General features: G+C 68.0%; 380 protein-coding genes, 6 tRNA genes and 2 pseudogenes (2 of these 388 only partly in view). 206 read left to right on the top strand and 182 right to left on the bottom strand.

Annotated elements, in window-relative coordinates; translation table 11 throughout:
* Window positions 1-1,659: the 3' end of an AfsR/SARP family transcriptional regulator gene (locus tag OG300_RS28910; RefSeq protein WP_405486312.1), read on the top strand. It extends 1,926 nt beyond the left edge of the window; the window shows 1,659 of its 3,585 coding nt (coding positions 1,927-3,585); its start codon lies off the left edge, out of view; it ends in the stop codon at window positions 1,657-1,659.
* Window positions 1,660-1,668: 9 nt separating this feature from the next.
* Here OG300_RS28910 and OG300_RS28905 read toward each other — a convergent pair whose 3' ends face one another.
* From OG300_RS28905 to OG300_RS28855, 11 genes are all read right to left on the bottom strand, one after another.
* On the bottom strand, window positions 1,669-2,538 hold the full coding sequence (locus OG300_RS28905) for a cytochrome c biogenesis CcdA family protein (protein WP_405486310.1): 870 nt from the start codon (window positions 2,536-2,538) through the stop codon (window positions 1,669-1,671).
* The gene (locus tag OG300_RS28900; RefSeq protein WP_405486308.1) at window positions 2,535-3,272 is read right to left on the bottom strand and encodes a DsbA family protein; all 738 of its coding nucleotides are present in this window, start codon (window positions 3,270-3,272) and stop codon (window positions 2,535-2,537) included. Before OG300_RS28900 ends, OG300_RS28905 begins: the two co-directional genes overlap by 4 nt.
* A 72-nt stretch (window positions 3,273-3,344) precedes the next feature.
* Entirely contained in the window at window positions 3,345-3,758 is a 414-nt protein-coding gene (locus OG300_RS28895) for a hypothetical protein (RefSeq protein ID WP_405486306.1), read from the bottom strand.
* Between the two features lie 102 nt (window positions 3,759-3,860).
* Window positions 3,861-4,703, bottom strand: a complete 843-nt coding sequence (locus OG300_RS28890; RefSeq protein WP_405486304.1) for an ABC transporter permease — start codon at window positions 4,701-4,703, stop codon at window positions 3,861-3,863.
* The gene (locus OG300_RS28885) at window positions 4,700-5,713 is read right to left on the bottom strand and encodes an ATP-binding cassette domain-containing protein (RefSeq protein ID WP_405486302.1); all 1,014 of its coding nucleotides are present in this window, start codon (window positions 5,711-5,713) and stop codon (window positions 4,700-4,702) included. Before OG300_RS28885 ends, OG300_RS28890 begins: the two co-directional genes overlap by 4 nt.
* Window positions 5,714-5,821: 108 nt before the next feature.
* The gene (gene menE, locus OG300_RS28880; protein ID WP_405498715.1) at window positions 5,822-6,958 is read right to left on the bottom strand and encodes an o-succinylbenzoate--CoA ligase; all 1,137 of its coding nucleotides are present in this window, start codon (window positions 6,956-6,958) and stop codon (window positions 5,822-5,824) included.
* 103 nt (window positions 6,959-7,061) lie between these two features.
* Complete coding sequence (locus OG300_RS28875) at window positions 7,062-7,421, bottom strand: DUF3349 domain-containing protein (protein ID WP_405486300.1); 360 nt, start codon at window positions 7,419-7,421, stop codon at window positions 7,062-7,064.
* 33 nt (window positions 7,422-7,454) lie between these two features.
* Entirely contained in the window at window positions 7,455-7,724 is a 270-nt protein-coding gene (locus tag OG300_RS28870; protein ID WP_405486298.1) for a hypothetical protein, read from the bottom strand.
* 9 nt (window positions 7,725-7,733) lie between these two features.
* Window positions 7,734-8,927 (bottom strand): anion permease, encoded by a 1,194-nt coding sequence (locus OG300_RS28865; RefSeq protein ID WP_405486296.1) that lies wholly within the window; start codon window positions 8,925-8,927, stop codon window positions 7,734-7,736.
* 118 nt (window positions 8,928-9,045) lie between these two features.
* Window positions 9,046-9,435 carry a VOC family protein gene (locus OG300_RS28860; RefSeq protein WP_405486294.1) on the bottom strand — a complete coding sequence of 130 codons (390 nt, stop codon included), beginning with the start codon at window positions 9,433-9,435 and terminating at the stop codon, window positions 9,046-9,048.
* Between the two features lie 69 nt (window positions 9,436-9,504).
* Entirely contained in the window at window positions 9,505-10,398 is an 894-nt protein-coding gene (locus OG300_RS28855) for a 1,4-dihydroxy-2-naphthoyl-CoA synthase (RefSeq protein WP_405486292.1), read from the bottom strand.
* A 352-nt stretch (window positions 10,399-10,750) separates the two neighbouring features.
* On the opposite strand from OG300_RS28855, the gene OG300_RS28850 reads away from it, so the two are divergent.
* Window positions 10,751-11,197: a DUF6918 family protein gene (locus OG300_RS28850; RefSeq protein WP_405486290.1), complete on the top strand. Its 447-nt coding sequence runs from the start codon at window positions 10,751-10,753 to the stop codon at window positions 11,195-11,197.
* Window positions 11,198-11,259: 62 nt separating this feature from the next.
* Here OG300_RS28850 and OG300_RS28845 read toward each other — a convergent pair whose 3' ends face one another.
* Entirely contained in the window at window positions 11,260-12,087 is an 828-nt protein-coding gene (locus OG300_RS28845; RefSeq protein ID WP_405486289.1) for a siderophore-interacting protein, read from the bottom strand.
* Window positions 12,088-12,175: 88 nt separating this feature from the next.
* Between OG300_RS28845 and menD the strand changes: the two genes are divergently transcribed.
* Window positions 12,176-13,810 (top strand): 2-succinyl-5-enolpyruvyl-6-hydroxy-3-cyclohexene-1-carboxylic-acid synthase, encoded by a 1,635-nt coding sequence (gene menD, locus OG300_RS28840; protein WP_405486287.1) that lies wholly within the window; start codon window positions 12,176-12,178, stop codon window positions 13,808-13,810.
* A gap of 19 nt (window positions 13,811-13,829) precedes the next feature.
* Here menD and OG300_RS28835 read toward each other — a convergent pair whose 3' ends face one another.
* Window positions 13,830-14,063: a hypothetical protein gene (locus tag OG300_RS28835; RefSeq protein ID WP_405486285.1), complete on the bottom strand. Its 234-nt coding sequence runs from the start codon at window positions 14,061-14,063 to the stop codon at window positions 13,830-13,832.
* A gap of 192 nt (window positions 14,064-14,255) precedes the next feature.
* Between OG300_RS28835 and OG300_RS28830 the strand changes: the two genes are divergently transcribed.
* The gene (locus OG300_RS28830; RefSeq protein ID WP_405486283.1) at window positions 14,256-14,840 is read left to right on the top strand and encodes a TIGR03086 family metal-binding protein; all 585 of its coding nucleotides are present in this window, start codon (window positions 14,256-14,258) and stop codon (window positions 14,838-14,840) included.
* A 64-nt stretch (window positions 14,841-14,904) separates the two neighbouring features.
* Here OG300_RS28830 and OG300_RS28825 read toward each other — a convergent pair whose 3' ends face one another.
* Window positions 14,905-15,525, bottom strand: coding sequence for a TetR/AcrR family transcriptional regulator (locus OG300_RS28825; protein WP_405486281.1), 621 nt, complete (start codon window positions 15,523-15,525; stop codon window positions 14,905-14,907).
* A gap of 81 nt (window positions 15,526-15,606) precedes the next feature.
* Here OG300_RS28825 and OG300_RS28820 point away from each other — a divergent pair, with 81 nt between their 5' ends.
* Window positions 15,607-16,641, top strand: coding sequence for an aldo/keto reductase (locus OG300_RS28820; RefSeq protein ID WP_405486279.1), 1,035 nt, complete (start codon window positions 15,607-15,609; stop codon window positions 16,639-16,641).
* A gap of 6 nt (window positions 16,642-16,647) precedes the next feature.
* Here OG300_RS28820 and OG300_RS28815 read toward each other — a convergent pair whose 3' ends face one another.
* The 3 genes from OG300_RS28815 to OG300_RS28805 all read right to left on the bottom strand — a co-directional run bounded on the left by OG300_RS28815 (window position 16,648) and on the right by OG300_RS28805 (window position 22,535).
* The gene (locus OG300_RS28815; protein WP_405486277.1) at window positions 16,648-21,264 is read right to left on the bottom strand and encodes a molybdopterin-dependent oxidoreductase; all 4,617 of its coding nucleotides are present in this window, start codon (window positions 21,262-21,264) and stop codon (window positions 16,648-16,650) included.
* A gap of 111 nt (window positions 21,265-21,375) precedes the next feature.
* Window positions 21,376-22,086, bottom strand: coding sequence for a demethylmenaquinone methyltransferase (locus OG300_RS28810; RefSeq protein WP_405486275.1), 711 nt, complete (start codon window positions 22,084-22,086; stop codon window positions 21,376-21,378).
* Window positions 22,083-22,535 carry a DUF3592 domain-containing protein gene (locus OG300_RS28805; protein WP_405498714.1) on the bottom strand — a complete coding sequence of 151 codons (453 nt, stop codon included), beginning with the start codon at window positions 22,533-22,535 and terminating at the stop codon, window positions 22,083-22,085. The genes OG300_RS28810 and OG300_RS28805 overlap by 4 nt, the downstream gene beginning before the upstream one ends.
* 123 nt (window positions 22,536-22,658) lie before the next feature.
* Here OG300_RS28805 and OG300_RS28800 point away from each other — a divergent pair, with 123 nt between their 5' ends.
* A complete protein-coding gene (locus OG300_RS28800; RefSeq protein ID WP_405486273.1) occupies window positions 22,659-23,162 on the top strand; it encodes a DUF2505 domain-containing protein in 504 nt (167 codons plus the stop codon).
* Between the two features lie 48 nt (window positions 23,163-23,210).
* Here OG300_RS28800 and OG300_RS28795 read toward each other — a convergent pair whose 3' ends face one another.
* Window positions 23,211-23,654: a VOC family protein gene (locus tag OG300_RS28795; RefSeq protein ID WP_405498713.1), complete on the bottom strand. Its 444-nt coding sequence runs from the start codon at window positions 23,652-23,654 to the stop codon at window positions 23,211-23,213.
* A 224-nt stretch (window positions 23,655-23,878) separates the two neighbouring features.
* Between OG300_RS28795 and OG300_RS28790 the strand changes: the two genes are divergently transcribed.
* On the top strand, window positions 23,879-25,528 hold the full coding sequence (locus OG300_RS28790; RefSeq protein WP_405486271.1) for a purine-cytosine permease family protein: 1,650 nt from the start codon (window positions 23,879-23,881) through the stop codon (window positions 25,526-25,528).
* A gap of 3 nt (window positions 25,529-25,531) precedes the next feature.
* Here OG300_RS28790 and OG300_RS28785 read toward each other — a convergent pair whose 3' ends face one another.
* Entirely contained in the window at window positions 25,532-25,936 is a 405-nt protein-coding gene (locus OG300_RS28785) for a helix-turn-helix transcriptional regulator (protein WP_405498712.1), read from the bottom strand.
* Window positions 25,937-25,947: 11 nt separating this feature from the next.
* On the bottom strand, window positions 25,948-27,174 hold the full coding sequence (locus OG300_RS28780; protein ID WP_405498711.1) for a geranylgeranyl reductase family protein: 1,227 nt from the start codon (window positions 27,172-27,174) through the stop codon (window positions 25,948-25,950).
* Window positions 27,175-27,511: 337 nt separating this feature from the next.
* Here OG300_RS28780 and OG300_RS28775 point away from each other — a divergent pair, with 337 nt between their 5' ends.
* Both OG300_RS28775 and htpX read left to right on the top strand, forming a co-directional pair.
* Complete coding sequence (locus OG300_RS28775; protein ID WP_405486269.1) at window positions 27,512-28,534, top strand: polyprenyl synthetase family protein; 1,023 nt, start codon at window positions 27,512-27,514, stop codon at window positions 28,532-28,534.
* 193 nt (window positions 28,535-28,727) lie between these two features.
* Entirely contained in the window at window positions 28,728-29,609 is an 882-nt protein-coding gene (gene htpX, locus OG300_RS28770; protein WP_405486267.1) for a zinc metalloprotease HtpX, read from the top strand.
* Between the two features lie 26 nt (window positions 29,610-29,635).
* Here the strand turns inward: htpX and OG300_RS28765 are convergent, their stop codons facing one another.
* Window positions 29,636-30,127, bottom strand: a complete 492-nt coding sequence (locus OG300_RS28765; RefSeq protein ID WP_405486265.1) for a YajQ family cyclic di-GMP-binding protein — start codon at window positions 30,125-30,127, stop codon at window positions 29,636-29,638.
* 141 nt (window positions 30,128-30,268) lie between these two features.
* Between OG300_RS28765 and OG300_RS28760 the strand changes: the two genes are divergently transcribed.
* The 26 genes from OG300_RS28760 to OG300_RS28635 all read left to right on the top strand — a co-directional run bounded on the left by OG300_RS28760 (window position 30,269) and on the right by OG300_RS28635 (window position 57,351).
* Window positions 30,269-30,354 (top strand) — tRNA-Tyr (locus tag OG300_RS28760).
* A gap of 219 nt (window positions 30,355-30,573) precedes the next feature.
* Window positions 30,574-30,646 (top strand) — tRNA-Thr (locus tag OG300_RS28755).
* Window positions 30,647-30,719: 73 nt separating this feature from the next.
* A tRNA-Met gene (locus tag OG300_RS28750) sits at window positions 30,720-30,792 on the top strand.
* Window positions 30,793-30,837: 45 nt separating this feature from the next.
* The gene (rpmG, locus tag OG300_RS28745) at window positions 30,838-31,008 is read left to right on the top strand and encodes a 50S ribosomal protein L33 (protein ID WP_029925945.1); all 171 of its coding nucleotides are present in this window, start codon (window positions 30,838-30,840) and stop codon (window positions 31,006-31,008) included.
* A gap of 185 nt (window positions 31,009-31,193) precedes the next feature.
* Complete coding sequence (locus tag OG300_RS28740; protein WP_405498710.1) at window positions 31,194-32,243, top strand: fused (3R)-hydroxyacyl-ACP dehydratase subunits HadA/HadB; 1,050 nt, start codon at window positions 31,194-31,196, stop codon at window positions 32,241-32,243.
* A 239-nt stretch (window positions 32,244-32,482) separates the two neighbouring features.
* Window positions 32,483-32,555 (top strand) — tRNA-Trp (locus OG300_RS28735).
* A 38-nt stretch (window positions 32,556-32,593) separates the two neighbouring features.
* Complete coding sequence (gene secE / locus OG300_RS28730; protein ID WP_405486263.1) at window positions 32,594-32,968, top strand: preprotein translocase subunit SecE; 375 nt, start codon at window positions 32,594-32,596, stop codon at window positions 32,966-32,968.
* Between the two features lie 90 nt (window positions 32,969-33,058).
* Window positions 33,059-33,862, top strand: coding sequence for a transcription termination/antitermination protein NusG (nusG, locus tag OG300_RS28725; RefSeq protein ID WP_405486261.1), 804 nt, complete (start codon window positions 33,059-33,061; stop codon window positions 33,860-33,862).
* Window positions 33,863-34,020: 158 nt separating this feature from the next.
* On the top strand, window positions 34,021-34,455 hold the full coding sequence (gene rplK / locus OG300_RS28720) for a 50S ribosomal protein L11 (RefSeq protein ID WP_405486259.1): 435 nt from the start codon (window positions 34,021-34,023) through the stop codon (window positions 34,453-34,455).
* Between the two features lie 93 nt (window positions 34,456-34,548).
* Window positions 34,549-35,259, top strand: a complete 711-nt coding sequence (rplA, locus tag OG300_RS28715) for a 50S ribosomal protein L1 (RefSeq protein WP_405486257.1) — start codon at window positions 34,549-34,551, stop codon at window positions 35,257-35,259.
* 440 nt (window positions 35,260-35,699) lie between these two features.
* Entirely contained in the window at window positions 35,700-36,263 is a 564-nt protein-coding gene (gene rplJ, locus OG300_RS28710; RefSeq protein WP_405486255.1) for a 50S ribosomal protein L10, read from the top strand.
* Between the two features lie 64 nt (window positions 36,264-36,327).
* The gene (gene rplL, locus OG300_RS28705) at window positions 36,328-36,705 is read left to right on the top strand and encodes a 50S ribosomal protein L7/L12 (protein ID WP_405486253.1); all 378 of its coding nucleotides are present in this window, start codon (window positions 36,328-36,330) and stop codon (window positions 36,703-36,705) included.
* A 280-nt stretch (window positions 36,706-36,985) separates the two neighbouring features.
* Entirely contained in the window at window positions 36,986-38,047 is a 1,062-nt protein-coding gene (locus OG300_RS28700; RefSeq protein WP_405486251.1) for an ABC transporter ATP-binding protein, read from the top strand.
* 10 nt (window positions 38,048-38,057) lie between these two features.
* Window positions 38,058-38,852 (top strand): MlaE family ABC transporter permease, encoded by a 795-nt coding sequence (locus tag OG300_RS28695; RefSeq protein WP_405486249.1) that lies wholly within the window; start codon window positions 38,058-38,060, stop codon window positions 38,850-38,852.
* A 3-nt stretch (window positions 38,853-38,855) separates the two neighbouring features.
* A complete protein-coding gene (locus OG300_RS28690) occupies window positions 38,856-39,722 on the top strand; it encodes an MlaE family ABC transporter permease (protein WP_405486247.1) in 867 nt (288 codons plus the stop codon).
* Window positions 39,719-41,074 carry an MCE family protein gene (locus tag OG300_RS28685; protein WP_405486245.1) on the top strand — a complete coding sequence of 452 codons (1,356 nt, stop codon included), beginning with the start codon at window positions 39,719-39,721 and terminating at the stop codon, window positions 41,072-41,074. Before OG300_RS28690 ends, OG300_RS28685 begins: the two co-directional genes overlap by 4 nt.
* 8 nt (window positions 41,075-41,082) lie before the next feature.
* Complete coding sequence (locus OG300_RS28680) at window positions 41,083-42,159, top strand: MCE family protein (protein WP_405498709.1); 1,077 nt, start codon at window positions 41,083-41,085, stop codon at window positions 42,157-42,159.
* Entirely contained in the window at window positions 42,159-43,166 is a 1,008-nt protein-coding gene (locus OG300_RS28675; protein WP_405486243.1) for an MCE family protein, read from the top strand. The genes OG300_RS28680 and OG300_RS28675 overlap by 1 nt, the downstream gene beginning before the upstream one ends.
* Window positions 43,167-43,169: 3 nt before the next feature.
* Window positions 43,170-44,429 carry an MCE family protein gene (locus OG300_RS28670; protein ID WP_405486241.1) on the top strand — a complete coding sequence of 420 codons (1,260 nt, stop codon included), beginning with the start codon at window positions 43,170-43,172 and terminating at the stop codon, window positions 44,427-44,429.
* Window positions 44,426-45,664: an MCE family protein gene (locus OG300_RS28665; protein ID WP_405486239.1), complete on the top strand. Its 1,239-nt coding sequence runs from the start codon at window positions 44,426-44,428 to the stop codon at window positions 45,662-45,664. Before OG300_RS28670 ends, OG300_RS28665 begins: the two co-directional genes overlap by 4 nt.
* Entirely contained in the window at window positions 45,661-46,902 is a 1,242-nt protein-coding gene (locus OG300_RS28660) for an MCE family protein (RefSeq protein ID WP_405486237.1), read from the top strand. Before OG300_RS28665 ends, OG300_RS28660 begins: the two co-directional genes overlap by 4 nt.
* Window positions 46,903-46,974: 72 nt before the next feature.
* Window positions 46,975-47,820 (top strand): hypothetical protein, encoded by an 846-nt coding sequence (locus OG300_RS28655; RefSeq protein ID WP_405486235.1) that lies wholly within the window; start codon window positions 46,975-46,977, stop codon window positions 47,818-47,820.
* Window positions 47,821-47,831: 11 nt separating this feature from the next.
* On the top strand, window positions 47,832-48,569 hold the full coding sequence (locus tag OG300_RS28650; protein ID WP_405486233.1) for a hypothetical protein: 738 nt from the start codon (window positions 47,832-47,834) through the stop codon (window positions 48,567-48,569).
* Window positions 48,570-49,147: 578 nt separating this feature from the next.
* Complete coding sequence (locus OG300_RS28645) at window positions 49,148-52,636, top strand: DNA-directed RNA polymerase subunit beta (protein ID WP_405486231.1); 3,489 nt, start codon at window positions 49,148-49,150, stop codon at window positions 52,634-52,636.
* A gap of 106 nt (window positions 52,637-52,742) precedes the next feature.
* Complete coding sequence (locus tag OG300_RS28640; protein ID WP_405486229.1) at window positions 52,743-56,696, top strand: DNA-directed RNA polymerase subunit beta'; 3,954 nt, start codon at window positions 52,743-52,745, stop codon at window positions 56,694-56,696.
* A gap of 184 nt (window positions 56,697-56,880) precedes the next feature.
* On the top strand, window positions 56,881-57,351 hold the full coding sequence (locus OG300_RS28635; RefSeq protein ID WP_405486227.1) for a hypothetical protein: 471 nt from the start codon (window positions 56,881-56,883) through the stop codon (window positions 57,349-57,351).
* Here the strand turns inward: OG300_RS28635 and OG300_RS28630 are convergent.
* Window positions 57,326-58,477 (bottom strand): hypothetical protein, encoded by a 1,152-nt coding sequence (locus OG300_RS28630; RefSeq protein ID WP_405486226.1) that lies wholly within the window; start codon window positions 58,475-58,477, stop codon window positions 57,326-57,328. The genes OG300_RS28635 and OG300_RS28630 overlap by 26 nt on opposite strands.
* A 12-nt stretch (window positions 58,478-58,489) precedes the next feature.
* Window positions 58,490-59,416 (bottom strand): metal-dependent hydrolase, encoded by a 927-nt coding sequence (locus tag OG300_RS28625; protein WP_405486224.1) that lies wholly within the window; start codon window positions 59,414-59,416, stop codon window positions 58,490-58,492.
* Between the two features lie 133 nt (window positions 59,417-59,549).
* Here OG300_RS28625 and OG300_RS28620 point away from each other — a divergent pair, with 133 nt between their 5' ends.
* Entirely contained in the window at window positions 59,550-60,161 is a 612-nt protein-coding gene (locus OG300_RS28620) for a TetR/AcrR family transcriptional regulator (protein ID WP_405486222.1), read from the top strand.
* 55 nt (window positions 60,162-60,216) lie between these two features.
* Here OG300_RS28620 and OG300_RS28615 read toward each other — a convergent pair whose 3' ends face one another.
* Both OG300_RS28615 and OG300_RS28610 read right to left on the bottom strand, forming a co-directional pair.
* Window positions 60,217-60,906 carry a hypothetical protein gene (locus OG300_RS28615; protein ID WP_405486220.1) on the bottom strand — a complete coding sequence of 230 codons (690 nt, stop codon included), beginning with the start codon at window positions 60,904-60,906 and terminating at the stop codon, window positions 60,217-60,219.
* 84 nt (window positions 60,907-60,990) lie between these two features.
* Complete coding sequence (locus OG300_RS28610) at window positions 60,991-61,932, bottom strand: EamA family transporter (protein WP_405486218.1); 942 nt, start codon at window positions 61,930-61,932, stop codon at window positions 60,991-60,993.
* Window positions 61,933-61,971: 39 nt separating this feature from the next.
* On the opposite strand from OG300_RS28610, the gene OG300_RS28605 reads away from it, so the two are divergent.
* The 3 genes from OG300_RS28605 to OG300_RS28595 all read left to right on the top strand — a co-directional run bounded on the left by OG300_RS28605 (window position 61,972) and on the right by OG300_RS28595 (window position 64,709).
* Entirely contained in the window at window positions 61,972-62,502 is a 531-nt protein-coding gene (locus tag OG300_RS28605; RefSeq protein WP_405486216.1) for a CGNR zinc finger domain-containing protein, read from the top strand.
* Window positions 62,503-62,637: 135 nt separating this feature from the next.
* Complete coding sequence (mqo, locus tag OG300_RS28600; protein ID WP_405486214.1) at window positions 62,638-64,143, top strand: malate dehydrogenase (quinone); 1,506 nt, start codon at window positions 62,638-62,640, stop codon at window positions 64,141-64,143.
* A gap of 95 nt (window positions 64,144-64,238) precedes the next feature.
* Entirely contained in the window at window positions 64,239-64,709 is a 471-nt protein-coding gene (locus tag OG300_RS28595; RefSeq protein ID WP_405486212.1) for a PaaI family thioesterase, read from the top strand.
* A gap of 3 nt (window positions 64,710-64,712) precedes the next feature.
* Here the strand turns inward: OG300_RS28595 and OG300_RS28590 are convergent, their stop codons facing one another.
* Complete coding sequence (locus tag OG300_RS28590) at window positions 64,713-65,720, bottom strand: aldo/keto reductase (RefSeq protein WP_405486210.1); 1,008 nt, start codon at window positions 65,718-65,720, stop codon at window positions 64,713-64,715.
* Between the two features lie 161 nt (window positions 65,721-65,881).
* On the opposite strand from OG300_RS28590, the gene OG300_RS28585 reads away from it, so the two are divergent.
* The gene (locus tag OG300_RS28585; protein ID WP_405486208.1) at window positions 65,882-66,721 is read left to right on the top strand and encodes a helix-turn-helix transcriptional regulator; all 840 of its coding nucleotides are present in this window, start codon (window positions 65,882-65,884) and stop codon (window positions 66,719-66,721) included.
* Window positions 66,722-66,799: 78 nt separating this feature from the next.
* Here OG300_RS28585 and OG300_RS28580 read toward each other — a convergent pair whose 3' ends face one another.
* The 4 genes from OG300_RS28580 to OG300_RS28565 form a co-directional block, all read right to left on the bottom strand.
* Window positions 66,800-67,786 carry a pirin family protein gene (locus tag OG300_RS28580; protein WP_405486206.1) on the bottom strand — a complete coding sequence of 329 codons (987 nt, stop codon included), beginning with the start codon at window positions 67,784-67,786 and terminating at the stop codon, window positions 66,800-66,802.
* 18 nt (window positions 67,787-67,804) lie between these two features.
* Window positions 67,805-68,125 carry a GNAT family N-acetyltransferase gene (locus OG300_RS28575; protein ID WP_405486204.1) on the bottom strand — a complete coding sequence of 107 codons (321 nt, stop codon included), beginning with the start codon at window positions 68,123-68,125 and terminating at the stop codon, window positions 67,805-67,807.
* Window positions 68,126-68,128: 3 nt separating this feature from the next.
* Window positions 68,129-68,611 (bottom strand): carboxymuconolactone decarboxylase family protein, encoded by a 483-nt coding sequence (locus tag OG300_RS28570; protein WP_405486202.1) that lies wholly within the window; start codon window positions 68,609-68,611, stop codon window positions 68,129-68,131.
* Between the two features lie 88 nt (window positions 68,612-68,699).
* Window positions 68,700-69,479 carry an alpha/beta fold hydrolase gene (locus OG300_RS28565; RefSeq protein ID WP_405486200.1) on the bottom strand — a complete coding sequence of 260 codons (780 nt, stop codon included), beginning with the start codon at window positions 69,477-69,479 and terminating at the stop codon, window positions 68,700-68,702.
* Window positions 69,480-69,524: 45 nt separating this feature from the next.
* On the opposite strand from OG300_RS28565, the gene OG300_RS28560 reads away from it, so the two are divergent.
* Window positions 69,525-69,920, top strand: a complete 396-nt coding sequence (locus tag OG300_RS28560) for a MerR family transcriptional regulator (RefSeq protein ID WP_405486198.1) — start codon at window positions 69,525-69,527, stop codon at window positions 69,918-69,920.
* A 79-nt stretch (window positions 69,921-69,999) separates the two neighbouring features.
* Window positions 70,000-70,623: a GTP cyclohydrolase II gene (ribA, locus tag OG300_RS28555; RefSeq protein ID WP_405486196.1), complete on the top strand. Its 624-nt coding sequence runs from the start codon at window positions 70,000-70,002 to the stop codon at window positions 70,621-70,623.
* A gap of 6 nt (window positions 70,624-70,629) precedes the next feature.
* Here ribA and OG300_RS28550 read toward each other — a convergent pair whose 3' ends face one another.
* The gene (locus OG300_RS28550; protein WP_405486194.1) at window positions 70,630-71,112 is read right to left on the bottom strand and encodes a MerR family transcriptional regulator; all 483 of its coding nucleotides are present in this window, start codon (window positions 71,110-71,112) and stop codon (window positions 70,630-70,632) included.
* 136 nt (window positions 71,113-71,248) lie between these two features.
* Here OG300_RS28550 and OG300_RS28545 point away from each other — a divergent pair, with 136 nt between their 5' ends.
* Window positions 71,249-71,452 (top strand): hypothetical protein, encoded by a 204-nt coding sequence (locus OG300_RS28545; protein ID WP_405486192.1) that lies wholly within the window; start codon window positions 71,249-71,251, stop codon window positions 71,450-71,452.
* Window positions 71,453-71,461: 9 nt separating this feature from the next.
* Here the strand turns inward: OG300_RS28545 and OG300_RS28540 are convergent, their stop codons facing one another.
* Complete coding sequence (locus OG300_RS28540; protein ID WP_405486190.1) at window positions 71,462-71,953, bottom strand: SixA phosphatase family protein; 492 nt, start codon at window positions 71,951-71,953, stop codon at window positions 71,462-71,464.
* A 227-nt stretch (window positions 71,954-72,180) separates the two neighbouring features.
* Here OG300_RS28540 and OG300_RS28535 point away from each other — a divergent pair, with 227 nt between their 5' ends.
* Window positions 72,181-73,848, top strand: a complete 1,668-nt coding sequence (locus OG300_RS28535; RefSeq protein ID WP_405486188.1) for an FAD-dependent oxidoreductase — start codon at window positions 72,181-72,183, stop codon at window positions 73,846-73,848.
* Window positions 73,849-73,943: 95 nt separating this feature from the next.
* On the opposite strand, the gene OG300_RS28530 is transcribed toward OG300_RS28535, so the two are convergent.
* Both OG300_RS28530 and OG300_RS28525 read right to left on the bottom strand, forming a co-directional pair.
* Window positions 73,944-74,729: a hypothetical protein gene (locus OG300_RS28530; RefSeq protein ID WP_405486186.1), complete on the bottom strand. Its 786-nt coding sequence runs from the start codon at window positions 74,727-74,729 to the stop codon at window positions 73,944-73,946.
* 106 nt (window positions 74,730-74,835) lie between these two features.
* Window positions 74,836-75,639 carry an acyl-[acyl-carrier-protein] thioesterase gene (locus OG300_RS28525; RefSeq protein ID WP_405486184.1) on the bottom strand — a complete coding sequence of 268 codons (804 nt, stop codon included), beginning with the start codon at window positions 75,637-75,639 and terminating at the stop codon, window positions 74,836-74,838.
* A 263-nt stretch (window positions 75,640-75,902) separates the two neighbouring features.
* Between OG300_RS28525 and OG300_RS28520 the strand changes: the two genes are divergently transcribed.
* The 10 genes from OG300_RS28520 (at window position 75,903) to OG300_RS28475 (ending at window position 86,477) form a co-directional block, all read left to right on the top strand.
* Window positions 75,903-77,597, top strand: coding sequence for a protein kinase domain-containing protein (locus OG300_RS28520; protein ID WP_405486182.1), 1,695 nt, complete (start codon window positions 75,903-75,905; stop codon window positions 77,595-77,597).
* Between the two features lie 102 nt (window positions 77,598-77,699).
* Window positions 77,700-78,674 (top strand): NADPH:quinone oxidoreductase family protein, encoded by a 975-nt coding sequence (locus OG300_RS28515; protein WP_405486180.1) that lies wholly within the window; start codon window positions 77,700-77,702, stop codon window positions 78,672-78,674.
* A 56-nt stretch (window positions 78,675-78,730) separates the two neighbouring features.
* Window positions 78,731-79,843, top strand: coding sequence for a winged helix DNA-binding domain-containing protein (locus OG300_RS28510; RefSeq protein ID WP_405486178.1), 1,113 nt, complete (start codon window positions 78,731-78,733; stop codon window positions 79,841-79,843).
* Window positions 79,844-79,996: 153 nt separating this feature from the next.
* Window positions 79,997-80,287, top strand: coding sequence for a hypothetical protein (locus OG300_RS28505; RefSeq protein WP_405486176.1), 291 nt, complete (start codon window positions 79,997-79,999; stop codon window positions 80,285-80,287).
* A 118-nt stretch (window positions 80,288-80,405) separates the two neighbouring features.
* Complete coding sequence (locus OG300_RS28500) at window positions 80,406-81,761, top strand: amidohydrolase family protein (protein ID WP_405486174.1); 1,356 nt, start codon at window positions 80,406-80,408, stop codon at window positions 81,759-81,761.
* Between the two features lie 184 nt (window positions 81,762-81,945).
* The gene (locus OG300_RS28495) at window positions 81,946-82,728 is read left to right on the top strand and encodes an ABC transporter ATP-binding protein (protein ID WP_405498708.1); all 783 of its coding nucleotides are present in this window, start codon (window positions 81,946-81,948) and stop codon (window positions 82,726-82,728) included.
* Entirely contained in the window at window positions 82,725-83,600 is an 876-nt protein-coding gene (locus tag OG300_RS28490; RefSeq protein WP_405498707.1) for an ABC transporter permease, read from the top strand. The genes OG300_RS28495 and OG300_RS28490 overlap by 4 nt, the downstream gene beginning before the upstream one ends.
* Before the next feature lie 49 nt (window positions 83,601-83,649).
* On the top strand, window positions 83,650-84,804 hold the full coding sequence (locus OG300_RS28485) for a nitrate ABC transporter substrate-binding protein (protein ID WP_405486172.1): 1,155 nt from the start codon (window positions 83,650-83,652) through the stop codon (window positions 84,802-84,804).
* A gap of 8 nt (window positions 84,805-84,812) precedes the next feature.
* A complete protein-coding gene (locus OG300_RS28480; protein WP_405486170.1) occupies window positions 84,813-85,805 on the top strand; it encodes an isopenicillin N synthase family dioxygenase in 993 nt (330 codons plus the stop codon).
* Between the two features lie 27 nt (window positions 85,806-85,832).
* The gene (locus OG300_RS28475; RefSeq protein WP_405486168.1) at window positions 85,833-86,477 is read left to right on the top strand and encodes a GntR family transcriptional regulator; all 645 of its coding nucleotides are present in this window, start codon (window positions 85,833-85,835) and stop codon (window positions 86,475-86,477) included.
* Between the two features lie 29 nt (window positions 86,478-86,506).
* Here the strand turns inward: OG300_RS28475 and OG300_RS28470 are convergent, their stop codons facing one another.
* Window positions 86,507-87,025: an Lrp/AsnC family transcriptional regulator gene (locus tag OG300_RS28470; protein ID WP_405486166.1), complete on the bottom strand. Its 519-nt coding sequence runs from the start codon at window positions 87,023-87,025 to the stop codon at window positions 86,507-86,509.
* 138 nt (window positions 87,026-87,163) lie between these two features.
* Between OG300_RS28470 and hppD the strand changes: the two genes are divergently transcribed.
* The 7 genes from hppD to tuf all read left to right on the top strand — a co-directional run bounded on the left by hppD (window position 87,164) and on the right by tuf (window position 94,325).
* Window positions 87,164-88,387, top strand: coding sequence for a 4-hydroxyphenylpyruvate dioxygenase (gene hppD, locus OG300_RS28465; RefSeq protein ID WP_405486164.1), 1,224 nt, complete (start codon window positions 87,164-87,166; stop codon window positions 88,385-88,387).
* Between the two features lie 93 nt (window positions 88,388-88,480).
* Complete coding sequence (locus tag OG300_RS28460) at window positions 88,481-89,011, top strand: DUF3558 domain-containing protein (protein WP_405486162.1); 531 nt, start codon at window positions 88,481-88,483, stop codon at window positions 89,009-89,011.
* 14 nt (window positions 89,012-89,025) lie between these two features.
* Window positions 89,026-89,607 (top strand): DUF3558 domain-containing protein, encoded by a 582-nt coding sequence (locus OG300_RS28455; protein ID WP_405486160.1) that lies wholly within the window; start codon window positions 89,026-89,028, stop codon window positions 89,605-89,607.
* Window positions 89,608-89,886: 279 nt separating this feature from the next.
* Window positions 89,887-90,261, top strand: a complete 375-nt coding sequence (gene rpsL / locus OG300_RS28450) for a 30S ribosomal protein S12 (RefSeq protein ID WP_019049359.1) — start codon at window positions 89,887-89,889, stop codon at window positions 90,259-90,261.
* Window positions 90,261-90,731, top strand: a complete 471-nt coding sequence (gene rpsG / locus OG300_RS28445) for a 30S ribosomal protein S7 (RefSeq protein ID WP_364642683.1) — start codon at window positions 90,261-90,263, stop codon at window positions 90,729-90,731. The genes rpsL and rpsG overlap by 1 nt, the downstream gene beginning before the upstream one ends.
* A gap of 178 nt (window positions 90,732-90,909) precedes the next feature.
* A complete protein-coding gene (gene fusA, locus OG300_RS28440; RefSeq protein ID WP_405486157.1) occupies window positions 90,910-93,015 on the top strand; it encodes an elongation factor G in 2,106 nt (701 codons plus the stop codon).
* A gap of 119 nt (window positions 93,016-93,134) precedes the next feature.
* Window positions 93,135-94,325, top strand: coding sequence for an elongation factor Tu (gene tuf / locus OG300_RS28435; protein WP_405486155.1), 1,191 nt, complete (start codon window positions 93,135-93,137; stop codon window positions 94,323-94,325).
* A 59-nt stretch (window positions 94,326-94,384) separates the two neighbouring features.
* Here tuf and OG300_RS28430 read toward each other — a convergent pair whose 3' ends face one another.
* The 4 genes from OG300_RS28430 to OG300_RS28415 all read right to left on the bottom strand — a co-directional run bounded on the left by OG300_RS28430 (window position 94,385) and on the right by OG300_RS28415 (window position 98,329).
* Window positions 94,385-94,618 carry a hypothetical protein gene (locus OG300_RS28430; RefSeq protein ID WP_405486153.1) on the bottom strand — a complete coding sequence of 78 codons (234 nt, stop codon included), beginning with the start codon at window positions 94,616-94,618 and terminating at the stop codon, window positions 94,385-94,387.
* A gap of 37 nt (window positions 94,619-94,655) precedes the next feature.
* A complete protein-coding gene (locus OG300_RS28425) occupies window positions 94,656-95,444 on the bottom strand; it encodes a glutamate racemase (RefSeq protein WP_405486151.1) in 789 nt (262 codons plus the stop codon).
* Between the two features lie 66 nt (window positions 95,445-95,510).
* On the bottom strand, window positions 95,511-97,073 hold the full coding sequence (locus tag OG300_RS28420; RefSeq protein WP_405486149.1) for an AMP-binding protein: 1,563 nt from the start codon (window positions 97,071-97,073) through the stop codon (window positions 95,511-95,513).
* Between the two features lie 59 nt (window positions 97,074-97,132).
* On the bottom strand, window positions 97,133-98,329 hold the full coding sequence (locus OG300_RS28415; RefSeq protein ID WP_405486147.1) for an NAD(P)/FAD-dependent oxidoreductase: 1,197 nt from the start codon (window positions 98,327-98,329) through the stop codon (window positions 97,133-97,135).
* 155 nt (window positions 98,330-98,484) lie between these two features.
* On the opposite strand from OG300_RS28415, the gene OG300_RS28410 reads away from it, so the two are divergent.
* The 6 genes from OG300_RS28410 (at window position 98,485) to OG300_RS28385 (ending at window position 103,949) form a co-directional block, all read left to right on the top strand.
* Complete coding sequence (locus OG300_RS28410; RefSeq protein ID WP_405486145.1) at window positions 98,485-98,838, top strand: SPW repeat protein; 354 nt, start codon at window positions 98,485-98,487, stop codon at window positions 98,836-98,838.
* Window positions 98,839-98,972: 134 nt separating this feature from the next.
* Entirely contained in the window at window positions 98,973-99,635 is a 663-nt protein-coding gene (locus tag OG300_RS28405) for a TetR/AcrR family transcriptional regulator (RefSeq protein WP_405486144.1), read from the top strand.
* Window positions 99,636-99,767: 132 nt separating this feature from the next.
* Window positions 99,768-100,976 (top strand): lipase family protein, encoded by a 1,209-nt coding sequence (locus OG300_RS28400; protein ID WP_405486142.1) that lies wholly within the window; start codon window positions 99,768-99,770, stop codon window positions 100,974-100,976.
* A gap of 155 nt (window positions 100,977-101,131) precedes the next feature.
* Window positions 101,132-102,196, top strand: coding sequence for a hypothetical protein (locus tag OG300_RS28395; protein WP_405486140.1), 1,065 nt, complete (start codon window positions 101,132-101,134; stop codon window positions 102,194-102,196).
* A gap of 86 nt (window positions 102,197-102,282) precedes the next feature.
* The gene (locus OG300_RS28390) at window positions 102,283-103,005 is read left to right on the top strand and encodes a DNA alkylation repair protein (RefSeq protein WP_405498706.1); all 723 of its coding nucleotides are present in this window, start codon (window positions 102,283-102,285) and stop codon (window positions 103,003-103,005) included.
* 335 nt (window positions 103,006-103,340) lie between these two features.
* Window positions 103,341-103,949 (top strand): transglycosylase SLT domain-containing protein, encoded by a 609-nt coding sequence (locus OG300_RS28385; protein WP_405486138.1) that lies wholly within the window; start codon window positions 103,341-103,343, stop codon window positions 103,947-103,949.
* Window positions 103,950-104,016: 67 nt separating this feature from the next.
* On the opposite strand, the gene OG300_RS28380 is transcribed toward OG300_RS28385, so the two are convergent.
* Together OG300_RS28380 and mftR2 are read right to left on the bottom strand one after the other, a co-directional pair.
* The gene (locus tag OG300_RS28380) at window positions 104,017-105,072 is read right to left on the bottom strand and encodes a 2Fe-2S iron-sulfur cluster-binding protein (protein ID WP_405486136.1); all 1,056 of its coding nucleotides are present in this window, start codon (window positions 105,070-105,072) and stop codon (window positions 104,017-104,019) included.
* Between the two features lie 72 nt (window positions 105,073-105,144).
* Window positions 105,145-105,765, bottom strand: a complete 621-nt coding sequence (gene mftR2 / locus OG300_RS28375) for a mycofactocin system transcriptional regulator MftR2 (RefSeq protein WP_405486134.1) — start codon at window positions 105,763-105,765, stop codon at window positions 105,145-105,147.
* A 262-nt stretch (window positions 105,766-106,027) separates the two neighbouring features.
* Between mftR2 and mftF the strand changes: the two genes are divergently transcribed.
* The gene (gene mftF / locus OG300_RS28370) at window positions 106,028-107,428 is read left to right on the top strand and encodes a mycofactocin biosynthesis glycosyltransferase MftF (protein WP_405486132.1); all 1,401 of its coding nucleotides are present in this window, start codon (window positions 106,028-106,030) and stop codon (window positions 107,426-107,428) included.
* A gap of 13 nt (window positions 107,429-107,441) precedes the next feature.
* On the opposite strand, the gene OG300_RS28365 is transcribed toward mftF, so the two are convergent.
* The gene (locus tag OG300_RS28365; protein WP_405498705.1) at window positions 107,442-108,674 is read right to left on the bottom strand and encodes a cytochrome P450; all 1,233 of its coding nucleotides are present in this window, start codon (window positions 108,672-108,674) and stop codon (window positions 107,442-107,444) included.
* 361 nt (window positions 108,675-109,035) lie between these two features.
* On the opposite strand from OG300_RS28365, the gene OG300_RS28360 reads away from it, so the two are divergent.
* The 4 genes from OG300_RS28360 (at window position 109,036) to OG300_RS28345 (ending at window position 141,340) form a co-directional block, all read left to right on the top strand.
* Window positions 109,036-110,235, top strand: coding sequence for a GAF domain-containing protein (locus OG300_RS28360; protein ID WP_405486130.1), 1,200 nt, complete (start codon window positions 109,036-109,038; stop codon window positions 110,233-110,235).
* A gap of 440 nt (window positions 110,236-110,675) precedes the next feature.
* Window positions 110,676-122,087 (top strand): amino acid adenylation domain-containing protein, encoded by an 11,412-nt coding sequence (locus OG300_RS28355; RefSeq protein WP_405486129.1) that lies wholly within the window; start codon window positions 110,676-110,678, stop codon window positions 122,085-122,087.
* The gene (locus OG300_RS28350; RefSeq protein WP_405486127.1) at window positions 122,087-141,076 is read left to right on the top strand and encodes a non-ribosomal peptide synthase/polyketide synthase; all 18,990 of its coding nucleotides are present in this window, start codon (window positions 122,087-122,089) and stop codon (window positions 141,074-141,076) included. The genes OG300_RS28355 and OG300_RS28350 overlap by 1 nt, the downstream gene beginning before the upstream one ends.
* Before the next feature lie 45 nt (window positions 141,077-141,121).
* Window positions 141,122-141,340, top strand: a complete 219-nt coding sequence (locus tag OG300_RS28345) for an MbtH family protein (RefSeq protein ID WP_405486125.1) — start codon at window positions 141,122-141,124, stop codon at window positions 141,338-141,340.
* A gap of 659 nt (window positions 141,341-141,999) precedes the next feature.
* Here the strand turns inward: OG300_RS28345 and OG300_RS28340 are convergent.
* The 5 genes from OG300_RS28340 to OG300_RS28320 all read right to left on the bottom strand — a co-directional run bounded on the left by OG300_RS28340 (window position 142,000) and on the right by OG300_RS28320 (window position 146,146).
* Window positions 142,000-143,334: an acyltransferase family protein gene (locus OG300_RS28340; protein WP_405486123.1), complete on the bottom strand. Its 1,335-nt coding sequence runs from the start codon at window positions 143,332-143,334 to the stop codon at window positions 142,000-142,002.
* Window positions 143,331-144,248, bottom strand: a complete 918-nt coding sequence (locus tag OG300_RS28335; RefSeq protein WP_405486121.1) for an SGNH/GDSL hydrolase family protein — start codon at window positions 144,246-144,248, stop codon at window positions 143,331-143,333. The genes OG300_RS28340 and OG300_RS28335 overlap by 4 nt, the downstream gene beginning before the upstream one ends.
* Window positions 144,249-144,266: 18 nt before the next feature.
* Window positions 144,267-144,662 carry a hypothetical protein gene (locus OG300_RS28330; protein ID WP_405486119.1) on the bottom strand — a complete coding sequence of 132 codons (396 nt, stop codon included), beginning with the start codon at window positions 144,660-144,662 and terminating at the stop codon, window positions 144,267-144,269.
* A 159-nt stretch (window positions 144,663-144,821) separates the two neighbouring features.
* On the bottom strand, window positions 144,822-145,733 hold the full coding sequence (locus OG300_RS28325) for an SGNH/GDSL hydrolase family protein (RefSeq protein WP_405486117.1): 912 nt from the start codon (window positions 145,731-145,733) through the stop codon (window positions 144,822-144,824).
* A gap of 20 nt (window positions 145,734-145,753) precedes the next feature.
* A complete protein-coding gene (locus OG300_RS28320) occupies window positions 145,754-146,146 on the bottom strand; it encodes a hypothetical protein (protein WP_405486115.1) in 393 nt (130 codons plus the stop codon).
* 312 nt (window positions 146,147-146,458) lie between these two features.
* On the opposite strand from OG300_RS28320, the gene OG300_RS28315 reads away from it, so the two are divergent.
* Together OG300_RS28315 and OG300_RS28310 are read left to right on the top strand one after the other, a co-directional pair.
* Window positions 146,459-146,602 (top strand): hypothetical protein, encoded by a 144-nt coding sequence (locus OG300_RS28315; RefSeq protein ID WP_405486113.1) that lies wholly within the window; start codon window positions 146,459-146,461, stop codon window positions 146,600-146,602.
* A 187-nt stretch (window positions 146,603-146,789) separates the two neighbouring features.
* Window positions 146,790-147,527: an alpha/beta hydrolase gene (locus tag OG300_RS28310; protein WP_405486111.1), complete on the top strand. Its 738-nt coding sequence runs from the start codon at window positions 146,790-146,792 to the stop codon at window positions 147,525-147,527.
* 1 nt (window position 147,528) lies between these two features.
* Here OG300_RS28310 and OG300_RS28305 read toward each other — a convergent pair whose 3' ends face one another.
* Entirely contained in the window at window positions 147,529-148,224 is a 696-nt protein-coding gene (locus OG300_RS28305; RefSeq protein WP_405486109.1) for a TetR/AcrR family transcriptional regulator, read from the bottom strand.
* A gap of 124 nt (window positions 148,225-148,348) precedes the next feature.
* Between OG300_RS28305 and OG300_RS28300 the strand changes: the two genes are divergently transcribed.
* Window positions 148,349-149,776 carry an MDR family MFS transporter gene (locus tag OG300_RS28300; RefSeq protein WP_405486107.1) on the top strand — a complete coding sequence of 476 codons (1,428 nt, stop codon included), beginning with the start codon at window positions 148,349-148,351 and terminating at the stop codon, window positions 149,774-149,776.
* Window positions 149,777-149,782: 6 nt separating this feature from the next.
* Here OG300_RS28300 and OG300_RS28295 read toward each other — a convergent pair whose 3' ends face one another.
* Window positions 149,783-150,226: an SRPBCC domain-containing protein gene (locus tag OG300_RS28295; protein ID WP_405486105.1), complete on the bottom strand. Its 444-nt coding sequence runs from the start codon at window positions 150,224-150,226 to the stop codon at window positions 149,783-149,785.
* Window positions 150,223-150,528, bottom strand: coding sequence for a meromycolate extension acyl carrier protein AcpM (gene acpM, locus OG300_RS28290; protein ID WP_405486103.1), 306 nt, complete (start codon window positions 150,526-150,528; stop codon window positions 150,223-150,225). The genes OG300_RS28295 and acpM overlap by 4 nt, the downstream gene beginning before the upstream one ends.
* 79 nt (window positions 150,529-150,607) lie before the next feature.
* Here acpM and OG300_RS28285 point away from each other — a divergent pair, with 79 nt between their 5' ends.
* Window positions 150,608-151,555: a MerR family transcriptional regulator gene (locus tag OG300_RS28285; RefSeq protein WP_405486101.1), complete on the top strand. Its 948-nt coding sequence runs from the start codon at window positions 150,608-150,610 to the stop codon at window positions 151,553-151,555.
* 81 nt (window positions 151,556-151,636) lie between these two features.
* Here the strand turns inward: OG300_RS28285 and OG300_RS28280 are convergent, their stop codons facing one another.
* The 5 genes from OG300_RS28280 to OG300_RS28260 all read right to left on the bottom strand — a co-directional run bounded on the left by OG300_RS28280 (window position 151,637) and on the right by OG300_RS28260 (window position 155,819).
* A complete protein-coding gene (locus tag OG300_RS28280) occupies window positions 151,637-151,939 on the bottom strand; it encodes a putative quinol monooxygenase (RefSeq protein ID WP_405486099.1) in 303 nt (100 codons plus the stop codon).
* Window positions 151,940-151,972: 33 nt separating this feature from the next.
* Window positions 151,973-152,704: an alpha/beta hydrolase gene (locus tag OG300_RS28275; RefSeq protein ID WP_405486097.1), complete on the bottom strand. Its 732-nt coding sequence runs from the start codon at window positions 152,702-152,704 to the stop codon at window positions 151,973-151,975.
* A 171-nt stretch (window positions 152,705-152,875) separates the two neighbouring features.
* Window positions 152,876-153,697, bottom strand: a complete 822-nt coding sequence (locus OG300_RS28270; protein ID WP_405486095.1) for an alpha/beta fold hydrolase — start codon at window positions 153,695-153,697, stop codon at window positions 152,876-152,878.
* 269 nt (window positions 153,698-153,966) lie between these two features.
* On the bottom strand, window positions 153,967-155,265 hold the full coding sequence (locus OG300_RS28265; protein WP_405498704.1) for a DUF222 domain-containing protein: 1,299 nt from the start codon (window positions 155,263-155,265) through the stop codon (window positions 153,967-153,969).
* A gap of 359 nt (window positions 155,266-155,624) precedes the next feature.
* Window positions 155,625-155,819 carry a hypothetical protein gene (locus OG300_RS28260; protein ID WP_405486093.1) on the bottom strand — a complete coding sequence of 65 codons (195 nt, stop codon included), beginning with the start codon at window positions 155,817-155,819 and terminating at the stop codon, window positions 155,625-155,627.
* A 235-nt stretch (window positions 155,820-156,054) separates the two neighbouring features.
* Here OG300_RS28260 and OG300_RS28255 point away from each other — a divergent pair, with 235 nt between their 5' ends.
* The 4 genes from OG300_RS28255 to OG300_RS28240 all read left to right on the top strand — a co-directional run bounded on the left by OG300_RS28255 (window position 156,055) and on the right by OG300_RS28240 (window position 160,062).
* Complete coding sequence (locus tag OG300_RS28255; RefSeq protein WP_405486091.1) at window positions 156,055-156,957, top strand: helix-turn-helix domain-containing protein; 903 nt, start codon at window positions 156,055-156,057, stop codon at window positions 156,955-156,957.
* Entirely contained in the window at window positions 156,954-157,151 is a 198-nt protein-coding gene (locus tag OG300_RS28250) for a DUF397 domain-containing protein (protein ID WP_405486089.1), read from the top strand. The genes OG300_RS28255 and OG300_RS28250 overlap by 4 nt, the downstream gene beginning before the upstream one ends.
* A gap of 66 nt (window positions 157,152-157,217) precedes the next feature.
* Complete coding sequence (locus OG300_RS28245; RefSeq protein WP_405486087.1) at window positions 157,218-157,628, top strand: VOC family protein; 411 nt, start codon at window positions 157,218-157,220, stop codon at window positions 157,626-157,628.
* 49 nt (window positions 157,629-157,677) lie between these two features.
* Window positions 157,678-160,062, top strand: a complete 2,385-nt coding sequence (locus tag OG300_RS28240) for an ATP-binding cassette domain-containing protein (RefSeq protein WP_405486085.1) — start codon at window positions 157,678-157,680, stop codon at window positions 160,060-160,062.
* Window positions 160,063-160,093: 31 nt separating this feature from the next.
* Here the strand turns inward: OG300_RS28240 and OG300_RS28235 are convergent, their stop codons facing one another.
* The 3 genes from OG300_RS28235 to OG300_RS28225 form a co-directional block, all read right to left on the bottom strand.
* Complete coding sequence (locus OG300_RS28235; RefSeq protein ID WP_405486083.1) at window positions 160,094-160,975, bottom strand: esterase/lipase family protein; 882 nt, start codon at window positions 160,973-160,975, stop codon at window positions 160,094-160,096.
* Between the two features lie 122 nt (window positions 160,976-161,097).
* Window positions 161,098-163,545, bottom strand: a complete 2,448-nt coding sequence (locus OG300_RS28230) for an ATP-binding protein (RefSeq protein WP_405486081.1) — start codon at window positions 163,543-163,545, stop codon at window positions 161,098-161,100.
* Complete coding sequence (locus OG300_RS28225; protein WP_405486079.1) at window positions 163,455-164,321, bottom strand: BTAD domain-containing putative transcriptional regulator; 867 nt, start codon at window positions 164,319-164,321, stop codon at window positions 163,455-163,457. Before OG300_RS28225 ends, OG300_RS28230 begins: the two co-directional genes overlap by 91 nt.
* Before the next feature lie 398 nt (window positions 164,322-164,719).
* Here OG300_RS28225 and OG300_RS28220 point away from each other — a divergent pair, with 398 nt between their 5' ends.
* Window positions 164,720-164,923, top strand: coding sequence for a hypothetical protein (locus OG300_RS28220; RefSeq protein ID WP_405486077.1), 204 nt, complete (start codon window positions 164,720-164,722; stop codon window positions 164,921-164,923).
* A gap of 3 nt (window positions 164,924-164,926) precedes the next feature.
* Here OG300_RS28220 and OG300_RS28215 read toward each other — a convergent pair whose 3' ends face one another.
* Window positions 164,927-166,147, bottom strand: a complete 1,221-nt coding sequence (locus tag OG300_RS28215; protein WP_405486075.1) for a TetR/AcrR family transcriptional regulator — start codon at window positions 166,145-166,147, stop codon at window positions 164,927-164,929.
* Between the two features lie 121 nt (window positions 166,148-166,268).
* Between OG300_RS28215 and OG300_RS28210 the strand changes: the two genes are divergently transcribed.
* A complete protein-coding gene (locus tag OG300_RS28210; RefSeq protein WP_405486073.1) occupies window positions 166,269-166,712 on the top strand; it encodes an SRPBCC family protein in 444 nt (147 codons plus the stop codon).
* A 21-nt stretch (window positions 166,713-166,733) separates the two neighbouring features.
* Here the strand turns inward: OG300_RS28210 and OG300_RS28205 are convergent, their stop codons facing one another.
* Window positions 166,734-167,054, bottom strand: a complete 321-nt coding sequence (locus tag OG300_RS28205) for a DMT family transporter (protein WP_405486071.1) — start codon at window positions 167,052-167,054, stop codon at window positions 166,734-166,736.
* Between the two features lie 11 nt (window positions 167,055-167,065).
* Window positions 167,066-167,428 (bottom strand): DMT family transporter, encoded by a 363-nt coding sequence (locus OG300_RS28200; protein WP_405486069.1) that lies wholly within the window; start codon window positions 167,426-167,428, stop codon window positions 167,066-167,068.
* Window positions 167,429-167,565: 137 nt separating this feature from the next.
* On the opposite strand from OG300_RS28200, the gene OG300_RS28195 reads away from it, so the two are divergent.
* Both OG300_RS28195 and OG300_RS28190 read left to right on the top strand, forming a co-directional pair.
* Window positions 167,566-168,024, top strand: a complete 459-nt coding sequence (locus OG300_RS28195) for a MarR family winged helix-turn-helix transcriptional regulator (RefSeq protein WP_405486067.1) — start codon at window positions 167,566-167,568, stop codon at window positions 168,022-168,024.
* Window positions 168,025-168,094: 70 nt separating this feature from the next.
* Window positions 168,095-168,853 (top strand): enoyl-CoA hydratase, encoded by a 759-nt coding sequence (locus tag OG300_RS28190; RefSeq protein ID WP_405486065.1) that lies wholly within the window; start codon window positions 168,095-168,097, stop codon window positions 168,851-168,853.
* Between the two features lie 89 nt (window positions 168,854-168,942).
* Here the strand turns inward: OG300_RS28190 and OG300_RS28185 are convergent, their stop codons facing one another.
* Complete coding sequence (locus tag OG300_RS28185; protein WP_405486063.1) at window positions 168,943-169,536, bottom strand: TetR/AcrR family transcriptional regulator; 594 nt, start codon at window positions 169,534-169,536, stop codon at window positions 168,943-168,945.
* Window positions 169,537-169,631: 95 nt separating this feature from the next.
* Here OG300_RS28185 and OG300_RS28180 point away from each other — a divergent pair, with 95 nt between their 5' ends.
* From OG300_RS28180 to OG300_RS28155, 6 genes are read left to right on the top strand one after another with little or no spacing between them, the layout of a single operon-like run.
* Complete coding sequence (locus OG300_RS28180) at window positions 169,632-171,236, top strand: carboxyl transferase domain-containing protein (protein ID WP_405486061.1); 1,605 nt, start codon at window positions 169,632-169,634, stop codon at window positions 171,234-171,236.
* Between the two features lie 5 nt (window positions 171,237-171,241).
* Window positions 171,242-173,272, top strand: coding sequence for an acetyl/propionyl/methylcrotonyl-CoA carboxylase subunit alpha (locus tag OG300_RS28175; RefSeq protein WP_405486059.1), 2,031 nt, complete (start codon window positions 171,242-171,244; stop codon window positions 173,270-173,272).
* Window positions 173,269-174,429, top strand: a complete 1,161-nt coding sequence (locus OG300_RS28170; protein ID WP_405486057.1) for an acyl-CoA dehydrogenase family protein — start codon at window positions 173,269-173,271, stop codon at window positions 174,427-174,429. The genes OG300_RS28175 and OG300_RS28170 overlap by 4 nt, the downstream gene beginning before the upstream one ends.
* Complete coding sequence (locus OG300_RS28165) at window positions 174,426-174,920, top strand: MaoC family dehydratase (RefSeq protein ID WP_405486055.1); 495 nt, start codon at window positions 174,426-174,428, stop codon at window positions 174,918-174,920. Before OG300_RS28170 ends, OG300_RS28165 begins: the two co-directional genes overlap by 4 nt.
* Window positions 174,917-175,750, top strand: a complete 834-nt coding sequence (locus OG300_RS28160) for an HpcH/HpaI aldolase/citrate lyase family protein (RefSeq protein WP_405486053.1) — start codon at window positions 174,917-174,919, stop codon at window positions 175,748-175,750. The genes OG300_RS28165 and OG300_RS28160 overlap by 4 nt, the downstream gene beginning before the upstream one ends.
* Window positions 175,751-175,761: 11 nt before the next feature.
* Window positions 175,762-177,699 (top strand): acetoacetate--CoA ligase, encoded by a 1,938-nt coding sequence (locus OG300_RS28155; protein ID WP_405486051.1) that lies wholly within the window; start codon window positions 175,762-175,764, stop codon window positions 177,697-177,699.
* Here OG300_RS28155 and OG300_RS28150 read toward each other — a convergent pair.
* From OG300_RS28150 to OG300_RS28140, 3 genes are all read right to left on the bottom strand, one after another.
* The gene (locus OG300_RS28150; protein ID WP_405486049.1) at window positions 177,693-178,043 is read right to left on the bottom strand and encodes a DUF4254 domain-containing protein; all 351 of its coding nucleotides are present in this window, start codon (window positions 178,041-178,043) and stop codon (window positions 177,693-177,695) included. The genes OG300_RS28155 and OG300_RS28150 overlap by 7 nt on opposite strands.
* A 202-nt stretch (window positions 178,044-178,245) precedes the next feature.
* Entirely contained in the window at window positions 178,246-179,004 is a 759-nt protein-coding gene (locus tag OG300_RS28145; RefSeq protein ID WP_405486047.1) for an SDR family NAD(P)-dependent oxidoreductase, read from the bottom strand.
* A 67-nt stretch (window positions 179,005-179,071) separates the two neighbouring features.
* Window positions 179,072-179,653 (bottom strand): TetR/AcrR family transcriptional regulator, encoded by a 582-nt coding sequence (locus OG300_RS28140; RefSeq protein WP_405486046.1) that lies wholly within the window; start codon window positions 179,651-179,653, stop codon window positions 179,072-179,074.
* Window positions 179,654-179,786: 133 nt separating this feature from the next.
* Here OG300_RS28140 and OG300_RS28135 point away from each other — a divergent pair, with 133 nt between their 5' ends.
* A complete protein-coding gene (locus tag OG300_RS28135) occupies window positions 179,787-180,746 on the top strand; it encodes a helix-turn-helix transcriptional regulator (RefSeq protein WP_405486045.1) in 960 nt (319 codons plus the stop codon).
* On the opposite strand, the gene OG300_RS28130 is transcribed toward OG300_RS28135, so the two are convergent.
* The 3 genes from OG300_RS28130 to OG300_RS28120 all read right to left on the bottom strand — a co-directional run bounded on the left by OG300_RS28130 (window position 180,743) and on the right by OG300_RS28120 (window position 183,679).
* Window positions 180,743-181,783 (bottom strand): isopenicillin N synthase family dioxygenase, encoded by a 1,041-nt coding sequence (locus OG300_RS28130; protein ID WP_405486044.1) that lies wholly within the window; start codon window positions 181,781-181,783, stop codon window positions 180,743-180,745. The two genes, OG300_RS28135 and OG300_RS28130, sit on opposite strands and share 4 nt — an antisense overlap.
* Window positions 181,784-181,868: 85 nt before the next feature.
* Window positions 181,869-182,594, bottom strand: coding sequence for an ABC transporter ATP-binding protein (locus OG300_RS28125; RefSeq protein WP_405486043.1), 726 nt, complete (start codon window positions 182,592-182,594; stop codon window positions 181,869-181,871).
* A 35-nt stretch (window positions 182,595-182,629) separates the two neighbouring features.
* Window positions 182,630-183,679 (bottom strand): ABC transporter permease, encoded by a 1,050-nt coding sequence (locus tag OG300_RS28120; protein WP_405486042.1) that lies wholly within the window; start codon window positions 183,677-183,679, stop codon window positions 182,630-182,632.
* A gap of 130 nt (window positions 183,680-183,809) precedes the next feature.
* Between OG300_RS28120 and OG300_RS28115 the strand changes: the two genes are divergently transcribed.
* Together OG300_RS28115 and OG300_RS28110 are read left to right on the top strand one after the other, a co-directional pair.
* On the top strand, window positions 183,810-184,964 hold the full coding sequence (locus tag OG300_RS28115) for a sensor histidine kinase (protein WP_405486041.1): 1,155 nt from the start codon (window positions 183,810-183,812) through the stop codon (window positions 184,962-184,964).
* Window positions 184,961-185,596, top strand: a complete 636-nt coding sequence (locus OG300_RS28110; protein ID WP_405486040.1) for a LuxR C-terminal-related transcriptional regulator — start codon at window positions 184,961-184,963, stop codon at window positions 185,594-185,596. The genes OG300_RS28115 and OG300_RS28110 overlap by 4 nt, the downstream gene beginning before the upstream one ends.
* A 787-nt stretch (window positions 185,597-186,383) precedes the next feature.
* On the opposite strand, the gene OG300_RS28105 is transcribed toward OG300_RS28110, so the two are convergent.
* Entirely contained in the window at window positions 186,384-187,850 is a 1,467-nt protein-coding gene (locus OG300_RS28105; RefSeq protein ID WP_405486039.1) for a DUF222 domain-containing protein, read from the bottom strand.
* A 188-nt stretch (window positions 187,851-188,038) separates the two neighbouring features.
* On the opposite strand from OG300_RS28105, the gene OG300_RS28100 reads away from it, so the two are divergent.
* The 5 genes from OG300_RS28100 to OG300_RS28080 all read left to right on the top strand — a co-directional run bounded on the left by OG300_RS28100 (window position 188,039) and on the right by OG300_RS28080 (window position 234,684).
* Window positions 188,039-188,464, top strand: a complete 426-nt coding sequence (locus OG300_RS28100) for a PPOX class F420-dependent oxidoreductase (RefSeq protein ID WP_405486038.1) — start codon at window positions 188,039-188,041, stop codon at window positions 188,462-188,464.
* Between the two features lie 47 nt (window positions 188,465-188,511).
* Complete coding sequence (locus tag OG300_RS28095) at window positions 188,512-189,114, top strand: TetR/AcrR family transcriptional regulator (protein ID WP_405486037.1); 603 nt, start codon at window positions 188,512-188,514, stop codon at window positions 189,112-189,114.
* A gap of 2 nt (window positions 189,115-189,116) precedes the next feature.
* Entirely contained in the window at window positions 189,117-189,473 is a 357-nt protein-coding gene (locus OG300_RS28090; protein WP_405486036.1) for a DoxX family protein, read from the top strand.
* Window positions 189,474-189,495: 22 nt separating this feature from the next.
* Entirely contained in the window at window positions 189,496-190,254 is a 759-nt protein-coding gene (cobM, locus tag OG300_RS28085) for a precorrin-4 C(11)-methyltransferase (RefSeq protein ID WP_405486035.1), read from the top strand.
* Between the two features lie 306 nt (window positions 190,255-190,560).
* Window positions 190,561-234,684 (top strand): non-ribosomal peptide synthase/polyketide synthase, encoded by a 44,124-nt coding sequence (locus OG300_RS28080; RefSeq protein ID WP_405486034.1) that lies wholly within the window; start codon window positions 190,561-190,563, stop codon window positions 234,682-234,684.
* A 100-nt stretch (window positions 234,685-234,784) separates the two neighbouring features.
* On the opposite strand, the gene OG300_RS28075 is transcribed toward OG300_RS28080, so the two are convergent.
* Window positions 234,785-235,570 (bottom strand): hypothetical protein, encoded by a 786-nt coding sequence (locus OG300_RS28075; RefSeq protein ID WP_405486033.1) that lies wholly within the window; start codon window positions 235,568-235,570, stop codon window positions 234,785-234,787.
* A gap of 279 nt (window positions 235,571-235,849) precedes the next feature.
* Here OG300_RS28075 and OG300_RS28070 point away from each other — a divergent pair, with 279 nt between their 5' ends.
* Window positions 235,850-237,529, top strand: a complete 1,680-nt coding sequence (locus OG300_RS28070) for a DUF222 domain-containing protein (protein ID WP_405486032.1) — start codon at window positions 235,850-235,852, stop codon at window positions 237,527-237,529.
* A 506-nt stretch (window positions 237,530-238,035) separates the two neighbouring features.
* Here OG300_RS28070 and chrA read toward each other — a convergent pair.
* On the bottom strand, window positions 238,036-239,220 hold the full coding sequence (gene chrA / locus OG300_RS28065) for a chromate efflux transporter (RefSeq protein ID WP_405486031.1): 1,185 nt from the start codon (window positions 239,218-239,220) through the stop codon (window positions 238,036-238,038).
* Window positions 239,221-239,517: 297 nt separating this feature from the next.
* Here chrA and OG300_RS28060 point away from each other — a divergent pair, with 297 nt between their 5' ends.
* Window positions 239,518-239,904 (top strand): DUF4870 domain-containing protein, encoded by a 387-nt coding sequence (locus OG300_RS28060; protein ID WP_405486030.1) that lies wholly within the window; start codon window positions 239,518-239,520, stop codon window positions 239,902-239,904.
* A gap of 68 nt (window positions 239,905-239,972) precedes the next feature.
* On the opposite strand, the gene OG300_RS28055 is transcribed toward OG300_RS28060, so the two are convergent.
* Window positions 239,973-240,182, bottom strand: a complete 210-nt coding sequence (locus OG300_RS28055; RefSeq protein ID WP_405486029.1) for a hypothetical protein — start codon at window positions 240,180-240,182, stop codon at window positions 239,973-239,975.
* Between the two features lie 138 nt (window positions 240,183-240,320).
* Between OG300_RS28055 and OG300_RS28050 the strand changes: the two genes are divergently transcribed.
* The 4 genes from OG300_RS28050 to OG300_RS28035 all read left to right on the top strand — a co-directional run bounded on the left by OG300_RS28050 (window position 240,321) and on the right by OG300_RS28035 (window position 243,847).
* A complete protein-coding gene (locus OG300_RS28050; RefSeq protein ID WP_405486028.1) occupies window positions 240,321-240,644 on the top strand; it encodes a hypothetical protein in 324 nt (107 codons plus the stop codon).
* A 135-nt stretch (window positions 240,645-240,779) separates the two neighbouring features.
* Window positions 240,780-241,394, top strand: a complete 615-nt coding sequence (locus tag OG300_RS28045; RefSeq protein WP_405486027.1) for a Uma2 family endonuclease — start codon at window positions 240,780-240,782, stop codon at window positions 241,392-241,394.
* A gap of 129 nt (window positions 241,395-241,523) precedes the next feature.
* Window positions 241,524-242,294: an ABC transporter ATP-binding protein gene (locus OG300_RS28040; protein WP_405486026.1), complete on the top strand. Its 771-nt coding sequence runs from the start codon at window positions 241,524-241,526 to the stop codon at window positions 242,292-242,294.
* Window positions 242,279-243,847 (top strand): hypothetical protein, encoded by a 1,569-nt coding sequence (locus tag OG300_RS28035; RefSeq protein WP_405486025.1) that lies wholly within the window; start codon window positions 242,279-242,281, stop codon window positions 243,845-243,847. Before OG300_RS28040 ends, OG300_RS28035 begins: the two co-directional genes overlap by 16 nt.
* On the opposite strand, the gene OG300_RS28030 is transcribed toward OG300_RS28035, so the two are convergent.
* Window positions 243,834-244,985: a GDSL-type esterase/lipase family protein gene (locus OG300_RS28030; protein ID WP_405486024.1), complete on the bottom strand. Its 1,152-nt coding sequence runs from the start codon at window positions 244,983-244,985 to the stop codon at window positions 243,834-243,836. The two genes, OG300_RS28035 and OG300_RS28030, sit on opposite strands and share 14 nt — an antisense overlap.
* A 109-nt stretch (window positions 244,986-245,094) precedes the next feature.
* On the opposite strand from OG300_RS28030, the gene OG300_RS28025 reads away from it, so the two are divergent.
* Window positions 245,095-245,568: a MarR family winged helix-turn-helix transcriptional regulator gene (locus OG300_RS28025; protein ID WP_405486023.1), complete on the top strand. Its 474-nt coding sequence runs from the start codon at window positions 245,095-245,097 to the stop codon at window positions 245,566-245,568.
* 4 nt (window positions 245,569-245,572) lie between these two features.
* Here OG300_RS28025 and OG300_RS28020 read toward each other — a convergent pair whose 3' ends face one another.
* The 7 genes from OG300_RS28020 to OG300_RS27990 form a co-directional block, all read right to left on the bottom strand.
* Window positions 245,573-245,797 (bottom strand): hypothetical protein, encoded by a 225-nt coding sequence (locus tag OG300_RS28020; RefSeq protein WP_405486022.1) that lies wholly within the window; start codon window positions 245,795-245,797, stop codon window positions 245,573-245,575.
* Between the two features lie 69 nt (window positions 245,798-245,866).
* On the bottom strand, window positions 245,867-247,489 hold the full coding sequence (gene atzF / locus OG300_RS28015) for an allophanate hydrolase (protein WP_405486021.1): 1,623 nt from the start codon (window positions 247,487-247,489) through the stop codon (window positions 245,867-245,869).
* A gap of 28 nt (window positions 247,490-247,517) precedes the next feature.
* Complete coding sequence (locus OG300_RS28010; protein WP_405486020.1) at window positions 247,518-249,530, bottom strand: 5-oxoprolinase/urea amidolyase family protein; 2,013 nt, start codon at window positions 249,528-249,530, stop codon at window positions 247,518-247,520.
* Window positions 249,527-250,144: an urea amidolyase associated protein UAAP2 gene (locus OG300_RS28005; RefSeq protein WP_405486019.1), complete on the bottom strand. Its 618-nt coding sequence runs from the start codon at window positions 250,142-250,144 to the stop codon at window positions 249,527-249,529. The genes OG300_RS28010 and OG300_RS28005 overlap by 4 nt, the downstream gene beginning before the upstream one ends.
* The gene (locus OG300_RS28000; protein WP_405486018.1) at window positions 250,141-250,887 is read right to left on the bottom strand and encodes a DUF1989 domain-containing protein; all 747 of its coding nucleotides are present in this window, start codon (window positions 250,885-250,887) and stop codon (window positions 250,141-250,143) included. Before OG300_RS28000 ends, OG300_RS28005 begins: the two co-directional genes overlap by 4 nt.
* Window positions 250,888-251,040, bottom strand: coding sequence for a hypothetical protein (locus tag OG300_RS27995; RefSeq protein WP_405486017.1), 153 nt, complete (start codon window positions 251,038-251,040; stop codon window positions 250,888-250,890). It abuts the gene before it with no gap.
* A 16-nt stretch (window positions 251,041-251,056) separates the two neighbouring features.
* The gene (locus OG300_RS27990; protein ID WP_405486016.1) at window positions 251,057-252,622 is read right to left on the bottom strand and encodes an amino acid permease; all 1,566 of its coding nucleotides are present in this window, start codon (window positions 252,620-252,622) and stop codon (window positions 251,057-251,059) included.
* 178 nt (window positions 252,623-252,800) lie between these two features.
* On the opposite strand from OG300_RS27990, the gene OG300_RS27985 reads away from it, so the two are divergent.
* Window positions 252,801-253,478 (top strand): TetR/AcrR family transcriptional regulator, encoded by a 678-nt coding sequence (locus tag OG300_RS27985; protein ID WP_405486015.1) that lies wholly within the window; start codon window positions 252,801-252,803, stop codon window positions 253,476-253,478.
* 5 nt (window positions 253,479-253,483) lie between these two features.
* Here the strand turns inward: OG300_RS27985 and OG300_RS27980 are convergent, their stop codons facing one another.
* Complete coding sequence (locus OG300_RS27980) at window positions 253,484-255,265, bottom strand: TerD family protein (RefSeq protein WP_405498703.1); 1,782 nt, start codon at window positions 255,263-255,265, stop codon at window positions 253,484-253,486.
* A 195-nt stretch (window positions 255,266-255,460) separates the two neighbouring features.
* On the opposite strand from OG300_RS27980, the gene OG300_RS27975 reads away from it, so the two are divergent.
* On the top strand, window positions 255,461-257,074 hold the full coding sequence (locus tag OG300_RS27975; RefSeq protein ID WP_405486014.1) for an MFS transporter: 1,614 nt from the start codon (window positions 255,461-255,463) through the stop codon (window positions 257,072-257,074).
* Here the strand turns inward: OG300_RS27975 and OG300_RS27970 are convergent.
* The 4 genes from OG300_RS27970 to OG300_RS27955 form a co-directional block, all read right to left on the bottom strand.
* The gene (locus tag OG300_RS27970; RefSeq protein ID WP_405486013.1) at window positions 257,071-257,580 is read right to left on the bottom strand and encodes a hypothetical protein; all 510 of its coding nucleotides are present in this window, start codon (window positions 257,578-257,580) and stop codon (window positions 257,071-257,073) included. The genes OG300_RS27975 and OG300_RS27970 overlap by 4 nt on opposite strands.
* Before the next feature lie 81 nt (window positions 257,581-257,661).
* Complete coding sequence (locus OG300_RS27965; protein WP_405486012.1) at window positions 257,662-258,057, bottom strand: NUDIX domain-containing protein; 396 nt, start codon at window positions 258,055-258,057, stop codon at window positions 257,662-257,664.
* 42 nt (window positions 258,058-258,099) lie between these two features.
* A complete protein-coding gene (locus OG300_RS27960) occupies window positions 258,100-258,714 on the bottom strand; it encodes a hypothetical protein (protein ID WP_405486011.1) in 615 nt (204 codons plus the stop codon).
* A 133-nt stretch (window positions 258,715-258,847) separates the two neighbouring features.
* On the bottom strand, window positions 258,848-259,438 hold the full coding sequence (locus OG300_RS27955) for an isochorismatase family protein (protein WP_405486010.1): 591 nt from the start codon (window positions 259,436-259,438) through the stop codon (window positions 258,848-258,850).
* Window positions 259,439-259,584: 146 nt separating this feature from the next.
* On the opposite strand from OG300_RS27955, the gene OG300_RS27950 reads away from it, so the two are divergent.
* Window positions 259,585-260,562: a GlxA family transcriptional regulator gene (locus OG300_RS27950; RefSeq protein WP_405498702.1), complete on the top strand. Its 978-nt coding sequence runs from the start codon at window positions 259,585-259,587 to the stop codon at window positions 260,560-260,562.
* Here OG300_RS27950 and OG300_RS27945 read toward each other — a convergent pair whose 3' ends face one another.
* The 5 genes from OG300_RS27945 to OG300_RS27925 form a co-directional block, all read right to left on the bottom strand.
* Window positions 260,563-261,360, bottom strand: a complete 798-nt coding sequence (locus tag OG300_RS27945; RefSeq protein ID WP_405486009.1) for a family 1 encapsulin nanocompartment shell protein — start codon at window positions 261,358-261,360, stop codon at window positions 260,563-260,565. It lies immediately after the preceding gene.
* A gap of 15 nt (window positions 261,361-261,375) precedes the next feature.
* A complete protein-coding gene (locus OG300_RS27940; RefSeq protein WP_405486008.1) occupies window positions 261,376-262,389 on the bottom strand; it encodes a Dyp-type peroxidase in 1,014 nt (337 codons plus the stop codon).
* A gap of 61 nt (window positions 262,390-262,450) precedes the next feature.
* On the bottom strand, window positions 262,451-262,777 hold the full coding sequence (locus OG300_RS27935; protein WP_405486007.1) for a cupin domain-containing protein: 327 nt from the start codon (window positions 262,775-262,777) through the stop codon (window positions 262,451-262,453).
* A 109-nt stretch (window positions 262,778-262,886) separates the two neighbouring features.
* Window positions 262,887-263,396, bottom strand: coding sequence for a dihydrofolate reductase (locus tag OG300_RS27930; RefSeq protein ID WP_405486006.1), 510 nt, complete (start codon window positions 263,394-263,396; stop codon window positions 262,887-262,889).
* A gap of 7 nt (window positions 263,397-263,403) precedes the next feature.
* Window positions 263,404-264,210, bottom strand: a complete 807-nt coding sequence (locus tag OG300_RS27925) for a thymidylate synthase (RefSeq protein WP_405486005.1) — start codon at window positions 264,208-264,210, stop codon at window positions 263,404-263,406.
* Between the two features lie 20 nt (window positions 264,211-264,230).
* Here OG300_RS27925 and cobF point away from each other — a divergent pair, with 20 nt between their 5' ends.
* The 4 genes from cobF (at window position 264,231) to OG300_RS27905 (ending at window position 269,207) form a co-directional block, all read left to right on the top strand.
* On the top strand, window positions 264,231-264,992 hold the full coding sequence (gene cobF, locus OG300_RS27920) for a precorrin-6A synthase (deacetylating) (protein ID WP_405486004.1): 762 nt from the start codon (window positions 264,231-264,233) through the stop codon (window positions 264,990-264,992).
* A 111-nt stretch (window positions 264,993-265,103) separates the two neighbouring features.
* Complete coding sequence (locus OG300_RS27915) at window positions 265,104-266,714, top strand: AMP-binding protein (protein WP_405486003.1); 1,611 nt, start codon at window positions 265,104-265,106, stop codon at window positions 266,712-266,714.
* A 198-nt stretch (window positions 266,715-266,912) separates the two neighbouring features.
* On the top strand, window positions 266,913-268,208 hold the full coding sequence (locus tag OG300_RS27910) for a lipase family protein (protein ID WP_405498701.1): 1,296 nt from the start codon (window positions 266,913-266,915) through the stop codon (window positions 268,206-268,208).
* Between the two features lie 132 nt (window positions 268,209-268,340).
* Entirely contained in the window at window positions 268,341-269,207 is an 867-nt protein-coding gene (locus OG300_RS27905) for an Fpg/Nei family DNA glycosylase (RefSeq protein ID WP_405486002.1), read from the top strand.
* Window positions 269,208-269,211: 4 nt separating this feature from the next.
* Here the strand turns inward: OG300_RS27905 and OG300_RS27900 are convergent, their stop codons facing one another.
* The 3 genes from OG300_RS27900 to OG300_RS27890 all read right to left on the bottom strand — a co-directional run bounded on the left by OG300_RS27900 (window position 269,212) and on the right by OG300_RS27890 (window position 272,554).
* Complete coding sequence (locus OG300_RS27900) at window positions 269,212-270,828, bottom strand: carboxylesterase/lipase family protein (RefSeq protein ID WP_405486001.1); 1,617 nt, start codon at window positions 270,826-270,828, stop codon at window positions 269,212-269,214.
* An 83-nt stretch (window positions 270,829-270,911) separates the two neighbouring features.
* Entirely contained in the window at window positions 270,912-271,157 is a 246-nt protein-coding gene (locus OG300_RS27895) for a DUF2630 family protein (RefSeq protein WP_405486000.1), read from the bottom strand.
* Window positions 271,154-272,554 (bottom strand): PLP-dependent aminotransferase family protein, encoded by a 1,401-nt coding sequence (locus OG300_RS27890; RefSeq protein WP_405485999.1) that lies wholly within the window; start codon window positions 272,552-272,554, stop codon window positions 271,154-271,156. Before OG300_RS27890 ends, OG300_RS27895 begins: the two co-directional genes overlap by 4 nt.
* Before the next feature lie 123 nt (window positions 272,555-272,677).
* Here OG300_RS27890 and OG300_RS27885 point away from each other — a divergent pair, with 123 nt between their 5' ends.
* Window positions 272,678-273,367: a pyridoxamine 5'-phosphate oxidase family protein gene (locus OG300_RS27885; RefSeq protein ID WP_405485998.1), complete on the top strand. Its 690-nt coding sequence runs from the start codon at window positions 272,678-272,680 to the stop codon at window positions 273,365-273,367.
* On the opposite strand, the gene OG300_RS27880 is transcribed toward OG300_RS27885, so the two are convergent.
* Both OG300_RS27880 and OG300_RS27875 read right to left on the bottom strand, forming a co-directional pair.
* Window positions 273,368-274,717 carry a hypothetical protein gene (locus tag OG300_RS27880; RefSeq protein ID WP_405485997.1) on the bottom strand — a complete coding sequence of 450 codons (1,350 nt, stop codon included), beginning with the start codon at window positions 274,715-274,717 and terminating at the stop codon, window positions 273,368-273,370.
* Between the two features lie 90 nt (window positions 274,718-274,807).
* The gene (locus tag OG300_RS27875) at window positions 274,808-275,569 is read right to left on the bottom strand and encodes a crotonase/enoyl-CoA hydratase family protein (protein ID WP_405485996.1); all 762 of its coding nucleotides are present in this window, start codon (window positions 275,567-275,569) and stop codon (window positions 274,808-274,810) included.
* Between the two features lie 65 nt (window positions 275,570-275,634).
* On the opposite strand from OG300_RS27875, the gene OG300_RS27870 reads away from it, so the two are divergent.
* Together OG300_RS27870 and OG300_RS27865 are read left to right on the top strand one after the other, a co-directional pair.
* Window positions 275,635-276,279, top strand: a complete 645-nt coding sequence (locus OG300_RS27870) for a TetR/AcrR family transcriptional regulator (RefSeq protein WP_405485995.1) — start codon at window positions 275,635-275,637, stop codon at window positions 276,277-276,279.
* 14 nt (window positions 276,280-276,293) lie between these two features.
* On the top strand, window positions 276,294-277,916 hold the full coding sequence (locus OG300_RS27865) for an acyl-CoA dehydrogenase family protein (RefSeq protein WP_405485994.1): 1,623 nt from the start codon (window positions 276,294-276,296) through the stop codon (window positions 277,914-277,916).
* A gap of 24 nt (window positions 277,917-277,940) precedes the next feature.
* On the opposite strand, the gene OG300_RS27860 is transcribed toward OG300_RS27865, so the two are convergent.
* On the bottom strand, window positions 277,941-278,132 hold the full coding sequence (locus tag OG300_RS27860) for a DNA-binding protein (protein WP_405485993.1): 192 nt from the start codon (window positions 278,130-278,132) through the stop codon (window positions 277,941-277,943).
* 36 nt (window positions 278,133-278,168) lie between these two features.
* Complete coding sequence (locus tag OG300_RS27855; RefSeq protein ID WP_405485992.1) at window positions 278,169-278,414, bottom strand: hypothetical protein; 246 nt, start codon at window positions 278,412-278,414, stop codon at window positions 278,169-278,171.
* A gap of 204 nt (window positions 278,415-278,618) precedes the next feature.
* On the opposite strand from OG300_RS27855, the gene OG300_RS27850 reads away from it, so the two are divergent.
* The 6 genes from OG300_RS27850 (at window position 278,619) to OG300_RS27825 (ending at window position 286,661) form a co-directional block, all read left to right on the top strand.
* Window positions 278,619-279,704, top strand: coding sequence for a CaiB/BaiF CoA transferase family protein (locus OG300_RS27850; RefSeq protein WP_405485991.1), 1,086 nt, complete (start codon window positions 278,619-278,621; stop codon window positions 279,702-279,704).
* Window positions 279,705-279,780: 76 nt separating this feature from the next.
* On the top strand, window positions 279,781-281,163 hold the full coding sequence (locus tag OG300_RS27845) for a DUF1731 domain-containing protein (RefSeq protein WP_405485990.1): 1,383 nt from the start codon (window positions 279,781-279,783) through the stop codon (window positions 281,161-281,163).
* 114 nt (window positions 281,164-281,277) lie between these two features.
* Window positions 281,278-281,628 carry a DoxX family protein gene (locus OG300_RS27840; protein ID WP_405485989.1) on the top strand — a complete coding sequence of 117 codons (351 nt, stop codon included), beginning with the start codon at window positions 281,278-281,280 and terminating at the stop codon, window positions 281,626-281,628.
* 296 nt (window positions 281,629-281,924) lie between these two features.
* Window positions 281,925-284,606 carry a LuxR C-terminal-related transcriptional regulator gene (locus OG300_RS27835; protein WP_405485988.1) on the top strand — a complete coding sequence of 894 codons (2,682 nt, stop codon included), beginning with the start codon at window positions 281,925-281,927 and terminating at the stop codon, window positions 284,604-284,606.
* 26 nt (window positions 284,607-284,632) lie between these two features.
* Window positions 284,633-286,204 (top strand): HD domain-containing phosphohydrolase, encoded by a 1,572-nt coding sequence (locus OG300_RS27830; RefSeq protein ID WP_405485987.1) that lies wholly within the window; start codon window positions 284,633-284,635, stop codon window positions 286,202-286,204.
* 43 nt (window positions 286,205-286,247) lie between these two features.
* Window positions 286,248-286,661, top strand: coding sequence for a nuclear transport factor 2 family protein (locus OG300_RS27825; protein ID WP_405485986.1), 414 nt, complete (start codon window positions 286,248-286,250; stop codon window positions 286,659-286,661).
* Here OG300_RS27825 and pcrA read toward each other — a convergent pair.
* Complete coding sequence (pcrA, locus tag OG300_RS27820; protein WP_405485985.1) at window positions 286,651-289,086, bottom strand: DNA helicase PcrA; 2,436 nt, start codon at window positions 289,084-289,086, stop codon at window positions 286,651-286,653. The two genes, OG300_RS27825 and pcrA, sit on opposite strands and share 11 nt — an antisense overlap.
* Window positions 289,087-289,410: 324 nt before the next feature.
* Between pcrA and OG300_RS27815 the strand changes: the two genes are divergently transcribed.
* Window positions 289,411-289,716, top strand: a complete 306-nt coding sequence (locus tag OG300_RS27815; protein ID WP_405485984.1) for a chorismate mutase — start codon at window positions 289,411-289,413, stop codon at window positions 289,714-289,716.
* A gap of 164 nt (window positions 289,717-289,880) precedes the next feature.
* Here the strand turns inward: OG300_RS27815 and OG300_RS27810 are convergent, their stop codons facing one another.
* A complete protein-coding gene (locus tag OG300_RS27810) occupies window positions 289,881-291,332 on the bottom strand; it encodes an NAD-dependent succinate-semialdehyde dehydrogenase (RefSeq protein ID WP_405485983.1) in 1,452 nt (483 codons plus the stop codon).
* Between the two features lie 79 nt (window positions 291,333-291,411).
* Here OG300_RS27810 and pgi point away from each other — a divergent pair, with 79 nt between their 5' ends.
* The gene (pgi, locus tag OG300_RS27805; protein ID WP_405485982.1) at window positions 291,412-293,052 is read left to right on the top strand and encodes a glucose-6-phosphate isomerase; all 1,641 of its coding nucleotides are present in this window, start codon (window positions 291,412-291,414) and stop codon (window positions 293,050-293,052) included.
* A 79-nt stretch (window positions 293,053-293,131) separates the two neighbouring features.
* Here the strand turns inward: pgi and OG300_RS27800 are convergent, their stop codons facing one another.
* Window positions 293,132-294,442: a M23 family metallopeptidase gene (locus OG300_RS27800; protein ID WP_405485981.1), complete on the bottom strand. Its 1,311-nt coding sequence runs from the start codon at window positions 294,440-294,442 to the stop codon at window positions 293,132-293,134.
* 426 nt (window positions 294,443-294,868) lie between these two features.
* Here OG300_RS27800 and sucC point away from each other — a divergent pair, with 426 nt between their 5' ends.
* From sucC to purH, 6 genes are all read left to right on the top strand, one after another.
* A complete protein-coding gene (gene sucC, locus OG300_RS27795) occupies window positions 294,869-296,035 on the top strand; it encodes an ADP-forming succinate--CoA ligase subunit beta (RefSeq protein ID WP_405485980.1) in 1,167 nt (388 codons plus the stop codon).
* Window positions 296,036-296,049: 14 nt separating this feature from the next.
* Window positions 296,050-296,964, top strand: a complete 915-nt coding sequence (gene sucD, locus OG300_RS27790) for a succinate--CoA ligase subunit alpha (protein WP_405485979.1) — start codon at window positions 296,050-296,052, stop codon at window positions 296,962-296,964.
* Between the two features lie 301 nt (window positions 296,965-297,265).
* The gene (locus OG300_RS27785) at window positions 297,266-298,279 is read left to right on the top strand and encodes a DUF5336 domain-containing protein (protein WP_405485978.1); all 1,014 of its coding nucleotides are present in this window, start codon (window positions 297,266-297,268) and stop codon (window positions 298,277-298,279) included.
* 141 nt (window positions 298,280-298,420) lie between these two features.
* A complete protein-coding gene (locus tag OG300_RS27780; RefSeq protein WP_405485977.1) occupies window positions 298,421-299,944 on the top strand; it encodes a DUF6350 family protein in 1,524 nt (507 codons plus the stop codon).
* Between the two features lie 138 nt (window positions 299,945-300,082).
* The gene (gene purN / locus OG300_RS27775) at window positions 300,083-300,739 is read left to right on the top strand and encodes a phosphoribosylglycinamide formyltransferase (RefSeq protein WP_405498700.1); all 657 of its coding nucleotides are present in this window, start codon (window positions 300,083-300,085) and stop codon (window positions 300,737-300,739) included.
* Window positions 300,736-302,310 carry a bifunctional phosphoribosylaminoimidazolecarboxamide formyltransferase/IMP cyclohydrolase gene (gene purH, locus OG300_RS27770; RefSeq protein WP_405485976.1) on the top strand — a complete coding sequence of 525 codons (1,575 nt, stop codon included), beginning with the start codon at window positions 300,736-300,738 and terminating at the stop codon, window positions 302,308-302,310. The genes purN and purH overlap by 4 nt, the downstream gene beginning before the upstream one ends.
* Before the next feature lie 136 nt (window positions 302,311-302,446).
* On the opposite strand, the gene OG300_RS27765 is transcribed toward purH, so the two are convergent.
* A complete protein-coding gene (locus tag OG300_RS27765; protein ID WP_405485975.1) occupies window positions 302,447-302,908 on the bottom strand; it encodes a hypothetical protein in 462 nt (153 codons plus the stop codon).
* A gap of 216 nt (window positions 302,909-303,124) precedes the next feature.
* Here OG300_RS27765 and OG300_RS27760 point away from each other — a divergent pair, with 216 nt between their 5' ends.
* Complete coding sequence (locus tag OG300_RS27760) at window positions 303,125-303,685, top strand: LysM peptidoglycan-binding domain-containing protein (RefSeq protein WP_405485974.1); 561 nt, start codon at window positions 303,125-303,127, stop codon at window positions 303,683-303,685.
* A gap of 334 nt (window positions 303,686-304,019) precedes the next feature.
* On the opposite strand, the gene rpsR is transcribed toward OG300_RS27760, so the two are convergent.
* Genes rpsR through rpmB form a run of 4 tightly spaced genes read right to left on the bottom strand, consistent with a single transcriptional unit; the run spans window position 304,020 to window position 305,054 of the window.
* Entirely contained in the window at window positions 304,020-304,274 is a 255-nt protein-coding gene (gene rpsR / locus OG300_RS27755) for a 30S ribosomal protein S18 (RefSeq protein ID WP_405485973.1), read from the bottom strand.
* A 50-nt stretch (window positions 304,275-304,324) separates the two neighbouring features.
* Window positions 304,325-304,630, bottom strand: a complete 306-nt coding sequence (rpsN, locus tag OG300_RS27750) for a 30S ribosomal protein S14 (protein ID WP_405485972.1) — start codon at window positions 304,628-304,630, stop codon at window positions 304,325-304,327.
* Between the two features lies 1 nt (window position 304,631).
* Window positions 304,632-304,802 carry a 50S ribosomal protein L33 gene (gene rpmG / locus OG300_RS27745; protein WP_067816438.1) on the bottom strand — a complete coding sequence of 57 codons (171 nt, stop codon included), beginning with the start codon at window positions 304,800-304,802 and terminating at the stop codon, window positions 304,632-304,634.
* A gap of 15 nt (window positions 304,803-304,817) precedes the next feature.
* On the bottom strand, window positions 304,818-305,054 hold the full coding sequence (gene rpmB, locus OG300_RS27740; RefSeq protein ID WP_405485971.1) for a 50S ribosomal protein L28: 237 nt from the start codon (window positions 305,052-305,054) through the stop codon (window positions 304,818-304,820).
* 111 nt (window positions 305,055-305,165) lie between these two features.
* Here rpmB and mrf point away from each other — a divergent pair, with 111 nt between their 5' ends.
* From mrf to rpmF, 3 genes are read left to right on the top strand one after another with little or no spacing between them, the layout of a single operon-like run.
* Window positions 305,166-306,488 carry a ribosome hibernation factor-recruiting GTPase MRF gene (mrf, locus tag OG300_RS27735; protein ID WP_405485970.1) on the top strand — a complete coding sequence of 441 codons (1,323 nt, stop codon included), beginning with the start codon at window positions 305,166-305,168 and terminating at the stop codon, window positions 306,486-306,488.
* Between the two features lie 4 nt (window positions 306,489-306,492).
* Window positions 306,493-306,780 (top strand): type B 50S ribosomal protein L31, encoded by a 288-nt coding sequence (locus OG300_RS27730; protein WP_405485969.1) that lies wholly within the window; start codon window positions 306,493-306,495, stop codon window positions 306,778-306,780.
* On the top strand, window positions 306,780-306,953 hold the full coding sequence (gene rpmF, locus OG300_RS27725; protein WP_405485968.1) for a 50S ribosomal protein L32: 174 nt from the start codon (window positions 306,780-306,782) through the stop codon (window positions 306,951-306,953). The genes OG300_RS27730 and rpmF overlap by 1 nt, the downstream gene beginning before the upstream one ends.
* Window positions 306,954-306,971: 18 nt before the next feature.
* Here the strand turns inward: rpmF and OG300_RS27720 are convergent, their stop codons facing one another.
* Window positions 306,972-307,196: a hypothetical protein gene (locus OG300_RS27720; protein WP_405485967.1), complete on the bottom strand. Its 225-nt coding sequence runs from the start codon at window positions 307,194-307,196 to the stop codon at window positions 306,972-306,974.
* 272 nt (window positions 307,197-307,468) lie between these two features.
* Window positions 307,469-308,470 (bottom strand): DUF1906 domain-containing protein, encoded by a 1,002-nt coding sequence (locus OG300_RS27715; protein ID WP_405485966.1) that lies wholly within the window; start codon window positions 308,468-308,470, stop codon window positions 307,469-307,471.
* Window positions 308,471-308,682: 212 nt separating this feature from the next.
* Here OG300_RS27715 and OG300_RS27710 point away from each other — a divergent pair, with 212 nt between their 5' ends.
* On the top strand, window positions 308,683-309,489 hold the full coding sequence (locus OG300_RS27710; RefSeq protein WP_405485965.1) for a VOC family protein: 807 nt from the start codon (window positions 308,683-308,685) through the stop codon (window positions 309,487-309,489).
* 68 nt (window positions 309,490-309,557) lie between these two features.
* Here OG300_RS27710 and OG300_RS27705 read toward each other — a convergent pair whose 3' ends face one another.
* The 5 genes from OG300_RS27705 to OG300_RS27685 all read right to left on the bottom strand — a co-directional run bounded on the left by OG300_RS27705 (window position 309,558) and on the right by OG300_RS27685 (window position 315,127).
* Entirely contained in the window at window positions 309,558-310,388 is an 831-nt protein-coding gene (locus tag OG300_RS27705; protein WP_405485964.1) for a hypothetical protein, read from the bottom strand.
* A gap of 71 nt (window positions 310,389-310,459) precedes the next feature.
* A complete protein-coding gene (locus OG300_RS27700) occupies window positions 310,460-311,035 on the bottom strand; it encodes a GTP-binding protein (RefSeq protein ID WP_405485963.1) in 576 nt (191 codons plus the stop codon).
* Between the two features lie 109 nt (window positions 311,036-311,144).
* Window positions 311,145-311,528 carry a DUF742 domain-containing protein gene (locus tag OG300_RS27695; protein ID WP_405485962.1) on the bottom strand — a complete coding sequence of 128 codons (384 nt, stop codon included), beginning with the start codon at window positions 311,526-311,528 and terminating at the stop codon, window positions 311,145-311,147.
* A gap of 12 nt (window positions 311,529-311,540) precedes the next feature.
* Window positions 311,541-311,948 carry a roadblock/LC7 domain-containing protein gene (locus OG300_RS27690; protein WP_405485961.1) on the bottom strand — a complete coding sequence of 136 codons (408 nt, stop codon included), beginning with the start codon at window positions 311,946-311,948 and terminating at the stop codon, window positions 311,541-311,543.
* Window positions 311,945-315,127, bottom strand: a complete 3,183-nt coding sequence (locus tag OG300_RS27685; protein WP_405485960.1) for an ATP-binding protein — start codon at window positions 315,125-315,127, stop codon at window positions 311,945-311,947. Before OG300_RS27685 ends, OG300_RS27690 begins: the two co-directional genes overlap by 4 nt.
* Before the next feature lie 331 nt (window positions 315,128-315,458).
* On the opposite strand from OG300_RS27685, the gene OG300_RS27680 reads away from it, so the two are divergent.
* The 9 genes from OG300_RS27680 (at window position 315,459) to OG300_RS27640 (ending at window position 324,098) form a co-directional block, all read left to right on the top strand.
* Window positions 315,459-316,145 (top strand): response regulator transcription factor, encoded by a 687-nt coding sequence (locus OG300_RS27680; protein WP_405485959.1) that lies wholly within the window; start codon window positions 315,459-315,461, stop codon window positions 316,143-316,145.
* An 86-nt stretch (window positions 316,146-316,231) separates the two neighbouring features.
* Entirely contained in the window at window positions 316,232-317,611 is a 1,380-nt protein-coding gene (locus tag OG300_RS27675; RefSeq protein WP_405498699.1) for an ATP-binding protein, read from the top strand.
* 806 nt (window positions 317,612-318,417) lie between these two features.
* Window positions 318,418-319,752 (top strand): S1C family serine protease, encoded by a 1,335-nt coding sequence (locus OG300_RS27670; protein WP_405498698.1) that lies wholly within the window; start codon window positions 318,418-318,420, stop codon window positions 319,750-319,752.
* A 136-nt stretch (window positions 319,753-319,888) separates the two neighbouring features.
* Window positions 319,889-320,383 (top strand): molybdenum cofactor biosynthesis protein B, encoded by a 495-nt coding sequence (locus OG300_RS27665; protein WP_405485958.1) that lies wholly within the window; start codon window positions 319,889-319,891, stop codon window positions 320,381-320,383.
* Entirely contained in the window at window positions 320,380-320,595 is a 216-nt protein-coding gene (locus OG300_RS27660; RefSeq protein ID WP_405485957.1) for a hypothetical protein, read from the top strand. Before OG300_RS27665 ends, OG300_RS27660 begins: the two co-directional genes overlap by 4 nt.
* 360 nt (window positions 320,596-320,955) lie before the next feature.
* A complete protein-coding gene (locus OG300_RS27655; RefSeq protein ID WP_405485956.1) occupies window positions 320,956-321,627 on the top strand; it encodes an MspA family porin in 672 nt (223 codons plus the stop codon).
* Between the two features lie 64 nt (window positions 321,628-321,691).
* Window positions 321,692-322,363, top strand: a complete 672-nt coding sequence (locus tag OG300_RS27650) for an MspA family porin (protein WP_405485955.1) — start codon at window positions 321,692-321,694, stop codon at window positions 322,361-322,363.
* 319 nt (window positions 322,364-322,682) lie between these two features.
* Window positions 322,683-323,354 (top strand): MspA family porin, encoded by a 672-nt coding sequence (locus tag OG300_RS27645; RefSeq protein WP_405485954.1) that lies wholly within the window; start codon window positions 322,683-322,685, stop codon window positions 323,352-323,354.
* 63 nt (window positions 323,355-323,417) lie between these two features.
* A complete protein-coding gene (locus OG300_RS27640) occupies window positions 323,418-324,098 on the top strand; it encodes an MspA family porin (protein WP_405485953.1) in 681 nt (226 codons plus the stop codon).
* Window positions 324,099-324,187: 89 nt separating this feature from the next.
* On the opposite strand, the gene mscL is transcribed toward OG300_RS27640, so the two are convergent.
* The 5 genes from mscL to OG300_RS27615 all read right to left on the bottom strand — a co-directional run bounded on the left by mscL (window position 324,188) and on the right by OG300_RS27615 (window position 328,148).
* Window positions 324,188-324,595, bottom strand: a complete 408-nt coding sequence (gene mscL / locus OG300_RS27635; RefSeq protein WP_405485952.1) for a large conductance mechanosensitive channel protein MscL — start codon at window positions 324,593-324,595, stop codon at window positions 324,188-324,190.
* 78 nt (window positions 324,596-324,673) lie between these two features.
* Window positions 324,674-325,369 carry an SAF domain-containing protein gene (locus tag OG300_RS27630; protein WP_405485951.1) on the bottom strand — a complete coding sequence of 232 codons (696 nt, stop codon included), beginning with the start codon at window positions 325,367-325,369 and terminating at the stop codon, window positions 324,674-324,676.
* A gap of 87 nt (window positions 325,370-325,456) precedes the next feature.
* Window positions 325,457-325,783, bottom strand: a complete 327-nt coding sequence (locus tag OG300_RS27625; protein ID WP_405485950.1) for an FmdB family zinc ribbon protein — start codon at window positions 325,781-325,783, stop codon at window positions 325,457-325,459.
* 71 nt (window positions 325,784-325,854) lie between these two features.
* Entirely contained in the window at window positions 325,855-326,439 is a 585-nt protein-coding gene (locus tag OG300_RS27620) for a 5-formyltetrahydrofolate cyclo-ligase (RefSeq protein ID WP_405485949.1), read from the bottom strand.
* A 41-nt stretch (window positions 326,440-326,480) separates the two neighbouring features.
* Window positions 326,481-328,148, bottom strand: a complete 1,668-nt coding sequence (locus OG300_RS27615) for a fibronectin type III domain-containing protein (RefSeq protein ID WP_405485948.1) — start codon at window positions 328,146-328,148, stop codon at window positions 326,481-326,483.
* Window positions 328,149-328,444: 296 nt separating this feature from the next.
* On the opposite strand from OG300_RS27615, the gene OG300_RS27610 reads away from it, so the two are divergent.
* The 4 genes from OG300_RS27610 (at window position 328,445) to glpR (ending at window position 332,654) form a co-directional block, all read left to right on the top strand.
* Complete coding sequence (locus tag OG300_RS27610) at window positions 328,445-329,368, top strand: UTP--glucose-1-phosphate uridylyltransferase (protein ID WP_405485947.1); 924 nt, start codon at window positions 328,445-328,447, stop codon at window positions 329,366-329,368.
* Between the two features lie 73 nt (window positions 329,369-329,441).
* Window positions 329,442-330,701 (top strand): gephyrin-like molybdotransferase Glp, encoded by a 1,260-nt coding sequence (gene glp, locus OG300_RS27605; RefSeq protein WP_405485946.1) that lies wholly within the window; start codon window positions 329,442-329,444, stop codon window positions 330,699-330,701.
* A 9-nt stretch (window positions 330,702-330,710) separates the two neighbouring features.
* Window positions 330,711-331,361, top strand: a complete 651-nt coding sequence (locus OG300_RS27600) for a GNAT family N-acetyltransferase (protein WP_405485945.1) — start codon at window positions 330,711-330,713, stop codon at window positions 331,359-331,361.
* Between the two features lie 198 nt (window positions 331,362-331,559).
* Window positions 331,560-332,654 carry a gephyrin-like molybdotransferase receptor GlpR gene (glpR, locus tag OG300_RS27595; protein ID WP_405485944.1) on the top strand — a complete coding sequence of 365 codons (1,095 nt, stop codon included), beginning with the start codon at window positions 331,560-331,562 and terminating at the stop codon, window positions 332,652-332,654.
* A gap of 152 nt (window positions 332,655-332,806) precedes the next feature.
* On the opposite strand, the gene OG300_RS27590 is transcribed toward glpR, so the two are convergent.
* Both OG300_RS27590 and OG300_RS27585 read right to left on the bottom strand, forming a co-directional pair.
* The gene (locus OG300_RS27590; RefSeq protein WP_405485943.1) at window positions 332,807-333,826 is read right to left on the bottom strand and encodes a hypothetical protein; all 1,020 of its coding nucleotides are present in this window, start codon (window positions 333,824-333,826) and stop codon (window positions 332,807-332,809) included.
* Window positions 333,826-334,572: a ParA family protein gene (locus OG300_RS27585; RefSeq protein WP_405485942.1), complete on the bottom strand. Its 747-nt coding sequence runs from the start codon at window positions 334,570-334,572 to the stop codon at window positions 333,826-333,828. The genes OG300_RS27590 and OG300_RS27585 overlap by 1 nt, the downstream gene beginning before the upstream one ends.
* Window positions 334,573-334,892: 320 nt before the next feature.
* On the opposite strand from OG300_RS27585, the gene OG300_RS27580 reads away from it, so the two are divergent.
* Window positions 334,893-335,795, top strand: a complete 903-nt coding sequence (locus OG300_RS27580) for a C40 family peptidase (RefSeq protein WP_405485941.1) — start codon at window positions 334,893-334,895, stop codon at window positions 335,793-335,795.
* Between the two features lie 16 nt (window positions 335,796-335,811).
* Here OG300_RS27580 and OG300_RS27575 read toward each other — a convergent pair whose 3' ends face one another.
* On the bottom strand, window positions 335,812-337,284 hold the full coding sequence (locus OG300_RS27575; protein ID WP_405485940.1) for a beta-N-acetylhexosaminidase: 1,473 nt from the start codon (window positions 337,282-337,284) through the stop codon (window positions 335,812-335,814).
* Window positions 337,285-337,503: 219 nt separating this feature from the next.
* Here OG300_RS27575 and OG300_RS27570 point away from each other — a divergent pair, with 219 nt between their 5' ends.
* Window positions 337,504-338,451, top strand: a complete 948-nt coding sequence (locus OG300_RS27570; RefSeq protein ID WP_405485939.1) for an SMP-30/gluconolactonase/LRE family protein — start codon at window positions 337,504-337,506, stop codon at window positions 338,449-338,451.
* Between the two features lie 13 nt (window positions 338,452-338,464).
* Here OG300_RS27570 and OG300_RS27565 read toward each other — a convergent pair whose 3' ends face one another.
* Window positions 338,465-339,097 (bottom strand): TetR family transcriptional regulator, encoded by a 633-nt coding sequence (locus OG300_RS27565; protein ID WP_405485938.1) that lies wholly within the window; start codon window positions 339,095-339,097, stop codon window positions 338,465-338,467.
* 95 nt (window positions 339,098-339,192) lie between these two features.
* Between OG300_RS27565 and OG300_RS27560 the strand changes: the two genes are divergently transcribed.
* Both OG300_RS27560 and OG300_RS27555 read left to right on the top strand, forming a co-directional pair.
* Window positions 339,193-340,275, top strand: coding sequence for a substrate-binding domain-containing protein (locus OG300_RS27560; RefSeq protein WP_405485937.1), 1,083 nt, complete (start codon window positions 339,193-339,195; stop codon window positions 340,273-340,275).
* 199 nt (window positions 340,276-340,474) lie between these two features.
* Window positions 340,475-341,185: a MarR family transcriptional regulator gene (locus tag OG300_RS27555; protein WP_405485936.1), complete on the top strand. Its 711-nt coding sequence runs from the start codon at window positions 340,475-340,477 to the stop codon at window positions 341,183-341,185.
* 356 nt (window positions 341,186-341,541) lie between these two features.
* Here the strand turns inward: OG300_RS27555 and OG300_RS27550 are convergent, their stop codons facing one another.
* Complete coding sequence (locus OG300_RS27550; protein WP_405485935.1) at window positions 341,542-342,417, bottom strand: alpha/beta fold hydrolase; 876 nt, start codon at window positions 342,415-342,417, stop codon at window positions 341,542-341,544.
* A gap of 157 nt (window positions 342,418-342,574) precedes the next feature.
* Between OG300_RS27550 and OG300_RS27545 the strand changes: the two genes are divergently transcribed.
* The gene (locus OG300_RS27545; RefSeq protein WP_405498697.1) at window positions 342,575-343,531 is read left to right on the top strand and encodes an undecaprenyl-diphosphate phosphatase; all 957 of its coding nucleotides are present in this window, start codon (window positions 342,575-342,577) and stop codon (window positions 343,529-343,531) included.
* Between the two features lie 75 nt (window positions 343,532-343,606).
* On the opposite strand, the gene OG300_RS27540 is transcribed toward OG300_RS27545, so the two are convergent.
* Together OG300_RS27540 and OG300_RS27535 are read right to left on the bottom strand one after the other, a co-directional pair.
* Window positions 343,607-345,256 carry a cutinase family protein gene (locus OG300_RS27540; protein WP_405485934.1) on the bottom strand — a complete coding sequence of 550 codons (1,650 nt, stop codon included), beginning with the start codon at window positions 345,254-345,256 and terminating at the stop codon, window positions 343,607-343,609.
* Between the two features lie 220 nt (window positions 345,257-345,476).
* The gene (locus OG300_RS27535; RefSeq protein WP_405485933.1) at window positions 345,477-346,871 is read right to left on the bottom strand and encodes a lipase family protein; all 1,395 of its coding nucleotides are present in this window, start codon (window positions 346,869-346,871) and stop codon (window positions 345,477-345,479) included.
* Between the two features lie 233 nt (window positions 346,872-347,104).
* Between OG300_RS27535 and OG300_RS27530 the strand changes: the two genes are divergently transcribed.
* Window positions 347,105-347,923, top strand: coding sequence for an SDR family oxidoreductase (locus tag OG300_RS27530; RefSeq protein WP_405485932.1), 819 nt, complete (start codon window positions 347,105-347,107; stop codon window positions 347,921-347,923).
* Between the two features lie 238 nt (window positions 347,924-348,161).
* Complete coding sequence (locus tag OG300_RS27525) at window positions 348,162-348,365, top strand: cold-shock protein (RefSeq protein WP_067702963.1); 204 nt, start codon at window positions 348,162-348,164, stop codon at window positions 348,363-348,365.
* 85 nt (window positions 348,366-348,450) lie between these two features.
* Here OG300_RS27525 and OG300_RS27520 read toward each other — a convergent pair whose 3' ends face one another.
* The gene (locus OG300_RS27520; protein ID WP_405485931.1) at window positions 348,451-348,867 is read right to left on the bottom strand and encodes a DUF4189 domain-containing protein; all 417 of its coding nucleotides are present in this window, start codon (window positions 348,865-348,867) and stop codon (window positions 348,451-348,453) included.
* 225 nt (window positions 348,868-349,092) lie between these two features.
* On the opposite strand from OG300_RS27520, the gene OG300_RS27515 reads away from it, so the two are divergent.
* Together OG300_RS27515 and OG300_RS27510 are read left to right on the top strand one after the other, a co-directional pair.
* Window positions 349,093-350,301 carry a lipase family protein gene (locus OG300_RS27515; protein ID WP_405485930.1) on the top strand — a complete coding sequence of 403 codons (1,209 nt, stop codon included), beginning with the start codon at window positions 349,093-349,095 and terminating at the stop codon, window positions 350,299-350,301.
* A 53-nt stretch (window positions 350,302-350,354) separates the two neighbouring features.
* Window positions 350,355-350,567, top strand: coding sequence for a hypothetical protein (locus tag OG300_RS27510; protein WP_405485929.1), 213 nt, complete (start codon window positions 350,355-350,357; stop codon window positions 350,565-350,567).
* 1 nt (window position 350,568) lies between these two features.
* Here OG300_RS27510 and OG300_RS27505 read toward each other — a convergent pair whose 3' ends face one another.
* A complete protein-coding gene (locus OG300_RS27505; RefSeq protein ID WP_405485928.1) occupies window positions 350,569-352,341 on the bottom strand; it encodes an amidohydrolase family protein in 1,773 nt (590 codons plus the stop codon).
* A 97-nt stretch (window positions 352,342-352,438) separates the two neighbouring features.
* Between OG300_RS27505 and OG300_RS27500 the strand changes: the two genes are divergently transcribed.
* Window positions 352,439-353,041 (top strand): TetR/AcrR family transcriptional regulator, encoded by a 603-nt coding sequence (locus tag OG300_RS27500; RefSeq protein ID WP_405485927.1) that lies wholly within the window; start codon window positions 352,439-352,441, stop codon window positions 353,039-353,041.
* Window positions 353,042-353,067: 26 nt separating this feature from the next.
* Here OG300_RS27500 and OG300_RS27495 read toward each other — a convergent pair whose 3' ends face one another.
* The 3 genes from OG300_RS27495 to OG300_RS27485 form a co-directional block, all read right to left on the bottom strand.
* A complete protein-coding gene (locus OG300_RS27495; protein ID WP_405485926.1) occupies window positions 353,068-354,081 on the bottom strand; it encodes a hypothetical protein in 1,014 nt (337 codons plus the stop codon).
* A gap of 224 nt (window positions 354,082-354,305) precedes the next feature.
* Complete coding sequence (locus OG300_RS27490) at window positions 354,306-354,776, bottom strand: hypothetical protein (RefSeq protein ID WP_405485925.1); 471 nt, start codon at window positions 354,774-354,776, stop codon at window positions 354,306-354,308.
* A 159-nt stretch (window positions 354,777-354,935) separates the two neighbouring features.
* On the bottom strand, window positions 354,936-355,961 hold the full coding sequence (locus tag OG300_RS27485) for a sigma-70 family RNA polymerase sigma factor (RefSeq protein ID WP_405485924.1): 1,026 nt from the start codon (window positions 355,959-355,961) through the stop codon (window positions 354,936-354,938).
* 126 nt (window positions 355,962-356,087) lie between these two features.
* On the opposite strand from OG300_RS27485, the gene OG300_RS27480 reads away from it, so the two are divergent.
* Window positions 356,088-356,678, top strand: coding sequence for a dihydrofolate reductase family protein (locus OG300_RS27480; RefSeq protein ID WP_405485923.1), 591 nt, complete (start codon window positions 356,088-356,090; stop codon window positions 356,676-356,678).
* Window positions 356,679-356,783: 105 nt separating this feature from the next.
* Here OG300_RS27480 and OG300_RS27475 read toward each other — a convergent pair whose 3' ends face one another.
* The gene (locus OG300_RS27475) at window positions 356,784-359,510 is read right to left on the bottom strand and encodes an AAA domain-containing protein (protein ID WP_405485922.1); all 2,727 of its coding nucleotides are present in this window, start codon (window positions 359,508-359,510) and stop codon (window positions 356,784-356,786) included.
* A gap of 218 nt (window positions 359,511-359,728) precedes the next feature.
* Window positions 359,729-361,327 carry a restriction endonuclease gene (locus tag OG300_RS27470; RefSeq protein ID WP_405485921.1) on the bottom strand — a complete coding sequence of 533 codons (1,599 nt, stop codon included), beginning with the start codon at window positions 361,325-361,327 and terminating at the stop codon, window positions 359,729-359,731.
* A 459-nt stretch (window positions 361,328-361,786) separates the two neighbouring features.
* Between OG300_RS27470 and OG300_RS27465 the strand changes: the two genes are divergently transcribed.
* On the top strand, window positions 361,787-363,106 hold the full coding sequence (locus OG300_RS27465) for a lipase family protein (protein ID WP_405485920.1): 1,320 nt from the start codon (window positions 361,787-361,789) through the stop codon (window positions 363,104-363,106).
* Window positions 363,107-363,181: 75 nt separating this feature from the next.
* Here the strand turns inward: OG300_RS27465 and OG300_RS27460 are convergent.
* The 3 genes from OG300_RS27460 to OG300_RS27450 all read right to left on the bottom strand — a co-directional run bounded on the left by OG300_RS27460 (window position 363,182) and on the right by OG300_RS27450 (window position 364,711).
* A tRNA-Ala gene (locus OG300_RS27460) sits at window positions 363,182-363,254 on the bottom strand.
* A gap of 81 nt (window positions 363,255-363,335) precedes the next feature.
* A complete protein-coding gene (locus OG300_RS27455; RefSeq protein ID WP_405485919.1) occupies window positions 363,336-363,953 on the bottom strand; it encodes a TetR/AcrR family transcriptional regulator in 618 nt (205 codons plus the stop codon).
* A gap of 41 nt (window positions 363,954-363,994) precedes the next feature.
* Window positions 363,995-364,711: a uracil-DNA glycosylase gene (locus tag OG300_RS27450; RefSeq protein WP_405485918.1), complete on the bottom strand. Its 717-nt coding sequence runs from the start codon at window positions 364,709-364,711 to the stop codon at window positions 363,995-363,997.
* Between the two features lie 113 nt (window positions 364,712-364,824).
* Here OG300_RS27450 and OG300_RS27445 point away from each other — a divergent pair, with 113 nt between their 5' ends.
* The 7 genes from OG300_RS27445 to OG300_RS27415 all read left to right on the top strand — a co-directional run bounded on the left by OG300_RS27445 (window position 364,825) and on the right by OG300_RS27415 (window position 372,633).
* Complete coding sequence (locus tag OG300_RS27445; RefSeq protein ID WP_405485917.1) at window positions 364,825-365,502, top strand: trimeric intracellular cation channel family protein; 678 nt, start codon at window positions 364,825-364,827, stop codon at window positions 365,500-365,502.
* A gap of 166 nt (window positions 365,503-365,668) precedes the next feature.
* Window positions 365,669-366,112: a GyrI-like domain-containing protein gene (locus OG300_RS27440; protein WP_405485916.1), complete on the top strand. Its 444-nt coding sequence runs from the start codon at window positions 365,669-365,671 to the stop codon at window positions 366,110-366,112.
* Complete coding sequence (locus OG300_RS27435) at window positions 366,109-366,543, top strand: effector binding domain-containing protein (protein WP_405485915.1); 435 nt, start codon at window positions 366,109-366,111, stop codon at window positions 366,541-366,543. Before OG300_RS27440 ends, OG300_RS27435 begins: the two co-directional genes overlap by 4 nt.
* 334 nt (window positions 366,544-366,877) lie before the next feature.
* Window positions 366,878-367,531: a hypothetical protein gene (locus OG300_RS27430; RefSeq protein ID WP_405485914.1), complete on the top strand. Its 654-nt coding sequence runs from the start codon at window positions 366,878-366,880 to the stop codon at window positions 367,529-367,531.
* Complete coding sequence (locus OG300_RS27425; protein WP_405485913.1) at window positions 367,528-369,672, top strand: Rv1355c family protein; 2,145 nt, start codon at window positions 367,528-367,530, stop codon at window positions 369,670-369,672. The genes OG300_RS27430 and OG300_RS27425 overlap by 4 nt, the downstream gene beginning before the upstream one ends.
* A 65-nt stretch (window positions 369,673-369,737) precedes the next feature.
* Window positions 369,738-371,552, top strand: a complete 1,815-nt coding sequence (locus OG300_RS27420; RefSeq protein WP_405498696.1) for a putative bifunctional diguanylate cyclase/phosphodiesterase — start codon at window positions 369,738-369,740, stop codon at window positions 371,550-371,552.
* A gap of 148 nt (window positions 371,553-371,700) precedes the next feature.
* Entirely contained in the window at window positions 371,701-372,633 is a 933-nt protein-coding gene (locus OG300_RS27415) for an SDR family oxidoreductase (RefSeq protein WP_405485912.1), read from the top strand.
* Window positions 372,634-372,649: 16 nt separating this feature from the next.
* Here the strand turns inward: OG300_RS27415 and soxR are convergent, their stop codons facing one another.
* Window positions 372,650-373,153 carry a redox-sensitive transcriptional activator SoxR gene (soxR, locus tag OG300_RS27410; protein WP_405485911.1) on the bottom strand — a complete coding sequence of 168 codons (504 nt, stop codon included), beginning with the start codon at window positions 373,151-373,153 and terminating at the stop codon, window positions 372,650-372,652.
* A gap of 75 nt (window positions 373,154-373,228) precedes the next feature.
* Here soxR and arcA point away from each other — a divergent pair, with 75 nt between their 5' ends.
* Window positions 373,229-374,458, top strand: coding sequence for an arginine deiminase (gene arcA / locus OG300_RS27405; protein WP_405485910.1), 1,230 nt, complete (start codon window positions 373,229-373,231; stop codon window positions 374,456-374,458).
* Between the two features lie 6 nt (window positions 374,459-374,464).
* Window positions 374,465-374,842: a GntR family transcriptional regulator gene (locus OG300_RS27400; protein ID WP_405485909.1), complete on the top strand. Its 378-nt coding sequence runs from the start codon at window positions 374,465-374,467 to the stop codon at window positions 374,840-374,842.
* Here the strand turns inward: OG300_RS27400 and OG300_RS27395 are convergent.
* Window positions 374,839-376,446, bottom strand: coding sequence for a dolichyl-phosphate-mannose--protein mannosyltransferase (locus OG300_RS27395; protein ID WP_405485908.1), 1,608 nt, complete (start codon window positions 376,444-376,446; stop codon window positions 374,839-374,841). The two genes, OG300_RS27400 and OG300_RS27395, sit on opposite strands and share 4 nt — an antisense overlap.
* Before the next feature lie 155 nt (window positions 376,447-376,601).
* Between OG300_RS27395 and rsmI the strand changes: the two genes are divergently transcribed.
* Complete coding sequence (gene rsmI, locus OG300_RS27390) at window positions 376,602-377,453, top strand: 16S rRNA (cytidine(1402)-2'-O)-methyltransferase (RefSeq protein WP_405485907.1); 852 nt, start codon at window positions 376,602-376,604, stop codon at window positions 377,451-377,453.
* Window positions 377,454-377,729: 276 nt separating this feature from the next.
* Window positions 377,730-378,506: a CPBP family intramembrane glutamic endopeptidase gene (locus tag OG300_RS27385; protein WP_405485906.1), complete on the top strand. Its 777-nt coding sequence runs from the start codon at window positions 377,730-377,732 to the stop codon at window positions 378,504-378,506.
* A 1-nt stretch (window position 378,507) separates the two neighbouring features.
* On the opposite strand, the gene OG300_RS27380 is transcribed toward OG300_RS27385, so the two are convergent.
* The 8 genes from OG300_RS27380 to OG300_RS27345 form a co-directional block, all read right to left on the bottom strand.
* Entirely contained in the window at window positions 378,508-380,640 is a 2,133-nt protein-coding gene (locus OG300_RS27380) for an MMPL family transporter (protein ID WP_405498695.1), read from the bottom strand.
* Between the two features lie 243 nt (window positions 380,641-380,883).
* A complete protein-coding gene (locus tag OG300_RS27375; protein WP_405485905.1) occupies window positions 380,884-382,065 on the bottom strand; it encodes a peptide synthetase in 1,182 nt (393 codons plus the stop codon).
* Window positions 382,066-382,106: 41 nt separating this feature from the next.
* A complete protein-coding gene (locus tag OG300_RS27370) occupies window positions 382,107-383,150 on the bottom strand; it encodes an NAD-dependent epimerase/dehydratase family protein (RefSeq protein WP_405485904.1) in 1,044 nt (347 codons plus the stop codon).
* A complete protein-coding gene (locus OG300_RS27365) occupies window positions 383,147-383,416 on the bottom strand; it encodes a hypothetical protein (protein WP_405485903.1) in 270 nt (89 codons plus the stop codon). Before OG300_RS27365 ends, OG300_RS27370 begins: the two co-directional genes overlap by 4 nt.
* Entirely contained in the window at window positions 383,413-385,227 is a 1,815-nt protein-coding gene (locus tag OG300_RS27360; RefSeq protein ID WP_405485902.1) for a fatty acid CoA ligase family protein, read from the bottom strand. Before OG300_RS27360 ends, OG300_RS27365 begins: the two co-directional genes overlap by 4 nt.
* A complete protein-coding gene (locus OG300_RS27355) occupies window positions 385,224-386,129 on the bottom strand; it encodes a hypothetical protein (RefSeq protein ID WP_405485901.1) in 906 nt (301 codons plus the stop codon). Before OG300_RS27355 ends, OG300_RS27360 begins: the two co-directional genes overlap by 4 nt.
* Before the next feature lie 8 nt (window positions 386,130-386,137).
* Window positions 386,138-387,190 carry a 3-oxoacyl-ACP synthase III family protein gene (locus OG300_RS27350; protein ID WP_405485900.1) on the bottom strand — a complete coding sequence of 351 codons (1,053 nt, stop codon included), beginning with the start codon at window positions 387,188-387,190 and terminating at the stop codon, window positions 386,138-386,140.
* Window positions 387,191-387,611: 421 nt separating this feature from the next.
* Window positions 387,612-388,283 carry a TetR/AcrR family transcriptional regulator gene (locus OG300_RS27345; protein WP_405485899.1) on the bottom strand — a complete coding sequence of 224 codons (672 nt, stop codon included), beginning with the start codon at window positions 388,281-388,283 and terminating at the stop codon, window positions 387,612-387,614.
* 183 nt (window positions 388,284-388,466) lie between these two features.
* Between OG300_RS27345 and OG300_RS27340 the strand changes: the two genes are divergently transcribed.
* Window positions 388,467-389,270, top strand: a complete 804-nt coding sequence (locus tag OG300_RS27340) for a helix-turn-helix domain-containing protein (RefSeq protein WP_405485898.1) — start codon at window positions 388,467-388,469, stop codon at window positions 389,268-389,270.
* Window positions 389,271-389,496: 226 nt separating this feature from the next.
* Here OG300_RS27340 and metG read toward each other — a convergent pair whose 3' ends face one another.
* Window positions 389,497-391,056 (bottom strand): methionine--tRNA ligase, encoded by a 1,560-nt coding sequence (gene metG / locus OG300_RS27335; protein WP_405485897.1) that lies wholly within the window; start codon window positions 391,054-391,056, stop codon window positions 389,497-389,499.
* Between the two features lie 67 nt (window positions 391,057-391,123).
* On the opposite strand from metG, the gene OG300_RS27330 reads away from it, so the two are divergent.
* Together OG300_RS27330 and OG300_RS27325 are read left to right on the top strand one after the other, a co-directional pair.
* A complete protein-coding gene (locus tag OG300_RS27330; protein WP_405485896.1) occupies window positions 391,124-391,951 on the top strand; it encodes a TatD family hydrolase in 828 nt (275 codons plus the stop codon).
* A 247-nt stretch (window positions 391,952-392,198) separates the two neighbouring features.
* Window positions 392,199-393,326: a transglycosylase family protein gene (locus tag OG300_RS27325; protein WP_405485895.1), complete on the top strand. Its 1,128-nt coding sequence runs from the start codon at window positions 392,199-392,201 to the stop codon at window positions 393,324-393,326.
* Between the two features lie 26 nt (window positions 393,327-393,352).
* On the opposite strand, the gene OG300_RS27320 is transcribed toward OG300_RS27325, so the two are convergent.
* Complete coding sequence (locus tag OG300_RS27320) at window positions 393,353-394,120, bottom strand: SDR family NAD(P)-dependent oxidoreductase (protein ID WP_405485894.1); 768 nt, start codon at window positions 394,118-394,120, stop codon at window positions 393,353-393,355.
* Window positions 394,121-394,278: 158 nt separating this feature from the next.
* On the opposite strand from OG300_RS27320, the gene OG300_RS27315 reads away from it, so the two are divergent.
* A complete protein-coding gene (locus OG300_RS27315) occupies window positions 394,279-395,439 on the top strand; it encodes an alpha/beta fold hydrolase (protein ID WP_405485893.1) in 1,161 nt (386 codons plus the stop codon).
* Window positions 395,440-395,505: 66 nt separating this feature from the next.
* On the opposite strand, the gene OG300_RS27310 is transcribed toward OG300_RS27315, so the two are convergent.
* Entirely contained in the window at window positions 395,506-397,014 is a 1,509-nt protein-coding gene (locus OG300_RS27310) for an alpha/beta hydrolase (RefSeq protein WP_405485892.1), read from the bottom strand.
* 232 nt (window positions 397,015-397,246) lie between these two features.
* Here OG300_RS27310 and OG300_RS27305 point away from each other — a divergent pair, with 232 nt between their 5' ends.
* Together OG300_RS27305 and rsmA are read left to right on the top strand one after the other, a co-directional pair.
* Window positions 397,247-398,419, top strand: coding sequence for an alpha/beta hydrolase family protein (locus tag OG300_RS27305; RefSeq protein WP_405485891.1), 1,173 nt, complete (start codon window positions 397,247-397,249; stop codon window positions 398,417-398,419).
* A gap of 29 nt (window positions 398,420-398,448) precedes the next feature.
* Window positions 398,449-399,330, top strand: a complete 882-nt coding sequence (gene rsmA / locus OG300_RS27300; RefSeq protein ID WP_405485890.1) for a 16S rRNA (adenine(1518)-N(6)/adenine(1519)-N(6))-dimethyltransferase RsmA — start codon at window positions 398,449-398,451, stop codon at window positions 399,328-399,330.
* Between the two features lie 45 nt (window positions 399,331-399,375).
* On the opposite strand, the gene OG300_RS27295 is transcribed toward rsmA, so the two are convergent.
* From OG300_RS27295 to OG300_RS27285, 3 genes are all read right to left on the bottom strand, one after another.
* Window positions 399,376-400,719 (bottom strand): lipase family protein, encoded by a 1,344-nt coding sequence (locus OG300_RS27295; RefSeq protein ID WP_405498694.1) that lies wholly within the window; start codon window positions 400,717-400,719, stop codon window positions 399,376-399,378.
* Window positions 400,720-400,918: 199 nt separating this feature from the next.
* Window positions 400,919-401,545: a peptide deformylase gene (gene def, locus OG300_RS27290; protein WP_405485889.1), complete on the bottom strand. Its 627-nt coding sequence runs from the start codon at window positions 401,543-401,545 to the stop codon at window positions 400,919-400,921.
* 57 nt (window positions 401,546-401,602) lie between these two features.
* Window positions 401,603-402,259: an SDR family oxidoreductase gene (locus OG300_RS27285; RefSeq protein ID WP_405485888.1), complete on the bottom strand. Its 657-nt coding sequence runs from the start codon at window positions 402,257-402,259 to the stop codon at window positions 401,603-401,605.
* A 79-nt stretch (window positions 402,260-402,338) separates the two neighbouring features.
* On the opposite strand from OG300_RS27285, the gene OG300_RS27280 reads away from it, so the two are divergent.
* Entirely contained in the window at window positions 402,339-403,241 is a 903-nt protein-coding gene (locus OG300_RS27280; protein ID WP_405485887.1) for a LysR substrate-binding domain-containing protein, read from the top strand.
* Window positions 403,242-403,315: 74 nt separating this feature from the next.
* Here the strand turns inward: OG300_RS27280 and OG300_RS27275 are convergent, their stop codons facing one another.
* The 4 genes from OG300_RS27275 to OG300_RS27260 form a co-directional block, all read right to left on the bottom strand.
* On the bottom strand, window positions 403,316-403,819 hold the full coding sequence (locus OG300_RS27275) for an LpqN/LpqT family lipoprotein (protein ID WP_405485886.1): 504 nt from the start codon (window positions 403,817-403,819) through the stop codon (window positions 403,316-403,318).
* A gap of 174 nt (window positions 403,820-403,993) precedes the next feature.
* Window positions 403,994-406,231: a heavy metal translocating P-type ATPase gene (locus tag OG300_RS27270; RefSeq protein ID WP_405485885.1), complete on the bottom strand. Its 2,238-nt coding sequence runs from the start codon at window positions 406,229-406,231 to the stop codon at window positions 403,994-403,996.
* The gene (locus OG300_RS27265) at window positions 406,228-407,112 is read right to left on the bottom strand and encodes a hypothetical protein (RefSeq protein ID WP_405485884.1); all 885 of its coding nucleotides are present in this window, start codon (window positions 407,110-407,112) and stop codon (window positions 406,228-406,230) included. The genes OG300_RS27270 and OG300_RS27265 overlap by 4 nt, the downstream gene beginning before the upstream one ends.
* A complete protein-coding gene (locus tag OG300_RS27260; protein WP_405485883.1) occupies window positions 407,109-407,315 on the bottom strand; it encodes a heavy-metal-associated domain-containing protein in 207 nt (68 codons plus the stop codon). The genes OG300_RS27265 and OG300_RS27260 overlap by 4 nt, the downstream gene beginning before the upstream one ends.
* A gap of 118 nt (window positions 407,316-407,433) precedes the next feature.
* Here OG300_RS27260 and OG300_RS27255 point away from each other — a divergent pair, with 118 nt between their 5' ends.
* Together OG300_RS27255 and OG300_RS27250 are read left to right on the top strand one after the other, a co-directional pair.
* A complete protein-coding gene (locus OG300_RS27255; protein ID WP_405485882.1) occupies window positions 407,434-408,372 on the top strand; it encodes a 4-(cytidine 5'-diphospho)-2-C-methyl-D-erythritol kinase in 939 nt (312 codons plus the stop codon).
* 85 nt (window positions 408,373-408,457) lie between these two features.
* On the top strand, window positions 408,458-410,242 hold the full coding sequence (locus OG300_RS27250) for an ABC-F family ATP-binding cassette domain-containing protein (protein ID WP_405485881.1): 1,785 nt from the start codon (window positions 408,458-408,460) through the stop codon (window positions 410,240-410,242).
* A 55-nt stretch (window positions 410,243-410,297) separates the two neighbouring features.
* Here the strand turns inward: OG300_RS27250 and OG300_RS27245 are convergent, their stop codons facing one another.
* Window positions 410,298-411,131: an Abi-alpha family protein gene (locus tag OG300_RS27245; RefSeq protein ID WP_405485880.1), complete on the bottom strand. Its 834-nt coding sequence runs from the start codon at window positions 411,129-411,131 to the stop codon at window positions 410,298-410,300.
* Window positions 411,122-412,492: a hypothetical protein gene (locus OG300_RS27240; protein WP_405485879.1), complete on the bottom strand. Its 1,371-nt coding sequence runs from the start codon at window positions 412,490-412,492 to the stop codon at window positions 411,122-411,124. Before OG300_RS27240 ends, OG300_RS27245 begins: the two co-directional genes overlap by 10 nt.
* A 314-nt stretch (window positions 412,493-412,806) precedes the next feature.
* Here OG300_RS27240 and OG300_RS27235 point away from each other — a divergent pair, with 314 nt between their 5' ends.
* Together OG300_RS27235 and OG300_RS27230 are read left to right on the top strand one after the other, a co-directional pair.
* Window positions 412,807-413,694 (top strand): Abi-alpha family protein, encoded by an 888-nt coding sequence (locus OG300_RS27235; protein WP_405485878.1) that lies wholly within the window; start codon window positions 412,807-412,809, stop codon window positions 413,692-413,694.
* Window positions 413,695-413,820: 126 nt separating this feature from the next.
* A complete protein-coding gene (locus OG300_RS27230) occupies window positions 413,821-414,342 on the top strand; it encodes a nuclear transport factor 2 family protein (RefSeq protein ID WP_405485877.1) in 522 nt (173 codons plus the stop codon).
* A gap of 4 nt (window positions 414,343-414,346) precedes the next feature.
* On the opposite strand, the gene pth is transcribed toward OG300_RS27230, so the two are convergent.
* Both pth and OG300_RS27220 read right to left on the bottom strand, forming a co-directional pair.
* Window positions 414,347-414,928: an aminoacyl-tRNA hydrolase gene (pth, locus tag OG300_RS27225; protein WP_405485876.1), complete on the bottom strand. Its 582-nt coding sequence runs from the start codon at window positions 414,926-414,928 to the stop codon at window positions 414,347-414,349.
* 47 nt (window positions 414,929-414,975) lie between these two features.
* The gene (locus tag OG300_RS27220; RefSeq protein ID WP_405485875.1) at window positions 414,976-415,563 is read right to left on the bottom strand and encodes a 50S ribosomal protein L25/general stress protein Ctc; all 588 of its coding nucleotides are present in this window, start codon (window positions 415,561-415,563) and stop codon (window positions 414,976-414,978) included.
* 345 nt (window positions 415,564-415,908) lie between these two features.
* Here OG300_RS27220 and OG300_RS27215 point away from each other — a divergent pair, with 345 nt between their 5' ends.
* The 3 genes from OG300_RS27215 (at window position 415,909) to OG300_RS27205 (ending at window position 417,188) form a co-directional block, all read left to right on the top strand.
* The gene (locus OG300_RS27215; protein ID WP_405485874.1) at window positions 415,909-416,163 is read left to right on the top strand and encodes a hypothetical protein; all 255 of its coding nucleotides are present in this window, start codon (window positions 415,909-415,911) and stop codon (window positions 416,161-416,163) included.
* A gap of 70 nt (window positions 416,164-416,233) precedes the next feature.
* The gene (locus OG300_RS27210; RefSeq protein ID WP_405485873.1) at window positions 416,234-416,701 is read left to right on the top strand and encodes a hypothetical protein; all 468 of its coding nucleotides are present in this window, start codon (window positions 416,234-416,236) and stop codon (window positions 416,699-416,701) included.
* Window positions 416,702-416,711: 10 nt separating this feature from the next.
* A complete protein-coding gene (locus tag OG300_RS27205; RefSeq protein ID WP_405485872.1) occupies window positions 416,712-417,188 on the top strand; it encodes a hypothetical protein in 477 nt (158 codons plus the stop codon).
* A gap of 69 nt (window positions 417,189-417,257) precedes the next feature.
* Here OG300_RS27205 and OG300_RS27200 read toward each other — a convergent pair whose 3' ends face one another.
* Complete coding sequence (locus OG300_RS27200) at window positions 417,258-417,914, bottom strand: lysophospholipid acyltransferase family protein (RefSeq protein WP_405485871.1); 657 nt, start codon at window positions 417,912-417,914, stop codon at window positions 417,258-417,260.
* Window positions 417,915-418,011: 97 nt separating this feature from the next.
* Here OG300_RS27200 and OG300_RS27195 point away from each other — a divergent pair, with 97 nt between their 5' ends.
* Together OG300_RS27195 and OG300_RS27190 are read left to right on the top strand one after the other, a co-directional pair.
* Window positions 418,012-418,575, top strand: coding sequence for a TetR/AcrR family transcriptional regulator (locus tag OG300_RS27195; RefSeq protein WP_405485870.1), 564 nt, complete (start codon window positions 418,012-418,014; stop codon window positions 418,573-418,575).
* 88 nt (window positions 418,576-418,663) lie between these two features.
* Window positions 418,664-420,289, top strand: coding sequence for a peptide chain release factor 3 (locus OG300_RS27190; protein ID WP_405485869.1), 1,626 nt, complete (start codon window positions 418,664-418,666; stop codon window positions 420,287-420,289).
* Window positions 420,290-420,304: 15 nt separating this feature from the next.
* On the opposite strand, the gene OG300_RS27185 is transcribed toward OG300_RS27190, so the two are convergent.
* Complete coding sequence (locus OG300_RS27185; protein WP_405485868.1) at window positions 420,305-421,951, bottom strand: fatty acyl-AMP ligase; 1,647 nt, start codon at window positions 421,949-421,951, stop codon at window positions 420,305-420,307.
* Between the two features lie 131 nt (window positions 421,952-422,082).
* Window positions 422,083-423,255 carry an aminotransferase class V-fold PLP-dependent enzyme gene (locus OG300_RS27180; protein ID WP_405485867.1) on the bottom strand — a complete coding sequence of 391 codons (1,173 nt, stop codon included), beginning with the start codon at window positions 423,253-423,255 and terminating at the stop codon, window positions 422,083-422,085.
* A 125-nt stretch (window positions 423,256-423,380) separates the two neighbouring features.
* On the opposite strand from OG300_RS27180, the gene egtA reads away from it, so the two are divergent.
* From egtA to egtD, 5 genes and pseudogenes are all read left to right on the top strand, one after another.
* Complete coding sequence (gene egtA, locus OG300_RS27175; protein ID WP_405485866.1) at window positions 423,381-424,670, top strand: ergothioneine biosynthesis glutamate--cysteine ligase EgtA; 1,290 nt, start codon at window positions 423,381-423,383, stop codon at window positions 424,668-424,670.
* Window positions 424,667-426,007 (top strand): ergothioneine biosynthesis protein EgtB, encoded by a 1,341-nt coding sequence (gene egtB / locus OG300_RS27170; protein WP_405485865.1) that lies wholly within the window; start codon window positions 424,667-424,669, stop codon window positions 426,005-426,007. The genes egtA and egtB overlap by 4 nt, the downstream gene beginning before the upstream one ends.
* A 151-nt stretch (window positions 426,008-426,158) precedes the next feature.
* A pseudogene (locus OG300_RS27165) lies at window positions 426,159-426,647 on the top strand (class II glutamine amidotransferase); the annotation flags it as partial.
* A gap of 399 nt (window positions 426,648-427,046) precedes the next feature.
* Entirely contained in the window at window positions 427,047-427,265 is a 219-nt protein-coding gene (locus OG300_RS27160; protein WP_405498879.1) for a class II glutamine amidotransferase, read from the top strand.
* The gene (egtD, locus tag OG300_RS27155) at window positions 427,262-428,233 is read left to right on the top strand and encodes an L-histidine N(alpha)-methyltransferase (protein WP_405485864.1); all 972 of its coding nucleotides are present in this window, start codon (window positions 427,262-427,264) and stop codon (window positions 428,231-428,233) included. The genes OG300_RS27160 and egtD overlap by 4 nt, the downstream gene beginning before the upstream one ends.
* Before the next feature lie 4 nt (window positions 428,234-428,237).
* Here the strand turns inward: egtD and OG300_RS27150 are convergent, their stop codons facing one another.
* The 7 genes from OG300_RS27150 to OG300_RS27120 form a co-directional block, all read right to left on the bottom strand.
* Window positions 428,238-428,876 (bottom strand): DUF2461 domain-containing protein, encoded by a 639-nt coding sequence (locus OG300_RS27150; protein ID WP_405485863.1) that lies wholly within the window; start codon window positions 428,874-428,876, stop codon window positions 428,238-428,240.
* A 2-nt stretch (window positions 428,877-428,878) separates the two neighbouring features.
* Window positions 428,879-429,454, bottom strand: coding sequence for a hypothetical protein (locus tag OG300_RS27145; RefSeq protein ID WP_405485862.1), 576 nt, complete (start codon window positions 429,452-429,454; stop codon window positions 428,879-428,881).
* Between the two features lie 76 nt (window positions 429,455-429,530).
* Entirely contained in the window at window positions 429,531-429,863 is a 333-nt protein-coding gene (locus tag OG300_RS27140) for a hypothetical protein (protein ID WP_405485861.1), read from the bottom strand.
* A 199-nt stretch (window positions 429,864-430,062) separates the two neighbouring features.
* A complete protein-coding gene (locus tag OG300_RS27135) occupies window positions 430,063-430,488 on the bottom strand; it encodes an Ig-like domain-containing protein (protein ID WP_405485860.1) in 426 nt (141 codons plus the stop codon).
* Between the two features lie 190 nt (window positions 430,489-430,678).
* Window positions 430,679-431,659 carry a ribose-phosphate diphosphokinase gene (locus tag OG300_RS27130; RefSeq protein WP_405485859.1) on the bottom strand — a complete coding sequence of 327 codons (981 nt, stop codon included), beginning with the start codon at window positions 431,657-431,659 and terminating at the stop codon, window positions 430,679-430,681.
* Entirely contained in the window at window positions 431,656-433,155 is a 1,500-nt protein-coding gene (gene glmU, locus OG300_RS27125) for a bifunctional UDP-N-acetylglucosamine diphosphorylase/glucosamine-1-phosphate N-acetyltransferase GlmU (protein ID WP_405485858.1), read from the bottom strand. Before glmU ends, OG300_RS27130 begins: the two co-directional genes overlap by 4 nt.
* A gap of 106 nt (window positions 433,156-433,261) precedes the next feature.
* Window positions 433,262-433,332, bottom strand: a tRNA-Gln gene (locus OG300_RS27120).
* 292 nt (window positions 433,333-433,624) lie between these two features.
* Between OG300_RS27120 and OG300_RS27115 the strand changes: the two genes are divergently transcribed.
* The 5 genes from OG300_RS27115 (at window position 433,625) to OG300_RS27095 (ending at window position 441,121) form a co-directional block, all read left to right on the top strand.
* Window positions 433,625-434,239 carry a TetR/AcrR family transcriptional regulator gene (locus OG300_RS27115; protein ID WP_405498693.1) on the top strand — a complete coding sequence of 205 codons (615 nt, stop codon included), beginning with the start codon at window positions 433,625-433,627 and terminating at the stop codon, window positions 434,237-434,239.
* A 230-nt stretch (window positions 434,240-434,469) separates the two neighbouring features.
* Window positions 434,470-435,117 carry a TetR family transcriptional regulator gene (locus tag OG300_RS27110; RefSeq protein ID WP_405485857.1) on the top strand — a complete coding sequence of 216 codons (648 nt, stop codon included), beginning with the start codon at window positions 434,470-434,472 and terminating at the stop codon, window positions 435,115-435,117.
* A 598-nt stretch (window positions 435,118-435,715) separates the two neighbouring features.
* Entirely contained in the window at window positions 435,716-439,333 is a 3,618-nt protein-coding gene (gene mfd / locus OG300_RS27105) for a transcription-repair coupling factor (RefSeq protein WP_405485856.1), read from the top strand.
* A 44-nt stretch (window positions 439,334-439,377) separates the two neighbouring features.
* A complete protein-coding gene (locus OG300_RS27100; RefSeq protein ID WP_405498692.1) occupies window positions 439,378-440,046 on the top strand; it encodes a MazG family protein in 669 nt (222 codons plus the stop codon).
* Between the two features lie 97 nt (window positions 440,047-440,143).
* On the top strand, window positions 440,144-441,121 hold the full coding sequence (locus tag OG300_RS27095) for a hypothetical protein (RefSeq protein ID WP_405485855.1): 978 nt from the start codon (window positions 440,144-440,146) through the stop codon (window positions 441,119-441,121).
* Window positions 441,122-441,189: 68 nt separating this feature from the next.
* Here the strand turns inward: OG300_RS27095 and OG300_RS27090 are convergent, their stop codons facing one another.
* Together OG300_RS27090 and OG300_RS27085 are read right to left on the bottom strand one after the other, a co-directional pair.
* Window positions 441,190-441,765, bottom strand: a complete 576-nt coding sequence (locus tag OG300_RS27090; protein WP_405485854.1) for a TerD family protein — start codon at window positions 441,763-441,765, stop codon at window positions 441,190-441,192.
* A 17-nt stretch (window positions 441,766-441,782) separates the two neighbouring features.
* Window positions 441,783-442,271, bottom strand: coding sequence for a hypothetical protein (locus tag OG300_RS27085; protein WP_405485853.1), 489 nt, complete (start codon window positions 442,269-442,271; stop codon window positions 441,783-441,785).
* 545 nt (window positions 442,272-442,816) lie between these two features.
* Here OG300_RS27085 and OG300_RS27080 point away from each other — a divergent pair.
* On the top strand, window positions 442,817-444,238 hold the full coding sequence (locus tag OG300_RS27080; protein ID WP_405485852.1) for a stealth family protein: 1,422 nt from the start codon (window positions 442,817-442,819) through the stop codon (window positions 444,236-444,238).
* A 32-nt stretch (window positions 444,239-444,270) separates the two neighbouring features.
* On the opposite strand, the gene OG300_RS27075 is transcribed toward OG300_RS27080, so the two are convergent.
* A complete protein-coding gene (locus tag OG300_RS27075; protein WP_405485851.1) occupies window positions 444,271-445,338 on the bottom strand; it encodes a nuclear transport factor 2 family protein in 1,068 nt (355 codons plus the stop codon).
* 92 nt (window positions 445,339-445,430) lie between these two features.
* On the opposite strand from OG300_RS27075, the gene OG300_RS27070 reads away from it, so the two are divergent.
* From OG300_RS27070 to OG300_RS27045, 6 genes are all read left to right on the top strand, one after another.
* Complete coding sequence (locus tag OG300_RS27070) at window positions 445,431-446,318, top strand: hypothetical protein (protein ID WP_405485850.1); 888 nt, start codon at window positions 445,431-445,433, stop codon at window positions 446,316-446,318.
* A gap of 63 nt (window positions 446,319-446,381) precedes the next feature.
* Window positions 446,382-446,507, top strand: a complete 126-nt coding sequence (locus OG300_RS27065) for a hypothetical protein (RefSeq protein WP_405485849.1) — start codon at window positions 446,382-446,384, stop codon at window positions 446,505-446,507.
* Window positions 446,508-446,579: 72 nt separating this feature from the next.
* Complete coding sequence (locus tag OG300_RS27060) at window positions 446,580-446,861, top strand: hypothetical protein (RefSeq protein WP_405485848.1); 282 nt, start codon at window positions 446,580-446,582, stop codon at window positions 446,859-446,861.
* A 6-nt stretch (window positions 446,862-446,867) separates the two neighbouring features.
* Entirely contained in the window at window positions 446,868-447,164 is a 297-nt protein-coding gene (locus OG300_RS27055) for a hypothetical protein (protein WP_405485847.1), read from the top strand.
* 127 nt (window positions 447,165-447,291) lie between these two features.
* Window positions 447,292-447,801, top strand: a complete 510-nt coding sequence (locus OG300_RS27050) for a hypothetical protein (RefSeq protein ID WP_405485846.1) — start codon at window positions 447,292-447,294, stop codon at window positions 447,799-447,801.
* 123 nt (window positions 447,802-447,924) lie between these two features.
* Window positions 447,925-449,520 (top strand): GMC family oxidoreductase, encoded by a 1,596-nt coding sequence (locus OG300_RS27045; protein WP_405485845.1) that lies wholly within the window; start codon window positions 447,925-447,927, stop codon window positions 449,518-449,520.
* Between the two features lie 5 nt (window positions 449,521-449,525).
* Here OG300_RS27045 and OG300_RS27040 read toward each other — a convergent pair whose 3' ends face one another.
* The 3 genes from OG300_RS27040 to OG300_RS27030 form a co-directional block, all read right to left on the bottom strand.
* Window positions 449,526-449,939 (bottom strand): arsenate reductase ArsC, encoded by a 414-nt coding sequence (locus tag OG300_RS27040; protein ID WP_405485844.1) that lies wholly within the window; start codon window positions 449,937-449,939, stop codon window positions 449,526-449,528.
* Complete coding sequence (locus OG300_RS27035) at window positions 449,936-450,667, bottom strand: aquaporin (protein WP_405485843.1); 732 nt, start codon at window positions 450,665-450,667, stop codon at window positions 449,936-449,938. The genes OG300_RS27040 and OG300_RS27035 overlap by 4 nt, the downstream gene beginning before the upstream one ends.
* Before the next feature lie 78 nt (window positions 450,668-450,745).
* Window positions 450,746-451,315 (bottom strand): ArsI/CadI family heavy metal resistance metalloenzyme, encoded by a 570-nt coding sequence (locus OG300_RS27030; protein ID WP_405485842.1) that lies wholly within the window; start codon window positions 451,313-451,315, stop codon window positions 450,746-450,748.
* A 100-nt stretch (window positions 451,316-451,415) separates the two neighbouring features.
* Between OG300_RS27030 and OG300_RS27025 the strand changes: the two genes are divergently transcribed.
* Window positions 451,416-451,775: an Rv2640c family ArsR-like transcriptional regulator gene (locus OG300_RS27025; RefSeq protein ID WP_405485841.1), complete on the top strand. Its 360-nt coding sequence runs from the start codon at window positions 451,416-451,418 to the stop codon at window positions 451,773-451,775.
* 8 nt (window positions 451,776-451,783) lie between these two features.
* Here the strand turns inward: OG300_RS27025 and OG300_RS27020 are convergent, their stop codons facing one another.
* Window positions 451,784-452,962, bottom strand: coding sequence for a cytochrome P450 (locus OG300_RS27020; protein ID WP_405485840.1), 1,179 nt, complete (start codon window positions 452,960-452,962; stop codon window positions 451,784-451,786).
* A gap of 111 nt (window positions 452,963-453,073) precedes the next feature.
* Here OG300_RS27020 and OG300_RS27015 point away from each other — a divergent pair, with 111 nt between their 5' ends.
* A complete protein-coding gene (locus OG300_RS27015; protein WP_405485839.1) occupies window positions 453,074-453,889 on the top strand; it encodes a sugar phosphate isomerase/epimerase family protein in 816 nt (271 codons plus the stop codon).
* 9 nt (window positions 453,890-453,898) lie between these two features.
* Here the strand turns inward: OG300_RS27015 and OG300_RS27010 are convergent, their stop codons facing one another.
* The 4 genes from OG300_RS27010 to OG300_RS26995 form a co-directional block, all read right to left on the bottom strand.
* A complete protein-coding gene (locus tag OG300_RS27010) occupies window positions 453,899-454,423 on the bottom strand; it encodes a nuclear transport factor 2 family protein (RefSeq protein WP_405485838.1) in 525 nt (174 codons plus the stop codon).
* An 84-nt stretch (window positions 454,424-454,507) separates the two neighbouring features.
* The gene (locus tag OG300_RS27005) at window positions 454,508-454,861 is read right to left on the bottom strand and encodes a VOC family protein (protein WP_405485837.1); all 354 of its coding nucleotides are present in this window, start codon (window positions 454,859-454,861) and stop codon (window positions 454,508-454,510) included.
* 63 nt (window positions 454,862-454,924) lie between these two features.
* Window positions 454,925-455,503: a TetR/AcrR family transcriptional regulator gene (locus tag OG300_RS27000; RefSeq protein ID WP_405485836.1), complete on the bottom strand. Its 579-nt coding sequence runs from the start codon at window positions 455,501-455,503 to the stop codon at window positions 454,925-454,927.
* Between the two features lie 80 nt (window positions 455,504-455,583).
* Window positions 455,584-457,320, bottom strand: a complete 1,737-nt coding sequence (locus OG300_RS26995; protein ID WP_405485835.1) for a hypothetical protein — start codon at window positions 457,318-457,320, stop codon at window positions 455,584-455,586.
* 336 nt (window positions 457,321-457,656) lie between these two features.
* Here OG300_RS26995 and OG300_RS26990 point away from each other — a divergent pair, with 336 nt between their 5' ends.
* Window positions 457,657-458,046 carry a hypothetical protein gene (locus OG300_RS26990; protein ID WP_405485834.1) on the top strand — a complete coding sequence of 130 codons (390 nt, stop codon included), beginning with the start codon at window positions 457,657-457,659 and terminating at the stop codon, window positions 458,044-458,046.
* A gap of 208 nt (window positions 458,047-458,254) precedes the next feature.
* On the opposite strand, the gene OG300_RS26985 is transcribed toward OG300_RS26990, so the two are convergent.
* From OG300_RS26985 to OG300_RS26975, 3 genes and pseudogenes are all read right to left on the bottom strand, one after another.
* Window positions 458,255-459,208 (bottom strand): phosphodiesterase, encoded by a 954-nt coding sequence (locus OG300_RS26985; protein ID WP_405485833.1) that lies wholly within the window; start codon window positions 459,206-459,208, stop codon window positions 458,255-458,257.
* A gap of 131 nt (window positions 459,209-459,339) precedes the next feature.
* A complete protein-coding gene (locus OG300_RS26980) occupies window positions 459,340-460,737 on the bottom strand; it encodes an MATE family efflux transporter (RefSeq protein ID WP_405485832.1) in 1,398 nt (465 codons plus the stop codon).
* Window positions 460,738-461,087: 350 nt separating this feature from the next.
* Window positions 461,088-461,373 (bottom strand): annotated as a pseudogene (locus OG300_RS26975) (PLP-dependent cysteine synthase family protein); its annotated part runs 752 nt beyond the window's last position; the annotation flags it as partial.

Below are 461,373 nucleotides of genomic sequence, written 5' to 3'. Positions count from 1 at the left end.
CGGCGGCTGTGCCGGTTCCCGGCCGGATTCACCCTGTCCGCCGCCGAGACCGTGCTGGCCGGACCCGAGATCGACGATCCCGCAACGGCTGTCGACGGTCTGGTGAGTCAGTCGCTGCTGACCGTGCTGGACGACGACGGCAGCGGCATCCGCTACCGGATGCTGGAGACGGTCCGCGAATTCGGTGACGAACAGCTCGCCTTCACCGGCGAGGCGGATCTGGTGATGAGTCGAATGGCCAAGTGGGGCAACGAGTTCGCGCTCGACACCGCCCGCCGCTACCACACCGCCGACCAGGTGCCCGCGCTGCTCGGCCTGAACGCGGAGATGGACAACCTGGTCGCGGTGCTGCGCTACGCGCTCGAGCAGCACGACGCCACCATCGTGCACGCAGTCTTCCCGGCGCTGGCCGGTTCCTGGGTGATGCGCGGCGCGCACGCCGAACTGATGAGCTGGTCACCGCGCATCCTGGCGCTGCCGCCCGAGCCGTACTCCGTTTCCCCGGAGGCCTCGGACCTGAAGATCTACGGTCAGCTGCTGCTGGGCCTGCACCTGATGTTCGGCGACAACGACATGCGGGCGGTGGCGCGCATCCGAATCTCGGTGCGCCGCATCCTGAACTCCGGCTCGCCGATGAGCCGGGTCGCCCGCTATCTCGGTGAACTGGTGGGCAGATCGCGAACCTTCCCACAGGTGGCACGCAAACTCAGCGAGGGCGTGCGTTCCGACGATCCCAAGACGCGGCTGGCCGCGCTGATGGCGCGGGCCAATATGCGCGAGAACGAGGGCCTGGTCTACGGCTCCATCCGCGACGCCGAGACCGCGCTGACCCTCAACGGCGCGGACGGCGACACCTGGGGCATCGCCATGACCTGTCAGCACCTGGGGAGCATGTACGGCCAGTCCGCGCGGTACGAGGAGGCGGTCGGCTACTACGACCGGGCCGTCGAACTGATGGAGCGGCTGCGCGCCTGGGACGAGAGCATCGAGATGCGCGCCTACCTGTCGGTCGCCCTCGCGGGCCAGGGTGAACCCGAACTGGCCAGGCGCGCAATCGAACCCGCGCTCGGATCGTTCGGCAGCGAGCTGTCCGCCGACGACGAGGAGCTGCGGCCCAATCATCGCCTCGCCGTGGTGGCCTCCGCCCTCAGCGAGATCGAATTCGCCGCCGGGGACATCGAGGCCGGTCTGCTGCGCTGCCGTCAGGTACTGCCGCTGATGAACTGGCCCCACGATGTCGCGGTGCCGGGCCCCGGCAGTTTCATCCTGGCCGCCACCGTCATCGACGCGCACGTACTGCACGGCCGCGCGGACCTGATGGGCCGCACCACCGCTGAGATGGTCGACGCCGCGGTCCGCAAGCTCGGCCACTACTGGGATCTGCCGCAGATCGGTTCGGTGGCCTGTGCCGCCGGAACCTATCTGCTGGCCTCGGGACGGCGGCTCGACCGCGGCCTCGAACTGCTGCTGTTGGCGCCGAAAGTATTCGGCCGCCAGGACTATCCGTCCATGCGGATCAGCAGCCACCTCGACCTGCACCGTCCAGTGGTCGGCGACGAACGCTTCGCCGCCGCCACGGCGGCGACCTCCGACCTGGGCCGCCGGGCCGCCGCCGCCCGCATCCTCGAACACCTCGAGGCGATCGACGGCACCTTCTGACACTGCCGATCAACGACTTTCGGACAGTTCCTCGACGGTCGAGTCCGCTGCCGGGAGTGGGTCCGTACGCAGCAGTCGCCAGGCCAGGACTCCGAGCGCTGCCGCACCCAGGACCAGCAGCATCGTGGTGTTGGAGACCAGGTCGCCGAGCTGCCGGACCTGGTTCTCCAGCGTGAATTCGGTGTCGGCGCTGAGGATTCCGGGCAGCGCGGCGGTGCCGTCGAAGATCAGGAACAGCGCGCCGAGCACGATGAAGAACACCCCGGACAGCAGCGAGGTGGTGTGCAGTTCCAGGCGACCGAGTCGGAAGCTACTGCCGCGCAGCCACTTTCGCTGTCCCAGCTGGAAGCGGTCCCACAGGGCGGCCAGCGCGAACAGTGGTGCGGCCAGGCCCAGCGCGTACACCGCCAGCAGTAGACCGCCGTGCACCGGTGACCCGCCGACCGCCGCCACCGCCAGGATCGAGCCGAGGATCGGGCCCGCGCAGAATCCGGCCAGCCCGTAGACCAGGCCCAGCAGGTACACGGCTCCGGCCTGTTCGGGCCGCCCCTGCCGGGCGGCCGCCCGCTGCGCGAAGCCGAAAGCGAAACCCCGCCCGAGGATCTGGGCGACACCCAGCACGATGATGGTCCAGCCACCGATCGCGATGAGCAGGTCGCGATGGCCGACCAGCAGCCGTCCGGCCAGTGATCCGGCCGCGCCGAGCGGCACCAGCGTGGTGATCAGTCCCAGGTAGAAGATGCCGGTGCGGGCCAGCAGCCGACCCGGCGATTCGAAGGAGTAGGCGAAGAAGCTGGGCAGCAGCAGCGCGCTGCACGGGCTCAGCAGGGCCAGCAGTCCGCCCAGGAAGGCAGCGAAAAAGCCGATGCCGCCGGTCATTCGGAGTCCTGGGCGGTCTTGCGGGCGGCCTCGATGGTGGCCTGGAACTGTTCGAGCGGCTGTGCGCCCAGGATGGGGCGGCCGTTGATCAGGAAGGCGGGCGTGGAGTTGACGCCGATCGACAGGCCCTCGTTCACGTCCGCCTGCACGGCCGCGGTGGCGGCGGGGGAGGCCAGGTCGGCACGGAACCGGTCGAGGTCGGGAATCCCCGCGGCACCGGCCAATTCGGTCAGCCGGTCGCGGGTGAACGCGCCGGTGTTCTTCTTCTCGGGCGCGTGGTCGAACAACGCGGAGTGGTATTCCCAGAAGCGGCCCTGCTGTCCGGCCGCCCAGGCGGCGCGCGCCGCGTCCTCGGATTCCGGTCCGAAGATGGCCAGGCTGCGCCATTCGATGCGCAGCACGCCCGCGTCGACGTATCGGGAGACGAGCTGCGGTTCGATCTTGGTGGCGAACACCTTGCAGAACGGGCACTGGAAGTCGGAGTATTCGACCATCACCACCGGCGCATCGGGTTTGCCCATGGCCAGTGGATCTTTCGCGTCGCGGCGGGCCAGCTTCGCCAGCTCGGCATACATCGGATTGCGATCGGCGGTGGCGGCCGTCGACGGGCTGTCGGCGGCCCGGTCGTGCTCGAGTATCCGTACTCCGGCAATGACGAGCAAACCGACGGCTGCCGCGATCGCGACACCGGCGAACGCCTTTCTACGGGACTGTTTCGGGGTCTTCGGGGACATGCGGGTACTCCTGACCGGCCACATCGGCACAGACGAAGGGGTGCTGGATCATTCGGGGACGCGGGGGAGCGTCTAAATGATCAGCACCGTCGTCAGATGCGGAGCGGTCCTCGGCAGGGCCGGTGCGCGCGGTTGTTTCCCGGGTGAAAGCAGTTGAGCCGCAGTGAATTCCGGTTCCGGTAGCGGCGCGGCCGTGACCAGCTGATCGCCGATGGCGCGCGGCGGGACGGCGAGATCGCCGACCGGTGCGGGCGGATGTTCGCCCTGGCGGCACACGGGTGCGGGAGTGGTGGCGAGTTGGGCGATCGGCCCCTTCGCCGCGGCCTCGAGCACCGTGACGGACGCCGTACTCAGCGAAACCCGCTGTGCCGAGCCCCATCCCGCGACCGCGGCGACGAGCCCGAGCACGATCGCGATGCCCGCCAGCAGCGCAGCCGGACGCCACCGAACAGCGGTTCGGCCTAGCGGGGCGGCAGGGGAGGACACCGCACCGACCATAACAGGTACCGGCACACCTCTGGCAAACGCACGAGAACGCCCGCTCACCGAGGACGGTGAGCGGGCGTCGGGTATTCGAGAGGCTGCCGATCAGGCGCGGCGCATGTACGCCTTCACCGCGAGCGGCGCGAAGATCGCGATCACCACGACCGAACCGATCAGCGAGTACGCCAGGTTCGAGCTGTAGGCGCCGGTGTTCATCAACTCGCGGGCCGTGTTGACCATGTAGTAGATCGGGTTGATCTTGTTGATGCCCTGCAGCCAGCCCGGCATGGTGGAGACCTGGGCGAACGCACCGGACATGAAGGTCAGCGGGAACATGATCATCATCGAGATGCCCTGCACCGCCGCCGCGCTCTTACCGGTGATGCCGATCAGAGCCCAGATCCAGCTGATCGCGAAGGAGCAGAACACCACGACCAGACCGGCGACCACGATGGCCACCAGGCCGCCGTGCGGGCGGTAGCCGAGGATGATGCCCATGGTGATGGTCAGCACCGTGGCCAGCGTGTAGCGCACCATATCGGCGAGCAACGCACCCGAGAGCGCCGAAATACGGGCGATGGGAAGGGATTTGAAGCGATCGAAGACGCCCTTGTCCATATCCTCGCGCATCTGGGTGCCGGTGACCACGGAGGTCAGCACCACGGTCTGCACCAGCAGGCCCGGAATCAGGATCGGCAGGTAGGCCGAGATGCTGCCCGCCATCGCGCCGCCGAAGATGCCGGCGAACAGCGCGGTGAACAGGATCGGCTGCACGGTGACGTCGAACAGCTGTTCCGGATTGTGCTTGATCTTCAGGATGCCCCGGTAGGCCATCGTGAAGGAGTTCTGCACGGTCTGCCGGAACGGAATGTGGTTGCTGACTTCGGGAATGGGCCTGGGCTTCGCCAGGTCCGCCCCGGTGGCAGGGGCGGTGAGAGTCGTGGTCATGCCGCGCTCCGTTCGGTATCGGTGTCTTCGTCGTCCTCGGCCGCGTGCCCGGTGAGCGCGAAGAACACTTCGTCCAGGCTGGGCTTGGCGACATTGATCTCGTCGATCCGAATGTCGCTCTCGCGCAACCGGATCAGGATGTCGGTGGTGATGGAGGGGTCGGGCAGCGGTGCGGTGATGCGGCCCGCCTCGGGCGAGACGGTGGCCTCGACGGCACGGCCCGCGGCGTGGGAGAGGAACTCGCTCACCAGGATTCGCGCCTCGTCGATGCGATCCCGGTCGGTCAGCGTCAGCTGCAATGCGGACAGGCCGACCGAGGCCTTGAGCTCGTTGGAGGTGCCGTCGGCGATGACGCGGCCGTGGTCGATGACCGCGATCCGGTCGGCCAGCTGGTCGGCCTCGTCCAGGTACTGGGTGGTGAGCAGGACGGTCGAGCCCTCCCGCACCAGTCGCCGGATGGTCTCCCACATCTGGGCGCGGGTGCGCGGATCCAGCCCGGTGGTCGGCTCGTCGAGGAACAGCAGCGGCGGCCGGGAGATCAGGCTGGCGGCCAGATCGAGGCGGCGTCGCATGCCGCCGGAGAAGTTCTCCAGCGCCTTGTTGGCGGCCTCGGTCAGCCCGAATTCCTCGAGCAGTTCGTCGGCCTTGCGGCGAGAGTCGTTCTTGGACAGGCCGAGTAGCCGGGAGAAGATCACCAGGTTCTCGGTGGCGGTCAGTTTCTCGTCGACCGAGGCGTACTGCCCGGTGACGCCGACGAGCTTGCGGACCGCGTTCGGTTCGGTCAGCACGTCGCGGCCGAAGATGCGGGCGCTGCCGCCGTCCGGGCGCAGCAGGGTGGCGAGCATGCGGATGGTCGTGGTCTTGCCGGCGCCGTTGGGGCCGAGCACGCCGTAAACAGCCCCCCGCGGCACCGCGAGACTCACGCCGTCCACAGCCCGCTGCTCCCCGAAGACCTTGACCAGGTCATTCGCCTCGATGGCGAGTGGCTCAGCAGGTGTGTAAGAAGTCATGGGAGTACCTTGCGCGACGAGCCTTGCACCCGTCTTGCACAGCTATTGCACGGCCACGCAAGTCCCGCTTGCACGGGGAATCGGCCGGTGAAACGGGTCGCGGCCGAGCTAGTTCTGCGAGGCGGCCAGCAGGTATTCGCGCAGCCGGGCGCGGTCGGGCTTGCCCGGTCCGCGCAGCGGCAGCTCGTCGAGCACGGCCAGCTCCCGGGGTGCGGCGATGGCGTCGAGTTCGGCGACCACGTGCTCGCGCAGTTCGTCCAGCGTCGGCGCGGTGGCGCCGGGCGCGGTCACGATCGCGGTGACCACGCGCTGGCCCAGCCGATCGTCGGGCAGACCCAGCACCACGCATTCGGAGATGGCCGGATGCGTGATCAGCACCGCCTCCACCAGCTGCGGGATGACCAGCAGGCCGCCGGTCATGATGGCCTCGTCGAGGCGGCCGGTGACAGTCAGCACGCCGTTGTCGAAATGTCCGGCGTCCTCGGTGCGGAACCAGCCGGGTTCGGCGAAGGCGGGATGGTCGGGGACATTGCGGTAGCCCTTGGCGAGCATGTCGCCGCCGAGCAGCACCCGGCCGTCTTCGATGCGGACCTTGGTGCCCGTCAACGGGATTCCCTCGTAGACGCAGCCGCCGCAGGTCTCGCTCATGCCGTAGGTGCGGAACACCGTGATGCCCGCCGCGCGCGCCCGTTCCAGCACCGGCTTCGGGGTGGCCGCGCCACCGATCAGGACCGCGTCCAGACTGGCCAGCGCCGCGGTGGCGGACGGTTCGTCGAGGGCCTTGATCAATTGCGTCGGCACCAGCGAGGTGTAGCGGCGCGGACCGCTCATGCCCGCGATGGCACCGGCGAGCGCCTCGGGCAGGAAGCCGCCGGACACGTCGAGCACGGTCGGCTCGGTCCCGGCGAGAATGCTGCGCAGCATCACCTGGATGCCCGCGATGTGATGGGTGGGCAGCGCCAGCAACCAGTTGCCGGGACCGCCGAGACGCTCGTGGGTGGCTTCGCCGCTGGCCCGCAGGGCGGCCCCGGAAAGCATGGCGCCCTTGGGGTTTCCGGTGGTGCCCGAGGTGGTGACCACCAGGGCGACCTCGTCGTCGATCTCCTCGCCGGGCCGCAGGCTGCCGCTGAGGCGCTGGGTCTCGCGGCGGTCGGCGGTCGGAACCGGGAGCCAGGCGGGACCGTTGCCCGACAAGGCCTCTCGGAGGTGCGGCAATACTTCGCCCACCGCTGCGCCGGTGGGCATGGGAAGAATTCGGAGGGTATTGCTCACGTTCGCGATCGTGTCATTCCGTGGGGTGGCGGCGCGCGAAGGGGTCGGCGCCCTGGTTCGAATCGGGTCGTTCGGGTCAGTCGGACGTCGGTGTCGCCAGCGGCCATCCACCGGCTGCGAGCCTGGAGGCCACCCGAGCGATATCGTCCTCGCCGGGCTGCTCCTTGGCAACTCGGGCAATCGCGGCCTCGATCTCGGCGCGTTCGATGTCCGTGCTGGCGACCCGCTCACTGATCAACGTCTCCACCACCTGGTGCACCTCGTAGTCGGTGAGCCGCCGGTGCAGCACCGCCAGCAGCGCCACATAGTCCGATTGCGGGATGCCCTGCGGGTATCCGGCGCGCAGCCAATCCAGTACTTTCTGCAGCACATTGGCGCCGGGCAGGGAGTTTCGCGGTGGGCCGGGCGGCCGGTTCGGCTGTTGCGGGGTGCTCATGCGCAATGCCTTTCGATGCGGCGGGATGCGGTGTCAGGCGCCGAGCAGATGTATTCCGAGGCGGGTGGCCAGGAAGGTGCGTGCGATGAAGAGCACACCCACCACCACCGCGATCATGACCACCGCGAAGCACGCGACGGACAGGGCCAGCGCGGTCTGCCGGGCGGTGCCGGTGGCGCCGTCCTCGACCCGGCCCCGGAAGCGGATGCCGAAGGCGAACACGACGGGCAGTCCGGCCCCGAACAGCAAGGCGGCCACGGTGACCCGCCACAGGTCGGACAGGTTGGTCAGCAGGGTGTGCATCGCGTGCTCCTAGCCGATTCCGACGGTGTCGTCATTGCGCCGGGGCTGGGCGGCGGGGGTGTCCTCGCCCTCCCATTCGGCATTCACGTTGTGTGAGTTGACCGCGGTGCGCTTGGACCGATAGAAGATCAGCGCGGCCGCCACGATCAGCAGCGCGAACACCACCAGAATGCCCGCGGTGCCGCCGATGCCGTGCAGGATGGCCCAGCACAGCGCGCCGACCAGTCCGGCCAGCGGCAGCGTCAGCACCCACGCGGTGACCATCCGGCCCAGCACCGACCAGCGCACCTCCGCGCCCGGCCGTCCGAGGCCGGAACCGAGGATGGATCCGGTCACCACCTGCGTGGTCGACAGCGGCAGCCCGAAGTGCGCCGAGGTGAGAATGATCGCGGCACTGGTGGATTCGGCCGCGAAACCCTGCGGGGGTGCGATGTCGACCAGGCCCTTGCCCAGGGTGCGGATGATGCGCCAGCCGCCCAGGCAGGTGCCCGCGGCGATGGCGACCGCGCAGGACACGATCACCCATAGCGGCAGCGGATCGCTGGCTTTGGCCGAGCCGTGCGCGATCAGCGCCAGGAAGATGATGCCCATGGTCTTCTGCGCGTCGTTGGTGCCGTGCGCGAGGGAGACCAGGGAGGCCGAGCCGACCTGTCCCCAGCGGAAGCCGCGGGTGACGGTTTTCTCATTGCTGCCCTGGGTGATTCGATACACCAGCCAGGAGCCGATGGCGGCGACCAGCGCGGCCACGATCGGCGACAGCAGGGCCGGGATGATGATCTTCGCGAGCACGCCCTTGCTGCCCGCCGTCCAGATCACCCCGCTCCAGCCCAGCGCCGCGATGGTCGCGCCGATGATCCCGCCGAACAGCGCGTGCGAGGAACTCGACGGCAAACCCAACAGCCAGGTGAACAGATTCCACAGGATGCCGCCGACGAGTCCGGCGAACACGATGTCCAGCAGCGCTCGCCCGCTCACCTCCGAGAGGTCGACGATGCCCTCGGCGACCGTCGCGGCGACGGCGACGCTGAGGAACGCGCCGACCAGATTCAGTCCCCCGGACAGGAGTACGGCGATTCGCGGCGGCAACGCGCCGGTGGCGATGGAGGTGGCCATCGCGTTCGCAGTGTCGTGGAATCCGTTGGTGAAGTCGAACGCCAGGGCCGTGCAAACGACGATCAGCAGAACGAGCAGTTCGGCAGACACGCGATTCAGTTTGCGCTATGTCCTTTACGTCGCGTTAACCGGTGCCCCGCGACACGTCAACAGCTACCTTCGTGCTAAGGCCATCGGGGATGCGGCGCGACCGGATCCGGCGCTGCGCTCAGTCCGCTCGAACATCGCGCCGGATCGGATGATTCGCCGGTATCTCCACGAAAACCAGCGGCACCCCGTCCGGATCCCGCACCCACATCTCGATCAGTCCCCACGGTTCGCGCTTCGGCGCGCGCTCGATCGCCACCCCGCGCAACGCGAGTTCCGCGGCGGTGTCGTCACAATCACGTACCTGCAACCAGATCGCCCCCGCGAACCCGTCCGGCTCCCCGTCGCGCCGCCCGTGCCCGGCCACCTCGAGCAGTGATTGCCCGGCGAAAAAGACCGTCCCGCCCGGATACTCGCGTGCGATGGCCAGCGCCAGCGCGTCCCGATAGAACCCGAGGGTCCGTTCGTAGTCGCGCGGCCGCAGAATCACCCGACTGCTCAGTATCTCCATGAGTGCAGCATGGCAGCCGGGGCTCGGCTCCTGGAACTGATTCGCCGCACCGCGATTCGCGGCGAGAGTTCAGAAATACCAGGGGTAGGGCTGCCAATCCGGTTCGCGCTTCTGCAGGAACGAGTCGCGGCCCTCGACGGCCTCGTCGGTCATGTAGGCCAGTCGGGTGGCCTCGCCCGCGAACAGCTGCTGGCCGACCAGGCCGTCGTCGGAGAGGTTGAAGGCGTACTTCAGCATTCGGATGGCCTGCGGCGACTTGCCGAGGATCTCGGCGCTCCACTCCAGGGCCACGTCCTCGAGCCGGTCGTGCTCGACCACCTCGTTGACCGCGCCCATCAGCTTCATCTCCTCGCCGGTGTAGGGGCGGCCGAGGAAGAAGATCTCGCGAGCCCGCTTCTGGCCCACCATCTTCGCCAGGTAGGCGCTGCCGTAGCCGCCGTCGAAGCTGCCCACGTCGGCGTCGGTCTGCTTGAACCGGGCGTGCTCGCGGGAGGCCAGGGTGAGGTCGCAGGTGACGTGCAGGCTGTGCCCGCCGCCCGCGGCCCAGCCGTTGACCAGTGCGATGACGACCTTGGGCATGAAGCGGATCAGGCGCTGCACCTCGAGGATGTGCAGGCGTCCGGCGCGCGCGGGGTCGACGCTCTCGGCGGTCTCGCCGTCGGCGTACTGGTAGCCGCTGCGGCCGCGGATGCGCTGGTCGCCGCCGGAGCAGAAGGCCCAGCCGCCGTCCTTGGGACTGGGACCGTTTCCGGTGAGCAGGACCGCGCCGACATCGGAGGTCATCCGGGCGTGATCGAGGGTGCGGTACAGCTCGTCGACGGTGTGCGGCCGGAAGGCGTTGCGGACTTCCGGGCGGTCGAACGCGATGCGGACCGTGCCCTGATCGTTGTGCCGGTGATAGGTGATGTCGGTCAGGTCCTCGAATCCGGGGACCGTTCTCCAGAGCTTCTCGTTGAACGTCACGCGCTCGAACATACTGATCGCGTTCGTGTCTTGGTGACACCCCACCGCAGTTCGGTGGCGTGTTTTGTGAGTCACACCCGAGTTGTGTCAGCGGAATTCAGCCATCCGGTAAGGGAGCTGATTGTTAGCGGAAGCGATTGCCGGACGAGCTCTGTGGCGGTCGGCGATCGGGGTGCCGCCAACTCCTACCGAACAGTTGCCGAAAGTGAAACGCTGCCAATCGATTGCGGGTGCTTTACAGTGCTGTTGCTGCTGTGGCAGTAGCAGCACGTTGGCATCGTGTGCGCGGGGGATGCGATGCGTATAGTTGCGTGCGCTCGTTCATCGAAAAACTATCCGGAGGAACCTGAAAGTGGTTGCAGCACTGTCTGAATCCCTGCTCGATGACACCAAGCGTCCGGCCTTCATCGCCGACGCGGTCAAGGTTCTGGACGAGGAGGTGTCGGACAAGGGCGGCGCGTCGGGCCTCGTCGTCAAGGGCGGCTACGCCGCGATCAAGAAGGTCAGCCCGTCGATCGTGAGTGACGCGCTGGAGTCCTTCGTGCCCAAGTTCGTCGAGCAGCTGGAGCCCTACTGGGGCGAATACAAGAACGGCGGCTCGGGTTCGTTCGCCGATCTGCTGGTCTCCAAGCAGGACGAGGTCGCCGACGCGCTGCTGTCGGTGACCGACGCGCGGGCCGAGGCGTCCTCGCGTCCGGCCCTGACCAAGGTCTACAACTCGATGCGGTCCTCGGCGAAGAAGCATGTCGCCGAAGCCCTTCCGCGACTGGGTGACCTGGTTCAGCGTCACGCTGGTTAATCAGATGACCGGTTCGCGGCCCGGCGAGGGGCCGCGAACAGGTCTGCTTTTCCGGCTCGAATTCAGCCCTGGGACTTACCTACTCGCCAGTATCCGGTGAAAGTAATATCGGCTTTGGGGATTTCCCGATCCTGAGCCAGGTGCCGCCGAATTCCGGCCGCCATTTTCTGCTCACCCGCGACGAATGCGTAGACGCCCGTGGCGGGAATTTCGGCCTGGCGCACCGCGTCCGCGGCCAGCGCCCCGGTTTCGGCGTGCGCGTCCGTGCGAACCAGCCAGTGCACCGCCACGCCCTCGGGTTCGCCCAATTCCTGCGCGTCCTCGGCGTGCGCGATCTCGATATAGGCCGCGCCCTTCAGCTCTCGCGGCGCGGAGCGCAATGATCCGGCAATGCCGGGCAGCGCGCTCTCGTCGCCGACCAGCAGCGCGAACTCGGCGTGCTCGGGCGGCTGGTAGGTGATGCCCTCGTCCAGCAAACCGGCCGGGCTGCCGGGGGTGGCGGTGTTGGCCCAGGCCGCCGCCGGGGTGTCCTCACCGTGGATCGCGAAGTCGATGTCGATTTCCGCCGTGCTGCCGAACTCCCCGAAACCGGCGGCCCGGTAGTCACGCACGGTGTAGTTGCGCGTCAGCGGGCGATGCAGTTTGCCCATCCGCAGGTACTGGGCGTACCAGCCCAGGCTGCTGGTGGAGGTGGGCAGGCGCAGGGTGCCGTCCTGGCCGGGCGTGAACAGCCGGAACCACTGGTCGTAGCCCATGGCCGTGAAGCCCGCGAGCCCTTCGCCGCCGAGGGTGACGCGCACGAAATTCGGGCTGATTCGCTTGCTGGCCTGAACTTCCGCGCTCAGGACTTCCCGGTGCTCGGGTTTGACATATTTGCTGCGCTTCGCCATGGAATTAGGTTAGCAAAGCCTAACTTGTCAGTATAGGTGTGAGCGGGGCGACGCAGCGCACGCGGCCACTGTCTGAGAGGCTGGAGGCGTGAACCCCTCGACAGCACAGGCCAATGTCGTCGTCGACGAACTCGCGCGCGGCGGCGTCCGCGACGTCGTGCTGTGCCCGGGTTCGCGAAACGCGCCGCTGGCCTTCGCATTACAGGCCGCCGACCAGGCCGGGCGGATCCGCCTGCACATGCGCATCGACGAACGCAGCGCCGGATTCCTGGCCATCGGCCTGACCGCCGCGAGCGGACGGCCCGTCCCCGTCGTGATGACCTCCGGCACCGCCGTCGCCAATCTCGGCCCCGCCGTGCTGGAAGCCAACTACGCGCGGCTGCCGCTGATCGTGCTCAGCGCCAACCGGCCCTACGACATGCTCGGCACCGGCGCGAACCAGACCGTCGAGCAGTTCGGCCTCTTCGGCAGCCAGGTGCGCGCCGCCATCAGCCTCGGCGTGGCCGAGGTCGAACCCGGCGACGAGCTGTACGGCAAGCAGAACAGCGTGTGGCGTTCGGCCGTGTGCCGGGTGCTGGCCGCCGCCCGCGGCACCCGCTCCGGCAATGCCGGACCCGTGCAGTTCGACATCCCGCTGCGCGAACCCCTGGTTCCGGACCTGGCCGCCGGTGACCCGCTGCCCAAGGGGCGGCACAGCGATCAGCCTTGGACCGCAACGCAATACGCGACCCTGGACGTGCCGCTCGACATCGACCTGACCGTCGACACCGTGGTGATCTCCGGCCACGGCTCGGGGCATCGGCCCGAACTGGCCGCGCTGCCGACCGTCGCCGAACCCACCGCGCCCATGCACGGCCCCGAACTGCATCCGCTGGCGCTGTCGCTGCTGAAGCCGAAGCAGGCCATCATCACCGGGCGGCCCACCCTGCACCGGCAGGTGTCGCGGGTGCTCGCCGATCCCGAGGTCATGGTGTTCGCGCTGACCACCGGCCCGCGCTGGCCCGATGTGTCCGGCAATGTGGTGGGCACCGGGACCCGCGCGGTCACGCACGGCGCGCCGCGGCCCGAATGGCTGGAGCTGTGCCGGGAACTGAACGACAAGGCCACCGGCGTGGTGCGCGCGGAACTGGCCGGGCATCCGAAACCGACCGGGCTGCATGTGGCGGCGGTGGTGATGGCCGCCCTGCATGAAGGCGATCAACTGCTGCTCGGCGCGTCCAACCCGGTGCGCGACGCGGCACTGGTCTCGCATCCGCGGCCCGGCATCCGGGTGCTGTCCAATCGCGGCGTGGCCGGGATCGACGGCACCGTATCGGCGGCCGTCGGCGCGGCGCTCACCCATCCGGGCCGCACCGTGGCGCTGATGGGCGACCTGACCTTCCTGCACGACGCCTCCGGCCTGCTCATCGGCCCCGGCGAACCGCGGCCCGAGGACCTCACCATCGTGGTCGCCAACGACGACGGCGGCGGCATCTTCGAACTCCTGGAACAGGGCGACCCGCAGTACGCGGGCGTCTTCGAGCGGGTCTTCGGCACCCCGCACGGCATGGACCTGGCCGCTCTGTGCGCCGCCTACCGGATTCCGCACCGCCAGCTCGACCCGCAGCAGCTGGCCGTGGCGCTGACGGGTCCCGCGCACGGCATCCGGGTGCTCGAGGTCGCCACTGAACGCTCCAGCCTGCGCGAACTGCACGCCACCGTGCGCGCCGGAATCTCGGCCTGACCCAACGATTTTCGGGCGTTCACTCGCCCGGCAGCAGCTTGTCCTCCGCGGGATACTCGACCAGCGCGAGCACCCGCCCCGCCAGGAACCGCGCGGTCCGCACCGGCCCGCCGGTCCTGGTCACCTCGCTGACCTCCACGATGCCGCGCGCGATGCGGGTCTCCACCCGCCGCCCCGCCCGGGTCGCGACAACTTCGTAATTACGGGACCCGTCACCGGTGTCCACCACGATCTCTACCCGATCACCCTTCATCTATCAATTGTCCTCCCCACCAGCACTTTTCGGCGCGGATCCCACCTAACGAACGGGTTGCGACGTGGCGCCGCACGCACATCCGCGAGCACGTCTGAGCGGCCTGGGCGATGAATTCCGAAGCCCCGCACCGTCTGCATCGGTGACCGGCTCGTCACCCCGGCGGTCCGGCATGCTCCGGGAGGATCCACCATGACCAACCCGCCCTTCGATCTGGAAGCGGCCGCCGCGAGCCTGGAAACCGTGGTCGCGGGGGTCCCCGACGACCGACTCGACGATCCCACGCCGAATGACGGCCGTACCGTCCGCGGTCTGATCGCCCACATCGCCGGCCTCACCGAGGCGTTCCGGCAGGGTGCCGCGAAGGAGGGCCTCGGTACCTCCCAGCCGCCCGCCGCGGAGCCGGAACTCCCGGCCGACTGGCGCACTCGCATTCCCGCACAACTGAAGTCGCTGGTCGCGGCCTGGCGCGAACCCGATGCGTGGGTCGGCGACACCGAGGTGGGCGGCGCGCGCATGCCCGCCCCGGGCATCGCCGCCTTCGGCCTGGACGAACTGGTCGTGCACGGCTGGGACCTGGCGGTAGCCACCGGTCAGGACTACGCCACCCCGTCCACCGCCGACCTGGAGGTGCTCACCGGCCTGCTCGCCGACAACCCGCCCGAGGGCGTCCCGGGCCTGTTCGGCCCGGTGGTCACGGTCGCGCCAGAAGCGTCCGCCTTCGACCGCATCCTCGGCCTCACCGGCCGTGATCCGTCCTGGAAGCCATCCCGCTAGCCGACCGACCTCCGGCGTGCACGCCTGTGGATGGTTGTGAATCGATTCGGTTGCGCGGGAAGGACTACGGCGATTCTCGGACGAACACGCCTGCTCGGGCGGCGAGGGTGGCGGATGCTGCGGCCGTTGTGACGGTGTGGTCGTCGAGTGGGTCGCCGCTGGCTAGCAGGCGGTAGTAGAGGGGGGCGGAGACGGCGGAAAGGACTGCGCGCGGGTCGGTTCCGGCGGGGACCTCGCCGCGGGTGACGGCGGCTGCCACGCAGGGGGACCATTCGGTCAGGCGGGTGTCGTAGAAGGCGTGCAGGGCGGTGGCGGCGGTGTCGTCGCTGGTGGCGGCGGCGATGACGGCGCGGAACAGGCGGCTCTGGCGGGGGTCGGTGAGGGTCTTCGCCACCAGACGGGCATTGGCCAGCAGATCGTCGCCCAGGGCGCCGGTATCACTGTGCGGCAGTGAGGTTTCCGCCATGTCGACGAGGAGGTCGGCGACCAGTCCGGCGGGGGTGCGCCAGCGGCGGTAGACGGTGGTCTTGCCGACTTCGGCGCGGGCGGCCACCTCGGTCAGGTCGAGGGTGGCGAAGCCGTGGTCGGCGAGCAGGTCTCCGGCGGCGCGCAGCACGGCATCGCGGACGCGGGCGGTGCGTCCGCCCGGGCGCAGTGAGCCCGGGGTGGCTGTGTCGTGGTTCATAACGGGTCTCCAGTTCCATTTGTCGCGATCGAGTGTAGCGTCGGTCTTGTTAATGAAACCGTGGTTCCGTTAGGGGTTGTCATGGAATACCGTCGGCTCGGCGCATCCGGTCTGCTGGTTCCCGCATTGAGCTTCGGCGCGGGCACCTTCGGTGGTCGCGGTGAACTCTTCTCCGCCTGGGGCGACACCGACGCCAAGCAGGCCCGGCGACTGGTGGACATCAGCCTGGACGCGGGCGTCACCCTCTTCGACACCGCCGACGTCTACTCCGACGGAGCCTCGGAAGAGGTGCTCGGCGAGGCGATCCGGGGGCGTCGCGATCGACTGCTGCTGTCCACCAAGGCCGGATTGCCCACCGGCCCCGGACCGTTCGACGCGGGCACCGGTCGCGCCCGGCTCGTCTCGGCCGTCGACGCCGCGCTGCGTCGGCTCGGCACCGATTACATCGACCTGTTCCAGCTGCACGCCTTCGACGCCGGGACACCGGTCGAGGAAGTGCTCGCCGCCCTCGACGGGCTGGTGCGCGCGGGCAAGATCCGCTACGTCGGCGCGTCCAACTTCGCGGGCTGGCAGCTGATGAAATCCCTTGCGGCAGCGGACCGTCACGGGTTCCCGCGCTATGTCGCGCATCAGGTCTACTACTCGCTGGTCGGGCGCGATTACGAATGGGAGCTCATGGCGCTCGGGCGTGATCAAGGTGTGGGCGCGGTGGTGTGGAGCCCGCTCGGGTGGGGACGCCTGACCGGGAAAATCCGTCGCGGACAACCACTTCCGGCAGGCAGCCGCCTGCACACCACCGCCGAGGCGGGCCCGCCGGTGCGCGACGAACTGCTCTACGACGTGGTGGACGTGCTCGACGAGATCGCCGCCGAGACCGGTCGCACCGTCCCGCAGATCGCGCTCAACTGGTTGCTGACCCGGCCCACCGTCGCCACCGTGATCGTGGGCGCGCGCAACGAGGAACAGCTGCGGCAGAACCTGGGCGCGGTCGGCTGGCGGCTGGACGACGAACAGCTCGCGCGACTGGACAAGGCGAGCGCCGTCACCCCGCCGTACCCCTACTACCCGTACTATCGGCTGCCGGACTTCGCGCGCCTCAATCCGCCTGCCGTGTAGTCGAATTCAGTACACGTCGCGCACATAGCGCTTCTCGGCGACGAGCTGCTTCTTGAAGGCCAGCGCGGCCTCCTCGCTGAGCTTGCCGTGGATGCGGGCGATCCGCAGCAGCGTGTCGTCCACGTCCTTGGCCATGCGGGCGGCGTCACCGCACACGTACAGGTGCGCGCCGTCCCGCAGCCACGACCACAGCTCCGCGCCGTGCTCGATCATGCGGTGCTGCACATAGATCCGCTCGCGCTGATCGCGGGAGAACGCCAGATCCAGGCGGGTCAGGAAGCCCGAACGGAACATGTCCTCCAGCTCGGATCGATAGTAGAAGTGGTCCTTGGCGTGCTGATCGCCGAAGAACAGCCAGTTGCGGCCCCGGCAGCCGAGTGCGCGCCGTTCGTGCAGGAACCCGCGGAACGGGGCGATGCCGGTGCCCGGGCCCACCATGATCATCGGCGCGTTCGGGTCCAGCGGCGGCCGGAAATGCGGGGCCCGCTGCAGGAAGATCGGCACCTCGGCGGCGCGATCGGCCAGGAAGGTGGACGACACCCCGCCGCGCCGGGCCCGCGAACCGATCGCCGTCGGATCCCCGTAGCGCACCACCCCGACCGTCAACTGCACCTCGCGCGGATCCACCAGCGGACTCGACGAGATCGAATACTGGCGCGGCTGCAGCTTTTTCAGCACGCCCAGCCAATCCACCAGGTCGGTGCGCACCGGGAAGTCCCGCAGCACATCCACGGCCTGCCGATCCCACAGGTAGCCGTCGAGCTCGTTGCGATTGTCGCGCCGCAGCAGCTTGCCCAGGCGCTGGCTCGAATTGTGCGCGGCCACGAACGTCAGCAGATCATTGCTGACCCGGGTGATGTCGTACTGCGTGCGCAGCGCCTCCGCCAGCGGTACGTCGTGCCCGTCGACCTCGACGGTCCAGCTGCCGTCCAGTCCGGTCGCGGCCAGCCACTCCGCCACCAGCGCTTCGCAATTCGACGGCTTGATCCCCAGCGAGTCCCCGACCTCGTAGGTGGCGTCCAAATCACTGAGATCGAACCCGAACTGCCGCACCTCTTTCCCCGAGCCCGCCGTGGAAAGCAATTCATTGCGAACCAGTTTCGCCGTGACAGGCGAGTTGCGGGTGAACGGTGCCGGAGCCAGCGTGGACGTCGTGCCTCGGGCCGCCCGCGGGCTGCCGCCCGCGCTCGGCTGCCCGGTCCATGCCGGAGCGCCGGAGGCGGCCGAGCTGTTCGATGCGCCGGTGCGCTGATATCCGCCCCGAGACGGGGAATCGAACGTGCCTCGCGGGTTCGGTCCACCGGGCAGATCTCTTCCGGAGGGACGGCCGCCGCTGGGGTGGGCGTGCCCGGTGAAGTTGTCGTCACCGGCCTGGAAGTCCGCTCCGGCCGGGTAGCCCGACGGTCCGGTCGAGGCCGGGCCGCTGCCCGGCTCGGCAGCGCCGCCGACGGGCCCGGGAACGGAGTTCCCGCCCTCCGATCCGGCCTCCAGCGCTGTCGCGACATCCTCGAACCAGGCCGCGGACAGCTCGTCGTGGTCGGGTTCGCTGTCGACGCGCGGAATCAGCCGGTGCGCACCGCGTTTCGCGAGCAGCTCGTCGAGTTTGCGGCCGTGGCCGCAGAAGTCGTCGTAGGAGGAATCGCCCAGTGCGAAGACGGCGTAGCGGACACCGGGCAGCCGGATCTCGCTGTCGGACAGGCGTTCCCAGAAGTCCGCGCCGTTGTCGGGCGGGCCGCCGTCACCGAACGTGCTGGTGATGATGAGCACGTCCTCGGCCAGATCGGCCAGGTCGGCGGCGTCCATGTCGATCAGTCGCGGCGCGAAACCGGTGTCGGCCAGGTAGGTCATCAGGGCGGCGGCCAGTTCTTCGGCGGTGCCGGTCTGCGACGCCCACAGCACCGTCAGGGTCCTGCTCGCCGCCGAAGCTGGGGTGTTCCCATCGGTCCCGCTCCAGGTCGCAGCCGGGTCGGCCCACGCGTCGACATGTCCGTTCGGAGTTCCTGAAGCTCCGTTCGGGGTCGAGTTCGGTCCGTTCGGCGCGAATCCCTGCGATCCGGCAAGTGCCTGGGTCGAGGTGAACTGCGGGCCCCGCGAATACATACCGCCGAGCAGCCCGTCGATCCACAGTCGGCTGCGCTGCGAGATCGGTGCGGTCTCCGGCAGCACCGGCACCCCGTTCACCGGCAGCGTTTGCAATGCGGCCAGGTAGCCGCCCAGGTAGATGCGCTCGGCCTCGCTGAGCGTGGGCGAGGTCGGGCTTTCCAATCCGAGCATCACCGACAGCGGGTGTGGACCGGCTGCGGACTCGTGCGCGATGCCCGTCCGGTTCGGCACCGCGGCACTGAATTCCGCAGCGCCCGAGGTGATTTCCGCACCGCCGCTCGGCTGCCCGGTGGATTCGCCGCTGTGCAGTCCGTCGCCCGGCAGTTCCGGGTCCGAACTCAGGACCGCGACCTTGCGCAGCCGCACCGCGCAGACCTTGAATTCCGGCTGCATCGAGATCGGGTCCACCGCGTCGTTGGTGACGGCGTTGATGGTCAGGTATTCCCCCTGCTCGTCGTTCCAGTGGAACGGGGCGAAGCAGTTGCCGGGCAGCACCCGGTCACTGAGCTGGGCGGGGAGCACGGCGCGGCCGCGGCGGGAGGCTATCTCGACCTGATCACCCTCGCGCACTTCGAGTTTCGCGGCGTCGTCGGGGTGGATCTCCAGGAACGGCTTGCCGTTGAGCTTGTTCAGTTTCGCCACCTTCCCGGTCTTGGTCATGGTGTGCCACTGATGTTGCAGGCGGCCGGTATTGAGCACGAACGGGTGATCCTCGTCCGGCATCTCGGCGGGCAGCAGGTGCGGGCGCGGAAAGAACACGGCCTTGCGGCTGGGGGTGGCGAAGGCCAAGCGCGGTGTGTGTCCGTCCGCGTCGGTGTGCAGCGGCTGACTGCTGCCGTCATTGCGGTAACGGATCGGGTTGCGCCGCTGCGCCGGATCGGGGCACGGCCACTGCGCGGGTCCGTCGCGCAGCACGTCGTAGTCGATGCCGCGCAGGTCGTAGCCGGTGACCGGATTGGCGAAACGCCTTATCTCGTCGAAGATCTCGGCGCTGGAGGCGTAGTCGAAACCGGGGAAGCCGAGCGCCGTCGCGACCCCGGCGATGAGCTGCCAGTCCGGCCGGGCCTCGCCGATCGGCGGCACCGACCGACGCAGCAGGGTCAGGTTGCGTTCCGAATTCACCTGCACACCATCGGATTCGGCCCATAGGGTAGCGGGCAGCAGCAGGTCGGCGTACGCATTGGTGGCGGTGTCGGTGTACACGTCCTGCGCGATCACCAGTTCCGCGGCCTCCAGTCCGGCGATCACGGTGCGCCGATTCGCCATGGACGCAACGGGATTGCTGCACACGATCCAGCAGGCCTTGATCTCGCCGTCGGTGAGCCCGCGGAACATCTCGATGGAGCCGGGCCCGGTCTCCGAGCGGATGGTGCCGGGTTCCAGCCCCCACACCTCCTCGGTGAAGGTCCGGTCGGCCGCCGACAGCACGCTGCGCTGTCCCGGCAATCCCGGTCCCATGTAACCCATTTCGCGTCCACCCATGGCATTGGGCTGCCCGGTGAGCGAGAACGGGCCGCTGCCGGTGCGGCAGATCGCGCCGGTGGCCAGGTGCAGGTTGATGATGGCGTTGCTGGCCCAGGTGCCGTGTGTGGACTGGTTGATTCCCATGGTCCACAGCGACATCCACTCGCCTGCCGCCCCGATCCATTCGGCGGCGGTGCGAATGTCGGCCTCGGCCAGCCCGGTGAGTGCGGCGACCAGGTCCGGGGTGTAGTCGGCGAGGAATTCCGGCAGGTCGGCCCAGCCCTCGGTGTGCTCGGCGATGAATTCGGCGTCGATGGTCCCGTTCTCGACCAGCAGGTGCAGCAGCCCGTTGAGCAGCGCCAGATCGGTGCCGGGCGCGATCTGCAGGAACAGGTCGGCGCGGTCGGCGGTGGCGGTGCGGCGCGGATCCACCACGATCAGTTTCGCGCCCGCCTTGAGCCGATCGGCCATGCGCAGGAACAGGATCGGATGGCAGTCGGCCATATTCGCGCCGATCACGAAGAACAGGTCGGCGTGATCGAGGTCGTCGTAGGAGCCGGGCGGCCCGTCCGCGCCCAGCGACAGCTTGTAGCCGCTGGCCGCGCTCGCCATGCACAGCCGCGAATTGGCCTCCATGTGCACGGTGCGCAGGTGCCCCTTGGCGAGTTTGGTGGCCAGGTACTGGGCCTCGATCGACAGCTGCCCGGACACGTAGAGCGCCACCGAATCCGGTCCGTGTGTGTCGAGGATCACCCGAAGGCGTTCGGCCGCTTCGTGAATCGCCTCGTCGACCGGCAGCGGCACCGGCGGCTGACCGCGTTCGGGGCGGCGGTAGGCGGTCTCCATGCGGCCCGGCGCCGCCATCAGCTCGGCGTGCGTCGCGCCCTTGGTGCACAGGCGGCCCGCGTTGACCGGGTGTTCCTTGTCGCCCTTGACCTTGACGATCAGCGGCAGTCCCCGCTCATCGGCGCGGGTTTCGACGGTGATGCCGCAGCCCACCCCGCAGTACGAGCACGCGGTCCGGGTGCTCGTCGGGGGAGTGGGCGTGTCGGGCATGGTTCCGAGTTAAGCCACCGTGGGTTGCGGGGGATTTACCGGACGTTATCGCCAGATGACAATTCGCCTCACCGCTGGAATCTATCCCGGTGAGATCGGCATAAACGCAGGTCAGCCCAGTTTGAAGCCGCGATGCAGGGCCACGATCCCGCCTGTGAGATTGCGCCACTTCACCGCCGACCAGCCCGCGTCGGCGATCCGCAGCGCCAATTGCGGCTGATTCGGCCACGCCCGGATCGATTCGGCCAGGTACACGTAGGCGTCCGGATTGCTCGACACCGACGTCGCCACCCGCGGCAGCGCCTTCATCAGGTACTCCATGTACACGGTCCGGAACGGCGCGAGCACCGGCGTCGAGAACTCCGCCACCACCAGCCGCCCGCCGGGCTTGGTCACCCGCAGCATCTCCCGCAGCGCCAGATCCGGATCGGACACATTGCGCAGCCCGTAGGAGATGGTCACCGCGTCGAAGGATTCGTCGGCGAACGGCAGGGCCATGGCGTCCCCGGCGACCATCGGCACATTGCGATGCCGTCCGGCCGCGAGCATGCCCTGCGAGAAGTCGGTGGCCACACACCAGGCCCCGGATTTGCCGAGCTCCTCGGTCGAAACCCCTGTTCCCGCCGCGAGATCCAGCACCCGCTCACCGGGCCGCAGGGCGAGAGCCTTGCGGGTGGCGCGTCGCCAGAAATAGTCCTGACCGCCGCTCAACACGGTGTTGGTGATGTCGTAGCGCTTGGCCACCCCGTCGAACATGGAAGCCACCTCGTGCGGCTGCTTGTCCAACTGGGCCCGAAACGATTCCCGGCGATCAGTTTTCACTGGCGGAGCCTATCTCGCAGACGGCGTACTCGAATGCGCAGCATCGCCAGCCAGCGGCGGGGCGGCGAGCCGAGGAGCCAGAGCAGGGGGAGGGCGATGAGCCAGTCGACGACGATGACCGAGGCGGCCGGGATGACCGCCACCCGCGCGTCGCGTCCGGCGACACGCACGAGATCCGGGTCGCTGCGGCGGTATTCGACGTTGATGCGTTCACCGGCGGTGAGTTTGGTGGGGTACAGCACGCCGGTTTTCGGGTTGTGCATCTCACCGTCGGGGGTGACGAACATGACCGCGGAGCGCAGGCGGCCCGCCGACAGTACTTCGGCGCTGGTCACGCCCATATCGGAGCTGATCAGGTGGTCGTCGCGCCAGGCCGCCAGCACCAGCAGCACCGACAGCACGCTCACCGTGGAGGCGACGATCGCGATGGTGATCCGGGCCCGCCGCAGCCGCTGCGCACGTCGCGGGGAGCGCTGTGCCGGATCGATGGTCCGCGGCTCCGCACTCTCGGTCGACTGGCTAGTTTCCGACACTTCAGCAGGCTATTCCATCACTGGACTACCGTTGCCGCCATGTCCCGAAAAATCAGCTTCACGGTGCAGTACAGCGTCCCGGTAGAAGAGCTTCACCGGGCACTGACCAACGACGAAATGTGGCAGGCCCGTTTCAAAGACGCAGCGACCGCCACGCTGGAGCTCACCCACCCGGACGGCCCCGGCACCATCTCCATCCATATGACCGAAAAAGCTCCCGAAGATCAGATTCCCGGCATCGTCAAGAAGGTTCTCAAGAGCGAACTCATGCTCGAGCGCACCGACACCTGGGGTCCGCTCCAGGACGGTATCGCCAAGGGCGGTTTCGACGGCCGCTCCGGCGGTATCACCACCGAGATGGCGGGTAGCTTCGAATTGCGGCCCACCGCCGAAGGTTCCGAGATCGAGGTGGTCGGCACCGTCGACGTGAAGGTCCCGCTGGTCGGCGGAGCCATCGAGCCGCTGGTCGAGAACCTGCTCAAGAAGGTCATGAACAGCGAGCGCAAGTCCGTCGAGACCTGGTTCGCCGCGCAGAACGCCTGATTTCTGCGACCGTGGATGCGGGGGTGGTCCCGCATCCACGGGTACGGGTCACTGCGGGCCGAACTGCGCCTGGCTCGGGTCGAATTCGCGGTTCTCGACCAGCACCAGCCAGTTGCCGGAGTTGTCGCGGATGATGGCCTCGACGCCGTACGGGCGTTCGGCCGGGGGCTGCACGAACTCCACGCCCTTGGCGGTGAGTTCCTCGAAAGTCTTCTGGCAGTTCTCGGTTCGCAATCCGAGTGCGCCGTGCGTGCCGTTGGCCAGGGAGCGGCGGATGGCATCGGCCAGGTCGTCGGTGAGCGGGGGACCGGGCACCATCAGGGTGACCTCCAGCTCCGGCTGATTCGGATGCGCCACGGTGACCCAGCGGAAACCGTTGTCGCCCATGGTGATGTCGGTGGTCTCGACGAAACCCAGATTGTCGATGTACCACTGCTTGGCCGCGGTCTGATCGGTCACGTACACGGTCACGAGCGAAACATTGGTGATGATCGTCATGCCCTCAGGCTATGGAACCGCAGGGCTCGCGCGCTTCTCCGAAATTGCTCGATTCGAGTACCCGGGCGCCCCCGATTCACACGGAAATAGCCGAGTTCACACACTCGGAACCTCGGTGAGCCGGACGTAACCGCCGCGCAACGATCCGGAAAGCCAAGATCAACAATCGCTGACCACTCTCGAATCGGAAAACAGCTCGCGACGAGCCCGAACGAGGAGTGCCGGTGGTTCAAGTCGAAACCCCCACGGCGAACGCGGTCGCCGCGTCCAAAGAGACGCTGGAGGATTACACCCTGCGGTTCGCCCCCCGCAGCTACCGCAAGTGGAGTCCGGCGGTGGTCGGCGTCTCCGCGCTGGGCGGCATCGCCTACCTGGCCGACTTCTCCATCGGCGCGAACATCGGCATCGCCAACGGCACCGGGAACGCCCTGCTCGGCATCGGCATCTTCGCGATCATCGTGATGCTCACCGGATTCCCGCTCGCCTACTACGCGGCCCGCTACAACATCGACCTCGACCTGATCACCCGCGGCAGCGGCTTCGGGTACTACGGGTCGGTGATCACGAACATCGTGTTCGCCTCGTTCACCTTCATCTTCTTCGCGCTCGAGGGCTCGATCATGGCGCAGGGCCTGCAACTGGGCCTGCACGTGCCGCTCGCCCTCGGCTACCTGGTCTCCACCCTGATGATCTTCCCGCTGGTCATCTACGGCATGAACACCCTGGCCAAACTCCAGGTGTGGACCACGCCGCTGTGGCTGGTGCTGATGGTGGCGCCGTTCGGCTTCCTGCTGGTGCGCCACCCGGATTCGGTCGGCACCTTCCTGGCCTACGGCGGCCAGGACGGCAAGGGCGTCAGCTTCTCCGGCGCGCTGCTCGCCGCGGGCGTCTGCCTCTCGCTCATCGCGCAGATCGCCGAGCAGATCGACTATCTGCGCTTCATGCCGCCGAAAACCCCTGAGAACAAGCGCAAGTGGTGGGGCTGGATGCTGCTGGCCGGACCCGGCTGGGTGCTGTTCGGTGCGATCAAGCAGGTGGTCGGCCTGTTCCTGGCGGTCTACCTGATCGCGAATCTGCCCGGCGCGCAGGACATCGCGAATCAGCCGGTGCACCAGTTCCTGGAGATCTACCGCGACATGATGCCGTCCTGGCTGGCCATGACCCTCGCCGTCGCGCTGGTCGTCATCAGTCAGATCAAAATCAATGTCACCAACGCGTATTCGGGTTCGCTGGCGTGGACCAACTCGTTCACCCGCGTCACCAAGACCTACCCGGGCCGCCTGGTGTTCCTGGGCCTGAACCTGGCCATCGCCCTGGTGCTGATGGAAGCCAACATGTTCGAGTTCCTCAACAACATTCTCGGCTTCTACGCCAACTGCGGCATCGCCTGGATCGTCACCGTTGCAACGGATATCGCGATCAACAAGTACGTGCTGAAGATCTCGCCCAAGCAGCCGGAGTTCCGCCGCGGCATGCTCTACGACTTCAACCCGGTCGGCCTGGTCGGCTTCGGACTGTCCGCGGTGCTGTCGATCATGACCTTCTTCGGGCTGTTCGGCGAGACCCTGAAGCCGTACTCACCCATTGTGGCCGTGGTGGTTTCGTTCCTCGCCACCCCGTTGACCGCCATCCTCACCAAGGGCAGGTACTACCTGCGTCGCGACCACGACGGCATCGAGCTGCCCATGCACGACGAGCACGGCAACCCGTCCGGCGAAACACTGACCTGCGCCGTCACCGGCATGGAATTCGAACGCCCCGACATGATCGCCTCCGCGCTGCCCGGCCCGGCGGGGGAGATCCAGTACATCAGCTCGCTGGCTCTCTCCACCGACAAGACCGGCGCGCATGTGCTGCCACCGAAGTGACTGCTACACAGGCGGTTTCCGGTCGGAAAGACCGTGCATGAAGACGTAGCAGCCTGGAATATGGGGTGCGCCCTCGGCAGCGAACTTGGCTTGATACTCCGAGGGCGACATCCCCACCAGCTCGGTGAACTTACGGCTGAACGACCCGAGACTGCTGTAGCCGACCAGCATGCACGCCTCGGTCACCGTGATATTGGTGGCGCGCAACAGATCCTGTGCCCGCTCGATGCGCCGCTCCGCCAGATAGACCGCCGGCGTCTTGCCGTAGGTCGCGGCGAAACAGCGCAGGAAGTGGTACTTCGACACCCCCGCGACCGCCGCCAGCTGGTCGAGATCCAGCGGCTCCGCGTACTTCAGGTCGGCCAGATCCCGTGCCCGCCGCAGATGCGGGAGCAGTTCCTCGGGCACCGGCCGGGCGGTCACGAGAAGGGCGCCAGCCGGTCGAACCGCATCGACGCGCGGCCCGCGCCCCGCCAGAGCTTGGCCGTCATATCCACGTCCTCATCGGTGACCAGATTGCCCATCACGCGAACAGCGGTGCGCTGCAACAGTTTCGACCTCATCATCGGCGGCCCGCCGAGCGGCACCGTGCGCGGGTGGGTGGCCAGCGCCGCCAGCCGCCGCGCCACCGAATAGGTGCGCCCGTAGCGGGCCCGCAGCAGCTCCGGCCAGATCCGCGACAGGTCCGGCTCGTCCAGCAGTTCGGACAGCAGGTGCCCGCCCTCCAGGCCGTAGTCGATGCCCTCGCCGTTGAGCGGGTTCACGCAGCCCGCCGCGTCCCCGACCAGCGCCCAGTTGCGGCCCGCCAGGTTCGACACCGCGCCGCCCATCGGCAGCAGCGCCGACGCCACCGCCCGCGCCTCACCCTCGAAACCCCACTCCGCCCGGCGCTCCGAGACATAGTGCTGCAGCAGCGGTTTCAGCGAGATGTGCGAGGGCCGCTTCTCGGTGGCCAGCGAACCCACGCCGATATTGACCTCACCGTTGCCGAGCGGGAACACCCAGCCGTAGCCGGGCACCAACGCGCCGCTGGCATCCCGCAGCTCGAGATGCGAGGTGATCCACTCGTCGTCACTGCGCTCGGAACGGATGTAGGCGCGCGCCGCCGTCCCGTACGCGTACTGCCGATGCCACTCCCGGCCCAGCATCTTGCCCACGGGGGAGCGCACCCCGTCGGCCACGATCAGCACCCGGCACGACACCGCGCGCAAACCGCTCTCGGTCTTGATGGTCACCCCGGTGACCCGGTCGCCCTCGCGCGCGACCTCCACCACCTTCGCGCCGTCGACCATCCGCGCCCCCGACTTCACCGCGGTCTCGCGCAGCTTGTCGTCGAGTTCGGTACGCGGAACGGCACTTCCGTACGCCGGGAACGACCCGTCCGGCCAGGGCAGCAGCACCTCACGCCCGAATCCGGCCATCCGCAGCCCGCGGTTCACCGTGTGCTCACGCACCCAGTCACCCAGGCCCAGATGCTCGAGTTCGGCTGTGGCACGCGGAGTCAGACCGTCACCGCAGGTCTTGTCACGCGGGAACACCGCGGAATCCGTCAGCAGCACATCGCGACCCGCCCGGGCCGCCCACGCGGCCGCCGCGGATCCCGCCGGACCGGCCCCCACCACCAGCACATCAGCGTGCGCGGGCAGTGCCTTCTCTGCCCCTCCGCTTCGCTCCGGGGCGGTTCGCGGCCCCTGAGTCTCGTTCTTCCCTCTCTCCGCTCCTCCGCTTCGCTCCCCCGCTCCGTTCAGTCCAGAACGAGACGGGCCGCGAACTTGCTGGGGCGGCAACTTCGGGTCGGAGTCGGCTGAGCGCATGACGTTAATACTTGCAGCACATCGTGATCAGTGTCGACGTGGCCGCACGTGAAGCATTTCGCGTGGCGGGTGTCTAATGCGTCGCACTACCGTGGTGTCCGTAGGGGGGTGGTCGGCCGAGGCGCTAGGTTCTTTAGGCGTGGGGTCGGACGCGGCACTGGGAGAAGAAATGAGCGCATCAGCTGTGAGCGATGAGAGCACCGTGGTCGCGGGGGTGGATCTGGGCAATCCTGAGCTCGCGGCGACCGTGCGTAAGGGCCTGATTCAGGTCGAGGACCTGCTGATCACCGAGCTGTCGGACGGCGAGGAGTTCCTGCAGGAAGCGGCGCTGCACCTGGCCAAGGCCGGCGGCAAGCGTTTCCGCCCGCTGTTCACCATCCTCACCGGTCAGCTCGGACCCGACCCGACCAGCCCGGACCTGATCATCGCGGGCACCGTGGTCGAACTGGTGCACCTGGCGACGCTCTACCACGACGACGTGATGGACGAGGCCTCCATGCGCCGCGGCGCACCCAGCGTGAACTCGCGCTGGGGCAACAGCGTCGCCATCCTCGCGGGCGACTACCTGTTCGCGCACGCCTCCCGGCTGGTCTCCACCCTCGGTCCCGACGCGGTCCGCATCATCGCCGAAACCTTCGCCGAGCTGGTCACCGGCCAGATGCGGGAAACCATCGGCGCCCGGCAGTCCCAGGACCCGGTCGAGCACTACCTGCGGGTGGTGTGGGAGAAGACCGGCTCGCTGATCGCCGCGGCCGGACGCTTCGGCGGCACCTTCTCCGGCGCGGGCCTCGACCATGTGGAACGCCTGGCCCGCCTCGGCGACGCGGTCGGCACCGCCTTCCAGATCTCCGACGACATCATCGACATCTCCTCGGTGTCCGAGCAGTCCGGCAAGACCCCCGGCACCGATCTGCGCGAAGGCGTGCACACTCTGCCCGTCCTCTACGCACTGCGCGACGAGGGCTCCGAGGGCGACCGCCTGCGCAAGCTGCTGGCCCGCCCGCTGGAGACCGACCTCGAGGTGGAAGAGGCCCTCGACCTGCTCGCCCGCTCCCGCGGCATGGTGCTGGCCAAGGAGAAACTGCAGGGCTACGCCGACATCGCGCACGCCGAACTCTCCGCCCTACCGTCGGGCCCGGCCAACGATGCTCTCGAACAGCTGGTCCGCTACACCATCGAACGCGTCGGTTAGGCCTCGGTTCCAGGGAACTTCACCGCCTCTCGTATCGTTGACCTGGAGTAACGAAACGAAACAACTGATTTGGTGAGTGTCGGGGTAACTTCCCCGGGGACGCCCAGAACGGGTCCGGTCGCCCGACGTGAGTCCGGTGACCGGGTCCTGAGACTCCTTACGGCCGGCAAAAGTCGCGGAGAGGCGGGTCAGCATGCACGGGCACGGGTACGCCAATGGCTTGAAGACATTCGGGCTGCTGGTGGGGATGTCGGCGCTGATCGTGTTCGCCGGGGCGATGTTCCGCAATCCGATGATCCTGATCTTCTCGATCCTGCTCGCGGTGGGCATGAACGCCTACGCGTACTTCAACAGCGACAAGCTGGCGTTGAAGGCCATGCACGCGCAACCGGTCACGGAGTTCGAGGCCCCGGCCATGTACCGCATTGTGCGCGAATTGGCCACGGCCGCAAGGCAACCCATGCCGCGGCTGTTCATCAGCCCCACCAACGCACCGAATGCCTTTGCCACCGGCCGCAATCCACGCAATGCCGCGGTGTGCTGCACCAGCGGCATCCTGCAGATCCTCGACGAACGCGAACTGCGCGCGGTGCTCGGCCACGAACTCTCGCACGTCTACAACCGCGACATCCTGATCTCGTCGGTCGCGGGCGCGCTGGCCGCCGTCATCTCCGGCCTGGCCAACCTGGCCTTCTTCGCGGGCATCTTCGGCGGCAATCGCGATGGCGAGGGCCCGAATGTGATTGGCATCCTGCTGGTTTCGCTACTCGGCCCGATCGCGGCCGGGCTGATCAAGATGGCCGTCTCCCGGTCCCGCGAATACCAGGCCGATCAGGACGGCGCCGAGCTCACCGGCGACCCGCTGGCGCTGGCCTCGGCCCTGCGCAAACTCGAACGCGGCGTCCAGGCCGCACCCCTGCCGCCGGAACCGCAGCTCACCGCGCAGTCGCACATGATGATCGCCAACCCGTTCCGCAACGGCGACAAGATGGCGCGCTGGTTCTCCACCCACCCGCCCATGGCCGATCGCATCGCGCGCCTGGAGGAGATGGCGGGCGGCCCCCGCCGCTACTGACGCGGCAGAGGCCACCTCCCGACCGACTAGCGGTAGTTCACGAACTGCAGGGCGATATCGAGGTCCGCACCCTTGAGCAGCGCGATGACGGCCTGCAGGTCGTCGCGGTTCTTCGACGTGACGCGCAACTCCTCGCCCTGAATCTGCGCCTTCACCGTCTTGGGGCCCTCGTCGCGGATCTTCTTCGCGATCTTCTTGGCGTTCTCGGTGGTGATGCCCTGCACCAGCTCGCCTGTGATCTTGTACACCTTGCCGGAGGCCTGCGGATCGCCCGCGTCGAACGCCTTGAGCGAGATGTCGCGGCGAATCAGCTTCTCCTTGAACACATCCAGGGCCGCCTTCACGCGATCCTCGGAATTGGCGGTGAGGATGATCTTCTCCTCACCCGACCAGTCGATGCTCGCCTCGGTGCCGCGGAAGTCGTAGCGGGTGCCGAGCTCCTTCGCCGCCTGATTGAGGGCATTGTCCACCTCCTGGCGATCGATCTTGCTGACCACATCGAACGACGAATCGGCCACGCTGGTGCTCCTGTCCGGATCGGAAGATTTCGGGGGGTTGCAACGCCGACGCTAACCCGTCCCGCATGGCGATGGCCAGCCGGTTTGCATTGCGGGCAGGGGTTGGATGTATTCTCGTCACCGCGCCGCAAGGCGTAGCCCGGCAGATTGCCCGAGCGGCCAATGGGAGCGGACTGTAAATCCGTCGGCGAAAGCCTACGTAGGTTCGAATCCTACATCTGCCACCAGGAACCCCGTGGACTTCGGTCCACGGGGTTCTTGTTGTTTCAGCACAAGATCATTCGTGATCGCCCCTCGGGAACCCCGGCGGCGCAACATCTTCGGATACCCGCGCCGCAGCGCCTCAAAACCGGCTCTGAGCAGCCGGTTTGGTAGTCCGGCGTGGTGTTGTGTAATCTCGTTCAAGTCGTCAGCGCCCCGGTGCCAGACCGGAGCAAGACAGACATGCCCCCTTAGCTCAGTCGGTAGAGCGTTTCCATGGTAAGGAAAAGGTCAACGGTTCGATTCCGTTAGGGGGCTCGCCGGATTGCCGGTGGTGTCACTCGGCATCCAGATCGATGGACCGGGCTCTCGCCGCCGCGAATCCTCGCATGGCGGTGTAGCTCAGTTGGTAGAGCAAACGACTCATAATCGTTGTGTCGCCGGTTCAAGTCCGGCCATCGCTACCCCATACTGATTAACCATCAGGCATACCGGAAAGAGGGCGCATCGTGGCCGCGAAGTCCACTGATATCCGGCCAAAGATCACCTTGGCCTGCGAGCAGTGCAAGCACCGTAACTACATCACCAAGAAGAACCGGCGTAACGACCCGGACCGCCTCGAGCTGAAGAAATTCTGCCCGAACTGCGGTACCCACCGGGCGCATCGCGAGTCTCGCTAACTTAACCCCGCGCGATCTACCGCGTGGAAGAAGTGCCGGATCGGCAAGCCAGATAGTCTCTTTCAAAAGGGAGATTGGCCCCGGTCCGGCTCTTGGTGTATATAGCGGTAGTTCAGCGCTCCGCCCGATCCCCCTCCGGGATCAGATAGGGACTTCCTGCCGTGACAATCAACACCGAGGTCGAAATGGTCGAATCCACCGAGGTTTTCGACCCCGCCGCACACGCCGCCGCCATGGTCGGCCACCACTACCGCACCGATGACTTCTACCAGGTCGGTCGTGAGAAGGTGCGCGAGTACGCCCGCGCTGTGCAGGACTATCACCCGGTGCACTGGGACGAGGACGTCGCCCAGGAATACGGCTACGACAGCCTGGTGGCGCCGCTCACCTTCATCTCCCTGGTCGGAATCCTGGCCCAGCGCACGCTCTTCGAGCAGATCGTCACCGGCTACGACCTGAGCCAGATCATGCAGACCGACCAGATCCTGGAGTTCCACCGGCCCATCAAGGCCGGCGATCAGCTGTCCTGCATCGTCTACCTGCACTCGTTCCGGCAGGCCTTCGGCGGCGACATCATCGTCACCAAGAACGACGTGGTCGCGCAGAACGACGAGCTGGTGCTCACCACCTACACCACCCTGATCGGCCGCAGCGGCGGTGACATCGATCCCAATATCGGTGACGCCGTACGCAATGTCCTGATGCACGGCGTCGGCCCGGACGACCACAACCCGACCGCGCCCAGCGCCCCCACCGCGCACGAACCGCACCCCGTCGTGGCCGCCGCCCCCGGGCAGATCACCGCGGGCAAGCACGGTGTCCGCTTCGAGGAGATCAGCGTCGGTCAGGAGTTGCCCGCGCGCATCGTCAAGCTCACCCGCGGCGACCTGGTGAACTACGCCGGCGTCTCCGGCGACGCCAACCCGATCCACTGGAGCGACGAGGTCGTGAAGCTGGTCGGTCTGGAAAACGTGGTGGCGCACGGCATGCTGACCATGGGCCTGGGTGGCGGTTTCGTCACCTCCTGGCTCGGCGACCCGGGTGCGGTGAAGGAGTACAACGTGCGCTTCACCAGTCCCGTCTACGTCCCGGTCGACCGCCCCGCCGAGATCGAATACACCGGCAAGGTGAAGTCCATGGACCCGGAGACCCGCACCGCGGTGATCGCCATCGTCGCGAAGTCGCAGGGCCGCAAGATCTTCGGCCGCGCCACCGCCACCGTCCAGCTTTCCTGAGTCGAGGGATCCGGCTCGGACCGGCGCGAATCCGGTCTGCCGGAGCCACTTCCGGCAGCGTTTCGAGGGCGCTGCCGGACCCGCTTCGGAACTGTCGCGGCGCGACACCCGATTGGCGGTCGTGTCGCGAGGTAACGTAGACTCGGAAATCTGGGGTCACCAGCCGATGCGCGCTGCTCCGAGGAGCGGCGCGTATGTTGTGTGAGAACAGTGGTGGCGTCGCACCTCGGCGTGACCGAAGGGGCGTAGCTCAACTGGCAGAGCAGCGGTCTCCAAAACCGCAGGTTGCAGGTTCAAGTCCTGTCGCCCCTGCCCTGGATTGCCTAGCGACGAGGAAACGAGGATCGATCGTGAGCGACGAGCGGGCGCCGCAAGACGGCGAAGAAACCGCCGCGGTGGCTCGGCCGAGCGGCAAGCGTTCCGCACGGCGATCTCGCGCCGCGTCATCCGATGCTTCGGTCGCGACCATCGACCGGCCCACCTCCTTGGAGAAGACCGCCAAGAAGTCCGGGAAGGCCGTTCGTAGCGGAACGGGCAATCCGTTCAAGCGCCTGATGAAGTTCCTGCGCGAAGTTGTCGCGGAACTCCGCAAGGTCATCTGGCCCAACCGCAAGCAGATGGTCACCTATACGAGCGTTGTCCTGGTGTTCGTGGTCTTCATGGTCTCGTACATCAGCGGGTTGGATGTGGCGTTCATCAAGGGTGTCAACTGGCTGTTCGGCTAGCCGACCCCAGACCCCAGCGCCGGAACCGTTCCCGAGCAGAGGCGGGGATGGGACCATCCGTTACGTGACGACAAGGAAGCGAGTGCCCCAGTGAGCACCCCGGAGAACGGCACCACCGACGAGATCGAGGTCGACGAAACGGTTGAGGCCATCGAGGCCGCCACCGACGAGACCGAGGACTTTGTGGACTCCGCAGACTCCGTCGACTCCGCGGACGCCGAAGAATCCGAGCCCGCGCAGCCCGTCGCCGACATCTCCGACGAGCCGCTCGATCCGGTCGCCGAGATGACCGCCGCGCTGCGTCGCGCGCCCGGCGACTGGTACGTCATCCACTCGTACGCCGGTTACGAGAACAAGGTGAAGACCAATCTCGAGACCCGCGTGCAGAACCTCGGTCTCGAGGACTACATCTTCCAGGTCGAGGTGCCGACCGAAGAGGTCACCGAGATCAAGAACGGCCAGAAGAAGAACGTCAACCGCAAGGTGCTGCCGGGCTACATCCTGGTCCGCATGGAACTGAACGACGAGTCCTGGGGCGCGGTTCGCAACACCCCCGGCGTCACCGGTTTCGTCGGCGCGACGTCGCGGCCCTCGCCGCTGACCATCGCCGACGTGGTGAAGTTCCTGGTCCCGGCCAACCAGCAGAAGAAGGCGGCTCCGGCCACTTCCGCCGCTGCCGCCCAGAGCTCCGGCGATTCCTCCTCCAGCAAGCCGACCATCGAGGTCGACTTCGAGGTCGGCGAGTCGGTGACCGTCATGGACGGCCCGTTCGCGACCCTGCCGGCCAGCATTTCCGAGGTCAACGCCGAGCAGCAGAAGCTCAAGGTGCTGGTGTCGATCTTCGGTCGCGAGACCCCGGTGGAGCTCGGCTTCACCCAGGTCGCCAAGATTTAAGCGTTTCGGGGCGGTGGCCCGGCCCTCATGGGCCGGTGTCACCGCCTTTTTCGCGTTCACATAGACTTGACGGGTTGTGCCCCGGTCGGTTCGCTGCCGGGGCACGGTCCGGAGAAGGCTTACGGGAATCCGTAAGGAACCTAAACCAAGGAAGAAAGATGCCCCCGAAGAAGAAGAAGGTCGCTGGGCTCATCAAGCTCCAGATCAAGGCCGGCGCCGCCAACCCGGCTCCGCCCGTTGGTCCGGCGCTGGGTCAGCACGGCGTCAACATCATGGAGTTCTGCAAGGCGTACAACGCGGCGACCGAGTCGCAGCGTGGCAACGTCATCCCGGTCGAGATCACGGTCTACGAAGACCGCTCGTTCGACTTCAAGCTGAAGACGCCGCCTGCCGCGCGTCTGCTGCTGAAGGCCGCCGGTGTGGAGAAGGGCTCCGCCGAGCCGCACCGCCTGAAGGTCGCGCAGATCACCAAGGCTCAGGTCCTGGAGATCGCCAAGACCAAGCAGGAAGATCTGAACGCCAACGATCTCGACGCCGCCGTGAAGATCATCGCCGGCACCGCCCGCTCGATGGGTATCACCGTCGCGGAGTAGAGCTTTCGCGTATCGCTGAAACGCGGTACCGGGCTCGCGTGGGAGGGACCGCCTGTCCCGCACCACTTCTGACTTAGACAAGGACAGAGAAACATGGCAAAACGAAGCAAGGCTTATCTCGAGGCGGCCGCCAAGGTCGACCGCGACGCGCTGCACTCCCCGCTGAGCGCCGTGCGCCTGGCGAAGGACACCGCCACCACCAAGACCGACGCCACCGTCGAGGTCGCCGTTCGTCTCGGTGTCGACCCGCGCAAGGCCGACCAGATGGTCCGCGGCACCGTCAACCTGCCGCACGGCACCGGTAAGACCGCCCGCGTCATCGTGTTCGCGGTCGGCGACAAGGCCGCCGAGGCCGAGGCCGCCGGTGCGGACGCCGTGGGCGCCGAGGACCTGATCGAGCGGATCCAGGGCGGCTGGCTGGAGTTCGACGCCGCGATCGCCACCCCCGATCAGATGGCCAAGGTCGGTCGTATCGCTCGCGTGCTGGGCCCGCGTGGCCTGATGCCGAACCCGAAGACCGGCACCGTCACCCCCGATGTGACCAAGGCCGTCAACGAGATCAAGGGCGGCAAGATCAACTTCCGCGTCGACAAGCAGGCCAACCTGCACTTCGTGATCGGCAAGGCTTCCTTCGACGAGAAGAAGCTGGCCGAGAACTACGGCGCCGCGCTCGATGAGATCCTGCGTGTCAAGCCCTCCACTGCGAAGGGCCGCTACGTCAAGAAGGTGACGTTCTCGACGAACACCGGACCGGGCATCCCGGTGGATCCGAACCGCACCCGCAACTTCGCCGAAGAGGACTGAGTCTTCTCCACGAAGCTTGCGTAGCAACGCAAAGCATCGAGGGCCGGAACGCGAAAGCGTTCCGGCCCTTCGCTTTTCGGACGGCACCGCGCGTCCATCGGGGGGCGTGTCCATCCCGTTCCACCCCCGTTTTGGTGTATCGATGCCGGTCCGCTATATTGGACGACGGTCATCGAGCTGCTTTTCGGAGCGTTCCCGAGGACCAACCCCAAATCGTTCTACCGAAGACCGTTGGTTGCTGCCCCTGGGTGGCTGAAGGTCCGGCGATATTGCCGGCGGCCCACGCAGGAGAGCCGAGGTAGGGAAACCCGCGAGAGATCGCGATCGTTTCTTGTGCGCCCCGGATCGCTCTGCGGTCGGGGCGTTAGCTTTGTCGCCGGCCCCTGTGGCGGAACTCGGTAGTTCATACGAGATCCGACCATCCAGAGAGGAGGCGAAGTATGGCGAATTCTGAGAAGGTCACCGCGGTCGCGGAGATCACCGAGCAGTTCAAGGCGTCCACCGCGACCGTTGTCACGGAGTACCGTGGCCTGTCGGTCAGCAAGATCACCGAGCTGCGTCGCGCGCTCGGCGCGAACGCTACTTACTCCGTCGCCAAGAACACCCTGGTCAAGCGCGCTGCCGCCGAGGCGGGCGTGGAAGGCCTGGATGACTTGTTCGTCGGTCCGACCGCCATCACCTTCATCACGGGTGAGCCGGTCGACGCCGCGAAGGCGCTGAAGGCGTTCGCAAAGGACAACAAGGCCCTCATCATCAAGGGCGGCTACATGGACGGCGCTGCGCTGTCCGTGTCCGAGGTCGAGCGCATCGCCGACCTCGAGTCGCGCGAGGTGCTGCTGGCCAAGCTGGCCGGCGCCATGAAGGGCAACCTGTCGAAGGCCGCGGGTCTGTTCGCTGCCCCCGGCAACCAGGTCGCTCGCCTGTTCGCGGCGCTGCAGGAGAAGAAGGAAGCCGAGGGTGGCGTTGCCGCTCCGGCCGCCGAAGCTCCGGCCGACGCCGAATAAGTCACTTACCCAAACCTTTTCGTCATTGCTCACCCGATGACGAACCCACCGAAAGGAAATATCAATGGCCAACGTTGATGAGCTGCTCGAGACCTTCTCCGCGATGACCCTGCTGGAGCTCTCCGAGTTCGTGAAGGCGTTCGAGGAGAAGTTCGAGGTCACCGCCGCCGCTCCGGTCGCCGTCGCCGTCGCCGGTGGCGCTGCCCCCGTCGAGGCCGCTGAGGAGCAGGACGAGTTCGACGTCATCCTCGAGGGTGCCGGCGACAAGAAGATCCAGGTCATCAAGGTCGTGCGTGAGATCGTCTCCGGCCTGGGCCTGAAGGAAGCCAAGGACCTGGTCGAGGGCGCCCCGAAGCCGATCCTGGAGAAGGTCGCCAAGGATGCCGCCGAGGCCGCCAAGGCCAAGCTCGAAGAGGCCGGCGCCAAGGTTTCCGTCAAGTAAGACGGGTTGGGGATTTCCCCAACTGTGCCGCCCGCGGGTGGCATACGGATTGTGAAAAGAGCGGTTCCCTTTGGGGGACCGCTCTTTTCACGTATTGTCCCGTCGTGATCGGGGCGTGATCGGATCGGTGTCGGGAAACTTTCTACCGACCGGTCAGGTCCCGGTGTCCGAGACGGTATATATGCGATACAGTGACCGGACCTACTGTGACGCGCCACACCGCGCGAAAAATGTGGCGCGTGGTCACGTAGTGCGCTCGTCGGAGAATGTGGAGGTTGGCGTGGGCGTCGAGGTCAGGACCGAAGGAATCACCAAGTCGTTCGGTTCGCAACGTATTTGGCAGGACGTCACTTTGACGCTGCCTCCGGGGGAAGTCAGCGCGTTGCTCGGCCCGTCGGGTACCGGTAAGTCCGTCTTCTTGAAGTCGTTGATCGGTCTGCTGCGTCCTGAGAAGGGCTCGATCTACATCGATGGCACCGATATCACGACCTGTTCGAACAAGGATCTGTACGAGATCCGCAAGCTGTTCGGTGTCCTGTTCCAGGACGGCGCGCTGTTCGGGTCGATGAACCTGTTCGACAACACCGCGTTCCCGCTGCGTGAGCACACCAAGAAGAGCGAATCCGAGATCAAGAAGATCGTCATGGAGAAGCTCGAGCTGACGGGTCTGCTCGGCGCGGAAGGCAAGCTGCCGGGTGAGATCTCCGGTGGTATGCGCAAGCGTGCCGGTCTGGCTCGCGCGCTGGTGTTGGACCCGCAGATCATCCTGGTGGACGAGCCTGACTCCGGTCTGGATCCCGTTCGTACCACTTATCTTTCGCAGTTGCTGATCGACATCAACGCGCAGATCGACGCGACGATCCTGATCGTGACGCACAACATCAACCTGGCGCGTTCGGTGCCCGACAACATCGGCATGCTGTTCCGCCGCAACCTGGTGATGTTCGGTCCCCGCGAGGTGCTGCTCACCTCGGAGGAGCCGGTGGTCAAGCAGTTCCTCAACGGTCGCATGCAGGGCCCGATCGGCATGTCCGAGGAGAAGGACGAAGCCCAGATGGCCCGCGAGCAGGCCATGTTCGACTCGGGTCACCACGCCGGTGGCGCCGAAGAGGTCGAGGGCATCATCCCGCAGATGAAGGCGCAGCCGGGCATGCCCGTGCGTGGCGCTGTGGCGCGTCGTCGCGAGCGGGTTCGCCAGATCATGCACACCTTGCCGCCGGCCGCCCAGGAAGCCATCCGGGAGTCCATGGCGTCCAATGGGGACGAAGCCGACACGCAGGTCATGCCCGCCTACCAGGGTGGGTACGACACCACTCTGCGCAAGAACCTGACCAACGGGTAACATACGCGCCGTGAACCCGACCCTGACGCGACTGCGTACCCCTGTCGAGTCGGGACTTGCCCAGGCCGGCAACATCTTCGCTCTTTTCCTGGACGTGCTCCGTAAGACGTTCCGCCGGCCTTTCCAGTGGCGGGAGTTCATCGAACAGTCGTGGTTCATCGCGAGTGTCTCGATCCTCCCTGCCGCTTTGGTGGCAATCCCGTTCGGCGCGGTGGTCGCACTGCAGACCGGCTCGCTGATCAAGCAGCTGGGTGCGGAGAACTTCACCGGTGCGACCAGCGTGCTGGCGACCGTTCAGCAAGCCGCCCCCGTGGTGACCGCGCTGATCATCGCCGGCGCCGCCGGTTCCGCCGTGGCCGCCGATCTCGGCTCGCGCACCATCCGCGAGGAGATCGACGCCATGGAGGTGCTGGGCATCGATCCCATTCAGCGCCTGGTGGTTCCGCGCGTACTCGGCATGATGCTGGTCGCGTTCCTGCTCAACGGCCTGGTGTCGGTGGTCGGAATCTGCGGCGGCTACTTCTTCAACGTGGGGTTGCAAGGCGGCACCCCGGGCGCATACCTCGCGTCGTTCTCTGCCCTCGCTCAGATTCCCGACCTGGTGATCGGCGAGATCAAGGCCCTCATCTTCGGTGTAGTGGCGGGCGTGATCGCCGCCTACAAGGGTCTCCATCCCAAGGGTGGACCGAAGGGAGTGGGCGACGCGGTGAACCAATCCGTGGTGATCACCTTCCTGGTGCTGTTCTTCCTCAACCTCGTCCTCACCCTGATCTATCTTCAGGTCGTCCCCGCAAAGGGCGGATGATCCATGGTCGTATCGCAGCGCTCCACCGTCATCTCCCGGTCGGCGCGCCGGGTCACCGGTGTGCTCAAAGCGCCCGTCAACCTGGTCGACAAAGCCGGCGACCAGATGTCGTTCTACTCGCGGGCCATCGCCGCGATTCCGAAGACCGCCATCCACTTCCGCAAGGAGGTCATGCGGCTGCTGGCCGAGGTGACCTTCGGTTCGGGTGCGCTGGCGGTCATCGGCGGCACCATCGGCGTGATCGTGTTCATGTCGGCGTCGGTCGGTGTGGTGGTGGGTCTGCAGGGCTTCAAAGCCCTCGACGCCCTCGGCTCGGGAGTCCTCACCGGCTTCCTGACCGGCTACATCAATACCCGTGAGCTCGCGCCTCTGGTTGCGGCACTGGCACTTTCGGCGACGGTCGGCTGTGGTTTCACCGCGCAGCTCGGCGCGATGCGGATCTCCGAGGAGATCGACGCGCTCGAGGTGATGGCGGTGCCGTCGGTGCCGTTCCTGGTGACCAGCCGCGCCATCGCCGGTTTCCTCGCGGTCATCCCGCTGTACGTGGTGGGCCTGCTGGGCACCTACCTGGCGTCGCGGATGATCAGCATCTACTTCAACGGGCAATCGAGTGGGTCCTACGACCACTACTTCAGCCTGTTCCTGCCACCTGAGGACGTGCTCTATTCGTTCGTCAAGGTGCTCGTCTTCGCGTTCGTGATCATCCTGGTGCACTGCTACTACGGCTACAACGCCAGTGGCGGCCCGGCGGGCGTGGGCGTGGCCGTTGGCCGCGCGGTGCGCGCCGCGATCGTGCTGATCAACGTGCTTGACTTCTTCCTGTCCCTGGCCATCTGGGGCACGACCACGACGGTGCGGGTGGCGGGATGAGCACTTCTGCTGAGCGGGTGCAGTTCTGGCGTTCCACCGAGAAACTGCGCAACCGCACCCTCGGCGTGCTGTTCTTCCTGGTGGTGGCGCTGTTCCTGTGGACGACCATCGCCATCTACAACAAGCAGTTCACCTCGGTGGTGCGGGTCAACCTGATCACCGACACCGTCGGAAACGCCTTGACCCGCAACGCGGATGTGAAGGTCCGCGGGGTGACGGTCGGCGAGCTGCGGTCCAGTGATTACGACGGCAAGAACGTCCACCTGGATCTGGCCATCGATCCGGCCAAGGCGGACAAGATCCCGTCGAACGTGACCGCGCGACTGCTGCCCAAGACGCTCTTCGGTGAGCGCTACATCGATCTGGTGTGGCCGGACGCCCCGCAGGGTCACCTGACCGCGGGCACCACGCTGCATCAGGACACCAGCGGCAACGCCATCGAGGTGAGCCAGCTGCTGGACCACATCATGCCGCTGCTGCAGGCGATTCCGCCGCAGTACCTGTCCTCGACGCTGGGAGCGCTGTCCAACGCGCTGCAGGGTCAGGGCGAGGAGCTCGGCAAGACCATCGACCGCCTCGACGACATCTTCACGCAGGTGAACGCGGATATGCCGACGCTGCAGCAGGATCTGCGCAGCCTCGCCGATGTCGCGACCACCTACGCGGATGCCGCGCCGGAGCTGGTGTCGGCGCTGGACAACCTGCGCACCACCAATGCGACCGTGGTGCAGAAGCGTTCGCAGATCGACACCCTGCTGGCCACGCTCACCCCGAGCGCCGCCACCACCGCCGACTTCCTGGTCGCCAACCGCGACAACATCATCGACGTGGCCGCCGATTCGCGGCCCGCGCTCGAGGCGCTGGCCAAGTATTCGCCCAGCTACAGCTGCGCGCTGGCCGGTTTCGCGGAGCTCAAGCCACGCATCGACGACATCTTCGGCAAGGGCACGGATCTGCCGGGTTCGCGGGTGAGCGTCTCGGTCGTCAACGACCGCGGCCGCTACATCCCCAACCAGGACGAGCCGCGCTGGTTCGATACCCGTCCGCCGCTGTGCATTCCGATGTACCCGCCCGGCACCGATCCGGGCCAGTACACCGACGGTTCCGCGAACGACGGCTCCTACCAGCCGCCGAGCCGCAACCCGGGCGATCAGAACATCGGCAAGCAGCTGGAACCGCAGTACCGGGTGTACGGCCCGCAGGCGGCGTCCACCGCGAATTCGCCCGCCGAGGCCCGGACCCTGGGTGCGATCTATGGTGCCGCGCAAGGTGTTTCGCCGGATCAGGTGCCCAGCTGGGTGACCCGGATCGGCGCCCCGGCTTTCCGCGGCAGTGAGGTGAGCGTCAAGTGAAGGACCTGATGCGCGGTCTCTGGCCGACGCTGATCAAACTGGTCGCCTTCGTTCTCGTCACGGTGTTCCTGACGGGTGTGCTGGCGATGACCATCGCCAACTACGGTGGCGGCGGCACCAAGTTCAATGCCCGCTTCACCGATGTGACGTCGCTGAACAACGGCGACGAGGTGCGCATCGCGGGTGTCCGCGTCGGCAAGGTGACGAAGGTGTCCATCGTGGACAAGCGCCTGGCCAATGTGGAATTCGAACTGACGGACCGGGATTGGCTGCCCGCCTCGACCACCGCGACCATCAAGTACCGCAACCTGGTCGGCCAGCGCTACATCGCGCTGGAGCAGGGCGCGGGCGAGCAGGGGCGCAAGATCAACAAGGGCGCCACCATCCCGCTCGATCGCACCAAGCCCGCGGTCAATCTGACCGAGCTGTTCAACGGCTTCCGGCCGCTGTTCCAGACGCTCACGCCCGATGACGTGAACAAGCTGTCCTACGAGATCATCCAGGTCTTCCAGGGCGAATCCGGCACCATCGCGGACCTGGTCGCCAACACCGCGTCGCTGACCAACAAGGTCGCCGACAAGGACGCGGTGATCGGCTCGCTGATCACCAACCTGAATTCCATTCTGGACAGCATCAATTCGCGCGGCGATCAGCTCAACCAGCTGATCATCAATACCGAGGCGCTGGTCACCGGCTTGAACGCGGAACGCGGCACCATCGGTTCGGCGATCACCTCGCTGGGCAACCTGGCGACGGCCACCTCGGACCTGCTGGTGCCGGTGCGCCCGAACCTGCAGGGCGCGATCGCCGGCCTCAACCAGCTGACCGGCACCGTCAACGACCGCAAGGGCGAAGTCGACGAGGCGCTGACCAACCTGCCGATCAAGCTGGACAAGCTGGGTCGCGCCGCGTCGTACGGCTCCTGGTTCCAGTTCTACCTGTGCGGTATCGACATCGTGGTCGGACCGGGCACCAAAGACGCTCCCCAGCTGAACATTCCGCCGGCGCTGCAGAGCATGCCGACGGTGAATCAGCCGGTCTACACCAATCCGGCCCCGCGCTGCCATGGGAAGGGAGGCCGCTGATGGACGACCGCGCAATACTCGGTAAACGCAGTCCGGCGTTCATGGGCGGGCTCGGCTTGCTCATGGTGCTGTTGCTGACCATGTCCGCGTTCAGCCTCGACAAGCTGCCGATCATCGGAGCCGGCACCCGCTACACCGCCGAGTTCACCGAGGCGGCCGGGCTGAAGAAGGGCAACGAGGTTCGCATCGCGGGCGTCAAGGTCGGTTCGGTGTCGGATGTCCGCCTCGACGGCGACAAGGTGCTCGTCGACTTCCGCACCCAGGACGCCTGGGTCGGCGACGAGACCACCGCCTCCATCCAGATCAAGACGCTGCTGGGCCAGAAGTATCTGGCGCTGGACCCCAAGGGTTCCGGCACGCTGGATCCGGCCAAGCGAATCCCGTTGTCGCGCACCGTGTCTCCCTATGACGTGGTGGACGCCTTCAGTGACGCCGCCAAGAACATCGAGGACACCAACACCGCGCAGCTCGCCCAGAGCTTCCAGGTGCTCTCGGACGCCTTCTCGGCGACGCCGCCGGAACTGCGCAGCTCCATCGACGGTGTGGCCCGGCTCTCGGAGACCCTGGCCAAGCGCGACGATCAGCTCAAGAAGCTGTTCGCCGCCACCAAGACCACCTCTCAGGTGCTGGCTGACCGCAATCAGGAATTCGAGCGGCTGATCTCCAACGGCGGTGAACTGCTCGCCGAACTGAACGTGCGCCAGCAGGCCATCCACCAGTTGCTCACCGGTGCCAAGACCATCTCGGTGGAACTGAGTGCGCTGGTCAAGGACAACGAGCAGCAGATCGGCCCCGCGCTGACCAACCTGAACAAGACCATCGACATTCTCAACGACCACCAGGCCGACCTCTCCAAGACGCTGAGCCTGGCCGCCCCGTTCTACGGCCTCTACGCCAATGTGCTGGGCACCGGTCGCTGGTTCGACGCGGTCATCACGAACCTGATTCCGCCTGCGCTGCCCGACATTCCGGGTGACCGCCAGCCGATCCGCAAGTTGGGAGGGTAACTCGTGGCGCAGAACCCGCTTACAGCCCTCAAAGGCTCCAGCACCAAGAGCAAAGTCATCGCCGGGGTCGTCATCCTGGCCGTGCTGCTCGCCGGTGGCGCGTGGTGGGGCTTCCAGAAGCTCAACACCACCACCATCACCGCCTACTTCGACAAGTCCATCGGCATCTACAAGGGTTCGGACGTCCGCATCCTGGGTGTGCCTGTCGGACATGTGGATTCGGTCGACCCGCAGGGTGACGTGGTCAAGGTGGTGATGTCGGTGGATCGTCGCTTCGACATCCCCGCCGACGCCAAGGCCGCGCAGATCACCCCGTCGGTGGTGTCGGACCGCTACATCCAGCTCGCGCCCGCCTACAAGGGCGGACCGAAGATGGGCCGCGACGCCACCATCCCGAAGGAGCGCACCGCGACTCCGGTCGAGGTGGACCGGCTCTACAAGTCGATCACCGAACTCTCGGATGCGTTGGGCCCCAACGGAGCCAACAAGGACGGCGCGCTCAACCAGCTGGTGCGCACCTCCGCCGACAACCTCTCCGGCAACGGCGAGGCGCTCGGCAACAGCTTCACCCAGCTGTCCAAGGCCGCGCACGCGCTCTCGGACTCGCGCACCGACATCTTCGACACGGTCAAGAACCTCCAGGTCTTCGTGAAGACGCTGGCCGACAACGACGATCAGGTGCGGGTGTTCAACTCGCAGCTGGGCTCGCTGGCGGGGTTCCTGTCCGACGAACGCCAGACCCTCGGCGACGCGCTGAACCTGCTGTCGGTCGCGCTCGGCGACGTGGCCCGGTTCATCGACAACAACCGGGATCTGGTGCAGTCCAACGCGCAAGCGCTGACCAAGCTCACCCAGACCCTCGCCGATCAGCGCGACGATCTGGCCAAGGCGCTGCCGCTCATCCCGACCGCGCTGAGCAACCTGATCAACGTGCACAACGGCGAGACCGGCACCCTCGACATGCGCCCCAACTTCACCGATCTGCAGAACCCGTTCGGGACCATCTGCAAGCTGCTCGACCTCGGTCAGCTGCGCCCCGGTGACCCCAAGTTCGAGGCCATCTCCCGGCAGCTGGCGCCGATCCTGAACAACTGCAAGACGATCACCGATCAGCTGGCCGCCGGTGTGAAGACGCCGAGCCTGGTGCTGCCCTTCGGCATCCTCAGCGGTGACAACGAACAGCGCAACACGGTCCCGGGCAGCGTGCCCGGCACCCCGTCCGATCAGCAGGCTCCGTCGCAGCAGGAAGGCGGGCAGCGATGAGCGCCAAGCGCTTTCGACTCACCGGCGTCCGGCGGGCCGCGTTGATCGCGACCCCGCTGGCCGCGGTGACGGTGCTGACCGCGGGCTGCGGTGACGGCGCGTTCAGCGTGCCGCTGCCCGGCGGCCCGAGCGTGGGCTCGCACCCGCTGCACCTCGATATCCGCTTCTCCGACGTGCTGGACCTGGTGCCACAGTCGACGGTGAAGGTGGACGGCGTGGCCGTCGGCCGCGTCGACAAGATCGAGATCGCCAAGGACAACGCCTGGGAGGCCAGCGTCAAGGTGCTGGTCAACGACAGCGTCTCGCTGCCGGCCAATGCCCGCGCCGAGGTCAAGCAGACCAACCTGCTCGGTGAGAAGTTCATCGAACTGTCCGCTCCCGCACAGAATCCCGATTCGGCTCGGTTGAAGGACGGGGCCAAGATCCCGGTCGAGAACACCCGCACCGCCACCGAGGTGGAGCAGGTGCTGGGTGCGCTCTCGCTGCTGCTCAACGGCGGTGGCGTGGCGCAGCTGCAGCCGATCATCTCGGAGCTGAACAAGACCCTGGGCGGCCGCGAGGGCAAGGTCCGCGACCTGCTCGACCAGGCCAACACCCTGATCAAGGGCCTCGACGACCAGGTCGACAGCATCACCCACGCCCTGGACAGCCTCGACACCCTGAGCACCCGGGTCGGTCAGCAGACCACCCAGATCTCCAAGATCCTCGACGAGCTGCCCGCGGGCATCAAGATCCTCAACGAGCAACGGCCGCAACTGATTCAGATGCTCTCGCAGCTGGACCGGGTGGGTCAGGCCGGGGTCGACGTACTGGATCACTCCAAGGACAACCTGATCACCGACCTGTCCTCGCTGCGGCCGACGCTGCAGGCGCTGGGCGGTTCGGCCAACGATCTGGTGACCGCGTTCCCGCTCATCCCGACGTACCCGTTCCCGGACGAGGCGATCAAGTCGGCCTTCGGCGGTCAGGTCAACACCTGGCTCTCGGTGGACCTGCAGATCGGCACCCTGCTGTCGAATCTCGGTGTGGGCAAACAGAATCCGGCCTACCTGCCGCCCGCGGGCCGCCAGGTGAACGTGGATCCGACCAACCCGTACTACAACGGCAACGGGCCGCGCGGCGGCTGGCCGACGGTCTCGCTGCTGCCGCTGCCGCCCACCGTGGCCCGGCCCACCGGCATCGCCGATCCGCTGGGTGCCTTCCTCGATCAGCTGGGAGTGGGTGGTCCGCGATGACCCGTCTGGTGCGTTATCAGCTCATCGCGTTCGCCCTGATCGCGGTGCTCGGCGTCGTCTACGTCGGCGCGCGCTACGTGCGCCTGGACAACATGGTCGGCATCGGCCTCTACAAGGTGAAGGTGACCGCCGCCGAGACCGGCAACCTGTCCAAGGGCGCGGAGGTGACCTACCGCGGCGTGCCCGTCGGCCGGGTCGGCGACCTGGACATCACGCCCGACGGCGTGGTCATCACCCTGGAGATGGACTCCGGCAAGCCCAAGGTCCCCGCCAACGCCAAGGCCGTGGTCGCCGACCGCTCCGCCATCGGCGAGCAGTACGTGGACCTGCAGCCCACCAGTGCCGACGCCCCGTTCCTGCGCGACGGTTCGGTCATCTCCGGTGCGGCGACCCCGATCCACGTCGAGGAATTGCTTTCCGCCGTGGACACTTTCGCCAACACCACCGACCTGGCGGCGTTGAACACCACCATCACCGAACTCGGCAAGGCGTTCGACGGCAAGGGCGACGACCTCAAGATCCTGGTGGACTCGCTCAACAAGTTCACCGACACCGGGATAAAGGCGCTGCCGCAGACCATCGCGCTGATCCGGCAGTCCAAGATCGTGCTCGGCACCCAGGTCGACCAGGCCCCCGCGGTGCTCCAGTTCAGCGCCGGGCTCGACAAGCTCACCGCGCAGCTCAAGTCCAGCGACCCGGACATCCGCCGCCTGATCGGCACCGGCACCGACGCCGCGAGCTCGATTCAGCAGCTGCTCAAGGAATCCGGGCCCGCGCTCACCACGGACCTGACCAACCTGCGCAGCCTGCTGCTCGCCATCTCGCCGAAGTTCTACGCGCTCGGCCCGGTGCTCTCGATGTTGCCGCTGCTGCCGCTGGGCGGTTCGTCCACCGCGCCCGGTGACGGCACCACGCACTTCGGCCTGGTCCTCGAGACCAACAACCCGCCCGCGTGCACCGTCGGTTACGAGGGGACGCAGAAGATCCTGGACCAGATGAAGGCCCAGAATCCGAACTTCGACGACACCCGCGACGACTTCCCGTTCAACACCAACGCGACCTGCGCGGTGCCGCAGGGCAGCGAGACCGCCGTACGTGGCGGCGCCCGTGCCGAACTGGCCGATCCGGCCGTCCCGCAGCCGTGGGACGACAAGCCCAAGTACGACGCGGACAAGCTCAACCTGAACCCGGTCGCCACCCAGCTGGCCACCCTCATGGGCGTCACGCCCAAGGGCTGAATCACGGGTTCGACAAGTCGGTGACCTACCAGTGCCAGGGTGGCCGCGAAGAGAGGAAAGTATGGTGTCGGCGTGAGCCAGCAAAAGGACAGCGAATCGGGGGCTAACCTCGAGAAACCGGCGAACCCGCCGGTTCCCGAAACAACCCCGGAGTCGAGCCCCACCGCTGACGTCACCGCGGACATCGACGAAACCACCGCGGCGGTCACCGACGACACCGCGACCGACGCGGTCGACGCCGAAACCGCCACCGCCGCAGTCGAATCCGACGCCGAGCCCACGGTCGCGCTGAACAAGCCCGTCCCGCCGGTCGAGGCGTCCGCGTCCAGCGGGATGGATTCACGCAAGGCCGTCACCCTCGGGGCCGTCGCCCTCGCGGTGGTCGCCGCGGTCGCCGCCGCCTGGTTCGGCGGCACCTGGATCACCGGCCTGGTGCAGGACCGCCCCCGCGCGCACGCCCGGGACGAGGCGCTGGCCGCCGCTCAGCAGGCCGCCATCAACATCACCTCGATGAAGATGAGCGATATCGACGGTTCGCTGGCGGTGGCGCGGTCCTCGATGACCGGCGACCTGCTCGACGCGTCGACCAAGAACGCCGATCAGCTCAAGCAGAAGATCACCGAGTCGAATGTGGACGCCGCCTCGAAGGTGGTCGGCGGATCGCTCACGGCCCTGAACTCCGAGCGCAATCAGGCTTCGGCGCTGATCGTGATGGAGGTCACCGAGACCGCTCCGGGTAAGCAGGCCAACAAGACTCGCTTCACCTGGTCGGTGGAGGTGGTCGTGGTCAAGGGTGTCTGGAAGGCCGATCAGATTCAGGTCGTCTCGGATCCGGTCGCCCTGAACTCCGGCGCCGCGCCCACGGCGGCGCCGCAGCAATCGGCCGCGCCGCAACCGACCAAGCAACCCGGCAACTAGGAGGGGCGACCATGGCCAACCGGAAACGCCCCGTCAACCGCGCCGCTCCGCGTCGCCCCGCCGCCGCGCGCAACACCTCGTCGCGCACCACGGCTGCGGATGTCCGTTCCACCGAGACCACCCGTTCCACCGAGACCGGCACTGCCGCCAAGATCTCCACCCGACCGGACCGACGCTCCACCCAGCGTGGCCTCGGCCGGACCAAAATTACTGCCCCGCAACCGTATTCCAAGCCCGCCCGGCCGGGAGGCTTTTGGCGGAACTGGGGCGTGGCGACGGTCGCGGGGGTCGTGGCGGTACTGCTGGCCGCTCTCGCGGTGGTGGGCGCGCTGCGTCCCGGCCTCGACGACAGCAATCGGGCCTACGTCGACAACAAGGCCACCGATCAGGTGAAGGCCGCGGCCGACCACGCCTTGAACGTCCTCTACGCCTACAAGGCGAGCGACATCGACAAGGACAAGTGGAAGGCCGCCGCCGACGCGGTGCTGACCAAGAACATGCAGGACCAGTTCGGCAAGTACATCGACACCACGATCGACTCGGTCAAGCAGGCGCAGACCGACACCCAGGTGAAGGCCGACCCGATCGGCGTGACGCTACTCACCGACGATCGCGCCGAGCTGCTGATCAACATGAGTGTCGACACCGTCAAGGACAACAAGCCCGAACCGCTCGTCGGCGGCCCGATCGTGGTCCGCATGCAGAAGCAGAACGGCGCCTGGCTGGTCTCGGAGATCCCGGACATCTAGCCCCCGCTCGCGGCCCCGTACGGCCCGCTCGCCGCGCATAGCGCGACGTCGAGAGGTGATCTTGTACGGGGACAGGCGATCTCGCGGTTTGTCAACTCGGCCCGCCACTTGACGACTTTCGCCCGACACGTCACGCTATTCACAACAGCGGCGGCTGTCACAGGGGACAGAACGCCGGCGAGGGCCTTGCGAACGCAGCCAGCGGACACTGCGGCCCAGTCGGCAGACCGTGTGGCTCGACAGCAGGACCTGATGGCTCAACCGGCAACAGGTGCGGTCGGAGCAGCAACACAGTGTGGGCAGCACCACCGGCACCCGGTGGGCATTGCCGCAGACACACCGGGGCGAAGTTGACGCCTCCGGATCGCCACGGGTGGTACTTTGACACCCCCGTAGGTTTGGGTGTAGTTTTGGACGTTGCGCTGGCTGCCTCCTGTCCATACCTCGATCGCATCACGAAAGTTCCACCCTTCCGGTGTTACTTCCGCTGTTTGCTGCTTCGGGTTCGTTCGGGTCGTAACCAGCGGAATTCGTAGCAGACAAGCGACGGTCGCGGACCACCACGCGACGCGCGTTAGGTGCTGGAAGGACGCATCTTGGCAGTCTCCACCCAGACCAAGGCCGGTATCCCCGGAGCCCCGAAGCGGGTGTCTTTCGCGAAGATTCGTGAACCCTTGGAGGTTCCCGGTCTTCTCGATCTACAAACCGAATCGTTCGCCTGGCTGGTCGGTTCAGCAGACTGGCGTGAGCGTGCTTCCGCGCGCGGCGACGTCACCAATCCCGTCGGGGGCCTCGAGGAGGTGCTCGAGGAGCTGTCTCCGATCGAGGACTTCTCCGGTTCCATGTCGCTGTCCTTCTCGGACCCGCGCTTCGAAGAGGTCAAGGCCTCCATCGAGGAGTGCAAAGACAAGGACATGACCTACGCGGCGCCGCTGTTCGTGACCGCGGAGTTCATCAACAACAACACCGGTGAGATCAAGTCTCAGACGGTCTTCATGGGTGATTTCCCGATGATGACCGACAAGGGCACGTTCATCATCAACGGCACCGAGCGCGTCGTCGTGTCGCAGCTGGTCCGTTCGCCGGGTGTCTACTTCGACTCCTCCATCGACAAGTCCACCGAGAAGACGCTGCACTCCGTGCGCGTCATCCCCTCGCGTGGCGCGTGGCTGGAGTTCGACGTCGACAAGCGCGACACCGTCGGTGTCCGTATCGACCGCAAGCGTCGTCAGCCGGTCACCGTGCTGCTGAAGGCGCTCGGGCTGACCACCGAGGAGATCACCGAGCGTTTCGGTTTCTCCGAGATCATGATGTCCACCCTGGAGAAGGATTCGACTCCGGGCCAGGACGAGGCGCTGCTCGACATCTACCGCAAGCTGCGTCCGGGCGAGCCGCCGACCAAGGAGTCCGCGCAGACCCTGCTGGAGAACCTGTTCTTCAAGGAGAAGCGCTACGACCTGGCTCGCGTCGGCCGCTACAAGGTCAACAAGAAGCTCGGCCTGAACCTGGACAAGCCGGTCACCGGTTCGACGCTGACCAAGGAAGACATCGTCGCGACGATCGAGTACCTGGTCCGTCTGCACCAGGGCGATCGCATGATGACCGCGCCCCAGGGCCGTGAGGTCCCGGTCGACGTCGACGACATCGACCACTTCGGCAACCGTCGTCTGCGGACGGTTGGCGAGCTGATCCAGAACCAGATCCGTGTCGGCCTGTCCCGCATGGAACGTGTGGTGCGCGAGCGGATGACGACTCAGGACGTCGAGGCGATCACGCCGCAGACCCTGATCAACATCCGTCCCGTGGTGGCCGCGATCAAGGAGTTCTTCGGAACCTCGCAGCTGTCGCAGTTCATGGACCAGAACAACCCGCTCTCGGGTCTGACCCACAAGCGTCGTCTCTCGGCGCTGGGCCCGGGTGGTCTGTCCCGTGAGCGTGCCGGCCTGGAAGTTCGTGACGTCCACCCGTCGCACTACGGCCGCATGTGCCCGATCGAGACCCCGGAAGGCCCGAACATCGGCCTGATCGGTTCGCTGTCGGTGTACGCGCGGGTCAACCCGTTCGGTTTCATCGAGACCCCGTACCGCAAGGTCGAGAACGGCCGCGTCACCGATGAGGTCAAGTACCTCACCGCCGACGAGGAAGACCGCCACATCCGCGCCCAGGCGAACTCGCCGGTCGACGCGGACGGCAACTTCCTCGAGGATCGCGTCCTCGCTCGCCACGGCAACGAGGAGATGGAGTACGTCGCCGCCAGCGCGGTCGACTACATGGATGTCTCGCCGCGCCAGATGGTTTCGGTCGCGACCGCGATGATCCCGTTCCTCGAGCACGACGACGCCAACCGTGCCCTGATGGGCGCGAACATGCAGCGTCAGGCCGTGCCGCTGATCCGTTCCGAGTCGCCGCTGGTCGGCACCGGTATGGAACTGCGTGCCGCGGTAGACGCCGGTGACGTGGTTGTGAACGTCAAAGCTGGTGTGGTGGAAGAGGTTTCGGCCGACTTCATCACCGTCATGCACGACGACGGCACCCGCCGCTCGTACCGGCTGCGCAAGTTCGAGCGCTCCAACCAGGGCACCTGCGCCAACCAGCGTCCGATCGTGGACGAGGGCATGCGCGTGGAGGCCGGGCATGTGCTCGCCGACGGCCCCTGCACCGAGAACGGTGAGATGGCGCTCGGCAAGAACCTGCTCGTGGCGATCATGCCGTGGGAAGGCCACAACTACGAGGACGCGATCATCCTGTCGCAGCGCCTCGTGGAGGACGACGTGCTCACCTCGATCCACATCGAGGAGCACGAGATCGACGCTCGCGACACCAAGCTCGGTGCCGAGGAGATCACCCGGGACATCCCGAACGTCTCCGACGAGGTCCTCGCGGACCTCGATGAGCGCGGCATCGTGCGCATCGGCGCGGAGGTCCGCGTGGGCGACATCCTGGTCGGCAAGGTCACCCCGAAGGGCGAGACCGAGCTGACCCCCGAAGAGCGCCTGCTGCGCGCCATCTTCGGTGAGAAGGCTCGCGAAGTTCGCGACACCTCGCTCAAGGTGCCCCACGGTGAGTCCGGCAAGGTCATCGGCGTGCGCGTCTTCTCGCGTGACGACGACGACGATCTGCCCCCCGGCGTCAACGAGCTGGTCCGCGTCTACGTGGCCCAGAAGCGCAAGATCCAGGACGGCGACAAGCTGGCCGGCCGCCACGGCAACAAGGGTGTCATCGGCAAGATCCTTCCGCAGGAGGACATGCCGTTCCTCCCGGACGGCACCCCGGTCGACATCATCCTGAACACCCATGGTGTGCCGCGTCGTATGAACATCGGTCAGGTGCTGGAAACCCACCTGGGTTACATCGCCAAGACCGGTTGGCAGGTCGACGGCACCCCGGACTGGGCGAAGAACCTGCCCGCCGAGATGATCGGACAGCCCGCCGACACGAACATCGCCACCCCGGTGTTCGACGGCGCGCGCGAGGAAGAGTTGACCGGCCTGCTCGGCTCGACGCTGCCGAACCGCGACGGCGAGAAGATGATCGACGACAACGGCAAGGCGGTGCTGCTCGACGGCCGCTCCGGCGAGCCGTTCCCGTACCCGGTCTCGGTCGGCTACATGTACATCCTGAAGCTGCACCACCTGGTGGACGACAAGATCCACGCGCGTTCGACGGGTCCGTACTCGATGATCACGCAGCAGCCCCTCGGTGGTAAGGCCCAGTTCGGTGGTCAGCGCTTCGGTGAAATGGAGTGCTGGGCCATGCAGGCCTACGGCGCCGCCTACACCCTGCAGGAACTGCTCACCATCAAGTCCGATGACGTGGTCGGCCGCGTGAAGGTCTACGAGGCGATCGTCAAGGGCGAGAACATCCCGGAGCCGGGTATTCCGGAGTCGTTCAAGGTGCTCCTGAAGGAACTCCAGTCGCTGTGCCTCAACGTGGAGGTGCTGTCCTCGGACGGCGCGGCCATCGAGATGCGTGACGGTGACGACGAGGACCTGGAGCGCGCTGCGGCGAACTTGGGTATCAACCTGTCCCGCAACGAGCCTGCGACCATCGACGACCTGGCGCAGTAAGAGCGATCGGTCCGGGAAGGCCGTTCCCGTATCGAACGGCCTTCCCTGGCAACGGATTTAGCGAACTTTTGCTCATACTCAACCCGAACAGGGGAAAGGAAGTTACGTGCTAGACGTCAACTTCTTCGATGAACTCCGGATCGGCCTGGCATCCGCTGAAGACATCCGGAACTGGTCTTTCGGTGAGGTGAAGAAGCCGGAGACCATCAACTACCGCACGCTCAAGCCGGAGAAGGATGGCTTGTTCTGCGAGAAGATCTTCGGTCCCACCCGGGACTGGGAGTGCTACTGCGGCAAGTACAAGCGCGTGCGCTTCAAGGGCATCATCTGTGAGCGCTGTGGCGTCGAGGTGACTCGCGCCAAGGTGCGTCGTGAGCGCATGGGCCACATCGAGCTGGCCGCTCCGGTCACGCACATCTGGTACTTCAAGGGTGTGCCGTCGCGTCTCGGCTACCTGCTCGACCTGGCTCCGAAGGATCTGGAAAAGATCATCTACTTCGCGGCCTACGTGATCGTGGCCGTCGACGACGAGCTGCGTCACAACGAACTCTCCACCCTCGAGGCGGAGATGGAGGTCGAGAAGAAGACCGTCGCGGATCAGCGTGACGCCGACCTCGAGGCCCGCGCCCAGAAGCTCGAGGCCGACCTGGCCGAGCTGGAGGCCGAGGGCGCGAAGTCCGACGTGCGCCGCAAGGTCAAGGACGGCGGCGAGCGCGAGATGCGTCAGCTGCGCGACCGTTCGCAGCGTGAGCTGGATCGTCTCGACGAGATCTGGACCACCTTCACCAAGCTGGCCAAGAAGCAGCTGATCATCGACGAGGTGATCTACCGCGAGCTGCAGGATCGCTACGGTGAGTACTTCACCGGCGCCATGGGCGCCGAGGCGATCCAGCGGCTGATGCAGGACTTCGACATCCCGGCCGAGGCCGAGAACCTGCGCGAGACCATCCGTACGGGCAAGGGCCAGAAGAAGCTTCGCGCGCTGAAGCGTCTCAAGGTCGTCGCCGCGTTCCAGATGAACGGCAACTCGCCCATGGGCATGGTGCTGGACGCTGTCCCGGTGATCCCGCCGGAGCTGCGCCCGATGGTCCAGCTGGACGGTGGCCGCTTCGCGACCTCCGACCTCAACGACCTGTACCGCCGCGTCATCAACCGCAACAACCGTTTGAAGCGACTGATCGATCTGGGTGCGCCCGAGATCATCGTGAACAACGAGAAGCGCATGCTTCAGGAGTCGGTGGACGCGCTGTTCGACAACGGCCGTCGTGGCCGTCCGGTCACCGGTCCGGGTAACCGCCCGCTGAAGTCCCTGAGCGATCTGCTCAAGGGCAAGCAGGGTCGTTTCCGTCAGAACCTGCTCGGCAAGCGTGTCGACTACTCGGGCCGTTCGGTCATCGTGGTCGGCCCGCAGCTCAAGCTGCACCAGTGCGGTCTGCCGAAGCTGATGGCGCTCGAGCTGTTCAAGCCGTTCGTCATGAAGCGTCTGGTGGATCTCAACCACGCGCAGAACATCAAGTCCGCCAAGCGGATGGTCGAGCGTCATCGGCCCCAGGTGTGGGACGTCCTCGAAGAGGTCATCTCCGAGCACCCGGTGCTGCTGAACCGTGCGCCCACCCTGCACCGCCTGGGTATCCAGGCCTTCGAGCCGCTGCTGGTCGAAGGCAAGGCCATCCAGCTGCACCCGCTCGTGTGTGAGGCGTTCAACGCCGACTTCGACGGTGACCAGATGGCCGTGCACCTCCCGCTGTCGGCGGAGGCGCAGGCCGAGGCCCGCATCCTGATGCTGTCCTCGAACAACATCCTGTCGCCCGCGTCGGGTCGTCCGCTCGCCATGCCGCGTCTGGACATGGTGACCGGCCTGTTCTACCTGACCCGCCTGGAAGAGGGCGCGAAGGGCGAATACCGGCCTGCCGCAAAGGATTCGGCCGAGTTCGGCGTCTACTCCTCGCCCGCCGAGGCGCAGATGGCCGTCGACCGCGGTGAGCTGACCGTGCGTTCGCTGATCAAGGTCCGGCTGACCGAGCAGCGTCCCCCCAAGGACGTCGAGGCAGCCGAGTTCCCGAACGGCTGGCAGCGTGGCGACGCGTGGCTCACCAAGACCACGCTGGGCCGCGTCGTGTTCAACGATCTGCTCCCGGCGGACTACGCGTTCATCGACGAGCCGATGCCGAAGAAGCGTCAGGCCGCGATCATCAACGATCTGGCCGAGCGCTACCCGATGATCGTCGTCGCGCAGACCGTCGACAAGCTCAAGGACGCGGGCTTCTACTGGGCCACGCGTTCGGGTGTCACCGTCTCCATGTCGGACGTGCTCGTTCCGCCGGAGAAGGTCGAGATCATGGCGCGTTACGACGCGCAGGCCGATCAGATCGAGAAGAAGTACCAGCGTGGTGCGCTCGATCACCAGGAGCGCAACAACGCCCTGGTCAAGATCTGGCAGGAAGCGACCGAAGAGGTCGGACGGGCGCTGCGTGCGCACTACCCGGCCGACAACCCGATCATCACGATCGTCGACTCGGGCGCCACGGGTAACTTCACCCAGACTCGTACCCTCGCGGGCATGAAGGGTCTGGTGACCAACCCGAAGGGTGAGTTCATCCCGCAGCCGATCAAGTCCTCCTTCCGTGAGGGTCTGACCGTGCTGGAGTACTTCATCAACACCCACGGTGCGCGAAAGGGCCTGGCCGACACCGCGCTTCGTACCGCCGACTCGGGTTACCTGACCCGTCGTCTGGTGGACGTGTCGCAGGACGTCATCGTGCGCGAGACCGACTGTGGCACCGAGCGCGGCATCGTGGTGCCGATCGCGGAGCGGCTGGCCGACGGCACGCTCATCCGTGACGCCCACGTGGAGACCAGCACCTACGCTCGTACGCTGGCCGTCGACGCGATCGACGCCAAGGGCAATGTCGTCGTCGAGAAGGGCCACGACCTGGGCGATCCCGCCCTGGAGGCGCTGCTCGAGGCCGGTATCACCGAGGTGAAGGTCCGCTCCGTGCTGACCTGCACCACCGGCACCGGCGTGTGTGCCACCTGCTACGGCCGCTCGATGGCGACCGGCAAGCTGGTGGACATCGGTGAGGCCGTCGGTATCGTCGCCGCGCAGTCCATCGGTGAGCCCGGTACCCAGCTGACCATGCGTACCTTCCACCAGGGTGGTGTCGCGGGTGACGACATCACGGGTGGTCTGCCCCGAGTGCAGGAGCTCTTCGAGGCTCGTGTGCCCAAGGGCAAGGCGCCCATCGCCGAGGTGTCGGGTCGCGTGCGGCTCGAGGACGACGACCGCTTCTACAAGATCACGATCATCCCGGACGACGGGTCGGACGAGGTCCTGTACGACAAGCTCTCGAAGCGTCAGCGTCTGCGTGTCTTCAAGCACGAGGACGGGTCCGAGCGTCTGCTCGCCGACGGCGATCACGTGGAAGTCGGCCAGCAGCTGCTGGAGGGCTCCGCCGATCCGCACGAGGTGCTGCGCGTGATGGGTCCCCGTCAGGTGCAGATCCACCTGGTCCACGAGGTCCAGGAGGTCTACCGCTCGCAGGGTGTGTCGATCCACGACAAGCACATCGAGGTCATCGTGCGGCAGATGCTGCGTCGCGTGACCATCATCGATTCGGGTGCGACCGAGTTCCTGCCCGGTTCGCTCGTCGAGCGCGCCGAGTTCGAGAACTCGAACCGTCGCGTGGTGTCCGAGGGCGCCGAGCCGGCTTCCGGCCGTCCGGTCCTGATGGGTATCACCAAGGCGTCGCTGGCCACGGACTCGTGGCTGTCGGCGGCCTCCTTCCAGGAGACGACTCGTGTCTTGACGGACGCGGCGATCAACTGCCGCTCCGACAAGCTGATCGGCCTGAAGGAGAACGTCATCATCGGTAAGCTGATCCCCGCCGGTACCGGTATCAACCGCTACCGCAACATCCAGGTTCAGCCCACCGAGGAAGCGCGCCAGGCGGCGTACGCTGTCCCGTCCTACGACGACAGCTACTACAGCCCGGACGGCTTCGGCACCTCCACCGGTGCCGCGGTCCCGCTGGACGACTACGGCTTCAGCGACTACCGCTGAATTCAGTAGTAGGGCAATAGATTCGGCCCCCGCTCCGTTCGGAGCGGGGGCCGTTCTCTTTCGCCGGATCGAGGTCGGCGGCCGTGGTCCGCGAGGCGAGTCGCGTGATCGATCACGGGCGGGGCGCTGCGGGTCTACCCTGATTGCGAGGTATTCACTGGCTCTGCCGATGCGAGGAGTTGGGATGTCTGCTCGTGGGGTCGCGATCGTCGCGGCATGCTGTGGCCTGGCGGCACTTTCGGCCGCGCCCTCGGCGCACGCCGATCCCGATCACGGGGTGACCATGCTCGGAGGTTGCGGGCGCGGCGGGGTGCTGACCGGGACGGTGGTGCCGGGCAGCGGGAGCGCGGGGCAGGGGGTGCATCGCGAGGCGGATCTGTGGGACTGCTCGAGTCCGCTGCTGCCGGGGATCGTGTCGGGGCATTTCACCGCGGACCTGCCGTGGCTGGGTTTCGATCCGCCGGGACGGGTGACGATCGCGTGGTCGGACGGCAGCGTGAGCACCGCGACCGCGTATCCGAATGCGTTGTGGGGCATCACGGACGGTCCCGGCGCGGGGCACGCGCTGCGCTTGAACCTGGCCATCGAGATGACCGGGAAGTGGTACTACACCGGCGGCAGCATGCCGGTCAGCTCGGCGACTTTCCTGCAGTGAGAGCCGGATTCGCGTCCCGGCGCGGATCCACCGGTGTCGAGACGGTGAAGGTCGCGGCGGCGCAGGCGATTCCGACGACGAAGCAGGCCAGCGTGTACCAGAGGTTGCCGATCGGGTCGCCGTGCTTCGTCAGTCCGCCTGTCGCGTCGAAGAAGTCGGGCAGTGCGGTAGCCCAGAGGATGGCGAAGATGAGCAGGTAGGCGGCGCTGTAGTAGCGGACCAGGTTGTTGCGGTAGAGCGGATTGTCGTCGGTGCGCAGCGATTTCCAGCGCCGGTACATCAGGGGGGCGGCGACGACGGTGATGATGATCAGTTCGGCGGCGTAGAGCACGCCGCGCACGGTGTCGCTGCCCGCGCCGAACACGGTGGCCGGCAGCGGGAGGATGAAGGTGCCCAGCGAGGCGAGCAGGCCGATCACCACTGTGCGCCAGGTGATTTCGATGCCGCTGAACCGGCGGCCGCGGTCGGCGTGGCGGCCGACGAAGTAGTACACGCACAGTGCCAGCGACATCGGCCACAGGGTGGCGAACACGACGACGCTGGGCAGCGGCACCGAATCGAACATGGGCTGGTTGAGCGGGTTGTGGGTGGTCCACTCCCACCAGCGCAGCTGCGGTCCGAGCTGGTCGAAGATCTCGTAGAACGCGTGGTGCACGAAGCCGACGCAGGCCGCGCCCGCGAGCAGGCCGTAGCGCTGGAAGACGCCGAGCATGCGGACGATCTCGTAGGCCAGGGTGGCCATGAACGGGTAGATGGCGACGATGTAGAGCGGCAGCCGTCCCCACAGGAAGTCCACGCTGAACACGTTGTGCGCGAACATGGTGTCGACGTGCCCGCTGATGCCGAAGGCGGCGGGGAAGTACAGCGGCGGTTCGATGACGAACAGGTAGGCCAGCGCACCGAACCAGAGGGCCAGGTTGGTGGCGTCGCCGTCGCGGCGCAGGCGGCGCACGGCGTGGATCAGCATCAGGATCGAGCCGAGGATGACGGTGGCTTCGAGGACCGGCAGGGTCCAGTTCTCCAGCCCGAAAGGGTTGCGCAGCTCCACGATTCCGCCCGCGGTGTCGCAGGAGAAGCCCAGGGAGTGCGCGAGCTGGTCGAAGGTGGGGGAGCAGTGGTCGGTCACGGTGCTGCCTTCTTACGATCCGACGGCGGGGGCGGTGTACCAGCGGGTGACGTCGTAGCCGTCGGCGTAGCGCTGGAACCACTTTCCGGCGAGGTCGGGGAGTTTCTCATGGGTGGGGTCGTGTTTGGGGAGCTGGCTGCGGATGATGCCGCGCAGCGCGACGAGTTGTTCGCCCAGGGGTAGGTGGTCGAAAGCGCGTGGCATGCTGCCGTTGTCGGCGGGGCGCAGGCCGGGCAGCAGGGCGCGCAGTTTCTGCCCGCGACGGTAGTTGGCGAACATCGACAGCGAGTCGACTTGCCGATCTTCCAGTGGAACATGCTGGTTGAAGCCCGCGCAGGCCAGCCGCACCATCTTCAGGACGTGCTGGAAGATGCTGGGGGCCATCCGCATTCGGTACAGGTCGCTGTCGACGATGTGGTCGAAGATGATCAGCGCCGAGCTGCGGTGCTCGACTTCCTCGACGAAGTGCCAGATGAACAGTGACGCGACCCGGTCGTCGCCGGGGGCGAAGAGCGTGGCGTCGTTGTCGAGCATGAGTTTGAAGACCGGGGTGAAGGTGGCCTCCAGGTCGGCGGTGTAGGCGAGCCGGTATTCGAGCGGTTTGTCCTTGGTGAGCAGGTCGAATTCGGCGATCACCGCGTCGAGGGTGTGCTGCAGGCCGGGGTAGTGCTCGATGAGGCCGCGCACGTGGGCGCGATGCGCGGTGGAGTGCTGGCCCTCCTGGCGCATGAAGGCGTCGGCCTCCTCGGCGACGGCCGGGTCGGTGATGCGGCCCTTCGTCTGCAGGATCATTTTCACGATCATTTTCTCGAAGCCGATGGCCAGGAACGAGACGGCGTTGGCCATGGAGGAGAAGGCGGGGTTTTCCGGGTTCCAGAGGAACGGGACTTCGTGCTGCGCGAAGGCGAAGTCCAGTTTCCGGACGATCAGGTCGGTCATGCGGCGAACATACATGACTCCGTATGAATGTATGATAACTTTCCGGCAGTCGGTGCCGCGGCGTGCTCCGATCCCCGTGCTAGCCTCGGAAAACCGGTCCGGCAGCGGACGATTCGATCCGAGGAAGCGGGCGTTGGCGAGGAGACGCGGTTGGGGCGGTAGCCCGCCTGCCGATGACGAGGAGGCCGGGCGGCGCATCATCGCCGCGGCGGTCGAGACCATCGACCGCACCGGCGCGGTGGTCAGCATCGCCGATGTCGCGGAATCGCTCGGCGTCATCCGCCAGACCGTCTACCGGTACTTCCCGAGTTCGGACGCGCTCATGCAGGCCGCCGCGGTGGCCTCGGCCGGTGCGTTCCTGGACCGGCTGGCCGACCGCGTGCACGGTCTCACCGATCCGGCCGACGCTCTGGTGGAGGGCGTCGTCTACACGGTCGGCGAGGTCCGCCGCACCCCGCACCTGGGCATCACGCTGTCGAGCTCCTACAGCCAGGACCACACCGGCGACCTGACCTCGGAGCAGGCACATGCCTTCGGCATGACCATGATTCGGCGCTTCGATGTCGACTGGGAGCGGTACGGGTACGGCGAGGAGGACCTGCGCGGGCTCGTCGAGCACCTGCTGCGCACCATGCAGTCGTTCTTCGTGTCCCCGGGCGATCCGCCGCGCACCGACGACGAGTTGCGCGCCTACCTGACCCGCTGGCTGGCCCCGGTCGTCAGCGCGCAGCAGCGGGTGCCCTGAAAAGCGTTCGGCCCGTGCCCTTACGAGGGGAGCACGGGCCGAAAAGCGTGCTGGGTCAGTTGGGTTGGCCCTGCGGCAGCGCGGCGAAGATGGGCCGCAGCACATTCGAGGTACCCGGCATCAGGCTGTCGACGTAGGTCAGCGCGGCCTCGGTGGCCTGCTGTCCGCCCGACATCTGCAGTCCGATGGCCCCGCCGACCACGCCGCCGACCACCGCGAGCAGCGGTGCGGTGATGAAGTCGAGCACGAACAGTCCGAGTGGGAAGCCCGCGACGAAGCCGATGGCCGCGCCGATCGCGGCGCCGGTGGTGACCGCGGGCATGTTCGCGTTCACCACGTCGAAGAAGTGCTGCTGGGCGTCCACCGGGGTGGCCGAGGTGTCCATCTCGGCGACCGGGGTGAGCGTCAGCCGCCGATTGTCCTGGTCGATCTTCGGCGTGAATTCGGCTGTCTTACCGGCGATGTCGTACTTCAGCGGCACCGTGCCGACCAGGACTCCGCTGTCGTCGGTGACGACGACGGCGTCGCCGTCCCAGGTGGCCAGGAAGCGCCCGGCCTGCAGCGTGCTGACCGCGGCGCGGTGGTCGTCGGAGAGTGCCACGTCGTAGCCGACACTGTGGTCGGTGCCCTTGATCTGCAGTGCGGGCTGGGCCGTGGCGGCGACGGGCTCGGCGGTCGCGGTACCGGCGACAGTGGTCGCGGTCAGGCAAAGCAGAGCGGGCGCAATGTATTTGGTTATACCCATTGTGGTTTCTCTCGAGTTGCGTTCAGGTTCCCCGACATTTGCCACAAGTTACCGTTATCAACTCGAGATGTGAAGGGGTATGGCCTATATGCGCAAAGGTTCGCCGAGCCGCACCACGATCACGCCCAGCAGAATCAGTGCGCCCCCGGCCAATTGGATCGGCGCGGGCGTCTGCCCGAGCAGCGCCCAGGAGAACAGGATCGCCGCCACCACCTCGCCGAGCGCGGCGAAGGACGCCAGCCGCGAGCCCAGCAGCCGGGTCGCCGCGATGCCGGAGACGTAGGAGATGGCCGCGGTGACCACGCCGAGCGCCAGCAGCGGCGTCCACCACGGCACCGTCATGCCCTGGAAGACCACGGGCGCGGTGGTGGCGTGCAGCGGCACCACGCCGATCAGCCCGGCCGCCAGGATGCCGAGCCCGCCGATCAGCAGTCCGGCGGTGGCCAGCACGGTGCCGGGCACGGCGTCCCCGGCGTGCGCGGAGAGGATGAAATAGGCGGCCGCGCCGACCATCGCGCCCAGGGCCCAGGCGATGCCGATCCAGCTGGTGGTGACCCCGGACCACAGGTCGAGCACCAGGATCAGCCCGGCCATGCCGATCGCCGCGCCCAGGACGGTGGCGCGTCCGGGCTGCTGACTGTGCCGCAGCCACAACCACACCACCACCGCGATCGGCGCGGTGTACTCGATGAGCAGGGCCACCCCGACCGCCATGTGCGCGACCGCGTTGAAGTAGGCGAGCTGGGCCGCCGCGACGGCGAGCAGGCCGTAGCCGAACAGCAGGGAGGCGTTGCGGCGCAGCAGGTTCCAGTTGCCGCGCAATTTCAGCAGGGCGGCGGGCAGCAGTACCGCCGCGCCGAGCAGGACGCGCACGATGACGACCGAGGCCGGGCTCCAGCCGGAGTCCATCAGCCCGCGCGCGAGCGGGCCGGACAGGCCGAAGGAGGCGGCGGACAGCACCGCGCACAGCAGTCCCGAGCGCAGCCGGGTCGCCACCGCCGCCCTGTCATCAGTCAAAGTCGCCATGGCTGATGACGCTACGGTTCGGGTGTGTAATATGTCAACGTGCTTTTCGCTGATGACACGGTGGCGTCCATGGCGGCCGCGGTCGAGCTGGTCAACTCGGCCGAGGATCCGGACACCCTCACCGAGATCGCCCAGCTGACCGAGTTTTTCGCGCGCCACGGCTACACCGGCGCGCACGCCCGCACCGCCGCTGAACTGGCCGCGGTCCGCGCCCAGCGCGCCCCGCTGCGGCGACTGCTCACCGCGGATCGCGACACCGCGGTCGAACTCGTCAACGAGATCCTGGCGCGCCACCGCGCCGTTCCGCGCCTGGTCCGCCACGACGACCTCGACTATCACATCCACGCCGTCGGGCCGGACGCTCCGCTCGACGTCCGCATCGCCGTCGAAACCGCCATGGCCATGACCGATCTGATCCGCGCCGACGAATTGAGTCGCCTGGCGATCTGCGCCGACGAGACCTGTGACGGCATCGTGCTGGATCTCTCGCGCAACCGCTCACGTCGCTACTGCTCCATCACCTGCGGTAATCGCAACGCCGTCGCCGCCTATCGGGCTCGCAACCGCTGACGGCCGAGGTTTGCAATACCGTCGCGCGGACAACTCCGGGTGCAGTTCCCAGTTTCGGGGGATAAGGTGGGCGCGCCGTTCGGCGAATGAATGAAGGAATGAACAGTTGGTCCCAGGGGTCGGTCGGTGATGGTGATGAAAACACAAGCGGCCCTGCGTCCATATGATGTCGTGCTGATCGGCGGCGGCATCATGAGCGCGACGCTGGCGATGCTGTTCAAGCATCTGGAGCCGACCTGGACGATCGCGGTCTACGAGCGGCTGCCCGAGGTCGGGCAGGAGGCGTCGGCGGCCTGGAACAATTCCGGCACCGGTCACGCCGGACTCTGTGAACCCAACTACAGCGTCGAAAATGCGGACGGCACACTGGATTTCACGCGGGCCGTGGAGATCAATGAGCAGTTCCAGCTCACCCGGCAGTTGTGGGCGTCGCTGGTGGAGGCCGGAATTCTCGGCAAGCCGGGCACTTTCGTCAATCCGGTTCCGCATCTGACCCTGGTGCACGGGCAGCGGGATGTGGATTTCCTGCGCCGCCGCCACGAAACCATGTCGGCGCACCCGCTTTTCGCGAATATGCGTTTCAGCGACGACCCGAAGGTGATCGGCGAATGGGCGCCATTGCTCACCGACGGCCGCGAATCGGCTGAACCCATCGCCGCGACCCGCGACATCACCGGCAGCGATGTGGATTTCGGTGAGCTCACCGGTCAGCTGTTCCATCACCTGCGCTGGCAGGACGTCGAGATCCATCGCAACTGCGAGGTGCGCGGCCTGCGCCGCAACAATGACGGCACCTGGCAGCTGCGAGTGGACTGGCGCACCGACAACGACCGCCTGACCCGCAAGGTCGATGCCCGCTTCGTGTTCGCCGGTGCGGGTGGCTGGGCGTTGAAGATCCTGCAGAAGGCGGGGGTCGCGGAGGCGCACGGCTACGGGCTGCTGCCGATCAGCGGCCGTTTCCTGCGCTGCGACAATCCCGAGGTGGTCGAGCGCCACGACGCCAAGGTGTACGGCAAGGCCCCGGCCGGTGCGCCGCCGATGTCCATGCCGCACTTGGACACTCGCATCGTGGACGGCAAGCGCGCGGTGCTGTTCGGCCCGTATCCGGGGATCAATCCGCGCTTCCTGAAGAAGGGGTCGCTGTTCGACGCGGCCACCTCGGTGCGCCGCGACAATGTGGCGCCGCTCTCGGCGATGCTCGGCGACAACACCGAACTGATCAAGCTGCTGCTCTCGCAGGTGACCATGACCCGCAAGAAGAAGCTGGCGGCGCTGCGGGAATTCGCGCCCGGCATCCGTCCCGAGGACTGGACCATGGTGTCGGCCGGACAGCGCGCGCAGATCGTGAAACCGGACGCCGAGCGCGGTGGCGTGCTGGAATTCGGGACGGAAGTCGTTGCCGCGCACGATGGTTCGATCGCGGCGGTGCTGGGTGCGTCGCCCGGCGCCTCGGTGGCGCCCGCGGTGCTGCTGCAGGTGCTCGACCAGTGTTTCCCGCGCTACAGCCGACTATGGGAACCGCGCCTGCGGGAGCTGATGCCGACGCTGGGGCAGAGCCTGTCCAATGACGCGCGGCTGGCCCGGCAGACCATGGCCCGCACCGCCGAGACGCTCGGATTGGCGGGTCGCGAGGTCGACTGACCTCGGGTGGCAGCAAGCTGTCGTGGACAAAGCGGCTACCGGACCGGTATGAAATTGGAACACGTTTCAATTTCTACCGGTTGTCAGGAGATGCGATGGACAGCGCCACCATGGGCGAAATGGTGATGGCGGGCTTCCAGAAGCTCGGCTTCATCCAGTTCTCCGGTATCGAAGGGGTCGAATACGCGTCCGGGCTCAACGTGGTCCGGATGGCCGGCGGCCCCGAGCACTACAACCACAACGGCGACGTGCACGCGGCCCTGCTGTTCGGGCTCGCCGAGACCGCCGCTATGGGCGCGTCCATCTCCGGCATCGTCGACCTGCTCGCCGACACCTTCATCGTCGCCCGCGACGGCCGCATCGAATACCTGGCCCGCGCCAAGGGCGAGGCCGGTCCGTTCAGCGCCACCGCCGAGCTGAGCCCGGCGACGATCGCCGAGACCCGCGCGAACATTCGCGCGCGCACCGAGATCGAACTCGAGGTCCCGGTGATCATCACCGACGACACCGGCAAAGAGGTCGCCCGCGCGGCCTTCACCGCCGTCATCCGGCCGCGCCGCCGATAGGACTCAGCGCTCGCTGTCGAGCATCGCCATCTGTGCGGGGGCGTAGCGGCCACCGGCGACCTGGTCGGCCGGAACCGCGGCCTCGATGGTGGCCAGCTCGGCGGCACTGAGTTGAATACCCACCGCCGCAACGGCTTCCGCCCAGCGCTCGGGACGGCGGGTGCCGATGATCGGGACGATGTCCTCGCCCCGCGACAGCGCCCACGCGATGGCCAGCTGCGCCACACTGACGTCGTGCTGTGCGGCGATGGTGCTCAGCGCGTCGACCAGGCGCAGATTGGCGTCCAGGTTCTCGCCCTGGAAGCGCGGGCTGTGCGCCCGGAAGTCGTTGGGCGCGAACTGATGTCCCGGCTGCAGCGCATTGCTGAGCAGGCCGCGCGACAGCACCCCGTACGCGGTGATCGCGACACCGAGTTCCCTTGCGGTGGGCAGGATCTCGGCCTCGATGCCGCGCGAGATCAGCGAGTACTCGATCTGCAGGTCCACGATCGGGTGCACGGCGGCGGCCCGGCGCAGCGTGTCCGCGCCGATCTCCGAGAGGCCGATGTGGCGGATGTAGCCCGCCGCCACCAGCTCCGCCAGCCCGCCGATGGTCTCCTCGATCGGCGTGTTCGGATCCAGCCGGGCCGGACGGTAGATGTCGATGTAGTCGGTGCCCAGCCGCTGCAGCGAGTACGCGAGGAAGTTCTTGGTGACCGCCGGACGGGTGTCGACGCCGCCGAAGCTGTTGTCCGGTCCGCGCAGCGCCCCGTACTTCACGCTGAGCACGACGTCCTCGCGCTTGCGCTCGGTCAGCGCCTGCCGGATCAGCGACTCGTTGTGGCCCATGCCGTAGAAGTCGCCGGTGTCGATCAGGTTCGCGCCGGAGTCGATGGCGGCGTGCACGGTCCGGATCGAGAGGGCGTCGTCGGTGTTGCCGTACATGCCGGACATCCCCATGGCTCCGAGGCCGATGCGGGAGACGGCGGGCCCGGTCTTGCCGAGCTGGACGGTGCTGAGGTTCGTGGTCATGTCCATAACTTTGCGCCCTGCCCCCGACCCTCGAAAGAGGATCGCGCATCCAGGGATCGGCGATCCCTGGCTCGGGCCTCGATCCACGGACCGGCGCCCCGCGCGCTGCCTGGGATCGGTGGTACCTGGATAGCGGGACCGGGACGGGGGACAGTGGTGGGGTGGACCGAACCGAGCTCGCCGACTTCCTGCGCCGCCGCCGCGAACAGCTGCAACCCGCGACCGTGGGATTGCCGCAGGGGGCGCGGCGACGCACTCCCGGCTTGCGGCGCGACGAGGTCGCGATGCTCGCGGGCATGTCGACCGACTACTACACGCGCCTGGAACAGGCCCGCGGCCCGCGACCCTCGGTGCAGGTGCTGGCCTCGTTGGCCCGGGCGCTGCGGCTGACCGACGGCGAACGCGACCACCTCTACCACCTGGCCGGGCAGCAGCCGCCCGCGCGCGGCGGCGACAGTCACGTCGGCCCCGGCATCCTGCACGTGCTCTCGAAACTCGACGACACCCCGGCCCTGGTCATCTCCGATCTCGGGGAGGTGCTGGTGCAGAACCGCATGCACATGCTGCTGTCGGGCGACTATTCGCAGCGTCGCGGTCTGGATCGCTGCATTCCGTGGCGCTGGTTCACCCAGCCGGAGTCGCGTGGCATCTTCCCGCGCGAGGACTGGAATGCCCTGAGCCACAAGCACGTCGCGGATCTGCGTGCCACCTCCGCGCGCCGGACCGGCGACGCCGACGTCACCGAACTGGTGGCCCGGCTGCGCGCGGAGAGCCCCGAATTCGAGCAGCTGTGGACCGAACACGAGGTCGGCACCGGCAGTGGGCACACCAAACGCATGGTGCATCCGGAAGTCGGTGTGCTGGAACTGATCTGCGAACCGCTGCTCACGCCGAGCGCCACCCGGCACGTGCTCATCTACTATCCCGCGCCCGGTAGCGACACCCAGGAGAAGCTGGATCTGTTGCGGGTCATCGGAACCCAGAACCTGTCGCACCGATAGCGTTCGGCGGGAAACGAATTCGGCCCCGAACCGAGTGGTTCGGGGCCGATCGTCTATTCGTGTGGCACGCCGCGGTCGCTATTGATGCGGCACGCCGCAGCGCCGCTTGCGAGGCTTCAAATGCAGCCCCGGCAGCGGCGGCGCGGGAATCCGCTGCTCCGGAGTATGCCCGGCGATATCGGCGAAGCGCGCGACATCGTGGCGCTCCCAATCGTTTCGGGCCTGCTCGATCTCCTCGTGGCTGCGGGCCACGAAGTTCCACCACATCACCAGATCCTCGCCGAACGGTTCCCCGCCCAGCAGCAGCAGGTGTGCGCCGGTGGTGTCGTGCAGCCGGATCGCGTCGCGGTCGCTGCCCAGGTAGAACAGGCTGCCCGGCTCGACGACGGTGTCGTCGACGCGCAGCGCGCCCGCGATGACCAGGACCGCGTGCTCGAACCCGGGGTCGAGCGGCAGGGACACGTCGCCGCCCGCCGCCACCTTCAGGTCCGCGCCCACGATCGGGGTGTAGGCGGCGGCCGGGGAGGTGACCCCGCCCAGCTCACCGATCAGCACGATGCCGTGCAGCTCCGCGATCGTGAATTCCGGTAGATCCCGGTGCTGCTCGAAATGCGGTGTGATATCCCGTGATTCCCCGGGCAGCGCCACCCACAATTGCAATCCGTGCCCGGAAAGGTGTCCGGGCACCCGGTATTCGGAATGCGCGATGCCGTGCCCGGAGGTCATGATGTTGAGCTGCCCCGGCCAGATCTCCACATCCGAACCCACACTGTCGCGGTGCCGGATGCGGCCGTCCAGCGGCCACGTCACCGTCTGCAATCCGATATGCGGATGCGGCTCGATATCGTGGCCGTCGGGATTGGCTTCGGATCCGGAACCGAAATTGTCCAGGAAACACCACGCGCCGACGGTCGGCAGATCGCGTTGCGGGAGGGTCCGGAAAACGGTCACCCCGCGTACGCCGCCGAGCGGAACCTCGCGTGCCGGAAAGAATTCCGTGCGCGGGCCCGGTCGTCCCGAGGATTCGCAGCGCGACGCCTCCGGATGCGGCTCCAGGTCACTCATACCCGTTCCTCCCTGCGCTCACCGTTCTCGTTTGATGCCCTTGCCCACCACGTATTCGTCGAATTCCGGATGCTTGTCGAGCCAGCCCTTGATGAACGGGCAGCGGGCCACGATGGTGCGGCCGCGGGCGATGACGTCCTTGACGGCTTCCTGGGCGAGCAGGTTGGCGAGCCCCTTACCGCTGAATTCCTTGTCCACCTCGGTGTGAATGAAGGTGGTGTCGTTGTCGTCACGCTCGCGATACTCGCTGAACCCGGCGAGCGAGTTGCCGTACCACACCTCGTATCGGTGTTGCGCGTCGTTGCGAACGACGGCGGCCGCCACGGCCTGTTCGCTCATTGTTCAGTTCTCCTTCCGCACCCGCACCGGATGTCTGCTCAAAATCGATACCCGGTTGAATGCGCCGATCGTGGTCGCCGCCCAGATCAGTACCGATATCTGGTCATCCGACAAATGTTGCCGCGCAGCAGCATACTCACGCTGCATGCTTTCCTCATCCGGCAATGACGTAGTTGTTTCGGCCAGGATGAGGGCGCCCTGTTGTTGTGCTGTGAACAGGTATGGGCTGCGTCGCCAGGCGTCGAGCACGTCGAGTTGCTGCTGGGTGATCCCGGCTTCGTGCGCGGCCCGCGTGTGCAGGTCGAGGCAGAAGGGGCAGCCGGTCAACTGCGAGACGCGCACGTTCACCAGTTCCATGACGGCGCGGTCGAGATCGTGTGCGGCAGCGGCATTGCGGACCGCGAGCGCGACACCGTTGAGGGCGTGGAACGCCTCGGGCGTCTGTTTGTCGATCCAGATCCGGTCGGAGGCTACAGGCGACTGCATAGTGGCTGCATCGTAAGCCGTGAAGTCGAACTGTGCCCTCCGGTCTGAAAATTGACCGCCCGGTATTTATCGCCGGGCGGTCCGTCCGCTACCGCTGCCGGGCCAGGAACTCGCGCACCGCGGCATGCCAGAGCTCCGGCTGCTCCGCCATCACCACATGCCCGCCCGGCAGTTCCAGGTACTCCGCACCCGAGATGCCCGCGGCCTGACGGCGGGCATTGGCCGGGTCGCTGAGCAGGTCACCGGTCATGCCGATCACCAGCGTCGGCACTGCCACCCGGGCCAGATCCGCACGCACATCTGCGGTCTCCACCAGGGCCGCCTGCGCCGCCGTCCCACCCGGGATATCGGCGGCGATCTGCGCCAGCAGCGCCGGAAGCTGGTGCTCCGGAATCGAATTCACGAAGTCGGCACTGAACCCGGCCAGCAGCACGATGCGCGCGAACAACTCTCGATCCCCGGCCGCGAGGGCCCGCTGCCACAGCTCCACATTCAGCCGGGCGCGATTGTCGGCACGGGCGAACCCACCGGTGAGCACCAGGGCGCGCACCCGCTCCGGATGCCGCACCGCGGCGCGCACCGCCGCCGTGGTGCCGAGCGAGAAGGCCACCATCGTGAAGGTCTCGGCCCCGTGCGCGACCGCCGCCGCCACCAGCGAGTCGGCCAGGGCGTCCACCGTGAGCGGGGTGTCGTCGTCGGGGAAGTCGGAGCCGATCACCAGATGATCGGGGGCCAGCAGCGGAATCAGGCCGCCGAAATTGGCTTCGATACCGCCGCCGCCACCGTGGGCCAGCACGACGGCCGGGCCCGAACCGGTCACGGTGGTGCGGAGGGCGAGCGAAGCGGCGGGAGCGGAATTGTTCGTCATGACGGCGACGTTAGGGATTCACATGGATGAGAAGGTCCAGCCGATGTGTGGGAGGTCACAGTGCTGATCGGTGAACTGTCCAGGCTCAGCGGCGTGGCCCCGCGGCTCCTGCGCTACTACGAGGAGCAGGGACTGCTTGTCCCGCAGCGTGATTCGAACGGCTACCGCAGCTACGGAGCGCAGGCGCCCGACCGGGTCGCCCGCATCCGCGAACTCCTCGACGCCGGACTCCCGACCCGCGACATCCGCGAATTACTGCCCTGCGCAACCGAATCCGGCTTCCAGCACTGCGACCACTCGCGGAAGGTGGTGAGCGACGGCCTCGACCGGCTCGACGAGCGGATCGCCGAACTCGCGCACCGCCGTGACCTGTTGGCCCGCCAACGTGACGTGGTGCTGGCCGCCCCGTGGGAAGCGAATCCGGACGGCATCACCGCATAGGCCGCCCCGCTTGCCGGAATAAGGCTCCGGAAGGTGCTGTTCGAAGATCATGAAACGGTCCCTGGCATCAGGAGCAGGCATGAGCAGCACCATCGTCGGCGCGAGCGTGCGCACCCGCGTACGCATTCCGCTGACCTTCGCCGACGGCTATTCCACCACCGCCGAGGCGATCACCTTCGACGGCCTGGCCGACGGCCGCGAACACCTCGCCATGATCCTGGGCGATCCGGACCTCGGCGCCGTACCCCTGGTCCGGCTGCACTCGGAATGCCTCACCGGCGACGTCTTCGGCTCCGCCCGCTGCGACTGCGGACCCCAGTTGCGCGAGGCCGTGGAACGCATCACCGACACCGGCGGCATCCTGCTATACCTGCGCCAGGAGGGCCGCGACATCGGTCTCTACAACAAGCTCGACGCCTACGCGCTGCAGGACTCCGGCCTCGACACCTACCAGGCCAATACCGAACTCGGCTTCGACGAGGACGCCCGCGACTACACCGCCGCCGCCCAGATGCTCGTCGCGCTCGGCGTCGACCGGGTGGATCTGCTCACCAACAACCCGGACAAGGTGCGGCAGCTGACCGGGCTCGGCATCACGGTGCGCGACACCCTGCCGACCGGCGTGCACGCCACCCCGTCGAACCTCGGTTACCTGCGCGCCAAGGCCGAACACACCGGCCACACCATCCGCTTGGCGGGCTGAACCGGATCAGTCGCGCGAATCCGCCTCGGCGGCACGCTGTTTGATGACGGTGCGCCAGTCGGCGGCCGGATTGCCCTCGTAGTGCGCGATTTTGCAGTCCAGGACGGCGACCGTGGTCTGCAATTCCTCGATCTGGGCCAGGACTTCCTCGCGGGTGCGGCGGAACATGTCCAGGCGCTCGGGGAAGGTGTGCTCGCCCGCGCGGACCAGTTCGGCGTAGCGCACCATGTCGGCGACCGACATGCCGGTGCGCCGCAGTTTGCCGATCAGGTCCAGCCAGTCCAGGTCGCGGTCGCTGAAGCGGCGCTGCCCGGCGTGATCGCGGCCCACGTAGTTGAGCAGGCCGATCCGCTCGTACCAGCGCAGGGTGTCGCGGGTGAGCCCGCAGCGGTCGGAGACCTCGCCGATGGAGTAGCGCCGCCGCTCGTGGTCGGCGTGCTGTTCGACTGTCTGTCCCGTGGTCTGCGCCACCGGTGCTGCTGTGCCCATCGTCCGGCCTCCTCGTGCTCTGCCTCGACGGTACCGACTTGGAGCGCGCTCCAAGCAAGTTCCCCGCACGTGACCCCGGGGGTGCGAACCCGGTGACTGCGCTGAAATGCGCGGCCGTCGCGCCTACGCTGGGGTCATGGCAGGTAAAGACATAGATCGGACCCGGGCGCGTTCGGCGCTGGAAACGATCAGGGAACAGCCGGTGATCACCGCGATCGCGTTGGTGCCCGTTCTGGCGGTGCTGGGCGTGGTTTGGGCGGTCGCGGGTTTCTTCTGGGCACTGCTGCTGTTGCTGGTCGTCGGCGGCGTCGTGGTGTGGAAGGGCAAACTACTCGGCTGATCGGCCGACCTACCGAGGTACGTGGAAGCGCACCAGCGTGCCCGTGCCGGGGTCGGCGGCTGCCCAGGGCCGATCGAATTCGATGACCGCGAGTGCCGAGGTGGGGAACTTCGCGCTCAGTTGCTCCGCCGCGTCCGAGTCCCGATTGGCCGCCAATTCCCATGCCGTCCAGGGCATTCCGGGGGAGTGGCCGACCAGCAGCAGAGTTTCGACGCTGTCGTCGGCGAGCTGGATGAATTCGATCAGGGTGTGCGGGGAGGCGTCGTAGATGGCCTGCTCGTAGGACACCGGCGCGGTGATCCCGGTGGCCGCCAGGGTCTCCCGGGTGCGCGTCGCACTGGAACAGAGCACGGCGTCCACGGCGGGCTGCTGCTCGCGCAACCAGTCCCCGGCCAGCGCCGCCTCACGCTGCCCGCGCGGGGCCAGTGGACGGTCGTGGTCGGCCACGCCCTCGGGGTATCCGGATTTGCCGTGCCGCATCAGGATGAGAGTCCGCACCATAGGTATTACGGTAGGTGTCCCCGAGTGGGCTTCGGAGACCGGTCTCACAGCCGGAGACTGTGGAGCCGACGAGAGACAGTGCTCACACTCGAGGCACACTGAAAGGTGGCGTCACATCGCAGTGCCGACACCTGATGGAACGCCGCCTATATTAGAACGTGTTCTACCGCCTCGCTCGAACCCCGAGCGGAGGAGCACCACGCGACAGTTTCGAGGATCTGCGAGATATGGCCTATGTGATCACGCAGCGTTGTTGCAACGACGCCAGCTGCGTACCCGAGTGTCCGGTCGATTGCATTCGTCCCACCCCTGAGCAACGCGAATTCGCGACGACCGAACAGCTCTACATCGATCCGGATACCTGTATCGACTGTGGAGCCTGCGTCGACGCCTGCCCGGTGGACGCCATCTTCTCCGAGGACGACCTGCTCGCCTCGCTCGCGCGCTTCCGCGACATCAATGCCAGCTACTTCCAGCGGCATCCGCTGGAGTCCAACTTCGAGCCGCTGGTCGCCCCGACCCGCGCGCCCAAGGAGCTCGGCACGCTGCGGGTCGCCATCGTCGGTGCCGGCCCCGCCGCCTGCTACGCCGCCGAGGAACTGCTGCGCCGCGCCGATGTCGAGGTGGAACTCTTCGACCGGCTGCCCACGCCCTACGGCCTGGTGCGCGCCGGTGTGGCGCCCGACCACCCGGGCACCAAGGCGGTGGCGAGCCTGTTCGAGTCGGCGTTCCGGCGCGAGGCGCTGCAGTACCGGCTGAATGTCGAAGTCGGCAAGCATGTCTCGCACGAAGAACTGCTCGGCCACCACCACGCGGTCGTCTACGCCGTCGGTGCGGCCACCGACCGCCGCCTCGGTGTCGAGGGCGAGGACCTGCCCGGCAGCCACTCCGCCACCGAGTTCGTGGCCTGGTACAACGGGCACCCGGATTTCGCGGACCGCGAATTCGATCTGTCCGGTGAGCGCGCCGTCATCGTCGGCAACGGCAATGTCGCGCTCGACGTGGCCCGGGTGCTCACCGTGAACCCGGACGAACTGGCCAAGACCGATATCGCCGACCACGCCCTGGATGCGCTGCGCCGCAGCAACATCAAGGAGGTGGTGGTGCTGGGCCGTCGCGGACCGCTGCAGGCCGCCTACACCTCGTCGGAGTTCCTGGCGCTCGGGCACCTGAAGGACGTCGACATCATTGTCGACCAGTCCGATCTGGATCTGGACCCGGCTTCGCAAGCGCTGCTCGACGATCCGGACGTGGAGCCCTCGCTGCAGCTCAAGTACACCCTCGCGCAGGAGTACTCGAACGGCCCGCGCAACCCCGCGCACAAGCGCATCGTGTTCCGCTACCTGACCTCGCCCACCGCCATCACCGGCGACGGCAAGGTCGAGCAGCTGGACTACGTGCACAACGAGCTGGTCGAGCAGGACGGTCGCTCGGTGGCTCGTGCCTCCGACCGCACCGGCAGCCTCGAGACGGCGCTGGTGCTGCGCTCCATCGGCTACAAGGGCGAGCCGGTCGCGGACGTGCCGTTCGACGAGACCAACGGCGTCATCCCCAACGCCCGCGGCCGCGTCCTCAACGATGGTGAGCCGGTCCCCGGCGTCTACGTCTCCGGCTGGATCAAGCGTGGCCCGCGCGGCGTCATCGGCTCCAACCGGGTCGACTCGCAGGAAACCGTCGATCAGCTGATCGAGGACTTCACCACCGGCAAACTGACTGCCCCGCAGGGCAATCGCCAGGCGCTGGACGCGCTGCTGTCCGAGCGTCAGCCCGACCAGATCGGCCGCGACGGCTGGAAGGCCATCGACGCCGCCGAGAAGACCGCGGGCAAATCCGGCGGTCGCCCCCGCGTGAAGTTCACCAGCCTCGAGGACATGCTCAAGGCCGCCAAGGGGTAGGCCTGCCCTGCCGGATTCCTCGGAACGTGATGCGGCCCCACCCAATTGGGTGGGGCCGCATCACGTTCGTCTCGAGCTGCGCGCTGTTCGTCGGTTCAGTTCGCGCCGAGGTCGATGAGTAGCCCGTCCTTGGCGCAGATGGAGGGGACGGCCGGGTCGGGCTGGGCGTTGCAGGACCAGCCGTCGATGGTGGCCACGTCGGTGTCGCTGACGCGCTGGGCGTAGGCAGTGGCGACGTTGATGGCCTCGGTGCAGCCGACCGTTCCGGCGGGGGTGGCGACGGCGGTGACGGTGCGGGTGCCGCCGCCCGCGTCGGTCACGGTGCCGCAGTTGACGTTTCCGGCGGGGACGGTCGTGGTCGGCGGGGGCGTGGTGGGCGGGTTCGGGGCCGCACCGCCGCGCAGGCCGAGCAGGAAGCCGTCCTTGAAGCAGATGTGCGGAACCGCGGTGTCGGGCTGCGGTTCACAGGTCCAGCCGTCGACCTGAACGGCGTCACCGGTGCGGGTGGCGTTGACGTAATCGCTGGCGACGGTGATGGCTTCGGTGCAACCGGGGATACCGGCCTGGTTGGCGTACGCGACCACATCGGCGCTCTGGCCGTTGGCTCCGGTTACCGGTCCGCAATTGACGTCGGCGGGGACCACCGTGGTCGGGATCGGCGGGCGAGTGGGGTTGGGCGGCAACGGTTTCGGATTCGGTTTCGGATTCGGCACCGTCGTGCCGGACGCGCCCGGGGTGGTGGTGGTCGCCGCTGACGTGCTGGTCGCGGTGACGGAGGTCGAGGTGGTGCTCTTCGAGGAGTCCTTGGAATGGCTGCACGCGGTCAGCCCGACCACCAGCGCCGGGGTGGCGGCGAGTAGTGCGAGGTGTGCGAATCGCATGGCGACGATCTCCTGTTCTCGATCACCGCCCGGTGATCGGCCCGCCGCAAGTGTCGCAGGCAAACAGTCGGCGAACGTGTTGGTCCGCTGCAGGTGTCGCGTGTGCTCAGCCGATTTCGGGGTCGGCGGCCGGCTCGATACCGGGCAGCGGGCCGATCCGCACCGCGGTGGTGGTCAAGCCGCCCACCTGGAACCACAGCCGCAGCGACGGATGCCCGGTGCGATCACCCGGCTCGTAGCGGCTGCGCACGCTGACGTGCTGGCGGGCCAGCACCGGCGCGATGTATTCGATGACCGCGCGATGCGGTCCCGCCACCAGCTTCGGATAGTCGACCAGGTACTGCTCCACGGCCTGCCAGTAGGCGGCGTTGTTCACGTGGTTGTACTGGTCGATGTCGGTGGCGCGCACCGGGAACGGCAGATCCACGTCCGATTCCGGCGGGGTCGGATCCGTCAGCCACGGCCGCCAGCGCAGCCGATGCTCATCGGTGGTGCGGGCCAGTTCGGCCAGGCCCTCGTCGCTGATCCGGGTCGGCATATTGGTGAACTCGTTGATATTGATCCAGAAGCCCTCGGTCTCGATCAGGCCGCCGCTCTCACTGCTGATCCGCACCCGCATATTGGTCCAGCGCGTCGACATGGCCGAACACCAGCGCCGCATCTCCACTCGATCGGGCCAATGCACGGGCCGCACCACATCGATGACCGTACGGCGTACGATCCAAGCCGGATCGGTGCGATGGAAGAACCCCGATTGCATTTCCTCCCAGGCGATGTCCTGGAGGTAGCGGGCGACCGCGTCGAAACGCAGGCGCTGATAGGGATCGACATCGCCGGCCCGGACGGGCCACGCGGAAGCGAAGCCCATGCCCTCCTGGGGAAGCGGGGCGAGTGGCTCATCGAGTGACACTGGTGCTCCTCGCGCTGCACGGTGTGCCGCGTTTCTTTCTCGATAAGCACCGCAGGCGGTGCTTTGTTGACCGAAGTCTGTGACATGACTCTACGGGGCGCACGGCGCACGCTCGCGTCGAGTCGTCTGTACTTCTCTTCCGCGAACGACAGTGTTTCGCTCCGAGGCCGGTGGTTTTCGGGGACATGACAGTCCGACGGCGGGGCCGTAGCCTTCTGGGTGGGAACAGGCAGGCATCCTGTTGCAGAGGGAGGACGACGCGGGTGGCCGCAGGGGCGAGGGCCGGTTCGCGGTTCGGGCAGTACGAATTGCGGCGACTGCTCGGAGTCGGCGGCATGGGCGAGGTCTACGAGGCCTACGACACCGTGCGCGACCGCGTGGTCGCGGTGAAACTCCTCGACGTCGACCTGGCCCGGCAGCCCAACTACGTGGAACGCTTCCGGCGCGAGTCCCGCACCGCCGCCAAACTGCAGGAGCCGCACGTCATTCCGGTCCACGACTGGGGCGAGGTGGACGGCGTGCTGTTCATCGACATGCGGATGGTGCGCGGACGCGACCTCAAGGCCTACCTGAGTCAGGAAGGACCGCTGCCGCCCGAGCAGGCGGTCGCCGTCATCGAGCAGGTCGCCTCGGCCCTCGACGCCGCCCACGAGAGCGGCCTGGTGCACCGCGACATCAAACCCGCGAACATCCTGCTCACCGGTGACATGTTCGCCTACCTGGTGGATTTCGGTATCGCGCACGCGGAATCGGACGCCCAGCTGACCGGGACCGGCAACGCCATCGGCTCCTTCGCGTACATGGCGCCCGAACGCTTCGAGCACAATGCCACCGTCTCGCCCAGCGCCGATATCTACGCGCTGGCCTGCGTGCTCTACGAATGCCTCACCGGCCGACCGCCGTTCCACACCGACGGCAACGGCAACCTGGCCACCATCCGCGCCCACATGCTGACGCCGCCACCGCATCCCAGCACCCGGCCCGGCGTGCCCGCCACCTTCGACCAGGTGGTCGCGATCGGCATGGCCAAGGAGCAGGGCCGCCGCTACACCTCCGCCGGTCAGCTCGCCCGCGCCTCCCGCGCCGCGCTGCTGCGGGCCGCCACCGGCGACCTCACCCGCACCACGGTGCCGCCCGCACCGACCGGGCCGCGCCCACTGCCGCCCAACCCGACCGGTGGCGTCTCGGGACCGCAGCGGGTCGAATACCCTTCCGGCCCCGTCGATTACCCGGGCACCGGACAACCCGCGGGTCCCGTCGACTTCCCGCGCGGGCACCCGTCGGCCCCGGTGTCCTACCCGACGCCCGGGCAGAACGATCCGACCCTGCTGCGGAATATCGCTGCGGGACAATCGAACTACCAGCCCGGCTATACCGATCCGATCGGGCCGCGCGAACACCCTTCGGCCCCATTGCCGTTGCCGCCCAAGGAACGTAATCCGTTGCCGGTGCTGGTGGGCGCGCTGCTCGGTGTGGTGCTGCTGCTCGCAGTCGGTCTGGGCTGGGTGTTGTTGCGCGGCAGCGACAGTGGCAACTCCGAGGCGAACACCTCGCCCAGCGGCGGCCCGGTGTCGACGACCGGCAGGTCGTCCACCTCGGTCGTCACCACCACGCTCGCGCCGCTGTCCGGCGCGGTATCCGGTACGGACGCACAGGGTTACGTCGACACCGTGCCGCGCTGCGACGCCGACGATCCGGCCATGGCGATCGGCCGCACCTCGGCCTCCCGGCTGGTGGTGTGCCGCACCGCCACCGGGCGCTTCTACTACAAGGGCATACGCGTCAGCGACGGTGCGGGCATCCAGATCGACGACCCGTCGCCGGACGGGAACGGCGGATTCTCCGTCACCAACCCGACCGACGGCACCCAGTACCGGATCACCGCCTACAGCCTCGTCATCACCAATGGCGGCAACGTCGCGGCCAATGAATCGATGATCGAATACGCCCACCGCTGAGCCCGGATTCCTCGCGCCCGATGAATGATCGTTGGCAGCGCCCGGGTGCATCGACTACGTTCGGCTGGTATCCGCTGGTGGATTGATCGGAGTTGATCGAGTATGCGCGCAGCCGTGGTGAGCAAGCTGGAAGGCCCGGAAGCGATCGAGGTGCTCGACGTTCCCGCGCCCACCGCGTATCCCGGCGGGGTCGTCATCGACGTGCACGCCGCGGGAATCGCGTTCCCGGACGTGCTCATGACCCGTGGGCTCTACCAGATGAAGCCGCAGCTGCCGTACATCGTCGGCTGCGAGATCGCGGGCATCGTGCGCGAGGCCCCCGAGGGTGCGCACGTGGTGCCCGGTGACCGGGTGGTCGCGCTGACCCTGCTCGGCAACGCCGTCGCCGATGTCGCCGTCACCCCGGCCGAGATGGTGTTCAAGCTGCCCGACAACGTCTCGCTGGAATCCGGTGCGGGCGTGCTGTTCAACGACCTGACCGTGCACTTCTGCCTGCGCAACCGCGGCCGCCTGGCCGAGGGCGAGACCGTGCTGGTGCACGGCGCCGCGGGCGGCATCGGCACCTCCACGCTGCGGATGGCGCGGGCGCTGGGCGCGGGCCGGGTGATCGCGGTGGTCAGCACCGAGGAGAAGGCCGAGGTGGCGCACGCCAACGGCGCCACCGACGTGGTGCTCACCGACGGCTGGCTGGCCGCGGTCAAGGAGCTCACCGGCGGGCGCGGCGTCGACATCGTGCTGGACCCGGTCGGCGGCGACCGCTTCACCGACAGCATCCGCTCCCTCGCGGGCGGCGGGCGGGTGCTGGTGGTCGGCTTCACCGCGGGCGACATCCCCACCGTCAAGGTGAATCGACTGCTGCTCAAGAACGTCGAGGTGATCGGCGCGGCCTGGGGCGAATGGGTGATGAGCCATCCGGGCTACCTGCAGGAGCAGTGGGAGGAAGTCGCGCCGCTGCTCGCCAACGGCAAGATCGACCCGCCGGAACCCGCCATCTACACCCTGGCTCACACCGCCGAGGCCGTCTCGGCGCTCGACAAGCGCACCGCCACCGGCAAGGTCGTCGTCACCCTGCGCTGACACCGCCGCCCGGAACGGACGACAGCCGGACCGGGCACCGGTAGCGTGCGTGAATTGTGAAGCTGTCCAACCGGATTCTCAATCGCACGCTGCTGGCCCGTCAGCACCTGCTGGAGCGGTCCGCGCTGACCGTCCCCGAACTGTGTGACCACCTGATCGGGTTGCAGGCGCAGGACATGCTGCCGCCGTTCATCGCATCGTGGAGCCGGATAAGGGATTTCGATCCCGAGACGGTGTCGAAGGCGCTCGAGGACCGCTCCCTGGTGCGAATCACCTTGATGCGCGGCACCATTCACCTGGTGACGCCGCCGGACGCGCTGCGCATCGCCCCGCACATCCAACCGGAACTGGAGAAGATCCCGTTCCGCAAGGGCTTCAACTTCGGCGCGCTGGTCGGCCTCGATCCGGAAGAGGTTCGCGCCCAAGGCGAATCGGTGCTCGGCGAGCATCCGACACCGGCCCCCACCCTGCGCGAGCACGCCGCCACCCGCTACCCCGACCGTGATCCGGGTGCGATCGTGCAGGCCTGGCTCTATCAGCTGCCCGTCCTGCAAACCCCGCCGCGCGGGCGCTGGGGCGACAGCAGCCGCCCGGTCTGGTCGCGGGTGCAACCCTGGCTCGGTGCGCACCCGGACCCGGACTATCCGCTCGGCGAACTGCTGCTGCGGTACCTGCGCGCCTTCGGCCCCGCCACCACCATGGACATGCAGACCTGGTCCAAGCTCACCGGCATGAAGGCGGCCGTCGCGTCTTTGGGCGACCGGGTCCGCACCTACACCGACGAGCGCGGCCGCACCCTCTACGACGCCGCCGACGCCGAGCTCGCCGACCCGGACCTACCCGCCCCCGTCCGACTGCTCGGCTGGTACGACAACGCCATCCTGTCCCACCAGGACCGCACCCGCATCGTCCCCGACGGCAACGCGCCGCCATTGCGCGCCTTCGCCAACCAGGTCTCCCCGATCCTGGTCGACGGCTACCTGACCGGCGTCTACAAGGTCTTCACCAAGGGCGACACCGCCCGCCTGCGCATCACCCCGCATGCCCCGTGGTCGGCAGCGGACAGGACCGCCGTCGAATCGGAAGCCCTTGCCCTGCTGGACTTTCTGGAACCACACCGCGAACCGCGCGTCGAAATCCTGGCTCCCGGAGCCGACCTGCGGCCCTGACCCGTCCAGTCGGAACGGCCACCCGATACCGATCGCCCGGGACGAAGCACCCGCCGTGCGAGGCTGCTCCCGGCGCGTGTGACCCGGCTACCCGGACCGGCGGCGCGGTGCGTCCGAGGCGGAATGTCGGCGGCTGTCCCTATGGTTGAGGACATGACCGAAATCGCCCCACTGGCAGCCTCGACGCGGGAAGCGTTCGGTGACCCGGGCGTGCACGCGGTCGTCCGGTCCGGGCGCACCGTGCACGCGGTCGGACTCGGACAGTGGTTCGACGAGCAGCAGGTGCCGGAATTGCTGTGCCACACCGGGGTCGCCGGATGGTCGCCCGCCGCACTGGAACCGACCCGGGCAGAGGTCACCTGTGCCCGTTGCCTGCGCAAACTCGGGCGGTCCGGCTCGCTGTCACGGCAGCTGCCGCTCTTCGGCGACGTGCCCGAGGATTAACCGCCGGGAAATAATGCCTCGTTAGGCTCGGCAGCACGGCGCTCATGGCTGAAACGGGCGCACCCGCACCGCCGGAATCAGGCGGGCTAACCAGCCGCATTTCCGAGAGGAATGCCGCATGGTGCGCGCCGTATCGTCCACTGCTGTTCCCGTTTCCGTCGTCATCGACGATGTCACCGTCTATGCCGCCACTCCAGACGGGCCACGTTGGCTGCCGGGGCAGGACGTGGTGATCCGTGACGGTCTGGTCACCGCCGTCGCGCCCGGCGTGGGGACCGGGCTCGCGCTGCCGCACACCGACGGCGGTGGCGGTCACCTGATTCCGGGGTTCGTCAACACTCACACCCACCTGCAACAATCCGTGCTGCGCGGCGCGGGGGAGGGGCTGCCGCTGCTCGAATGGCTGCACTGTGTAGGCGAATTCACTGTTGCGGCGACACCGGAGCAGACGTATCTGGCCGCCCTCGCGGGTGGACTCGAGTTGCTGCGCAGCGGCGTGACCACCCTCGTCGAACACATGTGGCCGAATCCGTCGGAAGCTGTGCACGACGCCGCGCTGCGGGCATTGCAGGAGCTGGGAATTCGGGTCGTCTTCGGGCGTGGGCTCGCCGACCGGGCCGACCCCACCCGCAAGTGGGGTATGGATCCGCGCCTGGTGCAACCGCTTCCGGAGGTGTTCGCGCACCTCGCGGATCTCGATGCGCGACTGCGGGATTCCCGCATCACCACGGCACTGACCGTCCCCAACCCGCGCTGCCTCACCCCCGACGGTATGGCCGCCGTCGCCGAATATGCCGCGGCGACCGGCAAAACCATCTCCATCCACCTGCTGGAAACCAGCACCGACGAGGACATGTGCCGACTGCATGCAGCCCGCTCCGCCGTCGACTACCTGGACGCGGGTGGACTGCTCGGCGAACGCACGCTGGCCGTGCACTGCTGCCAGCTCGATGAGCGGGGTCGCGAAACCTTCGCTGCCCGAGGCGTTTCCGTGTCCTACAACCCGCTCAGCAATATGCGCCTGGGCAGCGGCGTCGCCCCGATCCCCGAAATGCTGGCCGCCGGAGTGCGGGTCGGGCTCGGGGTCGACGGCGCCGCCAGCAACGACACCCAGGACATGCTGCTGGCCCTGCGCATGGGCGCGTATCTGCAACGCGCACACCATCGCCGCGCCGATCTGCTGCCCTTCGACGACATGATGCGGCTGTCCACTCGCGGCGCGGCCCGCGCCCTCGGCCTGCCGGACGGGCCGACCGGGCTCGCGGTCGGTGACCCCGCCGACCTGACGCTGATCCGCTTCGACCGCGACTTCGCCTGCCTGCCCGTCCGCGACCCGGGTGCGAGCCTGCTGACCACGGGTTCACCCCGGGTGGTGGACAGCGTGTGGGTGGACGGCGAGGCGGTGCTGCGCGACGGCCGCAGTACCCGCGTCGACGAGCGAGATCTCGTGCGACGACTGAATGGCATGCGATGAGTATTAATCGCGCCGAAACAACCATTCGATTGCATGTAATCAATCTCGAACAGACTGAAAGGACGCACAAGCTGCACGCAATATAGGAGAGAAGGTGAGTGTGGTGACTCCTCGCGACACGGCACACGGCACCACGGCACTGCTACCCGGCCACGCCGAAACGATTACCGCGCAGTCGAATTCGATACCTGGGACCGTCGCTGGCATCGAGTCGGATCCCGCAGCCGCCGTGGCGATCTCCTTCGATGCGGTCGGAAAGCGATACGGCGGCAACGACTCCGGTGCGGTCATCGCTCTGGACGACATCGACCTGCGAGTGCGGCGCGGCGAATTCGTCGCCGTGGTGGGCCCCTCCGGCTGCGGCAAATCCACCCTGCTGCGCCTGGCCGCCGGACTGGAGCAGCCGAGCTCGGGAACCGTGGCGGTGCAATCTGATTCGGTCGGATTCATCTTCCAGGACGCCACCCTGCTGCCCTGGCGCAAGGTACTGCGCAATGTGGAACTGTGCGCCGAACTGCGCGGCATCGGACGCACCGCCCGCCGTGCCCGCGCCACCCGCACACTGGCCGCGGTCGGGCTCGCCGATTTCGCCGACAAGCTGCCCGGCCAGCTCTCCGGCGGCATGCGGATGCGGGTCTCGCTGGCCCGCGCCCTCGCCCTGGAACCCGAAATCATGCTGCTGGACGAGCCTTTCGGCGCACTCGACGAGATCACCCGCCTCGGTATGCAGGAGGAACTACTGCGCCTGTACCGCGACAACGCCTTCACCGCCCTGTTCATCACCCACTCGGTGTCCGAAGCGGTCTTCCTGGCCTCCCGAGTCGTGGTCATGTCGGCCCGTCCCGGCCGCATTCACCGGGTCATCGATATCGACCTCCCGACGCCGCGCACCCGTGACCTGCGCTTCGACCCGGCCTTCACCGCCCTCGCGGCGCGTGTCTCCGCATCATTGAAAGAAGCCTCCTGATGGCCGCTCCCGCAATCGCTCCACCGTTCCTCGCCGCCGTCGACGAGCCCGCGGCGACCACCGGAATACCGCCGATCAGAACATCTTTCGTGCTCAGAGCGCTGCGGAGGGCGCTGGTCCCGGCGGTATCGGTGGGATTGGCGCTCGGCGCCTGGTACCTGGTGTCGCTGGTGCTGCTGTCGCCGGAGCGACGGTTCCTGCTGCCGCCGCCGGATCGGGTGTTCACCGAATCCCTTTCCAACCCAGTGAAATTGGAGGTGATGCTGCGGGCACTCGCGGTGACCGCGCGGATCGCGGTGACCGGACTGCTGCTGGCGGCCGTGATCGGGGTGGCCGTCGGCGTCCTGATGAGTCAGGCCAAGGTGGTCGAGCGGGTGGTGTACCCGTACGCGGTTGTCCTGCAAGCCATTCCGGTGCTGGCCGTAGTGCCGCTGATCGGACTGTGGTTCGGTTACGGGGCCACCGCCCGCACCATCGTGTGCGTGCTCATCGCAGTGCATCCGATCATCGCGATGACCCTGTTCGGCATCCAGTCCGTGGACGCCAACCTGCGCGAACTGTTCGCACTCGGACGGGCGAATCGACTGCGCCGGTTGCTGTCCCTCGAATTGCCCGCCGCGCTGCCGTCGATCATGGCGAGCCTGCGCACCGCCGCCGGACTGTCGGTGACCGGCGCGGTCATCGGCGACATGTTCTTCGCCAAGGGACAGCCCGGCATCGGCACCCTGCTCGACACCTACCGCGCCCGCCTGCAATCGGAGGACCTGCTGGCCGCGCTGGTCCTCGCCGCCCTGTTCGGCGTCACCGTGTTCGCGGTGTTCACCGCCGCCCAGCGACTCATCGTCGGACGCTGGCACGCCTCCGGGCGCTGAATCGGCCGGCGCCCCGGCCACTTTCGTATCAACAGCCTGTGGAGAACCTATGCACACCCGCCTGCGCCGCCTCGGCATCGCCCTCGCCGTTCTGACGGTGACCGCCGCCGCGGCCTGCTCCAGCACCGAAACCGACACTCCGGCAGTGGCATTGCCCGCCGCGCCGCCCGAGCAGCAACTCTCCGGCGTCTGTCCGGCAACCGTCGCCGTCCAACTGCAATGGGAGCCCGAAACCGACTCCGGCCCGATCTTCGGCCTGCTCGGCCCCGGCTACCGCGTCGACGCCGACAACAGCAAGGTCACCGGACCGCTGGTCGTCGACGGCAAGGACACCGGCGTCAAGCTGGAGATCCGCGCGGGCGGACCCGCCATCGGCTTCCAGACCGTGCCCTCGCAGATGTACGTCGATTCGTCGATCACGCTGGGCCTCACCCACTCCGAGCAGGCCATCGCCGCGGCGGCCACGCAGCCCGTCGTCGCCGTCACCACCTTGCTGCGCTACAGCCCGCAGATGCTGATGTGGGATCCGAAGACGCATCCCGACTGGCACACCATCGCCGATATCGGCAAAGCCGGTGCGCCCGTGGTGGTCTCGCAGGGGCAGCTGTATCCGGACTGGCTGGTGGATCGAGGTCTGCTGAACGCCAAGCAGATCGACGCCTCCTACGACAACGGCCCCTCCCGCTTCGTAGCCGACCCCTCCTTCGCGCAGCAGGGTTTCGCCAACTCCGAACCGTACGTCTATGAGCACGAGGTCCGCGCCTGGAACAAGCCCGTCGCCTATCAACTGCTGAAGGACGTCGGCTACGAGGGCTACGCCCGCACCGTCACCGTGCGCGCCGACAAGCTCGACGGACTGCGCCCCTGCTTGCGACGCCTGGTCCCCATGATCCAAAGGGCCACAGCACAATTCCGCACCGACCCGAGCCATGTGAACGATGTCGTCGTGGACGTGGTCGCCAAGAGCCCGAAGTTCACGCCCTACAGCGCGGACCTGGCCGCCTTCGGTTCCCGCGTACTCATCGACAAGGGGCTCGTCGGCCCCGACACCGACGGTGTCATCGGCAGCTTCGACACCGCCCGCGTGCAACGCGTCATCGACGCCTTCACCCCGATCCTGCGCCGCGGCGGTGCCGCCGTCCCCGACGGCCTCACCGCGCAAAAGCTGGTGACCACCGAATTCCTCGACCGCGACGTCCAGTAAGGAAACCCATGACCACCAGCCACGATCTCACCGAAGTAGCGCGCGAACAGCGGATGGGCGGCCTCGGCTCGGAAACCGACGACCGCGAGATCCACGTCATCGACCTCACCGACTTCGACGCCCGCCGCACCGAGATCACCGAGCAGCTCTGGACCGCCGCCACCGTGATCGGCTTCTTCCAGCTCTCCGGCCACGGCATCCCGCAGCAGCGCATCGACGACGTATTCGCCCGCACCGCAGCATTTTTCGCGCTTCCCGAACCGGTCAAGGCGCAGTACCCACTGGTCAAGGCGAACAACGCGGGCTGGGAAAGCCTCAGCCAGGTACGGCCCTCCATCGGCGTCCCCGACCAGAAGGAGTCCTATCAGGTCACCCGCCCGCACATGAGCGGGCTGTGGCCCACCGGCGACGAACTCCCCGAATTCGACAGTGCCGTACTGGATTTCGAGCGCGACTGCTGGCAGGTCGCCATGCGCGTACTGTCCTGCTTCGCCGACCGGCTCGGCCTGCCCCGCGAACACTTCACCGCCGCCCACGACCCGGCCTCACCCGAATACCAGTCCACCCTGCGCCTGCTGCACTACTTCGCCGTCCCCACCGAACTCCGCGACGTCCCCGGCCGCTGGCGCGCCGGCGCGCACACCGACTTCGACTGCCTCACCCTGCTGTTCCAGCGCGACGGCCAAGGCGGACTACAGGTTTGCCCCGGCAAGGAGATGGACGACCAGCAGTGGACCTCCATCACCCCGTCCTCGAGCCTCATCACCTGCAATATCGGCGACATGCTCACCCGCTGGAGTGACGACCTGCTGCCGTCCAACTTCCACCGCGTCCGCGGTCCCGGCCCCGACGAATACCAGGGCGACCGCTACAGCATCGCCTTCTTCGCCCAGGCCGACCGCGACGCCGTCATCCAGGGCCCGCGCGGCGTCTACCCGCCCGTCACCGCCGCCGAATTCCTCACCCAGCGCGTAGCGGCCAACTACCGCCCGCACCGGTAAGTTTTCCAACCGGACGAAAGGACCCCCATGACCGACCCGGACGGCGAGCTGCTCGGCCCCACCGTGCACCGGCAGTTGCGGCAGCTCGTCCTGTCCGGCGAACTCGAACCCGGCGCGCCACTGAGCGTGCTGTCGCTGTCCGCGCGACTCGGCGTGAGCCGCAGCCCCGTTCGCGAAGCCGTGCAGCAGCTCATCTACGAGGGCCTCGCCGTCACCGTCGCGCACGCCGGAGCCCGCGTCGCCGTCGTCGACGACGACCGCATCCGTGAGGTACTCGCCGTGCGGGCGGTCCTGGACGGCCTCGCCGCCAGCTCCGCCGCCACCCGCCTCACCGAAGCCGACCTCGGCGAACTCACCGCCCTGCTCGCCACCCAGGAGGAGAACCTCCTCGACAATGTCGATCCGGCCCGCGACACCGAACTCGACCTGGAATTCCACACCTTCATCCGTGATCGCGCCGGAAACCACACGCTCGCAACCGAACTCGCGCGCCTCGAAGCGCAGGCCCACCTCTACCGCGGCGATCTGTGGAACCATCCGCGCAACCGCAGCACCGCCTTGCGCGAACATCGGCGCATCCTCGAGGCCCTCGAATCCGGGCACCCCGGCGACGCCCGTGCCGCCGCCGAAGCCCACGTGTGCGGACTCATCACCCGGATGAACCGCCGCTGAAACTCGCGAAAGTCAGTGCGCAGCGAAAGTCAGTGCGCCGCGCGGTAAGCCGGAGCCTTGCTCGCCCCGGTCGGCGCGAGGGTCCGCAGCAGCGGCAGGGTGCGCTGCGGCACCACCGTCGACAACACCACCACGCTGTGTGAGCGCACCACCGAACCACTCCGGTCGATGCTCAACAGCACCGACTGCAACCCGGCGTGCGAATCCGCGCCGATGCGGCACAGCACATCCCCGGACCCCGTGGTCGCGTACGCCTCCAGCACACCGGGAATCGCCTCCAGATCCGAGGCCACCGCGTCCAGCGCGCCCTGTGCGATCTCCAGGGTGACGAACGCCTGCACATCGAAACCGGCTGCCGTCACATCGATGCGCGGATCATAGGAGGCGATCACCCCCGACTCCTCCATCCGCGCGATCCGGGACTGCACGGTCGCCCGGGCCACCCGGGTACGCCGGGACAGTTCGAGAATGCCTGCCTTCTGGTACTCGTGCATGGCCGTCAGGATGGCCAGATCCAGCTCGTCCAGCCGAGCGGTGGTGCGGGACATGGCGGAACCTCCGCTAGTTCGTGCGCTGCTATTCAAATTGTCCAGCACCAGTGGGCAGATGGTGGTGCAATTCACCAGAGTGTCCAGTGGAATTCCGCGATATTGCCTAGTCCCGACCCCGGGGCTTTCCATGGGCAGATGAGCATCGAGGCCGCACCCCAGGGCAGTACCGGATCCGCGTCCGCCCGATCCGGGGACCTCCCCGGCGACAACGAACTGCGCCGCCTCGTCGGCCTGGTCGACCACGACGACGCCGCCGACCCCTTCCCCGTCCTCGGCTGGGACGCCCTGGTCTGGGTGGTCGGCAACGCCACCCAGACCGCCCACTACCTGCAATCCGCGTTCGGCATGCGACTCGAGGCCTACTCCGGACCCGAGACCGGCAACCGGGATCACAAGGCATTCGTCATGCGCAGCGGCGGCGCCCGATTCGTCGTCAAGGGCGCGGTGGATCCCACCAGTTCATTTGTCGCGCACCATGATCTGCACGGCGACGGCGTGGTGGACATCGCGCTCGAGGTACCGGATGTGGACCGCTGCATCGCCCGGGCCCGCGCGCAGGGCGCGGTCGTCCTCGTCGAACCACACGACGAGTCGGACGAATACGGCACCGTCCGGCTCGCCGCCATCGCCACCTACGGCGACACCCGCCACACCCTCGTCGACCGCTCCCGCTACCACGGGCCCTACCTCCCCGGCTATGTCACCCGGCGCTCCGAACACACGCCGCGACCCGGCCAGCCCACCCGCATCTTCCAGGCCATCGACCACGTCGTCGGCAATGTCGAACTCGGCCGCATGGACGAGTGGGTCGAGTTCTACCGGCGCGTCATGGGATTCGAGAACATGGCCGAATTCGTCGGCGACGACATCGCCACCGAATACTCCGCACTGATGAGCAAGGTGGTCGCCAACGGCAACCACCGCGTCAAATTCCCGCTCAACGAACCCGCCCCCAGCCGCAAACGCTCACAGATCGACGAATACCTGGAGTTCTATCGCGGCCCCGGCGTCCAGCACATCGCACTGGCCACCGGCGACATCCTCACCGCCGTCGACGTACTGCGCCGCGAGGGCATCGAATTCCTCGACACCCCGGACAGTTACTACGAGGACCCCGAACTGCGCGAACGCATCGGCCACGTCCGCGTCCCCGTCGCCGAACTACAGCGCCGCGGCATCCTCGTCGACCGCGACGAGGACGGCTATCTGCTGCAGATCTTCTGCAAGCCCATCACCGATCGCCCCACCGTCTTCTTCGAACTCATCGAACGGCACGGCTCCCTCGGCTTCGGCAAGGGCAACTTCAAGGCGCTGTTCCAGGCCATCGAACGCGAACAGGAGTCCCGCGGAAACCTCTGAGCGGCACCGCAACCCGACCTCGCGAACCAACGGCAACGCGGCCGCTAACCCGGCCGCCGAGCCGGATCCGGCAAACCCAGTAGAGTTCAGCCCATGCGAATGGCGTCGGCGATGGTGACGGGCGTGAGCCTGGTCCTGCTGCTGTCGGGGTGCGGGGGCAACCATGATTCCAACGACGAACCGGGCCTGCGACCGCAGCCCAAAGTGGCCACGCTCGGCCCGTTCGTCGGGGAGTGCGGCCACCTCACCGACGACGAGGTACGAGACCTGGGCGGGCTGGGCGCCGTCACTTCGGTTTTCAAGAATTCGGTCGGCTGCAACTGGCAGGCGGGCGGGGTGAGCTCCGCCAGCGTCACCTTCGCGTCCTACCGCGGCAGTCCGATCGACCGCGAGAAGGCCTGGGTCGCCAGCGTCGGCCGCACCCCGGACACCATCGAGGTGGGCGGTAAGAAGGGCTTCCAGGCCCTCGACCCCAGCAACGCGGTGTGCGACCTCGCGGTCCAGCTCGACGACGACTTCTTCGAATGGTCGATCTCCTACGGCCTGTTCGGCGGCAGCAACCTCGGCAATCCCTGCGACCGCACCCGCAAGATGGCCGAACTGACCGTGCAGCGACTCGGATGATCAGGGGCACCGGGATGCGAAGGATCGACGGGAAGCGGCGAGGCGTCCGCACAGGGGTCGTGCTGGCCGTGCTCGCGGTGACCGCCGCGGTCGGCGGCTGCGGCAAGACGGTGTCCGGCAACGCGCTGCCCGCGGGCGGCACCAGCGGCAACACCGGCACCTCCAAGATCAACACCAACTTCGACAAGCTGCTGCGCGAATGCACCGTGGTCGCCGTGGACGACATCGGCAAGACGGTCGGCGACGGCATGTACGTTGAACCGTCCTTCAACGGCGCGGTCTGCATGTGGAATCTCACCGGCGGCACCGCGGGCAGCGGCATGGTCACGCTGAGCTGGTACGAACTCGGCTCGCTCAGCAACGAGAAGGCCAACAACGACCGGTTGAAGTATGTGAGCAACGACATAATGGTGCAGGGCCGCCGCTCGGTCGAAACCCATCGGCCCAACGACCCCGACTCCTGCGGGGTCAGCGCACCCGCCGCCGACACCGGCATCGTGGGCTGGTGGGTCAACTATCGCGCCGGATCCCAGCACGGCGATCCCTGCGATGCGGCCCGCAAGCTGGTGGAGTTGACGTTGAACCTCGCCCGATAGGCTCTTTACCAGCCCCGGCGGGGGGACCCCTTTTTGCCCCCCTCAGAGCGTGCGGGTATCGTGGACCGCTGTGCCCGGAAGCATTCGGGCAAGTTCGTGTGCAGTACGTAGGCCAGCGAGAGCGGCTGACCTTTTCGGCGTGCCCGGGACTGGGCCCTGCAACAGCGCACGACACGCCCGACCTCGTGGGAACGAAATGCCGCGGGAACTGGGCGTAAAGCTCGAATGACAAAGACATGAAGTTCCAGACACCTGGTTACTAATAAGGAAAGCCGGTCTATGCCAACCATCAACCAGCTGGTCCGCAAGGGTCGCCGCGACAAGGTCTCCAAGACCAAGACTGCGGCCCTCAAGGGGAGCCCGCAGCGTCGTGGCGTGTGCACCCGCGTGTACACCACGACCCCGAAGAAGCCGAACTCCGCGCTGCGTAAGGTCGCGCGTGTTCGCCTGACCAGCGCGGTCGAGGTCACGGCCTACATCCCCGGTGAGGGTCACAACCTGCAGGAGCACTCGATGGTGCTCGTCCGCGGCGGTCGTGTGAAGGACCTCCCGGGTGTGCGCTACAAGATCATCCGTGGCTCGCTCGACACCCAGGGTGTCAAGAACCGCAAGCAGGCCCGCAGCCGCTACGGCGCCAAGAAGGAGAAGAGCTAATGCCGCGTAAGGGTCCCGCTCCCAAGCGTCCCCTGATCAACGACCCGGTCTACGGCTCCCCTCTGGTGACGCAGCTGGTCAACAAGATCCTGCTGGACGGCAAGAAGTCCACCGCCGAGCGCATCGTCTACGGTGCCCTCGAGCAGGCCCGTGAGAAGACCGGCACCGATCCGGTCGTCACCCTCAAGCGCGCGCTGGACAACGTCAAGCCCGCCCTCGAGGTCAAGCCCCGCCGCGTCGGTGGCGCCACCTACCAGGTGCCGATCGAGGTCCGCCCCGGTCGCGCCAACACCCTGGCGCTGCGCTGGCTGGTCAACTACTCCCGCGCTCGCCGCGAGAAGACCATGGTCGAGCGTCTCGCCAACGAGCTGCTGGATGCCAGCAACGGTCTCGGCGCTTCGGTGAAGCGTCGTGAGGACACCCACAAGATGGCCGAATCGAACCGGGCCTTCGCGCACTACCGCTGGTGACCTGTGGCCCGGCCCTCCGTTCGGAGCTGCCGGGAGACGAGTCACATGTCGGGCGCGACCGCTGAGCTGTTGCAAGCGAGGCACTTCCGCGTCGCGCCCGACGTTGACACCGAGGGCTTCGGAGCATTCCGGGGCTTATCCCGTTAATCCCAACTAGCTACGAGCGGGGAAGATTTCCGTGGCACAGGACGTGCTCACCGACCTGAACAAGGTCCGCAACATCGGCATCATGGCCCACATCGATGCCGGTAAGACCACGACTACCGAACGCATCCTCTTCTACACCGGTATCACGTACAAGATCGGTGAGGTCCACGATGGCGCAGCCACCATGGACTGGATGGCGCAGGAGCAGGAACGCGGTATCACCATCACGTCGGCCGCGACGACCTGCTTCTGGAAAGACAACCAGATCAACATCATCGACACTCCCGGCCACGTCGACTTCACGGTCGAGGTCGAGCGGTCGCTGCGTGTTCTCGATGGCGCCGTTGCCGTTTTCGATGGCAAGGAAGGCGTCGAGCCGCAGTCCGAGCAGGTCTGGCGTCAGGCGGACAAGTACGACGTGCCGCGCATCTGCTTCGTCAACAAGATGGACAAGCTGGGCGCTGACTTCTACTTCACCGTCCAGACCATCAAGGACCGCTTGGGCGCGAAGCCGCTGGTCATCCAGCTGCCGATCGGCGCCGAAGACAGCTTCGAGGGCATCGTCGACCTGGTCGAGATGAACGCGAAGGTCTGGAAGGGCGAGACCAAGCTCGGCGAGCAGTACGAGGTCGTCGAGATCCCGGCCGACCTCAAGGACCGGGCCGATCAGTACCGCGAGGAACTGCTCGAGACCGTCGCCGAGTCCGACGAGGCGCTGCTCGACAAGTTCGCCGGTGGCGAAGAGCTCTCCGTCGAGGAGATCAAGGCCGCGATCCGCAAGCTGACCGTCGCCTCCGAGCTGTACCCGGTGCTGTGTGGTTCCGCGTTCAAGAACAAGGGCGTGCAGCCCATGCTCGACGCGGTCATCGACTACCTGCCCAACCCGCTGGACGTCGAGTCCGTGCAGGGTCACGTCCCCGGCAAGGAAGACGAGATCCTCACCCGCAAGCCGTCGATCGACGAGCCGTTCGCGGCGCTGGCGTTCAAGATCGCCACGCACCCGTTCTTCGGCCAGCTGACCTACATCCGGGTGTACTCCGGCAAGGTCGACTCCGGCGCTCAGGTCATCAACGCGACCAAGGGCAAGAAGGAGCGTCTGGGCAAGCTGTTCCAGATGCACTCCAACAAGGAGAACCCGGTTCCCGAGGGCGTCGCCGGCCACATCTACGCGGTCATCGGCCTCAAGGACACCACCACGGGTGACACCCTGTGCGATCCGCAGAACCAGATCGTGCTGGAGTCCATGACCTTCCCGGACCCGGTCATCCAGGTGGCGATCGAGCCGAAGACCAAGGCCGACCAGGAGAAGCTGGGCAGCGCGATCCAGAAGTTCGCGCAGGAGGACCCCACCTTCAACGTGAAGCTGGATCAGGAAACCGGCCAGACCATCATCGGTGGTATGGGCGAGCTCCAGCTCGACATCTACGTCGACCGTATGAAGCGCGAGTTCAAGGTCGAGGCCAATATCGGTAAGCCGCAGGTGGCCTACCGTGAGACCATCACCAAGGCCGTGGACAAGCACGAGTACACCCACAAGAAGCAGACCGGTGGCTCGGGTCAGTTCGCCCGCGTGATCATCGGCCTGGCTCCGCTGGTCGACGCCGAGGACGGCGCTACCTACGAGTTCCTGAACAAGGTCACCGGTGGCCGCGTTCCTCGTGAGTACATCCCGTCGGTCGACGCCGGTATCCAGGACGCCATGCAGTACGGCGTGCTCGCCGGCTTCCCGCTGGTGAACGTGAGCGCTTCGCTGCTCGACGGCGCCTACCACGAGGTCGACTCCTCCGAAATGGCGTTCAAGATCGCCGGTTCGGCGGCCCTCAAGGAAGCGGCCCGCAAGGCCGGTCCGGTGATCCTCGAGCCGCTGATGGCGGTCGAGGTCATCACGCCCGAGGACTACATGGGCGAAGTGATCGGCGACCTGAACTCCCGCCGTGGCCAGATCCAGGCCATGGAGGAACGCAGTGGTGCCCGTGTCGTCAAGGCGCTGGTTCCGCTCTCGGAGATGTTCGGCTACATCGGTGACCTGCGGTCGAAGACCCAGGGCCGGGCGAACTTCTCGATGGTGTTCAATTCGTACGCGGAGGTTCCGGCCAACGTGTCGAAGGAGATCATCGCCAAGGCGACCGGCGAGTAATCGCTGTTCGGGGCGGGTTTGCGAGAACCCGCCCCGGAATCGGTCGTCGAACGACCCCCTGAAATACAAACCGCACTGCTGCAAAAAAAGCACGCACTAACTAGTCCAGGAGGACAACAGTGGCGAAGGCGAAGTTCGAGCGGACGAAGCCCCACGTCAACATCGGCACCATTGGTCACGTCGACCACGGTAAGACGACGCTGACCGCGGCGATCACCAAGGTGCTGGCTGACAAGTACCCGAACCTGAACGCGGCCTTCGCGTTCGACCAGATCGACAAGGCGCCGGAAGAGAAGGCTCGTGGTATCACGATCAACATCTCCCACGTCGAGTACCAGACGGAGAAGCGCCACTACGCGCACGTCGATGCTCCGGGCCACGCGGACTACATCAAGAACATGATCACCGGCGCGGCCCAGATGGACGGCGCGATCCTGGTCGTGGCCGCCACCGACGGCCCGATGCCGCAGACCCGTGAGCACGTGCTGCTCGCCCGCCAGGTCGGCGTGCCCTACATCCTGGTCGCGCTGAACAAGTCGGACATGGTCGACGACGAGGAAATCCTCGAGCTCGTCGAGATGGAGGTCCGCGAACTGCTGGCCGCTCAGGAATTCGACGAGGACGCCCCGGTCGTGCGCGTCTCCGGTCTGAAGGCGCTCGAGGGCGACCCGAAGTGGACCGAGTCGATCATCGAGCTGATGAACGCTGTCGACGAGTCGATCCCGGACCCGGTCCGTGAGACCGACAAGCCGTTCCTGATGCCGATCGAGGACGTCTTCACGATCACCGGTCGTGGCACCGTCGTCACCGGTCGTATCGAGCGTGGCATCGTCAACGTGAACGAGGAAGTCGAGATCGTCGGCATCCGCGAGAAGACCACGAAGACCACGATCACCGGCATCGAGATGTTCCGCAAGCTGCTCGACAACGGCCAGGCGGGCGACAACGTCGGTCTGCTGGTTCGTGGCATCAAGCGTGAAGATGTCGAGCGCGGCCAGGTTGTCATCAAGCCGGGCACCACGACTCCGCACACTGAGTTCGAGGGCCAGGCGTACATCCTGTCGAAGGACGAGGGCGGTCGCCACACCCCGTTCTTCAACAACTACCGCCCGCAGTTCTACTTCCGTACCACGGACGTGACCGGCGTCGTTACCCTCCCCGAGGGCACCGAGATGGTCATGCCCGGCGACAACACCGAGATGATCGTCAAGCTCATCCAGCCGGTCGCCATGGACGAGGGCCTGCGTTTCGCGATCCGTGAGGGTGGCCGCACCGTCGGTGCCGGTCGCGTCATCAAGATCATCAAGTGATTCCCTGAATCGCTGACACAAGCGGCACCGCTCCGGAAGGGGCGGTGCCGCTTGCGTTTTCAGCCCTCGCGGCCGAATATCGGTTTGCCCTCGTCGTCGAGCCAGTCGGTGACCGCGGTGCCGGAGATCATGCCGTCGCTGCCGGGCAGCACGGTGGTGGGCCGGTCATCCTTGTAGTTCTCGGCCATCTGCTTGGCTTTTTCTCGATGTTCGCGCCGCACTTCGGGTTCCGGGGTGATTACCGGCGGCGGCTGTGGCCCGCTGTCTTCGTCGTGTTCGGTTTCGGTGCTCATATGCGCGGTCTGCCCATATGACGGCAGGTGAAACCGGTCAGGTGGTGGGAAGTGCCTGGTGATCGCCGGTGCTCGCGCCCAGTAGCCGCCCGGATTCGAAAGCGGCCGCGGCGCTGGGCAACCGCCCGGGCCGCCCGGAGGCGATGACGCGCACGCTGCCGCTGCCGTTCGCGGCCTTGCCGAGGGCGTCGAGGCGGCGCAGGGTCTGTCCGGCAACGGCTTCGGCGCTGTCGAAGACCCGCATGCCGGGCGGCAGGGTGGCGAGGATGTCGTCGAGGACCAGCGGATAGTGGGTGCAGCCGAGCACGATGCCTTCGGTGCCGACCGGGGTGCGGGCGGCGGCGTCGGCGATGGCGGTGCCGATGGTGGCGAGGTCGCCGCGGTCGATGGCGTCGGCCAAGCCGTGGCAGGCGACCCCGGTGACCTGGGCGTCGCCGCCGAAGCGGGTGATCAGGTCGGCCTGGTAGGCGCTGGCGGTGGTGGCGGCGGTCGCCCAGACGGCGATGGTGCGGCAGGCCGCGGCGGCGGGTTTGATGGCGGGCACGGTGCCGATCACCGGCAGGTTCGGCCCGACCATGGCCCGCACCTGTTCCAGGGCGGTGACGCTGGCCGTATTGCAGGGCAGCACAATGACTTCCGCGCCTTCGTCGAGGGCGAGGCGGGCGGTGTCCAGTACCCGGTCGATCACCCACTGCTCGGGTTTGGGACCCCAGGGCGCACCGTCGGGGTCGTTGAGGAGCAGCAGATCGAGTTCGGGCCGCAGCGTCCGCAACCAGGCGGCCGTTGGCAGCAGCCCCAGTCCGGAGTCGATGAGCGCGACGATCACCCCTCGTACGGTAGTGAAGTACCCCCGCTCATCGCGAACCGCGGGTCGGATTCCGGCGGGTTCGGTCTATGGCCGCCGGGTGGCGCCGCGGTCTTCGAGCCGGTCGCGCAGCTGCTTCTTGTAGATCTTGCCGTTGTCGTCGCGGGGCAGGGTGTCGACGATCCGGATGCGGCTCGGGATCTTGTCGGCGGCGAGTTGCCCGCGTAGCGCGGCGGTGATGGCGTCGGCGGTGAGTTCGATGCCCGGCCGGGCGAGTACGTAGGCGGCGATCTCCTCGCCGAGGTCGCCGGTGCGGTCCGTGATTCCCAGTACCGCGCCGTCCTCGATGCCGTCGATGCCGAGCAGGGCGGCTTCGATCTCGGCCGGGTAGATATTGACGCCGCCGCGGTTGACGACCTCCGAGTCGCGTCCGGTCAGGTAGAGGTATCCGTCCTCGTCGAGACGGCCGAGGTCACCGACCCAGAGCATCCCCTCGACCTCGGTGTCCGGCGCGCCGAGGCCGAGATAGCCGAAGCCGGGCCAGAATTCGGGGCCGCGGACATACACGCGCCCGGTCGAGCCGATGGGCAGCGCGGTGCCGTGCTCGTCGGCGATGAGCACGGCGGATCCGTCGGCGGGCCGTCCGACGCTGCCCGGGTGTGCCAGCCATTCCGCGCCGCTGATCCAGGTGAGGGGCCCGCATTCGCTGCATCCGTAGAACTCGGTGACCGCGTCGCCGAACCAGTCGATGGCGGCGCGTTTGATGGCGGGCGGGCAGGGTGCGGCGGAGTGCACGAGGTGGGTGAGGCTGCGGGTGTCGTAGCGGTCGCGGATCTCGGCGGGCAGGCTCAGCAGCCGTGAGAGCATGGTCGGCACGATCTTGGCCTGCTGGATGCGGCGTTCGTGGACGTGCCGCAGGAATCGTTCGGAGTGCCAGCGCGGCATGATGGTGATGTTGGTGCCCATCCGCAGTGCCAGCACGGTGACGGCGTTGGGTGACGCGTGATAGAGCGGTCCGGCGACGAGCATCTGCCCGCCGGGGGTGAGCCCCATGCGCTGTGCGGTGGCCCCGGCGATGGCGAGCAGCTGTTCGGCCGTGAGTCGTTGCCGCAGTACGCCTTTGGGCTTTCCGGTGGTGCCGGAGGTGTAGATCAGCCCCATGCTGTCGGCGATGGCGCCCTCGAGGTGGCCGAGTGGTTCGGGGTGGGTGGCGATCGCCTCTTCGAGCAGTGGGTGGCGGCCGGTGGGCCGGGCCAGTTCGGGATCGAGCCCGGCTTCCTCGAGGAGTTCGGGCGGCATCGCGATCTCGATGATCGAGGGCCTGATTCCCGCTGTGGCGCAGGCCTTCTCGATGACCGGGATGAACTCGGTGTGCGCCAGCGTCAGCCGCACGTCCGCGTCCCGCAGTACGTGCGCGACTTCCGGTGCGGTCCAGCGGGTATTGACGGGCACCGGGTTGCCGCCCGCCCCGGCGATGGCGAGCGACACCTCCAGGAACTCGATGTCGTTGCGCGCCATCACCGCGACGCGGTCACCGCGCCCGATTCCGGTGGCGACGAGGGCCGCCGCCAGTCGTCCCGCCCGCAGGTGCGCCTCCGGCTGGGTCCGGGTGCGGGTGCCGCAGCTGATGGTGGGTGCGCTGTCGCTCATGCTTGGCAGTCTGGCACCGCCCGCCGAGTTGCGCAGCGGGCCATGGGTTGTGGGTCTGCTCAGGCCGAGGTGGTCTGCGGGTGCAGGGCGGCGGCCAGCTGGCCCCGCATCTTCATGACCTTGCCGGTCATGCTCGCGCCGGCCACGGCGACCACGGTGCCTTCGCGCAGGTAGTGGACCAGGAATTTGCGTCCCTGGTCGTCGATCACCCGGATCTCGTCGGCGAGCGCCGGGACGCCGAGGACCTGGATCTTCATGTCGTACTGGTCGCTCCACACGTACGGAACCTGTACGCCCGCAGTCTGTTCCACGCCGAGCAGGGCTTCGGTGAGGATGCGGGCCTGCTCGCCCGCGTTGGTCCAGTGTTCGACGCGCCGGTGGCGGCCGGTGAGGTGCGGCCAGGCCGCGACGTCGCCGAGCGCCCAGACGCCGGGGACGCCGGTGTATCCGGTGCCGTCGGTGAGTACGCCGCCGCCGTCGGCGGGTGCGGCGAGTGGGATGCCGGAGTCGGTGAGCCAGTCGGTGACGGGCGCCGAGCCGATGCCGATGACGACCAGGTCGGCCGGGATCACGCTGCCGTCGCCGAGCTGGATGCCGCTGATGGAATCGCCCTCGGTGACAAGGGCTTCCATGCCGACGCCGCAGCGCAGGTCGACGCCTTCGCCGCGGTGCAGCCGTGCGACGAGTTCGCCGACTTCGGCGCCGAGGGCGGCGAACAGGGGAGTGGGCTGGGGTTCGACGATGGTCACGTCGAGGCCACGGGCCCGGAAGCTTGCTGCGAGTTCGCAGCCGATGAATCCGGCGCCCACGACGACGGCCCGGCGGGCGGTGTCGAGGTGGGCGCGCAGTGCGGCGGCGTCGGCGTGCGAGCGCAGGACGTGGACGCCGTGGACGTCGGGCAGGCCGGGGATGCGCCGGGGCCGCAATCCGGTGGCGATCACCAGCGCGTCGTAGCCGAGGTCGGTGCCGTCGGCGAGCCGGACGCGGCGGGCGGCGGTGTCGACGCCGGTGGCGGTGGTGTCGAGGCGCAGCCGGATGTCGTGTTCGGTGAAGAATTCGGCGGGGCGCAGGGCGGTGTCATCGGTTTCGCCGCGCATGTACTGCTTGGACAGCGGCGGCCGGTCGTAGGGCGCCCGGTTCTCATCGCCGAGGAGGGTGATTTCGCCTTGGTAACCCGCACGTCGCAGCTCTTCGGCGGTGCGCAGGCCGCCGAGGCCCGCACCGACAATTAGAACCTGTTCTACCGAATCCGACATACCCCGAACCATATCGTTTCCCGGGGTCGGGGACCGATGTGTCGCCGGTCACATCCGATCTGCCGCCGAATCGTATCCACCCATTTATTGATCGACCGGTCAATCAGGAATACAACGAGAGAAGAACACTTTCATCGCCTTGAAGGAGGCATCCCATGTTCACCGTGAGTCGCGCCCAGGACGCCGTGGCTGTCGTCCTCGGCGCCGTCGCTGCCCTGTCGCCCATCTGGGTAGCGCACAGCAACCACGCGCTGTGGTCCCTTGTCGTGCTGGGTGTGCTGATCGCACTCACCGGCCTGGCGCAGGTCGCCAAGCGTGCGCCGTCGTGGAACGGCTATGCCCAGGGTGTGCTGGGCATCCTGCTGTTCATCTCCCCGTGGGTGATGGACTTCCGCGGCTTCAGCGGCGCCTCGTGGGTCGCCTGGATCGTCGGCGCACTGACCCTGGTGGTCGGCCTGGCCTCGATGCCCGAGGTGTCGGGCCGCGTCAACGGCGTGCTGCACCACTGATCGAGCTGCTCCGGAGCGCCGACCTCGCATTCTCCCGGTGAGGTCGGCGTATCCGAGGGATATGCTTGTCGTCTACGTCCGCCGGACCGCTGGCGGCAGCCTCCGTCGCGATGCGTGAGGAGGGAAGTCGAGCAGTGCCCAGACCGTCACGGGCCGAATCCGAGCCGCTGCGAGGGGAACCCGCACCGCGCCGGGTGGGGCGTCGGCGTAGCAAGAAGGTCGACGGGGATGCCCGTCTGCTCATTCTGGATGCCGCCGAAAAGCTGTTCGCCGAGCACGGATTCGATGCCACCGCGACCGCGAGCATCGCCGAGGCGGCCGCGGTGCCCAAGGGGCTGGTCTTCTATTACTTCCCGACCAAGGACGCGATCCTCTCGGCGTTGATGGCCGAGCGGGTGCCGCCGGAGCCGATCGATGATATCGACGCGGTGATCGTGCCGGGTGATCCGGCCAAGAGCCTGGTCAATATGGATGCCGCGTTGAATCTGCGCGATCATCACTCCTCGGTGCTGCGGGTGATCATGTGGCGTGAGGCCGATACCCATCCGGATGTGCGTAAACAGTTGCGCCGCATGCGTGATCAGCTGCTGGATGTGACGGCGCGGGTGTTGCAGGCGAGTGCGCCGGGTCCGGTGCAGCCGGGGACGTTGCGGGCGTGTGCGGCGGCGTGGGTGTCGGCGATGTTCGCGATCGCGAGCACCGATCGGCTGCACGCGCTGGACGGTCTGCTGCCGGCGGGTGACGACATCATGAATGTGGCGCAGGTGGTCGCGGCGGGCATGACCCAGATGGGCTGAGTCCGCACCGGATTCGCACCCGGTGAGAAATGTTTGCTGGCGTGTCGCTATTTCTTCTTCTCGGCTCTCGAACGAGACTCGGTGTGGGGCAACGGAGCCCGAATCTCACTGGGACAGCCGTGGAGGACACTGATGAGGGCGCACCGATTGCTGCGTGGGTTCGGGGCCGTGGCGGCCGGATTGGCGATAGCCGGTTCGATGCCGACTGCGCAGGCCGCGCCGAGCTATCCACAGCCGGATCCGGACCCGTTCTATGCCCGGCCCGCCGATGTCGCCGATCACGCGCCCGGTGACGTGCTGGCCGTGCGGCCGATGCCGCCGCTGCTGATCTTTCCCGACACCACGGTCACCATGGTGAAGTTCCGTTCCACGAATTCGCAGGGCGGCCCGATCGCGGCGGTGACCACGGTGCTCACCCCGCGCGAACATCAGCCGGACGGTCCGCTGCTGTCCTATCAGCACATCATCAACGGCCTGGGCGCGCAGTGCGCGGTGTCGCGGGTCCTCTACACCTCGGATCCGAATCTTCAAGTCCGCGAGGCGGTCGCGTTGAACGCCGCGTTGCGCCGCGGCTGGTCGGTGGCGCTGCCGGATCACCTCGGCCCCGACTTCGCGTACGGTGCGGCGAAATTGGGCGGGCAGATCACCCTGGACGGGATTCGCGCGGCAAAGCGGGTGCCGGAGCTGGCGGTCGGCAACAGCCGGGTGGCGATGGCCGGGTATTCCGGTGGCGGCATGGCGACGGCGTGGGCGGCGGCGCTGGCGCCGCGGTACGCGCCGGAGTTGGAGATCGCGGGCGCGGCCACCGGCGGGGTGCCGATGAACCTGGTGAAGATGGTGAATTCCCTGGGCTTTCAACCGCATCCGGCGTTCGGGCTGGCGATGGCGGCGGCGATCGGCCTGGAGCGGGAGTATCCGGATCGGTTGCCGATCAGCTCTCAGATGAATGCGCAGGGGGTGGCGGTGCGCGATGCGATGGCCAATGGCTGCACCAACGAGATCATGGCGCTGGGGGCCGGGCACAGTGCGCGCGAGTTCGCCGCCAGCACTTCGATGATCGATGATCCGGCGGTGCTGTCGGTGCTCGACGAGAACAGTCTGGAGCTCTACGACGGGGTGCCGAATATGCCGGTCTTCGAGTGGCATTCGCCGAGTGATCCGCTGATTCCCGTGGACGCCATAGTGAATACCGATCGTCGCTACTGTGCGGCCGGGGTGCGGCTGCAAATGGATATGAACGTCTCGCCGGAGCATCTGTCGGCGGCGGTGTTGGGCCTGCCGTCGGCGCTGGCCTGGGTCGATGCCAGGCTGCGGGGTGAACCGGCACCCTCGAACTGCTGAATCGCGCAGGTCAGCGGGTTCGGTCAATCCCCCAATACTGTTGCTCGTGAGCCGGTTTCGTGGCCACTGCGCGGCGGTCTCCGCTGTTGTTTTCCGGCGGGCTCCGCCGCGGCCCGACTCGCACCGGGTGCCCCGGCCCGGTAAGAATGGCGGCCATGGATGCCGATTTCACCTCCGGCTCGGGGGATTCGCTCAGCGCCCGCCAGTCGGGGTACCGCCTTACTCACCCGGACAGTTCCGCGAGTGTCTCGAATCCGGTGCTGACCGGTGTGGAGACCGGCGGTCACGCGTCGCTGGGCCGCAACGGCCACGAGCAGCCCGCGCCGTCGGTGCAGTGGTCCTCGGCCCCGGTGACGGTGCGCACCACGGCGGAGCCGGAGCCGTTGCCGCGCCGGATCGCCGCGGAGCCGGAACCGTTGCCGCGCCGCACTCCCGACCTCGATGCGGTGCCCGCGCGGATCACCGGTGACGCCGAGTCGTTCTCCGGGCGGATCACCGCCGACAACGATCCGTATGCGGTGCGCTCCGCGGTGGACAGTCAGGTGTCGTACTCGCTCGGTTCGATCGCGGACGGCCAGTCCTACGGTGTCGCCGTGGACAGTGACCCGTTCGCGTCGCGTCCGGCGACCAATGGTTCGGCGTACGCGGCCCGCACCACCTCCGGCGAGGAGCTGTACGCCGCGCGCCCGAGCCTGGATTCCGACCCGGTGGGCCGCCGGTACGCCCCGGACCCGGAACCGCCTGCCCGCCATACGGTTTCGGAGAGCCTGTTCCAGGAGAGCCCCCCCGCGTATCAGGAGAGCGCACCTGCCTATCAGGCCAGCGTTCCGGCGTATCAGAGCAGTGCCCCGTCCGGTCGCCGGGCGGCGCGCGAGGCGGAGGAGGCGGCCCCCGCGGTCGCCCCCGCGGTCGCCGATATCGCGCCCGCTGCGGTCGAGCAGCAGAGCCCGGTCGCGGCCGAGTCGAAGGCCGCGGAGTTCCGCAGCAGTGAGGCCGCGATCGACCTGCACCACATCATGAGCCTGCTGGTGTCCAGCCACGATCTGGAGGTCGCGGTCAAGGCCGCCGAGGCGGGTGAGATCACGGTCGAGGAGCTGGCGCGGATCGCGCGCCGCACCCGGACCGCGGCGGTGGACCTGGTGTCCGCCTGGTACGGCGGTGCGGAGCACATGCGGAAATTCGGCGAGGTGCTGTTACAGGCCGCGGCTGAAACCGCTTGATGCCGTTCTAGGATTCGTTCGGACCAGCTCCGATCGATCCGACTGCGGGAGGTGCGGTGAGCGCAAGCAGCGTGACACCGAATTCGATGACGGCCCAGTCTGTTCAGCAGGCTCTGGCCGCTGTCGCGGATCCGGCGGACGCCGTGCACCTGCAGCGTTTCTTCAAGACCGGGCCGGGTGAGTACGGCGCGGGAGATGTTTTCATCGGCGTCCGGGTTCCGCAGACCCGGAGGGTGGTGAAACAGTTTGCGGGATTGCCGCTTTCGGAGATCGACGCATTGCTCGACAGCGCGGTGCACGAGCATCGGCTGGCCGGTCTGGTGATTCTGAACGGCGAGATGGCGCGGGCCACGCGCGGGGGCGACGAGGCGCGGCAGCGCGAGATCGTCGAACAGTATGTGGCCGCGGTGCGGCGGGGCCGGGTCAACAATTGGGACCTGGTGGACGGCTCGGCGGAATTCGTGCTGGGTCCGTGGTTGCTGGAGCGGCCGCGGGAGCTGCTCTACGAATTGCTGGCGGCGGATTCGCTGTGGGAGCGGCGGGTCGCGTTGCTGACCACGTTCGCGTTCATCAAGGCGGGCGATACCGCGACGACACTGGAGCTGTGTGAGCGGCTGCTCGGGGATCGCCGTGATCTGATCCAGAAGGCGGTGGGCTGGATGCTGCGGGAAATCGGCAAGCGGGTGGACCGGAGCCTGCTGACGGGCTTTCTGGACGCGCACGCGGCCGCTATGGGCCGGACCGCCCTGAGCTACGCGACCGAGCATCTGACGGCCGAGCAGCGGGCGCATTACCGCGCGCAGCGCTGAGTTCCGTGCCACTGCCGGGGCGAATCGTGAGCCGTTCGGTTGCTGTGATGTACCGCTCGAGCCATCAGAACTGATTGTTCACCTTGCGTTAAGTTTACGTTCATTTGGCGCAATCATTCTGTTATCAGTCGGCGACGGCCGATACCCTCTCGAAACGAGTGGGGCACCCCATCACGCGGAGACCGCCGCCATCGGCGAGAGCGTGATCGAGCGGCGATAGCTGGGAGATCTCCCCAATCCCGTTCTCCCTCAATACAGCTCCCGATCCATGCAGTGCATCGACGGGTCGTCCCGTCGTCGGGATCCTGTCGTGGTCAGCGCTGCGCCCCATCGCCATGCCTTTGAGAAAACTGTTCTCCCAGCGTTTCCCGCTCGAGTCCGCCAAAACCGTCACCGGTGTGGCCGCCTTCACCCTGGCCGTCTCGGCCGTGGTCTGCGCGTCCGGCCCGGCCTCGGCCGATCAGATCAACGGTGTCCCGCCCGAGTTCCAGGGCACCGCTCAGCAGGTCCAGCAGCAAGCTGTGCAGCTCAACGGTTCGCTGCCCGGGCCGCAACAGGATCAGGTGCGCCAGTTCGTCTCCGGTCTGCCGGGGCCGCTGTCGCAGCTGCTGCCGCCGGTCTTCCCGAACGATCTGGACGGCTGGATCCGCAATGCCATCTACGTGCTGAACCAGCGCGGCATCCCCGGCAGCTACGACGGCATCTTCCGCAATATCCAGCGGGAGTCCGGCGGTAATCCGCAGGCCATCAACCTCTACGACTCGAACGCCGCCGCGGGCATCCCGTCCAAGGGGCTGCTGCAGGTGATCGATCCGACCTTCCAGGCATACCACGTGGACGGCACCTCGTGGGACATCTACGACCCGGTCGCGAACATCGCGGCGGCGTGCAACTACGCCGCGCACCGCTACGGTTCGATCGACAACGTCTTCTCGGCGTACTGAAGGTACCGAAGCCCTGAAAAACGTTCGGCCGCCGCGTGATTCACGCGGCGGCCGAAGTCGTCTCAGCTCAGAACTGGATCTTGAGGTGGTCGGTGACCGGTCGCGCCTGGCAGCCCAGGATGTAGCCGTTGGCGATGTCCTCGGGGTCGAGGATCTCCGCGTTCTCCATCTGGACCTCCCCCTCGAGCACGGTGCAGGCGCAGGAGCCGCATTCGCCCTCGAGGCAGGAGTAGGGCACATCGAGGCCCTTGGACAGCATGATGTCGACCAGGGTCTGGCTGCGCGGCCAGCTCATCTCGTGGGTCTGCCCGTCGAGTTCGACCTCGACGCTGGCCGCGTCGGCGGCTTCCTCGGCGCTGATCTCGGTGGGCGCGACATCGGCGAAGGGGTCGCCGGAGAGCGAGTTGAAGACCTCGGCGTGGGTGCGGTTGCGCGCCAACCCGAGCTGTCCGAGGGCGTCGTGCACGCAGTCCATGAACGGCTTGGGGCCGCACATGAAGGCCTCGTGGGACGTGTAGGGCGCGCACAGCGCGGCGAGCGAGTCGACGCTGGGCAGGCCCTGCAGCTGCTCGAGCCAGTGGATGACGACCAGCCGCTGCGGATGCTTGCCCGCGAGTTCACGCAGTTCGCCTGCGAAGATGACCGAGTCGTGGTCGCGGTTGGCGTAGACGACCACGATGCGTCCGTTGCCGCGCGCGAGCGCCGACTTGAGGATCGACATCACCGGGGTGACGCCGCTGCCCGCCGCGAACAGCAGCAGGTTCTCGTCGAGGTTCTTCGGTGTGAAAACGCCTGAGGGCGGCAGTACTTCGAGCGAGTCGCCGGCTTTGACGTTGTCGCACACCCAGTTCGAGGCGTACCCGTCGGCGGTGCGCTTGATGGTGACCTTGGGCTTGTCGTCGGTGTGCGGCGAGCTGGCCAGCGAGTAGCAGCGGGCGACGGACCCGGTCTGGTCGCTGGGGATGCGCAGGGTCAGGAATTGGCCGGGCTGGTAATCGAATCGCTCACGCAGGTCCTCGGGCACGTCGAATACCAGCGAGCAGGAGTCGGCCGTCTCGTTGATGACCGCGGAGACCCGCAGCACGGCCGATCGTGAGCTGTGCGGTACGTCGACGGTGGTCATAGTGTCCTCTCGAACCCGGCAGTGATGGTCAGCCGGTGCAGTCTATCGAAACTAGAACGTGTTCTAGTTTGACTATACGTGGCTGTCTCGCTGCCGGACAAGCTGAGCCTCGAGGCCCGCGATCAGCACGTCCATCGAGAAGTCGTAGGAGAAGCGCCCGCGCAGATCTCCGAGATGCTTGGTGGCGCGTTCCACGGCTTCGGGCAGTACCCGATCGGTGAGTGCCGTGCGGTCGCGCGGATTCACCTTGGAGCGCCCGAACAGCACGGTGTGGATGGTGGCGTAGGCGGCCAGCACATTGCGATCGTCGAATCCGGCGTCGAAGAGGATTTCCATCACGGCGGCAATGAGATCCAGCTGTTTGCCGAGCATCTGCTCGATCAGTACGTCGCCGAGCCCGGGATGCTTGCGCAATTTCTCGTCGATCTGGTCGATCAGGTCCCGCAGCCGCATTTGCCAGGTGCCGAATTCGGGTGCGGGCTTGCGCACTCCGGTCAGCGCGGCGGTCGCCACCAGATCGAGTAGCTCGCGCTTGTCGGCGACGTAGTAATACGGGGCCATCGGCGAAACTCCGAGTTCCCGCGACAGCCGCCGCATCGACAGCTTCTCCACCCCGTCCTGTCGCACCACCCGCAGCGCGGCTTCGACGATCTCGGATTCCGAGAGGGTGTTGCCGCCCCCGCTTGTCTGCATACGCCCGACTCCCATACCGCCTCGACCACCAAGGGCACGGATAACCGCCCCGACCTGTTCACCCGCCAATTTTCCTCACGCAGTGTAGAGCGCGGAAACCTGGTGCGGTCGAGCTACGGCCCCAACCACTCCCGAGTAACAACCCGTGACCTGGGCGTTGGGGCCCGCGCGGACGGGCCGGGGTGGGGCCCGAAGGTCTCGGATCCAAAATTAGCCCGCGCCAATCATGATTGCTGCCTGTGAACTGACTTAGCATTCGGGAATGCGCCATGATCGCCTTCCCGATGGTTTCGGGGTGCGAATCGATCCGAAGGTGCGCACTTATTCCGGTGGACGGCTCCTGGTCGGCGGCTCGCCGACTCGGTTGTTGCGGCTCGCGCCGGAAGCTGCGGCCTTGATCGGTGACGGCTACCTCGAGGTGACCGACCCTGCGTCGGCTCGGGTTGCCAGACGTCTCCTCGACTCCGGGGTCGCGAATCCGCGTCCCCGCCTTTTACCGTCGCTGGAGGACGTCACCGTCATCGTGCCGGTGCACAATCATGCCGACGAACTGTCGCGGCTGTTGTCGGCATTGCGCGGGCACACGGTGATCGTGGTGGACGACGGTTCCGATCGGCCGGTGCATATTCCGGAGGAGCGGCGTAATCGCTGCCGGGTGACGGTGTTGCGGCGGGATCGGCGACACGGGGTGGCGGCGGCCCGGAATTTCGGGCTGCGGGCCGCGGCAACCGAATTCGTGGCCTTCCTGGATCCGGATGTGGTGCCGCGGACCGGATGGCTCGAGGTGATGCTCGGCCATTTCAGTGATCCGAAGGTGGCGCTGGTGGCGCCGCGAATTCTGGCGATGGATCCGGATTCGACCGTGCTGGCGCGTTATGAGCACACGCGCGGTTCGGTGCATCGGGGTCGCCGGGAGTCGGCGGTGCACGCGCACGGCCCGGTGCCCTATGTGCCGAGTTCCGCGGTGGTGGTGCGGCGTCCGGCGTTGCTGGCCGAGGGCGGCTTCGACGAGTCGATGGCGGCGGGCGGCGATGTCGATCTGTGCTGGCGGCTGGATCGGGCGGGCTGGCGGCTGCGCTACGAGCCGGCGGCCCGGGTGGCGCACAGCAATCCGGTGTCGTTGCGAAAGTGGTTCGTCCACAAGGTCACCCACGGGACGGGGGTGGCGCCGCTGGCGGCCCGGCATCCGGGTCTGGCGGCGCCGCTGTCGGTTCCGATCTGGACGGCGGTGGCGGCGCTGCTGCTGGGCACCATGTCCGGCTGGGGTGTGGTGGGTGGCGTGCTGACCTTGTTCGCGACGCTGGTGCGGCTGCGCCGGGTCTTCGCCGGGCTGGACAACCCGACCCGGGTGGCCGCCATATATATGACGCGCGGATTCACCGGCGGCGTCTGGCGTTTGGCGTCGGCGCTGTGCCGTCACTACTGGCCGGTGACGCTGCTGGGCATGCTGTGTTCGCGCCGCATCCGTCATGTCGCGATCACCATGGCGATGGCCGAGGGCCTGGCGGACTGGTTCACCCATCGGGAGCCGGGCAGTCTGGATCCGACCCGCTATGTCGCGTGCAAGCGCCTGGACGATATCGCCTATGGCGCGGGCCTGTGGTGGGGTGTGGCCAAGACCCGCGATGCGGCGTCGCTGCGTCCGACCTTGCCGCACAACTAGATTGCGGGCCTGCTCATCGGGCCGCCAATCGGACCGGCATGTGCCGGATGCCGGTGTGCTTGTTGCTGCGGGTGTATTCGACGGGTGCGGTGAGTTCGACGGTGCCTACCCGGTCGAGCAGGGCGTCGAAGACCACCCGAATCTCCATGCGCGCCAGCGCGGACCCGAGACAGAAGTGGCCGCCGCGACCGAAGGCGAGGTGCTGGTTGGGGCGGCGGGTGATGTCGAAGCGGTGCGGGTCGGGGAAGACCTCGGGGTCGCGGTTGGCCGCCGACCACCACAGGGTCACCTTGTCCCCGGCCCGGATTCGCTGTTCGCCGAGCACGGTGTCGCGGGTGGCGGTGCGCCGGTTGTAGGTGGTGGTGGACGCGAAGCGCAGGATTTCCTCGACGGCACTGCCCAATTCGCCGCGGTCCTCCCGCAGCCGCTGCCAGCTCTCGGGGCGTTCGATGAACGCGAGCATGCCGACGGCTATCGAGTTGCGGGTGGTTTCGCTGCCCGCCGCGATGAGCAGGCTGAACAGCATGGCCTTCTCCATATCGGTGAGCGGTTGCCCGTCGATGGTGGCGTGCGCGGCCAGCGAGAGCAGGTCGTCGCCGGGCTCGCGGGTCTTGGCCGCGAGCAGTTGTGTTCCGTAGGCACGGGTTTCGGCGACGGCCCGCTGGGTGCGCGCGGTGGCTTCGCCGAGTTCGCGGTCGTCGTAGTCGAGGGCGACGTTGGCCCAGGCGAAGAGTTGGTGGCGGTCTTCCTGTGGCACGCCGAGCAATTGGGCGACGGCCTGCAGCGGGAGTTCGGCGGCGAGGTCGAGCAGGAAGTCGCAGTCGCCCTCGGCGAGTGCGGTGTCGACGATGGTGGCGGCGCGCTGCCGCAGATCGTCCTCGATGAGCTGGATGGTGCGCGGCGCGACGCTGGGGGAGAGCAGTCGCCGGACTCCGGCGTGGCGCGGGTCGTCCATCATGTTGAGCAGTTTCCCGATGGCCCATTCGGCGGGCAGGTCCTCGATGAGGGTGCCGCCGCCGCTGCGGTCGCCGCCGGTCTCGGAGGAGTAGGTGGCCGAATCTCCGGCTGCGGCAACGATGTCGGCGTAGCGGCTGAGCACCCAGAACCCCTCGCCGTCGGGGGTGTTCGCGGTGGGTGGATGCCACCAGACGGGGTGTTCGCTTCGGAGCCGGTCGAATACGTCGTGCGGAAACCCGTGTGCGAACCGGTTCAGGTCGGTCAGGTCGATCTCTTCCACCCCTGACACCTTGCACGACGACCGCCGCTGAATGTCTGGTTCGGTGGATTCGCCCGATGGTCCGGTGGGCATCCCCGGGGTGCGCATCGGCGAGGCAATTAGACCGGGCTCACATTCCGGGTGGATACGTACGGTATGTGACCTGCGGGACAAACGTCCGGCTTCCGCCTGTGCTGTCAGGGTCCTCCCGTACTCTTTGGGGCGGAAAGAAAGGCAAATGGTCAGCAATCTCGCAGGTGGGGGGCACCCTAACCCTGGCGTCGAACCGGGCAGTCAACTCGGGGCGCTCGAAACGTATGCCGCTCAAGCGCACGGATACCTCAGTCTGGGCGGCGATCAACTCGGTCAACTGCCCGGTTTGCTTCGCCCGATGGTCCTGGAATCCTGGTTGCGCACAGTGCGCGGCGGTGTGGATCCGATGGACGACGGTGACGGTCGTGGCTTGCGCGGCACGGATCTGGAGCGTTACCGCGACGCCCATCCGATCGCTGCGGTGATGCCGCTGGTCGACAAACTGCTGCTGCGCGATGCCACCGGCACCGGCCTGATCGTGGTGATCGCGGACCAGTTCGGCCGGGTGCTGTCGGTGCACGGCACGGCCGATCGCGTGCAGGCCGCCGAGCAGGCGGGTCTGCGCGAGGGCAACGACCTCAGCGAGCGCCGGGTCGGCACCAATGCTGTCGGTCTGGTGGTGCGCACCGGCCGTGCGGCCTGGATCCACGGTCCCGAGCACTTCCTGCATCGCATGCATCAGATCACCGGTGCGGCCGCGCCCGTGCACGACCCGGACGGTCGGCTGGTCGGGGTGCTGATGATCGCGGGCGGCGTGCGGGTGGCGCGCCCGGAGATTCTGGCGCTGGTCAAGGCGGCGGCCACGGCGGCGGAGATGGATCTGCTGTTGGCCGCGGTGCGTTCGGGTCATGATCGCCGGACCGGCGTGGACGCGCCCGCGCCGGAGCGGCTGGGTCTCGAGGTACTCGGGCTGGGGCAGCCGCAGTTGACGGTGGCCGGTGAGCGAGTTCCGTTGTCGCAGCGGCATGCCGAGATCCTGCTGCTGCTGGCCGAGCATCCGGAGGGCTTGTCGGCCGACCATCTGGCGCTGCTGCTCGACGACGCCGATCTGGACAACGCCACGATCCGCGCGGCCATGTCGCGGCTGCGGTCGGTGGTCGGTTCCAATGTCTTCGGTTCGCGTCCCTACCGTTTGCGAGTGCCGATCGCCACGGATGTGGAGGCGCTGCGGGCGGCGCTGGATTCCGGGGATGCGGACACCGCGGTGCGGCTCTACTCGGGTCCGGTGTTGCCGCGATCGACCGCTCCCGGAGTTATAGACATTCGCGATGAATTGCGAGTGCGCCTGCGGACCGCCGTATTACGTTCCGGTGACACCTCGGTCCTGAGTCGATGGACCGCGGGCGCCGAGGGTCGTGACGATGCCGCGGCATGGGCCGCCTATCGCGCCACCGTTGATCGTGAGTCTCCGCTGTATGCGCAGATCGAGGCCAAGATCCGCGTGCTCGACCGGCGCTTGGGCGCCGATGCAACGCAGTTGCAACGTTTCGACTCATAGTCTTCGCCTTCGTAAGTGCGGTCTGTCACACCGCGGTCTCGTCATGTGGTTGCACCCACATTTATCGCGTTCTTCGCGGTATCTCTGCGCCCAACTAGACGCTCGTCCAACTTTTTTTCAGCAAAAAGTTCCTTTTTATTGTGTAAACGCCTAGTGTTCGCAATGCATGGACGGCATCCCTGTGATGCAGGTGACAGTTGGAGGAGATCGGCAGCAGGACAACCCGGATGTGATGACCCGGAGGCAATCACATCCCGGCCGGCGGACCACTAGGCCCGGCCGCTTCGAGCATTAGTTGGATCAAGCGCGGGGATCACCGCGCAATTCGTCGAAACACCCAGGGCGGTGCGGTTTTCCGCGGCCTGGGTGCCGTGTTCCCGTGCGGCGCCACAGGTCTATTTCGCGATGCCCGGAAGCGTTCGGCGGCATAGCAATTCGCCATGAAAAGGGAGGCTCTGGTGTTGGGTACGGAGTTGGGTGGTTTCGAGTCTCGCGACGTTCCGGGTTCGAGCGATGAGCGCGACCCCTTGGCGGCGCCGTTCCCGCTCGGTCCCGCGCAGGTCGGCGTCTGGTACGCCCAGCAGCTGCAACCGGACGTGCCGATCAACATGGCCCAGTACGTCGACATCCAGGGCGATTGGGATCTGGATCTGCTCGCTCGCGTCGGCGTCGAGGCCATTCCCATCTGGCGCACCTCCCAGCAGCGCTTCGGCGAAACCGATGGTCAGCCATACCAGTACCTGGACCTGACCGACCACGTCGACCCGACCACCTTCCTGGACCTGCGGTCCGAGGCGGATCCCATCGCGGCGGCCCGCGAGTGGATGCTCGCCGAGGTGGTTCGCCCGGTGAACATCCTCACCGACCTGCTGTTCGCCCCCACCGTCATTCGCATCGCCGATCAGCGCTGGTTCTGGTTCATCCGCGCCCATCACATCCTCGGCGACGGCTACGCGGCCATGAACGTCATGCAGTGGTCGGCCAGGCGCTATACCGCGCTGTCCCGCGGCGAAGAGTCCGCGAAGGTGAAAGTCGGTGGGCTGCAACAGGTCGTGCAGTCCGAGCTGGACTACCGCGACACCACCCGCTTCCAGTCCGACCGTGAGCACTGGCTAGAGCGCACCCGCCGCCTCGGTGGTTCCACCACCCTCAACCCGCGTCCCGCCCCGCTCGCCGCGCTCAACCGGCTGTTCGGTTCCGCGCTGCCGGAGGGTTTGCGTGAGCGCATGGATACCGTTGGCACCCAGCATGATTCGGGACTGCCCGTGGTGCTGCTGGCCGCCTTCGCGGTGTACCTGTCGCGGATGACCGGCAAGGACGAGGTGGGCGTCAGCCTGCCCGTGGCCGCCCGCACCACCGCCGTGCTGCGCAATTCGACGGGCATGCTGGCCAATATCGTGCCGATGCACATGTCGGTCGCCCCCGGCACCACCTGGGCGGAGCTGCTGCACGCCACCCGGGTCGAGGTCTCCGGCGCGCTGCGGCATCAGCGCTACCGCCAGGAGGACATCCACCGCGACGCCGAGCGTGAGGGCAATCCGCCGCTGCGCGGGCTGTTCGGCCCGGCGGTCAACATCATGCTGTTCCACAACAGCATCGAGTTCGGTGACATCGTCGCCAAGCTGCACCCGCTGTCCTCCGCGCCCATCGAGGACATGAACCTCAATGTCTTCTACGGCGACAACGACCGGGTGCACCTGAACATCGAGGTGAACCCGAACCTCTACTCCGACAGCGAGATCCGCGCGCACCACGCACGCTTCCTGAACCTGATCGAGCGCCTGGTCGAGCTGGATCCGGCCGCGCCGCTGGACGGTGTCGAGGTCGCCACCGATGCCGAGCGCGAGCAGGTGCTGCGCGACTGGAACGACACCGCGCAGCCGGTGGCGTCCGGGACCCTGGTGTCGAAGTTCGCCGATCAGGCCGAGCGCACGCCGTCGGCGACCGCGCTGCGCTTCGCGGGTGCGCCGGATCTGGACTACGCCGGTCTGGCCGATCGGGTCAATCGTCTTGCCCGCCATCTGATCTCGCGTGGCATCGGCCCGGAGGACCGGGTCGCCCTGCATCTGCGCCGCTCCCAGGAGCTGGTGGTGGCGATGTACGCCGTGCAGGCCGCCGGTGCCGCCTACGTGCCGCTGGATCCGGATCACCCGGCCGAGCGCATCGCGCACATCCTCGAAACAGCCGCTCCCGCACTGGTTCTCACCAAGACCGGCGACGAGCCGGACACGGCCTTCGAGGCGCTGAACCTGGACGGGCTGGATCTGTCCGCACTGTCCGGCGCGCGGATCACCGATGCCGAGCGGGTCGCCCCGCTGCGGCCCGGCAATGCCGCCTACGTCATCTTCACCTCCGGTTCCACCGGTCGCCCGAAGGGTGTGGCGGTCAGCCACGCCTCGGTGCTCAACCGCCTGGTCTGGGGTCAGCGCACCTACGGCCTGACCCTCGACGACGTGGTGCTGCAGAAGACGCCCGCGACCTTCGACGTCTCGGTGTGGGAGTTCTTCTGGCCGTTGCAGATCGGCGCGACGCTGGTGCTGGCGCAGCCGGACGGCCACCGCGATCCGGCCTACCTGCGTGCGGTGATCGCCGAATACCGGGTCACCGTCACGCATTTCGTGCCCTCCATGCTCGAGGTCTTCGTGGCCGGGCTGGAGGCCGAGCCGGGTGCCGCGGTTGCCGACCTGGCGTCGCTGCGGATGGTCTTCACCTCGGGTGAGGCGCTGGCGGCCGGCACGGCGCAGCGGCTGCGCGCGCTCACCGCCGCGAGGCTGCACAATCTCTACGGCCCCACCGAAGCTGCGGTCGAGGTCACCTTCCACGAGGTGACTGCCGCGGACACCGAGTTCGTGCCGATCGGCGCGCCGGTGTTCAACACCCGGACGTATGTGCTCGACGCACGTCTACGGCCGGTTCCCGTGGGCGCCCCGGGTGAGCTGTATCTGTCGGGGGTTCAGCTCGCCCGGGGTTACCTCGGACAGCCGGGTCTGACCGCCGACCGTTTCGTCGCCGACCCGTTCAGCGCCGCCGTGGGTGGTCGCCTGTACCGCACCGGCGATCTGGTGCGCTGGACCGAGGCCGGGGAGCTGGAATACCTGGGCCGCACCGACTTCCAGGTGAAGCTGCGTGGCCTGCGCATCGAGCTCGGCGAGATCGAGACGGTGCTCGGCGATCTGGACGAGGTCGCGCGCGCGGTGGTGATCGTGCGCGACGACCAGCTGGTCGCCTACGTGGTGGCGGCCGCGCCGATCGACGACACCCGGCTCAAGGCCGCGGCCGTGCGCGCGCTGCCCGCCTACATGGTGCCGACCTCCTACATGCTGATGGATGCCCTTCCGGTCAACGGCTCCGGCAAGCTGGACCGCGCGGCGCTGCCCGCGCCGGTGCGGATGGCCACGCAGTACGAGGAGCCGCGCTCGGTGGTCGAGCACGCGGTGGCCCGGGTGCTGGGTGCGACGCTCGGTGTCGAGAAGGTCGGCCGCACCGACGATTTCTTCGCTCTGGGTGGCAACAGCCTGATCGCGACCCAGATCGCGTCGCGCCTCAACGACGAGCTGGGTTGCCGCCTGACTCTGCGTGAGCTGTTCACCGCGACGACCGTGGCCGCGCTGGCCGAGGTCATCGACGCGCAGTTCCTGGATGCCGACGCGGATGCCGGAGTGGCGGCGCGTCTGGTGGCGCTGGGCGTGGATCGTCCGGAGCAGGTTCCGCTCTCGCCCGCGCAGCAGCGCATCTGGTTCCTCAACCGTTTCGATGTGACGGCCGCGAGCTACAACATGCCGTTCGTGGTGCGCCTGCGTGGCACGGCCGCGGATCTGCCCGCGCTGCGCGCCGCGGTGACCGATGTGCTGACCCGGCACGAGGCGTTGCGCACGGTGTTCCCGGTGACCGACGACGGTTCGGCGTATCAGCGGGTGCTCCCGGTGGCCGAGCTGGACGTCGAGGTGGCGCACGAATCGGTCACGGACGGTGCCGATCTGGACGCTCGTCTGGCGGAGATCGCCGGTCGTGGTTTCGACCTGGTGCGGGAGATTCCGTTCCGCGCACAGGTTTTCACGGTCGAGGCGGCGAACGAACTGGACGGTTCGGTGTCTGTCGACACGCCGTCCGACGGTGACTACGCGCTCGTCATGGTGCTGCACCACATTGCGGCAGACGGGCTTTCGCTGCCGGTGCTGGCTCGCGATCTGATGCGCGCCTACACCGAGCGGCTCGGCGGTGGACAACCGACCTGGACGCCGCTGCCGGTGCAGTACGCCGATTACGCGGTGTGGCAACGGGATCGGCTCGGCTCGGCCGCCGACCCGGATTCGCTGCTGGCGAGTCAGCTGGAGTTCTGGCGGCAGACCCTCGTGGGCGCACCGGATCTGCTGGAGCTGGCCGGTGACCGTCCGCGTCCCGCGGTGGCCAGTGGCCGCGGCGGTAAGCGCCTGGTCGAATGGCCCGCCGAACTGCACGCCCGGATCACCGAAACGGCTCGGGCCGAAGGTGTTTCGACCTTCATGCTGGTGCACGCCGCACTGGCGCTGCTGCTGTCGCGGATGTCCGGAGAGTCCGACATCGTGATCGGTACTCCGGTCGGCGGTCGCGGGGCAAGCGAACTGGACGGCCTGATTGGCATGTTCGTCAACACGCTGCCGCTGCGCACCGAAATCGATGCCGCGCAGAGCTTCCGGGAGTTGCTGTCGCGGGTGCGCGACACCGATCTGGCCGCCTTCGCGCATGCCGACGCGCCGTTCGAAGAACTTGTCGATGCGCTCAATCCGCCACGCTCCCAGGCCCGTCATCCGCTGTTCCAGGTGCTGCTGTCGTTCGCCGCGCCCGGGGCTACCCGCATCGAACTGCCCGGATTGCTTGCCACGACAGGTACGCTGGAGACCGGAGTGACCAAGTTCGACCTGTCGGTCGTGGTCACCGAAAGCTTCGTCGGTGCCGGTCCCGGGGAAGGTCCGGCACCGACGGGGATCACCGCAGAGTTCGAGTTCGCTGCGGATCTGTTCGACCCCGCCACCATCGACGTTCTCGCCGATCGGCTGGTGCGGCTGCTGACCGCGATCACCGCGGACCCGGCCGCCGCCGTCGACTCCCTGTCGGTCCTCTCCGACGCCGAATACGCCGATCTGACCGCACGTTCCGGCGGCCCGGCCCCGGACGCCATCGCACTGCCGGACATGTTCGCCGCCGCCGTGGCGACCGGCCCCGATACCGTCGCGGTCGTCGACGGCGCGCGTGAGCTCACCTACCGCGAACTCGAGGCGGCCTCGAACCGCGTGGCGCGGATGCTGATCCAGCGCGGTGTCGGCCCCGAGGATCTGGTCGCCGTGGGCATGCCACGCGCCCTGGAGACGGTGCTGGCCATCTGGTCGGTGATCAAGACGGGTGCCGGTTGGCTGCCGGTGGACCCGGCCTACCCGGCCGCCCGCATCGCGCACATGGTGTCGGATTCGGGTGCGGTGGTGGGTCTCACGACCGCCGCCGCCCGCGCCGCCATGCCCGATTCGCTGGACTGGCTGACCCTGGACGCGGCCGAGCTACCCGAGTCCGCCGCGGACCCGGTGGCCGCGGATCTGGTCCGCCCGTTCCGCCCGGACAACCTCGCGTACGCCATCTACACCTCCGGCTCCACCGGTCTGCCCAAGGGCGTGCTGCTGGCGCACCGGGGTGTGGCCGCGCTGGCCGCCGAGCAGACCCGCAAGTACTTCGGCGAGGTCGGCATGCGCGTGCTGCATGTGGCGTCCCCGTCGTTCGACATCTCGGTGGCCGAGCTGCTGCTCGCGGCGAATTCGACCGCGACGCTGGTGATCGCGCCGCCGTCGGCCGGTGCCGGTCCGGAACTGGCCGAGGTGATCCGCGAGCACCGGGTCACCCACGTGATCATCACCCCGTCGGCGCTGAGCACCATCGATCCGGATGAGGTGCCGGAGCTGCGCGTCGCGGTGGTCGGTGGCGAGGCCTGCCCGCCGGAGTTGCTGCGGCGCTGGGTCGCCGCCGATCGGGTCTTCATCGACGCCTACGGCCCGACCGAGACCACCATCATCGTGAACGCCAGTGCGCCACTGCCGCTGGAGGGTCCGGTTGTCATCGGCCCGCCGATGGCCGGCGTGCGGGAGTGGGTGCTCGACGGGCGGCTGCGCCCGGTCCCGGTCGGCGTGCCCGGTGAGCTCTATGTCGCGGGCGATCAGGTGGCGCGCGGCTACAAGGGCCGTCCCGGTCTGACCGCCGATCGCTTCGTGGCCTGCCCGTGGGCTCCCGGCGAGCGCATGTACCGCACCGGCGATCTGGCGCGCTGGACCGCCGATGGCGACGTGTTCTACATGGGCCGCAACGACTTCCAGGTGAAGGTGCGCGGATTCCGCATCGAGCTGGGTGAGATCGAGGCCGCGCTGGCCGAATTGCCGGGCATTCGCCAGGCCGTGGTGCTGCTGCACTCGGACGCGGCGCGCGGCGATCAGCTGGTGGCCTATCTGGTCCCCGAGGGCGAGCGGCCGGACGTGGCCGCGGTCAAGGCGGGCCTGGCGGGCCGCCTGGCCTCCTACATGGTCCCGGCCGCCTTCATGGTCCTCGACGCGCTCCCGTTCAACCCCAACGGCAAGCTGGACCGCCGGGCGCTGCCGGAGCCGCTGTTCGAGTCCGCCGGGTACCGGCGGCCGGGCACCATGGCCGAGGAAGTGGTGGCGGGTGTGTTCGCCGAACTGCTCGGGGTCGAGCGGGTCGGCGCGGACGACGACTTCTTCATGCTCGGCGGCAGTTCGCTGCTGGCGACCAAGGCGGCGGCCCGCATCGGCACGCTGCTGCACGCGACCGTCGGTGTGCGCCTGCTGTTCGAGACCTCGACGGTGGCCGCGCTGGCCGCCGCGATCACCGCGGGCACGGGCGAATCCCGGCGGCCCGCGCTGGTCGCCGGTGCGCGTCCGGAGTTGCTGCCGCTGTCCCCGGCGCAGCGCCGCATGTGGTTCATCAACCGATTCGATCGCGAGTCCACGGCCTACAATCTGCCGGTCGCGCTGCGGCTGTCGGGTGAGCTGGACGCGGCCGCGCTCGCGGACGCGCTGAGCGACGTGCTGGCTCGGCACGAGGCGCTGCGCACCGTGTACCCGGAGACCGCCGCGGGCCCCTCGCAGGTGATTCTGCCGGTGGCACAGGCCTTCTCGGGTCTGAAGCCGATCGAGGTCACCGAGGCCGAGCTGACCGCCCGGATCCCGGAGATCCTCAACACCGTCTTCGACGTCACCGCCGAGGTGCCGATCCGCATCGAGCTGCTGCGCCTGGCCGACGCCGCGGGCGAGCCGACCGGAGAGCACGTGCTCGCCGGTGTGCTGCACCATATTTCGGCCGACGGCTCCTCGGTGGTCCCGTTCGTGCGCGATCTGATGGTGGCCTACGCGTCCCGCACTGCGGGTGCGGCTCCGGCCTGGGCGCCGCTGGCGATCCAGTACGCCGACTACGCCCTGTGGCAGCACACCCTGCTCGGTGACGACGCCGACGAAACCTCGGTCGCCGCGGCACAACTCGCGTACTGGCGGGAGAACCTGGCCGGGCTGCCCGACCAGCTCGACCTGCCCACCGATTTCCCGCGTCCGGCCCGGCAGAGCTTGCGCGGGCGGCAGCTGAAGCTGGCCCTGGACGCCGAATTGCACGCTGGGCTCACCGAATTGGGCCGCAAGCAGGGCACCACCCTGTTCATGGTGGTGCACGCGGCCTACAGCGCGCTGCTGGCGCGACTGTCCGGCACCGACGACATCGCGGTCGGCACCCCGATCGCGGGCCGCGGCGACAGCGGTCTGGACGACGTGATCGGCATGTTCGTCAACACCCTGGCGCTGCGCACCCTGGTGGACCCGGCCGAGCCCTTCACCGCCCTGCTGGCCCGGGTCCGCGCGGGTGACATCTCGGCCTTCTCGCACGCGGACGTGCCCTTCGAGCGCCTGGTCGAGGTGCTGAACCCGGTCCGCTCGCAGGCCCGGCACCCGCTGTTCCAGGTCGGCCTGTCGTTCCAGAACTTCGAGCAGGCCGAACTCGAGCTGGCCGGTCTGACCGCGTCGGTGCTCGACTTCGACACCCACATCGCCCAGTTCGACCTGCACCTGTACGCCTGGGATCGGTACCTGGACTCCGGCGCGCCCGCCGGATTGGACGTCGCTCTCACCTACGCGACCGACCTGTTCACCGAGGACACCGCCCGGTACTTCCTGGCGGCCCTGACTCGCCTGTTGGAAGCCGTTGTGGCACAGCCGGACGCGGTGATCGGCGATATCGATCTGCTGGGCGCGGAGCTGCGGCAGCGACTGCTGTCGGACTGGAACGACACCGCGCACCCGGTGGCCCGGGGCACGCTGGTGGATCTGCTCGACGCCCAGGTGGCGCAGGCTCCCGCCGCGCTCGCGCTGCTGGACGCGCACACCGGCACGGAGCTGACCTACGCCGAGTTCGACGCCCGGGTGAATCGCCTGGCGCGCAGGCTCATTGCCGAGGGCGTCGGCCCGGAGTCCGGTGTGGTGCTGGCCATGCGGCGCGGCATCGACCTGGTGGTGGCCATGTACGCGGTGGTGAAGGCGGGCGGCGCGTACGTGCCGATCGATCCGGACCACCCGGCCGAGCGCATCGCCTACATCGTCGAAACCGCCGCTCCGGCAGTGGTTCTCACCACCGTCGCCGACGGGGTGCCGTTCACCGCCGAGGTGCCGGTGCTGGAGGTGGACCGGATCGAGCTGTCCGGACTGTCCGCCGCGCCGATCACCGACGCCGAGCGGACCCGCCCGCTGCGCGATCAGCATCCGGCCTACGTCATCTTCACCTCCGGCTCGACCGGACGGCCGAAGGGCGTGAGCATCCCGCATGCCGCGATCGTCAACCAGTTGCACTGGCTGCGAAGCACTTTCGCTCTCGACGCCACCGATCGCGCACTGCTGAAGACCCCCGCCACCTTCGATCTGTCGGTGTGGGAGTTCTGGTCGCAGCTCACCAGCGGCGGCAGCCTGGTGGTGACCGCCGCCGGTGACGAGCGTGATCCGGATCGACTGCGCACGGTCATCGAGAACCGGGCCGTCACGGTGCTGCACCCGGTGCCGTCGCTGCTGGGCATGCTGCTCACCGGCGGGGACCTGCCCGCGTCGGTGCGGACGGTGCTGGCCATCGGCGAGGCGCTGCCGGCCGCCACCGCCGCCCGGTTCCTGGACCAGAGCACCGGTGCCGCAACGCTTTTCAACCTCTACGGCCCGACCGAGGCCGCGGTGTCCATCACCTCCTTCGAGGTGCGGGAACGCCACCGGCAGTCGGTGCCGATCGGCGCGCCCGCGTGGAACAGCCGCGTGTACGTGCTCGACGCTCGCCTGTCGCCGGTTGCGGTCGGCGTGCCCGGCGAGCTCTACCTCGCCGGTGATCAGCTGGCCCGCGGCTACCACGGCCGGGCGGCGCTGACCGCGGACCGTTTCGTGGCGGACCCGTTCGTGCCCGGTCGCATGTACCGCACCGGCGACATCGTGCGCTGGCTGGCGGACGGCACCCTCGAATACGTCGAGCGGGCCGACTTCCAGGTCAAGATCGGCGGTTTCCGCATCGAGCTCGGCGAGGTCGAGTCGGCGCTGCTGCGGCAGCCGGGCGTGCGCGCCGCGGTCGCCGTGGCGCACACCGCCGGTGACGCCGGGGCTCGTCTGGTCGCCTACGTGGCCGCCGACGAGACCGAGTCGGGTCTGGTCGCCGCCCTGCGCACGGCGCTGACCGCCGAGCTGCCGAAGTACATGGTGCCCGCGAGCATCACGGTGCTGGATGCCTTGCCGCTCAACGCCAATGGCAAGGTGGACCGCACCCGGCTGCCCGAGCCGGTCTTCACCGTCGCCGCCTACCGCGAGCCGGTGAGCGAGCTGGAGCGGGCCGTGGCGGCGGGCTTCGCCGAGGTCGTCGGCGTCACCGCGGCGCACACGGTCGGCCTGGACACCGACTTCTTCGCTCTGGGCGGCAACTCGCTGATGGCGACCCGCCTGACCGCGCGCCTGGGTTCGGATCTGGGCCTGCGGGTTCCGGTCGCCGCCATCTTCGAGGCCCCCACGGTGGCGGAGCTGGCATTGCGCCTGGCCACCGCCGAACCGGCCGAGTTCCGTCCGGCCCTGACCCGCCGGATCGGCACCGAGCCCGCACCGGTATCCCTCGCGCAGCAGCGCATGTGGGTCGTCAACCGGCTGAACCCGGAGTCCGGCGTGTACAACGTGCCCGCCGCCATCCGGCTCACCGGCGCGCTGGATCAGGCCGCGCTCACCACCGCGCTGCGGGATGTGCTGGATCGGCACGAGATCCTGCGCACCCGCTATCCGGAGAAGGACGGCGAGCCGGTGCAGCTGGTGCTCGGCCTCGACGAGCTGAACATCGACCTGACCCCGATCACGGTGTCGCAGCAGGAGATTCGCGAGCGCGTCGTCGAGATCGTGATGACCGGCTTCGACGTCACCGCCGCCCCGCCGGTGCGGGTGCGACTGCTGCGGGTCGCCGCCGACGAGCACGTGCTGGTCGTGGTGGTGCACCACATCAGCGCCGACGGCTACTCGGCCATCCCGCTGACCCGGGATCTGGTGCTGGCCTACACCTCTCGCGCCGCCGGGCAGGCGCCCGCCTGGGCCCCGCTCGACATCCAGTACGGCGATTTCGCGGCCTGGCAGCGCGAGCTGCTCGGCTCGGACACCGACGCGGACAGCCTGCTGTCGCGGCAGCTGAGCTTCTGGGTCGACGAATTGTCCACCGCCCCGGAGCAATTGACCCTGCCGACGGATCGGCCGCGGCCCGCCCGGCGCGGTACGCACGGCGCGCACGTCGAGATCGAGGTGGACGAACCCACCACCGAGCGGCTCTCCGCCCTCGCTCGCGAGCAGGGCGCGACCCTGTTCGGGGTCGTGCACACCGCCTTCGCGGTGCTGTTGGCCAAACTGTCCGGCCAGCGCGACGTCTCGGTCGGTGTGCCGGTCGCGGGTCGCGGTGAGCGTGCCCTCGACGACCTGATCGGCATGTTCGTCAACACCGTGGTGCTGCGCACCCAGGTGGACGGCAAGCTGTCGTTCCGGGAGCTGCTGCGGGAGGTCCGTGACCGCGACCTGACCGCCTTCGCCAACGCCGACGTCCCGTTCGAGCGGGTGGTGGACGCGGTCTCGGCCGCCACCGGTCGCGCGCGCTCGGCCTCGGTGAGTTCGCTGTTCCAGGTGATGTTCGTCTTCCAGAACATCGCCGCGGGCGCGGTGGAACTGCCGGGCCTGGTGGTCGAGGCGTTGGACGCCGACCTCGAGGAAGCCAAGTGCGACCTCCAGCTCACCGTCTTCGAGCGGCTCGACGCGACCGGCCGGGTGACCGGCCTGACCATGCGATTCACCTATGCCACCGATATTTTCGGCGCCGACACGGTGCGCCTGCTGGCGCAGCGACTGGGGCTGATCCTGGACGCGGTGGTCGCGAACCCGGCCACCCCGGTGCGCACCATCGACATTCGAGTCGAATCCGAGCGGACCGCGCGTGCCACCTCGGCGCCCGCGAAACCCGCGCTGCCCGAGCAGAATTCGGCGGGCTCACCCCCGGCCGACCTGCCCGCCCTGATCGCCGCCGCCGCGGCGATCGCTCCCGACACGGTCGCGCTGGTACACGGCGACCACACCGTCACCTACCGGGCGCTCGCCGACAAGATCGGCGTCACCGCCCGGGCCATGGGTGCCGCGGCCAAACCGGAAGCCCTGGTGAACGTCGCATTGGCCGGTCTGGTGCCCGGCATTCTGACCGCCCTCGGCGGGGCCGGTCTCGGCCAGGTGCTCGGCACGCTCTCGGTAGCGGCGCACGACCTGGTTCTTCGCTCGGAAAGCTCGTCGGAAGGAAATTTCTGATGCACTACGCAGACTCGATCGCTGTCAGCCGTACCGGCCGCGTCTCGGTGTTGCGCCGAGCCTATGGCGTCGGTGACCTGCCGGTCCTCATCGCGACGGTGGCCGAGCTGGACGCCGACCGGATCGCCCTGCGCTACGGCGGCGACGCCGTGGCCTACGGCGCGCTGGCCACCGAACTGGCCGTGCTGAGCGAGGCCATGGGCGGCGCCCTGGAGGCCGAGGCGCTGGTGCAGGTCGTGGTGTCCGGTCAGCTGCCCGCCCTGATGGACGGTCCGGAGGGCGAGTTGACCGCGGTGCTGGAGGCGCTGGTCGACGACGCCGTCACCGCGGCTTCCGGTGTGCTGGAACCGAATCTGGCCCCCGTCCAGACGCTGACCTCGCAGTTCCGCCGCCAGGTCCGGCTGACCCCGGACGCGGTCGCCCTCGAATTCCGTGGCGAGCAGCTGACCTACGCGCAGTTCGCGGCGCGGATCACGGTGCTGGCCCGGCACCTGCGTGAACTGGGCGTCGGACCGGACGTGCTGGTGGCCATCGCGGCCCGGCGCTCCTTCGAAATGCTCGTCGGCATGTACGCCATCCTGGAGGCGGGCGGCGCGTACCTGCCGGTCGACCCGGATCACCCGGCCGACCGGATCAGCTACGTGCTCGAGGTGTCCACGCCGGCGCTGCTGCTCACCACGACCGCCGATCAGCCCGCGTTCGACGGCACCGTGCCGGTCCTGCGGATCGACGAATTCGAGTCCACGGCAAGGGAATTGGCGGCGGATCCGACCCGCGTCCCGTCTCCGGCCGACGATCTGCGGCTGGCGCAGCCGGGCAACGACAACCTCGCCTGCCTGCTGTTCACCTCCGGCTCCACCGGCCGCCCCAAGGGCGTGGCCATTTCGCACCAGGCGGTCCATTCGGTCTTCCAGTGGCAGCAGCGGCTGATGACGCTGTCGGCATCGGATCGGATGCTGTTCAAGACTCCCTTCACCTTCGATGTCTCGATGTGGGAGATCTTCCTGCCCCTGCAGAACGGGGCCTGCCTGGTGATCGCGGAGCCGGACGGCCACCGCGACACCGACTACCTGCTGCGCGTCCTGCGCGAGCAGCAGATCACCGCGACCTTCTTCGTGCCGTCCATGCTGTCGGTCCTGATCGCGGCGGCGGACGAGGATCCGCTGGGCATCAGCGATTCGCTGCGCTTCACCATCGTCGGCGGCGAGGCCCTGCCCGCCGCCACCGCCGCTGGCTTCCGCAGCGTCAGTGGCGCGACCCTGTACAACATCTACGGCCCGACCGAGGCCGTCATCATGGTCACCACCCACGAGGTGACCGCCGTCGACGTGGAGTCGGTGCCGCTGGGCATGCCCGGCGACGATGTCGACCTGCTGGTGCTCGACGAGGATCTGCGCCCGGTGCCGCCGGGTGTGGTGGGTGAGCTGTACCTGGGCGGAAGTCAGCTGGCCCGAGGCTATTTCAACCGTCCGGGGTTGACCGCCGACCGTTTCGTCGCCAATCCCGAGGGCCCCGCGGGCGACCGCATGTACCGCACCGGCGATCTGGTGCGCTGGGTGGCCGGCACCGACGGCGGCCCGACCGAACTGGAGTACCTGGGCCGCAGCGACTTCCAGGTCAAGCTGCGCGGTCAGCGCATCGAGCTGGGCGAGGTCGAGGCCGCGCTGCTGCGTGACGAGACCGTCGCGCAGGCGGTGGTGGTGCTGCACACCCGCGCCACCGGTGAGCAGGCCCTCGTCGGCTACGTGGTGCCGACCCGCGGACTCGAATTCGACGCTGCCGCGGTGATTTCCGGCGCGCACGCGCACGTGCCCCGCTACATGGTGCCCTCGCTGCTGGTCCCGCTGCCGCAGATGCCGCTGAGCGCGCACGGCAAGCTGGATCGCCGCGCGCTGCCCGAGCCGGTCTACGCGGACTCGGCGGTCGGCTACCGCGAACCGTCCACGCCCGCCGAGAAGGCGGTGGCGGCGGTGTTCGCCGATCTGCTCGGGGTCGAGCGGGTCGGCGCGGACGACGACTTCTTCATGCTGGGCGGCAACTCGCTGGTCGCGACCCGCGCCATCGCCCGCATCCGCGAATCGCTGGGCGCGTCGGTGGATGTGCGCGACTTCTTCGACCGGCCGACCGTGGCGGCCCTGGCCGTGGTGGTCGAGAACGCGCCCACCGCGACGATTTCCGTGCTGCCGCTGGTGGCCGGTCCGCGTCCGGAGCACCTCCCGCTCTCGCCCGCGCAGCAGCGCATGTGGTTCCTCAACCGGCTCGCCCAGGCCGAAATCGATTCCACCGCAACGGAGTTCGATCCGGCAGCGGTGGACAATGTGGTCGCGGCGCTGCGCCTGCGCGGCCCGCTCGACATCGTCGCGCTGAGCGCGGCCGTCGCCGACCTGGTCGAGCGCCACGAGATCCTGCGCACCTACTACCCGCAGCTGCCCGCCGGTCCGGTCCAGCTGATCGTCCCGGCGAGCGAATTCGACACCGCCACCTTCGATGTCACCCCGGTCGAGGTGGACGAGCGCCTGCTGGCGCAGGCCGTGTACGCGGCGGCCGCCCGCGGCTTCGACGTGGCCGCGCAGGTGCCGCTGCGACTACGACTACTCCGCCTGGGCGCCGACGATCACGCGCTGGTGCTGGTGGTGCACCACATCGCCGCCGACGGTTTCTCGCTGGGCCCGCTGGTCCGCGATCTGGTGCTCGCCTACGCGGCCCGCCAGTCCGGCGCGGCTCCCGAATGGCAGCCGCTGGCCGTGCAGTACGCCGACTACGCGCTGTGGCAGCGCGCCCTGCTCGGTGACGAGACCGACCCGGAGTCCACCTCCGCCCGCGAAATCGCCTTCTGGGGAACGGAACTCGCCGAGCTCCCGGCTCAGCTGGATCTGCCCGTCGACCGTCCCCGCCCGGCGGTCTCGACCTACCAGGGCGCGACCTTCCGCACGGCCGTCTCCGCCGAGCTGCGGGCCGCCGTCGAGGCGGTCGCCGTGCGCAGCCAGGCCACCCCGTTCATGGTGCTGCACGCCGCGCTGGCGGCGCTGCTGGCCCGCCTGTCCGGCACCACCGACATCGCCGTCGGCACCCCGGTGGCCGGCCGCGGCGAGGCCGCGCTGGACGACCTCATCGGCATGTTCGTCAACACCCTGGTGCTGCGCACCGAGGTGCGCGGCGAGCAGTCCTTCGCCGAGCTGGTCGGTCACGCCCGCGATCGCGACCTGCGCGCCTTCGCCCACCGCGACGTGCCCTTCGAGCGCCTGGTCGAGGTGCTCAACCCGGCGCGCGCCCGCAACCGCCACCCGCTGTTCCAGGTCGCCCTGTTCATGCAGAACCAGGGCATCCCCGCGCTCGAGCTGGCGGGCCTCAAGGCCGAACTCGTCGAATTCGACCAGGCCGTGGCCAAATTCGACCTGAACCTCGAGGTCACCGACGAGGGTGCGGGCTACCGCGTCGACTTCACCTACGCCACCGACCTTTTCGACGAGCACACGGTCGCGGAGTTCGCGGCCAAGTTCCTGCGCCTGCTGAGCGCGGCCACCGCGAACGCCGACGCCGCCATCGGCGATATCGAACTGCTGGACGCCGGTGAGCTCGACTACGTGCTCGACAGCTGGAACGCCACCGGCGCGAAGGTCGCCGACACCCTGCTGCACGCCGGTTTCGACGCCCAGGCGCTGCGCACCCCGAACGCCACCGCGCTCGTCTCGGGCACCGAATCCCTCACCTACACCGAGCTTTCCGAGCGCAGCAACCGGCTGGCCCGGCTGCTGATCGCCGCGGGCGTCGGCCCCGAATCGCTGGTCGTGCTGGCCATGGCGCGTTCGGTGGACCTGGTGGTCGCCATGTACGCGGTGCTGCGCGCGGGCGCGGCCTACGTGCCGGTCGATCCGGGTCATCCGGCCGACCGCATCGCCAATGTCCTGGACACCGCCCGCCCGAAGCTGGTGCTCACCACCACCGCCGACGGCTTCCACACCGACGACGCGCCGCTGCTGCGCGTGGATCAGGCCGACCTGTCGGCCTTCGCCGCGGGCAAGATCGGCGACCGTGAGCGGCACGGCGTGGTGCGTCCCGAGCACCCGGCCTACGTGCTGTTCACCTCCGGCTCCACCGGCAAGCCCAAGGGCGTGGCGGTCAGCCACCGCGCCATCGCCAACCAGATGGCCTGGATGCAGGCCGAATACGCGATCGGCCGCACGGACGTCTACCTCCAGAAGACGCCGAGCACCTTCGACGTCTCGCTGTGGGGCTACTTCCTGCCGCTGCGGGTCGGCGCGACCCTGGTGCTGGCCACCCCCGACGGCCACCGCGACGCCCGCTACCTGGCGGAAACCGTTGCCGCGCACGGGGTCACGCTCACCGACTTCGTGCCCTCCATGTTGTCGGTGTTCGCCGCGCACGCCGAGCCGGGCGAACTCGACTCGCTGCGTGACGTTTTCGTCGCCGGTGAGGCATTCCCGGCCGAGACCGTCGCCGCCTTCCGGACCGTCTCCGACGCCACCCTGCACAACCTCTACGGCCCGACCGAGGCCGCCATCACCGTCACCTACCGCGAGGCCGACGAACTGGCCCCCGCGGTTCCCATGGGTGAACCCGAGTGGAACACCCAGGTGTACGTGCTGGATTCGCGGCTGCGCCCCGCCCCGATCGGGGTGCCCGGCGAGCTGTACCTGGCGGGCGTGCAACTGGCGCGCGGCTACCACGAGCGCGCCGACCTGACCTCGGATCGCTTCGTGGCCAACCCCTTCGGGGCCGTCGCGGGCGCCCGCATGTACCGCACCGGCGACCTGGTGAAGTGGACCGCGGACGGCGAGCTGGCCTACCTGGGCCGCATCGACTTCCAGATCAAGTTCCGCGGCCAGCGCATCGAACTCGCGGAGATCGAGAGCGCGCTGCTCACCGCGCCGGAGGTGGCGCAGGCCGCCGTCCGGCTGATCACCGGCGACACCGGCGACTACCTGGCCGGATACGTCATCCCCGCCGGCTCTGCTGACTTCACCGAAAGTGGCTCCGAGGCAACGGCTCTCGACACCGAGGCGCTGCGGACCCGGCTCACCGCCCTGCTACCGCCGTACATGGTGCCGACCGCCATCGTCGAACTCACCGAGTTCCCGCTCGGCACCAGCGGCAAGCTCAACCGCGACGCCCTGCCCGTTCCGGTGCTGGCCGCCAAGCGTTTCCGCGCCCCGGTGGACGCCGCGCAGCGGGTGGTCGCCCGGGTCTTCGCCGAGGTGCTCGGCGTCGAGCGCGTCGGCCTCGACGACGACTTCTTCGCCCTGGGCGGCAGCTCGCTGCTGGCCACCCAGGTCACCGCTCGCGCCGGTGCCGAACTCGGCGTGCGGGTCCCGGTCCGGGTGCTCTTCGAGGCGGGCACGGTGGCCGGTTTCGCCGCCGCCGTGAGCCAGATCTCCAGTGCCGCACCGCGTCCCGAGCTGGTCGCGGGACCGCGTCCGGACCGGATCGCGCTCTCGCCCGCCCAGCAGCGGCTGTGGTTCCTCAACCGGCTCGAGAACGAGCTGGACGCCCCCAGCCTCTACAACCTGCCGCTGGTGCTGCGCCTGTCCGGCCGCCTCGACGCCATCGCCCTGGAGACGGCCGTGATGGATGTGCTGGCCCGGCACGAATCGCTGCGCACCCAGTACCCCGAGGACGAGACCGGCCCCTACCAGCAGCTGCTGGACGCCGCCGATATCGGTCTCACCCTGATCCCGGTGCCGGTGCGCCAGGACGAGGTGACCGCCGCCGTCACCGCCATCGCCCAGGCTCCCTTCGACGTCACCCGCGAACTGCCCTCCCGCATCGCGCTTCTGGTGGTCGACCGCGGCCCGGACGCCCCGCTCGACGCCGACGAGTACATCCTGGTCGTGGTGGTGCACCACATCACCGGTGACGCGCTGTCGCTGCGCCCGCTGGTCACCGACCTGATGACCGCCTACCACGCGCGCCTGTCCGGCGCGGCCCCCGAGTGGACGCCGCTGCCCGTCCAGTACGCCGACTACAGCCTCTGGCAGCGCGCGGTGCTCGGATCCGCCCGCACCCCGGGCGATCTCGCGCATCAGCAACTGGAGTTCTGGCGCGACGCGCTCTCCGGTGCCCCGGCCCAGCTGTCGCTGCCGGTCGACCGCCCGCGCCCCGCGCAGCCCCGCAACACCGGTGCCGCGGTCGATTTCAGCATTCCCGCCGAGGTCGTCACCGGCCTGCGCGAACTGGCGCGTGCCCAGGGCGCCACCCTGTTCATGGTGGTGCACGCGACCCTGGCCGCCACCCTGGCCCGCCTGGCCCGCTCCTCGGACATCGTGATCGGCACCCCGGTCGGCGGTCGTGGCGAGCGCGAATTGGACGGCCTCATCGGCATGTTCGTCAACACCCTGGCGCTGCGCACCGCCGTCGCACCGGGGGATTCCTTCACCGATGTGCTGGCCACCGTGCGCGACGCCGACCTGGCCGCGTTCGCCAATGCCGAGCTGCCGTTCGAGCAGATCGTCGACGAACTCGTCACCGATCGCACCCTGGGCGCGCACCCGCTGTTCCAGGTCATGCTCAGCTTCGGCAGCGGTGCGGGACAGGCCACGGATCTGCACCTGCCCGGCCTCGTGGTGAGCCCCGTCCCGATCACCGACCCGACTGCCAAGTTCGACCTGCAACTGGTGGTCGACGACGGCGTCGACGGCGGCCTGGCGGGCGTATTGCGGTATGCCGACGAGCTTTTCGACGCCGAGACCGCCACGGCCATCGCCGGGCGCTGGGACCGCATGCTGCGCGCCGCGGCCGCCGATCCGGCCGCGATCATCGGCGACGTCGACCTGCTCGACGCCGAGGAGCGCCATGCCGTCGTCGAATCCTGGGTAGCCTCCGGCGAACCCGTCCCGAACACCGAGGCCACGCTCTCGACCCTGTTCGACTCGGCGGTCGCCGCCTACCCGCACCGCATCGCGATCCGCGTCGGCGCCGACGAACTCACCTACGCCGAGCTGGACCGGCGCGCGAATGTGCTGGCGCGCAGGCTGATCGCCGACGGCGCGGGCCCGGAGTCGCTGGTCGCGGTGCTGCTGCCGCGTTCCGCCGATCTGGTGGTCGCGCTGCTGGCCGTGATCAAGACCGGTGCGGGTTACGTCCCGATCGACCCGACCTACCCCGCCGACCGCATCGCCTACGTGCTCTCGGACGCCGCGCCGACCAGTGTCGTCATGGACGCCGATCTCCGCGTCGACCTCCCCGCCGAGCTGCCGGTCGTCCTGGTCGGCCACTCCGCGCCGGAGTCCGATTTCTCGGACGCGCCGATCACCGACGCCGACCGCCGCGCCGTACTGCGCGCCGATCACGTCGCCTACATCATCTACACCTCCGGCTCCACCGGCCGCCCCAAGGGCGTCGCGGTGCCGCACCGGAATGTGGTGCGGCTCATGGCCAATACCGATCGCGAGTTCGGCTTCGGCCCCGACGACGTGTGGACCCTGTTCCACTCCTACGCCTTCGACTTCTCGGTGTGGGAACTGTGGGGCCCGCTGCTCTACGGCGGCACCCTCGTGGTGGTCGACTACTACGTCTCGCGCTCCCCGGAGCAGTTCCTGCAACTGCTGCGCCGCGAGGGCGTCACGGTCCTCAACCAGACCCCGTCGGCGTTCTACCAGCTCGCCGAGGCCGAACGCGTCGCCACCGACGCTCAGCCGCTGGCACTGCGCTACGTGATCTTCGGTGGTGAGGCCCTCGAGCTGCGCCGTCTCTCGGATTGGGTTGCCCGCCACGGTGATTCCACGCCGACCCTGGTCAACATGTACGGCATCACCGAGACCACCGTGCACGTCTCGGTCCGCGCGCTCGACGCGGACACCATCGCCGCCGCCACCGGTTCGCTGGTCGGCCGCGCCATCGCGGGCCTGCGCGTCTACGTCCTCGACGACCGGATGAACCCGGTCCCGGTGGGCGTCGCGGGCGAAATGTACGTCGCCGGAACCCAGTTGGCGCGCGGCTACCTCGGTCGCCCCGACCTGTCGGCGGGCCGCTTCGTGGCCAGTCCCTTCGGCACCCCCGGCGAGCGCCTCTACCGCACCGGTGACGTGGGCCGCTGGAACCGCTTCGGCGAACTGGAATACCTGGGTCGCGCCGACGACCAGGTCAAGATCCGCGGCTTCCGCATCGAACTCGGTGAGATCGAGGCCGCCGTCCTCGCGCAGCCCGGCGTGGCCCAGGCCGCCGTCATCGTGCGCGAGGATCAGCCCGGCGATCAGCGCATCGTCGCCTACGTGGTGTCCGAGTCGGTCGCCGCCGACGACTGGCTGCCCACCGTGCGCGAAGGCGCGGGGGAGCGGCTGCCGTCCTACATGGTGCCCGCCGCCGTGGTCGCGGTGGACCGAATCCCGTTGACCGTCAACGGCAAACTCGATCGCGCCGCCCTGCCCGCCCCGGCCGCGCGGGTGCGCGCCTTCCGGGATCCGCAGACCCCGACCCAGCGCGCCGTGGCCGCCGTCTTCGCCGATGTGCTCGGCGTGCAGCGCGTCGGCCTCGACGACGACTTCTTCGACCTGGGCGGCAACTCGCTCATCGCCACCCAGCTGGTGGCGCGGGTCTCCAAGGCGACCGGCATCGCCGCCGGTGTTCGGATGATCTTCGAGGCCTCCACCGTGGCCGACCTGGCCACCCGCCTGGACGCCTACGACGCCGCCGCGGACGCCAATGCCGTACTGCCGCCGGTGGTTCCGCAGGAGCGCGGCGACATCGTCCCGCTCTCCATCGCCCAGCAGCGGATGTGGTTCCTCAACCGCTTCGACACCGCGGGCGGCGGCTACAACCTGCCCTTCGCTCTGCGCCTGACCGGTTCCTTGAACGTGGAGGCCCTGCGCGCCGCGGTCGACGACCTCATCGACCGCCACGAAACCCTGCGCACCCTCTACCCCGAGCAGGACGGCGTCGGCCGTCAGGTGGTGCTGCCCGCGGGCACCCGCCTGGTGGATCTTGAACCGCAGCCGGTGTCCGCCGCCGAACTGCCCGCCCTGGCGGAAGGCCTGGCCCGCACCACCTTCGACGTCACCGCCGGGGTGCCGCTGCGCGCCCGGCTGCTGCGCGTCACCGACGAGCCCGACACCTACGTGCTGCTGATCGTGGTGCACCACATCGCCGCCGACGGCTGGTCGCTCACCCCGCTGACCCGGGACCTGGCCCAGGCCTACGTCTCCCGCTGCGCCTCCACCTCCCCGACCTGGCATCCGCTGCCCGTGCAGTACGCCGACTACGCCCTGTGGCAGCGCGACGTGCTGGGCTCACCCGACGAGGTCACCTCGGTGCTGGCCCGCCAGCTGCGCTTCTGGCAGCGTCAGCTCGCCGGTACCCCCGAGGTGCTGGCCCTGCCCGCCGACCGGCCGCGCCCCGCGGTCGCCAGCGGCCGGGCCGACGCCCGCACCACCGTGCTGGACGCCGAATTGCACGCCGCCGTGGTGGAATTCGCGGCCGAGCACCGCGTCACCCCGTTCATGGTGCTGCACACCGCGCTGGCCGTACTGCTGGCCCGGGTGTCCGGCCAGTCGGACATCGTGGTCGGCACCCCCGTCGCGGGCCGTGGCGATCAGGCCCTCGACGACCTGGTCGGCATGTTCGTCAACACCCTGGTGCTGCGCACCCCGGTGCGCCCCGACGCCACCCTGACCGACGTGCTGGCCCAGGTGCGCGAGAACGACCTGGCCGCCTTCGATCACGCCGCGGTCCCGTTCGAGACCCTGGTGGACGCGCTGAATCCGGTGCGCTCCCAGTCGCATTCGCCGATCTACCAGGTTGGGTTCACCATGCAGAACCTGGCGCAGCCCGATATCCGGCTGCGCGGCCTGTCGATCAGCGGCCTGGACGCCGGCGTGCTGCCCATCCAGTTCGACCAGGACTGGACGCTCAGCGACAACTACACCGACGGCGTGCCCGCGGGCATCGACGTCCACCTGCACTACGCCACCGACCTTTTCGACGCGGCCACCGTCACCGACTTCCTCACCTGGTACGAGCGGGTGCTGCGGACGCTGGTCACCGACCCGCGCGCGATGGTCGCCGAGGTGGAGCTGATGTCGGTCGCCGATCGCGGCATCCTGCTCAGCGATCGCAACGCCACCGCGCGGGTGCTGTCCGGGGAGACCCTGGCCGACCTGCTGGACCGCCGGGCCGAACTGTCCGCGGACGCGGTCGCCGTCGAGCTCGACGGTGCGACCATGACCTGGTCGGTGCTGGCCGATCGCGCGAACCGCCTGGCGCGCAAGCTGATCCAGGAGGGCGTAGGCCCCGACGACATCGTCGGCGTGACCGCCGAGCGCAGCCTCGACATGATGGTCGCCCTCTACGCGGTCACCAATGCGGGCGCGGCCTACGTGCCGGTCGATCCGGCGCACCCGGCCGACCGCGTCGCCCACGTGCTCGGTACCGCCGGAACCAGCCTGGTGCTGGCCGTCGGCGGAGCCACCGTGCCCGAGATCGCGGGTGTCCGCACCCTCACGGTCGCCGACCTGGACCTGACCGCGTACTCGCCCGCACCCCTGCTCGGCACCGAGCGGGTCCGGGTGCTGCGGCCCGAGAACCTCGCCTACGTGCTGTTCACCTCCGGCTCCACCGGTGAACCCAAGGGCGTCGGCACCAGCCACCGCGCCATCATGAACCAGCTGCGCTGGCTCGAATCCCGTTACGACGTCACCGCTTCCGACCGCATCATGCAGCGCGCGCCGCTGGCCTTCGACGTCTCGGTCTGGGAGTGCTACCTGCCCGCCCTGACCGGTGCGCCGCTGGCGCTGCTGCGTCCCGGCGGCCACCAGGATCTCGACTACCTGGCCGCCCGCATGCGCGAGCATGGCGTCACCATCGCCGAGCACGTGCCGTCGGTGCTGGCGGCCCTGGTGGCCGAGGGCCACGGCGACGCCCTGGCCTCCTTCCGCCACCTGCACACCGGTGGCGAGGCGCTGCCCGCCGAACTGCTCGGCGCGTTGCGCGAGCGGGTCGGTGGCGCGGTCCACAACGCCTACGGCCCGACCGAGGCGGCAATCTCGGCCGTCTACCACGAATTCACCGACGCCGACCCGGATTACGAGGTCGCCATCGGCCTGCCCAACTGGAACACCCGCGCCTACGTGCTCGACGCGCGCCTGCGTCCGGTGCCGACCGGCGTCACCGGTGAGCTGTACCTGGCCGGTGACCAGCTGGCCCGCGGCTACACCGCGCGCGGCGGCCTCACCGCCGAGCGCTTCCTCGCCGACCCGTTCGGCGTGCCCGGCGCCCGCATGTACCGCACCGGTGACCTGGTGCGCTGGAACCGCGCCGGGGCCCTGGTCTACCTGGGCCGCAACGACTTCCAGGTGAAGCTGCGCGGCCAGCGCATCGAGCTCGGCGAGATCGAGGCCGCGCTGCTGTCGGCCGACGGCGTCGCCAATGTGGTGGTGCTGCTCGACCGTGACAACAACGGCACCGAATGCCTGGTCGGATATGTCTCCGGCGCCGGGCTTTCCGCCGACGCGGTGCTCGGTCACGCCCGTAACTCGCTGCCCGCCTACATGGTTCCGGCGCACCTGGTCGTCCTCGACGACATGCCGCGCACCAGCGTCGGCAAGCTGGACCGCACGGCTCTGCCGAAGGTCGAATTCACGGTCGCCGCAACCGATTACCGCGCGCCCCGCGAGGGTGCGGAAGCGGTGCTCGCCGGGATCGTGTCCGAGCTGCTGGGCATCGCCCGGATCGGCGCGGACGACGACTTCTTCGAGATCGGCGGCAACTCGCTGCTGGCCATGCGGCTGGTGGCCCGGATCAACGCCGCCTTCGGCTGCGATCTGGGCGTGCGGACCATCTTCGAGGCGCCGACCGTCGCCGCCCTGGCTCCGGTGGTCAGCGGAGCCGAGGCGCGCACCCTGCCGCCGCTGCTCGCCCTGCCGCGTCCGGCGCGAATCCCGCTCTCGCCCGCGCAGACCCGGATGTGGCTGCTCAACCGCCTCGACCCCGCCTCACCCGCCTACAACATCCCGTTCGCGGTCCGCCTGATCGGCGACCTCGACTTCGAGACGTTGCGCGCGGCCATGACCGACGTGATGACCCGTCACGAGGTACTGCGCACCCTGCACCCGATGGACGCCGATGGCGAGGGCCACCAGGTGATCCTGCCCGCGGGCACGGTCATCGACCTGCCGCTCGAGCAGGTCACCGGCCCGGTGGTGGAGCGCTTCTACGAATTCGCCGCCCGCGGTTTCGATGTCACCACCGAGCTGCCGCTGCGCGCGGTGCTGCTGCGCGAGTCCGAGACCAGCCATGTGCTGGCAGCGGTCGTGCACCACATCGCCGGTGACGGCGCGTCCACCGATCCGCTGCTGCGCGACGTGGTGCTGGCCTACCTGTCCCGCGCCGCCGGTGCGGCCCCGGCCTGGGAGCCGCTGCCGGTCCAGTACGCGGACTTCGCGCTGTGGCGGCACCAGGTGCTCGACACCGTCGGCGCGACCGAAATCGATTACTGGCGTGCCAATCTCGCCGGTCTGCCCGACGAGCTGACCCTGCCCGCGGATCGTCCGCGTCCGCCGGCCGCCTCCTTCCGGGGCGCGGTGGTGCGCGGTCGCATCGGCGGCGGCGTCGGCGCGCGGGTGCACGAGCTCGCCAAGCGGCAGCACGCCACCCCGTTCATGGTGTTGCACGCGGCGCTGTCCACGCTGCTGGCCCGCCTGTCCGGCAGTGACGACATCGCGATCGGCACCGCGGTGCTCGGCCGCGACGAGCCGGTGCTGGACCACCTGGTCGGCATGTTCGTCAACACCCTGGCCCTGCGCACCCACCCGGGCACCGACCGCACCTTCACCGAACTGCTGGCCGAGAGCCGCGCGGTCGACCTGGCCGCCTTCGCGCACGCCACCGTCCCGTTCGAGCAGGTGGTCAGCGCCCTCGGGGTGACCGCCGAGCAGTCCCGGCACCCGCTGTTCACGGTGGCGCTGAACTACCTGGATCTCGACAACGGCACCCACGCGGTCCCCGGCCTGGTGCTCGAACCGGTCGAATTCGACGACACCGTCGCCAAATTCGACCTCACCCTCTCGGTGGGCCAGGACCTCGACGCCGACGGCAACCTGATGGTCGAGCTGGTCTACGCCACCGACCTCTACGACGAGTCCACCGCCCACGACCTGCTGCGCCGCTTCGGCCGCGTGCTGGGCACGGTCACCGCGGACCCGAGCCGCACCATCGGCAGCGTCGAGGTGCTCTCGCCCGGTGAGCGCGCGGGCATCCTCGCCCGCCGCGGTCCGGCCGCGCTGGAGCCGATGGGCATGGCCGAGATCCTGCGCGCCGCGGTCGATATCAACCCGGCCGCGCCCGCCCTGATCTATCGAGGCGAGCAGGTCAGCTTCCGGGAGCTGGACGAGCGGTCCTCGCGACTGGCCCGGCTGCTCATCGAATACGGGGTCGGCGCGGAGGATTTCGTGGTGCTGTCGGTGCCGCGTTCGGTGGAGTCGGTGGTGGCGATGTTCGCGGTCACCAAGACCGGTGCCGCCTTCCTGCCGGTCGACCCCACCTACCCGGCCGACCGCATCGCCTTCATGCTCTCGGATTCCGCTGCGTCCGTGGGCATCACGATCACCGAGCACGCCGACCGGCTGCCCGCCGACACCGTCACCTGGCTGGTGATCGACGATCCGGCCACCGAGGCCCGGCTGGCGGCGCTGCCCGGAGCCCGGGTCGCCCCCACCGAACTGGTGCGTCCGGTCCGCGTCGACAATGCCGCCTGGATGGTCTACACCTCCGGCTCCACCGGCCGCCCCAAGGGCGTGGTGGTCGGCAGCGCGGGCATCATCGGCGTCGCGGCCGTGCAACAGCGGCACCTGCCCGTCACGTCGAGTTCCCGTGTGCTGCAACGCACCTCGCCCAGCTTCGACGCCAGTATCCTGGAAATCCTGATGGCCTTCCCGGTGGGCGCACCCCTGGTGGTGGCGCCCGTGGAGACCATCGGCGGCGCGGAACTCAAGGAGCTCATCGAGTCCGAGGGCGTCACCCACGGCATCTTCACCCCCGCCGTGCTCAATACCCTCGATCCCGAAACCCTGCGCGGCATGCCGAATCTCATCGTCGGCGGCGAAGGCTACGGTCAGGATCTGGTGGACCGCTGGGGCGGCAGCCGCGAGCTCTGCAACGGCTACGGCCCCACCGAGACCACCATCGACAGCCACCAGAGTTATCCGCTGCGCCCCAACGGCCGCGTGGTGCTCGGCGATCTGGTCGACGGCATGTCCGCCGTGGTGCTCGACGCCCGGCTGCGGCCGGTGCCGGACGGCAGCGTGGGTGAGCTCTACCTGCGCGGTCCCGGTCTGGCCCGCGGCTATCACGGCCGGGCGGCCCTGAGCGCCGACCGCTTCGTGGCCGACCCGTACGGCACACCGGGCGGACGCCTCTACCGCACCGGTGACCTGGTGCGCTGGGTGGCCGACCCGACCCCCGGACAGACCGAGCCGACCCTCGAATACATCGGCCGCACCGACCATCAGGTGAAGGTGCGCGGCCTGCGCATCGAACTCGGCGAGATCGACGCGGCGCTGATCGCGCACGAGAGTGTGGATTTCGCGGTCACCGTCGGCCACACGGGCCGCAACGGCGACGTCTCCCTGGTGTCGTACGTGGTGCCCGCCGAGGGCCGGGTGGTCGACACCGAGGCGCTGCGCGCCTTCGTCGGCCAGTCGCTGATCTCCTACATGGTCCCGACCGTGGTCATGGTGATCGACGCGATCCCGCTCAACCCGATGTCCAAGCTGGATCGAAAGGCGTTGCCGGAGCCGGTCTTCCGCACCGCGGAGTTCCGCGCCCCGGAAACCCTGGTGGAGACCACGATCGCCGGGATCATTGCCGAACTGCTCGGTGCCGAGCGGGTCGGCCTGGACGACGACTTCTTCGCCCTCGGCGGCAATTCGCTGAGCGCGGTGAAGCTTTCGGCCCGCCTGTCGGCGCGCCTGGGTGTCGACGTCGCCATGCGCACCGTCTTCGAGCAGCCGACCGTCGCGGGCCTCGCGGGCACCATCGACGCGGACGCGGTCCGGATTTCCGAGGGCCCGGCGCTGACCCCGCGCACCGGCGACGGCCCCGTGCCGCTGTCGCTGCCACAGCAGCGCATGTGGTTCCTCAACCGCTTCGACGCCGACTCCTCCGCCTACAACATGCCGCTGCCCATCCGCCTCACCGGTGCACTGGACATCCCGGCTCTCGAGGCGGCCATGGCCGACGTCGCGGCGCGCCACGAGGTGCTGCGCACCGTCTACCCGCTCACCGAATCCGGTCCGGTGCAGGTGATCCTGCCCATGGACCAGGTGGAACTGCCCTCCCTGCAACCGATCTCGGTCGAGCAGAAGGCGCTGTTCGGTGTCATCACCGACTTCGTCTCCGCCGGATTCGATGTCACCGCCGGTATCCCATTGCGCGGCAAGCTGTTCTCGATCGCCGGAACCACCGACGAGTACGTCCTGGTGGTCGTCGTGCACCACATCGCCGCCGACGGCGCCTCCATGGCGCCGCTGGCCCGGGATGTCATGGCCGCCTACGCCGCTCGCCACCACGGTCAGGCCCCGCAGTGGACGCCACTGCCGGTGCAGTACGCCGACTACGCGATCTGGCAGCGCGCCCGCCTCGGCGTCGAGGACGACCCGCGTTCACTGCTGTCGCGGCAGCTCACCTTCTGGCGCGGCGCGCTGGCCGGTCTGCCCGATCAGCTGGACCTGCCCGCGGATCGGCCGCGTCCGGCGGTGCTGTCCACCGAGGGCGGCGCGGTCGACTTCGAGCTCGACGCCGACCTGCACCGCCGCCTCACCGAACTGGGCCGCACCCACGGCGCGACCCTGTTCATGGTGCTGCACGCGGCCTGGGCCCTGCTGCTGGCCCGGCTCTCCGGTACCGCCGACATCGCGGTCGGCACCCCGGTCGCCGGTCGCGGCGAGCACGAATTGGACGATCTGGTCGGCATGTTCGTCAACACCCTGGTGCTGCGCACCGCGGTCGACCCGAACGCCGACTTCACCACCCTGCTCGCCGGGGTGCGCGAGGCCGACCTGGCCGCCTTCTCGCACGCCGACGTCCCGTTCGAACGCCTGGTGGAGGCCCTCGACCCGGTCCGCTCCACCGCCCGCCACGCCCTGTTCCAGGTCGGCTTCTCGTTCAACAATGTCGAGACCGCCGAACTCGAGCTGGACGGATTGCGGGTCGGCGCGGCCGATTTCGAGACTGTCATCTCCCAGTTCGACCTGCACCTGGTGATCGCCGACCGCTACACGGCCGACGGCGCCCCCGCCGGTCTCAGCGCCCAGCTCACCTACGCCACTGCACTGTTCGACGAGAGCACCGCCAGCGGCTTCGCCGAGCGCCTGCGCCGCGTCCTCAACGCGGTGGCGCTCACCCCGGCCGCCCCCGTCGGCGACCTGGAGATCCTGGCCGTCCCCGAGCGGTCGCGAATCCTCCAGTCCTGGAACCGCACTCAGCACGCGGTGGACACCACCGCCACGCTGCCCGCACTCCTGGACCGCACCACCGCCGCGGACCCCTCGGCTCTCGCGCTCGTCGCCGAGCACGAGCGGCTGACCTACGAGGAACTCGCCGAACGGGTGAATCCCCTGGCGCGGCACCTGATCTCGCTGGGTGTCGGACCGGAGACCCGGGTGGCACTGGCGCTGCGGCGCTCGGTCGACCTGATCGTGGCCATGTACGCGGTCTCCGCCGCGGGCGGCGCGTACGTGCCGGTGGATCCCGACCAGCCCGCCGACCGCACCGAGTACATCCTGGCCACCGCCGATCCGGTGACCGTGCTGACCTCGGGCTCGGACCTGCCGATCGACATCGCGCAGCTGCGCATCGACCGCCTCGACCTGGCGGGCTACTCCACCGCCGCCATCGCCGACACCGAACGCCGTGCTCCGCTGCGGCCCGCGCACACCGCCTATGTCATCTTCACCTCCGGCTCCACCGGACGGCCCAAGGGCGTAGCCGTTCCGCACGCGGCCATCACCAACCAGTTGCAGTGGAAGACAGCCGAATTCGAACTCGGCGCGGACGATGCGGTACTGCTCAAGACCGCCGCCACCTTCGACCTGTCGGTGTGGGAATTCTGGTCGGCCACCGCATCCGGTGGTCGCCTGGTCATCGCGGCGGTCGACGGCCACCGCGATCCGGCCTACCTGCTCGAACTCATGGCTCGCGAAGGCGTCACCACCCTGCACGCCGTGCCGTCCATGCTCGACGCGCTGCTCACCACGGCCGCCGCGAACGAGCTGCCCGCCGCCCCGATGCGGCGCGTACTCGCCATCGGCGAGGCGCTCCCGGCCGCGGTGGCTCAGCGCTTCCGCATCGCCTACCCGGATGCCGACCTGTTCAACCTCTACGGCCCCACCGAGGCCGCGGTGTCGATCACCAGTCACCTTGTCACCGAAGATGATCGGCTCTCCGTCCCGGTCGGCACCCCCGAGTGGAACTCCCGCGTCTACGTGCTGGACTCCCGGCTGCGGCCGGTCCCGGCCGGGGTCGAGGGCGAGCTCTACCTCGCTGGCGCGCAGCTGGCGCGCGGCTACTTCGAGCGCCCCGACCTGACCTCGGATCGGTTCGTGGCCAACCCCTTCACCCCGGGCGAGCGCATGTACCGCACCGGTGACCTGGTGGCCTGGAACAGCGAGGGCGAGCTGGAATACCGGGGCCGCACCGACTTCCAGGTCAAGGTGCGCGGCTTCCGCATCGAACTGGGCGAGATCGAGGCCGCGCTGCTGGCGCTGCCCGAGATCGCGCAGACCGCGGTGCTGGTGCACTCCGGCCACAGCGGCGAAGCACTGGTCGCCTACGTGGTCCCGGCGGCGGGCACGGTCCTCGACACCGACAAGGTGGCGGCCGGACTGCGGTCCGCCCTGCCCTCCTACATGGTCCCCGCGGCCTTCATGGTGCTGGATGCGTTGCCGCTCAACGTGAACGGCAAACTCGACCGGGTCGCGCTGCCCGCACCGGTGTTCGCGGCCCGTGAGTTCCGTGCTCCGGTCACCGATGTCGAGCTCGCGGTGTCCGCCGCCTTCGCCTCGGTGCTCGGCGTCGAGCGAGTCGGGTTGGACGACAACTTCTTCGAACTCGGCGGCAACTCGCTGGTCGCCGTCCAACTGGCCGCCGAACTGGGCGCCGCGCTCGGGATGACCGTCCCGGTGCTGGTGCTGTTCACCGACCCCACCCCCGCCGGGGTGGTGGCGCGCCTGGGCAGCGCGGAATTCGATGTCGAGCGCGCCTTCGACGTGCTGCTGCCGCTGCGCACCGGCGGTGCGGGCGCCCCGCTGTTCTGCATCCACCCGGTCGGCGGCGTCGCCTGGTCGTTCGCGGGCCTCAGTGCCCACCTCGACCAGGACCGCCCGATCTACGGCCTGCAGTCGCCGACGCTGGCAAGCGCTGTGCCGCTGCCGGATTCGATCGAGGACTGGGCCGAACGCTATGTCGAGGAGATCCGCCGGGTGCAGCCCGAGGGTCCCTACCACCTGCTGGGCTGGTCGCTGGGCGGGGTGATCGCGCACGCGGTCGCCGTCCGACTCCAGGACCGCGGGCAGCAGGTGGCGACGCTGGCCATGCTCGACAGTTCGCTCGACAGCGACGGCCCGCTCGTCGAGCAGGTGTCGGATGTGCGGATTCCGGTCTCGGAGATGCTGGGCGGCCTGCTCGGCGACAACACCGAACTGGACGGACTCGATCCGAAGGAGCTGGCCGCCAGACTGGCCGATCTGCCCGAGCCCTTCGCCTCGGTCGGCGCGGACCGGCTGGCCCGCATCGTCGAGGCGGGTGTCGCCTCGCTGGCGCTGATCGACAGCTACCGGCCCCGCATGTTCCACGGTGACCTGCTGTATTTCACGTCCCTGGACGATCCGACCGGAACCCTCGGAGCGTCGAGCTGGGCGGCCGCCGTCGACGGCGCGCTGCACAACCACGCGGTGTTCGCCACCCACTGGCAGATGGCGACGCCGGACTCACTGGCCCAGGTCGCGCGCGTGCTGAACGCCGGACCGGCCGCCGAAGACCTGTGACCACGCTGTGTCCACCAAAGACCTTGCTGAGAAAGGCGATCCGCAATGAGCAATCCATTCGACGATGAAGACGCCCAGTTCTACATTCTGGTGAACGAGGAGACGCAACATTCGCTGTGGCCGGTGTTCGCGGCGGTTCCCGGAGGCTGGACCGTCGCGCACGGTCCCGCCGGTCGGCAGGAGTGCCTGGAGTACGTCGAGGCCCACTGGACCGATATGCGGCCCAAGTCGCTGATCGAGGCCATGGCCGTCGACCCCGAATAAATCTGCGGCACAACAGTTCCGCGTGTTAGGCCCGAGGTCGTTCCGGCCTCGTGCGGCGGTCCCGAGAACACAATCGATCGAGGGGTTCTGTCCGCGTCGTGAAGAAAGAGAGTGAATTTCAATGCCTACAACCACTCCGCCCGCAACCGGTGGCGGCACCGTCGACTACGGCGCCATCCTCGGCACGGTGCTCAAGTTCCTGAGCGGTGGTTCCACCACCAGCTACACCCCTCACTGATTCGCGTTCGCGCACAAACACATTCGAAAGGAACGCCATGCCCGTTTACAGTGGTAGTGGTTTCACCGACCTGCTCGTGGCCTTCGCCAAGCTGGTCGGCTCCGGCTCGTCGCTCTCCACCACCCAGCCGATCGCTCCGGTCACTCCGGCCGTCTAGGAGCGTCGTATGAGTGGCAGTGCAGTGAACAGCCTGTTCGAAATGCTGGCCAAGGCGCTGGGTACCGGCTCCTCGTTCACCTTCCCGCCGCGCTAGCGGCGGATTCGAACCGCGCCGCGGCGTACCTCCCTTCGGGGTAGGTACGCCGCGGCGTCGTCGTATGGCCATATGCGTACCCGCACAAAGCTTCAGGGAGCTCGCACCGTCCGGACCCGGCTGGATCCGTGCGGTGCGAACTCCCTGATTCGGAGGCTCGCGGGTCGATCAGGCCTTGGCAGGCCGCTTGGAGCGGGCGAAGCGCTTCATGATGGGCAGGTCGAACCAGTGGTAGAGGACCGCGCCCGCCGCGGTGGACACCACCAGGCACAGCAGCGCGAAACCGGCCCAGCCCAGGATGCCGAACTCCTTGCCGCCGATCAGGTATCGAGTGATCAGCACCATCACCGGGAACTGGATCAGATAGAAGGCGAAGGAGACATTGCCCAGCCACACCATCCGCGGATGCGAGTTGAGGCCCCGGATCCCGGCCAGATCGCGGGCGGCCATGGTGGCCACCACCGCGGTCATCGGGGGCAGCAGCAGCACCGACATCTTGTAGTTGACCGGCACCACCCAGGTCAGCGCGTAGGCGGCGGTCAGCGTGGCCAGCGGCAGCACCATACTCGTGTTGCGCCAACGGCCTTCGAGCACCATGCGGGCCGCGAGCACGCCGAGGAAGAACTCCGGCAGCCGCGAGGGCGGGAAGTTGTAGCTCAGCCAATACGACTGCGCCACCGGGATATCGGGCCGGGTGAACCAGGCGTGCGAGGCGTGCAGTTCGTAGAACGGCGAGGTGTTGCCGGGCACCAGGCGCGGCGCGAAGGCGTTCGCGATGCCCTTGGGGCCATCGGTCCACAGGAAGTAGCCGGTGTGCAGCGCGGCGATGCCGAGCATGAGCAGCACCATGGCCAGCATCAGCCGCTTGGTGGGGATGCGGTTGACCAGCGGCAGGAACAGCGGGAAGCACGCGTAGAACAGCACTTCCGAGGCCAGCGACCAGGACGGCACGTTCAGGCCGCCGACGGTGCTCCACTTCGGCACCCAGGTGTGCACCAGCAGCAGGTTGGGCACCCACACCACCGCGCGCGAGAGCGGCACGCTGGCGACCGCGATGAACGCCGCGGCGGCCAGCAGATGCGTCGGATAGATCTTCAGCACCCGGCGGCGGTAGAAACCGCGCACCGACATGCCCGGCTTGAACGACCAGTAGATGATGAAGCCCGAGAGCACGAAGAAGAAGGTGACGCCCGCCGCGCCCAGCTGCATCGGCACGAATTCGTGGATGTGCCGGAACAATTCGGACTTCTGGAACGGGTAGACCGGCAGGAACACCAGGGCGTGCAGCACGAACACCGCGAAGGCGGCCCACCAGCGCGCCCCGGTCAGCGAGGGCAGTCCGGGACGGCGCTCGGAGGTCGCGGGCGCGGTGGGCGCGGGCTGCGGCTCGGTGACGACCGGCGCCCGCAGCGCGGGTTCCGGGCTCGCGGCGATGGGTTCCAGCGCGGTGAGCAGGTCGCTGTCGTCGCGGGTGCCGGGCAGGACTTCGGGTGGGCGTGTCATCGGGTGTACCTCTCGTACAGGGCTTTCGCGACCACTGCGTCACCGGCCGGGGCCGGGTGGAACGGCAGACCGTCGATCTTGGTGGTCGGGTCGTAGACGCCGTTGATCCACGGTTGCGCCGTGCAGGCTCCGTGTCCGGCGGTCAGCGTGCGCGAGTCGAGGTAGTCGAGCTTCAGCTGTGCGGCTGCCTCGCGCTGCGCCTGGTCGATGCGGTTGAAGTACTCGACGACGGTGCGCCCGCGCGGCTGCGTGAACGGCACCATGCCGAAGAAGTCCATGCACACCGAGTTCTGTTCGGCGGGAAAGAGTTCCGGGTAGCCGACCAGCACGATGTGGGCGTTGGGCGCGTAATACCGGATGTAGGTGACGATCTTCTGGATACGCGTGGCGTACTGCGTGCCCGTCACCTGCTGCGGATCCGGCATCCGGCCCGCGGCGACGGCGTCGGGGCCGCACCCGTCGGCCAGATCGAACAGGCACTGCTGCGATGCGTTCCACAGGTTTTGGCTCGCACCGCCCCAGGTGTCGTTGGGGCCGAACTGGATTGTCACCAGCTTGGTCTTCGGCCCGAACGCGCCCGCCTTGTCGGCGTCGCGGGCCTCGATCGCCAGGGTGTAGCTGTTGCCGGTGTCGAGGGATGCGCCGGTACAGGATTGATCGGCGACCTGGTCGGATCCCGCCACCCCCATCAGCGCGCTCAACTGCACCGGCCACGAGGTGGTGCCGTGCACGCACCCGCCGTCCTGCGAGGCCCAGGCATTGGCGCTGTAGGAATCACCAAGGACGACAAGCGCTTTGCCCTCCGGCGCGGCGGGCGCGGGCGTGGAATCCGCCTGCGCGCCCGTGGTTCCGGTCAGGGCCGCCGCGATCGCCATCGCCGCGGCACAGAGCCACCGTCCACCGTTTCCCGACACGTGCATTCTCCGGTTTCGTCAGTATCCGGCGCGGGGTTCGAAGCCCGGGGCGTCCAGGGTCGGCGGGGCCGCCTTCTCCGGCTGCTGGGTCTGCGGCGCGGGCTTGGGCGCGACCGGTTGCGGCGCAGGGGCTTCGGTGGCCTCGGGAGCCGGTGCCGGGGCCGCGGCCGGCGCGGGGGCCGGGGCGGGCGCTTCGCTGCTGCTCGCGGGCGCGGTGGTGACCGGGGCCGGGGCGGCGGGCGCGACGGTGGTGCTCGCCGGGGCGACGGTGGTGCTCGACGCGGGGGAGTCGGCCGCCTTGTCGCTACCGCAGGCCGCGGCCGTGCCGATGAGCAGGATGCCGCCGACCACGGCCACCGCGGAGCGGAGGGCGGTCTGACGAGAAGAATGCCGACGGGATGAACGAATCGTCATGAGATCCTCGAATCGCGAACTGAGGCGTGAAATTTTCACTTGCGCGCGGAGTGTACAAGAGGCTGCCGCATCGCCGATGCCGGTTTCGGCAAACTGGAAAACCCCTGGGCAACCCGGAAAATCGGCGAGAAGCAATCGATTGTCAACCCGCCGATCCGGTCACTGGGCGTAGCGGTCATAGAGCGCGTTCGCCACCACGGCATCGCCCTTCGGTGACGGATGGAAGAACAGTCCCTGCAGATCGGTGCGCGGGTCGAACACCCCGTTGAGCCACGGCTCGTCCGAACACAATCCGTGCCCGGCCGTCAGCGCCCGGGCGTCGAGGAAGTCCATCCCCAGCAGCTGGGCGGCCTCGTGCTGCGCCTGGTCGATGCGCGAGAGGTACTCCACCACCGCGCGCCCGCGCGGCTGGATGAACGGCGCGACACCGAGCACGTCCAGGCAGACGGCGTTGCTACCCGTGGGGAACAGCTCCGGATAGCCGACCAGCACGATGTGCGCGTTGGGCGCGTAATAGCGGATGTAGGTCACCGCATTGCGCATCCGCTCGGCCATCAGCGCACCGGACACCCCGGTGTAATCGGTGATCCGCCCCTGGTCCGCGGCCTCCGCGTCGCATCCGTCGACGAGGTCGAACACGCAGCCCTGCAACGAATTCCACAGCGTCTGCTTGGTCCGGCCCCACTTGTCGTTCATGCCGAACTGCAGCGCGACCAACTTGGTGGCGGGCCCGAACGCACCGGCCTTGTCGGCCTTCTGGGCCTCCTGGCCGAGGGTCCAGCCCGGCCCGCTGTCGATCGAGGCGCCCGGACACGACGGGTCGACCATCTCGTCGGTCCCGTAGACGCCCATCCGCGTTCCGAGCTGCACCGGCCACGCCGTCGGGCCGTGCCGCAGACAACTGTTGTCGGGATCGAAGAAGTCCCACGCGTTCGCCGTGAACGAATCACCCAGAATCACCAGCTGCTTGCCCGCCGGAGCGGTATCCGCACCGGCGCTGCTCGCCCCGGTCACCGATGCCGCGAGCATCACCACGGCGGCACACAGCCACCGTCCACCATTGCCGAACACCTGCGTCGTCCAGTCTCTGCTCAGTACCCGGCGCGCGGTTCGAAGCCCGGCGCGTCCAGGGTCGGCGGCGCAGGCTTCTCCTGCTGGGTCTGCGGCGCGGGCTTGGGCGCCGCGGGCTGCGGTGCGGCCGGTTGCGGCGCGACCACCTCCGGGGCGGCCGGTTCGGGTGAAACCGCCTGCGGCGCCGGGGCTTCCGACGCGGCCGGGGCCGGAGCCGGCGCCTGGGTGGTCGGCGCGGGCGCGACCGTGGTGCTCACGGCCGCGGCCGGAGTGGCGACGACACTGCTGGTGCCACCCGACGACCCGTCCGACGCTTTATCATTGCCGCACCCCGTAGCCCCGGCGAGCAGCAGTGCCCCGCCGATCGCGGCCGCGGCGGCCCGTACGGCGAACGCGCCCGGTGTAGCAGACATATCGGTACCTCGAATCAGAAACTGAAGTGCCATCTGTTCACTTCAGCGGGCAGTGTACAAAACAAGCCCCTAATTACTGGGCCGTTTCGAAAAATTGCCCACCTGACCGGCGCGGCATCGCGGACACGCCCAAGCATCTGCTCGGTCCGGTGTCGGCGGACGCTCTCGCCACACCGCTACGCCGGTGAACTTCCGTCCCGCCCGGCCGCTTCGATGCCATCTCACCGCCGCTGCGCTGCCACAGGCCGATTCCCTTGTAGCGCAACAGAACCGAATCCCCGTACGGTAGTGGAAATCCTGTGGGAGCAAGCCGTGAAGCGTCTACTTTTCTCGGTGCTGGCCATCATCGCAGCACTCTCGACCTACGACTACGGCAGAACCCCCGGCCACTACGGACTCGTTGTCCTGCTGGGAGTCGCCACAACGTTGCTGCTGTTCACCAAGTGCATGCAGTAGCCGATCGCCCCTTGGCGGATACCGATCACGCTGTTACTGTGCCGAGGACCGTGAAACGCCGCGAGGAGGTGAGACCCATGTACGTCGTATCCAATGTGGGTGCTCCCTCAGCCGTCACGGTCGGCGACTGACCTAGGTGTCGCTGGGAGTGCCTGAGCCACAAGGCAATCCCGAAAGAGGCACCATCATGCATTTCATCTCCGAAACTTCTTCCGACGGCATCGTCGAGCGCCTGTTCACCCTCGGCGACATCACCGGCGTGCTCTGGTCTCCCGAATCCGGTTCGGACGGCGCACCTCTCATCCTCAGCGGCCACACCGGCGGCATCCACAAGAAGTCACCGGGACTGGTGGCCAATGCCCATCACCTGGTCACCGGGTACGGCTACACCGTCGCCGCCATCGACGCCCCCGGGCACGGCGACCGCCCGCGCGACGAGCGCGACCAGCGGTGGGTGGCCGAGATGATGGCCGCGCGCGCCGCCGGTGAGTCGATGGCGCGGATCATCACCGACTACAACATGTCGCTGGCCGAACGCGCCGTGCCGGAATGGCAGGCGACCATCGACGCCCTGCAAGCCCTGCCCGAGATCGGTCCCGAAGCCCCCATCGGCTACGGCGGCGTCACCCTCGGCGTCGCCATCGGCCTGGTGCTGACCGCGGTCGAACCTCGAATCAAGGCAGCGACTTTCGGCCCGGTCTTCGTCTACGAGGCCCTGGCCGAGGCGGCCCGCAAGATCACCGTCCCGGTCGACTTCACCCTGGCCTGGGACGACGAGGAGATCGCTCGCCGACCCGGCCTGGATCTCTTCGACGCGTGCGCCTCGGCCGAGAAGACTCTGCACATCCACCCGGGCCGCCACAACCGCATGGTCGGCCTCGACCCCGACACCGGCGCGCGCTTCTTCGCCCGGCACCTCGGCTAGTTCATCGAACGGTGTGCGGCCCAGCGTTTTTCGTGCGGGCCAGCAGGCCGTCGATGACCACGTCCACGGTGACGCGGAAGCGCTGCTCCGCGTCACCGGCGACGAGCCGGTCGGCGTGGGCGGTGATGAGCGGGAAGCGCTCGGGGGACACTCCGGCGAAGGTCCGCCGGTTCGTGTCCGCCTGCTCCGCGCTGCCGGTGCGACGGGCATCGGCCTCGGCGGCCGCGTGAGTCACCACCACCGCGAAAATATCGGTGGCCCAGGCGGCGTCCTGGGGATCGAGTCCACCGGCGAGCAGGATGCCAAGCAGGTTCTCGGTGTACAGCAGCGTCGCCTCGGTGCCGGGCGCCTCGGCGATGATCGTCGCGGCGATGCCGGGATGATCGGCGAGCGCCTGCCGTAGCCGGGTCAGCAACGAATGCAACTGCTCCCGCCAGCGCGCCGGGTCGGGGGTTTCCAGCTCGACGGTGGCGAACACCCGATCCTGCATCGCGTGGATCAGGCTCTCGCGACCGGAGACGTAGACATAGAGCGAGGACGGCCCGGTGTCCAGGGCGGTCGCGACCCGCCGCATGGTGACCGCCCCCAACCCCTCCGCCTGCAGCAGCGCCAGCGCCGTGTCCACCACGCCCGCCTCGCTGAGCGGCGCTTTCGCGGGACGGTCGCGAGTCGAGCGCTGACGACTGGTGGCGTTCATGGTGGGCGGGCTCCCTGTGTGCGGTGTGACCGGGACTGTTGACAGCTTCAGCCTACAGCGTACTCTGTTCGTGACGAACACAGTTCGTGACGAACGATGTACTGCCAGCTCAGGAGGTAATCCCATGGCCACGACAGCCAAACCCCCACTCGGCAGCGATGCCGACCGGATAGATCCACACGTACTGAAGATCGCCGTCACCATCGTCATCGGCGCGCTGGCGGTGGTGTTCGACAGCACCATCCTCAGCGTCGCCATCAACGATCTCGGCCGTGACCTGCACGCGCCGCTGAGCACCATCCAGTGGGTCAGCACCGGCTACCTGCTGGCGCTGGCCATCACCATGCCGGTCGCCGGCTGGGCGCAATCCGCGCTGGGCGGCAAGCGCCTGTGGATCCTGTCGCTGGGCCTGTTCCTGATCGGCTCGATACTGAGCGCCTCGGCCTGGAACGCGCCGAGCCTCATCGCCTTTCGCGTCGTGCAGGGCATCGGCGGCGGGTTCATGATGACCCTCACCGCGACCCTGATCATGCAGGCCGCCGGCGGTCGCAATATCGGCAAGCTGATGTCGCTGATCACGGTGCCGACCGCGCTCGGCCCGGTCCTGGGTCCGGTGCTGGGCGGCATCATCCTGCACTTCGGCGACTGGCGCTGGATGTTCCTGATCAACATCCCGTTCTGCGTGGTCGGCGCGTGGCTGGCCGTGCGCAATCTGCCCGCCGACGAACCGAATACCCGCACCCCGCTCGACGCGATCGGCTTCCTGCTGCTCTCGCCCGGCGTCGCCGCCCTCATCTACGGACTCTCGCGCATCGACGGCAGCTCCGGCATCACCGGTGCCCGGGTGCTCGTACCGGTGCTGCTCGGCCTGGTCCTGATCGCCGCCTTCGCTGCCTGGGCCCTGCGTCGCCGCTCGCGTGCCCTGGTCGACATCCGCCTGCTGCGTCATCGCCCGCTGGCCGCCTCGTCGGTGATGCTGCTGCTCACCGGTGCCGCGCTCTACGGCACCATGCTGTTGCTGCCGCTGTACTTCCAGCAGCTGCGCGGCACCGACGCGCTCGGCGCGGGCCTGCTGCTCATCCCGCAGGGCATCGGCACCCTGCTGTCGCGTTCGGTCGCCGGTAAGTACACCGACAAGTTCGGGCCTCGACCCGTCGCGCTGGCCGCCTTCGTGATCGCCTGCGCCGCAACGATTCCCTTCGCCTTCGTCACCCCCGGCACCAGCGAGATCTTCCTGATGGCGGTGCTGCTGCTGCGCGGCATCGGCCTGGGCGCGGCGATGATCCCGCTCAGCAGTGCGGGTTTCGCGGGCTTGAGCCGTGACGAGATCCCGCACGCCAGCATCCTGATCCGGCTCACCCAGCAGCTCGGCGGCTCGATCGGCACGGCCGTCCTGATCGTCGTCCTACAGAACACCGCCGCCGGAGCCCACACCGCCGACGCCCTGAATCACGGCTTCCAGCAGGCCTTCTGGTGGGCGACCGTGCTCACCGCGCTGTCGGTCCCGCTCTGCCTGCTCCTCCCCGGCAGGCAGCGGTCCGAGCAGGCCTGACCGGTGTCAGTGGTGGATCACCTCACCGAGCCGGGGGAGCAGCCGGCGCTTCCAGGTGCGTTCGAGAGCATTGCGGGCCATCTTCTGACGACGGTCCGCAATGTCGAACCCGGTCTGGGTGAACAGGAGTCGGGTGCCCCGGCCCTGCGGATGGAGCGTCCAGTCGATGATCGAGTTCGCCGGGTAGTCGGCCTGTGGATAGATCCAGGTGCAGGTGAACTGCTCGCAGGGCCGCACGATCAGTACCTCGCACCGGATCTCGTCGATCCTCGCGTCCGGGATGGTGAACCGGAACCGGGTCCCGACCGTGGCCGCGAACCCGGTCGGGCGCAGCAGCCAGCGCGCCAGCAGCTCCGGATCCGTCAGCGCCCGCCACACCGCCTCGGGAGCCTCCGGGAAGAAGCTGCTCAGCTCGACCGCCGCCGGATCCAACTCCGCATCGGCGATCAATTCGCCTGTCCTTCCTTGAATTTCGCCTCCATCTCCGCGGCCAGCCCCGGCTTCTCGGCCTCCATCTTCTGCACGTAGTCGACCACGTCGGCCACGGTCCGCAGGTTCGCCAGATCCTGATCGGGAACCTTCACCCCGTACTTGTCCTCCAGCTGCACGACGATCTCCACCAGCGACAGCGAGTCGATATCCAGATCCTCGGTGAACGCCTTGTCGATCGTGACGTCGGCGGCCTCGATCCCCGTCACCTCCTCGACGATCTCCGCGATCCCGGCGACGATCTCTTCACGTGTAGTAGCCACGAATGCACTCCTCTGGGTAATCCGTTGTGCGGTACGCCAGTACGCTAAAAGCTCCACCGGGGTGGAGGTTCAAGAGGTTGTGACGGACGACACAGACGCCCAGGCGTCGATGAGCATCGGCGAGCTGGCGCGCAGCACCGGCCTCACGGTGCGCACGATCCGGTTCTATTGCGACGAAGGCATTCTGGAGTCCCACCGAAGCCCCGGCGGTCATCGCATGTTCGACGCGGACGCCGCCACCGAACGACTACTGCTGGTGCGGAGGTTGCGCGCCCTCGGTCTCGGGTTGGGTGCGATCACCGAGGTGTTGCACGGCGCGCGCTCGATCACCGAAGCGGTCGCCGCCGAAAGTGCCCGTCTGGACATCGAATTCAGATCCCTGGCATGGCGACGAGCCTCACTGCGAGCCGTCGAATCCGCCGCCCCGGCACAACGGGCCGACCGCTTGGCCCTACTGGCCGCCGCCCAGGACGGCACCGCCCTACACGACGACCTCATCCAATTCTGGCGGCGCGTCCTGACCCACATCCCCCGCCGCGACGTCGACATCTACACCGGCTGGAACGTCCCCGAACCACCACCCGACCCATCCATCGACCAGGTGATCGCCTACGCCGAACTAGCCGCGCTGGCCACCTCCACCGACATGAAACACGTTGTCCAACACCAACTCCTGCGCGGCAGCCCCGAACTGATCCGCGACCGCCACCGCCTCTACATCGAAGTCGGCGAAATCATGACGGCCGTGGTTCCCCGCGTGGCCCAGGGCGTCCGCCCGCACGGCGGCACCGAACTGGACCGCTTCGTCGCCGCCCACGCCGCTGCACGCGGCCAACACGATTCCCCCCACTTCCGCGAGTGGCTACTCCGCGACGCGACCGACACCGACCCCCGAATCCGCCGCTACTGGTCACTCACCGCAGAGCTCCTCGGCCCCCGAATCACCGTGGGGCAGGCCCACAACTGGGTGTATGAGGCGCTCTCGGCTGGGGCGGCTCAGCGGCCGGGTGCACGTAAGGCCTGGTAATCCCACTTACGCCACCCTATTCACATACGAGCGGTCCCGGCCTCAGGCCGGGACCGTTCGCATTTCCGTCTCTCCGCTCGCTCAGGCCAGCGGTTCGGTCGCCAATTCGATGACCTCCACGGGGCCCGCGCGGAATGCGGTGTTCGCCGCGGCGGCTTCGATCATGTGGGGAGCGATGCCGTGTGCGGCGAGTGCCTCTCTCGATGCCCACAGCTCCTGGAGTACGAAGCGGTCCGGGTCATCGCTGACCCGGTGCAGGTCGTACTGCAGGCAGCCTTGCTCGGCGCGGACGATCGGAGCGAGGCGAGCATAAGCATCGATCTGCTCCTGACCTCGGCCTTCGCGCGTGGTGATCAGGACGAGTAGGCGTACGGGTGCTGACATGCGGTGGAGCCTAGATCGACCGCGTGCCCGGCGTCACTTCAAATGCCGGGCGAAGAACCGGTTTCCCTCCTCGCCCGCGAATTGGGGAACTCCGGTGTGGCCACCCATATTGGCGTGCAACGTCTTCTGCTCGGAGCCGAAGGCGTCGAACAGATCGAGGGCGAGCTCCCGGTCGTTGCCCTCGTCGTCCCACTGCAAAAGGACGTGCAGCGGGATCTTGACCTGCTCGGCCTCCTCGAACATGGCCCGGGGCACGTAGCTTCCGGCGAACAGGATGGCCGCCGCGATGCGTGGTTCGATCGCAGCCAGCCGGACCGCGACGGAGATCACCCCGCCCGCGAACCCGACCGGACCACCGATCTCGGGCAGTTCCAGGAGGGCGTCGAGGGTCGCCTGCCATTCCGGGACGGCCTGATCCACCAGCGGGAGGATGAGTCGGGCGACGATCTCGTCGTCGACCGGCCCACCGGCCTGGATCGCCTGCCGCAGGTCGATGCGGGCCTGCTCGGCGGCGGCCGAAACGGGCCGGTCACCGCTGCCGGGCTGTTCGATGGTGGCCGCGGCGAAGCCCTCCGCCACGGCATTTCGGGCCCGGCCCAGCACCCGGGGGTACATCCTGCCCAGACCGCCGGGATGTCCGAGCAGTTGCAGGGGGGCGGGTTCGGTGGCGGTTACCGACGTCCACAGGATGCCGGGGATCTCGCCGAGGATGAATTCGCGTTCGACGACGCCGCCGTCGAGGATTTTTTCAGAAGTGAAGTGCATGGTCGTGCCTTTCGGGAGTGCGCTGAGTGGCGCTCCCGGACGACCTATCGCCCGACCATGACCCCTGAGGGGAGCACCCACGTCGAATCTACGTTCACGGGTACCACCTCCTCGGTCTCTTGCACGGCCTCAGGAAAGATAGCAGTGGTCCTCGCGGTCCGGCAATGTGATTTATCCACCGGACAGCGCGGTGACCAGCTGGCGGGCGAATTCCGTTGCATCGGTGCGCATTCCATTGTGCGCGCCCGGGAACTCGGTGATTTCGAGTCCGAGCCGCCCCGCGATCTCCACCGCGGGCCGATAGGGCAGCGCACCCCGCGTCTCCCGCCCAGCCGCCATCACCAGCCGATCGGCAACCTGCCCCAACGCCTCGAAATCCGGTATGTACGAAGTGAATTCCCGCAACTCGTACTCCATCATCAGCGGCCCATTGACCGCCAGCCGCGCCCACATCTCAGCGGCACGTGGCGACAGATCGGTCAGCGCGGGCGACGGCTTCATCGCATTCCCGATCCCCGCCAGAAACCGCGCCCCAGCCGCCGCGGGCCCCTCCGCGTGGAACACCGCGCACACCTCATCGATCATGGCGAGCTGCTCCACCGCATCCGAAAGCACCCCGAAACAAGGCGGTTCATGCGCCACCAACCGCCGCACCCGTTCCGAATACCGAGCCAGCAGATCCAACCCCACGATCGCCCCGGCACTCCCGCCGACTACGTAAACCGGTTCGTCGGTGAGATGGCAGATCAGCCGAAAGACATCCTCACTCTGCACCTCGACCCGCTGCGTGACCTGTGGCCCGTCGAGCGTGCTTCGCGAATACCCCCGCGGATCCAAGCTGACGACGGTGAAGTGCTCATCGAGTACCTCGGCGAGCGGGTCAACCGTCCCCGCATCCCCACCTCCACCGGGTAGGAACACCAAAAGCGGTCCCGCGCCACGTGTTTCGTAGTAGAGCGACGCGCCGGGCACGCGCAAGACATCAGACTTCATCAGGGCTTCTCCAGCTCGGAACGAGGCATCACCAAAAACTACAAGCCTTAGTATTAAACCTAAGATACATAGGTTTGCAAGACCGGGCAAACCTCAGCCGTCATCGTGGTGAGTGCGAGCAGGTGATCGGTGGGGGCGATGTGCGGGCGTGGGAATGGTCTGACTACGCCCTGGCCGTGTCTATCTACAACGATGTGCCGCCATGGTCGCAACTGCTGGCGGTCCTGACATGCGTTGCGCAGGCGGCAATTCGCTGCGTGACCCGAAGGCTATTCGCGGGGTGGGCCTGCGCGGCGTCGGGCGTGAGTGCGCAGGTCGGTGAGGGTGGCCACGGCCAACTCACCTACATGGTGGCGCAGGTTGACCCGTGGGGTGCCGGTCGGATCCAGCGATAGTGGGGCGATCCATCCGGTGCGGCCCGCGAATGGTGAATCCGGTGGCATGACAACGGTTTTCCAGCCGGTGGGTGTGTCGTTGACCAGCGCATGGCAGGCATCGCATGCCAAGGTCAGGTTCTCGATATCGGTCGGACCACCCTGCGACCACGCGCTGATGTGGTGCACCGCGGACAACGTCGCGGGCGCATTGCAGCCCGGACGGGTGCAGCCACGCTCAGCGGCGATCAACGCCAACCGTTGAGCCGAATTGGCCAGGCGGTGGGCCTGGCCCAGGTGCAGGACCATGCCGTTGTGGTCGAAGATCGCCAAGAATGGTGTCGATTTCTCGGCCAGCCGCAACGCTTCCGGGAGTGGGATGCTGCCGCCGGAGGCGGTGGTCGCGACACCGGCGCGGGCTTCTACCTCGGCCACGCTCATCGTGAGGATGGTCGAGACCGGCAAGCCTCGATGTTCGCCAAGCCGGGCGGGGCCGCGTTCCGGGCGCAGGAACGCTACCAGCGCATCGTGATTGCGTTGCGCGGTCGAGCGCCGGTCACGACCGGCCGCAGCGTCGAGAACGTCGCGGTCGACATGCTCAGGAGCCCAAGGGCTTTCCGGATCGGCCGGGTTGCACATGCCGGGGCGCGCGAGTTTAGCGAGAACGGGCTCGAGCAGTTCACGCAGTGTCGTGGTGATTTCACCACTCAGCGGCGACATTCCACCCACACGGCGCTTGCCGAGTGTAACGCCACGACCACGCTGACGGTCCTCGTCTTCAGTGAGGCTGCCGTCCGGGTCGAGGTAGGCCAGGATCCGATCACCGATTTTCGGCAGATCATCCGGGGTGGTGTTGGTCGCGAACTCGGCGAGCTGGAATTCGACTGTCTCCCGTTGTTCGACATCGAGTTTCACCGGCAGCCGATCCATGATCCGCCCGATCACCCGCGCATGCTCAGCCGACACCAGACCAACGGATTGCGCGGCCGCAGTCCACGGCAGCCACGGCGGCAGGGTCTGACCGGGAACCTCCCGCGGACCCAACAGAGTCGCAGCCCGGCAGCGGGCACGAGCGTCGGCGGCACCGAGGTGCAGCGTGTGTTCGAGGAAGCGCGGCATCGACTTCAACCCGGATTGTGCCGGGATGCCACGCATTTCGATCTGATGGAGCACTCGATGCTGCACCGCGGCCATCCGGCGGGTGCACGATTCCATCTCTTGCAACAGTTCCACGATCTCGGAATCCGACATCGGATCGAGGTTGTCCTCGGCCAGGAAATCCACCGCATCGGAGAGGACTGCCGCATGGTCTGCGGCAGTCGCTTCGCGTGATTCCCCTCCCCGGATCATGTCTTGATTCTACGCCGAAATCGCGGCATGTTCCATCGAATCGCATTGTGATACAACTGCTTTCAGATTCTCGGTGCTGAGATCGACTCCGAACAGCGGAACCGGTTCCGGATGTCGTACCCGACCGAAAATCAAGATCGAGAAATCTCGTCATCGAATTTTGTGCAGCTTCGAACGGCTACGGATCCCTGATCTCGGGGGTTTCAGGCCGCTCGGTGTTGGCCGCGGTGCCATCGGCCGACCGCTCCGGAGGCGGGGACGTAGAGGCAGTGTTCGCCGTCGAGGTAGGTGAGTCGTAGAAACCGGGCATCGCCACGCTCCCGGCCGGAGAATCCCCAGATGGTGACGACTACGCACAGTCCGATGAGTGCTATGAGTGCCCATGTCTGCCAAGACATTTCGCATCCCCTTGCGATGAGTGAACGTGGATTGGATTTCACGAATCACCTCGATGCGACTGCGCGCCGGTCGCTGTTGGTGTCCAACCAATTTCGCGCAAGGAGGAGCGTTGGTAGGGCAATTCGAGCGACAATGATGGGTGCTCAGCTAGGGCAACCCTGCCAGGACTATCCGCTACGGCTGCCCCGTCCAGGGCACTCCAGTTTGGCGATCAAACGATAGCGAGGCTTACGAATGGCCGGATCATCGCTTCCTCGTAGGGCATTCGGTCGCACCCTGCGGCGATATCGCGAACGTGTCGGCAAGAGCCAACTCGCTGCCGGACTTGCTGCGGAGATCTCCCCGCAGGGCATCAGTCGGCTCGAAGAGGGCTACAAGATCAGAATCGCAACCTCGCAGATCAAGGACCTTCTCGACCTCTACGAGGTCAGCGGCTCTGAGCGCGAGGAGGTCTTGAGCCTGTGGCGTGAGGTCAAAGACCAGGATCTGGTGGCGAAAGCCGCGGGCATCGAGAGCAGTTGGTGGCGCTCCTACAGTGACCAGTACGCTCCGCACTTCGACCATTACCTGGCGCTAGAGGAAGTGGCCACACATTTGACCACTCTCCAGATGGTGCTGCTGCCGGGTCTTCTGCAAACCCAGGAGTATCGGCGCACGATGATTCGCATCGCGTCACCGGACCTGTCGGCAGTTGATGTGGAGCGCGGAGTCGAATTGGCGATGCGCCGCCGAACACGGCTGGAGAACAACGAATTTCGAATCGACGTTCTGCTCTGGGAGCCCACTATCTGCGGCAGATCGGGCGGCGGCACGATCATGGCTGATCAGCTTCGCTATTTGGTAGAGGTGTCCGAACGGCCGAACGTCTCGATTCGCGTTGTGCCGCTTGACGTTGTCGGCCACCTCGGTCTCATCGTTCAGACCTTCACTCTGCTGGAGTTCCCGGCCTCATCGATCGGCCGCACGGTCGAACCACCCATCGTGTACGTCGAGGGCTACGAAGGCGCGCTTTTTCACGAGCGGGACGAGGTCATCGCCCGGCATCGACGGGCGATCAGCGACATTCAGGGGCTAGCGTTGAGCGAAGAAGACACCAGACTCTTGGTGACGAGCAGGGCAAAGGAGTACGCGGCGTGAACGTGGATCTTTCCGGCGCACGATGGTTCAAGAGCAGCCGAAGCCAACCCAACGCGGACTGCGTAGAGGTGGCTTTCCTGGACGGACCGAGCGCAGTCGGTGTCCGCGATTCCAAGGATCCGACCGGCCCGGCGCTGGTCTTCCCCGCAAGCGAATGGGACGCCTTCCTGCGTAGTGACCTGGTTCAGGGCTGAACACGCGTAGTTAACTGATCAGGAATCGAGAAGCCTGCGTCTCGGCGCGCGTTTAGCGTGGTGGGCATGGATATCACCATCAACTCGAGTTTCCTGCCGCATGAGGATCCCGAGGCATCGCTGGCGTTCTATCGCGACATCCTCGGGTTCGAGGTCAGGGCCGATGTCGGGCAGGGGACCATGCGGTGGATTACCGTGGGGTCGCCGCGGCAGGCGGGGGTGTCGATCGTGCTGCATCCGCCGGCGGTGGATCCGGGGTTCACCGAGGAGGAGCGGCAGACTGTCGTGGAGTTGATGGCCAAGGGGAATTACGGGCACATCATTCTGTCGACGAAGGACGTGGACGAGACGTTCGATCGGATCCAGGCCACGGGGACCGATGTGGTGCAGGAGCCGACCACGCATCCGTGGGGCGTGCGGGACTGCGCGTTCCGCGATCCGGCGGGAAATCTGGTACGCATCAACGACCAGGGCTGAGCTGCAACGACCCCGGGGCTGCCGCCTCGCCGAACAGATGGAGACCCGCATGGCCACGTCCAAGACCAAGCAGTCGCCCGCACCGCACGCCGCCGACAGCCACGATCTGATCCGCGTGCACGGCGCCCGGGTGAACAACCTCAAAGACGTCAGCATCGAGATCCCGAAGCGGCGGCTGACCGTGTTCACCGGCGTCTCGGGGTCCGGTAAGAGCTCGCTGGTGTTCGGCACCATCGCCGCGGAATCGCAGCGGCTGATCAACGAGACCTACAGCAGCTTCGTGCAGGGCTTCATGCCCAACCAGGCGCGTCCGGATGTCGACGTCCTCGACGGTCTCACCACCGCGATCATCGTCGACCAGCAGCGCATGGGCACCGACCCGCGTTCCACCGTCGGCACCGCCACCGACGCCTACGCCATGCTGCGCATCCTGTTCAGCCGCCTCGGTAAGCCGAATATCGGTTCTCCGCAGGCCTTCTCGTTCAATGTCGCCTCGATCAGCGGCGCGGGTGCGGTCACCGTCGAGAAGGCGGGCAAGACCATCAAGGAGCGCCGCAGCTTCAGCGTCACCGGCGGCATGTGCCCGCGCTGCGAGGGCCGCGGCGAGGTCAACGACATCGACCTGACCCAGCTCTACGACGACACCAAGTCCCTGCGCGAGGGCGCGCTGACCATCCCCGGCTACAGCATGGACGGCTGGTTCGGCCGAATCTTCATGGGCAGCGGCTATTTCGACCCCGAGAAGCCGATCAAGAAGTACAACAAGCGCGAGCTCAACGACCTGCTGTACAAGGAACCGACCAAGATCAAGGTCGACGGCATCAACCTCACCTACGAGGGCCTGATCCCGCGCATCCAGAAATCCATGCTGTCCAAGGACGTCGACGCCCTGCAACCGCACATCCGCGCGTTCGTCGAGCGTGCCGTCACCTTCCAGATCTGCCCGGAATGCCACGGCACCCGGCTGAGTGAGCTGGCCCGCTCCTCGAAGATCAAGAAGATCAATATCGCCGAAGCCTGCGCCATGCAGATCAGTGACCTCGCCGAATGGGTGCGCGGCCTGAAGGAACCGTCGGTCGCGCCGCTGCTGGAATCGCTGCAGCAGACCCTGGACTCGTTCGTCGAGATCGGCCTGGGCTACCTCAGCCTGGACCGCCCGTCGGGCACCCTGTCCGGCGGAGAAGCCCAGCGCACCAAGATGATCCGCCACCTCGGCTCCTCACTCACCGACGTCACCTACGTCTTCGACGAGCCCACCATCGGCCTGCACCCGCACGACATCGCGCGCATGAACGACCTGCTGCTGCGCCTGCGGGACAAGGGCAACACGGTGCTGGTGGTGGAGCACAAGCCGGAGACCATCGCCATCGCCGACCACATCGTCGACCTGGGCCCGGGAGCCGGAACCGGCGGCGGCACAGTCTGTTTCGAGGGAACGGTCGACGGCCTGCGCACCAGCGGCACCATCACCGGACGGCACTACGACGACCGCGCCAAGCTGAAGTCCACCGAGCGTAAGCCCAACGGCGCGTTGAAGATCCGCGGCGCGAAGTTGCACAACCTCCAGAACGTCGACGTCGACATCCCGCTCGGCGTGCTGGTGGTGCTCACCGGCGTAGCGGGTTCCGGCAAGAGCTCCCTGGTGCACGGCTCCATCCCGCCCGGCGAGAACGTGGTCTCGGTCGACCAGACCCCCATCCGCGGCTCCCGCCGCAGCAATCCCGCCACCTACACCGGCCTGCTCGAACCCATCCGCAAGGCGTTCGCCAGGGCCAATGGCGTGAAACCCGCACTGTTCAGCGCTAATTCGGAGGGTGCGTGCCCGAACTGCAACGGCGCGGGCGTCATCTACACCGACCTGGCCGTCATGGCCGGTGTCGAAACCGTCTGTGAAGTGTGCGAGGGCAAGCGTTTCCAAGCCGCCGTCCTCGACTACCACCTGGGCGGGCGCGACATCAGCGAGGTACTCGCCATGTCGGTCGCCGAAGCCCTGGAATTCTTCAGCGACGGCGAAGCGAAAATCCCCGCCGCACAGGCGATCCTGCAACGCCTCTCGGATGTCGGCCTCGGCTACCTGAAAGTCGGCCAACCCCTCACCACCCTCTCCGGCGGCGAACGCCAACGCCTCAAGCTCGCCACCCACATGGCCGACAAGGGCGGCATCTACGTCCTCGACGAACCCACCGCAGGCCTGCACCTGGCCGACGTGGAACAACTCCTCGCCCTCCTCGACCGCCTGGTCGAATCCGGCAAGTCCGTAATCGTCGTCGAACACCACCAGGCCGTAATGGCCCACGCCGACTGGATCATCGACCTCGGCCCCGGCGCGGGCCACGACGGCGGTCGCATCGTCTTCGAAGGCACCCCCGCCGCCCTGGTAGCCGCTCGCTCCACCCTCACCGCCCAGCATCTCGCCGAATACATCGGAGCCTGAACGGATCCCACCAGCCGAGAGTGCCGCCGGGTCAGCGCTGCAACTGTTGCAGCACCCACCCGGCGGTGTCGGTGCTGGACCGGATCAGGGAGTGGTCGACCGGGGTCGCACCGGGGAACAGGTCCTCGTAGACCGCGTTCACCACGCCCGGCTCGTCGATGAGTGAGCAGGCGGGTGCGGGGGTGGCGAGTTGGTCGTTGCGGGTGGCGATCACCGAGTAGGTGACGCCGGGCTGGGTGACCTGGGTGGCGAAGATGGCCTGGTAGATCGCGGAGGTGGGGGCCATCTCCATGGCTGCCGCGTTGGACGGGGACAGCGTCGCAAGGACACTCGGCAAGAAGGGCAACGCCTGGAGGAGTTGGACCGGGGTCACCGGCGAGTTCTTGATGCCCATGGCGGTGAGCAGGCCCGCGCCGTCACAGCCACGGGCTTCGGGAGTGATGAACACCGCGTGGTTCACGTTCGGCGCACCGCCCAGGAGCTTGAGGTAGTCGTTGCTCACGATGGTGCCCGCGGAGTGCGCGATCAGCTCGATCTTGTCCGCGCCCGTGGTCTTGCGCACCTTGGTGATGAAGTCGGCGACCTGGTTGGCCTCGCTGGGAATGTCTCCGGCCCAACGGGTTCCGTCGATTATGCCGCCCTGGAACAGCACCGTGCAGTAGCCCGCGTCACGCAGTGCGCCGAGCATCGTCGACCACTGGTCGGCGGTCTGTGCGGTGGTGCCGTCGCCGCCGGGCAGTACGACGACCGGGTTCGGGTGGGCGGCGGTGGGAGTGCAATCGATCGGTGGTTCGATGGTGGTTCCGGCGGCAGCGGTGGGCGTTCCCCCCGACCCGGAATCCGGGGCCGCCGTGGCGGTGGCGGTCAGGGTCACGCCCAGTACGACGGCGGCAAGTCCCGCGGTAATTCTCATGACTGACAAAGCCTTCCGGCACTATTCGAACAAGTCCACCCCGACCATGCGTCGAACCCGCACTGGTACAGCACCATACCGGCGGATGCCCGCGCGTGCTGGACACCGCGCGGTCTGCCGATTCAGCGCGCGTCGACCGGGGTGCGCCGATGTCGTGGACCGGCCGGGGCGAGGCCGGGCAGTTCCAGCCCGCTCAACTCGGCCCGGATGCGCACCATGAGCGCGTCCGATGCCGCGAAATGCACTGCGGCACGCGCACTCTCGCCGAGTGCCTCGGACAGCCGCCCCAGCACCAGATCCATCGGCTCGAACACCAGCCCGGTCGACTCCAGCCCGATGATCGTCCCCGCATAGGGCAGCAGCCGCCGATACAGCGGTTCGAGCTGATCCGTGCGACCCAGCCCGATCGCCAGATACGCCCGGCACGCGTACTCCGCCGACGGGAACAATTCCGGTTCCTGCGCCGAGCATTCCGCATCCAGCGTCCGCGCACCCTCCAGATCCCCGGTGAACAGCAGCGCCAACCCGAGCACCGGACCAGCGAAGTACGGTGCGGCCGCGTGCAATCCGCGCAGTCGCTGCACCGACGGCGTCAGATCCCCGCGCACCCACGCGAAAGACAGCACGTGCAGCGCCCGGATCAGCCCGTCCTCGGTGAACCCCAGCCGTGAGAACTGCTCGTCCGCCTCGGCGTAGAGCCTCTCGGCCGAAGCGAAATCATCGCGCAGCACCGCGACCGTCGCCGCGAAGCAACTCAAAGCCAGCAGCAACTGCGGCAATTCGGCATCGGTGGTGGTGGCCAGCGCCAGCTCCGCCTGCCGATACGCCTCGGGCAGCTCCACCACCGCCAGCGCACACCGGAACAACGCGTAATGCGCCTGCGGCCGATACTGATCCAGCCCCGCGCCCTCGGCGATCGCCAGCAGCTCCCGCGCGTCGCTCACATCCTCGATGCCGCAGAAGCGGTGGATGGTGTTCGCGCCCAGCGCCACACACAGCAGCTCCGGATCGCCGTCGGTCCGCGCCAGCGCCAGCGCCTCCCGCGCGAAACGCCTGCTGCGCCCCGGATCTCGATAGTCCATCGCGGTCTCGTAGGAGGCGACCGCCAGCAGCCGCACCCGATCGGCCACCGGCAGTTCCTCGGCCAGGCAGTCCACCACTGCGTGCACCAGCCGCCGCCGCGGATCGGGCAACTCGATGCCCGGATACAGGATGGGCGCCCGCCAGCTGGTCAGCGCCCGCACCAGCAGCGCCGGGTCGCCGAGCTGCTGCGCCAGCCCCACCGCGCGCTCCCGCACCGCCCGCGCCTCGATCCAGCGCGCCTGAAAAGCCATGGCGGACACCAGCGCACAGTGCGCGTCCAGCAGCGCGATCCGGTCGTCGCGCGCCGCGTGCTGCTCCCCGTGCCCGGCCAGCTCGTGCAGTTCGAGCACCGCCTGCCACAGCCCCACCGTATCGGCGGCCATCCCGCGATCGGTGCTGCGTCGCGCCGCCGTCATCACGTAATCGATGGCCTGCCCCGCGGTTTCGGGCCGCGCCCCCAGAATCGCGTGATGCGCCAGCATATCCGGGTCCCGTGCCAGCCCCGGGAACTCCGCGACATGCGCGAGCAGCAGTTCCAGTGCGGCCCAGTGCATTCGGCCGCGTCGCAGCCGGGGAATGCTCTGGTACACCGACTCCTGGATGAGCGCGTGATCGAAGGTGATGCGCCCGGTGCGGTCGCTGCGCACCAGCGCCGCCACCTCCGCCTCGGCCAGCAGGTCGATGAGCCGATCCTCGCCGATCGCGGTGGCCAGCCCCAGGATTCGCAGGTCCACGCCCTCACCCCAGATGGCCAGCTGCCCCAGCACCGTGGTGACCTCGGGCGAGAGCCGCCGCAGCCGGGTGGCGATCAGCTCCCGGATGGAATCGGGCACCTCGTCCCCGCCGCCCTGCGCCGCCATGAGTTTGGCGGTCTCCCGCACGAAAAGCGGGTTCCCGCCGGTGCGCCGATGCAGCGCGGTCAGCGCCTCCCCGGAGATCTCGGTCAGCCCGGCCGCCCGCACGGCTTCCCGGGTGGCGTCCAGGTCCAGCCCGGTCAGCTCCAACCAGTCGGCGGTGTGGTGGGCGAGCGCGGCGGCGCTGGCGTGCAGTCCGGGCCCGGCTTCGGAGCCGCGCAACGTGATCAGCATCAGCACCGGTTGATCGCGCAGCCAGTTGGCCACCTGCCGCAGCACTTGCAGGGTCGCGGTGTCGGCGCGGTGGGCGTCCTCGAGCAGGATCACCACCGGCCCGTTCGCCGCGCGCTGGCGACACAGCGCCACCGCCGCCCGCGCGATGGCGAAAGCGTCGGCGACAGCCAGGTTTTCGGCTGCCGCGGGTTCCAGCGCGGTGAGCATCTCGGCCCACGCCCAGGCCGGGGGAGCGCCGTCCACCTCGGGGCAGCCGCCGCGCAGGCAGGTCCAGGACGCGTCGGCGAGATCGCGCAGCGTGACCTCGGTCAGGGTGGTCTTGCCCGCCCCGGCCTCGCCCGCGATCCAGACGATCTGCAGCTGGCCGTTGCCCGCGGCGGCGGCGGTGTCGCGCAGCACGGTGTGTTCGCGGGTGTAGCCGATCCGCTCGGGCGGGCGCGCAATTCGGCTGGGCGGGTCGCGCTCACATTGGCGAGGGTCTCGTCGTGGCTGAGGATCGCCAGTTCCAGCTCGCGCAGCGCGGGGCTGGGATCGATTCCGTATTCGTCGCCGAGATATTCGCGGGAGCGCCGCAGGGTGGCCAGTGCCTGCGCCTGCTGCCCGGCCCGATATTGCGCGGTGGCCAGCAGCCGGGCGATTTCCTCGCGTTCCGGGTGCTGCTCGAACAGGGTGCGCAGCTCGATCGCGACCTCGGCGGGCCGATTGAGCTCGAGTTCCACGCCCGCGCGCATTTCGGCCGCGGTGAGCCTCAGTTCGGTCAGGCGTGCGGCCTCGTGTGCGGCCCAGGCGAAGGTGGTCAGGCCGTCGAAGGGGGAGCCGGTCCAGCAGGACAGTGCGCGGTCGAGCAGTCGGCGACGGCCGAGCGGATCGGGCCAGCCGCCGGGGGCCCGCACCCGCTGCTCGTATTCGCGCAGCAGCGCCTCGAACTGCCAGACGTCCACGGCCTCCGGTGCGAGTTTCAGTGCGTAGCCGGAGGATTCCGAGACCAGGAAGCGCGAGGGCGCGCGGCGCGGACGATCCGGTTCGACCAGGCGGCGCAGATTGTGGATGTGCACCTGTAGGACCGAGGCGGCGGTGGGCGGCGGATCGCCCTCCCAGAGATCGTCGATGAGGCGTTCGGCCGTGGTCGGGCGGGGTCCGGCGGCGACCAGGCGGGCGAGGACAGCCCGCAACATGGTGGCACCCAATGCGACTGGTCGGTCCTCGAGGCTGAGTTGAATCGGGCCGAGCACCTGTATCCGCGGTTCGACCATAACCCTCGCGATTATTCCCCGTTACCGCCCCGGACTCGCCGGAAACCGGTGGTCGAATTCGACTCGCGCACTTCGGTTGCTGCATCGGCGAATGATTGGCAAATATATTTGCTCAGAAGACAAGCGCTAATCACCACGAAAGACTCCCGGAAGTGCGGCGGCGAATACTTTTGCCACCACCGCATGGAAGGGGATCACCAATGGTGACGGTTATGAGCACGAGCGATGACTATGCGGCTGTGCTGGCGGCAGTGATGCGAGCCGGCGCCTGGCCGACCGATGTCACGCAATCGCTGACCGATAGCTATGGGAGGAATGCCATGAGCCGGATTGACAGGGCCGAGCCGCACACCATGGGCCTCTACTGGGACCGCGACGGAGATGTCTGGCAGCGAGAGGACGCCGGCTGGCGCCTGATCCTGCAGAGCGGCGTCGCGGTGGATCCGATCTCGGTGTGGGAGTGGGACAACGGGCACGTCCGCGACTACGCCCCCTTCACCCCGATGAACGCCCTCGTCGGGTAGGACTCAGAGCGCGGGCCGCACCGGCCCGAACAGGGTGACCTCCATCAGGCGAATCACCCTGGCCTGCGGGCAGATGCGCGGATCGTCGCCGAACTCCCGCCCCAGATCGACCACCAGTCCGAAGGCGGCCTGCACCAGAATGCGGGCCTCACCCTCGGACAGTTCCGGCCGCACCGCCACCAGCAGCCGCACCCATTCGGCGACGATGAGTCGCTGCACATTGCGCAGCATGGTGCGCTCTTCGGCCGAGACATGGCTGAATTCGGCGTAGTAGACGAAGGTGAGCTCGCGCTCGGCGAACGAACCGGCGACATAGAGGTCGACCAGCTTGGTCAGCGCCTCGGCGGGACTCGAAGACGAGGCGACCGCCGGGCCGATCGCGCCCGACACCCGATCCGCCGCGCGGCGGAAGGCCGCCGCCAGCAGATCGCCCTTGCTGCGGTAGTACCGGTAGACCGCCGACGCCGCGGACAGTTCGGCCGCCGCGGCGATGTCCTCCACGCTCACATTGGGATAGCCACGCTCGTGGAAGAGCTCCACGGCTCTCTTCAACAGCAGTTCGTGCTTGAACGACAGCGGGATCTCCACCGCGCGCGGCGTGCTCGCGCCGGTGGCCGCCGGGGGTAGCTCGGTGGTGATCACCGCGTCGCAGGCCGAATGCAGCAGGGCCGACAGCGATTTCGCGGGCAGTGCGGCATGGTGGTCGCCGATGCTGGAGATGATCGACAGCAGCGCCACCGCCCGCACCGCGCGATCGTGCCCGTCCAGCTCCGGCCGGACATCCTTGATCAGCGCGCGCAGCGTGCTCAGCGCCTGAGCGAACTGATCCTCGAGCGTGCGCCGATCCTCGTCGATCAGATACCGGCGCTCCCAGCGAATCAGCGTCACGGTGGCGCGATTGGCGATGGTCTCGGTGATCATCCGATCCAGCACCCGGTCCAGCCGCTGGCGCGGTGAACACCCCTCCTGCGGATCCGGCGGCACCGCGGCCTGCGCGGTCAGCTGTCCCAGGCGTAGCAGTTCCTCGCGGAACAGCGCGTACTTGCTGGGGTAGTGCCGGTACAGCGCGGCCGAGGAGATACCGAGCCGAGTGGCGATGTCCTCCATGCTCACCCCGTGATACCCGAGCGAGCCGAAGGCGGCCGCCGAGGTGGCGGCGATCTGCGCGCGCCGGTTCTTGGGACGGCGCCGGATCACCCGCGCCGGTTCCTCCTCGACAGTCATGTTCGCAATCGTAGTCACCAGCGTTTGCATCGACGGTGGGCCGCCGATCTCGTAGGCTGCCCAGCACATCGGTGTCTGAATCAGAGGTCTACATCGGTGTCCGATCAGAACGGAGCCGGGCATGCGCACGGTCGACGTGGAGCGGACGATTCCCGCTCCGCTCCCGGATGTGTTCGAATGGCTGACCGACGCCAGCAATTTTCAACGGGTTCCGCTGGTGCGGCGGGTGACGCTGGTCCGCCCCGGTGATACCAACAGTCACGGCGCGGGCGCGGTCCGCCTGATCGTGACCCCGCTGCTGCGGCTCACCGAGGAGATCATCGAATACGACCGCCCGCACCTGATGCGCTACCGACTACTGAAAAGTGTTCCGCCACTGCGACATCAAGAGGGATCCATCAGATTCGAGCCGGTCCCCGCGGGCACCCGGGTGACCTGGTCGTCGACCTTCGAGATCGATGCCCCCGCGCTGGCTCCGCTCTGGACGCGGCTGGCCCTGCCGATGGTGCGCGGTGGTTTCGTCATGGTGCTGCGCACCGCGGAGCGTGAACTCCGCGGCGCGTGAGGATGATTCGGGTGGCGCGCGTCAGGCGCCGCCCGCCAGTCGCAGCGTGATCGCCCCGGCGATGATGGCCGCGAACGAGATCAGCTTGGGCACGGTGATCGTCTCTTTGTAGATCAGCGCGCCCAGGATCACGGTGCCGATGGAGCCGATCCCGGTCCACACCGTGTACCCGACACCGACGTCGAGCGTGCGCAAAGCCAAACTGAGCGTGAAGATCCCGCCCGCGGCGGCGATCAGGGTGAACACCGACGGCCACAGCCGGGTGAAGCCCTTGGTGGCATTGGTGCCGAGTGCGAAGGCCACTTCGAAGACGGCGGCGATCAGCAGATATCCCCAGGCCATGATGAAACTCCTTATGCCGCAGCGAGAGTGTCGGATTCGTTGGTCTTGCGGGTGGCGAGCTTGTCGGCGACCTTGAGCCCGAGCACGCCGCCGATGATGAGCACGAAGGCCACCGCCTTGGCCGGTGTCATCGCCTCGTGGAACACCACCGAGGCGAACACCACGGTGCCGACCGAGCCGATCCCGGTCCAAACCGTGTATCCCACACCGACATCCAGTGTTCTCAGCGCGAGGCTGAGGAAGAAGATCCCGCCCGCCGCGGCCGCCGCGGTGAGCAGTGACGGTCCCAGCACCGTGAATCCGTGCGTGGCATTTGTGGCCAGCGCGAACACGATCTCGAAGACCGAGGCGATCAGCAGATAAATCCAGGCCATGAGAACCCTCCGGCGAACAGTTGCATGTATATGCAAATACATCGAACGAGAAGAAGCTTGCATGTACATGTAACCTGTTGTCAAGGGTGACGGCCGAACTCGTTCGCCGCCCACGTCAGCTCTCGAGGAGGCCGGTCATGTCGACCCGGGTCAGCGCCACACCCACCACCGATGCGCCGATGTGGAACCTGCTGCTCACGCTGCACGCGCAGGTCGAGGCCCGGCTCACCGCCGCACTACAGCGCCGCCACGGCCTGGGCCTCTCGGAGTACCGCGCGCTCGTCTTCCTCGACGACGCACCCGACAACGAGCTGCGCATGCAGGACCTCGCCGCCAAGCTCGGCCTCAACCAGAGCTCCGTCACCCGCCTGGTCGGCCGCCTCAACACCGCCGACTACACCTATCGCGACCTGTGTCCCGACGACAAGCGCGGCGTCTACACCGTCCTCACCGAGGCCGGGCGCACCCGCTACCGCGAGGCCCGCCCCACCTACGAGGACACCCTCACCGCCGCCCTCGCCGAGGCCGCCGAGGCCGATCCCGCCGTCGCCGCCGTCCTGGCCACCGCCCGCAAAACCACTGCGCCACAGTCCTGAACCTCCGACATGCCCGCCGCGCCGGGCACCCCTTGCGCCGACCACCGGTGCGGTGCATACGATCTGGGCCATGGCGGAAATCAAGCTGGAGCGCCTGGGCAAGGTGGCGCTGGTGACGGTGCACGACCCCGGCAAGCGGAACGCGTTGACCCTCGATCTATCCGCCGATCTCGCCGACGCGGTCGCGGAAGTCCAGCACGACACCGGAATCCACGCCCTCGTGGTCACCGGCACCCCACCCGCGTTCTGCGCCGGAGCCAACCTCACCGCCCTCGGTGAGGCCCGCGAGGAGGGCCTGCGTGCCATCTACGAGGGCTTCCTCGCCGTGGCCCGCTGCACCCTCCCGACGGTGGCGGCGGTCGGCGGCCAAGCGGTCGGCGCGGGCCTGAACCTGGCCCTCGCCACCGACATTCGCCTCGCCAACCCCCAGGCCCGATTCGACCCGCGCTTCCTGCGCCTCGGCATCCACCCCGGCGGCGGCATGACCTGGATGCTGCAACGCGCGGTCGGCGCGCAACAGGCCATGGCCATGACCCTTTTCGGCGAGGTCCTCGACGCCGACGCCGCCCTGCGCGCGGGCCTGGTCCACCGCGTGATCGACGGCGACCACGACAAACTGGTCGCAGCGGCAGTCGAATTCGCCGCCGGCGCAGCCGAAGCCCCGCGCGAACTGCTCATCGAAACCAAACGCACCATGCGAGCCACCCGAGCCATCGCGGCCCACGCCGAAGCGGTCAACGCCGAAGTGGTCCCCCAGCTGGCCTCCCTGACCTCCCCGGAGTTCCTGGCCTGCCTCGAGCAGGCCAAAACCCGCATCGCCAGTTCCTGAGCCCACCAAGGGTTTCCAAGATCAGGGAGCTCTCACCGTCGGAATCTCCCCGATTCCACACGGTCAGAGCTCCCTGATCTTGTTGTGCCTCAGCTCAGTGCGTCGAGGGCCATACGGCGCAGGATGGGCCGCGCGCGGGTGGCCAGCGCGGCGGGGGCGCTGTGGGGAGTGGAGTTGATGAGCCCGAAGGTGGCGTGCGCCTGGACTCGGGCCGCCGCCTCGGGGAGATCGGGGTGCAGATCGCGCAGGACGGTCACCCAGATTTCGACGTACTGCCGCTGAGTCCGGCGAACCTGGCGGCGCGCTGCCTCGGGCAGATTTTCCAGGTCCCGATCCTGGATCCGAATGAGTTCCGGCTCGCCCAGCGCGAAGTCGAGATGGAAGTCGACCAGACCGGAGAGAGCCGCAGCGGGGGAGTCGGACTGCCCGGCCACCGCGCGCCCCCCGTCGAGTAGCCGCTGACTGATCCCGACCAGCAGTTCGACCAGCAGCGCTTCCTTGTTGGGGAAGTGGCGGTAAACCGCCGGGCCGCTGATCCCCGCTGCCGCACCCAGGTCGTCGAGGCGCATACCGGGAAAACCGCGGTCCGCGATCAGCCGCGCGCCCGCCTCCAGCAGCTGCTGCCGTCGCTGGGCCTTGAGCTGTTCGCGGCGCGTCGGTGCCGCGGTTTCCGTGCTGTTCACCGCATGCTCCCTTCACCGGTAGTGGACAACTCAGTTAGTGAAGATTATCTTATTTTTCAGTTATTGGTGATTAACCAAGTGGGCAGGATGATGCGATGACCCTCACTGGGGACGTGCGCACCGGCAATCGGGCCGCGCATCTCGCGCTGGTGGACGAGCTGCGGGAACGACTGGCCGTGAGCGCGCTGGGCGGACCGGAGAAGTCGCGCGAGCGGCACCTCGCACGCGGCAAGCTGCTGCCGCGGCAGCGGGTGGACCAGCTGCTGGACACCGGCAGCCCGTTCCTGGAGCTGTCGCCGCTGGCCGCCAACGGCATGTATGACGACGAGTGCCCCGGCGCGGGCGTGATCGGCGGCATCGGCCGGGTGTCCGGTCGCGAATGCGTGATCGTCGCCAACGACGCCACGGTCAAGGGCGGCACCTACTACCCGATGAGCGTGAAGAAGCATCTGCGCGCCCAGGAGGTGGCGTTGCAGAACAACCTGCCGTGCGTCTACCTGGTCGACTCCGGCGGCGCGTACCTGCCGCGCCAGGACGAGGTCTTCCCCGACCGCGAGCACTTCGGCCGCATCTTCTTCAACCAGGCGAACATGAGCGCCAGGGGCATCGCGCAGATCTCCGCCGTGCTCGGCTCGTGCACCGCCGGTGGCGCGTACGTGCCCGCCATGAGCGACGAGACCGTCATCGTGCGCAACCAGGGCACCATCTTCCTGGGCGGCCCGCCGCTGGTGAAGGCCGCGACCGGTGAGATCGTCACCGCCGAGGAGCTGGGCGGCGGCGACTTGCATTCGCGCACTTCGGGAGTCACCGACCACCTGGCCGAAAGCGACCAGGACGCGCTGCGCATCGTCCGCAACATCATCGCCACGCTGGGCCCGAAAACCCCCACCCCGTGGGACGTCGCCCCGACCGTGGATCCCATCGCGCCGCAGGACGAGCTGTACGACGTGGTCCCCGTGGACCTGCGCACCCCCTACGACGTGCGCGAGGTCATCACCCGCGTGGTCGACGGCGGCGAATTCCATGAATTCAAAGCCGAATACGGCAAGACCCTGGTCACCGGCTTCGCCCGCATCCACGGCCACCCGGTCGGCATCGTCGCCAACAACGGCGTGCTGTTCGGCGAATCCGCCATGAAGGGCGCGCATTTCATCGAGCTGTGCGACAAGCGCAAGACCCCGCTGCTGTTCCTGCAGAACATCACCGGCTTCATGGTCGGCCGCGACTACGAGGCGGGCGGCATCGCCAAGCACGGCGCGAAGATGGTCACCGCGGTGGCCTGTGCCCGGGTGCCGAAGCTGACCGTGGTCATCGGCGGCTCCTACGGCGCGGGCAACTACTCCATGTGCGGACGCGCGTATTCGCCTCGCTTCCTGTGGATGTGGCCGAACGCCCGCATCTCGGTGATGGGCGGCGAGCAGGCCGCGTCTGTGCTGGCCACCGTGCGCGGCGAAGCGCAGGGAGGTGGAGCGCAACTGGACGGCAATGGCAAGCCCTGGTCGGCCGAGGACCAGGAGGCCTTCAAGGCCCCTATCCGCGACCAGTACGAAGCCCAGGGCAATCCGTACTACTCGACCGCGCGTCTCTGGGACGATGGCGTCATCGACCCGGCCGACACCAGAACCGTTGTCGGCCTGGCTCTCTCGGTCTGCGCACAGGCTCCGCTCGAGCCTGTCTCCTACGGCGTCTTCCGGATGTGATTGACATGATGAACGCAGTGCACTCTCTCGTCTCCGACAAAGCACAGCCCGTCGCCTTCGACACCGTGCTGGTAGCCAATCGCGGTGAGATCGCGGTGCGGGTCATTCGCACCCTGCGCACCATGGGAATTCGCTCGGTCGCCGTCTACAGCGACGCCGATGCCGATGCCCGCCACGTGCTGGAAGCCGACACCGCGGTCCGCCTCGGCCCCGCCGCCGCCCGTGACTCGTACCTGAACATCGAGAAGGTCGTCGCGGCCGCCGTGCGCTCCGGCGCGCAGGCGGTACACCCGGGATACGGCTTCCTGTCGGAGAATTCGGCCTTCGCGTCCGCTCTCGACGACGCCGGAATCGTCTTCCTCGGCCCGCCTGCCAAGGCCATCGAGGTGATGGGCGACAAGATCACCGCCAAGAACGCGGTCGCCGCCTACGGCGTCCCCGTGGTGCCCGGCATCGCCAAGCCCGGCCTCACCGACGCCGAATTGATCGCCGCCGCAGTCGAAATCGGCTACCCGGTGCTGGTCAAGCCGTCCGCCGGTGGCGGCGGCAAGGGCATGCGCCGCGTCGAGGACCCGGCCGAACTCCCCGCCGCCCTGGCCAGCGCCCGCCGCGAGGCCGCCGCCGCGTTCGGCGACGACACCCTGTTCCTGGAGCGCTTCGTCACCCGCCCCCGCCACATCGAGGTGCAGATCCTGGCCGACCGCTTCGGCCACGTCCTGCATCTGGGCGAACGCGAATGCAGCCTGCAACGCCGCCACCAGAAGGTGATCGAGGAGGCCCCCTCGCCGCTGCTGGACGCCAAGACCCGCGCCCGCATCGGCGCGGCCGCCTGCAATACCGCCCGCAGCGTCGACTACGTGGGCGCGGGCACCGTCGAGTTCATCGTCTCCGCCGAACAACCCGACGAGTTCTTCTTCATGGAGATGAACACCCGTCTACAGGTGGAACATCCGGTCACCGAACTGGTCACCGGCGTCGACCTGGTGGAATGCCAGGTCCGCATCGCCGCCGGGCAGAAGCTGGCCGTCGCGCAGGAGGACATCCGCCTCACCGGTCACGCCGTCGAGGCGCGCGTCTACGCCGAGGACCCGGGCCGCGACTTCCTGCCCACCGGCGGCACCGTGCTGGCGCTCTCGGAGCCGGAAGGCCCCGGCGTGCGGGTGGATTCGGGTCTGCGCGCGGGCACCGTGGTCGGCACCGACTACGACCCCATGCTGTCGAAGGTCATCGCGTACGCGGCCGACCGCGGCACCGCACTCGCGAGACTCGATGGCGCACTGCGGGATACCGAGATCCTGGGTGTCCGCACCAACACCGACTTCCTGCGGTTCCTGCTCGACGACCCGGACGTCCAGGCTGGACGCCTCGACACCGGGCTGTTGGACCGCCGCGCAGTCGATTTCGCGCCTGCCGCGGTCACCGACGCCCAGTTCTTCGCCGCCGCAACGCACCTGTGGATGAACTCGATGCCGCAGACCACGGGCGACCCGTGGCAGCAGACCACGGGTTGGCGAGTCGGCGCACACGCCCCGGTCACCATCCGCCTTACCGGCGGCGACCGCACCGCACACGTCTACCTCACCGGTACCCCCGAAAACGCCACCGCCTGGCTCGAAGACGGCGAAAAGCACACCCTCGCAGCCACTTCCAACGGCAACACCCTCACCCTCACCCTGAACGGCCTGCGCACCCGAATCCGCGTCGCCACCGAACCCGGCCGCCTCTGGGTAGCCGATCGCGACGGCACCGCCCTGCTGCGCGAGGTCGCCGAAGCCGATCTGCGCGGCGGCGGCGAACACGTCGGCGACGCCGAAATCCTCAGCCCCATGCCAGGTTCCGTCATCGCCACCCCCGTCGCCACCGGCGACCTGGTCGAAGCGGGCGCGTCCATCGTGGTCGTGGAGGCCATGAAGATGGAGCACGCCCTCAAAGCCCCCGTCGCCGGTCGCGTCGAACTGCTGGTCCAGCCGGGCGCGCAGGTGAAACTCGAACAGCCGCTGGCCCGCATCATCGTCGAGGAGAACAACCCGTCATGACCGAATTCCTGTCCACCGGAACGCTTCCGGACGAATACCGCGAACTCGCCCTCACCGTCCGCGACTTCGCCAACCAGGTGGTGGCCCCGGTCTCCGCGAAACACGATGCGGAGCACAGCTTCCCGTACGAGGTCGTCGCGGGCATGGCCGATATGGGCCTGTTCGGCCTGCCGTTCCCCGAGGAGTTCGGCGGCATGGGCGGCGACTACTTCGCGCTGTGCCTGGCCCTCGAGGAGCTCGGCAAGGTCGACCAGAGCGTAGCCATCACCCTGGAAGCCGGTGTCTCCCTGGGGGCGATGCCGATCTACCGCTTCGGCAATGACAAGCAGAAGGCCGAATGGCTGCCGCTGCTGGCCAGCGGCCGGGCCCTGGGCGCGTTCGGCCTGACCGAACCCGGCGCGGGCAGCGACGCCGGCGGCACCCGCACCACCGCCGTGCAGGACGGCGACAGCTGGATCATCAACGGCTCCAAGCAGTTCATCACCAACTCGGGCACCGATATCACCCGCCTGGTCACCGTCACCGCCGTCACCGGCACCACGGACGGCAAGAAGGAGATCTCGACGATCATCGTGCCCGCCGACACCCCCGGCTTCACCGCCGAGCCCGCCTACAACAAGGTCGGCTGGAACGCCTCCGACACCCACCCGCTCAGCTTCGACGACGTCCGGGTGCCGGTCGACAACCTGCTCGGCGAGCGCGGCCGCGGCTACGCCAACTTCCTGCGCATCCTCGACGAGGGCCGTATCGCCATCGCGGCGCTCTCGGTCGGCGCCGCACAGGGTTGCGTGGACGAGAGCGTCCGCTACGCCAAGGACCGCGAGGCGTTCGGCCGCCCGATCGGCAGCAATCAGGCCATCGCGTTCAAGATCGCTCGCATGGAGGCGCGCGCCCACATGGCCCGCACCGCCTACTACGACGCCGCCGCACTCATGCTGTCCGGCAAGCCGTTCAAGAAGCAGGCCGCCATCGCCAAGCTGGTCGCCTCCGAGGCCGCGATGGACAATGCCCGCGACGCCACGCAGATCTTCGGTGGTTACGGCTTCATGAACGAATATGCTGTGGCGCGGCACTATCGAGACAGCAAGATCCTGGAAATCGGTGAGGGCACCACGGAGGTGCAGTTGATGCTGATCGGTCGGGAGCTCGGCCTGTGAGCGGTCCGGAGCAGGCTTCCCCGAAGCGAGTCGTGCAGCGCGGGTTGTGGTTCGAGGAGTTCGAGCTGGGCGTGGTGTACGAGCACCGGCCCGGCCGGACCGTCACCGAGGCCGACAATGTGCTGTTCACGACATTGACCATGAACACCCAGGCGCTGCACCTGGACGCGGCGTTCTCGGAATCGCTGCCGCCTTTCCATCAGCGGCTGGTGAATTCGATGTTCACGCTCTCCACACTGGTCGGTCTCTCGGTCGCGCAGCTGACCCAGGGCACCATCGTCGCCAACCTCGGCTTCTCCGATATCGCCTTCCCCAAGCCGCTCTTCCACGGCGACACCCTGTACGCGGAAACCGAGGTCACCGACCTGCGGGCATCCAAGAGCCGTCCGGGCGAGGGCATCGTGACCTTCGCGCACACCGGACGCAATCAGCACGGTGACATCGTGGCCACCGCCGTCCGCAAAACCCTGGTGAGGAACAAACCGCTATGACCTGGGAACTCCCCGGCCCCGCCTGGCTGTTCTGTCCCGCCGACCGCCCGGAGCGCTACGAAAAGGCGCTCGCCACAGCCGATGTGGTGATCATCGATCTCGAGGACGGCGTGGCGGAGGCCGACAAGCCCGCCGCACGCGAGGCCCTGATCGCCACCCCGCTCGACCCGGAACGCACCGTGGTGCGGGTCAACGCGGCGGGCACCCTCGAGCACATGCTCGACCTGGACGCGCTGGTGCGCACCGAGTACCGGCGCATCATGCTGCCCAAATGCGAATCGGCCGAACAGATCACGCGGCTGGTCGACTACGAGGTGATCGCGCTCATCGAATCCCCGCTCGGCGCGCTCGCCGTCGGCCGGGCGGTCATGGTGCGCAATGCCATCGGCGTCATGTGGGGCGCGGAGGATCTGGTGGCCGCGCTCGGCGGCAACTCCAGCCGCCACGCCGACGGCGGCTACCGGGACGTCGCGCGGCACGTCCGCTCACAATCCCTGCTGGCCGCCAAGGCATACGGCAAGTTCGCGCTCGACTCGGTGTACCTGGACATCCAGGACCTGGACGGGCTGGCCGCCGAGGCCGAGGACGCCATCGCCATCGGCTTCGACGCCAAGGTGGCCATCCACCCGAAGCAGGTACCGGTGATCAGGACCGCCTACGCCCCGCAGCCCAAGGAAGTCGACTGGGCGCGCAGGGTATTGGCGGAAGCCCCCAATCATCGGGGCGTGTTCACCTTCGAAGGCCGCATGGTGGATATGCCGGTCATCCGGCACGCCGAGCGAATCGTGCAGCGGGCCGTGGACGCGGGCACCGCGGGATTCGCGTCGTAGGAGGTAGAACCGTGGAACCACAGTGGACGCCGACCGAGGCCGATATCGCCGAGGCGCAGATCACCAGCTTCGCGCTGTTCGCGGAGAAGCGCAGCGGAGTTTCCGTGCCCGACTACCGATCCCTGTGGCAGTGGTCGGTCGACGACCTGCCCGCCTTCTGGGGTGCGGTCTGGGGCTACTTCGACCTCGGCGACCGCTCCGAGCAGGTGCTCGGCAGCACGGAAATGCCCGGCGCGCAGTGGTTCCCGGACACCCGGCTCAACTACGTGGACCGGGTGCAGCGGCAGCGCCGCGCCGACCGGCCCGCCATCCTCTCGGTCGACGAGACCGGCGAGATCACCGAGATCTCCTGGGCCGCCATGCTCGCCACCACCGCCGCCTTCGCGCGGCGACTACGTGAGCTCGGCGTCGGCCCCGGCGATCGGGTGGCCGGATACCTGCCCAATATCCCCGAGGCGGTCATCGCCTTCCTCGCCACCGCCTCGCTCGGCGCCGTCTGGAGTGCCTGCGGCCAGGACTATTCCGCGCAGGCCGCCCTCGACCGGCTCGGCCAGCTCGAACCCACCGTGCTGGTCACCGCCGACGGCTACCGCTTCGGCGGCAAGGTGCACGACAAGACCGCCGACGTGGCCGCCCTGCGCGCCGGACTGCCCACCCTGACCGCGACCGTGGTGTCCTCGCGCATCGGCGCACCGCTGCCGGAGGGTGTGCTGGCCTGGGAACAGATCGAACCCGGCCCCGAAGCCGTCGAGATCCCCACCGAGCAGGTCGATTTCGCGCACCCGCTGTGGGTGCTCTACTCCTCCGGCACCACCGGCAAGCCCAAGGGCATCGTGCACGGTCACGGTGGTGTCCTGCTCGAGCACCTCAAAGCCGTTGCCCTGCAATCCGACATCGGGCCCGAGGACACCTTCTTCTGGTACACCAGCCCCAGCTGGATGATGTGGAACTTCCAGGTCGCCGGACTGCTCGTCGGCGCGACCATCGTCTGCTACGACGGCAGCCCCTCGGCTCCGACCCCGGACGCCCTGTGGCAGTTGGCCGCCCGCACCGGCGCCACCGTGTTGGGCACCAGCCCCGGCTACGTGCTGGCCTGCGCCAAGGCGGGCGCGGTCCCGCGCACCGATCACGATCTCGCCCAGCTGCGCCTGGTCGGCATCACCGGCTCATCACTGCCCCCGTCGTCGTCACTGTGGTTGCGCGACAACGTCGGTGAGCACGTCCCGGTCGCCTCCATCAGCGGCGGCACCGACGTGGTGTCGGCCTTCATCGGCGGCGTCCGCACCGTCCCGGTGTGGCCCGGTGAACTCTCCGCCCCGTATCTCGGTGTGGCCCTGGACTCCTGGAACGAACTCGGCGAGCCGGTGCGCAACGAGGTCGGCGAGCTGGTCATCACCGCGCCCATGCCGTCCATGCCGGTGTCGTTCTGGAACGATCCGGACGGAACCCGTTACCGCGACGCCTATTTCGAGATGTTCCCCGGCGTCTGGCGGCACGGTGACTGGATCACCATTACCGACCACGACAGCATCATCGTGCACGGCCGCTCGGATTCCACCCTGAATCGGCAGGGCATCCGGATGGGCAGCGCCGACATCTACCAGGCGGTGGAACGCATTCCGGAGATCGCCGAGGCACTGGTGATCGGGGCCGAGCAGCCCGACGGCGGGTATTGGATGCCGCTGTTCGTGGTGCTCGCCGGTGACGCGGAATTGACCGACGAACTGAAATCCCGCATCAACACCACGATTCGCGCCGAGGTCTCGCCGCGCCACGTGCCCGACGAAATCATTGCGGCCCCGGGCATTCCACACACCCGCACCGGAAAGAAACTCGAGGTGCCCATCAAGAAACTGCTGCAGGGTGCGGAGGTTTCGAAGGTGGTGGCGCCGACCGCGGTCGACGCACCCGAGCTACTGGACTGGTACGCGAGCCGCAAACGTCAGTGACCCCCCGGTAGCCGCCGCCGTCCGGTGCAGACCTCCGACGCCAAATCCTCATAGCCGACGGCCAATTCGGCCAGATGCTCCCAGGTGGAGGTGAGTTCCCGCCCGGCCGGGCGGGTCAGCGCGGCATAGGCGGCCGCGGTGAGCCGCGCCAGCCGGTCGATGACCGCGCCCAGCGTCTCGGTGTGGATGCGGGCCGCGCCGTGCGAGGGCGGCAGCTGCGCGGTCACCCAGCAGTCGATCTCCAACACCAGATCGGTGCGGCGGGAATCCAATTCGAGCAGCTGCTCCGGTCCCGCGGCGAGTAGCCGCTCGTGTAACTCGGTCAGATCGTGCGCTGCCCGCAAGACCGGATGCCCGGGAAATCCCGTACCTCGGCAAGCCTGAAGGAGTTGGTTCTTGGATGGAAGTGAGTTCCTCATCCGACTGCTCCTAATACCGCGTGGTGCGAATTCCGAGCACATTAGTCAGTCGAGATGACGCGAAAATGTCTATCCGTTCAACAACCCGCTACCGATTTGCGAGTGGAATCTCGACACAACCTCACCGCTATGCCGTTGCGCCGCCATCGATCACGAGATCATGCCCGACAACGAAGCTGGATTCGCCTCCGGCCAGCCACAATACCGCCGCCGCGATCTCTGCGGCTTCCCCAACCCGACCGACCGGAATTATCGGTGCGAGCCGCGCGTCCCGGTCTTCCCGAGATTCGCCGGGGCGCAGCGACATCGGCGCGTCGGTCGCTCCCGGGCTCACCGCGTTGATCCGAATTCCGTCACCGATATGGTCGAGCGCGGCCGCCCGGGTCAGCACGCTGACCGCCGCCTTCGACGCCGCATAGGCGGCCAGCCCCGGCCGCCGTCCGTGCGAACCGATATTCGACGCCATATTCACGATGGCCCCGCCGCCATTGCCGCGCATGGCCGCGATTTCGTGCTTCATGGACAGGAATACCCCGGTCACGTTGACATCCATCACCTGCCGCCAGGCGTTCACCTCGAGGTCGCCGACCGGTGCCGCGGCGCCGAAGATCCCGGCATTGTTGAAGGCCACATCCAGCCCGCCGTGCCGCCGCACCACCTCCGCGACCATCGCTTCGACCTCGCTGTCGACGGTGACATCCGCTGTCACCCAATCGATCTTGCCCGCGTCGCTCAGTTCGGCGGCCACCTGAGCCAGCCGATCGCCGTCGCGTCCCGCCAGCACCACGGTCGCACCCTGTTCGGCGAACGCCCGAGCGGTGGCCTGCGCGATGCCGCCCGCACCGCCGGTGATCAGCACAGTTTTCGCGTCGAAATTCCCGCTCATGACTCTCCTATCGAGAACGTACGGTCCAGATAAAGGACCCGAAAAGGACTTCAAGATCGAAATAGACTCAGCGCAAGACGGATACGGCGACCCGCGCCGCATCCCGCAGTCGGGCAGTGGATTCCGGCGTCCGCTCGATCACCCGCAGCCCCTGGAAGAACACCAGCAGGAACCGCGCGAGCGCACGCGGATCCGAATCCGGACCCAGCTCGCCCTGTGCCCGCGCCCGCAGCAGCGCCGCGGTGAGCGTGGTTTCGAGATGCGCCCAGCTGGACTCCACCAGCCGCGCGATGGTCGCGTCGTGCGGACCCAGCTCGACCGCGCTGTTCACCACCATGCAGCCCAAAACCCGGCTGTCACTGGAAGCTTCGCTCACGAAACGCTCCACCAGCGCGTGCACCGCGGGCAGCACCTGCCCGGGCTGCGACAGCTCCGCCATGATCACCGGATCGGTGGTCTCGATGTACCGCTGCAACGCCCGCTCGAACAGCTGCTGCTTGCTGCCGAAGGTGCCGTAGATGCTGGCCTTGGCAATCCCAAGATGCGCAACGAGATCCGTGATCGATGTCGCCTCGTAGCCGCGCGCCCAGAACAATTCGAGTGCGCGCCGCAGTGCGACGTCGGGATCGAACTCCTTGGTCCTTGCCATGTTCACGACCCTAGTCAATTCGAGAACGATCGGTCAATTTATAGTGTGACAGGCCACGCCGGAACCCGGTAGGTCATGATTCACCTCTGCATGTAGGACCATTGTCGTCCTAGTTCGAGAGGAACCTGGAGGCATGAGCGATACCCCCGCCCGGCTGCTGCGCCTGCTGTCGCTGCTGCAGACCCCACGCGAATGGCCCGGCAGCGAACTCGCCGACCGGCTGGGCGTCTCCGACCGCACCGTCCGCCGCGATATCGACCGGCTGCGCGACCTGGGCTATCCGGTCGAGGCGACGCTCGGTGCGACCGGCGGCTACCGCCTGGTCGCCGGGGCCGCCATGCCGCCGCTGCTGGTCGACGACGACGAGGCGGTCGCGATCGCGATCGGCCTGCGCGCCGCCGCCGGATCCGCCGTCGCCGGGATCGAGGAGGCGTCGGTCCGCGCCCTGACCAAACTCGAACAGGTGCTGCCCGCCAAACTGCGCCGCCGCGTCCGAGTCCTGGGCGCGGCCACCATGGCCCCCGCCGCCACCGCGCACACGATCGACCCGGAGGTGCTCACGACCCTGGCCGCGGCGGTCACCAACCGCGAACGCGTGCGCTTCGAATACCTCTCCGCCGCGGGCGCGAGCACTCGCCGCAATGTCGAACCGGTCGGCCTGGTGCCCTACCGGCACCGCTGGTACCTGGTCGGCTTCGACCTCGACCGCGCCGACTGGCGCAGCTTCCGCGTCGACCGCCTGGAGCGCCCGCAGCCGACCGCGGCCCGCTTCACCCCGCGCGAACTGCCCGCGACCGACCCGGCCGCCTTCGTCATCGGCGCGCGAACCGATTCGGGCCCACCGTCACTGCGCTTCCTGGTGGACATCGAAGCCCCGGCCGACAAGGTGATCGGGCGACTCGGCGAGTGCCCCGGCGACATCGCCGCCCGCGACGAGAACTCTTGCCGCCTCGACGTCGCCCGGGACGACGACCCGCTGTGGATCGCACAGCGACTCGTCGAATTGGGCGTCGACTTCGTCGTGCATCAACCCCCGGAACTGACCGCCGCACTACGCGAGATCCGCGCCCGCCTCGAACGCGCCGGCATCTAGTACCGCTCGGTAGCCGCCAGCACCCGGGCAGCCTCCCGCTCCGCATTCGAATTCGCCTGCAACCCGCGCGAACCCGCCAACTTCGCCCGAATATGATCGGCGATCCGCACCGGCTCGTACCGGCTGCCCGCGCCCACACACGACGGCAGCGTCTCGATGACGGCGTCGATATTGCCGTCGTGGAAGAACGCCGCACTGCGCCGCCGCTGAATGGTCCCGTCCACGATGGGCGGCTTCACCCGATGCAGCGTGGACAACCACCGCTCATTGGTCCAACGAGCCATCAGATCACCGAGATTCACCAGCAGCGCCCCATCGGCGGGCTGTACGTCGTGCCACACGCCGTCCGAGCCCAACACCTGCAATCCCGGTGCCTGATCCGCCCACAGCACCGTCACGATGCCGTAATCGGTGTGCTCGCCCATGCCGGTGAGATCCGCGTCCGGGTCGATGTCGCCGGGCGGCAGCGCATAGTTGTTCATCCGCAACACATCGAGCGAGTGATCGGTGAACCGGTCGAAGAACCCGGCGGGCAGCGCCAGCGCGTCGGCGAAGACTCTGGTCAGCGTGCGCGCGACCCGGGCCGCCTCGTCGAAGTAGTTCTGCACAGCTGTGGAGAACTGTGGATACTCGGCGGGCCACAGGTTTTCGGCATAATCCTCGGCGGGCAACTCCACACCCGGATAGTCGGCCGTGCTGGCCCCGACATTGAACGCCTCGAAGAAGTCGTTCATCCGAGTCGACGCCTCGACTCCCAAACTGAGACTGAGACTTTCGCTCTTGGGCGGCGAATACCCCCGATTGATCGCCGGGGGCGTCCGATACCGCTTCTTCACCTCGAGCTCCAGCCCGAAGAACCCGTCCAGCGCCGCCGCGAACCCGTCCAGCACCTCCTGCGGCACCCCGTGCCCGACGATCTGCATGAACCCGACCGTGCGAGCCGCCTCGTCGAACCGGGCGGCCGTCTCGAGCCGCCCCGCCACGGATCCCGCGCCGACGTACGCCGCGATATCGATGACTGGCACCTGGAATGGCATCACCGCTCCCTTCGCTGGTCGATCACTCCAGCGTGGCTCGAGCCGGTATCGCGCGTGGTCCCCATCGTCACACCCGGGTAAACATTCAGGCCGCCAGCGCCTCGGATTCCAGGCTCAGCACACCGTCCACCATGCGGTGCACGGTATCCATCTGATGCAGGTGGGCGCGGTCGTGGGTGACCAGCAGGGTGGCCGCCCGGTGCTCGCGCACGATGCCGACGATCAGGTCGATGACGGCCGCGCCGCGCTCCTGATCCAGCGCACTGGTCGGCTCGTCGATGACCAGCAGCGACGGATCGTTCATCAGCGCGCGAGCGATGTTCACCCGCTGCCGCTGCCCGCCGGAGAGCTGCGCGGGCCGCTTGTCGGCATGACCGGCCAGACCCACGGCATCGAGCAGATCCCTTGCCCGCGAACGTGCTTCGCGGCGACGGGCGGGGGAGACGAACCAGGTCTGACCCAGGTGCACCATCGCCTCCAGCTGCTCCACGGCGGTCAGTGCGGGCACCAGATTGGACTGCTGGAACACGATGCCGATCGATTCGCGTCGCAGCGTGGCGGCATCACGTCGGCTCAACGCGGCCAGATCCACTGTGCCGGACTCCGTTTCGAGCTCCACCCGCCCCGAATCCGGGCGCAGCAGGGTCGACACGGTGGCCAGCAGCGTGGACTTGCCCGAGCCGGACGGCCCGGTGATGGCGGCGATCTCACCGCCGCGCACCCGCAGGTTCACGTGGTCGAGGGCGGTGATGCGGTCCGTGCCGTCGGGGAAGGTGAGGGTCAGGTCGGAGACGGTGAGTGCGTTGGTCATCGCGATGCTCCTGGGAGACATGAGGGTTGCGGTCATCAGCGGGCCTGGTTGAGTGCGTTGAGCGGGTCGGTGGTGACCAGGAACCGCAGGGCGAACGCCGCGCCCGCGAGTCCCAGCACGATCAGCACCGCGGCGGGGAACAGGGTGGTGCTCGCGGACAGTACGAAAGGCACTGCGCCGCCCATGAATACGCCCGCTATCGCCGTCACTCCGACGCCGGTGCCGACACCGAGCGTGAGCACGATCAACGCCTGACTCAACGCGTCCCGCACCAGCGAACCAGTGGTCGCGCCGAGGGCTTTCAGGGTGGCGATATCGGGCTGCCGCTGCACGGTCCAGACCGTGAAGAACGCGCCGATCACCAGGGCGGAGATGGCGAACAGCATGACCGTCATCAGCGTCAGCGAGCCGTTCTCGGCCTGATAGGAGGGCATCGCCGACAGCGAGCCGTCGGTGCTGGTCGTGATCGTGTGCGCGGCCGCGTTCACCGCGGACACATCGCTCACCCCGGAGACCGCCAGAATCGTCGCGGCCCCCGAATGCTCGTTGAGCGCTTGCCAATCCGGCAGCGTCATCCACACCACGGGGGTGTGCGCGTACCAGTCGTCGCCGGTCACCCGCTGCACCTTGAAGCTGTTCGCACCCAGCGTGACCGTGTCCCCGGCGCTCGCGCCCAGATCCTTGGCGGCGGCGCTGGACAGCACCACCGCGCCCGAATCGGTAGCCGTCCGATTGCCGAAGGGTGTTCCGTCGACTCCGAACAATGCGACCTGAGTGGGGGAGCGGTCATCGAGGGTGGCGCGGGCGCGGCTGATGCCGATCGGGTCGACGGTGCCGCCCGCTCGCTGCCAGGTCTGCACCTGATCGTCGGTGAGCGTCGAGGCGTCGAAGGACGCGGCGGCCCCGGTGTCGGCGAACACCACGGTGCTGGTGTTCAGGGATTGCAGCGCGGAGATGTTCTGGTGCGCCAGCCCCGCCGTCAGTCCGCTGAGGAAGCTGACGAGCAGCGCGACCAGGGTGACCACCAGGCTGATGAGCAGGAAACGGCCGCGGGCGGCCCGCAGATCTCGCAGTGCTACGAACATGCTTCAACTCTCGCGGTGAAACGCCTTCGTTCCATCGCGCTGCCGAACGAATCCCGGCCCAGCCAACGGTGGGTCGGCGTTTCCTCCTTTCGATGGATGCCGTGTCAATAGCCGGGCATAAGCTGGTCGCGTGCATCCCTCCCCACTGACCCCGGTCTTCTCCGCCATGCAGGTGGGACTGCACATCATGGTGGTCGCGCTCACCGTGGTGGTGGCCACTCAGGAGATCGTGTCCGGACCGCACCGGGTGCTGGTCATGGTGCTGGCGGGCATCTTCCTCGGCGTCTACTTCGCGGGCGGCCGATACCGGCGCAACCTGGTCGCGGCCCGCGTGTGGCTGGGCCTGCTGACCGTGCTGTGGCTGGCGCTGGTGACCGTCGCGCCGCTCGCCGTCTACCTGGTCTTCGGACTGTTCTTCCTGTATCTGCACCTGCTGCCGCGCAATTGGGGACTGCTCGCGGTGGCGGCGGCCACCATCGTGTCGGTCGTCGGCTTCGCGGCGCATCGCGGCTGGACCGTGGCGGGCGTGATCGGCCCGATGCTCGGCGCACTGGTCGCGGTCGCCATCGGACTCGGATATCAGGCGCTGTTCCACGAGGCCGCCGAACGGCAACGGCTCATCGACGAATTGCTCGCCACCAGAAACACTCTCGCGGAGAAGGAACGCACCGCGGGCAAGATGGCCGAGCGGGAACGCCTCGCCCAGGAGATCCACGACACGGTCGCGCAGGGGCTCAGCAGCATCCAATTGCTGTTGCACGCCGTCGAACGCGCCGCCCCCGACCATCCCGCGCTGGAGAAGATCCAGCTGGCCCGCGAGACCGCCGCCGACAGCCTGGTCGAAACCCGGCACCTCATCGCCGAACTCACCCCGGCGGCGCTCGAAGGCCAGTCGCTGGCGGGAGCGCTGCACCGGATCACCGAACGCGCCGCCACGCCTGACCTCGATACCCAACTGTTGGTGGAAGGGGATCCGCAGCGGTTGCCGATGCCTGTCGAGGCAGCTCTGGTCCGCATCACACAGGGCGCGGTCTCGAACGTGGTGCGCCACGCCCACGCCCAGCGCATGCGCGTCACCCTCACCTACGGCGACGACGCCGTGCACCTGGACGTGGTCGACGACGGCACCGGCATCGCCCCCGCCGTCCTGGCCGAATCTCCTTCCGGCAGTTTCGGTCTCAACGCCATGCGCAGCCGTGTCGAACAGCAGGGCGGTCACATGGATGTGGAATCCGAACCCGGCCACACCGCGGTCACCGTCTCCTTCCCCCTGGAGGACCAATGATCCGCATCCTGCTCGCCGACGATCACGCCATCGTCCGAGCCGGTCTGCGCGCCCTGCTCGACTCCGGCCTCGCCGAAACCGATTCCGCCGACATCGAAGTCGTCGGTGAGGTAGCGACAGCCGAAGACTCCGTAGCCTTCTGCGCCACCACCCAGGTGGACCTGGTCCTCATGGACCTCCGCTTCGGCCCGGGCAAGTCCGGCGCCGAAGCCACCGCCGCCCTCCGCGAACTCCCCGCCCCGCCGAACGTCCTGGTGGTCACCAACTACGACACCGACGCCGACATCCTGGGTGCGATCGAAGCAGGCGCGGTCGGCTACATCCTCAAGGACACCCCACCCGCCGAACTCCTGGCCGCAGTCCGCTCCGCCGCCGACGGCGAAAGCGTCCTGTCCCCCTCGGTCGCTTCCCGCCTGATGACCCGGGTCCGCAAACCCGACACCACTCTCAGTCCCCGCGAAATCGAAGTCCTCCGTCTGGTAGCCGACGGTCACTCCAACCGGGAAATCGGCAAGCGGCTGTTTCTCTCCGAGACGACGGTCAAATCGCATCTGGTGCATATCTATTCGAAGCTCGGGGTGAAGTCTCGGACGTCGGCTGTGGCGCGTGCTCGGGAGCGTGGGGCGATCTAGTGTTCGGGGTTTCCAGGGTCGGATGACGTTCTGCTCCCGTAGCGGTGGACGTGATAGTCGCTGGATGAGGGTCGCCCTCGTACCCTTGGATAAACCCATCCCCGGTTCACAATGCAGGCTCAGAGATTTCGTTCAGCGTGGTTACCTCGCCTGCCCTACCGGACGTTGGCTAACGCGACCTGGGAGCCGCCACCCTCGGTCCCGGCCCAGGGACTGCACGCATCACCTTTCAAGACCAAGACCGCCCGGACAAGAACAAGCAAAAACAAAACCCTCGAGACAAAACCCTCGAGACAAACCCCGAAAAGACAAAAGCCCCAGACACTCTCGCGGTGGAGACCTCGCACCCTTGATACCGCGGTACGCGAACATGTGGAGGCTGAGCGGATCCGACAATCCTGGCGGTGGTCGAGCGTTTTCCCGGACAGGTGGTCTGTGGGAGGGATTGGTGGAACGTAATGCGTGCAGTCCCTGGGCTGGGACGAGAGGAGACGGCTCCCGGGTTGGCGTCAGCCCAAGTCCGGTAGGGCACCCAACGCGACCACGCTAGCTAAGTCTCTGTGCCTGCATTGTGAACGAGAGTCGGGTTTATCCAAGGGTACGAGCTGGCTTGATCGCTGATGCGGAGTGTGCCACAAGGCATTAGGGACTCCGGTAGTGCCGGAACCGAGGCGGGTTCGGCTGGCTGGCAATAGCTTCGCGAGGTGCCCGGCCGTGTGCGCTCCGATACGCACACCGGACAGCCTTCATCGCGGTGGGTGGTGGCGGGCCGTGCTGCGGCTGCGCGCTATTCGGGTGCGCGGTGGGCGATCCGCGCTTGATAAGCCAGGCGGGCGCGCCGATTGTGGCTGCGTGCCACCGATTGCGCGATCTGCTCCGCCTTGTGATGGAGATGATTCACGCGTGGAGTTTGCGTCGGATCGACATGCACAGGCTTGATCCACCCGGTCCGCCCAGCGAACGGGGAATCCTTACCCATCACAATCGTTTTCCACCCATTCGGGCCGTTGTTCACCAGGGCATGGCAGTGATCGCACGCCAAGGTCAGGTTCCGCAGGTCGGTGGGTCCGCCCTTGGCCCAGTCGGTGACGTGATGCACGGCGCACATGCTCGGTGGTGCGTCGCATCCCGGTCGGGTGCACCCCTTTTCAGATGCGATGAGGGCGAGGCGCTGGGCGGAACTGGCCAGTCGGCGGGCGCGGCGCAGGTGCAGCGGCATGCCGTGACGGTCGAAGATCGCGAGAATCGGCTTGGTGCCCGCCGCCATCTTCAACGCCTCATTGATCGAGAGTTGGGTGCCGGTGGCGGTATTCGCGACCCCTGCGGCGTCCTCCAGGTCTTCCAGGCTCATGGTGATGACGGCCTGGACGGGCAGTCCGCGGTGCTTACCGAGCTTGGCGGCATCGATGTCCGGGTTCAGGATCATCGCCAACGCGTCATGAATACGCATCGCCGTGGTGCGCATGTCACGGCGCGCGGCAGCCTCGAGCACAGTCTTGTCGACCTTGCCGTAGAACAGGTTCGGGCTTTCCGGGTCGTCGAGGTTGCAGACGCCAGGGCGCGCGTACTTCGAAATGATTACATCCCAGACGGTGCGAACTGTGGGCAGGATCCAGCCTTGCACCCACGACATTCCGTCGGCGCGCTGGCGTCCGATTGTGAGGCCCCGCATACGCTTACGATCCGCGTCGGTGGTCAAAGAACCATCCGGATCCAAACGGGCGGTGATTTCACGCCCGATACGCGGCAGGTCATCCGGCCAACCCTCACGTGAATAGTCGAGCAACTGGGTTTCGACCTCGGTACGCGTTTCCGCGTCCACGGCGTCGGGCAGCTGGTGCAGTACTTCGATGATGTTGCGGACGTGATCGCGGGAGATCTCACCGATCTCGTAGGCGTGCGCGGTAGCCGCCAACGCAGGCTCGCGCAGATGCCCTGTGGGGTCACGGAATTCACCGACCTGCTCGGTCACTTTCGCGCGACAGGTGGCGTCGTACTTGGTGAGCCGCAACGTATCCCGCAGGTACCGAACAACTCCTCCCGCACCGGAGGTTTGCGGCATGGACCGGTCGGAGACTTCGATAATCAACCGTGAATCCATCGCGGACAACACGCGCTTGCACATCTCGCACTGCTGCAAGAACTCGGTGAGCTCGTCTTCGCTGAAGTGGGTGAAATCGGTGGAGGCGACAACATTCACCGCGGCGACCAGGTCGGCCATACCGCTCATGTTGGAGGATTCCCCCGAATTCATACCTCCATTCTACTCCTCGAGCAAGCAAAAGAATACTGAATTCCGTTGCAGTATAAGGAAATTGGATATTTCTGATCGTGTGTGCCGGTGCTACTCCCTGCACTCGATCGCCATTCCTGGCGTCATGTCCCGCGCACGCCCGGTGTGGTGTTCCGCCGCACCCGTATTCGACGTCTTACGCTGACGGCATGACCTCACTGGCGGATCCTCGTGTGCGTGAATTTCTTTCCGAAGGGACTCGGACCGGCAAGTTGTCGTTCGTGGCCGGGGATGGGCGGCCGTTGGTCGCGCCGGTGTGGTTCGTGTTGGAGGGGGACGAGATTGTTTTCAATACGGGGAAGGACACGGCCAAGGGGCGGTGGGTTGCGGGGGATGGGCGGGTGACGCTGTGTGTGGATGTGGAGACGCCGCCGTATGCGTTCGTTCAGGTGCAGGGGGTTGCTGAGGTTTCCGAGGATCCGGAGGAGCTTTTTCGGACCGCCGCGGTGATCGGGGCCCGGTATATGGGTGCGGAGCGGGCGGAGGAGTTCGGGCGGCGGAATGCGGTTCCGGGGGAGTTGGTGGTGCGGCTGCGGCCGACGAAGGTGAATGCCGTCTTCTCGGTGAGTGGCTGAGGCTCGGGTATTGCGGAACTACGAGTTCCGGTATTAGATTCGGAACCATGAGTTCCGAATCTGGTGCTGCGCGGGTGGGGCGGCCGTTGTCGGCCGAGACCGACCTGGCCGTCCGGGACGCGACGCTGGCCCTACTGAGTGAGGTCGGGTACGCGGGCCTGCGAGTGCAGGACGTGGCGGTCCGGGCCGGGGTGGGGAAGGCGGCGCTGTATCGCCGCTGGCCGTCGAAAGCGGCTCTGGCGCTGCATCATCTGGTGGGGGACCTGCGGCCACGGGAGTATCGCGACACCGGCAGTCTGCGTGGTGATCTGCGGGAGGTGGCGGCGGATTTCGTCGGGCGGATGGCGCATCCGCGAGTGCGGACCGTGGTGCCGGAGCTGATGGCTGATCTGCTGCACGACAATTCGCTGCAGCAGGTGTTCGCCGAGGTCTGCCTGCTGCCCGAGCGGGAACTCGTGCAGGCGGTCGCGGAGCGGGCGGTGCGGCGTGGGGAACTGGAGCGCCTGCCCGATCTGCGTTGGGCGCATGCGCAATTCGCGGGGCCCGTCTTCCTCTGGCTGAACCTGCTCGGCGGGGACGGCGACGAGGAGTTGATCGACCGGGTGGCGGATTCGGTTGCCGCGTCCTGGCTGTATGAAAAGGAAAAGTAGTCATGAACATCTGGTTGTGGGTCGGGCAGATCGTGCTCGCGAGCTCGTTCATCCTCGGCGGCATCGCGAAAGCCGTGCTGCCCAAGGACAAGCTGCGCGGCGGGATGCCGTGGGTCGACGACATGTCGGATCAGGCGGTGCGCGGGATCGGTGCCGTCGAGGTGCTGGGCGGGGCCGGTGTGGTGCTGCCGTGGGCCACCGGGATCGCGCCCGTGCTGACGCCGATCGCGGCCGTGGGGCTGGCGCTGGTGATGGTCGGCGGGTTCATCACGCATGCGCGCCGTGGCGAGTACGCGCGGTCGCTGTCGAACGTCGGACTGTTCGTGATCGCGGTACTGGTAGCCGCCGGGCGGTTCTGACCGGCTGTGCGAGACTCGCTGGATGACTGTGCACTTCATCGGGGCCGGACCGGGTGCGGCCGATCTGCTGACCGTGCGCGCGGTGGAGCTGCTGCGGAGATCCCCGGTCTGTCTGTACGCGGGGACCTATCTCGATCCGGAAGTGCTGGGGCACTGCGCACCCGGGGCCGAACTGATCGACACGCAGGGGCTGGATCTGGAGCAGATCGTGGCCCACTGTGTGCGCGCTCATGCCGACGGCAACGATGTGGCACGCCTGTGTTCGGGTGACCCGTCGATCTATTCGGCACTGACCGAGCAGAAGCGGGCCCTGGACGCGCACGGCATCCCGTGGGACGTGACACCCGGGGTACCGGCCTACGCGGCGGCCGCGGCGCTGCTGGGTGCGGAGCTGACGGTGCCCGAGCAGGTGCAGTCCGTGGTGTTGACACGCACACACGCGCGCTCGACAGTTATGCCCGAAGCGGAATCGCTGGCGAACTTCTCGCGTACCGGCGCGACCCTGGTGCTGCACCTGGCGATCACGCGCATTCGGACCCTCGCCGACGAGCTCGTGCCCGACTACGGCGCGGATTGTCCGGTGGCAGTTGTGTATCGGGCCAGTCAGCCTGAACAGGTCGTTCTCCGTGGCACTCTCGCGGACATCGCGGACCGTGTCGAGGGGGCCGGACTGCGGCAGGCGGCGGTGATTCTGGTCGGCCGCGCGCTGTCCGAATCGCTCGATTGCGCCCGATCGCACCTGTACGACCCGGCACGTGACCGGTCGCACATCGCTGGCTGACTGTGCGAAATGCGACGATAGCCACCCGCTATGGCCCTTTAGGATTACGGCTTGCGCGCTGACGGTAGATTGGACCGAGTGTGTATTGCCAATAGCGCTTGGTTGACCCGGCGAAGGCCGGTGGGTGCGGCCGTGCCCATGTAACAAGATCGGCCAGCTGGGGGGATACCTCAGAGAGTCTCCACGGAACAATACGGTGATGTGATCCCCGAACAGCGGACGCCACGCTGACCCAGCTGTGGCGTCCTGTTCGGGTTTTCTGCGGGGAGCGCTGCGCGGTGCGGTGCTCCGGAAGCGAGGTTTGGGTTGGACCGGCTGGATTTCAGCGGCAACGGCGATGCTGGCAGCGAAATCGCACCGGGATCGGGCGAGCTGTTCCCGCTGTCGCCCGCGCAACTCGGTATCTGGTACTCCCAGCACCTGGATCCGCAGGTACCGATCAATATCGCTCAGTACGTGGAGCTGCGCGGAGAACTCGACATCGAACTGCTCGAACGAGCCATGGTTCGTGGTTCCGAGGAGTTCGGTTCCGGCTTCCTGCGCATCGTCGAGCGTGACGGCGAGCCGATGCAGATGGTCGACTACTCGCTCGATCGCACCATCTACCACGTCGACTTCCGTGCCGAGCAAGACCCGGCCGCGGCCGCGCAGGCCTGGATGCGGGACGAGTACAGCACGCCGCTGGACCTGACCCGCGACCGCCTGATCCGCACCGCCATGCTGCAACTGGCCGATGGGCACTACTACTGGTACGCCCGCATCCACCACATCGTCCTCGACGGCTTCGGCGCGGTGACCTACCTGACCCGGGTCGCCGAGCTGTACACCGCGTTCGTCAAGGGCACCGAACCCGCACCGCACAAGCTCACCGACCTACCCACGCTGGTCGAGCAGGAATTCACCTACCGCGAGAGCAGCCGCTTCAAAGCGGACAAGGAGTACTGGGCCGAGCGGGTCGCCGGCCTCGAGGACGGCACCAGCCTCGCCGGGCGCTCCGCCGCGCCGGCCGCTCTCAACCGGGTCGCCAACGGCGCCCTCACCACCGATCAGACCTCGCTGCTGGACGCGGCCGTGGCCCGCCACGAGTCCTCGCCCGCCGGGCTGCTGATCGCCGGTTTCGCCGCCTACCTCGCGCAGTGGACCGGTAATGAAGAGGTCATCCTCAGCCTGCCGGTGACCGCGCGTACCACCGCGATCATGCGCCGATCCGGCGGCGCCGCATCCAATATCGTGCCGCTGCGGCTGCGAGTCGGCCACGACACCACCGTCACCGAGCTGCTCGCGCAGGTCACCGTCGCGGTGTCGGGCGCGCTGCGCCATCAGCGCTACCGTGCCGAGGACATTCGCCGCGACAGCGCCGAGGCGTCCCGTGCGGCCGGTGCGGGCGAGTTCACCGGTGGTGAGGTCGGGTCGCAGTTCTTCGGTCCGTGGGTCAACATCATGTTGTTCCACAACGAGGTCGTGCTCGGGGACATCACCGGTGAGTACAGCGTGCTGTCGACCGGTTCCATCGAGGATCTCGGCGTCAACTTCTATCAGTCGGTGAAGGGCACCCGGAATCACATCGATTTCGAGACCAACCCGAATCTGTACTCCGAAGGCGAGACGCAGAGCCATCATTCGCGGTTCCTGGAGTTCTTCGACCGGTTCCTGGCCGCGGACGCCGGGCGGGCGGTGTGGGGTCTGCCGATCACCACCTCCGACGAGCGCGACCGCACGCTGCTGGACTGGAACGATTCCGGCCACCAGGTGCCGGTCACGACGCTTCCGGCGTTGCTGGACAAGCAGATCGCGCTGACCCCGGGCAATGTCGCGATCGAGTTCGAGGGTGAGCAGCTCACCTATGCCGAGTTCGGCGAGCGCGTCAACCGGCTGGCCCGGTTCCTGATCGATGATGGTGTCGGTCCGGAATCGCTTGTGGCGCTGGGGATGCGGCGGTCGCTGGAGCTGGTGATCGGTATGCACGCGGTGCTGCGCGCCGGTGGCGCGTACGTGCCGATCGACCCGGATCACCCGGCCGATCGCACCGCATACATCCTCGAGTCCGCGGCACCGGTCTGTGTTCTGACCACCGAGCGCGACGAGCTCGAGCTGCCGGAGACCGTGCGGCGCTTGGAAATCGACACCCTCGACGTGTCGGACTGGCCCGCCGAGCCGGTCACCGACGCGGATCGCCTGTCCCCGCTGCGGCCGGACAACACCGCCTACGTCATCTACACCTCGGGTTCGACCGGTCGGCCCAAGGGCGTCGCGGTCACCCATCACGCCATCGTCAACCAGGAACTGTGGATGCTCGACGAGTATCCGATGTCGCAAGACGATGTGTACCTGCAGAAGACGGCGACCACGTTCGACGTGTCGCTGTGGGGCTACTTCATGCCGCTGCTGGTCGGCGCGAAGCTGATCGTGGCGACCCCGGACGGGCATCGGGATCCGCTGTACGTGGCGGAGATGATCGAGCGCCACGGCGTCACGGTCACCGACTTCGTGCCGTCGATGCTGACGGTGTTCGTCGCGCACGCGACCCGCGCCCAGTGTGCTTCGCTGCGCTACGTTTTCGTGATCGGTGAGGCGCTGCCGCCGGAGACCGGCGCGGGCTTCCGGGAGATCACCGACGCGGGGTTGCACAACCTCTACGGTCCCACCGAAGCCGCGGTTTCGGTCACCTATTGGGAGAACACCGCCGCCGACACCGTCACGGTGCCGATCGGTGTGCCCGAATGGAATGTCGAAGTCTACGTTCTGGATTCGCGCTTGCGACCCGCCGCCATCGGTGCCGCGGGCGAGCTCTATCTCGCGGGCCGTCAGCTGGCGCGCGGGTACAAGGGCCGCCCGGATCTGACTTCGGATCGGTTCGTGGCGAATCCGTTGTCACCCAGCGGTGAACGCATGTACCGCACCGGTGACCTGGTGCGCTGGAATGAATCCGGCGCGCTGGAGTACATCGGGCGTACCGACTTCCAGGTCAAGTTCCGTGGTCAGCGCATCGAACTCGGTGAGATCGAGACCGATCTGCTCGCGCATGTCGCGGTCAGCCAGGCCGCCGTACTGGTCATGGACACCGCGACCGGTCAGCAACTGGTGGCCTACGTGGTGCCGGTGCCCGGTCAGAGCATCGACCCGGTCGAGCTGACCCGCTTCGCCGCCGAGAAACTGCCGTCCTACATGGTTCCGGCGTCGATCATGGTGCTGGACGCGTTCCCGCTCAACACCTCCGGCAAGCTGGACCGGAAGGCGTTGCCGGAGCCGGTCTTCAGCGTCGACGCCGCCGGTTACCGGGCCGCGCGCACCGCCGCCGAGGAGATCGTGGCGGGCGTGTTCGCCGATGTGCTCGGCCACGACCGGGTCGGCATCGACGACAACTTCTTCGATCTGGGTGGTAACTCGCTGGTCGCCACCCAGGTGGTGGCCCGCATCTCGGCCGCGTTCTCGACGCGACTGGGTGTGCGCGCGCTGTTCGAGACCCCGACCGTGGCCGGTTTGGCCGCGCGGGTCGAGGCCGCGGGGCCGTCCGAGGTGTCCGGGCGGCTGCCGCTGGTGGCGCAGGAGCGTCCGGAGCGGGTGCCGCTTTCCCTTGCGCAGCAGCGCATGTGGTTCCTCAACCAGTTCGATCCGACCGTCCCGACCTATAACCTGCCGTTCGTGCTGCGGCTGCGCGGCACCGTCGATTTCGAGGCGCTGGTACCGGCGCTCACCGACGTGGTGGCGCGGCAGGAATCGCTGCGCACCGTCTTCCCGGAGTCCGGTGACGGCGGCGTCCAGCAGGTGATCCCGATCGAGGACGCCGACCTCGACATCGAGATCGTCGACATCGGTGCGGCCGAATTGCCGTTCGCGCTGGCGCAATTCGCCGCGACCGGCTTCGATGTCTCCCGCGAACTGCCGATCCGGGTGCGGGTCTACCGCATCGAGGGCACTACCGCGGAACCCGAGCTCGCGGTGGCGTTCGTCGTGCACCACATCGCCGCGGACGGTTTCTCCTTCGGCCCGCTGGCCCGCGACATGATCGCGGCCTACCTGGCCCGCGTGGGTGGGTCCGAGCCGGGCTGGCTGCCGCTGCCCGTGCAGTACACGGACTACAGCATCTGGCAGCGCGAGCTGCTGGGCGCGGAGTCCGATCCGGAATCCATGGCCGCCCGTCAGATCGCCTACTGGCGAAACACCTTGGCGGGCTTGCCGGATCAGCTGGATCTGCCGTCGGATCGCCCACGCCCGGCCGAGCCCACCTTCGGTGGCGCGCGGGTGCGCTTCGATATCGACGAGGACCTGCACCGCCGCCTCTCCGAGCTGGCCCGGGCGCAGGGCGTCACGCTGTTCATGATCACGCACGCGGCCATCGCGGTGCTGCTGGCGCGGTCCAGCGGCACCGGCGACATCGCGGTCGGCACGCCCGTCGCGGGCCGTGGCGAGGAGGCGCTGGACGACCTCATCGGCATGTTCGTCAACACCCTGGTGCTGCGCTCCGAGGTCGACGGCGGCGAGCGGTTCAGCGACTTCCTCGCGCGCATCCGGGATTCCGATCTCTCGGCGTTCGCGCACGCGGATGTGCCGTTCGAGCGGCTGGTCGAGGTGCTCAACCCGGCGCGTTCGCAGTCGCGGCACCCGCTGTTCCAGGTGATGCTCTCCTTCCAGGAGATGGCGCACGCCTCGGTGGAACTGCCGGGGCTGACGATCAACGCCGAAGAAGTCGATGTCGACATCGCCAAGTTCGACCTGCAGTGGACGCTGACCGAGAAGCGCGGTCCCGCAGGCGAATTGCAGGGCATCGAGGCGGTCGCGCAGTACGCCACCGACCTGTTCGACGAGTCGACCATCTCCGCGCTCGTGACCCGGTTGCTGCGGGTGCTGACCGCGGTCACCGATGATCCGAGCCAGATCATCGGCGATATCGAACTGCTCGACTCCGCCGAGCGGGCGCTGGTCGCGGACGTGTGGACCTCCGCCGGTGCGGATGTCGCGCGGGAGAGCACGCTGCTCGACCTGTTCGACGCCGCCGTGCAGGGGCATCGGGAACGCACCGCCGTCGTCTTCGAGGGCGAGCGGCTGACCTACGGCGAGCTCGACGAGCGCGCGAATCGACTGGCGCGGGCGCTGATCGAGGTCGGCGTCGGACCCGACACCCTGGTCGCGGTGGCGCTGCCGCGCTCCGCGGAGCTGGTGGTGGCGCTGCTGGCCGTGCTGAAGGCGGGCGGCGGTTACCTGCCGGTCGACCCGACCTATCCGGCCGAGCGCATCGAATTCATGCTCTCGGACGCCGATCCGGCCTGCGTGGTCAGCACCGCGCGGCACGGGATCTCCTTGCCCGCAGCGGTTCCCGTGCTCGATGTCGCGGATCCCGAACTGGAGCAGCGGGATTCGTCGCCGATCACCGATGGTGAGCGCCGGGCCGCGCTGCGTCCGGGCAATATCGCCTACGTCATCTACACCTCGGGGTCGACCGGCCGCCCCAAGGGCGTGCTGATCCCGCACCGGAACGTGGTGCGGCTCTTCGACAACACCGAGGCCTGGTTCCACTTCGACGAGACCGACGTGTGGACCATGTTCCACTCGTACGCGTTCGACTTCTCGGTGTGGGAGCTGTGGGGACCGCTGCTGTACGGCGGCACCCTGGTGGTTGTCGACTTCTTCACGTCGCGTTCGCCGGAGCAGTTCTTGGAGCTGCTGCGCGAGGAGCGGGTGACGGTGCTCAACCAGACGCCGTCGGCGTTCTATCAGCTCGCCGAGATGGATCGGGCTGCCGGTTCCGGTGGTGAGCCGCTGGCGTTGCGGTATGTGGTGTACGGCGGTGAGGCGCTGGAGCTTCGGCGTCTGAACGAGTGGTACTCGCGGCACGCGGACGATGCGCCGCAGCTGATCAACATGTACGGCATCACCGAGACGACGGTGCACGTCACCTACCGTCCGCTCGATCGCGAGGCGGTCGCGGCGGCCAACGGGAGTCTCATCGGCCAGGCCATTCCGGGGCTGCGGGTGTATCTGCTGGATCAGCGGATGCGGCCGGTGCCGGTGGGTGTGCCGGGTGAAATCTATGTCGCCGGTGAGCAATTGGCGCGCGGTTACCTGGGGCGGCCGGATCTGTCGGCGGCTCGTTTCGTGGCCAGTCCGTTCGGTGACGCCGGGGCCCGGCTGTACCGCTCCGGCGATATGGCCAAGTGGAGCGTCGAGGGCGACCTGGTTTACCTGGGTCGCGCCGACGACCAGGTCAAGGTGCGTGGTTTCCGCATCGAGCTCGGCGAGATCGAAGCCGCTGTGCTGGCGCACCCGCAGGTGGGTCAGGCCGCGGTGATCGTGCGTCCGGACGGTCGCCTCGGCGATCAGATCGTGGCCTACCTGGTTCCGACCAGCGGGGTGCTGGATCTGGACGCGGTCAAGGCCGCGCTGCAACGCAATCTGCCGCCCTACATGGTGCCTTCCGCGTACGTGGTGGTGCGCGAGATTCCGTTGACCCCCAACGGCAAGCTGGATCGGCGGGCGCTGCCCGCACCGACGTTCGAGGTGCGGGAGTTCCAGGCTCCGGCCACCCCGATCGAGGAGATCGTCGCTCAGATCTTCGCCGATGTGCTCGACCTCGGCGATGACCGCCGGGTCGGCGCGCACGACGACTTCTTCGAGCTCGGCGGCAACTCGCTGGTCGCGACGCAGGTGGCGGCGCGCCTGGGTACCGCGCTCGACACCAAGGTGCCGGTGCGCATGCTGTTCGAGGCGCCGACCGTGGCCGCGCTGGCGGCCCGGGTGGAGTCGCAGGTGGGCGCGGGCGCGCGCAAGGCGCTGGTGGCGCGGGAACGGCCCGCCGATGTCCCGCTTTCGCTTGCGCAGCAGCGCATGTGGTTCCTGAACCGGTTCGACACCGCGTCGGCCGTGAACAACATTCCGGTGGCCATGCGGCTCTCGGGTGAGCTCGATGTGGCGGCGTTGCAGGTCGCGGTGATCGATGTGATCGATCGCCACGAATCGTTGCGCACGGTGTTCCCGGAGACCCCGTACGGGCCGGTGCAGCTGGTGCTGGACGCGGCGCAGATCGTGCCGGATCTGACGCCGGTGCCGGTCACCGAGGACAATCTGATCGACCATCTGGTCGAGCTGGCGTCGATGGCTTTCGACGTGACCGACGAAGTGCCTTTGCACGCGGCGCTTTTCGAGATCAGCGAGTCCGAGTACATCCTCGGCATGGTGGTGCACCACATCTCGGCCGATGGCTGGTCGATGGGGCCGCTGGCGCGTGACGTGATGGTCGCGTATGCCGCTCGTACCTCGTGGGAGGCTCCGACCTGGGCGGAACTGCCGGTGCAGTACGCCGATTACGCGCTGTGGCAGCGTGAGGTGCTGGGTCTGGAGACCGACCCGGAGTCGTTGATCTCCAAGCAGATTCACTACTGGTCGCAGGCGCTGGCCGATCTGCCCGAGGAGTTGGCGTTGCCCGCCGACCGGGCGCGGCCGGCGATGGCCAGCTACCGGGGTGGCACCTACCAGTACGTCATTTCCACCGAAACCCAGCGGGCGCTGGTGGAATTGGGGCGCAAGCACAACGCGTCGCTGTTCATGGTCATGCACAGTGCGCTCGCGGTGCTGCTGGCCCGGTTGTCGGGGACCTCCGATATCGCGATCGGCACCCCGGTGCACGGTCGTGGTGAGGCGGCCCTCGATGACCTGATCGGCATGTTCGTCAACACGCTGGTGCTGCGCACCGAGGTGGAGGGCACCGAGAGCTTCGCCGATCTGCTGGCGCGTGCTCGCGACACCGACCTGCACGCGTTCGCGCATGCGGATGTGCCGTTCGAGCGGTTGGTCGAGGTGCTGAACCCGGCTCGTTCGCAGTCGCGGCATCCGTTGTTCCAGGTGATGTTGACCTTCCAGAACACTCGGCAGGCCAGTCTGGAGCTGCCGGGGCTGTCGGTCAACGGCATCGACTACGACGCTCGTCTGGCCAAGTTCGATCTGCAGCTCACGTTGCAGGAGACCGCCGGTGAGCGGGGCGAGAACGCGGGGATGTCCGCGGAGTTCTCCTACGCGCTGGATCTGTTCGACGAGGAGACGGTGGCGGCGTTCGCGCGTCGTCTGGACCTGATTCTGGAAGCTGTTGTCGCGGAGCCGGATCGGCCGCTCGGTGATATCGACGTACTGGGTGAGGACGAGCGCGAGCAGGTGCTCGACGAGTGGAACGAGACCGGGTTCGACCTGGGCTCGGTGCTGCCCGCGCTGCCGGAAGGCGAAGCGGCGACGCTGGTTTCGCTGTTCGAGGCGCAGGCTCTGACCAGCAGTGATGCGCCTGCGGTGGAATTCGAGGGGACAGGTCTGTCCTATGCCGAGTTCTCCGGGCGGGTGCACCGGCTGGCGCGCAAGCTGATCGCTCAGGGTGTGGGCGTGGAATCGCATGTGGCCCTGGCGATCCGGCGTTCGCTGGATCTGGTTGTGGCCATGTACGCGGTGCTGGAGGCCGGTGGCGCGTATGTGCCGCTGGATCCGGATCAGCCTGCTGAGCGCATCGACTACGTGCTTGGTACCGCGCGGCCGGTCGCGATTCTGACTACTCGCGGCGATGACTTCATGACCGGGCGCAATGTGCCGGTGATCGAGATCGACGCGGTGGATCTGGAGGCGTACTCCGACGCGCCGGTCACGGATGCCGAACGCGGAGGCGCGATTCGGCCCGAGCACACCGCCTACGTCATCTTCACCTCCGGTTCGACCGGTCGCCCCAAGGGTGTGGCCGTCGAGCACGGCGCGATCGTGAACCGGTTGCTGTGGATGCAGCACGAGTACCCGATCGGTCCGGACGACGCTGTTCTTCAGAAGACCCCGGCGACGTTCGATGTGTCGGTGTGGGAGTTCTTCTGGCCCTTGCAGACCGGGGCGCGGCTGGTGGTCGCGAAGCCGGACGGGCATCGGGATCCGGTGTATCTGGCGCAGGTCATCGCCGAGCGCGGCATCACCACGGCGCACTTCGTGCCGTCGATGCTGTCGGTGTTCGTGGCCACGCTGGGTAACGAGAGCGGTGAATCCGCTGTCGCCGCACCGCGTTTGCGGCAGGTGTTCGCCTCCGGCGAGGCGTTGCCCGCGCCGACGGCGCAGAAGTTGCGCGAGCTGACCGGGGCGCGGCTGCACAACCTCTACGGTCCGACCGAGGCCGCGGTGGATGTCACCTATCACGAGGTGACCGACGCGGATGTGACGCTGGTGCCGATCGGGCGACCGGTGTGGAACACCCGGACCTATGTGCTCGACGCACGCCTGCACCCGGTCGCGCCGGGTATCGCGGGTGAGCTCTATCTCGCGGGTGATCAGCTGGCGCGGGGCTACCTGGGGCGGCCGGATCTGTCCGCGGATCGCTTCGTGGCCAACCCGTTCTCGTTCGGTCAGCGCATGTACCGCACCGGTGACCTGGTCGCGTGGAGTGCGGACGGGGAGCTGGAGTACCTGGGCCGCACCGACTTCCAGGTGAAGTTGCGCGGTCTGCGCATCGAGCTGGGTGAGATCGAGGCGGCGCTGCTGGCGCAGCCGGGTATCGCGCAGTCGGTGGTCTTGGTGCGGTCGGATCCGCACGCGGGTGACCAGCTGGTGGGTTACGCGGTGCGTGAGTCCGACGCCGTGGTGGACGTGGACGCGGTGAAGGCGGCGCTGAGCGCGTCGCTGCCGGGGTACATGGTGCCGGCGGCGCTCGTGGTGCTGGACGACTTCCCGGTCAACGCGTCGGGCAAGCTGGATCGCAAGGCGCTGCCCGCGCCGGTGTTCGAGGCCAAGCGGTTCCGTGCGCCCTCGACTCCGATCGAGGAGATCATCGCGCAGATCTTCGCCGACCTGCTCGGCGTCGGCCGGGTGGGTGTGGACGACGACTTCTTCGAGCTGGGCGGCAACTCGCTGGTCGCCACCCAGGTGGTGGCGCGGCTCTCGGCGGCCTTGCAGGCCGAGGTCGGGGTGCGCGCGCTGTTCGAGGCTCCGACGGTGGCGGCGCTGGCCGCGCGGGTGGAGTCGCACGCGGGAACCGGTGTGCGCCAGGCGCTCGCGGTGCGGACGCGGCCGGAGTATCCGCCGCTGTCGCTCGCGCAGCAGCGCATGTGGTTCCTCAACCGGTTCGATCCGGAGTCGGCCGCCAACAACATCCCGGTGGCCGTGAGGCTCACCGGCACACTGGATCTCGACGCCATGCGCGGCGCGATCGCCGATGTGGTGGCGCGGCACGAGTCGCTGCGCACGCTGTACCCGTCGCACGAGGGGGTGGCGTACCAGCAGGTGCTGCCGACCGCGCGGGCGATCCCGGAGCTCGAGGTCATGGACGTGACCGAGGGCGAATTGTTCGCCGCGGTCTACGATTTCGCGGCGCGCGGCTTCGATGTGACCGCCGAGACCGCGGTGCGGCTGCGGGCCTACCGCCTGGCCGCCGACGACTACGTGCTGGTGCTGGTGGCGCATCACATCGCCGCCGACGGTTTCTCGATGAATCCGCTGGTGCGCGATCTGATGACGGCGTACGTGGCGCGCAGCATGGGCGATGCGCCCGGCTGGAGCGAATTGCCGGTGCAGTACGCGGATTACGCGCTGTGGCAGCGGGAAGTGCTCGGGTCCGAGGAGGATCCACGCTCGCTGATCACCGAGCAGCTGGACTACTGGCAGGGCACGCTGGCGGGGCTGCCGGACGAGCTGCGGCTGTCGACGACGCCGCGTCCGGCGGTGGCGTCCTACGACGCGGGTACGCATCGCTTCCAGGTGCCGGGCGAGCTCATCGCCGGGCTGAACCGGGTGGCGCAGTCGCACAGCACCACGCTGTTCATGGTGGTGCACAGTGCTTTCGCCGCACTGCTGGCACGGTTGAGTGGCACCGACGACATTGCGGTGGGTATTCCGGTGGCCGGTCGTGGCGAGCGGGCGCTCGACGACCTGGTCGGCATGTTCGTCAACACGCTGGTGCTGCGGTCGACCGTGGACAGCGGCGCTACCTTCAGTGAGCTGCTCAAGCAGGTGCGCGAACGCGACCTGGCCGCCTTCGCGCACGCCGATGTGCCGTTCGAGCGGCTGGTCGAGGTGCTCAACCCGGCGCGTTCGCAGTCGCGGCACCCGCTGTTCCAGGTGATGCTGTCGTTCCAGAACCTGGGGCGGACGGCGCTGGAGCTGCCGGGGCTGTCGGTGGCCGAGTTGGGCATCGATCAGCAGTCGGCCAAGTTCGACATGCAGCTGACGCTGTCGGAGATCTTCGACGGGGACGGCGCGATGGACGCCGAACTCGTCTACACCACCGACCTTTTCGATGGTGCGTACGCCGATGCCTTCGCGCGGCGCTTCACCGCCGTGCTCGCGGCCGTGGTCGCGGATCCGTCGCAGCGGGTGGGCGATGTGGAGCTGCTGAGCGAAAGCGAGCGCAACCGCCTGCTGGTCGGCTGGAACGAGACCGCGTTCGAGCTGGACGCGGCGCTGCCGGAGATCACCGAAGGTGCTGCGGCGACGCTGGTTTCGCTGTTCGAGGCGCAGGTCGCGCTGACGCCTGATGCGACCGCGGTCAGCTTCGAGGGGACGAGTCTGTCCTACGCGGAGTTCGCGGCCCGGGTGCGGAAGCTGGCCCGCTGGCTGATCTCCGAGGGCGTCGGACCGGAATCCTTTGTGGCGCTGGGTATGCGCCGCTCCATCGATCTGGTCGCGGGTATGTACGCGGTCACCGTCGCCGGTGGCGCGTACGTGCCGCTGGATCCGGATCATCCGGCCGAGCGCACCCAGTACATTCTCGACACGGCTCAGCCGGTGTGCGTGCTGACTTCCGGGTACGACCTGGAAGGTGTTGAGGCGCAGCAGGTTCGGATCGATGAGCTGGATCTGTCCGATTTCGTCGACACTCCGCTCAGTGATGCCGATCGTTCGGATCCGCTGCGGCCGGAGAACACCGCCTACGTGATCTTCACGTCCGGTTCCACCGGTCGGCCGAAGGGTGTGGCCGTGAGCCACGCCGCGATCGTGAACCGCCTGGTGTGGATGCACGCCCAGTACGGGCTGGCCGCCTACGACGTGGTGTTGCAGAAGACCCCGGCCACCTTCGACGTGTCGGTGTGGGAGTTCTTCTGGCCCTTGCAGGTCGGTGCCAAGCTGGTGGTGGCCAAGCCGGAAGGCCATCGGGATCCGGCGTATCTGGCGGGGCTGATCGTGCGCGAGGGCGTGACGGTCACCCACTTCGTGCCGTCGATGCTCGCGGTGTTCGTTGCCGAACCCGCCGCGGCCGAATGCGTCAGCCTGACCAATGTTTTCGCCTCCGGTGAGGGGCTGCCCGCGCCGACCGCGCAGAAGTTGCGCGAGTTGACCGGTGCGCGGCTGCACAACCTGTACGGCCCGACCGAGGCCGCGGTCGATGTGACCTATCACGAGGTCACCGATGCCGATCTGCGTTCGGTGCCGATCGGTGCGCCGGTGTTCAACACCCAGGTGTACGTGCTGGATTCGCGGCTGCGGCCGGTTCCGGTGGGTGTCGCGGGTGAGCTGTACCTGGCGGGCGATCAGCTCGCGACCGGGTATGTGGCGCGGCCCGACCTGACCGCGGATCGCTTCGTGGCCAACCCGTTCACCACCGGTAAGCGCATGTACCGGACCGGTGACCTCGTCACCTGGACGGGTCACGGCGAGCTGGAGTACCTGGGCCGCACCGACTTCCAGGTCAAGTTGCGCGGTCTGCGCATCGAGCTGGGCGAGATCGAGTCGGCGCTGACCGCGCTGCCGTCGGTCGCGCAGGCCGTGGTCGTGGTGCACCGCGACGAGCGGACCGGCGAGCAGCTGGTCGGCTACCTGGTCGCCGCCGACGGATTCATCGACACCGACGCGGTGAAGGACGCACTGTCCGAACGGCTTCCGGGCTACATGGTGCCGGCCGCGTTCATGGTGCTGGACGCCTTCCCGCTCAATGCCTCCGGCAAGCTGGATCGCAAGCAGCTGCCCGCTCCGGCGTTCGCGGCCAAGGCCTACCGCGCGCCGGTGACCCCGGTGCAGCAGACCGTCGCGGGGACCATCGCGGATGTGCTCGGCCTGGATCGGGTCGGCCTGGACGACGACTTCTTCGAGCTGGGCGGCAACTCGCTGGTCGCCACCCAGGTCATCGCGCGGCTGTCGGCCGCGCTGGACGCCGATATCCCGCTGCGCACGCTGTTCGAGGCCAGCACCGTGAGTGCCCTTGCCTCGCACCTGGAATCGCGGGTCGGAACCGGGACGCGGGCCGCCCTGGTGCCGCAGGCGCGGCCGGAGCTGGTGCCGCTGTCCATGGCGCAGCAGCGCATGTGGTTCCTCAACCGCTTCGACAGTCGTACCGCCGTCAACAACATTCCGGTCGCGCTCAAGCTGACCGGCCGGATCGATGCCGACGCCTTCGAGCTCGCCATCGGCGACGTGCTGGGGCGGCACGAGGCGCTGCGGACCATCTACCCCGAGATCGAGGGAGACGGCTACCAGCGGGTGCTGCCGCTGGCCGAACTGGACTTCTCGGTCCGCACCGAGAGCGTCACCGCGGCCGAATTGACCGGCCGCATCGTGGCTTTGGCGTCGGTGCACTTCGACGTCACCCGGGAGCTGCCGTTCCGGGCCACCGTGCTGAGCCTGTCGGAGACCGAGCACGTGGTGGTGCTGGTCATGCACCACATCAGCACGGACGGCGCGTCGCTGCGGCCGCTGCTGCGCGATGTGGTGACCGCCTACCTGGCGCGGCATTCGGGCGAGGCTCCGCTGTGGACGCCGCTGCCGGTGCAGTACGCCGACTACACGCTGTGGCAGCGTGAGATCCTCGGCGCGGAAAGCGATTCCGCGTCGCTGGCGGCCGATCAGATCGCCTACTGGAGTCGCCAGCTGGCTGATCTGCCCGAGCAGATCGACCTGCCCGTCGACCGGCCGCGGCCGGAGATCGCCACCAATGTCGGTGGCACCTACGACTTCTCGATCGACGCCGATCTGCAGCGCGCGCTGACCGGTGTCGCGCGTGAGCACGACGTCACGCTGTTCATGCTGGTGCACGCGGCACTGGCGGCGTGGGCGGCGCGGCTGTCGCGGGCCACCGATATCGCCATCGGCACGCCGATCGCGGGTCGTGGCGAACGCGCGGTGGACGATCTGGTCGGCATGTTCGTCAACACCCTGGTGCTGCGCACCGAGGTCGCGCCGGACGCCGCCTTCCGCGAACTGCTCGCGCAGGTGCGCCGCACCGACCTGGCCGCCTTCGCGCACGCCGACGTGCCGTTCGAGCGGCTGGTCGATGTGCTGAGCCCGGTGCGCTCGCAGGCGCACCATCCGCTGTTCCAGGTGGCACTCACCTTCGAGGCCGTCGGAGCCAAGGATCTGGGCACGGTGTCGCTGCCGGGTCTGGATCTCGCGGTCGTCGAATTCGACGCGGGCACCGCCAAGTTCGATGTGCAGCTCACCGTGAGCGAGCGCGCCGACGGGTCGCTGGGCATGTCGTGGAACTACGCCACCGATCTGTTCGACGCCGAGACGGTCATCTCCTTCGCCGAGCGACTGGTGCGGATCCTGCGCGCCGTGGCCGAGGATCCGGCCGCGCTGATCGGTGACATCGATCTGCTGGGCGAGGGTGAACGCCACAATGTGGCCGAGCACTGGGTCTCGGCGGGCGAGGACATCGTCGAGCTGGCGGGGGCCGCGCGCGTCGCGGTCGCCGCCGCCGAGCAGGCCGTGCTGGACGGCAGTGCCGGAGTTTCCGCCGAGTCGGCGGCGTTGGCCGGGCTGGGCGGGGCGGCCGAGGTGCTGGCCAATCCGCTCGCCGCCATCGCGAGTCCGTTCGCGGCGGCCGGGGCGACGCTGTCGAGCCTGTTCGATCGGGCGGCGGCCGCCTACCCGGATCGGGTGGCGGTGCGCTTCGGCGACGAGGAGATCACCTACGCCGATCTGGATCGGCGGGCGAATGTGCTGGCGCGCAGGCTGATCGCGGAGGGCGCGGGGCCGGAGTCGCTGGTCGCGGTGCTGCTGCCGCGTTCCGCGGATCTGACGGTGGCGCTGCTGGCGGTCATCAAGACCGGTGCGGGTTACGTGCCGATCGACCCGACCTATCCGGCCGATCGCATCGCGTACGTGCTCGAGGACGCGAAGCCCACCAGTGTGATCACCGATTCGACGGTGCACATCGAGCTGCCCGGCGAGCTGCACACCGTGCTGCTGGACGGGTTCTCGCTCGAGGCCGGGGATATCGAGGACGCGGCCGACGGGCCGGTCACCGATGCCGACCGGATCGCGCCGCTGCACGACGGTCACGTCGCGTACGTCATCTACACCTCCGGTTCCACCGGTCGCCCCAAGGGCGTGGCCGTGGCGCATCGGAATGTGGTGCGGCTCATGGCGAATACCGATCGGGAGTTCGGGTTCGGGCCGGATGATGTGTGGACGCTGTTCCACTCCTACGCGTTCGACTTCTCGGTGTGGGAGCTGTGGGGGCCGCTGCTCTACGGCGGCAAGCTGGTCGTGGTCGATTACTACGTGTCGCGCTCGCCGGAGCAGTTCCTGGAGCTGCTGCGCCGCGAGGGCGTCACGGTGCTCAACCAGACGCCGTCGGCGTTCTACCAGTTGGCTGAAGCGGACCGCATCGCGTCCGCTGCCGGCGACGAGCAGCCGCTGTCGCTGCGCTACGTGATCTTCGGCGGTGAGGCGCTCGAGCTGCGCCGCCTGTCGGATTGGGTTGCGCGGCACGGGGATTCGTCGCCGTACCTGGTCAACATGTACGGCATCACCGAGACCACCGTGCACGTGTCGGTGCGGGTGCTCGACGCGGACACCATCGCCGCGGCCAGTGGATCGCTGGTCGGGCGGGCCATCGCGGGTCTGCGGGTGTACGTGCTCGACGACCGTCTGCACCCGGTGCCGGTGGGTGTCGCGGGTGAGATGTATGTGGCCGGTGCGCAATTGGCGCGTGGCTACCTCGGGCGGCCGGATCTCTCGGCGGTGCGTTTCGTGGCCGCGCCGTTCGGTGTGCCGGGGGAGCGGCTGTACCGCACCGGTGACGTGGCGCGCTGGAACCGCTTCGGGGAGCTCGAATACCTCGGGCGCGCCGATGATCAGGTGAAGGTGCGTGGTTTCCGCATCGAGCTCGGTGAGATCGAGTCCGCGGTGCTCGCGCAGGCGGGGGTCGCGCAGGCCGCGGTCATCGTGCGTGAGGATCAGCCGGGCGATCAGCGGATCGTGGCGTATGTGGTGCCGACCGCGGCGAGCCGCGAAATGGAAACAGCCGGTGTCTCCTTCGCCGCCGATGCCGTGCGTGACGGTGCGGCCGAGTCGCTGCCGTCGTACATGGTGCCGTCGGCCATCGTGGTGCTGGACCGGATTCCGTTGACCGTCAACGGCAAGCTGGATCGTCGTGCGCTGCCCGCTCCGGCGGTGCAGGCGCGGGCGTTCCGGACGCCGGAGACGCCGGTGCAGGAGACCGTCGCGGCCGTGTTCGCGGAGGTCTTGGACCTGCCTCGGGTGGGTCTGGACGACGACTTCTTCGAGCTGGGCGGCAACTCGCTCATCGCGACCCGGGTGGCTTCGCGCATCGGCGCGGCCCTCGATACGACCGTCGCGGTGCGCACGCTGTTCGAGGCGAGTTCGGTGGAGGCCCTCGCGGCCCGCATCGAGTCGCACGCCGGCGGCGCGGGACGTGCCAAGCTGGTGGCCCGGACCCGGACGGCCGGGGAACTGGTGCCGCTGTCGTTCGCGCAGCAGCGCATGTGGTTCCTCAATCAGTACGACACCTCCTCGGCGGCCTACAACCTGCCGATCGCGATTCGCCTGTCCGGCGAACTCGACACCGCCGCACTGGAACTCGCGGTGGCCGATATGGTGCGCCGCCACGAGTCGCTGCGCACCCGCTACCCGGAGCACGGCGGCACGCCGATCCAGGTGGTGGTTCCGGCCGAGGAGATCGCCCTCGACCTGCGGCCGGTCGGCGTGGGCGCGGACGAGCTGCTCGCCGCCGTGACCGCCTTCGCGACCCTCGGATTCGATGTGGCCGAGCAGGTTCCGCTGCGGGCCAGGCTGTTCCGGGTCACCGGTGCGGACGAGTACGTGCTGGTCGTCGTGGTGCACCACATCGCGGGTGACGGCTTCTCCATGGCGCCGCTGACGCGGGATGTCATGGTGGCGTACACCGCTCGCACCCAGGGTGCGGTGCCCGGGTGGGCTCCGCTCGCGGTGCAGTACGCCGACTTCGCGGTCTGGCAGCGTGAGGTGCTGGGGTCCGAAGAGGATTCGGCCTCGATCATGGCCCGGCAGGTCGCCTACTGGCAGCGGGTGCTGGACGGGGTGCCCGACGAGTTGGCGCTGCCGACCGATCGCCCGCGTCCGGCCATCGCCTCGCATCGCGGTGCGACGGTGCAGCGGACGCTGTCGCCCGAGCTGATCGCGGCGCTGGAAGATGTGGCGCGGCAGCGGGGTTCGTCGCTGTTCATGGTCATGCACTCGGCGCTCGCGGTGCTGCTGGCGCGGCTGTCCGGTGGCGACGACGTCGCCGTGGGCACGCCGGTCGCCGGTCGTGGCGAGGCGGCGCTGGACGACCTGGTCGGCATGTTCGTCAACACGCTGGTGCTGCGCACCGGCATCGAGCCCGCCGAATCGTTCACCGATCTGCTGGATCGGGTGCGCCACACCGACCTCGACGCCTTCGGCAATGCCGATGTGCCGTTCGAGCGGCTGGTGGAACTGCTCGCACCGGAGCGGTCGCAGGCCCGTAATCCGCTGTTCCAGGTCATGCTGGCGTTCCAGAACCTGGATCGCACCAGCCTGGAACTGCCGGGCCTGACCGTGTCCACGCTGGATCTCGACGAGAAGATCTCCCGGTTCGATCTGCAGTTCACGCTGTCGGAGCAGGATTCCGGGATGGCGCTGGCGCTGACCTACGCCACCGATCTGTTCGACGAGGCCACCGCGGCCGGGTTCGCGCAGCGTTGGTTGCGGGTGCTCGAGGCCGTGGCCGCGAACCCGGAGATCGGTGTCGGCGCGATCGACATCCTCGATTTCGACGAACGGGCCGATCTGGCCACCCGTTTCGGGCTGCCCGCCGTGCCCGCACGGACGCTGCCCGCGCTCATCGCGGATGCCGTCGCGCTGGATCGCGATGCGACCGCCGTGGTGTTCCGGGGCCGGAGTCTGTCCTACGGCGAGCTCGACGAGCGCTCGAACCGCTTGGCGCGCTTGCTCATCGAGCGTGGCATCGGGACCGAGGATCTGGTCGCGGTCGCCGTGCCGCGGTCGGACGAGTCGTACTTCGCCGAGTGGGCGGTGTCCAAGACCGGTGCGGCGTTCGTGCCGGTCGACCCGTCCTACCCGGCCGACCGCATCGCCCACATGGTCACCGATTCCGGTTCGCCGGTCGGTCTGACCGTGGCGTCGGTGCGTGCGGAGCTGCCGGGATCGGTCGAATGGCTGGTGCTCGACGAGCTGGACCTGCAAGAGGTTTCCGGCGGTGCCATCGCCGACGACGAGCGGGTGCGCCCGCTGTCGCCCGAGCACCCCGCCTACGTCATCTACACCTCCGGTTCCACCGGTGTGCCCAAGGGCGTCGTGGTCACCCACGCCGGTCTGGCCAACTTCGCGGTCGAGCAGGCCGAGCGTTATGCGCTCGACTCCTCCTCGCGCGCACTGCATTTCGCTTCGCCGTCGTTCGACGCGTCGATGCTGGAGTTCCTGCTCGCCATCGGCGCGGGTGGGGCGCTGGTCGTGGTGCCCACGGGTGTCTACGGCGGTGAGGAGCTCTCCGAGCTGATCCGCACCGAGCAGGCCACGCACGCGTTCATCACCCCGGCCGCGCTGTCGACCTTCGGACCGGCGGGGCTGGACTCGCTGCGGGTCCTGGTCGCCGGTGGTGAGGCCGTGCCCGCCGATCTGGTGGAGAAGTGGGCTGTGCCCATTGGAGAGGGGACACTGCCGGACGGCACGATTCGTGCTGTTCACAATGGTTACGGTCCGACCGAGACCACCATCATGACCAATATCAGCGACGCGCTGCTGCCGGGTGAGCTGGTTACCATCGGTGGCCCCATCCGGGGTATGCAGTCGTTGATCCTCGACAACCGGTTGCGGCCGGTGCCGGTGGGCGTCGCGGGTGAGCTGTACCTGTCGGGTATTCAGCTGGCGCGCGGCTACCACGCGCGGCCGGGGCTGACCGCCGAGCGGTTCGTGGCCAATCCGTCGCTGCCGGGGACCCGGATGTACCGCACGGGTGACGTGGTGCGCTGGACCGCGGATGGCCGGGTCGAATACGTCGGCCGCTCCGACTTCCAGGTGAAGGTGCGCGGTTTCCGCATCGAGCTCGGTGAGATCGACGCCGCGCTGGCGGCGCACGAGTCGGTGGACTTCGCGGTCACCGTCGGGCACAAGAACCCGGCGGGGGCGACCTCGCTGGTGGCGTATGTGGTTGCCACGCCGGGGCATTCGATCGACGTGGCCGCGGTGACCGCGCATGTCGAGGCGCGACTGCCCGGGTACATGGTGCCGTCTTCGATCATGGTCATCGATCGGGTGCCGCTGACGCCGGTCGGCAAGCTGGATCGCCGGGCGCTGCCGGAGCCGGTGTTCGCCACCGAGGTGGTGTTCCGGGCCGCGCGCAATCCGCTCGAGCACACCATCGCCGAGGTGTTCGCCGAGGTGCTGGGGCTGGAGCGGGTCGGTATCGACGATTCGTTCTTCGCGCTGGGCGGCGATTCCATCGTCTCCATTCAGCTGGTGTCGCGGGCCAAGGCGCGCGGCGTGGTGTTCAGTCCGCGTGACGTGTTCGAGCAGCGGACCGTGTCGGGGCTGGCCGCTGTCGCGAAGACCGCTGAGGGTCAGGATGATTCGGCTCCGCAGCTGAGCGAGCTGCCCGGTGGCGGCGTGGGTGTCATGCCGTTGACCCCGGTGGTGCGGTTCATGGCGGGCCGTCCCGGCGAGTTCGGGCGCTTCAACCAGACCATGGCTCTGGAACTGCCGGTCGGTATCGACCGGGCGGGGATCGCGGCCACCGTCGGGGCGGTCATCGATCGCCACGACATGCTGCGGGCTCGCCTGCGGCGGGTGCCGGACGCGGATTGGATCGTGGAGACCGCTGCCGCGGGAACCATCGACGCCGACGCGTTGATCGACCGCACCGAGTTCGACGCGGGCGTGAGCGATGCCGAGCTGTTCGAGATCGCCACGGCCGCACTGGATGCCACTCTCGACAAGCTGGATCCGGCTGCCGGACAGGTCATTCGGTTCGTGTGGCTGGAACCGTCCGACAGCTCTCGTGCGGGTCGTCTCGTGGTCGCCGCCCACCACCTCGTGGTCGACGGTGTGACCTGGCGAATCCTGGTGCCGGACTTCGTGACCGCCTGGGGACAGCTGTCCGCCGGACAGACCCCGGAGCTGGTCGCGCCCGCCACCAGCATGCGCACCTGGGCGCACGCGCTCGAGCGTGAGGCCGCGACCGAGGAGCGGGTGGCCGAGCTCGGCTTCTGGCGCGAGATCGTCGAGGGTCCGGATCCGCTGCTCACCGAGCGCGCCATGGATCCCGCCGTCGATGTCACCGGCACCATCGTCAAGCACAAGGTGGAGGTGTCCGCCGAGGTCACCAAGGCGCTGCTGACCACCGTGCCCGCGCTGTTCCACGGTGGCGTGAACGACGGTCTGCTGACCGCGCTCGCGTTGGCGGTGGCCAAGTTCCGTGCCGGTAAGGGCCAGGGGGAGAAGTCTGCCCTGGTCCGGATCGAGGGCCACGGGCGCGAGGAAGAGGTCGTGCCGGGTGCCGACCTGTCGCGCACGGTCGGCTGGTTCACCGCGATCTTCCCGGTGCGCTTCGACCTCTCGGGCATCGACGTGGACGCCGCCCTCGCGGGTGGCGCGGCCATGAGTGAGGCCGTCAAGGCGGTCAAGGAGCAGTTGCTTTCGGTGCCGGACAAGGGCATCGGCTACGGCCTGCTGCGCTACATGAACTCCGATACCGCCGCGGCGCTGCCCAAGCAGCTGCCGGGTCAGGTCAGCTTCAACTACCTGGGCCGGGTCGCCGAGGGCGATGTGCCCGAGGCGCTGCGCGGGTTCGGCTGGATCCCGGCCGCGGAACTGGCCGACCTGGCCGGCGCCTACGACGCCGACATGCCCGCCATGGCGCCGATCGACGTCAACGCGATCGTCATGGGCGACAAGCTGACCGCCAATATCGGCTACCCCGGCACGTTGCTGTCGGCCGCCGAGATCGCCGAATTCGCGGCGCTGTGGGTGGCGGCGCTGGAAGCCGTTGCCCGGCACGCGGAATCCGCGCAGGCCGGTGGTCACACGCCGTCCGACTTCGGGCTGGTGCGCATCACCCAGCGCGACATCGACGGCTGGGAACGGCATTACGGCTCCCTCGAACAGGTGTGGCCGCTCTCCGCGCTACAGGCCGGTCTGCTGTTCCACGCCCAGCTGGCCGTCACCTCGGTGGACGTCTACACCGCGCAGGCGGTGCTGACCCTCAACGGCCGCCTGGACGGGGACCGGTTGCGGACCGCCGCGCAGGCGCTGATGGACCGCCACGAGATCCTGCGCACCGCCTATGTCACCGACGCCTCCGGCACCTCGGTGCAGCTGGTGCTCGACGGGGTGCGGGTCGCCTGGACCGAGCACGACCTTTCCGGCATCGCCGACGAGACCGAGCGCGCCGCCGCGCTGGCGGAGATCATCGCCGCCGACCGCACCACGCGCTTCGACCTGACCGCGCCGCCGCTCATCCGCTACACGCTGGTGCGCACCGCGGCCGACGCCTGGCAGCTGGCCGTGGCCAACCATCACATCCTGCTCGACGGCTGGTCCATGCCGCTGCTCATGCAGGACCTGCTGGTGCTCTACGCCACGCACTCCGACGCGTCGGTGCTGCCGCCGGTGCGCTCCTACCGCTACTTCCTGGAATGGGTTGCCCAGCAGGACCGTTCGGCCTCGATCGCCGCGTGGCAGCAGTCGCTGCGCGGGGTGTCGGAGCCGACGCTGCTGACCCGTCCCGATGCGGGCCGTGAGATCACGGCACTGTCCGGGGAGTACTTCTTCGAACTGGACGAGGCCGCGACGGCGCGCCTGACCACGCTGGCCGCCGAGATCGGCGTCACCCCGAACACCGTGCTCCAGGTGGCCTGGGGCATCCTGCTCGGTCGCCTCACCGGTCGCGACGACGTGCTGTTCGGCACCACGGTGTCGGGTCGCCCGGCGCAGCTGTCCGGCGTGGAATCCATGGTGGGTCTGTTCATCAACACCGTGCCGGTGCGGGTCGCCTTCGACCCGGCCGAGGCGGCGAGCGCGCTGCTCACCCGTACTCAGGGCGAGCAGGCCGATCTGCTCGATCACCACTATGTGGGCCTGGCCGACATCCAGTCGGCCGCCGGTGTCAACGGACTGTTCGACACCCTGGTGGTGTTCGAGTCGTATCCCGTTGACGCGGACGGTATCCGGGCGAAGGCCGCCGATATCGACGGCATGGCCGTCACCGGTCTGGACGCCGCCGACGCCACCCACTACCCGCTGACCCTCATCGCTCAGCTCGACAGCCGGCTGCGTATTCGCGCGGGTTACCTGCGGGATCTGTTCGACGAGGAGGCTGTCCGCCGCATCGCCGACCGCCTGGTGCGGGTGCTCACCGCCATCACCACCGCACCCGGTGCGGCCGTGGGCGATATCGAGCTGGTGGACGCCGCCGAGCGCGAACTCGTTGTCTCGCAGTGGAACCGGACCGACTTCGATGTCGCGGCCGTGCTCAACGAACGTGAGGCCGACGCGGCGACGCTGGTCGCGATGTTCGAGGCGCAGGCCGAGCGGACTCCGGACGCGATCGCGCTCAGCTTCGAGGGGACGAGTCTGTCCTACGCCGAGTTCGGCGAGCGGGTGCACCGCCTGGCGCGCTGGCTCGTCGAGCGTGGCGTCGGCGCGGAATCCTTTGTCGCGCTGGGTATGCGGCGTTCGATCGACCTGGTTGTCGGCATGTACGCCGTCGCCGTCGCGGGTGCCGCCTATGTGCCGCTGGATCCAGATCACCCGGCCGAGCGCATCGAGTACATCCTCGAGACCGCCGACCCGGTGACCGTGCTGACCTCCGGTGACGACCTGCCGGTCGACACCGCGCAGGTGCGCATCGACCTGCTGGAGCTGTCGAACTACTCGGCCGCGCCGCTGACGGACGCGGATCGTCGTGCGCCGCTGCGGGATTCCAACACCGCGTACGTCATCTTCACCTCCGGTTCGACCGGTCGCCCGAAGGGTGTGGCGGTGCCGCACTCGGCGATCGTGAACCGCCTGGTGTGGATGCAGGCCGAATACGGGCTGACCGCCGATGATGTGGTGTTGCAGAAGACGCCCGCCACCTTCGACGTGTCGGTGTGGGAGTTCTTCTGGCCCTTGCAGATCGGTGCGAAGCTGGTCGTCGCGAAGCCGGAAGGCCATCGCGATCCGGCGTACCTCGCCGACCTCATCGCGACCGAGGGCGTGACGGTCACTCACTTCGTGCCGTCCATGCTCGCGGTGTTCGTCGCCGAAGAGTCGGCGGCACGTTGCACCAGCCTGCGGCTGGTCTTCGCCTCCGGTGAGGCGCTCTCGGCCAAGCCGTCGCACAAGCTGCGCGCGCTGACCGGTGCGGAACTGCACAACCTCTACGGCCCGACCGAGGCCGCGGTCGACGTCACCTACCACCAGGTGATCGACGCCGACGCGGACTCGGTGCCGATCGGCCGCCCGGTCTTCAATACCCAGGTGTACGTGCTGGATTCGCGGCTTCGGCCGGTTCCGGTGGGTGTCGCGGGTGAGCTCTACCTGGCGGGTGCGCAGTTGGCGCGCGGCTATGTGGCGCGACCGGACCTGTCCTCGGATCGCTTCGTGGCCAACCCGTTCGGTGACGGCGAGCGCATGTACCGCACGGGTGACCTGGTCACCTGGACCGCCGACGGCGAGCTGGACTACATCGGCCGTACCGACTTCCAGGTGAAGCTGCGTGGTCTGCGCATCGAGCTCGGTGAGATCGAATCCGCGCTCACCGCACTGGATTCGGTGGCGCAGTCGGTGGTCGTGGTGCGCAGCGATGTGCACACCGGCGATCAGCTGGTCGCCTACGTCATCCCGGCCGCCGGGCACACGGTGGACGTGGAGAAGGTGCGCGCCGAGATCGGTGAGAGCCTGCCCGCGTACATGGTGCCGTCGGTGCTGCTGGCGCTGGATGAGTTCCCGCTCAACGCCTCCGGCAAGCTGGACCGCAAGGCGCTGCCCGCGCCGGTGTTCGAAGCGGCGGTCTTCCGCGCCCCGGTGACCCCGATCGAGCAGATCGTGGCCGGGGTGTTCGCCGAGGTGCTCGGTGCCGAACGCGTCGGTCTCGACGACGACTTCTTCGCCCTCGGCGGCAACTCGCTGATCGCCACCCAGGTGGCGGCGCGACTGTCGTCCGCGCTGGACGCGCAGATCGGGGTGCGCGAGATCTTCGAGGCCTCGTCGGTCGCCGGACTCGCGGCGCGCGTCGAAAGCCATTCCGGCACCGGCACTCGCCTCGCGCTGACCGCGATGGAGCGCCCGGAGCGGCTGCCGCTGTCGCTGGCGCAGAAGCGCATGTGGTTCCTCAACCGGTTCGATCCCGAATCGGCCATCGACAACATCCCGGCGGCGGTGCGCCTGTCGGGTCTGGTGGATCGCCAGGCCCTGCAGATCGCGGTCGCCGACGTGCTGGCGCGCCACGAGTCGCTGCGCACCCGGTTCCCGGAGGTCGACGGCGAGGCGTTCCAGGAGATCGTGCCGACCGGCCAGGTCATCCCGGACCTGACCCCGGTCGAGGTCTCCGAAGCCGAACTGCCGCAGGCGCTCTCGACGCTGGTGCTGACCGGCTTCGACGTCACCGTCGACGTGCCGTTCCGGGCCGCCCTCTTCGAGGTCAGCCCCACCGAACACGTGCTGGCGCTGGTGGTGCACCATATCTCCGCCGACGGCTTCTCCATGGGCCCGCTCACCCGCGACGTGATGACCGCCTACGGCGCTCGCGTCACCGGCGGCGAACCCGACTGGCAGCCGCTGGAAGTCCAGTACGCCGACTACGCGCTGTGGCAGCGCGCGGTGCTGGGCGACGAGCACGACGCCGAATCGGTGATCTCCCAGCAGATCTCATACTGGCGTGACGCGCTGACCGGCCTGCCCGATCAGCTCGACCTGCCCGCCGACCGGCCGCGTCCGGCCATCGCCTCCGGGCGCGGCGCGACGCACCTGTTCGACATCGACGCCGAAACCCACGCCGCGCTGGCCGAACTCGCCCGCACCCGCGGTGCGACGCTGTTCATGGTCATGCACTCCGCGCTGGCCGTGCTGCTGTCCCGGTTGTCGGGGGAGCGCGACATCGCCATCGGCACCCCGGTCGCCGGTCGTGGTGAGCGTGCCCTCGATGATCTGATCGGCATGTTCGTCAACACCCTGGTGCTGCGCACCGAGGTGGACGGCGGCACCGGCTTCACCGAACTGCTGAACACGGTGCGCGCCACCGACATTCAGGCCTTCGGTCACGCCGATCTGCCCTTCGAGCGGCTGGTCGAGATCCTCAACCCGACCCGCTCGCAGGCGCGGCACCCGCTGTTCCAGGTGATGCTGTCGTTCCAGAACACCGGCATCAACGAGCTGGAGCTGCCGGGTCTGACCGTGAGCGGCGTCGACCTGCCGCTGGACACCGCCAAGTTCGATCTCCAGCTGGTGCTGACCGAGAAGCTCGGTGCCGCCGATGTTTCCGGCAACGGCCACGGTGCCGCCCTGTCCGGCATCACCGCCGAGATCATCTACGCCACCGATCTGTTCGACGCGGCCACCATGGCCGACTTCGCCGACCGGTTCGACTTGCTGCTCAAGGGCATTGCCGCGCAGCCGGATCGGGCCATCGGCGATATCGAGCTGCTGGTCCCGGGTGAGCGCACCCGGGTGCTGCGGGATTCGAACCAGACCACCACCGGCGACGACTACGTGCCGAGCCGGACGCTGGTCGCGCAGTTCGAGGCCCAGGCCGCGCTGACGCCGGACGCGACCGCGGTCGGCTTCGCACCCGCCGACGCCGCGCAGCCGGTGGTGTCGCTGACCTACGCCGAGTTCTCCGCCCGGGTGAACCAGCTGGCCCGCCGCCTCATCACCGAGGGCGTCGGACCGGAATCCCTGGTCGCCCTGCACATTCGGCGCTCGATCGACTTCGTGGTCGCCGCCTACGCGGTGGTCACCGCCGGTGGCGCGTACGTGCCGGTGGATCCGGACCAGCCCGCCGAGCGCATCGCCCACGTGCTCGGCACCGCGAACCCGGTATGCGTGCTGGCCACCTCGAGCTCGCGGGTCGAAACCGATGCGTTCGGAGTCCTGGAGGTCGACACCGCCGACCTCTCCGACCAGGCCGCGCACCCGGTGGCCGACGCCGAACGCCGCGCCCCGCTGCACCCGCAGCATCCGGCGTACGTCATCTTCACCTCCGGTTCGACCGGAAAGCCCAAGGGCGTCAGCGTCTCCCACGAGGCGATCGTCAACCAGGTCGACTGGATGCAGGCCGAGTACCAGCTCACCGCCGCGGACATCTACCTGCAGAAGACCCCCAGCACGTTCGACGTGTCGCTGTGGGGCTACTTCATGCCGCTGCGCGTCGGCGCGACGCTGCTGCTCGCCACCGCGGACGGGCATCGCGATCCGGCGTACCTGACCGATGTGATCGAGCGCCACGGCGTCACCGTCACCGACTTCGTGCCCTCGATGCTGAGTGTCTTCGCCGCCCAGCCGGATTCGGATCAGGTGCGGACCGCGCTGCGCACGCTGCGTCAGGTGTACGTGATCGGTGAGGCGCTGCCCGCCGAGACCGTGCGCGCCTTCGGCGCGGTCAGCGCCGCCGAGGTGCACAACCTGTACGGCCCGACCGAGGCCGCGGTGTCGATCACCTACCGCGATGTCACCGGCGAGGTCGACCGGGTCGTCATGCCGATCGGCAGCCCGGAGTGGAACAGCCGTGTCTACGTGCTGGATTCGCGCCTGCACCCGACGCCTCCGGGTGTCGCGGGTGAGCTGTACCTGGCCGGTGTCCAGCTGGCGCGCGGCTACGTCGCGCGGCCGGACCTCACCTCGGATCGCTTCGTCGCCAACCCGTTCGACGCGGCGGGCGAGCGCATGTACCGCACCGGTGACCTGGTGCGCTGGGATCACACGGGTGCCGAAGCCGAGCTGGTCTACCTGGGCCGCACCGACTTCCAGGTGAAGTTCCGCGGTCAGCGCATCGAGCTCGGCGAGATCGAGACCGCGCTCACCGCGCACGAATCGGTCAGCCAGGCCGTGGTGGTGCTCTACACCGACGAGCACACCGGCGACATGCTCGCGGGCTACGTGGTGCCCGCGGCGGGACCGGTCGATCAGGAAGCGCTGCGGGCGCACCTGGCCGGACGCCTGCCGTCCTACATGGTGCCCGCCGCGCTGGTGGTGCTGGACGCGTTCCCGCTCAACACCTCCGGCAAGCTCGACCGCAAGGCGCTGCCCGCGCCGACCTTCGAGGTGCGGGCCTTCCGGGCCCCGGAGTCCTCGACCGAGCAGTCCGTCGCCGCGGTCTTCACCGAGACCCTCGGCCTCGAGCGACCGGTCGGCCTGGACGACGACTTCTTCGCCCTCGGCGGCAACTCGCTGATCGCGACCCAGGTCGCCGCCCGCCTCGGCGCGGCGCTCGACACCCGGGTTCCGGTCCGGCTGCTGTTCGAGGCCCCGTCGGTGACGGCGCTGGCCGCGGCCCTCGAGGCCGCCACCGGCACCGGTCGCGGCAAGGCTCTGAAGGCCGGTCCGCGCCCGGAAGAGATCCCGCTGTCGCTGGCTCAGCAGCGCATGTGGTTCCTCAACCGCTTCGACACCGCCTCTGCCGTCAACAACATCCCGCTCGCGGTCCGCCTCACCGGCGACCTCGATGTGGATGCCCTGCTGGCCGCCGTCGGCGACCTGCTCGAGCGGCACGAGGTGCTGCGCACCATCTACCCGGAGAACGCGGAAGGCCGTGGCGTGCAGGTCATCCTGCCCGCCGACCAGGTCCGCCTGGACTCCGCGGCCAATGCCGGAATCCATGGCGGTGGCCTCGGACTGGCCGCACTCGAGGTGCCCGAGGCGGAGCTGCGCGAGCGCATCGCCGAGCTGGTGCTCACCGGCTTCGACGTCACCGCCGCGGCCCCTGTGCGTGCCGGACTGTTCCGAGTCAGCGATGCCGAAGAGCCCACGCACGTCCTGGTTTTCGTGGTTCACCACATCTCCGGCGACGGCTGGTCGGTGCGACCGCTGGCCCGCGACGTCATGGTCGCCTACGCCGCGCGCGCCAATGGCGAGGTGCCGGGCTGGGCTCCGCTGCCGGTGCAGTACGCCGACTTCGCGCTGTGGCAGCGCGAGACCCTCGGCGACGAGGACAACGCCGAATCGCTGATCTCCCAGCAGGTCTCCTACTGGAGCACCGAACTGGCGGGCCTGCCCGACCAGATCGACCTGCCCTCGGATCGTCCGCGCCCGGCCGTCGCCTCCAATGCCGGTGGCGTGCACGAGTTCGAGATCGACGCCGAGCTGCTGGCCGGACTCAACGGCCTGGCCCGCGAGCACGGCGCATCGCTGTTCATGGTGGTGCACGCGGCCTTCGCGGCCCTGCTGGCGCGACTGTCCAACGGTGACGACATCGCCATCGGCACCGCGGTCGCCGGTCGTGGCGAGCAGGAGTTGGACGACGCCATCGGCATGTTCGTCAACACCCTGGTGCTGCGCTCCGCGGTCGACTCCGGTGAGAAGTTCACCGAACTGCTGGCCCGCACCAAGGACACCGACCTGGCCGCCTTCGGCCACGCCGACCTGCCCTTCGAGCGCCTGGTCGAGATCCTCAACCCGGCCCGCTCACAGGCCCGCAACCCGCTGTTCCAGGTCATGCTGTCGTTCCAGAACACCGGCGCGGCGACCTTCGCCCTGCCCGGCCTGGAAGTCGCGGGCGTGCCCCTGGACGTGGTCACCGCCAAGTTCGACCTGCACCTCAACATGATCGAGCGGGAAAACGGCGACGGCATGCTCGCCGAATTCGCCTACGCCACCGACATGTTCGACGCGGCCACCGTCGCGGGCTTCGGCGCGCGCCTGGTGCGCCTGCTCTCGGCCGTGATCGCGTCGCCGACCGCGCTGGTCGGCGATATCGAACTGCTCGACGCCACCGAGCGCCGTCAGGTGCTGCGGAACTGGAACGCCACCGAATACGACGTCGAACGCGTCGCCCTCGGCGGCAAGAAGCGTTCGGCCGCACCGCGTTCCGACGTCGGCGTCACCCTGGCGTCGATGTTCGAGACGCAGCTGAAGGCGACCCCCGACCTCACCGCGCTGGTGTTCGAGGGCGAGAGCCTGACCTACGGCGAGTTCGCGTCGCGGGCACACCGCCTGGCCCGCCACCTCGTCGCCGAGGGCGTCGGCCCGGATACCTATGTGGCACTGGGCATGCGCCGCTCCTTCGAGCTGCTGGTCGGCATGTACGCCGTCACCCTCGCCGGTGGCGCCTACGTGCCGCTGGACCCGGACCACCCGGCCGAGCGCAACCAGTACGTGCTCGACATCGCGCAGCCGGTGTGCGTGCTCAGCACCGGTCGCGACGGCTTCGAAACCGCCACTCGCACACTGCTGATCGACGCGCTGGAAGCCGACGGCGTGCTGTCGGGCTACGCCGACGGACCGATCACCGACGCCGACCGCGTCGCCCCGCTGCACGGTGACAACACCGCTTACGTGATCTTCACGTCGGGTTCGACCGGTCGCCCGAAGGGTGTGGCCGTGAGCCACGCCTCCATCGTCAACCGTCTGGTGTGGATGCAGACCGAATACGGTCTGTTCGATGACGATGTGGTGTTGCAGAAGACGCCCGCCACCTTCGACGTGTCGGTGTGGGAGTTCTTCTGGCCCTTGCAGATCGGCGCGACCCTGGTCATCGCCAAGCCGGACGGTCACCGCGATCCGGCCTACCTGGCCGACCTGATCATCGAGACCGGCGTCACCACCGCGCACTTCGTGCCGTCGATGATGTCGGTGTTCGTGGCCATGCTGGAAGCCGATTCGGACAAGGCCGCCGCCTGCACCTCGCTGCACCAGGTCTTCGCCTCCGGCGAGGCGCTGCCGGTGCCGACCGCGCAGAAGTTGCGCGAGCTGACCGGTGCCCGCCTGCACAACCTGTACGGTCCCACCGAGGCGGCCGTCGACGTCACCTATCACGAGGTGGAGGACACCGACACGCTGTCGGTGCCGATCGGTGCGCCGGTCTTCAATACCCGTGTCTACGTGCTGGATTCGCGTCTGCACCCGGTCGCCCCGGGTGTCGCGGGTGAGCTGTACCTGGCCGGTGTCCAGCTGGCACGCGGCTATGTCGCGCGGCCGGACCTGACCGCCGATCGCTTCGTCGCGGATCCGTTCCACGACGGTCAGCGCATGTACCGCACCGGTGACCTCGTCAAGTGGAGTGGTCGCGGGGAACTGGATTACCTGGGCCGCACCGACTTCCAGGTGAAGCTGCGCGGTCTGCGCATCGAGCTCGGTGAGATCGAAGCCGCGCTGACGGCCGTCGAATCCATCGCGCAGGCGGTGGTCGTGGTCCGCAGCGACGAGCGGCTCGGCGAACAGCTGGTCGGCTACCTGGTTCCGGCCGTGGGCCACGTCGTCGATGTCGACGCGGTGCGCACCGGCCTGCACGACGCGCTGCCCGGCTACATGGTGCCGACCGCGTTCGTGCTGCTGGACGCCTTCCCGCTCAACGCCTCCGGCAAGCTGGATCGCAAGCAGCTGCCCGCGCCGGTGTTCGAGGCCAAGGTCTTCCGGGCCCCGTCCACCCCGATCGAGGAGATCGTGGCGGGCATCTTCACCGACGTCCTCGGCGTCGGCCGGGTCGGTCTCGACGACGACTTCTTCGAGCTCGGCGGCAACTCGCTGATCGCCACCCAGGTCACCGCCCGCCTCGGCGCGGCCCTGGACACCCAGCTGGCGGTCCGCGACCTGTTCGAGGCCTCCACGGTGGCGGCGCTGGCCGCCCAGGTCGAGCGCAATGCCGGTTCCGGCGCGCGCCCGCGCCTGATCCGCGGTGACCGGCCCGAATACCTGCCGCTGTCCCCGGCGCAGCAGCGCTACTGGTTCCTCAACCAGTTCGACACCACCATCTCGGCGGTGGACAACATCCCGCTGGCGGTCCGCCTCACCGGCGCGCTGGATCTGGATGCCATGCGGCAGGCCATCGCCGACATGATCGCCCGCCACGAGGTGCTGCGCACCATCTATCCGCGGTCGGTCGCGGGTCCGCGCCAGGTCATCCTGACCACCTCGCGTATCGACCTGTCGCTGACGCCGGAGGAGGTGACCGAGGACGAATTGCTCGGCAAGGTCATCGAATTCGCCATGACCACCTTCGATGTCACCGTCGAGGTGCCGCTGGCGGTCAAGTTGTTCCACATCGCGGACAGCCCGTTGGGTGATATGGGCGTGATAACCGAACAGCACGTGCTGGCCTTCACCGTGCACCACGTCTCCGCCGACGGCTCGTCGATGGGCCCGATGGCGCGCGACATCATGGTCGCCTACATGGCCCGGGTGAACGGCGATGTGCCGCAGTGGAATCCGCTGCCGGTGCAGTACGCCGACTACGCGCTGTGGCAGCGTGAGGTGCTGGGTTCGGAGAGCGATCCGGAATCCCTGGCCGCCAAGCAGGTCGGATACTGGACCCGGGCCCTCGCGGGTCTGCCGGACCAGCTCGAGCTGCCGACCGACCGCCCGAGTCCGCCCGCACAGTCCTTCCACGGCAAGGCACTTCGCTTCGACATCGACGCCGAGCGGCACGGCAAGCTGCATCAGCTGGCCCGGGCCAGCAATGCCTCGCTGTTCATGGTCGTGCACGCCGCGCTGGCGGTCCTGCTGGCGCGCCTGTCCGGCACCGGCGATATCGCGGTCGGCACCCCGATCGCGGGCCGTGGTGAGCGCGAACTCGACGACCTGATCGGCATGTTCGTCAACACCCTGGTGTTCCGCACCCAGGTCGACGGCAGCGTGAGCTTCGCCGACCTGCTCGCCGAGGTGCGCGAACGCGACCTGGAGGCATTCGCCAACGCGGACGTGCCGTTCGAGCGTCTCGTCGAGGTGCTCAACCCGGTCCGCTCCACCGCGCGCAACCCGCTGTTCCAGGTCGGCCTCTCGTTCCAGAACCTGGCCGAGACCGCCTTCGAACTGCCGGGCCTGCACGTGTCCGCGGTCGACTTCGAATCGCGACTGGCCAAGACCAGCCTGCAGGTGACGCTCTACGACCGGTACGCCGAGGACGGCACCCCGGCCGAGATCTTCACCGAATTCGGTTACGCCACCGACCTGTTCGACGAACCGACGGTGCGCTCCTTCGCCGACCGCTTCATCCGGGTGCTGGACGCCATCGTGGCCGACGCCACCACCCCGGTCGGCGACATCGACCTGCTCGACGCAGAGGAGAACGACCGGATCCTGCAGCGCTGGAACAACACCGGGCAGAGCGTCGACGCCGTGCTGCCCGGCGGTTCCGAGGCCACCCTGGCCTCGCTGCTGGACCGCGCGGTGTCCGACGACCCGAAGGCGGTGGCCATCGTGGCCGACTCCGCCGACGGCGCGGACACGCTGACCTACGCCGAGCTCGACGCCCGGGTCAACCAGCTCGCCCGCGAGCTCATCGCGCGCGGCATCGGTGCGGAAGACCGTGTCGCCCTGGCGATCCGGCGCTCCACCGATCTGGTGGTCGCGATGTACGCGGTCGCCAAGTCGGGTGCCGCCTATGTGCCGATCGACCCGGATCAGCCCGCCGAGCGTGTCGGCTACATCCTGGAGACCGCGGCCCCCAAGGCCGTGCTCACCACGGCCGCAGTCGGTTTCGAGACCGAGCTGGCGCAGGTGCTGCGCATCGACGAGCTGGACCTGTCCGGCCACTCCGATGCGCCGGTCACCGCCACCGACCGGGTCCGCGAGCTGACCGCCGCCAATACGGCGTACGTCATCTTCACCTCCGGTTCCACCGGCCGCCCGAAGGGTGTGGCGCTGCCGCACGGCGCGGTCGTCAACCAGTTGCTGTGGAAGGTCACCGAATTCGGCCTCGACCCGGCCGACGCGGTGCTGCTCAAGACCGCCGCCACCTTCGACCTCTCGGTCTGGGAGTTCTGGTCCGGCGTGGCCTGCGGCGGCCGCCTGGTCATCGCGGCCCCCGACGGCCACAAGGATCCGGCGTACCTCAACGAGCTGATGGCGCGGGAATGGGTGACCACCCTGCACGTGGTGCCGTCCATGCTCGACGCGCTGCTCACCGACGGGCTGCCGGATTCGCTGTGGCGCATCCTGGCCATCGGTGAGGCGCTGCCCGGACCGCTGGCGCAGCGGGTGCTGCGGGAGCGTCCGCGCACCGAGCTGTTCAACCTCTACGGCCCGACCGAGGCCGCGGTGTCCATCACCAGCCACCGGGTCACCGAGCGCGACGAACTGTCGGTGTCCATCGGCTCCGCCGAGTGGAATTCCCAGGTGTTCGTGCTGGATTCGCGGTTGCGGCCGGTGCCGGTCGGCGTCTCCGGTGAGCTGTATCTGGCCGGTGCGCAGCTGGCGCGCGGCTACTACGGCCGCCCGGACCTGACCTCGGATCGCTTCGTGGCCAACCCGTTCGGTGCCGCCGGTGCCCGCATGTACCGCACCGGCGACCTGGTGGCCTGGCTGGCCAACGGGGAGCTGGAGTACCGGGGCCGCACCGACTTCCAGGTGAAGATCCGTGGTTTCCGCATCGAGCTCGGTGATATCGAGAACGCGCTGCTGCGCCTGGACTCCATCGCCTCGGCGGCGGTGCTGGCGCACACCGACCCGGTGCTGGGCGACCGCCTGGTGGCCTACGTGGTCGGCGCGGACGGCGAACCCGACAAGAAGCAGCTGCAGTCCACGCTGGCCGCGGAGCTGCCGTCGTACATGATCCCGTCGGTGTTCATGCCGCTGAACGCGTTGCCGCTCAACGCCAACGGCAAGCTCGACCGCAAGGCGCTGCCCGAGCCCAGCTTCGAGAAGGCGGTCTTCCGCGCTCCGGTCAGCCCGATCGAGCAGATCGTGGCGGGCGTGTTCGCGGAGGTGCTGCGCGTCGAGACCGGCCGCATCGGCCTCGACGACGACTTCTTCCAGTGGGGCGGCAACTCGCTGCTGGCCACCCAGGTGGCGGCGCGCCTCGGCGAGGCGCTCAACTCGCGGGTGCCGGTGCGCCTGCTGTTCGAGGCCTCCACCGTGGCCGCGCTGGCCGCCCGGGCCGAACAGGACGCCGGGGCCGGCCGCAAGGCGCTCGTCGCCGCACCGCGACCGGAGAACATCCCGCTGTCGCTGGCACAGCAGCGCATGTGGTTCCTCAACCGCTTCGACACCGCCTCGGCGGCCTACAACGTGCCGGTCGCGGTGCGCCTGTCCGGCGTGCTCGACGAGGCGGCACTGCGTTCGGCCATCGCGGATGTGGTTGCGCGCCACGAGATCCTGCGCACCATCTACCCGCAGACCGAGGACGGCGCGGTGCAGGTCATCCTGCCGCCCGCGCAGGCCGTGCCGGAGCTGCAGGTTCGCACCGTCACCTCCGGCGAGGTCGTCGGCGCGGTGGTGGAGCTGACGTCGACCTCCTTCGACGTCACCGTCGAGGTGCCGATCAAGGTGGCGCTGTTCCGCATCGAGGACGCGGCCCCGGCCGCCCCCGCCGCGGCGCCGAAGTCGGAGGCCGCGGCACACGCGGCGGCCTACACCTTCGACTTCGCCGATATCGAGCCCACCGGGCAGTACCCGATCGTGGACCCGAACGCGCCCGCGCCCGCCGAATACGTGCTGGCACTGGTGATTCACCACATCTCCGGTGACGGCTCCTCGGTGGCCCCGCTGACCCGGGACCTGATGACCGCCTACGCGGCGCGCTCGATCCGGCAGAAGCCGGGCTGGTCGCCGCTGGCCGTGCAGTACGCGGACTACTCCATCTGGCAGCGCGAACTGCTCGGCAGCGAAGACGATCCGGAATCGCTGGCGTCCAAGCAGGTCGCCTACTGGAAGCAGGCGCTGACCGGGCTGCCCGATCAGCTGGATCTCCCGGCCGACCGGCCGCGTCCGGCGGTGCAGTCGTTCTCCGGTGGCAAGATCGACATCCGCATCGATGCCGAATTGCACCGGGCGCTGGTCGAATTGGCGCGTGCCGAGGGTGCGACGCTGTTCATGGTCGTGCACACCGCGCTCGCGGTGCTGCTGTCGCGCCTGTCGAATGCCGACGACATCGCCATCGGTACTCCGATGGCCGGTCGTGGCGAGGCGGTGCTGGACGACCTGATCGGCATGTTCGTCAACACCCTGGTGTTCCGCACCCGGGTCGATGGCGGCGAGCCGTTCGCCGAACTGCTGGCACGCCAGCGTGAGACCGACATCCAGGCGTACGCCAACGCCGACGTGCCGTTCGAGCGCCTGGTCGAGGTGCTCAACCCGGCGCGCTCCACCGCGCGGCATCCGCTGTTCCAGGTGGGTCTGTCCTTCCAGAACCTGACCCGCTCCAGCCTGGAACTGCCGGGCCTGACCGTCTCCGGTCTGGACGTCGACACCGAGCTCTCACAGTTCGATCTGCACCTGATCGTCTCCGACATCTACGGCGACGACGGTGCGGCACAGGGCATCCTGGGCATCCTGACCTACGCCGCGGACATCTTCGATCACGACACCGCACGCGGGTTCGCCGATCGGTTCGTGCACCTGCTCACCGAGATCGTGAGCGCGCCGCGCACCGCGGTCGGCGAGATCGAGCTGCTGGCCCCGGCCGAGCGGACCGAACTCCTCGACGCCCGCAACGCCACCGCGCACGCGGTGAACACCGACGCCACGCTGGTGTCGCTGCTCGAGACCGCGGTGCGGGCCAAGCCGACCGCCATCGCCCTGATCGGGCCCGATGGTGAGACGCTGACCTACGCGGAACTCAGCGCGCGGGTCAACGGCCTTGCCCGGCACCTGATCTCGCTGGGCGTGGGCCCGGAGGACCGGGTCGCGCTGGCGCTGCGGCGCTCGGTGGATCTGGTCGTGGCCATGTACGCGGTGTCGGTCGCCGGTGGCGCGTACGTGCCGGTGGATCCCGACCAGCCCGCGGAGCGGACCGGGTACATCCTGGAAACCGCCGCGCCGGTGTGTGTGCTGACCAACGCCGCTGCCGAGTTCTCGACCGAGATCGCGCCGCTGGTGCACCTGGATCAGCTTGCGCTGTCGGCTATCTCGCACACTCCGGTGAGCGATGCCGAGCGGGTCGCGCCGCTGCGTCCGTGGAACACCGCGTATGTCATCTTCACCTCCGGTTCCACCGGACGGCCGAAGGGTGTGGCGCTGCCGCACGCGGCGATCGCCAACCAGTTGCAGTGGAAGACAGCCGAATTCGAGCTCGGCGCGGACGACGCGGTGCTGCTCAAGACGGCCGCGACCTTCGACCTGTCGGTGTGGGAATTCTGGTCGGCCGCCGTCTCCGGTGGTCGCCTGGTCATCGCCGCGCCCGACGGGCACCGGGATCCGGCGTACCTCAACGAGCTGATGGCGCGTGAGCGCGTCACCACGCTGCACGTGGTGCCGTCCATGCTGGACGCGCTGATCACCGAATCCGGTGGGGCGCTCAACGATTCGCTGCGCCGGGTGCTGGCCATCGGTGAGGCGCTGCCGGCCGCGGTGGCGCAGCGCTTCCGGGCCGCCAACCCCGACGCGGGGCTGTTCAACCTGTACGGCCCGACCGAGGCCGCGGTGTCCATCACCAGCCACCGGGTCACCGACGCCGACCTGGGTTCGGTGTCGATCGGTGTGCCGGAATGGAATTCGCGGGTCTACGTGCTCGACGCGCGTCTCAACCCGGTGCCCGCGGGGGTCTCCGGTGAGCTGTACCTGGCCGGTGCGCAGCTGGCGCGCGGCTACTTCGCCCGACCGGACCTGACCGCGGATCGCTTCGTGGCCAGCCCGTTCGGTGACGGCGAGCGCATGTACCGCACCGGTGACCTGGTGGCGTGGTCGCCGGTCAGCGGGGAGCTGGAGTACCGGGGCCGCACCGACTTCCAGGTGAAGATCCGCGGTTTCCGCATCGAGCTCGGCGAGATCGAGGCCGCGCTGCTGGCGCTGCCGGAGATCGCGCAGACCGCCGTGCTGGCCCGCTCCGACGCGCGCACCGGTGACCGCCTGGTCGCCTACCTGGTGCCGTCGGGCACGGATGTCGAAGTGTCACTGGTGAAGTCGGCGCTGTCGGACGCACTGCCGTCCTACATGGTGCCCTCGGCGTTCGTGGTGCTCGACGCGCTGCCGCTCAACGTGAACGGCAAGCTCGACCGTAAGGCGTTGCCGGAGCCGGAGTTCGAGACCACCGCCTTCCGGGCGCCGTCCACCCCGATCGAGGAGATCGTGGCGGGCGTCATCGGCGAGGTGCTCGGCCTGACCGAAGACGGCCGGGTCGGCGCGGACGACGACTTCTTCGCCCTCGGCGGCAACTCGCTGCTGGCCACCCAGGTCGCCGCCCGTCTCGGCGCGGCGCTGGACGCCCGCATCCCGGTGCGCGCCGTGTTCGAGGCCTCCACCGTCGCCGGGCTCGCCGCCAAGGTCGAGCAGCACGCCGGCGCGGGAGATCGCAAGGCGCTCACCGCCGGACCGCGTCCGGAGCAGGTGCCGCTGTCGCTGGCACAGCAGCGCATGTGGTTCCTCAACCAGTTCGACACCGCCTCGGCGGCCTACAACGTGCCCGTCGCGGTGCGCCTCACCGGTACGCTCGATGTGGACGCGCTGGCTCAGGCCGTCGCGGACGTGGTCGGTCGGCACGAGACCCTGCACACGATGTACCCGCAGGTCGACGGTGCTGCCGTGCAGGTGATCGTGCCTGCGGCGCAGGCGGTTCCGGATCTGCGGCCGATCGTGGTGGCCGCCGACTCGGTGCGCGACCGGATCGCCGAACTGATCACCACCGGCTTCGACGTCACCACCGAGGTTCCGGTGCACGCCAAGCTGTTCCGGGTCGACGGCGGTACTGATGTAGAGCACGTGCTCGTCTTCGTCACCCACCACATCGCGGCAGACGGCTGGTCCATGGGCCCGCTGACCCGCGACGTGATGGTGGCCTACGCCGCCCGCGCGGCCGGGGTCACCCCGGGCTGGGCGCCGCTGCCCGTGCAGTACGCCGACTTCAGCCTCTGGCAGCGCGAAGCGCTCGGCGCGGAAGACGATCCGGCCAGCCTGATCTCCGCGCAGGCCGACTACTGGCGCACCGCGCTGGCGGATCTGCCCGACGAGCTGAACCTGCCCTCGGATCGTCCGCGCCCGATGGCGCAGTCCTTCCGCGGCGGCCGGGTGCTGTTCCCGATCGACAAGGATCTGCACCGGGGTCTGCAGCAGATCGCGCGCACCAACAACGCGACCATGTTCATGGTCGTGCACACCGCGCTCGCGGTGTTCCTGGCGCGACTGTCCGGCACCACCGACATCGCCATCGGCGCGCCCATCGCGGGTCGTGGTGAAGCCGAGCTGGACAACCTGATCGGCATGTTCGTCAACACCCTGGTGCTGCGCACCGAGGTGAACGGGCAGAGCGGGTTCACCGAGCTGCTGGGCCGGGCCAAGGACAGCGACCTGCAGGCGTTCGCGCACGCGGACATTCCGTTCGAGCGGCTCGTGGAACTGCTCAACCCGGAGCGCTCCACCGCGCGGCATCCGCTGTTCCAGGTGGCGCTGTCGTTCGAGAACCTGCCGGAGAGCTCCTTCGAGCTGCCGGGCCTGCGGGTCGCCGCGGTCGAGTTCGAGAACGAGGTCGCCAAGTTCGACCTGATGCTGACCCTGACCGAGGCCGGATCCGGTGCGGACGCGGGCATGTACGCCGAATTCGGTTACGCCCGTGACCTGTTCGACCAGGCGACCGTCGAAGGGTTCGCGCAGCGCTTCACCCGCCTGCTCGGGCAGATCGTGGCCGCACCGCGCCAGGCCGTCGGGGATCTGGAGATCCTCGACGCCACCGAACGCGCCGACCTGATCGCCCGCACCGGCGGTCCGGCCATCACGCCGCGCGTGCTGCCCGAACTGCTGGCCGAGGCCGTCGCCAACAACCCGGTCGGCGAGGCGGTCGTCTTCGACGGCCAGGCCCTCGGCTACGCCGAACTCGACGCCGCCTCCTCGCGCCTGGCGCGGGTGCTCATCGAGCGCGGCGCCGGACCGGAAACCCGTATCGCGGTGGCGATCCGGCGCTCGTTCGAATCGGTGCTGGCCATCTGGGCCGTCGCCAAGTCGGGCGCGGCGTTCGTGCCGGTCGACCCGTCCTACCCGGCCGACCGCATCGCGCACATGGTCAACGACTCCGGCGCGGTGCTGGGTCTGACGGTGGACGACGAGCTGTCGGGGCTGCCGCCGGTCAAGAGCCTGGCGGGCTGGATCTCGCTCGACGATCCGATGGTGCAGGCCGAAATCGCCTCGCACTCCGCCGAATTGGTCACCGACACCGAGCGCTGGGGTGTGGTGCGGCCGGATCACGTGGCCTACGTGATCTACACCTCCGGCACCACGGGCATGCCCAAGGGCGTCGTGGTGACGCACTCGGGTCTGGCCAACTTCGCGACCGAGCAGATCGTGCGCTACAACCTCGACTCCGGTTCGCGGGCACTGCATTTCGCCTCGCCCTCGTTCGACGCGTCGGTGCTGGAGTACCTGCTGGCAATCGGTGCGGGCGGCACGCTGGTGATCGTCGCGCCGGGCATCTACGGCGGCGAGGAACTCTCCGAGCTGATCCAGCGCGAGCGCGCCACGCACGCGTTCATCACCCCGGCGGCGCTGGCGACCCTCGACCCGAAGGGCCTCGACAGCCTGCGGGTGCTGGTCGCCGGTGGTGAAGCGGTGCCTGCCGATCTGGTGGAGAAGTGGGCTATCCCGTTGGCGGATCGCACGACTCGTGCGTTCCACAACGGTTACGGTCCGACCGAGACCACGATCATGACCAACATCAGTGACGCGCTGACGCCGGGCGAGCTGGTCACCATCGGTGGCCCGATCCGCGGTATGCAGTCGCTGATCCTGGACGCACGGTTGCGGCCGGTGCCGGTCGGCGTCGCGGGCGAGCTGTACCTGTCGGGTATTCAGCTCTCGCGGGGCTACCACGACCGGCCGGGTCTGTCGGCGGAACGCTTCGTCGCCAACCCGTACGTTGCCGGTGAGCGCATGTACCGCACCGGTGACGTGGTCCGCTGGACCGCCACCGAAGCGCGGGGTGGCGGAGCGGAGGTGGAATACGTGGGCCGCAACGACTTCCAGGTGAAGGTGCGCGGTTTCCGTATCGAGCTCGGCGAGATCGACGCGGCGCTGGCGTCGCACGAGACCGTCGACTTCGCGGTCACCGTCGGCCACAAGCGCCCCGCCTCCCCGGGCTTCGAAGCCGGAGCGACCATTTTGGCCGCCTACGTGCTGCCGGTCGCGGGCCGGGTCATCGACATCGCGGAGCTCACCGAGCACGTCTCCGGCCGCCTGCCGGAGTACATGGTGCCCACCGCGATCACCGTGCTGGACGCGATCCCGCTGACCCCGGTCGGCAAGCTGGACCGGCGTGCGCTGCCCGAACCGGTGTTCACCGCGCGTGAATTCCGGGCTCCGGTCAGCGATCTGGAGGCGATCCTCGCCGAGGTGTTCGCCGATGTGCTCGGGCTCGAGCAGGTCGGTGCGGACGACTCGTTCTTCTCCCTCGGCGGCGACTCGATCCTGTCGATCCAGCTGGTCTCGCGGGCCAAGGCGCGCGGCATCAAGTTCTCGCCGCGCGACGTGTTCGAACAGCGCACCGTGGCCGGGCTGGCCGAGGTCGCCACCCTGGGCGGCGACACCGGCGTGCAGAAGCTGGCCGAACTGCCCGGCGGGGGAGTCGGCGACATCCCGCTGACGCCGATCATGCACGCGATCCTGTCGAATGGTTCGTCGTACCAGCGGTTCTCGCAGTCCATGCCGCTGCGACTGCCGGACGGCATCGCCCGCGAAACCCTGGTGGGTGCCATCGGCGCGGTCTTCGACCACCACGATGTGCTGCGGTCGCGGCTGCGCGGGAACTCCACGGACGGTTTCGAATTCGAGGTGCTGCCGCGCGGTGCGGTCGATGTCGACGCCCTCGTGCATCGGGTCGAACTGCCGGGCGACACCTCCGATGAGGAGCTGACCCGGGTCGGCAGCATCGAATTCGATGCCGCGCTGGGACGTTTGGATCCGGCGAACGCCGCCATGGTGCAGTTCGTGTGGTTCGCCTTCGGCTCCGCGGAGGGTGAGGCGAGCACCCGTCGCGATGTGCTGCTGATCGTCGCGCACCACATGGTGGTGGACGGCGTCTCCTGGCGCATCCTGATCCCGGATCTGGGTCTGGCCTGGTCGCAGCTGGCCTTCGAGCAGCCGATCGCGCTGCCCGAGACCGGCACCTCCATGCGGCGCTGGGCGCACGCCCTCGTCGAGGAGTCGGCCGCACCGGCACGCGTCGCGGAACTGCCGTTCTGGCAGCGGGTCACCGACACCCCCGATCCGCAGCTGGGTGCGCGGGCGTTCGATCCGGCGATCGACACCTTCGCCACCGTCGAGCGGGTCGAGGTCACGCTGCCGACCGCGGTCACCGAAGCCGTGCTCACCGCCGTGCCGCGCCTGTACCGGGGCGGCGTCAACGACGGACTGCTCTCGGCGCTGGCCATGGCCGTCGCGCGCTGGCGCGGTGAGACCGCGGGCGGCTCGGCGCTGATCAAACTCGAGGGCCACGGCCGCGAGGAAGAGATCGTGCCGGGCGCGGATCTTTCGCGCACGGTCGGCTGGTTCACCGCCGCCTTCCCGGTCCGTTTGGACCTCGATGGCGCGGACCTCGGCGATGCCTTCGAGGGCGGAAAAGCCCTGGGCGACATCGTGAAATCGGTCAAGGAGCAGCTCCTCGCCATGCCCGACAAGGGTCTCGGCTGGGGCCTGCTGCGGCACCTGAACCCGGAGACGGGGGCGGCGCTGCGCGACGTCGGGCAGATCAGCTTCAACTACCTGGGCCGGGTGTCCGCGGGCGAGGTGCCCGAGGATCTCGCCGAGGTCGGCTGGGTGCCCGTCGACGACCTGGGTCGCCTCGACGGCGAGATGGACGCCGACATGCCCGCCAACGCCACCCTCGACATCAACGCCATCGTCACCGACGGCGAGGACGGCCCGCAGCTGGGCGCGGCCTTCGCCTTCCCGACCGGGCTGCTCGAGCGGGAACGCGTGCAGGAGTTCGCCGATCACTTCGTGGCGGCACTGAGCGCGCTCGCCGCGCACGCGCAACGGCCGGAATCCGGCGGCTACACGCCGTCGGACATGGCGCTGGTCGACGTGACGCAGCCGGATATCGAAGTGTGGGAACAGAATTACCCCGCGCTGACCGATGTGTGGCCGCTCTCGCCGCTGCAGTCCGGTCTGCTGTTCCACGCGATGCTCACCCAGAACACGGTGGACGTCTACACCATTCAGGCCGTGCTCGACCTGAGCGGCGTGGTCGACACCGACCGGCTGGCCGTGGCCGCGCAGGCCATCGTCGACCGGTACCCGAGCCTGCGCACCGCCTTCGTCACCGACAGCGACGGGCAGGCCCACCAGGTGGTGCTCGACAATGTCGAAGCGCCGTTCCGGGTGGTGGATCTGATGGATCTGCCGGAGGCCGAACGCAATCCGCGCATGCGGGTGCTCATCGACGAGGACCGGGCCGATCACTTCGATCTGTCCGCGGCCCCGCTGATGCGGTTCATCGTGTTCAAGGTCGCCGAGGACCAGTGGCACCTGGTGATCACCACCCACCACATCCTGGTGGATGGTTGGTCCATGCCGCTGCTCATGCGCGACCTGCTGGTGCTGTACGCGGTGCGCGGTGATCTGTCCGCGCTGCCGCGCGTGGTGTCCTACCGCAACTACCTGTCCTGGCTGGCCGGACGCGACCGCGAGGAATCCCTCGCGGCCTGGAAGAAGGCCCTGGCCGGGGTCAGCGAGCCCACCCAGCTCGCGCCCGCGCCGCGCAAGGACGAGCAGTACGAGATCGGCCGCTACACCCTGGATATCGACGCCGACCGCACCCGGGCGCTCACCAAGCGCGCCCAGGAGTTGGGCGTCACGTTGAACACGCTGGTGCAGACGGCGTGGGCGGTGCTCATCGGCCGCCTCACCGGACGCAGCGACGTGGTGTTCGGCGCGACCGTGTCCGGCCGCCCCGGCGACCTGGCGGGCGTGGAATCCATGGTGGGTCTGTTCATCAACACGGTGCCGGTGCGCATCCGCGTCGACGACCGTCTGACCATCGGCGGACTGCTGGAGAAGGTGCAGCACGACCAGGCCGACCTGCTCGACCACCACCACATCGGTTTGACCGAGATCCAGCGGTTGGCCGGTGCCGGAGCCGAATTCGACACCCTGGTGGTGTTCGAGTCCTACCCGGTCGACAAGGACGCGATCGCGGCCGCCAGTTCCATCGACGGCATGTCGGTCAACGGTGTGGGCATCAACGACAACACCCACTACCCGATGAGCCTCGCGGTCATGGCCGGTGCGTCCATCGAGATCTCCATGCGCTACCTCGACAGCCGCTTCACCGCCGACGAGGTGGAGATCCTCGCCGCGCGCCTGAACCGGGTGCTCGACACGCTGCTCGGCGACTCGGATGCTCTGGTCGGCGACATCGACATCCTCGATGAGACCGAACGCGCCCGCATCCTCGCCGAAAGTGCCATCACCACAGCCGATTCCGTCGCGGAACCGGCCCGGGTCGGCACCGCGACGGTGGCCAACGCGCTCGCCGAGGTGGTCGAGGAGGATCCGCAGGCACCGGCGCTGCTGTCCGACGGCCAGGAGATCGCGTACCACGTCCTGGACCGCCGCAGCTCGCAGCTGGCCCGACTGCTCATCGACCGCGGCGCGGGACCCGGCGACATCGTCGCCGTCGCCCTGCCGCACTCCGTCGACGCCGTCGTAGCCACCTGGGCCATCCAGAAGGCGGGCGCCGCGGCCCTGTTCGCCGACGGCCTCTCCTTCGGTGAAATCCTCGCCGCCGGAGCCAATTTCGGCATCGCCCAGGAACCCGCCGCCAGCTCGGTCCGCTGGTTGACGCCCTCCGACCCGAAGGTCCAGGCCGACCTCGCCGCGCGCCCCGCGCACCCGGTCTCCTACACCGACCGAGTCCGCCCCCTCGGCGAAACCGACCCCGCCTTCGTCTACCGCAACGGCTCCGACACCTGGGCCACCCTCACCCAGTCCGAAGCCCTCGACCGCGCCGCGACCCTGCGCACCGACAACGAGATCGACTACGAATCGACCACCTACACAACAACCCTCGCCGGTCTCCCCGCGATCCACGAGTTCCTCGCCTCCGCCCTCGCCGGCGCGCTGTCCGTCGTCCCCGGTGACGACGTGGTCGGCGACCTGGACGAAGGCGAAGTGACGCACTGGTTCACGAACGCGGCCGACCAGACCGGTGAGGCCCCGGAAGAAGTCCGCGTAATCCCCGCGAACTGACCCTCGTTGCGCCAGCGGCGCCGGAACCCACCAGGTTCCGGCGCCGCTGCCGTTTCACCTCACCGCGTAGACGGGCAAATTGCTTCGGTAGCAGGCGATTTCACGCTGGCTTGGCGATCCGCACACGCGGCCCGATGGGGTCTGTGGGGACGGCTCCGGAATACGAATGTTCCGGTGGGACGTACCGATCCGAGTCACGCATGTCGCGTTCGTATTCGGTGAGACCGGCCAGGATCGCGGGCACGTCACGGTAGTCGTGTCTCGCCTGAGCGAGGAAGTCGATCATATCGGCGTAGCTGTGGTCGCCATAGCCACGCGGATACCGTTGAGCCGGTTCCATCGGCGGTGCCCAAGGCATGTTCATGGTCGCGAGGAACTGATCGACAACCGCCAGCTGCCTGATCTTGTCGGCGAGTAGCTGCCGCCGCTCTTCTGGGTAGATCTCATGCGCGACAGGGCAATCCGCGAACAACCGCTCGAATTGCACTACCGGGGAATCCGCGCACGCGTTCTCGGCGGAGGTGGTCAACGCGTCCCACACCGGCTGCGCGATTGTCGCGAAAACGATGACATCACCGTCGAGCAAGGTCGACGGTCGATAGTGGTGGCCGTAAACGTAGGAGCACGCGCAGGTGACCTCGACGAGTTCCAGCAACTCCTCCGTACACGTCAAACCTCCAGGCCCACGCCGTGTTTGATCCTTGGCGAAGAACCTGCCATCCACGAACGCATCGATGAAGTAGCCCCCCACCATGCCGCTGTTGAGACTCTCCTCGTCGGTCTCGCAACCACACCGATAGCCCTCGACCTCACTGGCCAATATCCCGAGCGCGATCGGCTGATACCGCCGCCCCGTCCACCGCAACAGCAGATAGGTGTAGTCCATATCCGCCAAGCTGACACCCGTAATCAGACAGGCAGAGTCATAAAACTGCACCCCCGCACCCTATCCACCGACCAACGCTCCAACCCGTCAACTTCTCCTCGACGCTGGGAAGGGGATGACAACCACGGTTCACCCAAATCTTCCTCCAGTCATCGAAGCGGCTGAAAGGGATATGGGACCTCGCTCGACATGAGAGTTGTTGGTGCAGCTGGAAATTCGCTCAGCGTGTCACCGAAAGCCTTCTGGCGTGTCTCATTACACACGAATATCATCGAACATGTGAACGAAACCGCTGCTGACAGCCTCAGCGCCACCGAACTGGTGGCGCGGATGCGCGCGGTGCACTCGACGATCGCTGTAGCCCAAGCCGAAGAAGTCGCGTTGATGACCGCGCTCTACCGGATGCGCCGCGAACAGCAACTCGAGCGCGGGGTACGCGCCGTCTACGCAGGGGAAGACGCTGCCACCGAAATCGGTGTCGCCCTGCACGTTCAGCAACGCACCGCGGACAACCTCATCGCCCTCGGCCTGGGCCTCGAACACCGGTTGCCGTGCACGCGCGCGGCATTCGAAGGCGGCCGGATCGACCTGCCTCGAGTACGGGCCTTGCACGAAGTCTTCCGCAACATCGACCCTGAGCTGGTCGCGGCACTCGAACCACGCATCGTCGCCTATGCCGAGAACGCCGACCCGTCACGGGTCAAGCGCACCCTGCGCCGGTGGCTGCTCGAAACCGACCCTGCCGGTCAAACCGAGCGCCGCAAGACCGCCGAAGCCGACCGGTATGTCAACGTCACCGCCGCCGACAACGGCACCGCCATCCTCGATGCCGTGCTGCCCGCCGCCGATGGTGTTGCCCTCTACGAACGCCTGCGGGAAATGGCGCAAACCCACTGCTGCGCAGCCGATCCCCGCACCAGCAACCAACGCCGCGCCGACGCCCTCATCGCCCTCACCACCGGAACCGGTCGACTGAGTTGCGGCTGCGGCCACCGTGACTGCCCACGCGTCAGGACCCCGGCCGCTCCCGCACGTAAAGCACTTGTGCAGGTGGGTGTTTCCGCGCAGACCCTCGCCGGTGTGGCCGACAACCCTGCGCTGCTGGCTGGTTTCGGTGCGATCGACGCCGACCTGGCACGCCAGTTGGCCCGCCACGCCCGCTTCGAAATCATCCCCGAGCATCCCGCCCGCATCGACCACAGCGGACAGGCTGCCGTCGACGGCCAGGCACGTCGGACAGACACCAGCCACACCACGCGGGCTGCCGTCGACAGCCAGGCGTGTCCGATGGACACCAGCCGGACCGGGCAGACCACACCCGAGACCGGGGTACTCCCAGCGGTCGCCGCACCAACCAGCACCGACGACCCCGCATACCCAGCTGCCGCGTGCGAAACGCGCTACCGGCCCAGCACCCGCCTCGCCAACCGGATCCGCGCCCTCGATGGCGGCTGCCGCGCCCCCGGATGCGCGATCCCCGCCGCGGCCACCGACATCGACCACCAAGACCGCTTCGACCACCGCTCACCCGAATCCGGCGGCCGCACAGTCGAATCCAACCTCGGCTGCCGGTGCCGACGCCACCACCGCACCAAAACCCTCGCCGACAACGGACTCAACGGATGGAAAGTCATCCACCACCCGGATCGGCGTGTGGAATGGCGCAGCCCCTCGGGCGGATCGATCACCACCACACCCGAGGGAGCGAAGTTCCTGTTCCCTCGCACACCGGTACCACCGGTCACCGGCACGGACATTCCGGAGTCGGAACAGGTTGAGCCGCTGTTGAATCCGGGTGGGACGGTCAACGAACTGACCGAACTCCTTCACGTCTACCACCCACCCGCACAACGCCGACACGCCTGCACCACACGAGCCGCCCGGAACTCCGGAGCGGTGCGAGAGGCGTCGACCATCGCCACGCCCGCATCGCGGTACGCGGACCCGGCGCCGTTCTGAGAGCACCGCTACTTAGAGCCGAGTTTCAGCCACTCCCGCAGTCTCGACCAGCGGCATGCCGGGCTGGCACACCCAGACAGAGGCAGCTGCCAGCTCGCCGTCGGCAGATGGCGATAGTGCGGTGCCCGATTCAGGCCTGCGGTGTCGGTGGGCCGGTCTATTCTTGCCGAAGATCGAGAGCGCCAAAGGCTTTCGTCGAATCGGGTGGGGTGCCATGGGGTGGCGTCGGTCAGCACGGCGGCGGGTTTCGTCGTACACACGAGTTCTCATCACGTCGACGGTGGTGTTGATCATCCTGTCGATATGCGAATGGCAGTCGCCGCGAGCACGTCCGGTGGTGGTGGTTGGCTTCGTCGCATTCGTTGTGGCCACAGTGCTTTTGGAGGTCGTGCTGCGGCGCTACCGTCGGCGCCATATCCCGATGCAGCCACCTCTGGCCAGTGTGCCGAAAACCGATCGCAGAACGGGCTCCTAGCCCTCCGCGTCGGTGATCGGCCACCGGTAGATCATCCGATCGGGAATCCGGCCGCCGCGGCCGCTACTCCGAGTCCGGCGGCCATCACCAAAGCGCTGACCACACCGCGCCGCGCGGCCGACAACCAGACTGCCGCGGCAGCGAGCACCGCGAATTGCCATACGTGTTGCAGCGCAAGGGCCAACGGGACGGCCGAACCGAGAATCGCACCGATGACCGCCGGACCGGCACCGGACAGAAACGACAGGACTCGACGGTCGGCACGGAGCTTGTCGAAGTTGGGGCCGCCGAAGATGACGAACAGAAACGAAGGGGCGAAGGCCACCACCGCGGCGAGCAGTCCGCCCGCCAGGCCGCCCGCGGCATACCCGACGACGGCCACGGTCTGCACCACCGGCCCCGGGGTGATCTGGCCGAGCGCGACGGCATTCAGGAACTGGGCATCGCTCATCCAGTGGTAGCGGCCGACCGCGTCGGATTGCATGAGCGGGATGATCACGAATCCGCCGCCGTAGGACAGGGCCCCGACCTTGAACGCCACCCAGCCCACCGCGGCCGATCCGCCCAGCGCCGGAATCGCGATCGCCAACGGCACCGGCCCCGCAGCCGAGGGCGAGCGCTTCGGAATACCCGTCCGGACAACCACTTCCACCACACCGGCACCCACGAGAACCAGCACCAGCCACGGCCCGATGGTGGTAGCGGCCACTCCACCTACAAGCAGGTATCCGATCCACCGCACCTGTGCCGCCTGCCGTGTTCCGGCGCGCTGCCAGCTGGCGGGCACCAGCCCGATACCAGCGTGCACGGCGACCACCGCCACCGCCGCACCGGCACCGGCTGCCGCACCCGAAGCCCAGCGCGGAACCCCGCCGGCGAGGAAGAAGGCTGCCAGCGCCAGGATGATCACGAGGCCGGGCACGATGAAGCAGATTCCGCCGACCAGCGCGCCGAGCGTGCCCCGGAGCCGCCAAGCCGAGTAGATCGCCAACTGGGTCGACGCCGGTCCCGGCAGCAGGTTGGTGGTCGCGATCGCATCCTCGAATTCGGTGGCCGCGATCCACTTGCGGTCCTCGACACACAGACGTCGCAACAGTGCGATATGGGTCGGTGGGCCACCGAGCCCGATGCAACCGATGCGCCCCCACTCGCGAGCGATCGTCGACAGCCGAACATCGACTCCGTCCTCGGCTCGGTGCTCGGCCGGATCGGTCACGCCGCCACTCCTCATCGCAACGGTCCGGCCAGCGACGGATCCCGATACGGCAGACCCTAACAGCGACAACTCGAAGTTCGCCCGCCCGAAGAGTCCGGACCGGCGGGTGGCCGCACGTCTACTCCACCCACGGGAACAATTCGCAAACAACCGCTACTGGCTTCGGCCCGGGGGTCGAGCGGGGAACCCCAGTCAGGTGACAATCAGATACCAGCTTCGACTCGACTGAACCGCTACCTGCGAGTTTGTAGCGAAAGTTGGGATCGGTAGGAGGGCCGTCCGGCGTCTACTTACCTCATGACATTTTCTCAGCCCCCCGCCAGTCAGCCGCAGTCCGCCGGCTTGGACAAGAAGACCAGCGCAATCCTGTCCTACGCGCTGGGCTGGCTCACCGGAATCATCTTCCTGTTCGTGGGGAAGAAGGACCCCGACGTGAAATTCCATGCCGCACAGTCCATCGTCTTCTTCGGCGCCGCCACGATAGTCAACATCGTCCTGAGCATCCTCGGCTCGGTCAGCATCATCTTCAGCCTCATCGGCCTGGTCTTCAGCCTCTTCGTCTTCGTCATCTGGATCATGGCCATGGTCCAGGCCAACCGGGTCGGCGGCGCCCGCGCCGAACTCCCCGTCGTCGGCAAGTACGTCGCCCCCTACGCCGACCGGATCGCCAACTCCGTCAACTGACCCCGCATGGGACAACCGAAACCCAACGGCCCGAGACTATCTCGGGCCGTTGGCGTCCATGCGAAACATCAGACGCCCTCGTACCCCACCGGTGTCACGGTCACCTGCAAGTTGCTTTCCTCGTGCCAGAGCACATCACCGGCGACCAGCGCCCCTCTCCTGGGAAGCTCCACACCCGGCGGCAACGCGGTAACCCTCACCAGCCCAACCGCATCAGCCACCTGATCTATCAGGATGAAGACCCCAAAAGGCTGCCGCCCGATCACAACTCCGGTCACCGGGTACCAGCCGGCAACCCCTCGACAACCACCGCCCAGGCCGCACGCGTCCGCATCCCCAGTTCCGCATCGTCGGGCCAGAAGTATTCACTCACGTATGAAGAATGACAGCGGCGCATAAGGTGGGGCGGGAGTGGCGTGAGCAGGAAGGCAAAGGGCGGCATGCACTTCGAGGAATTCCGGGCGACCGGAGCGCTGACCGAGACCATCGCCGAGGACCTCGCGGCGGTAGCGGGCCGGTACAGCTCCTATCTGACAGTCAGTTGCCACGGGCACTCGGTCCACGCTCTGGTGTTGCCGGTGTGCTGGAACGTTCTGCGGATACGAGCGGGCGACCTCGTCGTGGTCACCGCTGAGCGCGGCCACCGCCCTCCTGGCGATGAAGATCGCTACGCGCTGAGAGACTTCGTCGACAGCTTTCGCCAACTCACCACGCCTGCAGGAAGACTCGCCCGGGCGTAGCCCTCGCGGACGCTTGGGCCAGGTGTCCCTCGTGACTTGACGTGGGGAGGGGTGCGGATCGTAGGAATTCGGCGAGTCGGGGGCTGGGTTGAGTTAGCTTCGGGCTGTCGGTGATACCAGGTCAGTGGGAAGAGGGTGTTCGCCTTGGTGATGCCGGTGCCCCAGCCGGACAATCCGTCTATGCACGTGCCTGCTTCCGACCGCTGGACTGCCGTTGACCTCGATCATCTTCCCGAGAACGGACTCAGGTACGAGGTCCTGAATGGTCAGCTCGTTGTGAACGCCGCGCCCAAGCCGATTCATCAATGGATGGTCCGGGAACTTGTGCGGGTGCTCGAGCTAGCCGTCCCGGAAGGGCATTTCGTGATGCTCGGAGTTGGGGTGCTCATCGGTGAGGACGAGCCGATTCCGGACCTGATGGTGTGCACCGGGCCGATTCCGTGGGATGGGCGCGGAATTCCCGCCGAGCAGGTCAAGCTGGTGGTCGAGGTGGTTTCCCGGTCCAAGGCCGTCACGGATCGGCTCGTCAAACATGGCCTCTATGCGGAGGGCGGCATCCCGAACTACTGGCGGATCGAGACCCGCCGGTTCAAGCGGCAGTTGCCGGAGGAGACCTTGCCGGTGATCTTCGGGCACGTCCTCGCAGACAACGGAGAGTACGAAGGCCTGTACCGAATCTCCGCCGGACACGCTGTCACCATTCGGCACCCCTTCGAACTCACCATCGACCCAGCGATCTTGATGCCCTGATCGTTCGAGCATGTCAGCAGCTATTTTCGGGCGAGATGGTTGCGGACACGGGGGTGGTGGACGATAAGCCTGAGAGTGGGTCGCGTGCGTATCGTGGACGACGGTATGCGGGGACTTCCAGGAGGGCATATGACGGCGTACAGCGGGACGTTGGCGTTGGAGTTGGACGGGCTTTACAAGAAGTTCGGGGGGCCGTGGGTGGTCGAGGGGGTGGGCCTGGCGGTGCCTGCGGGGTCGTTCTTCGGGCTGGTGGGGCCCAATGGGGCGGGTAAGACCACGACGCTGTCGATGGCTGTCGGGTTGTTGCGGCCGGATCATGGGGCGGCTCGGATCTTCGGGACCGAGGTGTGGGCGGATCCGGTGGCGGCCAAGGCGGTGGTCGGGGTGCTGCCGGATGGGATGGCACTGCCGGAGCGGCTCACCGGGCGGGAGTTGTTGAACTTCACGGGGTTGCTGCGCGGGATGGACAAGGCGACCGTGGTCGGGCGGGCCGACGAGCTGCTGAATGTGCTCGAGCTCAATGACGCGGAAAACACTGTGGTCGTTGACTATTCGGCGGGTATGCGCAAGAAGATCGGGCTGGCTACCGCGCTGTTGCACGCACCCAAACTGCTGGTGCTGGATGAACCGTTCGAGGCGGTGGATCCGGTGTCCGCCAGCACAATTCGGACGATTTTGCAGCGGTTCGTGGCGGCCGGCGGGTCGGTGGTGCTGTCCAGTCATGTGATGGCGCTGGTGGAGAACATGTGCGATCGGGTCGCGGTGATCAGCCGGGGCAAAGTGGTCGCCGGTGGAACCGTGGCCGAGGTGCGAGGGGAAGGGACCCTCGAGGAGGCGTTCGTGCGGCTGGTGGGCGGTCGCGTCGGCGGCGAGGAGGGGCTGTCGTGGTTGGCGTCCTGATCCGGATGAAACTGCGGGTGATGGCCCGCACCATGTCGAGCGGCCGTGCGGCAGTGGGGTTTTGGCTCGGCACCTGCTTCGGGGTGATCGCGGCGCTGTTCACCGCGCTCATGATCGCCGGGGAACACGACAACCTGCACGGCGCGATCACCATCGCGGGGGCGCTGTTCGCGGCCTGGAATCTGGGCTGGATCTGCGGGCCGGTGCTCACCGGCAGCAGCGACGAAACCCTGCAACCGGAGCAATTCCGGTTGCTGCCGTTGACGACTCGGCAGCTGGCGTACGGACTGGGGGCCGCCGCCTTCGCCGGCCCCGCGGCCATCGTGAACCTGCTTGCCTACTCGGGCCTGGTCCTGCTGGCCTGCTGGTACGGGGTCGGGACCGTGCTGATCGCGGCGCTCGGCGCGGTGCTGCAACTGGTGTTCGTGGTGCTGCTGTCCCGGGTGGTGCTGGCCTGGCTGGGCGCGGCCATGCGGTCGCGGCGCGGCAAGGACCTCGGCGTGCTGTTCGCCGCGCTGATCGGCATCTCCTACTACCCGCTGAACATTCTGGTGTCGAAGGTCGGCCCCAAGCTGGCGGACGAAAACGGCAGGCTGGCAGGGACATTGCGTGCGGTGCCCTCGGGCTGGGCCCCGTACGCGGTCGAATCGGCCGCGCGCGGTGACTACCTGTGGGCACTGCTGCCGCTGCTCGGCCTGGCCGTGCTGTCCCTCGGACTGTGGCAGGCGTGGGCGGTGCTGCTCGAACGGCGGCTCACCACTCCGGCAGCGGCATCGGGGCAGGTGGTCGACACCGGAGGCGGACTGCTCGAACGCTTGGTACCGGCTACCCCGACCGGGGCCGTGCTGACCAAGGAACTGCGCACCTGGTGGCGTGACGGCCGCCGCCGCGCCGCACTGCTGCCACTGCTGCTCATCGGATTCGTGCTGCCGCTGTTCCTCGGCTATCAGAACCACAGCACCGTAACCATCGCGTTCGCAGGGGCTTTCGTGATCTGGCTGGCCACCATGTCCTCCACCAACCTCTACGGCTTCGACGGCACCGCCCTCTGGCAGACCCTGGTCACCCCGAATGCCGCGCGACCCGATGTGCGCGGCCGGGCCATCGCCTGGCTGATCCTGGTGTCGCCGCTCGCGGTGCTCGCCACCCTGATCCTGCCCGGAGTCACCGGTCACGCGAACCTCTACCCGTGGGCGGTGTCCACGCTGCCGGTGCTGCTCGGCGTAGGTGTCGCGGCGGTCATGTTCCTGTCCACCCGGGCCGCCTTCGCGCTACCGCCTCAGCGCGGCAATCCCTTTGCGGGCTCGGGCAATCCGGGCTGCATGAAGGTGCTCATGCAGCTCGGTGTCGGCCTGGTGCAGCTACTGGCCACCGCCCCGGTCCTGGCTATCCTGGGCGCCGGGGCAGCGCTGCACAACCCGTGGATCGAATGGGCAGCACTGCCGGTCGGGTTGGCGATTGGCGGGGTCGCCGCGATCTTCGGAATCAATACGGCGAGCACCAGATTGCAGGCTCGCGGACCCGAGATTCTGGCGGAGGTCAAACCACGCTGACCCGCGCGGGCTCGCGGAAAGCCGCCGGCAGCACGGCGAGATCCACCGTCGCGGCCATCGCCCGATGCCCGGCATCATTGAGATGCATGCCGTCGGAATCGAATTCGGCGCGGATACGGTCGCGATCGCTCGGATCCTCCACCGCCGCGGCAACATCGAAGACCGCGTCGAACACGTCGGTGCCGCGCAGCCACTCGTTGACCACGCGCCGCACCGGAATGCCTTCCTCGACACTCAGACCCGGGTAGATGGCCCGAGCGAACGGGCCGATGGTGTTGGCGTAGATCGGCAGTCCCGCCGCGTGCGCCAACCGCGCCAACTCGGTGAATCCGGCGATGAGCGAGTCAGCGGACGCGGTCCCGGCGAGGATCAGATCGTTGATGCCGAAGTTGGCCCACACGGCAGCGACGCCCGGCACGCTCTCCACATCGCGCGCGAACCGCGCCAGACCGTGCTCGCCGACCTGATCGGTGAGCAGCCGATTGCCGCTGATGCCCTGATTGACCGCCCACCCGTGGACCATTCGCTCGTTGAGGACATCCACCGCGCGCCGATTCGCGCCCAGCGTGCTGCCGACGCCCTCGAACCAGGAGTCGCCGAACGCCACCAGCACCGGCGCCTCGGAATCGGTGAGGACGTCGATTCCGGTGAGGAAGAACCGCTCCGCGGTCTCCTCGGCGTCGGACAGCGCGGCGTCGGCGGTCCGATCCCCGCCGCTGATCCATCCGGTCTCGATCGGTTGGTGTGCGAACGCCGGAAAGCCGGTCGGCTCCGGCAGATACAGGCTCAACGCCAGTTCGGTGCCCGGCTCGACGGAAAGCTCGACCGGATCGCTGACCAGATCCGCGCCCGCCGCGATCGTGGTGGCGGTGGCGCCCGCGAACCGCACCGGCGTATCGGTCTCGGCGAAGATCGCGCTGGCGCTGTGGCGCACCGCGATCCGGGCCGCGCCGATCACCAGGGGCTCCGCGGAATACCGGTTGGTCAGGCGCACGCGCAGCGCCGACCCGCCTCCGGCCATCCGCACCACCTGCCGCAGCGTCTCCCCGGCGAAGCCGCGCGGCTCGGCGAGCCGGATCTCCTCTGCCGGATCGACCAGTGGCGCACGGAAACTCGCGACCCAATGTGCCTGTGACATGGGCACCTCCATTTAGTTGCTGCGCGGAATATTGCGTTAGCAACAAGATATCGAAAATGCTCCGCGTGTCAACTATCCCCACTGAAAACGTCTGGTCTACGCTGCTCGGGTGGACCCCAAGCATCTCTTCGACGACCCCCGGCTGACCGCGGTCGGCCTGCTCTACGAGGCCCACGACGGCCTGCTGAACAGGCTCGGGGAGGCTTGGAAGAGCAATGGACTCTCGGGTCTCGACATGAATGCGCTGATGCGACTGAGCCGTTCGACGGGTCGCAAGCTCCGCATGACCGACCTGGCCGTCCAGACCAGCCTGTCCACCAGCGGCGTCACCCGCCTCGTCGACCGCCTGGAGCGCAACGGCTTCGTCCGCCGCGAGGCCGACCCCGCCGACCGCCGCAGCTCCTACGCCGTCCTCACCGCCGCCGGGGCCACCCGCGTCGCCCGCGTGCTGCCCGCCTACCTCGACGGCATCGACCGCTGGTTCACCAACCTGCTGACCCCCGAGCAACTCGAGCACCTCACCGCGGGACTGCGCATCATCCGCGACGCCACCAACCCGGAGGCCACCCAGGTCTCCGAGTAGGCGACTACTGGTACTTGATGAGCAGCATGAACGCCCACAGCAGGGCGATCAGGGCGAGGATCAGGAAGGGAAGCACGGTGCGCAGCGCGGGCCAGGTCGGCTGCCAATAGCGCTGCATCACTCGGGAATTGGTGACGGCCCGGGTGAGGGGCGGGATGCGGTAGACGACGATCAGGATCATCGACAGGGCGATGTCGACCATCGCCAGGATGAGGTAAACGTTCGTCATCGGCCCCGCTCCAACATTCCCGACGTCAGTGCAACGCAGTGTAATCAGCCGACGGCCCGCGGGTGGGGTCTACGGGATCGCGCCCGCGGCCAGGGCGGCGGGCCAGCTGGGGTACTCACTGAGGTTCTTGGCTGCATCGGCGGCGGCACCGGTGCAGCCGAAACCGGTGTGCCAGGTGCCGTCTGCGAGCTCGACCGCGCCGAGCTGCATCGGCGCGGGCAGCGCGGCGAGGAAGCGGCCGAGGGCGGCGGGGGACAGCAGCCAGAGCTCGCCGTAGATCGCCGCGCCGGATTCGGTATCGGGGATGCGGGTCACCGCCGGTTTGGGCGGCGTGGTGTCGAGGGCGGCCAGGCGGTAGCGCGGGGCCGTGTGGATCGGGCCCGACCAGCGGGCCCCCAGGGTGGTGAGCTGGTGTTCGAGAGGCTGGCCGCGCAGGTGCGCGCCGAAGACCACCAGCTCCTGGGTGGCGGCGATGGCCAGCGGCCAGGCCGGTTCCGTTGTGTCGAGCGGGGTTCCGGTGATCATGGCGGCGACGTCGAGGGCCACGGCGTCGTCGAACGCGCGCGCCAGCACGGTCACGCCGAAGGGGGCGTCGGCGGTTCCGCCGCCGGGGACGGCGACCGCGCACAGGTCGAAGAGGTTGCAGAAGTTGGTGTAGACACCCATCCGGGAGTTGACGCCGATCGGGTCGGCGGCGACCTCGGCCAGGGTGGGATGCGTGGGGACGGTGGGGACCAGCAGCGCATCGGCACCGGCGAGGCTCGCCAGGGCGGCGGTGCGCAGCCGGTCCAGTTCGGCGAGGTCGGTCACCAGTCGGTGCGCGGGCACGTCGCGGGCGGCCGTGATGATGGAACCGACTGTGGGATCGACGGATTCGGGATGGGCGTCGATGAATTCACCGACGGCGCCATAGCGTTCGGCGACCAGCGCACCGTCGTACAGCAGCCGGGCGGCGGCCAGGAACGGGGTGGGGTCCACCGTCACGATGGTCGCGCCGCCCGCCCTCAGCCCCTCGACGGTGCGCTCGAATTCGGTGCGCCACAGCGGATCCAGGTCGGGCAGCTCGGCGAAGACCGCGACCACGGGCCGCGGCGGGGCGGCCAGGCGGGTGTCGGCGGGCCAGGCGCGGCCGGGGGCGCCGGCGGCCATCACACCCATGGCCCGGTTCGCGGTGGCCAGATCGGCGGCGAAGATGGTCACGCAGTCGTAGGAACGGCAGGCCGGGACGACACCTTCGGTGGAGACCACGCCGAGGGTCGGTTTGATCCCCACCAGTCCGTGCAGGGCCGCGGGAACTCGCCCGGATCCGGCGGTGTCGGTGCCGATGGCGATATCGGCCTCGCCCAGCGCGACGGCGGCCGCCGAGCCGGAACTCGAACCGCCCGAGATGAATCCGGGCCGCACCGCGTTCTCGACCACCCCGTACGGCGAGCGGGTGCCGACCAGACCGGTGGCGAATTGATCCAGGTTGGTCTTGCCGACCACGACCGCGCCCGCGCCACGCAGGGCGGCGACGACGGCCGCGTCCTGCTCTGGGGTGTACGCGAAATCGGGGCAGGCGGCGGTGGTGGGCAGGCCCGCGACATCCACATTGTCCTTCACGGCCAGCCGCAGACCGGCCAAAAAGCCGGTGGCGCTGGCGGTTTCGGCCGTGACGTCGGCGTCGGATCGGCGGTGGATCCACACGGTCATGCTCGAGTCTCCTTGACTGGTCAGGCGGCTAGGGCGTTTCGGCGAGTTCCCCGGCCTCGCGCCAGGAAATGCGCTCGGCGGTGAAGGCCTCGGACTGGCGGGCCCGGAACTCGTCGATGGAATCGGCGTTGGCGGTCAGGAACTTTCGGTAGTCGGCGAGGCGGAACTCGCCGTCTGCGGCCTGTAGCTCGCCGCGACCGGCCGCCGTGTCGGCGCGCAGGTCCAGTAGTTCCTCGCCGCTCACCGGATACCAGCTGATGCGGTCGAAATACCGCAGCAGCCAGGGATCTTCGCCGATACCGGTGGAGCGGTGATTCCACACCTGGGTGGTGCGGCCGACGAACTGGTAGCCGCCGGGGCCCTCCATGCCGTAGATGCACAGGTACGCGCCGCCGATGCCGACCGCGTTCTCCGGCGTCCAGGTGCGGGCCGGGTTGTACTTGGTGGTGACCAGGCGGTGGCGGGGATCGGTCGGGGTGGCGACCGGCGCGCCCAGGTAGACGTCGCCCAGGCCGAGCACCAGGTATTCGGCGGCGAAGACGGTGTCGAAAACGTCGTCGACGGAAGCCAATCCGTTCATCCGGCGGATGAACTCGATGTTCCACGGGCACCACGGCGCGTCCGCGCGGACACCGTGCATGTAGCGGGTGATGGCCTCGCGGGTCGACGGATCGTCCCAGGACAGCGGCAGTCGCACGGTCCGGCTGGGCACCACCAGCTGGTCGGCCGACGGCAGTTCCGACTCCACCTCGCCGAGCAGATCCAGCAGGCCCCGCGTGGAGAGGCGGCGCGGATCGTGGCGCACCTGCAACGAGCGCACGCCGGGAGTGAGCTCGGTGACGCCCGGCTCGGCGCGCTCCAGCAGCGCCTGGTGCAGGGCGTGCACGCGGGCGCGCAACTCCAGATCCAGTGTCATGTCGCCGTATTCGATGAGCATGCCGTCATCACCCGCGCGGCGGTAGGTGACCGCGGTGTCGGTGCCGTCGCGGCGGGCCAGCACCCCGTCGTCGCCGTCACCGCCGGGGGAGAGCACCACCGGCCAGTTCGCGCGGCGCTCGGGTCCGAGCTCGCGCACCGAGGCGGCGCGGTCCGCGCGCACCGGGACGAAGCGCACCTTGTCACCGGAGGTGAGTTGGCCGAGTTTCCAGCGGTCGGCGGCGACCACGGTGACGGGGCAGACGAAGCCGCCCAGGCTCGGGCCGTCCGGACCGAGCAGGATGGGGGTATCGCCGGTGAAGTCCAGTGCGCCAACGGAATACGCGGTGTCGTGGATATTCGAGGGGTGCAGTCCGGCCTCGCCGCCGTCCTGGCGCGCCCACTGCGGCTTCGGCCCGATCAGCCGCACACCGGTCCGATCGGAGTTGAAGTGCACCTCGTAGTCGGTGCCGACGATGGTGTCGAAGTCGTTGCGGGTGAAGAACTCCGGGGCGCCGTGCGGGCCCTCGGTGACGGCCAGTTCCCAGCGCCGGGTCAGCACCGGCTGATCGTCGCCGGGCACCCCGGCACTCACCCGTCCCGGTGCGCCGAGGGCGAAGGTGTCCTCCGCCGCCAGTGCCCGGCCGGTCCCGCCGCCGAAGCGGCCGAGGGTGAAAGTCGCACGGCTGCCCAGGTATTCGGGCACGTCCAGGCCGCCCGCGATCAGGATGTAGCTGCGCATGCCCGGGCCGCGCACCATGCCGACGTCGAGGATGCCGCCCGCCGGAACCAGCACACTGCGCCACTGGTCCTCCGGGCGTCCGTTCACGGTGATCGGCACCGGTGCGCCGGTCACGCAGATCCAGGTGTCGTGTTCGAAGCGCAGGGACGGACCACCGAGGGTGCACTCCAGTCCGGCCGCGCCCTCCGGATTGCCCAGCGCTCGATTGCCCAGGCGGAAGGACAGGTCGTCCATCGGGCCGGACGGCGGCACGCCCACGTGCCAGTAGCCGACCCGGGCGGGCCAATCCTGCACGGTGGTCAGCATTCCCGGCCGCACCACGCGCACGGCGGGGGCCGGTTCGGCGGGCACGGTCTGCTCCGGCTGGAGCAGTACGGCGGTCATCGGGTCACCACCATGCGGACCGGGGTGGGGTCGAATCCGTTGCAGGGGTTGTTGATCTGCGGGCAGTTGGACACCAGTACCAGGGTGTCGATCTCGGCGCGCAGGGTGATCTTCTTGCCGGGCGCGGACAGGCCGTCCACGATGCCGAGGGTGCCGTCCGGCTCGACGGGGACGTTCATGAACCAGTTGATGTTGGAGACCAGATCGCGTTTGCCCAGGCCCCATTTCAAGCCCTCGACGAGGAAGTTCTCGACGCAGGCGTGCTGATGGCGGGTGTGATGGCCGTAGCGCAGCGTATTGGACTCCTGCGAGCAGGCCCCGGCCACCGTGTCGTGATTGCCGACCTCGTCGGCGACGACCGTCATCAGCGGCGTGCCCGCCTCGGTGCGCAGGACGCTGCCGGTGCTCAGGAAGATATTGCGCTGCGCGGTGACCGTGGCCTGGGCGCTGTAGCGGTCGCTGTGGTCGGCGGCGGCGTAGAGCAGGCAGTCGACGGCCTGATTGCCGTGCAGGTCGATGATCTCGAGCTGCTCACCGGCACGGACGATCGTCGACCAGGGGCCGCGGGCGGGGACGGTCTCGTCCAGGACGAGGGTGCGGGCCGAGACGGTCATGCGTGGGCCTCCAGAGTTCTCGCGGTCCAGTCCTGTTCGGTGTTCTGCACCGCGCGCAGGTATTCCGGGTCGGTGCCGTGCGGGAGCAGCAGTTCCTCGGGAGCCGCCCAGGCCACCACGTCGAGATCGGTGACGGGGGTGTCGTCGAGGGGGTGTGCGGCATTGGCCAGCAGCAGCGTCACCGGCAGGTGGATGAGGAGCTCCACCGCCGCGCCCGCACCCGCACCGCCGGTAACCGACAGCGCCCCATCGGATTCCACGCGCACACCGCGGAACAACGACACCGTGGGTCCGATGTCGCGGGGTTGCAGGCCCTGCTTGACACCGGCCAGGTGCAGGCCGTCGCGGGCGGCCGGTGACGGGCCACACAGGGTGTCGTGGTGACCGGAGGAATCGGCGATCACGGTGGCCAGCACCCGGCCCTGATCCGACAGCAGCGGATGCCCGGCCCCCAGGTAGGCCTGCCACGGCACCTTCACGGTGTCGGCGACATTCATTCGCTCCCAAGGGGATTCGGCGCGCAGCAGCAGCAGGTGGGCGCAGGCCGAGCCTTCCGGATCCGAGAGTCGGACCCGGGTGCCCCGGGCGAGCACCGTATTGGCGTAGCCGCCGGACGGAATGCGCTGTGCATAAGTGATTTTCGAGCCGTCGACCCCGGCGGGCAATTCCGGTCCACTGCGGGCGGCGGCGGCCGCCTGCGAGCGGGCGTGCTCGCGCGCTCCGGTGGTATTCGCTGTGGTCATCTACAACTCCGTTTCGTGGACGTCGCCGGGACGAAGATCGGGACGAGTGCGCCGGGCCCGCCACCCGCGGTGGGCGCGGCGCAGCAGGTCGGCGAGCAGCATGGCCAGTTCGGGGCGGCCCCGCAGCCGGGGATCGGGATACTGCTGCGACACGGTGAACTCCTGCGGGTCAGGCGATCTGGGGTTCGGGAGCGGCCGCGATGAGCGACCGGGACGGGGTCACCAGGCGATGCACGACCACGCCGACCAGCACCGTGACGAGCACGAAAAGCGGTGCGGCCCAGAGCATCCACCAGCTGCCGCCGGTGGGCGTGTACACCTCGCTGCGCGGCCAGGCCAGGTTGATCGCCATCGCGACGCCCCACACCACGGCCAGCGCGTTGATCGCGATCCCGTAGCGGCCCAGGCCGAACAGCTTGCCGCCGGTCTCGGTGACCGCCGCGTCGGCGGGCCAGCCCTTGATCCGGCGCAGCAGCAGCGGCACCGTCACCAGCAGGTAGGCGAGGTACAGCATCACGATGCAGACACTGGCCAGGGTCGCGAAGACCGCGCCGTTGCCCAGGTTCAGCGCCAGCAGACCGATGCCGAGCACGCCGATGACGACGCTGGGCCACACCGGGGTGCCGAAGCGTGGATGCACCGTGGCGAGCCGCTTGGCGAACGGCAGGCGGCCGTCACGGGCCATCGAGAACAGCAGGCGCGAGCCCGCGGTCTGAATCGCCAAGGTGCACACCGTGATCGCGCAGGCCACACAGGCCAGCACCACCTTGCCGGGCGTGGTGGAGAGCTTGGCCTCGATGACGTAGGCCAGGCCGCCGGTGCTCAGCGAGCCGTCGGTCAGGCTCGGGGCGGCCATCAGCGCGCCCAGCAGGATCAGGCCGCCGCCCAGCGCCGACACGGTCAGCGCCGTGAGGATGGTGCGCGGCGCGACCTGGCGCGGGTTCTTGGTCTCCTCGGAAAGCTCACCGGCGGAATCGAATCCGACCATCACGTAGGCGGCCATCAACCCGGAGGCCAGGAACGCGGCCCAGAACGGCCCGGGCGCGGCCTGATCGGTGTGCATGACGACGCCGGGGCCGCGATCGGTGTGGGTGAAGAACACCGCGATCACGGCGATCACGCCGATGATCTCGATGGTCACGCCGAGGGAGTTGATGCGGGCCATCCAGTCGATGCCCACCACATTGATGAGCGTGGTGATCACCAGCAGCACGCTGCCCAGCAGCACCGCGTTGGACGCGCCGTCGTGCGAGGTGAGCGCGCTGTCGGTGCCGATCAGCTGGAACCCGGACCAGATGCTGGGCAGCACCACCTGCAGTGCGATGGCGGCCGCGGCGGCGGTGACGACCTGGGCGATGATCATCATCCAGCCCGCGAACCAGCCCACCAGCTCGCCCGCCAGGCGGCGCGACCACTGGTAGATACAGCCCGAAAGCGGGTAGCGCGCGGCCAGTTCCGCGAAGTTCAGCGCGACCAGGAACTGGCCGGCGAACACGATCGGCCAGGTCCAGAAGAAGGCGGCGCCGCCGAAGGAGTAGCCGAAGCCGAAGAACTGGAAGATCGTGGTCAGGATGGACACGAAGGAGAATCCGGCCGCGAAGGACGCGTAGCGGCCGAGCTTGCGGTGCAGGACCGGTTCGTAGCCGAAGCGGGCCAGGTCGGCACTGTCGGCGGTGGCGCGAATGGAGGTGCTCGGCGGGTGGTCGGGGACGAGGGCTTCGGCAGAGGCAACCATGGCGGCGAATCTTTCGCGAGATGAATATCTATCGCTTGAAAGTTTTCCTGGCGCGATCGCGTCTGCGGTGACGGCGAAGTATCGGAAGGATGGCCCGCCGTAACTTCTGTGTTGCCGCTATTTCTATCAAGTGACAGAAAACTCACCTCGCAGGTGGTCCCCGCGGGTAGGACAGAATATGGGAGTGACTCAACTCGGACCCGGCCGACCCCGCCTGGAACCCCGTCGGCGCGCGGGCCAGACGCCGCGGGCCGAAATCCTGGACGCCGCGGCCGAACTGTTCACCAGCCACGGCTACGGCAACACCTCCACCCGCGCGGTCGCCGACGCCGTCGGCATCCGGCAGGCCTCGCTGTATCACCACTTCGCGGCCAAGGACGACATCCTCGACGCGCTGCTCGCCGAAACCGTCACCACCCCATTGGAACTGGCGACCGCGCTGGCCGACGGGCCGGAACCGGCCGTGATCCGGCTCTACGCGCTGGCCTGGTTCGACGTCAGCCAGCTCTGCGCCAGCCGGTGGAATTTGGGGGCGCTGTATCTACTACCCGAGCTACGCAGCGAACGCTTCGCCAGATTCCGGGCTCGCCGCGACACCTTGCGCGGGCACTACGAGACCCTCGCCGCCGCGGTCATCGCCGACACCGGCGACGCGGCCGTCGCGGGCGCGGAACTGCTGCCCTTCCGGCTGGTCGAATCGGTCATCAATATGCGCTCCGACGAGGGTGACGCACCGCAGTACGCCGAACAGCTCATCCCCGACGCCATCCTGCGCCTGGTCGGCAACACCGGCTCACTGGCCGAAATCCGGACCGCCGCACTGGAACTGGCGGCCCGGCACACACCCGAGCGGTAGACCGGTCAGGATTTGCCCTTCGAGGTGCCCCACTTCAGGCCCCAGTTGTAGGCCTGATCGACCGCCATCTTGCCCCACAGGCGGCGGCCCTCCGGCGGCCGGATGAAACGGCCCTCACGGCGTACCACCAGCTCGCCCTGATGGTTCTCGATCAGTGCCAGCACCATCTCGCGCGAATCATCGGTGCAGCCACCGACTTCCATCTCGATGGGCGGGGAATCACGCGGATACAGGGTGGCGGTCGCGCGCACGCCGCGGAAATCCTGGGCCCCCTCGTACAGGGACGCGAAGACCAGGATGCGGCGGAAGTCGGCGGTGTGGTCGAGATTGATCGACAGGTTCTCGCCGGTCGTGCTGGAACCGGTGCGGTCATCCTGATCGAGGGCGATGAACGGTGGCTTGTGCAGAGTGCCGAAGGTGTCCAGGGCGCTCACGCAACCCTTGGAACCGTCCGCCAGCTCCCAGAACGCGCACAGATCCAGGTCGAGTCCGCCACTGCCGGAACGCTTCCGGCCGAAGAGTCCACCGCCCGAGCTGGGCACCGACCAGTTCAGGTTCACCCGCATGATGCCGCCGGTCGCACCCTGCTTGGTCAGCGAGACCGCGGGAGCGTCCTTGGTCAGGGAGATCTTGCCCAGATTCACCCGCGGCTGGTCCGGTGCGGGCGGCTGGGATGCGGGCGGCTGCGCCGTGAACGGGGCGGGCGGCGGGAAGCCCGGCTGCGGCGAATAAGGCTGCTGCGGTGGGTAAGTCGGCTGCGGTGCGTGGAACTGCTGCTCCGAAGAGTACGTCGGCTGCGGATAGGCAGGAGGCGGCGCGAACGGCTGTTGCGCGGGGTCCGCCGGATACGGCTGTTGCCCGCCCTGGCCCGGGTAGGGCGGTGGCGCGAGTTGACCCGGATATGGCTGCTGCGGTGGCTGACTCGGGTAGGGCTGCCCGGCGGGCTGACTTGGGTAGGGCTGTTGCGGTGGCTGGCTCGAGTACGGCTGGCCTGGGGGCTGGCTCGGATACTGCTGCGGGGCGGGCTGATCCGGGTACGGCGGCGGTGTGGGCCGGGCAGGTGTGGGCGGCTGCCAGGGCTGATCCGGGTACGGCGGCTGCTGGGGTGGGTATGCGGTAGGTGCGACCGGGTTCGGCTGTGAGATGGCGGGGTTCGGTGGTGATCCGCCCTGAGATTGTGATGCGCTCGAAGTCGGTTGCGGTGCAGGGGTATTCGGTTGAGAGATGTTCGGGTTGGACTGGCCGGTGGCGGGGCCGGATTGCGGGGCGGCCGGGTCGTCGTCTACCGAGATGCCGAAATCCCTTGCCAGTCCGGCCAATCCGGAGTCGTAGCCCTGGCCGACCGCGCGGAACTTCCAGCCGCCGGCTCGGCGGTACAGCTCGCCGAGGACGAAGGCGGTCTCGGTGGTGGCGTCGGTGCTGTCGAAGCGGGCCAGTTCGGTGCCGACCGTGTCGATCAGACGGACGTGCAGGCCCTGGAACTGGGCGAAGGTGCCGCTGTCGGCGGAGGCGGCCAGCACGATGGTCTCGATCTGCGACTCCACCTGGTCCAGCGTCACCGAGAGGACGTCGAGGACCTGCGGGCCCTGGCGCTTGCCGTCGTGGCGGACCGCGCCCGAGGCGTGCCGGGGCTGGTTGTAGAAGACGAAATCGGCGTCGGAGCGGACGCGGCCACCGGCCAGCAGCAGGGCCGAGGCATCGGCGTCGGGGACGCCGGGTCCCGACTGCCAGCCGAGCTCGATTCGAAGCTCGGACGCCGGCACCGCAACGTTGGAACCCTTCATCATCGACACGGGTTCCAACGTATCCGATTCGGACATCGCCCGTTCGGGGTAATGATTGGCAAATGTTCGGCAGGCCGAGGGCCTGCATCTACACTGTTAAACGGTCATACGGCACATTGGTGGCAACACCGGCGTGCGCGGCGGCCACGACCGGATACCGGATTCTTCGGACAGCTGTCTCAGCGGCGGGAGCGACGGATGACGGAAGCGCAGCTCGACCTGGGTCGCAAGAAATGGATCACGCTCGGCGTGCTCGCGCTGGGGTTGTCCATGGTGGTGCTCGACGGCACCATCGTCTCGGTCTCGCTGCCCGTGATCATCGACGATCTGCGGCTGAATTTCACTCAGGCCCAATGGATCAACAGCATCTACGCGGTCGTGCTGGCCGCGCTGCTGATCACCAGCGGCCGCCTCGGCGACCGGCTCGGCCGCCGCGGCATGTTCGCGCTGGGGGTGGTGGTGTTCCTGCTCGGCAGCGTGCTCGCCGCCCGCGCGCACGGGGCCTGGCCGCTGCTGCTGGGCCGCATCGTGCAGGGCATCGGCGCGGCCGGGATCATGCCGGGCACCCTGGCCACCATGAACGCGCTGTTCCGGGGGCGCGATCGGATCATCGCGTTCGCCGTGTGGGGGTCGGTGATCTCCGGGGTCGCCGCGATCGGGCCGCTGCTCGGCGGCTGGCTCACCACCTACCACTCGTGGCCGTGGATCTTCCTGGTCAACATCCCGCTCGGTGCGGTGGTGCTGATCGGACTGTTCCTTTTCGTGCCCGAGACCCGTATGGGCAAGACCGCGCCGGGTCTGGATGTGGACGGATTCCTGCTCAGCGCAGCGGGTTTCGCGCTGCTGGTGTTCGCGCTCATCGAAGGCCAGACCTACGGCTGGTGGAAACCGTTGCGGGAGTTCCCGTTGGCGGGATGGAAGTGGCCGCAGAGCGCGCCGATCTCACCGATCCCGATCCTGCTGCTGCTCGGCGTGCTCGCGCTGGTGCTGTTCCTGCGCTGGGAGCAGCATCGCGCGCTGATCGGGCGCTCCGCGCTGCTCGACCCGTCGCTGTTCCGGATCCCCAGCTTCCGGTGGGGCAATATCACCGCGTTCCTGGTGGCGCTGGGCGAGTTCGGCCTGCTGTTCGTGCTGCCGCTGTTCATGGTCAACGTGCTCGGGCTCTCGCCGCTCGGCGCGGGATATGTGCTGGCGGCCATGGCCGTCGGCGCGTTCTTCGCGGCCGGGATCGCGGAGGGGCTGGTGCGGAAACACGGGCCGGTGCGAGTCGTGCAGCTGGGCTTGGGATTCGAGGCCGTGGCCATCGCCCTGGCCGCGCTGTTCGTCACCCCGCACATCTCCGGCTGGTGGCTGGCGGTGCTGCTGATCGGGTACGGGCTCGGGCTCGGCATGGCCTCGGCGCAGCTGACCGGGGCGGTGCTCGCCGATGTGCCGCCGGACAATTCGGGTCAGGGGTCGGCCATTCAGAGCACGGTGCGGCAGGTCGGCTCGGCCTTCGGCACCGCGATCGTGGGCGCGCTGCTGTCCGCGGCCCTGGCCCACGATCTGCCGAAACGGTTGTCACAGGTGCCGGATCTGAAGCAGGACGCCGCCGACACCCTGGCCACCGCCACCCGGGAATCCGCGGGCGGCGCCATCTCCGGGGTGCGTGAACACCACGGGGCCGCCGCCATCGTGGACGCGCTGAGCCGGGCTTTCACCGACTCCACCCGCACCACGCTGCTGGCCGCGGCGATCTTCCTGCTGATCGGCCTGGCCGCTGCCACCCGTATCCCCAACCGGGGATACACCGGGGTCGAGGAGAGTTCCTAGAGCAGCTGGCCGTCGCTGCACAAGCCGGTGGAGCGGGTCGAATCGTGCGGCCACACCACGCCCGGATCGAAACTCCAGCGGGTGATCGGGCCCGCCGACTTCCACAGCAGCCCACCGCTGGTCGGGACCGCCTCGAACTGGTCGCCGACGCCGGGGATGAGCTGATCGCCCGAGCAGTAGTCGTCGTAGTCGGTGCCGGGCTGGCGGGCGCCCGCGCTGAACAGGCCCGCCGGATTGGCGTTCGCGCCCGGATTGGGCACGGTGCTCACACCCGCCGCACCGCCCGGGAACCAGCGCGGCCCGGCCGAGTCGCTGCCACAGGTGTAGGTCGTGCCCCCGGCCGCGATCTGCTCACCCTGCGGGTGAGCGCCACCGGCCCAGAGACAGGAGGCGGCGGCCTCGAGGTGCACCGGGGTGGTGTCGATGCGGGAATCCGCCACCGTTCCCACCCCGAGGCCGCCCGCGGCCATGACGAACGTCGTGAGCAGAGTAAGCGGTTTGATCACTGCAATCACCCTTGATTTCGTGCGAATCCGATTGGCGGAGATGCCAATCAGAAATAGCGCGGGGGGTTACAGTGGGCGGTTTCAGTCGATCAGGCCCAGGGCCCGCACCCGCTGGAAGACCAGCAGCGAGCCGGGCGCGACGTGATCCATCGCCGCGTATTCGGCCAGGGTGAACCAGCGCAGTTCGGCGATCTCACCCGAGGGCGCGGGTTCGGCGGTGAGCTCGCCCAGGAAGCAGGTCATGTGGAGAGGGGTGCCCGGCGCGTGGCCGTACGCGTCGGCTTCGAACACGCCCAGCTCGCTGACGGCGGTGGCATCCACCCCGAGTTCCTCGCGAATCTCCCTGTGCAGGGCCATTTCCGGAGTCTCGCCGGGATCGATCTTGCCGCCCGCCATGTAGAACACTTCTTTGCCGGTGGACCGGGTCTGCAACATTCGCCGATCCCGGATGTGCGCCAGCGCCGCGGTGCGAATCACCGGGCCAGCCTAGCCAGCCGCGGTTGCGCGGGATTCGCGGGTTCAGCGGGCGGGCGGCGCGATCTTCCAGTGCGACTGCAACGCCGCCGCGATATCGGGCAGGATTGTCACGGGAATCCGCTTGTGCCGCAGCATGTTCCGGATCTCGTTGACCTGATCGCGCTTGCGCATGTCGTAGGCGCCGGCCATCGGGCCCACCACCGGCGGAATGGACAGCAGCACCAGTTCTCCGTGTGGCTCCGCGCCGCCGTTGAGATCCAGTGCCAGCGACCACCGGGACCGGTCGTCGAGGGTGAACCGCCCGGCGACCACCCGGCCCCACTCGATGGTCGAGGCCGCCCACGGCGTGCGGCGCTGAATCGATTCCTCGCTCAATACGATGGCATCCCGTCCGAACAGCACCACCTGAAGTGCGATGGCGACGACGATCCCCAGGAACGCGCCCGACACGACTCGATTCAGCCCGAACAGCGCCACCGTCGCCCCGCACACCGCCCCGGCCGCCAGCAGCCCGATGACGGCGTACAAGGCCATCCGCCGCCCCGGCACCACACCAGCCCGCACCGCACCGGCCTGCACCACAGTCATCCCGCCTCCCGCAACCGACTGCGGCACACCGTACTCCTCGGTGTGCTTCGCCTCCACCACCGCGATCACGAGGTCACCCGGCCCGGCCGAGTCGCCCGGCGGGGCTGTGGATGGCTGTGGACATCCGCCGAACCGCGATATCGCCCGGACGGTCTGCGGCGTTGCGCTGCGGCTTCGCCGAAGACACTGTGCCGGAATCGATCTAGGCCAGGTCGGCGGGGGTGGCGACGACGATGCCGAACAGGTCGCCGATGGTGGCCAGGGCTGCGTTGTGGAGTTGGGCGGCGGGGACCTCGGCAGCCGGGGAGGAGAGGGGGCGGGTGGCGCAGGCGGTGGCCACGACGGTGGGGAGGTTGCCGCGCAGGAAGGCGCCCTCGGTGGTGAAGGTGACGCACATGTGGGTCATGAAACCGGCGATGACCACGGACTTGTTGCCTGCGGCGTCGACGTGGTCGGCCAGGTCGGTGTCCACGAAGGCATTGGGGGCGGTTTTGACCACCACCGGTTCGCCTTCGAGCGGGGCCACGGCGGGGTGGATCCGACCGATCTCCGCGGTGATGTCGTAGGGGGTGCCGACGCCGCCGTCGTTGATGATGTGGATAACTTTCGCGCCTGCCGCTCGGGCGCGGGCGAGCAGGTCGGCGGCGGCGGTGAGGGCGGGTTCCCAGCCGTCGAGTTCCATTACGCCGTGGGTGTAGGTGTTCTGGTAGTCGACCAGGATCAGGGTGGAGTCGGCCAGGGCGGCGGGGGTGGAGTCGAAGCCGTTGAGGTCGCGCAGGGTCTGGGAAGCCATGGGGTGCAAGCCTTTTCGTGGTTTGGTCGGGGTCGCGAACCGCGGTGTGCGGTGGATGTCTTCCACGCTAGGGTGCGAGGGGCGTGTCGGGAATGTCAGGTAACCTGCAGATTCGGACATCGACCTGAGGAGTGGGCTTGACCACCGTGGAACGGCTGATCGTGATCGTGCTCTTCGATCAGGTCGATCTGCTCGACGTCACCGGGCCGCCCGAGGTCTTCGCGCTGTTGCGACGCGAGCTGGACGGCGAGACCGGGTATCGGGTGGTACTGGCCGCGGAGACCCTCGAACCGGTGACGACTTCCGCCGGGGTGCGGGTGCTGCCCGACATCACCTTCGACGAATTGGCATCCCGCCGCATCGACACGCTGCTGGTGCCCGGCGCGGTCGAGGTGGACGAACAGGGGCGGGTGCGGGCGATCAGTGATCCCGCCGTGGTCGAGCGGGTGCGGGTGCTCGCGGGGCAGACCCGTCGGGTGGCCTCGGTGTGCGTCGGGGCCCATATCCTCGCGGACGCAGGGCTTTTGGATGGACGGCGTGCCACCACGCACTGGTCGACGGCGCAGCAGCTGGCCGCCGAGCATCCGGCGATCGAGGTCGACGCCGACCCGATCTTCATTCGCGACAAGGATGTCTGGACCGGTGCGGGGCTCACCGCCTGCCTGGATCTGTCGCTGGCGCTGGTCGCCGACGACTTCGGGGAGGCGGCCGCGCTGCGGGTCGCGCGGCAGCTGGTGATGTTCCTGAAGCGGCCCAGCGGGCAGAGTCAGTTCAGCGTCTCACTCGAACCGGTGTCGACCACGCGGCGCATCGACGATGTGCGCCACTACATTTCGCGGCATCTCGCCGGATCGCTGACGGTGGTGGACCTGGCCGCGCACATGCACGTGAGCGAGCGGCAGTTGACGCGGGTGTTCAAGACCGAGTTGGGGATGACCCCGGCCGCCTACATCGAGTCGGCGCGCGTCGAGGTGGCGCGCAACCAGCTGGAGACGACCGACCACACCCTCGAACGGGTCGCGAGCCTGAGCGGTTTCAATACCACCGACACCCTCACCCGGGCCTTCCGGCGTCAGCTCGACACGACGCCGACGGAGTATCGAAACCGCTTCCGACTCAACTGATCACGCTTCCAGCGCGACCGCTGCCTCGGCGGTGTACACCAGGAAGGTCAGGCTCTCCTGGAAGTAGAGCTGCACCGAGTCGGCATCGTGCGACAGGTAGCCGATCGACAGGTCCTGGCCGATCTGCAGATCGAAATCGCCACCGCGGGTGGACAATACGAAGGCGCCGTCGATGGCGGGCGCCCAGATGATGTCGCCGTCGATGAGCCGCTCGATATGGGTGCGGATCGGGTGACCGTGGTCGGAGGTCTCACTGACCGCGGTGTACAGATCCGCCGACAGCAGCACCGAGTACGGGCCGTCCACACCCGCCAGCCGCAGCTTGCTCAGCGCCTGCGCCACGGCCTCGGGGGCCAGGCGCGGGTCGCCCGGCAGCTTCACCGGTTCGCAGGAGGTGGTGGAGCGAATGCCGGTGATACCGGCCGCGGGGTAGCCCTCGAAGATGGCGCGGTCCTCGGCGAAGGCGATCTTCTTGGCCGCCTCCTTCACCGGGTCCAGATCGGTGTCGTGCGCGCCGCGCTCGACATTGTCGAGCTCCTCGCGTGACAGCGTGAACGGCACCCGCAGCTCCACCAGCGGCAGCACCGCGCGCTGCCGCGCCCGCACCCCCTCGCCGGGGGACTCGATGGTGGTGGTGCGGCCCAGGCCGACCGCGTTGAAATCGTCGCCGTGCGGACCGGACAGGTCCACCACGCGCCGACCGGCGATGTGCCGCTTGAAGGTTCGCGTCGCCTCCTCCTCGATGGCCGACCAGGCCTCCGAGGTGATGGGCGCGAGTTCCCGGTGCAGGTTGTTCATGTTTGCTCCTTTGATTCAGCGCCGTAGCGAGCCGATACCGAGTGATCCGTGCCCGTTGGTCTGGACAACATCGTTGGCGGCCAGGGATTCCCGGGCCACCGCCGCCGCGGGCGCGGGTGCGTCCGGCAGGGCGTCGAAGAACCCCGCGGGCGGGGTGAAGAACGAGGTGCCGGTGACGGCGGTGGAGAAATCCAGGATCCGGTCGTAGGCGGCGTCCGGGGTGCCGAGGAACATGCGCTCCAGCATGGTCTCGGTGACGGTGGGGTCGTCGGCGTAAGCGATGTAGTACGTACCGAATTCGCCGTCCTTGACGCTGCCGAACGGCATATTGGCGCGCACGATATTGCCGACCTCGTCCTGGTCGTTCACCGCCACATGGGAATTCGCGGGCTTGTCGGCGTCGGAGAGCTCGTAGTCGTCGAGCTTGGTGCGGCCGATCACCTTTTCCTGCTCGGTGGTGGAGAGCGCCTTCCACGAATCGAGGTCGTGCAGGTACTTCTGCACGATTACGTAACTGCCCCCGGCGAATTCGGGATCCTCGTCGCCGACCAGACCGGCGACCAGCGCCAGCTCGCCCTCCGGATTCTCGGTGCCGTCGACGAAGCCGAGCAGGTCACGCTGCTCGAAATACCGGAAGCCCACCGTCTGATCGACGATGGTGGCGGCCCCGGTGAGTCGCTCACCGATCTTCATGGCCAGCTCGAAGCAGGCGTCCTGGGACTCGGCCTTGATGTGGAACAGCAGGTCACCCGCCGTGATCGGGGCCTGATGCTTGTCACCGACGTAGCCCGGAAACTCGTGCAGCTGTGCGGGTTTCGATCCCGAGAAGAGCCGGTCCCACGCGCCCGATCCGACGCTCGTGATGCAGGCCAAACCGGAGCCGGGCACCCGGAAGCCGACGGAGCGGCGTAACCCGGGCAGGTCTGCGAGTAGCTCGCGCACCACCGCCTCGCCACCCTCGTCGATCGTGGCGACGAGGAAGATCGCGGCCGGTGTCAGCGGGTCGAGGAACGGCTGTGGCTCACCCATGGGTTCCACCCTAAGCCCCGATCCGGGCAAACCGTCGCCGGGTTGCCCGGTGAGTGCCTCGCTACTTGGCGACGGTCAGCAGAAACGCCACGTCGTCGATGGCTTTGACGCTGTGGCGTGCGTTCGGGATCACCAGCAGGTCGCCCGCGGAACCCTTCCACTCGTTGGTTCCACTGATCAGCGCGAGCACGCCGCTGAGCACCACCATGGTGGCCTCACCCGGATTCTCGTGCTCGGCGAGCGTCTGACCCGCGGTCAGCGCGATGACCGTCTGCCGCAGGCTGTGGGCGTGCCCGCCGTAGATGGTCTGCGAGCTGCGGCCGCTCGAGGCGGTGGCCGCCAGTTTGAGTTGCTGGCGAGCAACCGCGGTCAGCGATTTCTTGTCCATGGACTGCCTTTCGCCGGAGTATCGCTGAGTATGCCGGACGAGCTCATACCAATCGGCTGTTTCGCGGATGGCGTGTACAGGAATTGCTGGATGCGAAATGGATGCGTTATCAGGGCTGCCGCAAGCCAGGGGAGGCGGGGCGATAACGGCGGAATCTATAGCGGAGACCGGTGGTGGACTCCTGCCAGGGTTCGTCGTCTGCTTGCCACTCGGGGTCGATGACGGGTGCCAGCGTGTCGCCGTCGACGTCGGCATCCACCTCGGTGACCATCAGCTCGGTCGCCAAAGGCATTGCGGCGCGATAGATCTCGCCACCGCCCGCGACCCACACCGGACCGTCCCCGGCCAGTTCGAGGGCCTGCTCCAGCGATCCCGCGGGTTCCGCGCCGTCGGCGGCCCACTCCGGTTGGCGGGTCACCACGATATTGCGCCGCCCCGCCAGCGGGCGGAATCGCGGCGGCAGCGAATCCCAGGTGCGGCGGCCCATCACCACCGGATGCCCCCAGGTGACTTCCTTGAAATGCGCCATGTCCTCGGGTACCCGCCACGGAATCGTGTTGTCCCGCCCGATGATTCCCTTCGGCGTCTGCGCCCAGATCAGCCCGATCGTCCGGCTCACGCGGCGCTCACACCGCCACCGGGGCCTTGATGGCCGGATGATGCTGGTAGCCCTGGATTTCCACGTCCTCGTAGACGTAGTCGAACAGGGTCGGCGCGGGCCGCAGGTGCAGGCTCGGGAACGGGTACGGGTCGCGGGTCAGCTGCTCGCGCACCTGGTCCACGTGATTGTCGTAGATGTGCACATCGCCACCGGTCCAGATGAACTCGCCGGGCAGCAGTTCGGTCTGCTGGGCGACCATCATGGTCAGCAGCGCGTAGCTGGCGATATTGAACGGCACGCCCAGGAACAGGTCCGCGCTGCGCTGATACAGCTGGCAGGAGAGCTTGCCGTCGGCCACATAGAACTGGAAGAAGGTGTGGCAGGGGGCCAGCGCCATCTTGTCGAGATCGGCCACGTTCCACGCCGAGACGATGATGCGGCGCGAATCCGGATCGGTGCGCAGCGTCTGCAGCACCTGCGAGATCTGATCGATGTGGGTGCCGTCCGGCGTCGGCCAGGACCGCCACTGCACGCCGTAGACCGGACCCAGTTCGCCCTGCGCGTCGGCCCACTCGTCCCAGATGGTGACGCCGTTGTCCCGCAGCCACTTCACGTTGGAATCGCCGCGCAGGAACCACAGCAGCTCGTAGACGATGGACTTCAGGTGCACCTTCTTGGTGGTGATCAGCGGGAAGCCCTGCGACAGGTCGTAGCGCAGCTGATGGCCGAAGATGCTGCGGGTTCCGGTGCCCGTCCGATCGGCTTTCGGGGTGCCGGACTCCAGCACCAGTCGGAGCAGGTCCTCGTACTGGGTATCTCGGCCGCTGTTCACGCCTGGCAAGCTTACGCATCGTGCGGAAGCTATTTGTGATCGGAATCGGAGCGGGAGATCCGGACCAGGTGACGGTGCAGGCCATCAAGGCATTGCGCCAGGTAGACGTGTTCTATGTCATCGGGAAAGGGGACGCGAAACAGGAACTGGTCGACGTGCGCGCCGCCATCCTGGCCGAGCATGTGCCGGGGCCGCACACCATCGTGGAAATCGCCGACCCGCCGCGGGACCGGAGTGTGCCGGGCACCGGGGCGGACGCCGCGTACCGGGATGTGGTGGGGGACTGGCACGAGGCGCGGGCCGAGCTGTTCGAGGCCGCGTTCGCCGAAACCGAGGGTGTGGGCGGCATTCTCGTGTGGGGTGATCCGTCGCTGTACGACAGCACCCTGCGCATCGTCGAGCGGGTGCTCGACCGTGAGCGCGTCCAGTTCGACTACGAGGTGATCCCGGGCATCACCAGCGTGCAGGCGCTGGCCGCCGCGCATCGCATGGTGCTGCACGAGATCGGCGAGCCGGTGCACATCACCACCGGGCGGCGGTTGCGTGAGGAGGGGCTGGCCGCGGGCGAGGCGCGGCTGGTGATGCTGGACGGCGACTGCTCGTTCACCGAGGTGCCCGGTGACGACCTCTACATCTGGTGGGGTGCGTACCTGGGGATGCCCGACGAGGTGATCGTCGAGGGGCCGCTGCGGGTGGTCGAGGGCCGGATCGCGCGGCGGCGGGCCGCGTTGCGTGAGGCCAAGGGCTGGATCATGGACACCTACCTGCTGCGACGGGGGTAGTCGGACCGTTCATCGCGGAGCCCTTGACCAACTATTGGCAGAGCGTCAATAGTTGGGCGACGGTGTAGTGGGGCGTGCGACGAGGCGCGCTCCGGCGTGTGGAGGTACGGCATGACGACCCCGATCCAACGGGCCGGACAACTGCGGGACGAATACGGCGCGGCCGACGCGAACGCGGCCGAGCTGCTGTGCGACCGGCATCCCGCCGACGCGGTGGCGTTCACGTTCGTGGCGCCCGACCTCGGCAGTGTGGATCTGACCTTCGGGGAATTGCGGGCGCGCTCCGAGCGGGTCGCGGCGGCGCTCGTGGAACTCGGTGTGCGCGAAGGGGATCGGGTCGCCACCCTGATGGGGAAGTCTCAGGAGCTGGTGGTGGCGCTGCTGGCCATCTGGCGTTTGGGGGCGGTGCACGTGCCGCTGTTCACCGCGTTCGCGCCGGGAGCGATCGCCATGCGGGTCAACGGGAATGGGACGACCTTCGTCATCACCGACGGGGCGCAGCGGGACAAGCTCGCGCCCAGTGCGGATCTGCCCGCCGAACGGGACTGGCGGATCATCACCACCGGCACGCCCGTCGGTGACGATGTCGCGTTCCAGACGCTGCTCGAAAACACCGGTCCGGCACCGGAATCCGTGGCCATCGGCGGGGACGGCGTGCTGGTGGAACTGTTCACCTCGGGCACCACGGGGACGCCCAAGGCCGTGCCGATGCGGCTGGGTGGCATGGCGGGCGTGGTCATGTACCTCGAATACGGGATCGACTACGCGGACGGTGACGTCTTCTGGAATATCGCCGATCCCGGCTGGGCGTACGGGCTCTACATCGCCATCCTCGCGCCCATGGCCACCGGGCGGCGCAGTCTGCTGGTGTGCGCCGCCTTCGATCCGGCGCTGACCTGGCGGGTGCTGAAAGAGTTCGGGATCACCAATTTCGCTGCGGCACCGACGGTTTACCGGGCGCTGCGGCATGCGCCGATTCCGGACGGGCTGGTGCTGCGGCATCTGTCCTCGGCCGGGGAACCGCTCACACCCGATGTCATCACGTGGTCGCGGCAGGCACTGGGTGTCGAGATCCGGGATCACTACGGGCAGACCGAAACCGGGATGACGGTGGTCAACGCGTGGCATCCGGATCTGATCGCCGAGATCAAGACGGGGTCGATGGGTAAGCCCATGCCCGGCTACACAGTGCAAGTGCTGCAACTGGATTCGGATGATCCGGCCGCGGTGGGCGAAGCGGGGCGGGTGGCCATCGCGACCTCCAGTCCGCTGCTGACCTTCCGTGGTTACCGCAATGCGCCCGAGTCGAGCGCGGCGCGGTTCACGGCGGACGGCGAGTGGTATCTCACCGGAGATGTCGCGGCTCTCGACGCCGACGGGTATCTGACCTTCGCGTCGCGTGACGACGATGTCATCCTCATGGCGGGGTACCGGATCGGGCCGTTCGAGGTGGAAAGCGTTCTCACCAGCCATGATTCGATCTCGGAGGCGGCAGTCATCGGGGTGCCCGACGAGCTGCGCGGCGAAGTCCTGATCGCGGTCGCGGTCCTCGCGCCCGGTGTCGGGCCGGACGAAGCGCTGACGGCGGACCTACAGCAGTTGGTGAAGCAGAAGCTGGCCGCGCACGTCTATCCCCGTCGCATCCACTACGTCCCGGAGTTGCCGAAGACGCCCAGCGGGAAGGTGCAGCGCTTCCTGCTCCGTGCGCAGTTCAACGACTGAATCGGGCTGGTTCCGGGGCTGGTCGTGAATGTGCACAAAATGTCTGGGACAGGCTGGGGATAACGTCAATTGTGCAGTCTGCCCGGGTGATGTGAGCTGAGTCATGCCGGGATGTGTGGTCCGGCATCTTCACAGCAACGATGCAGGAGTGGGTAGATGAGGGAGACTCGGCGACGCCGCCGACTGACGGTCCTGACGATGTCGGTCTGCCTGATGGCGGCCGCGGCGGGGGTGGCCGCGGCCGATCCGACCTTCCCGCCCACCTTCCCACCGGATCAGAATCAGCTGCCACAGCTGCCGACGGAACCGCAGCTCTACGACCAGCTGCCGATCCCCAGCCCGGATCAGGATCCGTGGTACGACGATCCGGCGAACCTGTCCGACTACGCGCCGGGTGACATCGTGCGCAGCCGGGTGGTGCAGACACGACTGCTCGGGCTGCCGATCCCGGTGTTCACCAAGCAATTGCTGTTCCGGTCCAACGACGTTCACGACAATCCGATCGTCACCGCGACCACGGTGATCGTGCCGGGCATCCCGTGGAGTGGCAGCGCGCGCCCGGTGGTGTCGTTCCAGGAGGCCATCGACTCCACCGACTCGGCGTGCAACCCGTCGCACACCCTGCAGGTCGGCACCATGAAGGAAGCGACGCTGTCGATCTATTGGCTGACACAGGGTTTCGCGATCAACGTGCCGGACTTCGACGGCAAGTTCAACACCTTCAACACCTATGGCGAAGGCAAGATGGTGCTCGACAGCCTGCGCGCCATGAAGAACGACACCTCGCTGGGGCTCACCGATTCCGGGATCGCGCTCTACGGATACTCCGGCGGCGGTTCGGGTTCCATTCGCGCCGCCGAACTGCGGGAGTCCTACGCTCCCGACGTTCGCCTGCTGGGCACCAGCATCGGCGGCACGCCCGGCAACCTGGTCGGTGAGGCGCAGTTCGCGACCCAGGCCGAGCCCGGGCTCACCGGCATCAGCAACTTCACCATGTGGCTCGGATTCGCCAGCCTCGCACGCGAATACCCGGATGTGTTCAAGCCGGAGGACCTGCTCACCGAAGACGGGCAGGCGTTGCTGAAGGACTTCGGCAGCCGCTGCTACGCCACCATCGCCGCGCAGGGCGCCTACCGTCCGATCAGCGCCTACTACCAGCCCGGCAAATCCCTGGAGAACTCTCCGGAGATCATGAAGGTGCTCGAGGACAACAGTCTCGGCAAGTACATCCCCGACACCCCGATCCTGTGGTGGCACGGCATGTGGGACGAACTGATCCCGCCGTCGGTGGTGCTGCCCACCGTCAACGACTACTGGAACCGCGGCGCGGACCTGCGCTTCTACACCGTCCCGATCCCCGAACACGTCACCAACGCGGTCACCGGCTGGATTCCGGCCGTCGCCTGGACCAGCGCCGTCCTGCGCGGCCTGTCGCCCGGCCCGAAGTTCAACGCCCAGTTCACGCCGCTGCCCGCCGGCTTCCCCGGCAGCTGATCCACCGATCTTCACCCGCCGGTCCAGCTCTGGTTCCGGCGGGTGTCGGTGTTCCGGGTTAGGGTGGTCCCTGACGGGATTCGCCCAGTTCAGAGTGCATGGGCGAAGGAATCGGAAGCGGGAGGAGATCCCTTGCCCGAACTACCGGAGATCGTTGCGCTGGAGCAGTTCCTGGCCGAGCACGCCGTGGGAGCGGTGGTGGGTCGGGTCGATGTCGCGGCACTGAGTGTGCTGAAGACCTTCGATCCGCCGGTGACCGCACTGTCCGGACGTGACGTCACCGGGGTCGGGCACTGGGGTAAGCATCTCGGAATCGATTGCGGCGGAATCTGGTTGATCACGCATCTGTCGCGGGGCGGGTGGTTGCGGTGGCTGGACGAGCCGAGTGCGACACCGCCGAAACCGGGGAAGGGGCCGTTGGCGCTGCGGGTGCACTTCTTCACGCCGGAGGGGGCCACCCCGGCGTTCGATCTCACCGAGGCGGGTACCAAGAAGCGGTTGGCGGTGTGGATCACCGCGGATCCGCTGTCGGTGCCGAGCATCGCCAGGTTGGGGCCGGACGCACTGGCCGTGAGCGAGCCCGAGTTCGCGGAGCTCATGCGGGGGACGTCGCAGCGGGTGAAGAACGCGATCACCGATCAGTCGGTGATCGCGGGGATCGGGAACGCCTACTCCGACGAGATTCTGCACACCGCGAAACTGTCGCCGTTCGCCACCGCTTCCACCTTGGACCCGCAGCAGGTGGCGCGGCTGTTCTCGGCCATGCGCGCCAGCCTCTCCGACGCCATCCAGCGTTCGGTGGGGCAGGACGCCGCGCGACTCAAGGGCGAGAAGCGCTCCGGTTTCCAGGTGCACGCGCGCACCGGACTGCCCTGCCCGGTGTGCGGCGATCTGGTGCGCGAAGTCGCGTACGCGGACAAGTCGTTCCAGTACTGCCCGACCTGTCAGACCGGCGGCAGGATCCTCGCCGACCGCCGCATGTCCCGGCTGCTCAAATAGTCGATCAGGTCAGGGCGGGGATTCGAACTCCCTGCCAGGCAAGACGTTTGGCCTGTTCGGGATCGTTCTCCACCCGGGGCGTCGAGTCGATGATCATGGTGGCTCGGGTGTCCTCGGTATAGGCGGGCCACGACGACAGCGGCGCACCGGTTTTCGCGAACGACAGCCAGTTGTCCTGGAACTGGTGCGATACCGCCTGCCAGGCCCGCTGACCGCCCGCCGCCGTCATGGTGCGGCCGACGGGACTGTCCACCGCGCCGAAGACGGGGATCAGGTCGAGGGCGTGGGTGGCGCCGAAACCCGCCAATTGGATTGCGCGGGGCGCGAAGTCGTAGCGGTAGGCGTAGGTCGGGGCGAAGCGGCTGTGCGCCTCCATCACGCGCAGCGACGGCCGCCAGAAGGTGAAATCGCCACCCATGCGGACGGTCACGCGCTTGTCCGGGAAGCCGGGATACGCTGCGGTGACCCGGGATTCGACGTCCGCGCCGTTGTCGCCGAGCGTCTCGTGCAGGCGTTCGGGCGAGGTGGGCATGGTCTGGCCGAGCTTGGTGAAGAGGGCGGAATCGGGGCCGTCGCTCAGAGCCTGGTCGACGTGCCGCAGCAGCCAGCGCATCCGGTCGGGGGTGGTGGGCAGGGTGTCGTCGAAGCGCACGAACAGGGTGGCCTCGTCCCGGTTGGTGCCGATGATGAGCGGTACCCGATGCGCGGTTCCCTGTGCGAACGCCGCGATCGGGGACAGCGGCAGGTAGTCGCCGTCCACCGTGGGCGCGATCGGGAACAGTCCCGGCTGCTCGTGCATGACCTGCGAGACGGAATGGTCGACGGCCCGGCGAATATCGTTGGCACCGGCCGTGATCAGCGCCTTCGCGGCGGTCTCGTCCGGGGTGATCCCAAGTCTGTCCAGGCAGCGCCGGGCGAAGAGTCGCGATTCCGCCTGGGTGGGAGCCCAGTCCGCGGGTGGGCTCTGCGCGATGCCGCGGTGGAACAGTCCGGCCGCGGCGGGCGTCGCCATCAGCGACAGCACCGCGTGCGCCCCGGCGGACTCGCCGAAGATGGTGACATTGTCGGGATCACCGCCGAACGCGGCGATATTGCGCCGCACCCACTCCAGGGCCGCGACCTGATCGCGCAAGCCCAGATTCGAGTCGAATCGCTGTGCGGGCGTGGAGTATTCGGAGAAGTCGACGTAACCGAAAGCGCCGAGCCGGTAGTTGATCGACACCACCACCACGTCACCGCGAAGGACCAGGCGCGCACCGGAATACAGCCGCAGCGCCGAGGTGCCGATCATGTAGCCGCCACCGTGGATGAACACCATGACGGGGCGCGGCGTGGTCGAAGTCGCGTTGGGCGCACAGACATTCAGGGTGAGACAGTCCTCGCCGGTCGGCTGCGCCTGCCGGGGGCCGATCCGCGCGCCGTCGCGATGCTGCATCGCCGCGAACCCGAAGGCGGTCGCGTCGCGCACCCCGCTCCAGGGTTGCACGGGCTGCGGGGCGCGGAACCTGAACTCGCCCACCGGAGGGGCCGCGAAGGGGATGGACCGCCAGCGTGAAACGCGACGTCCGCGAAGTCCGCGAACCACTCCGTCCGCGGTAGCGATATCTGTCGTTGCCACCATCACAAAAGGGTAGACCCGCACCCGGGAGGGGCCCATGGCCATCGCGGCCAACTTTCGAGCCCTCCCGAGCGGACGGCGTGGCCCTACTGCAGGTAGCCCTCGACCTGGCGGGCGGAGCTGGCCTGCGCCTCATCGGGGTTGCGGCCCTGATCGAGACGGGCGCGACGCTGGCGCAGCAGGTCCCAGCACTGGTCGAGTTCGACCTCGATCTCGGCGAGCTGACGGCGCTCGGTCTCGGGGTCGAGTTCGCCACCGGTGGTCTTGGCGCGCAGCTGGTGCTCGCGATCGACCAGGTCCTTGATTCGCGACTGGATGTCCTTTTCGCTCATGCGGACCACTCTACGGCTCCGACCAGTGCGTCCCCCGCTGACCGGACCGCCCCGGGCAGCTCGGCGGCCGGTAGCGCGGCGTATCCGAGCGCGATGCCGAACGTGTGCCGCGCGCCCAGATGATGCCGGGCCAGGCCGTCGAACTGGATGCCGAGCCGCCGGGCCGCGGCCACCGCCCGATCCTCCTGCGCGGCGGTGGCCAGGGGGACGAAGACGTGGGATCCGGCGTCGTCGCCACGGACCTCGAGCCCGCGCGAACGCAACGCGTCGACCACCAGGGCGCGGCGATGCGGCATCTCGCGCCGCAGCCGACGCAGGTGGCGGGCCAGATCGCCGTGCCGGGCCAGCGCGGCCACCACCTGCTGACCCGCCGGGGCCGGGCCGGTACCGGTGAGCTCGCGGTAGGCCATCACCGCGTCGGCGATCGCGGGGGCCGCGACCAGCCAGCCCACGCCCAGCATGGGGGTGAGGATCTTGCTGGTGGTGCCCAGATGCACGACGACGTCGGGGGCCAGGGTGGCCAGCAGTGGCAAAGGGGCGGTGTCGTAACGCAATTCGCCGTCGTAGTCGTCCTCGATGACGACGGCCCCGGTGCGGCGGGCGAATTCGACCAGTGCGACCCGGCGACCGGCGGGCATTCGCGCGCCCAGCGGAAACTGGTGTGCCGGAGTGCAGTACACCAGTTTGGCCAACTCGGGGACCAGGTCCACCCGCATGCCGTCGTCGTCCACCGGCACCGGCGTCACCCGCATGCCCGCCGCCTTGAAAGCGCCTGCGGCACGGCGATACCCGGGATCCTCGATGGCGACCAGGTCTCCCGGTCGCAGCAGTGCGCTCGCCAGTTCGCCTGCGGCCGAACTGCTTCCGGCCGTGGCCAGCACCGTGGTACCGGCGGCAGCGCCGAGTCCGCGATGCCGAAGCAGGTGTTCGGCGACGGCGTCGCGGTAGGCGGGCTCGCCGCGGCGGTCCTTGCGGATCAACGGGATTCGATCCGACGCCGTGCGCCAGGCCCGTCGCCAAGCGGCGGGGTCGATGGCGTCGATCGAGGGTGCGCCCGCCGCCAGATCCAGCAGCCCGGCCGCGGGATCATGGTGTTCGCGGGTGCCGGGCGGTGCGGTCGCGGGGGCGGGTGCGGCCGTGAGATAGGTGCCGGAACCGTGCCGCCCGTCCAGCCAGCCCTCGGCGTGCAGCTGGTCGTAGGCCGCGGTCACCACCGTGCGGCTCACCCCGAGGCGGGTGGCGAGTTCGCGGGAGGAGGGCAGCCGGTCGCCGCCGCGCAGCGCGCCGGTGGTGGCGGCGTGGCGCAGGCCGTCGGCGACCTGGACGGCCAGCGGCGTGCCGCTGACCCGGTCGACGGTGAACGGCAGGTCGTCGTCGACGAGGCGGTGCGCGCACATGGAAGTGGACTCCCGGATGGTCGGGGATCGGATGGGCCCAGCATGCCATTTAGGCAAGTGGTCTGACAATCTTGCTTGGAATTGGCTATTCAAGAATGCCATTCCGGCCGCGAAACTGGACTCATGAGTGAGACAGCCACGACCCGGCCGCCCCTGTCGCCCACCCCGCGCAGCAGCCTCACCCGCAGTAAAGAGCGGGGCCGCACCGACCGCGCCGAACTCGACGCCGTGCTCGACGCGGGCCTGGTCTGCCACCTCGGGGTGCTGCTCGGCGGCAGCCCGGTGGTGATCCCCACTGTCTACGGCCGCGACGGCGACACCCTCTACCTGCACGGCTCCACCGGCGCGGGCAACCTGCGCGCCGCGATGACCGGCGATGTCTCCCTGACCGTCACGCACGTGGACGGCATCGTCTACGCCCGTTCGGCCATGCACTTCTCGATGAACTACCGCTCGGCCGTCATCCACGGCCGCCCGGTCGTGGTCACCGACGAGGACGCGCGGATGCACGGCATGCGAGTCATGGTCGAGCACACCGCACCCGGCGCGTGGGCCGACGTGCGCAGCCCGAACAAGAAGGAGATGGCCGCGACGCTGGTGCTGGCGCTGGATCTGACGGAGGCCTCGGTCAAGGTCCGCACCGGCGGTCCCCGCGACGATGAGAGCGATATCGAGACCGGCGGCGTCTGGGCGGGCGTGCTGCCCATGCGTCAGGTTTTCGACCCGCCGATCTCCGCCGCCGACCTGGACGCCGGAGTCGAGGTGCCCGAATACGTCGCCGGACGTGTCACCGACAGCGCCCTGGTGCGGTAGTCACCAATTCCGGCCGGTGAGGCCGAATTCGGCGAGGGCGGTGGTGGCGAGCTCGTACAGCGTTGTGGCAGCGGGGATCGCATCGGGGTCGAGGCTCACCAGTGACACCGTGTAGCTGTCGGCGATGCGGGTGAAGTAACCCGCGAGGCGGGTGCGGGGGAGGGCCTCGGAGCGCAGGCCGGGGTGGATGGCGCGAGCCGCCACCCCGGTACAGGGGTGCGGGCCGATGGCCAGCAGCGAGTCCGGGAGGTTTCCGATGTTGGAGCACAGGATGTCTCGTTCGCCCGCGCCCTTGGCGAGGCGATAGGCCAGGCGGTCGGGGATGACCTGCAGCAGTTCCTCGGGGATGCCGCCCGGACTGGTCATGCGGTGCTCGTAGGCGGTACGGGCCTTGTGGCGCAGGGTGGCCGGGGTGTCGGCGCGGGTGATGGCGATCTCGGTCATGGACATGTCGTTGTCCACTCGCGGTTCGTCGCGGGTGTCGACCGGCAGGCTGGCGGCGATGGTCGTGCCGGGAAAACCGCTGGCCCACAGCATGTTCGCGATCAGCTGCACGAACAGGCTGTTGGCGGTGCCGCCGGTCGCGACGGCGACCCGGTTCCATTCGCGCACCGGAATCTCCACCACCGCGGAGTGGGTGACCGCCGACGCCGGGGTGGCCGCTACCGATTCGATGGATGCGGTGGGCGCGGGTTCGGTGCGGGGTGCGGCGATCGGGTTGGGGCGGAAAACGGCGGCGTGCGCGGACATTTCGCTGGTCACGCTGCCGCGCACCGCTTTTCGGGTCGGCGCCGGGGTCGGCCGGGGCGGGATGCCCTGACGCAGCGCGCGGGCGGTACCGCCGAGGACAGTGGCCCACATGCGCCGGGCGTCGGTCCAATCCGAGTGTGCTGCCAGCGGAGTCGCGAGCGGCGTGCCGGTGAGGGCATTGTCGACCGCGAGGGTCAGGGCGCGGCCGTCGGCGAGCGCGTGTGAGCAGGTCAGGGCGACCAGACAGCCGCCGTCGTCGATGCGGGCCGCCGAGAGTCGCCAGCCGGGGCCGAGTTCCGGGTCCAGATCCTCGCCCTGGCGGTCGGCCCAATCCAATACGGCCGCAGCCGGAATCGGCGCGGTGGTCAGGGTGAACGGATAGGCGTTCTCGTTGCGCTGCCAGCGGGGCCGCGCGCCGGGGATGCGGGGGCGGACCACGCGGCGGCCCAGCGGGCCTGTGCGCAGGTCACGGTGGATATGCCAGAGCAGGGCCGGGTGCACCGGTTCGGCGGTGCGCCAGAGGCCCTGCAGGGCGATCGGGGTACCCATGCCCCGATGCGACCGCAGGAAGATCTCGTCCACCACGCTCAGCCGATTCATTGAATGGCAAGCGTACCGATCGGTTCTGGGATGTGCTGCCGGGCATATTCGCGGCTATCCCCGCCGCCGTCCGCCCGGCACCCGGCGGGCTCAGGCCCGGCTGCCGTGGCGGCCCGCCCCGGAGGCGAAACGCGCAGCGCCGTCGAGCGCACCGTCCAGCAGCGCTTTCATGCCGTGGCGCAGTTCGTTGCTGATCGCGGTGGGCTCGTCGAGGCCGTCCTGCTCGAGCACCGACATCCGGTCCGAGCGCAGGCAGGTCTGCGGCAGGGCGGCCAGTTCGAGCGCCAGTTGCTCTGCGGCAGCACGGGATTCGCCGGTCGGCACCACCCGGTTGACCAGCCCGATCTGCAGGGCCTCGGCGGCGTCGACCGCGCGCCCGGTGAGGATGAGATCCATGGCGCGGCCCTCGCCGATGATGCGCGGCAGCCGCACCGTGCCGCCGTCGATGAGCGGCACGCCCCAGCGGCGGCAGAAGACGCCGAAGGTGCTGTCCTGCTCGGCGACTCGCAGATCGCACCACAGCGCGAGTTCGATACCGCCTGCCACGGCGTAGCCGGAGACGGCCGCGATGACGGGTTTGGACAGCTTCATCCGGGTGGGCCCCATGGGGCCGTCGCCGTCCTCGGTGACCGCGTTCGAGCGGTCGGTGCCGAGGGCCTTCAGGTCGGCTCCGGCGCAGAAGGTGCCGCCGTCGCCCCACAGCACCGCGACCGCGGCGTCGGGGTCGGCGTCGAACTCCCGGAAGGCGTCGGCCAGGGCTTTCGCGGTGGGGCCGTCGACCGCGTTGCGGGCTTCGGGTCGGTGCAGGATCACGGTGTAGACGGGGCCGTTGCGCTCCACTCGTACGCTCACGGCCCCGACCATACGCCGTAAACGGGCTCTTGCACGAAGAAATGAATCAATGGTTCACTTCTTGGGTGGCCTACCGCAGAACCCCCGCTGTCCAGGCCCGCCTGGACGCCCAGGCGGGCGCCATCGTGCGAGCCGCCATGACCGTGCTCTCCCGCGACGGCTTCGCCGGACTGTCCATGGCCGCCGTCGCCGCCGAGGCGGGCGTCGCCACCGGGACCGTCTACAAGGCGTTCACGGGGAAGGCCGAACTGGTCACCGCGGTCTTCCGCGAGGTCGTCACCCGTGAGGTCGACGCGGTCGCCGCCGCCGGTGCCGCGGGGGAGGGTCGCACCGCGCGCGACCGGGTCACCGCCGCCGTCGAGACTTTCGCCGGGCGCGCGCTCAAGAACCCGAAACTCGCCTATGTGCTGCTGGCCGAACCGGTGGACGCCGCTGTCGATGTCGAACGACTGCGTTTCCGGCGGGCCTTCGCCGAGACCTACGCCGCCGCGGTCGCCGACGGCGTCGCCAATGGTGAACTGCCGCCGCAGGATCCGCGCACCTCCGCCACCGCCCTGGTCGGCGCGGTCGGTGAAGTGCTGGTCGGGCCGCTCGCCGAACAACTGCAGAGCGAGTCGGTGATGCCCGAACTGGTGGCCTTCGCGCTGCGCGCCCTCGGCGTCGGCCACGAAACTCGCGGCCACGAAACTCTCCGCGCCCCAACGGAATAAGGAGTCCCCCCGCCATGCCCACGCATGAAGTCTTCAACCAGGTGCCGGACATCGTCCCGTTCGACAACTCCCGCAACCCCGCCCTGATCGAGGGCCTGCACCGGGAAGGCGCGGGCTGGGCCGAGGCCGAAGTGCGCGAACTCGGCGCGCTCGCAGGCGGTTCCGAGGCACAGGAGTGGGGCCGGGTCGCCAACGAGAACCCGCCGGTCCTGCACACCCACGACCGCTACGGCAATCGCGTCGACGAGGTGGAGTTCCATCCGTACTGGCACGACCTGATGAATGTCGCTGTCTCCCATGGCCTGCACGGTTCACCGTGGCAGGACGAGCGGTCCGGCGCGCACGTCGCCCGCGCCGCCAAGTTCTACACCTGGGGCATCGCCGACGCCGGGCACATGTGCCCGATCTCGATGACCTACGCCGTGGTGCCCGCGCTGCGCCACAACCCGGAACTGTCGGCCACCTTCGAACCGCTGCTGGCCTCGAAGGTCTACGACTACGGGCTGCGGGAGCCGTCCTCGAAGGCCGGTCTCATCGCGGGCATGTCGATGACCGAGAAGCAGGGCGGCTCCGACGTCCGCGCCAACACCACCACGGCCACACCGCAATCCGACGGCACCTACCGGATCGTCGGGCACAAGTGGTTCACCTCCGCGCCGATGTCGGACCTGTTCCTCACCCTGGCGCAGGCGCCCGGCGGGCTGTCGTGCTTCATGCTGCCGCGCGTGCTGCCCGACGGCAGCCGCAACGCGCTGCGGCTGCAGCGGCTCAAGGACAAGCTGGGCAACAAGTCCAACGCCTCCTCGGAGATCGAATACGAGAACGCGACCGGCTGGCTGGTCGGCGCGGAGGGCGCGGGCGTCAAGACCATCATCGAGATGGTCAACATGACCCGCCTGGACTGTGTGATCGGCTCCGCGACCGGGATGCGGGCGGGCGTGGTCTTCGCGACCCATCACGCCCGGCATCGAAAGACGTTCGGCAAGAACCTGATCGACCAGCCCGCCATGCGCAACGTGCTGGCCGACCTGATCGTGGAATCCGACGCCGCCACCACGGTGATGATGCGGCTGGCCGGATCCACCGACCGCGCCGGCAGCGATCCGGCCGAGGCCGCCCTGCGCCGCATCGCGCTGGCCGTCACCAAGTACTGGGTGTGCAAGCGCGCCCCCGCGCACGCGGCCGAGGCCCTGGAATGCTTCGGCGGCAACGGATATGTCGAGGAATCCGGGATGCCGCGCCTCTACCGCGAGGCTCCGCTCATGTCCATCTGGGAGGGCTCCGGCAATGTGGCGGCGCTGGATGCGTTGCGCGCCATGGGCCGTCAGCCCGAGACTGTCGAAGCCTTCTTCAACGAGGTGAACCTGGCGCGCGGCGGCAACCGCTACCTGGACGAGGCCATCGACCGAATCGGCAAGGAGCTCACCGACTTCGCCGATATCGAATACCGCGCGCGGCGCGTGGTCGAACTGATGGCACTGGTGCTGCAGGGCGCGCAGCTGGTCCGCCACGGGCATCAGGCCGTCGCGGATGCCTTCTGCGGCACCAGGTTCGGTGGCGACTGGGGCATCGCCTTCGGCACCCTGCCGGTCGGCGTCGACACCGAGGCGATCCTGGCCCGCGGCTACCTCGACTGACCGCGACCCTGGACCTCGGCTACCTCAGCCGAGGTCCAGACCCAGCGCCGTCAATTCCTCCCGCAGGATGCGAAGCGCCTTCGGCCCCACCCCGTGCATGGCCCGCAGCGTGGCCTCCGGGACGTCCGCGAGCTGCTCGAGCCGCTGATATCCGGCGGCGTTCAGCGCCCGCGTCGCCGGTGCGCCGATACCGCGCGGCAGAGTCGAATCGGTCATGCCCAGAGCCTAGGCGCACGGTCGCCCGCGACGGCGTCAGTGGAACAGGCAGCTCGGGTCGTCGGTGGAGCTGAGCTGGCAGCGGGTGGCGGATCCACTGGTGATCAGGGCCTGCTCGATGAGATACCCGATGGAGTAGCTGCCGCTACCGAGATCCACGGCGCCGCTGCCGGTGCCCGAGCCGGAGCCGGAGGACCCGACCGCGGAGGCCGTGGACACACCGGTGGTGAGGGCGGCGGCGCACATGGCGGCGATGACTGCGAGGCGGGCGGCGCGGGGCATACGGAGTTCTCCGGTCTGTGGGTCCCGGTCGCCGATGGCTGGGCGCGACACGGGAGTCGAATGGTTGTCGGCAGCGACGGTAGAGGGCGTGACGCCTTGTCTCCAGACCCGAGTTCAGGGGCTACGGCGGTCTCGTGGAATGGTGCGGAAAAGTAGAACGTGTTCTACTTTTGAGGTCTTGGCGGTAAATCGAAGGGGTTGCGCATGAGCGCGTCGAAGGGGCCGTTGGCCGGGGTGCGGATCGTGGAACTGGCGAGCATCGGGCCCGGGCCACACGCGGGGATGATGCTCGCCGATCTCGGCGCGGACGTGGTGCGGGTGCAGCGGCCGGGGGACGGGTCGGCCAAGGGGCCGATGCGCGCGCAGCTGCGGGGCCGGACCATCGTGCAGGCGAACTTCAAGGATCCCGCCGATATCGAGGCGGTGCGCGGGCTCATCGACAAGGCCGACGTGGTCATCGAGGGGTATCGGCCGGGCGTCGTGGAACGGCTCGGGCTCGGACCGCAGGAGGCGTTGGCGCGCAATCCGCGACTCGTCTACGGGCGGATGACCGGGTGGGGGCAGGACGGGCCGCGGGCCGATCGGGCCGGGCACGACATCAACTACATCGGGCTGACCGGGGCGCTCAACGCCATCGGGCGCAAGGGGGAGCGGCCGGTGCCGCCGGTCAACATGCTCGGCGATTACGGCGGCGGGTCGGTGTTCCTGGTGCTCGGCGTCATCACCGCGCTGTTCGAGCGGGAACGCTCCGGACAGGGGCAGATCGTGGACGCGGCCATGGTGGACGGGGCGCTGACGCTGGCGCATTCACTGTGGATCCTGCATCAGGGCGGGGCCTGGTCCGACGAGCGCGGCACCAACCTGCTCGACACCGGAATGGCTTGGTACGACACGTATCAGACGTCGGACGGCAAGTACCTCGCCGTCGGTGCGTTCGAACCGCAGTTCTACGCCGAACTGCTCCGAGTACTCGAACTGGACTCGGAATCGCTGCCGCGCCAAATGGATCCGACCGGGCAGGAGGTGCTGCGCGAGGTATTCACCGAGAAGTTCGCGGCCCGAACCCAGGACGAATGGGCCGCCCTCTTCGACGGCGTCGACGCCTGCGTCACCCCCATCCGCACCTGGACCGACGCCGCCGCCGACGAACACCTCAGGGCCCGTGGATCACTCGTCGAAATCGACGGCATGCTGCAACCCGCCCCGGCCCCGCGCTTCTCCCGCACCGCACCACCGACCCCGGCCGCGCCGCCGACCGAATTCACCCCGCTCGGCGAAGTCTGGGCGTAGTGCCATCCGTGGGCGGGCGCACAGTGCGATCAACGCCACGCTTCCGGGCTGATCATCGCGGTTATAGCGTCGAGTCATGCCTCGTACAACGACGTACACCCAGTGGATCGCCCTCCCGCCGCGGCAGCTGTGGACGGTGCTCGGCGATCCGGCCCGCTGGCCCGACTGGAATCCGGCCGTCGGGTCGGTAACCCTGCACGGGGCACCGGCGGCCGGAGTCACCGGCGACTATCTGCCGCGCGGGCGCGTCAGCGAGGCCGTGCACGGGCGCTTCGCGGCACCGTTCACCATCGCCACCTTCGTGCCCGATCGGGAACTCACCCTGGAGCAGCCGGAGCCCGCGGGCACCATGCGCTTGCGCTGGACCCTGACTCCGCGCGACGGCGGCACCGAACTCCGACAGCAGCTCACCTTCACCGGGGCCTCGGCCGCCGTCTTCCGCAAGGTCGCCGGGGCTCCGGTGCAGGCCGACACCCACACCGCGTTCGCCCGGCTCGCGCAGCTGGCCGGACTGCGGCCCGCCGCAGACGCGCTCACCGTCGTGATCGCCGGTGGCACCGGCGCTCTGGGGCGGACACTGGCCGCCGATCTCGCCTGTCGCGGGCAGCGGCCCGTCATCCTCACCCGCCGGACCGCCCCGGAACTGCCCTACCCGCAGTACGAATGGGACGGCCGCACCGTCGGTGCGTGGGCCGACGCGCTGAAGAACCCCGGCCGCACCGCGGTGATCAACCTCGCCGGCAAGCTCGTCGACTGCCGCCCGACCGCCCGCAATATCGCCGAATTGCGCCGCAGCCGAGTCGATTCCACGCGGGCGCTGGTGATCGCGTCGAAGGGGCTCGACCACCCCGTCGACTACTGGATCCAGGCCGGCACCACCGCCATCTGGGCCGACGCCGGTGAAATCCGGTGCACCGAAGAGACGCCGCTGCCCGATCCCGGCCTGCCGCAGATGACCGGGGTGGCCCGGCCGTGGGAGGAAGCCTTCGAGGGCGCGAACGCCACCCACTGGACCATCCTGCGCACCTCCATCGTTCTCGACCCGGACGCGCCCGCCATGAAACGCCTTGCCGCCCTTACGAAAGCGGGACTGGGCGGCAGCGTCGGCAACGGGCGGCAGTGGTTCAGCTGGATCCACCTCGAGGACTGGCTGGCCATCGTGCGGGCGGGGCTCGGGCTCGACCCGCGCGTCGCGCTGCCGAACGGAATCGTGGTGGCCGCCACCGACTTCCCCGTCCGCAACAAGGAACTCATGGCCGCGCTGCGACGACAGCTGCGCCGCCCCTGGTCGCCGCCGACCCCGGCACCCGCGCTCACCGCCGGCGCGATCTTCCTGCGCACCGACCCCGCGCTCGGCCTGACCGGGCGGCACGCCACCTCGGAGGTGCTGCGCCACAACGGGTTCCGCTTCCGCTACCCGACCATCGACGAGGCGCTGGCCGACCTGCTGCCCCGCTGACCGCCCGACTGTTGCCATAACCATCGGTTATGGCAACAGGTATTGGAGCTCCCCGGCGAAGCCATCGAGGCTGGGTTCCGAGAGACACCCTCGAGAATTCAGCCGGGAGCCGAAATGTTCATCGCCTATGTCGTCGTCACCCTGATCGCGATCGCGGCCAATGCCGTCGAAGGCGTCGCCACCCTGGCCGGGGCGAAATTCGTGCGCGACAACCTCGGCGAGATCGGCCTGCCGCCCGCCCTGCTGCCGTTCCTCGGCGCGTGCAAGACCGCCGGAGCGCTCGGCCTGATCGGCGGGCTGGTGGCCTGGCGGCACCTGGGCGTCGCGGCCGCGATCGGACTCACCGTCTTCTACCTGCTGGCCGTGCTCGTCCACCTGCGCACCCGGGTGGTGCACAATATCGCCTTCCCCATCGGATTCCTCGCCCTCGCCGCCGCCACCCTGGCCCTCGCCGCCCTGCACTGACGAAAACTTCGGCAGCATTAAGGAATTCGACCGATACCGCGCCGGGACTTTCCGGCGCAGCATCGAACAGTGACCCGATCGGTCACACAGGAAGCGGGCCGCCCAATCCCCCCTGACGCGGCCCGTCGGCACCGCGGCCGAATCAGCCCTGCCCGGCGCGTTCGACGGCGGTGCCATCCTGTAGCGCTCGACCTTCCGGCTTTCGGGGCGGCCGCGGACGCCACCCGCGCTGCCCCGGAAACCGGGGGCAGCCGCAAGTTTGCCGAAATATGGCCCGGGGCAATAGGTTGTGGCATGTGCTGTACGGTCGCGACCACGAGCTGCGGCAGATCCGAACCCTGCTCACGGCCGCCGCGCAAGGCAGCAGCGGCGTCCTGGCCATCACGGCCGACGCGGGCGAGGGCAAATCCGCACTGCTGAACCAGGCGGCCACGGCGGCCGGGCCGGGCTGGCGCATCCTGCGCTGCTCCGGCATCGAATGCGAATCCGAACTGCCGTTCGCGGGCCTGCACCAATTGCTCAGCGGCACACTCGAACACCTCGACCTGCTGCCCGCGCCGCAGGCCCGCGCCCTGGGCTGCGCGCTGGGCCTGTGCGAATCCGCGGGCACCGACCGCTTCCTGGTCGGCGTCGCCACCGTCACCCTGCTCGCCGAACTGTCCGCCGACATCCCGGTGCTGTGCCTCATCGACGACGCCCAGTGGCTCGACCGCCCCTCCCTCGACGTGCTGTGCTTCGCCGCCCGGCGGCTCGGCGCGGAGAACATCGCCATGCTCTTCGCCGGTCGCCGCGAATTCACTGCCACCGGGCTACCCGAACTGCGGATGGAGCCCTTGGATTCCACCGCCGCCACCGCACTGCTCGCCGACCGCTGGCCCGGACTCACCGGCGAACGACTCGGCCGGGTACTCGGCGACGCCGCCGGAAACCCGCTGGCACTGCTGGAACTCCCGCGCATGGACCTCGACGCCTCACCCGCCGAACCACTTCCACTGCCGCTGCGCCTGCAAACCGGCTATGAGCGCGAGATCGCCGCCTGCTCCGCCGCCGCCCGCACCGCCATGCTGGTCGTCGCCGCCGAGGAAACCGGCGATCTCGCACTGGTGCTCGGCGCGCTGCGACGCCTCGGCCTCGACGCCGAATCCCTCGCCGAGGCAGAACAATCCGGCATGCTCACCGTCACCGAACGGCGCGTCAGCTTCCGGCATCCGCTGCGCCGCTCCGCCGCCTACCACGGGGCATCCTTCACCCGGCGGCTCGCCGTGCACGCCGCACTGGCCGACGTGCTCGCCGCCGACCCCGCCCGCAGCGCCTGGCACCTCGCCGCCGCCAGCACCGAACCCGACGAAAACGTCGCCGCCGCATTGGAATCCGCCGCGATACAGGCGCAGCAGCGCGGCGGGCACGCCTCGGCGGCCGTCGCCTTCGAACGCGCCGCCTGGCTCACACCAGACCTCGCCGCCCGAACCCGGCGACTGGTGCTGGCCGTCGAAACCGCCGCAGAAGCCGGGCTCACCGCACGCGCCCTGCGACTCGCGTCCGCCACCGAGGCACTCGATCCCGAACCCGTGTACCGCGCCCGGATCCTCGGCGTGCGCGCCCGCATCGACTTCGAGGACGGCTCCCTCGGCAAGGCCCGCCGCCTCGCCGAAGCCGCGGCCGTCGACATGGCCGAGCACGAACCCGAAAGCGCCGCCTGGTTTCTCGTCGAAGCGGGCCGCATCGCCCTCACCGCGGGCGACCGCGCCGCCTTCGACGCCATCGGCGCACGGCTGGCCGCCCTGCCACTGCCCGAGGAGGCCGCACCGCTGGCCGCACTGCGCGGGGCCCGCACCGTCTTCGACGGCGAGCTGGCCGCCGGGATCGCGCTGATCCGGGCCAATGTCGAATTCAGCCGGACCGTGCCGGTCGACGCCATCGGCATCCGGCTCGCCTTCGTCCTGCAGGCCGCGCTCATCGGCGATATGGCGCACGCCCGCCTGCTGCTGGTCGAACTCGTCGACCTGGTGCTCGCCCGCGGCATGATCGGCTGGTACCCGTCCGTGGGCGGCACCCTCGCCATCGCCGAGATGATCCTGGGTCGCTTCCGGGAGGCCGAGGCCACCGCCACCCAGGTGGCCCGCGTCGCCGCCGATATCGGCCAGCACAATCGGGTGGTCGGGGCCGAAGGCGTGCTCGCCTTCGCCGCCGCCATCCGCGGCGACGAGAGGCGCTGCCGGGAACTGGCCGAACGCAACCTCGACGCCGCACCCGGCGACCGCAACGCCATCGACACCACCCACTTCGAATGGGCGCTGGCCGTTGTCGACCTCGGCGCGGGCCGCTACGAACACGCCCTGGCCCGGCTCACCGCCCTGCACGAACAACCCAACCTGGCGCACGGGCAATGGACCGAACTGCTCAGCGACCTCGTCGAAGCCGCCGCCCGCGCCCGCCGCCCCGAACGTGCCGCCGCCGCTCTCGCCGAAATCGACTCCTGGGCAACGGCACTCGCCGAGCCCTGGGCCGAAGCCCTGCTGCTGCGCTGCCAAGCCATGATCCACGGCGACGGCGAGAAATTCGCGCAGGCCCTCAAACTGCACGCCGAAGCCGACCGCCGCTACGACCACGCCCGCACCGCCCTCGTCTACGGCGAATGGCTACGGCGCGAACGCCGCCTCGGCGAGGCCCGCACCCACCTGCGCGCCGCCCTGGAAACCTTCGACCGGCTCGGCGTGACACCCCGAGCCGACCAGGCCCGCAACGAACTCCGGGCCGCCGGTGAGGGTTCGGTCCCCGAACCCGAGAACGACCTCGCCGCCGTCCTCACCGCCCAGGAACTCCAGGTCGTCCGCCTCGCCGCCGTCGGCGCCACCAACAAGGAAATCGCCGCCCAGCTGTTCCTGAGCCCGAAAACCGTCGCCCACCACCTCTACCGGGCCTTCCCGAAACTGGGCGTCAACAACCGGGTGGAACTCGCCCGACTCGACCTCGCCTGACCTGTCCGCAGGACTAGTTTGAGGGGGTGGACTCACCGCGAGCGGGAGTGCGACTGGCGGAACTGGTGGCGGCGCTGTCACTGGCCACCGACCTGGGTCTGGGCCAGCCCCAGGAGCACGTGCTGCGGCAGACGGTGATCGCCACCCGGCTCGCCCGGGCAGCCGGACTCTCCGAAGCCGACCAGGGCGCGGCCTTCTACGTATCGCTGCTGGCCTGGGTCGGCTGCGTGGCCGACTCCCACGAAATGGCCCGCTGGTTCGGCGACGACCGGCAGCTGCGCTCCGACAGCTACCAGGTCGACCTGACCCCCGTGCCCACCATGCGATTCCTGCTGGGGCACCTCGCCGCCGACGGCGGGCTGCGGCGTATCACCCTGCTCGGCCGGTTCTTCGCCGGCGGCTTCCGCGAGGTCATGAATTCCTTTGTGACGCACTGCGAGACGACCGGTGACATCGCCGACCGGCTCGGCCTGCCCGACCAGGTGCGGCGGGCACTGCCCCAGGCCTTCGAACGCTGGGACGGCAAGGGCGTGCCCACCAGGCTGCCCGGACCCGAAATCGAACCCGTCATGCGAATCGTGCAGATCGCCGACGACAGCGAAGCCTCCTGGCGCACCGGCGGCATCCCCGCCGTCGTGACCCTGCTGCGCGCCCGCAGCGGCACCGAATTCGATCCCGAACTCGTCGACCTGTGCTGCCGCGACGCCGAAACCCTCTTCGGTGATCTCGCCACCGTCGACGCCTGGAGCACCGTCGTATCCGGGTGCCCAGCGCTGCGCCCCGCCCTCACCGACCTCGAACTCACCGCGGCCCTGCACACCTTCGCTGACTACGCCGACCTGAAATCGCCCTGGTTCCTGGGACATTCACGCGCACTGGCGGTCCTCGCGGCCACCGCCGCCCGCCGCCACGGCCTGCCCGAAGACGACGTGAACCTGATCGAACGCGCCGCCCTGGTCTCCAGGCTCGGCGTCATCGGCGTCTCCGCCGGCATCTGGGCCAAACCCGGCCCGCTCTCCGACCTCGACTGGGAACACGTCCGCACCGCGCCCTACCTGACCGAACGCATCCTGTCCCGGCAGCCGCGACTGGCCCCGCTCGGCGCACTCGCCGCCCTCGTCCACGAACGGCTCGACGGTTCCGGATACCCGCGCGGGCTACCCGGCGCGGCCCTCCCGTTCCCGGCCCGCCTGCTCGCGGCGGCCGAGGTGTATCAGGCGCTCGGCGAGGACCGGCCGCATCGCGTCGCGCTGCCCGGGCCCGAACGCGCCCGCCTGCTCATCGCCGAGGCCGAGGACGGACGACTGGATTCCGTTGCGGTACGGGCGATCCTGGATGCCGCCGGACATCGGCCGCCCCGGCGGCTGAACACGGTCGCCGGACTGACCGAACGGGAGGTGACGGTGCTCGCCCTGCTGGTGCGCGGACGCACCAATCGGGAGATCGCCGCCGCACTCTCGATCACCCCGCGCACCGCGGGCAGCCACATCGAACACATCTACCGCAAGATCGGCGTCGGCACCCGCGGAGCCGCCGCCATGTTCGCCATGCGCCACGGCCTCGTCGACGCGGAGGCAGCGGACCCGAAGATCGGGTGAACGACAGATGTGCCGGGACCCGGCGCGGACGTAGAACAGAGGCATGACCACACACCTCGAAACCCAGCCCACCGACAGCGCCTGGCCCGCCGCCGCGACACTGCTCGATTCCCTTGTGCGCCGCGACTTTCCGACGCTGGCCACCTGCCTCGGCACGCAGGTGCGCTTCCGTGCCCTGGTCCCTCCCGGACCCTTCGAACTGACCGGACCCGACGCGGTCGCGGGACAGTTCGAGAAATGGTTCGGCGGCCCCGACGAATTCGAAGTCGTCGACGCCGCCATCGGACAGGTGGGCGAACGCGTCTATCTGCGCTGGCGCGTCCACATGAACCCGGCGGGCACCGGCGAAACCGGCCGCACCGCCGAACAACACGTCTTCGCCACCGTCACCGACCGCGTCGACACCCTCGACCTGGTCTGCTCGGGCTGGCAGCCCGACCGGCCGGTCAGAGCTTGATCAGGGTCCGGCTGAACTGGGGGATCAGGCGGATCTTGCCCGCGGTGCCGAAATCGATGGTGACCGTGGCCAACGCGCCGAAGCCCTCCGCCGCGACCACCCGGCCCAGACCGTACTTGTCGTCGCTGACCCGATCACCCACCGCGAGCACCAGACCGGTGTTGTTGCGCTTGCCACCCGCTGCCGCGGCGGCGGGAGCCGGACGGCGTTCACCGCGATCACGCAGGCCGGGACGCTGCTCCGACCAGCCGTCGCCGCGCGTCCAATCCCGTTCCATGCCATCGTCTTCGCCGCGACGGCGGAAACCGCGCTGTTGCGACGGGGTCGGCTCCAGGCGCTGCCAATCCATCAGATGGCCCGGAATCTCCTGCAGGAAGCGGGATTCCGGATTCGAGACCGGCTGACCCCAACCCGAGCGCACCACCGCGCGGGTCAGGTACAGGCGTTTGCGGGCGCGGGTGATGCCGACGTAGGCCAGACGGCGCTCCTCCTGCAGCTCGGCGGGATCGCCCAGGGCCCGCATGTGCGGGAACTGGCCATCCTCCCAACCGGTTACGAAGACCACCGGGAACTCCAGGCCCTTCGCGGTGTGCAGGGTCATCATGGTGACGACGCCCGTACCCTCCTCGGGGATCTGATCGGCGTCGGCCACCAGCGACACCCGCTCCAGGAACGCGGCCAGCGAACCCGGCTCCGGCTCACCCTCCGCCTGCTCGGGCAGCAGGCCCTCCGCGCGCGCCGCCTCCACATTGTTGCGAGCCTCGGAACTGAATTCCCGTGCCACGCTGACCAGTTCGTTCAGGTTGTCCAGGCGGGCGCCGTCCTGCGGATCGTCGGACGCCTCCAGCTCGGCGCGGTAGCCGCTGCGATCCAGCACCGCCTCCACCACCGAACCCACATCCGGGAAGTCCAGATCCGCCTGCACGCCCGCCGCGCGCACCTCGTCCATCAACTCCAGGAAACCGGTGATGGCCCGCTGCGAACGCGTATTGAGCAGTGCGACTTTGCCTTCCGCGGCATCCCGCAGCGCCTGCGCGAAACCGATGCCGCGCTGCTCGGCGTGCACCGCCACACACGCCTCGGCGCGATCACCGATGCCGCGGCGCGGCGTATTGAGAATGCGGCGCAGGCTCACCGCGTCGTCGGGGTTCTCCAGCACGCGCAGATAGGCCACCACATCGCGGACCTCCTTGCGCTCGTAGAAGCGGACGCCGCCGACCACCTTGTAGGGCAGGCCCATCCGGATGAAGATCTCCTCCAGGGCGCGCGAATTGTTGTTGGTGCGGTAGAAGACCGCCACATCCGCGTAGTTGTAGTCACCCTGATCGATCAGGCGGTCGATCTCGCGGGCCACGAACGAGGCCTCGTCGTGCTCGTTGTCGGCCACGTAGCCGACGATCAGGTCACCGTCGCCGTGATCGGTCCACAGCTTCTTGTCGCGGCGGCCCTCGTTGCGGGCGATGACCGCGTTGGCGGCGGTCAGAATGTGCTGGGTGGAACGGTAGTTCTGTTCCAGCAGAATGGTTTCCGCGTCCGGGAAGTCGCGCTCGAACTCCTCGATATTGCGGATCGTCGCGCCGCGGAAGGCGTAGATGGACTGATCGGCGTCACCCACCACGCACAGCTCCGAGGGCGGCACCCGGTCCTCGGCGTCCTCGCCCAGGTGATGGCCGACCAGCTCGCGCACCAGCGTGTACTGCGCGTGGTTGGTGTCCTGGTACTCGTCGACCAGCACGTGGCGGAAGCGCCGCCGGTAGTACTCGGCGACCTGCGGATGCCGCTGCAGCACCGACACCGTCTCACCGATCAGGTCATCGAAGTCCAGTGCGTTGGCCGCGCGCAACCGGCGCTGATACTCACCGAACATCTTGGCCACGATGCGCGGCAGCTCACTGTCCTCGGTATCGGCGTCCGACTGGGCCTGCTCCGGGCCGATCAGCTCGTTCTTGAGGTTCGAGATCGCCGTCGCCAGCAGTCGCGGCGTGTACTTCTTGGCGTCGATCTCGAAATCCCGGCTGATCATGGCCAGCAGGCGGCGCGAGTCGTCGGCGTCGTAGATGGAGAAGTTGGAATTGAGGCCGGGCACCAACCCGGCCTGGGTGCGAAGAATGCGAACACAGCTGGAGTGGAAGGTCGACACCCACATCCCGGCCGCTCGCGGGCCGACCAGACCCGCGACCCGCTCGCGCATCTCGGCGGCGGCCTTGTTGGTGAAGGTGATCGCCAGCACCTCGCTCGGGCGCACCCCGCGCGCGGCCAGCAGATAGGCGATGCGACGCGTCAGCACCGCTGTTTTGCCTGATCCGGCGCCCGCCACGATCAGTAGCGGAGTGCCGGTGTGCATCACCGCGGCACGCTGTTGCGGATTCAACCCCTCGAGCAGTTGCCCGGTCTTCTGTTCGTCCACTGCCACCGTCGTGTTCATCGCCCATCCACGCTACCGGCGGCCACCGACAGACGTCGGGTCGGATCGCACAGGTGTCCGATAAGTGCCGGTCCGGCGAACTTCCGGTGAATCCGAGCCGGCGCGAAAACTCAGGATCTTCACAAACAGACCTGTTTTGCATAGCTCACGATGCGTGGCAGACTCGTGCCATGACCGGCCTGCGCGCGACGCATTGCGCTTCAGCCCGATCCTGGGGGGACAATGGTTCGTTGACGACCCGCCCTTTTTCTTGGTGAAGAACAGATTGGTAACAGGTTGGGTCCACCTGCCGATCGACGTTCTGGACCACGAGGAGTTGAAAGTATGAGCATCTCGACGACGGGAACCACCGAGCCTGCCACCGGGTCGGATTCCGCCCTGCCTTCCGAGGCAGAGATCGAAAAGCTGCGCAAGGAGATCGACAAGCTCGATGCCGAGATCCTTGCCGCGATCAAACGCCGGACCGAGGTCTCGCGCATCATCGGCCGGACCCGAATGGCCAATGGCGGGCCGAAGCTCGTGCACTCCCGCGAGATGAAGGTGCTGGAGCGCTTCAGCGAACTGGGCCAGGAGGGCCACACTCTCGCCATGCTGCTGCTGCGGCTGGGGCGGGGACGCCTCGGTCACTGACCGAATTCGGCGATCGTGTTAACACCGGCGACCGCTCGGACCGATGTACCGAGCGGTGTGCCGTGAACACGGCCTAGAGCTTTGCTGCATGCGTGCCACGGATGCAGCTTTCCCGAGCCGCCCCGGGTGTCTATCCACCCCGGGGCGGTTGTTTTTTGTCCGGATCAGGGCAGGGCGATGTACTTGATGTTCAGGTACTCATCGATGCCCTCGAAACCGCCCTCGCGGCCGAAGCCGGACTCCTTCACTCCGCCGAAGGGTGCGGCCGGATCGGAGATGACACCGCGGTTCACGCCGACCATGCCGGTCTCCAGGCCCTCGGCCACGCGCAGGGCCCGGTCCAGGCTCTGCGTGTAAACGTATGCGACGAGCCCGAATTCGGTGTTGTTGGCGGCGGCCAGGCCCTCTGCCTCGGTCTCGAAACCGACAATTGGGGCAACCGGGCCGAAAACTTCTTCCTTCAGGATGCGGGCGTGCGCGGGGATATCGGTCAGCACCGTCGCCGGATAGAACCAGCCCTGGCCGCCCGGCGCCTTGCCACCCAGCGCCACCTGCGCACCCGTGCTCACCGCGTCGTCCACCAACTCGCTGACCGTGTCGAGCTGATCGGCGTTGATGAGCGGGCCCAGCGTGGTCTCCGGATCGACACCGTTGCCCAGCTTGTACTCGGCCATGGCCGCGACCAGTTTGTCGGTGAATTCCTGGCGAACCGAATTCTGGACGTGGAAACGGTTGGCGGCCGTGCAGGCCTCGCCGCCGTTGCGCAATTTGGCCAGCACCGCACCCTGCACCGCGGCATCGATATCGGCATCGTCGAACACCACGAACGGGGCATTGCCGCCCAGCTCCATCGAGGTGCGCAGCAGGCCGTGCGCGGACTGCTCCACCAGCTTCTTGCCCACCAGGGTCGAACCGGTGAAAGTCAGCTTGCGCAAACGCGGATCGTTGATCAGCGGCGCGGTCGCGGCACTCGAATGCGAGGTGGTGATCACCGACAGCACCCCGTCGGGCAGACCCGCCGCGCTGCACAGCTGGGCCAGCAGCAGCATGGTCAGCGGGGTCTCGCCCGCCGGTTTCACGATCATGGTGCAGCCCGCCGCCAGCGCCGGGCCGATCTTGCGAGTCCCCATGGCGAGCGGGAAGTTCCACGGCGTGATGGCCAGGCACGGGCCGACCGGCTGCTTGTGCACCAGGATCCGTCCGGTCCCGGCCGGGGCGGGCTGATAACGGCCGTGGACGCGCACCGCCTCCTCGCTGAACCAGCGGAAGAACTCCGCGCCGTAGCGAACCTCGTTGCGGCTCTCCGGAAGTGCCTTGCCCATCTCCAGGGTCATCAGCAGCGCGAACTCCTCGGCGCGCGCGGTGATCGCCTCGAATACCGCGCGCAGGATCTCCCCGCGCTGCCGGGCCGGGGTGGCGGCCCAGTCGGCCTGCGCGGCCACCGCGGCGTCGAGGGCGCGCAGCGCGTCCTCGGGGGTGGCGTCGGCGACGTTCGCGATCACCTCGCCGGTCGCGGGATTGTGCACCGGGAACGTCGCGCCACCGGTGGCGTCCACCGGTCCGCCGATCCAGAGTCGGGTGGGAATGGTCGAAAGTAGCTCGGTTTCAGACACCATGCAGCCAGCCTAGGCACCCGGCCACACCATTACCGTTGTTACCTGCGCGTTGCCTCGGGGACGTTGTAACCTCGCGAAGGTGAGCAGCGACATCACCGCATCGGCGGTCTGGCGGAAACTGCAGGACCACCACGCGTCTCTCGCGGGGCGGCATCTGCGTGAGTTCTTCGCCGAGGATCCCGAACGCGGACGAGAGCTGATCGTGCAGGTCGGCGACCTCCACATCGACTACTCGAAACATCGCGTGACCCGCGAAACCCTGGACCTGCTGGTCGAATTGGCGCACACCGCCGAGGTCGAACGGCACCGCGACGCCATGTTCGCGGGCGAACGCATCAACACCTCCGAGGACCGCGCGGTCGGCCACGTGGCCCTGCGCGCGCCCGCCGGGGCGACGGTCACCATGGACGGCGAGAACGTCGAACCCGACGTGCACGAAGTGCTGCGCCGGATGGGCGAATTCACCGACGCGGTGCGCTCGGGACAGTGGCGCGGCGCGACCGGTGAACGCATCACCACCGTGGTGAACATCGGCATCGGCGGCTCGGATCTGGGGCCCGCCATGGTGTATCTGGCGCTGCGGCACTACGCCGACGCCGGGATCGCCGCCCGCTTCGTATCGAATGTCGATCCGGCGGACCTGGTTTCGAAGCTCGACGGCCTGGACCCGGCCACCACCCTGTTCATCGTCGCCTCCAAGACCTTCTCCACCCTCGAGACGCTCACCAATGCCACCGCCGCTCGGCGCTGGCTGGTGGCCGCGCTCGGGGAGGACGCTGTCGCAAAGCATTTCGTCGCGGTGTCCACCCATGCGCAGCGGGTGTCGGACTTCGGCATCGACACCGCCAACATGTTCGGCTTCTGGGACTGGGTCGGCGGCCGCTACTCGGTGGACTCGGCCATCGGACTGTCGGTGATGGCGGTGATCGGCAAGGAGCGCTTCGCCGAGTTCCTGGCCGGAATGCACACTGTCGACGAGCATTTCAGGAACACGCCGCTCGAGGAGAACGGTCCGGCGCTGCTCGGGCTGCTCGGCGTCTGGTACTCCAACTTCTTCGGCGCGCAGTCGCGTGCGGTGCTGCCGTACTCCAACGACCTGGCCCGCTTCCCGGCCTATCTGCAGCAGCTGACCATGGAGTCGAACGGCAAATCCGTTCGCGCGGACGGCACTCCGGTCACCACCTCGACCGGTGAGATCTTCTGGGGCGAGCCCGGCACCAACGGTCAGCACGCCTTCTATCAACTGCTGCACCAGGGCACCCGCCTGGTCCCGGCCGACTTCATCGGATTCGCCCGTCCCACCGACGATCTGGCCACCATGGACGGCGTGGGCAGCATGCACGACATCCTGATGAGCAACCTGTTCGCGCAGACCAAGGTGCTGGCCTTCGGCAAGACCGCCGAGGAGATCACCGCCGAGGGCACCGCCCCGAACCTGGTGCCGCACAAGGTGATGCCCGGCAACCGCCCCACGACCGCCATTCTGGCCCCCCAGCTGACCCCCTCCGTCCTCGGACAGCTGATCGCGCTCTATGAGCACCAGGTCTTCACCGAGGGCGCCATCTGGGGCATCGACAGCTTCGACCAGTGGGGCGTGGAGCTCGGCAAGCAGCAGGCCCTCGAACTCGAGCCGCTGCTCACCTCCGCCGAAAGCCCTGCCTCCCAGGGCGATTCCTCCACCGACGCCCTGGTCGGCTGGTACCGGTCGCACCGGCACTGACCGCGAGCCCCGAAACGAGAAACGCTCGGCCGGAGAAATCCGGCCGAGCGTTTTCGTATCTACAGACCTGTGTTGCGGCTCAATCCCGTTCGGGGCCGAGGGAGATGCCGCGGGAGGCCAGCCAGGGCAGCGGGTCGATCTTGTCGACGCCGTTGAGCCAGACCTCGAAGTGGCAGTGCGGGCCGGTGGAGAAGCCGCGGTTGCCGACGGTGGCGATCTGGTCACCGGCCAGCACCCGCTGGCCCGCGGTGACCACCGCGGTGTCGATGTGGCCGTAGATGGTGACGGTGCCGTCGTCGTGCAGCAGGCGCACCCACATGCCGAAGCCGGAGGCCGGGCCCGCCTCGAGGACGGTGGCGTCGGCGACCGCGTAGATCGGGGTGCCGATCGGGGCGGCGATATCGACGCCCTGGTGGGCCACACCCCAGCGGACACCGAACCCGGAGGTGAAGGTGCCGTTGGCGAATTTGGTCCACAGCGGGCGGAACTTCGACGCCTCGGCATTGGCCAGGTCGGACGCGAACTTCTGGCCCTTCTGCAGGATGTCGCCGAACTGGTCCAGGCTGGCCGGAGCGTTCGGGGTGAGCACCTGCGGGGAACCGGGGGCGGCCGGCTCGCCGACGACCTGCGTCGCGGCGACTTCCTTGACCTGAGCCTGGTAGTCGACGGTCTCCGGCTTGGCCGCCGAGGACTCGATGGAAGCCTGACCGGCCGCCACCACCGCACCGGCCGCCACGGCGACGACCGCGGCGCGGCCCTTCAGCGCGGTGGGCGGAGCGGGAACGCGATGCGAGCCACCGGCACGGCGCTTGCCGCCGGAGCGGGACTCGGCCGCGGCGGAATCCTTGTCGCGCTTCTTGTGATCCAGGCGCGCGCCGTCACCGGAGAAGGTGAGGTTCTCGCCGGACGCGGTACGGAAGGTGTAGACCGGCCGGTACTCGTCGGAGGGGGTCGGGTCCGCGGTGGGATCCCAGTTGGTCCGGGACTGCCCGGCCCAGTCGCTGGGATTCGGTGCGGCCCAGCCGTTCACCGTGGTCTGGCTGTCCCAGTTCTCGCCGGACTCGCCGTTGGGCTGATGCCATTCGGCGGCGGCTTCCCACTGCGGCTGCTCGCCCCAGGTGGATTGCCCGCCGTCCCAGCTGGTTTCGGGCTGCAGGTACTGCGTCGCGTCCCAGGCCTGATCACCGTTCCAGTCGGCATCGGAGTGCCACTGCTGCGGTTCGGCGGGAGCGTTCCAGGCCTGCGTGGCGTTCCAGTCGCCGTGCGCGACCGCGCCGATGGTGGCCTGCGGGTTGTCGAAGGTGGTGGCGCCGCCGAGGTGCTCGGCTTCCTCGCGGTACCGGTGCCCGTGTCGGGGGCGGTGCGCGGAGGGAAAGGGACTCTCGCTCAAGCCTGCCGTCCTCCTGTCGTGACCGGGTTGTGACATCGACCGCATCGACGGTAACGAAACGATTGCAGGTCAGCAAGCGATGGACATGGTTCGACACGAACGTGTGACATTCATCACTTGTCGATCGGGAATCTGCGCACTGTGCTGCGGGTAACCGAGTGAGCTTTTTCGACGACACGCCGTAGTAGTCGGTGTCACTCTGCGGGATTCGTGTGCTCGAGCTGCCACGGCGTTTCCAAGCTACCCACGAGTAGCATTGACAAGGGCTTTTGCCGCGTCAGAGACAGTACCGTGACCTGCGCCACTTAGGCTGTATGCGGCTGATTTCCGCTCCATGTGACTGATTAGAGTCCGAGCCGACCCGCCTCTTGAAACGGGCCGCCAACCAAGTCGTTGTCACAACAACGCAGACGAGACGGTGAGTACATGGATCTCTTCGAATATCAGGCGAAGGAACTCTTCGTGAAGCACGGAGTGCCCTCGTCCGAGGGCCGCGTCACTGATAATGCCGAGGAAGCTCGTGCGATCGCGGAAGAAATCGGCAAGCCGGTCATGGTCAAGGCCCAGGTCAAGGCCGGTGGCCGTGGCAAGGCCGGTGGCGTGAAGTACGCCGCCACCCCGGAGGACGCCTTCACCCACGCCCAGAACATCCTGGGCCTGGACATCAAGGGTCACATCACCAAGAAGGTCCTGGTAGCCGAGGCCAAGGACATCGCGTCGGAGTACTACATCTCCTTCCTGCTGGACCGCTCCAACCGCACCTACCTGGCCATGTGCTCGGTCGAAGGCGGCATGGAGATCGAAGAGGTCGCCGCCACCAAGCCGGAGCGCCTCGCCAAGGTTTCCGTCGACGCCGTCAAGGGTGTCGACCTCGCGTTCGCCCGCTCGATCGCCGAGCAGGGCCACCTGCCCGCCGACATCCTCGATGTCGCCGCCGTGACCATCCAGAAGCTGTGGGAAGTCTTCATTCAGGAAGACGCCCTCCTGGTCGAGGTCAACCCGCTGGTCCGCACCCCCAACGACGAGATCCTGGCCCTCGACGGCAAGGTCACCCTCGACGCGAACGCCGAGTTCCGCCACCCGGAGCACGCGGACTTCGCCGACATCGACGCGACCGACCCGCTCGAGCTCAAGGCCAAGGAGAACGACCTCAACTACGTCAAGCTCGACGGTGAGGTCGGCATCATCGGCAACGGCGCGGGTCTGGTCATGTCGACCCTCGACGTCGTCGCCTACGCCGGCGAGAACCACGACGGCGTGAAGCCGGCCAACTTCCTCGACATCGGCGGCGGCGCCTCGGCGGCCGTGATGGCCGCGGGCCTCGATGTCATCCTGGGTGACGCCCAGGTCAAGAGCGTTTTCGTGAATGTCTTCGGTGGCATCACCGCCTGTGACGCGGTCGCGAACGGCATTGTCGGCGCGCTGCAGACCCTCGGCGACACCGCCTCCAAGCCGCTGGTCGTGCGCCTCGACGGCAACAAGGTCGAGGAAGGTCGCAAGATCCTCGCCGACTTCAACCACCCGCTGGTGACTCTCGCCCAGACCATGGACGAAGGCGCCGACAAGGCCGCCGAACTGGCCGCGGCCAAGTAAGGACACGAACCAACATGTCTATTTTCCTGAACAAGGACAACAAGGTCATCGTCCAGGGCATCACCGGCGGCGAGGGCACCAAGCACACCGCGCTGATGCTGAAGGCGGGCACCAACGTCGTCGGCGGCGTCAACGCCCGTAAGGCCGGCACCACCGTGTCGCACGTGGACAAGGACGGCAACACCGTCGAGCTCCCCGTCTTCGCGACCGTGGCCGAGGCCATCGAGAAGACCGGCGCGGACACCTCCATCGCCTTTGTGCCCCCGGCCTTCTCGAAGGACGCCATCATCGAGGCCATCGACGCGGAGATCCCGCTGCTCGTGGTCATCACCGAGGGCATCCCGGTGCAGGACTCCGCGTACGCGTGGGCCTACAACGTGGACAAGGGCAACAAGACCCGCATCATCGGCCCGAACTGCCCCGGCATCATCACCCCGGGTGAGTCGCTGGTCGGCATCACCCCGGCCACCATCGCGGGCAAGGGTCCGATCGGCCTGGTCTCCAAGTCGGGCACCCTGACCTACCAGATGATGTTCGAGCTGCGCGACTTCGGCTTCTCGACCGCCATCGGCATCGGCGGCGACCCGGTCATCGGCACCACCCACATCGACGCCATCGAGGCGTTCGAGAAGGACCCCGAGACCAAGCTGATCGTGATGATCGGTGAGATCGGTGGCGACGCCGAGGAGCGGGCCGCGGCCTACATCAAGGCCAACGTCACCAAGCCGGTCGTCGGCTACGTCGCGGGCTTCACCGCCCCCGAGGGCAAGACCATGGGCCACGCCGGCGCCATCGTCTCCGACGGTGCGGGCACCGCGCAGGGCAAGAAGGAGGCCCTCGAGGCCGCGGGCGTGAAGGTCGGCAAGACCCCGTCCGAGACCGCCGCCCTGGCGCGCGAGATCCTGGAGAAGGCAAGCATCAGCGCTTGATGTTCTCGTGCCCCGCTGCTCGACAGCAGCGGGGCACAGGGCGAGGGGTGGTTGGCGTGTGCTGACCGTCCGATCGTGAAGGCCGCCTGCCGAATTCGGTGGGCGGCCTTCGCCGTTCCGGTCGAAAAAGACACTCGCGACATGGGACGAATGCGTCGATGCTGCGGATTCGGCGGCCGATTACCGAGTATTGCGGTACGGCCACGGGCGGTGTAGAGGATGACCCCGGCCGTCCGGTGCAGTAGCGTCGATGGAGGTTCGTGGACGTTCGTTCGTGAACGACTCGATAGGAGACGACGACATGTCATACCCGACCGGGGGCTCGGGATACAACGCGCCCCAGCAGCCGACGCCTTCCAACGCACCCGGCTACGGCGCGCAGCCGTCGGGTTCTCCCACGACCGGGTCGAGCGTGACTTCCGTGGCGGGCAAGGGTTTGCCGTTCATTCTGGCCATCGTGGTCGCGGCGCTCGGTGTCATCAATTTCCTGCTGGGCTTCGCGCCCTACGTCGGGACCAAGGCGGTCGAGATCGGTGGCCAGAAGGTCGGCGGCGACACCACTTTCAGCCTGTTCGAGAACACCGGGGCGGCCGCGCTGGTAACCGGCCTGCTGTTCGCCGGTGTGCTGGCGGGTCTCGCGTTGCTGCCGAAGGCTCAGGCCTACACCGGCATCGTCGCGGCCGCGTCGCTGGCCGGATTCCTCGGAATCCTGTTCACCTCCTTCGATCTCGGTGACAGCGTGACGCTGAAGTGGGGCGGCTGGATCATCCTGCTGTTCTCGTTCGCGCAGACCGTGGCGGCCGTGCTGGCGCTGCTGTTCGAGATCGGCATCGTGAAGGCTCCGGCCCCGAAGCCCGCTGCGGCACAGGGTGGTTACGGCCAGCCGGGACAGACCTTCGGGTCGACCGGTTCGCAGTACCAGCAGCCGTCGTTCGGTCAGCAGGCCGGTTACGGTCAGCAGGCGCAGCAGCCGTCGTACGGTCAGACCTCGCAGCCGTCGCAGCCGACCTACGGTCAGCAGCCCTCCTATGGTCAGCAGCCGGCCGGATACGGTCAGCAGCCGGCGCAGCCCGCCGGTTACGGCACCGGTTCGCAGCCGACCTACGGTCAGCAGCCCTCCTATGGTCAGCAGCCCGCTGGATACGGTCAGCAGCCGTCGCCCTACGGCCAGCAGCCCGCCGGCAGCGGCGACGCGACCCAGCATTTCGGTGCGCAGCCCGCGCAGCGTCCGGCCCAGCCCTTCGGTGGCGAGCAGGCCGCGGATCCGGCGGCCGACGCCACCCGCGCCTTCCGTCCGGGCCAGGACGACAAGTAGGTTCGCGGCTCCCGCAAGGAGATTCGACAGAAGCGGGAACGGCCCCCGGTATCGCACCGGGGGCCGTTCTCTTTGCCCGCGCGCCGGTCGTCCGGCGCGCCTGACCCCCCGGTTTCCGAGATGCTGCCACGCTGGTTGTCCATGAGTGCCCCGAAAACTGCCCTGGCTCGCCTGAGCGACCACGACCCGCGGGATCGCCCGCGGGAACCGGTGCGCGCGGGTGCCGGGGGCGGGTCCGGGGGTGGCGGTTTCGGCTCGCTGACCCCCGAACGGGCGCGAGTCCTGATGACGGTCGCGGCGCGACCGTCCGCCATCACCCTGCTGGTGATCTTCATCCTGGTCTTCGGCACCCTGTTCGCGGCCGGCAGCAGCATGAACGGCTCGTCCGGTGCGATCGCGGCCGGTTGGCTTGCCATGCACCAGGTTCCGCTGGTGATCGGCAAGACCGGTATCGGCCTGTGGCCGCTGCTGCCGACCGGGGTGATGCTGTGGCTGGTGGCCCGGGAATGCGCGCAGGCGACCGAACCCGATTGCACGCCTGCGGATCTGGGCTGGATCGTCGGCGCGGCGGCGGGCGGCCCGCTGCTGATCACCGCCGTCTGCCTGGCCGTCGCCGACGACGCCGCCGCGGTGGTGGCGTTGCAGCCGCCGGACACCACCGTCGCCTTCGCCTGGGTGCTGGGTCTGATGCTGGCGGCGGCCGCTGCCGGGATCGTCTCCCGCAGCTGGCGCGAGCTCGCGGAGCTGCTGCCGATTCCCTTGCCGCACTGGGTGATCGCGGGTGCGCGGGCCGGTGCGCGGGTGGTCGGCCGGTTGCTGCTGGTGGCCGCGGCGCTGACCGTGCTGTCGTTCCTGCTGCACTGGTCGCGGATCGCCGACACCTATCGGGCGGGCGGAAGCTTCACCGGCGCACTGGGTTTGACGGTGCTGTCGCTGGCCTATCTGCCGAACGTGCTGGTCGACGCGGCCGGGGTGCTGGTCGGCGGCCAGGTGCAGATCGGGCCGGGTTCGTTGAGTCTGTTCGCGGTCGAGGGTGCGCCGGTGCCCGCGGTCCCGCTGGCGGCCGCGGTGCCGTCGGGTCCGGCGGCGGTGTGGTGGATGGGGCTGCTGGTGGTGCCCGCCGCGCTGGGCGTGCTGACCGGCATGGAATGTGCTCGCACCTCGACGGATCGAGCGGCCGCGCCGTGGGCGACGCTGACCGCGGCGGGGGTCGCGACGGTGCTGCTGGCGCTGCTCGGGGTGACCGCCGGGGGAGACCTCGGCACCTTCGGCTGGATCGGGCCGAACGTGTGGCTGGCTGCCGGTGCGGCCTTCGTGTGGCTGGCGGTGGCCGGATACGTGGGCATGCTGGGTGCGCGCTGGTTCGGTCCGGCGGCGGCGCCCGTGGCCTACGCCGGCGCTGAAGACGGCTACTACGAGGACGACTACTACGACGAGGCGGACGACGAGTACGAGGACGAATTCGACGACTACGAGGACGACGACGCCGGTGACGACGCGGGCGGCTCCGGCGGCGGCTGGTACGACGAGTCGGATCACGACGACGCCCTGGAAGCCGAATTGATGGACGATCACGACGAACTCGCCCACACCCCGGGCGATTCCGTCGATCACGCCGACATCGTCGACGCGGAGGTCGTCGAGGGCGGGCACGCCGAGCATTGAGCCGACACCGGTCCCCGGACGCCCGGTGACGCGGTCCGGGGAGGTGGGCACAAGTCCGGGAAAGCGGCACAGCTAGGCTTGACGAGGCGGTTCGCCCCCGCTGTCCCTTCCCGCTCCGATACCCCAGGGAGTTGTGCGCTGACGTCCACGCCCGCCCCGCTGCTGCCGCCGACCGCGCCCGCGACCCTGGTCGTGCTGGCCTCCGGCACCGGATCCCTGCTGCGTTCCCTGCTGGAAGCGACCCGGGCTCCGGGTTATCCGGCGCAGGTGGTCGCGGTGGGTGTGGACCGCGAATGCGGTGCCACCGACCATGCCGACGCCTTCGACGTGTCGACCTTCGAGGTCGCGCTCGGCGACTTCGGCTCGCGCGCCGAATGGGATGTCGCGCTGACCGAGATGGTCGATCTGTTCCGTCCCGACCTGGTGGTGTCCGCCGGGTTCATGAAGATCCTCGGCCCGGTGTTCCTGGAGCGTTTCGGCGGCCGGATCATCAATACCCATCCCGCGCTGCTGCCCGCGTTCCCGGGCGCGCACGGCGTGCGTGACGCGCTGGCCTACGGGGTGAAGGTCACCGGTTCGACCGTGCACCTGGTCGATTCGGGTGTCGACACCGGTCCGATTCTCGCGCAGGAGGCGGTCGCGGTGCTGCCGGATGACGACGAGGGCGCGCTGCACGAGCGCATCAAGGTTGTGGAGCGTCGGTTGCTGGCGGAGGTCGTCGCCGCCGTCGCTACCCGAGGCATTGTCTCCGATGGACGAAAGGCAGTTATTCCAGATGAGCGAGTTCTGCGGTGAGTGAGCGTAAGGCGATCAAGCGGGCCCTGGTCAGCGTCTATGACAAGACGGGGCTGATCGAACTGGCCACCGGTCTGCACGAGGCGGGCATCGAGCTGGTCTCGACAGGATCGACGGCGGGCAAGATCGCCGACGCGGGTATCCCGGTGACCAAGGTCGAGGATCTGACCGGTTTCCCGGAGACCCTCGACGGCCGGGTCAAGACCCTGCACCCGCGCGTGCACGCCGGGATCCTGGCCGACACCCGCAAGGAGGAGCACGTCGATCAGCTCGTCGAGCTGGGTGTCGAGGCGTTCCAGCTGGTCATCGTGAACCTGTACCCGTTCACGCAGACCGTCGCCTCGGGCGCGAGCATCGACGAGTGCGTCGAGCAGATCGACATCGGCGGGCCGTCCATGGTGCGCGCCGCCGCCAAGAACCACCCGTCGGTCGCGGTGGTCGTCTCGGCCGGTGACTACGACCAGGTGCTGGCCTCCGTCAAGGCGGGCGGTTTCACCCTCGCTGAGCGAACTGCCTTGGCCGCCAAGGCTTTCCAGCACACCGCCTCCTACGACGTGGCCGTCGCCAGTTGGATGACCAATGTCGCGGTTCCGGCCGTCGAGCCGGAAACCGAAGGCGGACAGCACTTCCCGGCGTGGATCGGTGCGACCTGGAACCGTGAGGACGTGCTGCGCTACGGCGAGAACCCGCATCAGGGCGCGGCGCTCTACGTCAACGAGGCCGGTCCGGCCGGGCTGGCGCAGGCGAAGCAGTTGCACGGCAAGGAAATGTCGTACAACAACTACACCGACGCCGACGCGGCCTGGCGCGCCGCCTACGACTTCGACGAGCCCGCGGTGGCGGTGATCAAGCACGCCAACCCGTGCGGCATCGCGGTCGGCACGGATATCGCCGAGGCGCATCGCCGCGCGCACGCCACCGATCCGGTGTCCGCGTACGGCGGCGTGATCGCGGCCAACCGTGAGGTGTCCGTCGAGATGGCCGAGCAGGTCGCGGAGATCTTCACCGAGGTCATCGTCGCGCCCGGCTACGCCGACGGTGCGGTGGAAGTGTTGCAGCGCAAGAAGAATGTGCGCGTGCTGGTGGCCGATCCGGCTCAGCGCAAGGGCGCGGAGCTGCGTCCGGTCAGCGGCGGCGCGCTGCTGCAGGACCGCGACATCCTCGACGCCGCGGGCGACGATCCGGCCAACTGGACCCTCGCCGCCGGTGAGGCCGCCGACGAGGCCACCCTCGCGGACCTCGCGTTCGCCTGGCGGGCGTGCCGCGCGGTGAAGTCGAACGCCATCCTGCTCGCCGACGACGGTGCCGCCGTGGGCGTGGGCATGGGTCAGGTCAACCGGGTGGACTCCTGCAAGCTGGCCGTCGAGCGCGCCGGTGACCGGGCCAAGGGTTCGGTGGCCGCGTCGGACGCGTTCTTCCCGTTCTCCGACGGTCCGCAGATCCTGGTGACGGCGGGCGTGCGCGCCATCGTGCACCCGGGTGGGTCGATTCGCGACAAGGACACCATCGAACTGTGCCGTGAGGCCGGGGTCACCCTGTACCTGACGGGGTCGCGCCACTTCGCGCACTGATCCGGACGGATGCTCCGAGTCCTCGGATCATCCACGGGCACAGCGTTTTTCGGCAGCCGGTGTGCGATCGTTCAGCGATCGCACACCGGCTGTTCCGGTTGTGGACAGCGGCCGATTTTCGGACCGCACTACGGGATCAGTTGACGCTCAATACTTTTCGATCACCGAGCGGGGCCTTCAGTGGCACGTCCAGGGTGCCGAACACCGCGATCATGGTGCACATCTTGCCGACCGCGTCCGGCAGCGTGCCCGACTTCAGATCCACGGTGACGGTCGAGGAGGTCTCGGCGACGCTCACGTCCACGCCGTAGCATTCGGGCGAACCGGTCTGGAAGTTCACCGCGATCGTGTTGGCGTCCACCCGCGTCCAGCTGTCGAACGGAATGCCGTGCGGGGTCACCAGGCCCGGGTTCGCGGTGAAGGTGCGGCCGATACGGCCGCCGGGCGACTCGGTGGGGGTGGCGGTGGTACTGGTCGCGGCGGTGGTCGATTTCGACTGGTCGCCACCGTTTTCGGAGTTTCCGCAAGCCGTCACGGTCAGGCCGATCAGGATGGCGCCGACGGCGGCGATGAGGCGGCGTCCCGGTGTCGCGTACATGCGCATCACCCTAGTGGCCCGGGACCGTACGGCCGGTTCCGCGCGTTGTTTTCGTGACCCTGGCGAATTTCTGGCGACGACACGCCGAAATCTTCGCAGAACCGGCGCGTAACTCTGCGGTGACCGGCGGCCGATCGGTAGTCTCGTTGCAGATGCGCGAATGCAGTTCCGCGCCATCGACTTATCTCATGATCACCCCTCCCGAAAGGACACACCGTGGGCGACTCGTTGAAGGTCGGCGAAGAACTCGGTCGCGGAGAGGCGCTGCAAGGCGGTGCCTACACCCTGACTCTGCAAGATGATGGCAACCTGGTGCTGTCCGACCCGACCGGCAAGGTCGAATGGGCTTCCGCCACCAACGGACAGGGCGTCGTGCGGGCGACCCTGCAGGACGACGGCAACTTCGTCCTGTACAAGGAAGACGGCGCCGCCTGGTCCACCGAGACCAACGGCAAGAGCGCGGACCGCCTGGTGGTTCAGGCCGACCGCAACGTCGTGCTCTACGGCTCCGACGGCAGCACGCTGTGGGCCTCGGGCACCAACACCGACAACCCGCTGCCCGCTCCGGAGCCGGTGCAGACCCAGGCCGCCGCGGTCGAGGAGGTTCCCCCGCCGCCGCCCGCCGCCCAGACCTACACGGTCGAGCCGGGTGACACCCTGTGGGCGGTCGCCGAGCGCTTCTACGGCGACGGCAACCGCTACCAGGAGATCGCCAACGCCAGCGGTATCGACAACCCGGACGCCATCAACGTCGGCCAGGTTCTGACCATCCCGTAATCCGCGGCTCCGCCACGACTTACGAGAAAACAAGCCCCCGAGTGCAAAAGCACTCGGGGGCTTGGCTTTTGGAGAGAGTGAACTGCCTCCGCCGGGCTGTGAATTCGCCCCCGAGCGCATGAAGATGCCAGGAGGTGGCGAGCGCGAGGGGCGAGACCGGCGAAGGCGGCGGGTTGCGAGCTGTGCCCGGGCCACGTCGTTTCCGGGTTTCGGGGGTGTGTCCCTGAGAGTCGCGCGAGTTGTCTCAACTCACCATTGCGTAGGGCCCCCGATGTGTAAACATCGGGGGCCCTACGTATTTGGTCTTTCCCGGAGGGGAGGTTCACGTCCCGCGTCAGCGGTGGGTGAAGGGGAGCAATGCCATTTCGCGGGCGTTCTTGACGGCCACGGCGACCTGGCGTTGCTGCTGCGGGGTCAGGCCGGTGACGCGTCGGCTGCGGATCTTGCCGCGGTCGGAGATGAACGTGCGCAGCAGGTTCACGTCCTTGTAGTCGACGGTTTCGACGCCGGCGGAGATGAGGGGGTTCTTCTTGGGGCGCCGGGCCTGCTCGGCGCGGACCTTCTTCGACGGTGCTCGCTTCACTGCCATGTCAGCGGTTCCTTACTCGCGCGTTTTCAGGTTCACGAAAGGGTGGATGCCTACCAGCTCGATTTGTGCACTCCGGGCAGTTCTCCCCGGTGGGCCATGGTGCGTACGCGGATGCGCGAGAGCCCGAATTTCCGGAGGTGACCCCGTGGACGTCCGTCCGCGGCGTCCCGGTTGCGCAATCGTACCGGACTGGCGTCACGCGGCATTTTCTGCAGCGCGACCTGGGCGGCCGCCCGATCTTCTTCGGTGCTGGTGGGCTTTCGGATGATTTCTTTCAGCTCGGCTCGCCGCTGCGCGTAGCGGGCCACGATCTGTTTGCGCTCTTCGTTTTTCGCGATCTTGGATTTCTTGGCCACGTCAGCGGTCCTCGCGGAACTCGACGTGGCGGCGCACGACCGGGTCGTACTTCTTCAGGACCATGCGGTCGGGGTCGTTGCGCCGGTTCTTGCGGGTGACGTAGGTGTATCCGGTTCCGGCGGTGGACTTCAGCTTGATGACGGGCCGGATGTCGGTCGATTTCGATGCCATCGGGTTTCAGCTCCTTCAGATCTTCTGGCCGGCGGCGCGCAGCCGGGCCACGACCGCTTCGATGCCGTCGCGGTCGATGGTCTTGATGCCCTTGGCGGACAGGGTCAGCGTGATGCGCCGTCCCGCGCTGGGCAGGTAGTAGGTCTTGCGCTGGATGTTGGGGTCCCAGCGGCGGTTGGTCCGCTTGTGTGAGTGCGATACGGACTTGCCGAACCCCGGCTTGCGGCCGGTGACCTGGCAGATGGCCGACATGGGCACTCCCTTCCGGTGGTTAATGTAGATGACAATCGTTTTCGACAACGAATCTATTCCAAGGTACGCTAGGCAGCCGGTAATTGAAAATCATTGTCGAAAGGAGGGCCGGTGGAGTCCCGACCCACGCACCACCCGCATGTCGAGTCCGACCGTCGCACCCCGGTACTGGTGCTCGCCGGACTCCCGGGCCGCGCCGCCGAGGGGGTCGATCGCGCCGCACGGCTGCTCGGCGCAGAACCCGGCACCGTCGTGGTCCGACACGATCTGTCCGAGCTGAACCACGGCGTGGTGCGCCGCACCGTGCACGCCGACGGCCGCGAAAACCTCACGGTCCTCGAGCTCGCGCACGGCTGCGTCTCCTGCACGCTGCGCGCCGACCTGCTGCCCTACCTGTGCCTGCTCGCCACGCGAGATTCGGTGCGGCGCATCGTGCTCGCACTGGACCCGGCGTTCGAGGCCGAGGCCGTCTGCCAGGCGATCACCGATGTCACGGTGACCGGCGTGGTCGGCCGGGTGGACGGTCCGGCGGGCCGCAGCGTGCGCATCGAGGCGGTGCTGACCTGCCTCGACGCCCGTGACTGGCTGGCCGACGCCACCGGTGACGAGACCCTCGCCGAACGCGGTCACGCCACCGCCGAGGACGAGCGCACCATCGCCCAGCTGGCGGTCGGTCAGGTCGAATTCGCCGATGCCCTGGTGGCTTTCGACGCGGGCGCGGATCTACTGGACCGGGAACGCACCGCCGCGGTGCTGGCCCGGCTCGCGCCGCGCGCACCCGTCGCGTGGGTCGCCGAACCGGGGACCCTGGACGCCGACGACCTGAACCGGCTGCTGCGCCTGATTCCCGAGGACGGACGGCGCGGCGACCAATTCGATCCCCATGCCCCGCTGCTGCGCGGTGAACCGCCGCTCACCACCGATCACGGTGTGGCACTGGTGGAATTCGCCACCGACCGCCCGTTCCATCCGGACCGCCTGCACTCCGCCATCGACGTGCTGCTCGACGGTGTGGTGAGCGCGCGCGGCCGGGCCTGGTTGGCGACTCAGCCGGAGCAGGTGGTGTGGCTGGAGTCGGCGGGCGGCGGTCTACGGGTGGGCGGCGCGGGAAAGTGGCTGGCCGCCATGGATTCTCGCGAGCTGGCCGAGGTGGACCCGGAGCGGCTGGCGTGGGCGTCGCTGCGCTGGGACGAGCAGTTCGGTGACCGGCACACCTCGCTGGTCATCCTGGTCGCCGATTCCGACGCCGAGGAGATCCGGCACGCCCTGCACTGGGCGCTGGTCGACGAGGACGAGCTGCGGCAGCTGCGTTTCGCCCCGGAGCGGGTGGCGCTGTGGGCCGACCCGTTCGGTGACCAGCACGAAGAACCATGTGACACAACAAGATCGACGTCGGCTGCCGAGAACGGCGCCGCACGCGAGAACGAAAGGTGATGTGATGCGACAGGGAATTCATCCCGACTACCATCCGGTGGTCTTCCAGGACGTGAGCACCGGCAAGTGCTTCCTGACCCGTTCCACCGCGGTGTCCGAGCGCACCGTCGAATGGGAGGACGGCAATACCTATCCGCTGCTGGTGGTCGACGTGACCTCGGACTCCCATCCGTTCTGGACCGGCAATCAGCGGGTGCTCGACACCGCGGGCCGGGTGGAGAAGTTCGAGCGCCGCTACGGCAAACGCGTTCGCGCGGGCGAGGATTCGACGATCGAGAAGGGTGACCGGTAATGGCCGTTCCGAAGCGGCGGATGTCGCGTTCGAATACCCGCAGCCGCCGTTCGCAGTGGAAGGCGACGGTGCCGGAGCTGGTGCCGGTGACGATCGGTGGTGTGGTGCACCGGATTCCGCGCCGACTGGTGGCGGCGGTGCGGCGGGGCCTGATCGATCCACGCGAACTCTGATCGATCAGGCCGACGGCATCAGCCTTCCTTGGCCGCCAGATCCGCGAGGGTGGCGGCGAGCCGGAAGTACTTGTTCTTGGCGAGATCGGCGATGGTCTTGATGCCGAGTGCCTCGAGCAACTGCGTGTCGTGTTTCTCGGTGAGTCCGGCGAGCGCCGAGGGCGGCGCGGCGAGGAGCTCGGTGAGCGACTTGGTTTCGTAAGCCTTGTCGAGGGCCTTGTCGAGATTCACGCTGACGGCCATGAGGCCTCCTTCATCAATCAACAGCCAAGATTCGGACAGGCTGACCCTAGCCCTCGATGATGCTGTGTCACCAGAGATCTGCGTACGTGTTGCGAGCCTGTGAACTGGTCGTCCGAATGTCTCGAGGCTGCGAAAAAGTCTTCCCAAAGTTGTGAACTCGTGGCCCGGCAGCGGTATTCTCATGCCTTGAGGGCGGGTTCTCCTGACTATCGGAGAACCCGCTCATCGCCACTTTTCGGGCAGGTTCGCACCGGTTCCACGGTCGCGGCAGATCACGACAATTGACCCAATTCGGTTGTGGCCGTCGGCTTGCCGGAATCCCCGTTCGGCGCACTGCCCCAGCCGGGCAGCGGTACCCCGGGCAGCAGTTGTTCGAGCCGGGCCAACTGCTCGGCGACCAGCGTCGCCGGACCTTCCACCAGCGAGAACGGAAACGGCCAGTGGTGGCCGGACAGCCGTGTCACCGCACTGGTGAGCTCGGCGGTGGTGGCCTCCAGATCGCTCACCTCCGTACGTAGTTCGTCGATGGTGGTCAGCGCCGAGGCCAGCGCGTCCACCACGGTGCGATGCTGGCCCTGCGGGTTGTCGCCGAGTTGCGGCCAGCCGGTGAGTCCGGGTCCGCGCAACTGGGTCTGGATATCGCGCAGAATTTCGTCTTGTTCCGGTGTCAAGTCCTGTTCCTCCGGTTCCACATCCCATTGGCCGAAATCGACCCGGTCGGTCTCGTTCACATCGCATTCGACGCCGTCCACGATCACCTGCTGCCCCGTCTGCAGGATCGACCGGCGCGGCTCGAGATTGGTGCCCGACCAGGCCACCGTCTGCCACGCCCAGTTCGCCGCACCCGCGTCCAGCGCCCGGCTGACCACCCAATACCCGCCGTAGACACCGACATTCGCGCTGCCGAGCACGGTCGCCGCGCCATTGAGGTAGTCGTTGATGGTCGCCTGCTGCTGCGGGGTGGCGTCGAAGTCGGCGGAGAAGTAGATGGGCCGATCCGGTCGCCCGCCGCAGCGCAGCACCTGCGCCAGCGCCGTGCGCGCGTCCGTGACGCCCGCACCGTAGCCGTCCAGCATGCGCGCGGCCGTGGTCTCCCAGTTCGACACGATCGAAACACCGTGTGCGCGCAGCTCGTCCGCTTCGGCGGGGGTGAGCAGCTTGCCGGGCAGTGTCGGCCCGCCGTCGGAGAGATAGCGGACCACGAAGTCGTATCCGGCGGCCCTGATGGCACTCGCGGCGGGCCTACCTGCGGCGTAATCCAGCCCGAAACGCATGTCTGTCACTGTAATTCGCCGGACACGCCGACGGCAGGGCATTTCCGAACTCGAATCGGCCCCCTCGAACCGGCACCGACGCAGCTACACCGGTGGTTGACTGGGGACGGCTGTGTGAGCGGCGTCACTGTGCTGTGGCGAATCGGTGCATAGGCGTCGCGGATGCGGCCCTTGCCGATTGCTTGTGCAGTACTTCAGAAACGGAGAACCGAATGCCTGTACGCAGCGAGGCCTGGCCCGCGGGGACGCCGTGCTGGGTCGACTGTCAGGTCGACGATCCGGTCAAGGCCGCCGAGTTCTACGGCGCGCTGTTCGGCTGGGACATGCAGGGCGGGGGAGAGGACTCCGGGGGATATCTGATGGCGCTACGCGACGGTGAGGCCGTCGCGGGCGTCGGACCCAAACCCGAGCCGGGGGTGCCCTCGGTGTGGACCACCTACTTCGCGGTGCCAGACGCGGACAAGGCCGCCGAGCAGGTCACGGCCGCGGGCGGCAGCCTGGTGGTGCCCGCCTTCGACGTGATGGAGTTCGGCCGCATGTTCGTCGCCGCCGACGCGTCGGGCGCGCCGTTCGCGGTCTGGGAGGCGCGCGCCCACAACGGCGCGGCCGTCCACAACGAGCACGGCGGCTACGTCTGGAACGATCTGCACACCGGCGACTTCGATGCCGCGAAACAGTTCTACGGCGAGCTGTTCGGCTTCACCTTCATCGAATTCGACGACGACGCAATGCGATACGCCACCTTCACTCCGCCCGGCGGCGGCGAGCCGGTCGGCGGCATCAACGACGACCGCCGGGGCGGCGCGGCGCCCGCGCGCCCGTACTGGCTGACCTGGTTCCAATTCGACGGCATCGACGCCGGTCTCACCCGGGCGGGCGAACTCGGCGCAACGGTGCTGATGGCCGCCACCGACGGACCGTTCGGCCGGATGGCGATCCTGGCCGCCCCGCAGGGAGAACTGTTCGGCCTGCTCGATCCGGCCACCACCATCGGTGAACGGCCCGCGGACCGCGACTGATCGCGCAGACGCGTCGAGCCGGGTCGATGCGCATCGACCCGGCTCGCGGCGGGAGGTGACGGACGCGCTCAGCGCCGCGGCGGCTCCGCCCGGATTCCCGGCTGCGCCGGTGCGTGCTGCGACGCCGTGGCCAGCGACGGACTGTGCGCGAGATCGGGTTTCGGCAGCACGGGGGTGCGCGCCTCCCGCCGGTCCGGCGCGACCAGGATCGCGGTGATCGGCACCGTCAGCGCGAGCGTGCCGATGATGAAGAACGGCACGAAGAAGCTGAACAACTCCTGGCCCTGCGGCGCCGCGGCACTCGGGTCCAGATGGATCTGCACCCCGGTGAAGCCCACGAAGTGCATGGCGATCACCAGCCCCGCGTAGATCACCGCCCCGGCCAGCACCATCGGCACCGAGCGCGCGATGCGGCTGAACCACAGCAGCAGCCCCGACATCATCGCGACCATCACGAACACCGCGATGATCGAGACCATGCTGCGCTCGACACTGCCCTGCACCCGGATCGCGTTGAGCATCAGCAGGTCTCCGGTGCCGAACCCGCCCGCCATCACCAGCGCGCCGAGCACCAACCGCCACCAGTTCAGTCTGGGTCCGGCGACCAGCATGGCGATGAACATGGTGAGCCCGGCCAGCACCGAGAACATGCTGGTCACGCTCGACTCGTAGCGAACGGGGCTGCCGTTCACCCCGAATCCGAGCATCAGCAGGTAGATCGGCATGGCCATGCCGACGCCGCCGATCGAGACCGACGCCACGAACACCCACACCAGCCGGAACTTGGCGGTCACCGACTTGGTGGACTGCCGGATGCAGGCCAGCCCGCAGGCCACGCCGGAGAACGACGTGATCAGCGCGAGGCCCGCGACCCAGTAGCCCATCGAGAAATAGATCATCTGCTCACCCCTGTATTCGTGATCTCAGGCCCCGCAACGGATTCCGCGTCGAACGCGCTTTCTGCTGCCCGTCAGCCCCGCTTCGCGGTTTCGCGCTGGGCCGCCATCAGCCGTTCGATCGCGTACTCGGTCACGGCCGCCAGTGAGCGGCGCACCTCGATCGGGTCGCGGGCGTCGATGTCCACGATCGGCACCCCCTCCCGCACGCTGAGCGCCTCACGGAGCTCGGCGACCGGGAAACGCGGCGCGTCGGGGAAACGGTTGACCGCGATCAGGAACGGCAGCGATTTGGCCTCGAAGAAGTCCACCGCCGCGAAGCTGTCCTCGATGCGCCGGGTGTCGACCAGCACCACCGCGCCGATGGCGCCCTTGATGAGGTCGTCCCACATGAACCAGAACCGCCGCTGTCCGGGCGTGCCGAACAGGTATAGCACCAGGTTGCCGGGCAGGATGATGCGCCCGAAATCCATGGCCACCGTGGTGGTTTCCTTGCCGGGTGTGGCGGCGAGGTCGTCGACCCCGTCCGACAGGCCGGTGACCATCGCCTCGGTGCGCAGCGGAACGATCTCCGAGACCGCGCCGACGAAGGTGGTCTTGCCCGCGCCGAAACCGCCCGCTACGACGATCTTGGTCGATGCGGTGCGCATCTCCTCGCCCGGGCGGGGTGGATACTGCAGCCCGGGATTAGGGAACTGCCCGGTTGTGTACTGGGGGCCGCCGCCTGGGAATTGCGGCCCACCCTGGTATCCCCCGCCGTCATAGGGCGCGGAGTCCATGCAGTGTCCTCTCCATCAAATTGCGGCGCTCGTCGAAGGTCGCCTGATCGCTCAAAGTCGAATGCACACGCAGGGTTCCGGCGACGACGAGATCACCGATCACCACCCGGATCATGCCCAGCGGCCGGCTCAGGTGCGCCGCGATCTCGGCGACCGAGAGCCGGGCGGTGCCCAGACGCAGGATCTCCGTACGGACATCACCGGCAGGCCAGTCGAAATGGGCCGTGTAGGAAAGGGTTTCGACGACCGCCTCGAGCGGCAGATCGACTGCCGGTTCGGTGCGGCCCGAGGTCAGCGCGTAGGGACGGACACGGGTGGTCGGCGGCCGGTTGTTGCCGCCGATTCCGCCATTCGGATTGGTCATGGGCAGACTCGTCTAGGCAGTGCGGGCGGTGGCCTGGACCACCGATCCGACCCGGTCGACCAGTAGCGCCATCTCATAGCCGATGCGGCCGATGTCGTGCTGCTTGTTGGCCAGTACCGCCAGATGCGAGCCGTTGCCGACACTCATCACGAGCAGGTAGCCGCGCTGCATCTCGACGATCGACTGCATCACCTTGCCGCCCTCGAAAAGCTGTGCGGCACCGGCGGACAGGCTGGCCAGACCCGCGGTGACCGCGGCCAGCTGCTCGCCGCGGTCCGACGGCAGATGCGGGCTGGTGGCCTGCAGCAGACCGTCGGCCGAGACCAGGACGGCGTGCGAGACCCCCGGGACCTCCCGGGTGAATCGCGTGACCAGCCAGTTCAAGTTCTCGTCGGTAGTGGTGCGCTGGGTGTCGGTCATGCATGCCCTCCGTCGTTGTACTGGGAGTCGGCCCGTCCGGAACGAACTCCGCTGAGATGCCTGGACAGGCTGTTGCGGATCTCATCCGGGTTGCGGCCGCTGCCGTCGTCCTCCTGGGTGACGGCACCGGGCACCAACTGGGCGCCGGGTTGCCGAATCGGCAACCCACCCTGGGTGTGGCTACTGCTGGTGGGATTGGCCGCGTCCTCGGCGGCGGCCCAGCCGGCATCCGAGGTCGAAGCCCAAGCCGCACCGGTCTGTTCACCGGCGGCGGGTTCGACCAGCCACTCGGAGACCATGCGCTGGTAGATCGGGGTCGGAGCCTCGCCGACCGGGCGCAGCCCGGACTGCGGGGCGGCCGGTCGCTGCCCGGTCGCCGGTTCGGTGCCGCGGATCCCGTTGGCGCCGTTGCCGTTCCCGTTGCCGCTGCTGCTGCCGGGGTTGCGGGTGCCACCGCCGAACGCGGGCGGCTCGGGACTCCGCTCGACACCGAAGGACGGCAACTCACCGGTGTTGCGCGCGGGCGGGGTGAAGCGTCCGCTGTCGGGCTGGTCACCACCGAAGGCGCTGTAGCCGCCGGTGGAGAAGGGACTGGCGGTTTCATCGCGACCGGTGAAATCGTCCTGCGGGACATAGCCACTGGTGAAGCCACTGTCGTTGCGCGGCGCGAAATCACTGTCGTTGCGTGCCGGGAAGTCACTGCCGCTGTGCGGCGCGAAATCGCGGTCGCTGTGCGGTGCGAAGCCACTGCCGGTCCGGGGTGCGAAGCCGGTGTTCTCCGCCTGATACCCGCTGTCGTCCCGGGCCGCGAAATCGTTCTCGCGCTGGTCGGCGTAGTCGTGCCGGTCCGGTTCCGAGTAACGGTGCTCGCCTGTCGGATAACCGTTCTCGTTCGACCCGGCGTGCGCTTCGCTGTTGGCCGGCGCCGCCTGCTCGGGCTCACCCCAGAAGTCGACGCGCGGCTGCGCGGCGGGCTCCGGGGCGGGTTCGGGCTGCGGGGTCGTGTTGTAGGCGCGGGCGTCGTCGGCCTCGGTGAAGGCGTCGGTGAAACCGTCCGAGAAACGATCCAGCTGCGGGTGCTCACCGGTGCTGAAGCCGGCGATCACCGGCTGTTCGCCGGTGTCCATGCCCGGTGTCCGGCGTTGCGGCAGACCGGAACTGGTGACGCCGAAGCGTCCGGTGGTGGTGGCCGCCGGGGTTTCGGGCAGGTTCGGCACCGGGGTCAGGCGCGGTGGCGTGACCACCGGCTGCGGGGCCGAGGCCGGGGCGGTCATCTGCAGCGGAGCGGCGACCGGGAACTGTCCGGTCGGGTCGCCGCTGCGTTCCGGTGCGGGCGAGACCAGGGTCCCGGGCAGGTGCACGCTGGCGGTGATGCCCGGCTGCTGCACCATGGCCGAGGTGCGGCGCAGGCTCACGGTGATGTTGTGCCGCTTGGCCAGGCGGCCGACCACGAAAAGACCCATGCGGCGGGCGGTCTCGACATTGACCTCACCACCGGAGGCCAGGCGGTCGTTGATGCCCTGCAGGTCATCGGCGTTCATGCCGAGACCGCGGTCGGTGATCTCGATCAGATAGCCACCGTCGACCGCGCGCGCCACCGACACCGCCACCGGGGTGGAGGGCGGCGAGTAGCGCAGTGCGTTGTCGATCAGTTCGGCCAGCAGGTGCTCGATGTCGACCGCGGGCTCACCGGCGACGATGCCGTCGGGCACGGTGCCGATCTCGACGCGCTGGTAGTCCTCCACCTGGGAGACCGACGACCACAGCATGTCCGACAGCGGCACCGGCGCGAGATGTCCACGCCGCAGCGCGGTTCCGGCCAGCACCAGCAGGTTGTCGCCGTTGCGGCGCATGCGGGTGGCGAGGTGGTCGAGGCGGAACAGGGATTGCAGGCGCTCGGAGTCGTCCTCGTCGCGTTCGAGTTCCTCGATGAGGCTCAGCTGCTGCTCGACCAGCGATTGGCTGCGGCGCGAGAGGGTCTCGAACATGTTGCCGATCTGCAGGCGCAGTCGCGCCTGCTCGGCGGCAAGGTGCAGCGCCTGTGAGTGGATGTCGTCGACGGCTCGGGCCAGCTGCCCGATCTCCTCGGTGGTGTGCACGTCGACCGGGATGATGACGGGGGTCGCGCCGCCGGCGCGCACCACCTCCAACTCCTGGGGGAGGTCGATGTGGGCCACCTGCAACGCGTCTCGCCGCAGCCGTCGCACGGGGACGACCAGCGAACGGGCCACCACCAGTGCCAGGGCCAGACCCGCGAGCAGCATGCCGATCACGATCGAGGTGTCGCGCAGCACGTTGTTGCGGGCCTCGGTGGTGAGCTCGGACAGCTTGACGCCCATGGTGCCGGCGATCGCGCTGACTTCCTTGGCATAGGTGTCGGCGGAACCGTGCAGCGAATCCTGCATGGCGGGCAGCGAGCCCGGGTCCGGCACGTTCTGCATCAGGATTCCGACACGTGCGCCCGCGTTGTCCTTGAGCGCGTCCGCGTTCTGCGCGCCGTCGGGCACCAGGCCGCGGTACACCTCGATCATGGTGATCTCGGCGCCGATGGCGGTGAGCAGCTTGGTGCGCAGCGCGGGGTTGGTGCCCGCGCCGGGCACCGCGAGCATGATGCGTTCCTGGGTGAGCAGGCGCAGCGAGGTGAGTGCCGCGCCGAACTGCAGGAACGACTGCTGGACTCGGAGGTCGCCGACGGTGGGCGCACCGGCGAGCGCGTTCTGCGCCCGGGTCTGCACTTCGTCGGCCTGATCACCGATGGTCTGCGGGGAGCTGGTGCGCAGGCTGTTGCGCATGGTCTTGGCGACCGAGACCGCCTGTCCCAGTTCCTTGGTCACGCCCGCGTCGGCATTGGTGGATTTGAGGCTGGTCTCGAGTTCGGCCAGCGCCTGATCGAACTTGGCGGTGGCGGCGTCGAGGTTGGGGTCGGCGTCCTGATTGGCACCGGAGATCGCCGCGACGGCGAGTTCGTCGGTGGTGGTGATGAATTTGACCGTGGGGCGCAGCACGTCCTGCTGTTCTGTCGCCGCACTCAGTTTCGAAATGGTCTGCAATTCGCTGTTGATGCGCAGTACCGCAAAGGTCGCGGCGAGGAGCACCGGGAGCACCAGCACGATGCCGACCTTGCGGGTAACGGGCCAGTTGGACAGGCTGAATTGCCTTGACCGGGGTGCTGCTTCCATCCCGCTTCCGTCGCCTCCGCTTTCACGTTTGACCCCCGGGTACGTATGCGGTTGTACGGCTTTGGGGACGAACCCGCGCGGAACCAACTAGAGGTCTTCTTTTACGGCCTGCAACATACCGCGTGAGCACAGTAACGGCAATTCGGACGACTTGATGTAAACGACTGCGAATGCGGCGTTGCCGCAACGGGTTTCGCACGGATTTGGGTGACATCGCCACCACCTTCCGTATGGGTTCCGTCAAAGACGCAGGTCACCTGCCCGACCCGCCCGGCGTGTCGAAGCGGCCCTTCTCAGTCACCTCTCAGTCGCTGTGGGCAGACTGGGGGTCATGCGCATTCTGGTAGTCGACGACGACCGGGCGGTCCGGGAATCGCTTCGGCGGTCGCTGACCTTCAACGGCTACACCGTCGAACTCGCCGTCGACGGTCTCGATGCCCTGGAGAAGACCGCCAGCCAGCGCCCCGACGCCCTGGTCCTGGACGTCATGATGCCCCGGCTCGACGGCCTGGAAGTCTGCCGCCGCCTGCGCAGCACCGGCGACGATCTGCCGATTCTCGTACTCACCGCACGGGATTCGGTCTCCGAGCGGGTGGCCGGTCTCGACGCCGGCGCCGACGACTACCTGCCCAAGCCCTTCGCGCTCGAGGAACTGCTGGCCCGGCTGCGCGCCCTGCTGCGCCGCACCACCGTCGACTCCTCCGAGGCCTCGGAGGCCATGACCTTCGCCGACCTGTCGCTGGACCCGGTCACCCGCGAGGTGCAGCGCGGCGACCGCCAGATCAGCCTCACCCGCACCGAGTTCTCGCTGCTGGAAATGCTGATGGCCAACCCGCGCCGGGTGCTCACCCGCAGCCGCATCCTGGAGGAGGTGTGGGGCTACGACTTCCCCACCTCCGGCAATGCGCTCGAGGTGTACATCGGCTACCTGCGCCGCAAGACCGAGGCCGACGGTGAACTCCGGCTCATCCACACCGTGCGCGGCGTCGGCTACGTGCTGCGCGAAACCCCGCCGTAGGAGCCGCGCTCGTGGCAAGAACCGTTCCCCGGCGGCCAGTGGTCGCCGGTCTCGGGTCGCGGCTCGATTCGGAGCTGCGGCCGCCGATGCCGCTGACCCGTTCGGTGTCGCTGCGCTGGCGCGTCACGCTGCTGGCCGCCGTCGTGGTGGCCGTCGCCGTCGCCGTCACCTCCATCGCCGCCTATGCGATGGTGGCGCGTTCGCTGTACGCGGACGTGGATTCGCAACTGCGAGCGCGGGCTTCGCTGATGATCGACAACAACTTCGACAGCCTCGGCTTCCAGTCGATCGTGCTGGCCGGGCTGTACTCGAACGACGTCGGGGTGGCGCTGATCTTCCCGGACCAGTCGCAGTACGTGCCGCCGCAGGCCACCATCCCGCCGATCGGCAAGCAGGAGACCGCGGTCGCGCACGGCGAGATCGGCTTCTCGCTGCGCACCGTCGACAACCAGCGGGTGCTGGCCCGGCGCACCCACTCCGGGTCCACGCTGGTGGTGTCGCAGCGACTGGACCCCACCCGCGAGGTGCTCGACCGGCTGGCGTGGCTGCTGTTCGTGGTCGGCGGCTGCGGCGTGGTGGTGGCGGCCGCCGCCGGAACCACGGTGGGGCGCACCGGTTTGCGGCCCATCGCCCGGCTCACCGCGGCCACCGAGCGCATCGCCCGCACCGACGACCTGACGCCCATCCCCGTCACCGGTGACGACGAACTGGCCAGGCTCACCGAGAGTTTCAACGCCATGCTGCGTTCGCTGGGCGAATCCCGCGAGCGGCAGCGCAGATTGGTGGCCGACGCCGGGCACGAGCTGAAGACGCCACTGACGTCTTTGCGCACCAACATGGAATTGCTCATCGCCTCCTCGCGTCCGGGTGCGCCGCGCATCCCGGACGAGGACATGGCCGAATTGCGTTCGGACGTGATGGCGCAGATCGAGGAACTCTCGAACCTGGTCGGCGATCTGGTGGACCTGGCCCGCGAGGACGCCCCCGAAACCGTGTACGAGCAACTCGATCTCGGCGATATCGCCGAGCGCGCGCTGGAACGGGTGCGCCGCCGCCGCACCGGCATCGAGTTCGAGACGCAGCTGCGTCCCTGGTTCGTCTACGGCGATGAGCCGGGCCTGGAACGCGCGCTGCTCAATGTGCTCGACAATGCGGCGAAGTGGAGTCCGGAGGGCGCGAAGGTTTTCGTCACTATGCGCGAAACCGGACGCGGCCTCCTGGAGTTCGCGGTCGACGACGCCGGGCCCGGTATCCCGCCCGCCGAGCGCGAGCTGGTCTTCGAACGCTTCTACCGGACCACGGCCTCGCGGTCGATGCCCGGTTCCGGCCTGGGGCTGGCGATCGTGAAGCAGGTGGTCACCAAACACGGCGGAACGATCAACATCGATACATCCGACCGTGGCGGCGCTTTGATCCGTATCGTGCTGCCTGGAGAAGGCGCACCGCCGGTGGTCACGGACGATTGACGCGATCCGGGCAGGGGATAACTGAAGACGGTCTCGGACAGTCGCGAACGCTCGGCGAAAAGCAAGCACGGTCTCAGTCCACTCTCAGTCGTTCCCGCCAGGCTTGGCGACGAGACTCGAGGAGAAAACGAGAAATGACCGAGGATTCGAAGAATCGGGGCACCGAACCCGAAGGCCAGGCCGCCCCGTCGAACCAGCCCGTGACGCCGGGTTCGCAGTCGCCGGACCCTGCGGCGGACAGCGCCCCGGCCCCGGCCGCCCCCGGCGATCCGGCCGCCCCGGTCACCGCCTCCGGCTTACCCAAGCGCGGCGCGGCCGAGCCCGCCACCGGTGACGAGTCCGTCGACCGCCCCTTCGACGGGTTCGCCGCCTCGTCGCCGCAGTCCGCGCCCGCCGCCCCGCAGTCGCCGCCCGCCGCCCCGCAGGCTCCGGCCGCGCCCCGGCCGCCGCAGGCCGGTCCCGCCGCACCCGCTCCGGGCGTTCCGTCCGGTGATCCGGCGACCACGAGTTTCGGTGCGGCGCAATCCTTCTCGTCCGGAGCCTCGCAGGTGCAGAGCAGTGAACCGGCCGCCGGTTCCGCCCCCGCGCCGGGATTCGGTGCGCCCCAGCCCTTCCCGGGTCAGCCGCACGGCGCTCCCGGTTTCGGTGGTCCCGGCGCCGCTCCCGGCTACGGCCCGGGCGGACAGCCGGGTCCCGGTGCCCCGCAGCCCTTCGGCCCGGGTACGCAGCCCGGCGGTCCGGGACCGTCCGGCACCCCGGTGTACGGCGCGGCTTTCGGTGGTGCGCAACCGTATTCGGAGGCCGCGATCTGGGGTCCGGGCGCGCAGCCGCATCCCACCGAGGAGATTCCGGTCGGCACCGAGCGGATCCCGGCCGCGGCCTACGGCCCGGCGTACGCGGCGTCGGGGGCCGGGTACGCCAGTGGCGCGACGGCCCAGTATCCGGCGGGTCCGTATGGGACAGGCCAGTTTCCGGCTCAGCCGGGCGCGGGTGATCCGGGGCAGCCGGGCGGCCCGGGAATGCCGTACGCGGCCGCTGGGGCGCCCAAGCGGCCCTTCCGCACCGGGCTGGTGGCCGGTGCGGTGGTGCTGGCGCTGCTGAGCGGTGGCGTCGGCGGTCTGGTCGGCGCGGTGGTGTCGGACCACAACTCGAATTCCAAGGTGACCAATTCGCTGGATCAGCCCGCGGGCAACGGCAAATCCGCGCCCGCGCCGGATGGTTCGGTGCAGGCGGTGGCGGCCAAGGTGCTGCCGAGCGTGGTCATGATCAAGGTCGCCAGCAACAAGGCCGAGGGGGAGGGATCGGGGGTCGTGCTGTCCACCGACGGCTTGATCCTGACCAACAACCACGTGGTGAGCGGCGCCGGGCAGAACGCCAAGATGGATGTGGCGTTCGCCGACGGCAGCACCTCGTCGGCGACCGTGGTGGGCGCGGATCCGATCTCGGACATCGCGGTCATCAAGGTGACCGGCAAGGCCGGGCTCACCCCCATCGACCTGGGTCAGTCCGCGAATCTCCAGGTGGGTCAGGGCGTGGTGGCGATCGGTTCGCCGCTCGGGCTGGCGGGCACGGTGACCAGCGGCATCGTCTCCTCGCTCAACCGCCCGGTGTCGACCAGCGGTGAGCCGGGTTCGACGGGCACGGTCATCGACGCCATCCAGACCGACGCCGCGATCAATCCGGGCAACTCCGGTGGCGCGCTGGTCGACATGAGCGGCAAGCTGGTCGGCATCAACACCGCCATCGCCACCATGGGCACCTCGGAGTCGGCGGGTGCGCAGAGTGGTTCCATCGGACTGGGTTTCGCGATTCCGGTGGACACCGCGCGGCGGGTGGCCGACGAGCTGATCAAGACCGGCAAGGCCACCTACGCGCAATTGGGAGTTTCGGTCAAGGACAACCCCAATGTGAACGGCGCGCCGGTGGACAGCGTGAACCCGGACAGTCCGGCAGCGAAGGCGGGCATCCCGAAGGGCTCGGTGGTCACGAAACTCGATGACCAGGTCGTGGATTCGGGTAATTCACTGGTCGCCGCGGTGCGCTCGCACCGGCCGGGCGACAAGGTCAAGGTGACCTTCACCGACGACCAGGGCAAGAATCCCAAGACCGTCGAGGTCACCCTCGGCGAGGCGGCGCAGTAGGAGGAGTCGAATGATGATCCACGGCAGTGTGCGCAAGTCGGACCGGAAAACCGGCCCGGAACCGGTACCGACAATCCGTGTCACCTCGGACGGGGGCTGGGAGCTGTTGTCGGACAATGACGCTACGGTGAGCACCATGGAAATCGATGCCGCTGTGGCGGGCCGAGCACTTGTCGTGGTCGTCGACGACCGAACCGCCCACGGGGGCGAGGATCAGCTGGGCCCGCTGGTCACCGAGCTACTCACCGAGGCCGGCTTCCTGGTGGACGCGTCGGTGTCCGTCTCGGCGGACGAGGTGGAGATCCGCAACGCGCTCAATACCGCGGTGATAGGCGGTGTCGATCTGGTGATCTCGGTCGGCGGCACCGGCATGTCCCCGCGCGACGTCACGCCCGAGGCCACCGAGGAGGTGCTCGACCGGGTGCTGCCCGGAATCAGTGAGGCGCTGCGTTCCTCGGGTCTGGCATCGGGTTCGCTCGACGCGGGTCTCTCGCGCGGGCTGGCCGGAGTGTCAGGCAGCACGCTGGTGGTGAACCTGCCGGGTTCGCGCGCCGCGGTCCGCGACGGCATGGCGACGCTGGGCCCGCTGGCCAGTCGCGTGATCGATGAGTTGTCCGGTCTGGCGGAATGACGACCGGCTCCGACACTCCTTCCGAGTCACCCCGTCCGGCCGAGCGCCGGGCGGGGTCTCGTCGTTTGACCCCCGCCGAGCGGGCCCGGCTGGCCCGCGTCTTCGGTGACGAACTCCCCGCCACCACCTCCGACGAGCGCACTCCCGAACCGGATTCGTCCGGCAGCGGTGACGATTGGCTGCGTTCGCAGGTGCCGCCGCATCACGGTTGACCGTTCCGGTCCCGTAGCGCTCGATCTCGCGCTCGATCTCGTTCACATCACGGTCGGCCCCTGGGTTTCGGCCGTGTTCTCAATTACGCGCCAGCTGGGCGAATTGTGCGGATTCCCAGCCCGCCAACATAATTCGCTGAATGGTAGCCAATTATTTGAAACGTGATCCCGTCGGTCCGTTATCAATGTGTTGCCATCGGGTAGCTGTTGTGGCTAAGGTCTCCTTCGGGTCCGCCAAGCTACGGCTCAAGTGAGTTTGTCCAGTGCGCTTGAACATTGCTCGTGTGGTGTTGCGCGGCCGTAGTGACCCCTTCAGCCCCGGTGGTCGGGGTTGTCCGCAGAAAAACTGATGAGGGAATCATGAGCGAGAACCGCACTGCCGGTTTGCGTCGCACCGCCCGTTTCGCGGGCGTCGCGGCTGCGGCCTCCGTGGCCGTGGGTCTGCTGTCCACCGGCGCTGCCAACGCCGACACCTTCGTGCCGTTGCCGGACGGTCAGAAGGTCGGTCAGAACGTGACCATCACCCGCACAGGCGAATCCGCCGTCGTCTCGCCGTCCATGGCGGCCAATGGCGCGGGTCGCACCGCCTGGCTGTCGGGCAAGGCGATCGCCGACGTCAACACCCCGGACGGCACGGTGGGCCCCTGGAACGGCGCCCAGAACGCCCCGGGCACCAACAACTCCTCCACCCACGGCACGTCCCGCCTGACCACCGGTTACATCATCGGCTGCCAGGTCAACATCGCCGACAGCGCCATCTCGGCCGGTGTCACCGGCGGCGTGAACCTGACCGGCGCCAATGTCGGCGGCTCGCTGGGTGTCAACCTCGGCCCGGGCCAGGTCGCCTTCGTGGCCGTCAACGGCAAGGACATCCCCAAGTCGGGCACCTACTCGGTCGACTACAAGGATGTGCCGATCGAGGTCCAGGGCTGCGGCGGCTACGCGCAGGCCCGCGCCTTCACGGTGGTGGAGATCATCGGCAACGATTACTCGAAGACCACCCTCTACGGGCAGCCCTTCAGCCTCGGCTGATGTTCGGCAGTCCACCCAATTCATTTCTCGCGCAAGCGAATTCGACCTTAGAGGGAAAACCATCATGAATACTCGGAAGACGATGGCGCGGGCCGCCGGCGTGGGCGTTGCCGCCACAGCCGCCCTGGGCCTGCTCTCCACCGGTGCGGCCAATGCCGACACCTTCATCCCGCTGCCCGGCGGGTCGCTCACCCAGACCATGGACGACGGCACCGTGGTGACCATCGACCTGACCGGCGAGTCCGCCAACATCAACCCGTCGATGGGCTCCACCCCGCTGCACCGCAACGCCTGGGTTTCCGGTAGCACGCGGGTCACCCTGTCGGGTGCCAACGGCAGCGTCGGCGGCAAGATCTACCCCGGTTACGTGGTCGGCTGCCAGGTCAACATCTCCGGCGGCGGCGCCAACGGCGGCCCGACGGCGGGTGCCAACTACGACGGTTCCAGCCCGAGCGCCGGCGCCAATGTCGGTGGCAACCTCACCCTCGGCCCCGGTCAGGCGAAGGCGTTCTACCTGCTCGATCAGGAATCCCCGGACGACTACGGCAACGAGGGTCACAACGCCCGCAATGTGTTCACCGGCAACAGCGGCTCGGTGACCTGGTCGGACGAGACCATCAACCTCAACGGTTGCGCCGGCTACGCGCAGGCGCGGGCGTTCATCGCGGTCCAGATCGAGACCCCGAATGTCATCACTTCCTACACGTTGTGGGGACAGCCCTTCAGCCTCGGCTGAAAGCTCGTCGGCTCGGCCGATCAGTTTCCGTAGAGCGGAACTCCAAGGGACCCGGTGCTATTGGCACCGGGTCCCTTTCGCTATCCGCGGCGTTCTCGACATACCTGCGGGTTTGTGCCGCGGCGGTATCGGTTCGCTTCGCTCACGTCTCATGGATCACAGCGGTGATGTAAAGTGCGCTGCGTCGCTACGCGAAAAGAATTCGTAAGCAGTAACACAGCGGCAACAAAGTGGCGACAAACTCAACCCGGGATTCGTAGGAGTCCCATTTCAGCCTCGGTGGTCGAGGCTGGCCGCTAGAAACCTGATGAGGGGAAGTATGAGCGAGAACCGTACCCACGGTCTCCGTCGCGGTGCCCAATTTGCGGGCATCGGCGCGGCCGCGGTCGTGGCCATCGGCCTTTTTTCCACTGGTGCAGCCAACGCCGACGCCTTTTTTCCGTTGCCGGACGGACAGAAGGTTGGACCGGGCGTTACCATCACGCGCACTGGTGAACATGCAGTCGTGTCGCCGTCACTGGCGTCCAACGGCGCGGGTCGAACCGTCTGGGTGAGTGGCAATGCCACCGCAGACGTAGTTACTCCGGACGGCACTGTCGGTCCCTGGAACGGGGCGAAGAACGGTGCCGGAACCAACAATTCGTCCACCCACGGCTCGTCGAACATCAGCACCGGTTACATCATCGGTTGCCAGGTGAACATCGCGAGCGACGCCATCTCCGCGGGCGTTTCCGGTGGAATCAGCTTGAACAGCGCGAGCATCGGCGGATCGATCGGCCTGAACATCGGGCCCGGCCAGGTGCAGTTCGTCCAGATCGACCTCAAGGACATCACCACCTCGGGTACCTACTCGGTCGAATACCAGGACGCCGAGATGCAGATCCAGGGTTGTGCCGGTTACGCGCAGGCTCGTGCGTACACCGTGGTCGAGGTCATCGGCGACAACTACTCCAAGACCACCCTCTACGGGCAGCCCTTCAGCATCGGCTGAGTGTCGGACGATCCGCAAATCCTTTCTCGCGCAAGCGAATTCAACCCTTGAGGGAAACAAGACATGAACATCCGTAAGACTGTGGCACGGGTGGCCGGTGTAGGCGCCGTCGCCACCGCAGCTCTGGGCCTGTTCTCCACCGGTGCGGCCAATGCCGACACCTTCGTCGCGCTGCCGGGCGGGACCATCACCAAGACGCTGTCCGACGGCACCGTGGTGACCATCACCATGACCGGCGAGTCGGCCAACATCAACCCGTCGCTGGGTGACACCCCGCTGCACCGCAACGCGTGGGTCACGGCCCAGGCGGCGGTGTCGATCTCGGGCAACAACTCCGACGTCGGCGGCAAGATCTACCCGGGTTACGTCGTGGGCTGCCAGGTGGCCATCGACGGTGCCAACGCGAACGGCGGCCCGACGGTCGGCGCGAGCTGGGACAACTCGGGCAACGTCACCCCGCAGGCCGGCGTCAACGGCGGCGGCAACCTGACCCTCGGTCCCGGCCAGGCCACCTCGTTCTACGTGCTCGACATCGAGAAGCCGGACGACTACGGCCAGGAATCGCACAAGACCTACAACAAGTTCTCGGGCTCCAACGGCTCGGTGACCTGGTCCGACGAGACCATCGGCCTCAATGGCTGTGGCGGCTACGCGCAGGCGCGTTCGTTCGTCAACGTCGAGGTCGAAACCCCGAACGTGATCACCTGGATCACGCTGTGGGGCCAGCCTTTCAGCATCGGCTGATAGGGCTGTAACAGCTCGGTGGACATGGAGCCCGGCATCCTCGAGGTGCCGGGCTCCTTTCTGTCTTCCGGCGATTACGCTGCGTTACTTCAGCTTTCGTGCCTGCCGCCGGAACCGTTCTCACGGCCTTCGGCGAGCAGATCCCGAATCTGAAGCAGCACTTCATTATCCGAGAGGGCGGCTTCGTTCTTGGACCAGCGCGCCTTCGCCCGGGCCGCGGGATGCACCAGCACGAAGTAGAGCAGCGCGGCGATGATCACGAAGTTGAGGGCCGCGGTGACGATCGGGCCGATGGCGACGAAAGTGGCCGGTTTGTCGGCGACCAGCTGGAAACCCAATCCGAGTTGATTGCTACCGCCGAAGAGTGCGAGCAGTGGATTGATCACGCCGTCACTGAATGCGGTGACGATGGCGACGAACGCCGTACCCATGACCACGGCGACGGCCAGGTCGACGACATTGCCGCGAAGCAGGAACTCCTTGAAACCCTTGAGCATTGCCGAAACTCCTCTACCGGAGAGATCGAACGCGCATTTGGCTGGATAGGGCGAATGGTAGTTCACATTCGGGCCGGGTCAGTGAAACACCACGGTCAGTGCGGTCCGTAGTGAGGCGGCCGCCACAGTGGTGGCGCGCCGGGCGTCGAGCGCCACCAGCACCACCCGGTCGCCGCGTCCCGGCCCCGGCTCACCACCGGAGACCAGCACCACCGCCCCGTCCGCGGCCAGCAGCCGCGCGGGCCGCCCGCCCGGACCGGACTCCGCCCCGGCCACCACGTCCACCCGGTCACCGGCCCGCAGTACCTCGGCAACGGCGTTGTCCGCCAAGCGAATCGGAACGATGCGGGCGTCCGGCGATCCGGCCGCGAGGGCGGCCAGGCGCGGCGAGACCACGCGCAGTTCGGTGACGATCTCGCCCGCCGCCACCGCGCCGGTGAGGGTGGCCCCGCGCAGCCGATCCGGCTCGCGGACGGCCCCGGCGGGCAGGGTGGCGGTCTCGCGGGGGAGCGGGCGCAGATCGCCGTCGGCGAGCACATGGCCCGGCGGCAGGTCGCGCCCGGCGACCAGGACCGCGGTGTGCCGGTCGGCGGGGTCTTCCCGCAGTGCCAGGAATCCGGCCAGCAGCAGTAGCGCGACCGCGGCGATCCGGCGCAGCAACACGGTGTCGACCTGGGCCGACAGCGCGGAATCGCCCCTGCGCAGCAACGGCAGAAAGCGGTCGGCGAGGTGATGCGGCGTACGAGGTCCGGGCTTGCCCGCGCGGTCGGTCATGGGGCAAAGGTAGAGCCCGCACACGACGCAACCGGCCCCGAAGAGGACCGGTTGTGGATAACTGAGAGCCTGTGGAAAAGCCCGGTGTCAGGCGGCGGAGGTGCTCGACCCGGTGCTGCTGCCGGTGCTGCTCGACGCGGTGGAGCTGCTGCCGTTGCTCGACGGAGTCGACGTCGACGCGGAACCGCTGTCCGTGGACGGGGTCGACGGCTTGGCCGCCTCGGAGGAGGTGGAGCCGTTGCGGCTGTCGGTGCGGTAGAAGCCGCTGCCCTTGAAGACGATGCCGACCGAGTTGAACAGCTTGCGCAGCTTGCCGTTGCAGCGGTCGCAGGTGGTCAGCGCGTCATCGGAGAAGGACTGCACGATGTCGAACTTGTTGTCGCACTCGGTGCATGCATACGAGTAAGTAGGCATCGGGGTAACCTCCACGCTCTTCGTCGGTTTAGCACTCTACAGCTGGCAGTGCCAACGCTGCCAATCGGGCCTCAATTCCCGGTGTGTTCTCCGAGGCGGTGCGGCCCGCCGTTCGGGGTGAGCGCCCAGCCCATTCGGTGGTCGTGGGACTCCTCCGGCAAATGGTCCACGAGTTCGTCGTCGCGCACCACGGCGATCAATCGCGCGTCGGCCCGCGCGGCGTTCAAACTGCGATCGTAATAACCGGCCCCGCGCCCCAAACGGACCCCGCGCCGATCCACCGCGAGTGCCGGAACCAGAATCGCGGCCGCCATTGTGATCCCATTCGCGATCGGCGGCCCGTCGGGTTCGGCGAGCCCGAACCGCCCCCGCCGCAACCCTTCCGGCCCGGTGTACTCGGCCCACTCCAGCGGCCCCGGCTCACCGGTCACCGGCAGCAGCACCCGGGCGCCGCCCGCGCGCAGCGCGTCGAGCATGGCCAGCGACCCCGGTTCGCTGCCGACCGGAACATAGGCGCAGACCCAGTCCGCTGCCAGCGCCCCGGCGTGGACGGCCAGTGCCGCCGCCTCGGCGGCTCGGGCCTCGACCGGCAGGGCCTTGCGCCGCGCGAGGATCTCCGCCCGCCAACTCCGCTTGTCCCGCTGCTGTTGCGCCACCCGACCACGATAGGCAGCGCCGGGCACGGCGATCGTCGCGGCTAGCGGTCGGAGCGGGGACGGGTGAGGGTGAAGGTGTCGATGGCCGTCAGCTCGCTGGTCGGGCCGACGAGGGCGTAGTAGGTGCCCTTGATCGTGGTGTCGCCGCCGGGTTTTCCCGGGTCGACGTCGAAACAGCAGAAGCCGTAAGGATGTTCGGAGTCCTTGAACGCCGACCAGGGCGCGTCCTCCATGACGTAGACCGGGGCCTTCTTGCCGGTGGCCGGATCCACATCGCCGACGGCGGTGATCACCCGGCACTTGTCGCCGGGGAAGAACAGCTGGTTCGAGGGTGCGGAGGTGCCGCCGCCGCCGATCACCAGGTGCACGGTGCCCTTCGAGGTGTCGACCATGTCCTTGCGGGTGTCGGCGGGCTTCGGGGTCAGCGTCGCCGATCCGGTCACGCCGCGCACGGGATGCGAACGCTCGTAATGGTGTTCGTGTCCGCACAGCACCAGATCGACCTGATACTTGTCGAACAGCGGCAGCCAGTCCTGGCGGATGCCGAGGTCCGCGCCGTTGAACTTGTCGGCCGAGGAGATGGCGGTCTGGTGCATGAACACCACCACCCAATCGATCCCCTTGTCACCGCGCGCCTTCGCCAATTCGCCTTCCAGCCACTGCTTCTGGGCTCCGCCGGAGTAGCCCTTGACGTAGCTGTTGCCGCCGTCCTGGTAGCAGATGTCGTCGTTGGCGACGGCGATCACCCGCACCCCGCCGACGGTGAACGAGTACCAGAGACCCTTGGCGTGGTCCTCGGCACCGGCGTCGGGAACGGTGAAATAGGTCTGGAAGGCGGCGTAGCCGATGGGCCCGTTGCCGACTTCGTTCTCGTGGTTGCCGGGTGCGGGCATCCAGGGCCGGTAGCGCGCGGAGCGAGAGTTGTTGGCCCACCAGTCGTTCCAGGTGCGGATGCGGTCGGTGGACAGGTTGGCGTAGCAGAGGTCGCCGTTGACGAGGTTGAACAGCGGGGCCAGCGATTCCACCGCGGCGGTGACGTCGCCCGCGTACTGCGAGCCCAGATTGTCGTTGACCCAGGTGCCGTTGGCGAGCTTGCCCAGTGTCGGGGTGCCCTGATCGCCGAAGCTGGTGAAGCGGAAGGCGGCTCGTCCGGCCGGTGCGGTGCGCAGGGTGCCGAGTTCCGGCGGCGCGCCGTCGTGTCCGGCGGCGTAGACGTAGTCGGTGTCGGGGCTCAGGCCGGTGAGCCGGGCGTGGTGGGCCTGAATTTCGATGCCGGACTTGGCGTCCCGGTAGGTCTTGGTCTCGGCCTGCACGGTGGTGCCGAAGCCGTCGGCGGCCCCGCCGTAGCGCACCACGGGCTTGGACACCGATCCGGTGGTGTGCCAGGTGATGATCGCCTCGCGGGCGGCATCCGCCCCGTACTGCAGGTGCAAGCCCGAAACCCGGGGTGCGGCAGCGCGATCCACGCCCGCGACCAGATCCGCCGAGCGCGGCCAGGCGGCGGCCGAAGAGGTGCTGTCCCCGCGCAGTGCCACCGCACCGCCCGCGCCCACGGCGAGGCCGGCGATGCCCGCGAGCGCGGAGGCGCCGAACAGGCCGCGGCGGCTCAGGCCGCGGCCGCGCTGCTGCGGGGCGCCCGCGGTGGCGGGTTCCGGTGCGGGATTCGGGGACTCGGGTGACGTGCTGTGGGGGTCCTCACGCTCGGTCATGGTCCCCAGCTAACAAGGGCCCGGTTCGCGTCAGGTCACGGCGCGGCGAACGGAACGTGAAAAGAACAGGTCAGTCTGCGAATTGCGGCCACGGTGTGGTGAGCGGCATGGTTTGGATACCGTAAATGCTGGATATCGCCGTCAGGACCGGTTTCATCGGTCTCGGCTATGGCGCTCACGGCCGGTGGCTGGGGCGTTCGGTGCGCCCATCGTGGCCCGGCCCCTTAGGCTCTCGGGGATATCGAGGCGGCGGGCGAGCCGGTTTCGGATAGATGACGGATGGATAGGGTGAATTCATGACAGCTAGTGGCGGCGGAACCGTGTCGTGCTTCCGGACCGCGGTGGTCCCCGCGGCGGGGCTCGGCACCAGGTTCCTGCCCGCGACCAAGACGGTGCCCAAGGAGCTGCTGCCGGTGGTCGACACCCCGGGCATCGAATTGGTCGCCGCCGAGGCCGCGGAGTCCGGCGCCAATCGGCTGGTGATCGTGACCTCGCCCGGAAAAGACGGTGTGGTCGCGCATTTCGTCGAAGACCTGGTGTTGGAGAGCACTCTCGCGGAGCGCGGGAAGTTCCATCTGCTGGAGAAGGTGCGCAAGGCGCCGGGGTTGCTGGACGTGACCTCGGTGGTGCAGGAGGAGCCGCTCGGGCTGGGTCACGCGGTGGCACAGGCGGAATCGGTGCTCGACGCCGACGAGGCGGCGATCGCGGTGCTGCTGCCCGACGATCTGGTGCTGCCCAGCGGGGTGCTGGAACTGATGGCCGAGGTGCGCAACACCTACGGCGGTTCGGTGCTGTGCGCGATCGACGTGCCGAAGGAAGAGGTCAGCGCGTACGGCGTCTTCGACGTCGAGGAGCTGCCGGGCGGTTCGCAGGATGTGCTGCGGGTCCGGGGCATGGTGGAGAAGCCCGCCATCGAGGACGCGCCGTCGACCTACACCGCGGCCGGTCGATACCTGTTGGACCGCGCCATCTTCGACGCGCTGCGGCGCATCACCCCGGGCGCGGGCGGCGAGTTGCAGCTGACCGACGCCATCGCCCTGCTGATCGCGGAGGATCACCCGGTACACGTCGTGGTCCATCGTGGGTCGCGACACGATCTGGGGAACCCGGGCGGCTATCTTCGAGCTGCGGTCGATTTCGCTTTGGAGCGAGAGGAATACGGTCCCGCGCTGCGCGAGTGGCTGCACCAGCGACTCGGGACGGCCGGAAGCAATAGCTGACCTCCTCGAATGACACTGCGTTCAGCGATGTTCAGGCGCCGGGAGGCGGCGGGCGATATCAGGGAAGGGCGGCATGCGCTCGGTTGAGGATCAGCAGATCAAGGTGACCGCGGCGGCCGTGGCGCCACGCCCGGTCCGGGTCGCGATCAGCGAGGCCCAGGGACTGCTGTGTGCCGAGGACGTGGTGACCGAACGCCCGCTACCCGGTTTCGATCAGGCGGCGATCGACGGCTATGCCGTGCGCAGCGTGGACGTGTCCGGCGCGGGCGCGAATATCCGCGACGAGGAAGGCAATTCGGTCGATCTGAGCCTGCCGGTGGTGGGCGAGGTGGCCGCGGGTTCGCGGCAGCCGATCCGACTGCAGCCCCGCCAGACCGTGCGGGTCGACACCGGTGCGCCGCTGCCGACCTTGGCCGACGCGGTGCTGCCGCTGGAGAGCACCGACGGCGGCCGGGCCCGGGTGAAGGTCTTCGAGCCGGTCCGCTCGGGTGATTACGTGCGCCGCATCGGCGATGACGTGCAGCCCGGCGATCTGGCCGTGCGCGCGGGCACCATCATCGGCCCGGCGCAGGTCGGCCTGCTGGCCGCGGTCGGCAAGGACAAGGTGCTGGTGCATCCGCGGCCGCGGCTGTCGGTGCTGTCGGTGGGCGGCGAACTGGTCGACATCGATCGCACGCCCGGACCGGGTCAGGTCTACGACGTGAACTCCTACGCGTTGGCGGCCGCCGCGCGTGACGCGGGCGCGGACGTGAACCGGGTCGGCATCGTGAGCGCCGATCCCAAGCGGCTGCGTGATGTGGTCGAGGGGCAGCTGGTGCGTTCGGAGGTGGTCGTCATCGCGGGTGCGGTGGGCGGCTGGGCTTCCGAGCAGGTGCGCGAGGCCCTGGAGGGGCTGGGCGAGTTGGAGATCACCCGGGTGGCCATGCATCCGGGTTCGGTGCAGGGCTTCGGCCTGCTGGGCCGCGACGAGGTGCCGACCTTCCTGCTGCCGTCGAATCCGGTTGGCGCGCTGGTGGTTTTCGAGGTGATGGTGCGGCCGCTGATCCGGATCGCTTTGGGGCGCAGACATCCCATGCGCCGGGTGGTGCGGGCGCGCACGATTCTGCCGATCGCCTCGATTCCGGGCCGCCGCGGTTATCTGCGCGCGCAGCTGATGCGCGACGAGCAGACCGGTGACTATCTGGTGCAGCCGCTGGGCGGCCCGAACGGGGCGTCCTCGCATCTGCTGGCGACGATGGCCGAGGCCAACAGCTTGATCGTGGTCGAGCCGGAGGTCACCGAGGTGCGCACCGGTGACGAGGTGCGGGTGGCGTTCCTGGCGCAGCGTGGGTAAGGGATGGAGATGAATGTCTTCCGGGCCGCCCAGCATCCGGGGTGGCCCGCTCATCTGGGGCCGGTTCGGGTGGCGGCGGGCACGGTGTCGTTGCGCCCGGTGCGGTTGCGGGATGCGGCCTCCTGGAGCCGGATTCGGGTGCGCGATCGCGATTATCTGGAGCGCTGGGAGCCGACCGGGCGCGGGGCCTGGGAGGCGCGCAATCACGCGGGCAACTGGCCGTCGCTGTGGTCGGCGTTGAAGGCGGAGGCCCGGCGCGGCGCGATGATCCCGATGGTGATCGAGGTGAACGGTTCGTTCGGCGGTCAGCTGACGGTCGGCAATATCGTGCGCGGCGCGCTGCGATCGGCGTGGATCGGTTACTGGGTGGCCGAGGATCTCAGTGGCGGCGGGGTCGCGACGGCGGCGCTGGCGCTGGGGCTGGATCACTGCTTCAACGAGGTCGGCCTGCATCGGGTGGAGGCCACGGTGCGGCCGGAAAACCTTGCCAGCCAGGCGGTTCTGCGCAATGTGGGCTTCCGGGAGGAAGGTTTGCTGCAGCGCTACCTGGATGTGGACGGGGCGTGGCGCGACCATCTGCTGGTGGCGATGACGGTGGAAGAGGTGTCGGGCACCGTGGTGGATCGCCTGGTGCGCGCCGGTCGGGTCACGAGGGCCTGAGAACTCGCTGTGCACTGCGAAAGTGGAGTGCCCGGACCGAATTCGTGTGACTAGTGTTGCTTGTGTGGTCGGCGCGCCTGCCGGATTTCTCTGTTGTGTGAAACTAGCCTACGGACGTCGGTCGTACGTCCGTAGTGCACGATCCGGCACGGTGCACGTCGAAGGGACAACAGCCAGGGCGGGACGGAGGTGAGTGCGATGCCGAATTCGATCTTGTGGATCGGCCTGGTCGTGCTCTGGGTCTTCGTGCTGTTCCCCATGCTCGCCGATCGGCACCCGCGCATCCGCCAGCACACCGACGCCGCCCTGGCGACCCGGGTGCTGCATCGCGGAGATGCCGAGCCACGCTCCAGAAAAGGCCCGGCCTCCGGACACGACACCGACCCGGACTATGTGCCGGTTCGCAGAAAGCCTCACCCGAGCGATGATCCGGAGGATCGGATGACCAGATCGGACGACAGCACGGCTGCCCCGGACCTGGAGCCCACCGCCGCCACCGAGTCCGAGGCGGAAGTCGCTGAGCTCGATACGAATGCCACCGAGCCCGAAATGAAAGCCGCTGAGCTCGATACGAAAACCACCGAGCCTCGGACGGATTCGGCGAAAACGGCGGACACCGTCGGCGAAGAGGCCGAAACTGCTTCCATCACAACAGCATCCGAAACCAGTGCCGAGGACGGTGAAAGCGAGCCGCCCGCACCCCGGCGGCGTCGCCAGCCGCCCCCGCAGCAGGCCCGGACCCCGGCGCTGCGGGAACCCGACCCGCTGCCCGAACCCGAGCCCGAAACCGCTTCCGACGACGAGGATTTCATCCCCACCCGCCGGGGCCGCGGCGGTTTCGACCCCGAGGCCGACGCCGCTGCCCGGGTAGCCCGCTACAGCTTCCGGCAGCGCACCGTGCTCGGCCTGGTGCTGAGCACGCTGCTGTTCGCCGCGGCCGGGTTCGCGGTCTCCGGTGCGCTGTGGTGGCTGGCCGCGCTGTCCGGCACGGTGATGGTGGGCTACCTGGTGTATCTACGCAGGCAGGTCCGCATCGAGGAGGACATCCGGCGCCGCCGCGTGGCGCGACTGTCGCGTTCGCGGATGGAGGCGGCGCAGGATCAGCAGCGCGAGGCCGAGCGTCCGCGCCCCGACCGCGAGGAGACCCGCACCCAGTTGCGGCGCGCGGTGCTGGTCGAGCCCGACGACGAGGATCCGATGTTCGAGCACCTGGAGCTCTTCGACGCGGCCGAGGCGCGGGCCACCCGCCAGCGGGCGTCGGGCGCCCGGCAACGCCGCGCGGTCGGCGAGTAAGCCGCACAACGTTTTCCACGAGAGGGCGTCCCGAATTGATCGGGACGCCCTCTCGCATTTCCGGCAGAGGGGCGTTGCGCGGCCGCCGGACCGGTGCGGACAGCGAGAGGGCCCGGCGGGTACGCCGGGCCCTTTTCGACTGACTGGCTGAGCTATTCGGTGTCGGCCCCGCGCGCGGTGGCCGGGAGTTGCTGTTCGATCAGTTCGGCGAAGGTGCGCAGTTTCGCGGCGAACTCGCGGGCGGCGGCGGGATCCTCGCCGGAGCCCTTGACCACCTTCTGGGTGAGTGCGGCCAAACGGGATTCGACATTCCGGAACAGGTCGCCGCCGCGCGGGTGATCGTCGTCGGCGAGATCGCCGCGCAGCCAGGCCTGCAGCCGCCGCACCACTTCGGGCTCGTCGTACTGCTTGGGCAGCACCGCGAGGGCCTCCCGCAGCCTGCCCGCCGTCACCTTGGCGTCGGCGGCGAGCGTGGTGTACACGGTGACGGCCGCGTCCTCGCCGTGCGCCGCCGCGATCGGCAGCAGCTCACGGATCTGGCCCTCGTTGATGGTGGGCGCGACCGGATGCAGCCGGGCGGCCAGCGGCCACGCGCGAATCAGCTTGTGCGCGTACGAGCGCTGCATGTCCCAGCGCTTCTCCACGTACTCGTCGAAGCTGCTGTGCCCGGCCCGGTAGAGGCGGCCGTCCCGCACGATCTGCAGCGCGCGTCCCGCGGTCCAGAACGCCACTCGCAGGGCGTCGATGGAGGATTCGCAGAGTTCGAGCTGTTCGAGTTCCGGATGGCTGAGCGGTCCGTCCCCACCGGCGGCGGGGATGGGCAGATCCAGCACGCCGGGTGCGGGCGTCTCCGCGACCGGGGGCGTCAGAGGCGCGGCCGGTGCCGGTGTCGGGTCCACCCGGGCTGCGGCCGCCGGTGTCGGGTCCACCGACGGCGTGGGTGTCGCGTCGATCGGTGGCGCGGACGTGACCAACGGAGCGTGTCGGGTCGCGGGCTTGGCCGATTTCGCCGGTGCCATCAGCACCGAGGTGGCGGCCGGTGAGAGTTGCGGTGTGCGCGGCCATTTGGCGTCGCGCAGCGGGGAGACCGGGGGAGTGTGCTCGGCTTCGTCGGCGAGCGGGTTGCGGCCGAGGCCGCCGCCGATGGAGCCCTTGCGGCGCTGCGGTGGCATCAGGCCGACACCTCCATCACGACCTCGTCGGAGCTGTCGGTCTTGCGGTACGGCCGCAGTAGCTCCTCGCCGACCTCCCGGTATTCGCCGAGGTCCGCGATCGGGTTCTCGGCCCCATCGCCGACTTCGCCGTCGGCGGACTCCCGATACCATTTCCACGCGCTCACATAGGCTTCGAAGACGTCGTATCCGGCGTCCTCGAGATTGCCGCGCTGGGAACGGAATTCGGTGGAGACGTTGACGCCGTTCTTCATGGTGACGGGCACCTTGGTCATGAGTACCCGGACGCGAATGTTCCGATTGCTTTCCGCGGCGGCCTCTTCGGCGGCCCGGTAGGTGCTGGGGACGCGTTTCACCTCAGACGGGCTGACGCTGGTCACGAGAATCAATTCATCGCTTTCCGGCACGGCGGCCTTGAAGATCTCGGCGGATTCGCCACCCGCGTCGACGATGATCACGTCGTACTGCCCGGCATTGTCGGTGATGCAGTCGTTCACGTGCCGGGACGGGAAGGCGATCAGTTCGAAGGGCACCGCCACGTCGGCCTTCTGCAAGCGCCGGAACCAGGAGTAGCCGGTCTGGCTCAGTGGGTCGGCGTCGATGACGAGGACTCGAAGTTCGTGCACGGTGGCGAAATACGAGGCGAGAAAGAAGGCGGAGGTCGTCTTGCCGACGCCCCCTTTGAGATTCCCGAGCGTCACGACGAGCGGTTCGGGAAGTTGGGGTAGCGCGGGAGAATTGGTCATGGGATACGTCCTCCGGGTGATGGGGAGGGAATTCTTACCGAGAGCAAGCATCACACGGGTGGGTGTTCCGGCTCGAACGGCGCGCGCGGCGGGGCGAAAACCACGCGAAATCGACTGTGTCCGAAGGGTCGAAAGGCTGTGTCCAATTGGACACAGCCGTCAATGTTTACGATTCCGTTATGAATAACACGCGTGTCATTCGGTGATGTGTTCGACATTCCGGCGAAATATGCATTCTCGGATCTGCTGGCAAGACCGAAAAATCTAGTGCAGGACGGAAACCGGATAGCTTTCACGGCTTGATCGGAGGACGACCGCTCATGGATACGATCGGTGATAGACAGAAGGTTCGACTGCTCCCGCGGCTGACGCCGCGCACCGTGGTCGCAGGCGTCCTGGGCGCCGCAGCCATCGGCGCCGCTCTACTCTTCTCGGCGGGCACGGCCCACGCGACATCGGTCTCGGTTCCCGGCATCGGGGACTTCGAAGTACCGAACGAGATCGCGGACCGGCTCGGAATCATCGCTCCGGCACTGCAGCCCGCGGTCGGGGACACCGAGGAGTTCCATCCCGTGACGATTCCCGCGGTAGGCGACGCCACGCTCCCCGAGGTGAGCACCGCCGAGGCGCCGCGCATGACCACGGCTCCCGGCTGGATCGTGATCGCCCCGGTGATGCCGCAGCCGGAGGCTGTCGCGGCCGTCGTTCCCGAACCCGTTGCCCCCGCCGCGGTTCCGCCGATGGCGGAGTCCCGCTCGGTGGTGGTCTCCGGACTCGGCAGCTTCCAGGTGCCCAGCGCGCTGCCGCCGCTGGCCGGCATTCCCGGCGTGACCGATGCCGCGGCCGCACCCGTGCCCGGCCCGGCCGTCATGCCGAAGCGGTCCACGGGCGAGCGCGCCGTCGAGGCGGCCCGCTCCAAACTGGGCGCGTACTACCGCACCGGCGGCAACGGCCCGGACTCGTTCGACTGCTCGGGTCTGGTGCAGTGGTCGTATCACGAAGCGGGAGTGGACGTGCCGCGCACCAGCTACTCACAGCTCGCCTCCGGCACCCCGGTCTCGGTGGACGAACTGGAGCCCGGCGATCTGGTGTCGTACTACGGCGGCGGCCACTCCGCGCTGTATCTCGGTGACGGGCAGATCATTCACGCCAGCGACTACGGATCCGGCGTGAAGATCTCCCCGCTGAACAACATGCCGGTGACCGGAGCGCGTCGCTACTGAGCTCGCGGGCCGGGACTCAGGGCCAGCCGACCGTGTGCACGCGGTCGAGGAAGTCCGGATACCCGATACCGCCGGTGCCCGACCACAACTGCTGGGCCATGATCGGCAGCCGGGCGCGCAGCGGATCGACGATCTGCGCGGGCGAGAGCACCGTCGGATCATCACACCAGATGAAGAGCATGGAACCGCGCAGCAGGGACCGATCGGAGTCGGGCAGCCGCTGCCCGTTCACGAAAAGTCCGGGGTCCCAAGCCCACAGCAGTTCCGGTGGTGCGTTGAGACCCGAGGCCGGACCGCCCGTCGCGAAGTACGTGGGCGTGAACGCCGCATTGAGGATGGGATGGCCCGCCCCGGTGAACTGCGCGGGGGTCCGCCCGCCCGGCAGCCACGGCAGCCCGCCGCCGCTCGCCGACCAGTACTGCACCACCAGTTCGGGTTTCGGGGTCAGCACGCCGGGTTGGTCGAAGCCGTCGTTCCAGACCCGCGGGGTCTTGCCGAAGGATTCGACGATATCGGCGGCCCAGTTCGCGAATCCGATGATGACGTCTCCGGGCTGCGCGCCGGGACCGAAGGTGCGGGTGGCGTAGTCGGCCAGTTGCGGATACCGCGAATAGTCGGAGATGTACTCGTCGCACCCGAGATGCCAGTAGCGGCCCGGGAACATGGGCACGAACTCGCGCAGGATATCGCTGATGAGTTGGTAGGCACCGGGATCGGTCAGGTCGATCTTGCCGCCGATCCCGCCCGCGATGGCATTGTCCTGTGCCGCGTCCGCGGCGCTGGTGGATTGCGGGCGCAGCACCAGATCCTGGTGCTGCGCCAGGATGGCGGTCATATGGCTGGGCATATCGATCTCGGGCACGATCTCGATGCCGTAAGACCGGGCGTAGTCGAGGATTTCGCGCAGATCCGCGGCGCTGTAGTGCTCGGGCGAGGTGATCTCGGGATGGCTGACGCTCTCCAGCCGGAAGCCCTGGGTGTCGGACAGGTGCAGCTGCACCATGTTCATCCGCAGATAGGCCGCGTCGCGGATGCGGGCCTCGACCCATTCGACGGGGAAGAACTCGCGGCCGGTGTCGAGCATGAGTCCGCGCTCGGCGTAGTCGGGCCAGTCGTGCGCGGTGCCCGCGGGCAGGGTGCTCTGCTGCCGCAGCCACTGCAATACCGTCTCGGTGCCGTAGCCGACGGCGGTCGCGCTGTCGGCGGTGACGGTCAGGCGATCGGTGGCGGAAATGCGGTACGCGCCCTCGGCCGGGGATTCGGCGTCGCCTTTACGCAGCACGATATCGCCGGGCCGGTCGGCTCCGGATTCCACGGTCACGGGTTTTCCGGCCCGGGTCAGATCTTCGGCCAGTCGCGTTGCCTGATCCGCCAGGTCGCGGTCGGCGACAATGCGGGTTTCGGGGCCGAGGGTGAATCCGGCGGCCGCGTGCTCGTCGGGAAGCCACTGCTTGATGCTGGGTACAGTCGGTGGAATCTGTTGTGCCACAACAGGATTCGCGGACGCGGGCAGTTGGATCCCGGGCCAGATCAGTGCGGCCAGGGATAGGCAGGCCGCGATACGCAGTGGATTTCGGCGAGCGGGAAATTTATGACCGGGCACAGCGAACATTGAACCCGCTCGCACCTCGATACGTCATAAGGTACACAGATAAACCAGCCGGATATCGCGTCTTTTCTCTCCGACAGCAGAAATACGAGGTGCGAAATGTCGACCAGGAAATCCGTGGCCATCGCGTTCGCGGCGCTCACCGCCGCCGCGTTGTCCACCGTCGCGGCCGCGCCCGCGCAGGCCGCACCCGTGTGCGGCGGAGCCGGCCAGCCGACCGCGGTGGTCGCCTCGGTACCGGGTGCGGCGCTCGAGGGGCTGACCATGGACGCGGCCGGGCGGGCCTTCGTGACCGACCTGGTCAGCGGTCAGGTCTTCCGCATCGACGCGCCGGGCGCGCCCGCGGTCCCGATCGCCCGGGTGCCCAGCGGCGGCGCGGGCGGACTGGCCTGGCTGCCGGACGGCCGCCTGCTGGTCGGCTACGGCGCGGGATTGCAAGTGCTGGGCGGTGATTCGAACCGGCAGGCCGGGATCGTGACCGTCGACCCCGACACCGGGGCCATGGCCCCCTTCGCGTCCGGGCTCAGCGCGGCCGACGGGCTGGCGGTGGCACACGACGGAACCGTCTACGCCACAAACGATTTCGCCAACCTGATCGGGCGCGTCTACCCGAACGGCGTGGTGCAGGCGGACTGGGCCAGCTTCCCCAGCGCCAATGGCGCGGTGCTGAGCCAGGACGACGCCTACCTCTACGTGTCGCGCACCTTCGTCAATCCGGGGGTGAGCCGGATCCCGACCAACGCGCCGTGGGCCCCGCAGTCGCTGCTCGACCTCGGCGGTGACATCACCGCCGCGCCCGATGGGCTCACCTTGGATTCGCTGCAACGTCCGGTGCTGCCGTTCAATCCGTCGGGCCAGGTGGTGCGGATCGACGCGCCGGGCCAGTCCTGTGTGCTCGGTTTCGGACCGCAGCTCACCAGCGAGGTGCAGTACGGCCGTGGCGCGCAAGGCTTCTCGGCGGGCCGCCTGTTCGCCATCACCTTCACCGGCCTGGTCTACGAGGTTCCCGGCGGGTTCGATCCCAACGGTGTGACCGCCACACCCTGACGGTTGGACCGCGCTACCGTCGCGTGCGCGCGACGGTAGCCGCCGGGACCGGTTCGGTGAGCAGGCCGACGAGCATCGCGATGATGTTGTCCTGCACATCGATCCGCTCGGCGGCGGTGCGCGGATTCTGCCGCTCGTAGTCGGCGAGCAGCGCGAACATCACCGTGCTCATGGCGCGCAGCCGGTACCGGCGCAGCGCGGGCGTGAGTTCCGGCATCACCCGGTAGAGCCGGTCGATCAGTACCCGCGTGGCGTGCCAGCGCTTCTCGTGCAGATCCGGTCCGCCGACGGCGGGGTGCGCGCGGGCCTGCTCGAGGAACCGCCCGTAGTGGGTGGACCCCTCGGCGTACGGGATGCCGAACATGGGCCGCATCAGGATGCCGACCAGCGCGGCCACACTGTCGGGCGCGCCGGAGGCCTCGTGTGCGGCGAGCAGTTCGGTGCGGCGGGCCTCCAGCGCGGGCTGATGCCGTTCCAGGATGGCCGCGATCAGTCCGTCGCGGGAACCGAAGTGGTAGTGCACCGCCGAGTTGTTGCGCTGTCCCGCCGCCACCGCGATATCGCGCAGCGCCACGTCGGGGCCGCGCTCGGCGATGGCGCGCTCACCGGCGAGCAGGATGAGTTCGCGCGCGTCAGGACTGTTCACCGGGGTCACTATAGAGCTGCCGGGGCGCGATACTATCGGCTGCTCGCGCGGTGTGGGTCGTCCTGGGATGCGTACAAACAGTGTGGTGATAGCCGATGACCGACCGGATTCCCGGTCTGCGCCGGGGCACGGTCGATCTGGCGCTGGTGGTGCCGCTCAGTGGACCCGCAGGCCTGTTCGGACCGTCGTGTGAGGCGTGCGCGCTGCTGGCGGTGGAGGACATCAACGCGGTCGGCGGCATTCTGGGCCGCCCGCTGCGACTGCACACGGTGGACGCGGGGATGCCGCTGCCGGTGCTGGGCGCGCGGATCGACCGGATGGTGAGCCGCGGCATGATCGACGGGGTGGTGGGCTGGCATCTGTCCAATGCCCGCAAGGTGATCACCCCGCACACCGCGGGTCGGGTGCCGTACGTCTACACCACCTTCTACGAGGGCGGCGAGGACGCCGACGGGGTGTACATGGTGGGGGAGACGCCGGATCAGCAGTTGTTTCCCGCGCTGCGCTGGCTGCGCTCCGAACTCGGCACGCGCCGCTGGTGCATCGTCGGCAACGACTACGTGTGGCCGCGTGAGACCGCCCGGGTGGCAAGGGAATTCATGGCGGGCACCGATCTCGAGGTGGTCGGGGAGACCTTTCTGCCGTTGGGCGGCCGTGATTTTCGCGCCACCCTCGAGCTGATCCGGAGCTCGCCGGCGCAGGGCGTGCTGCTGTTCATGGTCGGCGCGGACGCGGCGGCGTTCAATCGGGCCTTCGCAGCCGCCGGTCTCGACGACGGCCGCATCCGGTTGAGCATGATGATCGGTGAGGACGTGCTGTACGCGGGCGGCCCGGACAGCGCACGCGGATTGTTCACCGCCTGCGGCTATTTCGAGAGCCTGGTATCGAGCGAGGGGATGGCGTTCGGCAGCCGCTACGCCGCCCGCTTCGGCGCGGTGGCCCCGGCGCTGAACAATATCGGCGAATCCTGCTACGAGGGCCTGCTGCTGTTCGCCTCGCTGGCCGAGGCGGCCCGCAGTCTGGATCCGTGGGTGATCGAACGGGGGGCGCGCCGGGTGAGCTACGCCGGGCCGCGCGGTGAGGTCCGGGTGCGAGGTTCGCACACCACGCAACCGGTGTATCTGGCCGGGGCCGACATCATGGAGTTCAGCGTCCTTGCGGACTTGCGCCGGGCTTGAACGCCCTACCGTGGGAAAGCCGTTCGAGGTAACACGAATGCTACGTTGCGTTTGCAATCCGAATTACGAACGACTGCCACCGAAAGCTGGACAACGCCTCGTCCATTCGCAATCCTCCGCAGCAAAGTCATTGCAGCCCAAGGCAATCACGCACATCGTGTGTTGCAATAGGTGATTGTCGATGAAGGAGTTGCGGCCGATGCCCGGAGGACGACTCAGTCAGGAAGACCGGCGGCTGATCGCGTCGGGGCTCACACGTGGGCTCGGCTACGCGGAGATCGCCCGCCAGCTGCATCGGCCGACCTCGACGGTGAGCCGTGAGGTGTCGCGCAACGGCGGGCCCGGACGCTACCGGGCGGACCTGGCGCAGGCGGCCACGGCGGTGCGTTCCCGCCGCCGCACCGCGCGGCTGGAGCGGCCCGGGCGGCCGGTCGCGGTGGACGAGTACGGCCGCAGCCCAGCCGTTCTCGCCGATTTCGGCGACCAGTTCGCATTGCTGTTGGCCCAGGTCGGCCTGCCGCGGATGGCGTCGGCGGTGCTGGCCCGGATGTATGCCTCGGATACCGGCAGCGTCACCGCCGCCGAACTGGTGGCGCAGCTGCGGGTCAGTCCCGCGACCATCTCCGCGGCCGTCGGCTATCTCGAGGAGCGCGAACTGCTGCGCCGCGACCGCGACCCCGGCACCCGCCGCGACCGCTACTTCATCGACGAATCCGCCTGGTACCGCGCGACTCTGGCGTCCGCGCGCGCCAATGAACGCCTGGCGGCCAAGGCCCGCGACGGTGCGGCCTGCCTCGGTGCTGCCACCCCCGCGGGACTGCGACTGCTGGGCATGAGTCACTACCTGGAGCGGGTCGGCCTGGACATGGTCCGTTCGGCCGAACGCTGGCGCGCGCAACTCGGACGCTGAGGCGGCACACCGTGATTCGGAGCTCGGGTGCCTCGCGGTTCAGAGTGCGGGTGCCCCTGGCGGCGTGCCCCGGAATGGATTCGCCACGGCAATTCCCGGGAATCTGCGATGAATACGATCTACATACCGTCGCACTGTCGAAAGTTCGGCATTGATCGTTTGCCGCGCTTCGGCGGTCGGCGCGGTCTGTAATCGCCTGCTCAACTTGGCTACATGTCTTTCCAATTCATCCAGGAAGATGCGGGCCTGAGCTAACTCGGGATCCTCGGCGGAGTCGGGATGCTCGAATCCCCTGTACTGCATATCGCGGAAGTATTCCACGCCCCCGCCCTCCGCGCCGCGCAATTGGATTGCGTCTAGCCGGAATTCACCGAGCGCAGGAAAGTAAGCGTTGCCTCGGTGACCCCGGCCGGGTCCTCGAGCTGTGGCCAGTGACCGATCCCCGGGAGGCTGACCACATCGGGGGCCGGGACGAGTTCGCGGTAGCGGACGACCATGTGCGCACCCGAGTTCGGGTCGAGGGGGCCGTTGATCAGGCGCAGGGGGACTTTCGTGCGGACGAGGGCGTCGACCCAGCGGTCACGGTAGGTCTGGCGCTCGCCCACGAAGCGGCCGACCAGGTGGGAGACGAAGCGGCCGTGGTTGTAGTAGAGGACCTCGAGGAGCGGCTTCATCTCGTCGTCGGTGGGTTTGGTGTCGGGGCCGAACATCTCGCGGACGGCGGCGGTGATGATCGGGGAGGTCATCAGGGGTCCGGCGACGTGGCCGAGGGGCGAGCACAGCAGTTTCTGGGCGAGCCGGGGGCGGTAGGTCTCGTAGAACAGTCCGCCGTTGAGCAGCACCACCGCGTCGAGGTGCGGTCCGGGCGCGCCTTCGAGCTGCCGCGCCAGCAGTTCCTGCGCCACGCTGACACCCAGATCGTGTGCCAGCAGCAGGGTTTCGCTCACCCCGAGACTGCTCAGCAGCGCCTGGTGCATGTCGGCGTGCTCGAGCACGCTGTAGTGATGCCGGATCGGCTTGTCGGAGAACCCCATGCCGAGCATGTCGGGTGCGATCACGTCGTAGTGGGCGGTCAGCTCCGGCCAGATGCGATGCCAGTCGAACGAATTGAACGGGTATCCGTGCACCAGCAGCAGAGTCGGTCCGCTGCCCTCGCGAATGTAGAAGATCCGGTGGCCGTCGTGATCGAAGTAGTCGCCGCGTGAGCGCCAGTCCGTGAGTTCCGGTCGCATTTCTCTTCTCCCACCGCATTGTCGACGAATCGGACCTACCGATCCTGCCCGATCGACCGCCCGCAGGCACCTGTCGATCCGATCGAGTAGCCTCGCCAGGCGAGCAGCCCCGGCCGAATCGGGGTGTTCGGATCCCCGCACCGCCCCTCCGACAGGAATTCGAATGGCCATCAGTTACCTGGAATCGATCGTCGTCGGCGCGCTGCAAGGAGTGAGCGAGCTCTTCCCCGTCTCGAGCCTGGGCCACAGCATTCTGCTGCCGGCCTGGGCGGGCGGGCAGTGGGCCGACGATCTGAGCATGTCGGCCAAGGACTCCCCATATCTGGCGCTGCTGGTCGCCATGCACGTGGCCACCGCGATCGCGCTGGTCATCTTCTTCTGGCGGGACTGGGTGCGCATCCTGACCGGGCTGTGGGACGTTGTGCTGACCCGCCAGATCCGCACCCCCGAGGCCCGGCTGGGTGTGCTGCTGGTGATCGCCACCATCCCGGTCGGCCTGGCGGGGCTGGCGCTGGAGAAGGTGGTCCGCAACTATCTCGGCACCCCCATTCCGACGTCGATCTTCTTGGCGGTCAACGGTTTCGTGCTGTTGTCCGCCGAGATCATGCGCAAGCGCGAGCACGAACCCGAGTACGTCCCGGCCACCACCTCCGGCCGCACCACCGACCTGTCCATGGAGGACACCGTCGTGCTGCCGATGACCGATCCGGACCGCGCCTCGGATGTGCGGCTGTCGCGGTTGACCGTGCGCGATGTGCTGATCATCGGCGCCGCGCAGATCGCCGCGCTGTTCCCCGGCATCAGCCGCTCGGGCAGCACCATCGTGGCGGGCCTGTTCAAGGGCATGCGGCACGACGACGCCGCCCGCTTCGCGTTCCTGCTCGCCACGCCCGTCATCCTCGCGGCCGGGGTGTTGAAGATGCCGGAGCTGTTCAAGCCGGAGAATCACGCGATTCTCGGCCCGGCGTTCGCGGGCAGCGTGATCGCCGGTGTGACGTCCTACATCTCGGTCAAGTTCCTCACCTCGTACTTCGAGACGAAGACGCTGACCCCGTTCGCCATCTACTGCCTGATCGCGGGCCTGGGCAGTCTGGTCTGGTTCACCATTCGCTGACCGCTCGCAGCTGGAAACGCGAAATGCGGTGGCCCGGATCCGTGAAGGATCCTGGGCCACCGCATTTTTCGTGGATCAGTGCGCCGCGGTCGGGGTGGTCGTCGGCGCGGTGGTGGTCGTGGTCGGCGCGACCGTGGTGGTCGGCGCGACGGTCGTGGTGGTGGGTGCGACGGCGGCCACCGGAACCTGGGTGGTGGTCGTCGCGTCGGGGGTGACCGTCGTCGTCGGCGTGGCCGGGGTGGTGGTGGCCGGCGTGGTGGTCGTCGCCCCGGGCGTGGTGGTCGGCGTGGATCCCGTTGTGGGCGTGGTGGATCCGGTCGTCGGCGTGGACTGCACGGCGGCCAGGGCGGCGGGCGACTTGCTGGTCGTCGTCGGCGTGGTCGGCGTGGTGGTCAACTGATGCGCCTGGGCCTGCTGCGCCAGCTGGGTGAGCCAGGCGGCCGCGTATTCGGCGGAGGTCAGCGGCTTGCCGTTGTTGGGATCCGAGTCACGCCAGTAGTCGAAGTGATGTCCGGTGCCGTTGGGGCCCAGGGTCAGGTTGTACGGATCGCTGAGCATCACCGGAATCGTGTTCTGGTTGGTGGTGATCAGACCCACGACCTCGTTGAACACCTTCTGCGGCAGGTAGGCCAGCGGCGACATGTTCTGTGCCTCGATGGAACTCGCCGGAGTCGCGTCGGCGACCGGCTGACCCGGCTTGTAGTCCGGGGCCGACACCCGCAGCAGCACCGACAGGAAGGTTTCGTTGCCGGTCCACCAGTTCGGCCGGGATGCGATGTCCGCGAACGCGTTTCCGGCGATCTTGCCGAGCACCACCGCCACGTCCATGCCGGTGGTCGGGTTCAGCCCCTCGGCCTGCATCTGGTCGGCGTTGATCTGCCGTCCCACGTTGATCGCGAGTTGCAGCAGCGAGATGTTCTGGGGCGCGGCGCAAGTGAGGTCGCCGTCGGAGCAGAAGGAGGCGATCTTGCCGTTCAGCGCGCCGAAGTCACCGGCATGGTCCGGTAGCGCGCCCTGTCCGCCCGCCACGTTCTTGCCGGTCTGGTAGTTGGTGTCGAAGTTGTCCGGGTGATTCGGATCCTTCGCGCCCGGGAACGGGCCCTCACCGGCGGATCGCCCGGAGTCGGCGAGGATCACCACACCGGCGACATTGCCCGGATCGACGATCCCGTACTTGCCATCCGAACCGGCGCTCTGGTGCCCGATCTCCTGGGCCACGCGGCGCACCACGTCGGCGCCCTCGCTGTAGCCGACGATCGAGTACTTGGTGTCCGGGCAGGCCGCGGAGATATCGCGCATCACCTGTTCGGCGTTCGCGGCGCCGGTGTTCACCGCGTCCTCGTAGCTGTTGAGGTTGGCGGGGTAGGCGATGTAGACGGCGGCATAGGAATTCGGGTCCACCGAACCGGCGGGCGCGTTCACCACCGGGTCGACCCACTGGCTGCTGTGATCACCGGACAGCGCGGCGGGCAGCTCGTTGCCGTCCTTGTCCAGCAACATCTTGGTGGTGCCCGCGACCGGAGTGTCATTGCGCCCGGCCACCGAGATCGTCACCATGTCATGGCATTCCGTGACCGAGGCGGTGAGCTCCGGGTCGGCCGACTTCGGGCCGGGAGAGGTCAACGCGAACGACGCGGCAACCGCCGCCGCGATGCCGAGCACGGCGGGCGCCGCGACAGCGGACGCGATGCGATGTCGCCGGAAGAATTCCCGGCTTCTCTTCACTTGGTCGCGAAACTCCATGACCAGATCCCCATTTCACCCCGACAGTGAACTATGCGGCCCGAGTCGAACCGGGCCGCGTACCACCGGACACGTCGTTCGGGGAGACCCGGGCGTTACTTCCGGGTGGGAGTGGTCACCCCCGGCACACTCTCGGCAACGCCCCGGATACGGCAGTGGGCCCGCCGGATTCGCATCCGGCGGGCCCACATATATCTTTCGGTCAGGCCCCGATCGGCTTGCCGAAGAACGAGGCCAGGGTCTCGCCGAGCATGTCGGAGACCATGCCCAGCTCACCCGGCGTGCCGAGCATGGTGGGGGAGTCGGTGATCGAGCAACCCTGCGCGGCCGGGACGCCCTCGAGCCGGTCGAACAGCCACATCAGTCCGGCCGGACCGCCGGTGACCTCGGCGGCGATATGCTCGCTGGCCCAGTCCCGGGTGTAGGTGACCTGCGCCTTCGGGTCCTGGCAGTAGGTGTCGACCAGCTGGTTGGTGGCGGGCAACGGCAGGATCTCGTCCCAGCGCGAATGCCAGATGAACATCGGCATGTCCGGCAGCGTCTTACCCAGGCGCGTGTCCTCGAGCACCTGCTTGACCGCCGGTTCGTTCAGCGGATCCGGGCTGTTGATCAAGCCGGTGATGTTGAGGAACGGAATCAGCGCCGACTGGTACTGCACGCACAGCGGCCCCTTGACCGTCTTGAGCAGCTGACCCAGCGGGTTGAGCTTCTGATCCAGCAGCGCCGCGAAGTCCGGGTAGTCGCGTGAGAGTCCCAGCACCGCACCCAGTACCAGGCCCGCGGTGGCCTGATTGTTGGCCATCAGCAGGGTCGCGCCCAGATCCGCGCCGACGCCGCCCTCGGCCGCGCCGACGATATTCAGTTCCGGCGCATAGGTTTTGTGCAGTTCGGCGGCGTGCCCGGTCGGGATCGAGCCGCCGGAGTAGCCGTACATCGCCACGGGCGCACCGGGTCCCACCTCCAGCTGCGGGAAGTTGGTGGCCGCCCGGATGCCGTCGAGGGTGATGCGCGCGCCCAGCGGCCCGGCCGCGTACGCCGAATTCGGTCCCTCGTGATCCGGGATCGACACCGCGTACCCGTGCTGCAGCGCGGCCTGCGCGAACAGGAACTCGGCCGGGGCGACGATCTGACCGACGATCGCCGACGCCGAAAACTGTTGCACCGCATAGGAGGGACTGCAATATCCGGCGGTCGAGTCCTCGGCGATCTGCACCGAGAGCAGCTTGCGCGGCGTCGGCGCGGTGCCGCGCGGCTTGAGCAGCGTGGTCACCGCCGCGATCGGCTGATCACGGGAGTCGTTGGAGCGGTAGGACACCTGCCAGGCGTCGACATTGAGCGGGATCAGCCCGAAGTTGGCGACATTGACCTGCCGGGCGGCGATGATGCCGCCCGGGGCGGTGGCGGCGACCACGTCGGCGGCCGGGTTGTAGAACGCGGGATCGAATTCGGGCGGCAGCGGCAGCAGCGTCGCCGGTTGAATCGCCGGTGCGTCCGGCTCCGCCTGCGCCGGTGCGGCGGCCAGTGCCGCCACCACCAGGGCGCTGAGGGACACCGTCCCGAATCGCAGTAGTCGCCCGGTCAGTCGCCTGGTCTTCATCGACCCACTTCCTTACCCTGATCCCCGTTTTCATGAGCCCATGCAGTGTGAGACTGCGCAGTCTCAATATTGCCGCGCTCACTATGGCACCCCTGTGACCCCGATCGCAATATCCGCCGGTGAGCGAATGCGGTCACAGGTGGACACCACGGCGAGTCGGGTGCGAGAACTGATTGGGCGCGTTGGCAATTCGACCTTGCTTGGAGTGCACTCCAGCTGGCTAGGGTCGACGTATGAGCAAAGTCTGGTTCATCACCGGGGTATCACGGGGTTTCGGACGCGAGTGGGCGCTCGCCGCGCTGGAGCGTGGTGACCGGGTCGCGGGCACCGCACGCGACCTGAGCACGCTCGACGACCTGGTCGCCAAGTACTCCGACACCTTCCTGCCGCTGCGGCTGGACGTCACCGACCGCGCGGCCGACTTCGCGGCGGTCGAGCAGGCGGCCCAGCACTTCGGCCGTCTCGACGTCGTCGTCAACAATGCCGGTTACGGCCAGTTCGGCATGATCGAGGAACTCAGCGAGGACGAGTTCCGGGCCCAGCTGGAGACCAATGTCTTCGGCGCGCTGTGGGTCACCCAGGCCGCACTGCCCATCCTGCGGGCCCAGGGCAGCGGCCACATCCTGCAGGTTTCCAGCATCGGCGGCATCTCCGCCTTCCAGAACCTCGGCGCGTACCACGCCTCCAAGTGGGCCCTGGAAGGTTTCTCGCAGTCGCTGGCCCAGGAGGTCGCGCCCTTCGGCATCCACGTCACGCTGATCGAACCCGGCGGCTTCGACACCGACTGGGCCGGACCCTCGTCCAAGCACGCCACCCCCAATCCGGCCTATGACGAGGGCCGGGCCGCCCGCGCGAGCCAGCGCGGTTCGGTCAAGCGCGGCGAACCCACCGCGACCCGCACCGCCATCCTCGCCGTGGTCGACGCCGAGCAGCCGCCGCTGCGCCTGTTCCTCGGCGAACTGCCGCTCATCATCGCCACCGCGGACTACGAATCGCGCCTGGCGAGCTGGCGTGAGTGGCAACCGGTCTCGATCGCCGCGCAGGGCGACTGATTCGCCCGAATGTTCATCAAGGCCACTTGACGCCCTGTCTCCGACCGGTAACGGCCGGTCGGAGGCGGGTTTCGGGCCCGTGATCACCTCCGTCACCCTGGTCGCTCAGGGTTGGCTGCCTCACAATTTTCGGTCCAGGTAGCGACTAATCGGAAGTTTCTTGGCACCCTAGTAAGCAGAGACCGGGCCTTCGAAGTGATCCGCTCGGCTCATCTACAGAAAAGAATGAAGTAAAGCAATGGCTCAAGGCAGTGTGAAGTGGTTCAACAGCGAAAAGGGCTTCGGCTTCATCGCGCAGGATGGCGGCGGACCTGACGTCTTCGTCCATTACTCCGCCGTGTCCGGCTCGGGGTTCAAGTCCCTTGAAGAGGGACAGCGCGTCGAGTTCGAGATCGGCCAGGGGCAGAAGGGCCCGCAGGCCCAGGACGTCCGCGCTATCTGATCGACTTGGATAGCTGGAAAGCCCCGCACCTCACGGTGCGGGGCTTTCCTGTTTGTGTCAGCCTGTTTTTTCGAGCTACCGCAGGTCAGGCGGGGTCGCGAGTAATGGTCTCGCAGCCCGACACCCGAGCCCAGGCCCCCGGCCCGGCCTCGTTGATGGCGTTCTGCTCGGCCTCCTCCTGTGAGTCGCCGCGCGCCCAGCCCCAGTGCCGGTTCGGGGCCATGGCCGCCGCGCCGCACTTGTACTGGCTGCCCCAGGTGGTCTTCCACTCGCAGTCCGGCCCGCACTTCCGCTCGGCCGCCTGCTCGGCATCCTCGTAGCTGTCGTATCCGGTCGCGATGGCGAACCCGCGGCCGTCACGGCTGATCGCGATGGATCCCTTGGTCGGTGCGGCCTGTGCCGGCGCCGCCGATACGACGGACCCGATCGCCAGTACCGTGACCGCCGCTGCCATGACCTTCGACCCGAAATGGGCACGCGAGATCCAGAGTGTGTTGCGCATGATTCCCTCCCACAAGAACTTTCGCCCACACCCTAACCGGACCGACCGACAGCAACAACTCGATAACGCAGTGGCTCAGCATGATTGGCCGCCGGGGCCGATGCTCTCGCCATCGATGGCGGGTGGCGCGAGGTGGTCGAGACCGGCCTGACATTCGCACCAAACCTTCGAGATGAGTGATGCGAACTGGCTATGACCAATTTGTCTCGAAGATGCGGAGTGAATGTGGACCTACGCCCGAAGGCGCGATTACTGCTGGCCTGCACGCTCGGGATCGTCGCCGCGGTGCTGAGCGCCGCGCCGGCGGCCTCGGCGGGGCCGGTATATCCGGCCCCGGATCCCGACGGCTTCTACGCCGCCCCGGACAACCTAGCGGGCGTCGCGCCCGGTGACGTGCTCCGTGCACGGCCGGTCGCGAACGGTCGCTTTCCCGGATCGCAGGTTTGGCAACTGCTGTTCCGATCGACCGACTCCACCGGCGGCCCGATCGCCGCGGTGACCACACTGATCAGCCCGGGAGCCGGGCCCCGCCCGCTGCTGTCATATCAGGCATTCGTGAATTCCCTCGGCCTGCAATGCGCTCCGTCGCACGCGCTGTTCGACGGCGGGCTGAAGGAAGCCGGCGGGCTGAAGGAAGCCGGCGCGCTGAACCTGCTGCTGGCGCGCGGCTGGGCGGTGAGCGTGCCCGATCACCTCGGACCCGACAGCGCCTACGGTGCGGCCCGGATGGGCGGGCAGATCACCCTCGACGGCATTCGCGCGGTGCAACGCTTCGCCCCTGCGGGCCTTGGCAATTCGCCGGTCGGGCTGGCCGGATACTCCGGCGGGGCGATGTCGACCGGCTTCGCCGCCGCGCTCGCGCCCGAGTACGCGCCGGAGCTGCCGATCGTCGGTGTCGCGCAGGGCGGCCTGCCGGTGAACCCGGGCCAGATGGCCGTGCAGATCGGGGATCACCCGCATCCGCTGTTCGGTCTCGGCTTCGCGGTGGCCATGGGTCTGGAGCGGGAATACCCGGACGCGCTGCAATTGGACCGGGCGCTCACGCCCGCCGGCCGCGCCATGCGCGACCGCCTCGCCAATTCCTGCACCGACGACATCATCTCGGCGGGCGCGGGTCACTCCATCGGTGAATTCTTCACCAGCGGAATGGAATCCGAGTTCAGTACCGTCTCGACGTTCCATGCCAACGCGCTCGAGGAGTTCCCGGGCATTCCGCGCGCCCCGATCTACCAGTGGCACGGCGGGAACGACCAGGTGCCGCTGCAACCGGCGCTGGACACCGCCGGACGCTATTGCGCCGCAGGCACTCCCGTGCAGTTCGACGTGATCCCCGGCGTCGACCACGCGGGCGCGATGTTCCCCGGAACCATGAACGCGGTGCGCTATCTCGCCGACCGCTTCGCCGGTCTGCCCGCCCCGTCCAACTGTCACTGACCGCGAGCGCCACAGCTACGAGGGAGGTTTCGAATGAGTCGCCATTCCCCGTTGTGCGGCTCACCGGATCCAAGGCCGACCTCGCCAAAGCTGTTCCGGCCCTGGGCTACCGGCTGGATCGCGGCGTCAAGGCCGACACCGCGGTGCAGCAGGTGGCGGGTAACGCCACCCCGCTCATGTCCTACACGATCGTCTACGCCCTCTCCAATGTCGCGCTGCCCCTGCTGGGGCCGATCGCGGTGGCGATGACGTCGGCGCTCAACTGACTCAGGCCGGTACCGCCACGGGGGTGCGTTCGGTCCGGTGGGCGCGCAGGAATTTGCCTGTGCCCCAGTCCTTTCCGAATCCCGAGGTGAATTCGCCGTCGCGGTAGGCGACGGTGCCGTTGATGATGGTCGCCGCGACCGCGCCGTCGTTGCGGTTGACCATCCGGTCCAGGCCGAACTCCGGCATCGGGTTCTCGTGCAGCTCGTGCACGGAGCTGTTCAGCCCGGCCGGATCGATGATCACGATGTCGGCGCGATCACCGACCCGCAGATGCCCGGTGTCGAGCCCGTACCAGTCGGCGAGCTCCCCGGTGAGCCGGTGCACGGCGTGCTCGACGGTCATGATCGGGCGGCCACCGGCCTGCGCGGACCGCACGCGTTCGAGCAGTCGCAGGTGGTAGTTGTAGAAGGCCATATTGCGCAGGTGCGCGCCCGCGTCCCCGAACCCCATCTGCACGCCGGGATTGGTGGCCAGCTTGTCGAGGTAGCGGGGCCGGTCGTTGGCGATGGTGGTGCGCCAGCGCAGCTTGGTGCCGTATTCGACGACCAGGTCGAGGTAGGCGTCCACCGGGTGCAGGCCGCGATCCTTGCCGACCTGACCGATGGTCTTGCCGACGACGGTCTCGTCCGGGCAGGCGACGATGGTGGCGTCGAAGAAGTCGCGGTGCCAGATCCGCGGGCTGAACTTGTCGTCGTAGTCCTTGCGGAACCGGCGGCGATATTCCTTGTCCCGCAACAGTTCGTCGCGCTCGACCTCGTCCTTGAGATGCAGGGCCGCGGCACCGGAACCGAACTCCTCGAACACCACGAGATCGATGCCGTCGGCGTACACCGTGAACGGCACCGGCAGATGCTGCCAGCGGAAGTCGGTGCGCGCGAAGCGATTCAGCAGCGGGGCCGCGTACATCATGAAGTAGACGATCGGCGGGTACGCCTTCGAGTCGGCCGCCGACAGCAGGGAGGTCCGCAGCGCGGAACGCCCGAACAGGCCGGAGCTGGCGGCGAAGAACTTCCAGATATTGGGCCGGAAGTTGATCGTCGGCGCGCTCTGCAGGATGCGGCCGCGCCGCCGCAGCACCGCGTTCAGGGCCCGGAATTCGGGATTGCGGGCGTAGGTCGAGGGCAGCGAACGGGATCGGTAGATGTCTCCGTCGATCTTGTCGAGCGTATTGGTCATCGACGACATGCCGAGGAAGCCCTCGTCGATGGCGTCCTCCAGCAGCCCCTGCATCCGGGCCAGCTCGTCCGCCGACGGCTTGGTGTCGCGGGTGACCGCGCGGCCGAGCCCGAGCACGTGCGTACGCAGATCCGAATGTCCCAGGAAGGCGGCGACATTGGGCCCCAGTGGCAGTCGGTCCAGGGCGGCGGCGTATTCGGCGGGCGTGCTCCAGTCCCGATGCTCCTCGAGCACGGTGTGGACGGCCTCGCGGGGGACGGCTTCGACGCGGCTGAAGATGTCGGCGCAGTCGTCGTTGGGCGCGAGAATCGTGGACAGCGAACAGTTTCCGAGGAACACCGTGGTCACCCCGTGTCGCACCGATTCCGGCAGGTCCGGCTGCACCAGCAGTTCGGCGTCGTAGTGGGTGTGCACGTCGACGAAGCCCGGTGCGACCCACTTGCCCGCCGCGTCGATCACCTCGGTGCCCGGATCGGCCTCGAGCGGATCGGCCGTGATCGACTCGACGATCCCGTCCCGGATGCCCAGATCGCGCAGCTGTGGGGCCGCGCCCGTTCCGTCGAACCAGAGCCCGTTGCGGATGATCATGTCGAACATGGCTGTCCCTCCTCGGATACTCCCCGAACGGTAACAAATATTGCGAGTGGTCGAAATATAGAATGCGAAAATGGCACGTTAGGGTAAGGTTCGCCAGATGACGAACGCGGGCATGCGGCGTACGCAGGCCGAGCGCCGGGCCGAAACAAGCGCCAAACTCGTCGACGCCACCATCGCCTCGATCGTCGAGAAGGGCTACGCGCGCACCTCCACCAAGGAGATCTGCGCCCGCGCGGGCGTCTCGCACGGCGCACTGTTCGGCCGCTTCGCCACCCTGCTCGACCTGGTCCTGGCCGCCGCCGAGGAAGTCGCCAACCGCCAGATCGAGCAGTTCACAACGGATTTCGCGAACCTGCCCGACCAGAGCGACATCGGCGCGATCCTCGCGCTGATCCGCAGCGGCGCGCGCACCCCGATCAACTCGGTCTGGATCGAGCTGCTGGTCGCCGCCCGCACCGACCCCGACCTGCGCGAGCGCCTGAACATGGTGATGTCGCAGTACATCACCGCCATGGCCGCGGCCAGCAGTGCCGTCCCGGCCTTCCAGGACTTCGCGCCGGAGAACCGCTACATCCTGCTGATGATGGTCATGCACTTCTTCGACGGTGAAGCGCTCACCGCGGTCCCGTACCCGTGGCCCGAGCTCGACGCCGAACGCATGTCACTGATCGTGGACATGCTGCGCCCCTACCGGCTCTGACCAGGTCGGCATCGCCTCGGTCCGAGCTACTGGCAGGATCCGCTGGCCGCGCGGTCGAAGGCCTCGGACCAATCCGAGGGGGACGTGAACGGTGGTGGCGACACCTGGGCGCGCATCGCCGGGAGGCCGCCGGGGAATTTGCCGACCTGGTTGAGCAGCCCTCGGCAGTAGCCGCGGATGGCGGCTTCGTGAAGGTCGGGAATGTCTGTCGTCGGGGGAGTGTCCGCGGAGCTGGGCGCGGCGGGCGCGGGTGCATCGGAAGTCGTGGTCGGAGCGAGTCGCGTCGTCGCGGTCGGCTGCGGCTCCGGTGAGGGCGTGCTGCTCGGCGGGGGAGGGGCGGCTGCCAGCGGGAGCGGGGATGCCGACGGGTCCGCAGCACGACTCGTCGTGGTCGGTGCGGATGCGGTGGGGCTCAGCAGGGCGAATCCCGTTGTCCTGGTAGCGGTCGCGACGGTGGTGTCATCGTCGCCTCCGGTCAGGATGACGGCCGCCGTTGCCGCACCGGCGATCACGACGACCAAGGCGAAGGCGGCCGCCAGAATCCACGGCACTCGATTCGTCGGGGGTGCCGTGACCGCCGGCGGGCTGCCCAGTGGAACCGGTTGCTGGGGAATCTGATTCGCGTAGATGGGCCCGGTCGCCGCCAACAGCGCTCCCCGTGCCGCGGCCGAGGCCGGGTTGTCCTCAGGGTAGATCTCGCGATGGTGTCCGGCCGCCTCCGAGAACGGCAGCAGCCGAACCAGATTCGCGGAATAGCCGACGGCCGTCGCGGCGTGCAACAGCAGCTGGATCCGCTCCAGCGGCCACTCGTCGGGATATGCCAGCGCCAATCCCGACGGCGGCTGCCCGCCACTGCTGAACTGCCCGGAGATCAATGCCGCCCGCAGTGCCGCGATCGCCGCTTCCGCATGCGGCGGGTTCACGCCCACGCCGTTCGGCAGTCGGATCGGAGTCACCTGCCGCAGCGCCGGATCCAGACTCGCCGCAGCGGTCGCCGTCACGCCGAACGCGACGCCCAGCAGCCAATCGCCCCCCACCACAAACCCTCCCGGACGGTCGTCAAACAGCCGTCAGTATAAGCAGACCTGCACCGAATTCCCGTCGCGGCCGATAACGCCTGAATGGAATCCCCGTCTCCACCCGTGTCCATATCCCCAATCACACAACCGAATCCGTGAGGCTGCCGTTGTCCACCGGCCGCAACCGCACATGCACTCCCCCAACGATTTCGCCAAGGGTTTCAGCCGACGGTTCGGTGCGGAAGCTACTGCGGCCTCAGCTTCGAGCCCTGGTACGTCAGCACCGTCTCCTTGGTCACCACCACACCCCTCAACAGTTGGATGGGATACCTGCTGAGCTGATACCGAACGAACTGCACAGGTCTGCCGTCTCGAACGAACAAATAGAAGCCATCCGACGGATGATCCGAGTCGGGAGCCGACGCGGGCAGTCCGTCCCAGCAATACCCGGGAGTCTGTGCGCGGGAATTCAACTCGGCCTCATCGGTGTGCTCCCAGACATCAACCATCCGATCCCACTCGTCCGACCACCCCGCCGCACGGGTGATATCCAGCATGGGTACCGTCTGCCTGCTCTCCTGCGCATCGAGCATCTTCTGATACAGAGTCTTGCTGTATCCCAGCGGCTCCCGGGCCTCGCGGGCGGAGAAGTCGAACCTTCCGCGCCCGCAATCACGCGACTCCTGCGCGTGCACATGCTGTTTCGGCGGTGCCACCAGTCCGCATGACGTAGTCAGGGCAGCCAGTACGGCCGATATAGCGGCGTATGTGAGCGCCTTGGTCGGTCTGCTCCTACTTCGCTGTCTGTCCATGTTTCCCCCTCCGGAAGTTGCGATGCAAGCATAAGTAAAGGGGGAGTAAATCTCATTGTCTGATCAGTTGGAACTCGGGAGGGATTGTGGGAGGGCGAAATTGGGGAGGACGGTGTGCTCGAAGATGGTCATGGTGGCGATTCGGTTGCCGGAGAGGGTGAGGACGAGGAGGCCGGAGGCGTGGGTGCCGGTGGGGGTGTGGCGGTAGACGGCGAAGGCGGGCTGGCTGTTGGCTCGGGTCGGCACCAGTTCGAATCTCGGGATCGAGTCGAAGATGAGGGTGAAGAAGTGGGCCACATTGTCTCGGCCCTGGTACTCCAGCGGGATCGGTGGCATGGACATGAAGATGTCGTCGGTCAGTAGGGCGACCAGGGCGGTGATGTCGGCGGATTCGTAGGCGGTGACCAGTTTCGCGACGATCGCGTCTTCGGCGGGGGAGGCGGTGGCAGGAGGCTGCTGTCGGGCAGGGGTGTGCTGCAGGCCCACGCGGGCGCGTTTGAGGGCGCTCTTGACCGATTCGACTGTGGTGTCCAGCATTTCGGCCACTTCGCTCGCGCGGAACCCGAGGACATCGCGCAGGATGAGGACCGCGAGTTGGCGGGGCGGGAGGATCTGCAGGGCGGTGACGAAGGCCAGGGAGATGGATTCGGTTTGCTCGTAGCGTGCCTCGGGGCCGAGGGGCACGTTGAACGCACCATCCAGTAGAGCGTCGGGATATGGTTCCAGCCAAGGGATTTCGCCGAGGCTGGTGGGTTGCGGCGGATCGATTCCCGGGATGTCCCACTGCTTGGCTGGGCGGCGGCGGGCGGCGCGCAACGTGTCCAGGCAGCGGTTGGTGGCGATGCGGTAGAGCCAGGTGCGCAGTGATGCGCGGCCGTCGAAACGTTCGAGACCTCGCCATGCGGCGAGCATCGTGTCTTGGAGGGCGTCCTCGGCGTCCTGGAACGATCCGAGCATCCGGTAGCAGTGCACCTGTAGCTCGCGGCGGTGTGGCTCGGTCAACGCCCGGAACGCCTCGCCGTCACCGGCTCGCGCCCTGGAGAGCAGATCTGTTCTCGCCGACTCCACGTTCGTCACCTCGTCCCGCATATGGATTTCCATCCTGTATGGACGTCGGCGGCGGCGCGAACGGGGCGGTCCGGCGCAGCGCCCCCTTTTCCGGCAGTGCGGCGTCTAGACCAGTGCTAGTCGACAACACGGTCATAGGAGCACGAAATGGGAAAGATCGTCATCAGCGCGAATGCCACCCTCGACGGGGTGGTTCAGGACCCGGACGGCCAGGAAGGTCTCGAGTCGGGTGGCTGGTTCCACCGGTTCGTGGAGCGCAAGGACCTCGACGACTGGGTCGTCAACGAGACGGCGGAAGTCCTCGCCGCCGAAGTGCTCCTGCTGGGTCGGCGGAGCTACGAGTGGTTCGCCTCCCGGATGCCGGACGCCGAGGTCCGCGTCAGCCCCGAGTGGGCCGATCGAATGAACAACATCCCCAAGTACGTCGTGTCATCGACCCTCGACGCCCCCGGCTGGAACAACACCACCGTCCTCAACGGCGATGCGGCAAAGGAGGTTTCGGAGCTGAAGCGGAAGGTGTCCGGCGAAATCCTGATCTACGGCAGCTATCAGCTCGCCCGCACCCTGATGGAACAGCGCCTGGCCGACGAACTCCGCCTCGTCGTCTTCCCGGTAGCCGTGGGCGCGGGCCAACGCCTCTTCGACGAGACCAGCGACCCGAAACCCCTGCACCTGACCGCCACCCGCAAGATCGGTGACGGCCTGGCCCTGCACACCTACGAATTCAAGCGAGCCTGAGGCTGTCGCGAGGGACCCATCCCGGTGACAACCTCCCGGGGCCGGAAATGCCTGGTGCTCTTTCGGTCTCGGGAGGCGATGGCGATGACCGATGACCCTTGCGGGTCAGGATAGCCGCTCGAGGAAGTGCCGAACCCGGGCTGCTTCATTGCTCCCTGTGGTTGCCAGTCGGAGCATCGGGAACGAAAAGCGTTGGCATATACCGTTCTTCTGGGTGTCGCGCTCACGCTGCTCGGGATCGCCTTCGTGGGGATAGAAGCCGTCCACTTCCACCGCGCAGATGCTCGCATTGGTGATCTGGTTGTAGATGACGAAATCGAAGGTCGAGCGGTTTCTGATGAAGTCGCGCTGTCTGTCGGTCAGGAGGGCACGATCGCGTGGGAACACATGCTGCAGGGGGACCTGCCGGTGTACGGCCAGGTGGCTGTAGGCGGGGTCGGTGAGGATCTCTTCCAGCAGGGTCAGGGCGATGTCTTCCGAAGGGAATTCGGTTCGGTCCCAACCGATATGCGGGTGTTTGCGACGGCGTTTGGCCTGCTCGGTGTAGAGGAGATCGAAGATCGACACTACGTTGCTGTCGACTACCGCATTGTCGGGATCGCGGTATCTGATGTAGCCGATCAGGTCGCGTAGATGGCGGCTCGCCGGTAGCTCTGACGGGTGCGTGACCAGGACGAACAACCGGGCTGCGCGGGATACGGCCACATTGATCAATTTGGGGTCGTCAGCGAACCGCAATGCTGCCCGGCTGCCCTTGGTGTCGTCCAGCACCGTTGTCATGATGACGGCGTCCTTCTCCCGGCCCTGGAATTTGTGCACGGTATCGGCCTCGATGGAGTCGATCAGGGCATCCGTGACCTTGTCGGCCTGCCGCCGGTAGGGCGTCGTGACCCCGATATCGTCCGGTGCGATGTTGGCGTTTACCCAGGGGATGACTTCGTTGCTGATCACGTCGATCTCGCGTTGATTGCTGCGCCCCTTCGTAGTTGGGTCGTTGTTGCCGTGGAGGTAGCGCATATGATTGCCGGGCGAGGTCCGCACCACGGTCATCGAAGCGAATTTCGTTTCGCTGGACGTGTATGGAATCAGCTTGCGGTCGTAGAACTTTCGATTGCAGAATTCGATGATGTCCGGATCGCACCGGTAGTGTTCGCGCAACATCGTCCGGCGGATCCCATCGCCGAAACAGTCGATGATCGCGGACAGCACACTGTTCCGATAGTCGAAGATCGGATCTGGTGCCGCGGGCAGGCCGGAGAGTTCCTTCGTGACGGGTGGGAGCTGCTCGAGGTCGCCGACCACGACGAGATTGCGTGCGCAGGCCAGTACCGGCGCGACCGTCACCAGATCCACCTGCGATGCCTCGTCAATGATCAGATAGTCGAGTATCGTCGCGGCACCGATGCTGTTCTGCAGTGAGTGACATGTGCTCAATATCAACGGATAGTCCTGAGCGAACTGCTCGAACCGCCGCTGATACCCCTTGCGATACACGTTGCGGCCCATCGAGGCGTACCGGGTGTACAGCGAATCACGTAGCAGCTGCTGGGACAACCATGCTTGCTCGGCCATCAGCTCCTCGAACTTCTTACCCGCCAAGGTGTTACCCAGCTTGCCGACCTGCTGTTCGAGTTCGGCGATCCGCTTCTGGTAGTAGAGCCGTTCGAGCCGCAGGATGACATCGGCGTCCCCCGCATCCACCTGGCGCAGCGCACGGTACTTGAAATAACGCTGCACAATGTCGGTCATCCGCCCCCAGCTGCCTTCTCTGATCCAGCGAGGGTCGGTGTCCTCGATGAACGCCAGGAGTTTGTCGGCGCGGTATCGCCGTAGCAGTGGCAGTTCGTTGACACCGGGCACCTCCCCCCGCTCGAAGAACGACTCGAAATGTCTTTGCTCGAGCCGGAACCCGTGCAGTTGCTGCTGCAGTTCCGCGCGTCGCTGATCCTGCTGCAACAGGTCGTCCAGTCGCCGATTCACCTTGCGGAGCTGATCGGCTGCCTCGGCTGCCGCCACCGGCCCCGCTCCCGCCAGTGCATCGACCGCAGCGTTGCGCGGTCCCTGCGTGTCGAAGAACCCGTCCCGTTTGTCGGCGCTCCCCAGGTTCGCCGCGATCATTCCGAACCCTTCGCGGGTCAGCTTCTCGAAGACGTTGTCCACGGCCGAATTGCTGAACGACACCACCCCGACCGTCGTCCCCGGCCGAGAGGTCACCGACGCGATGATATTGAGAATCGTCTGCGTCTTTCCCGTTCCAGGTGGTCCGTCGATCACTGAAATCGGATACCGCAACGCGTTGTCCACCGCAGCGCTCTGACTGATATTGGTTCGGAACGGATACAGCGCCAACGGTATCGCGTCCTCCGCCGATGGCTCGATCGGTGCCCGCCCGAGAATCCGTGCCAACGCGGATTCCGCGTGAATGAAGCTCAGGCGCTGATGATTCCGCTGCAACACCCCCGCGGCGTCCCCGCGCATCTGCTCCACTACCGTGCGCCAATACTCCAGCACCGCACGGGAACCAGTACCGATCGACGCATTGGGCGCGACGACCACACGGTCGGCGCTGTACGCCTCCCATCCGCGCCGATCGGTCAGCACGTGCCACCAACCCTGGTCGGACCCGGGTCCGGTGAACAGGTACTGCTCTGACGCCTCCAGCAATTCCCCGTCGACGAGCAATCGCGCCCCCGACGGCATCTGTTCCGGCCGTTGGAGAATCGTCACCAGATCCCACCCGAACGTGTACTCCTTGGGCTGCTGGAATCGCACCCGAACGCCGGCTGGCCCTTGCTCGAGAAAGCTGATCTCCAACGTCTTGTCCACCGGCACCCCGCCGCCTCTGCGACGGATCACAACCGCAACACCCCGTGGATCGAGCATCGAACCCCCTGTTGTCGCCGCTCGGATAGACATCCTACAGTCGCCGACCACGCACGTCTTCGATTGTGGCACTGGATATTTGGTGCACAGCGCCTTGCGCGTCCTCGGAGCTGTCACGAAGTGCCTGCGCCCAGTCGTGCCCTCGCCGGCGACGACCGCTTTGTCCGCTACGGCGCCGAGTCGGCGATGGGGTCTTTCCAATCGTCGGGGGCGACGATCTTCGCTTCCAGACCGAGGTGCTCCTGCAACAGGTAGAGCAGGTTGGGCCCGTCGAGCAACTCCAACGGCTTGTTCTGGGCGAACTGGTACGAGGCTTTGCCGTACCCGCTGGTCGTCACCAGGATGCCTTTGGACGCACCCTCGTTCTGCAACGTGCCGAACAGGTCTCGAACGGCCGAAACGCCCACCGTGTTCTTGTACCGCTTGGCCTGAATCACCACTTTGCCACCGAAGATCGGCCGGTTGTCGTAGGCGACGCAGTCGACGCCGCCGTCGCGAGACGCCTGGGTCTGTTTGGCCTCCAAACCCATTGCGCTGAAAAGATTCTGGATCAGTCCCTCGAACTCGTTCGGCGTCAGCTCGAGGAGATTCGTCCGCTGATCGAGACCGCCGACAATGTCGGTTTCCGGGATGTATCGCGGATCGACCATGTCGAATTCGACCACAGGACGGACCGGGGCCAACTCGGCTGGGCTCTTGGAAACTCCGGCGCCCAGATGCTTGAGGCAGCTGGACGGATCGACATGGGCGAGGTCGACCCCTTCGAACGTGTCGCGGGTAGTCCGCAGGGTCAACAGGCATGGCCGAACCGGTTTCCCGGTGGCGGGATCCACTGTCTCGACGATGCCATTGAAGACGACGGTCTGGACTTGATGCAGGCTGTCGCAAGCAAATACTTCCCGCACCACCCGCAGCGCGCTCTGTGCCACCACCGAGGCATAGAGCAGCTTGATTTGCGTTGCGGGCCGTGCGCTTTCGGTGATCTTGTCGCCGGCTTTGACCCACTTGAACTGTCTGACAGTCGGGATCACCTCGACAGTCGGCAGCACGTACTCGACCACGGCTTGTTTCGACTCGGCTACATATGCGGCGCGGACCGCGTTGGGAAAGGACTCGGGAAACGCGCTGGAGTTCAACGCCAATTCGATGATGTCGCTGATAGCTTCGGCCTCACCCGCGTTCGCACGCCTGCCCAGATCATCGACCTGCGCGTTCCGGTGCTGCGCATCGGCCTGCAACTGGTGAACGTACTGTTGATGTGTCGCCTGCGCACTGGCGATGCCGGCTTGCCGTTGCGCTTCCAGCCGGTGGTGCTCGGCGACCGCCTGGCTGTAGCGGGCCTGAGCGTCTCGAACCATTGCGTCGTAGGCAGATCTGCTCTGCAGCAACTTCTTCGGCGGCACAGCAAACGCCTGCGGATCCGGCTGCGGAGTGAAACGCGCGATGCTGCCTGGATGGAAGGGCGGATTCGGGATTGGCACACGAAGCGAGTCGAGCCGGAAGGACGTGCCGATACTACTGGCCAGCAGGCCGGTCAATTCCGCGATCGAAGCGTCGACCTCGGCGGTCATCGCCTCAGCTTCGGCGCGACGGCTGACCTCATACCGCGCCTTGTCCGTCTTGACGCGTTCTCTGTCCGCTGCCTGCATTGCGCGCTGCTGAGCTACGGCGATTCGCTGGGCTTGGCGCTGACTGGCCGCAGCCGCCCTATCGGCTTCCCTGGAAGCCCGGATGATCGCGCTGGCGAGACCGCCTCGACGTGCCATGACCCTGATCATCCCAGTCGGTGCCGCAGTTGTGGGCCACCTCGGGACCCAGTACTCGGACATCGCATGCCTTGCCTATGACCAATTTTGCCGATTGTTTGATTTCCTCCGAATGGGCCACCGCGGTCAGTCCTGATCCGATACTGTCCAGAATCCTCCCGGGCATCGGATCCCGAGCCGAATTCACTTGCGGGACAGGTGAATCACATAAATATCTGCCGATGTCAGCTACGGAAGCCTTTCTCATCCAACGTCAGTATGTCGTTGGTCAGGTATCGCTCGGCGAGCACCAACGGTGAGTGCAGCACTCCGGCAAAGCGGCTACTCCAGCGTCGGCAAGATGCGCACGACCGCAGCGGCAGACCGCGCATCTATCTTGCGGCAGATCGCGCGCTGTTTTCGTCGGATTGCGGTGTGCGTCTATGCGGGCGTGTAGCCTGCCGGGCGGAGGGAGTACAAATGAGTAAAGTCGTATCTTCTTGTGGCACAGAGGGTTCAGTGGTCGTTCGTCGGCAACTGCGCTCGATTCTGATCGCGGCGACGGCCGCACTGTGCCTCACCGGCACTGCGGCAGCGGTTGGCAATGCGGATCCGATCCCAATTCCGCAGGACGACGCGTTCTACCTACCGCCGTCGGGCTGGGAATCGACGGCGCCGGGCACAATTCTGAATTCGCGGCCGGTCGAGATGGCCTCGATGCGGCCGGAGGCGGCAGACGCCGACGCTTGGCAGTTGCTGTATCGAACGACAGATAACCTGGGCCGGCCCATGACGACCGTGACCACGGTGCTGCGTCCGCGAACCGGGCAGGTCAACGGCTTGATCAGCTATCAGGCCGCCGAGGACGCCTCGGCCCCGCAATGCGCTCCTTCGTATGCGCTCCGGCAGGGAGCGGTCCAGCTGGACCACAAGTACGACGCCTCCTTGGATTTCTTGCAGATCGACCAGATGTTGTCGTCCGGTCACGCGATTTCCGTACCCGATTGGGAGGGGTCGAACGGGGCGGAGATCGTCCAGAACGAGCCGGGCTACACCGCGCTCGACGGGGTGCGCGCGGCCGAGGCGTTCACGCCGCTCGGCCTGTCCGGGACCGACACTCCGGTTGTCGCGGCGGGCTATTCCGGCGGGTCGTTGGCCAGCGGTTGGATGTCGCAACTGCAGCCGACCTACGCCCCTGAAGTACGGCTGCTCGGTGTCGCCCGAGGTGGTGGGGCAGGCGGGCCGACGGAGCCCATCAGCCCTTACCTGCTGTCGCTCGACGGCGGCCCGTTCTCCGGTTTCCTGCTATCGCTGCTGCCGGGCATGATCCGCGCCGATCCACGCATGGCGGCGGCTTTCGACACTTATCTGACGCCCGCCGGTAAAGCATTGATGGCCGAGGGCGACAACGCATGCTCGGTGCCGCTCGTGGAGAAGTATCCGTTCCTGCACATGAACGACTACCTGACGATCCCCTTGTCCCAAGTGTTCGAACAGGTACAGCCGTTCTTCGACGAGACCGACTACGGCATCACCGCGCCGACCATTCCGACCTTCCTCTATCACGCCGTGAACGACGAGATCGTCCACATCGACTGGATAGACCAGGCGGTCGCGAACTGGTGTGCATCCGGAGCGCCGATCACCTACACGCGAGACCAGATGAGCGAACACGCCAGTCTCGAAGTCGCTGCGACTACTTCGGCCCTGCGTTGGATCGACGACCGTCTGGCCGGGCAGCCCGCGCCGACCGACTGCTCGATACGCACGGTGCCGTCGATAGCGCTCGCCGGCTCCTGACGCCCGACGCCCTTGCCGATCCGGAAAAGCAAAGGCCGGTCCTCAACGAGGAACCGGCCTTTTGCTTATATGTTGTGGAGCTAAGGGGAATCGAACCCCTGACCTTCTCGATGCGAACGAGACGCGCTACCAACTGCGCTATAGCCCCGCGAGGTTCGTTTCCGACCCGCGCTGGAAAACCTTAGCAGGTGGGGTGGGGGGTTGCCGAATCGGCTGGTTGGGGTGGGTTTCAGGGGGTGGGGGTGCTGTAGGCGGTGAGGATTTTGAGGAAGAGGTCCAGGCGGTGGTGGTAGGGGGCGGGGTTGTCGGGTTCGAGGAGGCATTGGGGGAGGGTGCCGTCGTGGACTGCCACCAGGGCGCGGCCGAGGGCGGCGGGGTCGGGGACTTGGCGGCCGTTGCGGTGCAGGAGGGTTACCACCACCGGCATCAGGGCGGCGGCTATGGCGGCTTCGCGGGCGACCATCACGGCGCGGAGTTCGGGGTTGCGGAGGGCGTGGGCGGTGAACTCGGAGGTGATGCGAAACCACTTGTCGTCCAAGGGAACCGCGGCCAGGACGTGTTCGAGGCCCTGGCGGGAATCCCAGGCGGTGCCGGGATCGTCGAGGGCGGCGGACACCTCGTCGAGCATGCGGGCCGAGCGCTGCTCCCACATGGCCAGGAACAGCTCCTCCAACGAGGTGAAGTTCGAGTAGAACGCGCCGCGGGTGAATCCGGCTCGCTCACAGACCTGTTCGACCGAGCAGCGGCCGAAACCCTCGTCGGCGAACGCCTCGAATGCCGCGTCCAGCAGGCGCTGCCGCGTCTCCGACCGTCTCCGGCCCACCTTCACCTCATCGGCCCTGCTCACGACCGCATCGTATCCCGGCGGCCGGACCCCGAGCCGAGTCCTCAGGCAGGACCCTCGTCAGCGGCCCGCTTGGCGTCACGCAGCACCGCTTCCAGCATGGCGGGGGTGAGGCGGCCGGTGAAGGTGTTCTGCTGCGACGGGTGATAGGTGCCGAACAGGTGCAGGGGAGAGCGGCGATCCCGGGCGGGGGACAGTTCGACGTGAGCGCCGTGGGCGAAGCGGGGGCGCGGTTTGGGGATGGCCCAGCCGGATTCGGCCAGCGCGGGCAGCAGGGCCTGCCAGCCCCACCCGCCGAGTACGACGATCGCGCGCAGATACGGGGCCATCAGGGTGAGTTCGGAGACCAGCCAGCGGCGGCATGTGTCACGCTCGGTGGGCGTGGGTTTGTTGTCGGGCGGGGCGCAGTGCACGGGGGCCGTCATGCGGGTGTCGAGCAGCCGCAGGCCGTCGTCGGCACGGACGCTCGTCGATTGATTGCTGAGACCGGCGGCGTGCATCGCGGCGATGAGGAAGTCGGCACTGCGATCGCCGGTGAACATCCGTCCAGTTCTATTGCCGCCGTGCGCGGCCGGAGCCAGGCCGACCACCAGCAAACGCGCGTCGCCCGGCCCGAAGGCCGGAACCGGCCTACCCCAGTAATTTTCGTCACTGAAGGACGCCCGTTTGTCGTGCGCGACCTGTTCCCGCCACGCCACCAGGCGCGGACAGGCGCGACACGCGGTGATTTCGGCGTCGAGCTGGGCAATTGTGCGGCACACCGGGCCGACTCAACCACAGCGCGAGTCCCGGTGTGCGGCAAGGCTGCGGAGTGGCGAACCGGGCATACTGTGCGCCGGTAGCCCAGAGTTAGCGACCTTGGAGGAATCCGGACATGAGTGATCTCGTCGAGCTCGGCAGCGCGGCCGACGCGGCGCAGAGCGCGGGAAACCTGATGGGGGTGTTCGCATTCGGCGCGTCCGGTGCGCTGCTCGCGGTGCGGCGGCACTTCGATGTGGTCGGCATCGCGGTGCTCAGCATCGCCACCGCAACCGGCGGCGGTGTCATCCGGGATCTGATCATCGGCCGCACCCCGCCGGTCGCGTTCGTCGACATCTCCTACGCGGGCGTCGCGCTGCTGTCCGCATTGCTGATCTTCTTCTGGCATCCGCCGGGCCGGGTGATCCGCACCCCGCTCAACGTCGCGGACGCGATCGGGCTGGGCATCTTCTGCGTCACCGGCACGGTCAGCGCCTTCCAGCACGGCATGTCCGCCCCCTCGGCGGCCGCGCTGGGCGTGGTCACGGCGGTCGGCGGCGGTGTCATCCGCGACGTGCTGGCGGGCGTCACCCCGAGCGTGCTCAGCGACGGCGAGCTCTACGCGGTGCCCGCGCTGCTCGGCTCGGCGGTGACCGCGCTGCTGCTGCACTACGGCGAATACACCTATTGGACAGGCGGTTTGGCGGGTGCGGGCGCGGTGGCGCTGCGATTGATCGCGCTGCTGCGGCACTGGCACGCGCCGATGGCCCGCCCGCATCGCCGCCGCGACGACGACGGCAGCCCCTCGAATTGAGCCCGTCGGGTGACCCGCGTGCGCCGTCCCGCCGCGGCCCGCGTGGCTCGGTTGTGTCGCGCGTCGCGTGCCGCAGTCGTGTCGCAGGGTCCGGTCGGAGGTGATTGATAGCATGGCGAAGGCTTGGCCGACTGGCTGTGAATCACACCTCGAGAGAGTTCTTCCAATGCAGTTCGAGATCGTCGAGCGGGACGAGACGTGGGTCGCCGGGCTGCCGGTGCGCAGTCCCAAACGCGCCCTCGGTGAACTGCGCGACCACGACCTCGAGGTCGCCTGGGCCGCCGTCCTGCATCAGGAGCTGGGCGGCCCGCTGGCCTCCGCGTACACCGACTACGCGACCGAACTGGGCACCTACAACACCCAGATCGTCGGCTATCAGTGCGAGTCGCTGGCCGAGGTCACCCGCGGCCACCTCGTCGCCCGGCTACCGCGCGGCACCTACGCCCGCTTCTCCTCGGTCGGTAACTTCCCCCGGGTGATGACCGACCTCTGGACGCAGATCGCCTACGCCGAGGAACACAACCAGATCAGGCGCATCCACACCGGCGACTTCGAGACCTACCCGCACGCCTACAAGATCGATCTGTATCTGGCGGTCGAGCCGTCATGACCTATTCGATCGTGGTCCGCTCCGGCGGCGTCTACGGCGGCCTGGTGGTGCCGCGGGTGCGACCCAGCTTCAAGGTCTCCAACAGCGACCTCATCGAGTTCCTCCGCGACCGCCTGCGTGACCGCGACACCTCCCAGCACCCGCTGGTCACGGTCTACGTCCCGGACCCGGCCGGCAACTACAACGTGCTGGTGTCCTACGAATACCCCGGCCCCGACGAGGTCCCGGTGGGCGACGTGCTGATCCGCGTCCCCAAGGGCATCTACGCCCGCTTCCGCCCCAACGGCGACTATCACGACCCGGCCGAGGACGTCTGGGCGCAGGTCGACGACGCGACCGCCTCGGCCGAGATCACCCGCGCCTACCGTGAGGAGATCGAGATCTGGTCGGGCCCTGCCGATCTGGAGCTCTTCATCTCCATCCTGGCCTGATAGCTGATTATTAACTGAAGGAATACCAACTGGTCTTGTGGTTGGGTTTCATGACTGATAGCTATGGTCTGACCGGGGTCGATTTCCAAAGGCGCATCAGGGTTTCGGGATATTTGCCGGACGCCTGGACAATTTCTGTTGCCTGGCGGATACTCCCCTAGGTGCCCAAGCCGGGCACGGTCGATGCATGACCGTATCGGGCGGGAATCGTGTGCAGCCGCTGTAGTGGAGTGGGAAGTTTATGGCAGTCGAACCGATCGCGCGCGTTCCGGCCGAAGGTCCCCGTCGCGGGATGCTCCAGTGTCGAGATGCGCAATCCGGCTACACGATCTTGATGGGACCACCGCAGGCCGATCCGGAGCTCTGGCGCGAATACCTCGACGGCGCATTGGCGGTTTACAGCGGTTTCGGTGCCGAGGACGCGGTCGAATACGACGCGTGGCTCGACGGTGCAACGACCGCCATCTTCGCTGTGGCACTGGATTCCGACGGCAAAGTAGTGGCGGGTATGCGTGCCGAGGGGCCGCACAGTCATGTGGATCAGGTGCACGCAGTACGGAGCTGGGACGGCCGGCCCGGTGACGCCGCATTTCGGAAGTTCGTGGCAGAGCAGATCCCCTTCGGCGTGGTCGAGTCCAAGACGGGCTGGGTCTCGCGCTCTGTGGAAGACCGCCACATCTTGGCGAATTGGATTCCGCGGGCCTGTGTCGAGACCACGTTGGTGCTCGGGGCGCGGTATTCGACGGGCATCACGCCCTCGCATGTCGTGAACCGCTACCGCACCACCGGGATGAACGTCGTCTGGTGGGTGCCCACCTCGGGATATCCGGACGACCGCTACGTGACCTGCCCGGTGTGGTGGGATATGGAGACCTACGCTTCGCTGGGTACCCCCGAACAGGCGCGGTACATCGAGATCGAGATGGCGGAATTGCGGGCCAGCGGCGAGGCCGGTGGTGCTCAGGGTGAAGGACTGGCACAGGCATGAATGGTCTCCCTCCAGCGGTCGGTGAGTATCGACCGCTGTTGCTCGATGAAATCGATCCCGGTGACGCGGTGAGACTGGCTGCCTTACATGCCGATCCGGCAATCGAATTCAGTGATTTGCGTGATTTGCTGCGCACGGAATTCGATGGCTTGTTGGGCAAGCCAGAATTGTCTGAAGGGCCGGAATTCGATCGCTGGGTTTATTACCCGTGGCGTCGCGCGGTCATTGCGCTGCCCGGCCCGCAGCTGTTGCGGGCGGTGCGGCTGGACCGCAACCGTAACCACCTCACCCGCCCCGAACAGACCCAGCTCGCGCAGCTGAGCATCGGTGTCGTCGGGCAGAGCGTGGGCCACGCGGTGGCCTATACCCTTGCGCTCGAAGGCATCTGCGGCCGATTGCGGCTGGCGGACTTCGACACCGTCGAACTGTCCAACCTCAACCGCATCCCGGGTGGAGTGTTCGACATCGCCCAGAACAAGGCGGTGGTCACCGCCCGCCGGATCGCCGAACTCGACCCCTACCTTCCGGTGGAGGTGTTCGCGGAGGGCGTGCACGACGACAACATCGACGACTTCGTCGGTGGACTGTCGATCGTGGTCGAGGAGTGCGACTCGCTCGATATCAAGCTGTCCGTGCGGGAAGCCGCGCGACGGCACCGGCTGCCCCTGGTCATGCAGTCCAACGATCGCGGCCTGATCGACGTGGAACGGTTCGACCTGGATCCGAGCCGACTGCCCTTCCACGGCATGCTCGGCGGCACCAAGGCCGCCGAACTGCGTGGTCTGTCCACCAAGGACAAGGCCCCGCACGTGCTGCGAATCCTGGACGGCCGCAACCTGTCCGAGAAGCTCGCGGCCAGCATGGTCGAGGTCGGCGAGACGCTGCGGAGTTGGCCACAGCTGGGTTCGGAGGTGCTGCTCGGCGGTGCCAGCGTCGCGGGCGCGGTGCGGCGAATCGGACTGGGGCAGAAACTTCCGTCCGGACGTACCCGGGTGGATATCGATCGCAGCCTGGACGAGATTGCGGAACCAGAGCAGTTCGAGGATCTGGTGTGGGCGGAGGACGCCGAGGAGAGCTTGCCGCAGTCCGGGGTCGAGATGATTCTCGCCGCCGCGCAGCGAGCGCCGTCCGGCGGCAACGCGCAACCGTGGACATTGCGCGCGACGTCAGACACAGTGACGATTTCGCTTGCCCCCGAACGTTCTTCGCTGATGGACATCGGCCTTCGCGGGAGTGCGTTGGCGGTGGGTGCGGCGCTTTTCAACGCGCGTGTCGCTGCGGCCTCGCAGGGAATGCTCGGTACCAGCGAATTGCGTTCCGGCGGAACGGAACTACTGACCGCGTCGCTGTCATTGGGCAACGATTCGGATCCGGCGCTCGGCCGCGACCTGTCGGCACTACTGGCTCGGCATACGAATCGGCGTGACGGCAGCGGCGCACCGGCGCCCGCGGAGGCCATGCGGTCGCTGGCGGACATCGCCGCGCAGGCCGGTGGCGGGTTGCGCTGGGTCACCGAGCGCGACTCGATCGACGAGGCGGCGGTGATTCTCGCCGACTCCGAGCGAGTTCGCTACCTGACTGCGGCCATGCACGAGGAGATGGTCTCGGAACTGCGCTGGCCCGGGGACGACCTTCGGACCGGCATGGATTTGCGGACCCTCGATCTGGCTCCGGACGAGGTGGCCAAACTCGACATCGCCCTACGCGCCGACGTGATGGCGCAGCTGCGCTCGTGGTCCGGGGGTGTCGCTCTCGTCGAGGGCACGCGTGCGAAGGTTGCCTCCAGTTCGGCGGTAGCGGTGTTGACAGCCCCGTTGCCGGGGCCGGACGAGCCGGAGCTGGTCGCGTACGCCCGTTGCGGCGAGGCACTGCAGCGAGTATGGATCGAAGCCGAGCGTCAGGGACTCGCCGTTCAGCCAGTCTCGCCGGTCTTTCTCTTCGCTCGACGCCCCGAGGACTTGCATACGGTTTCCCCGGAGTTCGCCGATACACTAACGTCACTTCAGGGCCGTTTGTTGGACCTGATGGGAGTGCCCGGCCACGAAATGATGGTGTCGATACTGCGCCTCGGGTACGCGGAGAAGCCGGCGATTCGCAGCAGGCGACTCCCGATACCAAATGTCGGCACCTGCGGCGAGTGAGATCGGAGACAAAGTTGCCTCGGCGAACGCTCGACTCACTGGTGACACAGGTCGCCTCGGAGTTGATGGCCGTCGATGCGACCACCCTGGCGGCAGCGAGCGAGCAGGTGCTGTCGTGGTTGGTGGAGCACTTCGACGTCGATTTCAGCTTCCTGCGTTTCACGGATCCGGTGCAGCGTCAATCCCTCCTGATCGCAGAGTGGCCGCGACGTGCCGCAGAGTCTCCGGACGACCCGCTGCACGTGGCGCATCTCGACGATCGTGACTCGGCGCTCGCCCAGTTGTCTCATACGACCGAACCGATCATCATTCGGCCGATTCCGGAGTTTTCGGGCTATCAGGAGCTGATCCAGCAGGCCACCGGGATCGAGTCGGTGTCTGTCGCGGCGGTACCTCTCGTATCGCGGGGTGAGTCCACCGGTGCCCTCGGCTTCATCAAGGCCGGGGACCGGGAGTGGAGTACCCGCGAACTCAATGTGCTGAAGGCGATTTCCGCCCTGTTCGCCCAGTTGCAGGCGCGCGTGGTCGCCGAGGAGCGCTTGCGATACATCGCCATGCACGACGATCTGACCGGGCTGGCGAATCGGCGGTCCCTGCTCGAATACATGGAGGAGCGGCTCAGACCGGGCTGCCCTGGCCCGGTGGCTACCTTCTTCCTGGATCTCGATCGCCTCAAGGCGCTCAACGACTTCCTCGGGCACACGGCCGGGGACAATTTCATTCGCACGCTGGCGACGCGGCTGCGCGACAACCTGGATCCGGGCGACATGATCGCGCGGCTGGGTGGGGACGAGTTCGTGATCGTGCCCGCGAAGCCGATGGATCCGACGGCCGCCGATCTGGAGGCGACCCGGATCCAGCAGTTGATCGCGCGGCGGGTCACCGTGGGCGGCGAGACTGTCAGTCGTGGCGCGAGTGTCGGTGTGGCCGTGGGCATTCCGGGTGAGACGACGGTCGCGGACGTGCTGCGGCGGGCGGATCACGCACTGCTGTCGGCGAAGTCGAGCGGCGGCAACGGGGTGGCGGTGTTCACCGACGCCATGCGCGCGCAGTTCGAGCTGCAGGACGACGTGGAGTTGAACCTGCGCGGCGCGGTGTCCGACGGTTCGCTGCTGCTGCACTATCAGCCCGAGGTGGATCTGCGGACCGGTCGCGTGGTCGCGCTGGAGGCGCTGGTGCGCTGGCAGCATCCGACCCGCGGGCTGCTGCCGCCGGGTGCGTTCGTGGGCGTCGCGGAGGCCACCAATCTGGCGGGTGAGCTGGGCCGCTGGGTGATTCGCACGGCGGCCGAGCAGTTCGCCATGTGGCGGCGGCGCGGCCTGGCCTCGAATGTGGTGATCCGGATCAATGTGTCGCCGGTGCAGCTGGTGAGCCTGGATTTCGTGGAGACCATCGAGGGGATCCTGCGGCGCTTCGGCATCGACGGCTCGTCGGTGTGCCTGGAGATCACCGAGCATGTGGTGGTGCAGGATCTGGCGCGCACCCAGGTGACGCTGCGCGGGCTCAAGCGGATGGGCGTGCAGATCGCCATCGACGATTTCGGGACCGGATACTCGTCGCTGTCGCATTTGAAGGCGCTGCCGGTGGACGCGGTGAAGATCGACCGCGGCTTCGTGCAGCGGCTCGGCGCCAGCGCCGACGACCTGGCGATCGTGAAATCGATTGTGGGGCTGGCGGGTTCGTTCGGGCTGGGCGTGGTCGGCGAGGGCGTGGAGACCACGGTCGCGGCGCGCACGCTGGTGGCGCTGGGTTGCTATCGGGCGCAGGGGTTCCTGATCGCGCGCCCGATGCCCGCCGAGGAGGTCGAGCCGCATCTGGCGGCCGGTCGCATCGCTCTGGATCTGGACCTTCCGGGCGCGACTCGCGCGGTGACTCCCTAACCTTCCCGGTCTGTCGCGCGAAACGGCGGACCGGGGCGCGGAGCCCCAGGAAAATGGGGCGCAAACGAAACTCATGCGACGCGCGAACAAGAGTGTTCGCGTAGTAGCGTGCGGTTCGACAAGGCTGTCGAGTTGAGGATGGGTCGGCGTGCGTGATCGAGGCCTGAACGGCAAGAAGACATTGGTTACCGGCGCGGCCAGCGGCATCGGGCGGGCGACCGCGCTGGCCGCGGCCCGCGACGGTGCTCGGCTGGTGCTCACGGACGTGAACGCCGACGGCCTGGACGCCACCGTCGAGGCGGTGCGCGCGGGCGGGGGGACCGTGGAGCTGGCCCAGCCCTTCGACATCAGCGACTACGACGCGGTGACCGCGTTCGCGGGCCGCGTGCACGAGCAGCTCGGCTCGCTGGACGTGGTGATGAACATCGCGGGCGTCTCGGTGTGGGGGACCGTCGAGAACCTCGAGCACAAGCACTGGAAGCGCATGGTGGACGTCAACCTGATGGGCCCGATCCATGTGATCGAGAACTTCGTGCCGCCGATGATCAAGGCCGGGCGCGGTGGCTCGCTGGTGAACGTGTCCTCGGCGGCCGGGCTGCTGGCCTTCCCGTGGCACGCGGCCTACAGCGCCAGCAAGTTCGGGCTGCGCGGCGTCTCCGATGTGCTGCGCTTCGATCTGGAGCGGCACGACATCAGCGTGCACCTGGTGGTGCCGGGCGCGGTGGACACGCCGCTGGTGCAGACCGTCGACGTGGTGGGCGTCGATCGTGACGATCCGCGAATTCAGGCCTGGATCAACCGTTTCCGCCGGCACGCCAAGTCGCCGGACCAGGTGGCCGAGACCATCCTGCACGGCGTGCGCCGGGGCACGTACCTGATCCACACCCAGTTCGACATCCGCTTCGGGTACTGGTGGGCGCGCAAGTTCGCCTGGCCCTACGAGCTGGTCATGCGGCGGGCCAACGACCTGTTCACCACGTTCCTGCCGCGCCCGGGCAAGCCGACGGCGGTCGAGGCCGGAGCGTCCGAGGCCGTGGCGCCGCAGCCCGCGCTGAAGGAGCCCTCACTGCACGAGCAGTGACGGCTCCCGGTGGGGCTCAGGGGGTTTCAGGGGTGCACAGCTGCGGTTTGGCGCAGTGTTCGGGGGCGTGCGTGTCCAGTACGCGGGCGCCGGGTCCCTCATCGCCGAGGTGATCGTGCGCGTTGATGATCTTGCAGACACCCAGCGACAGGCAGCCGCAGCCGATGCATCCGGTCAGGCTGTCGCGCAGGCGAATCAGCTGTTCGATGCGGTCGTCGAGTTCGGTGCGCCAGGTGGTCGAGAGCGTCTCCCAGTCGCGCCGACTCGGATTGCGGCCGTCGGGCAGGTTGTCGAGGGCGCGGCGGATCTCGGCGAGCGGAATGCCGACACGCTGTGAGATGCGGATGAAGGCGACCCGGCGCAGCGTTTCACGGGGATAGCGGCGCTGGTTGCCGCTGGTTCGGCGGGCTGTGATCAAGCCCTCACGTTCGTAGAAATGCAAGGCGGACACCGAAACTCCGGCGCGCTGCGCCAGTTGACCGGGCGTCAGTTCCTTCGCCTGCCAGGACGCGGTCTGCATACCTGAACATTACTCCAGGTTTTTCGCGGGCACGAATTGCATGCCATCCGTGCCGAAGGGAACTACCGTCGTGTCATGGGAACAAAGGCCGCACCCACGGCGCGACCGTTTTCCGTGACCTCGGAGGTCGGGGCGCTGCGCACGGTGCTGTTGCACCGTCCTGGAGATGAGCTGCGCCGGCTCACTCCCCGCAATAACGACCAGCTGCTCTTCGACGCGATTCCATGGGTGGAACGCGCGCAGCAGGAGCACGACACCTTCGCCGGAGTGCTGCGCGAGCGCGGGGTGGAGGTGCTGCTGCTGGCGGATCTGCTCACCGAGACCATCCAGGTCAGCGGCGCGGCCCGCATCCAGGGCATCTCGGGGGCAGTGGACGCCAGACGCCTCGGGCACGCCCTCGCCGACGAGCTGGCCGCGCACCTGCGCACGGTGCCGGCACCCGAGCTGGCGCAGATCCTGATGTCCGGCATGACCTTCGACGAGCTGCCCTTCGGCGCGGACGCCACCTCGCTGGTGCGGCGCATGCACCACGGGCACGACTTCGTCATCGATCCGCTGCCGAATCTGCTGTTCACCCGGGACTCGTCGTTCTGGGTCGGGCGGCGGGTGGCCATCACCTCCCTCGCGCTGCCCGCGCGGGCCCGGGAAACCTCGCTGACCGACCTCATCTACGCCTTCCACCCGCGCTTCCTGGGCGTGCGGCGGGCCTACGAATCGCACACCGCGCCCATCGAGGGCGGCGACGTGCTGCTGCTGGCCCCGGGTGTGGTGGCGGTCGGGGTGGGCGAGCGCACCACCGCGGCCGGTGCGGAAGCGTTGGCGCGCAGCCTGTTCGAAGACGATCTGGCGCACACCGTGCTCGTGGTGCCGATCGCGCAGACTCGTGCGACCATGCATCTGGACACCGTCTGCACCATGGTCGACGTCGACGCGGTGGTGATGTACCCCGCCATCCAGGACGAGTTGTGCGCCTTCACCATTCGCAAGCAGGATGGTCACGGGGTCAGTATCGCCGGGCCGGATCCGTTCCTGCGGACCGCCGCCGAGGCGATGGGGATCGGGAAACTACGGGTCGTCGACACCGGCCTGGACGGCGTCACCGCCGAGCGCGAGCAGTGGGACGACGGCAACAACACGCTCGCGCTGGCGCCGGGTGTGGTGGTCGCCTACGAACGCAACGAGAACACCAATGCGCGGCTCGAAGACGCCGGAATCGAAGTGTTGCGCATCTCCGGCTCCGAATTGGGTTCCGGCCGTGGCGGTCCGCGCTGCCTGTCCTGCCCGTTGTCGCGTGACGAGGTGTGAGAAGCCATGCTGGACATCCCGGTCGACCATCACTCGACGGTGCCGCCGTACGAGCAACTGCGCCAGGGCATCATCGCCCGGGTTCGTTCCGGCGAACTGGCCGCCGGGACGAAAATCCCCACCGTCCGGGCGCTGGCCGCGACCCTGCGGCTGGCCCCGAACACGGTGGCCCGCGCGTATCGCGAGCTGGAACAGGACGGGGTGCTCGAAACCCGGGGCAGGCTGGGGTCTTTCATCGCCTCCTCCGGTGACCCGACCCGCGATCTGGCCGGGCGCGCCGCCACCGACTACGTCGCGGTGATCCGCCGCCTCGGTCTCGACGACGAGGCCGCGGTCCGGTATCTGTATGCGGCGCTTGGCGAGTCGCAGAGTCCGCCGGGCTAGCGCCAGCTGGGTAGCCAGAGGTGGTCGTGCCAGTTGCCCGGGGTGATGGGCATGGCGGTCAGGATCGGCCACAGCCAGATGAAGTTGGCGATGACCAGCGCCAGGTAGAGGCAGACCATGAGCAGGCCCAGGCCCTGACGTTCGCTCGGCGGCAGGAATTGTCGCTGTAGGTCCGGTGCTCCGGACAGTCGTCGCCCACTGGGTGGCGCGTGCCCGAGGATGTCGCCCAGCGCCAGTGCCACGCCCATGGCCAGGAACGGCGCGAGCGGGACCGCGTAGAAGTAGTACATCTGCCGGTCGAGGTCCAGGAACCAGGGCAGGATGCCCGCGCCGTAGCCGACCAGGACCGCCCCGTAACGCCAGTCGCGGCGAACCACGCTGCGCCACAACGCCCAGCCGAGCATGGGGAACGCGACCCACCACAGCGCGGGGGTGCCGATCGCCATCACGGCCTTCACGCAGGTGCCCTGGCCGCAGCCGGAGACATTGGTGTCGGCGTAGTAGTAGAGCATCGGCCGCAGGCCCATCGGCCAGCTCCACGGTTTGGACTCCCAGGGATGGTGATTGCCCGCCGAGTTGGTGAGCTCCTCGTGGAAGGTGAGCACCTCGCCGCCGTAGTACCAGAGGCCGCGCAGGGCGCTCGGTACCCACGAGAAGTCGCCGCCGCGACCGACTTTCACGCCGACGGCGTAGCGGTCGTAGCTGGTCTCGTTGGCGAACCAGCCCCAGAAGGAGGCCAGGTACACGAACACCGGAATGACCATGAGCGAGTAGATCGTCGGCCCGAGGTCGCGCAGTGCGGTGCCGGTCCAGGGCCGCCGCACCCGGTAGCCGCGCCGCGCCGACAGGTCGAAGGCCAGCGCCAGCACCGCGAACCCGGCGATCCAGTACATGCCGGACCACTTGGTGCCGCAGGCCAATCCGAGCATGATGCCCGCGCCGAACCGCCACCAGCGCACCCCGAACCGCGGGCCGAAATCGCTGTCGTCGATGCGGCCCTCGGCCGCGACCTTGGCGATGCGGGCGCGAATGTCGTCGCGGTCGACGATCAGGCAGCCGAAGGCCGCGACCACGAACAGCGCCTGGAAGATGTCGAGCATCCCGATGCGGGAGGAGACGAAGGTGAGACCGTCGCAGATCAGCAGGATGCCCGCGAACGCGCCGATCAGCGTGGAGCGGGTCATGCGCCGGACGATGCGAATCGTCAACAGCACGATCAGGGTTCCGGAGACCGCGGCCATGAACCGCCAGCCCCACGGCCCGTACCCGAACATGGCTTCGCCGATGGCGATCATCATCTTGCCGACCGGCGGGTGCACCACCAGGCCGTAGCCCGGATTGTCCTCGACGCCGCCGCCGGTGAGCATCTGCCAGCCCTGCGGCGCGTAGTGCTTCTCGTCGAAGACCGGGGTGTGCAGGTCGGTCGGGTAGTTCAGGAACAGGAACCGGGTGATCGCGGCGATCGCGGTCAGGAACAGGGTGACCGCCCAGCCGCGAGCCCAGTCGGTGGGCCCGTAATCGGGTGAGGGCAGCAGCGGGGCCGGGCTGGACAGCGCCGCTCCCGCCCCTGTCGCCGCCGGTCGCGCATCGGTCACCTGGGTCACGCCGTCGATCGTAAGCGGTGGGCGGCCCCCAGTCCCGCTCGGTGAGCGAAGGTCTCGGAGTTCGCACCCCCGACTCCGGTATCCGGGCCGCTGACTAGAGTCGGATGCGGGTCCGGGAGTGCCGAGCCTTCGGGTAGTGAGCGGACAGGAGACCGATGAGCGCGCAGGCGGCGGGCGGACGGCTGGTGCTGGCGGCCACGCCGATGGGCGATATCGGTGATGCCTCGCAGCGGCTGCGCGACGCGCTCGCGACCGCCGAGATCGTGGCGGCCGAGGACACCCGGCGCACCCGGTCACTGGCCAAGGCGATGGACGTGGAGATCACCGGGCGGGTGGTGAGCTTCTACGACCACGTGGAGACCGCGCGGATTCCGATGCTGCTCGAGGAGATCGGGTCCGGCCACACCGTGCTGCTGGTCACGGACGCGGGCATGCCGTCGGTGAGCGATCCCGGCTATCGGATGGTGGCCGCGTGCGTGGAACGCGGCCTGCCGATCACCTGCCTGCCCGGACCGTCCGCCGTCACCACCGCACTGGCCCTGTCCGGGCTGCCCGTCGAGCGGTTCTGCTTCGACGGTTTCGCGCCCCGCAAATCCGGTCAGCGCAAGGAGTGGTTCCGCACCCTCACCGGAGAATCCCGCGCCTGCGTCTTCTTCGAGGCGCCGCACCGCCTGGCCGACTGCCTCGCCGACGCGGTCGAGGTGCTGGGCCCGTCGCGTCGCGCCGCCGTCTGCCGTGAACTCACCAAGACCTACGAGGAGGTCGTCCGCGGCACCCTCGCCGAACTGGCCGCCTGGGCGATCGAAGGCGCGCGCGGCGAGATCACCGTGGTGTTGGAAGGCGCACAACCGGTTTCGGCCGAACCCGCCGACCTCGTCGACCAGGTCGAATCCCTGATCGCCTCCGGCCTGCGCCTCAAGGACGCCTGCGTGGAGGTCTCCGCCGCCACCGGAGCCTCCCGCCGCGAGTTGTACGACGCCGTGCTGGCCGCTCGCGCCGCGGAATAGGCCACGCCGTAGCTTCCTGCGTGGCTGTGCAGCCGGCGGGTTACGAGGTTTCGTGGGCCGACGGACGCTCGGGAACGAGTTTGCCGCGATCCGGTCTGCGGAGTCGGTTGCGTGGCAACGGCTCTGGGGGAGTTCTTCGCCTGCTCCGAGGTGGATCTACGCCGATGTCATCGGCGCTGTCTGTCGGACCCGCTGGCTCCGCAGTATGACGCGCGGCGCTCAACTCACCCGGCGGAGTGATTCCGGATGCGGGGTGCCGGTTGGGAGCATCGGTGCATGGGTACTGACGTGGCGCGTAAGCCGCAGGTGGGTGGGCCGGTGGCCTCGTACATACTGCTGGCGTTCGTGGCGTCCGGATGTCTGCTCGTGCTGCAAGGGCATTCGGGGATCGATCCGGCGGCATTGTCGGTGACGCAGTTCGGGCCGGTGATCGCGGTGGCGATCGTCGCGATGGTGTGGCGGGAGCGGTTGCGGAGTCTGCTGCCATCGGCGGTGCCACGGGAGGTTGTGGCCGGAAGGCTTGTCGCGGTGGTGGTTTCGTGCCTCGCGCTGTGGGGGCTGGTGGCCGGGGCCGTCGTCGTCGGTGGTGGGACGCTGCACGGTGCGCAGCCGGTGGGCGGGGTGCCGTTCGTGGTGTTCGTGCTGTTGCAGGTGATCGGTGCGGCGGGGGAGGAGGTGGGGTGGCGCGGGTTTCTGCAACCCGTGCTGGAGTCGCGGTACGCCCGGCCGGTGGCGATCGGGCTGACCGGGGTGGTGTGGGCGCTGTGGCATGTCGCGGCGTTCGGGCACGGGCCCGTGGTGGCGGTGCTCTTCGTCTGCGCGGTGCTCGGATTCGCCTGTGTGCTCGGGTATCTCGCGGTCGGCGGGTTCGGGCAGCGGGTGCTGGTTGGGACGGTCGGGCACGCGCTGATCAATATCGCGCTGTACCTGGTGATGGGCGACGACACGCTGGGGCTGCCGCAGCTCGCCTACTACGCCGGGGCGGCGCTGCTGGTCGGTGCGCTGGTGTGGGCGTGGAGTGCGCGCCGGACCGGGCCGACCCGGCTGAGCTAGCTCACCGGTCGGACTGCGCCAGCGCGGCAGGCTCCGGGATCGGTTGTGGGGCTGCGGATTTGCGGCCGGGAGTCCACCAGTTGGCCGGTCCCATCAGCTTCACCAGTGCCGGGACCAGCAGCATGCGGACCAGGGTGGCGTCGATGATCAGGGCGATCACCATGCCCAGTCCCAGGAACCGCATCGGGGTCAGCGGGGAGATGGTGAAGGCTCCGGTGATCAGGACCAGCAGGGTGGCGGCGGCGGTGATGACGCGGGCCGTGCGGACGGTGCCGATGCGCACCGATTCCTCGGTGTTCGCACCCGCGTCGTGGGCCTCGACCATGCGGGAGAGCAGGAAGACCTCGTAGTCGGTGGACAGGCCGAACACCACGGCGATGATCAACACCATCATTCCCGCCGACAGCGGCCCGACACTGATGTGCAGAATCCCCGCCAGGTGACCCTGATCGAAGATCCAGGTCAGCACGCCGAAGGTGGCGGCCAGGCTGAAGAAGGCCATCAGCACGGCCTTGATCGGCAGCACGATGGACCGGAACGCGACGGCCAGCATCAGCAGCGTCACCGCGACCATCACCACGATCATCAGCGGCAGCCGGTCCATCACGGCGGCGACACTGTCCACGGTGTTGGCACTCTCACCGCCGATGCGCAGGTCGAGGCCGTCCAGGTGCAGTCCGCGCAGATCCTTCACGATGTCCTGGGCCTGCGGTGAGCGGTCGGGTGCGGCGAGCGCGGCGTGAATGACGGCGGCATTGTCGTGCGTGCCCAGGCCGAGCGCCTGCCGGACACCGGGCACGGCACTGATTTCCCGCAGTGCGGTGCTGACGGCGGCGGAAGTCGGTGCGCTGCCGTCGGTTTCGCGCACCACGATGGTGGCTCCGCTGTTGGCGGCCGGGAAGTTGGCGGCCAATTCCTCGACGGCGACGCGGGTTTCGTTGCCCGCGGGCAGTGCGGTGTGGTCGATGTCGCCGAGTCGCACGCCGGTCAGCGGGGTGGCCAGCACCAGCAGGATCGCTCCGACCCCGATGGCGACGAGCGCGGGCCGTCGCATGACCGCGGTCACCACTCGACCCCAGAACCGTTGTGCCCGTTCCTCGGACCGGTCGAAGGCGTCCGCCCGCCAGCTCCACTTGCTGATCCGCGGACCCAGCAGGGCCAGGATCGCGGGCAGCGCGGTCACCGACAGGAACGCCGCCAGCCCGACCGCCGCGATGGCACCGAAGCCGAGTGAGCGCAGCACCGCCAGCGGGAACACGAACGTCCCCGCGAACGCGCAGACCAGCAGCAGCGCCGAGAACAGCACGGTGCGACCGGCGGTGGCCAGGGTGCGCGCCACTGCTTCCTCGGTGCTCGCGCCGCTGGCCAGCTCCTCCCGGAACCGGCCGACCAGGAACAGTCCGTAGTCGATGGCCAGGCCGAGTCCCAACAGCGACACCACGTTCATGGCGAACACACTGACCTCGGTGAAGCGGGACAGCAGCCCGACCGCGCCCAGCGCGCCGACCACCGACAGGGTGCCGATCAGCACCGGGAGCGCGGCCGCGACCACACCGCCGAACACCAGCACCAGCACGATCGCGGTCAGCGGAATCGAAATCGACTCCGCGACAACGAGATCCTTGCGGGACTGATTGCTGATGGTGTCCGCCAGCGCGCTGAACCCGGTCAGCTTGGTGTCGATCCCCGGAATTCGCAGTGCCTCGGCGATCTTCGGATATTCAGCGACCCGCTGATTGTCATCCCCGGCGGCGAACAGCACTGCCACCGCCTGCCGCCCATCCGAGGACCGCAGATACGGCGAACGCGGGCTGTTCCAATAGGTTTCGACCGGCTTGGCCAGTAGACTCGGATCGATACGACCCACCGCCTCCTGCACCCGCGGCCCGATATCGGTGAGCGTCTGCCCCGGCGGCGCGGTGTACACCGCGATCACATCCGGATTCTGCGGCCCCAACTGCTGTTTCACCCAGCCGTCCACATCCGCGGCCTCACTGCGCGGCGCCACGAACCCGCCCGAACTCACCCGCTGCGGCAGCCCGGCCGCGAACAACCCGCAGGCCAGCGCGAACAACACCGCCACCACCAGCACGGTCTTGGGCCGCGCGACGACCACCCGCGACCACCCGGCCACGATCCGCCCGGATGCCGCTGTGGCGCTGTGATTCTCACCGATGCTCATAGGGACTCCGATCTCGCGGCCGCGGCCTGAGTACGACTGTGGCGGTTCGACGCCCACTGATAGATATCCGCATCCGCCTGGGCCACAACGCGGCTTCTGGATGCGTTTCCGCAGGTCCGTGGAGTGTTGCAGCAGGCCATCGTCGGATTCCGATCTGTGCTTGGTTGTGGATCCGTTGTACTTTTCTCGCCGAATTCAGGCGGTCGGTGAATTCGTCGGGGTGAGTTCGGATTCCAGCGTCTGCACGATGCGGTCCAGCAACGCGTCGAGGCGTTCGGGGATGCCCTGGCCGCTGCGGGCGGAGACCGTGAGTTCGGTGCGGCCGCCGCATTCGGTCATGCCGAGCAGCAGCGGCATGGCGACGCTGTGCTGAGGGAGGACGCGGATGGCGGTGGGGGCGAAGCCGGGGACGGCGAGGGCGTCGAGGTCGTAGCGGCCCATGTGGGAGACGGTGGCGGAGGCCAGATTCCGGCCGGTGCGCGCGCCCAGGACATTGAGGGTGCGCAGCAGGCCGCGGCCAGCGGCGGGCGGCAGGTACTTCAGGCCGCCGTTGTCCATCTGGTTGAGTTCCAGGTTCTGCTTCAGGCCCGCGCGTTTGATCTCGTTGAGCTGCTTGGCATTCGTGCCGGGAGCGGCGTCGAGGAACAGCGGCAGGGCCAGGTTCGCGGTGGAACGCAAGGCCGGATCGTGGCGGCGGATATCGACCGGGATCATGATGCGGGAGAACGGGCCGCCCTCCTCCACCAGCAGGGCGGCGACCCGCATGAGCGCGCCGGGACCGCTGGCGTGAATGGTGCGGGTGCGCAACAGATGCCGGTGCTCGCCCGGGAGCTGACGGCCGTGCCCGAGCGCGGACCGATAGCGCGGCAGCATCAGCGTGGGCCGCCCGGGCGCACCCACCTTCGCCACCAGTTCGGCGTCGGCGATCGGGTCCGGTGCGCCGACCGGTTCCTCGCCGCGCAGCGCGCGCAGCACGTCGGTCGCCCACATCACCATGCCCATGCCGTCCATGACGCCGTGGAACACCCGGAACACCAGGGTGGTGGGCGCGCCGGTCAGCAGGAGCACCTCCACGGTGGCCTCCGGGCCCGGCCCGATCGGGCTGTTCAGCACCGGATCCGCCTCCAGCGCAGCGTATTCGAGCGCATGCTCGACGACCCGCACGGCGGGCGTCACGCCGCTGTCCACCCAGTGCTTACCGTCCCGGACCAGTCGTGCACCGGGATTCGCGGCCGCCGCGGTGGCGACCGCACCGCGCAGCTGCTCGGCGTCGATCACGCCGTCACCCTCCACCACCAGCTGCATGAGGAACGGCGGAGCCAGATCCCGCATGGGGAAATAGATGAGCTCGGTGGGGGAGATGGGACGACGGAACATGATCGAACCTGCCTTGCTGCGCGGTGGGTCGGCGGTACGGTCTAGCGGATGCCTGCGGTCAATTCGACTACGCCACCCTGGGTTTCGAGCCAGGCCAGGAAGTCCTTCAATCCGGTGGCCCGGTCGACGACCGGGCGGTACCCGAGATCACGGGCGGCGGCCGCGGTGTCGTAGGTGGCGGTACGGGTCATCAGCGCCACCACATAGCGCGACAGCGGCGGCGACCAGCGGGTGGCGACGAACGGAATCCGCCAGACGGTCTCGATCGCGGCGACGGCCGCGGCCAGCACGCGCGGGTTCGGCTGTCGGCTCGGCCGCGCGTAGCCGAGATCGGCGGCCACCTCGCCGAGGAAACCCCACACGTCGGTCTGCTCGGCATCGGCCACGAAATATGCCTTGCCACCGGCATTCTCGGATTTCGCGGCCAGTACCGCGGCCTCGACGATGTTCTCCACATGGCACAGTGAGGCGTACACGTGCTTGCCGAAGGACAGATCCGGCAGCGTGCCCGCCGCCGCGCGGCTCAGCAGCCGCACGATCGGCCCGGACCGGTCGCCCGCACCCCAGATGGCTCGCGGGCGCAGCGCGCACGTAGTGAAAGCCGCTGTGTTCGAGGCCAATACGGCACGCTCGGCGGCGGCCTTGGTCTCCGAGTACAGGTTCAGGTACCGGGCCGGATACGGCACCGACTCGTCGACGTTCACCTGATCGCCGCCGTCACGGTCCATGAGCGCGCTGGGGCTGGAGATGAACACGAAGCGCGAGGTGCCGTTGCCCCGTGCCGCCGTCATCAAATGCTCGGTGGCCGTGAGGTTCTCGGCCACGAACTGGGCGCGGGTGCCGCGCTCGTCGACCCGGGCCGCGCTGTGGAAGATGACATCCACACCCGCGGTGGCGCGGGCCAGCGAGGCCGGATCGGTCAGGTCGCCGGTGATCACCTCGACCCGGTCGATCACCTCGGCCAGGTCGCGCAGATTGCTGGTGGGCCGGGCGACGATCGCCACCTCGTAGTCGCCGTCCTGGACCAGGCGGCGCACGATCGCCCCGCCGAGGAATCCGGACGCCCCCGTAACCAGGGCCTTCATGCCGCCTCCTGCGTTTTCCACCAGGTGAGTCCGAAGATCTGGGTCATGACGGCCGTGCGCACCGCCGAATGCTCGGTGTTCGCGGTGGCCCGCAACGCGGCCGGGATCTGGGCGGCGTGCACCACGACGCTGAGGAACGCGTCGATCCAGAACACCGCGCGCAGCAGCCGGTTGGCGGGCGCGCGGTCGGTGGCCGCGGCCAGCAGGCCGAACACCAGGTACAGCCAGCCGAGCACCGGAATCGCCCGCAGCACAGTCACCTTCATCGTCGATCGTCCTTCCCGAGGCGTTCTCCCGCCCAGACCGCGAGCTGTTCGCGGCCGATCTTGGCATTGTGCCGAATGTCGACCGGGAACTTCGGGTGGAACAGAATCTCGGAAACCCTTGCGGTGACCTCGAATTCGGCGGCCCGCTCACGCAGCTGCGCCGACAGCGCGGTGGTGTTCGCGCCCGGTTCGGCCTCCACACACAGCACCGGCAGCTGCGCACCGGGCGCACCGACACCGACCAGCGCGGTCCGCGTCACCCCCGGCACCGTGTTGAAGACCTGCTCCACCTGCACGGTGAACATCGGCCCACCGGCGGCGTGCACGCGCTGACTCTTGCGGCCGCAGAACCAGATTCGGCCCTCGCCGTCGATCCACGCCAGGTCCCCGGTGCGATGCCACACCGTCTCGCCGTCGTGGATCTTGCCCGCGACATTGGCCTGCTCGGGCCAGTAGTAGCGGGTGCTCACGTTCGGACCCGACACCACCAGTTCGCCGATGCCACGCGTGCCGACCAGGTCGGCCTCGCGGGCCTCCGCCTGCGCCCAGGTGGGCAGCGGATCGTCTGTGATGGCGACCAGCCGCGCCTGCACGTTCTCGGCGGGCCGTCCGATGCAGGTGCCGTCACCGTGATGCGCGCGCTCCACCAAACCACCCAGCAGTTCCCGGGATTCGATGGTGGACATGGGCAGCGCCTCGGTGGAGCCGTATCCGGCGTGCACCTCGGCGTCGGCGGGCAGCACCTCGCGCAGCCCGGCGATGCACCAGTCCGGCACCGGCGCGCCACCGGAGTAGATGCTGTGCAGGGTGGGCACGGTGGTGCGATGCGTGCGCAGATGCCGCAGCAGCGGGATCAGCACGGCGGGGGAGGCGAACATGGTCTTCACGCCGAACCGGTTGATGGCGTCCACCACGTGCGCGGGCTCGGTCGACCCGACCTTGCTGGGCACCAGCGGCGGCAGCACACAGCGCGAACCCAGCAGCATGTCCAGGATGCCCACCAGCGGCAACGTGATCAGCGAGGTTCCCGGCTCCACCCGGCCGCGGGCCGCGTGCACCTGTTCGACCATGGCGCTGAGGTTTCCGTGGGTCATCTCCACGGCCTTGGCGGGACCGGTGCTGCCCGTCGTGTAGGCGATGAGCAGCAGCTCGTCAGCGGGTGCGGGGACCCGATCACGCAGCGTGAAGGAGTCGAACGGGGCGCGATGGTCGCTGTCGCGCCGCGAATCCGACAGTGCCGTCATCAATTCCGTGAAGCGCGCCTTGACCTTCGCGTTGCGGGTCTCGAATCCGGCGTCGGTGCGGGTGCCGGGCACGCCGGAACCGGCGGGTACACCCCAGCTGCGCAGCGTCGGCCCACCCCAGAACCAGCGCGGGCCGACGGTGAGCGCCACCCGCACGTCACGGAAGTACTTGCGGAACAACACCCGTGCCGCGTGCGCCTGCGGAATGCCGATGAACGCTTCGGCATTCGCGGCGCGCAGGCAGTTGAGCATCTTGCGCAACCCCATGCCGGGGTCGATGACGACCGGCACCGCGCCGATCTTCAACAGCCCCAGCATGATCGCGTACAGGTCGGGGCTGGGCAGCACCAGCACGATGGTGCGGGTGCCGCGGCCCACCCCCTCGGCGGCCAGGTGCAGGCCGATGGTGTCGGACCACTCGTCGAGCTCACGGTAGGTGAGGTGGCGGTAGTCCGGCAGGCCGGAGGCGGTCTGCCCCTGCGGGTAGATCACCGCCTCACGGTCCGGATCGGCGGCCACGACCGCGCGGAAGCGGTCGATGGCCTGCCAATACGTCGCGGTGGTCACGCCGCGGCTCCGACGGTGGCCGGGAGGCGGTAGACGACCGCCGCGGCCGACGGTCCCGCACCCGCGGCGACGAACAGCACGTGCTCGTAGTTCGCGAGCGAATCCGCCTGTGCCGCAGCGTGGTACGCCAGCGGCAGGGCCGCGGTGTGCGGGTCGCCCGCACTCAGGTCGGGGGTGAACACGGCGTCGGCGTCGAGGCCGAGTTCGGCCGCGAGCCGCTGCGGGAACTCCGCGGACGGGGTCGAGGCGATGAGCGCGATGTTCGCCGTCTCGGCGCCCGCCAGCGCGGCGCGGGCGGCGTCCAGGGCCACGGCCAGCAGCCGATCCTGGTAGTCGGGCTCGATCTCGACGGTCATCAGGCCGCGGCCGCGATCACCCATGTTGTCGACATCGACGTAGGACTCCAGACCGGACGTGCCAGAGGCGGCCCGGGTGTGCACCTGGCCGAAGCCCTCCGGCTCCTCGGTCTGCTCCAGCAGCAGCGCGGCACCGGCTGTGGCGTAAGGGAATTCGTCGTTGGCGGCCGACCGCGTCAGCGACGGGTGGGTGTCGCCGGAGACGATCAGCACGTGCTCGGCGCTACCGGTGGCCAGCACCGCCTGCGCCACCTGCACCGCGTTGAGCACGCCGACACCGGCGTTCATCAGGTCGAAGGAGAACGAGCGCGGGTCCTCCTTGACGTAGTCGAGGCCGATCCCGGCCGCCTTCTGGATCAGCGCCGAGACCGCGGGCTCGACGGTGTTGCTGTCGCGGAAGATGCCCGCGTTGATCATGACCCCGACCCGGCCGGGCTCCACGCCCGCGCTCTCCATGGCCCGCCGCGCGGCCCGGCCGCTGAGCTCCACGATGCTGAAAGTGTCGGTGTCCCGGCTGATTCCGGTGGATTTGATGCGCACGCCCATGACGAACCTCAGACCTTCAGCGACGAGACGGTGGTGGACAGGAAACCGCCGACGACGCCGGAGGCGGCCGGGACCATCAAGATCTTCGATCCGGTCGGGATCGCCTGCTGACTCAGATGGTCGTGCAGCACGATGAAATGCGAAGTGCTCGATGTATTTCCGTACTTCTGGATGACATTCAGATCCGGCGGCATCGGGTGGCCGAATTCACGCTCGGCAATGGCGTTCATGAAAGGCACCGCGGCCGCGCCGAACTGGTGGTGAATGATGTAGTCGAAGCCCTCGTCGGCGAACGTCACGCCGTTGGCCTCCATGAAGTTGCGCTGGGTATCGGTCCACAGCAGGAACCGGGCCTCGTTGTGCATCTTCCGGTTGTCGGTGTAGAGCGCCACACCCGAGGATTTGTCGCTGGGCATGCCCAGGCACAGGTGCGAGAATTCCGACGCGGTGGTCAGTTCGATGTAGTGGATCTTGTCGGCGTCGTCGACGGCCTCGTCCAGCACCACGGCCGCACCGGAATCGCCGACGGTCAGCGAAGCGAATTGCAGATCGTATTTGCTGTTGATCTCATTGACGGCGGTCTCGGCAATCGGTGTGATGGCTTCGCCGCTGACCACGATGCCGCGTTTCACCGCGCCCGATCGGATCATTCGGTCGAGAATGTAGACGCCACTCATCATGCCCGCGCACGCATTTGACAGATCGAATGCGATGGTGTCTTCGCGGGCGCCGATCACGCGGGCGATGGCCCCGGCGAAGGACGGCTCCATATACATGCGGGAGCCGTGCTTGCTGCGGGTGATGGAGGTGGAGATGATGACGTCGATATCGCTTGCTGCATAGGATGACCTGGACAGACAGTCTTCGACGGCCTTCATGGCCAGGGCGAAGGAGTCTTCCCGGCTGGCCGGCCGGGTGTCGCGGAAACGCCGCTCCTTCACGCCCGTGATTCGTTCGAGATCGAACTCGGGGACTGCTTTCAATTGCGCAATGAGTTCTTCGGTGGTGACGCGCTTCTCGGGTAGATAAGCGCCGATCGACTCGAATCGAGATTGCGGCACAGGGGACTCCTGGAAAGTGGGAGGAAAAGTGATCGTCAAGCTCGGATGCGAAGGAATCTACCCGACGGTAACTATCTTCGGGAACTGAAGCGTTCCGTGTAACTGTCTGGGACGAATTGTGAACGCTTGCTTAGTGTTACCGACAGTTGCGTGAAAATTCACATGTCAGCCTGCCGCGCCGCAGGCGTTCTGAGGTGGGGCTTCCCAAAAAAGTGCAGACGACAGACAACTTTCAGCAATCAGGGTGAACATGTTGTTCATGTCGCATGGGCATGACGGATTACAGCTTTCGCTGTGAGTGACTTCACGCCGCCCCCGGCCGTTGCCCCGCCCGGACCCACCGAATTCGCAAACTGTCTGAGCGGCAGTGGATTTCACCTCGTGGACGCGAACACGACAGCCTATCGCAACATGGCCGCCGTCAGGGCCGGTGGGGCAGCCGCAGCACCGAGTTCACGAATTCCACGAACAGCGGCGCCAATTCGGGCACCCGGTGCGCGCCCTCCGCCACGATCACCCGGCGGGTGCGCTCGCCGATCGCATCCGGGATCAGCGCGAACAGCTCGTCCGCGATCACCGGCAACCCGGGATCCATCGCCCGCGCCTCGGCGTAGAAGACCCGATACAGATCCGCGAACCGGTCGACCGCGAGATCCCGCAGCCCGACCGCCTCCTGATCCACCTTGAACGTCTCGACCAGCATCAGCCGCGAGAACTGCGGTTCCGAGGCCACCGTCTCGCAGAAGGTGGTGACCATGGATTCGATGCGCTCGTGGGCGCCCGCCGACGCGGGCAGCTGCGCCAGCTCGTCGATGATCCGCGCGGCGATGATGTCCGACGCGCTGCGCACCGCCTCGACGAAGCAATGCTCCTTATTGCTGAAATGCTCGTAGAAGGTACTGCGCGACACCCGGGCCCGCGCCACGATATCGGTCAGCGTGCAGGCGCTGTACCCCTTCTCCTCCACGCACTCGACCATGGCCTCGAGCAACCGTCCACGCTGCGAGGTGAGCACGGCATCCCGGGCGGCCCGATGCCGTTCGTCGAAATTGGTGCGCTGCAACGCCGTTGCCCGGACCTGTCTATCGCGCATCCACTTCCTCCCTCGTCGAACCACCCTCGTCGAATGCCATTATCAATACCGGTCACTCGCCCAACTTTTCCGGCATTGAGGGCGCGTGCCATCAGAAGGAGGTAAATCCCCGCGTTTGCATCCCGCAGACCGTCTGATTAGGTAGATCGGCACAGGCAGCGCGCGTGAGGAGGTGAGGTAAACATGGCAATCGGCTCGATCGACCAGGTTCCCGCACAGCCCCTGCTCGGCATCTTCATGCGATATCGCCGCGAAAGCCTCTCACTGACCCAGGAGGACGTCGCGCGGCGCATGTTCGTCAGCGTCTCCCTCTACCGCAAACTCGAGAAGGGTGAGCGGCCGCTGTCCGCGAGCCGGCTGGCCGACTGGTGCGCGGCCACCGACATCTCCCTTTTCCTGCTGCGCAAGATGGTGTCGCTGGCGCTGCCCAACCTGTCGTCCGTCTCGATCGGCACCTGGCCGCCGAAACTGCGGGCCGAGGATCTCGAACACCTCGAGGCGCTGCCGTACCCGGCCTTCTATCACAAGTTCCCCGAGTACGAGATCCTCGCGGCCAATCAGCTCGCCCGCCAAGCCTTCCCGTGGCTCATCCCCACCAGCGCCGACGCCGAGCGTCCCGCCAATGTCATCGAGCAGATGATGACGGTCGATCTCGCACAGCAGGTACTGATCAACTGGGAGGAGATCGTGCACCGGCTGCTGTTCGGCCTGCGCATGTACGCCCCGGGTGTGGTCGAGCCCGAACGCCTCGCCCAGATCATCGAAACCTGCCGCGTCAACCCGGAATTCGAGCGACTCTGGACCACCGACATGAGCGAGGACCAGTTCAACAACTCGCTGGTCCTCGTCCGCGACCCGGAGACCGGCGGCCAGCTCTCGCTCACCATGCGCTCCTACAACCCCATGCATCCGGACGACTGCCACTACCAACTGTTCATCCTGACCCCCCGCGCCGACCCCTCCCCGAGCGTGCCCGTACCCGATTGACCATCGGTACATCGGCGGAGAATCGCCTGCCGCGCGGTTGGTGCCCCAATTCGTGCCGGTCGCACCCGTTGACCGTGCGCGGGCGCAGACAGGATGCTGGATCCGCGAGATCAGCAGCTGCCCGATCCGACTCCGCTGTTCGGATCGGGCAGTTCTGCGTTCGCCGAGTGATCGGTGACCGCCCGCCGAAGGGGGGCGGGCGGCACCGGAACTCGTCTCAGGGTGCTCAGACCTTTTTCGGGTCGTATTTCGGGAAGACCACTTCCGGCTCCGGCAGCGCGGTGCCCGCGACCAGCGGGGTGGCGATGTCGGTGAAGTTGCGGTCGGTCTGGCCGAGCAGGTCCAGGATGCGGCCGGCGGAGCCGGGGATGACGGGCTGCACCAGGATCGAGACGATCCGCAGCACCTCCATGGTCACGTAGAGGATGGTGCCTTCGCGCTCGGTGTCCTCCGGGGTGCCGGACTTGGCCAGCGTCCAGGGGGCCTGCGCGGAGAAGTAGCGGTTGGTCTCGCCGAGGGTGAGCCAGAGCTGTTCCAGGCCGAGATGGATCTGCTGCTGGTCGAATTCGGCGCGCACCTTCTCGAGCAGGCCGTTGGCCCGATCCAGCAGTGCGGTGTCCTCCTCGGTGAACGGGCCGGGAGTCGGTGCCACGCTGCCGAAGTCGCGGGCCACCATCTTCAGACAGCGCTGCGCCAGGTTGCCGTACTCGTTGGCGAGATCCGAATTGATCCGGCCCACAATGGATTCCGGGCTGTATGACCCGTCCTGCCCGTAGGAGATCTCGCGCAGCAGGAAGAAGCGCACGGCGTCGAGGCCGAACGCGCCGACGAGATCCATCGGGTCGACCACGTTGCCGACCGACTTGGACATCTTCTCGCCCTTGTAGTTCACGAAGCCGTGCACGAAAACCCGCTTGGGCAGCTCGATTCCGGCGCTCATCAGGAACGCGGGCCAGTACACGGTGTGGAACCGCGAGATGTCCTTGCCGATGATGTGCAGGTCCGCGGGCCAGAAGCGCTGGAACGACGCCGAATCCGTGTTCGGGAAGCCCGCACCGGTCAGGTAGTTGGTGAGCGCGTCCACCCAGACGTACATGACGTGCGCGGGGTCGCCGGGCACCGGCACACCCCAGTCGAAGGTGGTGCGCGACACCGACAGATCCTTCAGGCCCGCCTTCACGTACGAGAGGATCTCGTTGCGCCGCGTCGCGGGCGCGATGAACTCCGGATGCGTCTCGTAGTGCTCGAGCAGCTTGTCCTGGTAGTTGGAGAGCCGGAAGAAGTAGTTGGACTCCTCGGTCCACTCCACCGGGGTCTGCGTCTCGGTGGAGACGCGGGTGCCGTCCTCGCGGAGGGTGGTCTCCTCCTCGGTGTAGAAGGCCTCGTCGCGCACCGAGTACCAGCCCGAGTAGGTGTCGAGGTAGATGTCGCCGTTGGCGGCCATCCGCTCCCAGATCGCGGTCGAGGCGAGCTGGTGGTCCTCGTCGGTGGTGCGGATGAAGCGGTCGAAGGAGACGTCGAGCGCCTTGTCCATGGTCTCGAACACGTCCGAGTTGCGCGACGCGTACTCCGCCTCCGGGAGCCCGGCCGCCTTGGCGGCCTGCTGCACCTTCTGACCGTGCTCGTCGGTGCCGGTCATATAGAAGACGTCGAAACCGTCCAGCCGTTTGAAGCGGGCCAGCGCATCCGACGAGATGTACTCGTAGGCATGTCCGATATGCGGCGCACCGTTCGGGTACGCGATGGCCGTGGTGAGGTAAAAGGCGGGGCGGTCGGATGCGCTCATGGTGTGTCTACTCTATCTGCGTGCCCGCAGACACTCGCGTGAATATCCCCCCGGCGGGGGCCCGCCGATGAAAGCCAGCCGACCCGCGCCCGAGCCGCCGGAGCCGTTGGCCCCGCTCGTCGACGCGCACACCCATATCGACGCCTGCGGTGCCACCGATCCGGAATCGGTTGCGGCACTGGTGGATCGGGCCCGCGCGGTGGGTGTCCGGGAACTGGTCACGGTCGCCGACGACCTGGAGGCCGCGCGCTTCGCGGTGCGGGCCGCGAATTGGAACGATCGGGTGTACGCGGCGGTCGCGTTGCATCCGACCCGGGCCAACGCGCTCGACGACGCGGCCAAGGCCGAACTCGAAGCGTTGGCCGCGGATCCGCGCGTGGTCGCGGTGGGGGAGACCGGGCTCGACTATTACTGGCCGGGCAAGCTCGACGGCTGCGCGGATATCGAGGAGCAGGTCGAGGGATTCCGCTGGCATATCGACCTGGCCAAGCGGCTGGGCAAACCGTTGATGATCCACAATCGCGAGGCCGATCATGATCTGCTGGCCGTGCTGCTGGACGAGGGCGCGCCGGAAACGGTGATCTTCCATTGCTTCTCGTCGGATGCGAACATGGCGAACGCGTGCGTGGCGGAGGGCTATGTGCTGAGTTTCTCGGGCACCGTCAGTTTCAAGAATGCGCATGAATTGCGGGAGGCCGCGAAACTCGTTCCCGACCACCTGATCCTGGTCGAAACGGACGCGCCATTCCTGACCCCGCATCCGTTCCGGGGCGCGCCCAACGAGTCCTACGTGCTGCCTTACACCGTGCGCGCGCTGGCTGAACTGCGAGAACAGGATCCGGTGCAGCTGGCCAAGATCACGACGGCGAATGCCCGGCGGGTCTACGGAATCTGACTATCGCGGGTGGTCCGGGCGGGCCGCCGACAAACCGAAAAGGCCGCAATCCGAACGTTTCTCGCAGAAATAGTGCGAGCAACCTGCCGGTTGGCATCATGTGGTCTGTCTCACTATGATCAGCCGCGATCGTGATCCACCTGCGGTTCGATATCGGGACGTAATTTATGTTCCCGCAGTTCCGCGCCGGGTGGTTGTCAATCCCTGACCCTGTCGTTATCGTACTGTGACCATGCCGGGATTTCCGATGCACGCTCTGACGAAGCTGAACTCGTCGCGTTCGCCGCTGCTGTACGGCGCCATCGCGGCGATGCTCGTCACGCTCATCGTCGGTGCGGGTGCGGCCATCATGAGCAAGAAGCAGGTCACCCTCGTCATCGACGGTCAGCAGGTCGCCGAGAGCACCATGCGCGGCGACGTACGCGGCGCGCTCAAGGACGCCGGGTACGCCCTCACTGGTCGCGACGACGTATCCCCTTCGCCGGGAGCGCATATCGGCGACGGGGCGACCATCACGCTGAACCGGGCCCGCCAGGTCGCGCTCATCGTCGACGGCTCACCGTCCACGGCGTGGACCACCGCGCTGACCGTCGCGCAGGCCATCACCAAGCTGAACCTGCCCGGCGACGTCTTCACCTCGCCCGCGCGCCCCAGCCCGCTGCCGCTGGAAGGCGCGCAGCTGCTGGTCACCAACCCGCGCACGGTCGAGATGTCCGACAACGGCAGTACCCCGTCTCTGGTCCGGTTGGCCGCGCCGACCATCGGGCAGCTGCTCGAGGTGCAGGGTCACCCGCTGGTCAATCAGGATTTCGTGGAACCCGCCGCGACCACGCCGCTCACCGACGGCATGAAGATCACCGTCACCCGCAAGATCGTCGAGAACCGCACCGAGCGGATCCCCCTCGATCCGCCGGAGAACGTGATCGAGGATCAGACGATGAACATGAGCCGCACCGTCGTGGAGAACCCCGGCGCGCCCGGCACCCAGGACGTCACCTTCGCGGTCTCGATCGTGAACGGCAAAGAGGCGGGCAAGGATCCGATCAAGTCGACCGTGATCATCCCCGCCGCCCCCAAGACCGTGCGCAAGGGCGCGAAGCCCGGCACCGAGGTGCCCGACGTGCAGAACGGCGGCACCTGGGACGCGCTGGCCAAATGCGAATCCGGCGGCAACTGGGCGATCAACACCGGCAACGGCTTCTTCGGCGGCATCCAGTTCGACCAGAACACCTGGGAGCGCCAGGGCGGCACCCGCTACGCCCCGCGCGCGGACATGGCGACCCGCGAGGAGCAGATCGCCATCGCCTCGGTGACCCAGGCCCGGCAGGGCTGGGGCGCGTGGCCCGCCTGCACCGCCCGCCTGGGCATCAGCTAGCCCGGGTTGCCGCCGCGCCCAAGCACTTACATCAACGCGCCGCCGTCGACCCGCAGTTCGGTGCCGGTCATGTAGCGGCCGTCGTCGGAGGCGACCATGGCCACCACGCCCGCGATGTCCTCGGGCTTGCCCAGCGCGCCACCCTCGATCCAGCCGGGCAGCCGGGCCAGCAGACTCCAGTCGGCGTCCGCGGGCAGCGCCAGGCCCGAGGTGATGCCGGTGCTGATGCCGCCGGGCACGATGTTCACCGCGCGCAGGCCCTTCTTCACGTATTCGAGCGCGATGGCGTGGGTGAAGGCGTTGACGCCCGCCTTGGACGCCGAGTACGCCGCCATGTACGGGTTGGAGCCGAAGGCGGAGGTGGAGGAGAAGTTCACGATCACGCCGCGCCCGGAGTCGACGAGCGCGGGCAGCGCGGCCTGGACCATCAGGAAGGTGCCGGTGAGGTTGACACCGATCACCTTGTTCCAGTCCTCGAGCGGCATCTCGTGGGTGTGCGCGGCGCGCAGGATGCCCGCGGCATTGACGAGAACGTCCAGCCCGCCGAGGAATTCGAGGGCTTCGGTGGACGCGGCGCGCACCGATTCGGGGTCGGAGATGTCGAGCACGACGGTGCGCAGGCGATCGCGCTGGTCGGCGGGAACGGCATCGGTGGTGGCGGTGAGACCGGCCTGGTTGACGTCGGCGGCGACCAGCTGCGCCCCCTCCTGGAGCAGGCGCAGGGCGACGCCCTGGCCGATGCCCGAACCGGCTCCGGTGACTATTACTCGACGGCCTTCGTATCTGCTCGACATGGCGTGAAATTAGAACAAGTTTCACCGTGGGTCAATGGTCGGCGTGCTGCAACGCCGTAGCTATTTGCCAGAGTCTTCTCACACTGGACCATTGTCCGAATCGTTAATATCGAACGCCGTACGGTTTTGTTCTGGGTCGGGTACCTGATGGAGGATTCATGCGGTTGATCGGTTGGCGGACGCGCACTCTCACCGCGGGCATCGCGGCGGCGAGCGCGCTACTGGTGCTTCCGGGCACGCCGGCGAACGCCGACCCCGCGGGCACCACTGTCGCGACCACCACGCTGCCCGACGGCTTCCGCGGCATCGCCGACGCCACCATCGTCGACTACTGGACCACCCGCTCCAACGGCGAACCCGTGAAAGCCAGTGGGGCACTGTTCGTTCCGCAGGGGCAGCCGCCCGCCGGGGGCTGGCCGATCATGGCCTACGACCACGGCACCTCCGGCATGGGACCCGGCTGTGGCGGGCAGACCGACACCAGCCACGTCAACCGGCCCGCCGAAGACAAGGTGTTGCAGTACTTCGTGAACAAGGGCTTCGCGGTCGTCGCACCCGACTACCTCGGGCTCGGCCGCTTCGACACCGGCCCGCACCCGTATCTCGAGATCCGCACCGAGGCCACCGCCACCATCGATCTGGTGAAGGCCGCGCGCGAGATCCGCTCCGACCTGTCGCGGAGCTGGGCGGTCACCGGCTTCTCGCAGGGCGGGCAGGCCGCGCTCGGCACCGCCAATCTGCAATCGGCGATCACCCCCGATCTCGACTTCCGCGGCACCATCGCGGTGGATCCGGAATCGGATCTGGAGAAGGTCGCACCCTTCGTCGGCCCGTGGGTCCCGGCGATTCCCGGGCAGGCCGGGGCGGGCGTCAACTCGTTCGTGGTCAGCATGCTGGCCGGAATGCGCGCCACTCACCCCGAGGTCGACCTGAACAGCTACCTCACTCCGCGCGGTCGCGACGTGGTCGATCAGGCCTCGACCATGTGCCTGACCGACATCATGAAGCTCACCGACGGCATGGGCATCGGCGAGATGCTGTCGCGGCCGCTGAACGATCCCGCCGTGCAGGCCGTGGTGAACGAATACCTGACCGTGCCCGTCAGCGGCTACGACGCACCGATCCTGTTGCTGCTCAACGCGACCGACACCACCGTGCCGTCGCCGCTGCACGCCGCGCTGGCCGCCCAGTTCGCCGCCAACCGCGTCGACTATTCGATGGTGGTCGGCACCGGCACCCACACCCAGCTCAACCCGCAGATGTGGGATGCCATCGGCGCCTTCACCGATCGCGTGCTGGCCACGCCGACGCGGCCCTGATCTTCCACTGACACAGCGAACGGGCGCGCCTTCCGAATCGGAGGGCGCGCCCGTCGCGTCTGCGGGTCACTGCGGGAAGAAGCTCGGATCCGCCTGGCAGGTGACGTCGGTGGCGGGCAGCGTGCCGTCGGCCAGATAGGTATTGACGATATCGCTCACGCACGGGCTCAGGCCCACCCGGAACGCGCCGTGAATCCTGGTGTCCGCCAAGGTGACCATGCGCGAACCCGTCATATCCGCGTGCAGCGCAAGGCCTTCCTGATACGCGGTGCGGGTGTCGTGCGTGGAACCGAGGATCAGTGCGGGAACGGCGTTGTGGATCTCCGTCGCCGGTTCGATCGGATCCGGCCAGAAGGCGCACGCGGTGATGTTGTTGGCGAACGCGCCGAAGACCGGCTGGGTGGCGCGGGCGGCCTCGACATGCGGGTAGTACCAGGCCGGATCGCGGGGCGCGCCCTTGTCGCCGCACATGACCGCGGCCATGCCCTGGGCGTCCAGCGGCACCGCGGCCACGATCTTGGCCTTGAGCGCGTCCATGTCCAGCGGGCCGCCGTTCACGCCCACCGAGATCATGGTGATGACATCGGCCAGATTGGTGTTGAGCTGCGGGTTCGACAGCAGCGCGAAGATCATCATGGGCACGGTGTGCTCGTCGACCAGGTACATATTGGCGAAGATCGGATGCCCGGCGGCCTGGTGGATGGTGAGTTCGACGAATGCCCGGACCGCGGCCGGTGTTGTCCCGAAATGGTATTGGTCGTCGTGCCGCGCGGCCCAGACCGCCCAGTCGTCGAGTGCGTACTCGTTGATCGGGCCCTGGTCCTGATACAACCCGATCCACCAGCGGTCCGGATCGATGGCGCTGTCGAGCATCATGCGGTCGACGCGATCCGGGAACATCTGCGCGAACACCGCGCCCAGGTAGGTGCCGTAGGACTGGCCGAAGAAGTTCAGCTTGTTTTCGCCCATCGCGGAGCGGATGACGTCCATGTCGCGGGCGGTGTTGCGGGTGGTGATGAGGCGGGCCTTCTCCGGGTCCGGCGCCACGCACGCGGTGGCGAACGCGCTGGCGACCGCGGTGTCGCGGGCGTAGCCGAAGATGTCGAATCCGGCCGAGAACAGGATGGTCGGCACCGGCAGCGCGCATTTGATCGGATCGGAGCGGCCGATGCCGCGCGGGTCCATGCCGATCAGGTCGTATTCGGCGTGCACGTCCGGGCTCATGGCTTTGCCGTTGGGGACCATCATGTGCATGCCGGAACCGCCGGGCCCGCCGGGGTTTCCGATCAGGATGCCGCGGCGGCGCGCCGGGTCGGTGGCCGCGATCCGCGAGATGGCGACGGTCGTGGTGCGCCCGTCCGGCTTCGCGTAATCGAGCGGTACCAGCACGTTGGTGCACTGCGCGCCGGTGCCCTCGAGCACCGGGTCGTCGCAGGCGCCCCAGCCGAGCGACTGGTGGTAGAAGCGGTCGAGTCCGTCCGGAGTGTCCGAGTGCGCGACGCCCTGCGGTAGCGCGACCCCTGCGGCGAACATCGTCACGCCCAGGACCAGCCGTCGAATACGCCGGACCGGCATCGAACCTCCTCGTTTTCCGGGTGCCGAGCCAGGACGCTACAGGCCGGTACGCGAAAGTCCGTGCCGGATGGCCGATTTCACCGGTGTCTCGCAGAAGCTGGAGTGTCGCCGGCGATTCGCGGAGAAATCCGCCACGCCCGCACTCTGGGCTAGCAAACGTTTAGCGATTGTGGCTCATAGACTTTCAGACCGTCGAAACCCACCGCCCCAGGGCGCCTTGGCTGGAGGAATCATGCGGTTAGCCAGTCTGCTCGCCCGAACCCTGACCGCCGCCACTCTGGCTGCCGGAGGGTTGCTGACGATGCCCGCGACCAGCGCGCACGCCGACGCGGCGGGCACCCTGATCGCCAGCGACGGCAAACCCGACGGCTGGCACAACCTCACCGGTGGATCCGCCGTCGAATACTGGACCACCCGCTCCAACGGTGAAGCGGTCCAGGCCAGCGGCGCGATGTTCGTGCCCGCCGGGCAGCCGCCCGCCGGCGGCTGGCCGATCATGGCCTGGGACCACGGCACCACCGGACTCGGCGCGCACTGCGGCTGCCAGGCTGACCCCGGACCCGACGTGCAGCCCAGCTTCCGCCGCGATGAAGACGGCATCATGCGCTACTTCCTGTCCAAGGGCTTCGCCGTCGTCGCGCCGGACTACCTGGGGCTGGGCGTCTTCGACACCGGACCGCACCCGTACCTGGAACTGAACACCGAGGCCAGCGCCACCATCGATCTGGTGCAGGCGGCGCGGCAGGCCCGCCCCGAACTGTCGCGCACCTGGGCGGTCAGCGGTGCGTCGCAGGGCGGGCACGCGGCGCTGGGCAGTTCCAGCTATCAGCTGCGCACCGCGCCGGATCTGGACTTCCGCGGCACCATCGCCATCGACCCGGCCTCCGACGTGGAGCAGGCGCTGCCGGTCGCGGGCCCCTACATCCCGCCGATCCCGGGCGAATTCGGTGAGGACCTCGACAGTTTCTTCGCCCCGATCCTGGTCGGCCTGCGGGCCGCGCGCCCCGACGCCCAGGTCGACAGCTACCTCACCGACCTCGGCCGCCGGGTGCTCGAGAGCATCGAAAAGGATTGCCTCCCCGAGATTTCCGCGCGCATGCAGGGCATCTCCATCGGCTCATTGCTGTCGCGCCCGCTGTCGGAGGGCCCGTTGCCCGCCGCCCTGCGCGACTACATGGCCGTCCCCACCCGCGGCTACGACGCCCCGATCCTGTTGCTGGTCAACGTCACCGACACCACCGTCCCCTCACCCCTGCACTTCATGCTGATCAACGAGTTCGCGGCGGGCGGCGTGGACTTCCGCACCGTGTTCGGCACCGGCACCCACACCCAGCTCAACCCGGCCATGTGGGCCGCCATCGACGAGTTCACCAACCGCATCCTGGCCACCCCCACCCGCCCGTAGCCGGAGCGCCGCTTGATAGGTTTCGCAGGGTGTCCGAATCCGAAACCGCTGGTCGCGGTCAAGCCGCCCTGCTGGGTCCCGTCGAGGTGCGTGAGCTTGCGGAGCGGTTCGGCGTGAAGCCGACCAAGCAGCGCGGACAGAACTTCGTACACGACGCGAACACCATGCGCCGCATCGTCGCCACCGCGGGTGTGGGACGCGAGGACACGGTGCTGGAGGTCGGGCCGGGGCTGGGGTCGCTGACCCTGGCGTTGCTCGACGTCGTCGACAAGGTGATCGCGGTCGAGATCGACCCGACGCTGGCGCGGCATCTGCCCGAAACCGTCGGGGTGCGTGCGCCCGAGCTCGCGGACCGGCTCACCGTCGTGCTGATGGACGCCATGAAGGTCACCCACGCGGACCTGCCCGCCGAGCCGACCGCGCTGGTCGCGAACCTGCCCTACAACGTCGCGGTTCCGGTGTTGCTGACCCTGCTGGCCGAATTCCCCAGCATCCGAACGACTCTCGTCATGGTCCAGCTGGAGGTGGCCGACCGCCTGGCGGCCGTGCCCGGTGGTCGCATCTACGGCATCCCCAGCGTGAAGGCCGGTTTCTTCGGTACCGTGCGTCGCTCGGGAACCGTTGGCCGCCAGATCTTCTGGCCGGTGCCGCAGGTGGAATCCGGTCTGGTGCGCATCGATCGATTCACCGAATCCCCCTGGCCGCAGGACGAAGCGTTCCGGCAGCGGGTGTACGCGGTGGTCGATGCCGCGTTCGCGCAGCGTCGCAAGACCTTGCGTGCGGCGCTCGCGGGCTGGGCGGGTTCGCCGGTGGAAGCCGAAAGGCGCCTCACCGCAGCCGGAATCGCTCCGACTGCCCGCGGTGAGACGCTCGATACGGCCGCCTTCGTGCGGCTGGCGGAGCAGAGCTGACGGTATCCGTCGGCTCTGCCGCGCGACTTCTGTTGCGGCGCAGTCCTACTTGACGCCGATGGCCTTGCCGAAGAACGAGGCGATGGTGTCACCGAAGGTCTGACCCAGCAGGGCGAGGCCATCGGGGTTCAGTGCCATCAGGCCGTCGTCCGAGGTGCTGCAACCGGGTGCCGCCGCGACACCGTTCAGCCGGTCCCGCAGCCACAGCAGCGCGGTCGCCGAACCCGACACCTCGGTGGCGATGTGTTCGCCGAGATGCTCACGGGTGTACTGGATCTGGGCGTTCGGATCCTGGCAGTAGGTGTCGACCAGGGTGTTGACCGGGCCGACCGGAACCAGCTCGTCGGGGTTGGCCTGCCAGATAAACATCGGCATGTCGGGCACCGCCTTGCCCATGCGGGTCTTGTCCAGGGTGTCGAGCACGACGGGATTGCGCATCGGATCGCCCTCGGGCACGTTCAGCAGGCCCTTGATGTTCATGAACGGCAGCAGTGCGGTGTTGTACTGCACGCACAGCCCGCCCTTGATGGCCGAAAGCACCTGTCCCAGTGGGTTGAGATCGCGGTTGAGCAGATCGGCGAACTCCGGGTACTCGCGGCCGAGGCCGAGCACCGCGCCCATGATCATGCCCGACCAGACCTGGCCGTTGCCGATATTCAGCAGCGGACCGAAGTCGGCGGGCACGCCGCCCTCCGCCGCGCCGACGATATTCAGTTCGGGGGCGTAGCTCTGCTTCAGTTCGGCGGCATGCCCGGTCGCGATCGCGCCGCCGGAGTAGCCGTACATGGCGACGCGGGTATCGGCGGCCAGCCGCATGGGCTCGAAATTCTTCGCGGCCCGGATGCCGTCGAGCGTGATCCGCCCGGCGAGCGGTCCGGCCGCGAACGCGTTGTTCGGTCCCTGATGATCGGGAATCACCACGCCCCAGCCCTGCTGCAATTCCGCCTGTGCGACAACGAATTCCAGCGGGGCGACGATCTGCCCGACCGCGGTGGCCGCCGACCACTGCTGCACCGCGTAGGACGGTGAGCAGTACGCGGCCAGGGAGTCCTCGGCGATCTGCATCGAGACCAGCTTGTCCGGCGCGGACCCGCGCGGCTTCAGCACGGTGGCGATCGCGGCGATCGGCTCGTCGCGGCTGTTGTTCGAGCGGTAGGACACCTGCCAGGCGTCGACGTTCACCGGGATCAGCCCGGCGTTCGCGACATTGACCTGGCGTGCGGCGATGATCTCGCCCGGTGCCTTGCTCGCGACCAGGTCGGCGGGCGGCTGGTAGAAGCCGGGATCGAGTTCCGGGGGTAGCGGTATCGCCGGAGCCGGTTGGACGGCGACCGGAACTGTCCCATCCGGTTCACCCGTGGCGTTCGCGGCATTTAAGGTCGCTGCCATTGCCGTGATCGCCACGGCTGCGACAGCCACCCTGCGGGACCTCGTCGTCCGCAGGAGCATGCTGTTCTCCATCTCTCATGTGAGACCGACACGACTCACATGGGGGGAGGTTAGCTGGAACACACCGCTGTGGCAAGACCTGTCCGGGACAGTTTGTCTCGGACAAAGCGGTCGGTCCGGTGTGGTGGTTCCAGTCGATTCAGGGCAGCGGGAAGTCGAGGGCCGCCGCGGCTCGCTCGGGTGTCGGCTGGGCCCAGTGCTGCGTGTAGTTGTCGTTCGTGGCCAGTGACCTGGTCTCGGCTTTGTCGATGTAGATGGCGCCCGCGAGGTGGTCGGTCTCGTGCTGGAAGATGCGGGCGGGCCAGCCGGTGAAGCGCTCGGTGTGGCGGACGCCGTCGAGGTCTTCGTAAGTGGCGGTGACGGATTCGGGACGATGCACGACCGCCTGATAGCCCGGCATGCTCAAGCAGCCCTCGTAGAAGGCGATTTCGGGACCGTCGGCGGCGTATTCGGGATTGATGATGGTGAACTCGGCAAGCGGCCGCCGCCCCCGAGCCTGCGCCACCTCCGCCGCCACCTCCGCCGGATCGCCGAGAACCGCTATCCGCAAAGGGATTCCGATCTGCGGCGCGGCGACCCCGACGCCCGGCGCGTCCCGCATGGTCGCGAACATGATCTCCACCAGCTCGCGCAGCAGGTCGTCGTCCACCTGCCCGTCCACCGTCTCCGCCACCCTCCGCAGCACCGGGTCCCCGACCTGCACCAGCGGGGCCGGACCGCCCCGATACTTCTCCACCAATTCCGCAACCAGCCGGGCTGTCTCCATACCGACCATTCTCACGGGTACCGGTCGGGCGCGCGGCCCGGCGGGGCGGGCATGTCGTCAGGCCAGTCGACCGCCGCCGTCGACGTGCAGGGTGGTGCCGGTCAGGAACGGGTTGGTCAGCGCCAGCAGGGCGGCGGCGGAGATGTCGGCGGCCGTGCCGACGCGGCGGGCCGGATTGCGTTGTGCCACAGTCGCGAAGAAGGTGTCCTTGCTCGCTTCGTCCCAGGCGCCGGAGTCGACGATGCCGGGGGAGAGGGCATTGACGCGCAGCGGTGCCAGCTCCACCGCGAGGGCCTGCGCCAGGGTGGCGGCGGCCGCGTTGGTCGCGGCCATCACGCTGCGGCCGGGCGCGGGCCGCCAAGCCGCGACGCCGGAGAACAGCAGGATCGCGCCGCCCGGCCGGAAGCGGGATGCGAAATGTTTGGCGAGCAGGATCGGGCCGATCACCTTGGCGTCGAAGGCTCGGTGCACGGCATCGCGGTCGAGTTCGGTGACCGGGCCGTTGGCCGGGTCGGCGGCCAGTGACACCAGATAGTCCAGGTCGCCGACGCGTTCGGCGAGGGCGCGAATGGTCGACTCGTCGGTCAGGTCGAGTTCGGGGCGTCCGACCGTGATCACCTGTGCCCCTTGGCTTTCCGCGTCGCCGGCGAGCTGGCGGCCGATGCCGGATTTGCCGCCGACGATGAGCAGGGTCTTGCCGTTCAGTGTGGTCATGTCCGGTACAGCGTCACTGCGCTGCCGGTTCATCCCATCGTGGAACTTATCTTTCCTATCGCTCCCATAGAATCATCGAATGCCTACGCTGCGTGCCCTGGAATGCCTGATCGCGGTGCTGGATGCCGGGTCGATCACGGAAGCCGCTGCGGTCCTGCATCTGTCGCAGCCCGCCCTGTCACATCAGTTGGCCGCGCTCGAACGTGAGATCGGCGCGCCGGTCGTGGAGCGGCTGCCGCGCGGTGTGCGGGCGACGGTGATCGGGCGGGCCGTCGAGGCGGATGCCCGTGCCGCGCTGGCCGCCGCCGACCGGGTGATCGGTGGCGGGCGGGCGGCGGCGCGTGGTGACGGCGGCCGGTTGCGGCTGGCCTGTGCGGAGACGATGACCGCCGGGCTACTGGCCCCGGTGCTGCGAAAATGGTTGCGGCACAGCCCGTCCGTGGAGATATCCCTGGTCGAGGCCGGGAGCGCGGACGAGCTGGCCCGGCTGGTGGAATCCGATCGGGCCGATCTCGCCATCGGTCCGCGGCCGACCCGCTGGACCGGTGCGGCGGAAGTCATCGGCGAGGAGGACATCGTGGTCGTGCTCCCACCCGGCCACCGCGTCGCCGACCGTGACCACCTGACCTTCGCCGACCTGCGTGACGAGCCGATCGTGCACTTTCACCCCGACAACGGCCTGGCCGTCTGGCTCGACACCGAGGCCGCTCGCCACGGTGTCGCCCTCGCCGCGGTCATGCGCACCAGGCAGGCGGCCACCGCCGCCCAACTCGCCGCGGCCGGACTCGGTATCGCCCTGGTACCCGTCACGGCTCTGGCCGCCCCGCTACCCGGCGTCCTGAAACGGCTGCGTCCCAACCTCTCCCGGGATCTGCTGTGCCTCATCGGAATCCCCGGCGATCCTCTGGTCCGTCGCTTCGTCGCCGACGTACTCCGTCGCGGAATCCCGACCACCGCAGCGGTCAACGCGAAACTGTCCTGACCGCAGCGACTTTCACGGGTGCGGTGGACTCTCCCAGGTGTAGGTGTCCGGAAGATCGTGTGTGCCGCGAGCACCTAGACCGAGACGGACAATCCCTCGAGGATGGTCGCGGCGTCGGACCCGTCACTCTCGTTGCGCGTGGTGATGGTCAGCTGAGCCAGGAACTGTCCCGCCTCGGACTCCAGCACGATGTACCGGTTGTAGGCCCACAGCGTCAGCTTGTCGACCAGGTAGGTCCCGGTGATCGCCGCCGACGGAAACCCGTCCACCGAACTGGTGTCGGTCTCGGCGTCCGTCCACTGCGGCAGCAGCCGGGCATCCCCGTACGCGTGCGCCAGCAGTTCCCCGGCATCCACCCGCTGCGCCAACTGCACGACGACCACCACCGCATTGTCGGCCCAGCCGTTCACGGGAGCCTGCGTCCACACCGCGTACGTCCCGGGGAACGTCCCGGCGGGCACCTGCTGCCAGCCCTCGGGCACCCCGACCGTGATCTTCGGCGCCCCGACCGCGGCGGGATCGACCGCCCCGGCATCGACCTTCGCAGCGGTCAGGAATTCAGCGATGGTGGCAGTCAACGGTGCTCCTCGAGGCAGCGGTTACAGACGGTCACCCGCCATTCAACACGACCCGGCTACCGCCGCACCCGCCCGCACCAGCTGTTCAGCTCGAGTCGAACGGCCGATGGACAGCAGCGGGCCGGTCGGTTGTCAGCGGGTGGCTGACGGTACCGACCGGCCCGGAGGTGGCGCCTACTTGAAGCGGCGCAGGCGGAGGCTGTTGCTGACCACGAAGACGCTGGACAGTGCCATGGCCGCACCGGCGAGCATCGGGTTCAGCAGGCCCGCGGCGGCCAGGGGGATGGCTGCCACGTTGTAGCCGAAGGCCCAGAACAAGTTGCTCTTGATGGTCCGAAGAGTGCTGCGAGACAGGCGGATCGCGGTGGGAACCGCGCGGAGGTCGTCTCGGACCAGGGTGAGATCGGCGGCCTGGATGGCCACGTCGGTGCCGGTGCCCATGGCCAGGCCCAGATCGGCCTGGGCCAGGGCGGCCGCGTCGTTGACGCCGTCGCCGACCATCGCGACGACCTTGCCCTCGGACTGGAGGCGCTTGATCACGTCCAGCTTGTCGCTGGGGAGGACCTCGGCGATGACCTCGTCGATGCCGACCTGGGTCGCGACCGTGTGGGCGGTGGCGGTGTTGTCGCCGGTGAGCAGGATGGGGGTGAGGCCGAGGGCGCGCATTTCCGAGATCGCCTGGGCGCTGGTGGGTTTCACCGCGTCGGCGATGACCAGGAGGCCGCGGGCGGTGCCGTCCCAGGCGACCAGGATGGCGGTGCGGCCCGCCTGCTCGGCCCGGATCTTGGCCTGGGCCAAGGCTTCCGGGAGCGCGATCGACCAATCCTCCAGCAATTCCGTGCGGCCGATGACGACCGCGCGGTCGCCGACCAGGCCCTGCACGCCCTTGCCGCCGTGGCTGACGAACTGATCCACGGTCTCGACGGCGAGGTTGCGGTCGCGGGCGCCGCTCACCACGGCCTTGGCGACCGGGTGCTCGGAACCGTGCTCGACCGCCGCGGCCACGGACAGCAGTTCGTCGCTGTCCACGTCCGCCGCCGGAATCACCTCGGCGAGAGTCATTTTGCCGGTGGTGACGGTGCCGGTCTTGTCCAGCACCACGGTGTCGATGCGGCGCGTCGACTCCAGCACCTGCGGGCCCTTGATCAGGATCCCCAGTTGCGCACCACGTCCCGTGCCGACCAGCAGGGCCGTCGGGGTGGCCAGGCCCAGGGCGCACGGGCAGGCGATGATCAGCACCGCGACGGCCGCACCGAACGCGGTCGCCACCGAGGCCCCGGTGCCGAGCCAGAAGCCCAGTGCCGCAACGGCGATGCCGATCACGATCGGGACGAACACGCCCGCCACCCGATCCGCCAGCCGCTGCACCGGCGCCTTGCCGTTCTGCGCGTCCTCGACCAGTGCGGCCATCTGCGCCAGCTGGGTGTCCGCGCCGACCCGGGTGGCGCGCACGGTCAGCAGACCGCCCGCGTTCACCGTCGCGCCGACCACCGCGTCACCGGGACCGACCTCGACCGGCACCGATTCACCGGTCAGCATGCTCATGTCCAGCGCCGAACTACCGGTCACCACGACACCGTCGGTGGCCACCTTCTCGCCGGGACGAACCAGGAACTCCTCCCCGGTTCGCAACTCCGCCACCGGAATCCGGGTCTCGACGCCGCCACGCAGCACCGACACCTCCTTCGCGCCGAGCTCCAGCAGCGCCCGCAGTGCGGACCCCGCCTTCTCCTTCGATCGCGTCTCGAAGTACCGGCCCGCCAGGATCGCGGTGATCAGCGTCGCCGCCACCTCGAAGTACAGCGCCGAGGACGAGTCACCGCGTTCGATGGCGAAACTGAAGGGGTGCTTCATGCCGGGCATTCCGGCGGTACCCCAGAACAGCGCGTACACCGACCAGCCGAACGCCGCGAGGGTGCCCAGCGAGATCAGCGTGTCCATGGTGGCCGCGCCGTGTCGCGCGTTCACCCAGGCGGCACGGTGGAACTGCGATCCGCTCCACACCACGATGGGCGCGGTCAGGGTCAGCGAGAGCCACTGCCAGTTGGTGAATTGCAACACGGGGGCCATGCCCATGGCGACCACCGGGATGGCCAGCGCCAGCGTCACCAGCAGCTTGTCGCGCAGCTGCCGGGCCGGGCTCGGGGCCGAATCAGCCTCGCTGTCAGCGCTTTTCACCGGTTCGGTGTGGTGCACGCTGGCCGAATAGCCGGTGTCGACGACCTTGGCGATCAGATCGTCGGCGGTCACCGACTCCGGGAAGCTGACCTTCGCCTTCTCGGTGGCGTAGTTGACGGTCGCGCTGACACCGTCGATCCGGTTGAGCTTCTTCTCGATTCGCGCCGCGCAGGAGGCGCAGGTCATGCCGCCGATATCGAGTTCGATGGAACGCTCGAGCTGTGGGGTGCTCATGAGTGACCTCCTTCGTGCGGTGCCGGGGCAGCCGAATCGGATGCGGCAGTGGCTGTGGTGAATTCAGCGGTGTGCACCGCGCCGTTGTGCTGGAAGTCCAGGTACAGGCGGTATTCCCCGTCGCTGGGTGCTTGGGCATGGAAGGCGACGTCGGGGCCGGGTGCGGTTTTGCCGACCTCGCCCTCGGGATGCACGTGCAGGTAGGCGAGATCGCCGACCCGCAATGCCACGAGGTGAGCGTACGCGCCCAGGTAGGGCTGCAAATCGCCGACCGGTTTGCCGTCGCGGGTGACGTTGAATGTCAGTTCGCTGCCCGCGGCGGTCAGGTCTCCGGCCAGGGTGACCTGATAGCCGTCGACGTTCGCTGTCCTGGAAACGGGCGGCAGCGGTGTGGGGTTCACGTTCCCCGCGACCGCGACGGTCCGGCTCAGCACCAGTTCGCCGGGCCCGCCGGTGGGGGAGAAGTCGGCGAACACCCGGTAGCTGCCGGGCTGCGCCCACTTCCAGTCGATGGACCAGGTGCCGTCCGCGGCCCGGGTCGGATGCACGTGCCGGAACTGGCTCGCGTCCGAACGGACCACGATCAGGTGCAGTTCCTTCTCGTGCAGGCTGTCGTAGGAGGTGACGGTGCCCTGCGGCCCGGTGATCCGGAACTGTAGTGCGCCTTGCTGATTCGGGGTGGCGGGCGCGGTGATGTCGCCGAGCCGGTAGCTGGACGCGGTGTCCTGCAATCCGGTGGCGGCGGCGGTGTGCGCGCCGTGGTCGGTGGAGCCGGAGACCGGCTCGGACCGGTCGCCCACCAGGGCTCCGATCCCGAGCGCGGCTCCGAACAGTACGACCAGTCCGCCACCGAAGGCGGCGAACCTGAGTCGGTCGTTCACCTCGCCACCTCGTATCCGGCTTCGTCGACGGCGGCCACCACGTCGGTCTCGGTGAGCGGGGCGGCGGATTCCACGGTGACCAGACCGGAGGCGAGATCCACATCGACGCTGGTGACACCGTCGATCTTGCCGATCTCCTTGCGCACCGAACCGACGCAGTGTCCGCAGGTCATTCCGGTGACGGTGTAGGTGCTGGTGGCCATGGCGCACTCCTTCGCTCATTCATACGGTGTGGGGGTATCCCCGACATCCAGAAACATACCCCCCATGGGTACCTGACGCAAGTACTCGATCCGCAAAAACGTGCACTAGGCTGTGCCGGTGCTCTCAGTTGTGCCCCGCCCCGTAGTCGTGCGCGCACCCTCCAAGGTGAACCTGCACCTCGGCGTCGGCGATCTGCGCGAGGACGGATACCACGACCTCACCACGGTCTTCCAGGCGTTATCGCTCAGCGATGACGTCGAACTGGCCCCTGCCGCCGCCCTGCGGGTCACCGTCACCGGCGAGGGCGCCGCCGACGTGCCCACCGACGACGGCAACCTGGTCTGGCGGGTCGCGGTCCGGCTGGCCGACATGATCGAACGCCCCGCACTGGTGGAAATGGCCATCGCCAAGGGCATTCCGGTGGCGGGCGGCATGGCGGGCGGCAGCGCCGACGCCGCGGCCGCCCTGGTCGGCCTCAACGATCTGTGGGAGATCGGCATGGGCCGCGCCGAAATGCTGGAGATCGCAGCCGAATTCGGCAGCGACGTGCCCTTCTCCCTGCACGGCGGCACCGCGCTCGGCCACGGCCGCGGCGAACAACTGCTACCCGTGCTGTCCCGCAGCACCTTTCACTGGGTGCTGGCGCTTGCCAAGGGCGGCCTGTCCACCCCCGAGGTCTTCCGCGAACTCGACCGGCTGCGCGAGGCGGGCGACCCGCCGCGCCTGGGCACGCCCGAGGACCTGCTGCACGCTCTCGCCTCCGGTGACGCCAAACAGCTCGCCCCGCTGCTCGGCAACGACCTGCAGGCCGCGGCCCTGTCGCTGAAACCCGAACTGCGCCGCACCCTGCGCGCCGGCACCAGCGCGGGCGCGCTCGCGGGCATCGTCTCCGGATCCGGCCCCACCTGCGCCTTCCTCTGCGAGAGCGAAGAGGCCGCGGTCACCGTCGCCGCCGAGCTGGCGGGAGCGGGCGTCTGCCGCAGCGTCCGCACCGCCCACGGCCCGGTACCGGGAGCCCGGCGCGTGACCGTACCCACCGACGCCGCCAAGCGCTGACACCCGCCGTCGACGCCCGGACGGGGAGCGTCCGCGCAGCTCGGTAGGCTTGGCCGGGGTACGTATCGACGATGCAGAGGATTCCGTGGCCAACCTGATCAACCTCGAAGCCGTAAACAAGAGCTTCGGTGTGAAGCCGTTGCTCGACAACGTCTCCCTGGGGGTGCAGGAAGGGGAGCGGATCGGTGTCGTCGGTCTGAACGGTGGCGGTAAGACCACGCTGCTCGAGGTGTTGACGGGGCTCGAGGAACCGGACTCGGGGCGGGTGAGCCGACGCGGTGGGCTGCGGCTCGCGGTCGTCACCCAGCGCGGGGTACTGCCCGAGAACGCGACCGTCGGCGAGGTGGTGCTGGCCGGTCTGGCCGAGGACCAGCGCACCGACGGTGTCGCCGAACACGAGTGGGCTTCCAACCCCCGCATTCGCTCGGTCGTCGAGGGCATCGGCATCGCAGACCTCGGCATGGACGCCCTCGTCGCGAACCTCTCGGGTGGTGAACGCCGCCGCACCGCGCTGGCCGCCGCCCTGGTCCGCGATCTGGACCTGCTGGTGCTCGACGAGCCCACCAACCACCTCGACGTCGAGGGCGTGCAGTGGCTGGCCGAACACCTGGTGAGCCGCCGCAGTGCGCTGGTGGTCGTCACCCACGATCGCTGGTTCCTCGACACCATCGCCAACCGCACCTGGGAGGTGCAGGGCGGCAAGGTGGAGAGCTACGAGGGCGGCTACAACGACTGGATCTTCGCCCGCGCGGAACGGGTCCGCCAGGCCGACGCCAGCGAGGCGCGCCGTCAGAACCTGGCCCGCAAGGAGCTGGCGTGGCTGCGTCGCGGCGCTCCGGCCCGGACCTCCAAGCCGCGCTACCGCATCGAGGCCGCCGAGGCGCTGATCGCCAACGTGCCCGCCCCGCGCGACAACGTCGAACTGGCCTCCTTCGCGCGAAAGCGCCTGGGCCGCGTGGTGATCGAGCTCGAGGACGCCACCCTGGCCATCCCGGACGGCCGGGAACTGCTGAAGGACCTGACCTGGCGGCTGGCCCCGGGCGAGCGCGTCGGCCTGGTCGGGGTGAACGGTTCCGGCAAGACCACGCTGCTGCGCGCCCTGGCCGGTGACCGGGAGCTGCAGTCCGGCAAGCGGATTCAGGGTCAGACCGTCAAGATCGGCTGGCTGCGCCAGGAACTCGACGACCTGCCGCTGAACATGCGGGTGCTGGAAGCGGTCCAGGACGTGGCGATGCGGATGACGCTGGGCGACAAAGAGATCAGCGCCGGTCAGCTCGCCGAACGGCTCGGTTTCACCCCCGCCAAACAGCGCACCCCCGTCGGTGACCTGTCCGGTGGCGAACGCCGCCGCCTGCAGCTGACCCGAATCCTGATGGCCGAGCCCAACGTGCTGCTGCTCGACGAGCCCACCAACGACCTCGACATCGACACCCTGCAGCAGCTCGAGGACATGCTCGACGGCTGGGCCGGAACCATGGTGGTGATCTCCCACGACCGCTACCTGATCGAGCGCATCTGCGACTCCACCTGGGCGCTGTTCGGCAACGGCAAGCTCACCAACCTGCCCGGCGGCATCGAGGAGTACCTGCGCAAGCGCGCCGCCGACGCCGGTTCCGGCAAGCCCACCGCCGCTCCCGTGAATTCCGCCGGCACGGATTCGGCCGCCTATCGGGCCGCCCGCAAGGAGCTCTCCAAGCTGGAACGCGCCATCCAGAAGCTGGACGAGCGGGAGGCGAAGCTGCACACGGCCCTGGCCGCGGCTTCCACCGACCCGGACAAGCTGGTGTCGCTCGGTACCGAGCTAAAGCAGGTGCAGGCGGAGAAGGAAGCCAGCGAAGAGCGCTGGCTCGAATTGGCCGACAACGGCTGATCTTTCGAGGCCGGGCCGCGATTGGTGGCCCGGTTCCGCAGTGCGGCCGGAGCGGCTACCCGTGCTGTTCGAAGGCGCTGGCGTCCAGCGCGGGCACCGGCAGGCAGGTGCGCACGAATCCGCTGCCGAACGACGTCAGTTCGATGGCCCGGTAGAGCACCTTGGTGCCGAAGCTGGCCCGCTTGAGCAGGCGTCGCACCTCGGGCATCGCCTCCAGCAGCTGGTAGCGGTTGGGGTTGCCGAGGGCCTCGCGGGAGACGTCGATCAGGCCGAGCCGGTCGAGGTTGGTCAGGTACTCGTCGATCCGGTTCGGGTAGCGCAGCGCCGCGTCCTCGCCGAGCAGGTTGAAAGTGCCCCGGCTGGAGGATCTTCCGGTGCGCACCTCCACCGCGGGCTGTGACCCGTCCAGATAGAGGTGGCGCACGATGCGGGCCTCGTCGGGAGCCAGTTCGCCCAGGATGCGGGCGTAGGCGGGGTGGTGCGGGTTGTCGTCCTCGGCGTGGAAATCGGCTGAGCGGCGCAGCAATTCGGCGCCGCGGGCACGCAGCACGCTGGTCGGACTGGGTTCGGGGGATTGCTCGTCCAGTTCGGGCGCGGTCACGCCGAGGGCCTGGCGCACCGAATGCCGCACCTGCGCACCGGCATCGGTGAGGATCTCGCGCGGCGCCTGCCCGGCCATGCTGCCGCGCAGCACCACCGAGGTGACGCCGAGCGCGGTGTGCAGACTCCAGAAACTGGCCTCGACCGCCGCCGACACCGCCACCCGGACCACGCCGGTCGCGGCCCGGACCGGTCCGGCGGAGGTGGGTCCGCTGACCGCGAGCGGACCCTTGGGACGGATCGCGAGTTCCGTGGAGGCAGTGCCCGATTCGGGTTCGGTCATATCCATGTGGTCGCGACTCCTGTGCCAAAGATCAGGAGGTGAGCGTAACCGGCGAAGAGCCCCAGCGCGCCGCCATGGACGAACAAGAGCCATTCGTCTTGTTTGATGGCCGATCGCAGCATGTCCACGAACTCCGGGGGCGGCAGCGCCGACATTTGTTTGGCGATGTACTCCTGCACCTGCTTGCCCTGCTGGGCGTTGAAGGCCGGGTCGGCGAAGGCGATGGGCGCGATGGTCATGGCCTCGGAGGTGAAACTGTCCTGCAGCGAGTCGTATTCGGCGTTGCCGAGCGCGAACTTGACCACCGAGCGGGCCGGTCCCAGCGCCCGGTCGGCGGCGGGCTTGAGGGTGTCCTGCAGCATCTGCATGGTGCGGTCGGAGCGCGGCCCGTTGAGCAGTTCGTCGCCGATATTGGCGACGGTCATGATCTCGCTGGCCACCAGTGCGGCGTAGCCCTCGGTGATCTCGGGCTGCCGCTTGATGAGCAGTCCCTGCCGCCACGGGCACCACCACTTGGGGTACGCGGGTGCGAAGATCATGTTGATGCCGATCCAGTTCACCACCCAGCCGATGATCACCCCGCCGATCGGCAGCACGGCCAGCGACGACCAGCCGGTGATATGCAGAATGGCTACCAATACCAGACCCATGGGCGCGCCGAAGTAGAAGCCGAAGTTCTGCATGAATCGCAGTTCCTTGGCCCCGAGTACCTGGAAGACCGAGTTGAGCATCTGCGGCCGCGCCTGGAAGTACCGGATGGTCATCGACTTCACGTCCAGAAGTTGATCGATGTTGTTGCCGAGTTCAGCCGTGAGCTCGCGCAGAATGTCGGGCAGCTGCTCGCGCACGCGAGTATGGATCATCTCGCGAATGCCCGTCGGCAGGTTGTACCAAAGCTGTGGATGCTCGCGCTTCAGAATGTCCTCGACAATGTCGCGAATCTGAAGATCTGCAATTTCAACAAAATGTTCAGCGAGCTTGTCGGGTTCGAGTTCGCGATAGAAATCCGCGACGTTCCCGAGTTTCGCCAGGCCCTTGTCCACGGCGATGCTGGCCATCTTGTCCGCGCGCGACGGCACGATGCCCTGCCAGCCGATCCGCCCGTCGTACTGCAGCAGCGGCAGCACCTGAACTCGCTTGGGCAGCAGCGGAAAAACCGTCTCCAGCCCGGGTAACCGGAAACCGTGGAAACGCACCGGCTTGAACAGCATCAGCACGCCGGTCCAGTTGGTGATATAGCCGATCACACCCGTGAACAACGGAATTGTAATCAGTTCCAACAGGAGGGTCGGATGAACTCCGAACACACTCTCTAGCACGACACCCTCCTGCCGACCGCCTGAACGCCGCCGGCGTGACAACCCCATCGGCCATCGGCGATTCGGACCTTACTGGTTCTTTAGGAACCGAGTCCAGCGGGCGAGTGTCTGAGTCGGAGATCTCGGTCACACTGGCTGGTCTCGATGTTCCTATCCCACGATGGGACCACGAGAATGGCGGGGACCACATCCATATCGTGCAGAGTGCGGGTGTCGCAGGGGGACGCGGTGGGGTCATGTCGAGTGGTTAACGCTGGGCATGGACGGGGTAGCCTTCGGATGGCTTGCGGGTTCAACATGCCCGAGGGTCTGTCGGGGGCAATAATCTGTGGACGATTGGTTCACCTGGCGGATATTCGGAGATGGACGTGGCGGAAGACAGGATCCCGGGGCAGGACGTGGCCCGTCCGGGACCCCGTGCCGTGGAACGCAGCTCGGATGTGGAGCAGCGGCAGATCAGCAATGAGGCACGACTGATCCGCGGCGCCTTCCGGGCGGCCGGGCTGGCGGTCGGCACCGCGGTGCGCGGCACCGAATGGGCGGTCGGCACCAGTCTGGAGATCACCAAGCAGGTCGCCCAGGCAGCGTTGGACGGCGAATCCTCCGCCGATATCGCGGAACGCACCGGCGCGGCACTGCGGTCCATCGCGCGCAGCGCGCTCGGCGTCACCGAGGGGTCGGTGCGCGAGATCGTCAGCTACGTCCCCACCCCGGTCGGCGGCCCGTCGCAGCAGGCCCTCGTCAACGGCGGCCTGGTCCGCTCGGGCACCAGCGACGATCTGCGCCGCCGCGGTGACGCGCTGCTGGCGCGTTCGGCCGACGTGTACTTCACCGAGGACGTGCATCCCGCCTACGACCGCATTCTCGATCAGCTCGCGCCCGACGAGGCCCGCATCCTGCGCTTCATGGCCCTGCAGGGCCCGCAGCCGTCGGTCGACGTGCGCACCAACCGGCCGCTGGGCATCGGTTCCGAACTGGTCGCCGGGGATCTCACCTCGGTGCCCGAGCAGTCCGGCGTCCGCTACCCGGATCGGTCGCGCCACTACCTGATCAACCTCAGCCGCCTCGGCCTGACCATGACCTCCGACGATCCGGTGGTGCTGTCCCGCTACATGGTGCTCGAGGTGCAGCCGGTGGTGGAGCAGGCGCTCAAGAAGGCCGGGCGGGTTCCCAAGATCGTGCGAAAGAGCTTGCGGCTCACCGAGTTCGGCGAGGACTTCTGCACCACCTGCTTCAGCATCAACGGCTGAGGTCGCGGCGGCGGAGCCCGGTAGCGGGCTCCGGACTCGCCGGTCTGATCCCGGGCTGATAGCGATCCGGTACATATCTGTGCCAATGCGTGAAGGTTCGGTATCCCTGATGGGATTGTTGACGGTATGGATTCCGATGCCGTCGCGGCGATCAGCCGGCTGAAGTTCCGCTACCTGCGTGCCCTGGACACCAAGTCGTGGGAGGAGTTCGCCGACACCATGATTCCGGAGGCCACCGCCACCTACAGCGAGTACCTCCAATTCGAGTCGCGCGACGCCTTTCTCGCGTTCATGCGCAATACGCTGGGCCCGCACGTGATCACCGAACACCGTTGCGACCACCCGGAAATCGACATCGACGGGGATACCGCGGTCGGCACCTGGTACCTGGCGGACACCGTGCTCATCCCCGGCCACAACATGCTGCTACGCGGCGCGGCCTTCTACTCCGACCGCTACGTGCTCTGCGAGGACGGCCGCTGGCGCATCGCGCACACCGGCTACGAACGCACCTACGAGGTGGTGCTGTCGCTCTCGGATCTACCCAGCCTGCGGCTGACCTCGAGCCGCTGGGGTCTGATCGCCCGCGATCCGGCCGACGCGCCGCGCACCGAACCGAGCTCGGACGGCAGCGGCACGCTCGGTTAGCGGCTCAGTGCAGTTGGTTCTGCGCGGGTTCCAGGCCCACGCGCAGCAACAGTTCCACCGCGTCGGCGGTCTGCTCGACGATCACCGGAACCTCTTTGCGCTCCGGCGCGGAGAACGGCTTGAGGACGTAATCGGCGGGGTCCTGACGACCCGGCGGACGGCCGATGCCGAAGCGCACGCGCAGATAGTCCTTGGTGGTGAGGGCCTGCGAGATGGACCGCAGACCGTTGTGCCCGCCTTCGCCGCCGCCGCGCTTGAGGCGGATATCGCCGAAGGGCAGATCGAGCTCGTCGTGCACGACGATCACGTCGGTGGCGGGCACCGAGAAGAATTTCGCCAGCGCCGCGACGGGACGCCCGGACAGGTTCATGTAGCTGCGGGGCTTGGCCAGCAACACTTTTCGCCCGTCCAGGCGGGCCTCGAGCAGATCCGCGCCGGACTTCTTGTGCACGGTGAAACGGCCGCCGACGCGCTCCGCGAGCACATCGGCGACCAGGAAACCGACATTGTGCCGGGTGCGCTCGTATTCGGTTCCGGGGTTACCCAGTCCGACCACGAGCGCGGGCCCGGCCGTGTCTTCGGTCATCGCGAACCAATCGCCTCGGTTACCGCAAACCGTTGTGGGAGTAGGAGTTACTCGGCGGCTTCGGCGTCGTCGCCCTCTTCGGCGGCGGCCGACGGGGCGGCGATGATGTTGACGATCAGGGCCTCGGGGTCGCCGGCCAGGGTGGCGCCCTTCGGCAGCGCGATCTGGCCCGCGAGGATCTGGGTGCCGGCCTCGATGCCCGCGATGGAGACCTCGATGGAGTCGGGGATGTTCAGGGCCTCGACCTCGATGGACAGCACGATGGTGTCCTGCTGGACCAGGGTGCCGGAGGCGGCCTCGCCGACCAGAGCGACGGGCACGTCGGTGGTGATCTTCTCGCCACGACGCACGAGCAGCAGGTCGGCGTGTTCGATGTAGCGGCGGATCGGGTGCACGACGACCGACTTGGTCATCGCCAGCTGCTTCTTGCCCGCGATGTCCAGGTTCAGGATGGCGTTGGTGCCGTGCTCGCGCAGGATGGCGGCGAAGGCGCGCGCGTCGATGGACAGGTGCTGCGGCTCTTCGTTGTGGCCGTAGAGCACGGCGGGAACGTTGCCGTCGCGGCGGGTGCGGCGGGCAGCGCCCTTACCGAACTCGGTGCGTACATTGGCTGCGAGAAGGCTGGCGTCGGACATGACTGTCTACTCCTACGGCTCGTCCGGGCTGTAATGTCAGCGGGCCAGGGGCGGTGCCACCTGGCTACTGTTCTGGTCTGCTCGTCAGGCGAGGACCGAACATGGGACGGCCGAAATACGGGCCGAGCCGCGTCGATCACGGTGGGCAACTGGGTGCCACACCCTCGCCGAGACAACCCGAGAACTCTAACACGCGGGCGCAGAAGCCTTGTCACGCGCCCCGGTGTCGGGGTATTACGCGGGTGCAAACAAAATCGGCAGCGATGAATCCGGCGAAAAGCTCGCGAAGATGCTCGATTGATCCCAGAATGTGAACGCCTATCGTTTCACACCAAGGATTTCATTATGAAGCACATCGCACGCCTCGGCCTCGCCACCACCGGTGCCGCCGCGGTTTCCGCCGCCATCCTGCTGTCCGCCCCCGTCGCCTCCGCGGACATCCCCACCGCCGCGCCCGTGACGGCCAACGACTGCGGCCCGACCGGACCCTCCGCCCCCACCGGCGGCGGCACCTCCATCAACACCGGCAGCGCCAACAGCCTGATCTCGGTCATCACCAAACTGCTCGGTGCGGGCGGGATCGTCACCAACGTGGGCTGACCGGCACTGACGGCCGCCCTTTCGAAACCTCCGCCACAGACAGAATCATCTGCAGCATAAGGACATTCGCGTGAAGACATCGACCATCCACCGCTCCGGTGCCGGTGCGACCGCAATCGCGGCACTCTCCGCCACCCTCGCGCTGACCGCCCCGTTCGCGGCCGCCGACACCGTCAGCAACGGCATCACCATCCTGGGCTCGAACTATTCGGTGGGCAACGTCTACACCGTCGCCTTCGACGTCACCCAGACCGGTGCGGAAGTGCAGGTCTTCGACCAGCTCGCCGGTGCGTCGTCCACCACCCAGATCGGGTCCTCGACCGTCACCTCCGGCAGCCGCCAGTCGTTCCCGTGGATCCCCGTCGGTGTCGGCTCGCATCAGATCTGGGCGACCGTCACGCTCAACTCGGCGACACTCCCGGAAATCGGCCCGATCACCGTGAGTGTCGCCGCTCCGGACCCCAATTCCGGTAGCGCGAAATCCTTCCCGGTGCTAGGTAATTTGATCAGCTCATTGAGCAGCCTGTCCGCCAAGTAAGGAAACACCCTTGAAGCTCGCCCACCGTCTCGGCCTGAGCGCCGCCGGAATCGCCGCACTGTCAGCCACCGTCGCCCTCGCGGCGCCCTTCGCCGCGGCCGACACCTCCAACAACGGCATGACCGTCGTCGGTTCCACCTACCAGACCGGCACCGCGTACACCATCAATGTGGTCACCGGTCTGCCCGGCATCAGCGCTGCCGTCTACGACACCATCGGTTCCAACACCGTCTCCGTCGGTACCGCGGTCTCGTCGAACAACAGCACCCAGGCCTCGATCCAGTGGACCCCCACCACGTCGGGCTCGCACCACCTCTGGGCCGTCCTGACCAGTGGCTCCCAGTCGGTCCCCACTCCGGGCCCGCTGGACGTCACCGTTTCCGACGCCCCCACCTCGCCGCTCGCCACCGGGACCGGTAGCGCCAGCACGCTGCTGCCCCTCATCACCAACCTGCTGAACAGCCTGGGCACTCAGACCACCAACTGAGTCCGGCACGACGGCCGGTTGTTCGATTCCATTCGGGGTCGAACAACCGGCCGTTTCGTTTTCCGGTGCCTAGGCGGCCTTGAAAGTCGTTGCGTAGCAATCGACATAGGGCCGACCTGACCGCTGCACGAGATCGGCCATCAGTTCGTCGGTGGCCCGGCGCACACCGCCCTGATCGGCGGGCAGGAAATAGCGCGGGCGGCCGAACGAGATCCGCACCTTGGCGGGCCGCAGGAATCGGCGATGCCGCGAATTCACCCGATCGGTGCCGGACAGCACGACCGGGATCACGGGCGCGCCCGTCTGCATGGCCACCCGGATCACGCCGGTGCGGCCGCGGTAGATACGACCGTCGGGCGAGCGGGTGCCTTCCGGATGGATTCCCCAGATGCCACCCGATTCCAGAATTCGCGCGGCCGCGGTGAGGGAATCGGATCCGGCCGTGCCGCCGGTGCGATCCACCGGCACCTGTCCGGTGGCGTTCATGACGAAGCGGTTGAGGCGCCCGCGCCAGCCGCCCGCGGTGAAGTACTCCTGCTTGGCCAGGAAGGTGACCGGTCGATCGACCACCAGGCACAGGTACAGGGAGTCGACCACGGCGAGGTGGTTGGCCGCGATGATGACCGGACCGTCGGCCGGAACATGGTGCAGCCCTTCGATCTCAGGTCGGCCGAGCAGCCGCAGCACCGGCCCCACCAGCACGTGCTTGAGCAACCAGTACCACATGAAAAGCCCTCCCGGAATGCGTCCGTAGACACTGTCTACATCTAGGTCTACTCCACCCTCGTAGACGCTGTCTACTCATTCGGCGAGAATGGCCGATATGAGTTCTGTTGAGCCGCTTCGGGAACGACTGGTCACCGTCGGGGTCTCCATGCTCGAACAGGCCGGGGCCGCGCAGCTGGGACTGCGGGCCATCGCGCGCGAGGCGGGGGTGTCGCACGGCGCGCCCCGGCGCTGGTTCCCCACCCACAATGCGCTGCTGGCCGCCATCGCCGCCCGCGGATATCGCGATCTACGCACCGAAATCGAAGCGGTGCAGGCTGATTCGCCTCGGCAGCGGGTGGAGGCCACCGGGCTGGCCTTCGTGGACTTCGCCGGTCGCCGCCCCGAGATGTTCACCCTGATGTTCCGCCACGACCTGCTCGAGGGGGCGGGCGAGAACCTCCGTGAGACCGTCACGCTGCCGCTGTTCCGACACTGGCGCGAGATCGTGGCCGCCTGCGTCCCCGACCCGACCGGTGTGCGTGCCCTGAGCCTGTGGATGAATCTGCACGGCGTCGCGGTGCTGGCGGGCAACCGCAGCCTCGAGGCTGTCGCGCCGGGAAGCGACGTGCCGGTGCTGGTGATCGCGGCGGTGGCGCAGTATCTGGGCACGCCGGGCTGATTCCCCGGCGGTCCGGGCTGGTCGCAGGTCACATCGGCCGGTCGCGTAACCTGGACCGGTTGCCTCGTCTGCACAAAAGGAGTCCCCCGTGAGTTCCCCGACTGCCAGCGCGACCTCTGCTACCTCCGGGCGGCTGGCCGGCGAGGCGGCGCGGCGGCGCACCTTCGCGGTGATCTCGCACCCGGACGCCGGTAAATCCACGCTCACCGAGGCCCTCGCCCTGCACGCCAAGGTCATCTCCGAGGCGGGCGCGATCCATGGCAAGGCCGGACGCAAGGCCACCGTCTCCGACTGGATGGAGATGGAGAAGGCCCGCGGCATCTCGGTCAGCTCCACGGCACTGCAGTTCGAATACGGCGACTGCGTCATCAACCTGGTCGACACCCCCGGCCACTCCGACTTCTCCGAGGACACCTACCGCGTGCTCACGGCGGTCGACGCGGCGGTCATGCTCATCGACGCCGCCAAGGGCCTGGAACCGCAGACGCTCAAGCTCTTTCAGGTCGCGCGCGATCGCGGCATCCCGGTCATCACCGTCATCAACAAGTGGGACCGGCCGGGCCAGTCGCCGCTGGAACTGCTCGACGAGATCGTCGACCGCATCGGCCTCACCCCCACCCCGCTGTTCCTGCCGGTCGGCATCGCCGGTGATTTCCGCGGCCTGCTGCGCCGCGGCGAGGACGGCGCGGCCACCGAATACATTCACTTCACCCGCACCGCGGGCGGCGCGACCATCGCGCCCGAGGAGCACTACACGCCCGAGCAGGCCCTCGAACGCGAGGACGACGTGTGGGTCACGGCCGCCGAGGAGAGCGAACTGCTCTCCGCCGCCGGGCAGGACCACGATCAGGAACTGTTCCTGGCCGGGCACACCTCGCCGGTCATCTACGCCTCGGCCATGCTGAATTTCGGTGTGCGCCAGATCCTCGAGACGCTCATCGAGCTGGCGCCGCCGCCGCGCGCCCGCAAGGACGTCAACGGCGACCCGCGCGAAACCAGCGCCCCCTTCAGCGCGGTCATCTTCAAGGTGCAGGCCGGGATGGACACCGCGCACCGCGACCGGCTGGCCTTCATGCGCATCGTGTCCGGCGAGTTCGAGCGCGGCATGGTGGTTACCCACGCCCAGACCAACCGCCCCTTCGCCACCAAGTACGCGCTCACCGTCTTCGGCCGCGAACGCACCACCGTCGACACCGCCTACCCCGGCGATGTGGTCGGCCTGGTCAACGCGACCGCCCTGGCCCCCGGCCACACCCTGTACGTGGACAAGAAGGTGGAGTTCCCGCCCATCCCGTCCTTCGCGCCCGAGCACTTCGCCACCCTGCGCGCCAAGACCGCCGACAAGTACAAGCAGTTCCGTAAAGCCATGGACCAGTTGGACTCCGAGGGCGTGGTGCAGGTGCTGCGCAACGACGCCCGCGGTGACGCCTCCCCGGTGCTGGCCGCCGTCGGACCCATGCAGTTCGAAGTCGTCACGGCGCGAATGCAATCCGAGTTCAACGTCGAGACCCAGCTCGACTTCCTGCCCTTCCAGCTGGCCCGGCGCACCGACGCCGAATCGGCCGACGAACTCAACCGCCAGCGCGGCGTCGAGGTCTTCACCCGCACCGACGGCGCGCTGCTGGCGCTGTTCAGCGACAAGTGGCGGCTGCAGTACATCGTCAAGGAACTGCCGAAGCTGACCCTCGACGTGCTGGTCGCCGGAGCGGAATAGCCTTCCGCGCCATGCTCAGCCGAGGTGGCCCGCGGTCGCCGAGCGGCGCAGCTTGCCCGACGAGGTCTTCGGGAGGGCTCCGGGCCCGAGGACGGTGACACTGCGCGGGCGGACGCCGACTTCGGAGAATACGGCGTGCACGATCTCGTGCTCGATGCGCTTGACCTCGTCGGGGTGCTGGTGATTGTTGGATTCGACCACGACGGCGAAGCTTTCGCGTTTCTGGCCCGCGTCCAGGCGGACGGCGACGGCATTGCCGGGGCGAACACCCTTGACCCGCAAGGCTGCTCGCTCGATGTCGGTGGGGAAGATATTGCGGCCCGCCATGATGATGACGTCCTTGATGCGGCCGCAGACCACCACCAGCCCGTCCTCGGTGATGTAGCCGATATCGCCGGTGTCGAGCCAGCCGTCGGCGTCCTGGGCGGGGCGGAAACCCTCGACCGTCACGTAGCCGGAAGTCACTGCCGGGCCGCGCAATTCGATGACGCCGACACTGCGCACCGGCAGCGCATGATGTTCGGCGTCGACCACGCGACCCTCGAGGTTGTCGACCAGATATCCGAGGGTGGGCAGACGGCGGATGCTCCCGTGGTGATGGCCGGGGTCGCGGACCGGGATGGCCTTGCCGAGGGCCTCCAGCAGGTCCGCGTCGACGATGTCGATGACCTGTCCGAGCCCGGGGTCCGGAATCGAGACCGCCAGGGTGGTCTCGGCCATGCCGTAGACCGGGGTCAGGGCCATCGGGTTGAGCCCGAAGCGTTTTCCGGCGTCGGCGAGCGCGTCCATGGTGTCGGCGTCCACCGGTTCCGCGCCGTTCCACATGTAGCGGACGCTGCTCAGATCGAAGGCGCCGTCCGCCGCCGCGCGCAGCCGGCGACCCAGCAGCGAATAGGCGAAATTCGGTGCGGCGGTGACCGTCCCGCGATACTTCGAGATCAGCTCGGCCCAGAGAATCGGCCGGGTCAGGAAATCCAGCGGCGTCACGCACACCACCTCCGCGCCGAATTGCATGGGCACGCTGAGGAATCCGACCATGCCCATATCGTGGAACAGCGGCAGCCAGCTGATCATCACGTCGTCGTCGAGCTGGAATTTCACCCGATCGAACATGGCGTAGGCGTTGACGAAGAAATTGCCGTGCGTGATCCGGACCGCCTTGGGCGAGCCGGTGGATCCGGATGTCAACTGCTGCAGGGCGATCGCGTCCTCGTCGGTGGGCACCGGCTCGACCGGTTCCCCGGCCCGCATATCGGCGATGGTCACCACGGGGATGCCGCGTTGGCGCAGCAAGGGTTCCGCGATCTCGAACGGTGCGCCCAGGATCACCGCGCGCGCCTCGATCATGCCGAGCACGGTCTCGGTGTCGCGCGCCCACACCTCCAGATCGGTGCGCGGCGTGGGCTGATGCAGCATGGTGATCGAGGCTCCGCGCATCCACACCGCCTGGCAGGCGGGCGCGATATCGACCGGCATGCCCGCCAGGACGCCCACCGCGTCCCCGGGACCGATGCCCGCGGCCGCCAGCCCGCCCGCCATTCGGCGTGCGAGAGCGTGGATTTCGCCCCAGGTGTGCCGCACCGGCGCGGTGGGTTCCCCGGTTACCAGCCCGCGCTGTGAAGCCCGGGCGGTGGCATACATTTCGTCGGTGAAGCGGCTCACGAGCGACTCCTCAAACGCAGGACCAGCACTTCAAATATCCCGCGCGCGGGCGGTCCCGTTAACCGTTTCGGAGTTATGCGGTCGGTTTATCCGAGTGTGGTCGCTCGTCTGGTGGAGTGTGGTATTCGCGCCTAGTGGAGGGTGGTGACCGCGCGGACGAACCGGTCGAGGTCCTCGAAGCTGACGAAGGCGTGCGGGGAGGCCCGCACCACCGAATGCAGTTCGCGTGCCGACATATCGAGCAGGGTGGAGCCGCGGTGGCTGACGGTGACGGTGACGGCCTGCTCGGCCAGCCGGTCGCGGACCCGGACGGGTTCGAGCCCGTCGACGGTGAAGGACACGATGCCCGCGTGCTGGGTGCCGCGGTCGCGGACGGTCACCCCGGAGATCTCGGGCAGGGCCTTGCGCAGGTATTCGGCGCGTTCGGCGACGGCCGCGTAGATGCGGGCCGGGCCCTGATCGAGCAGGTAGCGCACGGCCGCACCGAGCCCGAGGCGGCCCGCGACGTCGTGTTCCCAGAATTCGAAGCGGCTGGCGTCGGCGGCGAGCACGTAGTCGTCGGGTGCGGTCCATTCGGCGCTGTGCAGGTCCAGACGCCCGGGTTCCAGGCTCAGCGCCAGTTCCGGGCGGACGTAGAGAAAGCCGGTGCCGCGAGGTCCGCGCAGCCATTTGCGGCCGGTCGCCGACAGCGCGTCGACGCCGAGTTCGGTCACGTCCAGGGGCAGCTGCCCGGCCGACTGACAGGCGTCCAGCAGCACCAGCGCGCCCACCCGGCGGGCGATGCGGGCGGCTTCGGCGACCGGATTCACCAGTCCGCCGTTGGTCGGAACATGGACCAGCGAAACGAGTTTCACGCGTTCGTCGAGCATGGTCTCGAGTGCGTCGAGATCGAGTTGGCCGCTGCTGTCGCTGGGGATGTGCTCGACAGTCGCACCGGTCTGTCTCGCGCGCTGCAGGGCGGCGATGGCATTGCTGGCGTAGTCGGCGCCGGAGATCAGGATGCGGTCGCCGGGGGCGAGTGGCACCGAGTAGAAGAAATCGCTCCAGGAGCGGCTGGCGCTGTCGCTGAGTGCGATGGCGGCGGGGTCCGCGCCGAGTAGTTCGCCGATAGCGGTCTTGACCGCGTGCAGGTCGTCGAGCCGCTCGTTCGCTGCCCGGTAGCCACCGATCTCCGCTTCGCGTTTCAGATGCGCGATGGCGGTGTCCACGACCACCCGAGGCGGCAGCGAGGACCCCGCGCTGTCGAGGAAAACCTGGGTTTCGCACCCGGGGGTGTCGGCACGCAGACGAGCGATATCCAGCATGCTCACGACCCTAACGCTTGGTGTGTTTCCCAATTCGTCAGATTTCTTGTCACCGTCCGTCGTTACCCTGGTTTGGGTCGCCGTGTGCCCCCGCCCGGTGACAGTTACCCAAAACGGAGGTTGGCATGGCTGTCACAGCGTCCCCGACCGATGTGCTGCGTAATGGCCTGGCCGAGTCGGAGCCGGGCGGCGAGTTCACTTCACGTGCCGCCGCCGAGGCTTACGTCGGAAAAGTCTGTTTCAAACAGGGCCCACCGCAGCTCATCGGCGCTGAACTCGAGTGGCTCACCGCGCAGGGTGAGCTTTCGGCGACCAATTCGCGTCCGGACCTGAGAGTCCTCGCGGAAGCACTCGGACCGTATGCGCCGCGGTCCATTTCTCCAGATTCCCCGGCCGTTCCGTTGCCGGGCGGCAGCCGGGTCACCATCGAACCCGGCGGTCAGATCGAATTGTCCAGCGCCCCCTTCGGCTCCGCCGCCGAATTGTGCGAGCGCTTGCGAGCAGACACGATCCGCCTGCGGGAGCTACTCGAATCCCGCGCCATCCGAACCTTTTCCGCCGCCGCCGACCCGATTCGGCGGCCGCATCGCGTGCTGCAGTTGCCGCGCTACCGGGCGATGGAGCAGTCCTTCGCCGGTATCGGCCCCTTCGGCGCGCTCATGATGTGCAATACCGCCGCCACCCAGGTGAGCGTCGACGCGGGCGCGGATCCCGCCGAGGTCGCCGCCCGCTGGCAGGCCCTGTATCGCGTCGGCCCGGCGCTGCTGGCCGCCTTCGCCTGCTCCCCGGCGTTGCACACCGCCCCGCCGGGGGCGTGGGCCTCGCAGCGCATGCGGGCCTGGCAGCGGCTCGATCACCTGCGCACCCGCCCGCCGGTGCACGACTGGGCGGATCCGATCACCGGCTATGCCCGCTGGGTGCTCGAGGTGCCGCTGCTGTGCGTCCGCTCCGAGGGCGCGGACTGGGCGGCCCCGCCCGGCGCCACCTTCGCCGACTGGCTGTGCGGTGCGCTGGACGACGAGATCGGCCGCCGCCCCGACCGCGCCGATCTGGACTATCACCTGACCACGGTGTTCCCGCCGGTGCGCGCGTCCGGGCACCTGGAGGTGCGCTACCTCGACACCCAGCCGGGTGACGGCTGGTCGGTGCCGGTCCATGTCATCGACGCGCTCATGTCCACGCCCGCCGTGGTGGCCCAGGCGTCGGCGCTCTCGGCGTCGACCGCCGAACTGTGGTCCGAAGCGGCCCGGCACGGTCTCGCGCATCCGGAACTGCGCACCGCCGCGGTGGCCCTGCTCGAGCTGGCCACCGCCCACGCCGCCGGCGCCGAGGCCGCCCGCCAACTGGGCGCCGCCGCCGAGCGATGTCGCAGCGGTCGCGCCCCCACCGATACCGAATTCGGAGCTCTCGCATGACTGTTCAGCTACCGGGCGCGGATCGCGCCGAGACCGAGCGACTACGGGAGCGCATCGCCGAGACCCTGCGGCGGTCACGGCGGCGCACCCTCGCCCTGACCGAATGCGTGGACGAGGCCGAACTGGTCGCCCAGCATTCCCGGATCATGAGCCCGCTGGTGTGGGATCTCGCGCACATCGGCAACCAGGAGGAACTGTGGCTGGTGCGTGATGTGGGCGGACGAGAACCGTTGCGCGAGGACATCGATCAGCTCTACGACGCCTTCAAGCACGCGCGCGCCGACCGTCCCGCCCTGCCGCTGCTGAATCCGGAGCAGGCCCGCGACTACGTCGGCACCGTCCGCGACAAGGTGTGGGATGTGCTGGCGCACAGCCCCTTACGCGGCAACGACCTGGTGCACGACGGTTTCGCCTTCGGCATGATCGCCCAGCACGAGCAGCAGCACGACGAGACCATGCTGGCCACCCACCAGCTGCGCACCGGCGAGGCGGTGCTGTCGGCCCCGCCCACACCCGCCGCCCGGGTCCGGGTGACCGGCGAGATCGTGGTCCCCGCAGGCGAATTCACCATGGGCACCGACACCGATCCGTGGGCGCTGGACAACGAACGTCCCGCGCACCCGGTGTTCGTCCCCGCCTTCGCCATCGACGCCGCCCCGATCACCAACGAGCAGTTCCTGGCCTTCCTCGACGACGGCGGCTACGAACGGCCCGAACTCTGGTCCGAGCGCGGCTGGGCGCATCGCGTCGAGGCCGGTCTCACCGCCCCGGAATTCTGGGAGCAGGACGCCGGAGGTCATTGGTGGCGAAGGGTTTTCGGCACCATGCAGCCGCTGCGCGCCCACCAGCCGGTGGTCCACGTCTGCTACTTCGAGGCCGAGGCCTACGCCGCCTGGGCGGGCAAACGCCTGCCCACCGAGGCCGAATGGGAGAAGGCCGCCCGCTTCGACCCCGCCACCGGCCACTCCCGCCGATACCCCTGGGGCGACGCCGACCCCGACGACAGCCTCGCCAATCTCGGCCAGTCCCACCTGGAACCGGCCGACGTGGGCGCCTACCCGGCCGGTGCCTCGCCCCTGGGCGTGCACCAGCTGATCGGCGACGTCTGGGAGTGGACCTCCTCCGACTTCACCCCCTACCCCGGCTTCCACGCCTTCCCCTACCGCGAATACTCCGAGGTCTTCTTCGGCGGCGACTACCGCATCCTGCGCGGCGGCTCCTTCGGCGCCGACCAGGTAGCCGCCCGAGGCACCTTCCGCAACTGGGACCACCCCATCCGCCGCCAGATCTTCTCCGGCTTCCGCCTGGCCAGAGACCTGAGATCGGACGAGCAGTGAGGTCCGGCCATCGGGCCCGCCCGCGGGCGCCGTACCCGATTGGGGGACAGCGCCTTCGGCCGGAAGATGAGACAGGTCGGGAGAGCACCTACGGGGTCGGCGCGGCGGGCTGCTGTGGTCCGGGCTGTGCCCTGAGATCGGAAGTGCGCTGATGTGCAGACATCTGGCCTATCTGGGTGCGCCGGTTCCGGTGGGGGAGTTGGTGACTCGGGGCCCGCATTCGTTGCGGGTGCAGTCGTGGGCTCCTCGGGAGATGCGTGGGGGCGGGACCATCAATGCCGACGGGTTCGGGGCGGCCTGGTGGCATACGCCGGATTCCGGTGCGGCTGAGGCTGGTTCGCCGGTGGTGAGTCGGTATCGCAGCGCCGCGCCGATCTGGACTGATCCGGCGGTGGAGGAGGTGCTGTCGCAGATTCGGTCCACGGCCGTGTTGGCGGCGGTGCGGTCGGCCACGGTGGGGATGCCGGTGGAGCGGTCGGCCTGTGCGCCGTTCACGTACGGACGGTGGGCTTTCAGCCACAACGGGTCGATTTCGGAGTGGCGGGGAGTGCTGGCTTCGATTGCGGCGGAGTGGGGTTCGCCCTCGTTGTTGGAGGCGGAGTCGCTCACCGATTCGGCGGCGCTCTGGGTGATCCTGCGCGGGTTGCTCGACGGCGGGTCCGGTGCCGGGGCCGAGAGTGCGGCCGCCGCAGCGCCGGGACCGGGACCGGGACCGGAGGAAACCGGGGCCTCGACATCGACCTTTTCGTGGGGCACCGGGTCCAGCACGGTCTCGATGCCCTGGGGCGCACCGAAATCCAAGGTGTGGGGCTGGTCCACCACGGTGGACAGCCGGGGTGCGAAGACCACGTTCCACGGCTCGCGTGCGAGCAGTCGTTCGCGCGCGGAGCGTGGATCGCGCGCGGAGACCAGCTCCGGTTCGGGCAGTAGCTCCGCGTCGGGCAGTTCGGGCGTGGAGGCCGCTGCGACCGGAATTGATCCGGGCGAGGCGTTGCGGCGGGTGACGGCCGCCGTGCTGGCGCGATCTCCCAAGGCGCGCTTGAACTTTCTGCTGGGTGACGGCGAGAACCTGTGGGCCACGACGTGGCACCACGCTTTGTCGGTCCTGGAGACCGACGCGTACATGGTGGTGGCCTCCGAGCCGTACGACGACGATCCGCGCTGGCGGCCGATTGCCGATCGGCAGTTGGTCACGGTGCGGGGCGGACGGTTGTCGGTGGCGCCGCTGGATATCGAATTCGGAAGGGCTGGTTCATGAGTGCGGCGACGGTGGACATTCATCTGACCGACGACGATCTACGGGACGCACTGCGCGAGGACGTGCGGCGCGGTCTGACGGCGACCCCGAAGTGGTTGCCACCCAAATGGTTCTACGATGCCCGCGGCAGCGAGCTGTTCGAGAAGATCACCGAGCTGCCCGAGTACTACCCGACCCGCACCGAACGCGCCCTGCTGGAGCGCGTGGTCGGGGAGATCGCGGAGATCGCCCAGGCCGAGATGCTGGTGGAGCTGGGCGCGGGTTCGGCGGCCAAGACCCGGCTGCTGCTGGGCGCGCTCTCGGCGGCCGGTCCGCTGAAGGCCTATGTGCCGCAGGATGTCTCGGTGACCGCCCTACAGGGTGCGGCCGACGAGGTGGCCGAGGAGTTCCCGAACCTGGCGGTGCACGGTGTGGTCAGCGACTTCACCGCCACCCTGGACAATCTGCCGCGCGGCGGCCGTCGCATGGTGGCCTTCCTCGGCGGCACCATCGGCAATATGGTGCCCGCCGAGCGCGCCGAATTCCTGGGCGGTATCCGGGATGTCCTGGAGCCGGGGGAGCAGCTGCTGCTGGGCGCGGGCCTGGTCATCGATCCGGCGGTGCTGGTGCCCGCCTACGACGACGCGGCCGGGGTGACCGCCGAGTTCAATCGCAATGTGCTGCATGTCCTCAACGCCCGCCTGGGCGCGAACTTCGATCCCGAACAGTTCGTGCACGTGGCGGTCTGGGATGCCGAGAACGAGTGGATCGAGATGCGGCTGGAGGCATCTCGCGCCATGACGGTCACGGTCGCGGAACTCGACCTGACCGTCGAGTTCGCCGCCGGTGAGCAGCTGCGCACCGAGATCTCGGCGAAGTTCCGCCGCGAGGTGCTCGAAAGCGAGCTCACGGCAGCGGGTTTCGACACCGAGCGGGTGTGGACCGACCCGGACGACCGCTTCGCCCTGGTGCTGGCACAGCGGCGGTAGCCCGTCAGTGCTGTGCGGTGACGGCCGCCAGCCATTCGATGAGCGGCCGCAGTTCCTCCCACGCCGCCCGGATCTCCCGGGCGGCGCGCGGGGTGGTCAGCCAGTCGGGTGCGCCGAAATCGCGTCCGGCGGTGAGGGATTTGTGCCGCAGCAGCTCGATGCGCGGGTGGTCGATCGGGTAGCCCTTGGGTTTGGTGGCGAGCTTCTCGCCGCCGATCCCGTACCCGGCCGAAACCAGTTGTGCGATGAGCTTTTCCAGCTCGGTCCCGCGCACCTCGTCGTCGACCGCGATCCGCAGTGCGGTGAGCTGCGCGGGTGACGCGCCGTACATGCCGCCCGCCACCCGCAGTCCGGCCGCGCTGATCTGCACGTACCACCCGGAGTACTGCGCGGTGTAGACCACCGCGCCCTGGTGGGTCTTGTACGGCGACTTGTCCTTCGCGAAGCGCACGTCGCGGTGCGGCCGGAACATCTTGGCCTCGCCGAACCCGTGCTCCAGGTCGGCGATGAGGGCCTTCATCGGATCCCGTACCGAGTCTTCCCACACCGTCTTGTGGGCGTTCCAGAAGCTCTTGGAGTTGTCGGCTTCCAGGTCTTCGTAGAAATCGAGCCCGGCGAGCGGGAATCCGGTGAAATCGGCCATGGCTAATTATTGTTCGGCATGACCCCGGAGCCGTAAATCGCGAGTCCGATTCCGAAGCCCACGATCAGCGCGACACCCGAGGCGATGGCCGCCCACTTGCCCAGTGGCTCACCCTTGTTGTGCCCGATGACACCCAGCACGATGCCCGCGATACCGAATCCGGGCGGGCAGAACAGCAGCGCGATGGCGGCGCAGACGAAGGCGATGATCGAGTAGGTCTGCGCTCCGCTGCGCGGCGGGGGCGCACCGAATCCGCCCTGCGGATAGGGCTGGTACTGCGGCTGCCCGTACCCCTGTTGCCCGTAGGGCTGCTGTCCGTACTGCTGCTGGCCCGGGTTCATCGGGTAGGGCGGGAATCCGCCTGGGCCCTGGTCGAATCCGCCCTGCGGGGGCGTGGTGCCCGGATATCCGTATACCCCGCCGCTCGGGTACTGCTGCGGGTCGGCGGCCGGGTTGAAGACGGTCGGGTCCGGCGTCTGTCCGGACGGCGGCGCGTCGCTGCGCGGTTCCGACGGCGGGGCGTCCTTCTTGAACATGTCGCTGGGGCCTGAGCCGGGTTCGTCGGTCGGCGTGCTCATGGCGCGGCCTCCTCAGTCGTGTAGTGAACGCGTTCCTAGAGGTATCCCGAAACCGGTCCGCTTACGCAACATTCCGCTAGTCGTCCGGTCCGTCGACGATGTCCATGGCGGCCACTTCGGCGGGCCGGTCGTCCTCGGCGTCGGTCTGCGCGCGACCGCGCTTGCGCGTCCATTCCTGGTCGAGTTCGGCGTCGATGCCCAGTCGCCCGGTGTCGTCGCTCTCGCGGTTGCGGATGACGAGTTCGCTGGGCGGGTCGGCGATGTAGCGCTGGTATTCGCGGATCTCGTCTTCCTGGTCGTCGTCGCCGAGGTCGTAGTCGAGATTGTCGACATCGCTGTCGAAGACCTGGTCGGTGTCGAAGACCTCGTCCATCACGCGGGCGTCGTCCTCGTCGGGCGCCTGGGCCATCTCGACTCCACCTCTCTGCGCCTGAGCGCACCAGTAGCAATCCGTGATTCGCCTCAACGCTACCGCTGCTGTCTATGCCGGGCAGCAATTGCTGTCCGTTTCGTCCCAGCGTGGGAGTCCTGAGACCCGAAAAGCCCCTGCTCGAGCGGGTAGCTCGGGCAGGGGCTCGCCGATATGCCCGAGGGGACCGGGCCGGGGACTACTGGGCGGAGAGGCTGCTCAGCAGACCGGAGAGCGGGTTGCCGCTGGCGGATCCGGTGCCGCCGGGGGTGACCGGCGCGGTGGTGACGTTGACCGTCACGGTCTTGCTGCTGATGAGTTCCTGGGTGGCCTTGATCACGTGGGAGCCCGTGGTGGTCGGGGTCCACTGGATGGTGGCGCTGGTGCCGCTCGGGTTGACCTTGCCGATGTCGGTGCCGTTGTCGGAGAACGACACCTGGAACAGCCCGGAGGTGACGGTGACGGTCGCGGTGACGGTGTACGCCTGGCCGACGTAGAACGTCGAGCCGCTGCCCGCGCTGAGGTCGGTGACCAGTGCGTTGGCCTGCGGGGCCGCGACGAGGGCGGCGGTGACGACCGCGCCGAAGAGTCCGGTAGCAAGTCCGGTTCGCTGTGAAATGCGCATGTTTTCCCTGTGCTCCTGCTCGTGCCTACGACTGTGTGGGCGTACCGGAGGCTACCGAGCTGCGGATTAGCGCGCGGCCATTTTGAAAGAAATGTATTTCAGAACGGGATGGGGCCTTGTGCCGAAATCGTCCCACATATACCGAGGGCCCCGGCGCAAGCGCCGGGGCCCCATGGCAATTCGTCGGAAATTACGCGTTGCCGTTGAAAAGGCCGGTGACCGAACCGTTCTCGAAGACCTCGCGAATGGTCATGGCCAGCAGCGGCGCGATCGACAGCACGGTCAGCGTCGGGAACTTCTTGGACTCGTCGATCGGCAGCGTGTTGGTCACCACGACCTCCTTGGCGCCACTGTTCGCCAGCCGCTCGGCGGCCGGGTGGCTGAGGATGCCGTGGGTGGCGGCGATGATCACGTCACCCGCGCCCGCCTCCTTGAGCACCCGCACCGCGCCGGCGATGGTGCCACCGGTGTCGATCATGTCGTCGATCAGCACGCACGTGCGGCCCTCGACCTCACCGACCACGCGGTTGGCGACAGTCTGGTTGGGCACCAAGGGATCTCGCGTCTTGTGGATGAACGCCAGCGGCGCGTCCGCGAGCGAGTTGGCCCACTTCTCGGCGACCTTCACGCGGCCCGCGTCCGGGGACACCACCGTGATGTTGGACAGGTCGTAGTTGTTGCGGACGTGCTCGGCCAGCTGCACCTGCGCGTGCATGTGATCGACCGGGCCGTCGAAGAAGCCCTGGATCTGATCGGTGTGCAGGTCGATGGTGATGATGCGATCCGCGCCCGCGGTCTTGAGCAGGTCCGCGATCAGGCGGGCCGAGATGGGCTCGCGGCCGCGGTGCTTCTTGTCCTGGCGGGCGTAGGGGTAGAACGGCAGCACCGAGGTGATGCGCTTGGCCGAACCACGCTTGAGCGCGTCGATCATGATCAGGTGCTCCATGACCCACTGGTTCAGCGGGGCCGGGAAGCTCTGCAGCACGAAGGCGTCGGAGCCGCGGACCGATTCCTCGAACCGGACGAAGGTCTCGCCGTTCGCGAAGTCACGCGCGGTCTGCGGCGTGACATGGACGTTGAGTTCCTTGGCCACCGCCTCGGCGAGCTCAGGATGAGCGCGTCCCGAGAACAGCATCAGATTCTTCTGGTTGTCGGTAGAGAACGCGGTCACTGACGTTCGCCATCCTTTTGCTCGTTGGATATCTCGGTGGTTCCCGTCTCCGGGATCGCCGCGAGAGCCGCTTCGGCCGCGCGGGCAGCATCGGTGCCGGGGCGATTGCGCTGCACCCAGCCGTCAAGATTGCGCTGTGCTCCACCCGACACCGCGAGCGCGCCCGGGGGAACACTTCTGCGCAGTACAGTACCCGCCGCCGAATACGCGCCGTCACCCACGGTTATCGGCGCGACGAACATGGTGTCGCTGCCGGTCCGCACGTGCGAGCCGACGGTGGTGTGGTGCTTCTTCACGCCGTCGTAATTGACGAAGACGCTCGACGCTCCGATATTGCTGTGCTCGCCGATGGTCGCGTCGCCGACGTAGGTCAGATGCGGAACCTTGGAGTGCGCGCCGATGGTGGCGTTCTTGGTCTCGACGAAGCCGCCGATCTTGCCGCCCTCACCGAGCGAGGTGCCGGGCCGCAGATACGCGAACGGGCCGACATTGGCGCCGGGGCCGATCTTGGACTTCTCGCCGTGCGTGCGGATCACCTTCGCGCCGTCGCCGACGGTGACGTCGGTGAGCGTGGAGTCGGGTCCGATCTCCGCGTCCTCACCGATCACGGTGTCGCCCAACAGTTGTACGCCCGGGCGGATGACCGCGTCGCGGCCGATGACCACGTTCCCGTCGATCCACGTGGTGGCCGGATCGATGATGGTGACCCCGGCCCGCATGTGCCGTTCCAGGATGTAGCGGTTGAGCGTGCGGGCCGCCCCGGCCAGCTGCACCCGGTCGTTGACGCCGGTGACCTTGGCCGAATCGACAAGGCGCGCACCGTGAACCGGATGCCCGGCCTCGCGGGCCAGCTTGAGCACGTCGGTGAGGTACAGCTCGTGACGGGCGTTGGCGGTATCGATGCGGGAGATCATGACGCGCAGCACATCCGCGTCGAACACGTACACGCCCGAGTTGACCTCGGAGATAGCTGCCTGTGCCGGAGTGGCGTCGGCGTGCTCGACGATCTCGAGCACATGACCCTCCGCGTCGCGCACGATGCGGCCGTACCCGTTCGGGTCGTCGGGCACGAAAGTCAGTACGGTGGCGGCTGATCCGTCCGAATAGCTGCGGTGCTCGTCGAGCAGGGCGAGCAGCGTGTGCCCGTCCAGCAGTGGCACGTCCGCGTAGGTGACCAGGACGTTGCCGGTGAAACCGTCGGGCAGTGAGGTGAGCGCGCACTGCACGGCGTGCCCGGTGCCGCGCTGCTCCTCCTGGACGGCCAGGGTGATCTGGCGTCCGAGTTCCGCTCCGACTTTTCCGACCGCGTCGCCGACCTGTTCGCGGTCGTGTCCGATCACGGTGATGAGATACGTCGGGTCGATCTCGTGTGCCGCATGCAGCGCGTGCGCGAGCATGCTGCGGCCGGCCAGCGGGTGCAAGACCTTGGGCGTCTTGGACCGCATTCGGGTTCCGGCTCCGGCTGCGAGAACGACGACGGCGGTCTCCTGTGGCATGGATCTCCCTCGGCTGCCGGTCATCGTGCTGAGCTCTGTTCGGTGCTGGGCCACAGTGGTGGTTTCAGCGATGTGCGGGAGCAACCTTAGTGACCCCGCTCGCGAGCTCCGCCGCCAGGACTCGAACCTGAACTAACTGAACCAAAATCAGTTGTGCTGCCATTACACCACGGCGGATTACAGCGTTACGCGGGTCTGATCCTCGCACGAACACCCCCAGATCGTCGAACCGTGCCGTCGGGTCGATACGTGTCTTTTGCCGATGGGCGATTCCCGGGTCGTCAGCATTGCGCTGGATCGGTTGTTGCGCTGGGAAAATGACCGTTGCGGTAATCGGTCAGGCGCGTCGGACGGTCCCCGGTCGGCTTCACGGCGGGAAGTCTGGAAAGGTTAGTAGCCGACTGGACGGCATGGCAGGGAGGCGCAGCGCATGACCTCGAACGAGGGGACCAAGCCTTCGCGTCCGCGGATGACCGGCACGCAGCGGCGGCAGCAGCTCATCGAGATCGGGCGGGCGCTGTTCGCGGAGCGCGGCTACGACGCGACCTCGATCGAGGAGATCGCGGCGCGGGCACAGGTGTCGAAACCTGTGGTGTACGAGCACTTCGGGGGCAAGGAAGGGCTCTACGCGGTCGTCGTCGATCGTGAGATGTCGATGTTGCTGGAGATGATCACGGCCTCGCTGAGGCAGAACCGTTCGCGGGTGCGGCTCGAGCAGGTGGCGTTGGCGTTGCTCACCTATATGGAGGAGCGCACCGACGGATTCCGGATCCTGATGCGTGATCAGCCGGTGTCGGCGGCCGAGGGCACGTACTCGAGTCTGCTGAACGAGGCCGTGAATCAGGTGGCGCACATCCTCGCCGGAGATTTCGAGCGGCGCGGTCTGGACCCGAATCTGGCGACGCTCTACGGGCAGGCGCTGGTGGGAATGGTTGCGTCGGCGGCGACCTGGTGGCTGGACGAGCGCCAGCCGTCGAAGGAAGTGGTGGCCGCGCACCTGGTGAACCTGTGCTGGAACGGGCTCACGCATTTGGAGGCGGATCCGGTGCTGGCGTCGGAATGGCCGAGCGCCAAGGGGATATAGAACCTCTCGGTCTGAATTTTGGTCTGATATGTCTGTGATATCCGGACAGAACCGGACAGTTAACCAGCGAATTGCGAAGGAGGACGGGCCGAATGCTCGAATCGGCTGGCAGCGCGCAGCCGGATGGTACGGTTCACCCATCCTTCGAGTGCTGTTCGAACTGTGATGTCGGTCAACTTCGGGATGTCGGTCTACTTCAGGAATGGCTGGTTTGATGACAGGCGGATCTGATGGCTAGGCAAGCGCGTGCGGAGATCACTCGCGATTCCGTGCTCGCGGGCGCGGCCGATGTCTTTCTGCGACTGGGGTATGCGAACGCGTCCCTGTCCGAGATTATCGCGCAGTCCAATGTGACCAAGGGCGCCTTGTATTTTCACTTCGGGTCCAAGGAAGAGTTGGCCCGGGCCGTGGTGGATCAGGGCAACGAGCGACTGGTCAGCGCGTGCCAGGGATTCTTCGATCCTCGGGTGCCGGCGTTGGAGGCGTGCATCGGGATCACGTATGTGGTCGCGGATCTCACCATGAACGATCCGATGGTGGGAGCGATGCTGAAGCTGACGCATCAGATCGGGGACTACCGGGGTGCGGCGGGGGAGAACATCGCCAAGACCTGGGGTGAGACGCATCGGGTGTTGGCGGAGCGGGCTATCAACCAGGGGGATCTCGCGCCGGATCTGGATCCGGAGACGATCGGGTTGTTGTTGCAGGAGATGACGACTGGGGTGCACATCGTCGCGGTGAGCACCGAGTCGATTGATCAGATGGCCACTCGGATGGAGCGGGCTTGGTACTTCCTGCTGCCGTCGATCGTGCCTGAGGAGAAGGTGGCTTACTTTCGGGAGTTCGCTGCGCGGCGGTTGCGGCGGTACGTGCAGTAGGTGGGGGCTGGGGCTGAAGCGCTGGTAATCGGAGACGGTGTTGGCTGTATTTTCTGCCCTCCGCTTCGCTCCGGGCGGTTCGTGGCCCTCTGGGCCCCGATCTTCCCTCCCTCCGCTCCACCGCTTCGCTCCCCCGCTCCACTCAGTCCAGATCGGGGCGGGCCACGAACCTGAAGTTGGTGTGCTGGGTGGGGATTCGCTTGGTGGGGCCTGCTGGGTGGGGATTCCTGGAGAGCCGATTCACTGGGTGCGGACCGCTGGGTGGGGATTCGCTTAGTGCGGACCTACTGGGTGTGGACTCGTGTGGTGCGGATCTACCGAGTGCGGATTTCTGGTTCGCCTGCGGCGGACTGCTGGGTGGGGATTCCTGGGTGCTGACCCATTGGGTGGGATTCCTGGCATTCGGATCATGCGTGGGGCAGGGGTTCGTTGGGTGGGGAATCGCGTAGTGCGGGTCTGCTGGGGTGAGGGCCGCGAGCGGGCTGAGGGTGATTGTCTGGGGTGGGGTGGGTTGGGGTCGTTTGCGGGGGGTGTCGGGGGACGCCATTAGACTCTGCTGGTCGTTCCACACGCTGATCTGCGCCGAGGAGTCCGTCTCATGACCACCGATCGTCCACCTCTGGCTGGCTTGGTTGCGGTGGCTGGTGCCGATTCCGCTTTGCAGCAGGTGAAGGGGTTGATCGGGCGCGAGTCGGCAATGTTGGTCGCGCCCTCCGCGGTGCGGTCGTTCGTGGCGGCGACCGTTGCTCAGGAGCGGCCCGTGGTGGTGGTTACCGCTACGGGGCGGGAGGCCGACGATCTGACTGTTGAGTTGAGCGAGATGCTGGGGGATTCGGTCACTCTGTTCCCTTCCTGGGAGACGTTGCCGCATGAGCGGTTGTCGCCGGGGGCGGACACCGTGGGGCGGCGGATGACGGTGTTGCGGCGGTTGGCGCATCCGGAGGATCCGGGGTTCTCGGGGCCGCTGCGGGTGGTGGTCACCACGGTGCGGTCGTTGATGCAGCCGATGGCGGCGGGGTTGGGGGAGATCGCGCCGATCGTGTTGCGGGTGGGGGCGGAGTTCGAGTTCGAGGAATTGCTTTCTCGGCTGGTGGAATTCGCTTACGAGCGGGTGGACATGGTGGGGAAGCGGGGGGAGTTCGCGGTTCGGGGTGGGATCCTGGATGTGTTTCCGCCGACGGCGGATCATCCGGTGCGCGTGGAGTTCTGGGGGGACGAGGTCTCCGAGCTGCGGGCCTTCTCGGTGCAGGATCAGCGGTCGATTCATGAGGTTCCGGTCGAGCTGGTGGTGGCTCCGCCGTGCCGGGAGTTGTTGCTGACCAACGCGCTTCGGGAGCGGGCGGCGGCGGTGGCGGTCGAGAACGCCGCCGATGCGGCGCTGGTGGAGATGCTGGAGAAGATCTCGAACGGCGTGCCGGTGGACGGCATGGAGGCCCTGCTGCCGGTGTTGCAGCCGGGGGAGTTGCAGCTGCTGGTGGATGTGCTGCCCGCCGAAACCCATGTGCTGCTGTGCGATCCGGAGAAGGTGCGGACCCGGGCCGCCGATCTGGTGCGGACGGGGCAGGAGTTCCTGGAGGCGTCGTGGACGGCGGCCTCCTTCGGTGGGGCCGCGCCGCTGGGCGCGCACGGACTGGATCTGGCCGCCTCCTCCTACCGCGGTCTGGATGTGGTGCGCGCGGACGCGCGTCGCCGCGAGCTGCCGTGGTGGACGGTGAGCCCGCTGGCCGCCGACGATCCGGACGAGATCGTGCTGCCGGTGCTGGCCGCGGCCTCGGCGCGCGGCTCGGAGGAACTGGTCGCGACCATCTTCGCGTCGCTGCGCGCGCACGTCGCCACCGGTGGCCGCGCGGTCATCGTGGTGGCGGGTCACGGTACGGCGCAACGCATTCTGGAGCGGCTCGGTGATGCCGAGGTGCCCGCGGCCGCGTTGGAGCCGGGGGCGGAACCGGTGCGCGGGCTGGTCGGCGTGCTGTGTGGTTCGCTGCACGACGGCGTGGTGTTCGACGACGCCAAGCTGGTGGTGATCGCGGAGTCCGACCTCACCGGCAATCGGGTCACCGCGCCGGGCGACGGCAAGAAGTTGCCCGCCAAGCGCCGCAATCAGGTCGATCCGCTGGCTCTGACCGCGGGCGACATGGTGGTGCACGATCAGCACGGCATCGGCCGGTTCGTGGAGATGATCGAGCGCACGATCGGTGGCGCGCGCCGCGAGTACCTGGTCATCGAGTACGCCCCGGGCAAGCGCGGCCAGCCGGGCGACCGTTTGTTCGTGCCGATGGATTCCCTCGACCAGCTCTCCCGCTATGTCGGCGGTGAGATGCCGAGCCTGTCCAAGCTGGGCGGTTCGGACTGGCAGAACACGAAACGCAAGGCGCGCAAGGCCGTTCGCGAGATCGCCACCGAGCTGGTGCAGCTGTACGCGGCCCGGCAGGCCGCCCCGGGGCACGCCTTCGCCCCGGACACGCCGTGGCAGCAGGAGATGGAGGACGCGTTCGCGTTCACCGAGACCATCGATCAGCTCTCGGCCATCGCCGAGGTGAAATCCGATATGGAGAAGGCTGTTCCGATGGACCGCGTCATCTGCGGCGACGTCGGCTACGGCAAGACCGAGATCGCGGTGCGCGCCGCGTTCAAGGCGGTGCAGGACGGCAAGCAGGTCGCGATCCTGGTGCCGACAACCCTGCTGGCGCAACAGCATCTGCAGACCTTCACCGAGCGCATGTCCGGGTTCCCGGTGGTGGTGAAGGGCCTGTCGCGCTTCACCGATGCCGCCGAGTCGCGCGAGATCCTCGAGGGCATGACCACCAAGGATGTCGACATTGTGGTGGGCACCCACCGCCTGTTGCAGACGGGTGTGCGCTGGAAGGATCTGGGCCTGGTCATCGTCGACGAGGAGCAGCGTTTCGGCGTCGAGCACAAGGAGCACATCAAGGCGCTGCGCACGCACGTGGACGTTCTGACCATGTCCGCCACGCCGATTCCGCGCACCCTGGAGATGTCGCTCGCGGGCATCCGCGAGATGTCGACCATCCTGACGCCGCCGGAGGAGCGGCATCCGGTGCTCACCTATGTCGGCGCCTACAACGACAAGCAGGTGGCCGCGGCGGTGCGCCGTGAGCTGCTGCGTGACGGCCAGGTCTTCTACGTGCACAACCGGGTGGCCTCGATCGACAAGGCGGCCCAGCGGATTCGCGATCTGGTGCCGGAGGCGCGGGTGGTGGTCGCGCACGGTCAGATGAACGAGGACATGCTCGAGAAGACCGTGCAGGGTTTCTGGGAGCGCGAGTACGACGTGCTGGTCTGCACCACGATCATCGAGACCGGCCTGGACATCTCCAATGCCAACACCTTGATCGTGGAACGCGCTGACGCCCTGGGTCTTTCGCAGCTGCACCAGCTGCGTGGCCGGGTCGGCCGTTCCCGCGAGCGCGGTTACGCCTACTTCCTGTACCCGCCGGAGAAGCCGCTCACCGAGACCGCCTACGACCGGCTGGCCACCATTTCGCAGAACTCGGATCTGGGCGCGGGTATGGCGGTCGCCATGAAGGACCTGGAGATTCGCGGCGCGGGCAATGTGCTGGGCGCCGAGCAGTCCGGCCATGTCGCGGGTGTCGGCTTCGACCTCTATGTCCGTCTGGTGGGCGAGGCGGTGGAGGCCTACCGCGCCGCCGCCGACGGTCGCCCGATCACGGTGGAGGAGGAGACCCGGGAGATGCGCATCGACCTGCCGGTGGACGCGCACATCCCGCCCGACTACATCACCTCCGACCGTCTCCGCCTGGAGGCCTATCGCAAACTCGCTGCCGCCCAGGATCATTCGGCACTTTCGGCGGTCATCGAGGAGCTGGTAGACCGCTACGGCCCGCTGCCGGTGGAGGTCGGGCGCCTGGTCTCGGTGGCCAAGTTGCGCCTGCTGGCCCGCGAGTACTCGATCGCCGAGATCGGGGTCACCGGAACCTCTTTGAAGGTCTCCCCGCTCCAGCTCCCCGATTCCAAGCAACTCCGTCTCAAGCGTCTCTACCCGAGCGCCACCTATCGCCCCACCACCGGCATCGTCCAACTACCCCTGCCCCGCGTCGAGGACAGCGTCGGCGCGGCCCGGGTCCGTGACATCGAGGTCGTCCAGTTCGTCGCCGACTTCCTGCTTGCGCTCGACGGCAAAGCCCCTGGCGCAGTGGATGTTCGGCCCGATACCGCCGCGGCAGCCGCCCGGTGACGTCCGCCGCGGCGAGTAATCCGGATCCGGCCGATATCGCGCGGATGACCGAGGCTCTCGGGGAAGCGGTCGGGGTGATGGATCGGCTGTGGAGTTTCGGCGGCTGGGAGGTCACCCAGACGCACGATTCGCTGCGCCCGTATCTGCTCGAGGAGACCTACGAGCTGCTCGACGCGATCGGGGAGCGGGACGCCGACACCATTCGTGAGGAGCTCGGCGATCTGCTGCTGCAGGTGCTGTTCCACTCCCGGATCGCCGAGGCCGCAGGCGAATTCACGGTCGCCGAGGTGGCGGCGACGCTGGTGTCGAAGTTGACGCATCGCAGTCCGCATCTGGTCGACAACGGCATCGACCCGGACGCCGCGGTCGAGGTGAAGATCGCGGCGCAGGAAAAGGCTTGGGAGGAAAGGAAATCCGCCGAGAAGGCACGGCGTTCGTGCCTGGACGGCATCGCCCTGGCGCAGCCCGCGCTGGCGTTGGCGGAGAAGGTCCGCTCGCGCAGTATCAAGGCGGGTTTACCGGAGGATCTGATTCCCGCGGAGCTGCGGGTGGTGGAGCTCGGCGGACCGGAATCCGCCGAGGAGCGTTTGCGCAAGGCCACTCTCGCGCTGGCCGCGCGGATCCGGGCCGCGGAGGATGCCGCCGAAATCGGTCTGGGTGCCCGGCGGGCGTTGAGCGCGGCGGAGTGGCGAGAGTACTTTCCCCCCGCCTGACGGCGTTGTACGGCACGCCGGGACAGGGTGCGGCGTCGTGAATGCCCGGGGATAACGGCGGTGTTGCCTTCGGCTCGTTTCCGCTAGCGTCTGAGGGGTGCATGACGAGGGGCGCGATTCTGTCACCGAGTACTACCCGTCGAAAACGGGTGCTATCGGCGCGCTGGTCTTCTTTCTGCTGATGGCCGCGCTACCGGGTTTCGTGGTGTTCGACGGTGCCGAGAATCCGGTGTTGCGCGTGTTCGGCGGTTTCGCCATGGTGCTCTTCGGTTTCGGTGTGTACGCCGAGCTGGCCGAATTGTGGCGGCCGCGGCCGACGTTGGTCGTCACCGATCAGGGGTTCACCTATCGCGGTTATCCGCATATCGCCTGGGTCGAGGTGGAGCGGCTGCGGCTGGGTATCGGCCGGGTGGGTCGCGGCGGCAAGGCGGAACGATTCGCCGAGGTGGTGCTGCACGATCCGGTGGTGTTCCGGGATCGGGTGGAGGCGTTCGGCGAGCCCGCGCTCCGCCGTAATCCGGACCGTCCGGTGTTCATCGTGGCGGAGCGTTTGCGGGTGCCGGTGGGCGCGGTGGTGGAGGTGATGCGCGAGCATCATCCGGATCTGGTGGTGGCGTCGACCACCGACGACGACACCGACTCCGCCCCCGGTGGTGCGGCCCGCTCGCCGGATCGGGACATGGTGGAGAGTGCCCTGATCAGCGCCCTCACCGACGCTCTTCCGGACACCTGGGATTTGGCGGTGCTGTGGTTCTCCCTGGTGGGCGACGAGGGTCACGCCGGAATCCAACTCAAACTCCCCGGCGACGAAACCGATGACGTCGAGCCCACCGAGGAGATGCTCGCTCTGCTCAACCGTCTCAAGGAAGTCTGCTACGACCAGATGACCGGCACCTGGCTCTCCGGCCAGGTAATCCTGCGGTCGGATTCCACCAAGGCCCAATTCACCTTGTCCTTCAAGGAAATCCCGGAATGGCTCCCCGTTCCCGAGGTGGATGCCTGCCGCCGCGAACTCGCCACCTACCCCCGCGCGGGCGACGAAATCCCGGAATGGCTCCGCCACCGCATCTCTTGATTCGCGGTGTCGGGACCGCCCTGATGTCGGCGCGGCCTACGTCCGCACCGACACCCAGCGGGCGATGATCAAACGTTGACGCCGTAGTCGCGGGCGATACCGGCCAGGCCGGAGGCGTAGCCCTGGCCGATGGCGCGGAACTTCCATTCGGGGCCGTGGCGGTAGAGCTCGCCGAACACCATGGCGGTTTCGGTGGAGGCGTCCTCGGTGAGGTCGAAGCGGGCCAGTTCCGAACCGGTGGCGGCGTCGATGACCCGGATGTAGGCGTTGCGCACCTGGCCGAAGGACTGGCGACGGATGTCGGCCTCGTGGATGGAGACCGGGAAGAAGATATTGGTGATGGTCGGCGGCATGGCGGCCAGGTCGACGTTGATCACCTCGTCGTCACCGTCGCCCGCACCGGTGAGGTTGTCACCGGTGTGCTCGATGGTGCCTTCGGGGGAGCGCAGGTTGTTGTAGAAGACGAAGTGCGCGTCCGACAGCACGCGCTGGTCGGGCCCGCAGGCCATGGCGCTGGCGTCCAGGTCGTAGTCGGCGCCGGTGGTGGTGCGGACATCCCAGCCCAGTGCCACCGCGACCTTGGTCAAGTTCGGGGCTTGTTTGGAAAGCGATACGTTTCCGCCCTTGGCCAGACTGACAGACACACGATCTCCTTCGATGCTCAGTTGCGGTCGGCAGCCATTGCTTTCAGCGTCGCGACCCGTTTCTCCAGATAGCGTAGTTCCGTGTCGTCGAGTACGTTGCGTTGAATTCCCGAGATCACCGCGAAAGCCGACTGACGGTGGTCGTCGATCACCGTGACCGTCAATTCCACGGCCACATAATCATCGGCGCCGGGCAGCGGATCGGCGATCACCTGAGCGGTGCCGCGGGCGCACAGCGCCACATTGCCGCCACCCAGAATCAGCAGCGCTACCTCGGGGCGATTGCGCAGTCGTTCCAGCGATCCGCGATCGGACTTGAGGCTGAGCAGGATTCGCCGATCTCCGGCGCGCACCGGCCACGAGACCGGGATGGCGTGCGGGGCGGGATCGGTGGTGACCAGGACCGCGATCGTGTCGAGCGGCCAGTCGGGTAGAGTGTCCAGTTCGGGGTGATCATGCTCCGGCACTGTCGAGGGCTCCTGACGTTCCCGCGCTTCGGCTACCATGTGCGTCACCTCACCATCGGTTCAGCGCAGCGGGCTGGACTGCGCTGCCAGCAAGTGTATGCCGTTGTCGCGCTGGCTCGCTCGGGTCCGAAGGCCGCTCGCGGCGGGCCGTGCATGACCGTTTCGTCCGTTACGGCTGTGAAAACACCTGCGGACCTGCGGGGAAACGGATTGACTAGAAGCGGTAACGGTTGCATCATTCGTTACAGTCCCTCGACTGATCGAGGTCCCGCGAGTAACCGGCCGATGAACGTCCGGCGAAGCCGGTCCGCCCTGTGTGGCGTAGACGGCACGCGACATGTTTTTCCAACCCGACGCGACAGGCGTCATGTGAACGAGTGAGGTGAGTGCGAATGGGATTCCGGCCGTATCAGCGACGACCGTCGAGCAAACCCCGCACCGCCCTGTCTGCCCCGTTCTTCTGATTGCGCAACAGTTTTCGCGGCGTGCGCCGGTCCCGTACCTCCGGACCGGTGTGTGCCGTTTCGGCGTATCGGGCTGGTCAGGGACGTGTGGTGCAGAGTGCGAGAGAGCGGAGATTGGTGATGGTGGAAATGGGTTCCGCGATGAATCTGATGGTGTCGGGCGCGGTGATCGACGATCTGCGTTATCTGCGTGGTGAGCTGACCGCCGCCGAGGTGCCGTTCCTGCTGGTCCGCGATGCCGAGCATCGCCTGGTGCTGGCGGTGGACAGCGGCTACCGATCCGCGTTGAGACGGGTGCTGGGTGCGGCCATGGTGGCCGGCTTCTCCTGTAACGAGAAGCAGCACAACGTCTTCCGCCTCGGTCGCGACCTGGATCCCGCCCATCACGTGGACCTGGAGTTCTGGGACTATCACGGTGACACCGTGGAGTGCCCGCGCCCGAATGCGTTGACGCGCATGGTGTTCGATCTCGCGGATGTCGAGCAGACCACCGTGCTGCTCTACGACGCCAGCTGGCCCACGCTGGCCGGCATGTTCACCCCCAACCCGACCGATGTCGGCTTCGACATCGACCTGGTCTTCTCCTGGGTGGACGGCACCGATCCCGAATTCCGGGCTCGCCGTGCGGGAATGCTGGCGCAGGTGGTGGTCGGCGAGGGCGACGAGGCCGACGCCCGCATCCGGCAGATCGACGAACTGCGCTACGCGCTGCGCTCGGTCTACAAGAACGCGCCGTGGATCCGCCGCATCTTCATCGCCACCGATTCCCGTATCCCGGACTGGCTGGCCGACGACCCCAAGGTCACCATTGTCCGTGCGATGGACCATTTTCCGGACGTCAGCGGCCTGCCGGTCTTCAATTCGCATGCGGTGGAATGCCAGTTGCAGCACATCGAGGGCCTGTCGGAGCATTTCCTCTACTCCAACGACGACATGTTCTTCGCCCGCCCGGTGCGCCCGTCCATGTTCTTCACCCCGGCGGGCATCAGCCGCTACATCGAGGCCGGTACCCGCATCGGTCCCGGCGCGAACAACGAGCGCCGCAGCGGTTTCGAGAATGCCGCCCGGGTGAACCGCGCCCTGCTGGCCGGACGTTTCGGCAATGTCATCACCCGGCATCTCGAGCACACCCCGGTTCCCCTGCGCCGCAGCGTATTACTGGAGATGGAGCAGGTCTTCTCCGAGGATTTCGCCCGCACCAGAGCCAGTCGTTTCCGGGCCGCCACCGATATCTCGGTCACCAATTCGCTCTACCACTACTACGCCCTGCTGACCGGTCGCGCGGTCCCGCAGGAGGCCGCCAAGGTGCGTTACGTGGACACCACCATGTACACCGGCCTGGCCATGCTCGGCGGTCTGGCCAAGCGTCGCAATGTCGATTTCTTCTGCCTCAATGACGGGAGTTTCCCGGAGGTTCCGGAAACCGAACGGGTGCGTGCCGTCTCGGAATTCCTGGAGACCTACTTCCCGGAGCCCGCGCCCTGGGAGAAGCCGGACACGGCGGCGGGCAGCATGGCGGCTTTCGAATCCGGCGCTGCCTGAGCACAATTCGGGGTCGGCCGGTGGCCTTGCGGTCATCGGCCGACGTCCCGCTTCGGTGTCATGTCGCCGAAAAACCCGGTGCGCCAGACATTCCGGTTGCCGATCCGGTGGATTCTCCAGCCTTCGGCTGTCCGCGTCAGTTCCGCGGTGATGACGCCGCCCGCCGTGAAGGTGTTCTCCCGCATTCCCGCGTCGGCGGGCCGGTCCTTCCAGATATGGATGGCCACGAGATTGGCGCGCAGCGTGGCGGTGTCGCCGTCGACGGTCACGTCGTGGCCGGTCAGTAGATGCTGTGTGCTGGTGAACCTGGTGAAGCTCTCGGCGTGGCCGGCTGCGATCGTATCCGGCCCGGTCATGGAATCCCCGCTGGGCCGTACGACTTTCGCGGTGGCGGTGAATATCCGCCGCATTCGCTCGGGCTCGAACCACTGTTCGTCCAGGGCGCGGAAATAGCTGTCGAACACCCGGATGATTCGTGCGGTGTCGACCCATTCGTCCGCGCGTGCTTCGGATCGCGATTCCCGGGGAACGATTCGCGCGCGGGCGTCCCGCAGACGTTCCCGTTCTTCCGGATTCATCGCCGCGGCCGCATCGCTTCGCCTTTTCGCCATGGCCGCGAACTCCTCCGGGCTCAGCTTTTGCGCGTATTCCTCGCGCCGTCGCAGCAGTCGGGTGAATTCCTCGGCGGTGAGTGGCTTGTTCATGGTGTTGGTCTCCTCGGTCATGCGCAGGAATTCGGCGGTGGAGGGTTCGGTCAGGCGGTCGAGGTCGTCGAGTGCGCCGAGCAGTCGTTCGCGCAGTCCGGTGGCCTGTGCGATGCGTTCCTCGGCCACCGCCAACTGCTGGCGGATCAGCGCTCTCGGGTCGTGGTCGGGTTCGGCGCGCAGCAGTTCCGCGATGTCCTCGAGTGCGAATCCGAACCCGCGCAGCGCCACGATGCGATGCAGCCGCCGCACATCGTCTTCGCCGTAGCAGCGGTGCCCACCGGAGGTGCGCCCCGTCGGGGTCAACAATCCGATCTGGTCGTAGTGGTGCAGCGTCCGCACGGTCAGACCGGTCTCCCGGGCCAGCTCGCCGACGCGCCAGCTCTTCTCGCGCACCGCGCCCTCCTCTCGCCGTCTCCAGCCACGCTAGAACCTGACGCAGCGTCGGGTTCAAGCCTTTTCCGCACCTGCTCGTAGGCTTGGGCGGTATGACCCTCGACGAGGTTGCGGCGGAGCTCTACGGCGTGCCGCCCGCCCGTTTCGTCGCGATGCGCACCGAGCGCGCCCGCCAGGCGCGGGACGCCGGAAACAAGCCCCTGGCCACCGAGATCGCCGCCCTGCGTCGCCCGACCGTCTCGGCCTGGGCACTCAACCTCCTCACCCGCGCGGCCCCCGCCGACCTGACCGCCCTCCTGCAACTCGCCGACGCCCTCCGTGACGCGCAACGCCGCCTGGCCGCCGACCAACTGCGCGCCCTCACCACCCAGCGTCAGCAGGTGATCACCACCGTGGTCCGCCGCATCACCGACCTCGCCGCCGCCGAAGGCCAGCGCCTGAGCGACACGGTCCAGCGCGAAGTGGGAACAACTCTGCAAGCGGCCCTGGCCGACCCGGATGTGGCCGAACAGCTCCGCACCGGAACCCTCACCACCGCAGCCACTTACGACGGCTTCGGCCCCGCCACCCTGACCTCCGTCCCTCGCCGTGACGAGAAGCCCGCCTCCGCGTCGAAGCCTGCCGCGGTACCAACCTCTGGCGCAGCCTCACCGGATGCCCCCGCAGGCTCCCCCGAACCACCCCCAGACCCGCGGGCCGAAGCGCGTCGGCAGCTCGAAGAACTCCGCCCCACCCTCGAATCCGCCCGCGCGGCACTGACTTCCGCCGAGCGCACCCACACCCGAACCGCCGCCGCCCTGGCCGCCCTCGACTCCCGCATAGCCACTCTCCGAGCCGACCTCTCCGACGCCGAATCCCAACGCCGCTTCGCCGCCTCCGCCGCCCAAACCGCCGCCCGCACCTTCCGCGAGGCCCGCGCCACCCTCGATTCCCTCGAACACCGAGCAGCGCAAACCGAGCGCGACCTGGACGCGGAATGAGCACCCCCGACATGCCGGGCGAATTCGTTTGACCGCCCCGCCCGGTTCACGGACGCTGACGCGATGGAGGAACTTCTCGAAGCAGCCGATCAATTCGCGGTGGGCGAGCTCTACAGCGAGGATCTCCCGATGGTCGCCGCGAACGCGCTGGCCCGCGTGACCGTCAGGTGTCGGAGTTGCTGCGCGTGATCGGCATCATGCCTGGTAGTTCCCTACATGGACTACGGTCGATACGTCTAGATCCACGATTCGGAGGACACCGTGGGGGATGTATCAGCGGACCGCTCCAACTACTGGGCGGGCGCGACATTGGCGCTCATCTTGGGGTTTGGTGCGCAGTTGGCTATCGGTATGGTTGTCGCGCAGTGGCTTTCCGATGAAAGCTGGTGGTGCTGGCTGGCCGCGGCGGTCGGTGCCCCGATCTGGCTGGTCTTGCGCCGAATGAAATCCGACGTCCCGCGTGGCGTCGCAGTCGGCTTCCTGACGAATTCCCTTGTGCTGCTGCCGCTTGCGGTCGCGAGCAGCCTGATCGTGCCGAGGTGAGCCGAGATGTATCCGGTGGTCGCCGAAACCCGGCAACCCGCGCTCGAGAGCACCGACTGGTTCGGTCGCCCGTCGTTCGTCGCGGCCTCGATCGTGATGGTCCTGAATGTTGTTCCCACCCTGATCTATTTCTATTTCGCGGCCCTCGCGGTACTGCTCGCCCCATTCGTCTTGGTCACGGGGGTGGTCGCACTGTTCGCACCCGGCTTCTGGCGTCAGGTCGGGGTGGGAGCCCTGCTCGGTCTGCTCGGCTCGACCGCCACGATCGCGACGTACTTCGTTCTCATCGTGAACCTCAACTGATGGGGGCGAGTGTCGGCGCGGGCGGCGAAACCTGATCTCGCACCGGTAGATTGAGCCTCGGCAGCATCGGTGGGACAGGCCGGGCGTTTCCGGTGTAGTGGTTCGGGGGAGTGGCATGGATCGCTCGGTGAATTCGAGTGCTCGTAGAGCTGTTGCGCCGGGATCCGAGCCGACGCCGTTGGTCGCGGTCATCTGCGCGATCGCTGTCTTCGGGGCGCTCGCGGCGCTGGATGGCGAGTTCGGTGTGTACAGCATGCTCAGGTTCGACAACATGCATCTGCCGGGGATCGATTGGCAGGTGCTCGGGGCGTGGATCCAGCTACCGCTGCTGGCGGCCCAGTTCGTGCTGTGCGGGTATGGCGCGTACGCGTTGAATCAGCGGGGTCGGTTCGCCCGGACGGTGATCTTGGCGGGGACCGCGGTCGCGTTCACCGATGCGGTGGTGTCGGTGGTCTTCGACTGGCTGTGGCGTGATGCCGCGTTCGGCGGTCAGTCGTTCGACGAAATCGTGCGTACGGTCGTCCCGGTGCTCGCGATCGGTTGCGGGGTGCCGGTATTCGTCGCGTTTCTGGTGACCCGGCCGGTGCTGCGCGAGTGGCTGGAGCGGCCTTCACAGTCCGGCCCCGCGACGGATTGATTCCGAGTTCGATCTGTTCAGCCGGAATCGGTCTCCTGCTGGGCTGTTTGCGAGTATTTTCTGCAACACATTCCAGTTTTGCCGGTGACTCGCGGTGGGACTGTGTGGGCGGAAGGGCTGATCGTGGCTACTGACTACATCGTCATCGGTTCCGGGAGTGCCGGGGCCATCATCGCGCGGCGGCTGGCCGACTCGGGGGCGACGGTCACGCTGTTCGAGGCGGGGCGTCGCGACAACACCAGGCTGGTGCGCAAGCCCGGCATGATCGGTCCGCTGCACAGCGTGCCGCAGTTGAAGAAGATGGTCGACTGGGGGCACTACACGGTCGAGCAGAAGCACGCGCTGGGTCGCACGATTCCGCAGACGCACGGCAAGGTGATCGGCGGCTCGAGCTCGGTCAACGGCATGGTGTTCGTGCGCGGCAACCGGCGCAACTTCGACGATTGGGCGGCCGAGGGCAACACCGGCTGGTCCTACGACGACGTACTGCCCAGCTTCAAGAAGTTCGAGTCCTTCGAGGACGGCGCGAACCAGTTCCGCGGCGACGCCGGCCCGATCAAGGTGATCCGCGCCCGCGATCTGACCCCCGCCTCCGAGTCGTTCATGCAGGCGCTGACCGAAACCACCGGCGCGGCACGCAATCTCGACTACAACGGCGCGGAACAGGAGGGCGTGTCACTGTTCCAGCAGAGCAACAGCAATGGCCTGCGCTCCAGCACCGCCGTCGGATACCTCGACGATCGCCCGAAAAACCTCACGGTGCTGCCGAATACGCAGGTGGTTCGCATTCTCATCGAGAACGGCCGAGCCACCGGCGTGGAGTACCGCACCGACCACGGCACCGAGGTCCTGCGCGCCGACCGTGAAGTGATCCTCAGCGCGGGCACTTTCGGCTCCCCGCACCTGCTGATGCTCTCGGGCATCGGCCCGGCCGACCATCTGCGCGCCTTCGACATCGACGTCGCCGCCGACCTCCCGGTGGGCGACAACCTGCACGACCACCTCTTCGTCCCGATGTCCTTCGCGATGCCGACCGCCGTGAACCGCTCCTCGCCGGGCTACTTCGCCCGCGCGTTCGTCCGAGAGTCGTTGCGCAACAACAGCACCTGGCTGGCCCGCAGCGTCTTCGAGGTGGTCTCGTTCCTGCGCACCCCGTACTCGACCGGCATCCCCGACCTGCAACTGCACGTGCTGCCCTGGGGCTACCCCGGCCCCAACCAGGACGCCCCCATCCGCCACGTCCCCGACCCCCGCCGCTCCCTGACCATCCTGGTCACCATGATCTACCCCCAGAGCCGCGGCACCCTCCGCCTGACCTCCCCGGACCCCACCGCGTCCCCCGCGATCGACCCCAACTACCTGGCCGAACAGCAGGACATCGACACCCTGGCGCACGGCATGGAACTGACCCGAGAAGTCATGTCCGCCAAGTCGATCGCCGACGTGGTCGACACCGAAATCTCCCCCGGCCCCCAATACCCCGCCCGCGCCGACCTGGCCGCGGAGATCCCCAACCGCGCCACCACCGTCTATCACCCCGTGGGCACCTGCCGCATGGGCGTCGACGACCGCGCGGTTGTCGACCCGACCCTTCGGGTACGCGGCATCGAAGGTCTCCGAGTCGCCGACGCCTCGATCATGCCCAGCATCGTCGGCGGCAACACCAACGCCGCCACCATGATGATCGGCGAACACGCCGCCGCCCTCATCCTCGGCTGATCTGATCAGCGGCCGGCGGGCAGCAGCTCGTCGATGAGTTGCGTTACCAGCGAGCGGATTTCGTCGCGGATGGGGCGGACCGCGGCGACGCCCTTGCCTGCCGGGTCGTCGAGTTTCCAGTCCCGGTAGTCGATGCCGGGGAAGTAGGGGCAAGTGTCGCCGCAGCCCATGGTGATGACGACGGTGGAGGTTTGCACGGTGTCGGGGGTGAGTATTTTCGGGGTCTGGGCGGTGATGTCGATGCCGAGTTCGGCCATCGCTTCGACGGCGGACAGGTTGATGGTTTCGGCGGGTGTTGTTCCGGCGGAACGGACTTCGATCGCGTCACCGGCGAGGTGGGTGAGGAAGCCCTGGGCCATCTGGGAACGCCCGGCGTTGTGGACGCACACGAAAAGCACGCTGGGTTTGGTGGGCTTCATGGGTGGGGCGATCCTTTCGATGGGTGTGGTGTGACGACGTTCTCGGCCGGGTTCGGGTCGGGGTACAGGAGTCCGATCAGTCCGAGACCGATTGCTGCGCCGATGATTTGAGCGGCGATGTACCCGGGCGCGGATGCGGGTGCGATTCCGGCGAAGGTGTCGGAGAAGATGCGGCCGATGGTGACGGCGGGGTTGGCGAACGAGGTGGAGCTGGTGAACCAGTACGCCGCACCGATATACGCGGCGACCGCCGCCGCGGAGAGTGCGGCCCGCCCGGATCGGGCGAGGGCGAAGATGACCACGATCAGCCCGGCCGTGGCGACCACCTCGCCGACCAGATGTCCCGTGGTGACGCGGTGATGCGTCGACACCTGTAGTGCGGCCTGGTCGAACATGATGTTGGCCAGCACCGACCCGGCCACCGCGCCCGCGACCTGCGCGAGGCAGTAGCCGCCGAGTTCGGTGCTGCTCAGGCCGGTGCCGTTGCGGCGTCCGGCGAACCAATCCGCCATCGACACAGCGGGATTGAAATGTGCGCCGGAGACCGGGCCGAACACCAGGATCAAGACGCCCAGGCCGAGCACCGTGGCTGTCGAGTTCTCCAGCAGTTGCATGCCGGTGTCACCGGGGGAGAGCTGCCGGGCGGCGATACCGGACCCGACAACCACACACACCAGCAACGCGGTGCCGATGAATTCCGCGAGCAATCGCCGCGCTGTCAGGGTCACCGGTGCATCCCGAGCAGTATCGAGGTCGGCTGTGGTGCAAATGATTTCATCCGGCGCACAATCACGGTTCGCCTCCGCTCAGCCGCAGCACGGCTGGTCGGCGGCGACGGCCGCGGCCTTGGCCGCGCTGCCGCAGCACGCGCCCTCGGCGGCAGCTTCCTCCTTGGTCCCGCAGCAGGGGCCCTCGGCGCTGGCCTCCTGCGCACCGCCGCAGCACACCGCCATCGCCTGCGCGTCATCGGCGACCGCTCCCGAGGCGAGAATCGGTGCGGTACCGAAGGTTTCGCTGTCGGCCAGCACCGTGTACACCTCCCACCGTTCGGCGTCGGGCGCGGTCACCCACACCTTGTCCTGGGTGGCGAAGCAACAGGTGGTGGCGATCTGCTCCTCGGTGAACATCCCGGCCTGGGACAGGCGCGCGATCTCGTCGTGCACCTGCTCGCTGGATTCGACCTCCACGCCCAGGTGGTTGAGGCTCCCGCCCCGGCCGGGGTTCTCGATCAGCACCAGTTTGAGCGGCGGCTCGGCGATGGCGAAGTTGGCGTAGCCCGGCTTGCGCTTGGTGGGTTCGGCGCGAAAGAGGTTCGAGTAGAACGTGATTGCCTGATCCAAGTTGTCGACATTGAGTGCGAGCTGTACGCGGGACATGGACCGTACCTCCACTTGTGAGACATATATCGAAGAGCTTGCGCGGTCGAGTGTGCGCCAGTTCTTCGACATATGTCAATAAGGTCGGTAGGGTTGATCTATGCCCAAGGCGCTACCCGTGATCGACCTGTCCGCCCCGGTCTGCTGCACCCCCGTCGCCGCAGGCCCGATCGACGACGCCGCCGCCCTCGAAATCGCCCTGCGCCTCAAGGCCATCGCCGACCCGGTCCGGGTGAAACTGCTGTCCCACCTGCTGGCCGGCACCGGCGACGGTGAAAACACCGGCGACCTCACCGAACGGGTCGGTCTCGCCGAATCGACGGTCAGCCATCACCTCGGCCAGCTCCGCAAGGCGGGTCTGATCGAGTCGGAACGCCGAGGCATGAACATCTATCACCGCCCCCGCCGCGAAGCCCTCTCCGCCCTCTGTGTCGTTCTCGACCCCAACTGCTGCCGATAGCGGCAAGCCTATGGATTCGTGACGCGGTCGAAGGTCAGGTGTAGTTCGCGGGGTGCCCCGACGCTGATCCCGGCCGACCGCTGGATCTCGGTGCCGGGGGCGAGGCGGAATCCGGTGAGCCGGTCCAGCAGTCGCGTGATGCCGATGTCGAGCTGCATGCGGGCGAAGTGACGACCCACGCAGCGGTGGATGCCGATTCCGAATGCGATGTGCGGGTTGCGATTACGGTCGAAGTCCAAGTGTTCGGGGTTGTCGAATCGGGTGACGTCGCGGTTGCCGGAGCGCCAGTGCAGTGCGACCCGGTCGCCCTTGGACAGCGGGATGCCGAGCAGGTCGTTGTCCTCCATGACGACTCTGCCGATCACGCTCACGGTCGAGGTGAAGCGCAGGATCTCGTCGAGATCACCTGTGGCCCAATCCGGTTCGCGCAGCCGTGTTTCCAGGTCGGGGATCTCGGTCAGATATTCGGCGATGTAGGCCAGTACGCCGCGGGTGGTGTCGAGACCGCCCAGCAGCAGCACGGTGACGACGCCGAGACGTTCCTCCATGGTGAGTGGTCGCCCGTCGCCGACGGTGGCCTCGACAATGGATTGCAGCAGGTCCTGGCGTGGCGCCGACACCCGTTCGGCCATCAGCTCGGCGGCCAATGCCGCTACGGCAGCGAAACTTTCGGGCGTGTTCTGCACCGACACCTGGGTGACGGCGTCGACGGCACGGGCCAGACGCTCCGGGTTGTCGTCGTCGAGCACGATCTTGGCCAGCGCGCCCGCGGTGAACGGGATCGCGAATTCGCTCACGAATTCGACCTGTCCGCGCGCGGCGAACCCGTCGATCAGGTCGTCGGCGAGCTGCCGCACCACGGGCGCGTAGCGCTGTAGCGCGGACCGTGAGAACGGTCCGTTGAGGAACGCCCGGAAGTCGTGATGCAGCGGCGGGTCCACGTCGATCGGCGGCAACGCCACCGGCACCGAGGTCAATCCGGGCATGGTCGAACTGAAGATCTCCGGATGCGCGGCCACCGTGACCAGGTCTTCGTACCGGGTGACCACATGCATGCCGCCGCCGAATCCGGTGTGCACCACCGGACATCGCGCCCGCGCCCAGGTGAGCTCATCGTCGAGTCGCGCGCACTGCCGCTCGTCGAACCAGTCGAGTTGATCGAAGAATTCCTGATGGTTCTCGGTCACGGCGAACCCCTTCCCACCCCGGCACGGCACTGCGCTGATGGTGCGCCCGCCGCCCGCGCCGAGTCAACCATCCCGCTCCGGAACAACCGGTCTGTAGCTACAGTGCGAGGGATGGATCGGCTAGCCATCGAGGCCCTCAGCGTATTCGGGTTACCCCCGGTCGAATTCGTCGATCTGGCCGCGGACCTCGACTGCCGCCGCATCACCGTCTTCCTCCAGCCCCTCGCCACCCTCGGCTACCCGCCCTATTCCCTCCGCGACGATGCCGCCCTGCGCCGCGACCTACTGGCCGCGCTGAAGGGCCGCGATGTCGAGATCACTCTCGGCGACGGCATACTCCTCTACCCGGGCCTCGACATGCGCACTCTCCAAACAGATCTCGATCTCCTCGCCACCCTCGGCGTCCCCCGAATCAATGCGATCGGCCTGGACCCCGACCTCTCCCGTACCCTCGACCAACTCGCCACCGTCACCGAACTGGCCGCCCAGCGCAGCATGGAAACCCTCCTCGAACCGGTCCCCGGCCTCCCCATCCCAGACCTCCCCACCGCCCAGGTCGCCCTGAATCACGTAGCCAGACCCGACTTCCGCCTCCTCATCGACACCATGCACCTGACCCGCTCCGGAGCCACCGTCGCCGACCTCGCCGCTGTGAACCCGACCGACATCGGCTACGCCCAGATCAGCGACACCACCCTCCACCCCCGCCTCGACAACTACGCCGAAGAGGCCATGTACGAACGCCTCGTCCCCGGCGAAGGCGAACTCCCGCTATCAGCTCTGCTGGCCGTTCTCCCGGCAGACATCATCGTCGGGATCGAGGTCCCGAGCCGCACAAAGGCGCTGGCCGGAGTGCCGCCCGCCGCTCGCCTGCGACCCTGCCTCGACGCAACCCGGGCCTTGCTGGCCGACCTGCCTCGGCAGTAGAGAGCGCCCTCAGCTGCCGAAGATGGCGGTGGGGTCGCCTGTGTACCAGGTGTTTTCGATGCGCATGCGGTGGATGAGCCAGCGGGAGCCGTCTCGGTGCAGGTCCAGGAGGTAGGGGTTCTTCAGTAGGGCACGGGTTTCCGGGGCGGAGATCAGGAGGTGCTGGGCTTCTACGAGGGCGGTCAGGTGGGCGGTGTCGCCGTTGATGGTGATGCGGGGGTTGGTGATCTGGTGGGTGGTGTTCACTCGGCCGGTGAACATGGTGAGGATGGTGGAGACGATGGTGTCTCGGCCGGTCATGAGGGGTGGGGTGGCGCCCCAGCGGGCGGCGGCGGGGCGGAAGTCGAGTTCGGCATCCTCGGTGAACGCGGAGGCGAAGAGGTCCTTGTCCTTCAAGTCCTGGCCGAGGGCGAAACGGTATAGGGCGTCGGTGATTTCGGCGCGGTCGCGTAGTTCGGCGACGATGGCGGGGACGTCATCAGAGGCAGCGGCGAGAGCCTGATGGGTGTGGTTCGAGGGCTGTTCGAGCGACATGAGTCGAACGCTATGACTGCTGAAGTACTGCGGGAGAGGGCTATTCACGCCACGCAGCGGACGCCTGCCGCCACCGCCGGGTGATCAGGCGGGCTGCCACAGTTCGATGCGGTTGCCCTCGGGGTCGGTGACCCAGCCGAATCGGCCCACGCCCGCCATTTCCTGGATGTCGTCGGCGACTTCGGCTCCCGTGGCGCGCAATTGCGCGAGCATCGCGTCGAGATCGGCGACCCGGAAGTTGAGCATGGTCTGCTGGGTGCGGGATCCGAAGTAGTCGGTGTCGGCATCGAAGGCCGCGAACACCGTCGGTCCGGGCTGCGGGCTCCACAGCCCGTTGGCGTCGATATCCAGACCGAGGCAGTCGCGATACCAGGCGCTCAATGCGGCGGGATCCGCCGCACGCAGGAAATATCCGCCGATACCCAGCACCCGTTCCATGCCGTCATCCTGCCAGGATCGGCCATCGGGCGGTCGACGCTGTTCCCCGTGTCGGTTGAGCAGTTACCCCTGGTAGCTCGGCCAGGTCGAGAGCGTGGTGTGCAGGGCGTCGAGAATCCGCGGCCAGGAGTCGCCGGTGGGACGCGAGGCGGCGAAACCGCCGCCTGCCTCCAGGGTCGCGAATCCGTGAAAAGTGCTGCGCAGCAGGCGGGCCGCATCCAGACTCTCGGACTCGCCGAGGTCGTAGCCGCGCAGGATCGCCGCGGTGAGTTCGATACCGCGCAGCAGCGCGGGCTCGCCCGCCACCTCGGCCGGATCCATCCGAATCTGGGTGGCCGCATAGCGTTCCGGGAACTCGAGGACGTAGGACCGATAGGCGTCGGCGAACGCCACCAGCGCGTCCTTGCCGGAGCGCCCGGCGACGGCCGCACCGATCCGATCGTTGAGTTCGGTACCGGCGAGCAGGGCGATCCGAACCCGCAGGTCGTGCAGATTGCGCACGTGCACGTACAGGCTCGGATCCTTCACCCCGAATCGGCGGGCGAGCGCCGAGAGCGTGAGCTTCTCGAAGCCGATCTCGTCGGCCAGCTCCGCCGCACCGCGGACCACCCGCTCCGTGGTCAGACCCACCCGAGGCGACACGTCACCCTCCTACGTTATCTAAGGTAAAACCTAGACTCTATAGGCGCGGCGAATCCGGTCGGCACGGCAGGGGTCGGCTCTCACCGCGCACTGGTCCGGAACGGTACCGTCGGCGCGCCCAGATTCGGTGTGCCCAAAAGGGATTCCGAGGACAGCGCGTAGATCCCGTCGTTCGTCATCAGCCAGACGATCTTGCGGTCGTTCTCGATGTACACGCCGTGCGTCGGATTGCTGCGCGCCCAATCGTCGGTTTCCGGACCGAAGGTCGGGGGTGCGAAGTATCCGGCGACCTTCGGCCGCTTGGGATCCGAGACATCGAAGAACTGCGCACCCGCGTTGTAGAAGTCGTAGATCAGCAGTCCGTTCTTCGGATCTCCGGGCGAGGTGTAATACCCACTACGCTTCGGGCCGAAGCTGCCGCCGCGCTGGCAGAAGTCCGTCACCACAGCATCTTTCGGCGGAGTGGGTCGCGGCAGTCGCCCGACGATGCGCGGATTCGCGGGATCGGTGGCATCGACCTGGAAGATGTCCTTGTACGGCTCGTAGCAGTCCTCGGACAGCGGATATCCGCTCAGATACACCATTCCCGTCTTCTCGAACTGGGAGACATCCACATTGTCGGCCTCGGTGCCGGACACCGACATCGGCACGTCGAGATGCCCGACCTCCCGCAGGTGCGACGGATCCGAGATATCGATGATGGACATGCCGAACCCGCCCATCGCCGCGAACCCGTACTTGCCGCCCTCTTCGATCGGAGTCGGAATGTAGAGCGGATTGCGCGAACCCATCCACGAAGTCCGGTTGCCGCAGCGCGGATTGCCGCGGTAGGCGGCTTCCTCGCCGCGCACCATGCCATTGCGATGCCAGGTGTCGAGCAGCCGGGGCTGCGCGGGATCGCCCATATCCCATACCTGGAAACCGTTGGCGTAGAGGTAGGTCGGGTATTCCTGTAGTGACCAGTCGTCACTAGGTGCGGTCGAGATGAACATGTAGCGGCCGCCGTCCCAGTGCGGCACGTCCAGCGAGCCCGAACCCTGTTGCGGCTTACTGAAATCAGGCTGCGACGCATTCTTCTGATGTTCGTCGGTGCTCACCGTCGCCAGCAGTTGCCAGTCCTTCTTGCGCGGCCCGTTCAGCTTGTAGACCTTGAAGCCTTTGAGCTGGGTATCGGCACGGACATCCGCAACTCCCTGCGGCACACCGTATTTGCTCTTGTCCGGCGTATCGCCGAGCCAGAAGGGGATCTGCCGCTTCACCTCGAAGCTCTGAATCATGATGTAGCCGTCGTATTTCTGGCTCCACTGAATGGTCGAAGCACCCCAGAAGTCGTGCGCGGCCCAATCCTTGCTCGCGACAGCCTCGTCGTTCCCGGCGACCCCCGCGACATCGTCCCGGGTCAGCGATTCCACGACCTGCACGTTCTTGACATCCGTGATGTCGTACACGCGAGCCTCACTGCGGTCGTACTGGAACATGTAGCGCCGCCCGTCGAAATCGACGATGTTCTGCCAGGAATGGAACGGATCCGGCGTGAACCGCTTACCGCCGTAGTGCGCCTCGACGGTCACGTTGTCGCTCTTGTAGGTGTTCGGGTCGTACCCGCCCGTCTGCGGAAACAGATCCGCACCCCCACCCCGGAACGGGTGCTTCTCCTCCTCGTTCACATACGTCGACGCCGGATGCAGGAACGTCCCGTCGTTCTGCATCCCGTAGCTCCCCGGATCCACCTTCGACGGCCGCCGATCCCCGCACACGACCGCCACATTCGAATCCTCCGGCAGCCCCGCGGCGGTCACGCTCCGATCGCTCGTCATCCGTGCGACCACCGCACCGCTCACCGCGATCGCCACCACCAACCCTGTAATCCCTATCCCTCGCCACTTCACGCCACCGAGTCTCACCAACCCTGAACTGCGACAACCCCTCCCAACGGCCACTGTTCCGACCCGAAGATCCGACCACCGGGCCCTTGCCACACCGCCCGGCCTCTGCTACCGCCGCCGCGTCCTCGCTTCCCGAAGTCCGCGTCAGCGAACGTGTCAGCCGACTGTCAGTCCGCTGTCAGCGCACCCCGCCAAAGTAAGTGCATCGAAGCAACCGGGTTCACCACGAACCCAACTGCTACACACCAGATTTCGAAGGAGCACCCCATGTCTGTCACCCTCACCGCCCAGGATCAGGCCACCATCCGCACCGCCGCCTACGGCGCCGTCTCCCTGCTGGCCGCCGCCTCCGCCAAGCCGAGCAAGGCCGCCATCTCCGGCACCCGCGCGCTGACCTCCGCCACCGGCGAGATCGGCCACGTCCTCAACGCCAAATCCAAGGACATCAACCTGAAGGGCAAGACCGTAGCCGCCCTCGCCGACCAGGTCCTCCCCACCCTCACCGAAGCCCTCACCCTCCTCGACCACCACAACCCCACCGAGGCCGAAAACTTCCGCACCACCCTCCAGGTAGCCATCGCCGCCGCCACCGACCCCGCCACCCCCGCCACCGCCGAAATGGCCCGCAAACTCACCGCCGCCCTCCACACCGCCTGACCGATGCGGCTCCGCGCCAACACGATCCGTGTCCACTGCCCCCGAATTTGTAGGAGGCAGTGGATAGCCGACTACCGGCGATGGGTGTGCACCGAGTGATCGCCGCCGCGCACGTGTGACGGTGGTGGGTTACTCCGGAGACGTGGGGCGGCGGGTCATCCTTCGGCGGAGGGGGTTTCGGCTCCCGGGGCAGACTCGGTAGGTCGGGTCAGAGGATGGACTCGCCGTCGGATTCGGGGGCTTCGGTCCGGCGGCGGAGGACGTGTGGGATGCGGGCCGCCGGGGGGATGACGATGCCGGCTTCGGCCAGGCGGGCGGCGGCTTCGGTGGGGTCGGCGGGGCGGCCGACGGTGGGGCCGTGGCCGATGGGGACCACCGAGTGGACGACGGTGTCGGGGTAGATGTGGACGTAGTTGAAGGCTTGGGCGCCGTCGCGGCCGCGCTGGCCACCCTCGGCGGCGGCCATGTCCTGGCTGTAGCAGGTGGCCGACGCCACCGAGACGGGGATGCCCGCGAAGGTGGCTGTGCTCGAAAGGTGCAGGTGGCCTGCCAGAATGGCGCGGACGTCGGTGCCGTCGAGGACGTCGGCGAGGCGGCGCTGGTCGCGCAGCTCCACCAGGACGGCCAGGTCCTGGACGCAGGGGATCGGCGGGTGGTGCATGGCGAGCACGGTGCCGAAGGGGGCCGGTTCGGCGAGAACGTCACGCAGCCACGCCAATTGGGCGTCGGTGATCTCGCCCCAGTGATGGCCGGGGACCGTGGTGTCCAGGGCGATCACCCGCAGGCCGTCGAACATGTGGACCGCGTCGAACGGTGCGGCGGAACCGGTTTCGCCGAGCAGGTGCTCACGCAGGGTGGCCCGGTCGTCGTGATTGCCCGCCACCCACACCACGGGTGCGCCGATGCGTTCGGCCCACGGCTCCACCAACTCCCGCAGCTTCTGGTACGCGCCGGGCTCACCCTGATCGGTGAGATCACCGGTGAACACGATGGCGGTCGGAGCGATCCGACTGGCCTCGGCCTGGCCGAGCAGCGCCGACAGCCGCGCCTCGGCGTCGACCGCGCCGTACAGCTCGTCGTCGGCGGCGATCAGATGGGTGTCGCTGAAGTGGAACAGCACATGGTCTGCCCTCGGGTGTTCGGCGACTCGCGAGATGTGCACGGACATCCTCCCCGTGTGTGGTTCGACCTCGTCTTGCCGATTTTGTCGCCAGAATAGCGAAGGTCGTTTCTTCCAGGTTGCCCGTGTCCAGTGACGACATGCTTGCGGGAAGGTGAGATTTGGATGTCGGCCTAATGCCCGAGGCTACCGGCCAGCACTCGCGGATGTTCCTGCTCACGCACATGAAGCAGGGCGAAGTAGCGGCGCAGCATCAGCACAGCGGTAGTCGCGAGCCCCGCGGTGAGTCCCCACCACACCCCCGCGGCCTGCAGGTGGAAGGGGAATGCGAGCAGCAACGCAGTGGGCAATCCCACAGCCCAGTACCCGACCAATGACAGCCGGAACCCGGCCTTGGTGTCCTTGAGCCCGCGCAGCAGCCCCACCCCGATGTTCTGTGCGGCGTCGAAGAACTGCAGCACGATCGCGATCAACAGCAGCGTGTGCGCCAGCCGCACCGTCGCCGGATCGCTGTCGACCAGGAACGGCCGCAACACCAGATCCGGCACCACCACGTAGGCGATACCGGTGAGCAGCGCGACCACTCCGGCCAGCCGCAGCGCCAGCCACGCCACCGTCCGCGCGTGCGTGAACTCCTCGCGCGCCACCGCCCGGCTCACCAGGATCGACGCCCCGTGCGAGAGCCCGATCGCCACCTGGAACACGATGTACACCAGCTGATAGACGATGTTGTGCGCGGCCAGCGCCGCCGCCCCCAGACTGCCCATCACCAGCGCCAGCACCGAGAACATGCCCGCCTCGGACCCGTAGGTGAGCGCGATCGGCGTCCCGAGCCGCAGCTCTTCGCGCACCGTCGCCACGTGCACCGGCCACATCCGGATCGGCAGTGTCGCAGAGAGTTTCGCGTCCCGGCGCACCATCGCCCAGAACACCCCGAAGGTGATCAGGAAGACCAGCGAGGTGGCCACCCCGATCCCGGTCAGCCCGAGCTCCGGCAGCCCCAGCCAGCCGTGCATGAACGCCAGTGCCAGCACCAAATTCAAGGCCACCGACCCGAGCGTCACCAGCAGCAGCGCCTGCGGCCGCTGCATCCCGATCGTGTACTGCCGCAATGCCTGGAACCACAGACACGGCACCAGACCCGGTGCCAGCGCCACCATCATCGGCCGGGCGTCGGCCAGCACCGCCGCGTCCTGTCCGAGCCAGCGCAGCGCCCAGCCCAGCCCGATGAGCACCGCACCGCCGAGCACTCCGGCGAGGGTGGCGATCAGAAAGCTGCTGCGCACCACCTCCCGAACCTGGATGTCGGCGCGCCGCCCCTGCTTCTCCGCGCGGCTGACCACGGTCGCCACCTGATTGCCGGTGCCGGTGATCAATCCGACGCACATGGTGCGAATCTGGTTGAACAGCACCAGCGCCAGCCCGCCCGCGGCCACCTGCTGCACGCCGAGCGTGCCCATCAGCGCGATATTGGTGGTCGACACCGCCACCTGCGCGAGCTGAGTCATGGCGATGGGCGTCGCCAGCGAGGTCAGCTGCCTGCCGTCGGATTGCCGCAGCGCGCCGATCATTTGGCGGCGGCCTCGTTCACCGGTGCGTTGTCCGCGACCAGAATCGTGTGGGTGTCCTCGCGTCCGGTCCCGCGCAGCTGCTCGAGCACCTGCTTGACCAGTGCGGCCTGATCGGTCAGTCGCTGCCAGTGCTTGTCCAGCGCGAGATAGACGTGATCGTCGTGCCCGGAGGCCAGCACCTCGCCGATCTCGTGCGCGGGCAGCTCCACCTGCCGCAGCAGTTCCAGCAGTTCCGGATGCGGCACCTGCTGATCTGCGTAGTCGCGCAGACTCGCCCCGGACAGACCCTGCGCCCGCGCGAACTCGTCGGGCAGGGCGTAGTTCAGATGCCGCAGCACCGCGTACTCGCGCGGATCGGGGCGGTGTGCTGGCCGATGCGCGCGCACCAGGCGCGCGATCTCGCCCTCCCGCACCTTGTCGAGCAGGTCCCGGTCGCTCATCCACTCGTCGTCGAAGACGGTGTCGAGGTACTTCTCGCCGTCGTCGTTGATGATGACCACCACGGTCGAATGATCCGGGTAGCTCCCCAGCCGGGTCAGCGCCGCGTACACCGAGCTGCCGGAGGACCCGCCGATCAGCAGCCCGAGTTCGGCGGCCAGCACCCGTGCGGTGGCGAAGGCGTCCACGTCGGAGACC

Origin of the sequence: Nocardia sp. NBC_00511, from assembly GCF_045161165.1 — a bacterium.
In the GTDB taxonomy this organism is placed as follows: domain Bacteria; phylum Actinomycetota; class Actinomycetes; order Mycobacteriales; family Mycobacteriaceae; genus Nocardia.
The sequence above is the reverse complement of the archived record's forward strand: the minus strand, read 5'-3'. Positions and strand labels throughout refer to the sequence as shown.

Bases quoted from the DNA above. Each gene is read 5' to 3' on its own strand.
- OG300_RS27580 (WP_405485941.1), top strand. From the start codon at position 334,893: ATGGATACGATCGGTGATAGACAGAAGGTTCGACTGCTCCCGCGGCTG.
- OG300_RS28175 (WP_405486059.1), top strand. From the start codon at position 171,242: ATGATGAACGCAGTGCACTCTCTCGTCTCCGACAAAGCACAGCCCGTC.
- OG300_RS28675 (WP_405486243.1), top strand. From the start codon at position 42,159: ATGGACGACCGCGCAATACTCGGTAAACGCAGTCCGGCGTTCATGGGC.
- rpmB (WP_405485971.1), bottom strand. From the start codon at position 305,054: ATGTCGGCCATCTGCCAGGTCACCGGCCGCAAGCCGGGGTTCGGCAAG.
- OG300_RS27610 (WP_405485947.1), top strand. From the start codon at position 328,445: ATGACAGCTAGTGGCGGCGGAACCGTGTCGTGCTTCCGGACCGCGGTG.
- OG300_RS27280 (WP_405485887.1), top strand. From the start codon at position 402,339: ATGCCTACGCTGCGTGCCCTGGAATGCCTGATCGCGGTGCTGGATGCC.
- OG300_RS28305 (WP_405486109.1), bottom strand. From the start codon at position 148,224: ATGAACGCCACCAGTCGTCAGCGCTCGACTCGCGACCGTCCCGCGAAA.
- OG300_RS27200 (WP_405485871.1), bottom strand. From the start codon at position 417,914: ATGTGGTACTGGTTGCTCAAGCACGTGCTGGTGGGGCCGGTGCTGCGG.
- OG300_RS27080 (WP_405485852.1), top strand. From the start codon at position 442,817: ATGGTGGAAATGGGTTCCGCGATGAATCTGATGGTGTCGGGCGCGGTG.
- OG300_RS28095 (WP_405486037.1), top strand. From the start codon at position 188,512: ATGAGTTCCGAATCTGGTGCTGCGCGGGTGGGGCGGCCGTTGTCGGCC.
- OG300_RS27435 (WP_405485915.1), top strand. From the start codon at position 366,109: ATGACCTATTCGATCGTGGTCCGCTCCGGCGGCGTCTACGGCGGCCTG.
- OG300_RS28400 (WP_405486142.1), top strand. From the start codon at position 99,768: ATGAGGGCGCACCGATTGCTGCGTGGGTTCGGGGCCGTGGCGGCCGGA.
- OG300_RS28625 (WP_405486224.1), bottom strand. From the start codon at position 59,416: ATGACCGACCTGATCGTCCGGAAACTGGACTTCGCCTTCGCGCAGCAC.
- rpmG (WP_067816438.1), bottom strand. From the start codon at position 304,802: ATGGCATCGAAATCGACCGACATCCGGCCCGTCATCAAGCTGAAGTCC.
- OG300_RS27865 (WP_405485994.1), top strand. From the start codon at position 276,294: ATGCCCACGCATGAAGTCTTCAACCAGGTGCCGGACATCGTCCCGTTC.
- OG300_RS28275 (WP_405486097.1), bottom strand. From the start codon at position 152,704: ATGCACTTCACTTCTGAAAAAATCCTCGACGGCGGCGTCGTCGAACGC.
- OG300_RS28680 (WP_405498709.1), top strand. From the start codon at position 41,083: ATGCGCGGTCTCTGGCCGACGCTGATCAAACTGGTCGCCTTCGTTCTC.
- OG300_RS28280 (WP_405486099.1), bottom strand. From the start codon at position 151,939: ATGTCAGCACCCGTACGCCTACTCGTCCTGATCACCACGCGCGAAGGC.
- OG300_RS28160 (WP_405486053.1), top strand. From the start codon at position 174,917: ATGACCTGGGAACTCCCCGGCCCCGCCTGGCTGTTCTGTCCCGCCGAC.
- OG300_RS27235 (WP_405485878.1), top strand. From the start codon at position 412,807: ATGGACGTGGCGGAAGACAGGATCCCGGGGCAGGACGTGGCCCGTCCG.
- OG300_RS28635 (WP_405486227.1), top strand. From the start codon at position 56,881: ATGTCTGCTCGTGGGGTCGCGATCGTCGCGGCATGCTGTGGCCTGGCG.
- OG300_RS27055 (WP_405485847.1), top strand. From the start codon at position 446,868: ATGTATCCGGTGGTCGCCGAAACCCGGCAACCCGCGCTCGAGAGCACC.
- OG300_RS27815 (WP_405485984.1), top strand. From the start codon at position 289,411: ATGAGCATCTCGACGACGGGAACCACCGAGCCTGCCACCGGGTCGGAT.
- OG300_RS27040 (WP_405485844.1), bottom strand. From the start codon at position 449,939: ATGAAGCCCACCAAACCCAGCGTGCTTTTCGTGTGCGTCCACAACGCC.
- OG300_RS27385 (WP_405485906.1), top strand. From the start codon at position 377,730: ATGGGTACTGACGTGGCGCGTAAGCCGCAGGTGGGTGGGCCGGTGGCC.
- OG300_RS27430 (WP_405485914.1), top strand. From the start codon at position 366,878: ATGGGACCACCGCAGGCCGATCCGGAGCTCTGGCGCGAATACCTCGAC.
- OG300_RS27945 (WP_405486009.1), bottom strand. From the start codon at position 261,360: ATGAACAACCTGCACCGGGAACTCGCGCCCATCACCTCGGAGGCCTGG.
- sucC (WP_405485980.1), top strand. From the start codon at position 294,869: ATGGATCTCTTCGAATATCAGGCGAAGGAACTCTTCGTGAAGCACGGA.
- OG300_RS27615 (WP_405485948.1), bottom strand. From the start codon at position 328,148: ATGACCGAGCGTGAGGACCCCCACAGCACGTCACCCGAGTCCCCGAAT.
- OG300_RS28130 (WP_405486044.1), bottom strand. From the start codon at position 181,783: ATGCCATTCCAGGTGCCAGTCATCGATATCGCGGCGTACGTCGGCGCG.
- OG300_RS28190 (WP_405486065.1), top strand. From the start codon at position 168,095: ATGGCGGAAATCAAGCTGGAGCGCCTGGGCAAGGTGGCGCTGGTGACG.
- OG300_RS27470 (WP_405485921.1), bottom strand. From the start codon at position 361,327: ATGGCACGTCGAGGCGGTCTCGCCAGCGCGATCATCCGGGCTTCCAGG.
- OG300_RS28020 (WP_405486022.1), bottom strand. From the start codon at position 245,797: ATGACGAACGTTTACCTCATCCTGGCGATGGTCGACATCGCCCTGTCG.
- OG300_RS28120 (WP_405486042.1), bottom strand. From the start codon at position 183,679: ATGTTCGTAGCACTGCGAGATCTGCGGGCCGCCCGCGGCCGTTTCCTG.
- OG300_RS28240 (WP_405486085.1), top strand. From the start codon at position 157,678: ATGGCCACGTCCAAGACCAAGCAGTCGCCCGCACCGCACGCCGCCGAC.
- OG300_RS28660 (WP_405486237.1), top strand. From the start codon at position 45,661: ATGACCCGTCTGGTGCGTTATCAGCTCATCGCGTTCGCCCTGATCGCG.
- OG300_RS28890 (WP_405486304.1), bottom strand. From the start codon at position 4,703: ATGACCACGACTCTCACCGCCCCTGCCACCGGGGCGGACCTGGCGAAG.
- menE (WP_405498715.1), bottom strand. From the start codon at position 6,958: ATGCCCACCGGCGCAGCGGTGGGCGAAGTATTGCCGCACCTCCGAGAG.
- OG300_RS28010 (WP_405486020.1), bottom strand. From the start codon at position 249,530: ATGACCGCCGTACTGCTCCAGCCGGAGCAGACCGTGCCCGCCGAACCG.
- OG300_RS27195 (WP_405485870.1), top strand. From the start codon at position 418,012: ATGAGTTCTGTTGAGCCGCTTCGGGAACGACTGGTCACCGTCGGGGTC.
- OG300_RS28575 (WP_405486204.1), bottom strand. From the start codon at position 68,125: ATGAGCGAACAGGCCGTGGCGGCCGCCGTCGTTCGCAACGACGCGCAA.
- OG300_RS28220 (WP_405486077.1), top strand. From the start codon at position 164,720: ATGAGCCGGATTGACAGGGCCGAGCCGCACACCATGGGCCTCTACTGG.
- OG300_RS27025 (WP_405485841.1), top strand. From the start codon at position 451,416: ATGCCCAAGGCGCTACCCGTGATCGACCTGTCCGCCCCGGTCTGCTGC.
- arcA (WP_405485910.1), top strand. From the start codon at position 373,229: ATGGGAACAAAGGCCGCACCCACGGCGCGACCGTTTTCCGTGACCTCG.
- mftR2 (WP_405486134.1), bottom strand. From the start codon at position 105,765: ATGCAGACAAGCGGGGGCGGCAACACCCTCTCGGAATCCGAGATCGTC.
- OG300_RS28665 (WP_405486239.1), top strand. From the start codon at position 44,426: ATGAGCGCCAAGCGCTTTCGACTCACCGGCGTCCGGCGGGCCGCGTTG.
- mfd (WP_405485856.1), top strand. From the start codon at position 435,716: ATGACCACCGATCGTCCACCTCTGGCTGGCTTGGTTGCGGTGGCTGGT.
- OG300_RS28595 (WP_405486212.1), top strand. From the start codon at position 64,239: ATGGACAGCGCCACCATGGGCGAAATGGTGATGGCGGGCTTCCAGAAG.
- OG300_RS28385 (WP_405486138.1), top strand. From the start codon at position 103,341: ATGCCTTTGAGAAAACTGTTCTCCCAGCGTTTCCCGCTCGAGTCCGCC.
- OG300_RS28690 (WP_405486247.1), top strand. From the start codon at position 38,856: ATGGTCGTATCGCAGCGCTCCACCGTCATCTCCCGGTCGGCGCGCCGG.
- OG300_RS28570 (WP_405486202.1), bottom strand. From the start codon at position 68,611: ATGCAGTCGCCTGTAGCCTCCGACCGGATCTGGATCGACAAACAGACG.
- OG300_RS28255 (WP_405486091.1), top strand. From the start codon at position 156,055: ATGGCCGGATCATCGCTTCCTCGTAGGGCATTCGGTCGCACCCTGCGG.
- OG300_RS28125 (WP_405486043.1), bottom strand. From the start codon at position 182,594: ATGACCAACGCACTCACCGTCTCCGACCTGACCCTCACCTTCCCCGAC.
- OG300_RS27650 (WP_405485955.1), top strand. From the start codon at position 321,692: ATGAATACTCGGAAGACGATGGCGCGGGCCGCCGGCGTGGGCGTTGCC.
- OG300_RS27885 (WP_405485998.1), top strand. From the start codon at position 272,678: ATGAGTGAGACAGCCACGACCCGGCCGCCCCTGTCGCCCACCCCGCGC.
- OG300_RS26995 (WP_405485835.1), bottom strand. From the start codon at position 457,320: ATGACGAGCGATCGGAGCGTGACCGCCGCGGGGCTGCCGGAGGATTCG.
- OG300_RS27240 (WP_405485879.1), bottom strand. From the start codon at position 412,492: ATGGGGTTGTCACGCCGGCGGCGTTCAGGCGGTCGGCAGGAGGGTGTC.
- OG300_RS27305 (WP_405485891.1), top strand. From the start codon at position 397,247: ATGCGGTTAGCCAGTCTGCTCGCCCGAACCCTGACCGCCGCCACTCTG.
- OG300_RS27530 (WP_405485932.1), top strand. From the start codon at position 347,105: ATGAGCAAAGTCTGGTTCATCACCGGGGTATCACGGGGTTTCGGACGC.
- OG300_RS27370 (WP_405485904.1), bottom strand. From the start codon at position 383,150: ATGAAGGCCCTGGTTACGGGGGCGTCCGGATTCCTCGGCGGGGCGATC.
- OG300_RS27500 (WP_405485927.1), top strand. From the start codon at position 352,439: ATGACGAACGCGGGCATGCGGCGTACGCAGGCCGAGCGCCGGGCCGAA.
- OG300_RS27440 (WP_405485916.1), top strand. From the start codon at position 365,669: ATGCAGTTCGAGATCGTCGAGCGGGACGAGACGTGGGTCGCCGGGCTG.
- OG300_RS27560 (WP_405485937.1), top strand. From the start codon at position 339,193: ATGACCGACCGGATTCCCGGTCTGCGCCGGGGCACGGTCGATCTGGCG.
- OG300_RS28300 (WP_405486107.1), top strand. From the start codon at position 148,349: ATGGCCACGACAGCCAAACCCCCACTCGGCAGCGATGCCGACCGGATA.
- OG300_RS27505 (WP_405485928.1), bottom strand. From the start codon at position 352,341: ATGTTCGACATGATCATCCGCAACGGGCTCTGGTTCGACGGAACGGGC.
- OG300_RS27230 (WP_405485877.1), top strand. From the start codon at position 413,821: ATGGATTCCGATGCCGTCGCGGCGATCAGCCGGCTGAAGTTCCGCTAC.
- OG300_RS27485 (WP_405485924.1), bottom strand. From the start codon at position 355,961: ATGCGGGACGAGGTGACGAACGTGGAGTCGGCGAGAACAGATCTGCTC.
- OG300_RS28075 (WP_405486033.1), bottom strand. From the start codon at position 235,570: ATGGACTACACCTATCTGCTGTTGCGGTGGACGGGGCGGCGGTATCAG.
- OG300_RS28140 (WP_405486046.1), bottom strand. From the start codon at position 179,653: ATGGCAAGGACCAAGGAGTTCGATCCCGACGTCGCACTGCGGCGCGCA.
- glpR (WP_405485944.1), top strand. From the start codon at position 331,560: ATGCCGAATTCGATCTTGTGGATCGGCCTGGTCGTGCTCTGGGTCTTC.
- OG300_RS28270 (WP_405486095.1), bottom strand. From the start codon at position 153,697: ATGAAGTCTGATGTCTTGCGCGTGCCCGGCGCGTCGCTCTACTACGAA.
- OG300_RS28550 (WP_405486194.1), bottom strand. From the start codon at position 71,112: ATGGGCACAGCAGCACCGGTGGCGCAGACCACGGGACAGACAGTCGAA.
- OG300_RS27315 (WP_405485893.1), top strand. From the start codon at position 394,279: ATGCGGTTGATCGGTTGGCGGACGCGCACTCTCACCGCGGGCATCGCG.
- OG300_RS27145 (WP_405485862.1), bottom strand. From the start codon at position 429,454: ATGAGCACGCCGACCGACGAACCCGGCTCAGGCCCCAGCGACATGTTC.
- OG300_RS28870 (WP_405486298.1), bottom strand. From the start codon at position 7,724: ATGCACACCCTGCTGACCAACCTGTCCGACCTGTGGCGGGTCACCGTG.
- OG300_RS27585 (WP_405485942.1), bottom strand. From the start codon at position 334,572: ATGACCAATTCTCCCGCGCTACCCCAACTTCCCGAACCGCTCGTCGTG.
- OG300_RS27915 (WP_405486003.1), top strand. From the start codon at position 265,104: ATGACGACCCCGATCCAACGGGCCGGACAACTGCGGGACGAATACGGC.
- OG300_RS27845 (WP_405485990.1), top strand. From the start codon at position 279,781: ATGCCTCGTACAACGACGTACACCCAGTGGATCGCCCTCCCGCCGCGG.
- OG300_RS27975 (WP_405486014.1), top strand. From the start codon at position 255,461: ATGACGGAAGCGCAGCTCGACCTGGGTCGCAAGAAATGGATCACGCTC.
- glmU (WP_405485858.1), bottom strand. From the start codon at position 433,155: ATGCCACAGGAGACCGCCGTCGTCGTTCTCGCAGCCGGAGCCGGAACC.
- rplL (WP_405486253.1), top strand. From the start codon at position 36,328: ATGGCCAACGTTGATGAGCTGCTCGAGACCTTCTCCGCGATGACCCTG.
- OG300_RS28460 (WP_405486162.1), top strand. From the start codon at position 88,481: ATGCGAATGGCGTCGGCGATGGTGACGGGCGTGAGCCTGGTCCTGCTG.
- atzF (WP_405486021.1), bottom strand. From the start codon at position 247,489: ATGACCGTGTGGATCCACCGCCGATCCGACGCCGACGTCACGGCCGAA.
- OG300_RS28540 (WP_405486190.1), bottom strand. From the start codon at position 71,953: ATGGTGCGGACTCTCATCCTGATGCGGCACGGCAAATCCGGATACCCC.
- OG300_RS27665 (WP_405485958.1), top strand. From the start codon at position 319,889: ATGGAAATCGATGCCGCTGTGGCGGGCCGAGCACTTGTCGTGGTCGTC.
- OG300_RS27940 (WP_405486008.1), bottom strand. From the start codon at position 262,389: ATGGGTGAGCCACAGCCGTTCCTCGACCCGCTGACACCGGCCGCGATC.
- OG300_RS28180 (WP_405486061.1), top strand. From the start codon at position 169,632: ATGACCCTCACTGGGGACGTGCGCACCGGCAATCGGGCCGCGCATCTC.
- OG300_RS28000 (WP_405486018.1), bottom strand. From the start codon at position 250,887: ATGACCACAGCGAATACCACCGGAGCGCGCGAGCACGCCCGCTCGCAG.
- OG300_RS27890 (WP_405485999.1), bottom strand. From the start codon at position 272,554: ATGTGCGCGCACCGCCTCGTCGACGACGACCTGCCGTTCACCGTCGAC.
- rplA (WP_405486257.1), top strand. From the start codon at position 34,549: ATGGCAAAACGAAGCAAGGCTTATCTCGAGGCGGCCGCCAAGGTCGAC.
- OG300_RS27675 (WP_405498699.1), top strand. From the start codon at position 316,232: ATGCCGCTGACCCGTTCGGTGTCGCTGCGCTGGCGCGTCACGCTGCTG.
- OG300_RS28415 (WP_405486147.1), bottom strand. From the start codon at position 98,329: ATGTCGGATTCGGTAGAACAGGTTCTAATTGTCGGTGCGGGCCTCGGC.
- OG300_RS26980 (WP_405485832.1), bottom strand. From the start codon at position 460,737: ATGATCGGCGCGCTGCGGCAATCCGACGGCAGGCAGCTGACCTCGCTG.
- OG300_RS27310 (WP_405485892.1), bottom strand. From the start codon at position 397,014: ATGCCGGTCCGGCGTATTCGACGGCTGGTCCTGGGCGTGACGATGTTC.
- OG300_RS27645 (WP_405485954.1), top strand. From the start codon at position 322,683: ATGAGCGAGAACCGTACCCACGGTCTCCGTCGCGGTGCCCAATTTGCG.
- OG300_RS27630 (WP_405485951.1), bottom strand. From the start codon at position 325,369: ATGACCGACCGCGCGGGCAAGCCCGGACCTCGTACGCCGCATCACCTC.
- OG300_RS28500 (WP_405486174.1), top strand. From the start codon at position 80,406: ATGGTGCGCGCCGTATCGTCCACTGCTGTTCCCGTTTCCGTCGTCATC.
- OG300_RS27330 (WP_405485896.1), top strand. From the start codon at position 391,124: ATGAAAGCCAGCCGACCCGCGCCCGAGCCGCCGGAGCCGTTGGCCCCG.
- OG300_RS27365 (WP_405485903.1), bottom strand. From the start codon at position 383,416: ATGAAGGTGACTGTGCTGCGGGCGATTCCGGTGCTCGGCTGGCTGTAC.
- OG300_RS27100 (WP_405498692.1), top strand. From the start codon at position 439,378: ATGACCGAGGCTCTCGGGGAAGCGGTCGGGGTGATGGATCGGCTGTGG.
- OG300_RS27030 (WP_405485842.1), bottom strand. From the start codon at position 451,315: ATGTCCCGCGTACAGCTCGCACTCAATGTCGACAACTTGGATCAGGCA.
- OG300_RS27110 (WP_405485857.1), top strand. From the start codon at position 434,470: ATGGCTAGGCAAGCGCGTGCGGAGATCACTCGCGATTCCGTGCTCGCG.
- OG300_RS28060 (WP_405486030.1), top strand. From the start codon at position 239,518: ATGACATTTTCTCAGCCCCCCGCCAGTCAGCCGCAGTCCGCCGGCTTG.
- OG300_RS28825 (WP_405486281.1), bottom strand. From the start codon at position 15,525: ATGAACCACGACACAGCCACCCCGGGCTCACTGCGCCCGGGCGGACGC.
- mftF (WP_405486132.1), top strand. From the start codon at position 106,028: ATGCGCCATGATCGCCTTCCCGATGGTTTCGGGGTGCGAATCGATCCG.
- OG300_RS27710 (WP_405485965.1), top strand. From the start codon at position 308,683: ATGCCTGTACGCAGCGAGGCCTGGCCCGCGGGGACGCCGTGCTGGGTC.
- OG300_RS27900 (WP_405486001.1), bottom strand. From the start codon at position 270,828: ATGGTGGCAACGACAGATATCGCTACCGCGGACGGAGTGGTTCGCGGA.
- rsmI (WP_405485907.1), top strand. From the start codon at position 376,602: ATGAGCGCGCAGGCGGCGGGCGGACGGCTGGTGCTGGCGGCCACGCCG.
- rpmF (WP_405485968.1), top strand. From the start codon at position 306,780: ATGGCCGTTCCGAAGCGGCGGATGTCGCGTTCGAATACCCGCAGCCGC.
- OG300_RS27215 (WP_405485874.1), top strand. From the start codon at position 415,909: ATGAAGCACATCGCACGCCTCGGCCTCGCCACCACCGGTGCCGCCGCG.
- OG300_RS28845 (WP_405486289.1), bottom strand. From the start codon at position 12,087: ATGGCGAAGCGCAGCAAATATGTCAAACCCGAGCACCGGGAAGTCCTG.
- OG300_RS28610 (WP_405486218.1), bottom strand. From the start codon at position 61,932: ATGGCGACTTTGACTGATGACAGGGCGGCGGTGGCGACCCGGCTGCGC.
- OG300_RS27085 (WP_405485853.1), bottom strand. From the start codon at position 442,271: ATGGTAGCCGAAGCGCGGGAACGTCAGGAGCCCTCGACAGTGCCGGAG.
- OG300_RS27325 (WP_405485895.1), top strand. From the start codon at position 392,199: ATGCACGCTCTGACGAAGCTGAACTCGTCGCGTTCGCCGCTGCTGTAC.
- mqo (WP_405486214.1), top strand. From the start codon at position 62,638: ATGAAAACACAAGCGGCCCTGCGTCCATATGATGTCGTGCTGATCGGC.
- OG300_RS27010 (WP_405485838.1), bottom strand. From the start codon at position 454,423: ATGTCGCTCGAACAGCCCTCGAACCACACCCATCAGGCTCTCGCCGCT.
- OG300_RS28685 (WP_405486245.1), top strand. From the start codon at position 39,719: ATGAGCACTTCTGCTGAGCGGGTGCAGTTCTGGCGTTCCACCGAGAAA.
- OG300_RS28480 (WP_405486170.1), top strand. From the start codon at position 84,813: ATGACCACCAGCCACGATCTCACCGAAGTAGCGCGCGAACAGCGGATG.
- OG300_RS27600 (WP_405485945.1), top strand. From the start codon at position 330,711: ATGAATGTCTTCCGGGCCGCCCAGCATCCGGGGTGGCCCGCTCATCTG.
- OG300_RS28875 (WP_405486300.1), bottom strand. From the start codon at position 7,421: ATGAGCACCCCGCAACAGCCGAACCGGCCGCCCGGCCCACCGCGAAAC.
- OG300_RS27180 (WP_405485867.1), bottom strand. From the start codon at position 423,255: ATGCTGGATATCGCTCGTCTGCGTGCCGACACCCCCGGGTGCGAAACC.
- OG300_RS28545 (WP_405486192.1), top strand. From the start codon at position 71,249: ATGGCAGGTAAAGACATAGATCGGACCCGGGCGCGTTCGGCGCTGGAA.
- OG300_RS28030 (WP_405486024.1), bottom strand. From the start codon at position 244,985: ATGTCACAGGCACATTGGGTCGCGAGTTTCCGTGCGCCACTGGTCGAT.
- OG300_RS27355 (WP_405485901.1), bottom strand. From the start codon at position 386,129: ATGGGCGTGCGCATCAAATCCACCGGAATCAGCCGGGACACCGACACT.
- OG300_RS28195 (WP_405486067.1), top strand. From the start codon at position 167,566: ATGTCGACCCGGGTCAGCGCCACACCCACCACCGATGCGCCGATGTGG.
- OG300_RS27685 (WP_405485960.1), bottom strand. From the start codon at position 315,127: ATGGAAGCAGCACCCCGGTCAAGGCAATTCAGCCTGTCCAACTGGCCC.
- OG300_RS27115 (WP_405498693.1), top strand. From the start codon at position 433,625: ATGACCGGCACGCAGCGGCGGCAGCAGCTCATCGAGATCGGGCGGGCG.
- OG300_RS28800 (WP_405486273.1), top strand. From the start codon at position 22,659: ATGTCCCGAAAAATCAGCTTCACGGTGCAGTACAGCGTCCCGGTAGAA.
- OG300_RS28820 (WP_405486279.1), top strand. From the start codon at position 15,607: ATGGAATACCGTCGGCTCGGCGCATCCGGTCTGCTGGTTCCCGCATTG.
- OG300_RS27680 (WP_405485959.1), top strand. From the start codon at position 315,459: ATGCGCATTCTGGTAGTCGACGACGACCGGGCGGTCCGGGAATCGCTT.
- OG300_RS28830 (WP_405486283.1), top strand. From the start codon at position 14,256: ATGACCAACCCGCCCTTCGATCTGGAAGCGGCCGCCGCGAGCCTGGAA.
- OG300_RS27345 (WP_405485899.1), bottom strand. From the start codon at position 388,283: ATGCGCGATAGACAGGTCCGGGCAACGGCGTTGCAGCGCACCAATTTC.
- OG300_RS28410 (WP_405486145.1), top strand. From the start codon at position 98,485: ATGTTCACCGTGAGTCGCGCCCAGGACGCCGTGGCTGTCGTCCTCGGC.
- metG (WP_405485897.1), bottom strand. From the start codon at position 391,056: ATGAGCGCATCCGACCGCCCCGCCTTTTACCTCACCACGGCCATCGCG.
- OG300_RS27295 (WP_405498694.1), bottom strand. From the start codon at position 400,719: ATGGCAGCGACCTTAAATGCCGCGAACGCCACGGGTGAACCGGATGGG.
- OG300_RS26990 (WP_405485834.1), top strand. From the start codon at position 457,657: ATGTCTGTCACCCTCACCGCCCAGGATCAGGCCACCATCCGCACCGCC.
- OG300_RS27955 (WP_405486010.1), bottom strand. From the start codon at position 259,438: ATGGCTTCCCAGACCCTGCGCGACCTCAACGGCTTCGACTCCACCCCC.
- OG300_RS28170 (WP_405486057.1), top strand. From the start codon at position 173,269: ATGACCGAATTCCTGTCCACCGGAACGCTTCCGGACGAATACCGCGAA.
- OG300_RS28110 (WP_405486040.1), top strand. From the start codon at position 184,961: ATGATCCGCATCCTGCTCGCCGACGATCACGCCATCGTCCGAGCCGGT.
- OG300_RS27990 (WP_405486016.1), bottom strand. From the start codon at position 252,622: ATGGTTGCCTCTGCCGAAGCCCTCGTCCCCGACCACCCGCCGAGCACC.
- OG300_RS27660 (WP_405485957.1), top strand. From the start codon at position 320,380: ATGACGACCGGCTCCGACACTCCTTCCGAGTCACCCCGTCCGGCCGAG.
- glp (WP_405485946.1), top strand. From the start codon at position 329,442: ATGCGCTCGGTTGAGGATCAGCAGATCAAGGTGACCGCGGCGGCCGTG.
- OG300_RS28580 (WP_405486206.1), bottom strand. From the start codon at position 67,786: ATGAGTGACCTGGAGCCGCATCCGGAGGCGTCGCGCTGCGAATCCTCG.
- OG300_RS27590 (WP_405485943.1), bottom strand. From the start codon at position 333,826: ATGCCACCGCAGCGCCGCAAGGGCTCCATCGGCGGCGGCCTCGGCCGC.
- OG300_RS28005 (WP_405486019.1), bottom strand. From the start codon at position 250,144: ATGACCGTCTCGGCCCGCACCCTCGTCCTGGACGAGACCGTCCCCGCC.
- rplK (WP_405486259.1), top strand. From the start codon at position 34,021: ATGCCCCCGAAGAAGAAGAAGGTCGCTGGGCTCATCAAGCTCCAGATC.
- OG300_RS28905 (WP_405486310.1), bottom strand. From the start codon at position 2,538: ATGACCGGCGGCATCGGCTTTTTCGCTGCCTTCCTGGGCGGACTGCTG.
- OG300_RS28740 (WP_405498710.1), top strand. From the start codon at position 31,194: ATGGTCGAATCCACCGAGGTTTTCGACCCCGCCGCACACGCCGCCGCC.
- OG300_RS27860 (WP_405485993.1), bottom strand. From the start codon at position 278,132: ATGACCGATTCGACTCTGCCGCGCGGTATCGGCGCACCGGCGACGCGG.
- OG300_RS27700 (WP_405485963.1), bottom strand. From the start codon at position 311,035: ATGCGCACCGCATCGACCAAGATCGTCGTAGCGGGCGGTTTCGGCGCG.
- OG300_RS28885 (WP_405486302.1), bottom strand. From the start codon at position 5,713: ATGACTTCTTACACACCTGCTGAGCCACTCGCCATCGAGGCGAATGAC.
- OG300_RS27705 (WP_405485964.1), bottom strand. From the start codon at position 310,388: ATGATCTATTTCTCGATGGGCTACTGGGTCGCGGGCCTCGCGCTGATC.
- OG300_RS28380 (WP_405486136.1), bottom strand. From the start codon at position 105,072: ATGACCACCGTCGACGTACCGCACAGCTCACGATCGGCCGTGCTGCGG.
- pcrA (WP_405485985.1), bottom strand. From the start codon at position 289,086: ATGAACACGACGGTGGCAGTGGACGAACAGAAGACCGGGCAACTGCTC.
- OG300_RS27695 (WP_405485962.1), bottom strand. From the start codon at position 311,528: ATGACCAATCCGAATGGCGGAATCGGCGGCAACAACCGGCCGCCGACC.
- egtD (WP_405485864.1), top strand. From the start codon at position 427,262: ATGAGTGCGGCGACGGTGGACATTCATCTGACCGACGACGATCTACGG.
- OG300_RS28090 (WP_405486036.1), top strand. From the start codon at position 189,117: ATGAACATCTGGTTGTGGGTCGGGCAGATCGTGCTCGCGAGCTCGTTC.
- OG300_RS28565 (WP_405486200.1), bottom strand. From the start codon at position 69,479: ATGACGAACAATTCCGCTCCCGCCGCTTCGCTCGCCCTCCGCACCACC.
- OG300_RS27135 (WP_405485860.1), bottom strand. From the start codon at position 430,488: ATGCGCATTTCACAGCGAACCGGACTTGCTACCGGACTCTTCGGCGCG.
- OG300_RS28775 (WP_405486269.1), top strand. From the start codon at position 27,512: ATGAGCGCATCAGCTGTGAGCGATGAGAGCACCGTGGTCGCGGGGGTG.
- OG300_RS28515 (WP_405486180.1), top strand. From the start codon at position 77,700: ATGCGCGCAGCCGTGGTGAGCAAGCTGGAAGGCCCGGAAGCGATCGAG.
- OG300_RS27220 (WP_405485875.1), bottom strand. From the start codon at position 415,563: ATGTCCGACGCCAGCCTTCTCGCAGCCAATGTACGCACCGAGTTCGGT.
- OG300_RS28430 (WP_405486153.1), bottom strand. From the start codon at position 94,618: ATGAGCACCGAAACCGAACACGACGAAGACAGCGGGCCACAGCCGCCG.
- htpX (WP_405486267.1), top strand. From the start codon at position 28,728: ATGCACGGGCACGGGTACGCCAATGGCTTGAAGACATTCGGGCTGCTG.
- soxR (WP_405485911.1), bottom strand. From the start codon at position 373,153: ATGCAGACCGCGTCCTGGCAGGCGAAGGAACTGACGCCCGGTCAACTG.
- sucD (WP_405485979.1), top strand. From the start codon at position 296,050: ATGTCTATTTTCCTGAACAAGGACAACAAGGTCATCGTCCAGGGCATC.
- rpsR (WP_405485973.1), bottom strand. From the start codon at position 304,274: ATGGCAGTGAAGCGAGCACCGTCGAAGAAGGTCCGCGCCGAGCAGGCC.
- OG300_RS27910 (WP_405498701.1), top strand. From the start codon at position 266,913: ATGTCGGTCTGCCTGATGGCGGCCGCGGCGGGGGTGGCCGCGGCCGAT.
- OG300_RS28265 (WP_405498704.1), bottom strand. From the start codon at position 155,265: ATGGCCGCGGTGCAGCATCGAGTGCTCCATCAGATCGAAATGCGTGGC.
- OG300_RS27690 (WP_405485961.1), bottom strand. From the start codon at position 311,948: ATGACCGACACCCAGCGCACCACTACCGACGAGAACTTGAACTGGCTG.
- rpsG (WP_364642683.1), top strand. From the start codon at position 90,261: ATGCCGCGTAAGGGTCCCGCTCCCAAGCGTCCCCTGATCAACGACCCG.
- OG300_RS27375 (WP_405485905.1), bottom strand. From the start codon at position 382,065: ATGTTCCGTCGTCCCATCTCCCCCACCGAGCTCATCTATTTCCCCATG.
- OG300_RS28530 (WP_405486186.1), bottom strand. From the start codon at position 74,729: ATGCGATTCGCACACCTCGCACTACTCGCCGCCACCCCGGCGCTGGTG.
- OG300_RS27840 (WP_405485989.1), top strand. From the start codon at position 281,278: ATGTTCATCGCCTATGTCGTCGTCACCCTGATCGCGATCGCGGCCAAT.
- OG300_RS27980 (WP_405498703.1), bottom strand. From the start codon at position 255,265: ATGATGAAGGGTTCCAACGTTGCGGTGCCGGCGTCCGAGCTTCGAATC.
- OG300_RS28615 (WP_405486220.1), bottom strand. From the start codon at position 60,906: ATGGGTATAACCAAATACATTGCGCCCGCTCTGCTTTGCCTGACCGCG.
- OG300_RS27465 (WP_405485920.1), top strand. From the start codon at position 361,787: ATGAGTAAAGTCGTATCTTCTTGTGGCACAGAGGGTTCAGTGGTCGTT.
- OG300_RS28355 (WP_405486129.1), top strand. From the start codon at position 110,676: ATGAAAAGGGAGGCTCTGGTGTTGGGTACGGAGTTGGGTGGTTTCGAG.
- ribA (WP_405486196.1), top strand. From the start codon at position 70,000: ATGAGCAGCACCATCGTCGGCGCGAGCGTGCGCACCCGCGTACGCATT.
- OG300_RS28260 (WP_405486093.1), bottom strand. From the start codon at position 155,819: ATGTCTTGGCAGACATGGGCACTCATAGCACTCATCGGACTGTGCGTA.
- mscL (WP_405485952.1), bottom strand. From the start codon at position 324,595: ATGCTCAAGGGTTTCAAGGAGTTCCTGCTTCGCGGCAATGTCGTCGAC.
- def (WP_405485889.1), bottom strand. From the start codon at position 401,545: ATGGAGACAGCCCGGCTGGTTGCGGAATTGGTGGAGAAGTATCGGGGC.
- OG300_RS28835 (WP_405486285.1), bottom strand. From the start codon at position 14,063: ATGAAGGGTGATCGGGTAGAGATCGTGGTGGACACCGGTGACGGGTCC.
- OG300_RS28105 (WP_405486039.1), bottom strand. From the start codon at position 187,850: ATGAATTCGGGGGAATCCTCCAACATGAGCGGTATGGCCGACCTGGTC.
- OG300_RS27655 (WP_405485956.1), top strand. From the start codon at position 320,956: ATGAGCGAGAACCGCACTGCCGGTTTGCGTCGCACCGCCCGTTTCGCG.
- OG300_RS27420 (WP_405498696.1), top strand. From the start codon at position 369,738: ATGGCCGTCGATGCGACCACCCTGGCGGCAGCGAGCGAGCAGGTGCTG.
- cobM (WP_405486035.1), top strand. From the start codon at position 189,496: ATGACTGTGCACTTCATCGGGGCCGGACCGGGTGCGGCCGATCTGCTG.
- OG300_RS27015 (WP_405485839.1), top strand. From the start codon at position 453,074: ATGGATCGGCTAGCCATCGAGGCCCTCAGCGTATTCGGGTTACCCCCG.
- OG300_RS28205 (WP_405486071.1), bottom strand. From the start codon at position 167,054: ATGGCCTGGGGATATCTGCTGATCGCCGCCGTCTTCGAAGTGGCCTTC.
- OG300_RS28860 (WP_405486294.1), bottom strand. From the start codon at position 9,435: ATGGAGATACTGAGCAGTCGGGTGATTCTGCGGCCGCGCGACTACGAA.
- OG300_RS28505 (WP_405486176.1), top strand. From the start codon at position 79,997: ATGACCGAAATCGCCCCACTGGCAGCCTCGACGCGGGAAGCGTTCGGT.
- OG300_RS28330 (WP_405486119.1), bottom strand. From the start codon at position 144,662: ATGACGATTCGTTCATCCCGTCGGCATTCTTCTCGTCAGACCGCCCTC.
- OG300_RS27070 (WP_405485850.1), top strand. From the start codon at position 445,431: ATGACCCTCGACGAGGTTGCGGCGGAGCTCTACGGCGTGCCGCCCGCC.
- OG300_RS27005 (WP_405485837.1), bottom strand. From the start codon at position 454,861: ATGGAACGGGTGCTGGGTATCGGCGGATATTTCCTGCGTGCGGCGGAT.
- OG300_RS27425 (WP_405485913.1), top strand. From the start codon at position 367,528: ATGAATGGTCTCCCTCCAGCGGTCGGTGAGTATCGACCGCTGTTGCTC.
- OG300_RS28475 (WP_405486168.1), top strand. From the start codon at position 85,833: ATGACCGACCCGGACGGCGAGCTGCTCGGCCCCACCGTGCACCGGCAG.
- OG300_RS28650 (WP_405486233.1), top strand. From the start codon at position 47,832: ATGGCCAACCGGAAACGCCCCGTCAACCGCGCCGCTCCGCGTCGCCCC.
- OG300_RS27785 (WP_405485978.1), top strand. From the start codon at position 297,266: ATGTCATACCCGACCGGGGGCTCGGGATACAACGCGCCCCAGCAGCCG.
- OG300_RS28470 (WP_405486166.1), bottom strand. From the start codon at position 87,025: ATGTCCCGCACCACCGCTCGGCTGGACGAGCTGGATCTGGCCATCCTG.
- OG300_RS27730 (WP_405485969.1), top strand. From the start codon at position 306,493: ATGCGACAGGGAATTCATCCCGACTACCATCCGGTGGTCTTCCAGGAC.
- OG300_RS27535 (WP_405485933.1), bottom strand. From the start codon at position 346,871: ATGAAGACCAGGCGACTGACCGGGCGACTACTGCGATTCGGGACGGTG.
- OG300_RS27065 (WP_405485849.1), top strand. From the start codon at position 446,382: ATGGAGGAACTTCTCGAAGCAGCCGATCAATTCGCGGTGGGCGAGCTC.
- OG300_RS28040 (WP_405486026.1), top strand. From the start codon at position 241,524: ATGACGGCGTACAGCGGGACGTTGGCGTTGGAGTTGGACGGGCTTTAC.
- OG300_RS28100 (WP_405486038.1), top strand. From the start codon at position 188,039: ATGACCTCACTGGCGGATCCTCGTGTGCGTGAATTTCTTTCCGAAGGG.
- rplJ (WP_405486255.1), top strand. From the start codon at position 35,700: ATGGCGAATTCTGAGAAGGTCACCGCGGTCGCGGAGATCACCGAGCAG.
- OG300_RS27640 (WP_405485953.1), top strand. From the start codon at position 323,418: ATGAACATCCGTAAGACTGTGGCACGGGTGGCCGGTGTAGGCGCCGTC.
- OG300_RS27285 (WP_405485888.1), bottom strand. From the start codon at position 402,259: ATGACCACACTGAACGGCAAGACCCTGCTCATCGTCGGCGGCAAATCC.
- OG300_RS28320 (WP_405486115.1), bottom strand. From the start codon at position 146,146: ATGTCTGCTACACCGGGCGCGTTCGCCGTACGGGCCGCCGCGGCCGCG.
- egtB (WP_405485865.1), top strand. From the start codon at position 424,667: ATGACTGTTCAGCTACCGGGCGCGGATCGCGCCGAGACCGAGCGACTA.
- OG300_RS27825 (WP_405485986.1), top strand. From the start codon at position 286,248: ATGACCACACACCTCGAAACCCAGCCCACCGACAGCGCCTGGCCCGCC.
- OG300_RS27320 (WP_405485894.1), bottom strand. From the start codon at position 394,120: ATGTCGAGCAGATACGAAGGCCGTCGAGTAATAGTCACCGGAGCCGGT.
- OG300_RS27555 (WP_405485936.1), top strand. From the start codon at position 340,475: ATGCCCGGAGGACGACTCAGTCAGGAAGACCGGCGGCTGATCGCGTCG.
- OG300_RS27570 (WP_405485939.1), top strand. From the start codon at position 337,504: ATGTCGACCAGGAAATCCGTGGCCATCGCGTTCGCGGCGCTCACCGCC.
- OG300_RS27340 (WP_405485898.1), top strand. From the start codon at position 388,467: ATGGCAATCGGCTCGATCGACCAGGTTCCCGCACAGCCCCTGCTCGGC.
- hppD (WP_405486164.1), top strand. From the start codon at position 87,164: ATGAGCATCGAGGCCGCACCCCAGGGCAGTACCGGATCCGCGTCCGCC.
- OG300_RS28210 (WP_405486073.1), top strand. From the start codon at position 166,269: ATGCGCACGGTCGACGTGGAGCGGACGATTCCCGCTCCGCTCCCGGAT.
- OG300_RS28345 (WP_405486125.1), top strand. From the start codon at position 141,122: ATGAGCAATCCATTCGACGATGAAGACGCCCAGTTCTACATTCTGGTG.
- OG300_RS28390 (WP_405498706.1), top strand. From the start codon at position 102,283: ATGACGGCCCAGTCTGTTCAGCAGGCTCTGGCCGCTGTCGCGGATCCG.
- OG300_RS28225 (WP_405486079.1), bottom strand. From the start codon at position 164,321: ATGTTGCGGGCTGTCCTCGCCCGCCTGGTCGCCGCCGGACCCCGCCCG.
- OG300_RS27985 (WP_405486015.1), top strand. From the start codon at position 252,801: ATGGGAGTGACTCAACTCGGACCCGGCCGACCCCGCCTGGAACCCCGT.
- OG300_RS27720 (WP_405485967.1), bottom strand. From the start codon at position 307,196: ATGGCCGTCAGCGTGAATCTCGACAAGGCCCTCGACAAGGCTTACGAA.
- rpsL (WP_019049359.1), top strand. From the start codon at position 89,887: ATGCCAACCATCAACCAGCTGGTCCGCAAGGGTCGCCGCGACAAGGTC.
- OG300_RS27550 (WP_405485935.1), bottom strand. From the start codon at position 342,417: ATGCGACCGGAACTCACGGACTGGCGCTCACGCGGCGACTACTTCGAT.
- OG300_RS28245 (WP_405486087.1), top strand. From the start codon at position 157,218: ATGGATATCACCATCAACTCGAGTTTCCTGCCGCATGAGGATCCCGAG.
- OG300_RS27850 (WP_405485991.1), top strand. From the start codon at position 278,619: ATGAGCGCGTCGAAGGGGCCGTTGGCCGGGGTGCGGATCGTGGAACTG.
- pth (WP_405485876.1), bottom strand. From the start codon at position 414,928: ATGACCGAAGACACGGCCGGGCCCGCGCTCGTGGTCGGACTGGGTAAC.
- OG300_RS27780 (WP_405485977.1), top strand. From the start codon at position 298,421: ATGAGTGCCCCGAAAACTGCCCTGGCTCGCCTGAGCGACCACGACCCG.
- OG300_RS28235 (WP_405486083.1), bottom strand. From the start codon at position 160,975: ATGAGAATTACCGCGGGACTTGCCGCCGTCGTACTGGGCGTGACCCTG.
- OG300_RS28135 (WP_405486045.1), top strand. From the start codon at position 179,787: ATGAGCGATACCCCCGCCCGGCTGCTGCGCCTGCTGTCGCTGCTGCAG.
- OG300_RS27715 (WP_405485966.1), bottom strand. From the start codon at position 308,470: ATGCGTTTCGGGCTGGATTACGCCGCAGGTAGGCCCGCCGCGAGTGCC.
- OG300_RS27150 (WP_405485863.1), bottom strand. From the start codon at position 428,876: ATGGCCGATTTCACCGGATTCCCGCTCGCCGGGCTCGATTTCTACGAA.
- OG300_RS28200 (WP_405486069.1), bottom strand. From the start codon at position 167,428: ATGGCCTGGATTTATCTGCTGATCGCCTCGGTCTTCGAGATCGTGTTC.
- OG300_RS27480 (WP_405485923.1), top strand. From the start codon at position 356,088: ATGGGAAAGATCGTCATCAGCGCGAATGCCACCCTCGACGGGGTGGTT.
- OG300_RS28485 (WP_405486172.1), top strand. From the start codon at position 83,650: ATGCACACCCGCCTGCGCCGCCTCGGCATCGCCCTCGCCGTTCTGACG.
- OG300_RS27400 (WP_405485909.1), top strand. From the start codon at position 374,465: ATGCTGGACATCCCGGTCGACCATCACTCGACGGTGCCGCCGTACGAG.
- OG300_RS27140 (WP_405485861.1), bottom strand. From the start codon at position 429,863: ATGGCCCAGGCGCCCGACGAGGACGACGCCCGCGTGATGGACGAGGTC.
- OG300_RS28535 (WP_405486188.1), top strand. From the start codon at position 72,181: ATGGCCTATGTGATCACGCAGCGTTGTTGCAACGACGCCAGCTGCGTA.
- OG300_RS28590 (WP_405486210.1), bottom strand. From the start codon at position 65,720: ATGACCACGAACCTCAGCACCGTCCAGCTCGGCAAGACCGGGCCCGCC.
- OG300_RS27810 (WP_405485983.1), bottom strand. From the start codon at position 291,332: ATGGTGTCTGAAACCGAGCTACTTTCGACCATTCCCACCCGACTCTGG.
- OG300_RS27765 (WP_405485975.1), bottom strand. From the start codon at position 302,908: ATGTACGCGACACCGGGACGCCGCCTCATCGCCGCCGTCGGCGCCATC.
- OG300_RS28395 (WP_405486140.1), top strand. From the start codon at position 101,132: ATGGATGCCGATTTCACCTCCGGCTCGGGGGATTCGCTCAGCGCCCGC.
- OG300_RS28815 (WP_405486277.1), bottom strand. From the start codon at position 21,264: ATGCCCGACACGCCCACTCCCCCGACGAGCACCCGGACCGCGTGCTCG.
- OG300_RS27245 (WP_405485880.1), bottom strand. From the start codon at position 411,131: ATGGATATGACCGAACCCGAATCGGGCACTGCCTCCACGGAACTCGCG.
- OG300_RS27855 (WP_405485992.1), bottom strand. From the start codon at position 278,414: ATGCCCCGCGCCGCCCGCCTCGCAGTCATCGCCGCCATGTGCGCCGCC.
- OG300_RS28145 (WP_405486047.1), bottom strand. From the start codon at position 179,004: ATGAGCGGGAATTTCGACGCGAAAACTGTGCTGATCACCGGCGGTGCG.
- OG300_RS27270 (WP_405485885.1), bottom strand. From the start codon at position 406,231: ATGAGCACCCCACAGCTCGAGCGTTCCATCGAACTCGATATCGGCGGC.
- OG300_RS28900 (WP_405486308.1), bottom strand. From the start codon at position 3,272: ATGTCCCCGAAGACCCCGAAACAGTCCCGTAGAAAGGCGTTCGCCGGT.
- OG300_RS27625 (WP_405485950.1), bottom strand. From the start codon at position 325,783: ATGCCTACTTACTCGTATGCATGCACCGAGTGCGACAACAAGTTCGAC.
- OG300_RS28455 (WP_405486160.1), top strand. From the start codon at position 89,026: ATGCGAAGGATCGACGGGAAGCGGCGAGGCGTCCGCACAGGGGTCGTG.
- OG300_RS27520 (WP_405485931.1), bottom strand. From the start codon at position 348,867: ATGCGCAACACACTCTGGATCTCGCGTGCCCATTTCGGGTCGAAGGTC.
- OG300_RS28420 (WP_405486149.1), bottom strand. From the start codon at position 97,073: ATGAGCGACAGCGCACCCACCATCAGCTGCGGCACCCGCACCCGGACC.
- OG300_RS27525 (WP_067702963.1), top strand. From the start codon at position 348,162: ATGGCTCAAGGCAGTGTGAAGTGGTTCAACAGCGAAAAGGGCTTCGGC.
- OG300_RS28360 (WP_405486130.1), top strand. From the start codon at position 109,036: ATGGTCCTGGAATCCTGGTTGCGCACAGTGCGCGGCGGTGTGGATCCG.
- OG300_RS28350 (WP_405486127.1), top strand. From the start codon at position 122,087: ATGCACTACGCAGACTCGATCGCTGTCAGCCGTACCGGCCGCGTCTCG.
- OG300_RS27880 (WP_405485997.1), bottom strand. From the start codon at position 274,717: ATGAATCGGCTGAGCGTGGTGGACGAGATCTTCCTGCGGTCGCATCGG.
- OG300_RS28310 (WP_405486111.1), top strand. From the start codon at position 146,790: ATGCATTTCATCTCCGAAACTTCTTCCGACGGCATCGTCGAGCGCCTG.
- OG300_RS27260 (WP_405485883.1), bottom strand. From the start codon at position 407,315: ATGGCCACCAGCACCTACACCGTCACCGGAATGACCTGCGGACACTGC.
- OG300_RS28340 (WP_405486123.1), bottom strand. From the start codon at position 143,334: ATGACACGCCCACCCGAAGTCCTGCCCGGCACCCGCGACGACAGCGAC.
- OG300_RS27935 (WP_405486007.1), bottom strand. From the start codon at position 262,777: ATGGACAAGAAATCGCTGACCGCGGTTGCTCGCCAGCAACTCAAACTG.
- OG300_RS28215 (WP_405486075.1), bottom strand. From the start codon at position 166,147: ATGACTGTCGAGGAGGAACCGGCGCGGGTGATCCGGCGCCGTCCCAAG.
- OG300_RS27445 (WP_405485917.1), top strand. From the start codon at position 364,825: ATGAGTGATCTCGTCGAGCTCGGCAGCGCGGCCGACGCGGCGCAGAGC.
- OG300_RS27895 (WP_405486000.1), bottom strand. From the start codon at position 271,157: ATGAGCGAAAAGGACATCCAGTCGCGAATCAAGGACCTGGTCGATCGC.
- egtA (WP_405485866.1), top strand. From the start codon at position 423,381: ATGGCTGTCACAGCGTCCCCGACCGATGTGCTGCGTAATGGCCTGGCC.